Raw genomic sequence first — 448974 nt, forward strand, 5'->3', positions numbered from 1 at the left:
AAATTAGCACTTAGATCAATGCTCTAGCGCCCCAATGGGCGCCGATCGCGTTTGGCGATCAAGAACCGTGGAAGCACTGTGGAAGCAACGAGACGAAATTGGGCGTATGGCAGAACGGCAACGACCACCGCAGCCACCAATGTCTGGATACGTGGCAGGACCACCGCGTCTTGGGCTTTATGGTAGCCCCGACGCGGCTTTGCGCGCCCGTTCAGCCGCTCGTGCAGGTTGGAACGGGAGACCTCCAAAACATCAGCGACGGTCGTCATCGCAAATCGTCTCGTTTCGACGATTGCGCAAGCAAGGTCGGTTTTTGGCCTGTGATTTGTCCAGCGCATCCTTCAAGATCTTCACTTCCATCGTCTTGCGCCCGAGCAGGCGTTCAAGTTCCCGGATGGTGGACTCCATATCACGGACCGTCTTGTTCCCGGTGATACTGTCATCTGCGGCCACAGCGATGCTTCCCCCTAGGAGCATGAGTTTGCGCTAACGTATACAGCATGTTGGAAGCCACCTCATGGCGAACCGCAGCAGCAGAGATGCTCTCCGCATCATACATGGTCTGTAAGCGTTGCATCTGAACCCCCATCTGCCCTCTGAACACCCAGGTAGAAAAATCCTATGCTGCTCCCAAAAGGATACAGGCTCTATGGATTCTCAAAAGTTAGGTGGTCTCGCAAGTGATCAGAAAATCGAAAAAATCTTTCATGCCTACGGTTACTCCATCCCAGTCGGGAGAGACGGCCGCCGCCTGTGGCCCAAGAGGTTTAAAAACGAGATCGGTCAGCGCATGAACTCTGGTCGTCTCTCACCCCGTGATGTCGCAAAAACCTGTGGCATCTCAAGCGCAACGGCTGCTGACTGGAAAAAGGATGCAAAGCGAGAGGCAACTGGCCCGCATTCAACACTGAAGCCGAAATCTAAATCTACATTTGTTGAGATGCAGGTTGAGAAGGATGTAAGCGCCTCCCGCGCTACTTTGGAACCCATTGTGTTCAAAAGTTCAGATTGTGAGATCCAATTTCCGCGAGATTTTCCCATGGAACGGCTGGCCGTTCTGATCGTCGAATGTGGGCGCAAGCGATGATTACGCCAGCAGGAAACTTCACATTTTACGTCGCCTCTAAACCTGTCGACTTTCGAAAAGGAATGGATGGCCTGGCGTCCTTGGTGATGAATGAGTTCGACCTCGATCCATTTAGCGGTGCAATCTTTATTTTCCGCTCAAAACGCTCAGACCGCCTTAAGTTGTTAGTTTGGGACGGCACGGGACTCGTCCTGATATACAAGCGGATCGAGGGTAAAGGGTTTGAGTGGCCAAGCATCAGCGATGGCGTAATCACGATCAATAAATCTCAGTTCGAAGCGCTTTTTGAGGGGTTGGATTGGAAACGAGTAGTGCCACGCCACTCCCGACGGCCTGCATTAGCATGAAGCCAAATAGGAGCCCATTTTGCCTGATCTAACCATTCCCAGTATCCCTGAAAGCGTTCTAGAGAGCCTAACCGAGCTCGCCGGGGAAGCTGGATGTTCACTTGAGGAGTATGCTGCCAGGTTAGTTAAGGATGCGGTGGCTGATTTTTGGTGCGAACAAGGTACTGACATTTCGTTCACGCAGCTCCAGGCTAACATGGAAGCCATTTTTCGAATTGCAGATCGTAATGCTGTTTTCCTGATGGACGCTAAAGGCCAACGGTTTGTTTTGCTCTCAGTTTCAGAGTTTGAGCAGATATCAGGAAACGCGACTGGCAGCATATAATGACAGTACCACTCCGCGCACTCGGGAGAATGCAACCTTAACCGCAATAGCTGACATTGCGACAAGAAGCAGCGAAGAACCGCTCCGAGCCCAACCTGCTCATTTGTTGAGACGCAGCGAAGGACCGCTATTCGAGCGTGTTGTTCCAGATACCCAGAACTCGTTACGCCTTGATTTTACCTGTTCAGCTAGAAAATCAACAAAGAGCCGCACCCGTGCGGTGTTTCGAAGATCGCGATGTAGCAAAAGCCAGATGCTCCGATACGGAATAGGCTTTTGAAAAGGCGCGCGGATCAAATCGGGATGGCGGTCGCCAAGATTACACGCGAGATAGGCCATGCCCAAACCGGAAGCCGCCAATGTGATCAAGGGCACAAGTTCTGACACACGGTGCTTGAGCTGGGCTTTCGGATAGTAACCATCTTTGATCCACTTGGCCGTGATCACCTCCTCGGGTTCATGCCAACCGATAAAATGAAGACCCTCTCCGCCGTTGTCACGGATCTTCTCTGCGTATTCCCTGCTGCAATATGCGGCTTGGGACATTTGAACCAACCGGCGCCCCACCACATCATCGGTCACTTCACTGGCGATGCGCAACGAGACATCCGCTTCGCGCCGGGTCAGATCGCGAATATCATTTGTGAAGTTCATATTCAGGGTGATGTCCGGATAGAGCTCAGCAAAAGCGGCAAAATCATCCATCAATGATGTCATCGCCAGACCATGGGGCAGTGTCACGTAAACCGTGCCCGTCGGCTGCCTATCCCGCCCCACGATCACCCGAGACGCCGCTGCCATCTCTTCTTCTACCCGTTCCGCACGTGGCAACAGATCTTCGCCAAGCTGTGTCAGAACCAGACCTTGTTTGGAGCGATCAAAAAGGCGACTGCCCACACGCTCCTCCATCACCGAAAGCCTTCGAGTGAGAGTCGTGTGATTGACCTGAATGCTATCCGCCCCACCCCGCAGCGTGCCAGTGCGGGCAACCGCAAGAAAGTACTTCAGATCATCCCAGTTGAAAGAGTGGCTTTCCTGAATGGACATAAGACATGTGTTTCATAATTGAACCACCGTGTCCACAAATACCCATATACAGTTCATTTCAGGATCAGCCTACCTTGGGTGCATCAAACCCAAGGAGGCTCTCAATGAACCAGATACAATCTGTATTGATCACCGGCGCAAATGCCGGATTGGGCCGCGAGGCGGCCCGGCAACTTGCGCTTCAGAAAGGCATCTCCAAAGTCTATATGGCCTGTCGCAACGCAACCAAAGCCCAAGCTGCCAAAGCGTCGCTGGAGCATGAAACCGGACGCAAGATTTTTGAAATTATCTTGATGGACGTGACCGATCCAGCCTCGGTCCGCGCCGCAGTGGCCAAGCTGTCCACCCCAATTGACGCGGTGGTTCTAAACGCGGGCGGCACAGGTGGGCAGAGCCCAAACAGCCTCACAAATGACGGCGTCACCCAGATCTTCGCAACCAATGTACTTGGGCATGTTGTGCTGGTGGACGCTTTGCTGGACCGCCAGTTGGTGACGTCCACAATCCTCTATGCCGGATCGGAGGCCGCACGTGGCATTCCCAAAATGGGCATGCACCGCCCCGACCTGTCCGATGGGACAGTGGAGGAGTTCAAGTCAATCGCTGATGGCAGCAAGTTTGGTCCTGAGGGTGATCCGATGCAGACCTACGGCTATGCCAAACTGACGGCGACCCTCTGGATGGGTGCGATGGCGCGTCAACACCCGCATATTCGCTTTGTCACCATGAGCCCCGGAGGCACCGCAGGAACCGCTGGCTTTGACGACCTGCCATTTTTGAAACGCATTGTGTTCAAACATGTCGGCGGCGTTCTGATGCCTCTGTTTGGCATGATGCACAGCGTCGAAGCCGGGGCGAAGCGCTATCTGGACGGGCTGCTGAACCCAGAATTTAAGACCGGCCACTTCTACGCCAGCGAAACAGGCTACCCCACCGGACCGGTCGTGGATCAGGCCAGCATTGATGCGGCTCTGTCAGACATCACCACGCAAGACAACGCACACCTGGCGCTACGCCAATTCGCTTGAAACCAAGGAGAAACAGAATGGAAACCGCACTGAATATTCTCGTCATCCTCGCAACTCTCATGCTCTCGGGTCTCGGCATCATGTCGATGTTTGCTCCCCAACGCATGGTTGCCAATTTTGCCATCGAACCCGTAGGCACAGCGGGTCTTAGCACAATCCGTTCGGTGATTGGTGGCCTGTTTCTGGCTTCAGTCACTTTGCTGGTGATCGGCCTGACCACCGGGCAAACACTGGGCTATCTGGCTGTTGCGATCCTGATGGCGGTTGTTGCTGTCGGACGTATTGTCGGAATTCTGGCGGACGGATTTGACAAGGCTGTTTTGCCCCCGTTGGTCGTTGAGCTTGTGATTATTGCGGTGTTGCTGTCAGCCTACTACCAGCTATCCCTCTAATCGACTTTGAAGCAGATGGATGGCGACTAGATGGAAGTCGCCGTCCAATCGGCCCATCATCAAGCTCACAAGCGGACATTTGAACAACTTCTGCTTTGTCCCGCTTTTTTGCCATCGAAAGTCTCTGTCTCCATTGACTGCTCTCAGCCCAAAGCGGCTTTTGGTGCAGCCCGCAGCGAAACTTCACTTTGAGCCCATAAAGACGGATGCTGCACGATGCACGAATGTGCGATAGCTAGCGACTAGATGCGGTTAATCTCAAGCCGTTCGAAGTCGGATCAAATTAGAGCAAAGTATGTTTAGGACATTGTTGGAGAAAATCGTTGGGAGTGAACGCTCCTGGCAGCGCGGGGCGAACTCTGAAAAGTTTGCTCGAATATTGGATCAAGGTAAGAGCATCTTGCACTCAACCAATGACCCCAATGCCCTAAGCAAAATTGAAGGAAAGATTAGGTCAGAGCTTCACCTACACTACCGTTGGTCTTCGGACAGCGGGGATATCCTCAAAGCTGCGCGAGAAGAAATTCGAGCGATTCAGGAAATGCCCGATCTCGCTCACGTTTTCATGTTTCATGGCGACGGACGAGTTAGAGAAGAGGCAATTCGAAATTTGACGGGACCACTGCCCACGCCCGCATGCGTTTACGCGCTTTTTTGGCGTCTGAACGATTGGGTACCACAAGTGCGGAGTTTGTCACATAAGACACTCAAAAGGGTCATGCCTTCTACTTCAGCCATGGTCGTTGTTCCCGCACTTAAAGCCATTTTACCACATCTGAGCAGCTGGGGCCGTTGGTCTGGTGAGGGGCCGGAGGCTGTACGTAAAATCTTGGGCAGACCAGACATTTCCGCTCGCATATTGGAAGACATAAAAATGACAAGACAGCCACGTCTGGGTCAGATTTTTAGCGAGCTAAGCCGCAACTCTGTGATCGACGAGCATATCGAAAGCGTCTTTAAGACTGCACCTCTACCACACATTCGTACTATGGCTCTCGACATGCTTTTGTCGGGAAAAGCACGCTGGCCCACGGGTAAATCGAAGCGTATCTGGATTGACCGCTCGATGGGTGAATATCGAATCGAGGCCATTTATGATCATAGGGAGCTATCGATACCAGTGACCCGAATTAACCTTATCGCTGTCGGTGCCTTAGATCGTTCTGCAATGGTTCGAAGACGTGCCGCCGATGGATTGATAGCTATGCGAAACGACCCAGACTTAAGGGCTGAATTGGACGCAATAGCTATAAGTCTTCGGGATGACCCAAACATTGGTGTGCGAAATAGAATAGAAATTTTTGGACGGAAACAACCAATAGCCTAAATTCGTGTTTCTTGATGCGGACCTTGATTTTGACAAGGTCAACGGCAGCAAAGTCCCGCTTAACGGCCATCGTCGCAGTCACCGTGTAGGGTCTGCAATGCGGGACGGTACTGCCCTTCCCCGCACATGCAGTCTGGGTGCTCCTACGAACTCGCTATGTGCAGGGAAAAGGACAGACACAGACCGGCAACCTCTAGATCAGAGCAGACAGCAAAATTCACAGCACTATTTAAGTGTGCCCTCTCAATCGATCACGCATCTCACGATAGCGCTTCGTGAAAGTGGACCGATGAATCCCTAAGATTTTTGCAGCCGCAGTGTGGTTTCCATTTGCAGCTTTGAAAGCTATAGCCAGCTCCCAGTCGGATGTACGAGGTGAAGGACGCCCCAAATGAGAAAGGTAGTTTAAACGTCGACGCTGTTTGTCCACCCACTTGGCGTCAACGCCATGTCGTTTGGCGATTTCAGTATCAGAACGATTGCACTCAAACTCCGATTTCAGCAAAGCGTCAAAGTCGAAACCAAAATGTTCGAGCGCTTTCAAGAGCGTTGTGTTTCGTACGCCAAAAGCTTTTTTCAGTGACTTCAGTGACCCTGATTGTTCTATCAGCCCCACAAATGTCTCGGCTTTGACGGTAGCCCCTTGACCATTGCTCATATGGACCACGTGGTCATCGAAAATGAACAATCTATTTTTAGTTTCATGTGTCGAAAAGTCCTGCATTAATCCCGCTGTCCAAATCTGTCATTTTCACCTTAGTTTTGAGCATATTGCATTGTGAAACAGTGCTTTTTGTTGTGCCGAATACGCTAATGTGATTCGTGCTCGAAGCAGACACGAATTGCGGGCACGATATGGAAGATTTTAAGGCTAGACATTTGAAAACCAAATTCTTGCTCCAGAAGGCAGGAAGCAATTTCAATGAGATCGCAAGAGAACTGGATCTTAGCCATAGTACAGTTTTGTCCGTAAGCAACTCCCGCTCCGTTTCTAAACGTGTACAAGCTCTTATCGCAGAGAAGATCGGAGTCCATCCCGCGACCATTTGGCCAGAGCGCTATCCAGAAAATGAAGAGGAAACAAATTGAGCGGCTAATTTAACGGGCTCTGAATCGAAATAGGCCCCCGAGGATGTCACATATCCTCGGGGGCCTCGGAAAATCGCTTTGGCTATCACGATCTCTTCCCTTTTCATCCCATTCCCACTTCTGAAAATCAAGTGAAAACACGCCCGAACTCTCGGGCGTGAGCAAAACAGCTGTATTCACAGTTTACATGGGATGAACCTAAACAATGAGAGAAATTCAAACTGCCTGCGCGGGTCTCGCCAGGCACCAAGAAAGTTATGTGGCAAGGCTGGCACTTCTAATCGCAGAGTTCGATGCAAAACGTGACCTCGATCACGAGAATCAAATCGTAACGAAGGATGCTCAAATATCTACAAAGTCGGCAGAGCTGAAAGTCGTGCAGGCCGACAACCGTTTGCTTAGAGCGAAGCTCAACAAGTTGCAGGATATGCAGTTCGGCCAAAAGAGCGAAAAAGGAAGCCAGGCGACTGAGCAGAAACAACCTACAGACGCACAGGCGGACAAAGATGCGCCAGGTACAGAACCCGAGGCCGACGCCCCTAAGCCGGATGCCTCTAAAACGACTGGAACCAAGCCTCGCGGTCAGCGAGGTCGTCAAAAGATCTCGATTCCAGCCAATGTGCCGCGTGACATTCGTTTCATTGAACCAGAAACAGGCTCAATCTGTGGCTGCGGATGCAATATGCGCCCGTTTGGGGAGCAGATCATTGAACGCCTGACCTTCGTACCAGCGCAGCTGCGCGTTATCGAAGAACATTACCCGAAGTATGTGTGCCGTACCTGTGACAAGTTCGTGCAGGCTCCCGTCCCAAAACGCGCCTTCGAACAAACGCGGTTTGATGATCAACTCATAGCCGGCTTGGCCATCAGCAAGTTTGCAGACTTCATTCCAAACTATCGTCAGGAGCAGATTTTCAAGCGGTCCGGGGTTCAACTTCATCGATCATCGATCATCGATCATCGATGATGAGGATGATGAACAGTGCAACTGATGCCCTGTGGCCGGTTTTTGAAGCGTTAGAACGCGATCTTAAGTCAAATTCAAAACTCTACATGGATGAGACTGTTTTGGCGCAGCTTGATCCAGGTACTGGAAAAACCAAAACCTGTTATGTCTGGGCGCTCTGCCGTGATGACCGCCGCTGGAAAGGAAACTCTAACCCCGGCGTGGTTTTTCATTTCAAGCAATCTCGACACGGCAAACATGCTGAGGAGATTCTAAAGGGCTTTTCCGGCACACTGCAAGTTGATGGATATACTGGCTACAACCGACTGACCAGTAAGGGCCGCGACGGTGGCCCAATCACACTGGCCTATTGCTGGGCGCATGTCCGTAGGAAGTTCTTGGATGTAGTTAAAGCGACGAAATCAAAAGAGGCACAGCGTATCTTAGACCTTATTGGTCAGATCTACGGTTTAGAACAAGAGATGCAGAAGCCTTCTCCGCTTTCAGCTGCGGCACGCAGATCCATTCGCCAAAGTGAAAGCCTGCCACTGATTGAACAGTTGTTTCACATGCTGCGAGAGCTATCGGGAAAAATTTCAATGAAGTCCACTTTGGGCAGTGCCATCAAGTATACAATGAAACTAATGGATGGCTTGCAGGTGTTCTTGAGCGACGGGCGTGTTGAGTTCGACAGTAATGCCGTCGAAAACACCATTCGGCCCATTGCCCTGCTGCGCAAGAACGCCCTGTTTGCCGGTTCCGAGGTCGGTGGCCGCAACTGGGCCGTCATGGCCAGCATCATCGGCACTTGTCGCATGAATGGTGTAGAACCGTACGCTTATCTGACCTGGGTGTTTGAGCAGATGGCAAAGGGACATCCCCGCTCCCGATATGATGAGTTGCTTCCTTGGCACTGCCCAAACGGTAAATTTGCCATCGAGTAAGTCACGCGTGACTCAATCAGTTTTCCCGTCCGGCAACAGTCGGGCGGGCTTTCGGCGTGCCTGCGGGCGGAAACCGACCATTCGTCGCGACCTCCAACAGTGCCCGCTTTGCGCAGATAGCGCCCTTTGCAAAGTCGGGGTGATCGGGCACGATCTCCTGCCCGACACGGCCCACAGCGGCCTTTCGTCGATTGTACAATATGCTGCGATCGCATCCGACTTTGCGGACATTGGATTCCGTGATCAGTGCTTCTATCATCTGCGGCAGGCCAAAGAGGTATTCAGATGGAACGCGAACTCAATCTTGTTATTTCCAGCGCTTCGCAGCGCATCGTTGAGGATGGGATGCCATTCAAGGTGGACATCTACAAACTCGAAGGCGGGGACGGTTGGTCGCTGGAAGTTGTGACAGAAGACGGGACATCCATTGTCTGGGACGATCTCTTTGAAGACGACCGAGCCGCATTCGAAGAGGCAATCAGCACCATTCGCAACGAAGGCGCAGTCGCTTTTTCGAACGGTGGTTCAAACGTCGTCCCGTTTAAGCAGTAGGCGAACGGCCCCAAACTGCCGTTTGCGCGATGGGATGATTAGAGGTGCAGCTTCTCAATAGCGGGTTTGACTGCCTGAGCGCTCGAAATCTCCCTGATTAATGACAACACCAATTTCTAAAGTTGAGAAACCTTCAATGAATTTTGCATCATGGCGAAAATGTGATTTTCAGCTCCATACTCCACGAGATCCCAATTGGAATGGGAAAAGGCCCATTGGTTTGGGCGATGGAACTGACAATGGCCCGGCAACACAAGCCGATGTAGATGCTGCTCGGCTAGCATGGGCGAATGATTTCATTAGGATTTGTCTAAAGAGAGATCTGCGAGCTGTAGCGATCACCGACCATCATGAAATGGTAATGATACCATACGTGCAGCAGGCTATATCTCAACGACGTCCTGAGGAAGCCAACTTTGACCTATGGCTATTTCCTGGAATGGAGCTGACCTGCCGCAATGGTGTGCAATGCTTGATCATTTTTGACGCTGATCTTTCGGATGAGTGGCGCATTGAAGCCCAATCCAAATTAGGGATTACAATCCCATCATTGAATGTGAATGGAAAGCAAGGACCTAAGGTTACGCAGCTTGATTTCCCGTATCCTGAAATCTCTAATCGACTTGATGTAGTCCCGGAGCTTCAGGGGCGATATATTGTTCTGCCAAATGTCTCTCAGGGAGGCCAGCACACTGTCTTAACTGAAGGATCCCACGCGGACTTCAAGTCTATGTCTTATGTGGGGGGCTACCTCGATACAGGGCAGAATATTGAAACGATAAACAGAAAGAATAAGAGGCGCTTATCAGGTGAAGAAGACATCTGGGGAAAACGTTTCGTTTATCCTTTGCCCACATCGGATGGCCGATCTGCGGACTTTTCCAAGGTAGGTACAAATAGCTGTTGGATTAAGCTTGCTGCACCTACCGCTGAGGCGATCAGGCAAGCGTTTTGGGGCATCGATCTCGCATTTCGATCGAACCACCCCTAACACCTACGCTGAGTGTGAACTTCATTGAGATCAGCGGGTCGGAAATCCTTATGGATCGGCGGACAGACCTCAGCTCGGAACTGAACTCATTTATCGGCGGGAGAGGTAGTGGTAAAAGCACATTGCTCGAATATGTCGCTTTCGGACTAGGCCGCAGTTGCTACGATCTACCGAAAGATTCTTATTCTGGAGCAGTCCGACTAAAAGAACTCATATCTCAAACGCTCATCGCTAAAGGAGCAACACTAACAATTGGTGTTGTTCAAGATGGCGCGGAATTCACAATTCGCCGTAGCGGAGCGAACGCTTACCAGCCCGACATAACTTACCCAGACGGCTCGACCCAAAGGCTGAGCATTCAAGAGCTCCGAACTCTTTTTCCTTCTGTCGTTTACAGCCAGGGAGAGCTCTCTGAACTTGGAAAACAGGCCGGCAAGCGCACTCACATCTCGGACCTGCTGCAATTTGTTGATCAAGAATATAAACGTGAAGATGAGCGACTTAATTCAGAAATAGAAGGAGCGAAAACCCGTGTACGACAGGCTGTTCAAGGACTTTCGTCAGCTTGGGCACTAGAAGCCAAGATTAGCAAGTACGCAGCCTCAAAGGCCTCACTAGAACAGCGCATTGCCGCATTGCAAAAGACGCTTCCTGAATTATCAGATGCCGACAAGGCAACCGTTGATAAATATGAAAACCTATCCGCTCTCGAGGCCAAGAGACAACAGGCGACAGCCCAAGTGGCTTCTGTCATGGAGGACGTTACCCAGCTTTGGCATACTTCCAGAAAGCCCGTAGACCTGAGCTCGGCGTTACCTGAAGCGGAAAAATTTCAGAAGGCATTCGCGGAGTTCCACTCCGCATTTTCGAGTGGTATTTAAGCGCTTGGAATTGAGCTTGGAAAACACCGCGATGCCATGGCTGAAGGCGGGGCAGATATAGACGGCGCTCTTGAAGCCGCGAAAGTCGAGCGCGATTTGGCTATGGAAAAACTCACTGAACATCGATCAGCTACGGCCCAGATTTCCAATCTCCAAGTTGAACTTCAAGGGGTTCTCAAGCGAATTGCTGAACTGTCAGTCACCACCAGTTCCGCTGATGAATGGTTTGAAAAGCTGAAATCGGCGGTTGATGAGTTGAAACATACCGTCGAACTCAAGGGCGGGAAGACGAGAGAATGGGCCGACAAGATCGAGACATTATCTGGCAAAAGGATAGAGGCCCAGCTGAAGGCTGACGCAAACTGGTCCGGTATTCATGACGCTGTAGAGGTTATAACGGCCAAGGCAGGCATTAAGGAAGCAACGAGAATTCAACGAACGGACGAGTACTTTGAGAATTCAGGTGTTTGGCCATCTCTCGACAGATTGAGGGCTGATGCCCTCGCCGCTCTTCGCTGGAATGTCCTTTCGCAATCTGAAAGCGGCAAGCCACCACAGATGGACGCACTAACAGAAGCCACCGGCGCAACACCAAGAGCTATTGAACGATGCGTTGAATTGATGGATGTCCCGCGTGTTGAGGCTATAGCCACCGCGGTTCCGAGCGATGACATCTCTTTGCTTTACTGTGATGAAGATAGAAAAATATCATTTGAAAAAGCTTCGGAAGGCCAACGCGCAGCAGCACTCTTGTTCATGTTGCTAGAACAGCCGGGTGGGCCACTTCTGGTCGACCAACCAGAAGGAGACCTCGACAATAAGATTGTGTCGGACCTTGCCGAAAAGCTTCACGATGCCAAAAAGAACAGACAGATCATATTTGCGAGTCACAATGCGAACATCGTTGTTAACGGTTCGTCGGAACTGGTTCTTGGCCTGGACGTAAGTGAAAACGCGAAAAGAGATGTCACCTGCGAGGGGGCAATCGACACAAAAGAGGTCTGCGATAAAATCACAGAAATTATGGAAGGCGGACCACAAGCGTTTCGCGACAGAAAAGAAAAGTACGGCTACTGAATATACTCTTTTTTACCTGAGTAGATCTCGAAACATTCTCCTGAAAAGGTGCCGATAGCTCGCCAACGGTCTCTCGGGTCATTTCAAGGTCTGCTCTAGCGGCGCCATTAAATCCATGCTGCAATGCGGAGAACGGTCGCTTCCCCGTCCGACCTTGCGCGGCCGCCGGGCGCGAGCGGCGGTAGCGATCGCGTCCGCTTCGGGCTGGCGGCTGCCATTGGAGACGTCGAATTCTAATGACTGCAATGCGGGACGCAGTTGCCATTCCATCCTTTGCGCTCAACGCCCGCTATTCGCTATGCAATCGATGCCATGGCACGAAGAGTATGCAGACGACAACCAAAACGTCTAAGACTAGGTGAAACGTAAGGTATTCAGCAAAGCTCTTTGGCTGAAGACTGGCCTTTAGGTCCGCTGGGAAATTTGGAGACAACTGTGCCAATAGCGCATGACGTTGTTGAACCAACGACGAGATAGCTTCGAAATTCGATGCAGCAAACACAATGAAAACAAGTACAAGAACTACTTTCAAAGTGGCGTTCTTAGTGAAGTTTTTCCCGCTTGCCAGAATCCCGACCAGTGCCGATGAGACGCCGATAAAGAAGTTCCAATAGGTGTTCATGTAAGATCCACGCTCTATCAAAAGTTCTAATAATTGGAAGTCATGTTCAGCCATGAGACGCTATCACCTATTTGCAATTTAGGATTAGTTTCAATGGGATGCCATCGACTGATAATACCCAAAGCGTACATTCATTCAAGCCGCAGCATCGGTGAGTTTGGGCTCAAAGTGAAGTTTCGCTGCGGTCTGCACCAAAGGCCGCTTCGGGCTGAGACTTGTCGTTCGTTACGCTTGGCGTGAATGGCAGCTTAGGGCCGGAAGGGTGCAAATGTGCATTGCCGTATTGGCGCTACGCGCCAATATGCGCCAACGCTGGAAATACAGATAGGTGTTTCAGCCGGGGTCACTTGCAACGCTTACCATGGTCTCTTGCGCGATCCGCAGCTTGTCAGCCGCAGGCCAGCGACGACGGCGACCGTTGTCGGTAATGATTTCAATCTCAGACATGAGCATGTGCTTAAGGCTATCCTTAAGCCTCCTTGGTCAAGCCACGGTGGCCGGTCAAAATGGGGGGCAGTTCAAGCCCGCAATCCAACGGTATTTCAGAAGCCTTCGTGAAAACGCTCAAGCGCGATTACGTTCGCTTAAACCAGCTGCCCAACGCGAAAACGTAAGCGTTGCATCTGACCCCCTAAATAGCGTCTGACGCTTTAGGTGTCATCGTGAGATACTACTGCAAAACGCAGTAGAGGTGGAACCATGGCGCTGGAAACGAGATCATTCGAAGTTTACGGATTTACCATCGAAGTCCACGCTGGTGGCCGCCGCGTCTGGCCGCCTAGCTTCAAACGCTTCATCAATGACAAAATGGATCGTGGCGAATTGAGCGTCGGCGAAGTCATGAAGACCTGCAACGTCTCGCAATCCCTCGTTTACAAATGGCGTGGTGACGTTCGTCGGGGGGGACGCGTCAAAGCGAAGATAAAAGAAGAACGGATGTTCTCCGAAGTCATTGTCCAAGAAGATCCAAGCGTACCTGACAGTCTTTCGGAAATCGTTCTACGCGGGAAGCAGCTAGAGATTACCTTGCCTGCTTCCTATCCGTTATCGGACCTCGTTTCTGTGATCCACGCGCTCTCATGATTTCACCGTCTGGAAATTTCAAACTCTACCTTGCTTCTAAGCCAGTCGATTTCCGCAAAGGGATGGACGGACTAGCTGCGATCGTCATGAACGAATTCGAACTGGATCCATTCAGCGGTGCGATCTTCATCTTTCGCGCCAAACGCGCTGACAGGATGAAAATAATTGTTTGGGACGGTACTGGTCTTGTCATGACCTACAAACGGATCGAAGGAGCCGGTTTCGTTTGGCCACGAATGAAAGACGGGGTTATCACCATCAATCGTTCGCAATTTGAGGCTCTTTTTGAAGGCCTGGATTGGCAACGGGTCGTTCCACGGCATGTTCGGAAGCCGATCGCCGTCTAACCAAGAAAGGTACAAGTAATGACCCAGAACTTTTCAGATGTAGAGTTGGCACAAAATCACGCTTTGCAAAAAAATATCATAGATGAAGCCTATGCTACTGGTGACGAAACATTAATTGAACAAGCCATCATTCAGGTCGAAGCTGCGCATCGCCTGAAGAATAGCGGCATGCTGGAATGGTTGCTCCCGAACGAAGATGACTAGTCCCACCGCAGAAGAGAATGTTGACGGGGTGTTCAACTTTGAAAACGGTCGTTCGTCCACCACGCTGCTCACGGCAGCTTCGAGCCCATTATGACCAATGCTGCGCGGTCAATCGACGGCAGCTATCCGCAGATAGCGATCTTTGCAAAGTCTGGCGATACCGTAACGGCCATTCTTTTGCTACCTTCTTGGCTGCTGTACCCATCACTCTCTTTGTATACTTCATTTGTTTCGTGTGTGTCGGTTTCGATGACGTCGCGATTGAAGAGAAATTGGGAGCCGAGAATGGCTTTCTAAAGGGGATTGCGTCTGTTGTTTTTTTGGGCGCAGCCGCTTGTTGGGCCGCTTTTTTTCTTCCCTCACTGACTACAAGGGGGCTCAGACTAAAGTGGCGTTTTTCTCCTAACTGAGGCTGCCCCGCTATTCTATGGAGGCTTAATTTTTTGCATTTGGTCGGTCGGATATGCTTGCGTTGTTTTAATCCGGAGAACGCTGAAGAAACATGCCTAGGCTTTTGGAATATCGAGTTTCAGCGTCAATAGGTTACCTCGGCTGAAAACCCAATCGCTGAAGGTAAAATCTCTGGAAAATTTGCATTTTGATATCAGTCCTGTAGTGGCGGATTTGCTGCAAATGAGACTGGCTGAGCTGCCGCTAGGCGGAGGAGCTTGCGTCCATAGTGAAGAGGTCTCTCATAGGAAATCTACAAATTGAATTCTGGCTCAGAAGGTCGGGTATGTGTGCGCTTTTTGACTGGCGACTTTTGTTCTCGGTCATCGAGCAACTGGCGGCAGGCCTTTTGGAAAGCAGCTCCATCCGGACTGTCGTGATCTCCAAGGGCGTAGTCGCATAGTGCCTTTCGTTTTTGTGCGCGTGGATCTGTTGTAAAGCTGGTTGCCATCAGGTCTGGAATATTGCTTGCATCCTGTGAGGCGAGGTAGCCGCCAGCGACGCTCGGGAATGAGGTTAGGTCTGTTTCTGTATAGGCATTGGGATTGGTGACAATATACGGTTTTCCCGTTGCCAAGAAATCTATCAATGTTGAGGACACATCGCTGATCAGCAGATCCGCGCGTTCATAAAGATCAAAAACATCTTCTTCCGTTGTCGCGATACGAAAGCTGGAGCCGTTGGATATCATGTTGATTGATTTCAACAGCTGATCTTTTAATTCAGGCCAGTCGGGCGCCTTCAGGGATAAGGGGTGAGGCTTGAATATAACCTCAAGCGGATCTGCACTGGTCAGAGTTTGTTCCACAATTTTTTGTGCCTGAGTGAGAGAACAAAAATTGCTGTCGTCAAACATGCCGGTCCATGTGGTCATGTAGACCACGGTTTTGCATGCTTTTGAAGTTGAGGCTGCGTTCTTGGCGCGGGGCAACTGTGGGCGACCGACGACGGTGAACTTTTCGCGCGGGATAATCACGCCATGGCGTGCGTATCTGTCGATGGCCATCTCTCCTGCGACGAACAAACGATCATAGATGGCAGACATTGGATTGTAGCTGGGCGGTTTGTCGCTGTCGCCGTGCAGCAGTTGAACATGTGTGACGTTTGGGTTTGCGGCGACGACCGGCAGGTTTGTCATGCTGTTGTTGACGTAAAACAGCACTTCTACGGTTGTTGGCAAGAACGCGGTTTTCTCTGGCAGGTCGGATATGATGAGGACCTCATAGAGGTCGGACTTTGGAAAATGCTGGAGATGTTTGCGTTCTTTCAAGAGGATGACAAAAGGTTCATTGAGAGACAACAGTGGCTTGAGCCACATTGTCACCTGATAGGGCGTTGCAAGTCGTGGTTCAGAGAAATAGAGAGCCATGCGCGCCCTTTTTAGCTTGGGGTGCTGCAATGTCTGAAGGCTATGAACCGCTGTACTGCGTTTGATGTGTGCGAGAGTAAGCCGTGATAGGCAGATCCGCAGGCCAAAGGTAAGGAGCGCGATAAAGAGCGGCGCTGCGCTGCCTGGCGTTGCCCATAAGCCGCTCAAAAGACAGAGAAGCGCTGTTGCAGTTAAGCCCTGTGCGGCTAAGTGATTTCGAGAGACGGGGGTGCTATTGGGAGTGAGTGAGGAAACGGCGCAACTGCGTTGCGCCTTACGCAGGCTAAATGTGAGCCATAGCTCTCCGGCCATCGCGCATGTAATTGCGCCCAGATATAGAACAGCGCCCGTCATGCGGCCGTACGACCGACCCAAGGGCGCGGCGCGTAAAGATCAGGCACACTTTGATGTTTGGTGACGATGCGTGAAGCCAAATCCAGTGTCGCGGTGGATTGCCAATTCCGCGCATGCGCGTCCGTTGGTGCAAGGATCTTTTGGTAGAGCGCGACGGTCTGTGGCAGAGCGGGGGCGCGTTCAAGCTGATTAAATGCCGTGATCAGAACATGTTCGAATTGTGTGTTGCGGGTAAAGTGGCTGTTCTTGGGATGGTCCTGAGCATAGAGGATTGTGCGAAGCTGCGGCTGTACACAGTCGGCAAGTGCGCCGAGCTTTTCTGCATGCCAGAGGTGCCGTGGCGAGAGTCTTTGCAAGTCTTCTAAGGCGCCGCGTTCGCGTACGATCAGCACATAAGGTTCGTGCGCTTCATTTAGGTGTTCACACAGAGCTTTGGTGGCGGAGATATCGGCTTTGGACGTTCCCGCATGATAGACAGCCACTTGTGCAGGCGAGGCTTGCAATTGTCGTGCCATAAGGTCCCGGAGAAGCGGTGCCAGTTCAGCATGGGCACTGCGTTCTTGATGCAGTGTCAGTGCCGTCAAGGCAACCGCGGCGAGGCTGAGCGCGACAGGGAGTATCAGGAGCGCGCGCGGCAACAAGGCGTCTGCTGCCGTTGCAAATATGGCGGTCAATGACAACGCAGTCAGTGCGCAGCGGATGAGATATATGTGACGTTTTGCAATATCGGCAGTGCTCGCTGGTGGCATGGTTGCCACGCGGCACGCCTCACTCTGGATTCGCGCGGCCTTCGCATCACATATGCGAACAGCGGCGTAGCATAGGCAGATCGCAGAAAGCGTTACCGCAGCGAATAGCCAAACCTGCAGCGTGACTTGGAATGATCCGCCGATAAAGAACCAGGCGATCGCGAGGCAGGGGGGGATGAGCACTTCTGGGTATGTATTTAGAAGTTTAACTTTGGTTGTCAGCAGCTTGCCGTGCTGCGACACGGGTAAGAATGCAGGTAAATGCACCAAAAGGGCCAGGAAAAGGACGGGTAGATTTTCTGCAGAGCGCGCCGCCTCAGGCAGCCACAAAATGGCGCATAATGCCATGAGCGCCAGAACAGCTGGCAGGAAGAGTGTGAACATTTTGGCAAGCCTTCTGCCGGAAGCGCCTACGGTCGCGCAAAGTCCAAAACAGTTTCGCCAAAATTGGTGTTTTTTTCTTTAAAATACTCGAAAGACGCGGTGCGCGTCGATCAAACGGCGTTGGGATTGTCCAGATCAACACGCAACGCGCGGATGCGGGCGCGTTGGCCGGCGATGATATGGTCGTGCATCGCGGTTTCCGCAGCTTCACCGTCCCGTCTGGTCAGCGCTTCTAAGATTGCTTGGTGTTCGAGGATTGCGTTTTGATACCTTTCGGGGTCGGCGAGTGTTGTGCGCCCCAAAATCAACATGGCTTTCTGCAGATTAAACATAGACTTGGTCAAGAAACGATTTTTAGCTGCGTTGAGAAGCGCAAGGTGAAACTGCCGATTGAGGCGGGACGCTTCGGTACCTTCACCAACCTGAGCCAACATTTCACTGATCGCGCTGAGTTCAGCAATTTCGACATCTGAGGCTGCGCGTGCTGCCATGCGCGCTGCGGTGCATTCGAGCACCACGCGCATTTCATAAAGTTCCATGACCTCGGAATAGTCCAGACGTCGTATCGTTGCGCCCACACGTGGTAAATGCGTGACAAGCCCATCTGCCTCAAGCAGTCGAATGGCTTCGCGCACCGGAGTGCGGCTGATGTTGAAACGTTTGGCGAGCTCTGTCTCTCGCAGCCGATCCCCAGGGGAAAGATGGCCGTCCCGAATTTCATTGAGCAGAGCGTTGTATGCGGAGTTCCCATGCAGTCCTTCCTGTGGCTTCGGCGTGTCCATTTCGCGCTCCTGCTTGCATGGCTTGAAAGATCGTATCCAGATGTATACAGGTGGATTCGTTGCGTCAATCACGATTAGGAAGACCCATGTCCAATATGCGCTTGCGTGCTTTCACTTTCGTGGTGGCTGTGATCGGGACAGTGTTGTTTAGCCTATTGGGATTGCCCTTACCGTTTCTGTTTGGGCCGATGTCGGTCTGTCTTGTTGCGGCCCTTTGGGGGGCACGTTTGACGGGATTTGGACAGTTGACAGCAGGTGCCCGCACGATCCTTGGTGTTGCGGTGGGCACATCCATCACGCCAGACGTAGTTGCAGAACTGCCCAGCATGGCGGGAAGCCTTGTCTTGGTGCCGATCTATATCGCTGTAATCGGATGCGTTGGCGTGCCGTTCTTCCGTAGCGTGTGCAAGTTTGATGGAGCCACGGCTTACTACGCGGCGATGCCTGGTGGATTGCAGGACATGATCCTGTTTGGACAAGAAGCCGGTGCCGATACGCGGGTTCTTTCGTTGCTCCACGCGACACGGGTTTTGGTGATCGTCACCTTGGCGCCGATTTTGTTGATTTCTTTCTACGATGTTAGCTTTTCCAACCCAATCGGGGAGCCGGCTGCAGAGATCGCGCTGAAAGAACTCGTGTTGATGGCGGGGGCAGCCTGGCTTGGTTGGAAAGGTGGCGAACGGATCGGCCTCTTTGGCGCGAGCATTTTAGGGCCATTGATTGTGTCAGCTGTCTTGACGTTGAGCGGGTTTATCCATTCCCGACCTCCGGCCGAAGCAATTTTGGCGGCGCAATTCTTTATCGGTGTGGTGATTGGCGTGTATTATGTCGGTGTCACGCTTGGTGAGCTGAAGTCTGTGGTGCTTTCTGGGCTTGCTTTCATGGGGGTGCTTGCGGTTTTGGCCGCATGTTTTGCCGAATTGGTGACAGTATTAGGGTTGGCGCCATCTATGGAAGCCTTTTTGGCTTTTGCGCCCGGTGGTCAGGCAGAGATGACAATCCTAGCCATCGTGACTGGTGCGGATCTTGGATTTGTCATTGCGCATCATCTGACCAGGATAGTGGTGGTGATCGTGGGGGCACCGCTTGCCGCACGCGTATTGCGCAAAATTTTTGGCGATTAACAAGTTATGCGATAACCATCTATGTGAATTGGAGAATTCTGCATTTAATTAAAGGTGTCTGATGAATACTGTGCGCCTGCGCAGCTAACGAGGTCGCAATGCCACAGATTTCCCAGCCAGCAATGGAATTCGACCCGCACGGGTCGGCCTTTGCAGCAGATCCCTATCCCACCTATGCCGCTATGAGGGCGCTTCAGGCCCCATTTTATTATGAAGAAATTGACACATGGATGCTGACGCGGATGTCAGATGTTGAGGCGGTGGCGCTCAACAAAACCATGTTGCGCAACAACGAAGCCTTCATTGGTGAAAAAGAGCGGCAACGCCAAAAACGGGCGATCAATTTTCATGACATGCCTTACCATGAGCGTTTTGTTCAGGTGAATCTCCTTGAAAGCGAGGGGGAAACACACAGCCGCTTGCGCAAGGTGGTGTTTCGGGAGTTCACCCCCGCCATGATTTCGAAGCAGCGCGCCGCCATTCAAAGCTTTGTTGATCGCCTGTTGAACGAATTGAGTGATCAGGACGAAGTTGACTTTGTCGGGGAGTTTGCCGCGCATGTACCCGGGCACATCATTGGCCGCATGCTGGGTGTTCCGGATGAGGATTGCCCGTTGTTGCGCCACTGGTCAGAGGAAGTTGTCCGTTATTTTGACCCTGGTCGCGGAGACGCTGACAAACAGCGTGCGGAGCAGGCAACCAAGGAATTCTATGAGTATCTGCTCGCGCTTTTGGACACTCGGGAGAAAGCGCCGCAAGATGATCTTCTGTCACGTTTGGTCAGCCATCGTGATGAAGGACGGCTCAGCCAAGACGAATTGATTTCGACCGCAATGCTGATCCTCATGGCCGGACATGGGTCCACGATCGATGTGCTTGGCAGCGGAATGCATGCCTTGTTGAAGTTCCCCGATCAGCACGATCGCCTGCGTGCAGACGGCTCACTTATGAAAACGGCGGTGCAAGAGATGTTCCGCTTTGAATCGCCTTTGCCATTTTTTCATCGGTTCGCCACGGAAGACTGCGAAGTGGGCGGCATGCGCTTCCCCGCAGGGACACGATTTGGTTTGCTTTATGGTGCCGCAAATCGTGATCCGGATCGATTTGAACAGCCTGACACATTTGACGTCGCGCGCGCGCCGAACCGGCATATGGCATTTGGGGGCGGCGGGCATTTTTGTCTGGGAAATCACTTGGCACGCTTGGATATGGATGTGATTTTCTCGACCCTGAACGCACGATTTGCGACGATCGAATTGGCCGAGGCAGCGCCAGAATACAAACGCGGCCTCTCAGTGCGTGGGCCTGAGGCGCTGCGCGTCCATTGGCAGCGCCGCTAAGTTCAGACGGGAAGACAGAATCTGATGATCACAGTCACTTTTTTAGAAGCCAGTGGAAATCGTATCGAGGCACATGCGAATGCTGGCGATACGCTTATGCAAGCCGCTGTTGGTGCTGGCGTTGAAGGTATTGCTGCGGAATGCGGTGGGGCAGGGGCCTGTGGGACATGCCACTGCGTGCTGCCGCAAGACTGGTTTGATCGCATGCCAGCACCAAATAGCGACGAAACTGACATGCTTGACTTCGTAATCGATCCTCAACCAACCAGCCGACTGAGCTGTCAGGTGTCGATTGGTGAAAATATGGACGGGATGGAAGTTCAAGTACCTGACACCCAAATCTAAAGACACCTAATGACTACGACCACCGAAGACTACAAAATTTACTTTGCGTCAGAGCAAGGTAGCGACGCCGTTTGGCCCTACAGCGTGCCCGTGGGTGGCAGAACTTTGGCGCATCATAACAGTGACATGGTGCGCCGAAATTACAATGAGCACGTATTGATCTACACGCTTTCTGGGGAAGGCCATGTAGACATCGGCGACACGCGGTTTTTGGCAAAATCAGAGACCCTTACCTGGATAGATACAGCGCGGGCTTATGCGCATGGGGCAGGCACGACCGCGCCTTGGCGCTATGTTTGGCTTTCGATCAGTGGTCATGGAATTGATCGACTTTTTGACCGCTTGGGGTTCGCGTCCAATCCGATTGCACCGAAGCTTGCTTCGGTCGCGGGGTGCTTTGAAAACATCCTACATGAATTGTCGGCTGAAGCCGTTGGGGAAAGTGCTAAGATAAACGCGGAAGTGGCGCAGATTCTGGCTGCGTTGTCTGCAAGCCGGCACGCTGCCATTGGTTCTGTCAAAGATGAACCTATGGCGGAACTGAAGTCTCATCTGCGACGAGACCTGCAGAAGGCGTGGCGCATTCCGGACTTGGCCCAGATAACCGGCTTGAGCCATTCTCAGCTTTTCAGAAGGTTTCGTGATGAGGCGGGTGTAAGCCCAATTGTGTGGCTGCGGCGCGAGCGGATGGCCGTTGCCGCCTATCTGTTGCGCAGCACCGACGAGCGGGTGGCCCAGATCGCGATACGGTGCGGATATCCCGACCCGTTCCATTTCAGCCGGGACTTTAAGCTGGAACAGGGGTGCGCGCCGCGCAACTACAGGTCTAAGTACCGGGCGTGAGTGACGCGCTCGATGCTTAGACAAGAATGGTTTCACCCACCTGTGTGGCTCATGTGGCGAGACATTTGACCGTCCACTTTTTGACGTGAATAGTCAAAGTCATGGCCCTTGGGTTTCAAGGCGATGGCAGCACGGATCGCATTTTCCAGTGCTGCGTCACTTTCACTGCCGCGCAGTGGCGCGCGCAGGTCAGCCATATCTTCTTGGCCAAGGCACATGTAAAGCTGCCCTGTGCAGGTCAAACGTATACGGTTGCAGCTTTCGCAGAAATTATGCGTCATTGGCGTTATGAAGCCAATCTTCTGGCCGGTTTCTTCCAATCGTACATAACGGGCCGGGCCACCCGTACGCTCGGCAAGATCAGTGAGCGTGTAACGCTCAGCAAGGCGCGCGCGCAGGTCTTTGAGCGACCAGTATTGATCGAGGCGGTCTTCGTTGCCCAAGTCGCCCATGGGCATCACCTCTATCCAGGTCATATCCATGTCGCGAGAGGCACACCATTCTGCGAGGGTGAACAGCTCGTCTTCGTTGAAGCCTTTGAGGGCAACCGCGTTGAGCTTGATCCGAAGTCCAGCCGCCTGAGCGGCGTCTATACCGCGCAATACTTGCGGCAGACGGCCCCAACGAGTGATATCTGCGAATTTGCCTTCGTCAATGGTATCAAGCGACACATTCACACGGCGAATACCACATGCGTAAAGCTCTTCTGCGAAGCGTTCGAGTTGCGATCCGTTGGTTGTCAGAGTGAGCTCTTTCAGAGCACCGCTGTCCAGATGACGCTTCATGCTTTTGAAAAACGTCATAATGTCACGACGCACCAGTGGCTCACCACCGGTGATCCGCAGTTTTTCCACCCCCAAGCGCACGAATGTGGAACACATGCGGTCCAACTCTTCGAGGGTCAACAGTTCTTTCTTTGGCAGAAACGTCATGTTTTCTGCCATGCAGTAGACACAGCGAAAGTCGCAACGGTCGGTCACTGAAACGCGCAGGTAGTTCACAGCGCGGTGGAACGGATCAATCAATGGAGCTGTCATAGGAGAAAGTTAATCATGACGCTGCGCCAGAGCAAGGGCGGCGAAAGTCGTAAAGGTAACTTTTCACCGCATTTTTTTGATGCCGAAAAACTTCAGGCTAAGTACTTTGCGGCCTCTTTGGCGGCAAAGGGCTTCATCCTGTCTCCGTGGAGTTCCAGAAAATTTCGAACGCGTGTTTCGTCGTGTTTGGAGAGATCGCGCAGCCACCACGCAACAGATTTCTGAATGAACCAGTCTTGATCTTCGACATAGCCCGCAGCCCATTGCAAAATGCGGTCGCGCGCGTCCAGCTCGGCTGGCTTAGGGTTGTTCTGTTTGGTCCAGGGAAGGGTGATCACCAACGCCGCGCGGCGGGTCCACAGATGATCAGAGGTGGTCCAGCTTTCAACGGTATCGAGCCGGTCTGGATTTGCCGTAAGTCGGCGTTGCCCTGCCATGCAGGCATGGTCTGCAATCGCCCAGCTGTCAAAGTCTGGCACCCATGCACAAATCAAGTCCCATGCCGTCTCATCAGGTCGCAGGCGCGCTTGTGTAAGCAGTTTTGCAGCCACAATACGCGCCTCAAAGATGTCGGTTTCCCATAGGGCTTTGGCCAGCGATACGCGGGTTTCCACGTCAAACGTTTGCCGCCAAGTTTTGGCAAGGTCATTTAGCGCGGGATTTGAAATCCCCAACACTTCCCGCGTTTGCTTGTGGTAGGCGCGCATGCCGTCTGCGCGTCCCGGTTCAATCTGCGCACGGAGGGCTCTGAGTGCGTCATCCAGCGTCATTCGACGGTCACAGACTTGGCGAGATTTCTTGGCTGATCTACATCAGTGCCTTTGGCAACCGCCGTATGATAGGCCAGAAGTTGCGCAGGGACAGCATAAAGGATGGGGGACAATACAGGGGAAACCTGAGGCATCTGAAGGGTTTCCCAGGCGCCCTCAGCGGCGTTTTGCATGCCTTTGGAATCCGAAATCAAAAGCACCTTGCCAGCGCGGGCCATAACCTCCTGCATGTTGGAGATCGATTTATCAAACAGCTCATCATGCGGAGCCAGCACCACAACAGGGACTTGTTTGTCAATCAGTGCGATTGGGCCATGTTTCAGTTCGCCAGAAGCGTAAGCTTCAGCGTGAATATAGCTGATTTCCTTCAGTTTTAGCGCCCCTTCCAGCGCCAGCGGGAACATGCGCCCACGCCCCAGAAATAGAATATCGCGCGCTTCCGCCAGTTTGCCGGACACAGCCGCAACCTGCGCTTCACTGCCGAGCGCTTGATTGATGAGACCAGGAACGCCACGCAGCTCGGTGAGATGTGTTGACAGCTCCGCATCGGACAGTTTGCCTCGATCATGAGCGGCCTTCAGGGCCAGCATCAAAAGCACGGTCAATTGGCAGGTAAACGCTTTTGTGGAGGCCACGCCGATTTCTGCGCCTGCCAGAATTGGCAGGATCAGATTGCTTTCACGGGCGATGGAACTCTCTGGCACATTCACAACTGAGACGATCTGTTCCGCTTTCCCGCTCATGTAGCGCAGGGCGGCCAAGGTGTCTGCGGTTTCGCCCGACTGTGAAACAAACAACGCAACGGTGCCGCTGGTGACAGGAGGTTCGCGGTAACGGAACTCCGATGCCACATCAACTTCGACAGGCAAGCCAGCGATTTGCTCAAACCAATATTTGGCAGTCACACAGGCATAGTATGCGGTGCCACAGGCCACCATGGTGAGCCGGTCGACCTTTGTGAAGTCCAATCCCTGATCAGGTAGGGCCACCGATTTTCCGTCTTTTGAAAGGTAATGATCAATCGCCTGGCCGAGCACAGTGGGCTGTTCAGCGATCTCTTTGGCCATAAAGTGTTTGTGCAAGCCTTTGTCGACCTGTGTCTGATCGACGTTGATGACTTTTTGGTCTCGTGTCACCTCTGTGCCGGCTTCATCGCGGATCACTAGAGAAGTTCGGCTCAATACTGCGCTGTCGCCTTCCTCCAGATATGTGATCTTATCGGTCAACGGGGCCAGAGCAATTGCATCGGAGCCCACGTACATTTCACCATCGCCATGGCCGATCGCCAGAGGAGAGCCTTTGCGCGCTGCAACGATCAAGTCATCTTCACCAGAAAACAAAAACGCCAACGCGAATGCACCGTCTAGGCGAGAAAGCGTTTTGAGCGCGGCCTCAACAGGTTGCATCCCCGTATTCATGTACCGTTGCGTCAGAAGGGCGACCGTCTCTGTGTCTGTTTCCGTGACAAACGAGAACCCATCATTTGCCAATTCTTCACGCAGCTCGCGGAAGTTTTCGATGATGCCATTGTGCACAACAGCCACAGGCCCAGCTTGGTGCGGGTGCGCATTCACCACAGAAGGAGCACCATGGGTGGCCCAACGTGTATGGCCAATGCCCGACTTCCCGCGGAGAGGTTCGTGCACCAGCAAATCGGAGAGGTTCACGAGCTTTCCAACTGCGCGGCGCCGTTCCAGCGTGCCGTCGTTTACGGTTGCAATGCCCGCGCTGTCGTAGCCACGATATTCGAGCCGTTTAAGGGCTTCAACGAGAATAGGGGCCGCTTCGTGACTGCCGAGAACACCAACGATTCCACACATTACTTGCTCTCCGATGTCTGTTTTTGTTTCTTTTTCTTTAACAATTCGAACAATTTTCGGGCGACACCGAGTTTGTTGACCTGATTGGCACGTGCAAGCGCGAGAGCCGTGTCAGGAACATCCTTGGTGATGACAGATCCAGATCCGGTCATCGCCTCGTCACCAACTGTAACTGGCGCGACCAACATTGTGTTGGAGCCGATAAAGGCGCGACTTCCGATGGTGGTGTGATGTTTCATGACACCATCGTAGTTGCAGGTGATGGTGCCTGCACCAATGTTGGTAGCGGCGCCCAAAGTGGCGTCACCGATATAGGACAGGTGGTTGACTTTGGTGCCTTCGCCAATTTCTGCGTTTTTGATTTCCACAAAGTTACCGATGTGGGTGTTTTCTGAGAGCTCCGCGCCGGGGCGCAGGCGAGCGTAGGGGCCGACGGCCGCGCCGCGAGAGACATGACATCCTTCAAGATGCGAAAAAGCGCGAATGCGCGTGCCGCTTTCTACGGTCACGTTGGGGCCGAAATAGACATTCGGCTCAATCACGGTATCCCTGCCAATCACGGTGTCAAAAGATAGCATGACCGTCTCGGGTTGTTGCAATGTGACGCCAAGGTCGAGCAGCTCTGCGCGGGCACTTTTCTGAAAAATACCTTCAGCTTCAGCGAGCTGAGCGCGAGAGTTGATGCCCAGCGTCTCCGCCTCATCACAAGAAACAGCCGTGACATTCAGACCTTTTTCACGCGCCAGACCGACGATGTCAGTGAGGTAGTATTCACCTTGCGCATTGTCAGACGAAATTGCGCTGATCAGATCAAAGAGCGTTTTGCTTTCAACCAGCATCACTCCTGAGTTGCAGAAAGTGATCGCGCGCTCATCTGTGGAGGCATCTGCAAACTCGACAATCCGTTCAAGCTGATCGCCATGCATAATCAAGCGGCCATATTTTCCGGGATCTGCAGCGTCAAAACCAAGCACAACAACCGCGTTCTGCTTTTTGGCTGCGACCATGTTTTCGAGGGTTTCAGCGCGTACAAATGGGGTGTCTCCGAAGAGGACAATCACATCACCATCAAAATCAGCGAGGGCCTCTCGGCACATATCCACAGCGTGCGCCGTGCCGTTTTGCGCTTCCTGCAGAACCACTTCGGCTTTAGGATCAAAATCAGAAACTACTTTTGCGACCAGTTCCGCACCATGGCCTGCGACAACCAGGGTTTGCTCCGGTGACAAAGCTCGCCCCGCCCGCATAGCGTGGATCAGCATTGGGGCGTTGGCAATGGGATGTAATACTTTTGGTAATTCCGAGTTCATCCTTGTGCCTTTTCCGGCAGCCAGAATGACAAGTGCAATGCTCATTTTTTTTCTCTTTGAATTTCTATTCTGCCCGTTTTACCCGAGTGCTGGGAGGGTGCAAGGGTAACAAGCTTCAATTCGGGTTGCGCCTTGTAACAGCCATTGGCGATAAGTCGCGCATCTGAAGAGGACAAATGTATGAAAACCGTCATTTTTGATCTGGATGGAACGCTGGCAGATACCAGCGGAGACTTGATTGCTGCGGCCAATTTTTGTTTCCGGGAGATGGGATACGGAGACGTGCTTCGGCCAGAAAGCGACGCGGGAGTAGCTTTGCGCGGTGGCCGACGTATGCTCACTGAGGGGCTCAATCGTGTGGGGGCGCTGGATGAGGCAACCATAACAGCATATTATCCGGTTTTGCTCGAAGCTTATGGCGGCGCGATTGCAGAACATACAGTGCTTTACGATGGTGCGATGGAGGCGGTCGCGCAGCTGTCAGCGCTGGGTTACGGCGTAGGGGTCTGCACGAACAAGCCAGAAGGACTGGCGGAGCGACTGTTGGTGGCGCTGGGCGTGCGAGATGATTTTGGCGCGTTGGTTGGGGCTGACACTCTGCCGGTGCGAAAGCCCGACCCTGCACCACTTGCCGAAACTGTGCGGCGTTTGGGCGGGCATCCTGCCAAAACCCTGTTGGTCGGGGACAGTGACACTGACCGGAACACAGCAAAAGCTGCTGGGGTGCCGAGCGTATTGGTGACATTTGGTCCGAGTGGGGAGGACATGGCGGCGCTTGAGCCAGAGGCGCTTTTGCATGACTTTGCGTCTCTGCCAAAAGTGGTTGAGACGCTTCTGGCTGATCCGGTTGGGTGATTGCAGCCGCCTGTGAACTTGCGTAATGCTGATGCGACGCGACCTGTGTGGAGGCCATGATGAGCGAAGTGTTTAAGGGCAATTTCACCCAGCAAGAACCGATTTCAGAAGAGGCGATTGCCGCTGCAGTTGACGTGATGCGCACAGGTCGTTTGCATCGCTACAACCTATCTGAGGGTGAAGAGGGTGAGGTATCTCTCTTAGAGCAAGAGTTTGCGCAGAGCGTAGGTGCCAAATTCTGTATTGCGGTTGCATCTGGTGGGTATGCGATGGGGTGTGCGTTGCGCGCCATGGGCATTCAGCCGGGTGACAAAGTGCTGACGAATGCATTTACGCTTGCGCCGGTGCCAGGCGCCATTGCCAGTGTCGGCGCTGTCCCAGTGTTTGTCGGCGTGACCGAAGGGCTGGTGATCGATTTGGACGATCTGGAAGCCAAAGCAGATCAAGCTGATGTGCTCATGCTGTCACACATGCGGGGCCATATCTGTGACATGGATGCGCTGATGGCGATTTGCGCCCAGCACAATATTCGCGTGATTGAGGATTGCGCACACACAATGGGCGCAAGCTGGCGTGGTGTCCCATCGGGGCGCTTTGGGCAGATGGCGTGCTATTCGACGCAGACCTACAAGCACATGAACTCGGGCGAAGGCGGCCTGCTGATCAGTGACGACGCGGAGCTGATGGCGCGGGCCACGATTTTGTCGGGCAGCTACATGCTTTATGGGCGCAATGGGGCCGTGCCCGAGGCGGAAGTCTTTGAACGCGTAAAGTATGACACACCCAATGTCTCGGGCCGTATGGATCATCTGCGTGCCGCGATATTGCGCCCGCAGTTGCGTAAGCTTTCTGACAGCGTGGCGGCCTGGAATGCGCGCCACGATGTGATCTTGGATGGGCTGCGCGAAACGCCTGGACTGACCGTCGTAGAGCGGCCTGAAGGCGAAGGCTATGTGGGCAGTTCGATCCAGTTTTTGTTGTTGGATTGGTCGGTCGATAAAATCAACGCCGTGCTCAAGCGTTGTGCGGCACGGGGCGTTGAGTTGAAGTGGTTTGGCGGCGCTGAGCCCGTGGCTTTCACATCCCGCTACGACAGTTGGCGCTATGCACCGAGCGTGCCGATGCCGAAATCTGACCGGATTCTGAAGGGGATTGTGGATATGCGCATCCCGCTGACGTTTTCGCTTGAGGATTGCGCACTGATTGCGCGGATCATCAAGGCAGAAGTTGGCGCAGTGTTTCAGTCGGGCTGATGGATGCCGCGTGAGCGCAGGATGGTAGCCCTGCGCACTTTCGACCGATTTGGTGTCTGGAGCGTAGCAGCTTAAAGGATGTCCAGAACAGCTTCTGGTGGGCGCCCAATAGCCGCTTTGCCGTTTGTAAGCACAATTGGACGCTCGATCAGGATCGGGTTTTCTGCCATTGCGGCGCGCAATGTCGCGTCATCGTCGGTCTTGCTGAGACCCAGCTCGGCGAAGCGCTTTTCTTTGGTGCGCATCATCTCGCTGGCTTTGAGGCCCAGGAGCTGCTGTACCTCGGCAATCTCTTCAGCGCTTGGCGCGTCTTCGAGATAGCGCCGCACTGTGACGTCGCTCTGTTCTTCAACAAGGGCGAGTGTTTGGCGGGATTTGGAACAGCGCGGGTTGTGCCAGATGGTGATCATAGCCAGTCCTTTCGTGTGCTTCCAACCGCGTCTGCGACATTGGCAAAGCCATCGCGTTGCAGCAGCGCGTCCAATTCCCGCACGATTGTTTCAGCAAGGGAGAACCCGCCGTAGACAAGCGCTGTATAGAGCTGCACGGCAGAGGCACCGGCGCAGATCTTGGCGTAGGCTTGGTCCGCGGACCCTATGCCTCCAACCCCGATCAAAGGCAGGGCGCCCTCTGTCAGTTCTGACAGACGTGCGAGCACTTGGGTGGACTTTTCAAAGAGCGGCGCGCCAGACAGGCCTCCTGCCTCAGCCTTGTGCGGGCTGATGAGTCCATCGCGAGAAAGTGTCGTGTTGGTTGCAATAATCGCATCAACGCCTGTTTCCTGCGCAACTTCGGCGATCTCGCCGAGTTCGACATCGCTGAGATCCGGGGCAATTTTGAGGAAAACAGGAATCTTCCGATCCAATGCGTCGCGGGTGTCCATTACACCACTCAAAAGCGCGGAGAGGGCGGCTTTGCCCTGCAAATCACGCAGCTTTTCTGTGTTGGGCGAGCTGACATTGACTGTTGCGAAATCCAGATGCGCGCCGCAATGCGCCAGTACGCGTGCGAAATCTTCTGCACGGTTTTCGCTATCTTTGTTTGCGCCAAGGTTGAGGCCAATGACAGCCTCCTTGGGGCGGTTGGCAAGGCGCGCGCCGATGGCTTCCATGCCATCGTTGTTAAAACCAAAGCGATTGATCGCTGCTTTGTCTTCGCTCAGTCGAAACAGCCGCGGTTTGGGATTGCCGGGCTGTGGCCGAGGTGTTGCGGCGCCAACTTCGACAAAACCAAATCCAGATTTGGCAAGGCCAGACAGTGCAGTGGCGTTTTTGTCAAACCCTGCGGCAAGTCCAACGGGGTTTGGAAGCGAAATTCCGGCAACTTCAGTGCGCAGGCGCGCTGACGTTATGTGACCCGGCGCATTTGCCACACCCATTTGCAAAGCGCGGATAGCCAGACCGTGGGATGTTTCCGGGTCAATGCTGCGCAGGGCCTTCATGCCCAGTTTTTCAAGAATGTTGCCGCTGCTCATGATGTGGTTCCCGCTGGAAACTGATGGGTGCCATCCACGAGTGGCAAAGGCTGTGCCCAAGTCACATCAGAAAGACGGAATTCCCGATAGAGATGTGGGAACAAAGCGCCGCCGCGAGAGACTTCCCACTTCAGCTCATCTCCAAGGCTGTCGGCGTCAACAGCGATCAGGAATAGGTCGTGCTCTCCGGCGAAGTGTTTGGCGGCGGTTTCCGCAGCCTGTTCCGCTGTCGAGAAATGGACAAAGCCATCGGCAACATCCACGGGGGCGCCTGCCGTGTGGCCATCGGCGCGCAGAGTGGCCCATTCTTCGGCCCGAAAAATCTTGAAAATAAGCATGGCTTGCTCATGCAACGGGCGGGGCGTGAGGTCAAGCTATAGAGCTTTTGTTAAACCTTTGACATGGGTGTGCCTTAAGCGGCACGATATTGATTGAATGGTAAAAATGAGAAGGGATTCTCCATGATCGCGCGTTTGATGACAGGGGCCGCAGCGCTCGCCGTAACCGCTGGTATGGCAGCCGCCGACTACACTTTGCACATTGTTCACATCAACGATCTGCACAGCCGTATTGAGCCGATCAACAAGTATGACTCGACCTGCAAGGCTGAGGACAATGCAGAGGGCAAATGCTTTGGCGGCTATGCCCGTGTGGCGACCAAGATTGCTGAACTGCGCGAGGAATTGGCTGGTCAGAACCTTGTGGTTCTGGACGCAGGCGACCAGTACCAGGGCTCTTTGATGTACACGACCTACAAAGGTGACGTGGAAATCGAGATGATGGAGAAGATCGGTTTTGACGCCATGGCCGTCGGCAACCACGAGTTTGACGATGGTCCCGAAGGGCTGCTTAAACTGGTCGAGGGCGTGTCTTTCCCGGTGATTTCTGGCAACCTTGATGTCTCTCAATCCGGTGCGCTTGCGGGCAAAGTGACCAACCACGTGGTGCTGGACGTTGGCGGTGAAAAGGTTGCTATCATTTCCGCGCTGGCCACGGACACCGCTGAAACCTCAAGCCCCGGCGAAGCAGTGATCTTCCAGGACGAGATTGAAGCCCTGCAGGCAGATGTGGATGCGCTGACCGCAGAAGGCGTGACCAAGATCATCGCGCTGAACCACGTGGGCGTGAATAAAGATATGGAGATTGCAGGCGCGGTGTCTGGCGTGGATGCGGTTGTGGGTGGGCATTCTCACACCAAATTCTCCAACACCGAAGAAGGCGCGATGGCTTATCCAACCATGGTCGGCAACGTGCCGGTGGTACAGGCCTATGCCTATTCCAAATATGTTGGCCACCTGACGCTGACCTTTGACGATGCGGGCAATGTGACCGCTGCAACCGGTGACACCATTTTGCTCGACGCCTCTGTGGCGGAAGATCAGGACATCGTGGCGCGCGTGGCAGAGCTGGCTGGCCCAATCGAAGAGATGAAGTCTCGTGTTGTCGCTTCGACCGACGCGGCGATTGATGGCGACCGTGGATCCTGCCGGGCAGGCGAGTGCGCCATGGGCAACCTCGTTGCAGGCGCGATGCTGGATCGTGTGAAAGACCAAGGCGTTGAAATAGCGATCCAAAACGGTGGCGGTTTGCGGGCGTCCATCGACGCGGGCGAAGTGACCATGGGGGAGGTGCTCACGGTGCTGCCCTTCCAGAACACGCTGTCCACTTTCCAAGTGACCGGTGAAACCATTGTGGCGGCGCTGGAAAATGGTGTGAGCCAAATCGAAGATGGCGCAGGCCGTTTCCCACAGGTTGCGGGCATGACCTTCAGCTTTGATGCCGCTGCAGACGCAGGCAGCCGTATCAGCGACGTGATGGTTGGCGACGCGCCGATTGATCTCGCCAAGGTATATGGCGTTGTGTCCAATAATTATGTGCGCAACGGCGGCGATGGCTACAAAATGTTCCGCGACGCTGAAAACGCCTATGACTATGGCCCGGACCTCGCCGATGTGACCGCAGAGTATCTGGCCAAGAATGGCGCGGGCGCGGCGGCTCTGGATGGCCGTATCAGCAAAAAGTAAGCGCCTGATTGCTTGACGTTTCTGACCCCCGCCGGGAAACTGGCGGGGGTTTTGCTTTGAGGGCGTTATGGATCATCCGCTGATCGATCTGATCAATCAGAAAATTCGCGAAGCTGAGGAGGCTGGCGAATTTGACAATCTGGAAGGGGCGGGAAAGCCTTTGCCGAAGGAAGAAGATCCCGAAAATGCTCTGATCAACCGGCTCGTGAAAGAAAGCGGTGGCGTGCCTGAGTTTGTGTCACTGTCCCGTGAGCTGGCCAAGCTGCGGGAGCAGTTGCGCGAAACGGGCGACCGCACAAAGCGGCGTGACATCATGAAGGACATGTCCATGATGGAAGCGCGGATTGAGATGGCACGAAAGGCCCATCGCTGATGTGTGGGCGTGTGGCGGTTACCCTGCCAAATGACGCCATGGCGCAGATGTTCGCTGCATCCCCGGCAAACAACCTGCCGCAGGTGCCAAACTACAATGTCTGTCCCACCACGCAGATCCATGTGGTTTTGGGAGGTGCTGATGCGGGGCGCAAGCTGGTCTCCATGCGGTGGGGATTTCTGCCGAGTTGGTACAAAGCGCCCAATGACGGCCCGTTGCTGATCAATGCGCGGGCTGAAACCATCGCAGAAAAACCTGCCTTTCGAACGGCTTGCCGAGAGCGGCGCTGCTTGATCCCGGTGACAGGGTTTTATGAATGGACGAAGGATTCCGACGGCACACGCTGGCCTTGGTACATTCATGGTTCAGAGACTTTGGCCCTGGCGGGTGTGTGGCAGGAGTGGGGTGCCGAGGGAGAGCGCATCGCGACCTGTGCGGTTGTCACCACATCTGCCAATGAGTCCATGTCCCAAATCCATCATCGTATGCCGGTGGTCATTGATGAAGAGGATTGGGGGCTTTGGCTTGGCGAAAAGGGACACGGTGCCGCGACTTTGATGAAGTCTGCGGCTGAGGATCTCTTGTCCTTTCATCAGGTGGATCGGGCGGTGAATTCAAACCGCGCTTCAGGACCGGAGTTGATTGAACCGTTTGAGTGATATCTCCGAACCCCGTGTTGCACACGCGCCATTTTCAAGAAAAGCGCAACAGTCCTTCAGCTCTGGATGCCATCCTTGTCCATTGGCCTCGTGGATGAGTTTGGTGATGATGCGGGCAAGACCAACTTTGGAGGGTTGTCATGACCAAAGCGCCGTATTTTGCTCCGCAAGGAGGGTTGCCGCCGCAGACACAGTTGCTGACGGATCGCGCAATGTTCACCGAGAGTTTTGCTGTCATCCCAAAAGGCACGTTGACAGATATTGTCACCTCCAATCTGCCGTTTTGGCGGGACACACGGGTGTGGGTTATTGCTCGCCCGATGTCAGGTTTCAGTGAGACGTTTTCGCATTATATCGTGGACGTTGCACCCGGCGGCGGCAGCGACAAACCTGAACTTGAGGCAGGCGCACAGGGCGTTGTGTTCGTGGTGGAAGGCGAGGTGTCTCTGTCCATTGAGGGCACAGATCATACGTTGTCTGAAGGCGGCTATGCCTATCTTCCGGCCGGATGTGACTGGCGTTTGATCAATCGGTCAGAGAAAAACGCCAAGTTCCACTGGATTCGCAAGCTTTATGAAGCGGTTGACGGGATCGACGCGCCAGAGGCCTTTGTAACCAGCGATGCCGACACGCCCATTCGGCACATGCCAGATACCGATGGCGCCTGGGGCACCACACGGTTTGTGGACCCCGACGACATGCGCCATGACATGCACGTCAATATCGTGACCTTTGAGCCGGGGGGCGTGATCCCATTTCTTGAGACACATGTGATGGAACATGGGCTCTATGTGCTTGAAGGCAAAGCCGTTTATAAGCTCAATCAGGATTGGGTAGAGGTCGAGGCCGGTGATTATATGTGGCTGCGCGCCTTCTGTCCGCAGGCGTGTTACGCGGGTGGCCCCGGCAAATTCCGCTATCTGCTCTACAAAGATGTCAACCGCCACATGAAGCTGCGTTAAAAGTGCGTATGGGGTGATGATGTCCGTGCGCCCTGCTGGTAGCGTTAACGCGCACGGCCATGTCGCTTTTGTGCATTTTTAGGGGTGGCAATTGGGGGGCAAACTCGGTCAATTGGCGTTTCAAGGACTCGCAGGACCAAAGCATGACCGCAGATCGCACCCGCATTTTTATCAATGGGTTTGGCCGTATTGGCCGCACCTTGTTGCGTATTCTGTCAGATGGCCAGCATCGCGATATTGAAATTGTCGGGATCAACGATATCGAGCCGCTGGAAACCTGCGCTTATCTGTTCGAATATGATAGCGTCTACGGCGCTTATCGCGGCACGGTTGAGGTTCACGACAGCGCGTTGGTGGTTGATGGACAACCTATCTCGTTTCACGCGCAAAGTGATCTGAGTACGCTGGATCTGAGCTCCGTTGATGTGGTGTTGGAGTGTACCGGTATGGCAGGCACCCGCGCAATCGCCGAGCGGGGGCTGGCCGCTGGCGCGCAGGCGGTGTTGATCTCTGGTCCGTCAGATGAGGCGGACGTGACTGTTGTGCTTGGTGCCAATGATGCCGATTTGCAGGATCAAGTGATCGTTTCTAACGCCTCCTGCACCACCAATGCGCTGGCTCCCTTGATGCGGGTGCTGGATGCGGAATATGGGCTGATTTCTGGCCACATGACCACAGTGCATTGTTACACAGGAAGCCAGCCGACGGTGGATAAGCCCCGCGGTGATCTTGCGCGTAGCCGTGCGGCGGCTTTGTCTATGGTGCCAACGACCACTTCGGCACAGCGCATGATTGATCGCGTGCTTCCGCATTTGAAGGGGCGGGTCGAAGCGCGGGCGATCCGTGTGCCGACCGCCAGCGTGTCCGCGATTGATCTGACAATACAGACGGAGCGGGCTGTGACAGCTGGCGCTGTGAACGCTTTGCTGCGGCAAGAGGCTGAAAAGAATGGTATTTTAGGGTGGACGCGTACGCCGTTGGTCTCCACCGACCTGCGGGCGCGGCCAGAATCCCTGATTGTGAGTGAGCGAGAAACCAGTGTTTCCGTAGGCGGGTTGCTGCGCGTCTTCGGCTGGTACGATAACGAATGGGGCTTTTCCAACCGTATGCTGGAAATGGCCGGATTGATGGGGCGGCGGTCAGCCGCGCGAGGGGACTTGGGAGACAAGAAATGACAAATACAAAAGACCATGATCGCGCCCGTGAGGCAGCGCTGAAGTATCACGAGTTTCCAAAGCCCGGTAAACTGGAAATTCGCGCAACCAAACCCATGGCGACGGGGCGTGATCTGAGTCTGGCCTATAGCCCAGGTGTGGCAGAAGCTTGCCTTGAGATTGAAAAGAACCCTTCGGATGCAACGCGTTACACGTCCAAGGGCAATCTTGTTGCGGTGATTTCGAATGGTACGGCCGTCTTGGGCCTTGGCAATATTGGCGCACAGGCCAGTAAGCCGGTGATGGAAGGTAAGGCGGTTCTGTTCAAGAAATTCGCCGGGATAGACTGTTTTGACATTGAGGTAAACGAGCCGGATCCGGAAAAACTTGCCGATCTGGTGTGCCGTCTGGAGCCGACCTTTGGCGCGGTGAACCTTGAGGACATCAAGGCCCCTGATTGCTTCCTTGTTGAGCGTCTTTGCAAAGAACGGATGAACATTCCGGTGTTCCATGACGATCAGCATGGTACCGCGATCGTGGCTGCGGCTGCGGCCTACAACGCCTTGATTGTTGCCAAGAAAAACGTTGAAGACATCAAGGTTGTGGCGCTGGGCGCGGGGGCGGCGGGGATCGCTTGCCTCAAGATGCTGATGACCATGGGTGTGCAGCATGAGAACATTCTGATGCTGGACAGCAAAGGCGTGGTGCACAAACAGCGTAACGACCTGACTCAAGAGAAGGCCGAATTTGCGCAAGCCACTGAAAAGCGGACAACAATGGAAGCCATGGAAGGGGCGGATCTGTTCCTAGGCGTGTCCGGGCCGGGCTTGTTGACCAAAGAGATGGTTGAGCAGATGGCGGACAATCCGATCATCTTTGCGCTGGCCAACCCAACGCCTGAAATCATGCCGGAGGAAGCCCGTGCGGCGGCGCCTGGGGCGCTGATTGCCACTGGGCGGTCGGACTACCCGAACCAGGTCAACAACGTGCTCTGCTTCCCCTTCATCTTCCGGGGGGCGCTGGACGCTGGTGCGACGGAAATCAATGACGCAATGAAGCTCGCCTGTGTGGAGGCGATTGCCGGTCTCGCACGAGAAACCACGAGCGCGGAAGTGGGGGTTGCCTATCAAGGGGAGACCCTGACATTCGGCCCTAACTACCTGATCCCAAAACCATTTGATCCACGTCTGCTGCCGACGATTGCGGTGGCTGTGGCTCGTGCCGCGATTGAGTCTGGTGTGGCGACCAAGGATCTGGATCTGCACGCTTATGAAGACAAGCTGCAGGCACAGGTGTTCCGCTCCTCGATGATCATGCGCCCTGTTTATGAAGCGGCCAGCATGTCTCGCCGCCGCATCATCTTTGCAGAAGGCGAGGATGAGCGGGTACTGCGCACAGCGCAAACCATGCTGGAAGAAACCGTGGATACTCCGGTGTTGATTGGCCGTCCCGAGGTTGTGTGCCAACGTCTTGAAAAAGCTGGACTAAAAATCAAACCTGGTGTGGATTTTGAGCTCATCAACCCTGAGCAGGATGAGCGCTATCGTGACTACTGGACGACCTACCACGCCAAGTTGCGTCGCCAAGGGGTGAGCCCGGACAGTGCGCGGGCGATCCTGCGCACGAACAACACGGCGATTGCGGCGATTGCGGTGGACCGTGGAGACGCGGACAGCATGATCTGTGGCACCTTTGGGGAGTATCGCTGGCACCTGCGCTATGTGACAGAAGTGTTGAAAAACAAAGAGTTGAACCCAATCGGGTCTTTGTCTTTGATCCTTCTGGACAAGGGGCCTTTGTTCCTTGCGGACACCCATATTCACATCGAACCGACCGCCGATCAGGTTGCGCAAACGGTTGTGGCAGCAGCGCGGCACGTGCGACGCTTTGGGGTGGATCCGAAGATTGCGCTTTGTTCGGGGAGTCAGTTTGGCAACCTCGACAGTCATTCTGGCCGGGTGATGCGCGGGGCGCTGGATGTGCTGGACCAAACCGAGCATGACTTTGAATATGAAGGAGAAATGCACACTGATGCAGCGCTGGATCCAGAGCTGCGGGAGCGTCTGTTCCCCGGTGGGCGGCTTAATGGCAAAGCCAATGTGCTGGTTTACTCCAACACCGATGCGGCGGGCGCGACCCGCAACATTCTGAAGTCTGTGGCTGATGGTCTGGAAGTGGGGCCGATCCTGATGGGCATGGGCAACCGGGCGCATATTGTGACACCCTCCATCACGGTGCGCGGCCTGCTGAACATCGCGGCGCTGGCCGGCACTGAGGTGTCGACGTACGGCTAAAAGCGAAAAATTTCGCCACACGCAACAGCCCTCGTTAACCATGGTTTTCGGGGGCTGTTTTGCGTCGGTATCCCGTCGGTATTGCGTAGGTGCGATTTTGGGGGCGGCGCGAAAGGTGAAGGCAACGTGCGGTGCTGGGCGCAACGGAGGGGCGCGCCTGACCCTGGGTGGGCGGATGTAAGACGAAAGAAACCTGCGGGTGCTTTCTACCTAAAACGCGCGTGGCTTTGTGGCGCGCCGTTGGCAATGCGCCCTCCCGTGGGGAGGGTCGGGCGCGGCCCGGCTTTGCCGGGCGTTTGGGTTACAGCGGCCAGAACACCAGAATGGCGGGGATGGATACGGCGACTACCAAAATCTCCAAGGGCAGACCCATGCGCCAGTAGTCACCAAAGCTATAGCCGCCGGGGCCGAGGATCAGCGTGTTGTTCTTGTGCCCGATGGGGGTGAGGAAGGCTGAGGAGGCCGCCACGGCCACCGCCATCAGGAAAGGATCAGCGGAAACACCCAATGCCTGTGCCATCTGAATGCCGACCGGGGCGGCGACGATGGTGGTGGCGGTGTTGTTGAGCACATCAGACAGCGTCATGGTCACAAGCATCAAGACCGTCAGCACGGCCCAAGCGGGCAGACCGGCGGTGAGGCTGACAAGGCTGTTAGCGATCAGAGCGGTGCCGCCCGAGCTGTCCAACGCGGCCCCAAGCGGGATCATCGAGCCCAACAGCACGACCACAGGCCATTCGACGTGATCATAAAGCTCCGAGATCGGCACGATCTTGGCGATCACATAGGCCACGACGACAAGCCCCAATGCGATGGGCAGGTAGATCAGACCGAATGAGGCGGCGGCGACCGCGCCAACAAAAAGGCCGATGGCGAGCCACATCTTGCTGTTGGCGGTGACCACAAGCCCGCGGTCAGCCAGCGGCAGGCAGCCCAACCAATCAGTAACGTCGGGGCCGCGATCCTTGTGGACGAGGATCAGCAGGATGTCGCCGGGTTGCACCACGGTTTTGCGGATCTGGCTGCGGATGCGGCGGCCTTCGCGGGAGATGCCCATGAGCACCGCCCCCTGTCGCCACGCAAGGCCGAGGGCGGCAGCGGTTTTGCCTGCGATGCGGGCGGTTTCCGGCACCACCACCTCGATGATGTCGAGACCTTCGCCAGCCGCGTTGAGCTGTTCTTCGCGTTTTTCATCGGAGAAATTCAGTGACAGGGCGGCGCGGAATTCATCCAGCGCGTCGGGGCTTGCCTCGAGCACCAATGCGTCGCCTTCGCGCAGCACATTGTTGCGCGCGGTGCCATACATCCGTTTGCCGCCGCGCATGAGACCGAGGATTTGTACATCGGCATCTTCGGCGTTTGGCTCAAACTCGGCCAAGCGTTTGCCGATGAGTTTGCTGTCTGCGGGGATGGTGAGTTCGGCGATGTATTGGCCAAGGTCGGAGACCTTTTTGCCCGCGTCTTCGCGATCGGGGATCAGGCGCCAGCCGATGAGGGCGACAAACAGCAGGCCCGCGATGGCGGTGATACCCCCGACAGGGGCGAAATCAAACATCTTGAAGGGCGCACCAAGAGCATCCTCTCGAATGGACGCAATGATGATGTTGGGCGGCGTGCCGATGAGCGTGGCCATGCCGCCAAGGATGGTGGCAAAGGACAGGGGCATGAGCGATTTTGCGGGGCTGCGGCCCGCCTTGCGCGCGGTTTGGATGTCCACCGGCATCAGCAGGGCAAGGGCTGCGACATTGTTCATGAAGGCTGAGAGCACCGCGCCGATGGCGCCGATGATGGCAATGTGGCTGCCTAACTTGCGGGCGCTGTCAACCAACGTGCGGGTGATGAGAAACACCGCGCCGGAGCGCACGAGCCCTGCTGAAACGATCAGCACAAGCGCCACAATCAGTGTGGCGGGGTGACCGAAGCCTGAAAACGCGTCTTTGGTGGGGATAACGCCAAGCACGACACCCAGCAGCAGAGCGGTGAAGGCCACCAGATCATAGCGAAACCGCCCCCAAAGCAGCATGACAAAAACGCCGCCAAAGAGGGCAAAGAGGATGATCTGATCGGTGGTCATGAAAAGCGCCTGTGGTCAATGTGATGCAGATATCTCAACCGCAGGGAGCTGAGAAACGCAAGCCGCTTGCGGATTTTGGCTGCTCTGACGTATAGAGGCCCCTGATACAGAACATCTGCCATAACAGACCCGGAGGCGAACCATGGCCGGCCATAGTAAATGGGCAAACATTCAGCACCGCAAAGGGCGTCAGGACGCCGCGCGCTCCAAGCTGTTTTCCAAACTTTCCAAAGAGATCACCGTTGCCGCAAAAATGGGCGACCCGGATCCTGAGAAAAACCCACGTCTGCGTCTGGCTGTGAAAGAAGCCAAGAGCCAGTCCGTGCCAAAGGATGTGATCGAACGCGCGATCAAGAAATCCGTTGCTGGTGACGGGGACGATTATGAAGAAATCCGCTATGAGGGCTACGGCCCCAATGGTGTGGCGGTGATCGTTGAGGCGATGACCGACAACCGCAACCGGACCGCCTCTACCGTGCGCTCGACCTTCTCCAAAAATGGCGGCAACCTGGGCGAAACCGGCTCTGTTGGCTTCATGTTTGACCGCAAGGGTGAGGTGACCTACCCGGCCACTGTGGGTGATGCGGATGCAGTGTTTGAAGCGGCCATCGAAGCGGGTGCCGAGGATGTGGAAAGCTCTGAGGATGGTCATATCATCTGGTGTGAAGACACGGATCTGAACGAGGTGTCCAATGCGCTGGAAGCGGCGCTGGGCGAATCTGACAGCACCAAGCTTGTCTGGAAGCCCACCACCACCACCGAGATGGATCTGGAAGGCATGCAGAAGCTGATGAAGCTGATTGATGCGCTGGAAGATGACGATGACGTACAGCGCGTCACCGCAAACTTTGAAGCCTCTGACGAGGTGATGGAGCAGCTGTAAGCGATTGCGCAGCTGATGACTTAAAGAGGCCCGCGGCATGTGCTGCGGGCCTTTTCTGTTTGCGGGAGGTCAGCGTGCAGTGATGACGCCACAGGCGATGCGCCCGCCGGAGCCGCCGATGGGCTGAGTGAAGTGGTCGTCCGGGTTGGCGTGAATGACCAAAGTGGAGCCGTCTTCATCCAGCACTTTGCCCGCGCCCTGATCGAGCATCAGCAGGTTGGTGTAGAGTTCCACCTCGGCGGTGCCATCTGGGCCGACAATAAGGTTGGGCAGATTGCCCGCGTGTGGGCCATCAGCGTGAAAGAAGCCGTGGGGCAGGTCACCGGGCATGATGTGACCATGGGCGCCTTTGAAGGTGTCGAGCGGGGCGCAGTCACCAACCGCATGGAAGTGCATGCCATGTTTGCCCGGCGGCAGGCCCTGCACGGAGAGGGACATCAGAATGCCGCGTGGACCCTGCATGAAGTTGGCGGTGCCGATCTGCGCCCCCGCGTTGTTGATGATCGTGGCTTCGGCAGTGGCAGTGATCTGTGGGGCGTCGCCTGCTGTGGCCATCATGGCGGACGCAAGCATGGCTGCGGTGGCGGTGACGGTTGCGAGCAAGGTGTTTTTGTCTAAGCGCATCATAAGTTCCTTCGCGTTGGTGTCTGCGTGACAGGGTCGGATGAGGTGGGCGGGTTTTGCTGGCCTCATGACAACAACGCGCTGGTTGGCGATTTTATGCAGATCTATTTTTGGGCGGACTTTGCCGAAATGAGCTGCTGGCTGGCGACGCGGCGCACAGCCTGTGTGAGTGGGGCGAGGGCGGAGGCGAGCAGGCGGCTGGATTGCCAGAACAGCGGCGTGTCATAGGTGGTGTCTGCGATCAGGGGGCGGAGCGCGCCGCTGTCTAGGTGCGGGCGGATCAACGGCTCTGGGTTCATGCCCCAGCCAAGGCCAAGCAGGCAGGCTTCGACAAAGCCGGTGGAAGAGGGCAGGCGGTGGCTGGGCGGTGTTGGACTGACGCCGATGTTTTGCGCCATCCAGATGTGTTGCAGGCGGTCCTTTTCATCGAAGATCAGGACGGGCGCGGTGGCAATCGCTTCTGCCGTGACGCCAGACGGAAAATGGCGCGCGATATAGGCAGGGCTGGCGGTGGCGACGTAGCGCATGGCCCCGAGCGGGGTGCTGTCGCAGCCCGCAATCGGGGCCTCATGGGCGGTGACGGCGGCGACCACTTCGCCCCGGCGCAGCCAGTCAGCGGAGAAATCCTGATCATCCACAACAAGATCAAACAGCAGATCGGGCACTTGGGCCGCGGCGGTGAGGAACCATGTGGAGAGGCTGTCGGCGGTCACGGCGATGCGCAGGCGGGCGCTGCGCGGGGAGAGCGCTTTCAGATCGCGGGCCAATGCGCCTTCGAGCAGGCCGACCTGATCGAGATGCGCCGCCAGTCGGCGGCCGGTTTCGGTGCCCCGGCAGGGGCTGCCGCGCAGAACCAGAGGCATGCCCACGCGTTCCTCCAGTGTTTTGAGGCGCTGGGAAATTGCCGATTGGGTGACGCCCAGATCGGCGGCGGCGGCTTCGAAACTGCCGCTGCGCAGGATTGCGGCGAGGGCGGTGAGATGAGCGTAATCCAGTTGCATTAGCAATCCTAATGATAAAGCAGATATTTTAATTTGAGTAATTTTGTCATGCCCCATAGTCAATGCACAAGGTGACGCGAGATATGGAGACGGACGACAGATGGGTGACGCAGGAATCATTGGCCCCGCAGTTGCGGGATTTGCGCTTGGGTTTTCGCTGATCATGGCGATTGGGGCGCAGAATGCCTTTGTGCTGCGGCAGGGGCTGCGCGGGGAATATGTGCTGCCGCTCGTGCTGACCTGTGCGCTGTCGGATGCGATCCTGATCACGCTTGGCGTGGCGGGCTTTGGGGTGCTGATTGCATCGAACCCTTGGGCGCTGGATTTGGTGCGCTATGCGGGAGCAGCCTTTCTGTTTGTCTATGGCGCGATGAATTTTCGCGCGGCGATGACAGGAGGAGAGGCGCTTGACGAGAAGGGGCGCACAGTTGGCAGCCTTGGGGCGGCGGTGACAACCTGCCTGTTGCTGACCTGGGCCAATCCGCATGTGTATCTGGACACGGTGGTGCTGCTTGGAGGGATTTCGGCGCAATACACACCGGCCTGGGCCTTTGGCATCGGGGCTGTAGTCGCGAGTTTTACGTTTTTCTTCATGCTGGGCTTTGGCGCGCGCCTGTTGCGGCCTTTGTTCACCAATCCCCGTGCCTGGCAGGTGCTGGATGTGCTGGTGGGGCTGACCATGTGGGCGATTGCCGCCAAGCTGGTGTTTGGGATGTAAAGGGCTGCACAGAGACTGTGCGCGGGTCGCGGTTTGAAGAGCAGATGTTTGCCGCTAGGTTTGTGGCAGCTGTTGTCTGAGGAGACCCCGCCATGAGTTGGAACCCGGCCCTTGAGCCTTCTTGCCCTGATGCTGCAACGCTGGACAGCATTGAAACCGTCATCATTCCCCGCGCGCGCGATCTGGGTGGATTTTCGGTGCGTCGTGCCCTGCCTGCGCCAAGGCGACAAATGGTGGGGCCCTTTATTTTCTTTGATGAGATGGGGCCGGCGGAGTTTCTGACCGGGCAGGGTATTGATGTGCGTCCGCATCCCCATATCGGTTTGGGTACGGTGACCTACCTCTATCGCGGGGAATTTGAGCACCGCGACAGTCTGGGCACCCATCAGATGATTTACCCCGGAGAGGTGAACTGGATGGTGGCCGGGAATGGCGTGACCCATTCAGAGCGCACCAGTGAGATGACGCGGCAATCGCCGAGTTCCCTGTTTGGCATCCAGACCTGGATTGCCCTGCCTGAGGACCGCGAAGATGATCCGGCGATGTTTGAGCACCACGGTAAGGAGGCGCTGCCGTTTCTGGAAGGCGAAGGCAAAGAGGTGCGGCTGATCCTTGGCGATGCCTGGGGCGCGCGGGCCCCGGTGACGATGCTGTCAGAGACGTTTTATGCCGATGTGGTGCTGCAACCCGGTGCCAAGCTGCCGATGCCGGACAATCACGAGGATCGCGGGCTCTATGTGGTTGAGGGCGCGGTGGAGATCGCGGGGGATGTGTTTGAACCGGGGCAGATGATGGTGTTTCGCCCCGGAGATGCCATCACCGTGACCGCCGGGCCGCAGGGCGCGCGCTTGATGGCGCTGGGCGGGGCGACGATGAACGGGCCGCGCTATATCTCCTGGAATTTTGTCAGCTCCAGCAAAGAGAAGATCGCGGCCGCGAAGGCAGATTGGGCCGCAGGCGATTGGGCGCACGGGCGCTTTCAGCTGCCGCCGGGCGACACCGAGGAGTTTATCCCGCTGCCCTGATCCGATCCGCCGCGTCTTGCGGAATTGCTAGCAGGGTGAGCGCCTCGCCGCAGAGTTCGATGTTTTTCTGCGAGCCCTGCACGGCGGCTTGTGTGTTGTCCTTGATGCTGCGGATTTCGGAGACAATCTCGGAATAGAGCGGCAGTTGGCGGCGTGTTTCATCGCTGTCGGCGGTTATATTGGCGACCAGACCGTCGATGCTGTCCTGAATGGAGCGGGTCATGGAGCGGCAGGTTTCGCCGCGCTCAAGGCTTTGCTCGGCGGCGCGTGCCACTTTGCTGACTGTGGCGGACAGATCGGTCTGCGCCTGTTGCAATTCTTCCATGCGGGCCAGAATGCGGGTGATGTCCGCCTCTGCCATATCGGCAAGTTCGCGCACTTCACCGGCAATGATGGCAAAGCCGCTGCCCTGTGCCCCGGCGCGGGCTGCTTCGATGCCGGAATTCAGCGCCAGGAGGCGGATGCGGTCAGCCAGACCGCGGATGGCCTCTGATGCGTTGCTGACCTCTGCCAGGGAGGTTTCGATCTTTTTAACGGGTGCGGCGACATGGGCGATTTGTTGCGTGGTGTCGCTTGTCAGGTCGAGAAAGCCGTCAACCTGCTGTGTGACCTCATTGACCGAGTGGCCGACTTCTGCGGCTTTCGCAGCGGAGCGGTTTGCGCCGTCACACAGCGTGTCAAAGACAGTGCCGAGGTGTTCGGCCTGAGAGATCAGATTGGCGATGAAGGTCACGCGCTCGCGCGAGCTGCGGTTCACGTTGGTGGCATTGCTGCGAATGGTTTCAACCCGCGCGCTGGCGTCCTGTAGCCCGTCTGGATAGATCGGGCGCTCCTCGATCACGGTGCGGATTTCTGGCTCTGGTGGGCTGTCGGTGACCGGTTCGGCAGCTGGGGTGGGCTTTGGCTGAGCCAGATAGGTGGACAGGCTGCTGACACAGAAGGGGATCACCGCTGTAAGGCAGGCCGCAAAGGGATCAAAAGGCGCGCCGTCAAACAGCGCTGACCATTGGTTGATCAGCGTCAGAAGCGGGCCGACAATAGAGGCTGCAATCAGGCCCCGTTTCAGGGAAAGGCGCACCGCAGGGCGCAGGGGGAAGAGAGACCGCATAAAATAATCACCTGTAATTGCGGGTTTGTTTTAGGCTTTGTCCTCCCAATATTTGGTAAACAATGGGGTGTCTGGCCTGTGGTCGTCGCGCCGAAGGTGTGGGGTTGGGCTGCGCGGCGCAAGGGGACGGCTTGGGTGATGACAGAGTTTTGAAGCTTAACCTGTTTGCTATCTCGACTTTGTGAGCGCGGCGTGTCTATGTGGCCGGATGACAGAGACAAGCGCACACGCGCCACTGAAAGGCGTGTTTTGGATGTTGGTCACAGGGCTGTGCTTTGTGGCAGTGACGGCATTGGTGAAGCTGGTGGGCACGCGGCTGCCGGCCTCAGAAACCGCTTTTCTGCGCTATGCGCTGGGCGTCGTGTTCCTGATCCCGATGATCCGGCCCATTTTGGCGGCCAAGCTGAGCCGCCGACAGATGGGGCTGTTCACGCTGAGAGGGGTTTTGCACACCGGCGCGGTGGTCGCTTGGTTTTTTGCCATGGCGCGGATCCCGGTCGCGGAGGTGACGGCGATGAACTACCTGTCGCCGGTCTATGTGACGCTGGGGGCTGCGCTGTTTCTGGGGGAAAAGCTGGCGTTTCGCCGGATTGGTGCTGTGATTGTGGCACTCATTGGCGTGGCGATCATTCTGCGGCCCGGATTTCGCGAGTTGAGCCCCGGGCATTTTGCCATGCTGTTCACCGCGTTGGGCTTTGCCGGTGGCTATCTGATTGCCAAGAAGCTGAGCGAAGAGGTGAGTCCCACCGTGGTGGTCGGCATGTTGTCTGTCACGGTCACCATCGGGCTTGCGCCGCTGGCGTTGTCGGTCTGGGTGACGCCCACCTTTGAAGAGCTGGTGATCCTGTTTGTCGTGGCGTGTTTTGCCACTGCGGGCCACTACACCATGACGCTGGCGTTTAAGGCGGCGCCGGTGACGGTGACCCAGCCGGTGAGCTTTTTGCAGATGGTCTGGGCGGTGCTGCTGGGGTGGCTGGCCTTTGGCGAGGAACCGGATGTTTGGGTGCTGGTGGGGGCGCTGGTGATCATCGGGGCGATCAGCTTCATCACCTGGCGTGAGGCGGTGATCAAACGGCGTCAGATCACGCCTTTGGTGGGGCAGACCAAGATGTGAGCAGCCGCAGGCTGCGACATGGCGGTGTCGTCTTTGAGATTGCGTTGCCAGATGGGCCGCGCCTAGGGTCACGCAAACAGAGCCGCAGGAGGAGCCGCCCATGTCCCGCCCCAATATTTTGATTTTTATGGTGGACCAGCTCAATGGGACGTTGTTTCCCGATGGGCCTGCGGAGTGGCTGCATGCGCCGAACCTGAAAAAACTGGCGGCGCGCTCCACCCGATTTCAGAACGCCTATACCGCCAGCCCGCTGTGCGCGCCGGGGCGGGCCAGCTTTATGACGGGGCAACTCCCCAGCGACACGCGGGTTTATGACAATGCGGCGGAATTTGCCTCCTCTATCCCCACATACGCGCATCACCTGCGCCGGGCGGGGTATCAGACCTGTCTGTCTGGCAAGATGCATTTTGTTGGCCCCGATCAGTTGCACGGCTTTGAAGAGCGTCTGACCACAGACATCTATCCGCCGGATTTTGGCTGGACGCCGGATTATCGCAAGCCCGGGGAGCGGATTGAGTGGTGGTATCACAATATGGGCAGCGTCACGGGCGCGGGTGTCGCGGAAATTTCCAACCAGATGGAATATGATGACGAAGTGGCCTATCACGCGACGCGTAAGGTCTATGATCTGGCGCGGGGGCATGATGAACGGCCCTGGTGTCTGACGGTCAGTTTCACCCACCCGCATGACCCCTATGTGGCGCGCAAGAAATATTGGGATCTCTATGAGGATTGCGCGCATCTTTTGCCGGAGGTGGGGCCGATCCCTTATGAGGAACAGGATGCGCATTCCAAGCGGATTTTTGATGCCAACGACTGGCGCAGTTTTGACATTACGGAGGAGGATGTGCGCCGCTCCCGTCGGGCCTATTTTGCCAATATCAGCTATCTGGATGACAAGATTGGCGAGGTGATGGAGGCGTTGGAGGCGACCCGTCAGGAGGCCATAATTCTGTTTGTGAGTGACCACGGCGATATGCTGGGCGCGCGCGGGCTTTGGTTCAAGATGAGCTTTTATGAAGGCTCAAGCCGGGTGCCGATGATGGTGGCGGCGCCCAATATGACGCCGGGGCTTGTGACTACGCCGGTGAGCAATATCGACGTCTGCCCGACGCTGTGTGATCTGGCGGGGGTGAGCATGGAGGAGGTCATGCCCTGGACCACGGGGGAGAGCCTTGTGCATCTGGGGCAAGGCGGCACGCGGGACACGCCGGTGGCGATGGAATATGCGGCGGAAGCCTCTTATGCGCCGATGGTGTCACTGCGCTATGGCAAGTGGAAATACAACCGCTGTGCGCTCGACCCCGATCAGTTGTTTGATCTGGAGGCCGATCCGCATGAGCTGACCAATCTGGCCGAGGTTGCCGAACATCAGGGCACGCTGCAGACATTGCGCGCCAAATCGGAGGCGCGCTGGGATCTGGCGGCGTTTGATGCGGCGGTACGGGAAAGTCAGGCGCGGCGCTGGGTGGTTTATGAGGCATTGCGCGAGGGCGGTTATTATCCGTGGGACTATCAACCGCTGCAGAAAGCCTCTGAGCGGTACATGCGCAATCACATGGATCTGAATGTGGTGGAAGAAAACCAGCGGTTCCCGCGCGGGGAATGAGGTTTTGAGCAGAGTGTTTGGGGCTGTGCGGCGGACGCGCGGCCCTTGCTGTTTTATGTTCAAGCGTGGGAGCGCAACATCAGGTTGGTCACTTCACGCGCCTCTTTGCGGGCCTGAGCCGGGTCCAGCGGTGTCTCTGTTTGGGCGGCTTCTAGCCAGACCCCATCCATATAGCATTGCAACGCTTCACGCATGGTTTCCCGTCGTGCATCTGGAACCAGTGCGCGCAATTCAGCACGGAAATGTGCCGTCACGCGGGCGCGGTTGATGCGATGCAGCCGCTGCAAGGCAGGGGCATAGGGGGCGTTGGCCCAAAACTGCATCCACATGGAGCATTGCTCATTGGTGTAAAGCCGGTCAGAGAAGTTCGCGTCAATCACCGCCATGAGCCGATCATGGGGTGTTTTTGCGGTGGCGTAACGTTCCAGCATTGCATCTTTGAGCAGGGAGAGCAGGCGGCGCATCGTGGCCTCCATCAGCTTTTCCTTGGAGCCGAAATAATAGTTGATTGACGCCGCAGATGCCCCCGCTTCGGCAGCGATTTCCGCCATGGTGACAACGGCATAGCCACGTTTGTGCACCGCCGTCATGGTGGCGTTGATCAGCTCTTCGTGTCGAATATCCCGGATGCGTGTTCTGCTCATTGCGCCACTTTAGCGTGCTGGCGCGCAGGTACAATGTTGTTGTTTCGATAAAAAAATGAAATGACCATTTAAAAATGAAAAAACCGATGCTAGGCTCTCCCACAACCGAGATTCCGCGCCATGCCGCAGAGAGTGTGTGCGCCACCAAAGGAGCCAGCCATGCAGCTGCAACCGACCGCGAGCCATTTCATCAACGGGGCCTATGTGGAGGACACCGCAGGGGCGCAGATTGATATTGTCTACCCCGCAACAGGTGAGGTGATTGGCAAGGTGCATGCGGCAACACCGGCGATCATTGATCAGGCGCTGGAGAGCGCGAAAGCGGGGCAGAAGATTTGGGCGGCGATGACTGGGCGCGAACGTGGCCGCATCATGACACGCGCAGCCGCGATGATCATGGAACGCAATCACGAGCTTTCAGTGCTGGAAACCTATGACACCGGCAAGCCCTATCAGGAAACCATCGCGGTGGATGCCACCAGCGGTGCGGATGCGCTGGAATACTTTGGTGGGATGGCCGCAACCCTGACTGGCGAGCACATTCCGCTGGGGGAGGACTGGGTGTACACCGTGCGCGAACCGCTGGGCGTGTGTGTGGGCATTGGGGCTTGGAACTATCCAACGCAGATTGCCTGCTGGAAGGGCGCACCTGCGCTGGCGTGCGGCAATGCGATGGTGTTCAAGCCATCTGAAACCACGCCGATGTGTGCCCTGAAGGTTGCCGAAATCCTGCATGAGGCCGGAGTGCCTGCGGGGGTTTACAATGTCATTCAGGGCATGGGCGAAGTGGGTGGCGCGCTGGCCAATGATCCGCGCGTGGACAAGGTGAGCCTGACCGGCTCTGTGCCCACCGGCAAGAAGGTCTACGCTGCCGCTGCCAGCCATATGAAGCATGTGACCATGGAGCTTGGCGGTAAATCTCCGTTGATCATTTTTGATGATGCGGATGTGGAGAACGCTGTGGGCGGGGCTATTTTGGGCAATTTCTACAGCTCTGGTCAGGTCTGCTCCAACGGGACGCGGGTGTTTGTGCAAAAGGGCATCAAAGAGAAGTTTCTCGCCCGTCTGGCAGAGCGTCTGGGCACGGCGGTGATTGGTGATCCGCTGGATGAAGCGACAAGCTTTGGCCCGATGGTGTCTGAGCGTCAGATGAATATCGTGCTTGGCTACATGCAAAAAGGCCAAGAAGAAGGCGCGCGGCTGGTGTGCGGTGGCAAGCGGATGGACCGCGAGGGCTTCTTCCTTGAACCCACTGTCTTTGCCGATGTCACCGACGATATGACCATCGCGCGCGAAGAGATCTTTGGCCCTGTGATGTCGGTTCTGGATTTTGAGGATGAAGACGAGGTGATTGCGCGCGCCAATGCCACTGAATTTGGCCTGTCAGCCGGGGTGTTCACCTCTGATCTGTCCCGTGGTCACCGCGTGATTGGCAAGCTGGAGGCGGGCAGCTGTTTCATCAACTCCTACAATGACGCCCCTGTGGAAGCGCCGTTTGGCGGGGTGAAAAACAGCGGCGTTGGCCGGGAGAACAGCAAAGAAGCGATCAATCACTACAGCCAGGTGAAATCGGTTTACGTGCGCATGGGCGACGTGGAAGCGCCTTACTAACTGCGGCCCTTGCTGGCGCGACCTCTGTCGGAGAAGAATGACTATGCAGGCAGATTATGTGATTGTTGGGGCCGGCTCTGCGGGCTGCGCCATGGCCTATCGTCTGAGTGAAGCCGGGAAATCAGTGTTGGTGATTGAGCATGGCGGGACAGATGCTGGCCCGTTCATTCAGATGCCTGCGGCGCTGAGCTATCCGATGAACATGAGCCTTTATGACTGGGGGTATAAATCCCAGCCAGAGCCGCACCTCGGAGGGCGCGAACTGGTGTGTCCGCGGGGCAAGGTGATTGGGGGCTCCAGCTCCATCAATGGTATGGTCTATGTGCGTGGGCATGCGGGCGACTATGACCATTGGGCCGAAAGTGGCGCGGATGGGTGGTCTTATGCAGATGTGCTGCCCTACTTCAAACGCATGGAGACCTGGCATGAGAGTGGGCAGGGCGGGGACCCGGATTGGCGTGGGGTCAATGGGCCGCTGCACATCAGCCGCGGGCCACGCAACAACCCGCTGCATGCGGCCTTTGTAGAGGCGGGGCGTCAGGCGGGGTATCCGGTGACGGATGACTATAACGGTCAACAGCAAGAGGGCTTTGGCCCGATGGATATGACTGTTTACAAAGGCCAGCGTTGGTCGGCGGCAAATGCTTACCTTAAGCCTGCGCTGAAACGGGAAAACTGTGATCTGGTGCGTGGGCTTGCGCGCAAAGTTGTGATGGAACATGGCCGCGCCGTGGGCGTGGAGATTGAGCGCGGCGGCAAGGTTGAGGTGATCCGCGCCAATATCGAGGTGATCCTTGCGGCCAGTTCGCTCAATTCGCCAAAGCTGTTGATGCTTTCTGGCATTGGCCCGGCGGCGCATCTGGCAGAGCATGGCATCGAGGTGATCGCAGATCGCGCCGGTGTGGGGCAGAACCTGCAGGACCACCTTGAGGTTTATTTGCAGATGGCCTGTAAACAGCCGATTACGCTGTTTAAGTACTGGAACTTGATTGGCAAGGGGTTGATCGGGGCGCAGTGGCTGTTCACCAAGAAGGGCCTTGGGGCGTCCAACCAATTTGAAACGGCCGGGTTTATTCGGTCGCGTGCGGGTATTTCCTATCCGGATATCCAGTATCATTTCTTGCCGATTGCGGTGCGTTATGATGGGCAGGCGGCGGCAGAAGGACATGGCTTTCAGGCGCATGTTGGGCCGATGCGTTCGCCATCGCGGGGGCATGTCACATTGTCCTCAGCGGATCCAAAGGATGCGCCGAACATCTTCTTCAACTACATGTCGACCGAGCAGGATTGGGAAGATTTCCGCGCCTGTATCCGCCTGACACGTGAGATCTTTGCCCAGGAGGCGATGCAGCCTTACGTGAAGCATGAGATCCAGCCCGGGGCAGCGTTGCAGAGCGATGATGAGATCGACAGCTTCATTCGTGAGCATGCGGAAAGCGCTTATCATCCTTGTGGCACATGCAAAATGGGCGCGGCCAATGACCCGATGGCCGTGGTGGACAGCGAGTGCCGCGTGATCGGCGTCGATGGGTTGCGGGTCGCGGACAGCTCCATCTTCCCGCGCATCACCAACGGCAACCTGAATGGGCCATCCATCATGACCGGAGAGAAGGCCTCTGATCACATTCTGGGGCGCCGGTTGGCTGCCTCGAATGCAGAGCCATGGTTCCACCCAGGGTGGCAAGAAGCGCAGCGCTAAAGCTTCATTTGTTTTGCGGATTTGATCGGGGTCAAAGTTGGCCCCGATTCTGGTTGTTAGAGTCATGTTGAACTTCGAAAAAAGGAGCGAACAGCATGTCTAATACCCCACACGAGCTGGCCGAAGAGTTTCCAGAATTTGCCGAGAAAATGAGTGCTTTGAAGGTCAGCGACTCTCATTTTGCCAAGCTGGCGGCGGAGTACCACGAAATCAACCGTAAGGTGCACGTTGCAGAAACCAACGTGGCCCCGCGCGAAGAGTTGGCAGAAGTGGATCTGCGCAAGCGCCGTGGCGCTCTGAAAGATGAGATCTACGCCTATCTGAAAGCGAACTGAGTCTTTTGGACCAAGTCAATTGCGCTCCGCCGGAGGGGACTCTGGCGGAGCGCAGCCCGTGTTTCATGTCAAATTAAGGGCGCATCACATGAAACACGTTTGCAGCTGGGCGCGGATCAGAACGTGAAGCGCACACCCAGGTTCAGGGAGGTGTTGGACAGGTCGTCTGACACAGTGGCTGTGCCTGCCGGGGAAGTGCGGGTGCCGGTGACGTCAAAGCCGCGCGTGTAGCGCACATCGCCAAACAGCGAGACCTGATCATTGATTTCATAGGACGTGCCCGCGATCAGCTGGGCGGTGAAGACTTCGTCATCGCCGCGAATGGTCACGCCATTGCCATAAGAAATGTTCTGGTCAAAGAAACCCACGCCAAGACCGCCGCCAAAGTAAGGTGTGAACTTGGAGCTGGTCTCCACATCCACAATCAGATTGCCCAACAGGTAGGTGGCTGAAATATCGCCGCCTGGGTTGGCCTCGTTGCCTGCGCCATTGCCGCTGAAGTCGACTGCGTTGACGTCATTTGAGCGGTAGGACAGCTCCACTTCGCCGCGCAGCGACAAGCCATTGCCAAAGCTGGTGATGTTGCGGCCAACGGAGACACCGTAGCTCAGATCTTCGTCCAGGTCGGTGAGCACGCTTTGTGTGTTGCCGCCGATGTTGCCGGAGTGCTCTGCGTCATCGGCATAGGAATATCCGAGAAATCCCTGGACGTACCAGTCTTGGGCAAAGGCGGGTGCCGCGAGGGTTGTAGTGGCGAGCAGGGTTGCGCCGAGGAGGGAACGGGTGAACATGTGAGAGGCCCTTTGTCTGTAAAATGGGGTGTTGTTTGTGTGGGGGCAAAGCACCACAGCGGCGGTGCGCTGTCATTTCACAAGGGCCAAAGAAAATGTGTGGGCGCGCCATTGAACAATTTTCAAACATGGCGCGCAGCGATAGGAGTTTATATATTTCAGGGTGTTGCAGGCTTTGTGCCTACGTGTGGTGGGTCACAATTGGCCTTTAGGCGTCACTGTGTTGCAATATCGATCACGGGTGCATGAGCGGATGTGTGTGCGGGCGCGGGGCGTTTACCCCACATCATATGGCAACACATCTCGGCGGTTTTCGTCAATCGTCAGGCGGCGTTCGAGTGGGGGCACCGAGCGTTGGTGGCAATGTGTGCGCTCGCAGATGCGGCAGGAAATGCCGATGGGCTCAAAGGCGCGGGGGTTGTCCAGTTCCATATGATCGGCATAGACCAGCGCGTCGGCGTGGCGGATTTCGCAGCCCAATGCGATGGCGTAGCGGCGCACAGGCGCGCCGAAGTGACCGCCGGATTTAGAGACGTCACGGGCCAAAGAGATGTAGCGCACGCCATCGGGTGTTTCAGCCAGCTGGCGCAGGAAGTGGCCGGGCGTTTCAAAGGCGCGGTGGACGTTCCAGAGCGGGCATGCGCCGCCGAAGCGGGCAAATTGCAGGCGGGTGGCGGAGTGGCGTTTGGTGATGGTGCCGGCCTGATCGACGCGCACAAAGAAGAATGGGATCCCCTTATTACCGGGACGTTGTAGCGTGGACAGCCGGTGGGCGACCTGTTCGATGGAGGCGCCAAAGCGGTTCGCAAGCAGTTCGAGATCGTGGCGTGTGTCGCGCGCGGCATCCAGAAAAGTGCTGTAGGGCATAAGTGCCGCACCGGCAAAATAGTTGGCGAGCCCGATCTTGGCGATGGCGCGGGCCGCGTCACTCTGGAAGCGGGCAAAGTCCAGCGTGGCTTCCAGCAGTTGACCGTTTTGCAGGAGGGCAACTTGCAACAAAAGCTGGAAGGTCTGTGTTTCTGGCTGGGCGTAGCGCGAAATTTGCAGTCTTTGGGTGTCTGCATCATAGGCGCGCAGGTGATCCACATCCGTAAAGGACACAGCGATGCCAGCCTCGCGCAGAGACGCCAGCGCCGCCGCGCGGACGCCGCCGTGCTCTATGGCTTGCTGGGCGAAACGTTCTGCGGCGTGGTCCACTGCGTCGATGTAGTTGTCGCAATAGTGAAAGAAATCGCGCACTTCATCCCAAGGGCTCGATTGGGTTTGCACGTCCTGACGGCCCAGAGCCTCATCCAGAGAAGCGAGACGTTCGTGGGTCTGGCGGTAGGCGCGATGCAGCTCCAGAAAGGCGCGGGCGAGGGCAGGGGCGTTGGAGGCCGCAAGGCGCAAATCGGCCAGCGGCGCGGAGGTTTCCGCCAGCACCGGGTCAGCCAGCGCTTCGCGCATGTCAGAGACCAGACGTTCGCTGTCACCGGTGCTGAGTTCGGTGACATCAAGGCCAAATTCCTGGGCCAGAGCGAGCACAACCGTGGTGGAGACCGGCCGGTTGTTGTTTTCCATCTGGTTCAGATAGGGCAGGGAAACGCCAAGTTTCTGCGCGAAGTCTTTCTGCGTGAGCGTCAGTCGCGTGCGAATTTCGCGCAGCTTTGCGCCTGCGTAGAGCTTTTGCGTTGGCACCGTGGTCCTCCCGTGATCCCTGGCTGCATAGCTGCAAAGATAGCTTTGCAAATCCTGCGATGCCAGTGGGATTTTGCTGCGGTGCGCGCCTGTGGCGGCTTTGCGCTTTTACAGGCGCAGGTGTTTCTCTCTGAGGATCACAAGCAGGATGGCGACAACGGACAGGGTTGCGGTTGCGACCATCAGCCAAAGCAGGGGAAAGGCGCCGGTTTCTGGCGTGAGCAATGTGCCTGCGAGCGCAGACAGTGCTGCGCCGCCGCCGATCATGATGGCCCCGGTGAGGCCCGATGCGGTGCCTGCGAGCTGTGGGCGCACGGAAAGGGCGCCGGCCGTGGCGTTTGGGATGGCGAGCCCATTGCCGATGCCGACAAAGGTCATGAAGCCAAAGAACACCTCAGCAGAGCCGTGACCGAAGTAAAAGGTTGTGAGAGAGGCAGCCACACCGAGGCCGCAGATCAGACAGCCCGCCAGCACCATTGGATTGATGCCAATGCGTGCGGAGTAGCGGCCTGCCAGGAAATTGCCGATGAAGTATCCAACAGCTGGGGCGCCGAAATAGATGCCCATTTGCGAAGAGGACATGCCAAAGAGTTCCGTGGCCACAAAGGGCGCGCCGCCCAGATAGGCAAAGAAAGCGCCTGAGGTGAAGCCATTGGCCAGCGAGTAGCCCCAGAAGCGGGGGCTGGTCAGCAGCTCTGGGTATTGACGGACCTGCGCCCCAAGGGAGAGGCCGCTGGCTGTTTTGGTTTCACCGAGGTCGCGAAAAGTGAGCCAGAAAATGGCGAGGCCGATCGCAAACAGCATCCAGAAGCTGGCTTGCCAGCCAAAGGCGGCATCAAGCACGCCACCAAGGGCAGGGCCCAGCATCGGGACCACAGTCATGCCCATGGTCACATAGCCAATCATGGAGGCGGCTTCCTCGGTGGACACCATATCACGCACCACCGCGCGCGAGAGGACCATGGCGACAACAACGGCGGCCTGCAGCATGCGGAAGGTTAGAAAGATCGCCGCGTTGGGGGCAAAGATGCATCCCAGCGTGGCCAGCAGGAAGATCGCCAGCCCCCACAGGATCACCGGGCGTCGCCCCAGCTTGTCGGAGATGGGACCCACAACAATTTGTAGCACGCCATTGACCGCCAGATAGACCGCAATCGACAGCTGCATCACGGCATAATCTGTGCCGTAATACTCCGCCATCGAGGGCAGGCTGGGCAAGAAGATGTTCATACACAACGCTGACACCCCGGCAAGCAGGATGAGCGTCAGGATGTGGGGTGGTGTGCTGCGGTCTAAAAACGTGCCGCGTGAATGACTGTTCATGGCTAAGAGGTAGGTGGCGGGTGATTTAATGTCCACGAAGAAAATTCAGATGTGAACGATTTGCTGATTTGCAATTCGCGCGCGGCGCATTCCTCATAATTTGCAAATTTGCCGAATAATGCTTTTGTGAGGCGGGTGGGCTTCTTATGGTACTTTAAAACCAGGGTGCGTGCGCTGGTGTTGGTGGGAGGTCGTATGGGCCTGTGCCCGACAGTGCGCGATTGAGATCATGAGGGACGGCCATGAAAGATATTCTGCAGCAATTGGAAGAGCGCCGCGAGGTTGCGCGCCTTGGTGGCGGCCAGCGCCGGATCGACAGCCAACATGCCAAAGGCAAGCTGACGGCGCGGGAGCGGATCGAGCTCTTGTTGGATGAGGGCAGCTTTGAAGAGTTTGACATGTTCAAAACGCATCGCTGCACCGAGTTTGGCATGGAGAAGGACAAGCCTGCTGGCGACGGTGTGATCACCGGCTGGGGCACAATCAATGGCCGTATGGTTTATGTCTTCTCGCAAGACTTTACAGTGTTTGGCGGCTCGCTGTCTGAAACCCACGCCCAGAAGATCTGCAAAATTCAGGACATGGCGGTGCAGAACGGTGCGCCGATCATTGGTCTGAACGATTCAGGTGGGGCGCGCATTCAGGAAGGTGTGGACTCTCTCGCGGGCTATGCCGAAGTGTTCCAGCGCAATATCATGGCCTCTGGTGTGGTGCCGCAGATCAGCGTGATCATGGGGCCCTGTGCCGGTGGCGCGGTCTATTCCCCTGCGATGACCGACTTCATCTTTATGGTCAAAGACACGTCTTATATGTTTGTGACCGGCCCGGATGTTGTGAAAACCGTGACCAATGAGGTTGTGACCGCCGAAGAGTTGGGCGGCGCAAGCACGCATACCAAGAAGTCTTCTGTTGCCGATGGTGCTTTTGAAAACGACGTGGAAGCGCTGGCCGAAGTGCGCCGTTTGGTGGACTTCCTGCCGCTCAACAACCGCGAAAAGCCGCCCGTTCGCCCGTTCTTTGATGAGCCGGGCCGCGTGGAGAAAAGCCTTGATACGCTGGTGCCGGAAAACCCCAACACGCCTTATGATATGAAAGAACTCATTCATAAGGTGGCGGATGAGGGCGATTTCTACGAAATTCAGGAAGATTACGCTAAGAACATCATCACGGGCTTCATCCGTCTGGAGGGGCAGACCGTGGGTGTGGTGGCCAACCAGCCAACCGTTCTGGCGGGCTGTCTGGACATTGACAGCTCCCGCAAGGCGGCACGGTTTGTGCGCTTCTGTGACTGTTTTGAGATCCCGATCCTGACGCTGGTGGATGTGCCGGGCTTCCTGCCGGGGACCAGCCAGGAGTATGGCGGTGTGATCAAGCATGGCGCGAAGCTGTTGTTTGCTTATGGTGAAGCGACCGTGCCGAAAGTGACCGTGATCACCCGGAAGGCCTATGGTGGTGCTTATGACGTGATGGCCTCCAAACACCTGCGTGGGGACTTCAACTATGCCTGGCCCACAGCGGAGATCGCTGTGATGGGTGCAAAGGGCGCGACCGAGATTATTCACCGTGCGGATCTTGGTGATGCTGAGAAAATTGCGGCGCACACCAAGGACTATGAAGAGCGGTTTGCAACGCCATTTGTGGCGGCGGAGCGCGGTTTCATTGACGAGGTGATCATGCCCCAGAGCACACGCCGCCGGGTGAGTCGCGCGTTTGCGAGCCTTCGTAACAAGAAGCTCGAGAACCCCTGGAAAAAACACGACAACATTCCGTTGTGATCGTCTATGAGTGGATTGTTGATCAATTCACACAAGGAAAAGATGACTATGAGATCGTTGATTTTTGCATCCTGCGCGTTGTTTGCTGTGCCGCTTGCGGCAGAGGCGCAAAGTTGCCGTGGCATTCAGGCGTTTGATCTGGGGGGAGGCACGAAAGGGTGCGTGGTCTCTATTCAGGAAAATCAAATCACAACGACGACCAGCCGCGATGACGGGGCGAGCACGCGGGTGCGCCGCAATGCGCAGCCTTTGGTTGGTGCGGTGATGTCTGGCCCGGTGCCTGCCAACAAGTCTGTTGTGAAAAAGCAGATGGTTGAGATGTGCAAGCTCACTCAAGAAAAAGTGCGCGCGCAGTTTGCTGACCTGAAATACAACCGCGTGATTTTGGTGATGGACTGGCAAAAGGCCGGGGGCGAGGTGCAGGCTGGGTTCTCGTCAGCCAAATGCCGGGGCTTTAAGTTCTTTGATGGCTGATTTGCGTTGCACATATCGCTTTGTATTGTCGGGCGCCTTTGACATAAAGGCGCCCGCATGAGCCGCCGTCGCTGGCATATCCTGCGTGAGGGGGACCGGGTGACGGTGGCACGGCGCCTGCCTGTGCGTTGGGATTTGGCGGCGGAGACGACGCTGCCGGATGCCTGCCGTGTGCGGGTGGCGCAGCAGGTGCGGCAGGATATGTGGCGCGCGCTGCAGGACTTGCGTGGTTTTGCGCCGGTTGTGCAGGTGACGCGTGTGGATGGCGGTCTGCATATTGTTGCTGGCGGCGAAGTGGCTGGCGCGGTGGCGCGTCAGAAGCTTGAGGCAGACATTTCACAGGTGCTGAATTGCCCCAAGCGTCGCGTGCGTTGGATTCGTCATGCGCAACCTAAAAAGGTGCTGGCATGACAATTTCCTACCAATGTCAGGGATCTGTGGAAAAAAAATCTGCATTGCGCATATTTTTTGGAGCTTTTGTTAAAAAACTATGTAAGCCTGCGACTCACGTTGTTTTTGCCGCGTTAGGAGGGCCCCTTTTGGGTGCTGCGGCCACGGCTGGAGTTTTGGAGGAGGCTCCAGCTGTGCCCTCCGGCAACGACATATCCCTTCAAGAAGTTCTGTTTGAAACCCGCGATGATGCAAGTCGCGTGGCGCGGTTTCGCTATGTCATGCCCCTGTTGCGACAGGGGATCGCCTTTACGGAGATTGAAGAGGACTTCTTTCACCTGTGCATTGGCGTCGCGGTGCCGTATCTGGCTGTTTCCGAAGAAAAAGTCGATCAGGTGATCATTTCCATGGCAGACAGAGAAACAGAATTCGGCGTGATGACCCATCTCGCCCAACAGTATTTTGAAGCATTCAGCGTGCAGGATGGCACCTGTATCTGGGAGGGGTTTTGATGACACCACTAGATATTGTGAGCAGCTTCACACAACCTGGCGCGGTTGCGGCAAACACGCCACAGCGCATTAAGGCAGGCTCCTATCCCTATCTTTTTGCGAAAGAATCCCCTATTCTCCGCACATGCCACATCTCTGTGGCATTGAGGCAGGCAGGGCGCATCGTCCCTGTCCAAATTGAAAATGATAAGTGGAGAAACAGATGTCGAAGAGCATCAAGTCATTCCTCGCGATCGGCCTTGTGGCCCTCGTGGCGGCCTGTGGCCAAGACGAACCCATCGAAGAGTTCGTTGTGGTTGACCCAGAGCCCATCTCAACCGAGCCAACCTACACTGGCAAATACAAGTAAGGCCGCAGGTCTTTCTTTTGAAAAAAATGGCGAGCAGACCGCAGGGCCTGCTTGCGTCTCAACACAGGTGATGCGGACGCCGCGCCCTCAACAGAAGGGAGAGCAGGCATGATCAAGCACCGCGGCTTCCCCGGACGTCTTCCGGGATCAGATTTTCAATTTACAATCCGTCGTGCGAATCCTCGTGGGGTGACTGCGATCACGAAACGGGAGCGTTTCAAGGACCGCAAGCCCGCAGATCGCCGGGCCGACAGCGCCTTTATGGCGGCGCTGTGGGAGCATTTTGGCGATCAGCCGTTTGAACGTGGTAATCTGGATGCCGGTCGCCTGAGCTGGCTTTTTGGACGTGAGGTGGTCGCGGCGGAAGATCCGTTTGATCCAGAGAGCTACGACGCGCTTTTGGTGATTGACGAGGCTGTGGCGCGTGCCTCTTTCCCGGACGCATTTGAAGACGATTTCTGATGCATCAGCCGGGCGCACATATCGCTTTGGCCTCTAAGATCATGGCCCCACCTGCCGCTTTCGGCGGGCAGGGCCACGTTTCTGCTTTAGAAGTTCAGCTGGACAGCCAGCTGGATGCGGTCGGAGTCAAATGTGCGCCCGCTGCCCGCGTCGTTGCGTTCGCCGATGAAATACTCGGCGCTGAACGTCAGATCGTCGGTGGCCTTGTAGAAGGCGTTGAGGTGGATGGTTTCCAGCTCGTCAAAGGCAAGGGAGCCGGTGGAGGTGGCGAGGTCGTAATCCTCGCGGCCGTAGGCGATGCCCACGTTCCAGCGCGCGCCAATGTCCTGACGGAATTCCAACGTGTAGCCGGAGACATCATTGGCCTGACCGCCGACAGCGGCGTTGCCGCCCCCAATCAGCAGCGGGCCGAGGGCTTCGCCGTCGACATAGGTCGCCTGGAAGAGACCACCCTCCCAAGGGCGGACTGCGCCAGACAGGGTGAAGCCGCTCTGGTCGATGTCCTGCCCACCGCTGCGCACGCTGCCTGTCAGCCCCGCCACACGGGCGCTGAAGAGGTCGGTGTCGTAAGACAGGGCCGAGGTGAAGGTCGGGTCGTCAGAGGCCGCGTTGTTTTCCTCGATCGAGGCGCTGAAGGTCAGCTGATCCCAGTTGTGGGTGTAGCGGATTTGCGGGACGCGGGCAAAAGAGATGCCAACGGGGCCGTTGAATTCCACGGTGGTGGGGTATTGGCTCAGCGGCATGAAGTTGGTCCAGTCCTGGCCAATCAGCCAGTTGTCGCCCAGCTGAACGCTGGCGTGGCGCAGGCGCAGCTCTGCGGTGCCGCCGGAGCCGAACAGATCCAGCTCCAGTTTGCCGGCGACATTGCCGATGCTGGTGTCTGTGTTGGTGCGGAAGCCAAGGCGGGACTGACGTGCAGTGGCCCCAAAGCTGCCGTCGGTGGCGTTGGTGGGCTCACCAATCGCGTTCACAAAGGCCGTATCCCCCTGACGGAAGTCTGTGTCGTAGTAAAAGTCGGCTTTCAGGTAGCCATAGATGTCGATGCTGGTGCCGCCAACATTGAAATCACCGCCGCCGGTGCTGGTCGGTTCGCTGCCGGATTCGAGTGCCTCAACACGAGCACGCAGCGCGTCAAGTTCGGCCTGTGTGCCTTGATCTTGGGCATGGGCGAGCGTGCCGGTGGTGCCGATGGTCAACGCCGCGACGGTGACAAGTCTGTGTCTGGGTTTGCGCATTTGGCTGGTCCTTTCAGTGACGTGCAACGCCCCATGGGTTTCACGGGTTTGCACATTCTCGAAATGACGTCGCTGCGAGCAGAGCAGTCAAAATTCTCAGCGACATGTGACCGATTTGTGAGATTGGACGCAAAGAGTGGCATTTGCCGGGATAAGACTTTGGTGAAACTGCCGACGGTCTTGTTTGGAAAATGTGATCGCGCCCCTCTTGAAAATGCACTTGTGTACCATTTGGTTCCGAATTGTCGCGCGGTTGTGATGGCGAGTGATCGCCGATTGGCATCGGCGGACCTGTTTTCTGTCGGCGGGAAGTTGCCTTGGGGTCAGCTGATTGGGCAGGATGCGGCCTATCGTTGTGCGTGGTCGCAAAATCCGCTTTGGTTTCCGAGATTTGCAGGCATCATGAGTGCCGAGGAATGCGCCGTTTTGGTGGGTTCCTGTAACAGTGTATTCCGTTACCCTTCCCCTTCCGGGTGGTTCTGTTGTGTCCCTTCAGAATCACCCGTTTTTTTCAAGGGCCTGCGCGTGGCAGGTCTTGAGGAACGCGATGAGGATGTTTTGGGGGCTGACGCGGATACGGACAGCAATCTTAGGGGCCTCGTCCCTTCGCAGGTATTGGACACTCAGACATGCGACTTTCTTCAGCCATTATCGGCTTGTGCGCGCTCACCGCGTTGGGCGCCTGTGGTGACACATTCAATGAACAAGCGCTCATTGGGGCAGGTGCAGGCACAGCGGTCTCGGCGGTTGTTGGCGCCAACCTTGCGGCGGGTGCCGTCGTCGGCAGCGCGGCCAATGTGGTCTATTGTAAAGAATTCTCCAACAGTTGCTGATCAGGCGGCGGGTGCAGCACTTACTGCACCTTGCCTGACGGTTCTGAGCTCTTCGGCTGAGCCTCAGTCGATCCCAGAAACGAAGCCATCCCCTCGCTTGCGCGGGCGGGTGGCTTTTTTATTGCCAAACCAGACCGCGCTTGCGGCCTGACAAGACCAGAAGGACGAGACGATGTTCGATAAGATCCTGATTGCCAACCGGGGCGAGATTGCCTGTCGCGTGATCAAATCCGCCCGCAAGATGGGCATCAAGACGGTGGCGATTTATTCGGATGCTGACAAGCAGGCGCTGCACGTGCAGATGGCAGATGAGGCGGTGCATATTGGCCCACCTCCGGCAAACCAATCCTACATCGTGATCGACAAGGTCATGGAGGCCATCAAGAAGACCGGCGCGCAGGCGGTGCACCCGGGCTATGGCTTCCTGTCTGAAAACGCAAAATTTGCCGAGGCGCTGGAAGCGGCTGGCGTGGCCTTCATCGGCCCCCCTAAAGGGGCGATTGAGGCGATGGGGGACAAGATCACCTCCAAAAAGATTGCACAGGACGCCAATGTGTCCACGGTGCCGGGATATATGGGCCTGATCGAGGATACGGATGAGGCGGTTAAAATCTCCAACGAGATCGGCTATCCGGTGATGATCAAAGCCTCCGCAGGTGGCGGCGGCAAAGGCATGCGGATCGCGTGGAACGACGAAGAAGCACGCGAGGGCTTCCAATCTTCCAAGAACGAAGCGGCCAACAGCTTTGGTGATGACCGTATCTTCATCGAGAAGTTCGTGACCCAGCCGCGCCACATTGAAATTCAGGTGCTGTGTGACGCGCATGGCAACGGTGTGTATCTGGGCGAGCGCGAATGCTCGATCCAGCGTCGGAACCAGAAAGTTGTGGAAGAGGCACCAAGCCCGTTCCTTGATGAAGCCACCCGTAAGGCGATGGGCGAGCAGTCTGTCGCGCTGGCGAAAGCGGTGGGCTATGCCTCTGCCGGGACCGTGGAATTCATCGTGGATGGCGACAAAAACTTCTACTTCCTTGAGATGAACACCCGTCTGCAGGTGGAACACCCTGTGACCGAGCTAATCACCGGTGTGGACCTTGTGGAGCAGATGATCCGCGTCGCCAATGGTGAGCCGCTGACCATCACCCAAGACGATGTGAAGCTGCAGGGCTGGGCGATTGAGAACCGTCTTTATGCGGAAGACCCTTATCGTAACTTCCTGCCGTCCATCGGCCGTCTGACCCGTTACCGCCCACCGGCGGAGACCAAAGCCTACACCCCGGGCACCCAACCCGGGGATGCGGGCGATGAGGTCGTGCGCAATGATACCGGCGTCTATGAGGGCGGCGAGATCAGCATGTATTATGACCCGATGATCGCGAAGCTCTGCACATGGGCCCCAACCCGTGACGCGGCGATTGAGGCGATGCGTGTGGCGCTGGACAGCTTTGAGGTGGAAGGCATTGGCCACAACCTGCCGTTCCTGTCGGCGGTGATGGATCACCCGATCTTCATCAAGGGCGATATGACCACAGCCTTTATTGAGGAGCAGTATCCGGAAGGCTTTGAGGGTGTAGAGCTGCCGGAAGCGCAGCTGAAGCGCGTGGCGGCGGCTGCGGCGGCGATGTACCGCGTGGCGGAGATCCGTCGCACCCGCGTGTCGGGCCGCATGGACAATCACGAGCGCCGTGTTGGCAAAAAGTGGGTTGTTACTCTGCAGGGCCATGAGTTTGCCGTGAAGGTGAAGGCCGACAAAGAAGGCTCCACCGTCAAGTTTGAGGATGGCAGCAAGCTGCGCGTGGCCTCTGACTGGACACCGGGTGACCAGCTGGCTGAGGTCGAGGTGGATGGCCGTCTGGTGCTGAAGGTTGGCAAAATCTCCGGTGGGTTCCGTCTGCGCACCCGTGGTGCAGATATGAAAGTGCATGTGCGTACGCCGCGCCAAGCCGAGCTTGCAAAGCTGATGCCAGAGAAGCTGCCGCCGGACACCTCCAAGATGCTCCTGTGCCCGATGCCGGGTCTGATCGTGAAGGTCGACGTGGAAGTGGGCGACGAAGTGCAGGAGGGTCAGGCGCTGTGCACGGTGGAAGCCATGAAGATGGAAAACATCCTGCGGGCGGAGAAGAAAGCTGTGGTCAGCAAGATCAATGCCGCAGCTGGTGACAGCCTCGCGGTGGATGATGTGATCATCGAGTTCGAATGATCTGATCCAAACAAAGGTTCGCCCGGCATGGATGTCGGGCGCGCGCTCACTGCCGAAACCACAGGTGCCCGCCATGACCGGAGACGCATTGCAAATTGCAAAGACGACCCAAATTGGCCCGTTTGACTCCGGGCGGTTGGCCTATGGGTGCTGGCGGTTTGCGGGGTCTACAGCGACAGAGGCGGCGCAGAAGGTGCATGCGGCGCTGGAAATTGGCGCCAACCTTGTGGACACCGCAGCGATTTACGGATTTGGGGCTGAGGGCTTTGGCGCTGCAGAAGAGGTGCTGGGCGCTGTCTACCGCGCGGAGAAGGGGCTGCGCGCACGCACGGTGCTGGTGACCAAAGCGGGCATTCATCCGCCTGTGCCCTACGACAGCCGCGCGTCCAACCTGATTGCGAGCTGTGAAGGCTCGCTCGCGCGGCTTGGAGTCGAAACCATCGACGTTTTTCTCATCCATCGTCCGGATCTGCTGGCCTCTTTTGAGGAGGTGGCAGATGCACTGACGCAGCTGCGCCAGGCGGGCAAAATCCGCGAAGCGGGGGTGAGCAATTTCACTCATACGCAGATCCGAGCGTTGCAAAGCAAGTTGGGTTTTCCTCTGGTCGCGAGCCAGCCGGAGTTTTCGCCGCTCGCGATTGATCCGCTGGAAGATGGCACGCTGGATATTGCGCAGGAGCTGAACCTTGCGGTGATGGCCTGGTCGCCGTTGGGCGGAGGCCGGTTGACAGCGGCGCATCAACCGGAAGCGGGCACGCAGGAGGCCCGCGTGCTGACCGTGCTGGAAGGGATCGCCACGCGCGAATCCGTGGGCGTGGACCATGTGGCACTGGCCTGGGTTCTGGCGCATCCCAGCAATCTCATTGCGTTGATCGGCACCCAGAATGTGGCGCGGATCAAAGACAGTGCAAAGGTGTTTGACGTGCGCCTGAGCCGTCAGGACTGGTATGATGTGCTGATCGCCGCACGCGGGAAAACGATGCCGTGAGACCGGCCAATGGGCATATCACGCCGTGCGCAGAGATGCGCGTTCAAGGCTGGCGGCGGTCGCGGATTTCCTGTTGGCGCAGCGGGTTTTTGTCGATGTTGGCAGAGATCTCGCGCACCGACCATGGCAGCGGCTTGCGGAAATACACGGTGCCGTCTTTGCCAATCATTGCCATCATGAAGCCGCGTGGGCGTAGCTTCTGGCGCAGGGCGGATTGGGCCGCCGGATCGGTGTCGGTGAACACAACCACATCGCGCACGCGCAAATCGTCCGGTTGCGCCTCGATCAGCTCCATTTGCTGTGCGAAGCGCGGGTCACGTGGGGTGTCAGCAAAAACCACGATCAGCCGATTCACCCAGAGGAACGCCTCTGGATCGGCATCCAGGCCGGAGCGCACAAGTTGTGGTGTATTTTCAGCGTTTTCTGTGCCGGTTTCGGGTGTGGCTTCAGTGGCCTGTGCCGCAACGCCGGTGGCCGACAGAAAGGCAATTAGAACAAGGGCTAAGCGGTGTGTCATTCTCTCTCCTGCTGCGCCCAATATAAGCGTGTTGCCTGACATTACGATCCCAAACCGTAAATTGGGTCAAATTTTACAGTCGATTAGCATGATCTCCATAGGTGCATGTGCATGATGGCCGCCTCTGTATATCCGGCCGCCCCTGCGGGTTTGGCCTTTAGCAAGGTGCGCGCAGCCATGGACGTCATCCTACATGTCGGGGCCCATCTCTCTGGGGTTTCCACACTCGCAAGCTATCTCAATCGCAACCGGAGGTCACTTCAGGCCAATGGTTTGGCGGTCTGGACAACAGAGCACACCCGCAAGGGCCTGTTTGACGGGGTCACATTGCGCTCCGGTCTGCATGGGGTGGAGCGGCGCCGTGCGCGTGGGGCCGGACGGGTGCGTCTGCGGGCGGCGATGCTTGAGCGTGATAAGGTCAAGGATCTGATGGTGCTTGAGCCGGATATGCTGGGCAGCCTCACAAACAATCTCACTTCGGAGCGTCTGTATCCGGCGGCGGGGGAGCGTGCGGCCCGGTTTGTGCATGCCTTTGGCGGTCGCGTGAAGCGGGTGATCATCGGCATGCGCGCTTTGGAGGACTATTGGGGCGGCGCTTTGGCCCATGGTTTGCGTCAGGGCCATGCCCTGCCAGATGCCGCCAAGCTGGAACGGCTGGTCACCCAACCCCGCAGCTGGCGCAAAGTGGTGATGGATCTGGCCTGCGCCGCGCCTGACGCAGAAATCCTCGTGATCCCATATGAGCGTCTGGGCGCCCGTCCGGAAGTGATTTTGGGCTATGCGGTGAGCGGGCGGTTTAAGGCGCCGACAAACTTTCGCCTGAATGGTCTGGCGCAGGTGCCCAAATTGCCAGAGCTGCGCGAGACTTTGCAAGATCGCCGCGAAACACCTGACGCCTTGCCGAACGGGATGGGCCGCTGGCACCCGTTTGACGCGTTCAAGGTGGACATACTGAGAGAGATTTACGTCCAAGATCTGGCCTGGCTTCGTGCCGGGGCGGATGGTCTGGCGTATCTGATTGAAGACAGCACGCCGGAGAGGGCTGGCATGGCCAGTCGCTTTGGTTAGCAACAAGAAGTTGAGGATGACATCGATGACGGACACCAAGAAATGGGCCGAACTGGCAGAGAAAGAGCTGCGCGGCAAACCTCTGGACGACCTGACCTGGGAGACGCTGGAAGGCATTCGGGTCAAACCCCTCTACACGGCTGAGGATACGGCGGATCTGCCTCATACGGGCACGATGCCGGGTTTTGCGCCCTTTACGCGCGGTGTGAAAGCGACGATGTATGCGGGCCGCCCCTGGACGATCCGCCAGTATGCGGGATTCTCCACCGCAGAAGAATCCAACGCGTTTTACCGTCGCAATCTGGCGGCGGGTCAGCAGGGTGTTTCGGTGGCCTTCGATCTGGCGACCCACCGTGGCTATGACAGTGATCACGAGCGCGTTGTGGGCGATGTGGGCAAAGCTGGTGTGGCGATTGACTCTGTCGAAGACATGAAGGTGCTGTTTGACGGCATTCCGCTGGATCAGGTGTCGGTCTCCATGACCATGAACGGCGCTGTCATTCCAATTCTGGCCAACTTTATCGTTGCGGGCGAAGAGCAGGGGCATGACAAAGCGCTGCTGTCGGGCACCATTCAGAACGATGTTCTGAAAGAATTTATGGTGCGCAACACCTATATCTATCCGCCAGAGCCGAGCATGCGGATCATCTCTGACATCATCGAGTTTACCTCCAATGAAATGCCGAAGTTCAACAGCATTTCGATTTCCGGCTACCACATGCAGGAAGCGGGCGCGAACCTTGTGCAGGAGCTGGCCTATACCATTGCGGACGGCAAGGAGTACGTGCAGGCCGCAATTGATGCGGGCATGGATGTGGACAAATTTGCCGGGCGTCTAAGCTTCTTCTTTGCGATTGGCATGAACTTCTTCATGGAGATTGCCAAGCTGCGGGCGGCGCGCACGCTGTGGTTCCGCGTGATGACCGAATTTGGCGCGAAATCCGAGCGCTCCAAAATGCTGCGCACCCACTGTCAGACATCGGGTGTGAGCCTGCAGGAGCAGGACCCATACAACAACGTGATCCGCACGGCCTATGAGGCGATGTCTGCGGTGCTGGGCGGCACGCAGTCTCTGCACACCAATGCGCTGGATGAGGCGATTGCGCTGCCCACGGATTTCTCTGCCCGGATTGCGCGCAACACGCAGCTGGTTTTGCAGGAAGAGACTGGGGTGACCAATGTGATCGATCCGCTGGCGGGCTCTTACTACATTGAGAGCCTTACTGAGGAGCTGATCGAGAAGGCCTGGGCGATCATTCAGGAAGTCGAGCAGATGGGCGGCATGACCAAGGCTGTGGCCAGCGGCATGCCCAAGCTGCGCATCGAGGAAACTGCAGCCAAGCGTCAGGCGATGATTGACCGGGGCGAAGAGGTGATCGTTGGGGTCAACAAGTACCGCAAGGAGCAGGAAGACCCGATCGACATTCTGGATGTGGACAATGTGGCTGTACGGGAAAGCCAGATTGCGCGTCTGAAGAAGATGCGTGCAGAGCGCGATGAGACGGTCTGTCAGGCGGCACTGGAGGAAATCACACGGCGCGCCAAAGAAGGTGGCAACCTGCTTGAAGCGGCTGTGGAAGCGGCGCGTGCGCGGGCATCAGTTGGGGAAATCAGCATGGCAATGGAGAAAGAGTTTGGTCGTCACCGTGCCGAGGTGAAAACCCTCGCGGGTGTCTATGGAGCGGCCTATGAAGGTGACGAAGGCTTTGCGGCCATTCAGAAATCCATCGAAGACTTCGCCGAAGAAGAGGGCCGTCGCCCACGTCTTCTGGTGGTCAAGATGGGGCAGGATGGGCACGACCGTGGCGCCAAAGTGATTGCCACGGCCTTTGCCGACATCGGTTTTGACGTGGATGTGGGCCCTCTGTTCCAGACCCCGGCAGAAGCCGCGCAGGATGCGGTGGACAATGACGTGCACGTGGTTGGCATTTCCTCGCAGGCGGCCGGGCACAAGACGCTTGCGCCACAGTTGATCGAAGCGCTGAAGGAAAAAGATGCGGAAGACATTATTGTAATCTGCGGCGGCGTTATTCCGCAGCAGGATTATGACTTCCTCAAGAAAGCGGGCGTGAAGGCGATCTTTGGTCCTGGCACCAACATTCCTGAGGCGGCGCAGAACATTCTGCAACTGATCCGGGATGCGCGCAACTGATAGACGATACCGGTTGGGGGCCAGCCCCCAACCCCCGGAATATTTTGAGCAAGAAGAAGGGGCGCGGTTTCGCGTCCCTTTTTCGTTGTGGTTGGCGAGGCTTTGGGTTTTGGTGGCGCAAAACGGAGAGGATGCGCAATGCAGTTGGATCATTTGGCCGTGGCGGCAGAAAACCTCGCAGAGGCTGTGGCGCATGTGGAAGAGGCGCTGGGCGTGGCCATGGGGCCGGGCGGAGAGCATGCGCATTTTGGCACGCACAATCAGCTGATTGGGCTGGCAGATGGGCTGTACCTGGAAGCGATTGCCGCCAATCCGGCGGCGGATGCGCTGCCTTATCCGCGCTGGTTTGATCTGGATCGGCTGTCTGGTGGTGCGCGGCTCGGGAACTGGATTTGCCGGAGTGACGATCTTGAGGCCGAGCTGGCACGCCTGGATGTAGATGCGGGCAAACCGATTGCTTTGGCGCGTGGGGATCTGCGCTGGCGGATGGCGGTGCCGGACAGTGGCGTGCTGCCGTTTGACAACCGCTTTCCCGCGCTCATTCAGTGGGATGTGGCGGTGACGCCTGCGGAATTATTGCCAGCCTCCGGTGTGGCGCTCAGCCGGCTGGAGGTGGCGCACCCGGAGGCGGCGGCGCTGGAAGCTGCGGTTGGGCTGTCTGATGCGCGGGTCGTGTTTGTGGAAGGGCCTTCGGAGCTGCGCGCGACATTTGACACACCCCACGGCACGCGCGTGCTGCGATGAGGTTGCGAACAGCAGAGATCTCGGACGCAGAGGCCATTGCGGCCATTTGGAACCGTGAGATCCGCGACGGGGTGAGCACCTTTACAACGGTAGAGAAAACTACAGAGGCCGTGTGCGTTACGCTGGAGGAGGCGGTGTTTCTGGTTGCGGAGCAGAACGGGCAGGTTGTGGGCTTTGCCACCTATGGGCCGTTTCGCGCGGGACCTGGCTATCTGCGCACGGTGGAGCATACCGTATATCTCGCCGAAGCAGTTCGGGGGCAGGGCATGGGGCGTGCCCTGCTTGCTGCGCTTGAACTTGCAGCGAAAGCCGCTGGGTATCACGTGATGGTGGCCGGTGTGGGCGGTGAAAACACGGGCGGGATCGACTTTCACAAACGCATGGGATTTGAAGAGGTTGGGCGGCTACCCGAGGTGGGGCGGAAGTTTGATCGTTGGATGGATTTGGTGCTTTTGCAAAAAATGCTGTGATGCAGCACTGGCAATTGACGCAGGAGAGGATAGGTTAGGGGCATGTCTATTTGGTCTCGCATCAGCCAAGCTTTGTCTTCCCTCAGTCAGGGGGAGTCTCTCTCGGCTGTGTTTGAACAGTTGCGCGCGCCGCCGGAGCGCTCTGTCGCCTTTACAATCGCAGTGATTGCGCTGGGCGCGAAGATGGCCAAGGCAGATGGATTGGTAACGCGTGATGAGGTCACAGCGTTTCGCGAGGTATTTCAGATCGCGCCAAAGGATGAGGCGCAGGCGGCGAAGGTGTTCAATATGGCGCGTCAGGATGTGGCGGGCTTTGAGGAATATGCGCTGCGCATCAAAGGCATGTTTGGTGCGTCGCGCGGCCGGCCAGCCGACCTGATGGAAGGGCTGTTTCACATCGCGGTGGCGGATGGGGAATATCATCCCAATGAGGATGTGTTTCTGAGCCGTGTCGCCGAGATTCTTGGCATGGATGATCGCTGTTTCAAAGCGATGCGCGCACGTTATGTGCCGGATGCAGAGCCAGACCCTTATCACGTGCTGGGGGTTGATCCAGAGACGCCGATTGCCGAGATCCGAAAGACCTGGCGGCAGCTTGTGCGTGAGACGCATCCTGACAGCATGATCGCCCGGGGCGTGCCGGAAGAGGCCGTGAAGATCGCTGAAAAACGTATGATTGATATCAACCGCGCCTGGGATCAGATCAACGAGGCCGCCTGATGCGGATTGCCACGTATAATGTGGAGTGGTTCGCCAGTCTGTTTGACGAGAACAATCACCTGTTGCGTGATCAGGGCGGGTCGGGGCGCAAAGGCGTCAGCCGGGCTGCTCAGATAGACGCATTGGGCCATGTGTTTCGCACCTTGAATGCGGATGCGGCGATGATTGTAGAAGCGCCTGATCAGGGGCGGCGGCGGGATGCGGTGGCTGCGCTTGAGAATTTTGCCGGGGCGTTCGATCTGCGCGCGCACAAAGCGATCATGGGATTTGAGAACACCACACAACAGGAAATCGCGCTGCTGTATGATCCAACCGCACTGACGCCGCGCCATGATCCGCGTGGCGTTGTGAGTGGCCCGGAGGGCGCGGTTGGAGCGCCACGGTTTGATGGAGCGATGCGGATTGATCTGGATGTGGACGCCCGCGAGGATCTGGTGCGGTTTTCAAAGCCACCGCTGGAGCTTGCCCTGACCTCAGCCCGCGGGCGCTCCCTGCGTATGATTGGCGCACATCTGAAATCCAAAGCGCCGCATGGGGCGCGCTCAGATGCGGATGTGATGCGAATTTCGATTGCCAATCGTCGCAAGCAGCTGGCACAGGCGATCTGGCTCAGGCGGCGGATTGAGGCAGAGCTGGCCGCAGGTGAAGACGTGATTTTGCTGGGTGATCTGAATGATGGGCCGGGGCTGGATGCGTTTGAAGATCTGTTTGGGCGCTCCTCCGTTGAGATCATCATGGGCGTTGGCGGTGGGGCGGCGATGTATGACCCGCACGCGCAGGCGGCTTTGCGCCACCCACTGGCGGCGCAGGCGAGCACGGCCCGCTTTCATATTGAGCGCGAGGGGCGCTATTTGTCGGCGCTGCTCGACTATGTCATGATCTCCGAAGGGTTGCGTGCGGCGCAACCGGAGTGGCGGATTTGGCATCCGTTTGACGATCACGCCTGTTGGCGGGATGCGAAATTGCGCGAGGCTTTGTTGGTTGCGTCAGACCACTTTCCGGTGGTGCTGGATATTGATCTTTGAGTGGATGCGAAAGGAGCGGTCATGAAAAAGGTGATTTTGGCGGTGGGTTTTGCCGGGGCTTTGGGCCTGTCTGGAGGCGCGGCTCTGGCGGAAGATGAGGCGGAGGGGCGCAGCCTGATGGAAGAGGGCGCGCTTTTGTTTTTCAAAGGGTTGCAGGAAGAGATGGCGCCAGCGCTTGAGGGGTTGCAGTCGTTCATGGATGAAGCGGGTCCAAGCATTCAGGCCTTCATGCTGGAGATGGGGCCGAAGCTTGGCGAGGTGTTTTCGCAAGTGAAAGACTGGAGCCAGTATCATGCGCCTGAGATGCTGCCCAATGGCGATATTATCCTGCGCAAGAAGACGCCTCAAGAGTTGGAGCTTGAGGGGGAGGACAGTGCGGACGACAATGCCATAGAGCTTTAGAGCCATTTTGTTTGGCTTCAATCGCCCGTGCGTGGCTTCTTCCATTCGGTTGAACACGAAACGCGATCCGCGGCGTCCCGATAACACGCAAACCGCTTTAGTCGCGCATCTTGACGGTCGGTTGCGCGCCGAGCGCGTTGCAGAGCGTATTGAAACGAGACTCTGCCACTTCGCCATAAAGTGCGCCGGTGCTGGTGGGCAGGCGCAGGTGGAGTTCCGCCTTTTTGGGGAAATACTTCAGGCTGCCCATATTTTCGCTGTCGTTCTGCCAAAGCATGGCGCCAAAACGCATGGCTTTGCCGATCACCTCGGCCTGATGACGCTCTTTGTCGCTGAGCAAACGGGCCAGTTCTGCAAAACGCGTGCCTTCCGCTTTGTTGCGGTAGCGGTGCAGCAGGGACAGGCCAAGGAACACACGCTCGCTGTGTTTGAGGCCACCGAGATTGGCGCGCGTGGTGCTGTCAAACACGGTTTCAGCGCGGTAGTCCGGATGTGCGCGCCAGCTGACGTCATGCAGCAGGCAGGCGGCTTTGATCAGGCGGTGCTGTTGGGGCTTGGCTGCGTTGAACAAGGGCTGAATGAAGCGATAGAGGGCCTTGCCAAAGCCGGGAATGCGCGCATCTTTGGCTTCCATGAAGCGACAGGCTTCGATCAGCGGGTCACGCTCACGGATACGCTCGGGCATCTGCTCATAGAGCACGCCTTCGCGGATGCCATAAGAACTGATGGCGATGTCATGGGGTTTGAAGCGGCGCAGCACGCCTTTCAGCACTTCAATCGCCAGAGGCACCAGATCCATCCGAGAACTGGAAACACCGCAGCGGGCGCGCAGCGCTTCTGGGTCTTGTGACTGGATGAACTTCGCGGTTTCGCGCACCGAGGTGGCGGTCATTCGGTATTCATGCAGCACTTTCAGCGGGTAGTTCTGCCGCTCCATGTCGATGCGGGCGATGGCGCGCCAGCTGCCGCCCACCAAAAATAGGCGATTTCTCTGGTTGCCCATCTGGGCATAGAGCTGATCCAGGGTTTCATTGATGAAGGCACGGCGACCTTTTTTGCCGCCTTTGACATCGCGCAGTTTGAGCGGGCCAAGGGGCGAGGTCACGCGGCGGCCAACCTGACCGTCGTTGATTTCCGCAAGCTCCATGGAGGCGCCGCCAATGTCACAGATCAGACCATAGGCGCCGGGCCAACCGGTGAGCACGCCCTGTGCGGACAGTCGGGCCTCTTCTGCGCCATCAATCACATGAATCGGTACGCCGGTCTGCGCCAGCACTTCGGCGCAGAAATCGGGGCCATCGCTGGCTTCACGCACAGCGGCAGTGGCAACGGCGGTGAGGCCGGAGACTTCCATGGTGCGCGCGATCTGGGCAAAGCGGGCGATGGCAGCCAATGCCCGTTCGCGCCCTTTGGGGTTCAGTAGCCCGGTTTCAGCGATGCCTGCGCCCAGAGCACACATGATTTTTTCATTGTAAAAATAGGCGGGGCTGCGGGCCGCGCCATCAAACACCACCATGCGCACAGAGTTTGAGCCAACATCGACAACCCCAACACGAGACAGTGCACGGGCACCGGGATCCTCAAAAATAGGGCGTTCAAACAGGGTGTTGTCCTGTTTTGGGTCGTTAGGCATCGGTGTCTGGTCCCGCCGAAAAGAGTCGCGTGGTGCTGCACATCACTGTGCGCCACGCGACACTTCTGGGTCAATCATGCGGTGAGGTCAATCATCCGTATGGGTTAGTTTGGGCACATCAGACGCGCCTGCGGAACCGCGCCCAGACAGGGAGGGGTTTTCCATAAAGAAGCGGTGACAATTGAAGGCAAATTCGCCCTCAGGTAGCGGCAGGCGTTCAAAACTGCCATCGGGTTTCATGACCCAGCTTTGCGCCACATCTGCGAGGTTGGCGGCCAGCACCTGACTCATGATTTGCGCTTTCACTGTGGCGTTTTTGACCTCCACCAGTGTTTCCACACGGCGTTTGAGGTTGCGGCCCATCCAATCGGCGGAGGACATGAAAACCCGCGCTTTTTTGTTGGGCAGTTCCTGACCATTGGCAAAACACATGACGCGGGAGTGCTCCAGAAAACGGCCCACGACAGATTTCACGCGGATGTTGTCTGAAAGCCCTTCGATGCCGGGGCGCAGGCAACAGATGCCACGCACCACAAGCGAGATTTTCACCCCTGCTTGAGATGCCGCGTAGAGCGCATCAATCACTTCGGCTTCCACAAGGGAGTTCATCTTCGCCCAGATCGCGGCAGGTTTGCCAGCACGGGCGTTTTCTGCCTCTGCACCGATCATTTCCAGCAGGCGGGGCTTCAGGCTGATTGGGGAGATCGCCAGATTGTCGAGGGTTTCCGGCTCTACATAGCCGGACAGGTAGTTGAACACCTTGTTCGCATCCCGCCCCAGATCTGCATCGCAGGTGAACAGGCTGACATCGGTGTAAATCTTGGCAGTGATCGGGTGATAGTTGCCGGTGCCGTAGTGGGTGTAGGTGACCAGCTTCTCCCCTTCGCGGCGCACCACGGTCGAGATCTTGGCGTGGGTTTTGAGATCGAGAAAGCCGTAAACCACATGTGCGCCCGCGCGCTCCAGCCTGCGAGACTGACGGATGTTGGCGGCCTCATCAAACCGTGCTTTGAGCTCCACCAGCGCAGTGACGGATTTACCATCCTCTGCGGCCTCACACAGCGCGCTGACGATGGGCGAGTTTTTGGAGGTGCGGTAAAGCGTCTGTTTGATCGCGACCACATTGGGATCATGGGCCGCCTGCTGTAGGAAGCGCACCACCATATCAAAGGTTTCATAGGGGTGGTGCAGCAGCATGTCTTTCTGGCGGATGGCGGCAAACATATCGCCGTCAAAGTCCTGCACACGTTCAGGCACGCGCGGGGTAAACGAAGGCCAAAGCAGGTCTGGGCGTTCATCCAGCACCAGTTCCTTCAGGTCCGCAAGGCCAATCATGCCTGTGATATCAACCACTTCGTCGCCACGCACTTCAAGCTCATGCATGATGAGTTTCTTGAGCGCGGCGGGGGCGTCTGCGGTGATTTTGAGACGCACAACTTCGCCGCGGCGGCGACGTTTCAGGGCAACTTCAAATTCGCGCACCAGATCCTCGGCCTCGTCTTCGACCTCAAGATCGCTGTCACGCAGCACGCGGAAGGCACAGTGGCCTTTGACTTTGTAGCCCGGAAACACGCTGTCCAGATGCAGGATCAGCAGCTCCTCCAGAGGGAGCGCACGTACGGTATTGCCTTCGGAGGGCAGAAACACAAAGCGGTCAATCTGATGCGGGATTGGCAGGAGCGCCTGCAGCGGACGTTTGTTTTTCTTGCGCTCAAGTTGCAGGGCCAACACGAAGCCGGTGTTGGGAATAAAGGGGAAGGGGTGCGCCGGGTCGATGGCGAGCGGCGACAACACTGGAAAGACGCGGTTCATGAACACATCGGCGAGGAAGGCTTGATCCGCCTGCGACAGGGCCTCGCGGTTCAGAATGTGGATGTTCTCGCCTTCGAGTGCGCCGCGCAATTCGTTGAACATGCGCTGTTGTTCTTGCAGCAGATTGCGGGCGTCTTCGTTGATGAGGACAAGCTGTTCAGCTGGAGAGTGCCCGTCTTGGGCGGGGGTTGTGTTCCCCTCGCGCACCAGTTCACGCAGGCCCGCAACACGGACGGTGTAGAACTCGTCCAGATTGGTGGCAGAGATCGACAGGAAGCGCAGGCGTTCAAGGAGCGGCACGCGCGGGTTCTCGCTTTCCTCCAGCACACGCCAGTTGAAGCCGAGCCAGCTCAGCTCGCGATTGTAGAAGCGATCAGCCCCGGAAATGTCCAGATCCGGCATTGCAGTGGCGGCGGGGAAGTCGGATTTCAGAAAGTCAGCTTGGGTCATGCAGCCCTCATGCCATTGGCAGGTAACGAGAAGATGACTGTAGGGTGGATTTTGTGGAGGGTCCAGCGATTGCCAAACAGGATCAATTTAGGCTGCCGTTCAGAGGCGCGTCATGGCGGCGGGATCTGGGCGCGCGACTACTTTGTGTGATCGCGATCGTATTCCATGCGGTGCTGGCGCACCTCGGGCATTTGTTCGTGAGACCAGAACACCAGCGGTTTGAGAAGCTCCAGCAGGGTGCGGCCCAGCGGGGTGAGCTCATAGGACACGGCAACCGGAGGGCCGGGGTCAACGGAGCGGGTGATATAGCCATCACGCTGTAGGCCACGCAGATTTTCTGTCAGCACGCTTTGGGTGACGTCACCAATACAGCGTTTGAGGCTGCCAAACCGCTTGGGTTCATCCTCCAGCGCCATGATGATGATCATCCGCCATTTGCCCGTCACATTGGAGAGCACAGAACGAATGGAGCAGTTTGAGGCTTCTGCTTTGTTGGCAACACCTATTGGTAGCATAGTAGGCCTTGGTATGATTTCGAAACTGAACGGTAAAATATCTGAGCTTTGCGTTGAGCGCAATTAATCTTTGCAAACATGGTAGTGTTTACCGTACCAGGTCAGTTAAGGGTACGTAATTGCGATATGGTATGGATTTGCTACCAGGTGTGAGACACAACGAATCAAAGGATTAGATCATGTCTCCGAAAGAACTTGTTCTCGCACTTTTCACTGCCGCTTTTGCGGATCACGACCCAGAAGCTGCCCGTGCATTGGTCACGCCAAACTACATTCAACACAATCCGCAGGTGCCAACCGGGGCCGAGGGCTTGATGGCGCTTGTGCCGCTTGTGGCGCAGTCTGGCATGTCGGTCACAACCCATCGTGTGATCTCTGAAGGGGATTTGGTGGTCCTGCACAGCACCTTTGAAAATGCGGATGCTTTTGGCGCGCCAAGTCTTGCGGCTTTTGATGTTTTTCGCTTCGAGGATGGCAAAGTTGCGGAGCATTGGGACAATCTGCAACCCATTCCTGCGACCACCGCTTCGGGGCGGGGCATGACAGATGGCCCAACAGAGATTACGGATCTGGATAGCACGGAAGAGAACAAGGCGCTGGTGCTTGGCTTTGTGCGGGATGTATTGGGGGGCGCTGCGCCGGAAAAGGCACCGCTCTATTCAGAGGTCTACATGCAGCACAATCCGCAGCTTAAAGATGGGATTGATGGGCTGATCGCAGGCACCAAAGCCTGGGCCGATCAAGGGTATGTCATCACCAAGTTTGAGCCGCAGATCGTGGTTGCAGAGGGCAATTTCGTTTTTGTCGCCTCAGATGCAACGGTGAGCGATCAGCCTTGGGCCTTCTTCGATCTGTGGCGGGTTGAAGATGGCAAGATTGTCGAGCACTGGGATGTTGTCTCGCCGACCCCGGCGCAAATGGTGCATGACAACGGCAAGTTCTAAGGCGGGAGTTTCTTGGCGGGCCAAGGCAAACTGGCCCGTCTTTGCCATATGTCTTTTCTCAGTAATGAGAGGTTTTAATCCTGCTCCAGCACCCGCTTCGCCAGCACTTTGGTGATGGGGCGTTTTTCGCTCAATGACAGCTGATCCACTGCTTCCACCACACTGGCGACGCCTGCAAAAGAGCGGTCCATGTGTTTGGCAATGTAGCTGAGCACATCAGGGGTGGGCATCAGCTGGCGGTCGCCGAACTGTTTCGCCATCACTGCCATCAAGAGCATGTCGTCAGGCTGATCGAGCGTGGCCACGGTGGTGCCCTGCATGCGGCTGAGCAGATCGGGCAGGGTGAGGCCCCACTGAAGCGGTGCGCCAACGCCTGTGAGTAACAGCGTGTGACCTTCGGCCAGTGTCAGGTTGTGGAGATGAAACAGGGCCGTTTGGGCCGCTGGATCATCCGCAATCAGGTGCACGTCTTCTACTGCAATTGGTGCCTTCGCCAGCATAGGCACACTGTCTTTGGTGAGGGTTGTGGCTGGTACGATTTGTGCGTCAGCCAGGGCAGCCCACACATGGGTGAGATGGGTTTTGCCGGAGCCAACAGGCCCAGACAACACAAGTTTGCCCCCGACCCAATTGGGCCAGAGGTCCACAAGCCCCAGCGCCATAGCGTTGGCGGGGCTTACAAAGAAATCATCACGCCCAAGCGCTGCCCGGACGGGCAGATCAAAGTTCAGCTGTTCAGCCATTGGTTTTATTCAGCGTCCTGTGCGCTTTCGTTCGGTGAAGCGCTGTGCCCGTAGTACATTTTGGACGACATGTATTGGCCTGTGGCGAAACGTGCAAGCACACCGATGGCCGCTGCAACTGGAACGGCGATCAACATCCCCACAAATCCGAAGAGTGCGCCAAACACAGACAGGGCCAGCAGCAGCCAAACGGGGTGCAGCCCCACAGATTTGCCCACCAGTTTTGGTGTCAGGATATTGCCTTCGACCATTTGGCCAATCGCAAAGACAATGCCGACGAGCCCGACCTGAAGCCAATCCCCCCAGAACTGGAAGAGCGCAAGACCAATGGCCAATGCGCCACCAATCAAAGCACCGAGGTACGGAATGAAGGTCACAAGACCGGCAATGAACCCCACAACCAGACCAAATTGGAGGCCAACCACCATCAGGGCGACGGCATAATACGTGCCAAGGATCAGGCAGACCGTGCCCATGCCGCGAACAAAAGAGGCGAGGGTTTTGTCGATGTCGCTGGCCAAGCGGCGCACAATCGGCGCGTGATCGCGCGGCAGCAGCTTGTCCACTTCTGCGACCATACGGTCCCAATCAAGCAGAAGATAGAAGGCGACCACCGGGGCGATCACCAAAAGTGTGATCACATTGAGCAGTGAGGCTGCCGAGCTGAGTGCGGTTTGCAGAAACTCGCCGCCGCGTTCCTTGAGCAGACCGCTGATCTGTTGCAGCGTCTGGTGCATGATTGAATCGGGTTGTTGCAGGCTCGGGAAATTGGACGCAACAAAGGCGCGCACCTGCGCTGAGAGTTGCGGTAAGGTTTCCACCAAAGCAATCGTTTGTTGAATAAGTGTTGGCACCACGGCCAGAACCATGACAACGAAAACCAGAACGCCCAGCAATGTGATCAGGGCCGTGGCGGCCACGCGGGAAAACCCGCTGCGCTCCAGACGGTCGGCTACAGGATCAAGAAAATAGGCGATGGCCCCGCCCAGAACAAACGGCAACAACACATGTCCGAGTGCCCAAAACATCAGGGCAAACACAACTATGAAGATACCCCAGAACTGAAATTGTTTCTTGGCAGGAAGCGCCATGGACCGCGTGCTCCGTTAATATAGGTTTGCACCAGTCATCGCCGAAGCTGCCAAAGGTTGCAAGCTTAAGTCACAAACGCACGGGCGTGGCCCGTTGAGTCGGCACCTGTTGGCTATGTGCACCCTGCTGCGCAGGATTGCAGAACTTCAAGCAAATCTACCCGTTTGAGGGGTTTGCCTAAGCAGTGATCAAACCCCGCGTCGAGATAGCTTTGCACCTGATCAGGGAACACATTTGCTGTCACGGCAACCAGTTTGGTTTCTCGTTTTGACAGGCTTGTGGAGCCATTGCAGCGCAGTGCGCGGGCGATCTGGTCTCCGCTGAAGTCGGGCATCTGAATGTCGATGAACAACATGTCAAAACGGGTGTCATGTGCCTGTTGCAAGGTCTGCGCGCCGTTTGACGCTGTTTTGACCGTTGCCCCCATGTTTTCAAGCATTTTGCTGAGAACGAGGCGGTTGACACTGCTGTCATCCGCAACCAGAACGGTTTTGCCTTCGAAGGCGGTGTGCAGCACGTCCGGGGAGATTTGGGCGCTTTGTTGCTGTGTTGCTTGCACCATTGGCAGCGTCGCCTTGAACGTTGTGCCGACGCCCACCGCGCTTAAGACCGAAATGGTTCCGCCCATCAAATCAACGAGGTTTTTGACAATGGCAAGGCCAAGGCCGGTGCCGCCTTTGGTGCGCGCTACGGAGGCCGTTGCCTGCGTAAAGGGTTGAAACAGCCGGTTCAGATGCGCCTCTTCCATGCCTGTACCCGTATCGGACACTTCGAGTGTTATGTCTGTGGGGGTGTTCACAAGTTTGATGCTGACAGCGCCCTGTTCGGTAAATTTGATTGCGTTGCTGACCAGATTGCCAAGGACTTGGCGGTAGCGAAACTCATCGCCGAGACGCAATGCTGTGCTGTCCTTTGCGGCGCAGTCGCATTTCAGAGCGATTGATTTTGCCTCCGCGCTGGCCCGGAATAAGGAAACCACCGACGCCGTTGCATCATGGGCCGAGAAGGGCAGAAGTTCCAGCGTCAGCTCGCCGGCGTCAATTTTACTGAGGTCTAGGGAGTCATTGAGGATGCGCAGCAGGCCCATTGAAGAGGTTTCAATGGATGTCAGCAGTTCTGAGCAGTCGCTGTCTTGCGGCAGCGTATCCGCATATTCAGTCATCAAATCAACGGAGCCGATGATCCCATTGAGAGGCGTGCGAATTTCATGCGCCATATGGGCGAGGAATGTTTCGCGTGCTTGCGCGGCGCGTTGTGCACTCGCTTCGGCCTCCTGCGCGTCGGCCACGGCAGACTTCAGGGCGATTTGTTCATCCACGCACAGTGCGATTTGAGACAGGGTGCGCTGATCGTCCGGGCTCCAGGTGCGCGGCGTTTTATCGGCGGCGCAGAGGGCGCCGATGGGCGTGCCATCGGGCAGGTGAATCGGCATCCCAAGATAGGCGATCATCCCAAGGTCGTCGATGGCGCTATTGTGTTTGAGTATGGGGTGCTCACGGGCATCACTGACTGCCAATGGGGCATTGGTGGCCCGGACATATTGACAGAACGAATGGCTGAGTGGGGTTTGACGCGCCTCTGCCACCTCAGCAGACAGGCCAAAGTGGCTTTTGAAATACTGGCGATCTTCGCTGGGCTGCACGATACTGACCAGCGCAACCGGTACATTGAGTACCCGGCTGGCCAGGGAGCTGAGATTGTCAAATGTCTGCTCTGACTCCGCATCTACAAGGCCAAGCGCCTGTAGTGTGCGATCATCAGCCGGCGACATGTTAAAGGCCGGATTAACAGGTTTGTTCATCTTTAAAGCTCGTGCTTTCGCTAGTCATATTTGAGCGGTTGCCCTAGTGCCCCAAAAAACAGAAAGGGCGTTGCGGATCGTTTTGCGACCGCCGCTTTCACCCACACTTCAGAAACGGCAATCTGCCTTAGATATCTAATGCGTTTCGAGTTAATCCAAGGTGAATTTTGATAACTAACGCGTCATATTTGATGCAAATTGGAGGCATTGAGCAACGGTCCGCCGTTTGATGACTTGCTTCGGCCATTTTGCGCCTGTGTAACCTTTGGTGTCCGTTCACCGGTGTTCTGGCTGGGCGAGGGGATGCGCAGCTGGTGGTAGCTTTGCAGGTTTTTTGGTGTTTGTGATAATTGCCAGTTGGGTGGAGCGGCGCGGCTTGCCTCAGGTCGCCGATTGGGCTAGCCCATGGCGAACGCTGACTTTGGCGGGCCTGTCATTCTGAACGGGCCGCCCTATTGGAGAAAACTGCAGATGCGCCTGTCCCGCTATTTCCTGCCTGTGTTGAAAGAAACGCCGTCTGAAGCCCAGATTGTGAGCCACCGCCTGATGTTGCGCGCTGGTATGATCAAGCAATCCAGCGCCGGGATTTATTCCTGGCTGCCGCTGGGCTTCAAAGTGCTGCGCAAGATTGAAAATATCGTGCATGAAGAGCAGGTGCGTGCAGGCCATATCCCGATGCAGATGCCAACGCTGCAGTCCGCAGATTTGTGGAAAGAGAGCGGGCGTTATGATGCCTATGGTGAAGAGATGCTGCGCATCAAAGACCGCCACGACCGCGACATGCTCTATACGCCAACTGCAGAGGAACTGATCACAGATATCTTCCGCTCCAATGTGAGCTCTTACAAAGATCTGCCGCTGACCATGTATCAGATCCAGTGGAAGTTCCGCGATGAAATCCGCCCGCGTTTCGGTGTGATGCGGGGCCGCGAATTCTACATGAAAGACGGCTACAACTTTGACCTCACCAAAGAGGATGCGCTGCACGCCTATAATCGCCATCTGGTGAGCTATCTGCGCACCTATGAGCGTATGGGGCTTCAGGCGATCCCGATGCGTGCGGATGGTGGCCCGATTGGCGGTGACTATACTCACGAGTTCCTCGTGCTGGCCGAAACCGGTGAGTCTGAGGTGTTCTATGACAGCGCGGTGACCGATCTGACCTTTGGCGATCGTGAGATCGACTATGATAGCGTTGCGCAGTGTCAGGGCGTGCTGGAGGAGTTTACCTCCAAATATGCCCGCACGGACGAGACCCATGATGCGGCGCTGTTCAACGAGATCCCCGAAGAGCGCCGCCGTGTGGCGCGCGGCATCGAAGTGGGGCAGATCTTCTACTTTGGCACCAAGTATTCTGACGCGCTGAATGCGCAGGTTCAAACCGCTGAGGGCGAGAAGGTCTCTGTACATATGGGCAGCCACGGCATTGGCGTGAGCCGCCTGCTGGGCGCGATCATCGAGGCGAGCCATGACGATAAAGGCATCATCTGGCCCGAAGGTGTAACCCCGTTCCACGCGGGAATTGTGAACCTGAAGCAGGGTGACGCAGAAGCCGATGCGGCTTGTGAAGCGCTTGAAAAGGCGTTGATCGCTGCAGGTCTTGAACCGCTTTATGATGACCGGAAAGAGCGTGCGGGCGGCAAGTTTGCCACGATGGATCTGATCGGTCTGCCCTGGCGCATCACCGTTGGTCCACGTGGTCTGAAAAATGGCGTTGTCGAGCTGACCAGCCGCCGCACTGGAGAGAGCGAAGAGCTGTCGCCAGAAGCGGCTGTGGCCAAGCTGATTGAGATTTACGCGAACCACCGTGTGGTTGGGCTGTAAGCTTTGATAAAGTGTGCGCCTTCCGGCGCGCCGTGTTTTGAAAACCTCCGCCAGTCTGCGGGGGTTTTTATTTGCCTCCGGCGGGGATACTTCGTGCACGCGGAAGAGGCGGGGCATTTCATGAGCCGTTGCAGGATGTTGCCGAAGGACGTGCGGTGCTGGGTTGACCCTTGGAAGGGGGGCTCATAGGGTCGCGCTCAACCAATACCCGGAGCAGACATGGCAGGCACAACAGCCCCTTTTTCCCGATTTGAGTGGATGATTGCGTGGCGCTATCTGCGTGCACGGCGCGCCGAAGGCGGCGTGAGCGTGATGACCTGGATCAGCCTGATTGGCATCACGCTTGCGGTGTTTGCGCTGATTGCTACGCTTTCGGTGCGGGCAGGGTTCCGCGCAGAATTTGTGGATACAATACTGGGGGCCAATGCCCACGTAACAATCTATCAACACGGCGAAATTTCAGAAACAGGTCAGATAGATCGCACCATCCGCGATTTTGACGCGATGTCTGAGCGTATACAGGCGGTGCCCGGTGTGACGCGCGCTGCGCCGCTGGTGAAGGGCCAAGTCATGGCCAGCAAGCGCAGCCGAAATGCGGGCGTTGAGGTCTTTGGCATGCGGGCTGAGGATCTCGCGGAATTGCCGCGAATTGCGGATCCCGCAACCAGCGAAGGCGACTTGGCGCGGTATGGTGAGGGGATTGCGATCGGCTCTGGCGTGGCACGGGAGCTGGGGGTGCTGGTTGGGGACAAGATCAAGATCATTTCCCCCAATGGTGTCAGAACCGCCTTTGGTACGTCGCCGCGCGTGAGCAGCTATGAGGTGGTCTATATCTTCTCGGCTGGGCGTTACGACATTGATCGCACACGGGTTTATCTGCCCTTTGGTGAAGCGCAGCTGTTTTTTGAACGGGACGGTGTGGCCGATGAGATTGAGGTGATGGTCGCAGATCCGGAAGATGTGGAGGCGATGGCGGTGCCTCTGTTGCAAGCGGGTGGAGACAGGGCGTTGATCTGGACCTGGCAGCAGGCTTCAGGTGGGTTCCTTAACGCATTGGAAGTTGAGGACAATGTGATGTTTGTCATCCTGTCCGTTCTGGTGCTGATTGCCACGATGAACATCGTTTCGGGCCTTGTGATGCTGGTGAAAAACAAGGGGCGCGACATTGGCATTCTGCGTACCATGGGGTTGACGGAAGGCTCTGTTCTAAGGGTGTTTTTCATCTGTGGGGCTTTCACCGGGGTGATTGGCACGGCGTTGGGCGTGGCGCTTGGCTGCTTGTTCGCGATCTATATCGACCCGATTTTTTCTTTTGTGAACATACTCTTGGGCGGAGAAGCCTGGGACCCGTCGATCCGCAATATCTACCACCTGCCTGCGCGGTTGCAGATGGAGGATGTGGTGAGCGCGGTGAGCCTGTCGCTGGGGCTTTCGTTTATTGTCACGATTTTTCCGGCGCGGCGTGCGGCACGGATGAACCCGGTAGAGGCGCTGCGCTATGAGTGATATTGTTCTGAAGCTGAATGGCGTAGAAAAGCTTTATAACAAGAGCTTAGCTAATGAAATTCACGTGGTTTGTGGCGCAGATCTGAGCCTGACCGCGGGCGAGATGGTGGCTTTGGTTGCCCCCTCTGGCGCCGGGAAATCAACGCTGCTGCATATGGCGGGGCTGCTTGACGCGCCGGATGCTGGAATGGTGGAAATTGGAGGCCAGCAGCTGTCCGGTAAATCGGATCGACAGCGCACAAAGGCGCGGCGGCAGGACATTGGATTTGTCTATCAGTTTCACCATTTATTGCCGGAATTCAGTGCCTTAGAGAATATCGCCCTGCCGCAGATGGCCAATGGGGTCAGCAAGGCGGAGGCTTTGGCGCGGGGGCGTGAGCTGCTGGAGATTGTCGGTGTGGCCCATCGGGCGGATCATCGGCCTGCGGAGCTGTCTGGTGGGGAGCAGCAACGGGTGGCCTTTTGTCGAGCTTTGGCCAATAAACCACGGATTTTATTGGCAGATGAGCCGACGGGCAACCTTGATCCCAAAACCAGTGATCAGGTGTTTGATGCGCTGATGACTTTGGTGCGGGAGACCGGGTTGGCGGCTTTGGTGGCGACGCACAATATGGAGCTGGCAGCGCGGATGGACCGGGTGGTGCGGCTGGAAAACGGGCTGCTGGTGGACGGTTGAAGGCCGGTGTTGCGCAAGAGGTTAATGGGGCAGATTTGCCCTGTTTGAAACGTCGGTATTGCGTCGGTAACGCGGCTGTATTGCGTCGGTTCAATATCTTGGGGCAGGGGCGTTTGTGAACGCTAGGCGCGTTGCGTTGGATGCTGGGCTTGGCCCCAGAACAAGCCGAAGGCGCTGGGGCAGCGCCCGACCGTCCGCAGGGCGGGCGCTTTGGCGACGGGGCGCGGCAGCGTGATGAAACCGGATGTGTTTGGTTGGCATAAACGGGCAGGTTGCCCGCTGAGTGCGCCCACCCCCGGCCGGGCTTTGGACAGGCGCGCGCCTACACGCTCATCGCCAGCACGCGGCTGATTTCGGTGAGGCTGCGGCCGGATTGCTCCATCCAGATGTCGAAGGCTTCCTGCACTTTTTTCATCGCGCCTTTGGAGGTGGGCTGTTTGTCCACCACGCCTTCGGCGATCAGGCGGGCGACCACATCGCGGGACAGGATGAAGCTGTCTTTGCCGAGGAAGCGCAGCGCATATTGCCCGGTGTTGCCGCCAATGCGGGCGCCGCCCTTTTTCATGAATTCGAGCAGGCCAACGTAGTCGCGGGAGTCCCAGCCGCCGAGCACCACGCCCGCGCCACCCTCTGCGCGCAGGGTTTGGATGAAATGGGCGTTTTCGATCACGGTGCGGATTTTGGGACCGTTACGCACGATGTCTGTGTTGGACATCAGGCGGTCCATATCCTCGTCATGCAGAAAGGCGCAGCGGTCCACATCAAAGCCGTGGAAGGCGGCTTCAAAACCCTCCCATTTGTTCTCGATGACCTGCCAGTTGAAGCCCGCCTGAAACACGCCTTTGGTGAATTGGGCAAGCCAGCGGTCCTCGGGGATTTGGGCGAGCTCCTCGGCGGATTTGGGTTTGGTCAGTTGGGTTTCAAGCGCCGCAGGGCCGCCTTTGCGGTCGGCGGCGATGGCGAAGATCTCGTCGAAGGGGCGCATTCTAAATGTTCTCTTTGCTGTTTGTGAGTCTGTCCAATTGTAGACGATTGTCTAGCGAAGCCAGTCAGGCGCGGGCCCGTTTGGAAAGGTCCATTTAAACCCAGTTTGTTCTTCAAGTTTCTTGAGTAGGCTCATAAGTCGTTCATGCATATGATTATCGATGAGTTCGACTAGTTCTCCCCATTCTTTTTTTCCACCTACATGAAAGCCTATGCTTGTTTCCGCATGGACGGAAAATTGAAACCCGTCGAACTGATAACTTAGTTGCTGTTCGACACAGCCGTGTGTGTCGTTGTGAGCATATCTTTTGTTCCGAAGATCAATAAGTTCTTCGTGGGCAGGCTTCAGGCTTTTAGGAATTAGATTGCTTTTGAGGCGATATGCCCCTTTTCCGTTTGCAAATAGCCGGGCATAGGTAACAGCGAACGCTGTTGTTAGCATGATTTGCTCCATCATTCCGTCGGTTGTCGCTTCAAACTTTGCATTGCAGAGGCGTTTGTAGATGTAGCTCAGGCTGGCCGAAGTGGACGTGGCTTGAAGTAGAAGCGAAAGCGCCATCAATTGTTTGTCCGCGCTATGAAGCGCCGCGACACCCTTGTCTTTCCAAGCTAATGCGGCGGATTGATAAGTGGGAGGTAGTAGGTGGAAAAATTCTTCGGGATCAATAATAAGATCGTCGGCTTCTTTTGAATCGTTTTGCTCATTTGTCGACATTAAGTGTTCTCCTTAAGTGTGACATTATTGACCGGGCCTTTGTTGTAAAGGCCGTGCGCCCGCCCCGTGGGGGCGGTTCGGGCGCTGCCAAAGCACAGCTTTGGCATAAGGGGTTGCAGTTCGCCTCTCGCGAACTTGCGGCCTAGGTCGCTGCTGGTCAGTTGGGTGCTGCCAAGGAGCAGCTGTGGCATAGGGTGGCGCATTCGAACGAGGCTGATCAATAACCTCTTTCGGTTGTGCTTTCGGCCCCCACCTTTACCCCGCTTTAACTCAAAAATCCTTAGGTGGCCTTGCAGCCCTCCGAACCCACCACTAAGACTCTCTTGGTAGGGTCCGACGGTCGGGCCGAAGCGATCAACAGGCAGGCGATATGAAAGACCCTTTTGAGACTTATATGAACACCCTTGTGCCCATGGTTGTGGAACAGACCAGCCGTGGTGAGCGCGCCTATGATATTTTCTCGCGCCTGCTGAAAGAGCGCATCATCTTCCTTAACGGTCCCGTGCATGACGGCATGTCCTCGCTGATCGTGGCGCAGCTTCTGCACCTTGAGGCGGAAAATCCTTCTAAAGAGATCAGCATGTACATCAACAGCCCCGGCGGTGTGGTGACCTCTGGCTTGTCGATCTATGACACCATGCAGTACATCAAGCCGAAAGTGAGCACGCTGGTTATTGGTCAGGCGGCCTCCATGGGCTCCTTGCTGCTGACCGCCGGTGAAGCGGGCATGCGCTTTTCCCTGCCCAACTCGCGCGTGATGGTGCACCAGCCTTCTGGCGGTTATCAGGGTCAGGCGACGGACATCATGATCCACGCCGAAGAAACCCTGAAGCTGAAGAAGCGCCTCAATGAAATTTACGTGAAGCACACCGGCCGCACCTATGAAGAGGTGGAGCAGGGGCTTGAGCGTGACAACTTCATGAGCCCGGAAGAGGCCAAAGAGTGGGGTTTGATCGACGAGATTGTCGAAAACCGCGCCAAAGGCGACGACGAAGAGAAATAAAACAGCTGCCCGGTGGGGCATGATCTTCACCGGGCACTTTCGCATTGTACCCGCTTTCTGCCTGTCCTAAGCTGGCTGAAGCGGTGGCCTCAGGAACTGAGGCCGTAGTTTTGGGCCTGAAAGGGAAGACATGTCGAACACATCCGGTGGTGACAGCAAGAATACTCTTTACTGCAGCTTTTGTGGCAAGAGTCAGCACGAGGTGCGCAAACTGATTGCGGGGCCAACCGTTTTCATTTGTGACGAATGTGTCGAACTTTGCATGGACATCATCCGCGAAGAGACAAAAGCCAGTGGGCTGAAGTCTTCTGAAGGGGTGCCAACGCCGCGCGAGATTTGCGACGTGCTGGACGATTATGTGATCGGTCAGGCGGTTGCCAAACGGGTTCTGTCTGTGGCGGTGCACAACCACTACAAACGCCTCAACCACGCCCAGAAGGGTGGGGATATTGAGCTGGCGAAATCCAACATCCTGCTGATCGGTCCAACAGGTTGCGGTAAGACGCTGTTGGCGCAGACGCTGGCGCGCATTCTGGATGTGCCCTTCACCATGGCGGATGCCACCACGCTGACCGAAGCCGGCTATGTGGGCGAAGATGTCGAGAACATCATTCTGAAGCTTTTGCAGGCGTCCGAGTATAACGTGGAGCGCGCGCAGCGTGGCATCGTTTACATCGACGAGGTCGACAAGATCACGCGCAAATCCGAGAACCCGTCGATCACACGTGACGTGTCTGGCGAGGGTGTGCAGCAGGCGCTGCTGAAGCTGATGGAAGGAACTGTGGCCTCTGTGCCCCCACAGGGCGGCCGCAAACATCCGCAGCAGGAATTCCTGCAAGTGGACACCACCAATATCCTGTTCATCTGTGGCGGGGCCTTTGCGGGGCTCGACCGGATCATTGCACAGCGTGGCAAAGGCTCTGCGATGGGCTTTGGCGCGGATGTGCGTGACAATGACGAGCGCGGTGTGGGCGAGATCTTCCAGGATCTGGAGCCGGAAGATCTGCTGAAATTTGGTCTGATCCCGGAATTTGTTGGCCGTCTGCCGGTTCTGGCAACGCTGGAAGATCTGGACGAAGACGCGCTGGTGATCATTCTGACACAGCCTAAGAACGCGCTGGTGAAACAATATCAGCGTCTGTTTGAGCTGGAAGACGTGCAGCTGACCTTCACCGATGAGGCGCTGAAAGCGATTGCGCGGCGCGCGATTGAGCGCAAGACCGGTGCTCGTGGTCTGCGTTCCATCCTCGAAGAGATCCTGCTTGACACGATGTTTGAGCTGCCGGGTCAGGAGAGCGTGACCGAGGTTGTGGTGAACGAAGAAGCCGCAACCACACAGGCCGCGCCGCTGATGATCCACGGCGAAGCGGAGAAAGAGCCAGCGACGGCGGGCTGAGGAATTCTGCAATGGATTTTGAAAGGGCGCTCCGGTTGGGGCGCCTTTTTGTTTAGCAGTGATGTGAAGCGCTTAGCGTAGGGGCTTTGCCCCTCTGCGCGCTCAGCGCGCATTCACCCCAGGATATTTGGCGAATGAGAAGGCAGCGCCCACGCAAATGTGAGCGGGTGGCTGGTTGCCTTTGCGGGTGCGGCACCCAATATCGGGCGCGCTAACAAAGGACCACGAAAATGCCCAAAGCCGTACTCTATCGCATGGATCTGCCCAATTACACCTGTGGCTATGGCACCGCCGCGCGTGACCTGCTCAAGCGGGAGAAGTTTGAGATTGAAGAGCATATCCTGCGCACGCGGCGGGAAACGGATGCGTTTAAAGACAAGCATCACATCACCACAACCCCGCTGATTTTCATCGATGGTAAGAAAATTGGTGGCTACACCGAGCTGAAAAAGCACCTTCAGGGGCATAAGCCGAAATCCAAAGGGTTCTGGAAACGCTGAGCCTGCGCGCGGTCTCCTGTCACGTTTGTGGCGGGGGCCATTGACAGCGCCCTTCTACCGGAGGATGTCTGACTTGAACAAATATTCAGGAGCGCATCATGTCTGTCCGCCACATTTCCACCGGATCCCCATTTGAAGAGAAAATCGGCTATTCCCGCGCGGTTGTGGCGGGTGGTTGGGTCTTTGTGTCGGGCACAACAGGCTATGACTACGCCACCATGACCCTGCCCGAAGATGTGGTGGATCAGTGTCGCAATACGCTGGCCACCATTGGCAAGGCGCTTGAGGAGGCGGGCAGCAGCCTCGATGATGTGGTGCGGGTGACCTATATTCTGCCCGATGGCAGCGATTTTGAGAAATGCTGGCCGGTGACAAGTGAGGTCTTTGCCAAGGCCAAGCCGGCGGCGACGATGGTGATTGCCGATCTGATGGAAGCGGCTATGAAAATTGAGATCGAAGTCACCGCGCGCCTCTCTGCCTGACGCTGACAGAAAGCCCGAACCATGACCGCACATATTGCCACGGATCGCGCCGCCAACCGGCTTGGTAGCCTGTTTATGATCGCCGCCATGGCTGGGTTTGCGGTGGAGGATGCTTTCTTGAAGGCCGCCGCCCAAAGCCTGCCGATTGCGCAGGTGATGGTGCTGTTTGGCGCAGGTGGGGCTATGGTGTTTGCCCTGTGGTTGCGCGCCAAAGGGCAGCCGCTGGCCCCCAAGGAAGTGCTGTCGCGCCCGATGCGGGTTCGGGTGTTTTTTGAGGTGTTTGGGCGACTGTTTTTCACGCTTTCGCTGGCGCTGACGCCGTTGTCTTCGACCACCGTGATCCTGCAGGCCACGCCACTTGTGGTGGTGGCCTTTGCGGCGCTGGTGCTGGGCGAGCAGGTGGGCTGGCGGCGCTGGCTGGCGATTGTGATTGGGCTGCTGGGTGTCGTGCTGGTGGTGCGCCCCGGCGGGGATAGTTTCACGCTGTTGTCGCTTTTGGCCGTGGTCGGCATGCTTGGGTTTGCCGGGCGTGATCTGGCTAGCCGGGCGGCGCCTGCGAGCCTGGGGACGGCTGTGCTGGGGCTTTATGGGTTTCTTGCGATTGTGCTTGCCGGTGCGCTCTATGGTCAATTCTGGGAGCAACAGCCGTTTCACATGCCACCGCCCATGGCGTTGCTTTCTGTGGTGGCCGCTGTGGCCTGTGGTGTGTTTGCGTATAGCGCTCTGATGCGGGCGATGCGTACAGGTGAAGTCTCTGCCGTGACGCCGTTTCGATACAGCCGCCTGTTGTTTGGCGTGGCGCTGGGTGTGATTGTCTTTGGCGAGGGGCTTGATGCGATGATGATTGCCGGGAGCCTACTGATTGTGCTGTCTGGTCTGGTGATTATGTGGCGTGGCGCGCGCTGAGCTTCGCCCCGCGCATGGGTGGCTGTTTCTTGCACAGACAGCTGCGATTTTGCTGAGCCTCTGCCAACAAGATTGACAACTGCGTGGCTCTGTCCTTTGGTGAGGACAGGAAAAGATGCAACTCTTGCGAGAATAGGGGGCTCATATGGCGGGAAGCTCAGCGGAGGCTGATCCTGTGCAGAAGGTGATGCTTCGATCAGCCATTCCGATTTTGCGGGTGTTTGACACAGCCCGTGCACAAAAATTTTATATTGATTTTCTTGGATTTACCTTGGATTGGCAACACCAGCATGAGCCTGGATTTCCTTTGTATATGCAGGTGTCGCGCGCGGGCTGTTTGCTCCACCTGAGCGAGCACTTTGGGGACGCAACGCCGGGGAGCGGCTGTTTCGTCCCGATGGAGGGGGTCGCGGGTTTCTGCGATGAATTGTTGGCGCGCAATCCTCAGAATGTGCGCCCGGAGCTTGAGAAGATGCCCTGGGGCGTTCAGTTTAAGCTGACGGATCCCTTCGGCAATAAGCTGACATTTTGTGAACAGGGGGCCGAATAGCGTTCGGCCGCTATGAATTGTTGGTGCGTGGCGTGCCTGACTGTGTTGTCAGGCTTGCGCGGACTGGACCTTTGAGGGCAAATGGTCCATATGAGACGTGTACTTGCGGAGACTCCCATGGGCATTCTGAGCACAATCAACAACGTATTGACCTGGTGGAACGGCGCGACGCTGAACACCAAGCTTTATACGATGCGCAAAGGCACAAAGGTTGGCGAGGATGCTGAGGGCAATGTCTATTACCGCAATGCCGATGATTCAAAGCGCTGGGTAATCTATAATGGTGAGGCTGAAGCCAGCCGCGTGAGTGCGGATTGGCATGGGTGGCTGCACCGGACCTTTGACGAGGTGCCCTCCGAAAAACCATTGGCGCACAAAGCGTGGGAAATCCCACATCAGGAAAATGTGACCGGCTCGGCTTTGGCCTATGCGCCGGCAGGATCGATCAGAGCCACGGGCAAAGCGCCTGTTGAACGCTCTGATTATGAGGCTTGGAGCCCGGAGTAAGACACCCATGTCGGCGGTACGTACTGAGACTTTTGTAGGCGCGGCTGTGGTCGCGGTGGCGGCAGGTTTTCTGCTGTATGGCGCGCAGTTTTCCAATGTGGGCGGCGATACGGGGGGCTATGGGCTGACCGCATCCTTCCGCTCAATTGAGGGCGTCAGCGTGGGCACGGACGTGCGTCTGGCAGGCGTGAAAATCGGCACAGTGACCGATGTTGATCTGGATCCTGCGACATTCCGGGCGACCACCACGTTTAACGTGGCCAATGGCATTGAGTTGCCCGATGACAGCGCGGTTGTGATTTCCTCTGAAGGGCTGCTGGGCGGAAATTTTGTGGAAATTCTGCCCGGTGGGTCGCCGTTCAATTTTGAAGCCGGTGACGAGATCGAAGACACGCAGGGCTCTGTCAGCCTGATTTCGCTTCTGTTGAAGTTTGTCAGCGGCAGCGGAGAGAGCTGATATGCAAAAAGCGGTTAAGGCGCTTGGACTGAGCGTTTCACTGGGGTTGGGTGCGGCGACGGCCTTTGTCTCGACGCCTGTGATGGCGCAGGACATTGAGATCGAGATGCTTGAGATTGCGCCGCTGCGCTATGAGCCGCTTGAGATCCCCTTAGGCGATGTGACGAGCGAAACCGTTGTGGCGGCCACAGTCGGGGAAAGCGCCATGCTGCGGGGGCTTGATAAGCTGACGGGGCAGGTGGCGGACTTCGAGCTGCAGAATGGCTATAGCGTCAATTTTGGCACCCTGCGGGTGGATATGGCGCAATGCCGCCATCCCAGCGAGAACCCGACCGGCGAAGCCTATGCGTTTGTCTCCGTCTTTGAGGACAAAGGCGCAGGGGAGAACCTTTTTCAGGGCTGGATGATTGCCAGCTCTCCGGCGCTGAGCGCGCTGGATCATCCACGTTATGATGTCTGGGTCTTGCGCTGTAAGGCGGCTGAGGCGAGCACCTCTGAGGCGGAAGGCAACGAGTGAGCGGTGATGTCCGCGTCCTGACGCTGTGCCCATGTAAGCATCTTATGATAGTCAGCCCGTGGCACTTCGATGGCGCCCAGTGAGGCGAGGTGCTCAGTGAGAAACTGGGTGTCAAACAGGGTGAAGCCACAACGGCGCAGGTGTTCGATCAGAAAAGCCAGCGCGACTTTGGACGCATCGGTGGCGCGCGAAAACATGCTTTCGCCAAAGAAGGCCGCGCCAAGGGTGACGCCATAGATGCCGCCTGCGAGGCGCGGGCCGTCCCAGATCTCCAGTGAATGGGCCTGTCCGCGCTGGTGCAGATCCATATAGAGCTGATGGATTTGCGCATTGATCCAAGTCTCATCGCGATCTGCACAGCCGTAGAGCACGCCCTCAAAATCAGCGTTCAGGGACACATCATAGCGGCCACGCCGGATGCGCCGCGCCAAGCTGCGGGAGACATTAAATCCATCAAGAGGAAAGATGCCGCGGCGGATGGGATCTACCCAGAAAATATCCGGGTCATCGCGGTTTTCGGACATGGGAAAGACCCCCATGCCATAGGCGCGCATCAAGAGGTCTGGCGTGACCTCAGACATGATGCGCGCCCATGTGCGCTCAGCCCTCTACCAAATTGGTTTCGAGCCATTTTTCCAGCCAGTGAATGTTATATTCGCCGGTGTGGATGTCTTTTTCCTGCAGAAGTGCATGGAACAGGGGCGTGGTGGTGTCGATCCCGTCGATGATCAGCTCCCCAAGGGCACGCTCCAGTCGCGCGAGCGCCTCTGCACGGTCGCGGCCATGCACGATGAGCTTGCCGATCAGGCTGTCATAGTAAGGTGGGATGGAGTAGCCATCATAGAGTGCGCTGTCCATGCGCACGCCAAGGCCACCGGGCGCGTGGAAGGCTGTGATCTTACCGGGACGCGGCGCGAAATCCGGCAGTTTCTCAGCGTTGATACGCACTTCGATGGAGTGGCCGTTGATCTCCAGATCATCTTGACCGAAGGACATCGGCTGACCAGCGGCGACGCGGATCTGCTCGCGCACAAGGTCCACACCAAAGATGCTTTCGGTGACCGGATGTTCCACCTGAAGACGGGTGTTCATTTCGATGAAATAGAACTCGCCGTTTTCATAGAGGAACTCGATGGTGCCCGCGCCGATGTAGTTGATCTTGGCAACCGCATCCGCACAGATCTTACCGATCTTGGCGCGCTCTTCTGGGGTGATAGAGGGGCCGGGAGCCTCTTCAAACACTTTCTGGTGACGACGCTGCAGGGAGCAGTCACGTTCGCCCAGATGTACGGCATTGCCTTTGCCGTCGCCAAACACCTGAATTTCGATGTGGCGCGGGGTGGTCAGGTACTTTTCGATGTAGACTTCATCGTTGCCAAAAGCGGCTTTGCCCTCTGCCCGTGCGGTCATGAAGGCGCTTTCCATGTCAGCTGCGGTTTGCGCCACTTTCATGCCCCGCCCGCCGCCACCGGCGGTGGCTTTGATGATGACCGGATAGCCCATCTCTTCGCCAAGCTTCTTGGCAGCAGCCAGATCTGGCACGCCCCCGTCAGAGCCCGGTACGCAAGGCACGCCGAGTTTGATCATCGTGTCTTTGGCGGTGATCTTGTCGCCCATGACGCGGATATGTTCCGCGGTCGGACCGATGAAAGTCAGGTCGTGATCTTCGACGATTTGCACGAAGTTCGCGTTTTCTGACAGGAAGCCATAGCCCGGGTGGATCGCCTGTGCGCCAGTGACTTCGCAGGCGGCGATGATGGAGGCCATGTTCAGATAGCTCTCTGTGCCCGGCGCAGGGCCGATACAGATCGCCTCATCCGCCATGCGCACGTGCATCGCATCCGCATCGGCGGTGGAATGCACCGCGACGGATTTGATGCCCATTTCGCGACACGCACGGATCACGCGCAGGGCGATCTCTCCGCGGTTGGCGATCAGGATTTTGTCAAACATTGGGGGATCCTTACTCGATGATCACCAGCGGCGCGCCGTATTCCACGGTATCGCCATCGCCCACCAGAATGCGCTTCACGGTGCCGGATTTTGGCGCCGGGATGTGGTTCATGGTTTTCATCGCTTCGACGATCAGCAGGGTGTCGCCTTCGCTGACGGACTGACCGACGCTGACGAAGGAGGCGGCGCCGGGCTCTGGTGCAAGATACACGGTGCCGACCATTGGCGAGGTCACAGCGCCCGGATGGCTGGCAGGATCGTCTTGTGCAGCGGCAGGTGCTGCGGCGGCTGGGGCTGCGGCTGGCGCAGCAGCGGGTGCGGCGGCCGGCGCGGCCACGGCGACTTGGGCCGGTGCAGCGACCACTTGGGTCTGGCGGCTGACGCGCACGTTCAGGCTGTCGTCTTCGCCATATTCGCGCATGACTTCCAGCTCGGTCAGGTCATTATCGCGCAGAAGCTCCGCCAGTGCAGAGATAAAGGCCACATCGGAGTCGTGATTTTTGTTGCTCATTTACGTTTTCTATCCTCTTCGCGCGGGGCGCGGTTGAGTCTTATTCTGGTTTCCCCTGCGGCGCTTATAGAGAAAAAGCGCCCCCTAGGAAAGCTGAACTGGCCTGTCAGATGGGGGGAAATGGGGGGGATTTTAAGCCCCTGTAGGTCATTTTTGACCAAGAAAGCCTGTATTGCGCCCTAAAGCGGCATGCCTGCGAGTTTGGCCACAAGCTCTGCGAGCTTGCGCGCGCCGAATTTGCGCAGCAGCCGGGCGCGGTATTCTTCGACAGTGCGATAAGAGAGCGCGAGCTCCAGCCCGATCTCTTTTGACGTCATGCCGCGACAGGTGAGTATGGCGACTTCACGTTCCCGCTGTGTCAGTTCCACCACCGGGCGGTCCTCGGATAGATCGGCAAAGGACCAGACGCTTTTCTGAAACGGATTGTCCGGCGAGGTGGACTGGCCGCGCACACGGCACCAGAACAGGGTCCCGTCGGTGCGGCGCATGACGCGCTCGTCGCTGTAGCGGCCGGTATCCGCGATGGCCGAATACACACGTTCCCCGATGGTGCGGAAATCCTCTTGAGAGGCGTAAAACTCGGCGATGGAGCGGGCAGAGCAGTCTTCGGCGGTCAGGCCGAACATTTCTGCAAAGCGCAGGTTGGCCCGCGAAATGATGCGGTTTTGCAGAATGCAAAGCCCCACAGGGGCGTGATCAAAAGCCAGTGCGTGCAGTTCCATGGGGCGCAGTGATGGCACAGGCTCTGCAAAAGGGGAAGGGGGCGCATGTCCCCCTTCGGATTTGTTTAGCGATCTCGTGACTTCTGGAAAACCAGCGACAGGAGCCCCAGTATTGCAGAGGCGATGATCAGCAGCAGCGACACCGCGTTGAGCACCGGCGTGGAGCCTTGTTTGAGCTTGTCAAACATGGTGATCGTGAGCGGAGAGTCGGAGCCCACCAGAATGAGCGTGGTGTTGAAGTTCTCAAAGCTCATGAGCACCGACACAACCGCGCTGGCCACAATCGCGGGCAGCAGGAAGGGCAGGGTGATCTGGCGCACCGCCCCCCATTTGCTGGCCCCGAGGTTCAGCGCCGCTTCTTCCAGGCTTGCGTCAAACTTCTGCAGGCGGGCGGAGATCACCAGCGTCGCAAAGGTTGTGATGAAGGAGAACTGACCAAGGATCACCAACGGCAGGCCGGGGCGCAGCCCGTCAAACCAGAGGCCAGTCGCGTCTTCGAGCGTGTTGGCTATGGAGCTTGAGAACACGAGGATCGAAATGCCTAGGATCACGCCGGGGATGATCAGCGGCAAGAGCATCAGCATGTACAGCAAAGCTTTGCCGCGGAAGTCGTGACGCACAAACAGAAACGCGTTGCAGGTGCCGACTGTGACCGCGAGGGCCGAGACCCATGCGGCCACAAAGGCAGAGGTGCCGATCGAGCGCAGGATCGCGCGTTCATGAAAGACGCCGACAAAGGGGGCTTCGGTGCCAAAGAACCACGCCATGGTGAAGCCTTCCCACGGCAGGGCAGGGAACACACTGTTGTTGAAGGCAAAGGCACAGACAACCGCGAGCGGCAGAGCGAGGTAGACGAAAAACAGCCCGACATAGGCGCGGTAGGCCCATTTTGTGAACCAGGGTTGGGAAATCGTTGGAATCATGACCGCCCCATCGTTTCAGAAAGTGACTGACCGGAGAGTTTCAGGCCGACAAACACCACAAGCGAGGACAGCGCGAGCAGCAGGAAGCCAAAGGCCGCGCCCAGTTCCCAGTTAAAGCGGGTGATGAATTGTGTGTAGATCATGCCTGTGAACCAGAGGCTGTCTTTGCCACCCAGAAGGATCGGGGTGAGATAGTTGCCAAGGGACAGCATGAACACGACAATACAGCCCGACACGATGCCGGGCATGGCGTGGGGAATGACGATCTCGCGCATGATGGATGTGCTGTTGGCTCCAAGGTCATAGCCGGCCTCAATCAGGCTGTCGTCCAGACTGTCGAGCGTGGTGACAAGCGGCACCACCATGAAGAGGATGGATGTGTAGACAAGGCCGACCATGATGGCGGCGTCATTATAAAGCATCTCTACCCCGCCACTGGCCAAGCCAAGCGATTGCAGCAGGTTGGAGAACACACCGGTTTCCCGCAGCAGGATCATCCAGCCGAAGGTGCGCACAAGCTCAGACACCCAGAAAGGGATCATGCACATCAGAAATAGCGTGGTTTTGGTGCGCCCTTTGGTGAGTTTTGCGATGTAGTAGGCAATCGGAAAGCCCAGCACCAGCGTCAGCGCCGTGGCGAGAATGGACATGATCGCCGTGCGCGCAAAGGTGCGCCAATAAAGCGGTTCACCAAAGAAGGCGGCATAGTTGCCCAGCCCATATTCATATTCGCGGGGGCCGACCTTCTCGCTGATGGAGACGATGAAAAGCCCGATATGGGGCAGGATGATGAGCAGCACCAGCCAGAGCAGGATTGGTGCCAGCAGCAGGTAGAACCCAAGCCGGGATGCGTCAGAGGTCATGGCTTACTGCTCCTGCGCTGCATAACAGCGGGCCTGTTCGGCGCTCCAGCGTGTGATCAGCCGGTCGCCTTTTTTCAGGTTCGCGAGCGCGCCGGTCTGGGGCAGGGCTGCGCTGATCAGGCCGCCAGCGGCGTCGCGCACGGTGACAGAGCTGTTTGCGCCATTAAAGAGCACGGTTTCCACCACGCCTTCGGAGGCGTTGCTGCCGGGCTGTTGCGCGGTGCCGATGGGCAAAAGGTCAATCGCTTCGGGGCGCAGGAAGATTTGCGCTTTTTGACCAACAGCGAGGCCCGCGTTGGGCGCAGACACCTGCACTTCGCTGCCTGCATCGGTCACGAGCGAGAGCATGGCGCCGTTGGTTGCGGTGACTTTTGCGGACAACTTGTTGGCTTCGCCAACGAAGCCCGCAACAAAGGCGGTTTGCGGGGCGTGGTAAACCTCATGAGGCGTGCCCACCTGCTCAAAGCGGCCTTTGTTCATCACGGCGATGTTGTCGCTCATCACCAAGGCTTCGGATTGGTCGTGAGTGATGTATACGAAGGTGGTGTCAAACGCGGCCTGAAGCGCCTTGAGCTCCACCTTCATATGTTCGCGCAGTTTGAGATCCAGCGCGCCGAGCGGCTCATCCAGCAGAAGCACATCGGGCTCAAGTACCATGCAGCGGGCGATGGCCACGCGCTGGCGCTGACCCCCGGAGAGCTGATCCACACGGCGCTTGGCCACACCGGGCAGGCCGACGCGTTCCAGAGCTTCATCGACACGCTTGCCAATCTCTTTTTTGCCAACACCGCGCTGGCGCAGGCCAAAGCCGACATTGTCGCCAATGTTCATGGTTGGGAACAGCGCGAGGTGCTGAAACACCATGGACACGGGGCGTTTGTTGGGCGGCACGCCAATCATGGAGGTGCCTTTGATCCGCAGATCGCCGCTGGTGGGGGACTGAAAGCCTGCAATCATGCGCAGCAGCGTGGTCTTGCCGCAGCCGGAGGGGCCAAGGATGGAGAAAAACGATCCTTTGGGCACGTCAAAGCTGATGCCGTCGACGGCGCGGAAATCGGTGAAGTCTTTCACCAGATTGCTGCAGGAGAGATCGGGGGTGCTGTTGGTCACTGGGGGCCTCAAAATTGGTGAAAGGGCGCCCACGAGGGGCACCCTTTGCAATGGTTTAGAGTGGTTTATTTCGCTGCGTTCACGCGATCCAGAGTGGCACCTTCCAGTGCTTCCAGACCTGCTGGCACCGGTGGGTACCATTTGATGTTGTCAATCGCCGCCTGATCAAAGCTGCCCTGATAGCGTGCTTTCAGATCGGCATTCACACCGGCATCGCCATCTACAGCGGCGGTGAAGTTGCCTGCGGTGTTGGTGATCATCGAAGCGATGTCAGGGCGCATCACAAAGTTGATCCAGTCATAGGCGGCATCATCGGCGCGGCCACGTGTGGGCAGAACAAAGGTGTCGATCCAACCAAGCGCACCGGCTTCTGGGGCGACAAAGGTGATGTCCGCATCATCGGCGTTCAGCTGCCATCCGCCGGTGTCCCACGCCATGGAGGCGATCACTTCGCCAGAGCGCAGCAGTTGTTTGATTTCATCACCGCCACCCCAATAGGTTTTGACGTTTGGCTTACAGTCGATCAGCTTTGCTTCGACCTGATCGAGGATTTCCTGATAGGCGGCTGCATCATCATAGGCTGCAAATGGGTCAAGGCCCATGGAGTAGGCAAAGCCGATCAGGGTTGGGCGCTTCAGGCGGTAGGACACTTTGCCAGACACAGAAGCCTCGCACAGATCGGTGTAGTCGGTCACTTCGCCTGCTTTGGCGGTGTTCACAACCAGGCCGCTGGTGCCCCAGACATGTGGCAAGCCGTAGACTTCTCCGTCAAAAGTGGAGTTTTCCGCAGTTGCGGCGAGCATGGACGGGATGAACAGCTCTGATTTGATGCGGGACATGTCGATTGGCTTATAGATGCCAAACTCTTCCTGCGCGCTGGTGATGCGGTCTTGGCTGGGCTGTGCCAGATCAAAGCCGCCGCCGTTGGTGGCGCGCAGTTTTGCAATCATCTCTTCGTTGTTGGAGGTGGTCACCTCAACAGTGTGGCCGGTTTCTGCCTCAAACTTCGCGATGACCTCTTCAGGCGCGTAGCCGCCCCACGTCAGCAGGCGCAGTGTGTCTGCGCCAGCAGCCATAGGTAGCGCATAAATGGCGGTTGCGGTGACAGCCGCGACGCCGAGCTTTTCAAAATTTGCAAACATCGTGTTTTTCCCTGTGTTGCTGGTGAGGCGTGCCCCTGTGCAAATCATCAAGCTGGATTGTTTCAGGCGCTGATCAGATTGCGCCCTGACGCTCCAGGCCGACGGTTCATCTGTACGCGGTGCACTCCCTTTCTCTTCCCCAGGTGTGAGTGAATCGCCACCTGACCGGACAGCGCAAAGGGTGCCGCAGTCGCATCTATAATTCAACATTATTATTACTGTTACATATAGTATGTCATTATACTAAAAGATTTTGCGAGAGCGACCAAGGGACAGCATCTTCATGACCGCCATAGAGCCATTGCGCATTCGACAGCTTCAGGCCCTTGGCCTGTTGGGGGAAAGCGGTACGATCAGCCTGACCGCCAAGGCCATGAACATTTCACAACCTGCGGTGAGCCGCCTGCTGTCGGATCTGGCAAAGGAGCTTGGATACCCTTTGTTTGTGCGCTCTGGTCGCCGCATGGTTTTGACGCGCGAGGCGCAGTATCTGCTGCCGGAAATCGAGCGTATTTTCAGCTCGATGGAGCAGATCAGGAACTTGCGTCACAACATTCAGGGTGGCACCAGCGGCCATTTGAAAATCGCGTGTCTGCCCGGGTTTTCAACCAGCCATCTGCCAACCGTGGTTGCAGATTTTCTGGAGGCCCGCCCAAATGTAACGGTGACAATTGAGCCTGACCGCCCTGAGCGCATCCTGGACTGGGTGATTGGCGAGCAGTATGACTGTGGCATCACCGATACATTTCGCCCGCACCATGCGCTCAACAGCAAAACCATCCCGATCCGCTGTGTCTGTGTCTTTCCCGAAGGGCACCGGCTTGAGGCGCTGGATGTGGTGACCCCCAGTGATTTGGCAGGGGAGCGGATTGCCCATGATCGCATTGGCAGTGAGTTTTATCTGCGTTTGCGCGAATCGTTGGAACGCGAAGATGTCGCCATGGACAGCTTCATTGAAACCCGTCAGTTCACCTGTGCCTGCGAATTGGCGGCCAAGGGCGTGTGCGTCTCTGTCTTGAGTGAGCTGGATGCGCGCGAATATGTCGGGCGCGGGGTCTCTTATCGGCCTTATACCGGCAATCTGACGCATCGGTTGTCGTTGATCTGGCCGAACCACAAATCGACTTCGGTTTTGACGTTGGAGTTTTTGGCTAATTTCGAAAAGAGCCTGCAACCCTTCGCCGTTTGACCGCAAGTCTAGAGGTTTTGTTAAGGTTTTGTTCTTACTCTGTTCATGTTGAGAGTGCTTGTTTTGTTTCGGTGTTGTTATGGTTTTACGTGTTTTTGCGCTGTTGTGCGCGCTGATAGGTGCCCTGTCAGGGGCGGCCTCTGCGGAGTCTGTTAAACTTTATCTGGATGCGGATCGCACCTCCAATTATGCCTCTGCGCGGGCCATCGAGGTGGGGATGCGCGCGGCGTTTGATGAGGTCGGTCATGTGATTGACGGGCGGGTCGTTGAATTTGTGGTGCTTGATCACCGCGCCAATGCGCGCCGTTCCCAACGCCATTTGCAACAGTTTTTGACCGACCCGGAGGCGATTGCCGTGGTGGGGGGGCTGCATTCGCCGCCCTATTTGCGCGCAAAAGACTATGTCAATGAAAATGGCATCCCGTTGGTTTTGCCCTGGTCTGCCGCCGCACCACTGACGCGGTCAGAGACCGAACGGAACAGCATTTTCCGGCTGTCACTGGATGATTCCAAAGCCGCAAAAATCATTGTGCCACAAGCCGTAGAGACCGATCAGTGTCAAAATGTCAGCCTTGTTCTGTGGCGGTCCGGTTGGGGGGAATCCAACGAAAAAACCATGGTGTCTGAAATGCAAACGCTTGGATTTGAGGCATATACTGTTCGGTATTTTGCGGGAAATCTGAGCATGGCGGATGCGGTGTCTTTGGCGCGTGATTTGGATATGGCAGGCAGTGATTGCGCAATCTATGTCGGCAATTCGGCAGATGCTGCCACGATTTTCGCAGCGCTCAGCGAGACACAGATGGCGCTGCGCATTTACAGCCACTGGGGCGTCACAGGCGGCAATTTTGAGACGCAAGTCCCGGCGCAGGTGCGCGATGAGCTGGCGCTGACCTTCATCCAGCCATGTTTTGATTTTGATACGGGCGACGCATTGACCGCGGAGCGGCTGGAAACGGTGGCGCGCACCTATCGGGAGGATTTTGATGCCAACGGCTACTTGCGCGCCCCAGCGGGTTTTTTCCATGGTTTTGATCTGGGGCTTTTGCTGATTGAGGCGCTGAGGCAGGTTGACCCTCGCGCAGATATTGCCACCCAGAGGGCAATGTTTGTGGCAGCGATGACCCAGATCGAGGGGCCCATCTCAGGGCTGTTGCGCAGCTATTCCTCCCCCTTTTCTCCTTACGCGCCAGACAATCCGGACGCCCATGAGGCGCTCGATGTTGGCGATTTCTGTATGGCGCGCTTTGATGCTGACGATCGGATTGTGACGGCCCGAGCCGACAGTTTCTGAGCCATGGGTCGTTCCTTTCGCTACACATTGGTGTTCAACATATTTGTTGTGCTGGGATCGCTGGCCTCGGGCGCATTCACCAGCGCGGTGGTGCGCCTGTCAGTCTCTGAGCAGACGCTGACCTCCCAGCAAGAGTTTGCGCGGGCAGAAGGGGATGCGCTGGCAGAGCGGTTGAACGCTCAAATGGATCAACTTGGCTTGAGTCTGTCGTTTTTGGCGGCACAACCGGCAATCGTGAACAGGGTTTTGGGCGATGCAACAGGCGATAGTTTCACGGAGGCGATCTTTCGCAGCTACTTCGAGGTGAAACCTCTGGATGGTGTTGTTGTTTTTGATTTCTTTCCCGAAGAAATTTATCGGCTGGATGACACAGGCGCGCTGTCGACGCGCCTCACAGACCGGGCGGCTGCGTTGGCTGAACGGGTGATTTTGCAAGAGCGCAGGCTGTTTGATGTCGCCTATCTGAACAATCAGCCTGCGCTTCTGGTGGCGACGCCTGTGTTGGCAAATGGCGCGGTTGAAGGCGTGATTGTTGCTGTTGATGCAGCTTGGGCCTTGCCGGCACAAATTATGCCCCCAAAAGCCACAGAGCTCTGGATCTTACCAACCTCGGAAGAGCAACCGGGGCAGTGGCGGTTTGCCAGTGCCTTGCAGGATGTGGGCTTTTTTCTGCATGTGCAGTGGGATGCGCAGGCTTTGGATCTGGCGCGTCACGATTTGTTGCGCTCACTGACCTGGGCCATTTTTGGGATCTTGCTGCTGACGGCTCCTGCCATGTCATTTCTCGGTCATCGCTTGCTGGTGCGCCCGGTGCAGGCGCTGCAACACGCCAAGCGTGAGATGGAAATTCTGGAAGAAAAACAGCGCGAGTTATCAGAGGTTGCCATCCGCTCCAACGACGCGGTGGTGATCACCGACAAACAACGGCGGATCACTTGGGTGAATCCTGCCTTTGAACGTTTGACGGGTTACACATTGGCAGAGGTTTTTGGGCGCGCACCTGGCGATTTCCTGCAAGGGCCAGAGTCTGACCCTGCGGTGATTGCCGATATGTCCCGCAATCTTGACCTTGGGAATCCGGTGTCCGTCGAATTGGTGAACTATGCCAAAGACGGACGGCCCTATTGGGTGGATATCGCCATCAATCCGGTGCTGGATGAACAGGGGCAGCTGCTGCGTATGATAGCGGTTGAAAGAGACACCACGCGCCAGAAAGAACACGAAGCCAAGCTCAATCGCGCGGTGCATGCTGCGGAGGAGGCCAACAGAACCAAGAGCCGGTTCCTCGCGAATATGAGCCATGAGATCAGAACGCCGATGAATGGCATCATTGGCATGTCTGAAGTGCTTTTGTCAGAAGATTTAACCGCGGAGGCGCGCGAAACTGTGGATGTGATCCGCTCCTCTGGGCTGGCTCTGGTGGGGATCATCAATGACATTCTGGATTTTTCCAAACTTGAGGCCAATCAGTTTGAGACATCGACCGAACCTGTGTTCATAGACGATCTGGTCTATGAGGTTGTGGGGCTTGTAAAGCAGGGATTGGAAAAGCCGGAGGTCGCTTTTGAGGTCGCGGTTGGCGCGGACATGCCACGCGTGATCTGGTCTGATGCGAAACGGCTGCGACAGATTTTGCTGAATGTTGTGGGGAACGCCAATAAATTTACGCTGCGCGGGCATGTACGGGTCACCCTTGAGCGCACGGACACGGAAACATCGGAGCGTTTCACCCTGCATGTGGCCGACAGTGGGGTCGGCATCGCCGCCGATAAAATTGACCGGGTTTTTGAAGCTTTCAAGCAGGTGGACAATTCTGCCACGCGTACATTTGATGGCAGCGGGCTTGGTTTGGCGATCACCAAGGGGCTGGTGGATGTGATGGACGGCGAAATTGGGGTGACGTCCACTTTAGGGGAAGGCACAACATTTTCGATAACCTTGCCGCTAAGCACGGCCCACTGCGCTCAGGCGCCTGTCCACAGTCTTTCCGGAAAACGATGCGCAGTTTTCGTACCAGAGAATGATGTCCCACACTTGAAAACGGCGCAGTATTGGGCCGAACGCTTGGCCTATCTTGGCGCAGAGGTGACCATTTTTACGTCGCCGGACGCAGTGCCGCCACAGTCTGACCTCGATGCACTGCTTGTCTTTGGGAGGGCGTGCGTTGCGGCGGATAATGGGGACTGCCTGGTTTTTGACATCGGTTCGGTCGACGCAGGGTGCGGGCACCACCCTTGGCTCAATCCGCTGATGACCAATTCCACATTGGTGGACCGTCTGTGCCCTGAGCCTGAGGCAGACGTAAGTGCGGTTTCCGGGCCTTCTGGTCTGCCCGAACTTCGGCTGCTTGCGGCAGATGACAATCGGGTCAATCGCCTGGTTTTGGAAAAATTGTTCAAGAAAGAGCACGTTGAGATTGTGTTCTGTGTGAATGGCAAGGAAGCGGTGGAGGCCTTTCAGACGGATCGCGGGTTTTCTGCGGTGCTGATGGACATTTCGATGCCTGTAATGGGTGGTTTGGAAGCGACGCAACGGATTCGCGATTTCGAATTGCTGCATGGCTTGCCTACCACGCCGATCATTGCGCTGACTGCCAATGCCAGTCGTGAAGATCGCGAAACCTATCTGGCGAGCAACATGGATGCGGTTCTGTCCAAACCCTTCAAAAAAGAGGACTTGCTAGATCTACTGTGGGAGTTTTCCAAACACAGCAATGCAAACACGCCTTTGCAGGGCAGTGAAGCAAACACGCCTTTGCAGGGCAGTGAAGATGTGGCCAAATTTGGCAGCTGACAGACCGACATCGCGACAGGTTTGACGCACACCGCATATTTTGTGCCCGCTGTGGACGCAAATGGCGTTGGCCAAGCGCTGTGCATGGGGTGCGTCCGGAGACGTTTGGCGCGCGGCGGCTGTGCCTATACCTGTGCGCATAGGCACTCTAAGACCGCTGGGCCTAACAGACAGCAAGGTCCGTAAGCGCGAAAAATATGCTGACATAAAGCGTTGCAGAGTGGAGGCAGATTGTTTTTAGGCTGAAAGCGGCTGTTGCCTACATACCGCAGAGACACGTGTATCGGTGATCGGAGCGTCAGGCACCTGTGGGGTGCCTGAACAGTTTTGCAAATTGCTCAGTTGACCAAAGTGGCTTCGGTTGCGGCGCGGAACTCTTCCTCGGATACGCCCTCGGCCAGTTCCACCAATTTCAGGCCTCCTTCGACCACATCGAGCACGCCGAGATTGGTGATGATGCGGTCGACCACGCCTTTGCCGGTCAGCGGCAGGGTGCATTCTTTTAGCACTTTGGACTGGCCGTGCTTGTTGGCGTGATCCATCACCACCACCACGCGGCCGACACCGGCCACCAGATCCATCGCGCCGCCCATGCCTTTCACCAGCTTGCCGGGGATCATCCAGTTCGCCAGATCGCCGTTTTCCGCCACTTCCATCGCGCCGAGGATGGCCATGGCGATTTTGCCGCCACGGATCATCGCAAAGCTTTGCGCGCTGTCAAAATAGGCGGTTTGCGGCAGTTCGGTGATTGTCTGTTTGCCAGCGTTGATCAGGTCTGCGTCCTCATCTCCCTCAAAAGGGAAAGGGCCCATGCCGAGCATGCCGTTTTCAGATTGCAGTGTGACTTCAACACCTTCGGGGATGTAGTTGGACACCAGCGTCGGGATGCCGATGCCGAGGTTCACATACCAGCCGTCTTGAAGTTCCTGTGCGGCGCGTGCCGCCATTTGATTGCGATCCCAAGCCATTTTATGCCTCCTCGCGCGGGCGCGTTGTGCGCTGTTCGATACGGTTTTCATGCGCGCCGGCGATGATGCGGTGCACGTAGATGCCGGGCAGGTGGATCGCGTCCGGATCCAGCGATCCGGTGGGCACGATTTCCTCAACCTCAGCGATGCAGATCTTGCCGCAGGTGGCGGCAGGCGCGTTGAAGTTGCGGGCGGTTTTGCGGAACACCAGATTGCCGGTTTCATCGGCTTTCCACGCCTTCACAATGGCCAGATCGGCAAAGATGCCCTCTTCCATGATGTAGTCTTCCATCGCGCCATCCGGCCCGGTTGGAAATTGTTTTTCCAGTTTGCCCTCGGCAATCACGGTGCCCACGCCGGTCTTGGTGAAAAAGCCCGGAATGCCCGCACCACCGGCGCGCATGCGCTCGGCCAGCGTGCCCTGCGGGTTGAATTCCAGCTCCAGCTCGCCGGAGAGATACTGGCGCATGAATTCCGCGTTCTCGCCCACATAAGAGCTGATCATCTTTTTGACTTGCTTGGTCTGCAGCAGGATGCCGATGCCAAAATCATCAACGCCTGCGTTGTTGGAGGCAAAGGTCAGATCTTTGACGCCGCTGTCTTTGATGGCGTTGAGCAGCAGCTCCGGAATGCCGCAGAGGCCAAAGCCGCCTGAGGCGATGAACATGCCGTCAGACAGCACGCCCTCAAGCGCGTCTGCGGCATTGGCATATACCTTTTTCATAGGTCTCTCTCCCTAGGGTCGGAAATTGTGCAAAGTTGTGACGGCGCGTCAGGAGGGAGTCAACGATGGCAGGGGCAAAGGCGTATTACTACGGGGGCGTTTGAGGTGGCGGGACGAGGGCCCGGCTCCTCACGCTCCCCGGAGTATTTGCGACAGAATGACGTTTGGATGGGGGGATATCAGCTGTTGGTAAATGGGCGGTGGCGGTGTTCACTGAGAGGGCCGCGCCACGAAGAGTTCTGAGCCATGCCCAACATCCCCATTTTCACCGATTTTGTCTCGCTGCTGGCGATCAGGACCACGGCAAGCGGGGCTGAGGTCTTGCTTTTGAAGCGCATTTCCTACCCAGCAAACACATGGTGTCAGGTCGCGGGGCGGATTGAGGCGGAGGAAACCGCGTGGCAAGCGGCGCTCAGAGAGCTGCGTGAGGAAACAGGGCTCGTGCCACGTACGCTTTATTCCGGAGATATTTGTGAGCAGTTCTATGAGCCCAAGCAGGATGCGTTGATGATTGCACCGGTGTTTGTGGCGGTGATTGACCCGGAGGCGCAGGTTGTTTTGAACCACGAGCACAGCGCCTGTTGCTGGGCAAGTTTTGATGCGGCGCGGGAAATGGTTTCTTTTGGGGGGCAGCGGCGGGTGTTGCAGGCTGTGGAGGAAGAGTTTGTGAAGCGGCCTCCGAGTTCGCACCTGCGGATAGAGGTCTAACACCCGGGCGTGCCCGACCCAAAATGGGTGACCGGCTTTGCGGGGCAGGCCTCAAAAAAACAAAAGGCCCCGCGTGGGGGCCTTTCTTTGGATGGGGGTAGCTTATTCTGTGTCAGCCGCCTTTTTGGTTGTGGTTTTCTTGGCCGCTGTTTTCTTGGCGGGCGCTTTCTTTTTTGCAGCGGTTTTCTTGGGGGCCGCTTTCTTGCGCGCGGGCTTTTTCTTGGCCGCTTTTTCGGCGATCCATTGGACCGCCTGCTCCATGGTCACGTCGGCCACTTCCACCTCTTTAGGGATGGTGGCGTTGACTTTTTCCCATTTCACATAAGCGCCATAGCGGCCGTCCATGATGTTGACCGCGCCGCCGTCATCGGGGTGTTCGCCCAGCTCGCGCAGCGGTTTGGCGGCTGCGCCGCCGCCGCGACGGCCCGGGTTGTTGCGCTTTTCAGTCAGCAGCTCGACCGCGTGGTTCATGCCGATTTCAAAGACATCGTTGGGGTCTTTGAGGTTGGCGTAGACCGGCTTTGCGTCATCGGGCAGCTGGTGCATCACGTAAGGGCCGAAACGGCCAAAGTTGGAGGTGATCATGCCGCCTTCGGGGTGCATGCCAATTTCGCGGGGCAGGGACAGGAGCGTCAGGGCCTTGGCGAGGTCCATGTCGTCCTTGTTCCATCCTCGCGGGAGGGAGGCACGTGGCGGCTTTTTGTTTTCAGGCGTGGGCTCACCACGTTGCACATAGGGGCCAAAGCGACCGGCCTTGAGCCAGATCTCATCCCCAGCGTCTTCGCCGAGCACACGCTCATCACCGTCTGCGCCTTCGCCCGCAATTGGGCGGGTGTAGGTGCATTCGGGGTAGTTGCCGCAGCCGACAAAGCCGCCGGTGCGGGAACTTTTGAGGTGCAGCTGGCCGTTGCCGCATTTCGGGCAGACACGCGGATCGGAGCCGTCTTCGCGGGGTGGATAGAGCTGTGGCGCTAGCGCGTCATCCAGCACGTCAAGCACCTCAGAGATGCGCAGCTCGCTGGTTTCGCCGATGGCGGCCGAAAAATCTTTCCAGAAGCGTGCGAGCACGTTTTTGTAGTCGCGGTTGCCTGCGGAGACGTCATCGAGCTCTTCTTCGAGGTTCGCGGTGAACTCATAGCCGACATAGGTGCGGAAGAAGTTCAAAAGGAAGATCGTGACGATGCGGCCCTTATCCTCTGGGAAGAGGCGGTTTTTGTCTTTGCGGACGTATTCGCGATCCTGAATTGTTGTGATCACGGAGGCGTAGGTGGAAGGGCGGCCAATGCCGAGCTCTTCCATCTTTTTCACCAGCGTCGCCTCGGTGTAGCGGGGCGGTGGCTGGGTGAAATGCTGCTCTGGGGTCACGGTGCGTTTGTCGGCCTTTTCGCCCTGCATGATCTGAGGCAGGCGCTTGTCATCATCATCGACGACCTGATCGTCGCGGCCTTCTTCATAGACGCGCATAAAGCCGTCAAACAGCACCACCTGACCGGTGGCGCGCAGCTCGACCTGTTGATCGTCAGAGGCGATGTCGACCGTGGTGCGCTCCATGCGGGCACCGGCCATTTGGCAGGCCAGCGTGCGCTTCCAGATCAGATCGTAAAGCTTGCGCTGGTCGGCGTCGGTGACTTTCAGGTCATCGGGTTTGCGCATCATATCCGTCGGACGGATACACTCGTGCGCTTCTTGCGCGTTTTTGGCTTTGTTTTTGTAAATGCGCGGCTCTTTGGGCACGTAGTCGTCGCCATAAAGCGTCTGGATCGCGTCGCGGGCGGCGGCCACAGCCTCGGGTGCCATGTCGATTCCGTCGGTCCGCATATAGGTGATGTAGCCGGCCTCATAGAGGCGCTGGGCGGCGCTCATGCATTGGCGCGCACCCATGGAGAATTTGCGGCTGGCCTCCTGCTGCAGCGTGGAGGTCATGAATGGGGCCGACGGGTTGCGGGAGGCGGGTTTGGCCTCCACGCGCGCCACGGACAGGTCGCGGGACTGAATGGCTTGAACGGCCAGTTCAGCAGCGGTGCTGTTTTCCAGTGCGTATTTGTCAAGCTTCTCACCGCCCAAAACGGTGAGGCGGGCCTCAAACTCTTTGCCACGTGGGGTGGCGAGCAGGGCTTTCACGGACCAGTATTCACGGGCGTTGAACGCCTCGATTTCCATCTCCCGCTCAACGATGAGGCGCAGGCAAACCGATTGCACGCGGCCTGCAGAGCGCGCGCCGGGCAGTTTGCGCCAGAGCACGGGGGAGAGGTTGAACCCCACAAGATAGTCGAGCGCCCGGCGGGCGAGATAGGCATCCACCAGCGGCTGATCCACCTGACGTGGGTTTTGCATCGCCTCGGTCACAGCGGCCTTGGTGATGGCGTTGAACACCACGCGCGATACGGGGGTATCTTTTTTGATGGCGCGGCGTTTGCGCAGGGCTTCCTCAAGGTGCCAGCTGATCGCCTCTCCTTCGCGATCGGGGTCGGTTGCGAGAATGAGCGCGTTGTCTTCTTTCAAAGCATCGGCAATCGCTTTGACATGTTTGCGGCTGTCGGTGCCGACTTCCCATGTCATGTCAAACTCGTTGTCAGTGTCAACCGAGCCGTCTTTGGCTGGGAGGTCGCGAACGTGGCCGTAAGACGCCAGAACTGTGTAGTCTGAGCCTAAGTATTTATTGATTGTTTTGGCTTTGGCTGGGGATTCTACGACGACTACTGGCATGAAATTTCCTCTCGACTCGGCGCGAGCCTTATGGCGGCGAAAAATGTGGGGCGAAAGGGGGGATTGTCAATCCATGGTGGTTTTTATCGTCATTTTTGAGTGAATGCGCTGCGCTTTTGTTGGGCGCGCGCGGGGCGAGGGCGCTTGGCCGTCGGGGAGCTTGATTTGGCTTCGATGTCAGTTTTTGGAGAGCAAGCCGCCGGAAAGACGGTTGATTTTGCCGCTGACCTCAAGGTCCAGCAGTGCTGGGGTTAAGATTTGCGGGGGCAGGGACAGATCCCGCACGAGTTGATCCTCGCTGAGCGGGGAGGGGCCGAGGCGCCCAAGGATTTCGGCGTGCAGCGCGGCTGTATCGCGCAGATTGCGTGCAGGTTTCGGTGCGGTATCGGTGGGGATATTGGGTTGTTCTGTCTTCTGAGGAGTGTCGCGTGCGGACCGCATGGGGGGCTGCATCGGTAGTGTGCTGAACACTTCGAGCACGTCATCTGCACCGCGAATGAGTGTGGCACCGTCCCGGATGAGGATGTTGGCGCCTGCGGCGCGGGCATCAAACGGGTGGCCGGGGACGGCAAGCACATCGCGCCCCTGATCCAGTGCAATGCGCGCGGTCAAAAGGCTGCCGGATTTCGAAGCGGCCTCTACCACGATAACGGCGCGCACAAGGCCGGAAATGATGCGGTTGCGGGCTGGAAAATGGCGCGCGCGTGGCTCCATTGCGGGGGGCTGCTCTGACACGCAGACGCCGTGCGTGCCAATGTCGTTTGCAAGGGAGATGTTCTGGGCGGGGTAGGGGCGTGCAAGCCCACCCGCGTAAACAGCAATCGTGCCGGTGCTGAGAGCGGCCTGATGGGCGGCGGCGTCGATGCCGCGTGCAAGGCCGGATACGATGATGTAGCCCGCGTCCCCCAATTCTTTGGCTAGGCGGGTCGCCATGCGCAGACCAAGAGAGGAGGCGTTGCGCGCCCCAATCACGGCGACGGCAGGTTTTTGAAGCAGCTCGGTTTTGCCCTGAGCCCAAAGCATGGGCGGCGCATCTGGGATTTCTGCCAGCAGCGGGGGGTAATCCGGCTCCCCAAAAAAGATCGGCCGCGCTCCTGTGGCGCGGCCGTCATTCAGTTCACGTTCTGCATCTTCGCGGGACTTGGCTGTGTAGCGTGCCACCCCCGCCGCTCGGGCAATACCGGGCAAGGCGTCAAGCGCAGCCTCCGCTGAGCCGTGTTCTGCTATCAATCTGTGGAAGGTGATGGCCCCGACGCGTCGGGATCGCAAGAGGCGAAGCCGCAGTAATCGCGCTTCCTCCGTGGTGGGTGGGATTTGGGGGTGAGTGGAAGAAATTCGATCTTCGGTCATCCGCAACTCCGCCTGCTTGCAAGGAATAATTATGGCGACAGTGGTTAACAGGGCGTAAACCAAGGAAAGAAAATCGCAGTTTCTGCTAAAATTTTTCTGAGTGATTGCCCTGTTAAGTTGTCTAGCGTGTCAGGTCGCTGAGCCACCCACGGTCAAACCTTCCATTAAAACAGTGGGTTGGCCAACGCCGACCGGCACCCATTGGCCAGCTTTGCCGCAATTGCCCATACCCGGATCCAGCGCCATATCATTGCCGAGCCCTTTGATCTGCATCATTGCGGTGGCGCCATCGCCAATCAAAGTTGCACCTTTGACGGGTGCGCCGACTTTGCCGTTTTCTACGCGATAGGCCTCGGTGCAGGAGAAAACGAATTTGCCATTGGTGATATCCACCTGACCGCCGCCAAATCCTACGGCGTAGATGCCATCCTTCAGCGAGGCCACCAGATCGGCGGGGTCAGAGCTGCCGCCCTCCATATAAGTGTTGGTCATCCGCGGCATGGGCGCATGCGCATAGCTTTCGCGACGCCCGTTGCCAGTTGGGGCCACCCCCATAAGGCGCGCATTTTGACGATCCTGCATATACCCCACCAGAATCCCATCTTCGATCAGCGTGGTTTTGCCTGACGGCGTGCCTTCGTCATCGACGGTGATGGAGCCACGGCGATCCGGGATGGTGCCATCATCGATGACAGTCACGCCTTTGGCGGCGACCTGCTGGCCGATCATGCCTGCAAATTTCGAGCTGCCTTTGCGATTGAAGTCGCCTTCAAGGCCGTGGCCCACAGCCTCATGCAGCAGAATGCCGGGCCAGCCCGGGCCAAGCACCACTTCCATCGGGCCAGCTGGGGCCGGGATGGCAGAGAGATTGACGCAAGCGACGCGCAGAGCTTCGCGGGTTTTGGCCTGCCAGTCCGCTGGATCTAGCAAACCGTCCAAGCCGATACGCCCGCCGCCGCCCGCGGAGCCGCTTTCGCGGCGCCCGTTTTCTTCGACGATGACAGAGACGTTTACCCGCGTCATGGGGCGCACATCGGTGATCTGGCTGCCGTCTGGGCGCAGGATCACCACTTCCTGATGAGATGCGGCCAACGTTGCGGAGACTTGGACGACACGGGGGTCAAGATCGCGGGCAAAGGTGTCGATCTCGCGCAGGGTTTCGATTTTTACAGGGAAATCGATTCCGCCGATGGGGTCGGCGTCTGTGTAAAGTTTGCGATTGGTGGGCAGGGGACCCGCAGCCAGTGTGCCGCCCCCTGCGCCAACGGCGAGGCGCGCGGTTTCTACGGCGCGTTTGATGGCCGCTTCGCTGATCTCGGAGGCGTGCGCATAGCCTGAGACTTCGCCATTCACAGCCCGCAGGCCGAATCCTTCGGCAGCGTCATAACTGGCGGTTTTGAGGCGTCCATCGTCAAAAACCAATGCTTCGGAGCTGCGACGCTCCAAAAACAGCTCTCCGTCCTCTGCGCCATCGGTGGCTGCGCGCAAGAGTCGCAGGGCGGTGTGCTCATCGACTTTGTTTTCAAAGGGTTTGAAGTGGTTTTCGGCCATGACCTATGGTGCCTCTTTATTTGATCTAGATCAAAAAAGCGTCCGTTTGCCGCAAGCTTCGATCTTTATTTGAGACCTAGAATATGGTTTCTGGTGCTAAAATAACAGCGGGGTTGTGCTCATAGAGCAGGCACTCCGAAAACAAACGGCAAAATAAAACGCAACCGATCAGGGTGAGACATGCGACGAATATCGACATTCCTGGGCCTAACGGCAGCTACTTCCGCCACCTCAGCACTTGCGCAGAGCGCTGAGACCATTGGCAAGCCCGTGCCCCAAGCCACAGGGTTTCAACCCGCAGCGACAGAGCTTGCACGGCAAATTCACTCTTTGGATTGGTTGATCCTTGTGATCATCACAGTGATCGTGATTTTTGTGACTGCTTTGATTCTGTATTGCATGGTGCGCTTCAGCCGCCGCAATAACCCGGAGCCCTCAGCTTTCACGCACAACACGCCGCTTGAGATCGCCTGGACACTGGGCCCGATCCTTATCTTGTTGTTCATTGGTGCAAACAGCCTGCCGGTTCTGTTCAATCAGCAGGAAATCCCAGAAGGCGACGTGCACATCAAAGTCACAGGGTACCAGTGGTACTGGGGCTATGAATATACCGATCACGAGTTTGAGTTTGACAGCTTCTTGCTGGGCAAAGAGGCGCTTGCGGAGAACGGCTACAACGAAGATGAGTATCTGCTCGCAACCGACACCAAAGTGGTTGTCCCTGTTGGCAAGACCGTGGTGATGGACGTGACTGGTGCGGATGTGATCCATAGCTGGACCATCCCATCGTTTGGTGTGAAGCAAGATGCGGTGCCTGGTCGTATCGCCCAGCTTTGGTTCAAAGCGGAACGCGAAGGCATTTTCTTTGGCCAGTGTTCTGAGCTTTGCGGCAAGGACCATGCCTATATGCCGATCACAGTGCAGGTTGTTTCTGAAGCTGAGTACAACGACTGGCTGAAGGGCGCGATCGAAGAATATGCGGGTGACATCACCACGCTTCCGGGTGTAAAGGTCGCCTCTGCAGACTGAGGCACGCCACCCCACGATATTGGGCGAGCACAGCACTCTCCCCATCAAAAATGACAAGGCGTGCAGGCACTGCCCGCCTTTTGAAGAACAGGACGATCCATGAGCGACGCAAGCCTCAACACGCAAGCCAGCACCGGTGACGCAGAATTTGGTGATTATTTCGCGCTACTTAAGCCGCGCGTGATGTCGCTGGTTGTGTTTACGGCCGCTGTGGGGTTGCTGGCCGCGCCCGGCTCTGTACATCCGTTTGTCGCCTTCTGTGCGATCCTGTTTATCGCGGTGGGCGGTGGCGCATCTGGCGCGTTGAACATGTGGTACGATTCGGACATTGACCGCGTGATGAAGCGTACCCAAAGTCGCCCCATCCCGGCCGGAAAGGTCACGGAAGGTGAGGCGCTTGCGTTTGGCGTTGCCTTGTCCGGGTTTTCCGTTGTGATGCTTGGCCTGGCGGCGAACTGGGTGGCGGCTGCACTTCTGGCGTTCACCATCTTTTTCTACGTTGTGATCTACACCATGTGGCTCAAGCGCTGGACGCCGCAGAACATCGTGATTGGCGGGGCGGCTGGGGCCTTCCCTCCCATGATCGGCTGGGCTGTGGTGACAGGCGGCATTTCGATTGAAAGCGTGCTGATGTTCACATTGACGTTTATGTGGACCCCGCCGCATTTCTGGGCGCTGTGTCTGTTCATGAAGTCTGATTACAAGGACGCAGGGGTGCCGATGCTGCACGTGACCCACGGGCGGCGTGCCACGCGCAATCATATTCTGGTCTACACGTTGCTCTTGGCTGTGGCGGCGATTGGCATGGGTTTCACGGGCGTTGGTGGCCCGCTGTATCTGGCGACGGCGCTTCTGTTGAATGTGTTGTTTGTTGCGGGCGCAATTTCCATCTGGCGCCGTGACGAAGCGATGTCAGAGGCGGATGATTACGCGCGCGAAAAGAGCTTCTTTAAGCTTTCTCTGTTGTATCTTTTCCTACATTTCGGGGCGATTTTGGGCGAAGCCGCCTTGGCGCCCTATGGCTTAGGAGGCTGGTAGACCATGAGTTTTCGGGAGGAGCATGATCTACACAAGCGCCGGTTTGGCCGTAATCTCGGCGTGGCGCTGGTGCTTGTGAGTTTCATTTTTATTGTGTTTGGCCTGACTGTCGTGAAGGTCACACGCGGCGATTATGAGCCCGAAAATGCCAGCATCCAGAGGACTGGGTGATGGCGATGGATCCCAAGACAAAAACGCTGGTGCAGACTGTTGGCGTTGTGACGTTGATGGGGGCTCTGGCATGGGCATCCGTGCCGTTTTATGACTGGTTTTGCAGGGTCACCGGCTTTGGCGGTGTGACCAGCACGGCCGAAACTGGCAGCGATGTGATTTTGGATCGCACCATTAAAGTGCGCTTTGATGCCTCCACAGAGCGGGATATGCCGTGGGACTTCAAGCCGATGCAGCGCGAAATGGAAGTGCGCATTGGCGAAACTGGCCTTGCGTTCTATGAGGCCTACAATCCAACCAACCGCCCGGTTGCCGGCACCGCAAGTTACAATGTGGCGCCCTATGAAGGGGGCGGATTTTTCACAAAGATTGATTGCTTCTGCTTTGAAGAGCAGGTGCTGCAGCCCGGCGAACGGGTGATGATGCCTGTAAGCTTCTTTGTGGATCCTGAGATCGTGGATGACCGCGATGCCAAACATCTGAAGGTGATCACTTTGGGATACACATTTTACGAAACAGACTTGCCTGAAGAGCTCGCCGCATTGGCAGCTGAACCGTCCGATGGCTTGACGGTGACAGGCACGACTGACCAAAACTAACGAACTGGGCAAAACGACAAGAAAGCAAGCCGGCCAACGAGGGAATATCTAATATGGCGCACGCTAAAAATCACGACTATCACATTTTGGCCCCCTCCTGGTGGCCGTTTCTAGGCTCTGTTGGCGGCTTTTTTATGCTGTTTGGGGCTGTGCTCTGGATGCATGACAGTGGACCTTGGATGTTCCTGATCGGCCTTGTGGCCGTGCTGGGGGTGATGTTCTGTTGGTGGGCAGATGTTGTGGCCGAAAGCAAGGTTGGCGACCACACACCGGTGGTGCAAATCGGCCTGCGTTATGGCTTCATTCTGTTTATCATGTCCGAAGTCATGTTCTTCTCGGCGTGGTTCTGGACCTTCTTTAAGCACGCAATGTACCCAATGGGCCCCGATAGCCCTGCAGTGGACGGTGTGTGGCCGCCCGCGGGCATCGAGACCTTTGATCCATGGCACCTGCCGCTGATCAACACGTTGATCCTGCTGTGCTCCGGCTGTGCGGCGACTTGGGCGCACCATGCGCTGGCGCATGAAGACAACCGTCAGGACATGAAGATGGGCTTGATCCTTGCCGTGGGGCTGGGCGTGATCTTCACCGTTTTCCAGGCGTATGAATACAGCCACGCCGCCTTTGGCTTTGCGGGCAACATCTACGGTGCCTCGTTCTTTATGGCGACTGGCTTCCACGGGGCGCATGTGATCATTGGCACCATCTTCCTGCTGGTGTGCCTGCTGCGCTTGAACGCGGGGCACTTCACCAAAGAAAAGCACGTCGGATTTGAGGCGGCGGCCTGGTACTGGCACTTTGTGGATGTGGTTTGGCTGTTCCTGTTTGCAGCAATCTATGTCTGGGGGCAGTAATCGCTCCGATTTGACACACCACAAAAGGTTGATCCTTTGGTGTGGATAGGCTTAAAGCAAATCGCGGTGGGGCTTCCTGCCGCGATTATGCTTTGAAAGGACCCTTCATTGCGTCGACTGTTCTGGCCGCTGTTCTTTGGCATTTTGGGCACGGTTGTGCTTGTGTCGCTGGGCGTCTGGCAGATGCAGCGACTGATGTGGAAAGAAGGGGTTCTTGCGGACATCGAAGCGCGGATCGCAAGCGCGCCTGTGGCCCTGCCGCAGACCATTGATCCAGAAGCTGATAGATACCTTCCGGTACATCTGCGCGGCACGGTCACGGGAGATGAAATCCATCTGTTGGCGAGCACGCGAGAAGTGGGCGCGGTGTACCGCGTCGTGAGCGCCTTTGAGACAGAGGATGGCCGCCGCATCATGGTGGACCGGGGATGGATCAGGACCGCTGACAAAGAGGCAGCGCGGCCTGCATTTGCGACTGAGATCATCGGCAATCTGCATTGGCCAGAAGAGCGCGACAGCTATACACCGGCCAATGATAAGGGCGCAAATATCTGGTTTGCGCGCGATGTGGACGAGATGGCAGCGGCTTTGGATGCGGATCCCGTACTTGTGATTGTGCGCGAGATCAGCGACAACACGCCCAAAGTGACCCCATTGCCGGTGGACAATGCCGCCATTCCCAACAATCACCTTGAATATGTCATCACATGGTTCGGACTTGCGATTGTCTGGGTGGCGATGACGCTGTATTACCTGCGCCGGATGCGCAAAACCAAAAAGGCTGAAGAGACGTGAAATACATTTCGACCCGCGGAAATGCCCCGGAGCTGAGCTTTGAAGAGGCGATGCTGACTGGTCTCGCGCGTGATGGCGGGCTTTATGTGCCTGAGACCATCCCGTCGCTCAGTGCGGACGAGATCGCGGCGATGGCTGGGAAGTCTTACGAAGAGGTGGCGTTCACCGTGATGCGGCCCTTTGTGGGCGATGCGTTCACGGATGAAGAATTCAAGGGCATCATCGCGCGGGCCTATGCAAACTTCCGCCATGAGGCGCGCGCGCCTTTGGTACAGCTGGCGCCAAACCATTACTTGATGGAGCTGTTCCACGGTCCGACACTGGCGTTTAAAGACTTTGCCATGCAGCTGATTGGCCAGCTGTTCCAGTTTTCGCTGGCGCGCCGCAATGAACGTGTGACCATCGTCGGAGCGACCTCTGGCGATACCGGTTCTGCCGCGATTGAGGCCTTCCGAGGGCTGGAAAATGTGGATGTGTTTATCCTGTTCCCGCATGGCCGTGTGTCGGACATTCAGCGCAAACAGATGACCACGCCGGCAGACAGCAACGTGCACGCGCTGGCGCTGGATGGCGACTTTGACGATTGTCAGGCGCGCCTGAAGGACATGTTCAACGATTTTGAGTTCCGTGATGGTGTGAAACTCGCGGGCGTGAATTCGATCAACTGGGCGCGGGTGCTGGCGCAGGTGGTATATTACTTCACCTCTGCCGTGAGCCTGGGCGCACCGCATCGCAAGGTGAGCTTCACCGTGCCAACCGGCAATTTTGGCGACATTTTCGCAGGCTATATCGCCAAGAAGATGGGCCTACCGATTGATCGGCTTGTGATCGCAACCAACCAGAACGATATCTTGCATCGTACGATGGAGAGTGGCGCTTATACCAAAGAGGGTGTGACGCCGTCGATCAGCCCGTCTATGGATATTCAGGTGAGCTCCAACTTTGAGCGCGCGCTGTTTGATGCCTATGGCCGCGATGGCGGGGCTGTGGCGCAGCTGATGGAAGAGCTGAAAGACGGCTCTTTTGCGATCAGTCAGGGCGCGATGGAGACGCTGAGAGAGCATTTTGACAGTGGCCGCGCCTCTGAAGAAGAGACCACTACGACGATAACAGACTCTTATCAATCCTGTGGTGAGGTGCTTTGTCCGCACTCTGCGGTTGGCGTGAAGGTTGCGAATGCCTATCTGGGCGAAACGCCCATGGTGACATTGGCCACAGCCCATCCGGCAAAATTCCCGGATGCTGTGGAGGCCGCGATGGGGGCTCGGCCCACACTTCCGCCACATATGGTGGATATGATGGACAAAGAGGAGCGCGTGACCCGCGTTCCAAACGATCTTCAGGCGCTTGAAGCGCTGGTACAGGAACGGATTGCACAACGTTGACAGTTCAACTTCACACCCTTTCAAACGGGTTTCGCATCGCTACTGAACATATGCCGGGGCTGGAAAGCGCCTCGATCGGGATCTGGGTAAGTGCCGGTGGCCGTCACGAGCGTGCGCCGCAGAATGGCATTGCGCATTTTCTGGAGCATATGGCGTTTAAAGGCACCAAGCGGCGCAATGCGCTGGAGATTGCCGAAACGATTGAGGATGTGGGCGGCTATATCAATGCCTACACCAGTCGCGAGGTCACAGCCTACTACGCGCGCGTGCTGAAAAACGATGTGGCACTGGCGATGGACGTTGTCGGGGATATCGTGCTGAACCCGATCTTTGATCCCAATGAGATTGAAGTGGAGCGCGGCGTGATCCTGCAAGAGATCGGCCAAGCGCTGGACACACCAGATGATGTGATCTTTGACTGGCTGCAGGAACGGGCCTATCCCAACCAGCCTATGGGCCGCACCATCTTGGGTGAGGGCGATCATGTGCGCAGCTTCAGCCGTGATGATCTGGCTGGGTTTGTGACCGAGCATTACCGGCCTGAGCGTATGATCCTGGCAGCTGCGGGTGGCGTGGATCACGATGAGATCGTGCGCATGGCGGAAGAGATGTTTGGTCATCTGGAGCGCGGCCCAGAAATTGAGATTGTGCCAGCACAATTTGCTGGCGGTGAGTACCGCACGGAAAAGGCGCTGGAGCAGGCGCATTTTGCAATCGGGTTTGAAAGCCCTGACTATTGCAGCCCTGAAATTTACACGGCGCAGATCTATTCGACCGCTCTTGGAGGCGGCATGTCGAGCCGCCTGTTCCAGGAAGTGCGCGAAAAACGTGGCCTGTGTTACTCGATTTTTGCGCAAACCGGGGCCTATGCCGATACCGGGATGACCACGATTTATGCGGGCACGTCCGGTGCGCAGATCGCGGAACTTGCTGAGATCACCATCGATGAGCTGAAGCGCGCGGCGGATGATATGTCGGCCAAAGAGATTGCGCGGGCGCGTACGCAGATGAAGGCAGGCCTTCTGATGGGGCTTGAGAGCCCATCCAGCCGCGCAGAGCGTCTGGCGCGGATGCTGGCGATCTGGGGCAAGATTCCGAGCCTCTCAGAGACGGTGACTCGTATTGATGCTGTGAGCGATGCGGATGTGCGCGGTTTTGCCGAGCAAATCGCGTCGAAGGCGCGCACTGCGATGGCGCTCTATGGGCCGGTGTCTGGTGCACCTGCGCTGGAGGCATTGGAAGACAGGCGCGCTGCCTGATGTTGATGACGCGGCGCAAGGTGCGGATCGAGACGGATCGGCTGACCCTGCGTCCGCCGATTCATGCCGATTTTCGCGAATGGGCGATATTGCGCAGTGAAAGCGAAGAATTTCTCACACCGTGGGAGCCGGTCTGGGCCAGCACCCATTTGAGCCGGAAGAGCTTTACAAACCGGGTGTATTGGGCGCAGCGGTCGATCTCTGGCGACACAGCGGTGCCGTTGTTCATCTTCCGCCGCGAAGATGATCGGCTTTTGGGCGCGATCACGCTTGACAATATCCGGCGTGGGCCCGCGCAGGCAGGGACGCTGGGCTATTGGGTGGGCGAACGTTTTGCACGCAACGGCTACATGAGCGAAGCAATCGAAGCTGTTGTGCATCATGCTTTTTCGCGTCTTGACCTCAGCCGAATTGAGGCGGCCTGCCTGCCGGAAAATGTCGCGAGCCGTGGGGTGTTGGAGAAGTCCGGCTTTAAGTACGAGGGCGTGGCGCAGAGTTATCTGCAGATCAACGGCCGTTGGCGGACCCATGTGCTTTATGCGGCGCTGCGCCATGATCGCCGTGGGCGCACGCTGGCGGGACAGGTTTAGCCTTTTTTCCTCTTATTTTTGGTGCTTGCGCGGCGCACTTAAAGCGACGCCGCATGAAGCACGCGCCAAACGGGCGTAAGTCTGCTATCCTCCGATTTCAGGTGATCTGATGGAGGAAGGCAGAATGCGATTTCTCATGGGGCTGTGCGTGGCTTTGGCACTTGGGAGCGGGGTGGTTGCAGCACAGGAACGACGGCCAAGTCATTGTATTGCCTTGGCAGAAGCGCCGGGCGTGACTTATCTGCACAAAGCGTCCTTTCGCGATCCGGTGGCGGAGCATTCGGTGCGTATCAGCTATATTCACCATGCCTCTTTTCTGATTCAGAGCGCGGATGGGATTGATGCGGTGACCGACTATACCGGTTTTCTGGGCACCACGGATTTTGTGCCGGATGTTGTGACCATGAACCATGCCCATGGCACCCACTGGACCGCCAACCCAGATCCAGAAATCCCGCATGTTTTGCCGGGATGGGGCGACTATGGGCTGGGGATAGAGCACCACCTTGATCTGGGTGCGATGCTTGTGCGCAATGTATCGACCGACATTCGCAGCTACGGTGGGGTGGAAGAAAAGGGCAATTCCATCTTCATTTTCGAAGTTGCTGGGCTGTGTATAGGGCATCTGGGGCATCTGCATCACGAGCCAAATGCGGCGCAATATGCAGCAATTGGGCGGCTGGATGTGGTGATGGCCGCGGTGGACGGAGGCATGAGCCTTGATGTGGCAACCATGATGCGGGTACTGCGAAAGCTGAAGGCTCAGGTTGTGATCCCAATGCATTGGTTTGAGAGCTGGACTCTGGAGGCCTTTCTGACAGGGATGTCAGATGAATATCTTATCGAGCGTGGGGCTGGCTCCTCGATGACGGTGAGCCTCAGAGACCTGCCCAAGCAACCGACGATCAAGTTGCTCACGCCGCGCTTTCTGCAAGACCCCTAGACGCCGCGCAAAGCCTCCCGTAAGCCTTTGGTATGACGTTACAAGATGCCACGCCCGCCTTTGCTGATCGCCTTGCTGAGACTTTGCCGTCAGACACGCTGCGCATTCCGGATGCGCGGTACTTGGAGGAGCCGCGTGGGCGGTTTTTTGGGGGAGGTGGCGTGTTGGCATTGCCCCGCAGCACCGAAGAGGTTGCGGCCATTGTGAAGGCTTGTGCCAAGGCCAAGGTGCCGGTGGTGCCCTACGGCGGCGGCACGGGGCTTGTTGGGGGGCAGGTCAAACCAGAGGGGCCGGCACCGGTTGTGCTCTCGCTTGAGCGGATGAACCGCATTCGGGCTGTCTATCCGCTGGAAAACGTTCTGGTGGCCGATGCCGGCGCTATTCTGGCGGAGATACAGGCCGCAGCAGCGGCGGAGGATCGTTTGTTCCCGCTCTCGCTTGGCTCTGAGGGCTCTGCGCGAATTGGGGGCAACCTGTCGAGCAATGCAGGCGGGCTGAACGTGCTGCGCTATGGCAATACCCGCGATCTCTGCCTTGGGCTGGAGGCTGTGCTGCCAAATGGCGACATCTGGCATGGGCTGACACGGCTGCGCAAGGACAACACCGGTTATGATCTGCGCAATCTGCTGGTGGGAGCTGAGGGCACACTTGGAGTGATCACCGCCGCCGCGCTCAAACTATTTCCGCGCCCGCGTTCGGTGGGGACGGCTATCCTGCAAGTGACCGACCCTGAAGCGGCACTGCGGCTGTTGGCATTGGTGCGCGATCAGGTCGGAGAGAGCGTGAGCGCGTTTGAGTTGCTAAGCGCGCAAGGTATGGCGTTTGTTGCCGACACGCTGCCCGATGTACGCCTGCCGTTTGATGTGCCACCGGCCTGGTCGGTGTTGATTGAGTTGGGCATGCAAAGTGGTGCCGATGCCGCTTTGGAAGCGTTGTTTGAAGCCGCGCTGGACGCAGGGCTGGTGAGCGACGGGTTGATTGCGCAGAGTGAGACGCAGCGTGCGGACTTCTGGCGCTTGCGAGAGCATGTTCCGATTGCCAATAAGAAGGTCGGCTCGGTTGCGAGCCATGACATTTCGCTGCCTTTGGGCGCTTTGCCTGCGTTTATTGCGGAGGCTGATGCCAAGGTTGCGCAGTTTGGGCCTCTGCGCATCAACTGCTTTGGGCATCTTGGTGACGGCAATCTGCACTATAATGTCTTCCCACCCAAAGGTGGCGACCGGCATGATTATGACAATGTCCGCCATAGCGTGAGTGATGCGGTCTATGACCTTGTGCACAGCTATGGTGGCTCGTTCAGTGCTGAGCATGGGGTGGGGCGTTTGAAGGTGGCGGCTTTGCAGAAATACGGCGATCCGGCCCGCCTTGCTGCAATGCGCGCGATCAAAGCCGCGCTGGATCCGGCCGGGATCATGAACCCCGGCGCGGTGCTGTAGAATACTTTGCGTGTGTAACTGCCCGTATTGGGACGGGAAGGGGTAGGATCAGAGACCTTCAAACTCGCAAAGCACGGAGACATCCATGCCCATGGCTTCGAGCTTTTCGCGTCCGCCGAGTTCTGGCAGGTCGATGATGAAAGAGCAGCTGATGATTTCGCCGCCAAGGCGCTCGATCAGCTTGATGCCCGCCTCAGCGGTGCCGCCGGTGGCCAGCAGATCGTCCACCACCAGAACCTTTTCACCCGGCTGGATGGCGTCATCGTGGATTTCCACGATGGCTTCGCCGTATTCCAGTTTGTAGTCCTGAGAGATGGTGGTGCCGGGCAGCTTGCCCTTTTTGCGGATCGGCACAAAGCCGACGCTCAGCTGGTGGGCAATCGCGCCGCCTAAGATAAAGCCGCGGGCCTCAAGCCCGACCACCTTGTCGATGCGCGTGCCGGCATAGGGGTGCAGCATCTGGTCAATCGCCATGCGAAAGCCGCGCGGGTCGGCAAACAGCGTGGTGACATCGCGGAACATGATGCCCTCATGCGGGAAATCCACGATGGTGCGAATGTAGTCTTTGACTTGGGCGGCTTTGGGCATTTGGTCCCTCAAACATATGTGTTTTTTGACGGGTCACATGTGCCCAAAGCGGCCAGGTTTCGCAAGAGGGTCTGCCCTCGGCAGCTATTGGCGTTTTGCCGCGCCTTTGTAGCGGCGCAGGCGGTACATCGCGTTGGTCAGCCAGCGCGCGTGCGGCTTGTGCCAATCCAGGCGATCGTTCACCAATAGGGTTTTGGCTGTGTAGAGATTCATGACATGTCCCTTCTTCAACTGCTTCTGCTTTTAGAATTTTCTGGACTATGTATATTTAACGTATATACGCACCTGAGAATATCAAGGTTTTCCTTACCAGGGGATTAAGGTGGCAAAGAGCGATTCAGGGGACACCCCAAAGGGGGCTTCGGACAAGAAGGCGAAAGCCATGACAAAGTCGAAAGCCAAGAAAGACAGTCAGCTGATCTTGCGACTGGACAAGGAAGAGCGCGATGCCTTTGTTGAGCTGTGCAAAGAGCTCGATACCAGCGCAGCGCGTGAAATTCGCGGCTTTATTCGCAAATTTCTGAAGAAAAACGGGAGCTAGGCTGCTTTTTTTAATGTCGCAGTCAACACGCCCATTCCCATGAGAGTGACCCCACCGAGACGTGTCAAATTGCGCATAACACCGGGGCGGGAAATGCGCGCGCGCATCTTGTCAGCCAATAAGGCGTAAGCGAGCGCATTGAGCGCTGCCAGGCCCACAAATGTTGTGATGAGAAGAGCAAATTGCGGCAGCATTGGCGCTGTGGGCGTGATGAACTGCGGCACAAAGGCGATGAAGAAGCCGATGCTTTTTGGGTTCAAAGCGGTCACGGCCGCAGCATGGCCAAAGACACCCCGTGCGGGCAAATTGGCCCCTTTGGTGAGGTCACCCAGATCCGAGCTGCCCGCACTGCGCAGCATCTTGAAGCCGAGCCACAGCAGGTAGACAGCCCCGACCCATTTTAGCACCGTGAAGGCGGTTGCGGAGGCCAATATAATGGCGCCAAGCCCCAAAAGAGAGGCCGACATGGCGATGAAATCTCCGAACGCCACACCTGCGACTGTGGCAAGCGCGACCTGACGCCCTTGTGTCAGCGCATAGCTGAGAACCAGAAGGATGGTTGGGCCGGGGATCAGCAGAAGAGCGGTGGAGGCGGCGACGAAGGTGAGCCAGAGGTCAAAGGGCATTGGGGGGTGTCCTGTGTGGGGCATTGTATGCGCTGTTTACTTTGTCGACGGGGGCTTTTGCTTGCAAGTGGCCATGTGAGCGTTGTCCAAAGTCACCACTTGGACGGGTCAGGATAGCCTGAGGCGACTAGATTCAAAAAATATGATATGATGGCCCTTGTTTTGTTGCGTATTTGTGAGGTTCGTTATGACAAAATTTCTTCTGGCAGCTGTTTTTGCCTTTTCGCTCTACACCCCTGTTCATGCACAGTCTTGCCCTGACACCCACTATCCCTGTGGATCTGGCAGTTGTTGTTCCAAGTAGATGGTGAATCCGATGAAATTGGTGAAAACTGTGCTCGTGACAGCCGCGATGGTTGTCGCTGGGCTGTTCGCGTTCTCTTGGTTTACCACAGTCACGGAGGATGACATTTATGCATTTCATGAGTTGGAGTTTGATACCAACCCCATTCGCCTGACCCCAGGCAGCGTTGTTGCGGTGTCCCCGAATGGCAAAGTGACACGGATTTGCGATTTCGCGATTGACAGCATCCATCGCGGGCCAATTGAAAAATCTATATACTACAATCAGTTAAGGCAGGATTTTCCCAATTACGTCAAGTCGATCGCGCTGGTGAAGACGATGTTTGGTTCAGACGCGGATAAGACTCTGGCGCTGACTGGGGAAGAACCAGTGTCATATGAGGGGCGTGAGTTTGTTGGGCGGAATGCGGCCATCACCAACCTGAAGGACACAGCAAAGAACTTTGAGGATCCGACTTGTGAACACGACATGGCGTGGCACCTGTCTAAGGGCTTTAAGGCCTGTACCGTCGAAAAGGTGCTCAATCAGGTTGTCTTGCAGGAAAGCGGGACGATCAATGTTCAGACCGTGGCGGTGTCTTTTGCTGAGTATTCAAATTTCGTGACGCCGCAGAAATTTGACGAATTTGGAATCGAATACACTGAAGAGGCTGCGGGGGCCAACGGGCAGAAGTGCGAAGGCAGTTCCCACCCGTGGACCACTGTTGTCAAACGGAAGCTGAATGTTATTCAGCGGGTGACGGTCTCTGTTACCGAAACCATTTCGGAAAGCTGATCCAGCTTACAAAACCCGCCCGGCCACTGCGTTGAGCTGTTCGACCATGGCCGGGTCTCGTTTGTCTGGCGCTGTCAAAATCGCGTATTCCAGCGCGCGGTCACAGCCATATTCGCAGGGCGCGCGGTCCGCCCCCAAAAGCGCAGGCAGGCGGCGCACCATGTTGCGGCCTTTGTCAGCGTTGCCCATCAAGACTTTGATGATCTCTGAGACATCCACCTCGCCGTGGTCAGGATGCCAGCTGTCATAGTCCGTGACCATGGCGACTGAGGCGTAGCACAGCTCGGCTTCGCGGGCGAGCTTGGCTTCGGGCATGTTGGTCATGCCGATCACATCCGCGCCCCAGCTTTCGCGGTACATTTTGCTTTCGGCGAGCGTGGAGAACTGCGGGCCTTCCATGGCGAGGTAGGTGCCGCCTTTGTGTACATTGATGCCTGCGTCTTTGGCCGCGGTGAAACAGGCCTCAGAGAGGCGCGGACAGGTGGGGTGCGCGACGCTCACATGGGCCACGAGACCGGGGCCGAAGAAGGATTTTTCACGTGCAAAGGTGCGATCAATAAACTGGTCGACGATGACAAAATCACCCGGTGCCATTTCTTCGCGGAAGGAGCCTGTCGCCGACACGGAAATCACATCGGTTGCCCCAAGACGTTTGAGCGCGTCAATGTTGGCGCGGTAGGGGACAGAGGATGGCGTGTGGACGTGGCCGCGGCCGTGGCGGGGCAGGAATGCCATGCCGACTCCATCCAGTGTGCCGGTGAGAATCTCGTCCGATGGGGTGCCAAACGAGCTGTTCACCGTCTGCCATTTGGCGTTTTCCAACCCATCGATGTCATAAATTCCAGAACCACCGATTACGGCAATCATCGTTTTGGTCATGGCGCACCTTCTTCTATTTTCAGCCAAATTTTGTGTCGTTGATAGTCATGGTCGGACTCCGGATCTGAATCAAGCGGATCCGCCCGCGCGCCCATTAATCTGTTGTTATCGTCTGTTTCTTAGCCAGTGCGACACGATGCGTGCCCACCTCAATACCCATGGCATGGACTTTGACTTTAGCGAACACAATGTAGCGAACAAAAGGACGCATGATGAACCCCAAGAGCACCCTTGCAGTGGCTTCTACACTGGCGATGCTGATAGCTGGTGTTGCCAGCCCGGCTTTGGCTGAAACTACACTGCGCGTATATGCCGACGAGTATCACCCGGTTTACTATCTGAATGACGCCGAAGAAGTCGCAGGACCTGCGGCGGACATCATCCGCGAGGCGGCGGCGCGCGCAGGTGTCACAGTGGAATTTGAATATCGCCCGCTCAAGCGTGCACTGGCTGAAGTGGAGAAGACAGCGAACGTTTGTTTCATTGGTCTTTGGCACACGGAAGAGCGCGAGGACCGCTTCGCCTGGGCCGGCAATATCTTCACCGATGGCTATGCTATTTTTGCCAAAGAGGGCAGCGGTATCAGCATTTCATCGGTCGAAGAGAGCTTCACCTACACCACGGGGGTTACAGCTGGGTGGGGCAGCACCGAAGCGTTGCGGGCTGCGGGACATCCCAACCTGCAAGAGGTTACCGATGATCTGCTGAATGTGAAAAAGCTCGCGCACGGGCGTGTGGATCTTTGGGTCAGCGGCACGCTGAGTGGGCCGCATGCGGCGTCGCTTGAAAACGTTGCCGTGGAGCAGGTGCTGGCACTACAGGAAGTGCCGCTGGATTTCGCCTGCAACCTGGCGACCGATCCGGATGCGGTGTCTGGGATGGCAGCGGCCATTACTGACCTGCGCAACGAGGGCCGCACAGATGCGCTGTTGAGCCTGACCAACTGATCCAGAGCGGCGAGCATCTGGTGTCAGATGTTCGGTATTGTCTGCGGCTCCATCACAGGATGGGGCCGTTTTGCTTTGGCGCGCGCATTTATTGAGCGGCGCGGGCTGTGGTGGCGTGGGACTGCGTGTAACGGGCCGCTGTTCCGGGCCGATCTGGGCGTGGCTATTGTTTGCTTGCGTTAAACCGGCTAGGGAGGCTTCAAAGCGAACATTCCCAGACAAACGCAGGTAGCTATATGAGACGCGCGGCGTTGGCCATGCTGGCCAAGAATATTTCCCCCCCCAATCTTTCCATCATGCAGGATGAGGGTTTCACCCCGAGCCGCATCAAGACGGAGGTGCTTTCGGGCCTAATCGTTGCGCTTGCGCTTGTGCCAGAGGCGGTTGCCTTTGCCTTTGTGGCGGGTGTGGACCCGTTGGTTGGTCTTTACGCGGCCTTTCTTGTGGGATTGATCACGGCGGTGATCGGAGGCCGGCCCGGTATGATCTCTGGGGCAACCGGGGCGCTGGCGGTTGTGATGGTCGCGCTGGTGGCGGAACATGGCGTTGAATATCTGTTTGCGACTGTGATCCTGATGGGGATCTTGCAGATTTTTGCAGGTGCGATGCATTGGGGTAAGTTCATTCGCCTTGTGCCGCATCCCGTGATGCTGGGTTTTGTGAACGGTCTGGCAATCGTGATCTTTCTTGCACAGCTGACGCAATTTAAGGATCCGACCAATGCAGAGCAGTGGCTTGCCGGGCCACAGATGGCGATGATGCTGGGCCTTGTTGCGTTGACAATGGCGATCATCTGGGGGCTGCCGAAGCTGACGAAAGTCATTCCGGCACCGCTGGCGGGTATTGGCATCACCGCCATCCTCGTGATCGCGCTGGGCATCAACGTGCCAACCGTGGGCGACATGGCCTCCATCAAAGGTGGTTTGCCAAGCTTCCACATGCCGTTTGGCGAAGGTGAGGGGCTTTATCCTCCAGCGTTGCTCGCGCCATTCAACCTTGAAACGCTTTACATCATTCTGCCTTATGCGGTGATCCTCGCGGCGATTGGACTGATTGAAAGCCTGCTGACCCTGAACCTTGTGGGCGAAATGACCGGCAAGCGCGGTGGCGCGAGCCAGGAATGTATCGCGCAGGGAACAGCGAATGTGGTGACCGGCTTCTTTGGCGGCATGGGTGGCTGTGCGATGATTGGTCAGTCGATGATCAACGTGAAATCTGGGGGCCGTACACGGATCGCCGGTATTGCGGCGGCGCTGTTCCTGTTGGCCTTTATCGTGGTGGCAAGCCCGCTGATCGAACGTATTCCGCTGGCCGCGCTGGTGGGCGTGATGTTCATGGTGGTGATCGGCACCTTTGCCTGGAACAGCTTTAAGATCATGCGCCGTGTGCCGCGTATGGATGCCTTTGTGATCGTGCTGGTGACGGTTGTGACCGTGCTCGAAGACCTCGCCGTGGCGGTGGTTGTCGGGGTGATCGTGAGCGCGCTGGCCTACAGCTGGCAGAACGCGCGCCGTATTCATGCCCACACCCGCGAAAGCGAGTCTGATCCGGGAGCGAAGGTCTATGAAATCGAAGGGCCGCTGTTCTTTGGTTCTGCGGATGGCTTTGCCGAGCTGTTTGAGATCGATAATGACCCAGCGCATGTGATTGTGGACTTTGCGCGTTCGCGCGTGGTGGATCAATCTGCATTGCAGGCGATTGAGGCAGTGGCAGCAAAGTATGAAGAGGCGGGCAAGCAGCTGGTGCTGCGTCACCTCAGCCGCGATTGTCATGAACTGCTGAGCAAAGCGGGCCACCTGATGGTGGATAGCGATGATGACCCGGAATACGAGATCGCCGTGGATTACTCGGTGCGCACGGGTGTTCTGAGCGGCGGTCACTAAAGACCGTATCAAAGAAACGAGAAAGGGCTGGCCGATGGGCCAGCCCTTTTTTTATGCAGCTTGTGGCGCGGTATCTGCTGTGTTGCCCAGCGGATCAGGGCCGTAGCGGTTGGCGCCTTGCGTTCCGGGAACAAAAAGAAGCGCAATGGCGAAGAGGATGCCAATGCCGGGGATGATGGTGATCAGAATGGCCCAGCCGGTCCAGCCGAAATCACGACAGCGCTGACTGCCAACGGCCCAGCTTGCCACGAGGAACGGCAGGAGCAGCACCAGCAGAATAAGGCCAAGCCCAGCGGTTGCAGTTGCGACGCCGGCGGTGACACCGCTGACAATCATCGAAAGGATCACCATGAGCAATGTGAAAAGAAAGTAGCTTTTGCGGTTGCGACGACCGGAAAAGGAAAAGATATCTTGAAAGACAGGTTTGGACATTTCTGCTCCTAATAGTTGAGTAATTTGCTCGCTAATACCTTTCTTTTAGAAGCGCCAGCCCAAAATGGGCTTGTGCACGTCGCCACACTCAGGTGCGCGCCTGTGGCACGCCAAAGGAGCCGTTATGACATTTGTTGCCATCTTGATCGGTTTGCTGCCGTCGTTCCTATTGGTGGGTCTTGGCGCGATTTTGCGGCCACGGCTTTCGTTGAATGCGTGGCAGGGGCTCGACAAGCTGAATTTTGAAATTCTGTTCCCAGCGCTTTTGTTTGTGGCGGCAAGTCAGATGCCGCTTGAGCTGACCAAAGTGGTGTCGATCGCACCGATTGTCTGGCTGCTGCTCGCGGTTGGGCTCGCAGTGGGCTATTTGGCGCGCTCGTTTGGCCCAGAAGTGTTTCGCGATTTTGCTGCGGGCTGGCAGACTTCCTGGCGGTTTAACACGGCGTTGGCGTTCATCGCTGTGGCGACAACAGAGAAAGCTGGCGCAGGTGAAATGGCTGTGGTGGTTGGCATGGGGGTGCCAATGGCCAACGCGCTGGCGGTGATCGTGTTGAGCCGGGGTGAAAGCCTTGGGCTTTGGGGAACTGTGCGCAAAGTGGCCTTGAACCCTTTTCTTTTGGCGTCGTTGAGTGGCGTTGTGGTGGGGCTTTCTGGCCTGCGCATACCAGGGCCTGTATTGGCTCCGCTTGAGATGCTGTCAGCGGCGGCGATCCCGATTGCGCTGATTTCTGTGGGTGCGACAATGAACTGGGGGGCGCTGGCGCGACTGGACCGGTTCAGCGGGTTGATTTGCACCACGAAACTGATTGTGATGCCCGCTTGTGCTCTGGGACTGGCTGTCAGCTTAGGGCTTGAGAGTGGTGTTGCGGCCGCGTTGGTGATCTGGGCGGCGTTGCCCACGGCAAGCGCGGCGCATGTTCTGGCGGCAGGTTTTGGCGCAGATCGGGAGTTGGCGGCCACTTTGGTGGCGCAAACCACTCTGCTGGGAGCGGCGAGCCTGACATTGTGGATCACTTTGGTTGAGGTGGTGTTTTAGCCCGGTCCAGAGACGCGCCTGATCCTGAGTGAGAGCTGAAAGCGCCCTCCCATGGGGAGGGTCGGGCGCGGGTCGGCGGTGCCGAGCACGACCTCAGAGACGTTCTAGCGCGTCGACATCTCCAGCCATGATCGCCGGGATGGCGGCTTCGATCCGATCCTGCGACCAATCCCACCAAGCGACCACCAAAAGGCGGGCGATTGTGGCCTCGTCATACCGCTTGCGCACAACGGCGCCGGGATTGCCTGTCACGATCCCGTAGGGCGGAACCGTGCCACGCACCACCGCGCCTGCGCCGATGATCGCGCCATGACCGATTTGAGCGCCGGGCAGCACCATTGCGCCATAGCCGAGCCAGACGTCATGACCCACAACCGTGTCGCGTTTATCGGGCTGATATCCTTCGGGCACGGTTTCGCCAAAAATCGGGAATGGATAACAGCTCAACCCATCCATGGCGTGATTGGCTGAGGCGGTGATGAAGCGCACCCCATGTGCGATCTGGCAGAACTTGCCGATCTGAAGTTTTTCCTGCGAGAAGGGGAAGAGGTAAGGGGCCAGATGGGTGGCCCAATCCTCAGGCGGTGCAAAGTCGGAGGCATAGGTGAAGTCTCCGACCGAGAAGTTTGGTTGTTCAATCACGGCGGAGAGCAACACCGTGCCGGCGTGGCGTGATCCATCCGGGAGCACGATGGGGTGCGGCTGGGTTGGATCAGGCAGGGGCATGGGGCTCTCCGTGTGTTGGGGTCAGCTTTGGCCAGGGCGGGCCAGCGTGAATGTGTTGTCGACCACCGAGTAGTCCTTGTAGCCAAGGCGGGCGAGGGGGCGGAAGGTCGTCACGTCAAAGATGCCATCCACAAGGCAGTCGTCGCGCAGATGCACGCCTGTGACTTCGCCGATCACCATGAAGTTGTTTTCCCCCAAAAGCGGCACGATCTGCGTCATGCGGCATTCCAGAGAGGCCGGTGCGCCCACAAGGCGCGGGCAAGCGACGGTGTCACATTGTGCAGCCTCAAGACCTGCTTTCTCAAACTCGTCGACGTCCTTGCCATAGCCATCGGTGGAGATGTTCATCGCATCGCGCATGTCAGACGCAACGATGTTCACACAGAACACCTCGGTGGCGCGGATGTTAGCCAGACTGTCTTTGCCTTCAGCTTGGTCATCTTTCTTGCCGGTAGAGGCAAACATCACTTGCGGCGGGTTGTCTGCGAGGCCGTTGAAAAACGAATAAGGTGCGAGGTTGCGCACGCCGTTTGCATCCTGTGTCGACACCCATGCAATCGGGCGCGGGGTGATGATCGCTTTGAACGGGTTGTGCGGGAGGCCGTGGCCGTCCTTTGGCTGATAGAACATGAGGTTTCCCTTATTGGTTTGCAGGAAGTCGTAGCGCCATGTTAGGGGCGAGGGAACCTTAAAAAGACGACATAATCGGGTGGAGAGCGGGCGGTGTTCACGCTGGCAGTGGAGACAGGTGAGGATTGGTGGGAAGTGGAGGCGCTGTATGACCTCTGCTTTGCGCCGGGGCGTGAGGCGCTGAGTTCTTATCGTTTGCGTGATGGTGTGGAGCCTGTAGCGGGGCTGTCGCTGGTGGCGCGGGATGTGGATGGCATTCTGGCGGGCGCAATCCGCTATTGGCCGGTGAAGATTGGCGATGCGCAAGCTTTGCTCCTGGGGCCTGTGGCGGTGCATCCGACACATCAGGGCGAAGGATTGGGTGGTTTGCTGATCGAAGACAGTCTGAGCCGCGCAGCCCCCTTGGGCTGGGAGCGGGTGATGCTTGTGGGGGATGCGCCTTACTACCGCCGGTTTGGTTTTGAGAAACTTGCAAATGTCGTCATGCCGCCGCCGACCAACCCGGAGCGCGTACTGGGGCGGGCGCTGGTGGACGGCGCGTGGGCAGACATTGCCGGCGATGTGGAAAGCGTTGCTGAGGGGACTGCGTGAATAGCAAGAAACTTGACTGCGCCGCAGGTTGAAGCTTTTGCACTTAAAAGTTAGCCGCTTGGTGCGTCTGTTGTTTTGCGCGAAACGAGCCGCTGCCAGACTTTGGTCGCTATAATTACTAAGCTTGCTATGCAGAATGCGCCGAAAAGCAGGGCCAGCGAAAAGGCTGTCGCTCCGAATACTGCAAAATTAACGGCCGTATCAGTTGCCATCATTTGTTCCCAAAAGTAGCCAAATGGTGGTTCGCGAGGATCATTGGCTGTGAAAATGCCGTCACCATCCACGTCGAAAGAATGGACACGCCAAATCGCATAATTCTGACGCGCGTGTGCCAGTATGAAGAACCCCAGAATCGAAAAGCAGAAAGTTTTGCACACTTGCCAAAATTGGCGTGCCTGATTTGGTCGCCAAAGTAATGTGTGGCATGCTCTGAACATCAAAAGCCAGGCCAAGCTGAGTGCAATCCAAACGCTGGCTTCGTAGGCAAAGATTTCGAAGGTCATGATTTATTCTGTACAGTGGGGCATGTCAGGTTTTGGAGGGCTAGCGCTTTGTAACATCATTGCCGATGCTCCTTTCATTTACTGAGCAGGTTGTTGCGATCCGCCGGTTCAATCCGTGTGCTAAGGTTGAACGGCGAAGGAGATTGCATAGTTAAACATCATGACCAACGTAGAGATTTTACCGGACGTACCGGCGCGTGAAATTGATTTAGACCACGAATTGGATGCCCTGGCGGCGAGTTATCAAGGGGCCAGTGGACTTGGCATGAAAGTGCTGGGCGTGCTGGGCATGCCGGTTGGCGGTTTGCTCAAGTCTTTGCCGCACGAAGTCCAGATGGGACTTGGGAGCGCGACTGAAATTGCGTTGACGCAGGCGGTGAAATGGGCCGATGGCAGTCGGGGGGTGATCAAAGACCAGCCCGACTGGATCAACGCATCAATCACTGCAGCGCTGGGGGCAGCGGGTGGCGCTGGTGGGGTGACCTCTTCGTTGGCGGAGCTACCGATTACCGTGACCGTGTTGTTACGCGCCATTCAGGGTGTTGCAGCGCAATATGGGTTTGACCCATCACAAGAAAGCGTGCGGTTTGATTGTGTCCGAGTGTTGGCCGCAAATGGACCGTTTGAAGAAGACCGTGGGGCGGATTTGGCGATGCTGGAGCAGCGCGCTGGGCTGGCGGTTGGTGGGGCGAAATGGATCAGCTCGGTGATTGTGCCGCGTCTGGCCCCAGTGCTGGGGCAGAAGCTTGCGGCGCAGGCGGTGCCGGTGATTGGTGCAGCGGCGGGTGCTGCGACCAACTACGCTTACACAAGCTATTATCAGGACATTGCGCATGTGCACTTTGGCCTGCGCAAACTGGCTGTGGAGGCGGATGTGGCCCCGGATGATCTGATTGCCGCGATGCGCAGGCGTTTGGGGGCGGAGTAAGCCGCTGCCACCACCTGATGCGAGGTGGCGAGGGTCTTTGCTTCAGTTCCCGTTGCGCAGATAGTCCATCACCGCAGGGCGCACGGATTGATCGCCCTGTTCGCGAGCCTGATAGATCACGCGGCGTACCTCACTCAGGTCGACACGGCGCAGCAGGCTTTTGACGGGGCCAATCGATGCCGGACGCATGGAGAGGTGACGCAGCCCCATGGCGGCCAGGCAAACGGCCTCGATTGGGCGGCCAGCATCCTCGCCACAGAAGCTGAGCGGTGTGCCTGTGTCGATGCAGCGGTTCACAATGCCTTCGAGGAAGGTCAGGAAGCTCACATTCAGCGTGTCATAGCGGCGGCGCACGCGTTCGTTTTCCCGGTCAGCGGCAAAGAAGAACTGCTTGAGATCGTTACCCCCAATCGAGAGAAAGTCGACCTCTTCATAAAACCGTTTTGGCGCAAAGCCGAGGCTGGGCGTTTCCAGCATCGCGCCCACTTCGAGTGTTTCGGGCAGCGGGTGGCCTAGAATACGCTCACGCTCGATCGCTTTGTCCACTTCGGCGCGGGCGGCGGTATACTCTTCATATTGTGCGATGAAGGGGAACATGATGGTCAGCGGCCGGCCATTGGCCCCACGCAAAAGCGCCTGAAGCTGCATGCGCATCACGCCGGGCTTGTCGAGGGCCACGCGCACGGCACGCCAGCCAAGGGCCGGGTTTGGCTCATCCTGTGGCGCCATATAGGGCAGCACCTTGTCAGAACCGATGTCGAGGGTGCGAAAGACCACACGCTTGCCCTCGGCTGCATCCATCACCCGGCCGTACAAGCGCGCAAGCTCGGTGCGTTTGGGCATCTGGTTGCGGATCAGGAACTGCAGCTCTGTGCGGAACAGCCCCACGCCTTCTGCTCCGGAGGAGGGCAGGGAGGGCAGATCCGCCATAAGCCCCGCGTTCATATGCAGATGCACCACTTCGCCATCGAGGCTTTCGGCATCTTTGTCGCGGATCGAGGCGTAGCGTTCCTGTGCCTGTGTCACCATCGCGATCTTGTCGCGGAAGGCGGTGACAACAGTGTCGTCGGGGCGCAGATGGACAATGCCCTGATCGCCGTCCACCATGATGTGGTCGCCGTTTAGCGCTTCGGTGGTGATTTTGTCCGCGTGAATGACCAGCGGGATCGCAAGTGCGCGCGCCACAATGGCGGCGTGGCTGCCAACGGAACCTTCTTCCAGCACGATGCCTTTGAGCTTGCGGCCATATTCCAGCAGTTCCCCAGGGCCGATGTTGCGGGCAATCAGGATCGGGTCGGAAGGCATTTCCGCGCCGGTTTCGCTGCCCTGACCGGTCAGAATGCGCAGCAGGCGGTTGGACAGGTCATCGAGATCGTGCAGGCGTTCGCGCAGATAGGCATCTGTGACCTGCTCCATGCGCGCGCGCGCGGCGGATTGTTCCATCTCCACAGCGGCTTCTGCAGACAGCCCGCGAGAGATATCCTGCTCCATCCGGCGCATCCAGCCTTTGGAGTTGGCAAACATACGGTAGGCTTCGAGCACATCAAGCTGTTCTTTGTCGCCACGCGCTGCGGTGTCCAGCATCTTGTCAACGCCAACGCGAAGCTCATCAACCGCGTCATTGAGGCGTTTGAGCTCCACCTCTGGATCATCTGCAACGGGGTTTGTCACCACCACGCGGGGCTCATGTAGCCAGACGTGGCCTTCTGAGGCGCCTTCCTGCCCGCTGGTGCCGCGAAACATTTCTGATTGCTGGTGGCGCGCGCTCATGGCGGCGCCTTCGCCAACAAAGGCGCCCAGTTCCGTCATTTCCGCGAGCACCATGGCGACCACTTCCAAAGCGTAGATTTCATCCTGTGAAAACACACGCTTGTCTTTGGACTGTACCACAAGAACGCCGAGATTGTCGCCGAGGCGCTGTACCGGGACACCGCAGAAACTGGAGTAGATTTCCTCGCCGGTTTCCGGCATGTAGCGGAACCCTTTGGCGTTGGGCGCATCATCTGTGTTCACGACACGAGAGGCGCGGGCCACGCGACCGACGAGGCCTTCGCCAACCCGCATCCGGGTCTGGTGCACCGCTTCGGCGTTCAGGCCTTCGGTTGCGCAAAGCTCCAGCGTTTCGTCATCGCGAAACAGATAGATAGAGCACACTTCGGTGCCCATAGACTTGGCAATCAGGCTGGTGATCTTGTCCAGACGTTCCTGACCTGCGCTGTCTTCGGCCAAAGCGTCTCTGAGCCGCCCAAGCAGTTTGCGGCTTTCCGTCTGGGTGTCTTGCGCCATAAACGATGTGGTCCTCGGTTGTCGCCTATGATGCGAATAGACCACAACCAACGCGAATGCCAAATGGTTTATAAGGGTTCCTCGGCGGCAAATTGCTGCTGCGGTGCAGCGTATCCCGATTTGATTTGGCGACAGGCATGCCTTGAAAGCGGCTTCATCTGCGTCAGAGGCAGGGTAAGCTGTGAAATCGTGCGGTGCAGCGCGATGCTGCGGTGAAGCATGGGACGCGTGTGGCGCGCCGGGTACCCTGCAATTTGGCGACGCGATTGGGATGCATTGCCTGAAAAATGAGCGTCGGTCAGGTTTCAGGGCGCAGTGGTAAGACAGAAAAGGGCCACGCCGATTATGGCGTGGCCCCTTGGAGTTATGCGTGCGGTGCGTGGCCGTTAGGCTTTTTCAAGCTCAAAGGCGTCGTGCAGCGACTGAACCGCGAGTTCCATGTATTTGCGTTCGATCAGCACGGAGATCTTGATTTCAGATGTGGTGATCACCTTGATGTTGATGCCTTCATCTGACAGCACTTTGAAGGCTTTGGCCGCAACACCAGACTGGCTGCGCATGCCGATGCCAACCACAGAAACCTTGGCGACTTCTTCGTCGATCACCAGCTCTGCAAAGTTCAGGCCACCAGAGGTTTTCAGCTCATCCAGTGCCGCTTCGGCGCGCTTCACCTGATCGGTGGGCAGCGAGTAGGTCATGTCGGTGCGGCCATCTTCAGAGATGTTTTGCACAATCATGTCCACATTGACGCCCGCATCAGAGAGGCAGCCAAAGATGATGGACGCGATGCCGGGGCGGTCCGCCACGGACAGAAGGGTCATTTTGGCTTCGTCGCGCGAGTAGGCGACACCGGAGACGACGTTGGATTCCATGATTTCCTCCTCATCGCAGACCAGTGTGCCTGCCTCGTCGGATTGTTCTTCAAAAGAGCTGAGAACTCTCAGCCGGACTTGGTTGCGCATGGCAAGTTCCACGGAGCGGGTCTGAAGGACCTTGGCGCCGAGGCTGGCCAGTTCGAGCATTTCTTCAAAGGCGATTTTGTCGAGTTTGCGCGCCTTCTGGCAGATGCGCGGATCGGTGGTATAGACGCCGTCCACATCGGTGTAGATGTCACAGCGCTCTGCCTCAAAGGCGGCGGCAAAGGCCACGGCTGTGGTGTCGGAGCCACCCCGGCCCAGCGTTGTGATGCGGCCTTCTTCGGAGATGCCTTGGAAGCCTGCCACAACGGCAACCCGCATGCCTTCGCCAAATTTGGCGTTGATGTTGTCGGTTGGGATTTCCTCGATGCGCGCCTGGCTGTGCGCGGAGGTGGTTTTGAGTGGCACCTGCCAGCCCTGCCAGCTGCGGGCGGGCACATCCATTTCCTGCAAGGTCAAAGCCATAAGGCCGGCTGTCACATTCTCACCGGAGCTTACGACAGCGTCGTATTCACGTGCGTCATAGAGTGGGGAGGTTTCGTCGACATAGCCCACAAGCTTGTTGGTTTCCCCGGACATGGCAGAGACGATGACAATGACATCATAGCCTTTGGCCACTTCCACGCCGACGCGTTTTGCGGCGCGGCGGATGCGGTCGAGGTTGGCGACTGAAGTGCCGCCGAATTTCATCACAAGTACGGGCATGGCGCGTCCTTAAATCGTAAGTCGGAGCGGGTTTACGCGGTTGGGGGGCGAGAGGCAAGCTCGATTGGCTTTGTCGGCCCCTGAGGTTGGGAAAGTGAGGCGGGAAGGATGGGGTATGAGGAGCCAGCCCCTCTGGCGCAGCGGGCTACGCCATTCACCCCAGGATATTTTGTGAATGAGAAGACTGGCGCACTCAGTAGGCGTGGGCGCGGCCGTCCCAGGTTTCAAAGCAACCGGTGGTCTCAAGAGACAGGGCGTCAAACCGGTTGATCAGGCCGGAAGCGCTTTCCTCCAAGGTGATGTCGGCCTGCGTGCCGCCCATGTCGGTCTGCACCCAGCCGGGGTGGTAGATGCCGACGGCAATGCCGATGTGGGCCAGGTCGGTCGCCAGATTGCGTCCGAGGTTCAGGGCGGCGGCTTTGGACGCGCGGTAAATGTAGGAGCCCCCCGGCGCACGGGTGTGAGACGCCATCTGCGAGGAGATGATCGCGATTTTGGGGGCTTCAGAGAGTTGCAGGTTGGGCAGCAGGTTCTGCACAGTTAAGAAAACGCCGGTGACATTGGTGGCGAAGCTGTCATCCCACATGTCGGCGGGGTAGCCATCGGCCAAGTTTTGACCTTTGTCCAAGTAGACGCCTGCATTGCAGATCAGCAGATCAATCGGTTGGGTGTCCAGCGCCTGCGCCATCGCGGTCTGGCTCGCCGGGTCACGCACATCAAGCTGTAATAAGTCGCCGCCAGCGCGGCTTGTGCCGGTTACTTTGTGGCCTTGCACGCGCAGGTGATCGGCAAGTGTGGCCCCGATGCCGCGATTGGCGCCAGTGATGAGTGCGTGCATTTGAGTGTCCTTTTCGCCTTAATTTGTTTTGCGCCCAATCGAAAAGGGAAGAGGTGCAACCGGCACGCCATCTTCGATCAGTGCTTTGGCTTCTTCGGGCTTGGCTTCGCCGTAGATGGCGCGCTCGGGTGTGCTGCCTTCGTGCATGGCGCGTGCTTCTGAGGCGAAGTCTTTGCCCACATAATCGGAAGTGGATTCCACATGTTTGCGCAGGTCGCGCAAGGCTTGCTCTGCTGGGGATGCTGGCGCGGACAGCGCGCCGGGGGCGGGCTTGGCCTCTGCTGGCGCGGCTTCCTGTTCGGGGGCTTTGCTTGCCGCCTTTCTGGCTGGGCGAACGCGCGGGGCCATCATCGCCTTTTCAACCTGGGTGTCACCACAGACTGCGCAAGCCACCATTCCGCTGGCCTTGAGCTTGTCAAAAGCTTCAGCTGACTGAAACCAGCTGTCAAAGCGGTGCCCTTCGGCACATTTCAAAGTGTAGTTGATCATCGCGAAGGTGTGTCTTGCTCAAGTGGTCGTCTGGGCGAACATATGGCGCAGGGTTGGGGGGATCAAGCGTCGCGCGCGGCTGTATGGCTTGGCCGTTGCGTTTGTTCGGGCTCTATGGAGCAAAGTCCCGCACAATTTCCGCCAGCTCTGGCATGCGGATCTGTTTGGCCGCTTTTTGGGGGCTCATCCATTTGCGCTGGCGTTGCCCTGCTTCAGGGAAGTGTTTTGCGCATTTCTCAACCTGAAGTGCAAAGACAAGGACGCGGATTTTCTGGCCGTACAGCGGGCCGCGAGTTTTCCGGTACCGGTATTGGCCGAGACAGTGCTTGTCAATTGTTCCGACGATGCCGGCTTCTTCCCATGCTTCTTGAGCGGCGGCTTTGTGGGGTTTGAGGGCTTCCATGGGCCAGCCTTTCGGGATGATCCATTGGCGGGTTCCACGCGAGGTGATCAGCATAATTTGCACCTTCCCTTTGCGGATGCGGTAAGGCAGCGCCGCGAGTTGGATGTTTTTCCCGCTCTTGCGGGTTTTGCGGATCATGGCCTCAACAGCTTTGGGTGGAAGTGCGCCCATGAGACAGCCTCTTATGCAGTATCGCTAAGCGAGAGCCTAATGCGGTGTGCTGGGGAGGCAAGGGGCGTTTCTGGGAATTTATGGGCTGGGCCGAAATGGGGGGTGGGAAACGGTGGGAACGGCTGGTGATTTGCATGGGAAAGTGGTGCGAATCAGGGAGGATGCGAGCGAGTGATTGTCGAAATGGTCCGAAAGTGGCGCCATTTCTACTCTTGTGTGGAATTTTTTTGGGAATTTTTGGGAGTTTGGCCCATTGGAGCTAATTTCACTTCATATGGTGTTTGGGGGTGGATGTCGGTGGATATCTGGTAGCTATGTGGGTGATGTGAGGCGCTTCTTGTGGATATCTTGGTTGCGATTTTTTTATATATAGACTCTGTGGAGCAAAATTTCTGTTGCCTTCCATGAATTCCCATGCGATCCCTATTTCCACGATGAGGACGGGAACAAACGAGGCGCAAAGACCTCAATCCCAAGTCAGGTTTCATACAGGCACCCGCTTTCATCGAAAATAAGAGATCCGGTGCGTGGGCGAGCAGAACATCCCCCCAGGTGGCACGCGCAACTGGACACCCCCGCAAGAGCGGGACGAGGGCGGCGGATTGATCAGTGGCAGCAGATCAATCCGCCGTTTCGCTTCCACCAGGCAGATGTCTTGGGGTGGTGGGGCAGGTAGAGGTTGAAAGGGCCATAGGCAGTGGCGCTCATGTTTCGCGGCGAAAGTCGTAACAAGGTGGATAGTAAGGGGCGGATGTCGATTCCGGCCAAGTTCCGCCGTGTGCTTGAAGCAGGTGACCCTGAGTGGAAAAGTGGTGCAAACCCCAACCTCGTGATCGTATACGGTGGCAAAACACGCGACTATCTGGAATGTTTCACCGTTGAGGCCATGAATGATGTGGTGGGCCGCATCATGAAGATGCCTCGGGGCAGCAAAAAGCGTCTGGCGCTTTCCAATCTGTACCTGACGCAGTCCATCGACGCGTCCGTGGATGAAACCGGGCGTATCGTTTTGCCCAAAGAGCAGCGTGACAAAATTGGTCTGGTGGATATGGCCGTGTTTGCTGGTAAGGGCGACACTTTCGAAATCTGGACGCCAGATGGCTACGACGAGATCAACGCGCTGGAAGCAGATGAAGACTTTGATCCGGATGCTGATCCGTCGATCTATTTGGATGGAGATGAGGGGTTCTGATTATGGCGACTTCTGAAGATACCGCCGCAAAACGCCCTCACATTCCTGTCCTGCTTGCCCCCTTGTTGCGCGCAGTGGCACCGGTGTCTGGGCGGTGGCTGGATGGCACCTTTGGTGCAGGGGGCTACACCCGCGGCTTGATCGAGTCCGGAGCCAGCAAGGTTTATGGTGTGGATCGCGATCCATTGGCGTTTGAAATGGCGGCGCCTTGGGTCGGGGATTATGGCGATCAGATTGAGCTTGTCTCTGGTGTCTTTTCCAAGATGGATGAATACGCCGAGGATCTGGATGGGGTTGTGCTGGACCTCGGTGTGAGCTCCATGCAGCTGGATTTGGCAGAGCGCGGGTTTTCCTTCATGAAGGATGGCCCGCTCGATATGCGTATGAGCCAGGATGGGCCTTCAGCTGCGGATCTGGTGAACGAGGCCGGTGAGGCTGAGTTGGCCGACATCATCTACCAATATGGCGAAGAGCGGGCGAGCCGTCGCATTGCCAAAGCCATTGTGCGCGAGCGGGCGCTCGAGCCAATCACCACAACCCTGCGTCTTTCGGAGATCGTGGAAAGTTGTCTGCCGCGCGCAAAGCCGGGTCAAAGCCATCCAGCGACACGCAGCTTTCAAGCGCTGCGGATTGCCGTGAATGATGAATATGGCGAGCTGTTTCGCGGACTGATGGCGGCCGAGCGCGCGCTGAAGCCCGGCGGGCTTCTGGCGGTTGTGACATTCCACTCGGTTGAGGACCGCATGGTGAAACGGTTCTTGCAGTCCCGCGCGGGCAAAACCGGCAACGTCAACCGCTATGCGCCTGAAACAGAACAGGAAAAGCCAGCGTTTGAATTGATCACGCGAAAGGCCGTGGGGCCGGATCCAGAGGAGCTGGAAGACAACCCGCGTGCGCGCTCTGCGAAGTTGCGGGTTGCGCGCCGCACCGATGCGCCGGCAGGAGAAATTGCGGGCAAAATGATTGGCATGCCAACACTTGGGGGGCGCAAGTAAATGCGAACCGTGTTGTTTGTTTTGGCCGCTGGTATGGTGATTGCGCTGTCTGTCTGGGCCTATCAAGAGAATTACCGCACACAGGCGATGATCGGCGAAACCGAACGGTTGCAGCGTGAGATTGGTGTCGCGCGGGCGCGTTTGGCGGTTTTGAAGGCTGAGTGGGCGTATCTCAATCGCCCCGACCGACTGCGAGATTTGGCAGAGATCAACTACAATGATTTGCAGCTGCTTCCGTTGCGTCCCAATCAATTTGGTCGGGTGGAACAGGTCGCGTATCCGTCCACGGGGCTAGAGTTTGGGTTTGAGCTGGAAAATGCTGTTGAAGTTTCCGCTGAAGAGGTGACGCCATGACCCGCACCCCTTTGCGGCCTTTGGCATCTATCCTTCGGGCACGCGCAGTTGGGGAGAGCCCGGACAGCATTGAGCGTGCCAATCTGCGTGCGCGCCATGAGGAAATGCGCAGCAAGGGACGTGCACGTGCCGAGGGGCGGTTGCTCATTATGGCGGTGCTTTTTACCGGAGCCTTTATCACAGTTGGTACGCGCATGGGCATGGTCAGTGTCTCAGAGGCGTCTGAGCCGCGCACGAGCTATGCTGGCAGCCGGATACAGGCGGAACGTGCGGATATCGTAGACCGCCATGGGCGCATCCTTGCCACCAACCTTGAGACCCATGCGCTTTATGCGCAGCCACACCATATGATCGACAAGGCGCGCGCGGCCAAAGAGTTGGTGGCGATCTTTCCAGACTTAGATGAAGAACGCCTGATAAAAGATTTCACAGGAAAGAGAAAGTTCCTCTGGATCAAGAAAAAAATCAGTCCTGAGCAACAGCAGGCCGTCCATGATATAGGTGAGCCCGGATTGCTGTTTGGGCGTCGTGAAATGCGGCTTTATCCCAACGGGCGACTGGCAGCGCATGTGTTGGGTGGTGCGAGTTTTGGCAAAGAGGACGTGCATGATGCCGAACTGATCGGCGTGGCAGGTGTTGAGAAATATTTTGATGCAGAGCTGCGTGATCCGCTGAACGGCGACAAGGCGCTTACACTGTCGATCGATCTGACTGTGCAGGCTGCGGCCGAGCGGGTGCTCTGGGGCGGCATGAAGCTGATGAATGCCAAAGGCGCAAGTTCTGTTCTGATGGATGTTCAGACCGGCGAAGTGATCTCCATGGTCAGTCTGCCGGACTTTGATCCAAACAATCGCCCACGCCCACCGGTTCAGGGGCAGGCTGCGGATAGCCCGCTGTTTAACCGTGCGGTACAGGGGCTTTATGAACTGGGCTCGACCTTCAAGATCTTCACAGCGGCGCAATCCATGGAACTTGGACTGGCCGCACCTGAAACGATGATTGACACCAAAGGGCCGTTGCGCTGGGGGAAATTCCGTATTCGCGATTTCCGCAACTACGGCGCGCAGCTGACGTTGACCAAAGTGATCGTGAAGTCGTCAAACATTGGTACCGCACGCATCGCCCAAGTCATCGGCGCGGCGCGTCAGCAGGATTTCTTGCGCAACCTTGGCTTTTTTGAGCCAACCCCGGTCGAGGTGGTGGAGGCGCGTGGCGCGCAGCCGTTGCTGCCTAAGAACTGGTCTGAGCTGTCAACGATGACGATTTCTTATGGGCATGGCATGTCCGCAAGCCCACTGCATCTGGCCGCGGGATATGCGGCAATCGCCAATGGCGGCACAAAAGTCACGCCAACCTTGCTGAAGCAGGGCGATGTCGAGGTTGGGCCACGGGTGATGAGTGCTGAGAGCGCCGAAGCCGCCCGGACGATGCTGCGCAAGGTGGTGAGCGAAGGAACCGCTTCCTTTGGTGAGGTACCGGGCTATGCCGTCGGGGGCAAAACGGGTACGGCCGACAAACCCAAAGAAAACGGGCGCGGCTACTATGAGGATAAGGTGATCGCGACATTTGCTGCGATGTTCCCAACTCATGATCCCGAATATGTGCTGATCCTTTCGCTGGATGAACCTGTGGAAACATCCGGTGATGAGCCGCGCCGCACAGCGGGCTGGACAGCGGTGCCGGTTGCAGCAGAGATGATTGCCCGCGTGGCGCCGCTTTTGGGGCTGCGACCCGAAGTTGAACCTGCGGAGTTGGCTGATATAACGCTGACATCAAATTAAGCCGAAGACAGGCGGGCAAAGATGGCAGCGGGCGCAAAACAACTTTCTGAATTGGGTCTGACGGCCATTGGGGGCGCAAATCCGGAAATCACCGGGCTTGCAGTGGACAGTCGTGATGTCAAAGAGGGGTTCCTCTTTGCTGCATTGCCTGGCACGCGGGTGCATGGTGGCACTTTCATTCAGTTTGCGCTGCGCATGGGTGCGTCCGTCATTCTGACGGATGCGGCGGGGGCGAAGATAGCCGAACAGGAGCTGGCGGCGAGTGGCGCCGCTCTTGTGATCGCAGAGGATCCGCGTCAGGCATTGGCCTATACGGCGGCGCTGTTTTTTGGTGCGCAGCCGGGCATTATGGCAGCGGTGACTGGTACAAATGGCAAAACTTCTGTGGCCACTTTCCTGCGGATGATCTGGCAGGAGATGGGGCTTGAGGCTGTGAACCTCGGGACAACGGGCGTGGAAGGCAATTTCACCGCGCCATTGCATCACACCACACCTGAACCGATCACTTTGCACCGCACATTGGCGGCGGCTGCGGATGCTGGCATTGGCTTTGCTGCAATGGAGGCCTCTTCTCACGGATTGGCGCAATGCCGCCTGGATGGGGTGCAGCTGGCGGCGGCAGGATTTACAAACTTTACCCAAGATCATCTTGATTACCACGAAACCTTTGATGAGTACTTCAACGCCAAGGCTGGGCTTTTTGCACGTGTGTTGCCGGAAGAGGGCACAGCGGTGATCAATGTGGATGATCCGCGCGGCATGGATATGGCGCTGATTGCAGCAGGTCGCGGGCAAGGCGTGCTGACTGTGGGCAAGGGGGATGCTGATCTGGCGCTGACGGCGCAGCGTCTGGATGCCACAGGGCAGGATGTGCGCTTTACCTTCCGGGGCAAAAGCTATCAGACGCGGCTCAATCTGCTGGGTGGATTTCAGGCGGAAAATGTACTCTTGGCGGCTGGACTGGCTGTTGCTTGCGGTGCGGAACCTGAGCGCGTGTTTGAGGTTTTGCATGAGTTGCAAGGGGTGCGCGGCCGGATGCAGCTGGCCGCGACCCGCGCCAATGGCGCTGCCGTTTATGTGGACTATTCCCACACGCCGGACAGTGTGGCCACTGCACTCAAAGCGCTGCGCCCGCATGTTATGGGGCGCCTCATTATCGTGGTTGGGGCCGGTGGGGATCGCGACACAACCAAACGCCCGCTGATGGGGCAGGCGGCGGCAGAGTTTGCCGATGTGGTTTTTGTCACCGATGACAACCCGCGCAGCGAAGATCCGGCCACCATCCGGGCGGCGGTGATGGAAGGGGCGCCAGAGGCCACCGAAGTGGGGGATCGCGCTGAAGCGATCCTGCGCGCGGTGGATGCGCTTGAGCCGGGGGATGCCTTGCTCATTGCAGGCAAAGGCCATGAGACTGGGCAAGAAATCGGCGATGACATTCTGCCGTTTGATGATTGTGAGCAGGCCAGCGTGGCCGTGGCTGCATTGGATGGAGGTCTGGCATGACATTATGGACCTCAGAGGTCGCTGCTCATGCCACTGGCGGGCGCAGCACTGGTGATTGGGCCTGCAAAGGGGTGTCGATTGACACGCGCACTCTTGAGGAAGGCGATCTCTTTGTTGCGCTGACTGCAGCGCGCGATGGCCATGAGTTTGTGGCGCAAGCTTTGGCAAAAGGCGCGGCGGCCGCTCTGGTGAGCCGCGTGCCTGAAGGTGTGTCAGAGGATGCGCCTCTGTTGATTGTCGACGATGTCTTGCAGGGACTTGAGGCACTGGGCCGCGTAGGGCGCGCCCGTACAGCCGCGCGCGTTGTGGCGGTTACGGGTTCGGTTGGCAAAACCTCAACCAAAGAGATGCTGCGTGCCATGTTGTCAGGGCAGGGGCGCATCCATGCGTCAGTGGCCAGTTACAACAATCATTGGGGTGTGCCGCTCACTCTGGCGCGCATGCCAGAAGACACCGAGTATGCGGTGATTGAAATCGGCATGAACCATCCCGGTGAAATTGCACCGCTGGCGAAAATGGCCCGCCCTCATGTGGCATTGGTCACAACGGTTGCCGCTGTGCATCTGGAAGCTTTTGAGAATGTCGCAGGCATCGCGCAGGAGAAAGCGGCGGTGTTTGACGGGTTGGAGCCGGATGGCATCGCCATCGTAAATGCGGATATTGACACCGCAGATGTGCTGCGGGCCCATGCCGAGGCCTTGGGGTTTGCCAAACAAGAGTTTGGCGAGAGCGCAACAGACTGGCGGCTGGGTGAGATCACGCTGCAGGGCAATGTGACCGTGGCGCGCGCCATGCAAGGTGACGAACCGTTGCTCTTTAAAGTGCAAAGCGCAGGGCGCCATTTCGCGATGAATGCGCTTGGCGCTTTGGCCTCGGTCGATGCGATGGGCGCAGATCTGGCGCTTGCCGTCGCAGATCTCGGCCGCTGGACCCCGTTTGTGGGGCGCGGCGCGCGGGAAACACTGGTGCTTGATCCGGTGGAAACAGACCGCACTCTGGAGCTGATTGATGAGGCCTATAATGCCAACCCCACAAGCCTGGGGGCTGCATTTGAAGTTTTGGCGGCGGCAAAACCAAAAGACGGTATTGGGCGCATCGGCAAGGGGCGTCGGATCGCCTTTGTTGGTGATATGAAAGAACTGGGCGGTGAAGAAATCGCTATGCATGCGGCGCTGGCTGATCACCCTGCGATGTCCGACATCGACGTTGTGCATTGCATCGGGCCACTGATGCAGCATCTGCATGGGGCTCTGCCAGAGGAGAAACGCGGGCTTTGGGCGGAAACGAGCGCAGAGCTGGCGACAGAGGTGCGTCGGCTGGTTGATGCCGGTGATGTGGTCATGGCCAAGGGGAGCCTGTCCATGGCACTGGCCAAGGTGGTTGACGCCATCCGCAAACTGAGCCATCCCGCAGCGCAATCCAAAAACGAGGACTTGTAATGTTTTTTTGGCTGACCGCGCTGTCAGATGGCGGTGATTTTTTTAACCTGTTTCGTTACATCACCTTCCGTGCGGGAGGTGCATTTATGACCGCATTGATTTTCGGCTTTCTGTTTGGGCGTCCGCTGATTGATGTGCTGCGTCGCAAGCAAGGCAAAGGTCAGCCAATCCGCGATGATGGCCCCGAAGGGCACTTCGCCAAAGCTGGTACACCGACAATGGGCGGCTTGTTGATTGTGGGCGCGTTGGTCACATCCACCCTGCTGTGGGCGCGTTGGGACAATGGTTTTGTCTGGCTCGTGTTGTTTGTGACATTGGCCTATGGGCTGATCGGGTTTGCCGATGATTACGCGAAAGTCTCAAAGCAAAACACAAAAGGTGTGTCGAGCCGCGTCCGTCTTCTGCTGGGTTTTGTTATTGCCGCGATTGCAGGGGTTTGGGCGACATTCTTGCAGCCCGATGTATTGCAGTTCCAATTGGCGGTTCCCGTTTTCAAAGAGGTGCTCGTCAACCTCAGTTGGGCCTACGTGCCCTTTGCCATGTTCGTGATCGTTGGGGCTGCCAACGCGGTCAACCTGACGGATGGCCTTGATGGTCTGGCGATCATGCCTGTGATGATCGCGGCGGGTGCGCTGGGTGTTATCGCTTATGCGGTGGGGCGCGTTGACTTCACCGAGTATCTGGATGTGCATTATGTGCCCGGCACCGGTGAAATCCTGATCTTCGTGGCTGGTCTCATGGGCGGTGGCCTTGGCTTCCTTTGGTACAATGCCCCCCCTGCAGCGGTGTTTATGGGCGACACAGGCTCACTTGCGCTTGGTGGCGCATTGGGCGCGATTGCCGTGTCCACCAAACACGAGCTGGTGCTTGGCATCATTGGGGGCCTCTTTGTGGTTGAGGCGCTGAGCGTGATCATTCAGGTGCTTTACTTCAAGCGCACCGGCAAGCGGGTTTTCCTGATGGCTCCGATCCACCATCACTATGAGAAAAAGGGCTGGTCTGAGCCGCAGATCGTGATCCGGTTTTGGATTGTCGCTGTGATCCTAGCGATGATTGGTCTGGCGACACTTAAGCTGCGCTGATCGGGTCAGATTGCCAATTTAACGAAGGGCGTCTCATGTTTGGCGCGCCTTTTGTTTTATCATTCGCAAAATATCCCCGCCGCGGGCATCCGGTGTCCGCATCTTGTGCCTGCCTTGCAGGCAGGGCAGTGTCGGTGCGGAACTTTTTGGGGGTGACAGATGATTCCAGTACAGGGCTTTGAGGGCGCGAAGGTCGCCGTTTTGGGCTTGGGGCGCTCAGGACTTGCCACGGCACGGGCTTTGCGTGCGGGCGGAGCAGAAGCGATTTGCTGGGATGACAACCCAAAGGCGCGGGAAACAGCGGAAACCGAAGGGTTCATCTGTGCCGATTTGCTCAAGCAGAACGCTTTTGACGGCATTGCCAGCCTGATTGTCAGCCCGGGAATTCCGCATCTATACCCAACGCCCAATCCCGTAGTGGCTGCGGCTTTGGAGGCCGGTGTTGCTGTGGACAACGACATTGGTTTGTTTTTCCGCTCTTTCGCCGATGGCGGTTGGGAGATGTTTGACATCATGCCGAAGGTCGTTGCTGTGACCGGCTCCAACGGCAAATCCACCACCTCTGCGTTGATCCATCATGTGCTGAGCGAAGCAGGGCGGCGCACGCAGCTGGCGGGCAATATTGGCCGTGGCGTGCTGGATCTGGATCCGGCGGAAGATGGCGATGTCATCGTTTTGGAGCTCTCCAGCTATCAGACCGATCTGGCGCGGAGCCTTACGCCGGATATTGCTGTGTTCACAAATCTCAGCCCGGATCATCTGGATCGTCACGCGGGTATGGGCGGCTATTTTGCGGCCAAGCGCCGCCTCTTTGCCGAAGGTGGCCCGGATCGCGCAATTGTGGGCGTGGATGAAATCGAGGGGCGTTACTTGGCAGGGCAGCTTTCAGAAGGTCCCGCGGATGACCGGGTGATGCGCATCTCAACCGAGCGTAAACTCACCGGCGCTGGTTGGAATGTTTTTGCGCGCAAAGGGTTTCTCAGCGAATATCGTAAGGGGCGACAGGCGGGCTCGATTGACTTGCGCGCCATCAGGGGATTGCCGGGCGCACATAACCATCAGAATGCCTGCGCCGCCTATGCGGCCTGTCGCTCTTTGGGGCTTGCGCCACGTGTGATTGAGGCGGCCTTTGCCAGTTTTGGCGGGCTGCCGCATCGCAGTCAGATCATTGCTGAGGCCGCTGGTGTAACCTACGTGAACGACAGCAAGGCCACCAATGTGGATGCGGCACAAAAGGCTTTGTCGGCGTTCAAAAAGATCCGCTGGATCTGCGGTGGGCTTGAAAAAGAGGGTGGCCTTGGCGTGCTGGCTGAGAGTGCTGGCGAGGTTGTGAAAGCCTACGTCATTGGGCGAGAGGCTGCGAATTTTGCCATGCAGCTCAAAGGGGTTGAAGCAGAAGTTTGCACCACGATGGCGCAGGCTGTTGCACGTGCTGTGGCAGAGGCACAAGAGGGTGAAACTGTCCTGCTCGCGCCAGCGGCAGCGAGTTTTGATCAGTATGACAGCTTTGAAAAGCGCGGCGACGATTTTGTGGCAGAGGTGCGCGCGGCAACAGAGGCCGCTTAGGCGCGTTTGGCGGCGATGGCTTGACCGGCTGCCCAACCAGAGCTCCAGGCCCATTGAAAGTTGAAGCCGCCCAACCAGCCGGTCACATCCATGGCTTCGCCGATCACGTAAAGGCCGGGAACGTGTTTGGCTTCCATGGTTTTGGACGACAGCCCGTCTGTGTCTATCCCGCCAAGGGTGACCTCGGCAGTGCGATAGCCTTCGGTGCCTGATGGAGTAAGCTGCCAGTTTTGCAGCGTGCTGCAGAGCGTTTCTAATGTGCTGTCGGATTGGTCTGCAAGGTTGCCAGACAGATCCATGGTTTCGCTTAAGTGGTCCACCAGACGGGCAGGCAGAAGTGTTGCAAGCTCAGTTGTCAGATTGCGTCGCCCTTGCGCCTGTCGCCGTTTGCGGAGCGTCTCAAATGGGTTACTGTCAGGGAAGAGGTTGATGGCAATCGGCTGGCTTTCGCGCCAATAAGAGCTGATCTGCAACATGGCTGGGCCAGACAGGCCACGGTGGGTGAACAGCGCGGCCTCCTCAAAACTGGCGCCACCCGCTGTCGCTCGCACAGGGTGTGCCACGCCGGAGATGGCTTTGAAGCGCCCGTCTGAGAAAGTGAAAGGCACAAGCCCTGCACGGGTGTCCGTGACCGGAAGGCCGAACTGAAGCGCGATGTCATACGCCAGCCCTGTCGCCCCCATCTTGGGGATGCTTTTTCCGCCCGTGGCCAAAACGAGGTTCGCACAGCTCAGTTTTTGCCTTTGCCCGTTTTTTTCGACCTCTATAGCGAAATTCGATCCGTCGTGTGTGACATTTGCGATCTGTGTTTCAAGCCAGAGTTCGACACCTGTTTGGGTGAGTTCCGCGCGCAGCATGGCGATGATGTCTTTGGCGCTGTTGTCACAAAACAGCTGGCCAAGGGTTTTCTCATGATAGGCGATGCCGTGACGCGCCACCATGTCGATAAAATCCCACTGAGTGTAACGGCTGAGCGCGGACTTGCAGAAATGCGGGTTGCCTGAAAGGAAATTCTCAGGCCCAGCATACATATTGGTGAAGTTGCAGCGCCCGCCGCCAGAGATGCGAATTTTTTCGCCCGGAGCTTTGGCGTGGTCGAGCAGCAGCGTGCTCCCGCCCGTATGTGCGGCGCACATCATGCCGGCCGCGCCTGCGCCCAGAATAATGCTGTCCCAATGTGTCTGTGTGCTCATGGGCGCGAGGTGCCTGAGGATGTGGTTCAGGTCAAGGGGCGAAGCTTATACGGAAGATCGGCGGGTCGGGTGGAAATCACCGATCTCTATACTTTCCATAAAGCCTATTGGGTGTTACTCTTCCACTTAGACCCGGAAAACGGGCGTTTTGAGGCAGAGATCGGCGGATTTCGATGACAGAGATGGTTTATGGCGCGCTGCCCGTTCGGGCGCGTGAGCCCGTGCTCCCGAAGTGGTGGCAAACACTTGATAAATGGACAATGACGTCGATCGTCTTGTTGTTTGTCATTGGCCTGATGCTTGGCATGGCCGCAAGCCCGCCTTTGGCTGCCAAAAACGGTTTCGCGCCGTTTCACTACGTGCAGAAACAGGCATTTTTTGGCGGTTTGGCGATGGTTGCTATGATCGTCACATCGATGATGTCGCCAACTCTGGTGCGTCGTTTGTCTGTTTTGGGATTTGCAGTCGCGATGGTGGCGCTGGCGCTATTGCCGGTGTTTGGCACAGATTTTGGCAAAGGTGCCACGCGCTGGTATTCTCTGGGCTTTGCGTCTTTGCAGCCGTCTGAGTTTCTGAAGCCCGGTTTCGTGGTCGTGGCGGCCTGGCTTATGGCGGCCAATGAGGAAATCAATGGCCCTCCGGGGCGGCGCTGGTCGTTTCTGTTGATGGTGACCATTGTGCTGATGCTGGCGTTGCAGCCTGATTTTGGTCAGGCCTGTCTGATCCTATTTGGCTGGAGCGTGATGTATTTTGTCTCCGGCGCGCCCATGCTGCTGATCGGGGGGATCATTCTCTCCCTCATTCCGATTGCCAGATTTGCCTACACAAGTTCAGAGCATTTCGCGCGCCGCATCGATGGTTTTCTGGATCGCTCCGTCGACCCGACCACCCAGATTGGCTATGCGACTGAGGCAATCCGCGAAGGCGGTCTTTTTGGTGTCGGTGTGGGCGAGGGGCAGGTGAAATGGTCACTGCCCGATGCGCACACGGATTTCATCATCGCCGTTGCTGCCGAAGAATATGGGCTGATCCTTGTGTTTGCGATTCTTGCGCTTTACGCGACAATTGTGTTGCGCTCATTTTTCCGCCTGATGCGGGAACGTGATCCGTTCATCCGGCTGGCTGGCACCGGGCTTGTGGCGATTTTCGGCGTACAAGCGCTCATCAATATGGGCGTTGCGGTGCGCCTTTTGCCTTCCAAAGGCATGACTTTGCCGTTCGTGAGCTATGGCGGCTCGTCCCTCATCGCCGGGGGGATTGCAGTTGGCATGATTTTGGCGTTTACCCGCAGCCGTCCTCAGGGTGAGATTGGGGATATTTTGCGGGGGCACGGTAGATGAACAATCAGCCACTTTTGGTGATAGCAGCAGGCGGCACGGGGGGGCATATGTTTCCTGCGCAGGCGCTGGCAGAGGTGATGCTGCGCAAAGGGTGGCGGGTGAAACTCTCCACCGATGCGCGTGGCGCGCGCTATACCGGTGGCTTTCCGCATACGGTGGAGATTGAACAAGTCAGCTCCGCCACTTTTGCGCGCGGTGGGGCGCTGGCCAAGCTGGCCGTGCCGTTTCGCATTCTGGGCGGTGTGTTGGGCGCGGCGATGAAAATGCGCAAGGACCGGCCCGATGTGGTGGTCGGTTTTGGTGGATATCCGACCATTCCCGCGATGGGGGCCGCTTGGCTGCTGAAACTGCCACGTATGATCCATGAGCAAAACGGTGTGCTGGGGCGGGTCAATCAAGTCTTTGCCAAACGCGTGAACGTGGTGGCCTGCGGCACATGGCCCACTGCTTTGCCGGACGGCATTGAGGGCACGCCTGTTGGCAATCCCGTGCGCAAGTCCGTGATGGATCGCGCGGGTGCTGGCTATATCGCGCCGGGGGATTATCCCATGTCGGTGCTGGTGATTGGTGGCAGTCAAGGCGCGCGTATCCTAAGTGATGTGGTGCCTGCGGCGATTGCGGCATTGCCTCCTGAGATTTTGGGCAACCTGCGCGTGGCGCATCAGGCGCGCGATGAGGATTTTGACCGGGTGTCCGCCTTTTATGCTGAAGCGGGGATCTCTGCGGATGTGAAGCCTTTCTTCAACGATGTGCCTGCGCGCATGAGCGAAGCGCAACTTGTGATATCGCGCGCTGGTGCGAGTTCTGTTGCCGACATTAGCGTCATTGGTCGCCCCTCTATCCTTGTGCCGCTTGCAGCGGCCATTCGCGATGAGCAGTCTGCCAATGCACGTGGGTTGTCAGAGGCCGGTGGGGCGATTGTGATCCCCGAGAGTCTTTTGACGCCTGAGGCCCTAAGCGAGCAAATCACAACCATTTTGAGCAACCGGCAGGGGGCAGGCCAGATGGCGCAAGCCGCGCTGTCAGCGGGAAAGCCGGACGCAACCGAGGCGCTGGTCGCGCTGGTTGAGCAGCTGGCAGGTAAGGACGAGTAAGATGAACGCAGCAACCAAACTTCCCGGCGATGTGGGCGCCATCCATTTTGTTGGCATCGGCGGCATTGGTATGTCCGGCATTGCCGAGGTGCTGATCAATCACGGCTATACGGTGCAGGGCTCTGACCTGAAATCCACGAAGATCACCCAGCGCCTGGCTGATATGGGCGCGACGGTGTTTGAAGGCCAGCGGGCAGAGAATTTGGAAAATGCCGAAGTTGTGGTGATTTCTTCGGCCATCAAACCCGGCAATCCGGAGCTTGATGAAGCACGCCTGAAAGGTCTGCCTGTGGTGCGCCGCGCGGAGATGCTGGCCGAGCTGATGCGTCTGAAATCAAACATCGCCGTGGCCGGCACGCACGGTAAAACCACCACCACTACGATGGTGGCGGCATTGCTGGATCACGGCAATTTTGATCCAACAGTGATCAATGGCGGCATTATTCACGCCTATGGCTCGAACGCGCGTGTGGGCGACGGTGAGTGGATGGTGGTTGAGGCTGATGAAAGTGACGGCACCTTCAATCGTTTGCCCGCGACCATTGCCATTGTGACCAACATCGACCCAGAGCATATGGAGCACTGGGGCACCGAAGAAGCGCTTCACAAAGGCTTTTATGACTTTGTCTCAAACATTCCATTTTATGGTCTGGCGGTATGCTGCACCGATGATCCGGATGTGCAGACGCTTGTGGGTAAAATCACTGACCGCCGCGTCGTGACCTTCGGCTTTAATGCTCAGGCCGATGTGCGGGCGCTGAACCTGACCTATAAAGCGGGCGTTGCGCATTTTGACATCGCCTTGCAGGCCGAAGGCAAAGTGATCGAAGGCTGTACGCTGCCGATGCCTGGCGATCACAATGTGTCAAATGCATTGTCTGCGGTGGCGATTGCGCGTCATCTTGGCATGAAGCTTGATGAAATTCGCGCAGCGCTTGCGGCCTTTGGGGGCGTGAACCGCCGCTTCACCAAAGTCGGCGAAGTGCTTGGGGGCGTGCCGGTGATCGATGACTACGGCCATCACCCGGTGGAGATCGCCGCAGTGCTTAAAGCCGCGCGCCAGGCAATTGGTGACAGCGGTGGGCGGGTCATTGCTGTACATCAGCCGCACCGCTACACGCGTTTGCATTCGCTGTTTGAGGATTTCTGCACTTGCTTCAATGAGGCGGATGTTGTCGGTATTGCTGATGTTTTCGCAGCCGGCGAAGCGCCAATCGAGGGCGCAAGTCGCGATGATCTGATCGCGGGACTGGTGGCCCATGGGCACCGCCACGCGATCGCTATTTCTGAGGAGTCGGATCTGGTTGCGCTGGTCAAGGAGACCGCGAAAACCGGAGACATCGTGGTCTGCCTCGGCGCGGGTTCGATCAGTGCGTGGGCCAACGGTCTTCCGGGGCACCTGGGCGCCTGATCTATCGTGCTTGCGTGATTTCTAGGGCTGAGTAGACTGCTGAAAACGCAAACGAAAGGGCATGCGACGTGAGTTTTGTTTTGATACTCGCCTGTTTGTGGGTGCTTGCCGCAACCGCTGTCGCAATGTTGCCGATGCGGTATCAGTTTGTACCAGGTTTTGGTTTGCTGATAGCGGCCATTCTGTTGATCGGTGTGATCTTCTATGAGCATGGCTGGCTGTTTGGTGGGCTCGCGCTATTTGGGTTTGTATCCATGTTCCGCCGACCCTTGCTGTACTACGGGCGCAAAGCTCTTGGACTGCCTGTCGAGAGTGATGCCGCGGAGCAGCGGGAGTGAGCCTTTCGCTGATCAGCGCCTGTGTTTGGCTGATCGCGGCCAATCTGCGCGCAATGTTCCCCTCTAAGGATCACCACTGGCGCTTTGCTTATGTGATGATGGCGATTGGTGTGCCGATTGTGATTGGCCTTACTGTGCAGCATAACATCTGGTTTGCGCTTGTATTTTCTGGCATGGGGGCGTGGATTATGCGCTGGCCGGTTATCTACCTCTGGCGTTGGCTCAAAAGGAAATTGGGATGATCGCTGATCTTGTTTTAGATCTGACGCTGGGCTTGAACGCGGTGATCTGGTTCGCGGTGATGCTGATGCCAATCTATGGGGTTGTTACGGGATTTCGAAAAAGTCGCGGTCTCTTGAAACGTGCAAGCTTGATCTTGATTTGTCTTGTCATTCTGTTTGTCTCACTTCTTGTAACACTTGGCACGGTTAAGGTTGTGTCAGATCCAGAGTCGCTCGCTGCGCTTTACAGTTATAGTGGTTGGCTTGCATTGGGGCTGCCCGGGGCGCTTGCTCTGGGGTGGGGGTTGCATTTGGGGATTTATGCGCTGCGCGATCGGGCCTAGGCGGGAATTGACGCGTACGCACAGAGGCGGGTCTTGTGGTGTGAGGGTGGCTTCGCTATCGGTGCGGTGACCATTAAGCCAAAGGACCCGCACCAATGACTGATCTGCCCACGCCGCGCGGCAAGCTGACACTAGGCAAAGAGCTGTCAGGCTTGACCTGGCTGCGCGTTGGCGGTCCGGCGGATTATCTGTTTCAGCCCGCTGATGTTCAGGATCTTGCCGATTTCCTAAAAGCCTTGCCCAAAGATGTGGCGGTTTTTCCGATGGGCGTAGGCTCCAATCTGATTGTGCGCGATGGCGGTTTGCGTGCCGTGGTCATTCGCATGGGGCGTGGCTTCAATCATACAGAAATTGAAGGCAATCGTGTGCGGGTGGGAGCTGCGGCGCTCGATGCTCAAGTGGCGCGCAAAGCGGCGGCGGCTGGCGTTGATCTGACGTTTTTGCGCACCATTCCCGGTGCCATTGGTGGTGCCGTGCGGATGAATGCGGGGTGCTATGGCAGCTACACTGCGGATGTGTTTGTCGAGGCCACGGCTGTCACGCGCGAGGGGGAGATCGTCACCCTTACCGCAGAGGATCTGAAGTTCCAGTATCGCCAGACCGAATTGCCCGAAGGTTGGGTGATTGTGGAGGCGGTTTTGGAGGGGCCTTCTGGAGATCCAGAGGTGCTGGCAGCACGGATGGAAGATCAGTTGGCCAAGCGGGATGCGACGCAACCAACCAAAGACCGCTCGGCAGGGAGCACCTTCCGCAACCCGGCAGGATTTTCATCAACGGGCAAGGCGGATGACGTGCATGATCTGAAAGCCTGGAAGGTGATTGATGATGCAGGGATGCGTGGTGCACGCATAGGTGGCGCGCAAATGAGCGAGATGCATTCCAATTTCATGATCAACACAGGTGACGCCACGGCCTCAGATTTGGAAAATCTGGGCGAAGAGGTGCGAAAAAGGGTTTTCCAAAACAGCGGAATAGAGCTACAGTGGGAAATCATGCGGGTCGGGGAACCATCCGCTGACTGACTTCTTACCAAACGCTTAATAACAGGCACAAAAAAGCGGTTCGAAGTTACCAAACCAAGGGCGCAAAGCCCGATAAAACAGGGCAAAGCCCGAACTGAGAGCAGGGCACGAAGCCCAATCCGAGCAGGCATCCTTTGCCTGAATAAAAATGCGGCTGAACAAGGCCGCGATAACGAGTCCGAAGGGCTCAAACCAGAACAGGGCCGAAAACGGCTCGGGACATTGAGGCACGTAGGGTATGTCAGAGCAGACAAACCCCAAAGTTGCAGTTGTGATGGGCGGACCCTCTGCAGAACGCGAGGTTTCGCTCTCCACGGGGCGTGAATGCGCTGCTGCACTGCGGGACGCAGGATATCAGACCGTTGAGCTCGACGCTGGGTCGGATCTTGTTGCGCGCCTGAAAGAGATTTCTCCCGATGTGATTTTCAACGCACTGCATGGCCGCTGGGGCGAAGATGGCTGTGTGCAGGGCATTTTTGAGTGGCTGCGCATTCCCTACACACACTCCGGTGTTCTTGCGTCCGCATTGGCCATGGACAAACAGCGTGCCAAAGAAGCTTTCAAAGCTGCTGGGCTGCCTGTGGTTGAAAGTGTGATTGCTGACAAGACTGATGTGTCCTTACGCCATGTGATGGAGCCGCCCTACGTGGTGAAGCCCAATAACGAAGGCTCCTCTGTCGGGATTTACATCGTGAACGCGGGTGCAAACACGCCCCCTCAACTGGCAGAGGCCATGCCGGATGAGGTGATGGTGGAAACCTATGCACCTGGCCGCGAATTGACGACCACCGTAATGGGGGATCGCGCCTTGGGGGTGACGGATATCATCACCGATGGCTGGTATGATTATGAGGCGAAATACGCCGAAGGTGGCTCGCGCCATGAAATCCCTGCTCAGGTGCCGCAAGAGGTTTATGACGCCTGCATGGACTACGCTGTACGCGCACATAATGCTCTTGGGTGTCGCGGGGTGTCGCGCACCGATTTCCGCTGGGACGAGAGCCGCGGCCTGGAAGGGTTGATTTTGCTTGAGGTCAATACGCAACCGGGCATGACGCCGACCTCTCTGTCACCTGAACAAGCTGCTTTTCAAGGTCTGTCTTTTGCCGACTTCTGCAGTTGGATGGTGGAGGACGCATCATGCGATCGTTGAGGTCTGGCAAGCGACAAAAGGCGCGCCAAGATCTGGCGCCCAGCCGGTGGGCCTATCGCTTTGAGCGGCTGATGTTGACGCCGCTTTTCCGGTTTTGCCTGCGTACGGTTGTGCCCTGTGCTGTCGTTGCTGGGGCTGGAATGGTGTACTTCGCGGATGAAGGGCGTCGTGAAAACCTCAATCTCGCGATCAACGATTTGCGTCATCAGATCGCGACGCGTCCAGAATTCATGGTCAGCGCGATGGCGATCGAAGGGGCCTCTGATGGCACCTCAGAAGACATACGAGATATTCTTTCGCTGAGCTTTCCAACCAGCTCTTTCGATTTGGACCTGCCCTCAATAAAGGCGCAGATTTCGGAGTTGCCCGCTGTGGCAAGCGCATCGGTGCGCGTGCGCACTGGCGGTGTTTTGCAGCTTGATATCGCAGAGCGCACGCCTGTTGTGGTGTGGCGCACCCACGAAGGTCTGACGCTGGTTGATCCAGACGGTCATGTGACCGGGCCAGCGGTGTCTCGCCATGCCCATGCGGCGATGCCGCTGGTTGCGGGAGAGGGCGCAGATGCGCATGTGCGCGAGGCTTTGTCTCTGTTTTCGGCGGCGGGACCGCTCTCGGATCGCCTGATCGGATTGGTGCGCGTTGGGGAGCGTCGTTGGGACGTGGTTCTGACCCGCGATCAGCGGATTTTGCTGCCCGAACACGGGGCCGTTGAGGCGCTTGATCGCGTTGTTGCGCTTAACGCCGCTCAGGAACTCTTGGAACGTGATATTTCAGTGGTGGATATGCGGCTGGCGCGTCGTCCCACCATTCAATTGACAGAGAATGCCGTTGAAGACTGGTGGCGCACCAGTCAGATAACTTTGGGGACAACAGGACAATGACAGAGCTGTATCAAAGCCAACGCGCCATGCGCGCGATGCGCAAAGCGGCCATGCAACGCGGTGTGATTGCGGTTCTGGATGTCGGCACATCTAAAATTGCCTGCCTCGTGCTGCGCTTTGATGGCACTGATCGGCTGGCCAGTGTTGAGGGCATCGGCTCCATGGCTGGGCAAAGCGGCTTTCGTGTGATTGGGGCCAACACCATCATGTCGCGTGGCGTGAAGTTTGGCGAGATCGACGCCATGCAGGAGACCGAACGTGCCATTCGTACGGTGGTGCAGGCAGCACAAAAAATGGCGAAGATCCGCGTGGATCACGTGATCGCCTGTTTTTCCGGTGCAGAGCCGCGTTCCTATGGTCTGGATGGTCAGATTGAGCTGGCGGGGCAGGTTGTTGGCGAGCAGGATGTTGCGCGTGTTTTGGCAGCTTGCGATGTGCCCGATTATGGTGCGGATCGAGAGGTGCTGCACGCACAGCCTGTGAACTTCGCACTGGATCATCGCTCAGGTTTGAACGATCCGCGCGGCCAGGTGGGGCAGGTGCTCACGACGGATATGCACATGCTAACCGTCGATAAAGTGGCCGTTCAGAACCTTGTGCATTGTATCAAGCGATGCGATTTGGAACTCGCTGGGATTGCCTCTTCTGCTTATGTGTCAGGCATGTCAGCTCTGGTAGAAGATGAACAAGAGCTGGGCGCGGCCTGTATCGATATGGGCGGTGGGGCGACCAGCCTGTCGATTTTCATGAAGAAGCACATGATCTTCGCCGATACGGTGCGCATGGGCGGTGATCACGTCACAGGTGACATTTCCATGGGGCTGCAGGTGCCGATGGCGACCGCAGAGCGGATCAAGACGTTTTATGGCGGTGTTGTGGCCACGGGCATGGACGATCGTGACATGATCGAGCTGTCTGGAGACACAGGGGACTGGGAGCATGATCGCCGCTCGGTCAGCCGGGCAGAGCTGATTGGCATTATGCGTCCGCGCGTCGAGGAGATCCTCGAAGAAGTGCGTGCGCGCCTGGATATCGCTGGGTTTGAGCATTTGCCAAGCCAGAAAATTGTGCTCACGGGCGGGGGCAGTCAAATCCCCGGACTGGATGGATTGGCATCCAAAATACTCGGACAGCAAGTGCGCCTTGGGCGTCCGATGCGCGTGCATGGTTTGCCGCAGGCGGCAACCGGACCGGGATTTGCAGCGACCGTAGGGATGTGCCTGTTCGCAACCCATCCGCAAGACGAATGGTGGGACTTCGACTTGCCGGTGGATCGCTATGGTGTGCGCCCCTTTGACAAGGCGGTGCGCTGGTTTCGCGAAAATTGGTGAGGTTTTAACTGGGGATAAAGCAACGAAAGGGGCTTTTAGGGGGTGACCTTCCGCACCTGCGCCGTTAATGTTTTGGTAACCGCCAAAAATGCGGATCAAGCAGGCCGAGCAGGGTCTTTAACATAAAATATAGCTGTATCGGGGCGCTAAGGGCGCTTCGATTGGCTCCGTAGTGTTGTGCTGCGTGTGGATTGCCCCGCAAAATGTCGCGGTTTCGGCAAGATACCGCTAGTTTTTGAATTTTTCCTCCACATTTTGTGGCAAAATGCGCTTTTTGGGATGACGATTCCGCAAAGCGTGTTTAATAATGTGTTGGAGTAGGCAGAAAATGGCCCGCTGTGGCGGGTAAACAACAGGCGGACAGTTTTATGGCTTTGAATCTGACGATGCCCGATGAGGGTGATCTGAAACCCCGCATCACCGTGTTCGGTGTAGGCGGCGCAGGCGGCAACGCCGTTAACAACATGATCGACAAGGCGCTGGAAGGCGTTGAATTCGTGGTGGCGAACACCGACGCGCAGGCATTGCAGCAAAGCAAGTCTGACAGTCGTGTGCAGCTGGGCGTGAAAGTCACCGAAGGTTTGGGCGCTGGGGCGCGCGCAACTGTCGGGGCGGCTGCCGCAGAAGAAAGCATCGAGGAGATCGTGGATCACCTCGCAGGCGCACACATGTGTTTCATCACCGCAGGTATGGGCGGCGGCACCGGCACCGGCGCTGCACCAATTATTGCACAGGCCGCGCGTGAGCTTGGTGTATTGACCGTTGGTGTTGTCACCAAGCCATTCCAGTTCGAAGGCGCAAAGCGTATGCGTCAGGCCGAAGAAGGCGTCGAGCAGCTGCAGAAGATGGTCGACACACTGATCATCATTCCCAACCAGAACCTGTTCCGTCTGGCCAACGAGAAAACGACCTTCACAGAAGCCTTCTCCATGGCAGATGACGTTCTGTATCAGGGCGTGAAAGGTGTGACCGATCTGATGGTGCGTCCGGGCCTGATCAACCTTGACTTCGCGGACGTGCGCGCCGTGATGGACGAGATGGGCAAAGCCATGATGGGCACCGGGGAAGCAAACGGCGAAGATCGCGCGATCCAGGCGGCAGAGAAGGCAATCGCCAACCCGCTGCTGGACGAGATCTCCCTGCGCGGTGCGAAAGGCGTTCTGATCAACATCACCGGCGGTCACGATCTGACCCTGTTTGAGCTGGACGAAGCTGCCAACCGCATTCGTGAAGAAGTGGACGCAGACGCAAACATCATCGTTGGCTCCACCATGGATGACTCCCTTGAGGGTGGCATGCGAGTATCTGTCGTCGCCACTGGTATTGACGCGGCTGAAGCAAACGCGGCCATGCCATTGCCGCGCCGCTCTATGAAAGCGCCGCTCCCGCAGGCAGAAGTTGAAGCAGCACCTGCAGCGGCAGCGCCTGTGGAGCAAGCACCTGCACCGGCTGCTGAAGCGCCAGCTGCTTATGCACCAGCGCCACAGCCAGCGGCCGCGGCTCCAGCTGAGCCATCCCTGTTCCCGCAGATGGACGCACAGCGCGCCGCTGCAGAAGAGCAGATGGAAGACATCTTTGAGGAGCCAGCACCAGCAACGCCAACATTTGATGCGGCGTCGGCAGGTGCTGATGTGCCAGCGCCTGCGTATCAGCCTGCTGCCACACAGCAGGTCCAATCCCAGATGTTTGAGGAAGAAGAGCCGCAAGATTTTGTTGCGCCTCAGCGTCCAGCGCCTGGCACTCCGACACCTCAGCTGATGCAGCGTTTGCAGGCTGCGGTTGAAAAGGCGCCAGCTGCGCCAGCGCGTCCTGCTCCGACCGCACCCGCCCAAGAGCCGCGCGCAGAAGAGCGCCCGCGCTTTGGCATCAACTCTCTCATCAACAAGATGACAGGCCATGCCGCAGAACAGCCCGCCGCGCGTCCTGCGCAGGCAGCTCCCGTGGCGCGCCAGCAACCGGCGGTCCAGACTCAAGCGCCTGCTGCGCAAATGGACGAAGATCAGGAACGGATTGAAATTCCAGCCTTCCTGCGCCGTCAAGCGAACTGATAAACTATCTTAACACGTGAAGAGGTCGTCCTGACTGGGCGGCCTTTTTTTGTTTTTAGTCAGTGGGTTAGGTGCTTCATGGCGGTGTTTTGCCGAAGTGTTACAAACATGTTTCAGTCCGTTGCAAAGCTTTATTTGAGAAGACAGGCGCAACGCACTACCTCACTATTGCGGCCAATGGGGTGCGCCGCGTAACCGTTGAGGATCACCGTGCAAGCCACATTGAAAACACCAGTCCATTTCGTTGGAACAGGCCTCCACTCCGGAGCAGTAGTGCACCTGACGGTGCGCCCGGCATCGGCAGACTATGGCATCTGGTTCAAGCGCACGGATATTTTGGTGGGCGATGCGATGATTCCTGCCCGGTGGGATGTGGTTGAGCAAACCGCACTCTGTACCCGAATTCTGAATGAAGCCGGTGTGACGGTTTCCACGATCGAACATTTGATGGCAGCGCTCGCAGGATGCGGCATCCACAATGCTCTGATCGAAATTGACGCTCCTGAAGTTCCGATCCTAGATGGCAGCGCTGCAGAGTTTGTGCGCGGTTTCCTGAAGGCGGGCATTGTGCAGCAGCGTGCTGCCGTTTGGGCGATCGAAGTTCTGAAGCCTGTTTCGGTCACACGTGGCGAAGCCGTGGCAGAACTTTTGCCAGCGCCAGAGATGCGCATCGATTTTCACATTGATTTTGTTGATGAAGCCATTGGTCAGCAAACCAAAGGTCTGACTCTGGCAAATGGCAGCTTTGTGCGCGAGCTTTGTGACAGCCGGACATTCTGCCGTCAGGCAGATGTCGAAGCAATGCAGGCCAATGGTCTGGCTTTGGGCGGTGACCCAACACAAAACGCCGTTGTGTTTGATGGTGCAAAGGTCAGTGCGCAGGGTGGTTTGCGCCACGCTGATGAACCTGTGCGTCACAAAATGCTGGATGCTCTGGGCGATCTTTATCTCGCAGGGGCGCCGCTTTTGGCACAATATCGCGGGCATCGTGCAGGTCACGCACTAACCAACGCACTGCTGCGCGAGCTGTTTGCCGATCCTACCGCTTGGCGCATGGTGGAATGCACTGCCGCACAAGCCGCACGTCTGCCAGGGGCAGGTGTGCATATGGGCGAGGTTCCAGCGGTCGCTTGAAAGTGATTGCAAGAATTGCACCCAAAGGCGTTTTGCCCCGGAAAATTCTATGCTAACAGCGTTCTGGAATGGTGGGTGTGTCCCGCGGGGAAGAGAAGGTTGAGCACTATGTCAGGCATCAGATCGCGGGCGCGTCTTCTGGGATCGGTTCTGGCGCTGGCCGTTGTAGTGGCTTGCGGTGACAATGATGCAAGTGATGCGCGTCGCGGTTTGATCGATCTGGAGCAATTCACCCCAGAACAGATCTATGAACGTGGCGAGTTTGAACTGGCCCGGAATCGCGGCACGGATGCAGCTTTCTTCTTTTCTGAGATTGAGCGGCTCTATCCTTATTCGGAGCTGTCACAACGTGCGCTGATCATGCAGGCGTTCTCTTATCACTCAGACAACAGCTACCCTGAGAGCCGCGCCGCTGCGCAGCGCTATATTGATTTTTATCCTGCTGATGAAGATGCGGCTTACGCACAGTATTTGCTGGCGTTGAGCTATTATGATCAGATCGACGAAGTTGGGCGGGATCAGGGGTTGACCTTCCAAGCCCTGCAAGAGCTGCGCAAAGTGATCGAAATTTACCCAGACAGTGAATATGCCCGCTCTGCCGCGCTGAAATTTGATCTGGCGTTTGACCACCTGGCATCCAAAGAGATGGAGATTGGCCGGTACTATCTGCGCCGTGATCACTATGCCGCTGCGATCAAGCGATTCCGTGTGGTGGTTGAAGACTTCTCTACCACCACCCACACGCCAGAGGCCTTGCACCGCTTGGTTGAGGCGTACCTCTCTTTGGGGCTGGTGCAGCAGGCCCAGACCGCTGGGGCTATCCTTGGCTACAATTTCCAGGCCACTCAGTGGTACGAAGACAGCTACAAGCTGCTGAAAGGCCAAGGGTTGGAGTTGGAAGCCGCCGATGATGGGTGGCTTGGTCAAGTCTATCGCCAGACCCTGAAGGGGCAATGGCTGTAACGGCGCGCAGGTTGCGCCCTGCCAACTGATCCAGATGCTGCGTTCTCTCGATATCCGCGACATGCTGATCATTGATCGGCTCGAACTGGCGTTTCAGCCGGGATTGAACGTGCTGACGGGGGAAACCGGGGCCGGTAAGTCCATATTGCTCGACAGTCTGGGCTTTGTGCTTGGCTGGCGTGGGCGCGCGGAACTGGTGCGCGCGGGGGCCGAGCAGGGCGAGGTTGTCGCCGAATTTGATTTGCCAGAAAACCATGCCGCGCACGCCATTCTGGAAGAGGCGGGGCTGCCGGGCGGTGAAGAGTTGATTCTGCGGCGCGTCAATCGGACGGACGGACGCAAAACGGCTTGGGTCAATGACCGTCGGGTGTCCGGCGAAGTGCTGCGCCGTCTGTCTGAAACCTTGGTCGAATTGCATGGACAGCATGATGACCGTGGATTGCTTAACCCCAAGGGGCACCGCGATCTTTTGGACATCTTTGCAGAAACGGACAAACACCGTGCCAAGACCCGTTCGACCTGGGCGGCTGTGACCAAGGCAAGAAAAGCACTGAATGTGGCGGAAGCTGCGCTGGCAGAGGCGAAAGCCGAAGAGGATTTTCTGCGGCACGCGGTTGCTGAAGCGGATAAGCTGGATCCACAGCCCGGCGAAGAGGCAGAGCTCGACACCCGCCGCCGTATGATGCAAGGCGCAGAGAAGGTGCGCGAAGACGTTAGTCGTGCTCATGCGGCGCTTGGCAATGGTGGTGCGGAAAGCGCCATGGGCGATGCGCTGCGTTGGCTCGACGGAGCATTGGCGGAAACCGGCGATGCGCTTGAGGCGCCGGTGGCCGCACTGGAACGTGCCCTGAATGAGCTCAGTGACGCGGTCGACGGCGTGGAGCGCTGCCTTGAGGCGCTGGATTTCAATCCACATGAGCTGGAGCAGATCGAAGAACGCTTGTTTGCCATCCGAGCCTTGGCGCGGAAGCATGGGGTTGCGCCCGATGAGTTGGGTACATTTGCCCAGAACTTGCGTGACAGGCTTGCTGCACTTGATGCAGGCGAAGGTAATATCGCTGGCCTGACCGCCGATCTGAAAGCGGCTGAAGGGGCCTATGACATTGCGGCTGAGGTCCTGACCAAAGCGCGCCAGACAGCGGCCAAAGCGTTGGACAAGGCGGTAATGGGCGAACTGGCACCTCTGAAAATGGAACGTGCCGTGTTTGAAACCCGTGTTACCGCAGGGGATGCCGGGCCAGAAGGGCGTGATGCCGTGGAGTTTGTGGTTGCCACCAATCCCGGCGCGCCTGCCGGGCCACTGGCCAAGATTGCCTCGGGGGGTGAACTCAGTCGCTTCCTGCTGGCGCTTAAAGTTTGCCTGACCAGCGACATCAGTGGCATGACTTTGATCTTTGACGAGATCGACCGCGGTGTTGGCGGGGCGACTGCAGATGCAGTGGGGCGTCGCCTTAAAGCTTTGGCCGAAGGCGGACAGGTGCTTGTGGTGACCCACTCACCGCAGGTTGCCGCACTTGGGGCGCATCATTGGCGTGTCGAAAAGAGCGTTAAAAACAATCAGACGCTCAGTCGCGTGGTGCCTCTGAACGCTGATGAACAGATTGATGAGGTCGCGCGCATGATCTCTGGCGACACGATCACGGTTGAGGCACGTGCCGCTGCAAAGGCGCTTTTGGGCTGAACCGGTCAAAGCCGTGGCGTAGCCTGCACATTTATCCAAATTCGCGTGAGACTCACCGCATACCCCTTTGCTTTGGCTGCAATTCCCGCGTAGAGCATGGGAGACCTCTGTTGGTCTGACTCCCGGAGATTTTGCGGCCCGATGGCGAAATCGGTAGGCTCCTTTTTGGCGGAAAGCGCTCAAGACGCGGCAAACACCTGTCGTGGCGGATGGCGTGTGCTTCTGGAGAAGGGGCCAAGCCAATTTCAGTTCTGGATCATCGCGCTCTGCATCGGAATCGCCGCTGGGTTTGCCGCATTGTTTTTCCGCAAAGGCATCCATTGGCTGCAATCGGCACTCTATGGCGCCGAGGATCTGACCAAGCTGCACAGCTTTGCTTACACTTTGCCGTGGTATTGGCTTCTGGTGATCCCGACGGTGGGCGGATTGGTGGTCGGTTTGATCCTGCATCATTTCACACCTGACGGGCGTGTGCGCTCTGTGGCGGATGCCATCGAAGGCGCCGCTTTGCACGAGGGTCGCGTGGAAAAGCGGGCTGGTATTGCATCCGCTTTGGCCTCGCTGATCACCCTGTCTTCTGGCGGCTCCACAGGGCGTGAAGGCCCTGTGGTGCATATCGCGGGGGTGATTTCGAGCTGGGTCAGCGACCGTATCAACGCCAATGGTATCACCGGGCGTGACCTTCTGGGCTGCGCCGTGGCGGCGGCAGTTTCCGCATCATTCAACGCCCCCATAGCCGGGGCGCTTTTTGCGCTGGAGGTGGTGCTGCGCCATTTTGCAGTGCATGCCTTTGCGCCGATTGTCATCGCGGCAGTGTCTGGCACGGTCATCAACCGGCTTGAATTCGGGGACGTGACCGAGTTCACGCTCAATACCGGCACCGCGCTGCAATTCTATCAAGAGCTGCCAGCCTTCTTGATCCTTGGCGGTGTCTGTGGGCTTGTGGCTGTCGCGTTGATGTGGACGATCTTCTGGGCCGAAGATATGGCCAACCATGTGCAGGACGAGCTGCGCATGCCGCGCTGGCTGCGCCCGGCGATTTCTGGCAGCCTGCTGGGCATTCTGGCGATCTGGTTTCCGCATATTATCGGCGTGGGATATGAAACCACTTCTGCCGCGCTCACTGGTCAGTTGCTGCTGCATGAGGCCGTGGTGTTTGCCGTCCTGAAAGTGATTGCGGTGTCCATCACCATGGCGGGGCGCATGGGCGGCGGCGTGTTTTCTCCGGCACTTATGCTTGGCGCACTGACTGGGTTGGCATTTGGTATGATCGCCACTGCGATTTTCCCGGATGTGTCCGGCACCACCACACTTTACGCCCTGGCAGGCATGGGCGCCGTGGCGGCCGCCGTGCTTGGCGCGCCGATCTCGACCACGCTGATTGTGTTTGAACTGACAGGTGACTGGCAAACCGGTCTGGCGGTGATGGTGGCTGTGTCCATCTCCACCGCCTTTAGTTCGCGATTGGTGGATGGCTCGTTCTTTCTCACGCAGCTTGAGCGGCGCAATGTGCATATCGCCGCTGGCCCGCAGGCCTATTTGCTGGCGCTCTGTGGTGTGTCCAAGGTGATGCGGCTGACAGATGATCCCAAAGCTGCACCCGAGGCGCGGTGCTGGGAGATGGTGGCAGAGGGGTGTTATGTCAGCGGAAATGCAACGCTGGAAAGCCTCATGCCGATGTTTGAGGCCACAGGTGAAGCCTACATCCCTGTGGTGACTGTTGTGGCAGAAGACGCCTCACCAGAGCTACTGGGAGCAGTCTTTCACGTGGATGCCTTGCGAGCCTACAACAAAGCGCTGGCAGAAACCGCGGCTGAAGAGCATTCCTAGGCGGACTTACTCGTAGAGTTCAACCGAGGTGGCTTTCAGCTGATAGGTCGCGCTCACATCATCAGACCCATCCACCAGAAACAATTCGCTCACGCTGGGCTCGTTGCGCAGCTCTCCGGTGATCCAGATTGGCGTGTAATACCCATCGGTTTCAAACCCTTCGGGATAGCTGACGCGCACAATCTGATTTGCGGGCGGGGGCGGGACGTGAATGCAGGCCCCAATTGTGGGCACGAGTAGAAACTCGGTGGCTGTGTCTCCGTTCATTTCCAAAGGCAACAGGTAGCCGGGAATGCGAATGGTCTTACCAACAACCTCGGCATTGGGTGCGCTGGCTTCCGCTTCGAGCTGCGCCATAATCCTCAACCTTTCTGAGAGCAGAAAATCCACCTTCACGCCCTGATCATAAAGCACCCCGCGCAACGCTTTGGCATCGGCTGCGGCGTCTTTGTCGTTGTCTTCTTCTGCAATGGTATCCAGACGCAACACGCGTGCCAGATTTTCCATCTGTTCGGTCGTGAGCGTTTCAAACGGGTTTTCAATCGGCGTGGTTGGCCCTGTGAGCTCTTCCCACCCGATTTCACGCGCTTCAGCCGCATGTCCGGCACCCGAAAGCGAGGCCGCGATCAATGCCACTGCCGCCGTTGTCACAACAAATTTCATATCGGTTGCCCTCGCTTTGATGCGCGCATTGCAGAGTTGCCCCTGCACTATGCAGTATCGTGTCAAGGCTGGCAAAAGTGAACGGCTGCGGCAAAACAAATCATCGCGAGCCGACCTTTGCAGGTGATCAGGTTACCGTTTAAATACGCTCTACAGCGACCTGCTCTGATGTATGAAAGGCGAGGTGGTCTTTGATGCGCTCCACGCCTTCAACCGGGGCATCGTATCCCCATGCAGCATCTTTGATGGTCGTGCTTTTTGTGACGATAGAGTAATATCGTGCATCTCCCTTGTGAGGGCAGAACGTGGTCTTTGCACTGTCGTCCAGAAAGGCGGTCGCAATATCACCACGCGGGAAATAAATGACCGGCTTGTAGCCATCTTCGCTCAGTTCAAGTGCCGCGCTGCTCTCGCCTAAAATGGCGCCGCCAGCCCGCACGACCCAATTGCCCTCTGCTTTGCGAATGGTGATGTTGCCGGTCATGTCTGCTACCCTCTTTGTGTTTTAGATGCCACTATCGTCGCTTTGTGACAGCACGGTGTCAGCCCAAACGACATGCCGCTGTTTCAAAGCGGCGCAGTTGCTTCATCCAACCACAGTTTGACCTCTGCCGCGAGACGTGGCGACAGAAGCTGACGACACGTCGCATGATAGTCATTCAGCCAATCCCGTTCATCTGCGCTGAGCATCTCTGTCACAATCATATCGCGCGCGATTGGCGCATAGGTCAATGTGCGAAACTGAAGCATCTCCCGGTGATCGTCCCCACCGGGCAGGGCAGGGGCCTCTTCAACCACAATCAGGTTCTCTAGGCGAATGCCAAAGGCGCCGGGGCGATAATAGCCGGGTTCATTGGAAAGGATCATGCCCACTTCAAGTGGCACATCACTCACCCGGCTAAATCTTTGTGGCCCTTCATGCACACACAGATACGCACCCACACCGTGCCCAAGGCCGTGATCAAAATCTTGCCCTGCCATCCAGAGTGGCAGGCGACCAATCGCTTCTATGTGGCTGCCTGCGACCCCTTTGGGGAACCGCATACGTGTCACCGCAATCATCCCTTGCAGGACACGGGTGAACGCCACCTTGGCCTCTTGATCGACCGCGCCAATTGGAAGGGTGCGTGTGATGTCGGTGGTGCCATCGGCATATTGCCCGCCGCTGTCGAGCACCATCAGGTCACCGTCCTCTAGCTGGCGGTTGGTGTCTTCGGTCACACGATAGTGCATGATCGCCCCGTGCGGACCGGTGCCTGCAATGGTTTCAAAACTGATATCCAACAGCGCATTGGTCGCACGCCGGCTTTCTTCCAATTTGCGCACCACATCAATCTCGGTGAGCGTGGTTTTGTCTTGTGTGTCAAACCAGTTGAGAAAGCTGCTGACCGCCGCGCCGTCACGCAGGTGCGCTTCAACCATGCCCGAAATCTCTGCGGCATTCTTGCGCGCTTTCGGCATCACGCAGGGATCCTGTGCATAAGCAATCTTTGCATCGCTCTGGGCCACAGCCGCTTCTACAGCGATCGGGGCGCTGCCTTTGTCCAGCCGCACGGTGCCGGTGGATTTTGTAAGGTATGCAATGAACTCTTCAGGCGCATGCACGCGTACGTCAGCCCCAAGATGATCCATCACGGCCGCGAGTTTCGGCGCGGCCATGAACAGTTCCACGCTTGCATTTGCGTTCAGAATGGCAAAGCCATGCGCCAGAGGGTTGCGTGGAATGTCAGCCCCGCGGATGTTTAACAGCCATGCAATGCTGTCGGGCAAGGTGATCACCGCCGCGTCATGGCCCGCCTCTTTCAGAGACGCCGCCAGCCGCGCTCGCTTGTCGGCATGGCTTTCCCCTGCGATGGCCGTTGGGTGGGCTTTCACGGAGGCCATCGGCGCATCCGGTTGATCCTCCCAAATTCCATCAATCGGATTGGCCACTGGTACGAATTGAATGTTTGTGCCAACAACCGCCTTTTGCAGCGCTTCAAGTTGTCCAATTGTATAGAGCCACGGGTCAAAGCCCACACGCCCGGCCCCCAGATGCTCTACAATCCAAGGTCCAGGCAGAACTTCGGGCCAATCCACGGGGGTGTAGCAGTCTGCCACCTGTTCTTTCACTTGGGTGCGATATCGCCCGTCAACAAAAACGCCCGCAATGTCAGCCAGCACAACGCAGAACCCGGCGGAGCCTGTGAACCCTGTCAACCATGCCAGACGGTCGTCGCGTGGGGCAACATATTCACCCTGATGGGCATCCGCACGTGGGACCAGGAAGCCGTCAAGACCTTGTGTCAACAGCGCTTTTCGCAGAGTTTTCAGCCGATCTGGGCCTTGCTCTGGCCGCGCTGTCACGTTGAAATCTTGAAACATGTTTGAGCTCCATCGGCTGACTGTGGGATGCACATTGAATGCGTGTTCAGTGATACGCGATCTGGCCTCAATGACAAGTCCGTTGGCAGGCTTTGGGCGCGGGCCTCGCTTAAAACGGGCTGCGCCGCAAAAGCTTAGTAGGGTGCGTTTTGTCTACGCGTTCGGTTCGCGCGTATTCACTTTGATTTGGTATACCGTGGCATTCACTTAAGGCATTGAAAAATATGAATTTACAAAGTGAATTACATGCGTAGGCTCTGCCCAACTGCGATCCGCGCCGGAGAGGATAATGCACTCAATCACTGACCACCCTTTGCGCTACCAGCTCGCCAACGAACTGCACGCGCGCCCTTTTCCAACGCTTGACGTGCCTTGTCGCGCGGTGTTCGTTGCATGGAGGATCCCACGGGAACAGATCGGGACACGCGAACAAGCTGCGCGCGCACATCTGATTAACCTGCTTGACCGCTTCGGTGTGGCGCACCCACCGCCTGGGGCCACGCATTTTACCTGCCAGATCGGGCGCGACACCCTCAAATGGGAGCAGCACGCAGAATTTGTGGCCTATTCGGTGTTTCTGCCGCAGTTGAGCGCGCGCGCTTTTGATCCAGTGGATTTTGATGTTTTCCCGGAAGACTGGCTCGCCGCTGCACCGGGACAGCGGGTGACGTCGGTGGCGATCCGCGTAGAGCCGATGCCAAACGAGGATGAGATCAACACCAAGATCGATAGCTGGTTTCTACAGGAGGCGGTGGCGGTAAACTACGTGCTGGATGGGTCCTGCGTTGTGGCAACCGATTTTCGCATCGCCGCCAACGGGCATCAGTGCATGGCTGTTTTTGTCGCGCCAGAGACCGGTGTGCGCCGGGTTGGACGTGTCGTGCAGCGCCTCTGTGAGATCGAAACTTATAAATCTATGTCGATGCTGGGCTATTTTAGGGTGCGTGCGATCTCAGATGAATTGAGCGCGCTCGAAGATGGTGCCGGTCAGTTGATGGGAGAGCTGCGCACCCAGGAAGGGGATGCGGCTGAAACACTGCAGAGCCTGCTGGCGTTGTCGGGTGATTTGGAACATCTCATTGCTGAGACCTCTTTTCGCTTTGGGGCAACGGCGGCCTATGAAACCATTGTGTCCCAGCGCATTGAGGTGCTGCGTGAGGAGCGTTTCCAAGGGCGCCAGACATTTCAGGAATTCATGATGCGGCGCTATGATCCGGCAATGCGCACCGTGAAGCACAGCGAAACCCGGATGCAATCTCTGGCAGAGCGTGTCGGGCGCGCGGCGCAATTGCTGCGCACAAAGGTAGAGGTCGCGCGTTTGGCGGAAAATCAGGCACTCCTCGCCAGCATGGATCGTCGCGCAGATATGGCGCTGCGCCTGCAGGAAACAGTCGAAGGTCTCTCGGTGGTTGCCATCAGTTACTACAGTGTGTCGCTTGCGGCCTATGCCACCTATCCTTTGGCCGCCCTCGTTGGGCTGAGCAAAGGAATGCTGACAGCGATCCTGACGCCGGTCGTTGTGGCCTTGGTGTGGTGGACAGTGCGCAAGATAAAGGCGCGCATGCATTAAACTGTCGTCGCAGAGCAAGGCAGAATTCAGGTGGCGCGGCGCCTCTGGCATGGGCTTTCTGTTGCGAATCAAAGGCTTCTTGCCGCGCTGCGGCGCAAAATCTATTGCCTTTGAGGGGTTGCGCTTTGGCAAAAACTGTCAGAAATAACGCTTCGACCATGCGAATTCTGTGGATTTGAGCGGTTTTCCACCAACTGACATCGGGTTTCCGTTTCCGTTGGCCCGCTTTCTTCCTATAGTCAGTTAGATGCACGCGGTAAGACCTGCACGCCCTCAGGGAGATAGACACCGATGATCCGTTCGGAATTGATTCAAAAAATTGCAGACGAAAATCCTCATTTGTTTCAGCGCGATGTAGAGCGCATAGTGAATACTATTTTTGATGAAATCACAGAGGCGATGAGCCGTGGGGACCGCGTAGAGTTGCGCGGCTTCGGCGCATTTTCCGTGAAACAGCGCGATGCGCGCACTGGGCGCAACCCACGCACCGGTGAATCGGTAGATGTAGATGAAAAACACGTGCCGTTCTTTAAGACCGGCAAGTTGTTGCGGGATCGACTAAACGGAAAGTAAGCCATGCGCTACATTCGCTACGCCTTTCTTGGCGCGCTGGGCATCGCCCTCATTTCGGTTGCACTCGCAAACCGGGACCTTGTGACACTGACACTGCTGCCTCCGGCGCTGAGCGACTTGATTGGGCTTAACCACAGCATTCAGCTGCCTCTTTTCCTCGTGATTTTGGGCGCCATCGTCGTGGGGCTGCTGATCGGTTTTGTCTGGGAATGGATGCGTGAACACCGCATGCGTTCTGACAAAACCAAAGCAGAGCGTGAGTTGCATCACACCAAACGCGAAGTGCGTCGTCTTAAAGGCCGTGAGGCTGAGAAAAAAGATGAAGTTCTCGCGCTTCTGGATGAAGCCAGCTGAACTTTGCGTTTTGCTGCGCATCTAGGGTAGAGCACTTCTATGACCATTCGGGTAAAGATCTGCGGGCTGAAAGAGCCTGAACATGTGGTTGCGGCAGCGGAGGCTGGCGCGGCCTATGTGGGTTTTGTTTTCTTTAAAAAATCCCCGCGAAATGTGAGCCTTGAGCGTGCGTGCCTGTTGGCAAAATCCGCGCCTGATAGCCTTACCAAAGTCGCGTTGACCGTGAACGCGGACGACACGTTTCTGGAAAACCTTCTGACCGCTGTGCCTTTAGATATGTTGCAATTGCACGGCAGTGAAAGCCCGGAGCGCGTGGCAGAGGTGCGCAGCCGTTTTGGCCTGCCTGTGATGAAGGCGATTGGCATTGCCGATGCTGAAGATGTGGCCAAAATTGACACCTACGGCGCGGTCGCCGATCAACTTCTTGTTGATGCAAAGCCTCCAAAGAATGCTGATCTGCCCGGCGGAAACGGCCTGTCCTTTGATTGGCGTTTGGTGAACCGCGAAGAGTGGCCGCGCCCTTGGATGCTCGCTGGTGGCTTGACCGTCGACAATGTGGCAGAAGCTATCCAGATGACGGGCGCACAGCAGCTGGATCTGTCTTCTGGGGTCGAAAGCGCGCCGGGCTTGAAGGACATTGGCTTGATCCAAGCCTTTATGAAAGCTGCGCTAAGCGCTGTTTAAAGCTCAAACAGTTGTGTAAACCATCTTTTGAACTTCACTAAGCGCCGCAAGTGACGGCGCTTTTTGTTGGCGCGCGCTTTGGCGCGAAAAATCTCTTGCTCTTTGGCATAATTGGTAAGTGGCCGGGCAGGCAGCGGGGGCTTGGGAGGAAGCACATGGGCCATTGTTCAAGTCCGTGTTGGGAAAAGACTTGACGATCATGGCCCGTAAATCATTTCATTATTAGGTGGATATTTTGAGAGTTTAATTTCAAAAATGGAACAATCTCCATCCTTGGATGATTTGGGGCTGTTTGTGGATGTGGCCGAAACCGGCGGGCTGGCGGGCGCGGCGCGGCGCTCAGGCGCGACGGTTCCCACGCTCAGCCGCAAGATGGCGAACCTTGAGCGGCAATTGGGCCGCAAATTGTTTGAGCGTGGGCCGCGCGGCTATACATTGACTATCGAAGGGCGCGCGTTGCTGGGTCAATTGGATGATCTGCGCGCCGTACGCGCGCGGTTGACGCGGGTCTTTGCCAATCCTGAAGCCGCCCGCGTGCGGCTTACCGCAGGCAGTCTGACCGCAGGCTATATTGCGCGACGGCTGGGAACGGTTTGGAGCAGAAGCGATCCATGGCGTTTGGAGTTTGTCGAAGGCTCCAAAATGCTCGACATCGCTAGGCGCGATGCGGACATTGGGGTGCGAAACCGGCGGCCCGATCAGCCGTGGCTGGCTGGACGCCGAACGCGTAAGGTCGAGTTTGCCGAATTTGCGGTTTGTGACACTGTCTCCGGCTACATCACGCTGCAACAGGGGCCAGAGCCCACCGCCTCGACTCGGTGGATACACACGCATCATGGCGACGATGTTCTGACGACTGCGAGCTCCTCTTATACGTTGGTGAATTTGGCGCAGGCTGGCGTTGGACGCATTGTCATGGCGACCAGCTTCGCGTCTGACATGCCCGGATTGCAGCAGGTGAGTCCAATCATCAATGATTTGACCAGCGAAGAATGGTTGGTGTGTCACCATGATGCGCGTCATGATCCGCCCATAAGGGCGGCTTTGGACGCCGTTGCTGAAATCTTGACCGCGCGTAAGTGAGCGACCTTTTGTCAGGCGAGACCTTGCTGGCGCGCTTTGCGCTTGCTCTCCTTGTGTACGGCGTTTTAGGTACAGGCGACGCAAGGGAGAGACGCATATGTCCAACGATCTTTTCAACAGCTTTATGACTGGCCCTGACGAAAATGGCCGGTTTGGCGATTTTGGCGGGCGGTTTGTCAGTGAAACGCTGATGCCGCTGATCCTTGATCTGCAGGCAGAATACGAAAAGGCCAAGGATGATCCGACCTTCTGGGCGGAAATGGACGATCTGTGGAAACACTATGTGGGCCGCCCAAGCCCGCTTTATTTTGCCTCCCGCATCACCGAAGAGCTGGGCGGCGCCAAGATCTATCTGAAGCGTGACGAGCTGAACCACACCGGCGCGCACAAGGTGAACAACGTGCTCGGCCAGATCATTTTGGCACGCCGTATGGGAAAGACGCGCATCATCGCAGAAACCGGTGCTGGCCAGCACGGCGTGGCGACCGCGACGGTGTGCGCGAAGTTTGGCCTGAAGTGCGTGGTCTATATGGGCGCACATGATGTGCAGCGTCAGGCGCCAAACGTCTTCCGCATGCGCCTTTTGGGCGCGGAAGTGGTGCCTGTGACCTCAGGCCGCGGCACGCTGAAAGACGCGATGAACGATGCGTTGCGCGACTGGGTGACCAACGTGCGCGACACATTCTACTGCATTGGTACCGTGGCTGGCCCGCACCCCTATCCGGCGATGGTGCGTGATTTCCAATCCATAATCGGCAAAGAGGTGCGCTGGCAGCTTGCCGAGCAGGAGGGCGAAGGCCGCCTGCCGGATACTGTGATCGCTGCCATTGGCGGTGGCTCCAACGCCATGGGCCTGTTCTATCCATTCCTGGATGACAAAGAGGTCAACATCATCGGCGTTGAGGCCGGGGGCCGTGGCGTAGATGAGAAGATGGAGCACTGCGCATCGCTGACCGGTGGCCGCCCGGGCGTGCTGCATGGCAACCGCACTTACCTGCTTCAGGACGACGATGGCCAGATCCTTGAGGGCTATTCCATCTCCGCAGGTCTGGACTATCCAGGCATCGGGCCAGAGCACAGCTGGCTGCATGATACCGGCCGCGCGCAGTATGTTTCCATCACCGACAAAGAGGCGCTGGAGGCGTTCCAGTTCTCCTGCGCGATGGAAGGCATCATTCCTGCGCTTGAGCCAAGCCATGCGCTGGCCCATGTGATGAAAATCGCAGGCGATCTGCCCAAGGACCATATCATCGTTATGAACATGTGTGGCCGGGGCGACAAAGACGTTCAGACCGTGGCGCGCCATCTGGGCTTTGACATGTCAGACACCGAAGGCCGCACCGCCGATTAAGGCGTGTCAGACAAACATTTGACAGAGAGCGCCTTTCCCGGCGCTCTTTTCTTTTGTGCAGCCGCTATACGAAAGAACATTGATTTCACCTCACGCACATGCGGTGTCGCACGATCCTCTCCCTAAGCTGAACGGACAGATGGCCGCGCAGATTTCGCGCAAAATCAGCCTCTGGTGTTTCAGAAAAGGAGAGCGATATGGCGAATGATAGAGCGAAATCGGAGTTTGGAACTCTTGAAAATACGGGCCTTGGTCGCGCCAAACGTCTTGCAGAGCGGGTGGTCAGTGCAATGCGCGCGCAAGGCTATCAGGATATCGAGTATATCCTCACAGACTGCCAGTTGACGGTGGTGGCCAGCGCCTCTGGAAAAATGCCCAAAACAGAGTATCTCTCGGTGCCGCACACACTCACACGTCCGCGCAGCATGCCGTATCCGCATCGCTTTGTGCTTTAGGTGTGGGCTGAGTGAGCGGCGCGCGAAACACATCACGCGCCGCCAATGCAACATGGGCTTTGCCGTTTGTTGCTTTGAATGGGGCTCATGCGGATGCGGGCCCCACTTGCATTTGGCCTATGCCTCGTGAAGGACGGTCTCAAACCCTTCAAATTGTGGCGGGCCCACAATCACACCTTCGGTTTTGCTTGCACCGGCGTTGCGATGTGCATCCCGAAACTGTTCGGATTTTGTCCACGCCTCAAAATCTGCGCGGCTGTCCCACAGCACGTGGCTGGAATAAAGCGTATACCCTTCGCCGGCTGGGCCTTTCAAAAGACGGAATTCGCGGAATCCATCAAGTTCCTTCAGGCGGCTCTCGCGTGATTTCCAAACCTCTTCAAAGTCACTTTCGCGGCCCTCCGCGATCTTAAAGCGGTTCATGGCAATATAGCCCATAGCGGTGCCTTTCTCTTGCATGTTGTGTTGAGCACGGAGCGCTGGCTAACCAAGCAAGGCGGCTTGCGTCTGTGCAGGCACCTGACACAGAACGTGCAACAGCGTCAATCGGTCAGGAGAGCGCATGCGCCTTCAGCACATGCAGCGGCACAATATCCAAAGCACGCTGATGGGTGGCCTCCAAATTGGCCTTTGGGGCGCAGCCTTCATCATGCGCCTGCAGGAAACGCGCAGCGCAGAGGCACCACTGATCTCCGGGGTTGAGCCCTGCAAAGTTAAACTCAGGCCGGGGTGTGGATAGGTCATTGCCCACATATTTGGAGAATGCCAGAAACTCTGCGGTCATCACGGCGCAGACCGTATGGCTGCCCTGATCTTCTGCGCAGGTGTTGCAATGGCCATCTCGGAAAAAGCCGGTGACAGGGTCCATGGAGCAGGAGGCCAACTTTTGACCCAACACGTTTACGGAGGCATCTTGTTTCATCATGAGGTGACCATGACACGGGCTATGTCTGTACAGCAATGGGGGAATGGGAACGTGACGAAATTGAACGTCCATTTAAAAAATGAATTGACCGTTGCAACCGGGTACGCGAAGCATGGCGCCTATGAAACAAATTACCGAACCCGCCCGCCAAATTGATGTGATTCACGAAACCGATGTGCTTGTCGTGGGCTCGGGCCCTGGCGGTCTTTCGGCAGCACTGGCCGCTGCGCGTGCTGGTGTGGAGGTCACGCTGGTGGAGCGTTTCGGCTGTTTTGGAGGCAATATCACCGTAGTTGGCGTCGAAGGCATGCATTGGTATCGCCATGAGCAGACCGTGGAGAGCATGGGCATCCCTAAGGAGTTTGAAGACGCCGCCAAAGAGGCCGGCGCCGCTGTGCCGGAAAGCCAGTCGCTCAGCTATGAGATTGACAGCGAAGGCTTCAAACTTGTTGCGGACCAGATGGTGCAGAAGGCGGGCATCCATCCGATGCTGCACCGCGCCTTTGTGGCCCCGATCATGGAAGGTAATGAGATCAAAGGCATCATCACCGAATCCAAGGCGGGCCGCGAAGCCATCCTGGCCAAAGTGGTTATTGATGCCTCCGGCGATGCGGATGTGGCGCATCGAGCGGGCGCACCGTGTCAGATGGCTCCGCGCGAAGATCTGATGGCAGCCTCGGTGATGTTCCATCTCGCAGGTGTCGACAAAAGCGCCTTTATGGAAGGCATCAAGGCCGACCCACAGACCTATGCCGATTGGGGCGGCGGCGGCGAATGGAACATCGAAACCTCCGGCAAAGAGGATCAGATGTTCTCCCCCTTCCTCTACAAACCCTTTGCCCAGGCGATCGAGGCTGGGCTGATCCCGCCGCATCTGAACACTATCGCAGGCACCTGGGGGGCAATGCATGACACGGGCGAGCTGACCTATATGAACCTCATCCATCTCGATGGGATTGACGGCACTGATCCCGATAGCCTGACCTCTGGCGAGATCGAAGGCCGTCGTCAGACCATGCTGGCGATTGAGGCGCTCAAACGCTTCCTGCCGGGCTGCGAAAATGCGCGTCTCAGAAACTTCGGCATGACTTTGGGCATCCGCGATACGCGCAAGGTGGACACAGTCTATGCAATGAGCGAGCTGGATGTGCGCGAACAGGGGCGTTTTGAGGACAGCATCGGGATTTTCCCGGAATTCATCGACGGCTATGGCGTTTTGATCCTGCCCACCACGGGGCGCTATTTTGAAGTGCCTTACCGCAATCTGCTGCCCAAGGGCGTGAAAAACCTGCTGATCTCTGGCCGCGCCACGGCGGGGCACAAGATCGCCCATGCAGCCACCCGCAATATGGCCTGCTGCGCGGTGATCGGGCAGGGGGCAGGCGTCGCTGCCGCCCTCGCCGTGAAGCAAAACCGCGCGCTGGATGCACTCAATATCTCTGAAATTCAGGCGGGATTGGAAGCACAGGGCGCGCGGGTCCACTGACGTGCGCTTCCTCTTGCCCTAAATATCCGCGGGGGTGCGGGGGCAGCCCGCCCCCGTCCGTCCACTTTATTACTGCGCGGTTTCCGCAATTTCCCGAAACAGCGCGATATTGCCATCGGTCACGCCGCTTTCCTTGAACTTCCGGTCGGCAGAGTTCACCGCGATCACCACGCCCTCAGCGCGGTTGATGTAGATGTATTGCCCATAAACGCCGATGCCAAAGAACTCCCCCTCGCGCGGGTCTTTGGGCATCCACCACTGATAGCCATAGTGCAGCTTGCCGGGCTGGGTGTTGGCGCTGGGCACAGTGGCGGCGGCGAGCCAATCAGCCGGCACAATCTGTTTGCCACCATATTGACCTTCTTGCAGGATCATCTGACCAAAGCGAGCATAGTCACGCGTGCGGATATTGAGGCCGCCCAGCACAAAGGCCACGCCTTCGCCATCCGTGACATAGTAGGGGCTTTGCTCATACCCGAGTTTGCTGATGATTTTTTCACTCAGTAGATTCGGGATCGATAGGCCAGTGGCGCCCCGTATCACCATGCCGATGACATGGGTATCAATCGACACATATTGAAACTTCGTGCCCGGCGCGACAAAGGTTTCGCTGAGACCGGCGGCAAAGCCGTCCAATGTACCGCCCAATGCAAGAACGCGGCCCATGCGGTTGATATCAGAATGAAAATCCAGATAGTCTTCGTTGAAAGTCACTCCTGAAGACATCTGAAGCACGTTCTTAATGGTTGCGCCGTCATAGGCGGAGCCTTTGAGCATAGGCGCGTATTTGGTGACCGGATCGTCAAGGCTCTCGATGTGGCCCTCCGCCAGCACAATGCCCATGAGCGAGGACAGATATGATTTTGCCACCGACCAGCTGATCTTCAGATCTTCTGGTGCCGTGTCCTGATGGTAGCTCTCATGCACAACCGCTCCGTCTTTGAGCACGACCACGCTGGTCACAGCACGCTCTTTGAGCCAGCTGTCAAAGCGGTCTGGCATTTGCATGGTAGTGCCGATTGGCAGAGGGCTAACCGCTGTGTCGCCCTGTGCGATGTCCGCAGTAAGGAAAAGCGTGTCCATGTTGGAGAAGTTGGAGACGATCTTTTCTTCGCTAAACAATGAGTTCACCGCCAGAAGCCGGGTGATCTCTTCGCGTTTGAGAAAATAGACCGCCACGGCCGCCAGCGCCAGCATGAGCAATATGCGGCCCAGCCACTTCCCGAATGTACGCATCTCCGTTCTCCCAAGAATACCTCAAATTTAACTCAACTTGAGCATCTTGCGGGGCAGGGCTGCAATGCTGACGTTAGGTGAGCCTCTCTGGCGCGCGCCAGTCCACCCAGCGGCCGTGAAAGTCAGCACGGCCCAGATCAATAGTCACATCACCGGGCCAAAGGCGTAATGTGAGCGCCGCACCGCGCGTTTCTGAATCTGCCTCATAGGAAAGCCACGCCAACGGTTCCGCCTCGGTGGCCTGCGCCCCCGCAGCTTCCATGATCTTGGTGCCGCGCGCCTGACCTTCAGCGGGAAAATACTGCCAGGCCACGGTGGAGTAGATCAGGTGCAGCGCGCCGTCCTGAGGGGCGGCTACGCGCGCCTCCAGCCAGTCTATCGCATCCCCGGCGTCTACCTCAGCATCTTGTAGTGCGATGGCCGCGCGGGTGCGGGTGATGCGCTCTGCTTGATCGGCCCAGAGATAGGCCTGCAGCCGCAGCGCGTGCTCCGGATCATGGCTATCAAGGGGATGCAGATCAACGCCGCGCCGGTCCACGACAGTAAGCGCACCTTGTGGGGGAAGCGTGCCTTGCCAGTCCGGCGTCAGCACCACGTCGCTTTTTGGGCCATAGCCATCACCCACGGCGAGGTGGAAGTGGTCAAACATCAGGTTCAGCCCGGCAGAGGCCCCAAGCTCGGAAAGCTTCATCGGCAGGCCAAAGCGCGCGGTTAGCAACTGTGCCGCAGCAATCAGCACGGCGCTGCGGCGCACCTCATTTGTTTGAGGCGCGTTGCGGATCCAGTCGCACAGAAAAGCATCGTGGCGCTGCAAGGCCGCCAGGACTTCGTGGCCAAGCTCCGCATCGGTGGCCACGTTGGGCGGGTAGACCGCTGCCAGAGCTTGATCGACCTGCTTGAGAACCAAAGCGTGCAGCCCACTTGCGATCCGCAATGGCAGGCTGTGGCCCTTTGGCCCGATATCCCCTGTGTATGCGGCGCATCTTGAGGCCAGTTCGGTGTCGGCGGGCCAATGTGTGGACAGCAGACGCAACAGGCGCCCCATGAACGGGCTGTCTAGCGCCTCGCAGTGGCCCGCCTGCTCTAAAAATGCTGCACCCAGCGCACTCACGAAAACTTATCCATCAGTTTTTGTAAGGGGCTGCGACTGTCCTCTTCTGGAGCAGTGTTGGTTGCGGTCTCTGGTTTCGAGGTTGCTGCCTTGTCTGGGGCAGGGGCATTGTCTGCTTTCGGGCCTTTTGTGCCTGTAGACGGACGTGGCGGGTTCAGCCGCATGGCCACCGCGTTGGAAAATTTGGCAGTGTCGCCCTCTGCCAGATGGGCTGCACCATCAGAAATCCCACGCAACATATCGTCGAGCCAATCCTGATCGGCCTTGCCAAAATCCTTGAGCACATAGCCACTCACCAGCTCTTTGCGCCCCGGATGGCCAATCCCCATGCGCACACGGCCATAGGTCTCGCCAATGTGTTGATGGATCGAGCGCAATCCGTTGTGGCCCGCGTGTCCACCACTCATTTTGTATTTGAGCTTGCCCGGCGCAAGGTCCAGCTCATCATGGAAAACCACAACGTCCTGCGAGGTGAGCTTGTAAAACCGCATCGCCTCACCCACCGATTGGCCGGAGAGGTTCATAAAGGTTTCAGGCTTCAGAAGCAGCACCTTTTCACGGCCCAATCGCCCTTCGGTCAGCGCGCCTTGAAACTTGCCTTTAAAGGGCGCAAAGCCGTGGTCCGCCGCAATCTGATCCATCGCCATAAAGCCGATATTGTGGCGGTTTTGCGCATATTTGGACCCCGGGTTGCCAAGGCCGACGAAGAGTTTCATGTGATCTGCTCGCTGTAATTTCTGCGATGCAGTATAATCACGCGGCGCAGCTGTGGCAAATCACTCCGCAGGTTCAGCCGAGCGGCCTTCACAGCGGGGCAGATGGTCTTTGTCATGCAGCTTCAACCGTCGCGATGCGGTAAAATCATGGCGCACATGGTCCCACCACGCGCCCACATAGCTCTGTTCTGCCTCAGCATGAAACACCTCCGGCGCCACCCGCCGCAGGGTGGGCAGTCGCGTCCATGCCACATTGGGGAAGGAGTGATGCTCGTTGTGATAGCCCGTGTTGAACAGCAGCCAGTTGATCGGCCCATAGGTGGAGCGTGTCGGGTTCACCTCGTCATCACCCGGATGTTCCGTCAGCGATTGCCCAAGGTTGGTCACGCCCAGCTTGCCGAGGAAAAAAGACAGCGACCACAGGTGATAAAGCAACGCCCAGGGGCCAAGCAGAGCCAGCAGCACCAGATTGGACATCACGGATATGACGATAAAGGGCCGCATCTCACGTGCGTCTGGGGACGTGCCTGTGAAACGCAGCTCCGGGTCGCGCACCGGTCGGCCAGAGGCCCAAGCATAAAGCGGCGGCATAATCTTGTCGGCGATGAAGACGGATCCCAAAGGCAACGCATGCAGGATCAATGTCAGAACAGTCAGCGCATGTTGCAGCGCAGGGCTGGTTTTCCCAATCGCAAACCGCGCCTGCAGCGCGCAGAGGTCTTCATGTTCATAGTCGTTGTCATAGTCGCCAATAAAGGGATGGTGGCTGGTGACATGCTGATGCTGATAGGTCAGCTGCTTGCCATAGGAGGTCAGTATGAATTCCAACCCCAGATCAAAGGCGAGCTTTGGGCGGTCAGCGCGAAACACCAGCTTGTGGCAGGTCTCGTGGATCAGCGATGCGGCAGAGTGATAGACCAGTTGCCCGATCAGAAAGGCTGTAAAGCCGATCACCCAGATCGGGTGATCAGAGACCAGCCAGGCGATCCCCCAATGCACCATCAGCAAGACCGGCAAGGCCAGCGCGGTCAGCGGTTGCGGCCCGGATAGACTCTTGAGTTCAGGATGCGCAGCCAGCGCGGCTTTGCGCATCTCATTGTGGCGGCGGGACTGAGGAGAAATCCCCTTGGGGCGCGTGGCGGTATCAGGCATTGGCTTACGGTGCTCAAATTCAGGTGTCGCCAGCCTACGCAACGATGGGGGCGGGTCAATGTGCAAAAGCAGCGCGCCAGATGGTAGCGCTCACAGGGTGAGGCGGGGCGCTGGCCGGTTGTGCGGATTTTCGCACAACTTAAGTCAGGCCCGTGCGGGATTTCGCACATTTTGTCGTGACTGATGGTGCTCTGGTTGCCGGTTTTCGCCATAAACATATGTTTTTTAATGTTAAAAATTTCAAGAGGGCGCATTTGCAAGAAATTCTTGAGCGTGTCCCCGCCTGTGGTCACAGTCTTGACATCCAGCGCTTTGGCCTGCGTCCGGGCGCTGAAGGCACTAGAACGAATATCTGGGAGGAAAAGAGATATGAAATTCTTGACCACAGCAGCCACCGCTATGGCATTGACTGTAACCGGCGCAAGCTTCGCCGCTGCGGCCTGTGACGAGGGCGAAATCGTCGTCAAATTCAGCCACGTGACCAACACCGACAAGCACCCCAAAGGGATTGCTGCGTCGCTTCTGGAAAAGCGCGTGAACGAAGAGATGGACGGCAAGATGTGCATGGAGGTCTTCCCGAACTCCACGCTGTACAATGACAACAAAGTGCTCGAAGCGATGCTGCAGGGCGACGTACAGCTCGCGGCACCTTCGCTGTCCAAATTTGAAAAATTCACCAAACAGTTCCGTCTGTTTGACTTGCCCTTCATGTTCAAAGATCTGGCAGCAGTCGATGCGTTCCAAGCGTCTGACAAAGGTCAGGCCATGCTCGACAGCATGCAGCGCCGCGGCCTGCAGGGGCTGGGCTACTGGCACAACGGCATGAAGCAGATGTCCGCCAATGTGCCTCTGGAAACTCCAGCGGACGCAAACGGCCTGAAATTCCGCGTGCAGTCCTCTGACGTGCTCGTGGCACAGATGGAAGCCATGGGTGGCTCCCCGCAGAAGATGGCCTTCTCCGAAGTATACGGCGCGCTGCAGCAGGGCGTTGTGGATGGTCAGGAAAACACCTGGTCCAACATCTACGGCAAGAAGTTTTTTGAGGTGCAGGACGGCATTACTGAAACCAACCACGGCATCCTCGACTATCTGGTTGTGACCTCCGTGGACTGGCTCGACAGCCTGCCAGAAGATGTGCGCACCCAATTCGTCACCATCTTCCAGGAAGTGACCCACACCCGCAACAAAGAAGCGGAAGCGGTGAACCTGGCGGCGCGTCAATCCATCATCGACGCGGGCGGCACCATTCGTGAGCTGACCCCAGAACAGCGTCTGGCATGGGTCGAAGCGATGAAGCCGGTTTGGGAGAAATTCACCGACGATGTTGGCCAAGACAACATCGACGCAGCGCAGGCGATCAACGCCGCGGGCTGATTTCAGGGCTGAAATCCTGATGAAATTTGAGCGGGCGGGCCGCCAATGGCCCGCCCGTTTTGCAACCAAAATCCACTCAAAACACAAGCGGGACGCAGGACAATGCAAACCAAGCATAGCTTTGTGGACCGGATCGAAGAGACGCTGATCGCGTTTCTTCTGGGCAGCATGACATTGATCACCTTTGCCAATGTGATTGCCCGGTTCGGTTTCAACTCCAACATTCTCTGGGCGCTGGAGGCGACAGTTTTCCTGTTTGCCTGGCTGGTGCTTTTGGGCGCCTCTTATGCCGTCAAGAAACACAGCCATCTGGGCGTGGACGCAATCATCAATATGGTCAACCCCGCCACCGCACGTGTGCTTGGCCTGATCGCAGCGGTGGCCTGCCTGGCGTTTTCGCTGCTGATGCTGAAAGGCGCTTACGACTATTGGGCCGTGTTTGCGGATCTGCCGCCCACCTCCGGGCGCTGGTTCCCAACCGGCTTTGACCTGAAAGCGCGCAGCCAGTCTTTCTATGAGGTGCAGGACGTGCCGATGATCGGGGCGCTGACGTTTCTGGAAGATCTGATCAACTACGGTGATGAATACGAAAAGATGCCCAAAGTGGTGCCTTACATCGTTCTGCCAATCTCCATGCTTTTGCTGGTGTATCGCTTTGCGCAAGCATCGATGGCCATTTTCCGAGGCGAGACCGACCGTCTTGTGGCAAGCCACGAGGTGGAAGACGAAATTGAAGAAGTGCGCGCACTTCAAGGGGAGCACGACTGATGGCTGTTGTACTACTTTTTGCCATGGTGATTGGCCTCTTGCTGATCGGGGTGCCGATCGCGGTCTCTCTGGGCCTCAGCTCGATCCTGTTCCTGCTGATTTTTGGCGATGCCACGCTGGCATCGGTTGCAGGCACGCTGTTTGAAGCCTTCGAGGGCCACTTCACGCTGCTCGCGATCCCGTTTTTCATTCTGGCAAGCTCTTTCATGACCACAGGTGGTGTGGCACGCCGCATCATCCGCTTCTCCATCGCCTGTGTGGGGCATCTGCCCGGCGGTCTGGCGATTGCGGGTGTGTTTGCCTGCATGATGTTTGCTGCGCTTTCTGGCTCCTCGCCAGCGACTGTTGTTGCCATCGGCTCCATCGTGATTGCAGGCATGCGTCAGGTCGGCTACTCCAAAGAATTCGCCGCAGGTGTGATCTGTAACGCAGGCACGCTCGGCATTCTGATCCCGCCTTCCATCGTGATGGTGGTCTATGCGGCGGCGGTGGAAGTCTCCGTGGGCCGTATGTTCCTTGCCGGTGTGATCCCGGGCCTGCTGGCGGGCCTCATGCTGATGGTGACCATCTATGTGATGGCCAAGGTGAAAAAACTGCCCAAAGGCGAATGGAACGGTTTTGGCGAGATCGTGCAGAGCGGCATGGAAGCGGGCTGGGGCCTGTTCCTGATCGTGATCATTCTGGGCGGCATCTATGGTGGTGTCTTCACCCCAACCGAAGCAGCAGCCGTGGCAGCTGTCTACGCGTTCTTCATCGCTTGCTTTGTCTACAAAGACATGGGGCCTTTGGCGGCGGAGAACAACGGCGGCCAGAAGGTCTCCCTATTCAAGAAGCCACACGCATTGATCACATCCTTCTTTCATGCCGACACCAAACACACGCTGTTTGAGGCGGGCAAACTGACCGTTACCTTGCTGTTTGTGATCGCCAACGCGCTGATCCTGAAGCATGTTCTGACCGAGCAGCAGGTGCCACAGACCATCGCCAACGCCATGCTGTCAGCGGGCTTTGGCCCGGTGATGTTCCTGATCGTGGTCAATGTGATCCTGCTGATCGGTGGTCAGTTCATGGAGCCCTCAGGCCTTCTGGTGATTGTCGCTCCGCTGGTGTTCCCGATTGCCATCGAGCTGGGCATTGATCCGATCCATCTGGGCATCATCATGGTGGTGAACATGGAAATCGGGATGATCACACCTCCGGTGGGTCTCAATCTCTTTGTGACGTCTGGCGTGGCCGGGATGCCTATGATGGGCGTGGTGCGGGCGGCTCTGCCGTTCCTCGCAGTGCTCTTCGTCTTCCTGATTATGATCACTTATATCCCGTGGATTTCCACCGTGCTGCCCAATGCGGTCATGGGGCCGGAGATCATTACAAATTAGGGGAGGTAAGCGGTGCGCTTCCGCGCGCTCTTATTCAGACAACATCAAAGGCGACGCTCCGATCTCGGGGCGTCGTTTTTTGTTGGCTGTCTGTGAAGAAAGTTTTGCTGAGAAGCGGTTCAGGGGCAGGTCTGCCCTGAACGCGCCAACTCCAGTGTCAGGCTTGCGTGGCCCGCCTCAAGGCCAGGCCGCGCGCGGGCGCTGTCGCGCGCCTTGACCCGCGCCACTCAAGCGAAATCAGGCCGCGTCAAGCGCCGCGATGATGGCGCCAAAATCACTCGCTTTCAGGCTGGCGCCGCCCACAAGCGCACCATCCACATTGGACACAGCAAAGATTTCTGCGGCATTGCCGGGTTTCACAGAGCCGCCATAGAGCAGGCGGATCGCATCGCCGACGTCAGCACCGAACCGGGCGCTGAGCTCCGCACGCATGAAATCATGCACTTCGCCAATCTGTTCCAGCGTTGGCACTTTGCCCGTGCCAATTGCCCAGATCGGTTCATAGGCGACCACCAGTGTTGCGCCGCTCACATCGTCAGGGATTGAGCCCGCCAATTGCGCGCCAATCACGTCCAAGGTCTGATTTGCCTCACGCTCTGCGAGGCTTTCGCCCACACACACCACAGCGTTCAGCCCGCCTTCCAGTGCTGCTATGGTCTTTGCGTTAACGACCGCATCGGTTTCGCCGTGATCTTCGCGCCGCTCGGAGTGGCCAAGGATCACATGGCTTGCGCCTGCGTCTTTCAACATCTCGGCAGAAACATCGCCGGTGTGGGCGCCGCTTGCGTTTGCGTGACAATCCTGCGCGCCAATGTCCAAGGCCCCCCCGGCAGAATCAGCTGCGCGTGAAATGAGTGTGGCAGGGGGGCAGATCAACACGTCTGTCTGGTTGCGCGCGCCTGCGGCTGCCAGTGTTTCAAGCTCCGCCAAAGCTGTGGCGGTGCCGTTCATTTTCCAGTTTCCTGCTGCCAGTTTGCGACGCATTCCTGCCCCTCCGTTTATGACTTGATCTGTGCAATGTTAGCGCAAGTCATGAGAGTATGGGCAGGCTACGTCAAGCGCTCAGGTGAGTTTTGGCGCACCATTTGCCGCCACCTGCTCAGCCAGCTCGTCCATGTCTTTGAACTTGATGGATTCCCCGCAGCCACAGGCGTCTGCAACATTGGGGTTGTTGAATTGAAAGCCGCTTTCCAACAGGGAAACGCGGTAATCAATCTCTGTTCCGAACAAGAACATCTGCGCCATAGGGGCGATCATCACGATCGCACCGTCCTGCTCAACCACCTCGTCGTGCGGGTTGGTGTCGGTCACGTAGTCCATGGTATACTCCATGCCTGCGCAACCGCCTTTTTTCACGCCAATGCGCAGACCGGCGTGGCCTTCTTTGGCCATCAGTTTAGAGATCTGCTTGGCCGCAGATTGGGTCATGGTGACCGCTTGTTTTCCCGGAATGCCAAACATCAGCTTTCCTTTCTAAGCTTTTGCAAAGTCACATAAAGCCCAGCTCGAGCCGCGCTTCATCGCTCATCATTTCCATACCCCATGGCGGGGACCACACCAGAGCCACTTCCACCGTGCGAATGCCACCGACACCCGCCACCGCTTCTTGGACCCAACCGGGCATCTCTCCGGCGACCGGGCAGCCTGGGGCTGTCAACGTCATGATCACGTTCACATCGTTGTCGTCGTTGATCAGGATCGTGTAGATCAGGCCAAGGTCATAGATATTCACCGGGATCTCAGGATCATACACGCTGCGGCATGCCTCCACGATTTGGTCGTGAAGCGGATGATCCGTGCTGGAGGGTTCAATCAGAGGGGTGCCTTCGACAGGGTCAGGAGCTTGTGTCATGGATGTCTCAATCAGTTTCTGACTGAATATATAGGGATGGGGCGTTGCGGCGTCTAGCCTTTGCATATGGCACGTGCTGCGCGCCAGTTATCTCGCCCATACCTTCTCATCAAAGTCGAATGACTTCTGCGTGACTTGCGCCATTTGTGGCAAGTTTTAGCCATTTTTGTGGAAATTTTTTTATGTCTTGGGTACGGTGCCGCGTGGTGAATGGTAATGGGAGTTAAAAATGTGGTTTTTTTTGAAAGCCTTTTTTGCCAAGAAATTTTATTTCAAGTCTTGGAAAATCAAACAAAATAACGATGACGACAATTGCTATGAATGCGAGGATGGCTCTCCTGCGGAATTGAAAGCCGCTTTTATTGAGGCATCAAACGCGTTTCTAGACGATGTGAATTGGTGCAATTTTTACTACAAGAAGCATCAGTTCCTGAAAGAGATTGAGCAGAAGTTCTGCGTCGGACCCGCATTCGAGGATGAAGCGACCAAAGAAGCATTTCTTCAGGAGGTCAAAGACTGTCTGTCGTCAAAATGGTACGTGCTGTGCAACAAAGACGAGTTGCGTGACATGTTGACAGAGAAGTTCTGCGATATTGTCGACAATGGTGTCGACCCAACGCTTGATCCTTGCCCGATGGGCCCACCGCCCAACGGCACCGATGTGATCAGTGGGTTGATTACCAATGATGACATCGAAGTGGCTGAAGGCTTTGCTGCTACCATCGCGGGCAACGAAGGCAATGACACCATCGAAGGCGGCGACTACGCAGACTTCATTCTCGGAAACACCGATGAGGATCTGATCTTTGGTGGATGCGGCAACGACACCTTATTTGGTGGCACTGAAAATGACCGTGTCTTCGGCGATGAGGGCAATGATTCCATCAACGGTGACATCGGGGACGATATTGTCGACGGCGGCATCGGGGATGATATCATTCAGGGCGGCACCGGCAGTGACGAGATGTTTGGTGACGAAGGGGCTGACGCGTTTGTCTTCACCGCCAGATCGCAAGCCGACGCTGCGCTCGATCAGATCATGGACTTTGAAGAGGGCATCGATACCGTCAATTTCCGTGGCATCAGCTCTGGTCAAGTGAGCGTTGCACAAAATGGCGCTGACTGCCAAATTCTGATAGACGGCACTCTGGAAATTATTGTGCTGCAATCCACAGCAGCCTCTGTCGACAGCGCTTTCGTTTTCGAGTGATCGACAAGTAGGACCCAAAAGTTCTGGACCAAAAAAGGGGCCCTCGGAACGAGGGCCCCTTTTTTATCATCTGCCTTGAAAGCAGCTGTTAAGGGTCGTTGATGTCAGTATCAAAAGTTTTCACCTGACCTTTGGGCAGAGCAAACACACGCCTTAGGATCATCCATGCAGTCAGGCTGAGCGCTGCGAAAATCAAAAGCAGCATCGGCACAGACAGCAGCTTGAGCGGGCCGATCAACGCAAGGCCGACCACTGCAGCAGCAATTGCAAATCCCAGAAAGACAAAGCCCGGCGCCAGCACTTCCAAAATCGCGAGCACAAGTGCAGCTGCAAGCCAGACCCACCATGTCGTCATCAGGTCGGGCATGCTTTATCCTTTCAACAGCTTGAAAGCATCGCCAAAGGCTTCAATCGCCGCCGCTGGCAAAACGATGGTCTGTTTGCCTTCTCCGTTGCCGAGCGCATTGAGCGATTCCACCTGTTTCAGGGCCACCTGATACTGCGCTGCCTCGATACCATTGTCTTTGATCGCCTGTGCGACAACGCCTGTGGCATAGGCTTCGGCTTCCGCTTCAATCCGGCGTGCTTTGGCGGATTGCTCTGCAGCGTAAAGCTCCGCATCCGCCTGCAGCTCAACAGCGCGCTTCTGACCCTCAGCTTCTGTCACCTGCGCGCGGCGCGCGCGTTCGGCGTTCAGCTGTTGCAGCATGGCATCCCGTGTGGCCTGATCGAGGTTTACATCGAGGATTTCTGCGCGGGTCACTTCAATCCCCCAGTCATCCACAGCGGTCTCAACGCTGCTTTGGATAGAGGCAATCAGGTTGGCGCGGTTGGATTGCACTTCGTCCAGATCCATTTTGCCGATCTCGGCGCGCACAATACCAGCCACCGTTGTGGCAATGGCCCCGTCTACATCGCGGATCCGGTAAACCGTCTTTTCTGGTTCCAGAATGCGGTAAAACACCGAGGTGTCGATCTGCACCAGCACGTTGTCTTTGGTGATGGCGTCTTGGGTTGCGTTGGGCAGCTGGCGTTCCAGAATGGAGATCTGGTGGCGAACCACGTCCAGAAATGGCACGATAAAGTTGATCCCTGGCCCAAGCACCGAATGCAGACGGCCAAAGCGTTCGACCACGTGTTTTTCTGACTGCGGCACGATGCGCACGCCTTTCAGAACGACGATGATCAGGAAAATCGCGCCTAGTATCAGGACGATGTTTTGGGAAAGTAAGCTTAGTACCAGCTCTTCCATCGGGTCTATGTTCTCCAAAAAATGCTTGGGTTTCTATGGTTTAGAATATGGGAAGTGCGGGGTGTTTTACAACCCAAACACAAGCGCGTAAGGAGGGGGAGAATGCGCGAAATGTTCCCCAAAGAAGGTGTGTGATGACAGAGAAAGTCTCGTTCTCGCTTAAGGCTACAGATGGCAAGGCTCGCACAGGAGTGATCGACACGCCGCGTGGTGAAATTCGCACCCCTGCATTTATGCCTGTGGGCACCGCCGCAACGGTGAAGGCCATGATGCCCGAAAGTGTGCGTGCCACGGGGGCGGACATTCTGCTGGGCAACACTTATCATTTGATGCTGCGCCCCACGGCAGAGCGGATTGACCGTCTCGGCGGTCTGCACAAATTCATGAACTGGGAGCGCCCCATTCTCACTGACAGTGGCGGCTTTCAGGTGATGAGTCTCGCTGGTCTTCGCAAGCTGACGGAGAAGGGGGTCACGTTCAAAAGCCACATCGATGGCTCCAAACACGCGCTGACCCCTGAGCGCTCGATGGAGATTCAGAAACTTCTGGGCAGTGACATTGTGATGTGTTTTGACGAATGCCCAGCTTTGCCGGCGGATCGGGATCGGATTGCTGAAAGTATGCGGCTGTCCATGCGCTGGGCGCAGCGCTCACGCGACGCATTTGGCGATCGCCCCGGCCATGCGCTGTTTGGTATCCAGCAGGGTGGGCTGGAGCAGGACTTCCGCGAAGAGAGTGCTGAAGCCCTTAAAGAGATTGGCTTTGACGGATATGCCGTTGGCGGTCTTGCGGTGGGCGAAGGGCAGGAGGCAATGTTTGGCTGTCTGGACTATGCCCCTGATATGCTGCCGGTGGACAAACCGCGCTACCTGATGGGGGTGGGCAAACCGGATGACATTGTCGGCGCGGTGAAGCGCGGGATCGACATGATGGATTGCGTGCTGCCGTCCCGCTCTGGCCGCACGGGGCAGGTGTTTACCCGTCACGGCGTAGTGAACATCAAAAACGCGCGTCACGCCGATGATCCGCGCCCACTGGATGAAAACTGCAGCTGCCCTGCCTGCAGCAACTATTCCCGCGCCTACCTGCATCACGTGTTCCGCAGCAACGAGATGATCTCAGGGATGCTGCTGACATGGCACAATCTCCATTATTTCCAAGACATCATGCAGGGCATGCGCGATGCCATTGCAGCAGGTACTTTTGCGGCTTGGGAAGCGGCTTTCCATGCCGGGCGCGCGCAAGGTGACATTGAGCCTTTGTAAGCGCAGAAACTGCAAACCGATTGAGCCCTCGCAACCTGCGGGGGCTTTTTTGTTGGACTTCGCGCTTCTTTGGTAGGAATGTCTGTAACTCCCCCCAGAAAACGCCGCGAAAAAACGCCTGCAGGGCGCCTTTCCGCCTTGTTCCTCACCTTCTGTAAAGGCATTGTGTGCTCCAACGAACAAAAAGCTGTTGAAAGCAGGGGGCACACCCCCCAAATCAATAAGCCGAGGAAACGGAAAGTGGCCGGTTGGCTGCCTCACGGAGGGGCCAGTGTCGCTTTGCTAGAACAAGGAATACTTATGCAAGATCCTCTCAACACATCCTACCCCGTACTGCCGTTGCGCGACATCGTGGTCTTTCCACATATGATCGTGCCGCTGTTCGTGGGCCGGGACAAATCGGTTCGCGCGCTCGAAGAGGTGATGGCCGATGACAAGCAAATTCTGCTCTCCAGTCAGATTGACCCGGCAGAAGATGATCCCAACATCGACGGCATCTATCGCACTGGCGTGCTGGCCAATGTACTGCAGCTCCTGAAGCTGCCCGATGGTACTGTAAAGGTGCTCGTTGAGGGCCAGAGCCGTGTGACAATCACCGATTTCCTTGAAAACGAGGATTTCTTTGAAGCGACCGCTGAGCCATTGGAAGAAATGCCGGGCGACGCCGCCACCATCGAAGCGCTGCTGCGCTCTGTTGGCGACGAGTTTGAGCGCTATGCCAAGGTTAAAAAGAACATCCCCGAAGAGGCACTCAGCGCGGTTGAAGAAGCCGCTGAGCCCGCGCGTCTGGCTGACCTTGTGGCTGGCCATCTCGGCATTGAAGTGTCTGAAAAGCAGGAGCTTCTCGAAACCCTGTCCGTGAGCGAACGCCTGGAGAAGGTCTATGGCCTGATGCAGGGCGAAATGAGCGTTCTGCAGGTTGAGAAAAAGATCAAAACCCGCGTCAAAACTCAGATGGAGAAGACCCAGCGCGAGTACTATCTGAATGAGCAGATGAAGGCCATTCAGAAGGAGCTGGGCGACGGCGAAGAGGGCGAAGGCGAAATTGCCGAGCTTGAGGAGAAGATCTCCAAAACCAAGCTCTCCAAAGAGGCCAAAGAAAAAGCCGACGCAGAACTCAAAAAGCTCAAGAACATGAGCCCCATGAGCGCCGAGGCCACCGTAGTGCGCAACTATCTGGATTGGATGCTCTCCATTCCATGGAACAAGCGTGGCCGCGTGAAGAAAGATCTGAAAGGCGCGCAAACCGTACTGGACAAGGATCACTACGGTCTGGAGAAGGTGAAAGAGCGCATTGTCGAGTATCTCGCGGTGCAACAGCGCTCTTCTAAGCTCAAAGGCCCGATCCTCTGCCTTGTTGGCCCTCCAGGTGTGGGTAAAACCTCGCTGGGCAAATCTGTTGCGAAAGCCACTGGGCGTGAGTTTATCCGCATCAGCCTTGGCGGCGTGCGCGATGAAAGCGAGATCCGCGGCCACCGCCGGACTTACATCGGCTCCATGCCGGGCAAGATCATTCAGGCGCTGAAAAAAGCGAAGACGACCAACCCGCTGATCCTGCTCGATGAAATCGACAAGATGGGTCAGGACTTCCGTGGCGATCCGGCCTCTGCGATGCTTGAGGTGCTTGACCCAGAGCAGAACGGCACATTTGTGGACCACTACCTTGAGGTGGAATACGATCTCTCTAACGTGATGTTCCTGACCACGGCGAACTCCTACAACATGCCGGGCCCGCTTCTGGACCGGATGGAGATCATTTCGCTCGCCGGATACACCGAGGACGAAAAGCGCGAGATCGCGCGTCAGCACCTGATCGACAAGCAGATCAAGAACCACGGCCTGAAAAAGGGCGAGTTCGAAGTCTCTGACGAGGCGCTGCAGGAGGTGATCCGCACCTACACCCGCGAAGCGGGCGTGCGGAACCTTGAGCGTGAGCTGGCGAAACTGGCGCGGAAATCCGTGACCAAAATCGTCAAAGGCGAAGAGGAGACCGTTTCGGTCACCGCTGAAAACCTTGATGACTTCTTGGGCGTGAAGAAATACCGCTACGGTCTGGCTGAAGAAGAGCATCAGGTGGGCGTTGTCACCGGTCTGGCCTGGACCAGCGTTGGCGGTGATCTGTTGCACATCGAAGGTCTGAAACTGCCCGGTAAGGGCCGGATGAAAACCACCGGTAAGCTCGGCGATGTGATGAAAGAATCCATCGACGCAGCAAGCTCTTATGTGCGTTCCATCAGCCCGCAGATCGGCGTGAAGCCAACGGTCTTTGACAAGATCGACATCCACGTGCACGTGCCAGATGGCGCGACGCCAAAGGATGGCCCCTCTGCGGGTCTCGCCATGGTGACTTCGATTGTGTCCGTGCTCACAGGCATCCCTGTGCGCAAAGATATCGCCATGACCGGCGAGGTCTCTCTGCGCGGCAACGCGATGCCGATTGGTGGCCTCAAAGAGAAGCTGCTGGCGGCGCTGCGGGGCGGCATCAAGACCGTGCTCATCCCACAGGAGAACGAGAAAGATCTGGCCGATATTCCTGACAACGTGAAAGACGGTCTGGAAATCATCGCAGTCAAACACGTCTCCGAAGTGCTGAAGCTCGCACTCACAGAAGAGCCCGAAGCCATTGAGTGGGACGAAGCGGCAGAAGAAGCTGCCGCAGCAGCTCTCAAAAAAGAAGAGGCCGCAAGCGCCCGCGCGCATTAAGCGACCGCAACAAATCTTTGAAGGCGCGTCAGGAAACTGGCGCGCCTTTTTCTGTTTCAACTACATTCAATTTTAGGAAAAAACCGAGCGATTTTAACAGGGTGTCGGGGGGCTTTGGCCATCCTTCATTAATCATATTCCGGCATCCCAAAGGGGCATTTTACATCAGGAGCCAGAATGGAACCTCAAACACGACTCGGCCTTGCACGGCTGACGAAGATGGCCTTTGACGGAATCGATTTGATGCCGCTGCGGGCAGAGCTGCTCTCCAAGTCCGAGCAGAGCGAAGACACCGATGGCATTTTTATGGACCTTTCGGTGATTGACCAACTTCACGGCAATCAGGAAGAGGGCCTCAAGTGGCAGGCCAAGGCGCTTGAAGGCCACAGGATGTTCTCCATCAACCGCCGTGAAACCGCACAGCCCAAGCTTCTGGTGTTTGCTGAACCCAGCCATGTGGGCGGCAACACGCCCATCGAATTCCTGCTGGAAACCTCTGATTTTGAGATCATCACCTACTATCCAGATCTCACACCCGGCGCACAGAATGTGCTGCCAGAGCACGATGTTGCCTTCTGCGCAGTTCCGACTGATTCCGAGATTGCACAGCCGTTCTTTGAAACGGTGCGCGCTCTGACCGTGCAAAGCGGTGTTCCTACGTTCAATCTGCCTGATGGTGCCGTCGATCTGGATCGCGACGTGCTGGCGCAGATCTTCCCCTTTGTGCGTGGCTTGCGCTTCCCCAAAACCACACGGATCACGCGGGATGCACTGATTTCCGCGCTGGTTGCGGGCGGTGAAGAGGCGGCGTTGTCAGAGGTCGGAGGATACCCGTACATCATTCGCCCGGTTGGCTCCCATGCAGGGCTGGGTCTTGAGAAAGTCGACGACCGCGACGCACTGGTGGATTATCTGTTGCGCCAGCCTTCGCAGGATTTTTTTGTGTCCGAATATGTGGACTATGCGACCGCTACCGATGGTCAGTTCCGTAAGTACCGGATCGTTTTTGTCAACGGCAAAGCTTTCCCCTGCCACATGGCAATCGCCGATCAATGGGATGTGTGGTATCTCAACGCCCATATGGATCAGCATCCTGAAAAACGCGCAGAAGAAGCCGCGTGGATGGAAGGTTTCGATGCCGATTTTGCACAGCGCCACGCCCATGCGTTTGAGGCGCTGACCACCGGGATCGGGCTCAACTACTTTGGCATCGATTGCGCCGAAGACACCGATGGCAATCTGGTGGTGTTTGAGGCCGACAACGCTCTGATCGTGCACGACATGGATTCAGATGCGATTTTCCCGTACAAAAGCAAACACATGCATCGGATCTTCGAGAATTTCGAAGCCATGCTTGCCAAGACCTCAGGGATGACTGTTGCAGGGGCAGGGGCCTCAGCTCACTGACGGGACCGAAAGCTGAGACACACAGCGCGTCACATTTGTGGCGCGCTTTTTCATTTGCTATGTGCATGTTTCCTGAAAGGAGGCCACGCCGCGCAAAAAAAATAGGGGGCGCTTGGCCCCCCAGTTTCGCCATTCAGGCTCACTCTATGTACCGCTCGATGTTTTTTGCCTGCGGCCTGAATGTCGTCGGAACGAGCGCACCCGCTCCGGGTTTCTCCTCTGCCACCAGACAGCGACAGAGGGGTGTTTCGTCGGGGGCAGTGGCCCCCTACCCAGGTCCCCCCGGGATCTCCTTATGCGCCCTGTTTAGGCGCGACGTTGGCTCGCGGCGTACAACAGCTGTTCCGCGTAACCTGTGTCCGTATCATGCTGCGACGCGACGGGTTCGCCACCAAGCAGCTTCTGCTTTGCGCCTTTGCGCACTTCTTTGGCCCATGCGCGCCGAACGGAAATCCGCCCCACCACGGCAATATCTTCCGTCATCGGTTTTTCAGCCGGGGTGATCTCGCGAATCTGGGCTGTTGCGTCTTCGGATCGAAGGCTTCTGCGCTCCGGTGTCGTCACGGTATTCTCCTTAACTGCAGCCGCTTGTCGCGCCGCAGGTGTTGCATTTCATGCAGGTGCCATTGCGCACCAATGTGTAGTTGCCGCAGTCGCCGCAGGGGTCGCCCTCATAGCCCTGCATCTTGGCTTTGGATCGTGCGTCCATTGTCAATGTCGCAACAGAGCCAGAGGCAGGCGCGCTGGATGCCACGTCAGACAGGCCAGCACCAGTGGTTTCCGGTATAAGGGCGTTCAACTTTTGGATAGGGTCACCCAAGTCTGGCGAGACCCCGCCGCCGCCATTCAGAACCACAAGTTCCTGCGGCAAACGTTTGCGCAGATACCCTGTTGAGGAAATCTGTTTGAGCACTTCGAGCGAGCGGTTCGCCGCGCTTTCGCTCAATTCGGAAACGTTGGAAACGCCTTCTTCCTCACCACGGCCCATGTCATCAAAGCTGGTGCCTTCTGGTTTGATATGCGCGAGGTCTGTGCGGTCAAGGTAGGACACAGCCAGCTCACGGAAGATGTAATCCAGAATGGAGGTGGCGTTCTTGATACTGTCATTGCCCTGCACCATGCCCGCAGGCTCAAATTTGGTGAAGGTGAACGCATCCACAAACTCTTCCAGCGGCACGCCATATTGCAGACCAACGGACACAGCGATGGCGAAGTTGTTCATCATCGCACGGAAGCCAGCACCTTCTTTGTGCATGTCGATGAAAATCTCACCCAACGCGCCGTCCGAATACTCCCCAGTGCGCAGATAGACCTTGTGGCCACCCACCACGGCTTTTTGCGTATAGCCCTTGCGGCGCTCAGGCATCTTTTCGCGGCCACGGGCCACTTCTTTGATGACGATTTTCTCGACAATCTTCTCAGCCAGAACCTGCGCCTTTTCAGGCAATGAGCCCGTTTCCAGCACCTCTGCGGCATCATCATCGTCTTCCACCAGCGCTGCCGCCAGAGGCTGGGACAATTTTGAGCCGTCACGATAAAGCGCATTGGCTTTGATGCCGAGCGACCAGGACAGCTCATAGGCCTTCTGACAGTCCTCAATGGTGGCGTCATTGGGCATGTTGATCGTCTTGGAGATCGCGCCGGAAATGAAGCTCTGCGCCGCCGCCATCATGGTGATGTGGCTCTCCACTGACAGGTAACGCTTGCCCTTCTTGCCGCAGGGGTTGGCACAGTCAAAAATGGCGTAATGCTCTTCTTTCAGATGCGGCGCACCTTCCAGCGTCATGGTGCCACACACATGGTCGTTTGCTGCCTCAACATCGGCTTTGCTAAAGCCGAGATGCGCCAGCAGCTCAAAGGACGGATCGTTCAATTTCTCCGAAGAGATACGCAGCACATTGGTGCAGAACTCTTCACCCAGCGTCCACTGGTTGAAGACAAAACGGATGTCAAAGGCAGAGCCCAGAGCCGCCTCGATCTTGTCGATCTCATTGGCGGTGAAACCATGACCGATCAGCGTGGTATGGTTTATGCCCGGCGCATTGCCAATCGTGCCATGCCCAACCGCATAAGACACGATCTCTTCGATTTGCGCCGAAGAATAGCCCAGCTTTTCCAGCGCCGCGGGCACAGAGCGGTTGATGATCTTGAAGTAACCACCACCCGCGAGCTTTTTGAATTTCACCAGCGCAAAGTCAGGCTCAATCCCGGTGGTGTCACAATCCATCACCAGCCCAATGGTGCCGGTCGGAGCAATCACAGAGGTCTGCGCGTTGCGATAGCCGAATTTTTCCCCCAGCGTGATCGCCTCGTCCCAGCTCGATTGCGCCAGCGCGACCAGCACTTGGTCAGGGCAGTTGGCCACATCCAGCGCCACAGGTTTCACCGCAAGTCCTTCATAGCCTTCGGTTTTGCCATAGGCCGCACGGCGGTGATTGCGCATCACCCGCAGCATGTGCTGGCTGTTGCGCGCGTAACCGTCAAAGGCGCCCAGCTCGCCCGCCATCTCCGCAGAGGTGGCATACGCCACACCAGTCATCAGCGCGGTCAACGCGCCGGTCAGGGCACGGCCTTCGTCGCTGTCATAGCTCAGGCCCATGTTCATCAACAGGCCGCCGATATTGGCATAGCCAAGGCCCAGCGTGCGGAAATCATAGCTCAGCTGCGCAATTTCCTTGGAAGGGAACTGCGCCATGGTCACAGAGATTTCCAGCGTCACCGCCCACAGGCGGGTGGCATGCATATAGTCCTCAGCCTGAAACTTACCGTCCTTCAGGAAAGTCAGCAGGTTCATGGAGGCCAGATTGCAGGCGGTGTCGTCCAGGAACATATATTCAGAGCAGGGGTTGGAGCCGCGAATCTCACCATCCTCAGGGCAGGTGTGCCAGGCGTTCACCGTGTCATGATACTGGATGCCGGGATCGGCACAGGCCCACGCTGCGTGGCCCACATCTTCCCACAGCTTGCGTGCTTTGATGGTTTTGGCAACGGCCCCGTCGGTGCGGCGGATCAGCTCCCAGTCCTCATCGTTCTCAACCGCCTTCAGGAAGGCATCGGTCACGCGGATGGAGTTATTGGAGTTCTGACCAGCGACCGAGGCATAGGCCTCCGAATCCCAGTCAGTGTCATAGGTCGGGAACTCAATACTCGCATAGCCCTGCTTGGCGTAATCCAGCACGCGCTTGATGTACGTCTCCGGGATCATAACGCTTTTCGCGTCACGGATAGCCGCCTTCAGACCCGCGTTGACCTTGCTGTCATAGGCATCAGCTTCCGCGCCATCCCAGGCTTGGATTGCCGCAAAAATCGCGTTGAGCTTCTGCTCATGCATCTTGGAGCCGGCCACGATGGAGGCAACCTTCTGCTCCTCTTTGACCTTCCAATTGATGTATTCTTCAATATCCGGGTGATCCGCATCCACGATCACCATTTTCGCAGCTCGCCGGGTGGTGCCTCCAGATTTGATCGCGCCAGCCGCGCGGTCACCGATTTTCAGGAACCCCATCAGCCCCGACGACTTGCCACCGCCGGAGAGGGATTCGCCATCCGCGCGCAGCGAAGAGAAGTTGGTGCCGGTGCCAGAGCCGTATTTGAACAGCCGCGCCTCGCGCACCCACAGGTCCATGATGCCGCCGTCACCCACCAGATCGTCGGCCACGGACTGAATGAAACAAGCATGTGGTTGCGGATGCTCATAAGCCGATTTGGATTTGGTCAGCTTGCCGCTCTTGTGATCCACATAGTAATGGCCTTGGCTTGGCCCATCGATGCCGTAGGCCCAGTGAATGCCAGTGTTGAACCACTGCGGAGAGTTTGGTGCAGCACGCTGGGTGGCCAGCATATAGCGCATTTCATCGTAATAGGCGCGGGCGTCATCTTCCGAGGTGAAGTAGCCGCCTTTCCAGCCCCAATAGGTCCAGGTGCCCGCGAGACGGTCAAAGACCTGCTTGGCACTGGTTTCGCCGCCAAGTTGCACGTCTTCATTGGCGGGCACTGAGCGCCACAGAAACTCAGGCACATCCTTCTCACGCACCTTGCGCAGCTTGGTAGGCACGCCGGCTTTGCGGAAATATTTCTGGGCAATCACATCAGAGGCAACTTGGGACCAGCTGGCCGGAACTTCGATGTTCTCAAGTCGGAACACGATGGTACCGTCAGGGTTACGGATTTCCGATTCGGTGGTCACAAAGTCGAGGTCCGCATATGCGTCCTGTCCGGTCTTGGTGAAGCGCCGTTGAATCTTCATGCCTGCCTCGTTCCCAGTTCCCAAATATCCGCCGCACCCGTCCTGAGTGCGCGCTGCCTGTGCGCCATAAAAACAAACCCTCCAGCCCTCGCAGAGGGTGGCTTCAATCAGGCACAGGGACAGGGTTCGCACCGCCACACTAAATGTGGTGCCGCTAAAGTTGCCGAAATTGGCATTGATCCCGTCTTGTCCCTGCTGCCATGATCGCCACTATATCTAGTGTGTTTCTTTGGCTGCTCCCACAAACTGGCGTAAGATCAGGCGATCGGTCAACGACTTTATTTACAAAAAAGTAGGATTTTATCGGTTGACCAAATCCCTGCCACAGGCCGTTTTTGCACGTCCTGCGATTCCTCCACAGAAGGTTAATAAGACCTTAACGCAAGGGGGGCTGCTCTAAGATCTTGATAATTCTGCACGAAATTGTGTGTGCGACGTGATCGCCTTGGTTTGAGCGCGATATGTAGTGATTGGCATTGCTCTGCGGGGCATATATTGCGCTTGGTAGCCTGCGGCGGCGAGAGGGGCAATTCTTAACGTAACAAAACAACAAAAGCCGCCCGCGGGCGGCTTTCTTGGTTAATAAAGCGGCGCTTTAACTTAGGCAGCCGAGTTGGTGTTAGCCGGTTTGCGCGCGGCTTTCTGCTTGGGGGCAGCTGCATTGGCATCAATGAAGTCGAGCACAAGAGGGCGGATATTGTTGCGCCAGCTTTTGCCCGCAAAGATGCCATAGTGTCCGGCGCCCGGCTCAACATGGCTTGCTTTCTTGCTGTCAGGCAGACCGGTGCACAAATCCAGTGCGGCGACACATTGCCCTGGCGCGGTGATATCGTCCTTCGCACCCTCAACAGTTTTGATGGCAACGGTGGTGATTTTGCCGATATCGACCGTACGTCCGTTCACGACAAACTGATTCTTGGCGATCTCGTTGTTTTTGAAGATTCGCTCCACAGTTGTGAGATAAAACTCTGCGGTCATATCCATCACCGCAAGATACTCATCATAGAACCGGTTGTGAGAATCGTGGTCAGAGGCCTCACCGCGCGTCACGCGCAAGATCTGATCGGAAAAGGCTTTGGAGTGGCGCTCTGCGTTCATCGACATGAAGGATTGGAGCTGCAGCAGGCCCGGATACACCATGCGCCCAACGCCCGGATATTTGAAGCCAACCCGCTGGATCATGGTTTCCTTCAGCTGCTCCATGGTCACGCGATGGCCAAAGTCGGTCACCTCGGTCGCAGCGGCTTCCGTATCAATCGGGCCGCCAATCAAAGTAAGAGACCGGGGCTGCGCCTCCGGATCTTCTTCCGCCAGATAGGCTGTCGCCGCCAAGGTCAGCGGCGCTGGTTGGCACACGGCCACCAAATGGGTGTCCGCGCCGAGGTGCTTCATAAAATCGACAAGATAAAGCGTGTAGTCTTCAACATCGAATTTCCCCTCGCTCACAGGGATATCGCGCGCGTTATGCCAATCCGTGATGTAGACTTCGCAATCCGCAATCAGGCTTTTAACGGTGGAGCGCAACAGTGTCGCATAGTGCCCCGACATCGGCGCAACCAACAGAACTTTACGTTTCATGGGTTTGCGGCCAGACACCTCAAAATGAATCAGATCCCCAAACGGGCGCTCTACGAGCGTGTTCACATTGACAAGGTGGTCCTTGCCATCCTCACAGGTAAAATTGTGAATGCCCCAGTCCGGTTTCACCACCATCCGCTGAAAGGTGCGCTCCGTCACCTGACCCCAGGCCGCCATCCATTGCAGGGCCGGGTTCGGGATCATTGCCATCGTTGGATAAGACGCCATCGCCGAAGCTGTCGCCCCCAACCATTGGTTGGTGTTGCGCATGGTCTCCATAAAGTCATACGTGGCCATGTACCGCATTTGTGTGTTCCTTACCTTGGGGTATCCAGAAAAGTGTTTCCCCATTAGTATTACAGGGGCGGATATCATTATGCTGCGTAGCAGCAAGGTTAAGGCGAATGTATTAATATGACAACAAATGAGATCGAAACGGGCGAAAAATTGGATCGTCTGAATGCCAACCTCGCAAAAGTCGAGGCGTTGTCACTAAAGCTCGCAGAGGTCATGGCGCGTCATAAGCCCCTGAGAAATGAGCTAAATGCGCCTGAGCCTGAGGTCTTTGTGAATGCCGCCACTGCCTATTGGCAGGGCATGATGGAAAACCCTGGAAAAATCCTCGAAAACCAGCTCGATCTGTGGAGTAAGTCGGTCAAAAGCTTCGTGGATGCGCAAAACTTGATCTTAAAAGGGCAGTTTGCTGCACCGCAGGACGACACGCCAACCGACCGCCGATTCTCACATCATTTTTGGCAGGATCATCCGTATTTCAACATGCTCAAACAGCAGTACATGCGCAACGCGGAGGCGATCAAAATCGCGGTCTCCGAGCTTGAGGGCTTGTCCGCCAAGGACAAACAGCGGATCGATTATTTCTCGCGCCAGATCATTGATATGATGTCGCCTACAAATTTTCTGGGCACCAACCCGGAAGCGCTGGAGCGTGCCGTTGAAACAGAGGGGCAGAGCCTTGTTGATGGCCTGGAAAACCTGATTGCGGATCTGGACGCCAATAATGGCGAGCTTTTGGTAAAGCTCGCGGATGAAAGCGCCTTTGAGATTGGCGGCAACATCGCCACGGCGCCGGGCAAGGTGGTCTATCGCAACCGTCTTTTCGAACTTCTGCAGTTTTCTCCCACCACTGATACCGTCTACGAAGTGCCGCTGGTGATTTTTCCGCCGTGGATCAACAAATACTACATTCTCGATCTGAAAGAGCAAAACAGCTTGATCCGCTGGGCGGTGGCGCAGGGCTACACAGTCTTTGTGGTCAGTTGGGTCAACCCGGATCGCAGCTTGGCGGATGTGGGGCTGGATGACTACATCGAGGAAGGCTTTCTGGAGGCAATCGCACAGATCAAAGAGATCTCCGGGCAACCACAGATCAATGCCGTGGGATACTGCATTGCGGGCACCACCCTGCATTTGACGCTCTCGCTCATGAAAAAACGCGGCGATGACTCACTGAAATCTGCCACGTTCTTCACGACCCTGACGGACTTTGGCGAGCAGGGCGAATTCACCCCGTTTCTGCAAAACGATTTTATCGACGGTATTGATGAGGAGGTCGCAGAAGAGGGGATCCTGCGCTCTTTTATCATGCAGCGCACCTTCAGCTTCCTGCGCTCCAATGATCTGATCTACACGCCCGCCATCAAAAGCTATATGATGGGAGAGGCGCCTCCGGCCTTCGATCTGCTGTATTGGAACGGCGACGGCTCGGGCCTGCCGGGCAAAATGGCGCACCAATATTTGCGCGACCTGTGCCAATCCAATAAATTCGTGGGTGAGGGGCTCCAGATGTGCGGAGAAACCCTGAAGATATCTGATGTGGATATTCCCACCTGCTCGGTCACATGTGAAACCGACCACATTGCGCGGTGGAAAGATTGTTATCGCGGCTATCAACAGACCAAAAGCCGCTCAAAGACCTTCATCGTTTCACAGTCCGGTCACATCGCTGGCATCGTGAACCCGCCCAGCAAAAAGAAATATGGCCACTACACCAACACCAAGCTCAGCTTATCTGCTGATGAGTGGATGGAGCAGGCGACGTTTCATGAGGGGTCGTGGTGGCCGCGTTGGGATGCATGGTTGTCCAAAAAATCAGGCAAACACATCGACGCGCGCATGCCCGGAACGGCGTCGCATCCGGCTCTTGGTGACGCACCCGGTGACTACGTGCGCAAAAAAGCGCTGAAATAAAGGCGGCTTGGCGGGTTTTTGCTGCAATGCAGCAGAAAAAACTTGAAATGCTGCATCGCAGCATGCATATTGCTTCCAGAGACTAGACGCACAGCCCACATTCCCTACTTTCTTACTCGGGCTGTTATTCAATTAAGGAACTGGAACAATGGCCAAAGCAGCACAGGATGTAACTGCAATGTTCAAAGACGTGATGGGCTCTTTCCCTGTCGACACCACAGCTTTTGAAGACGCGTTCAAAAATTCCGCAGCGCTCAATGAAAAGCTGACCGCAGTTGCGCTGGGCGCCGCTGAGAAATCGTCCGAGATTTCTTCCAAGTGGACCAAAGACACCCTGTCCAAACTGGGTGACATGTCTAAAGCCAAAGAAGAGCCAGCTGATTACGCCAAAGCGCTGACCGATTTTGCCTCCGCTCAGGCAGAAGTTGCAGCCGAGAACATGGCGGCTTTTGCCGAAGTGGCAAAAAAAGTTCAGATGGAAACCGTTGAGTTGTTGATGTCTGCGGGCAAGGACGCCACCGAAGAGGCGACCGCAGCTGTCAAAAAAGCCACCTCTGAGGTGACTGCCGCTGCGAAAAAAGCGGCAGCAAAATAAAAACTAAGCAAATTTCGCGCCCCTCCTCCTCCCCGAGGCGCGGTTTGCAAGGGCAGGCTTCAGGCCTGCCCTTTCTTTTTGTTTTGCACTCGCATAGGCTTTTTCTGCACTGCAAAGAAAAATGGGGAGATGGACGTGGGCGAGGACAAGAAACCACTGCTGATCAAACGGTACGCCAGCCGGCGGCTCTACAACACCGAGACCAGCGATTATGTGACATTGGAAGACATCGCCGGTTTCATCCGATCCGGGCGAGAGGTGCAGATTGTCGATCTCAAAAGCGGGGACGACCTGACGCGTCAGTACCTGCTGCAAATCATTGCGGAGCATGAAAGCCGCGGCGAAAACGTGCTGCCGTTGAATGTGCTGAATGATTTGGTGCGGGCCTACACCACACAGGCCACCTCGATGGTGCCGCAATTCTTGCAAACCTCCTTTGACATGCTGCGCGAGGGCCAGGAAAAAGTCATGGAAAGCATGGGGGGAGGTATGAAAATGCCGGGCCTGGAGGCGATGCAGGCGCAGCAAGAGGCCTTCATGAAGGCCATGACCGGTGGCATGGGGTGGCCGAGCGGGCCAGCGCAGAGCGCAGATGACACGCGCGAAAGCGCCGAGGGCGAAGAACTCGATGACATCAAGAAACAGCTGGCGGAGCTTCAGGAAAAACTTTCCAAGCTCAAATAAGCGGATCAGCTCCGGCGCCGCAGTCACCGACTCTTTTGTGCGCACAGCTTGGGTTGTGCGCATATATTGTGTCTGATTTGCGAATTTTCTGTTGTTTTTGTCATTGATTCGTTACGCTTGAGGCGTCGAGCAGACCAATGAGGAGCCAGTATGGCCAAAGCCACAACAGGGAAAACCACCCGCAAACCGACCACTGCGCGGGCGAAAACAACCAAAACCAGAGCGCGGGCCACAACCACGCGCAAATCCAGTGCAAGCCTGAAGGACGCAAGCGTTTCTGACGCGGCAAAGACGCCCGAAACCACGTCCCCCGCGCCATCCGACACCACAGAAGCGCTCCCAGTCTTGCGCAAGCGAGAGTTGATTGAGGCGGTTGTGATGCGCTCGGGTGTGAAAAAGCGTGATGTAAAGCCAGCTGTGGAGGCTGCGCTCGCGATTCTCGGGGAAACGCTTGCCGCGGGGCAGGGGCTCAACCTGCCTGAACTTGGCAAACTCAAGATTCAGAACAGCAAGTTGGTTGATGACGTGCAGGTGGTAAACCTGCGTTTGCGCCGTAAGTTGGCAAGCGCAGCGGCACACGATCAAGAAAGCGAAAAAGAGGGGCTTGCAGAGCCTGCTGAGTGAGGATAGAAGCCGCGCTACCGGGTGATTAGCTCAGTGGTAGAGCGCTTCGTTCACATCGAAGATGTCAGGAGTTCAAATCTCTTATCACCCACCATTTCCCTCCGTTTTTTGCGCAAGAATCACTTGAAGTTCGTAGCTTAAAAGGCTGAATTATCAGTGAAAATGGCGCTTCTTAAAGCGCCATTCTGTCTCTTTTCGCTGTGCGCGTCTCAGCGCGCCAATATGCGCAAACGGTTTTCAAACTCACCGCGATCCACATAGCACCCATGCAGGTGTCGCCGCCCGGTGTTGGGATCAAACGCAGAGCGCCCATGCAATACACGGCGGTTGTCAAACACTACCATTTCGCCCGCTTTCAGTTTGAGATCTAAGACGTATTTGGGATCACGCGTCATCGCCATAAACATCTGATAGGCACGGTAATAGCGCGCCATCTGCTCCGGGGCGATGTCCAGAAAATCCGCCAGATGCGCATTGAAGCAAATCTCAATCACGTCGCCGTTGTCATCGCAGGTGATCACGCGTTTGCGGGCGCGAATGTCGGTGGTCTCATCATGAAACCGGAAGGGGATTGAGATGTCACACAAGGCTGCAAACGCATCCGGATCCATAGTCTTCAGATCTTCGGCCACTGCATAACCATCACAGAACAGCGATTCTCCGCCCTCTGCCTTATTGGCAAGACAGTGCAAAAACTGAAAGCCCGGGGGCAGTTCCTGATTTGTCAGATCGGTGTGCAGCGGCAAGGCCACCGGCGTGTAGGCCAGGTTGTTGGGATTCGGTTTTGATTTCACCTCAAACGTCACCCCAAAATTGGTTTCGCGCAGAAAACCAATCCGTTTTGCCACATCCATTCCGGCCTCAGTGCTGTCCGCCAGCCCCTCTATGATGCTCAGGCCATACTGACGTGTCGCTACCAGCCAATCCTGCAGCGCGGCATCTTCTTGCATCACAGGCTCCGCAACAGCACGTGGGATACCCGCTGCGGACAGATCGCTGCGCCAGGAGATAAAGCCCGTGTCAGCGGCATCGGCCGCACGCTGGCCGGGACGATGCGCGCGCAGCCAGGCAAGATCATACAGGCTATCGCCTCGTCCATCTGCCCAGCTGACTTTGAGATGGGATTCAATCTGTTCGGCGGACTCCGCTTTGATGTCGAGCGCAATCGCCGTGAGATCGGTCATTCGTTCCTGCGTTTGCGGGTGGAAGCCGGCCGGATCATTCTCCCGCAACCAGATAAAGGGGAAATCGCCAACGGTGTCTTGGTCCCAGGTGAGGCGCACAAGGGTATCTGCCAGTTCAATCTGAACCGGCGCACTTGGTGTCTGAACAGTCATAAAGACCTCTTTTTGCTGAGTTATGTATGTTTTGAGCTCAGGCAAAAGAGGGCGGAGGCCACCAGTCATAAGCCTTTTTGTACGGATGGCCCGGTCTGCGGCCCAGAAGGGCTGGAAAATCGACAGGAGAGTACATGTGTGGCTTGAGTGGCTTCATTTAGGGTCTCATCTCTCCCTGACTAAGCCCGCGATTTGGAAACGGTCAAACACAAATGCGACCTGACAAGCGACATGGCTCAGATTCTTTTTCTCTCTCACACCGACATGCATGGATTTTTTGCAAAGCGGGTGGCGCACAGTCTGTGGTTCAGGTGAATCGCACCTGATCGCGCTTCAAACCGCAGGTTTCATAGGGGAGGAGGTGTTGTGGTTTGGGGCGAGGCAGACACTGATTTGACCGGAATTTTCAGAGAAAATCATTTAGGGGCAAAAAAGTTCAAAAATGGGGTTGCATGCCCCCGCAGTATTCTCTAAATCCGCCCTCACCGGGTCGTTAGCTCAGTTGGTAGAGCGCTTCGTTTACACCGAAGATGTCGGGAGTTCGAGCCTCTCACGACCCACCATTCTTCATTAGAATTGCTCGATTGCTCTACCGTAACTGAACTCCGTTTGAGTTAGGTGCTGCGTCTTTTCCGAGGGTTGAACTCGCAAAACAACCAAAAGGTTTGAACCTTACCGTCAGTGCGGGCGTGGTGTTCCGGTGGTTGTGTGCAAGGCCGCCATGCAAGTTCATAAAGCACAGCGGCCAAGCCATTTAACTCGCGTCTTTGAAGGCCTTGTATTCGCCACGCACTTGAACTGTTATCGTTACGGCTTGTTTGTCGCGATTGCGCCAGAACCAACCATGAGAACCATCAAACTCCGCAAGGATTGTGCCTTCTGATCCGGTTGAACCGCGCCCTTTTTCGTATGTAACAGATTGACCGGAGCCATGACCGTGCAAATCAAAGTTTACGCGGCCTCCATCTACAATCATGCGGAATTGTGCGGATTGGCCTTGGGTCATCTCCAGCTTCCATTCTGCGGAAGCGCCTGGCTCAAGAGCAAAGGTCACTTCGTCACGCCAGACCACCACTTCCTGAGCGTAGGCTGTGCTTACAAAAATGCCGAGAATGTCGTTGAGAAAGTTCGACTGATCGTTGTCGCTGGCGTCGCGTTGTCGATCTTCTTCGGCTTCAGTGGCGAGTTGTGATTTGATCTCGCCCATCTCAGCGAGTCCCAGAAGCCGCCCCACGCGCGTCGGGTCTATCCCGTACTCTGCGGGAAGAACGGCAGTGATAAGGATCACCAAAGCGGATGCTGCTGCGATGAATGTAGATCTCAAAAGTTGGGCAGTTGTGGGTAGTTCTTCGAGAGTTGGTTTGTTGGAATTGAACATATACTTGTCTCCTAGTCGCACTTCAGGCGACGAAAAATCCGGTAATCTGGTAGCCCGCAAGGATGAAGCCGAGCATCATCATGACCACATTTGCGGTGTAGGCTTCTTGCAGGAAGGTTGGCGATCTGCGCCAGTAACCCATGACAATGAGGATCGCTGAGAGTGCCAAGACTTGGCCGATCTCTACGCCGACATTGAATGCCAGCAGGTTGGGCAGCAGCCCCTCGGAGGCGATGTCGTAGTCTAGGATTTTTGTGGCCAGCCCTGTGCCGTGGAACAGGCCAAAGATCAGGGTTGCAGCCTTTGTATTGGGCTGTACCCCAAACCAACGTTGGTAGGCACCAAGATTGTCGAGTGCTTTGTAGACCACGGACAATCCGATAATGGCATCAACGACATAGGCATTCACGCTCCAGCCGAACCAGACGCCCGCAAGCATGGTGGTGGAATGGCCGAAGGCGAAGATGCTGACATAAATGCCGACATCTTTCCTACGGTAGAGGAAGAAAACGACGCCGAGCAGGAACAGTATATGATCATATCCTGTGACCATGTGCTTTGCGCCCAGGTAGGTAAAGGGGATGAGGTTTACGCCCCAGATTTCTTGAATGTAGCCCGCGTCGCCTTCGGTGACGTTATGGGCAGCGGCGGCAGATGCATACAGCATCAGCGCAGCACACAATGGTAGGGGGGCGGCCGCGCGGAAGGTGCGCAGGCAGAGCCCACCGGTTTTGGTGGATTGCATTGATATCTCCATGGATGTCCTGAAATTTGTGTCCAAAGACCCTTGTTGGGCCGGGTCAGGTCCGAGGAGGGCGCTCCAGGAGATAGAATGGCGTTGACCACAGGATTCGCTGCGCTCTGTGTCGCGCCGCTTCAGCTTTTAGCGTCCAGTTTTCAGCATGCTGGGTAAGTATGAGCGCCTGTGTGTGATCATGATCTGCGGCATCGTGGCTGTGGCCATGAAGGGCCCACATTGCATCGTCCTGAAAGTCATGTGAGTGACCATGACTCTCCATCATTTCAGTGTGATGCTGCAAAGCATCCATGATCTTTGGGAGGTGAGCTGGACTGGGGCTCGCGGCCCAAACCGCCATCGCAATACATACCACCGCCAAAAGCAAAGTGCTTGTGAGGCGTTTGAAAGGCAGTGCTCGTATTTTAGCGGTCGTGGGTTGCGTCATCTTTTGAGGCAGTATGCTATCTTGCTCTATCCTCCGGGGGAGGTTAAGGATGCTTTATGTCAAAACCACATGTCCACGCAAGTCATCCTAAGATCGCCACTCGGCTGAAACGCGCTGAGGGGCATTTGCGATCTGTGATTTCCATGATCGAAGAAGGCCGCGCTTGCGTAGATGTTGCGCAACAATTGCAGGCTGTGGAGAGTGCGATCCGAAATGCAAAGCAAACTCTGATCCACGATCATATGGATCACTGCATAGACACTGAAAACACCGGCGATCGTGCGGAACTCAAAGCCATCGCTCGCTACCTGTGAGGCCAATATGTTTGAAGTGCTGACGGATAAAACCTATCGCCATCTTTTCTTGGCACAGCTTGTTGCGCTGTTGGGCACTGGGCTTGCGACCGTCGCAATGGGCTTGTTGGCCTTTGATCTCGCAGGTGAAAGTGCCGCGTTGGTGTTGGGCACAGTGTTCACCATCAAGATGGTGGCCTATGTCGGCATTGGCCCGATTGCCGGAGCCTTTGCGGATCGTGTGAATCGCCGGGCTCTGCTTGTGACGCTGGATGTGGTGCGGGGGAGTGCCGCGCTGTGTCTGCCTTTCGTGACAGAGGTCTGGCAGCTCTATGTGCTGATATTCCTTTTGCAGTCGGCATCCGCCGCCTTTACCCCGACATTTCAGGCCACCATTCCAGATGTGTTGCCTGACGAGGCGCGTTATACCCGGGCTTTGTCACTCTCGCGACTGGCCTATGATCTTGAAAACATTATCAGCCCAACGCTTGCCGCGCTTTTGCTCGTAGTTCTGAGCTATGACGCGCTGTTCCTCGGCACGGTGGTCGGGTTTGGTGCCTCTGCCCTGTTGCTTATCTCTGTCGCGTTGCCAAGTCCCAAAGCCGCAGAAGCGCGCGGTGTGTATGATCGTACGACGCGGGGCATTCGCATTTATCTTGCCACGCCGCGTTTGCGTGGTCTGTTGGGGCTCAGCTTCGCAGCCTCAAGCGCAGGAGCGATGGTTCTGGTGAATTCTGTTGCGCTTGTGCGCGGCGATTTGGGCATGTCTGAGAGCGCGCTGGCGTGGACCGTCTTTGGCTTTGGCTTGGGCAGCATGATTGTCGCCTTTACTCTGCCACGCCTTTTGGATCACGTGTCAGATCGCTCTGTCATGTTAGTGGGGGGGCTGATCATGGTTGGTGCCCTTTTGGCCATCGCTTTGGTTGTGGTGGTGCGCGGATTGTCTTGGCCGCTGTTGTTTGGCACGTGGCTGTTGATCGGTTTGGGGTATTCCGCGGTGCTCACACCCTCTGGCAGGCTCCTGACCCGCTCTTCACATCCCGAGGACCGCCCTGCGGTGTTTGCGGCGCAGTTCGCGCTGTCACATGCCTGTTGGCTGGTCGCGTATCCGTTGTCGGGCTGGCTCATGACGGCATTCGGCGCGGTTGCTGCCTTTGTTGTTCTGGCGCTGGTTGCCGCGTTGGGGATCATTGCCGCGCTGCGGGCCTGGCCCTCTGAAGAGTCTGAGACGGTCGAGCACACGCATGAGAATCTGCCGCTGGATCATCCACACCTGCAGGGCCATCGCAGCCATGCCCATCCGCTGATCATCGATGACGCCCATCCCAAGTGGGCGCAGCGATTCTGATCGTGGAAATTTGGGGTCGGCTTTGGCAGGTCCACTTATGCTTTCAGTACAAGCACTGTCGCAGCCCATTTTGGCGGCATCACCTGGGTGATCCAACTGGCCTGTGTCCAAGAGCGGCCGGGTAGGCGTGTCCCTACAAATCAGCGGCACAAAAAAAGCGGCCCATGGGGCCGCTTCAATGGTCTCATACGCAGAGGTGTCTGGCTTAGCCAGCAACGATTGGGGCGCAGAGCAGGGCGCCGGTCTCGGTGCTTTGCAGCTCGTAACCGCCGGGGCAGCTTGCGTCGCCCGCTTTGTTAAAGGTTGGCTGTACATTGATCGGTGCCGGCTCTTCTTGTTGGCCACAAGCGGCGAGAGTCAGACCAGCGATGCAAAGGGCAGCGTAAATCGGTTTCATTCTGATTTTCCTTCAAAAGAATTTTGATCGAGTGAGTCCACCTAATCACAAAAACGTGTGCAGGCAAAGCTTACTCAGCGCTGTGCTTAGCTTAAAAATAACGGCTTGGCAGGGGCTTGTGAAATTTCTTCGATTTTCGTGCGGATATCCGCTTGACGCGCCTGAGCGCTCGGCATAAACCCCACCACACGCTGAGGGGCACACGCCAAACAGCGAGCAGCGAGCGGTTGTAGCTCAGTTGGTTAGAGTACCGGCCTGTCACGCCGGGGGTCGCGGGTTCGAGCCCCGTCAACCGCGCCACCGCTGCTAGTCCAGACCTTGGGCGCCTTCGGGCAAAGGGTCATGCCGAAAGGCGAAGATATATGCGCGGTTGTAGCTCAGTTGGTTAGAGTACCGGCCTGTCACGCCGGGGGTCGCGGGTTCGAGCCCCGTCAACCGCGCCACTTCTTCCTCCCCTGAAAAGATGGTTGAATTGGTCGCTTTAAAGCGCGCATTATCTGCGCCTTTTTGCGGCGTCTTTGTCCCGCCACAGAAAAAACGCGCCCGAAGGCGCGTTTCTGATTCTCATCATGATTCGAAACCCTTAGCGGGTCAGAGCCTCAAGGATTCGCGCCCAGGAACGGGTGCCTTTGTGAAAGCTCTCCACATCATATTTTTCATTGGGGGAGTGGATCTGGTCATCGTCGCGGCCAAAGCCGATCAGCATCGAATCCATGTCGAGAATCTCTTTGAAGTAGCCCGCAATCGGAATCGATCCGCCGCAGCCCACATAGGCGGCAGGGCGGGGCCATTCATCGCTCAGCGCCGCACGCGCTTTTTCAAAGGCGGGGTCTTCGATCGACATTTGCGACGCACCAGAGCCCTTTTCGGTGCGGTACTCAACGCTGAACCCATCCGGCAGGTTGCGTTCCAGATAGCTGCGGAACGCCGCGCGGATCTTGTCTGGATCTTGCTGCCCAACCAGTCGGAAAGAGACCTTGGCAGAGGCCTGTGAGGGCAGCACGGTTTTGAAGCCATCCCCGGTGTAGCCGCCCCAGATGCCGTTCACATCACAGGTCGGGCGCGACCAGATCTGTTCCAGCGGTGTGCGGTCCTGTTCCCCTGCTGGCGCTTTCAGCCCCACATCGCCCAAATAGGTGGCATGATCAAAATTCAATCCCTGCCATTGGGCGCGAATGTCATCGGGCAACTCGGGCACGTCGTCATAAAACCCTTCCAGGGTCACAGCGCCGGTGTCATCATGCAGCCCTGCGAGGATTTTGTTCAGCACCCGGATCGGGTTCATCGCAATGCCGCCATACATGCCCGAATGCAGATCGCGCGAGGGCCCCGTGATGGTGAAATCCTCGCCCAGCAGCCCACGCAGCATCGTTGTGATCGCCGGCACAGCGCTTTCAAACAACCCGGTGTCACAGATCAAAGCAATGTCACAGCTAAGTTCCTCGGCATTCTCTTGCAGGAAGGGCACAAGGCTCGGCGACCCTGATTCTTCTTCGCCTTCAAACAGAAACGTGATCTTGCAGGGCAGGGCGCCATGCTCGGCAATCCAGGCGCGGCAGGCCTCCACAAATGTCATCAGCTGCCCCTTATCATCAGAGGCCCCGCGGGCGCGAATGACTTGGCCAGCATCGGTGTCTTCCAGCGCGGGATCAAACGGGTCACGATCCCACAGCTCCAGTGGGTCCACCGGCTGCACGTCGTAGTGACCATAAAATAGAATGTGCGGGCTGTCTTCGCTGGGGCCATCGACGTGGCCAACAACCATGGGGTGCCCCGTGGTTGGACGTTTTTCCGCTTTGATGCCAAGGCCTTGCAGATCTTTGACCAGCCAATCCGCTGCCGCGTCCACATCCGCATTAAAGGCAGGATCGGTCGAGATGGATTTGATGCGCAGCAGATCAAACAAACGGTCAATCGCCGCAGGCATCTGCGCGTCGATGCGGGCGAGAACAGGATCAAGAGACATAGGAATTCCTTTTCGTTGCACCGCAAAGCGGTGAGATGCGCAAACCGTATCACTGCAATCTCAGCTGTCCAATGGCCCCCGTTTACGCTTTGATCGACATCAAGGTGCTACACTTTGTCAGTCTGCTACCCATTGCCCAAGCGGCTGTTGAGGTTTAGAACAGCTCTAATATTCAGTCATGACCCCAGCAGGTGGAGACATGGCCGGGGAGAAGGAAAGCCACTGTGGATTACACTGCAAAGCTAGATGACGCTCTGAATCGACTGCATGATGAAGGCCGCTATCGCACGTTCATTGATATCGAACGTCAGCAAGGACATTTTCCACACGCAACCTGGACCCGCCCAGATGGCACGCAGCGCCCGATCACCGTCTGGTGTGGCAACGACTATCTCGGCATGGGCCAGCATCCTGTCGTGCTCGCAGCAATGCACGAGGCGGTGGATGCCACTGGCGCAGGCTCCGGCGGCACCCGTAATATCTCCGGCACCACAGTGTACCACAAACGCCTAGAGGCAGAGCTTGCGGATCTGCATGGCAAGGACGCCGCGCTGCTGTTCACCAGCGCCTACATCGCAAATGATGCAACTTTAAGCACTTTGCCAAAGCTGTTCCCGGGTCTGATCATCTATTCTGACGAGCTCAACCACGCCTCCATGATTGAGGGCGTGCGCCGCAATGGCGGGGCCAAACGCATCTTCAAGCACAATGATGTGGCGCATCTGCGCAGCCTGCTGGAAGCGGATGATCCCGCAGCGCCCAAACTGATCGCCTTTGAATCAGTCTACTCTATGGATGGCGATTTTGGGCCGATCGAAGAGATCTGCGATCTGGCAGATGAATTTGGCGCGCTGACCTATATTGATGAGGTGCACGCCGTGGGCATGTATGGCCCGCGCGGCGGCGGCGTGACAGAGCGTGACAATCTCGCGCATCGCATCGACATCATCAATGGCACCTTGGCCAAAGCTTATGGTGTGATGGGCGGCTACATCGCAGCATCGGAAAAAATGTGCGATGCCATAAGATCTTATGCGCCGGGCTTCATCTTCACAACCTCCCTGCCGCCGGCGGTCGCCGCAGGTGCCGCTGCTTCTGTTGCGCATCTGAAAACCGATCAGGCTCTTCGGGAGCGTCACCAGACGCAGGCCAAAATTCTCAAGCTGCGCCTGAAAGGGCTGGGCTTGCCGATCATTGATCATGGCACCCACATCGTGCCCGTGATTGTTGGCAATCCGGTGCACACCAAAGTGCTGTCTGATCACCTGCTCGAAGACTACGGGATCTATGTGCAGCCGATCAATTTCCCAACCGTGCCACGTGGCACGGAGCGTCTGCGATTCACACCGTCGCCGGTCCATGGACCCAAAGAAATTGATGCGCTTGTGCATGCTCTGGATGCACTCTGGAGCCACTGTGCGCTGAATCGCGCCGAACTCGCGGGTTAACCGATAGATAACGTTCTCAATGCTACCATATATGGTATAGTGATCCTTAATAAGGGGATCAGCTCGAATCAGGGGAAGAACGAGCTGACGTTGTTAAACGAGGCATGAGGGATGATCGGGCGCAAATCCAAGCGCGATACCGAAGAGGTATTAGAAGGCCCAATGGGCTACGATGACTTTGCTGTAAGTCTCGGTGATATGATGCGCGGCGAGCGTGCCACAATGGGCAAGTCGCTGCTGGATGTTCAAAGGGAACTCCGCATTCGCGCCAGCTATGTGGCAGCCATCGAAAACTGTGATCCCTCGGCTTTCGAAACCCCTGGGTTCATTGCAGGATACGTGCGCTCTTATGCGCGCTACCTCGGCTTGGATCCCGAGCAGGCGTTTGATACGTTCTGTGCCGAAAGTGGCTTTAGCACGGCGCATGGCATGTCCGCCGAAGCGTCAGGCGCCCGCAAGGTGGAAAAGGTTCTGCCCTCCGCCTCAAGCGATCCATTCTCTTCAGCCAATGCACCGTTTACCCCTATTCAGGAATCACTGCTGTCGCGGATTGAGCCGCGCGCCATTGGCTCTTCTTTGGTCCTGTTGGCTCTGATTGCCGGGCTTGGCTATGGGGGCTGGTCGGTGCTCAATGAAATTCAGCGCGTAGCGCTTGCCCCTGTGGAGCAAACGCCTGTTGTGCTGAGTGATTTGGATCCTCTGGACAGTGTCGTACCCAACGCACCAACATCTGATGCGTCTGACGCCCTTCAGACGGCCGAGGTGGGCGCGGGCGTGTTTGCCCCTGCAGAAGTGCTGGACCGTCTCTATCGTCCGCAGGCACTCGATGTTCCTGTGCTGGTCGCGCGAGATGCGCCGATTTCCCAACTCAACCCAGACAACGTTGGCGTCTTCACGCCAGAGATCCCTGCGGTGATTGCCGCGGTTGTCCCTGAAGAAGAGCGCCCGATTCCGATTGTTGTTGAGGACGCGCCGCCAGAAATCGTCGTGATGGCCGTGCGCCCGGCTTGGGTGCGTGTGCGCAGCGCAGATGGCTCTATCCTGTTTGAAAAAATCCTGAACGCTGGGGAAGAATACGTGCTTCCCGCGACCGAAGAGGCACCGATCCTGCGCGCAGGCATGAGTGGTTCGGTTTACTTCAAACTCAACGGTGAGTTCTACGGACCGGCAGGCGAGGGCACCAGTGTTGCCCGTGACCTGCCTCTCGCTATGGACACGCTCAAAGAAGACTTTGCAGTCGCCGATCTGAATGGCGATCCAGAGCTTGCACGCATTGTAGCGTTGGCCGAAGCAGCCACAGACGCCGTGCCAGAGGTGGCCGAGGCAGAGTGATCTCGGTCTTTCCGGACCTGTCTAAGCTCTGACCAGACACATGTTGCAAACCAACCAGAGCGCTGCCCATCCGGCGGCGCTTTTTTCTATGCCGGTCTCAACAATAAAAAGCAGCGCCGAGGCGCTGCTTTGGAGTTTAGAGCAGTTTACGCTATGAACGAGCTCGGCGGTTCGCCGTTCGGATTAGTTCATGGGAGGCGACACCGGCGAGACCGCGCGACTTTCTGAGAGAAAGGGGTTGTTCGTGTGTGAATCAGCCGCGCTTGCCTTCCACAATCGCCCGCATCGCATCCAGCGGCAGATAGCCGCGCAGCATTTCATCTTGCAGCACAAAGGAGGGCGTGCCGGTGATCTGCATGTCCCGCGCCAGCAGGCGGGTTGTGACGATCTCTTGCGTCACCTCATCGCTGTTCATGTGCTCAAGCAATGGCTCAGCATCAAACCCTAGCCCTTTCGACAAACGTTTGAGGGAGCGTTCCGTCACATCCCCGCGCATTTTGATCAATGCGTCATGGGCCTGTTTGTAGGAGTCATCTCCCAGCTTTTGTTTGACCGCGATGGCAAAACGAGAGCTCAGTTCAGAGGCTTCACCAAGGATCGGGTACTCTTTCACGATAAAGCGGATGTTCCCGTCACTCTTGATCAGTTCGGCAACCTCATCATGGGCTTTGCGGCAGTAGCCGCAGCGGTAGTCGATAAATTCAACCAGCGTGATGTCACCCTCTGGGTTGCCGCCCACCCAACTGTAGCCATCCTCAAACAGCCGCTCCGTGTTTGCCGCAACCAGCGCCAGATCGTCTTGCTCTTTGTTTTGCGCCTCACGCTCCTGCAGGATCGCGACCGCTTCCATGATCACCTCTGGGTTCTCCAGCAGGTAGTTGCGGATTTCATCACGGAACACACCGCGCTCCGCGTCTGACATGCTGTCGATGTCAAATGCCATTGCAGAGGTTGCGCTCAGGCCAAGGGCAAGGGCGGTGGGGGCGAATAGGCGTTTCATGCGGGAACTCTCCATCACTTTTTCTTATTGGCACGCTTGGCGGCAGACACGATGTCTTGTGCGCGGCGTGCCGCACTTGAGCCGCGGGGCAGGCGGGTTAGGGCGCGTTGGGCATGTATGTCGGCATCTTTGAGCCGGTTGGCAAGGGCATAGCGTTCCGCCGTCGCCAGAGAGGCCAACCCGGGTTGACCATTCTGCGCATAGGCAGAACCCAGATCCCGCAATAGCTTGCCATTGCGAAAATCACGGGAACGGGCGTTTTCCAGGTGTTTCAGCGCTTCTTTGGGGCGATTGACGGTCAAAAGCGCCCGGCCCAGCCCGCCAAGGATCAGCGGGTTGCGCGGCGCAAGCTGCGCCGCTTTGCGATAAGCGTTCACAGCATTTTGAAACTGGCGGCTCTCCAAGAGGATCTGCCCCTTGAGCTCATAATAAAATGCATCGTTGGGGCGCGCGGCAATCGCCTTGTTGATATGGGCAATCGCTTGCGACGTGTTCTGCTGGCGGTGATAGGCCACCGCAAGGCGCATCTGCCGAACATCCTCAGAGCGGCTGTCGCCCGCGCGCTGCAATGTCCATTTGGTCGGGCGCAAAAACGCCGTCAGCTTTGAACGCGCGCGGTCATACCAATACTCCATTTCCGGCTGCGGACGGCTTTTGCCGGTATAGGCCGCCACAAACCGCTCCATCGCGCGCACGCGGTCCCGCGACAGCGGGTGGGAGCGCATGTAAGGGTCCTGACGAGACACATTCAACAGATCCTGGCCTTCAAAGATCTTATGCACATCCACAGCCCCCGCAGGATCGATGCCAGCGGAGGCCATGTAGCGCACGGCAGATTGATCTGCAGAGGCTTCTTCGGCCCGTGTATGGGCGAGAAATTGCCGAAGGGCTGCGCTTTGCGTGCCCAGTGCCACACCCGCTGCCACATCTCCGCGCCCAGAGGCCGCTGCAGCGGCCAGTGCCAGCGCCAGACCAAGGCCAGCGGTAGAGCGCGCCGAATCAAGATTGGCCTGCCGACGGGTCAGATGCCCATTGGCGATATGGGCCGCCTCATGGGCAATCACCGCCTGTAACATCTCAGGTGTGTCCATCTGCATGATCATGCCCGTGTGAATAAAAATATGTTGTGGATCAACCACAAAGGCATTGAGGCTCTTGTCGTTCACCAAGAGGATTTGCACGTTATTTCCAAGGCCCGCAGCACTCAGAATGGGCGCCGCCATCTTGCGCAGGGCGTGCTCTATGTCCGGGTCTCGGATCAACGATGCGGCCTGCGCCAGAGGGGTTGTGATCAAAAGCGCCAGCAGCGTCACGAGGGCGACGGCATGGGAACGCAAAGCGGTGATTGACGACGCCGTCATTTCGCGGTGAAACCTCATGAGCGACAATAGGGAACAAATTGATGCGGAACTCAAGACGTGGGGCAGTGGATCCCTTCATTGTGATGGATGTGATGGAAGCGGCGCGCCAGGCCGAAGAGGCAGGCCGCCACATCATTCATATGGAGGTGGGCCAGCCCGGCACCGCCGCACCCGAAGGGGCGCGCCGCGCTTTGGCCGCGCAGATGGATAAAGGCGCGCTTGGCTACACGGTGGCACTTGGCATTCCAGAGCTGCGCGCGCGCATCGCACAGCTTTACGGCGATTGGTACAATGTGGATCTTGATCCCGGTCGCGTGATTGTCACGCCGGGCTCTTCTGGAGCCTTTTTGCTCGCCTTTTCTGCGCTGTTTGATGCGGGCGAACGTGTCGCCATCGGCGCGCCGGGTTACCCCAGCTATCGCCAGATCCTCAAAGCGCTGAGTCTCGAGCCGCTCGATATCCAGACCGCACCGCAAAACCGCCTGCAACCGGTGCCCGATGATCTGCGCGCCATGGATTTTGAGGGGCTGATGGTGGCCTCACCAGCCAACCCCACCGGCACCATGCTCAACAGCCGTTCGATGGGCGCGCTCATCGATCTCTGTCGCGAAAAAGACGCGGCCTTCATCAGCGATGAAATCTACCACGGCATCGAATATGAGGCCAAAGCCGTCACCGCTCTGGAACTCACGCATGACTGCTATGTCATCAATTCCTTCTCCAAGTACTTCAGCATGACCGGCTGGCGTGTCGGCTGGATGGTGGTGCCTGACGATCATGTCCGCAAGGTCGAGCGGCTGGCGCAAAACATGTTCATCTGTGCCCCGCACGCAAGCCAGGTTGCGGCGCTGGCGGCGATGGATTGCCATGACGAGCTGGAGGCCAATATGGCCGTCTACCGCGCCAATCGCACGATGATGATCGACGGCCTTCCCAAAGCGGGTTTTGCTAAATTTGCCCCACCGGATGGGGCTTTCTACGTCTATGTTGATGTGAGCGATTTCACCAATGACAGCCGCGCCTTTGCACAGGAAATTCTGGAGGACGCAGGCGTCGCGGTGACCCCGGGTCTTGATTTTGATCCAGTGCGCGGCCACCAGACCCTGCGCTTTTCCTATGCGCGCAGCACCGCCGACATCGCCGAAGGTCTGGCGCGACTGGAGCGGTTCATGCGCGCGCGTGGCCATCTCTGAGGCCGCGCAAAACATGCGGCGCGGCCCCATCTACGAAAAAAATAGTAGACTGAGGGGCCGCGCCCTATCTTCCTGATTGCGGTAACACAATTGGCGTCCTAATGTGCGCGCCAACAACCGTCAGGGAGGCCGTCATGACACATATTCTCGCCATTGATCAGGGCACCACATCCAGCCGCGCGATCGTCTTTGACGGCGACATCCGCCCCGGTGCCAGCGCGCAGGTCGAATTCACCCAACACTTCCCACAGTCTGGCTGGGTGGAGCATGACCCGTATGACATCTGGACCACCACGCTCAGCACCTGCAAAGAGGCGCTTACGTCCGCAGGCATCAGCGCCGCAGATGTGGCCGCCATCGGCATCACCAACCAGCGCGAAACCACGCTGGTCTGGAACAAACACACGGGCGAGGCGGTCTATAACGCCATCGTCTGGCAGGACCGCCGCACTGCCGCCATCTGTGACGCGTTGAAAGCCGCAGGCCACGCCGATCTGGTGCAGCGCACCACTGGCCTGCTGCTTGATCCCTATTTCTCTGGTACCAAGATCAAATGGATCTTGGACACAGTCGAGGGCGCGCGCGCATCTGCAGAGGCGGGTGATTTGCTCTTTGGCACGGTCGACAGCTACCTGATCTGGAAGCTCACCGGCGGCAAGGTCCATGCGACAGACGCCACCAACGCTGCCCGCACCCTGATTTATGACATCCACCAGGGCGCGTGGAGCGCGGAGATCTGCGAAATCCTCGGCATCCCCATGACGATGCTGCCAGAGGTCAAAGACTGCGCCGCTGATTTTGGCGCAACCGAAGCAGAGATTTTTGGCGCGCCCATCCCGATCCGTGGCGTGGCAGGTGATCAGCAGGCCGCCACCATCGGACAAGCCTGTTTTGAACCGGGCATGCTCAAGTCCACCTACGGCACCGGTTGCTTTGCCCTGTTGAACACCGGCGACACACCGGTAACCTCGCAAAACCGCCTGCTCACCACCGTCGCTTATCAGCTTGATGGCAAGCCCACCTACGCGCTGGAAGGCGCGATCTTCATTGCTGGCGCGGTGGTGCAATGGCTGCGTGATGGCCTCGGCATCATCGAGGACGCCGCCGCCACCTCTGGTCTGGCTAAAGCGGCTGATCCGGGGCAGGAACTCATCATGGTGCCCGCCTTCACTGGCCTTGGCGCGCCATACTGGAGCCCACAGGCCCGTGGTGCGGTCTTTGGTCTGACCCGCGGCTCCGGCCCGGCGGAATTTTCCCGCGCGGCCTTGGAAAGCGTCGGCTTTCAAACCCGCGACCTGCTCGAAGCGATGCAGGCGGATTTTGACTTCTCCGGCGACACCGTGCTGCGCGTCGATGGCGGCATGACCGCCTCTGACTGGACCATGCAGTTCCTCTCTGACGTGCTCGGCGCGCCGGTGGATCGCCCTGTCGTGGCCGAAAGCACCGCCAAAGGCGTGGCCTGGCTCGCGGGCATGCAGGTCGGCGTTTACCCCGATATGGCAGGCTTTGCCGCCACTTGGGAGAAAGAGCGCGAGTTCACCCCGGCCAAAGATCAGGATTGGCGTGACAGCCGTTACAAAGGCTGGAAGAAGGCGATTGACGCCACGCTGTCTATGACAGAGTAAGCATGGCGCGCGGCTTGCGCGCCCATCACGTCAGGAGGCCCAAAATGTCAGAAACCTGTATGCTCTGCGGGGCCTCTGAAACGCTTGCACCCATCGTGGTTGCACCTGAAGACACCACCGTCACCCTGTGCGACACCTGCGCGGACGGTGTGGCCAATGGCCCCAAAGACGCGCCCCACTGGCAATGCCTGCATGATGCGATCTGGAGCGAAACACCAGCGGTACAAGTTGTCGCGTGGCGTTTGCTCAATGGCCTGACAGAGGCCCCATGGGCGCGCGACCTGCTGGACATCGCCTATCTCGCCCCAGAGGTTCAGGTCTGGGCGGAGGCGGGCTTGGCTGCGACACCTGAAGACAGCATCATTCACCGCGACAGCAACGGCACGGAGCTGGCCGCCGGGGACACCGTTGTGCTGATCAAAGACTTGCCGGTCAAAGGCGCAGGCTTCACCGCCAAACGCGGCACCGCCGTGCGCAATATCTCTCTGGTGGCGGATAACGCCGAGCACATCGAAGGCCGCGTCGAAAGCCAGCGCATCGTGATCCTCACAAAATTTGTGAAAAAGAGCTGAAGGCGGGCGGCCCCCCAAGCATCGCGCGCATAAAAAAGATGCGCGCGCCTGACCGGTTTCAGCTTTCTGAGCCAGGCGCAGAGGTGCCCGCCTCACATCTGTATCTGCCCGGATCTACCTGAGCGTGAAATTTTCCGAGGTCAGATCGGAAAAGGACACGCCCGTCAATGTGGCGATTTTGAATGGGCCATATGTGAGTGTGATTTCCTCTCCATCACGCCCGGTAAAGCCCAGGGTGTGCCCTGCATCTATTGCTTCCGAAGGCAAGTCGGCTTCCAGAACATCTTCGTCCGGATTGAAGTCGGTGATCACAACCGGCGCCCAGTCTTGAGCGGCGTTTGGATCTTGGCCGAATCCCGGGGAGAGACTTACCGAAATTCTGTCCTGACCTTCTCCGCCCGTCACGGTATCCCCGTCATCAGCGCGGATTGTGTCATCTCCGAACCCGCCAGAAACCTGATCGGCCTGCGCGCCATTCCCGTTGTGCTGGGTCAAAAAATCTTCGGTGTTCAGCAAATCATCGCCCGTATCGCCAAATAGCGTATCGGAACCCCCAAGGCTTGTAAGTCCGTCCGCCCCGGATCCCCCCCGGACAAAGTCATCTCCGCCAAACTCTGGGTCGTTTCGGCCCGTGAGGTCACTCCAAAAGTCGTCCCCATCTGCCAGAAAAACGCGGTCGTCTCCGTCTCCTGAGTGAACGTTGTCATTCCCGGATCCGGCAAAAATTCTGTCGTCACCGGCAGCTGTTCGAATGGTGTCATTCCCGCCATTGGCCTGCACCTGAAACCCAGTGGTTATATCGTCGTCGACTGTGAATTCATTGGCCTCATCGTTGCCGAGCAAGGTAGTGAGCATATTGCTCCCGTCTGTCTGGGCGCTATCCTGCTCAGCGTCTGTGTCACTGTCGCTATCGCTGTCATTTTCACTGTCCTGTTCGGTGTCAGAGCCGCTGTCCAAAACGCCCATCAAAGGCGCAGCAATCCCAAGCCCCAAAAGGCCAAGCAGTATCAATTCCATGAAAACGATCCAAATTCCCGCAAAGGTTTAGTGCTCGGCGGTCTATGCGCTGTTTTTGGCAAAAACAAGACGCATTCCTCAAACGCCCCAACACGCCCATACCAGCGATGCGTTTCAGGGTGAAGATCTTTATTTTGAGCCACGCCCGCCCGCGCAAAACCGGCTCCCAAGTTACGGGAGCTGTCAGATCTCCATCGGAATGGTCACCGGCCCGTCATTGATCAGCGAGACCTTCATATCCGCGCCAAACCGGCCGGTCTCAACCGGCACATAGGCCGCCAGTTCCTTGGCAAAGAGCTCATACAGCCGCTTGCCCTCCTCAGGCGCGGCGGCTGTGGAAAATCCGGGCCGGTTGCCGCTGCGGGTGTCGGCCGACAGGGTGAACTGGCTCACCACCAACGCGCTGCCGCCAATATCCACCACCGATTTGTTCATCTTGCCGGCTTCATCCTGAAAAATCCGGCATTTCGCCACTTTGCCCGCGAGCTTGACCACCTGCGCCTCAGTATCGCCGTCCATCGCACAGACCAGCACCATCACGCCCACACCACAGGCTCCGATGATCTCGCCATCCACACGCACCTGCGCCTCGCTCACCCGCTGTATCACTGCCCGCATCTGTTTTTCCTCACGTGCCCCAATATTGATCCATGCAAAATGCGCCAGCGGGTAGGGCGCTGCAAGCCGCGCTTCTCATTCTCAAAATATCCCGGGTGAAGTCCTAACTTGCTTGGGACGAGGGCAGCGCCCTCCTTGGCGACGCCAAGGTTAGCGCTTCGGTCCCGCCATCACGATGCAGGTCGTGGAGCCGGTGGCATAGAGCTTGCCATCCTCAATGCCGCGAATTTCGCCATTGGCAATCCCGGTAGAGCGCCCGGCATGCTGCACCTTGCCCACCGCACGCACCTTCATGCCAACCGGTATCGAGCGCAGAATGTTGATTTTATATTCCAGCGTTGTGTAGATCTGCCCCACCGCCAGCGTGCTCTGCACCGCACAGGCCATGCAGCTGTCCAGCACCGTGCCATACCAGCCGCCATGCACCGTGCGGATCGGGTTCAGCACGCCAAACTCCGGCGTGCCTTCAAAGGTCACACTGCCATGTTCCGCATGAGTCGGCAGAAAGCCCATTGTTGCGCCAATCGGCGCACCGGGCAGCGTGCCATCAATGATCGCCTGCATGAACGCCAGCCCGCTCATCGACAGGATGGTGTCAAAATCCGCCAGCTCGTCCATGGATTGGGCATAGTGGTGTTTGGGCATGGGGCTCTCCTCTGTCCTTCATGGAGAGAGCCTCAAGCCCAATGCCTGCGCAAGAGGCCAAGCCGCCCGTTACGCAACGTTTTGCAGCTTCACTTCCGGCACGACCCCCAGCGCATGACACACATCCCGGGTCAGCTCTGGTCGGTTCAGCGTGTAAAAATGCAGCGCCTCCACACCCTCATCCATCAGCTCAGAACACATCTCGGTACACACCGCTGTCGCCAGCAGATCCTCGCGGTCATCGCGTACCGCCTTCTCGAACGCATTGGCCAGCCATGTGGGCACAGAGGTGCCACAACGCGCGGCAAATTTCTGCACCCCTTTCCAGTTCTCAATCGGCAGAACCCCAGGCAGGATTGGTGCATTAATACCGGCCTTCAAACAGGCATCTCGGAACCGCAGAAATGTCTCGCTCTCAAAAAAGAACTGGGTGATCGCCTCACTGGCCCCCGCATCAATCTTGCGCTTGAGCCATTCCACATTGGCGGCCATATCGGCGGCCTCCGGGTGGCTCTCAGGATAAGCGCCCACACGGATGGTGAACTTGCGAGTCGCCGCCAGCGCCTCAATCAGCTCAATGGAGGAAGCAAATCCCTCTGGATGAGGCGCAAAGCCTACGCTGCCTTTAGCGGGATCCCCACGCAGCGCCACAATCTCGCGCACACCGGCGGCGGCGAACTCTTCGGCAATGCGCAGCGTCTCAGCCTTTGAAGCATCCACACAGGTCAGATGCGCCGCCACATTCAGGCCAGAGGATTTGTGCAATGTCGCCACCGCTTCGCGTGTCAGATCCCGCGTGGTGCCACCGGCGCCATAGGTGACCGACACAAACCGCGGATCCAGCGGTGCCAGTGTTTGCACTGTGTCCCAAAGCCGAAAGGAGGCTTCCAACGACTGCGGCGGAAAGAATTCAAATGAAACTTGAGGCGTGGTCATAACGAGCGTCCTGTATCTTGTGGTTGTCCTCATGTCTCATGCGTGTCATCATTAAGCAAATTCATAATTCTCAAGAAGGTCATGAGCCCAACATGAAGATGCACATCGAGTTCCGCCACCTGCGCACTGTGCGTGCCATCTATGAATGTGGTGGCTTAGCCCGCGCGGCAGATCAGCTCAACATCACGCAATCGGCATTGTCGCATCAGATCAAAGGACTCGAAGAACAGGCCGGGGTCGAGCTGTTTGTGCGTCGCTCCAAACCGATGAAACTCTCAGCTGCGGGGCTGCGCCTGTTGCGTCTTGCCAATCAGGTTTTGCCAGAGGTCGAAAAGCTTGAGGCTGAGTTCAATGGCTTGCGTGATGGAAGCTCAGGCCGCTTGCATATCGCCATCGAATGCCACGCCTGTTTTGAATGGCTGTTCCCGGTGCTGGAACAGTTCCGCAAGAACTGGCCTGACGTAGATGTGGACATCCGTCCGGGGCTTGCCTTTGATGCGATGCCCGCTTTGCAGAAAGAAGAGGTGGATCTGGTGGTGAGCTCAGATCCCGAAAACCTGCCCGGCGTGTCTTTCAGTCATCTCTTTGATTATGCGCCGGTTTTTGTGGCGTCGTCGCAGCATCCTTTGGCGCAGAAACCTTTCGTTGAGGCGACAGACTTTCGTGGCGAGACTCTGATCACTTATCCTGTGGAACGCACGCGACTTGATGTGTTCTCCCAGCTTTTGATCCCAGCAAAGGTAGAACCGGGCGCGGTCCGTCAGGCAGAGCTCACCGCCGTTATTCTTTTGCTGGTGGCCTCCAATCGCGGCGTTTCCGTGTTGCCAGACTGGGTGGTGCGGGAGGTGAAATATTCCTCAGACTATGTCACGCGCCCGCTGACGGAAAATGGCCTGACGCGCCAGTTGTTCGCGGCAACACGAGATGAAGATCTGACCAAGCCCTACATGCAGGATCTGATCCAGATGGCGGGCAAAGAGGCTCGCAGACTTCAAGAAACTTAAATATATCTTGAGAATTCACGTTTAGTTTCTGCTTTCAGAATCCCTTGTGGTCATGCAAGGGAAGCGATCACGTGTCACTTAACTTTGGGATGGGATCCAAAAGACCAGAGGATGACGGCTTCTCTTGCCGCTCCATTGGTCTCGGCTTGGGTCTCTGGTGTTAGAAATGCCGAGAACATTCAATGCCATTTCGCTTGGCCAGTTTGCAGCGATTGACCCGACTGAGGGAAACACCGTTGCAGAAAATGCCTCCGAACTCGTTGGGCTGAATTTTGGTGGTTCGGGCAATCCTTTGGTGGATGATTTTGTCGAGATCTCTCCAACCGGTGGCGTGGGCTCCGTCTATGAAATGGACAACATGCAGGGCGATCGCTTTCGTGTTGATGGGGGAACGTCTCAAAAATTCGACGCGGCGGCGGTTTATAACGCCACGGTCACTTTTGCGAATGGCACCACAGGCACGTTTTCCGCCGTGCTCTTTCAGGATGTGAATGGAAACACCTATCTCGCTCCAGAGATCAACGACAATGCCGATCAGGCGTTGTTGGAAACCGGACCAATCCAATCGGTTTCGCTCGACAGCCTGTTGGCCAACAATGCGCTCGGCCTTGCCGCAGATCGACAGAGATGGGATTTTGTGACCTGTTTCGCCGCCGGTACGAATATCATCACCCAACATGGTGAGCGCGCGGTGGAGAGCCTCGTTGCAGGGGATATGGTCCTGACACTGGATCACGGGTTTCAACCTGTGCGCTGGATCGGTCAACGCACTGTGCAGGCCAAGGGCAATCTAGCACCCGTTCGGTTTGCACCGGGCGCGCTGGGCAATGATGCCCCATTGTTGGTGTCCCCGCATCACCGGATGATGCTGCGAGGCTGGCGCGTCGAAATGCACTTTGGCGAAGCAGAGGCTCTGGTGCCAGCGATCAGTCTCGTGAACGGCAGCAGCATCCGCCAAATTGAGGGTGATGACGTCACCTATGTACACCTGATGTTTGATTGCCATGAAATTGTATATGGCGGTGGCGTACCCAGCGAGAGCTTCATGCCCGGCGCAGAGGGTCTGAATGCGATGGAGCAGGCCGTACAGGAAGAGATTTTCACCATCTTCCCTGAGTTGCGCGAAAAGGGGCTCAAATCTTATGGTCCCGAAGCCCGACCAGTGTTGCGCGTGCAAGAAGGACGCATGCTGGTTGCCTAGGGCAAGGTGTGCAACGCGCGCAGCCTTAAGATGCACGAGAGGGTGAAATTGCACCTCCGCAATACCGTTGGGATACTGACGCAATACCGATGCTGAAAACAGGCGGCTTTCAGCGTTAACCAAATGCCGCCTTGCGCAACAGCCCCACTGTGCGCTGGTAAGTTTCAGATCAGCTTCACGATCTGTTTTCCCTTGTTGCCGCCGGTCAACATCGCGCGGAAGGCGGCTGGGGCATTTTCCAGACCTTCGGCAATATCTTCCTGATAGGCAATCTTGCCCGCCGCCAATTGTGGGCCAACCTCGTGGAGGAACTCACCGTATCTGTCAAAGTGGTTTGAGATGATAAAACCGTTCACAGACAAATAGTTAACCAGGATTGTGCGCCAGATTCGAGGTCCGGTGAGCGCCTCCATCGCGGCATCAGCCCCAAGGCCACCCGCATTGTACCAGGCGATCATCCCGCACACGGGAATGCGCCCAAACTGGTTCATCATGGGCAGAACCGCGTCCAGAACCTTGCCGCCCACATTTTCAAAATAGATGTCAATGCCGCCCGGGCAATGCGCTTTGAGAGCCTTTCGCAGATCACGGGCGGTGTCATAAGCGCGGTGATCGACGCAGGCGTCAAAGCCGTAAGTCTCTGTCGCTGTTTGACATTTTTCCGCACCACCCGCGATGCCGACCACCCGCAGTCCATGCAGTTTGGCGATTTGGCCCACCATAGATCCCACTGGTCCCGTGGCCGCCGCAACAACCAGTGTTTCCCCCGCTTTGGGGCGACCATGTTCCATCAATCCAAACCAGCCTGTGAACCCGGGCATGCCCATCACGCCAAGCGCCGTGGTGATCGGTGCAAGATCCGGGTTAAGCCTTTGTATGTCATCACCTTTTGCCTTGCCGTGACTTGCCCAACCAAACATGCCAAAGGCAAAATCACCCACACTGAAGTTTGGGTGGTTTGACGCGATGACTTCGCCCACCGCACCCCCTTCCATAGTGCCCCCAATCGGCACAGGCGCAGCATAGGATTTTGCGTCATCCATCCGCCCACGCATGTAGGGATCAAGCGACATATAATGGCTGCGCACCAGCACTTCACCGTCGCCAATCTTGGGGAGATCCACTGTTTCTAAACGAAAATTCTCATCTTGTGGCGCGCCAGTCGGGCGGCTGGCCAGCACCATGCGTTGCATCTGTTCGGTCATCTGGGGTGTCCTCCAAAGCTCTGCGGACAGCTTGCGCCCAGTGCCCCGGTCTTGCAAGCGATGGCCCCAAGCAGACAACTTTCGTGACGCGGCGTTTCAAAAGGGGCTGCTATGCATCCATTGGCCCTTGGCAAAAAGGGTTTGGACGCGTATACGCCCGCTCTGAGCCAAAAGGAGCCGTGCCATGCCGGGCAGCGCAAATCTGAACATCATGATGAAGGCCGCTCGCAAAGCGGGGCGGTCACTGGTCAAAGACTTCCGTGAGGTTGAAAACCTTCAGGTGTCGATGAAAGGGGCAGGGGACTTTGTAAGCCGTGCCGACATCGCTGCCGAAAATATCCTGAAAGAAGAATTGCTTGGCGCGCGTCCAACCTATGGCTGGCTGGCTGAAGAGGGCGGCGAAATTGAGGGCAAGGACCCGACCCGTCGCTGGATTGTTGACCCGCTGGACGGCACCACCAACTTCCTGCACGGCCTGCCACACTGGGCGGTGTCCATTGCTTTGGAACACAAGGGTGAGATCGTTGCGGGCGTGGTGTTTGATGCCGCCAAGGACGAAATGTTTTACGCCGAGCGCGGCGAAGGCGCATGGTTGAACGACAGCCTGCGCCTGCGTGTTTCTGGCCGCCACCGCATGATCGAGTCGATTTTTGCCACTGGCCTGCCATTTGGCGGCCGCGCCGATCTGCCTGAGACCCTGCAAGACTTGGCCCGTTTGCTGCCTGCCACAGCTGGCGTGCGCCGCTTCGGTGCTGCGTCTCTGGATCTCGCCTATGTGGCCGCTGGGCGCTATGAGGGCTACTGGGAGCGTGGCCTGCAGCCATGGGACGTCGCCGCAGGTTTGCTGATCGCGAAAGAGGCCGGTGCGCTTGTTGAGCCCGTTAACCCAGACGGCAACATGGTGGAAGACGGCGAGGCGATTGTAGCCAACGAACCGATCTTTTCTCAGTTCGCGAAGGTCATTCGTAAGGGCTGAACCGAGCAACGCACGCTGCCCTAACGCAGCTCACATGCGATTGTGAAAATGTTGAACCTGGCCCGATTGGGTCAGGTTTTTTCGTTTTTGTCCGCTTCAAGTGCAAAACTCACGCCATTTACCCACTCAAAGGGGGCGTAATCAGCAGGGTTCACGCCTTCAAGCGCACCGATGTTGACCCCATAAACCTTGGGATTGCTACGGCGTCGGTGGTGCGTGTAGATCCCACAATGGCGGCAAAAGTAGTGCTGCGCGGTCTTTGTGCCCCAAGTGTAGAGGTTCAGGCTCTCCTCGCCTTTCACGATGATCAGATCCTCGACCGCCACATCCACGTTGGGAGCAGCACGACGGCGGCAAAAAGAACAATCACAAGAGCGCGCTTCGCTCAGATCTTGCGCCAACGTGACGTGTATTTTGACTGCCCCGCAGTGGCAGCTCAGTTTGTGGCTCATCTGCGCCTCCTGACCCGTGGAATGGATGATTGGCTGAGGCGATAACGGGCCTCAGGATGTGGTGGGTGGCCATGCGTGCGTCTCCAGAAACCGCTTCCTCCAAGACGCAGCCAGACAGGTATCGCAAGAACCGCGCCAATCACAAAACCCCCGGCATGCGCCCAATGGGCGACGCCGCCGGTCTCCGGGTCGCTCAGAACGCCGTTGAACACCTGAAGGCCGAACCAGAAACATAGCATCACCCAGGCCGGAATGGTGATGATACGGAAAATGATGATGAGTATCAGCAGTATGTCTACGCGCGCTTTGGGGAAAAGCAGCAGGTAGCCGCCCATGACCCCGGCAATGGCCCCTGAGGCGCCAACCATCGGGATGATACTGTCGGGGTCTGCGGCGATCTGCGCAAAGCCCGCACCGAGTCCTGATAGAATGTAGAAAATCAGGAAGCCCAGATGACCCATTTCATCTTCAAGATTGTCGCCAAAAATCCAAAGAAACAGCATATTGCCAAACAAGTGCATCCAGCCCCCATGCAAAAACATGGAGCTGAATAGACCGTGCAGGCGTTGCCCTTCCATGATCGCGGCAGGGATCAGCGCCCAGTCGCTAAAAAACTGGGCGAGACGGTAGTCGTCTCCCATAATGGGCTGATAACTCAGAAAAATCCCGATGTTGAGGATGAGAAGGCCATAGACAACATAGGGTGTGCGGCCTGACGGATTGTGATCGCGTATTGGAAACATTCCGCCAAGCTGCTGTGATTTTCGGGGGAGGTCAACTGCCCCCGCTCAAAAGTGCCGCGTTGCCGCCTGCTGCTGTGGTGTCTACACACACATGACGTTCTCCCAGAACCCGTGCCGCATCCGGTTGGCCGGTGATCAAGGGAACGATCGGCCCATCGCGTTGTGCCAGAGCCTGTTCCATCGCGCGACCTGTCTCTGCATCGCCCCACCAGAGCACCCCGGAAAAACCTGTAAGCGCAGTCAACGCCTCGGGTGCCAGCTGACCTGACGCTGCGACGGCACGCCCGCCCAGGCGTATGACCTTTTGAGCCTGCTCTTTGGCAGCCTGTGCGCTTGGACCAAGGCACAGAACAGGTGCTTTTGCATAGGTGGTCAAGCGATTGGACTCGCCCGTGGGGCCGGGCAGAGATGTCGTGACCGCTGAAGCTTGGGCCTGTTCTACGCTCGCTTGGTCCAGTTGCGCCTGAACATGTTCGCTTGCCAGATGTGTTTCCCAAGCATCGGCAGTCTGGCCGATTGGTTTTGCAAACCGCGACAGATAGTGAGGGCCACCCGCCTTAGGGCCAGTGCCTGACAGACCTTCACCGCCAAAGGGTTGGGACCCTACAATCGCGCCAATCTGATTGCGGTTAACATAAATATTGCCCGCTTTGATGCGATCAGAGACATGTTGAACGCGGTCGTCGATCCGCGTTTGCAGACCGAAAGTAAGGCCATACCCCGTCGCGTTGATGGCATCGATGACCTGATCGAGCTCGTTGGCCTTAAAGGTGGCGACATGCAGAACTGGTCCGAAAATCTCGTGTGTCAGGTCGGAAATGCCCGTCACTTTGATCAAAGTCGGTGCAATGAACGTCCCGGTTTGAGGTGTGGCCAATTGATAGAGCACGCGGTTTTCGGATTGCGCCAATGCAATGTGATCCGCGATGGTTTTATGTGCTGCGGCGTCGATGACAGGGCCACTGTCTGTTGAAAGCTTCCAGGGGTCACCAAGCGAAAGCTCTTTCATCGCACCTTTGAGCATTTCGAGCAAATTGTCTGCAATGTCTTCCTGTACATAGAGGCAGCGCAAGGCAGAGCAACGCTGGCCAGCGGATTGGAAGGCGCTTTCTACAATCGCGGTCACAGCTTGCTCAGGCAGGGCCGTTGAATCCACAATCATGGCGTTCAGGCCGCCGGTTTCTGCGATCAAAGGGGCACCGGGGGTAAGGTGATCTGCCATGGTTTTGCGTATGCGCAGTGCGGTTGCAGTCGAGCCTGTGAAAGCCACACCATTGATCCGCGGGTCTGAGGTCAGCGCTGCGCCTACCGTCGCGCCAGCACCCGGCAGCAGTTGCAGTGCACCGCGTGGAACTCCGGCCTCATGCAGAAGTTTGACCGCTTCATAGGCGATCAGAGGGGTCTGGTCGGCAGGTTTCGCCAGCACAGTATTGCCAGCAGCCAGCGCCGCAGCGATCTGACCTGTGAAGATTGCCAGCGGGAAGTTCCATGGAGAAATACAGGTGAAGAGACCTGCGGCGGGTGTGTCTGGCGCGTTGGCACCATAGTAGCGCAGGAAGTCGACGGCTTCACGCAGCTCCGCAACCGCATCCTTTGGCGTTTTGCCTGCCTCGCGCGCAAGCAAGGCAAAAAGGAGGCCGAAGTTCTCCTCATAGAGGTCTGCGGCGCGGGCCAAGACCGCTCCGCGCTCTGCTGGGGCTGCGTTCCAGGCGTTTGCGTTGCTGATTGCGGTTTGTACATCCTGAGCGCTTGCCGTGGCGACGGTGCCTGGGCTGTCCGTTGGAAGCGTCGGGTTCTCTACTTTGGTTGCGGCCTCTGGTGAGGTTGCGCCGTCAATCAGCGGGGTGGCGTGCCATGTCGCTTTGCGGAATGGGTCACGCGCCGCATCAACGGCGTAAAGTGTCGGCAAATCCGTGAGGTCAAACCCCTTGGAGTTCGTCCGTTCGGGTGCAAAGAGCGCGGGCCCCGAAAGAAGGGTTTGTGCCGGTGTAAGTTCTGCGCTGAAGGGATCGCTGGCAACTTCCTCCGCAGGCACTTCTTCATCCACAATCTGGTTCACAAAGGAGCTGTTCGCACCGTTTTCCAAAAGCCTGCGCACAAGATAAGCCAGCAGATCTCGGTGTGCACCAACTGGGGCATATATGCGGCAGCGCGTGCTTTCACCCTTCAGCACCAAATCATGCAGGGCGTCACCCATTCCGTGCAAACGTTGGAATTCAAACGCGGTTTTGTCAGTCGCCATGTGAAGAATCGCAGCGACAGTATGTGCATTATGGGTCGCAAACTGCGGATAGATGTAATCCGTCATCTCCAACAGTTTGCGTGCATTCGCAATATAGGAGATATCGGTTGCCGCTTTGTTGGTGAAGACCGGGAAGCTTTCGAGGCCTTCAACCTGCGCGCGCTTGATCTCTGTGTCCCAATACGCCCCCTTGACCAGACGCACCATGATTTTGCGATCACATTGCTTTGCAAGTTCATAGAGGTAGTCGAGCGTGACACCCGCGCGCTTTCCATAGGCTTGGACAACAACCCCAAATCCATCCCAGCCAGCAAGAGCGGGCTCAGCCAAGACCGTACTGATGACATCCATGGACAGGGACAGACGGTCTGCCTCTTCCGCATCGATGTTCAGGCCCATGCCAGCGGATTTCGCAAGCAAAGCAAGGGAGCGCAGTCGCGGAACCAACTCCTCCATCACGCGATCAGACTGGGCGACTTCATAGCGAGGATGTAGTGCCGAGAGTTTGACGGAGATGCCGGGGTTTTGCCGGATATCATCATGGGTGCAGGCAGTCGCGATTGCTGAAATCGCTCTAGAATATGCGAGATGATACCGCATAGCGTCGGCATCGGTTTTGGCCGCCTCTCCGAGCATGTCATAAGAGTAAGTATACCCTTTAGACTCCATTTGTGCTGCGCGGTCCATTGCAGCGGTGATTGTCTCCCCCAAGACAAACTGGCGCCCCATTTCTTTCATCGCGCGACCAACAGCGGTGCGGATAACGGGTTCGCCCAGACGCTTAACCGCGCCACGCAAGGTGCCAACCAAGCCCTTGTTGCTGTCATCCATGACCTTGCCTGTCAGCAGCAGTGCCCAGGTTGACGCATTGACCAAGGGAGAAGTGGATTGACCAAGGTGCTTGCCCCAGTCAGAGGGGGCGACCTTGTCTTCAATCAGTGCGTCAATGGTTTCGGCATCAGGAACGCGCAGCAGTGCCTCTGCGAGACACATAAGCGCCACGCCTTCGTCGGTTGAAAGACCATACTCGGCAAGGAACACTTCCATCAAACCCGGGCTGGTTTCGTTGCGGATCTTGGTGACGAGTTCGGCGCCACTGGCACAGATCGCGCTTCGGTCTGCTTCAGAAAGAGCGGCCTGTTTGACAAGGTCAGCAACCAGTGTGGCCTCGTTCCGATAGGTTGTTGTGTCGATCAAAATGCGCGTTTTGGTCATGGTGCCTCCTGTATTTAGGCTAGAATAGCGCAGTTGAAGCAGCCATAATCACCAAAGCTTTCCGTTTGGATTGCCACATTGGCTGCTTGAGGGGCGATTTTCTATGCAAGGTGACCATGTTGATCTGGATCGATTTGATCGCGCGATTCTTGAGCTTCTGTCCCGAGATGGACGAATTTCCATCACGGATTTGGCGCGTGAGATTGGTTTGTCCAAAAGTCCAACTCAAGCAAGATTGCGGCGATTGGAACGGGAAGGGGTCATAACCGGTTATCGCGCTTTGCTTGATCCAATTCGCTTGGGTTTGGATCACGTCGCCTTTGTTGAGGTGAAACTGTCAGAGACACGAGAAAGGGCCCTGCAAGCGTTCAATGAGGCGGTGGCAGAAATACCTGAAATCGAGCAGGCGCATATGATTGCCAGTCATTTCGACTACCTTTTGAAAGTTCGCACGTCGAGCATGTCCGCCTATCGACGGGTGCTGGGGGAGAAAATTTCTGCGCTCCCGCATGTGGCCAGCACGTCAACCTATGTCGCCATGCAGGCAGTCAAAGAAACCGGCCTCGCAGAGATGTGACTTGGCGATTTGGGCGCGACCGTGCCAGCCTTTTTGTATGTTGAGATTTGTTGTTGCGCTTTGTCTGTGTGCTCCTGCGTTTGCAGAGACGTGCCCGGCAGCCCCGGATCATTCAGATGCTCTGAACGCATTGATTGAACGTGTTCAAAAGGCCCCGGATCAAGCGTCTGCGCAGGTGCTTTCCAGGGAGATGTGGCAATTTTGGGCTGATGCGCCCGATGAAACGGCGCAGGAAATTTTGAACAGGGGCATGCGCAAGCGGGAGTCGTGGGATCTGCTCGGTGCGCGGTCTGATTTTGACGCGTTGATTGCCTACTGCCCGCATTATGCTGAAGGCTATAATCAACGTGCCTTCGTGAATTTTTTGAGCCAGAATTTCGAAGCCGCTTTGCCAGATCTGAAGCGCGCGCTTGACCTGTCCCCGCGCCATGTCGCTGCGCAGTCAGGGCTCGCTTTGACCTTGATTGGTTTGGGGAGAGACGCCGAAGCCCAAGATGTGCTTGCCATTGCTTTGGAACTCAATCCTTGGCTTCCTGAACGGTCCTTGTATCGGGCGCCAGGGCTTTCGGACAAACCTGGTGAGGATCTGTAGCCGAATTGCATGCCAGAGATTTGCTTGCTGAGATGCTTGCTCGAAAACTTTGCAATTTGCGAGGAAATGCCTCTTCACACCAGCGAACAACACGCTATTGTCGCGCCGCTGACGCATTGTTCGTGTCATGTGCCCGCGTGGTGGAATGGTAGACACAGGAGACTTAAAATCTCTAGGCCGTATAGGCCGTGCCGGTTCGAGTCCGGCCGCGGGTACCACTTCAAACTATTGATGTATTTCAAATTTTTAAACCCATGAGCAGTGCTGTTGGTGCGCTCAAGATTGATTTTCAACCAGATCAATCGATCCTTTTCTCTCGTCTCATGGCCAACGCAGCGACGAATAGACATAAGGCTGCGCCAGCCACAGCACTGATACACAGCATCATTATGGATGCTGTGATCACAGGGGGCACAATATCGATGGTGCGCCAGATCACATTTAGGATGGCTTCCATAGGTCGTCTCCTTTTTGTGTGGTCAGGCCCTATAGTTGCTGCTGGCCTGCGCTCTTGTCTATAGAAATGATCATTTGGGTGCGGGGGACAGCGCTTTGTCTGATGAGCAGGCGTACGAGAAATTGCCGTCCTGCGGATGAAAAAAACGGTCAAAAAAACAGGCCGCGCCAGTTTGTGCTCTGGCGCGGCCTGTTTGTGATTGTCAGCAATGGTTTAGCTTTCGCGTTTGCCTGCGAATTTTTCCTGCCACTCCTCGCGTTCTTCATCTGAGACTTTGCGGAAGGTAACATCTGGCACAGTAAAGGCGTGGCCCGGCGCGAGGGCTTCCAGCGCTGCGGATACGTCTTCGGGCCAGTTGGTGTCCTCAGTCTGCATAGCGGCCATCAGTTGCGCCGACGCATCTGGAATAAAGGGCGCAGAAACAACAGCGTAGAGGCGGATCAGGTTCAGAGCGAGGCGAATTTGGGCCGCTGCTTTCTCGGGATCTTCCTTGAAGGTGGACCAAGGTGCTGCCGTCTGCAGGTACTCGTTGCCCGCAACCCAGATGGCGCGCAGCTCCTGAGCGGATTTGCGCACTTCCATGTCCGTCATATGGCCCTCGTAGGCGCGCAGACGGGTGGCGAGTTCGTTGATCAATGCGGTCTCGGTTTCGCCGAACTCGCCACCTGCAGGGATTTCTTCGCCAAATTTGGAGCGGCAGAATTTGGTGACGCGGCTGACGAAGTTACCAAGCACGTCGGCGAGGTCTTTGTTTACGGATTGCTGGAAGTTTTCCCAGGTGAACTCGCTGTCAGAGCTTTCCGGTGCATGGCTCAGCAGCCACCAGCGCCAATAATCAGACGGCAGGATTTCCAGCGCCTGATCCATGAAGACACCACGCCCACGCGAGGTGGAGAACTGGCCGCCATCATAGTTCAAGTAGTTGAAAGACTTGATGTAATCCACGGCCTTCCACGGCTCTTCAGAACCGAGAATGGTGGCGGGGAAAGAGAGCGTGTGGAACGGTACGTTGTCCTTGCCCATGAACTGGGTGTAGGTCACGTCCTCAGCGCCTTTGTCGGTGCGCCACCAACGTTCCCAGTCTTCGCCCTTGCCAGCGTCGACCCACTCCTGAGCGCAGGCGATGTATTCGATGGGGGCGTCAAACCAGACGTAGAAGACTTTGCCTTCCATGCCGGGCCAGTCTGCGCCGCCTTTCTTAACGGGCACGCCCCAGTCGAGATCGCGTGTGATGCCGCGGTCTTGCAGGCCGTCGCCGTCGTTGAGCCACTTGTTGGCAATCGAGGTGGTCAGCACCGGCCAGTCGGTCTTGCTGTCGATCCAAGCCTGCAGTTTGTCACGCATTTGCGACTGGCACAGGAACAGGTGCTTGGTTTCGCGCTCCTCCAGATCGGTGGAGCCAGAGATGGTGGAATAGGGGTTGATCAGATCGGTTGGGTCAAGCTGCTTGGTGCAGTTGTCACATTGGTCGCCCCGCGCGCTTTCAAAGCCGCAGTTGGGGCAGGTGCCCTCGATGTAGCGGTCTGGCAGGAAGCGCCCGTCTGCGTTGGAATAGACCATCTTTTCAGTGACTTCTCGGATCAATCCCATATCGGCAAGGCGGCCTGCGAAGTGTTGGGTCAGGGCGTGGTTCTGTTGGCTGGACGAGCGGCCGTAGTGGTCAAAACTCAGGCGGAAGCCTTCGGCAATTTTGGATTGCACTTCATGCATTTCGGCGCAGTAATCCGCGACGTCTTTGCCTGCTTTGGCAGCGGCGAGTTCAGCCGGGGTGCCGTGTTCATCCGTGGCGCAAAGGAACAGAACTTCGTGGCCGCGCGCGCGCATGTAGCGGGCAAACAGATCGGCGGGCAGCTGGCTGCCGACGAGGTTGCCGAGGTGTTTGATGCCGTTGATATACGGCAAGGCCGAGGTGATCAGATGGCGCGCCATGTGGGTGTCCCTTAACTGTTTCGTTCCCCATTAGCCCAAAGCCTAAGGCAGTTCCACAGTGGAATTGTGCGCTGCATTGAGCAGCGGGGTGGGGGCGGAAATTAACCATGAAATTTCACGTCGGTATTGCGTCTGTATCGCGACTGTATTGCGTAGGTGCAATTTCGAGCATCCCTTGGGTGTTAACCTTTCGGGTTTTTGTCCTGATGTGTGGCTTCGCGTTGACCCTTGGTGATGCGGCCAACTGTGAAAGAGGTGCGTGGCGCATAGACGTAACGGGTGCGCGATTGCATGGTTGGCCGCGCCAGCATCCGGGCCAGACCGAAGACGATCAGCAGCGCATGTCCGGCAGCAATCATGATGAAAAGCGCCGCTGGGCCGAAACGCTCGATGAGGCCGGAGGCAAAGAGCGGAGTGCCGATTGCGCCTACGGCAAAAAAGAACATAAGCGCCGCTGAGAGCTCGACCCGTTCTTCAGAGGTGGCAAAGTCGTTCGCGTGGGCGGCGGCGACGGAGTAGATCGGGAAAGATGTGAAGCCAAAGAAGCCCGCGTTCAGCATCACCATGGCAGTGCTGCCGCCTCCCAAGGTCACGGTTGTGGCGCAGCTGAGGACAGCGGCGGCGGAGAGCCAGATCAACACCCAGCGGCGGTCAAACTTGTCTGCGAGCCAACCCACAGGATATTGTGCAATGGCCCCACCCAAAACGAAGGCGGCAAGGAACCATGCGATCTGGCTGACCTGCAGGCCCACTTCGGTGCCGTAGACCGGGCCGACCATGCGGAAGGAGGCAGAGCTGAGTGCCGCGACGATCACGCCAGCCACAGCGAGTGGCGAACGCTCATACGCGAGCTTGGGGCGCAGACGCGGGGCGTTGGGTGTTTTGGGCTGGGGAGAGGTGGTGAGCGTGATCGGCAGCAGCGCAAGACAGCAGATCAGCGCAAGCAGATTGTAGGAGACATAAGAGGCCGGCTCCAGCACGCTGATCACCAGCTGCGCGGCGAGGGAGGCCACCATATCGACCACGCGGTAGGTGCCCATGGCGCGCCCGCGGGTTTCATTGGTGACTTTGGATTGCAGCCAAGCCTCGACCACGGTGAAACAGCCCGCGACGCAGAGGCCCGAGGCGATGCGCATCACCGCCCATGCGATGGGATCGACAATCACGAAGTGGCCCAGCAGGCCAATCGCCCCCAGGGCTGTGAAGGTGGCAAAGGCGCGAGAGTGCCCGACGCTGCCCATCAGGCGGGGCGACCACCAGCAGCCTATAAAAAAACCAAGAAAGTGGGCTGAGCCTAGCAGGCCAATCTGTTCCGTTGTGAAGCCAAGCGCGATGCCAGACAGCGCATCAAGCGGCCCCACGCCGCCGGAGCTGAGTTGCAGCAGGATGACGGAGAGGAAGAGAGCCGAGAAGGTGATGATCATGCGCATGGTTGCACCATGGCGGAATGGGCCGGGAAAGCTAGGGGAAAGTTGGGGGAAGTGGCAACAGGGCTGGTCCAGTTATGAAGTATGGTATTTCAACGGAGATAAGCTCATAATAACTACGAACGTGCAATTTTATTTTCGAAAGTTTCAAAGCCTATTGAAGTAAAAAATAAACCCGCCAAAGAGCGAGTTTATTTTAATTATTGGATTAGGCTTTTGTGAGAAGTTGAGTACGCTCTTTAGCGCTGCCAAACGAATTAGGGCCGTTGAATATTGCAACGGCGCGCCAAATCACTTGATCGCCCGCGTTGAGAGGGGTTTGATTTTTTAGAAACGCTAGTTCAGAGCCGCGAGGTTCTTTGCGTTGGTTTTGCGAGTCAAATAGATAGTACTGCCAAACTAGTTGAGGATTCCCTACGGTTTCATCATCCGTTAAACTGTATACCCCCGCACAATATGTGTTTCCAGAATTGCTTGACTGGGCCTCAACGCGATGGATGACTGTTACGTTTGATAGAAATCCGCCCGGAGAAGTGGTGAACGAAAATTGTTGATCTGCGCCAAGCGATTGGGTCTGCGCTGCATGCATCACTTCGGAAATGGTTGAGCCAGGTGACACATCTACATTCATTTGAAAGTACATTCCTACAATACTAAGATTTACGGTCATTTGAAACTCCTGCAGTAAAATTGAACTAGGATAATAGTGGTAGTATTCACAGACGCATCACGAATAAGGATTTAGCGAGCGTGGTGATAATCTATCAGTTGTGGGGTACTTTATAAGCTCATTTTAAAATAGATATTTGTGTTGCGTACAGTTTTTTATCTCGTTGGTTTAGCAGCGTCTCTGGTGATCGCAAGACCGCACTTGTCTGAACCGTGTAACCGATCTTCTGCAACTGTGGCCCAAGCGGGCTGCTTTTGCGCCAGATCAGGCCGATTTTGCGGGCGGGTTGTTTGTCTTTGAACCTCGATACGGTGACCTCTGCTGTGGGCGTTTCGACCGACACCGCCATTTCTGGGATCAGGGTGACGCCCAGACCCGCGCCAACCATTTGCACAAGCGTAGAGAGTGAAGAGCCGTCGAGCCCCTCATGCGGGCGGGCGGTTGGCATGCCGCAGAACGACAGGGCCTGATCGCGGAAGCAGTGGCCCTCTTCCAGAAGCAGGAGGCGCTCCCGCTCCAGATGTTCGGGGGCGGGGACGGGTGCGGTTTCCTCGGACTTTGGGCGCACCAGCACGAAGTTTTCAGACAGCAGCGGCATTTCCTCAAATGTCGGTTCTGAGACGGGGAGGGCGACAATGGCGGCGTCGATGCGGCCGTGGCGCAGCTCCTCAATCAGGTTGGCTGTCATGGTCTCGCGCACGTGCAGCTCCAGATCAGGGAAGTCCACGCGCAACTGGCGCAGGAAACGGGGCAGCAGATAGGGGGCGATGGTCGGGATAACGCCAAGCCGCAGCCGCCCGGCGCCCCCCGATTGCGTGATACGCGCCATTTCGCCAATTTCCTCCACCCCGCGCAGGATGTCCCTGACACGGCTGGCCATGTCTTCGCCAAAGGCGGTGAGGCGGATTTGGCGGGCGGTTCGCTCAAACAGAGGCACGCCTAGGCTCTCCTCTAACTCTTTGATCTGAACAGACAAGGCAGGTTGCGAGATGGCGCAGGCTTCTGCGGCGCGGCCAAAATGACGGTGTTGGGCGAGGGCTTCGAAATAGCGAAGCTGGCGGAGGGTGAGGTTCATCATAGGATTTGATTATCAAAGCGATTGGAAAATGCAACTTCTCCTAATTGATTTTCTGCGTTTAGAATAATTCCAGAGAATCGAAACACCCATCTACCCGACAGGAGGACGATATGGACGGAGACATGAAAGCAGGCGGATGCCCTGTGATGCACGGGGCTGTCAAAAATGAGGATCGCGGAAACCGTGACTGGTGGCCCAATCAGCTGAACCTGCGTATTTTGCACCAGAATTCCGCTAAGTCTGACCCAATGGGCGCGGATTTTGACTATGCTGAGGAATTTGCGAAGCTGGATTACAAGGCGCTGAAAGAGGATCTCTATGCGCTGATGACGGACAGTCAGGATTGGTGGCCTGCCGACTACGGGCACTACGGCGGCTTGTTCATTCGCATGGCTTGGCACTCTGCCGGGACCTACCGGACGGCGGATGGCCGTGGCGGTGGGGGCACCGGGCAGCAACGGTTTGCGCCGCTGAACAGCTGGCCTGACAACGGCAACCTCGATAAGGCGCGGCGTCTGCTGTGGCCGATCAAGCAGAAATACGGCAACCAGATCAGCTGGGCGGATCTGTATATCCTTGCGGGCAATGCGGCGATTGAAAGCATGGGGGGCAAGACCTTTGGTTTTGCTGGTGGTCGACCCGATGTCTGGGAGCCTGAAGAGGATGTGTATTGGGGCGCAGAGACCGAGTGGCTGGCTGATTCCAAAGCCGAAAACTCTCGCTACTCTGGTGAGCGTGATCTGGAGAACCCACTCGCGGCTGTGCAGATGGGGCTGATCTATGTGAACCCGGAAGGTCCAGATGGGCAGCCTGATGTGCTCGCCTCTGGGCGCGACATTCGCGAAACCTTTGCGCGGATGGCAATGAATGATGAGGAAACCGTTGCGCTGGTGGCCGGTGGCCACACCTTTGGGAAAGCGCATGGCGCAGGCAATCCGGAGCTGGTTGGCCCAGAGCCGGAAGCGGCCCCGATCGAGGCTATGGGGTTTGGCTGGATCAACCAGCATGGCACCGGCCATGGGGATGACACCACCACCTCTGGCATTGAGGGCGCGTGGACGGCGAATCCGACCAAATGGGACAATGGTTTCTTTGATCTGCTGTTTGGCTATGAGTGGAACCTGACCAAGAGTCCGGCGGGTGCGTGGATTTGGGAGCCGATTGATGTCAAAGAAGAAGACATGGCTCCTGCGGCACATGATCCGAGCAAGAAAGTGAAGACGATGATGACCACCGCCGACATGGCGATGCGTCTGGATCCGATCTATGGCCCAATCTCCAAACGGTTCCATGAGAACCCGGAAGAGTTCCAGGATGCCTTTGCCCGCGCCTGGTTCAAACTGACCCACCGTGATATGGGCCCTCGCGTGCGCTATCTGGGCGAAGAGGTGCCAAGCGAAGAGTTGATCTGGCAGGATCCGATCCCAGCCTCTGACACGGATCTGACTGAAGATGACGTGGCCGCATTGAAAGCTGCCGTGATCGGCTCTGGCGTGTCGGTGAGCGATCTGGTGAAGACCGCCTGGGCCTCTGCCTCCACCTTCCGCGGCAGTGACATGCGTGGCGGAGCCAACGGCGCCCGTCTGCGTCTTGCGCCGCAGAAAGACTGGGATGCGAACGAGCCAGCCGAGCTGGATCGTGTGCTGAGCAAACTGGAAGAGGTGAAAGCCGCCTTTGGCAAGCCTGTGAGCACAGCGGATTTGATCGTGATTGCAGGTGCTGCAGCGATTGAGAAAGCGGCGCTGGATGCGGGCCATGATGTGTCTGTCCCAGTGACGCTGGGCCGTGGGGATGCCACCCAAGAGCAGACCGACGTTGAAAGCGTGGGCATGCTTGAGCCGCAGGCCGATGGCTTCCGCAACTACCAGAAGGCGCAGTACACCGTATCCCCAGAAGAGCTGTTGCTGGACAAGGCGCATCTGTTGACCCTGACCGCGCCAGAAATGACCGCGCTTGTGGGTGGTCTGCGTGTGCTTGGGGCCAATCACGGCGGCACGGCACATGGCGTGTTCACGGATCGAGTTGGACAGCTGACCAATGACTTCTTCGTCAATGTGCTCGACATGGGCACAGCGTGGTCAGACGCAGGTGACGGTGTCTACGAAGGCAAAGAGCGCGCCAGCGGCGATGTGAAATGGACCGCAACCCGCGTGGATCTGGTGTTTGGCTCAAACTCGCAACTGCGCGCGCTGGCGGAGGTCTATGGCCAGAGCGACGGCGAGGCCAAACTGGTCAAAGACTTTGTCGCCGCCTGGAGCAAGGTCATGGACGCGGATCGCTTTGACCTGAAGTGATCTGAGAGGATCGAAAAAAGAGAAAGGCGCGGCAGAGGTCGCGCCTTTTTTGGTTGGTTTCCACTGACGCTTTTAGGCAGGCCTCGGGCAGTCTCTTCTTAGCGGGTGGTCTGGAGCAAATGCTGCAAGCAGCCCTGCAGGGCGGCGGCGTCGTCGGTGATGACGCTGAGTGGGATGGTTGCGGGAGCCACGATGCCGGGGGCTTCGGATTGCAGAGTTTCGACAAACAGCGGCAGGGCGCGGCTGCCGAGCACGCCTCGGGCGGCGCTGCCGGCGAAGACGATGCCGTCGCGGGGCAGGTACTGGTGGATCAAGGCACGCGTGAGATAGGCCAATGCCTTGGTGAAGAGGTCAACCGTCGCGGTTGCGGCAGGGTCGTTTGCCTCATAAGCCGCTATGATGCTGCCACCGTCCAGCTTTGCGCCGCTGAGCAGGTGGTGCAGGCGTTCGAGTCCGGGGCCGCAGAAGATGTCTTCGACGGTTTGGAGTGGGGCGGCCTCTGCGCCGAGGGCGTCGTGCATCAGTTGGCCGATGCTGTGGGGCACTTCGGCATGGCCGAGCTCGGCCTCAATCACCAGCGTGTCGCCGTGGCGGGTCTGTTTGGTGAGGCTCACGTTGAAGCCGGTGCCAAGACCAGCCACCAGCGATTGGCCATTGGTCGGGGCGACGCGGGTGCCAAAGATATGTTCTGGCGTGATGCGGGGCAGGGCGTAGCCTAGCGCGGCGAGGTCGTTGATCAGTTCTGCATGCGCGGCACCGGATTGAACGCCAAAGCCTGCGGCAGAGAGGGCCCAGTTGCGGTTGGTCAGGCGGCCTTCACCAGCTTGCACGGGGCCTGCGATGGCGATGCAGATGCCATCAAGGTGGCCGGTTTTCTGGGTCGCGAGGTAATGGGCCAGCACGGCGTCAAAGCTGTCAAAATCGTCATTGCGGGCGCGCAGTATCGTTTCCTCATGCACCCCATCCGGTCCAGCCAGAGCCAGACGGGTGTTGGTGCCTCCGATATCGCCGACAAGGTAGGTCATGCGCCCGCAACTTTCTTGGTTCATGGATTTTGGTTTATGTAGCGAATTTAATCAGCCCTGAACAGGTACGCCTTCGGGGCGTTTGCCCAGAATGATCATGCCCAGAAGATCGTCATCGGTGACGTCTTTGACATCCACGGTGCCGACAAGCTGACCATTTTTCATCACAGACGCCCTGTCACAGAGCTCCATGACATCATGGATGTCGTGGCTGATCAGGAAGATGCCGATGCCTTCGGCCTTGAGCTGCTGGATGAGCTCAGAAACCATCTGGGTTTCATGGGGGCCAAGGGCGGCGGTGGGTTCGTCCATGATCAGGATCTTGGCGTCGAAATAGACCGCGCGGGCAATGGCCACCGACTGGCGCTGCCCCCCTGACAGGGCAGAGACAGGCTCGGCGAACTTTTTGAAGTTCGGGTTGAGCTTGCCCATGATCTTGCGGGTTTCGGCCTCCATCGCGTCATCGTCCACGGTGCCAAAAGCTGTGGTCAGTTCGCGCCCCAGAAAGAGGTTGGAGGCGGCATCGAGATTGTCGGCAAGTGCAAGGGTTTGGTAGATGGTTTCGATGTTGTATTTGCGCGCATCACGCGGGTTGTGGATCTCTGCCTTTTCACCGTTGATGTAGATCTCGCCGCCGTCCGCCTGATAGGCGCCCGACAGGATTTTGATCAGGGTGGATTTGCCTGCGCCGTTGTGGCCGAGCAGGCCAACCACTTCACCGGGTTTGAGATCAACAGAGACGTGATCCACCGCTTTGATCCCGCCAAAGGAGATGTGGATGTCACGCATTTCCACGAGAGGGGTTTGCTTGTCCATAATAGAACTCCTTATGCGCCGGTTACGCGCCAGTGCGACGGCGGTAGACGATGTCGACATAGACGGCGAAGACCAGAACGATGCCCACAACGATGTTTTGCAGCGGGGCGTCAACGCCTACAGAGGCCATGCCCGATTGTAGCGATTGCATGATCAATGCGCCAATCACTGCGCCGTAGATCGTGCCTGCGCCGCCTGCCAGGGCTGTGCCGCCGATCACGGCGGCTGCGATCACGCGTAGCTCGTCAAGGGTGCCGAGGCCCACGTCCACTGCGTTCAGTCGGGCAGAGGCGATGATGGAGGCGATGCCGGTCAGTGCCCCCATGAGCGCAAAGATCTTTACGGTCAACAGACGGGTGTTGATGCCGGACAGCTCTGCCGCCTCTGGGTTGCCACCGGTGGCGTAGATATAGCGGCCAAACCGCGTGCGGGTTGCCACAATGGTCATGGCGATGGCCACGGCGAGCAGGATCACAACTGGAATAGCAACACCGTGGTTCCAGACCATGCCATCCGTATATTCAATGCCTTGGGCTTTGGTGATGCGTTTCATGGCCCCTTTGGGGATTGGGTAGCTGTTCATGATCCAGACAAAGCACATGATGCCGGTCACGGCGATGGCCATCAGAATGCCCTCAGCCCAAGCTGGCTTTACTGTGAAGCCATGGCTCGCTTTGTTGCGGCGGCTCATGACCATGAGTGCCACAGCCGCAGCAGCTGCGATAAGGCCAAATATCAGGCTCATGGTTTCACCGAGCGTGCCCTCTGCACCGCCCCCTAGAAGGCGGAACGTTGGATCAAGCGGCGCTTGCGTTTGGCCCTGCGTCACCCACCACATGGCGCCGCGATAGACTAGGAAGCCGCCCAGCGTGACGATGAAGGCGGGGACGGTCAGGTAGCCGATGATCCAGCCTTGGAATGCGCCGAGGATGGCCCCCATCAGAATGGCCGCAAAGACGGCGATGATCCAGATGGACCAGTGGCCAAGGCCAAACACTTCGGGCAGCCATTTGACTTGAAGGGCGGCCACGGTCATGCCGATGAATCCGAGCATGGAGCCTACCGAGAGGTCGATGTGGCGCGTGACGATGACAAACACCATGCCTGTTGCCATAACGGCCACAGATGCAGTTTGCACCGAGACGTTGAAAAAGTTGCGTGGTGACAGGAAACGGCCTTCGGTGAAGATGCCGAATACAACCCAGATGACCACAAGCGCGCCGATCATGCCAAGCAGACGGGCGTCCAGCCCGAGCTTGTTGATCAAGTTTTTAGCGTGGTTTTGCATTTTGCGTTACCTCTTCGGTCGCAGCAGTCAGGTGCACAGATGGCCTGTGCGGACCATACCGCAGCAGCAAAGTTTATTGCGTTTTGGTGGGGGAGTGTTGGGGGCTCCTCCGGGGGACCGGAGGAGCAAGTCTTAAGCTTAGTTACATGCCGCGTTGGAAGAGCCAGCGCAGAGCACGTCTTTGGCAATCCAGCCTGCGTCCAGAACAACGTTCAGGTTGGCGGCGGTGACAGGCACTGGCGCGAGGAACATCGAGTTCAGTGTTGTGCCCGCAGGGGAGGTCCACTCAGAGGCGCCATCAACCGCTTCACCTTTGGCGAGGCTGACAGCGATTTCACCAGCGGCAGCCCCAAGCGCACGTGCGTCTTTCCATACGGAAACAGTCTGTGTGCCGGTTGCTACGCGGTTGAGAGCGGCGTGGTCGCCGTCCTGACCGGACACGGGGATGCCTTCCATGCCCTGAGCGGTCAGTGCGGCCACAACGCCACCGGCGGTGCCGTCGTTGGAGGCGACAACCGCGTCCACTTTGTTGTCTGCGGAGGTCAGGATCTGTTCCATGTTGCGCTGTGCGTTGGCTGGCACCCAGCCATCGGTGTAGGCTTCGCCGACGATTTTGATGTCGCCCGCGTCGATCGCCGCCTGCAGCACTTCCTGTTGACCGCCACGCAGAAAGTCTGCGTTTGGATCGGTTGGGGAGCCTTTGATCATCACGTAGTTGCCTTTTGGCATGGCCTCCAGAACGGCACGCGCCTGCATGCGGCCCACTTCGACGTTGTCAAAGGTCAGGTAGAACGCACGTGCGTCTTCGATCAGACGGTCGTAGGCGATCACTGGAATGTCTTCGTCGGCGGCAGCTTGTACAGCGGGGCCTACGGCGGAAGCGTCTTGCGCGAGGATGATCAGCGCGTTCGCACCCTGCGCGATCAGGCTTTCAACATCAGAGAGCTGTTTGGCAGAGGAGCTTTGCGCATCAGCGGAAATGTATTTTGCGCCAGCGGCGTCCAGAGCGCCTTTGATTGCTGCTTCGTCTGTTTTCCAGCGTTCTTCCTGGAAGTTGGACCAGCTCACGCCGATCACCAGATCTTCGGCGAAGGCGGCTGTGCTCATAAAGGCGCCAGCGACAATTGCCGCCGCGGATGAAAATAGTTTCATGGTTTCCTCCCAATGGTTTTCCCCGGCGACGGACCAATGTGAATCGATTTGGCCGGGTTGACCTATTGTTAGCGAAATAAATTTGTAAATCAAATTAAATCAGATAAACTTGCGAAGCGTCACCGAACATCGGCATGGTGATGTGCCAGTCAGCGCTGCATTGGTTATGAGAATGTCGCGCAGGGCGCGCTTGAGGGAGGTTTGCAAATGTCTGTCAATCAAAGAGAAATTGGGCGACGGATCTTGCTGGGCGAGATTCGCAGGCACCAGCGTATTCCACGTATCAACCTGAGCGAGATCACAGGCATCAGTCGTGCGACAGTCACGACAATCACCGCTGAGTTGTTGCGCGAGGGACTGATCGAAGAGGTTGCCAGCGAATCTGCTGACAAGGATGCGCGGCGCGGTCGCCCGAAGGTGGATCTGAAAATTCGAGGGGCAGCGCGCCTGGTGGCAGGGGCGAAAATTTCAAACCGCACCATTTCTCTGGTGCTTTTGGATTTTGAGGGCAACCATCTGGCGGATCACGAAGCCGAACTGGCACATGGGGTATTCGCCGCTGAGGATCTTGCGCAAGAGCTTGCGGTTCTGGTGGAGGCACTCGCCCAGAAAATCGGTCGAGCCCTCAAGGATGTTGCCGCTCTTGGGCTCGGCATTGCGGGGATTGTGGATGCCCCGCGCGGCTTTGTGCATTGGTCGCCCTCACTTGCCGCGCGCAATGTTGAATTTGGGACGGTGCTTGAAGCCGCGCTTGGGATCCCTGCGTTCTTGGACAACGACGCCAATTTGGTGGCTATGGCTGAAAAAAGCTTTGGTCTTGGGCAGGGGCACAGCGACTTCATCGTGGTTACGATTGAGAGTGGTGTTGGTATGGGCATCGTGATCAACGATGAGATTTACCGAGGCACCCGTGGATGTGGTGCGGAATTCGGTCATACCAAAGTCCAGCTTGAAGGGGCGTTGTGTCGCTGTGGGCAGCGGGGCTGTCTGGAGGCTTATGTTGCTGATTATGCGTTGATGCGTGAAGCGATGATTGCCACCGGCGAAATGGCGGAGCGGCAGGTGGGGGATATTCTTTCAGCGGCCAAGCAGGGTGATGAGGTGTCTGCCTCGATCGTGGAGCGCGCTGGGCGCATGTTTGCCATGGGGCTGGCCAATCTGGTGAACATCTTTGACCCGGAACTGATCATTCTTGCGGGCGAACAGATGCAATCCAGTCATCTTTATGCCGAAGAGGTGATTGATGCGATGCGCAAGTTGATTGTGCAGATCGACAAAGCGCCGCCGGAAGTGGTGATCCACAAGTGGGGCAACTTGATGTGGGCGCGAGGGGCTGCGGCCTATGCACTTGAAAATGTTTCTGAAAGCGCTTTGCAGGGGATGACGGATCATGTGGCATAAACTGTTGAGCAGCGCAGTAATGGTGGCCGCAAGCGGGGCTGTCGCAGAGGTGCGCTTTGCGCCGGTAGAGGTCGCGCCCCACGTTTACGATGGCGGCTGGGAGTTCTTTGTCGGCGGCGGCGTGGCGGCATTTGACTGTGACGGGGACGGGTTGTCAGAGTTGGTCGCAGCTGGAGGCACGAATCCACCGGTCTTGTTGCGCAATCAAAGTGCGCTCGGCGGTGCCGTTGTGTTGGAAGAGGTGACCCCAGACGCCTTGCGCGTCACTGGCACAACCGGGTTTTACGCGCTCGATATCGATGGCGACGGCTGGCAGGATCTGGTGGCGTTGCGTGTGGGAGAGAATAAGGTTTTCAAAGGCGGGCCCGCGTGTAGCTTTGCGGCGATGGATCTGCCTGGCTTTGACGGGGGCGACGCCTGGACCACGGCGTTTTCCGCCACATGGGAAGGTGACAACGCGTTGCCGACCATGGCTTTTGGCAATTATGTAGATCGGGAAGATCCAGCGGGGCCGTTTGAGGCCTGCGATGCCAATGATTTGTTTCGCCCAACAGGCGAAGGGTACGCTCACCGTTCTTTGGAGCCGGGGTTTTGCCCTCTGTCGATCCTGTTTTCAGACTGGGGTCGCAATGGGCGGGCGGACCTGCGCATGAGTAACGATCGGCATTATTATGTGCGCGGCGGATCAGAGCAGCTTTGGGCCATGGAGGCGGAGCCGCGACTGTATGGCGAGGCTGACGGCTGGGCGACACATATGTTGTGGGGCATGGGCATTGCGGAGCGTGATCTGGATTTTGACGGGGTGAATGAGGTGTTTCTCTCCTCAATGGGCGACCAGCGGTTGATGAAACGGGCCGATCCGGCGCTGCCAACCTTTGAGGATGTGCCCTATGAATTGGGCACCTCGGCGCATCGGCCCTACACGGGGGGGGATGGGCGGCCCTCGACGGGATGGCACATCAGCTTTGGCGATGTGACCAATGATGGTCTGGATGATGTGTTTATTGCCAAGGGCAATGTGCAGCAGATGCCCGGCGCTGCGATGGATGATCCAAATAATCTGTTGGTGCAACTGCCTGATGGTCGTTTTGACGAGCAGGGCGACGTGGCCGGGATCGCCACTTTGGCGCGCAGCCGTGGCGCGGCGCTGGTGGATCTGAATGGTGATGGATTGCTGGACTTGGCCGTGGTCAATCGGCGTGCGCCGCTGGAAGTTTATCAGAACGTCAGTAAGTCTGCGGGGAGCTGGGTGTCTTTGCGCTTACAAAATGACGGGCCGAACCGGGATGCAGTGGGCGCGGTGATTGAGGTGCAGGCTGGTGCGCGCACCTATACGCGTGAAATCACGGTTGGCGGCGGCCATGCCGGAGGCGTGGCTGGCGCGGCGCATTTTGGGATTGGGGACGCTGAGACCGTTAAGGTGCGCGTGATCTGGCCGGATGGCGAGGCAAGCGCATGGCAGGAGGTGCCGACAAACGGGCACTGGCAGATCAAGCGTGATTCTGGTGTGGTCGCTTGGCCGAAGAGTTGAGTAATATCAGTTGTCTAAGGGGAGACCTGAAGGCACTGACCTTGGCACGCCAAGCCGCCCTTTGATGGCATCGTAATCTGTCAGGCTTTCCAGAAATGCGAGGATCTGGCGGACCTCTGCGTCGTTGAGAGACACCGAAGGCAGATCGCTGGCCTGAGCGATCAGGTCCACTTCAGGTGCGTCTCTCATCAATTTGAAATCACTTGAGAATTCACCGTCAGATAGCGTGGCTGACGCAAGTGAATACGCTGAGAGGGATGTTTTTGGTGTCAGGTGGTGGCGCACGATGCCTTCAAGGCTTGTGAAAGCGCCGTTGTGTCCATAGGGGGCTGTCTGCGTGATGTTGCGCAGGGATGGCGTGCGGAAGCGGTAGAAATCTTCTGTCGCGCCGGTCACGCGGCCGCGGCCAACATCGCGGTTGTGACGTTCAAACCGTGCCGCTTTGCCGGGGCCGATTTGGGGCAGGGCAATGGCGTGAAAGCCGTGATCGGTTTGGAATTGGCCGGTGTGGCAAGTACTGCATTGCGCTTTGCCATAAAACAGCTCCATGCCCTCGGAAGCATCGGCATTGAGTGGGGTGCCTTCACGCAAGTAGGCGTCAAAGGCTGAGGCATCCGCGCGCCACTCAAAGGCGATGAAGGCCGCCATGGCATTGGCTATGTGGTGAAATTTGATGGGCTCAGTGCCGATGACGTCATCAAAGGCTGTTCTGTAGGCCGGGATGGCTTCGACGCGTTTGGCCAAGATGTCCCACGCACCGCCGGGGCCGGTGAGCTGGCCGAGGCGAACGGCTTGGGACACATCGTTTTCGGAGTAGTGTCCGGCCATTTCATCGCCGGAGAGCACCGGAAACATCGCCTGTGCTGCCAGTGCATTGTCAAATCCCATTTCCATCTCTGCGCCCAGCGGGGTGCGAATGCCAGAGGGGCGCGATGGATCGTCCTCTAGGCGTCCATCGTGGAAGAAGACGGTGAATTCGGTGGCGCCAAGGTTCCAGAGCGCCGGCGCATTGCGGGGAATGCGTTGCTCAGGCGGGTTTTCTGGGTCGATTTTACGGTTCAGGCCAAGGCCAATTGCGCCATCGCCAAGGCCCAAAGACAGGCCATCAGAGGTGCCCAGATCCGGGTGATGGCAGGAGGCGCAGGAGACGGATTTGTTGCCTGACAGGATGGGATCATAGAAGAGCAGCTGGCCAAGTTTGACCTCTGCCATGTCCTGTTCCGGGAAAATCGCATCCGCCTTTGGCAGCGGTGAGGCAACTGCCAAAGCAGGCCAGAGAGCGACGGAGCAGAACAGGAGATGGCGCATGGCTACCCTTCTTTGAATTGTTGGCCCTCACACTTTGGGTGAGGTGCAGGGGTTGCTGTTTAAGTGTAGACTAAACAGTATCTTACACGAACCTATTCACGTAATTTTCGAGAATTTCCTGACGGCCCGATTTTGGCGATGGGTTGATTTTCCCGCTCATGACATCGGCAAAGGTGCTGTCCAGATCTCCGGCCAGCATGGCTTTGGCCTCTTTGCTATCCCAGCCTGCGTAGCGTTCGTTGAGGGCCTGATCCAAGCCGCCATCCTCGATCATCGCTGCGGCGGCTTTGAGGCCTCGGGCGCAGATGTCCATGCCGCCCACATGGGCTGCGATCAGATCCTCTGCGTCCAGTGACTGGCGGCGGAGCTTGGCGTCAAAGTTGGTGCCGCCAGTGGTGAAACCGCCTGCTTTCAGGATGTGATAGTAGGACAGAGCCACTTCTGGCACGTTGTTTGGGAATTGGTCGGTGTCCCAGCCGGATTGATAGTCGTTGCGGTTCATGTCGATTGAACCAAGTACACCGAGGGCAGCAGCGGTGGCGATTTCATGTTCAAAGCTGTGACCGGCAAGGATGGCGTGGCCTTGCTCAAGGTTCAGTTTTACCTCGTTTTCGAGGCCGTATTTCTGCAGAAAACCATAGCAGGTGGCGGCGTCAAAATCATACTGGTGCTTTGACGGCTCCTGCGGTTTGGGTTCCACCAGAATGGCGCCCTCAAAGCCGATCTTATGTTTATACTCCACCACCATGTTGAGGAAGCGGCCCATGTGATCAAGCTCGCGGCCCATGTCGGTGTTGAGCAGGGTTTCATAGCCTTCGCGGCCGCCCCAGAGCACATAGTTTTCGCCGCCCAGACGTTTGGTGGCGTCCATACAGGTTTTCACGGTGGCCGCCGAATAGGCAAACACCTCTGGATCCGGGTTGGTCGATGCGCCTGACATCCAGCGGCGGTGGCTGAACATATTGGCGGTGCCCCAGAGCAGTTTGATGGCGCGCGTGCTCATCTTTTCTTCAAAGTAATCAATGATCTCTTCGAAGTTCTTCAGGCTTTCGGCAAAGCTGTCACCTTCGGGGCGCACGTCTGCGTCGTGCCAGCAGAAGTAAGGCTGGCCGAGGATGTCAAACATTTCAAAGGCGGCATCGGCTTTGACTTTGGCCATATCCATGCGGGTTTGCGGATGCCAGGGGCGCTCAAAGGTCTGGCCGCCAAATGGGTCGCCACCCTCCCATGCAAAGGAGTGCCAGTAGGCCACGGCAAAACGCAGATGGTCTTCCATACGTTTGCCCAAAACAACCTCATCGGGGTTGTAGTGGTGAAAGGCCATTGGGTTGGTGCTGTCGGCGCCTTCAAACTGGATGGGGGCGATATTTTTGAAAAAGTCGGTCATTGTGTCAAGGCCTTTATGCCGGGGTAAGTTTTGACGAAGGCGGCGTAGGCTGCCTCGTAGGCGTCGCGCAGCTCGGTGCGCGGAGCGATCGTTTTGGCAATCGCGGGTTTGGTCATGATCGCTTCTGGTGCGGCGTGTGTTGCGGCGCAAATGGCGAGGCGGGCCGCGCCGAGGGCTGCGCCAAATTCACCGGCTGCGGGCAGGGAGATTGGCATGTTCAGCAAGGTCGCGATGAGTTCGACCCAATAGGGCGATTGCGCGCCGCCACCTATGGCAATCAGGCCATCGAGCTGCGCGCCGGTGGATTTGAGTGCCTCAAAATTGTCGCGCAGCGCGAAGGCCACGCCTTCGAGCACCGCTTGTGTGAGGGCTTCGGGGCCAGAGTTGATGTCGATGTTGAGGAAGCCGCCGCGAATTTCTGCGTCATTGTGCGGTGTGCGTTCGCCGGACAGATAAGGCAAAAAGCGGATTTGGCCGGGGCCTGTGATGCTGTCGCCCAAGGCTTTGGTGAGGTCAGCGGGGCTTTGATTTAGGTTGCGGGCGAGCCAGTTGAGGCTGTCGGTGGCGGCAAGGATCACACCCATCTGATACCAGCGGCCGGGAATGGCGTGGCAGAAGGTGTGGACAGCGCTTTCGGGTTGGGGCGCATAGGCATCCCGCCCGGTGAGCAACACGCCAGAGGTGCCAAGGGAGACAAACCCGTCGCCTTCGTTCAGCGCGCCAATGCCGCAAGCGGCGGCTGCGTTGTCTCCGGCCCCCGCGGCGACAACCACGCCTTTGGGCAGGCCAAGCTCTGCGGCGATATCTTCGCGCACCGTGCCGATGGCTTCAGACCCTTCAAAGAGCTTTGGCATCTGATCGGCGCGCATGCCGGAGACGTCAAGCAAGGTGTCTGACCAGTCCCGCGCGTCAACGTCGAGCCAGCTGGTGCCTGCACTGTCAGACATGTCAGAAGCATAGATGCCAGTAAGCCAGAAGTTCAGATAATCCTTGGGCAGCAAGACTTTGGCGGTTTTGGCGAAGGTCTCAGGCGCGTTTTCTGCCACCCATGCCACCTTCGGTGCGGTGAAGCCGGGGAAGACGATGTTGCCTGAGAGGTTCCGCACCTGTGCCGTGGTATCAAGCTGTGCGGCCTGAGAAACGGAGCGGGTGTCATTCCACATCATGCAGGGGCGCAGGGGGGTGCCGTTTTGATCCAGCAGGTTTGCGCCATGCATGTGGCCGGAGACGCCAATGCCTTTGATCGCGGCAACTTCAGAAGGGAAGTCTGTGGCCAGTTGGGTGAAGACCTCTTTGGTGGCGTGGATCCAATCAGATTGGGTCTGCTCGCTCCAGCCTGGGTGTGGACGAGAGGTGACGTAATGGGCCTCGCGTGTTGCGATCACGGTTTGGCGCGCATCAATCAAAAGCGCACGTAAACCAGACGTGCCCAGATCCAATCCCACAAACATGGGTGTCCTCCCTAAGTCTCCTATACTTAATTTTTGCGTCAAATTAAATTGGAGATCAAATAGAAAGTGGCTTGGGCCCACAGAATTCTTTTGAGGAAGCTTAGCAAAACGTGCGAATTTCCTGCGCTTGTTGATCAATATCAATGTTTTGAGCGGAGGTGCGGGTCAGTTTCTGAGCCCTGGCAGGGGGTCACATCCTGCCCTTGACCTTCCATTCACTGGAACCTTTATATCTTTTAGCGGCGCATATTGCCGACTCAGACAAAGACAGATCCATGCAGACATTGACTTTTCACCTTGACGGCCTGAGCTGTGCCGGATGCGTTTCGCGTGCTGAAAAGGCGCTGACGAAAGCGGAGGGCGTGGAGACCGCAGAGGTCAACCTCGCGAATGAGAGTGCGCGGGTTGTGGTGCGGGATGGGGGCACAGAGGCCGTATTGGGCGCACTGAAAGAGGCTGGATACCCGGCGCGGGTGCGTTCGGTCACCTATGCGATGGCTGGAATGAGTTGTGCGGGCTGCGTGCGAAAGGCGGAGGCGGCGCTGGCCGGAGCGCCGGGCGTGGTGGCGGCAAACGTGAATTTTGCCACTGAAACTGCGACGGTACAGTATCTCGATGGTGCGGCAAGTCCGGGAGAGATTGCGGCGCGCAGCACCAAGGCAGGATACCCGGCGCGGGTGCAGGAGGACGACTCCCCAGAGATTGACGCGAAAGCCGATGAAGCGGCCAAGTTGAAGCGCGATGTCTGTATCGCGGCCGCCTTGGCGTTGCCGGTGTTTGTGACAGAGATGGGTGGCCATCTGATCCCGGCGCTGCATCACTGGTTGATGGCCCATGTTGGGATGCAGACGCTCTATGTGATGCAGTTTGTTCTGACATCTGCCTTGCTGGCAGGACCCGGACGACAATTCTATGCAAAAGGGTTTCCGGCGCTGTTCAAAGGGGCGCCTGAGATGAATTCGCTCGTCGCCTTGGGTACAAGTGCGGCCTATCTGTTTTCCGTTGTCTCTACCTTTACCCCTGGTTGGCTGCCAGTTGGCGCCGCGCATGTTTACTATGAAGCGGCGGCGGTGATTGTTGTGTTGATCCTCACGGGGCGGTGGATGGAAGCGCGTGCCAAAGGGCGCACCGGGACGGCGATACGGCAATTGATCGGGCTACAGCCCCGTGTTGCCCGAGTTGAACGGAAAGGTGCGGTGCAGGAGGTTTCGATTGATGCCGTTGCGGTGGGCGATGTGGTCCACCTGCGCCCCGGAGAGCGGGTGGCCGTGGACGGACGTGTTATCGATGGGCAGTCCTATATCGATGAGAGCATGCTGACGGGGGAGCCTGTGCCCGTGGCCAAAAAAGCTGGAGAAGCGGTGATTGGCGGCACGATCAACGGGCAGGGTGCGCTGCGCTATGAAGCCGAGAAGGTCGGGCGCGAGACAATGCTCGCGCAGATCGTGGCCATGGTGCGCGATGCGCAGGGCGCGAAGCTGCCCATTCAGGCGCGCGTGGACCGGGTTACAGCGGTGTTTGTGCCTGCGGTCATGGTCGTTGCGGCACTCACATTTTTGATCTGGATGCTGGTGGGGCCTGCTCCGGCCTTTGGTCCTGCGCTGGTGGCGGCTGTTGCGGTGCTGATCATTGCCTGCCCCTGTGCGATGGGGCTGGCGACGCCCACGTCGATTATGGTGGGCACAGGTCGCGCCGCGCAGCTTGGGGTGTTGTTTCGCAAAGGCGATGCCTTGCAGAGCCTGCGCGACTGCAAGGTGGTGGCCTTTGATAAGACAGGCACGCTGACGATGGGCCAACCTGAGCTGACCGATGTGGCGCTGGCGCAAGGTTTTGACGAGGCTGAGGTGCTAACACTGGTTGCAGGGGCAGAGGCCCGATCAGAGCATCCACTGGCGCGGGCGCTTGTGCGTGGGGCAGAGGCCCGCGCGCTGGATGTGCCAAGTGTAGAGCACTTTGAAGCGCAGGTTGGCATGGGGATTTCGGCAGAGGTTTCTGGCCGTCGTGTCCTGGTGGGCGCGGCGCGCTTTATGGCACAGGAGGCGGCGGACTTTGCGACGTTTGAGGGCCAGATGGATGCCCTTGCAGAAGCAGGAAAAACGCCGATTTGCGTTGCGATCGACGGGCAAGCGGCTGCGGTTCTTGCGGTATCTGATCCTGTGAAGCCGGGCTCAGAAGCGGCTGTTCGCGTGCTGCACGAGATGGGCCTTAAGGTGGCGATGATCAGCGGAGATGCGCGCGGCACAGCCGAAGCGCTGGCTGCTCGGTTGGGGATCGACCATGTGGTGGCTGAGGTGTTGCCGGATGGCAAAGTCGCAGCGCTCCAAGAGCTGCGCGCAGCTTTTGGCAACGTCGCCTTTGTGGGCGATGGGATTAATGATGCGCCAGCGCTGGCCAGCGCTGACGTTGGGCTGGCGATTGGTACGGGCACGGATGTGGCGATGGAAGCGGCCGATGTGGTGCTGATGTCTGGCGATCTTGCTGGGGTGATCAACGCCTTTGAGGTGAGCCACAGGGTGATCCGCAATATTGGCCAGAACCTGTTCTGGGCCTTTGGCTATAACGTGGCGCTGATCCCAGTGGCGGCAGGTGTGTTGGTGCCCTTTGGCGGACCGGCGCTGTCGCCGATGCTAGGGGCGGGGGCGATGGCGCTGTCGAGCGTGTTTGTGCTGTCAAATGCGCTGCGGTTGCGTCGCGTGAAGCTGGTGTTGAGCGAGGTGCGCGCATGAATATCGGAGAAGTTTCCAAGCGCTCTGGTCTGCCGGCGAAGACGATCCGCTATTACGAGGATATTGGCTTTGTAACACCCGCGCGGGGAGAGAATGGCTATCGCAGCTTTGCGGAGACGGACCTGCATAAACTGACATTCTTGGGCCGTGCGCGGGGACTTGGTTTTTCAATAGAAGATTGTCGGACGCTCCTGGCGCTATATGAGGATCAGGGGCGGGCAAGTGCCGATGTGAAGCGGGTTGCTGAGCGCAACCTTGCGGATATTGACGCAAAAATCGCGGATTTGCAGGCCATGCGGGCGACGCTTAGTCATTTGGTTGCGAGCTGCGCTGGCGATGCGCGGCCGGATTGCCCGATATTGGAAGATCTTGGGAGAGGGTGAGCTTTCGCTTGGCGGCTTGGTCGTAACATGCTGCGATTGCTTACGAGTTTGACCAGATTGCGGTTTTCACCTCGTCGATTGCAAGGTATTTTCCACCTATGGTTGCGATTCATTATGCTTTATTGTTGTCACTCTTCGCAGGGCTGGCAATTCCACTTGGCGGGCTCTTGGCCCGTTTCGAACACATTTCCAACACCGTTATTGAGGCACGTTTTGTAAAAGCCGTCACGGCGTTTGGCGGCGGCGCTTTGCTGTCGGCGATTGCGCTTGTGCTTGTGCCGGAGGGTGCAGAAGTTCTGCCGGTTGGGCTTGCCGTCGGGTTACTGCTGGGAGGCGGTGTCTGCTTTGCCTTGGTGGATGCTGCGCTGGCGCGTGCTGGGGGCAGCGGGGCGCTTGTTTTGGCAATGATGTTGGACTTTTTGCCGGAAGCTATGGCGCTGGGTGCGCTGTTGGTCACAGAAGCTGCGACAGCCAAACTGTTGGCTGCGATGATGTTTTTGCAGAACTTGCCAGAAGGTTTCGCAGCCTTTCGAGAGATTTGGACCCGGGGGAAACTCTCCGCAACTCAGGTCATGGTGGCGTTTTTGTTTCTGGCCGCGCTTGGGCCAATTTGCGCGGGCCTCGGCTTGCTTTTGCTCTCCGATCAGCCAGAGACGCTTGGAGCGATCATGATGTTTGCTGCAGGGGGCATTCTGTACCTGATTTTCCAGGATGTCGCGCCTGAAGCGCATGAGACTGGGGCTTATGCACCAGCCTTAGGTGCCGTTGCCGGATTTGCGCTTGGCATGGCTGGCAACATGGTGATTGGCTGAACAAAAAGAGCCGCCCGAAGGCGGCTCTGCTCTCGCTGCTGGCTGAGGCTTAGGCGAGATCTTTGTAAGACACTTCTTTCGTATCTACACCTTCTCCTACTTTGTCACGGCGCACCAGAAGACGGTTGAGCGCGTGAATGTAGGCTTTGGCAGAGGCCACCACAGTGTCGGTGTTGGCGGACTGACCCGTGGCGATCACGCCATCTTCCTCAAGACGTACGGAGACAGTGGCCTGCGCATCGGTGCCTTCGGTCACGGCGCTCACCTGATAAAGTTGCAGGCGGGCGGTGTTTGGGTGGATTTCGCGGATCGCTTTGAATGTCGCATCGACCGGGCCGTCGCCTTCAGAGGTGGCGGTTACATCTTTGCCGTCGACTTCCATCTCCACGGTCGCCTCCGCCGGGCCACCTGTGCCGCAGACCACTTTCATGGACACGAGTTGCAGGCGGTCATCTTCGTCCTCACCGCTGCCTGCGCGCACCAGTGCCACGATATCATCGTCAAACACCTCTTTCTTGCGGTCGGCCAGCTCTTTGAAGCGCACAAAGATGTCTTTGAGCTGGTTGTCACCGACTTCAAAGCCGAGCTGCTCCAGCTTGTCGCGTAGCGCGGCACGGCCGGAGTGTTTGCCGAGTGGCAGGGAGGTGCCGGAGAGGCCCACATCCTCCGGGCGCATGATTTCAAAGGTCTCTTTGTTCTTCAGCATGCCATCCTGGTGGATGCCAGACTCATGCGCGAAGGCGTTTTTGCCGACGATGGCCTTATTGAACTGCACCGGGAAGCCGGACACGGTGGCCACGCGGCGGGAGATGTTCATCAGTTTGGTGGTGTCGATGCCGGTGGTCCAAGGCATGATGTCGTTGCGCACTTTGAGTGCCATCACAACTTCTTCGAGCGCCGTGTTGCCTGCGCGCTCGCCCAGACCGTTGATGGTGCATTCGATCTGGCGCGCGCCACCGGCCACGGCGGCCAGCGAGTTGGCTGTCGCCATGCCAAGGTCGTTGTGGCAGTGGGTGGCAAAGATCACATCATCCGCACCCGGCACAGTTTCGATCAGCTTTTTGATCAGGTCCGCGCTTTCCATTGGGGCGGTGTAGCCCACGGTGTCTGGGATGTTGATGGTGGTTGCGCCCGCTTTGATCGCGATTTCGATCACGCGGCAGAGGTAATCCCATTCGGTGCGGGTGGCGTCCATTGGGGACCATTGCACGTTTTCACAGAGGTTGCGGGCGTGGCTGACCGTTTCGTGAATTTTGTCGGCCATCTCATCCATGGTGAGGTTGGGAATGGCGCGGTGCAGGGGGGAGGTGCCGATGAAGGTGTGGATGCGGTTTTTCTCCGCGTGTTTCACGGCCTCCCAGCAGCGATCGATGTCTGCGATATTGGCGCGGGCCAGACCACAAATGCGGGAGTTTTTGGCGCGTGTGGCGATTTCGGACACAGCGGCAAAATCCCCCTCAGATGCGATCGGGAAGCCAGCTTCGATGATGTCGACGCCCATGTCATCGAGCATTTCTGCGATTTCGAGCTTTTCGTCGTGGGTCATGGTCGCGCCCGGGCTTTGCTCGCCGTCGCGCAGGGTGGTGTCAAAAATAACAACGCGGTTGTCAGACATGGGTATTGTTCCTGTTTAGATATGCGGTTGGCAGACGACGACTGGGGTGCTGTCTGCAAAATTTTGGTTGCCTGAGGCGATGCCGACGTCGGACTGGCGTGTTTGTGAAAACGCGATCCGGTGTTTTGATGCTTTGACGTCGAGCATGGAGAGTTCCTAGAGACCTGTGAGTGTCGAGTTGCCTTAGGGCGGTTCAGACTTTCAGCGCGGACTGTTCTCCTCTGAGCACGCGCGCCGACAGGGTCACGCTCAGAGGCGGACTAGGAGTAGGTCGAGGCCACGCGCAAACTGCGCCGGAAGGCGTGCGGATGATGCGATATGGGCCAAACGTGTCATGACGCAGAGTTATACATGGGCGTTGGCAAATGAAAAGACCAAAAGTGGGTGCGTTTTGTGTGTTTGGTTTTGTGTGACGTGCATCGGGTTTTGCGGCTTTGCAGCAGTGCTGAGTCATGCCGATTGTTTTGATCTAAATGGAGCCAAGGCGCGTGGTGGCGCGTATGACTTTAAAAACAGGGAGGTGAATCATGCGCGCTTTGGTGATTGGGGACAGTGGCGGCATTGGGGCAGCGGTTGCAACTGCGCTGGGCGTGCGTGGGGTTGCAGTGATAGGTCTTTCGCGCAGCAGAGACGGGTTTGACATCACCGATCCTGTTTCAGTGGAAGCGACACTGGCTGCGCTTGAGGGGCCATTTGACCTCATCTTTGTGGCCAGCGGGGCGTTGGTCGTGACGCAAGAAGGGCCGGAAAAATCTCTGCGAGAGGTTTCTGGGGAAGAGATGGCGGCGCAGTTTGCCGTGAACACGATTGGGCCTGCGCTGGTGTTGCGTCATGCGGCCAAGCTTTTGCCGCGCAAAGAGCGAGGCGTGTTTGCGGCACTGTCAGCGCGGGTTGGCTCCATTGGGGATAACCGGGCAGGGGGCTGGTATTCCTACCGCGCGTCCAAGGCCGCGCTCAATCAAGTGATCCATACTGGGGCGATTGAGCTGGCGCGCAGCCACAAACAGTCAATCTGCGTCGCACTGCATCCGGGGACGGTGGAGACCGCTTTTACCGCAAACTATCCGGCCCACAAAAAGCACAGTGCCGAGGTGGCCGCCGATAGATTGCTTGGTGTTTTGGAGGAGCTGACACCTGCAGAAAGCGGCGGTTTCTATGATTATGCGGGTGTGCCGGTGCCTTGGTGATTTGCTGAGCAATGTGACCATAAAAAAAGCCGCGCCAAGAGCGCGGCTTTCTGACAAGGCTTACAAAACAAATTAGCCGTCGTTTTCCGGCAGGGATCCGTTGTTCCAGTTGCCGCTACGCTCTTCGCCGGAGGCGTAGCGCATGGTGCCTTCGCCCTGACGTTTGCCAGCCTTGAACGTGCCTTCGTAGATGTCGCCATTGGCGTAGGTGGCCACACCGGTGCCGTTGATTTCGCCAGCCTGCCATTCACCAGCGTATTTAAAGCCATCAGGCATCACGATCTCACCGCTGCCTTCGCGCTGGCCATTGGCAAATTCACCTGTGTAGACAGTGCCGTCGGCATAGGTGGCGGTGCCAGTGCCATGACGCTGACCATTGCGCCATTCGCCCTCATAGCGGTAGCCATCGGCATAGGTCATAACCCCGCGCCCATGGTTGCGTGCGCTTTTGAACTCGCCTTCATAAACAAGACCATTGGCATAGGTGGCTTTGCCGGTGCCATCAATCACACCCGCGCGCCAATCCCCTTCGTAGGTTGAGCCATCTGTATAGGTGATTTTGCCCTGACCGTTGGCAAGGTCATCCTGAAACTGTCCGACATAGACGGATCCATCGGGGTAAGTGACCTGACCGTTGCCTGCTATGCGGCCCTCTTGCCAGGCGCCTGTGTAGATGTAGCCATCGGTGCCTTTGAACGTGCCCTGACCATGGCGCTGGTCAGATGCGAAATCGCCCTCATAGGTGTCGCCATTGGCGTAGGTCACAGTGCCTTTGCCCTGGCGTTGGCCACCCAAGAGCTGGCCGACGTAGACGTCGCCATTGGGTTGGGTCAAAGTGCCATCGCCTTCGATCTGACCCGCAACCCATGTGCCCTGATAGACCAGCCCGCCGGGCATGGTGAGGCGGCCTTGACCTGCGCGTTCGCCCGCCTTGATTTCACCATCGTAAATGGTGCCATCATTGTAGGTGATTTTGCCAAGTCCCTCTTTGATGCCATTGAGCCAATCGCCTTCATAGCGATAGCCCTCTGGGCTGATCATCACACCTTTGCCGTGGTGATTGGCATTCTGGAAGGCGCCTTCGTAGCGCACGCCATTGGCATAGCTTGCCACACCGGTGCCGGTGATTTTGCCATCCGCCCACTCGCCCTCGTAGGTGCCACCGTCGGTGAAGGTGATTTTGCCGATACCGTGTGGTTTGCCTTTTTCAAAGGCGCCTTCATAGACCGAGCCATTGGGGAACCGGGCGATGCCTTGTCCGCGAATTTCACCTTCGCTCCACTCGCCCTCGTATTCATAGCCATTGGGCAAGCGATAGCTGCCCGTGCCATGCTGCAAGCCCCCTTTGAAGGTGCCTTCGTAGACGCCTCCGTCATCGTATTGTTTGGTCAGAACCTGGCTGTCCTGTGCAAAGGCAGGTGCCCCGGCGAGCAGGATGGCTAAAGTAAGTGCCTGAGTTCCGCGCATAATTTTGGCCTCGAATTTCCCCATGGTGGCGCTCGTTTGTGCGAGACGCTTTAACCAGATTTTAGGACATGGGCGTCGGCGGGGCAAACTGTTTTGCGCATCAGAAACAGGCGAGGCGTGCAAATGCGCGGAGAAGGCCGATAAATTGCGGTGCTTTGCGCTTTTCCTTGGCGCTGTGTCTGCTACATCTCTGCCAAGAGCTGCGGTATAGGAGACCACCAATGACCGATACTTTCCGTTTGACGTTGGCACAGGCCAATCCGGTCATGGGGGATTTGTCCGGCAATGCGGACAAGGTGCGTGCGGTTTGGCAGGAGGCGAAAGCGGCGGGTGCCGATATGGTGGCTTTTCCTGAAATGTTCATTGTGGGCTATAACGCGCAGGATCTGATCCTGAAGCCTGCGTTACAGGCGGCGGCCTTGGCTGAGATTGAACAGCTGGCCAAGGATTGCGCGGAGGGGCCGGTTGTGGCCCTGGGTGGCCCGCTGAAAGAAGGTGAAGCGCTTTATAACGCCTATTTCATTCTGCGTGGCGGCAAAATTGCCCATATTCAGCGCAAGCACAACCTGCCGAATTACACCGTGTTTGATGAAGAGCGTTTGTTCGACCATGGCCCGATGGGCGGGCCTTACAATGTGAACGGGGTCCGGGTGGGCTCGCCTGTGTGTGAGGACGCCTGGTTTGCCGATGTGCCGGAAACTCTGGAGGAGACCGGGGCAGAGTTTTTGGTGGTGCCCAATGGCTCACCTTACTACCGCGACAAGTTTGATCGCCGGATGAGCCATATGGTGGCGCGGGTGATCGAGACGGGACTGCCGCTGGTCTATCTCAACATGGTTGGCGGGCAGGACGATCAGGTGTTTGATGGCGGCTCCTTTGTGTTGAACCCGGGTGGGCAGCTTGCGGTGCAACTGCCGGTGTTTGACGAAGTTGTGGCGCATGTGGATTTTGAGCGCACAAGCGCGGGCTGGCGTTGCAAGGACGGCCCTAAAGCGGTGTTGCCTGCGGGCGAGGAGCAGGACTATCGCGTCTGTGTTGAGGCGCTGCGTGACTACATGGGCAAGAGTGGATTTTCCAAGGTTCTGCTAGGCTTGTCCGGTGGCATTGACAGCGCGCTTGTGGCGACGATTGCGGTGGATGCGCTGGGCGCGGAGAATGTGCGCTGTGTGATGCTGCCAAGTGAGTACACGTCACAAGGTTCGCTGGATGACGCCAAAGACATCGCGGAACGTCTTGGCGTGCGCTATGACTATGTGCCTATTGCGGAAGGGCGGGACGCGATCACCAACACGCTGGCGCCGCTGTTTGAAGGGCTGGAGTCCGGGCTCGCCGAAGAGAACATCCAGAGCCGCCTGCGCGGGCTGTTGCTGATGGCCATGTCCAACAAGTTTGGCGAGATGCTTTTGACCACGGGCAACAAATCTGAGGTCGCGGTGGGTTATGCTACGATTTATGGCGATATGGCGGGCGGCTATAACCCGATCAAAGACATGTATAAAACGCGGGTTTTTGAAACCTCGCGCTGGCGCAACGAGGTGCATCGTGACTGGATGATGGGGCCAGCAGGGGAGGTGATCCCGCCGGCGATCATCGACAAGCCGCCCTCAGCGGAGCTGCGTCCGGATCAGAAGGATGAGGACAGTCTGCCGCCGTATGATGTGCTGGATGCAATTCTGTATATGTTGGTGGATGAGGACAAATCCGTCGCGGAGTGTGTGGCCGCGGGCTATGATCGGGAGACGGTCAAGCGGGTGGAACATCTGGTCTACATCAGCGAGTACAAACGCTTTCAGTCCGCCCCCGGTGCGCGGTTGAGCCGGAAAGCCTTCTGGCTGGATCGGCGCTATCCGATTGTGAACCGCTTCCGCGATCCGAGCTGAGTGACATCCCCAAAGTAAAAGAACGACAAAGGCTTACACCATGATAGAGCGCATCCACACCGGCACCCGTATGTCAAAAATTGTGATCCACAATCAGGTTGCCTACCTGTGTGGTCAGGTTGGTGCAGGTGACACGGTGGCCGAACAAACCCGTGACTGCCTGTCTCGCGTGGACGCGCTGCTGGAAGAGGCGGGCTCTGATCGCGAACATATTCTGCAGGCGATTGTCTGGCTGTCCGATATGAGTGATTTGGCGGAAATGAACGCGGTTTGGGATGCTTGGGTGCCCGAAGGTCATGCCCCGGCGCGGGCCTGCGGTGAGGCGAAATTGGCGCGGGATGTGCTGAAGGTCGAGGTGATTGTCACCGCCGCAGTGAAAGACAGCTGATAGGGCAAAGGTTGCGCAGTGGCAGTTGCCTCTATTCGCTCAGTTTCCGGCGCGCCTCAATCTAGAGGTGCGCCGTTTTTGGTTTTGACTATTCAGCCGCGCGCTTTGATCACCTGCAAAAGTGGCATCACGGCGGACATGTCCGGGCCGTGGCTTTGGCCGGTGAGGGCTTTGCGCAGCGGCATGAAGAGACCGCGGCCTTTGCGGCCTGTGGCCTCTTTCACCGCGGCTGTCCATGTGCCCCAAGTGCTGTCGTCAAACGGGCCTTCGGGCAACAATGTCATGGCTTCTTTGATGAAGTCCTGATCTTCCTCGTCAATCGCTGGTTCTGCGCCATTGGCAAAAAGATCCCACCACGGCGCAATGTCTTTGCGGGTGGTGATGTTTTCGCGGGTCACGTTCCAGAAACGCTCGGCCAGATCAGCAGGCACGCCAGCGGCGGCGATGTCATCGGCCATCTCAGAAAGCGGCTTTTCGTGCAGCACTTTGCCGGTGAGCGGGTAGAGATCCTGCTCGTCAAATTTGGTGGGCGCTGCGCCAAATTTATTGACGTCAAAACCTTCTGCGATCTCTTCAATCGAGCTGCGCAGCTCAACCGGATCTGAGCTGCCAAGGCGTGCCATGAGGCTCAGAAGGGCCATCGGTTCCACACCGGCTTCGCGCAGGTCGCGCAGGGCCAGCGTGCCAAGGCGCTTGGACAGCGCTTCGCCCTGTGGGCCGGTCAGCAGCGAGTGGTGGGCGAAGTTCGGCACGCCGCCGCCAAGCGCTTCGATGATCTGGATCTGGGTTGCGGTGTTTGTCACGTGGTCGGAGCCACGCACAACGTCGGTGATACCAAAGTCGATATCATCACAGACAGAGGCCAGCGTGTAGAGGAACTGGCCATCGGCGCGGATCAGCACCGGATCAGACACGGAGGCCGCATCAATGGAGCGGTCGCCCAGAATGCCGTCTGTCCATTCAATGCGCGCGTGATCGAGTTTGAAACGCCAGTGGCCGTTGCCACGGTCCGCGCGCAGGGCAGCTTTGTCGTCATCAGACAGGGCCAGTGCGGCGCGGTCATACACCGGCGGTTTGCCCATGTTGAGCTGTTTCTTGCGCTTCAGGTCCAGCTCGGTTGGTGTTTCGAAACACTCATAGAAGCGGCCCATGTCGCGCAGCTGCTGCGCGGCGTCTTCATACCGTTCAAGGCGTGTGGACTGGCGCTCCATCCGATCCCAGGTGAGGCCAAGCCATTCCAGATCTTCCTGAATGGCGTCCACATACTCCTGTTTGGAGCGCTCGGGGTCAGTGTCATCAATGCGCAGAATGAAGGTGCCGCCAGACTTGCGGGCGATCAGATAGTTCATCAGCGCGGTGCGCAGGTTGCCAACGTGGATATAGCCTGTCGGCGAAGGGGCAAAACGGGTGGTCGTCATGGGAATCTCCTGTTGCTGCCTCCCTTCCCACATGAAGGCCATTTTGTCCAGAAATCCGGCAGAGGATGCCCAAGAACGGCGGCTGGGCCCCGTTTTATTAAGCCTTTCGTAGGATTTTGACATCTTCTCGCGCCTCAAGGGACCGTGAATTGCAATCCAAATGCGGAAATCTATCGTAGCCCCAGCAATACTAAAAAGATCAGCATTTTCTTCAGGAGGATTGGACCATGACTAAAACTTCCAAAATGTCACGTCGGAGTGTGTTGGCAGGGGCGGCGGCTGCGCCTTTGGCGGCGGGCTTGTTGCCAAACTCAGCGACTGCCAAGGCGGAGATGAAAGGCGTGGGGGCGACACGCTTTAACCGAATGAAGCTGGGGCAGTTTGAAGTGACCACGCTTCTGGTTGGGACGCGTACTGTGGAAGGTCCGCAAAACATCTTTGGCATGAATGTCAGTGCAGATGAATTTGCCAAAGCCTCTGAAGCGGCCAATATTCCGACCAACGCAGCGCAGTTTTTCTTTACTCCTACGATTGTGAACACCGGCGAGGAGCTGGTTTTGTTTGATGCGGGATTGAGCCCGGAGGCGATCACGGCAGCGTTGGCAGCGGCAGGGTATACACCTGATCAGGTGGACAAGCTTGTCATCACGCACATGCATGGGGATCACATTGGTGGCGTTGCAGGTGAGAGCGGTGTCACCTTTGCCAATGCGCAGCACCTGACGGGGCGGGTGGAGTTTGACGCTTGGGCGAAAACTGATGGCAACAAAGCCTTTGAAGGCAAGGTGCGGCCCAATGCAGAGCGTTTTGACATGATCGAAGATGGTGCCTCAGTCGCAAGTGGCATCACTGCGGTTGGCACCTTTGGGCATACCCCAGGCCACATGGCCTACATGATTGAAAGCGACGGCAAACAACTGATGTTGTGCGCCGATTTCGCCAACCACTATGTTTGGTCGCTGTCTTATCCTGATTGGGAAGTGAAGTTTGACATGGACAAAGCTGCCGCCGCAGCGACGCGTCGTAAGGTGCTTGATATGCTGGCCGCAGATAAGGTGCCCTTTGTTGGCTATCACATGCCTTGGCCTGCGGTTGGCTATGTTGAAAGTCATGACGGTGGCTACAAATACGCGCCCGCCAGCTATCAACTGATGCTTTGACCCGAAGAAAAACCGGTTTGAAAAGGCGACCCACGGGTCGCCTTTTTCTTTGCTTTTTAGAGGATGACCTTTGCACCAACGCTGTGCAGATGTGCGTCCACAAGAGCCGTTTCCGCCGCGCTGAGCTGTTGTGTGCGTGGATAATTCGGTGCTGCGCGGTCATTTAGAATGGGCGCATCCCATCCCGATGTTGTGTCAAAAAATCGAGAGACTCCAGCCTCGCCAAAATGGCGAAGGTATCCTTGGATGACCACATCCAGATAACTGAGCCAGATCGGGTGCCGGATGTCTGGAGCGAGACCCGTGTCTTTGGGGACCTGATAGACTGCAATGTCAACCGCAGCGGATTTGGCATGTGTGATCGACGAGGTTGCGCTGACACGGTCATAGGCAAACTCTCGTTCGTCAAGGGCTGCCCAGTCATTGTTTGGCACATGCGCAATGATGCCCTCGATTGAAGAATGAGGGTCCGGCATGGCGGTCAGAAAGGCGACGGGTCGCAGACGCGTATGGCGCCACGTGCGTCGCCAGCCCTTCAAAGTTGCATGATGCAGATCTTCGTAAGCGTGCGTGCGCTCGTTTACGAGGCTGCCATAGCCAAAGAAATAAGAGGTGTTCATGGTTTGTAACGATCACGCTGTTTGATCTATGTCAATGTCGTCACGTAAACCAATTAGTAACCAGTCGTTTGGGGAGCAAGAGGGGCACGGATAGTAGGACTTTAAGATGCGCATCACCAAACGAACCAATATTGCGATGTGTGTTTTGATGTACTGCGCAGCGAACCCAAATCGGCTTGTTACCAAGCATGAAATCGCTGCGGAGTGTAACGCTTCTGAAAATCATCTTGCGCAAGTGATACACAAGCTTGCCTTGTTGGGGTTTCTTGAGACACAGCGCGGCCGCTCAGGCGGTGTGCGTCTTGCGCACAAGCAAGAAGATATCTGCATTGGTGAGATTTTTCGCGCGATAGAAGGTCCTTTTCCGGTTGAGGAATGCTGTGCGGGGACGGAGATTGGCTGCGATCATGCGGCGACGGAGCGTTTGCAAGATATTTTGAGAGAGGCGGCAGAAGCCTTTTATACCCGTTTGGATCAGGTCACATTGGCGGCGTTGATGGATGCGACAGATATCAGCGCGATTTCTCCCTCATAAGGAAGATCACTTAGGTTTGTGAATTTCGAGCTCCCGAAATAAGCCTTGCTTATGTCGCGATAAGATGTCTCGATATAGTGGCTTGTCACCTCTGCTTCTGCATACTACGGTGCACGCAAGGTGAATCGGGAGAACTGGAGCAATCCGGTGCCGAAGGAGCAACCGCCCCGGAAACTCTCAGGCCAAAGGGACCGACTCACTTTTGAAACAACACTCTGGAGAGTGGCGTCTGGTGCGCCCGCCGAAGGGATAACGATCTCAGGCTGAAGGACAGAGGGGGCATCGCACGCGCAAGATCTATGCGCGGATATGGGATGCCGGATGTGACCATCGACATGGATACGCCCGGAAAGAGGAAGGGCGAAGCCTATGGGAGAGACGGTCGCAGACCTGAAGCGCACACCGCTATATGATCTGCACATTGAACTGGGTGCCAAAATGGTTGGGTTCGCGGGTTATGACATGCCTGTGCAGTACCCAATGGGTGTGATGAAAGAGCACCTGCATACACGCGCACAAGCGGGCCTTTTTGATGTGAGCCATATGGGGCAGGTGGTGCTGAAAGCGGAAAGCTACGCTGCCGCTGCTGAGGCTTTTGAAACGCTGGTGCCCGTTGACGTGCTGGGCCTTGGCGAAGGCCGCCAGCGGTATGGGTTTTTTACCAATGAAGCGGGTGGGATCGAAGACGATCTGATGTTTGCCAATCGCGGAGATCATCTGTTTGTGGTGGTGAATGCTGCCTGCAAAGAGGCTGATATCGCGCGTATGACGCAGGCGCTGACGCCAGCGGTTTCGGTGACTGAAATCACGGATCGAGCTTTGGTTGCGCTGCAGGGGCCTGCTGCTGAGGCGGCACTGTCTCGCCTTAACCCGACCGTGGCCGAGATGGCCTTTATGGATTTTGCCGAAGTCGAGCTTGATGGTGTGGCCTGTTGGGTCAGCCGTTCTGGCTACACTGGCGAAGATGGTTATGAAATTTCCATTCCGGCAGAGGCGGCTGACGCGCTGTGTCGTAAGCTCTTGGAAATGGAAGAGGTTGCCCCTATCGGATTGGGCGCGCGCGACAGTCTGCGTCTTGAGGGCGGGCTGTGCCTGTATGGCAATGACATTGACGCAGAGACCTCGCCTATCGAAGCTGCGCTGACCTGGGCAATCCAGAAAGTGCGGCGTGCAGATGGTGCACGGGCAGGCGGCTTCCCCGGCGCAGATCGGATTTTTGGCGATCTGGCGGAAGGTGTGGCACGCAAGCGTGTTGGGCTGGCACCGCAGGGGCGCGCACCGATGCGCGCCGGGACACCTCTTTTTGCGCAAGCAGAAGGCGGCGATCCAATTGGGGAAGTCACCTCTGGCGGCTTTGGTCCCACCCTGAAGGGCCCGGTCGCAATGGGATATGTCGGCAGCGCACAGGCGGCGGCTGGCACAGAAATCTTTGGTGAAGTGCGTGGAAAGCGCATGCCGGTGACAGTGGCGAAGATGCCGCTGGTGCCCGCCAATTTCAAACGTTGAGCAACAGGAGAGCAAGCAATGAAATTCACAGAAGAGCACGAATGGCTGCGCGCAGAAGGCGACCTGATCGTGGTGGGGATCACAGAGCACGCCAGCGAGCAGCTGGGCGATGTTGTGTTTGTGGAACTGCCAGAGGCGGGCACGGAAGTCACCAAAGACGAAGAAGTCTGCGTGATTGAGTCCGTGAAGGCGGCCAGCGACATTCTGGCACCTTTGGACGGGGAAATCGTTGAAGTGAACGAGCCGCTCGTGGATGAGCCGGGCAAGGTCAATGACGACCCTATGGAAGGCGCTTGGTTCTTCAAGATCAAACCGTCCGACCTGTCTCAGATGGACGACTACATGGACGAAGCCGCCTACAAGGACTTCATTGGGTAACCGCATCCGGAGATGTGCCCTGCGGCCGTTTCCAGATTTGGCACAGGTTTCCTTTGTGCCGCGACCCAAGACAGCGACGTAAAACCTTGATTGGCTCAGCGGTGACCGTTGAGCCAGCTGATGACTTTTATCTTCGCGCACCTGTTGCTGCGGATTGTTGAGGAGATGAAGATGACCTTCAAACCCACAGAGTACTTGCCCTACGATTTTGCCAATCGCCGCCACATTGGCCCGTCTCCGGAAGAGATGAACGAGATGCTGGAGGTGATTGGCGCAGACAGCTTAGAGGCGCTGATTGATGATACGATGCCAGAGAGCATCCGTCAGAAACAGCCGCTGGACTTTGGCCGCCCTATGTCGGAGCGGGAAGTACTGCGTCATATGCGTGAAACAGCGGACAAGAACAAAGTGCTGACCAGCCTGATCGGACAGGGTTATTACGGCACCGTCACGCCGCCAGCGATCCAGCGCAACATTCTGGAAAACCCTGCCTGGTACACAGCCTATACGCCTTATCAGCCCGAAATCTCGCAAGGTCGTCTTGAAGCGCTGCTGAACTATCAGACGATGGTGAGTGACCTCACAGGTCTTGAAGTGGCCAATGCCTCTTTGCTGGATGAATCCACGGCGTGTGCCGAGGCAATGACCATGGCGCAGCGGGTGTCGAAATCCAAAGCCAAGGCTTTCTTTGTCGATGAAAACTGCCATCCGCAAAATATCGCCGTGATGCAGACCCGTGCGGCGCCGCTGGACATCGAAATCATCATTGGCAATCCGGATGATTTGGACGCTGAAAAGGTCTTTGGCGCTATTTTCCAGTATCCGGGCACGCATGGTCATGTGCGCGACTTCACCAAAGAGATCACGGCGCTGCACGCCACCAAAGCGATTGGTGTGGTTGTTGCGGATCCGCTGGCGTTGACGCTGCTGAAAGAGCCGGGTGCCATGGGCGCAGATATCGCCGTTGGCAGCACGCAGCGCTTTGGTGTGCCAATTGGCTACGGCGGTCCGCACGCCGCCTACATGAGCTGTAAGGATGCTTACAAACGCGCAATGCCGGGACGGATCATTGGGGTGTCGATTGACAGCCATGGCAATCGGGCCTACCGCCTGTCGCTGCAAACCCGTGAACAGCACATTCGTCGTGAAAAGGCCAACTCCAACGTTTGCACAGCGCAGGCGCTGTTGGCGGTGATGGCGTCGATGTATGCAGTGTTCCATGGGCCAAAAGGGCTCAAGGCGATTGCCCAACGTGTGCATCGCAAGACCGTGCGTCTTGTAAAAGGGCTGGAAGCTGCAGGTTTCACTGTGGAGCAGGACTCCTTTTTTGACACGGTGACCGTGGACGTTGGGCTTTTGCAGCGCGGTGTGTTGCAGCATGCGGTGCAGGAAGGCATCAACCTGCGCAAAGTGGGCAAGACCAAGGTTGGCATTTCGGTGGATGAAACCACGGATCCCCATACAATCGAAGCGGTTTGGCGTGCCTTTGGTATCGTGCAGGCGGATGAGGATTACACACCTGAGTATCGGCTGCCGGAGACTCTGCTGCGCACATCGGGCTATCTGGATCACCCGATCTTCCACATGAACCGTGCGGAAACCGAGATGATGCGCTACATGCGGCGCTTGGCGGATCGCGATCTGGCACTGGATCGTGCGATGATCCCTCTCGGCTCCTGTACGATGAAGCTGAATGCAGCGGTGGAAATGATGCCGGTGAGCTGGCCTGAATTTTCGCAAATGCACCCGTTTGTGCCCAAAGATCAGGCGCAGGGTTACACCCATATGATCGAAGATCTGAATGACCGTCTGTGCCAGATCACCGGGTATGACGCGATTTCCATGCAACCAAACTCTGGCGCGCAGGGCGAATATGCGGGTCTTCTGACCATTGCGGCCTATCACCGGTCCCGTGGGGAGTCGCACCGCAATGTCTGCTTGATACCGATGAGCGCGCATGGCACCAACCCAGCCTCTGCGCAGATGGTGGGTTGGAAAGTGGTTCCGGTGAAATCGGCGGAGAACGGCGATATTGACGTGGCAGACTTCCGCGAAAAGGCGGAGAAACACGCTGAAAACCTTGCAGGCTGTATGATCACATACCCATCCACCCATGGTGTGTTTGAAGACACGGTGCATGAGGTCTGTGGCATCACCCATGAGTTTGGCGGGCAGGTCTATATTGATGGGGCCAACCTCAATGCGATGGTGGGCCTGTCCCGACCGGGCGACATTGGTGGGGACGTGAGCCACCTGAACCTGCACAAAACCTTCTGCATTCCGCACGGTGGCGGCGGACCCGGCATGGGCCCAATTGGCGTGAAAGCGCATCTGGCACCACATCTGCCGGGCCATCCTGACACCGGTGGCGCGGAGGGGCCTGTCTCTGCTGCGCCATTTGGGTCTCCGTCGATCCTGCCCATCAGCTGGGCTTATGTTCTGATGATGGCGGGTGAAGGGCTGACGCAGGCAACGCGTGTTGCGATCCTGAACGGGAACTACATCGCCAAGCGGCTCGAAGGGGCGTTTGACGTGCTCTACAAAGGCCCAACTGGCCGTGTGGCGCATGAATGTATCATCGACACCCGCCCGTTTGCGGACAGCGTCGGTATCACTGTGGATGATATTGCCAAACGTCTGATTGACGCAGGCTTCCATGCGCCCACCATGAGCTGGCCTGTTGCTGGCACGCTGATGATTGAGCCCACGGAATCTGAAAACAAAGCGGAGATTGATCGTTTTTGTGATGCGATGCTCGCCATTCGTGAAGAGATCCGTGACATCGAAGAAGGTCGTATGGATGCGGAGAACAACCCGCTGAAGAATGCGCCGCACACGATGGAAGATCTGGTGAAAGACTGGGATCGCCCCTACAGCCGTGAGCAGGGGTGCTTCCCGCCCGGTGCGTTCCGTGTGGACAAATACTGGCCGCCGGTGAACCGCGTGGACAACGCCTATGGGGACCGCAATCTGGTTTGCACCTGTCCGCCCATGGATGATTATGCAGAGGCTGCGGAGTAGGGGCGTTGCCCCGCCCCCTCTTTAAGGGGGCTCCCCCAGGATATTTTAGGCAAGAGGAAAAGCCGGGTGTTGCGCCCGGCTTTTCTGGATCAGTCGCGTGCCCGTAGGATGCGGGCAGGCCGTGTGGCCAGTGAGGGCCAGGCAAAGACCAGCCCGGCCAGCAGGTTGGCAATGATGCCTGCGTTGAGGATCGAGAGTGCATTGGGCCAGATCACGATGAAGTCGCTTTCCATCACAAACCGCATCACCGCCCAGCCGCCGAGCAGACCTACGGCGAGAGCAACGACACCTGCCGCGCCACCAAGCAGCGCGGCGCGCCATGCGAAGCTTTTGAGGATCTGACTGCGGGTCGCCCCAAGGGTCTTGAGCACAGCCGCCTCATAGGTGCGTGCAGACTGACCTGCCGCCGCGGCCCCAAAGATCACCAGCAAACCTGTCAGCAAAATTGTGGAGGCCCCATAAGTGGTCGCGTTGGCCAGTTGGGCAACAAGGTTTGAGACTTGTTGCGCGGCATCGCGCACGTGGATCGCCGTGATATTGGGATAGGTTTCAGACACGTCTTTGAGCAATGTTGCTTCGCTCTCGGCATCCGCATAGACTGTAGCGATGAAGCTGTGCGGGGCGCCGGCAAGGGCGGCTTCGTTCATGATGATGACAAAGCCCATGCCCGCGTTGGAGAAATCCACTTCGCGGAAACTGGTCACCGTGCCGGTGATATCGCGCCCGAGAATGTTGATGGTCATACTGTCGCCGAGCGACAGGCCCATTTCTTCGGCTTCTTCATCGGCAAAGCTGATCTGGGGCGTGCCTGCATGAGTGGGATCCCACCACGTGCCAGCGGTGAGTTTGGTGCCCGTTGGCATGTCGCTGGCATAGCTCACGCCACGGTCGCCGCGAATAACCCAATGATCGCCCGCCACGTCTTTGGCTGGTTGGTCATTGATGCGGGTGATCACGCCGCGCAGCATAGGGGCATTTTCGACTTCGTGAATCGACGGGGTGTTGGCCCATTCGGTTTCCAGAAGCGGCATCTGATCGCGCTGAATGTCCACAAAGAAGAAAGACGGCGCGACATCGGGCAGATCGCTGGCAATTGCGTTGCGCAGGTTGCCGTCCACCTGCCCAACTGTGGCGAGTACGCTGAGGCCAAGGCCTAGGGACAAGACAACGGGTGTTGTGGCCTCTGAGGCGCGGCCGATGGATTGCAGCGCCCAGCGGACTTGCGGGGATTGGCGCATGCGCGGGGAGAGGCGGTTGAGCAGGGCTCGTAGGCCTGCTGACGCTGCTGTCAGCGCAAGCATGGCAACGGCTACGCCGCCAGCAAACCAGATTGTGAGGCGTGTTGAGCCAGAAAGCCAGCTGGCCAGTGCGATCAGCAGGGCTATGAGGGCGGCAACGGTGAGGATGTAGCGGGCCGCAGGCCAGTGGCGGGTTTGCCCAAGCTGGTCGCGGAACAGTGCGCTAGGGCGGACGTTTTCCACGCGTGCTAAAGGCCAGAGCGTGAAGATGGCCGCTGCAAGGGTGCCGTAGAGCGCGGCTTCGATCAGCGGCAGCGGGTAGAGGGCAAAATTGGCCGGAAAAGGGAGAACGGCTGCAATCAGAGGGGCAAGCAGGATTGGCAGCAGCGCGCCGAGGATCAGGCCAATGGTGATGCCGATGAGGGCCACAAATCCAATCTGCAAAAAATAGCTGAGAAAGATGGTGCGGCGCTCTGCTCCAAGGCTGCGCAAGGTGGCGATGGTTTCGGTTTTACGCGCAAGATAGGCGCGGATTGCCGTGGAGATCCCAACGCCGCCTACTGCGAGGCCCGCAAGGCCCACAAGGATCAGGAACGCACCGAAACGCTCTACAAAACGCGTGATGCCCGGCGCGCCGTTGCGGCTGTCCCGCCAACGCAGGCCGGTGGTTTCAAAAGCCGCGCGGGCATCTGCTTCGAGCCCGGCGAGATCCACTTGGTCAGGCAGGTTTAACCGGTAGTGTGACGTGAAAAGCGTGCCGGGCGCGAGCAGGCCACTTTCTGAAAGGGCGCTCGTGTAGACAAGCGCGCGGGGGGCGAAGGAGAAGCCATCACCCGTGTCAGGCTCACGCACGAGGCGGGCCATGTAGACAAAGCGCTGAGACCCCAGTTGGAAGGTGTTTCCGGGGGAGAGCGCGAGTCGATCGGCCAGCAGGCCATGCAACACGGCGCCGGGGAGGTTGTCTTGGCCCTTCAGCGCATCCTCAAGCGAGATGTCTGGCGACAGTGCAACCGCACCAACCAACGGATAGGCGGTGTCGACAGATTTGACTTGTGCCAAGGCGCGTTCGGTCCCGCCTTCGCGTGGTACGACCACCATGGAGCGGAAATCAATGATTTCAGAGGTGGCTGTGGTGTTTTCAGCCATCCACGCGCGCTCTTTCTCGGTGGCGCGGCGGTAGGTGAAGCTCATCTCCGCATCCCCGCCCAAGAGGGTCGCACCCTCTGTGCTGAGACCGGTCTGGATGGCGCTGCGGACAGAGCCGATGGCGGCAATGGTGGCGACGCCAAGGATCAGGCAAGCGAGGAACACGGTGAAGCCGCGCAGGCCGCCCCGAATTTCCCGACGCGCGATGCGCGTTGCGGCTGACAGGCTCATGCGCGGGCCTCTGTCGCGACGGAGGTCAGATGTGTTTCATTGTCCAGTTGCCCGTCACGCAAACGCACGACGCGCTCACAACGCGCAGCCAGGCTGTTTGAGTGCGTGACCATAATCAGTGTGGTGTCGCGTTTGGCATGCAGATCAAAGAGCAGATCCATAATGGTTTCGCCAGTTGCCTGATCGAGGTTTCCGGTTGGCTCATCAGCAAGCAGCAGGCGGGGAGACGGTGCACAGGCGCGGGCGAGCGCCACGCGTTGCTGCTCACCGCCTGACATCTGGCTTGGATAGTGATCCGCACGGTGGGCAAGGCCAACGGCCTCAAGCTCCGCGCGGGCGCGCTCTTGCGCATCGCTGCGACCTGCGAGTTCCAGAGGGGTGGCGACGTTTTCCAGTGCCGTCATCGTGGGGATCAAATGGAAGTTTTGGAACACCACGCCCATGTTTTCACGGCGGAAGCGTGCGAGCGCATCTTCATCCATGGCGGAGAGATCGTGATCCAGCGCCATAATTTGACCGGATGTGGCGCGCTCGAGCCCCCCCATAAGCATGAGGAGCGAAGATTTCCCTGAGCCTGAGGGGCCAACAAGCGCCAGTGTTTCTCCTGCGGCCACATCAAGAGAGATACCGTGCAGAATTTCTATCCGTCCGGCATTGCTATCCAGCGCTAAAGTCGCATCTTTAAGGGAGAGTATGGATGACATGTCGGAGGCCGCCTGTTGAAAGTTTATTCTTCCCTATATGGGGCTGTGTCGCTGTCGGGCAAGGCATTGGCATTCAGCATTTTAGGCGTCTCAGCGGCAAACGCAGAGACTGTCGTGATTGCTGCATTGGGAGACAGCTTGACCCATGGGTACGGCGTGGCGCAGGGCACAGGGTTTGTGCCGCAGCTTGAAGCATGGCTGGTCGCGCAAGGTCATGATGTGAAACTGCAGAACGCAGGCGTGTCTGGTGACACCACGCAGGGTGGCTTGTCGCGCGTTGGGTGGACTTTGGGGCCGGACGTCGATGCGATGATTGTGTCACTGGGGGGCAATGATGCGCTGCGCGGGATCGATCCGGCAGTGAGTAAGGCCAATCTGGCAGGGATCGTCGAAGCTGGGCAGGCCGCAGACGTAGATGTGATGCTGATTGGGGTGCAAGCGCCAATGAACTTTGGCGCGGACTACAAGCAGGAGTTTGACAGTCTGTATGGGGCGTTGGCCGCAGACTACAATGTGACGCTTGCGCCTGACTTTTTCGCAGCGATCCGAGATTTGCCCGAGGATCAACTCCGCGCGCTTATGCAGCCAGATGGGATACATCCCAATGCGGAAGGGGTGGCGCAGATCGTGCCTGTCTTGGGGGCCTATGTCGTTGAGATGCTCGAGCAGATGCAGGAATAAGTCGTGCTTGCCTAAGCGATCATTGGCAAATGATTGTATGTCGCGGCTGGTGCGCCTTGCAACGCACCGGCTTGCCAAGGGTTTCAGGCCGCGAGATCAATCCACACCGGTACGTGATCTGAGGGCTTGGAGCGGCCGCGCTCTTCTTTGTCGATTTGGCAATCCTGCAAGAGATCCGCACATTGCGGGCTGAGCAGGAAGTGGTCGATGCGGATGCCGTTGTTGCGGTTCCATGCGCCGGCTTGGTAGTCCCAGAAGGAATACATGCCTGATGCAGAATTGCGGGCGCGGAACGCCTCCGTCAGGCCGAGGTTTACAAGGCGACGGTAGGCGGCGCGGCTTTCGGGGCGGGCGAGCGCGTCTTCCTGCCAGTCCTCGGGTTTGGCGGCGTCTTCATCTTGTGGGATGATGTTGTAGTCGCCCGCCATGAGGAAAGGCTCTTCCGTTGCGAGGAGCTCTTCGGCACGGGATTGCAGACGCTCCATCCAAGCGAGTTTATAGTCGTACTTGGGGCCCGGCGTTGGGTTGCCATTGGGCAGGTAGAGACCGCAGATGCGGATCGGCGTTTCGCCCATCACCGTCGCTTCGATGTAGCGGGCCTGTTCGTCGCTGTCGTCTCCGGGCAGGCCGCGGGTGACATCTTCGAGCGGGAGTTTGGACAGGATGGCAACACCGTTGAAGCTCTTCTGACCATGGGTTTCGACCTGATAGCCGCGCTCTTCAAAGATCTCGCGCGGGAACGCTTCATCGACGGATTTGATTTCCTGCAGGATCGCCACGTCAGGTTGCGCTTCATCCAGCCAGCGGGGCAGGGTTTCAATGCGCGCCTTGATGCCGTTGATGTTGAATGTGGCGATTTTCATGGGCTGTCCTTTGTTCGCTATGGCGATCCGGATGTGTCGCGCTATCTACCCACGCTGAGTGGAGCACAGCAAGCGCGAAAATGGACATCGTTTAACGCACATGCTATGAGAGATTCATGTTACAATAAATCACCTTATAGTATTTTCCGTTTTATGTTGATGTGATCTGTCTGGATTTTAGCATTGGATCGTATACGTTTACTGGGGGGCGCAGCGGTTTTTGCTTATTCGATTGCGATTACCGGCGCAGACTCACTCACCAAGCTCATCGCGCAAGAATATCCACCCGCACAGTTTTTTGCTTTGGCTGGATTTCTTGTCGCTGGTTTCAGTGTGGTGTCAGCTTGGTGCTGCTGCAAGCCTGGGGAGAGTGTCGCCCAAAAATTGTCTACGCGTCAGCCTAGGCTCATGGCTCTGCGCAGCGCGTTAGGTTTCTTGGCTTCCGTTTCGTTCTATTTCGGATTTCGTTTGTTGCCGTTGGCCGAGATGTTTTTGTTTATCGGTATGATGCCGCTGCTGGTGGCACTGCTGTCCGGTCCATTGCTGAAAGAGCCCGTACAGCCTTTTGTTTGGATCGCGCTGGTTGTGGGAAGCCTTGGAGTGACCTGCCTATTTTTTCAACAAAATACTATACTGGGTGTCGGTCACGTTTCTGCGATTTTAGGATGTGGGCTGGGAGCGGTTTCTTTGGTGGTTGCGCGGCGCATGACCAGAGAAGATCGTAGCTGTCTCGCGCAGGTGTTTTGGCCCAATCTTGCAGTAGGCTGTGGCATGTTGGTCGTGCTGCCTTTTGGATTTTTGCCCATGCCAATTGGCGATATCATTTGGGTGTGTGCATATGGTGCTGCAGTTTTCTGCGCACGTGTTTTATGCGTTGCGGCGCTGACGCTGCTTCCAGTTTTCGTTGTCACACCGCTTATGAACATTCAGTTTATCTGGGCATTGATCATTGGCGCTGTGGTTTTTGGCGATCCGATTACAGGGCAAGTTTTGCTTGGCGGGGTCCTCATTGTCGCCAGTGGGCTTGTGCTGATGTGGGATATTACCCCTGAATACAGAGAGCGCTACCCGTCTGCACAGTAGAGTCCACTGCCACCCTATGGAAACCAGCCGCTTACATCGAGAAGCTGGTGCCGCAGCCGCAGGAGCTGGTGGCGTTGGGATTGTTGATCACAAATCTTGCGCCGATCAGCTCTTCGGAGAAATCAATCACCGCATCTGCCAGAAACGGCAGGGAGACGCTGTCTACCAGAACTTTTTCGCCGCTGCCTTCTAAAACAAGGTCGTCCTCCTTGGGGGTGTCCAGCTTGATTTCATACTGAAAACCAGAACATCCGCCGCCTTCAACAGCCACGCGCAGGGCCTGGCCCTGATCGGCGGCACCGATTTCTGCGAGTCTTTCGAAGGCTCTTTCGGTCACTTTCGGCGGCAACTGCATGATTTTTTGTCCTATTCGCACGATTTGCCCGGTTCAAAGCAGGCGTAAAACCCAATATAGAAAAGCGAAGGACAGGCTACAAGGACCACGCACATGTATGCGCCCTATGCCTCAGATCCGGCACGTGCGCGGGGACGGCGCATTCCGGAGGAGGAGAGCAGCTTTCGATCGTGTTTTCAACGGGATCGGGACAGGATTATTCACGCAAGCGCCTTTCGGCGGCTTAAGCACAAGACTCAAGTTTTTGTGGAGCACGAGGGCGACTATTTCCGCACGCGACTGACTCATTCTATTGAGGTGGCGCAGGTGGCGCGCACGATTGCCGGGGCTTTGGGGCTCAATCAGGAGATCACTGAAGCCATCGCACTGGCGCATGATCTTGGTCACACGCCTTTTGGACATACGGGCGAAGATGCGCTTGATGCGCTGATGCAGCCTTACGGGGGCTTTGACCACAACGCCCAAGCGGTGCGGATCGTATCTTCGCTTGAGCGGCATTATGCAGAATTCGATGGGTTGAACCTGACGTGGGAAACCCTTGAAGGTATTGCCAAGCACAATGGTCCCGTTGTGGGGGATCTGCCTTATGCGCTGGCGGACTACAACGCGCTGCATGATCTTGAGCTGCACACCCATGCAAGTGCCGAGGCGCAGGTCGCGGCGTTGGCGGATGATGTAGCTTATAACAATCATGATCTGCATGATGGCCTGCGCGCTGGGCTTTTCACCGAAGAAGAAATCTGCGCTCTGCCGATTGTCGGGGATGCTTTTGCGGATGTGGATAAGGCTTATCCGGGGCTGGAGGCCATCCGACGACGGCATGAGGCGCTGCGCCGCGTGTTTGGGGTGATGGTCAGTGATGTGATCGCGACCTCTCGCGCGGCTTTGGAAGAGGTCGGTGTGCAGTCTGTGGAAGAGCTTCGTGCCTGCGGGCGGCCTGTGGTGCAGTTCTCCGCAGAACTGTGGGCTGACCTCAAAAAGATCCGCGCCTTTCTGTTCAGCCGGATGTACCGCGCGCCTTCGGTGGTGAAGATGCGCGAGGAGGTGACAGTTGTGGTCGAAGAGCTGTTCCCGCTGTATCTTAAGCAGCCTGACCTATTGCCCACGCGCTGGCATGATGATCTTCGACGATGTGGGGATGAGATAGCTGTGGCGCGTATGGTTTCGGATTACATTTCCGGTATGACGGATCGCTACGCACTCCAGCAACATGCGCGCCTTCTGGGCAAGTGACGTTGACGTGGCAGACTGTGGTGATAAACCACGCAGCAATCTGCCAAGACCAAAGACATGTATAGGACGGTCTGATGAACCTGTTTTCCGAAATCCGCGCGCTGGTGATTGACGCGCTGGAAGCGATGCAAGCCGAGGGCGCATTGCCCGAAGGGCTCGATTTTAAAAACGTAGCTGTAGAGCCGCCACGCGATGCGCTGCATGGTGACATGGCAACCAATGCTGCCATGGTGCTGGCGAAACCAGCCAAGATGAAGCCGCGCGACATTGCGGAAGTGCTGGCTGGCAAGTTGGCAGATGATGCGCGTGTTGACGTGGCCGAGGTGGCTGGTCCCGGCTTTTTGAACCTGCGCCTTGCGCCTGTGCTCTGGCAGAATGTTGTCAAAGCCGCGCTTGAAGGTGGTACGGATTTTGGGCGTTCCACCATGGGAGCGGGCAAGAAGGTCAATGTAGAGTATGTGTCTGCCAACCCAACCGGTCCCCTGCACGTTGGACACACCCGGGGTGCAGTGTTTGGCGATGCGCTGGCGAGCCTTCTGGATTTTGTCGGTTATGACGTGACCCGCGAATACTACATCAACGACGGCGGCGCGCAGGTCGATGTGCTCGCACGGTCTGTGTACCTGCGCTACCAAGAAGCCCATGGCCAGGAAGTGGCGTTTGAGGATGGCACTTATCCCGGTGACTACCTGATCCCGGTTGGCGAGGCGCTGAAAGAAAAGGTGGGCGACGCCTATCTCGACAAAGGCGAAGACGTTTGGCTTGCCGAAATTCGTGAGTATGCCACAGAAGCCATGATGGATCTGATCCGCGCTGACCTTAAGGCGCTGGGCGTGACCATGGACAAGTTTTACTCCGAAAAGTCGCTCTATGGCACAGGTCGGATCGAGAGCGCTTTGGCGGAGCTTGAGGGCAAAGGCCTGATCTACGAAGGCGTGCTGGAGCCACCAAAAGGCAAAAAGCCTGAAGACTGGGAGCCGCGCGAGCAAACCCTGTTCCGTTCCACCGATCATGGCGATGATGTCGACCGCCCGGTGAAGAAATCTGATGGCAGCTGGACCTATTTTGCGCCCGATATCGCCTATCACTATGACAAGGTGACCCGTGGCTTTGATGCGTTGATTGATGTTTTTGGTGCGGACCATGGCGGCTATGTGAAACGCATGAAGGCGGCGGTTTCTGCGCTGTCTGACGGTCAGGTGCCGCTGGATATTAAGCTTACTCAGCTTGTGAAGCTCTTCAAAAACGGTGAGCCGTTCAAAATGTCCAAGCGGGCAGGGACGTTCATCACCCTGCGTGACGTGGTGGATCAGGTGGGGCCAGATGTGACCCGCTTTGTGATGCTGACCCGCAAGAACGATGCGCCGCTGGATTTTGACTTTGATAAGGTGCTGGAGCAATCCAAGGACAATCCGGTGTTCTATGTGCAATATGCGCATGCGCGGGTGTGCTCGGTTCTAAAGAATGCGGCCTCAGCAGGGATCACAGCAGACGATGCCACTTTGGCTGGCGCTGATCTGAGCAAACTCGACCATGAGGCGGAGATTGGTGTGGCCAAGAAGATCGCCGAATGGCCACGTTTGGTTGAGATTGCGGGGCGCACAAATGAGCCACACCGCATCGCATTCTACCTGTACGAATTGGCGGGTGAGCTGCATGCGCTCTACTACAAAGGCAATGAAGACACTTCGCTGCGCTTTGTCCAGGAGGGCGAAGTGGCCACAAGCCAAGCAAAAATTGCGCTCGCACGCGCCGTGGCCGTTGTTATTTCCGCCGGTCTTGGTATTCTTGGCGTAACTCCGGCGCAAGAGATGCGCTAAAGCTGCACGTTCGTCGGGGTTGAGGACAAGGCAAGACGACCCCGGCGACACCGTATCGGATACGAGACCGCACGCGGGCAGTGAGGCGAACATGGCAGAACTTCCAATGGGTGCGCATGGCGTGCCCAAGGGCGACTCCCCGAATGCGGCCCTTTTGGTCAACCGTGCTGGTATGCTGATGTCGGTGGCATTGGTGGTCGGTGCGGGCGTCTGGGGTTACCAGATTCTTTCGCGAGATGTGAGTGGTGTGCCAGTCGTGCGGGCCTTGGAAGGCCCTATGCGTGTGCAACCAGACGACCCCGGTGGGCGTCAGGCTGGACATCAGGGGCTTATGGTCAATGAGGTTGCGGCTGATGGTGGGGCAGCTGGCCCTGCGGATCAGGTGATTGTTGCACCGCCACCCATTGCGTTGACAGAGCGCGATAGAGTTGCGCCGCCGGTTGCTTCACGCACTGCGCCTGCGGCCGAGCAAAAACCAACCCAACCGTCGTCTTTAATTGAAACTGATGCGCTGACCCTTGCCGCAGCTGGCCCCATCGTGGCGCCGGTTCCGTTGGATGTGAGCAAGCCTCTTTCCGTCACAGAATTGGCAGAACAGCTTGCCGCAGGCGCAACACCACTGAGTGGCGCAGAGGTCACAGACATCAATCCTACGGAAGTGTCGCTGACAGTGACAGAGACGGCTCCAGAGCCAGAAGTGGTGGAGACGCCTGAGATTCAAGGCGGCATCAAACGATCTTTGCGCCCAGTGTTGCGTCCCGCTGGTTTGTCAGCATCGCCTCGGCAGCAACAGATTGCAGCTATTGATGCTGCGGTTGGGAGTGTTCTGAAGTCTATTGACCCATCAGAAATTCCAGCCGGCACGCGGCTTGTGCAGCTTGGCGCTTATGAAACCGCAGAGATTGCTAGTGCGGAGTGGGCGCGGCTGCAAAGCCGGTTTGAGCCATATCTCGGTGATAAAACCCGTGTGATTCAAAAAGCCAGCAGTGGCGGCAGAGTGTTTTACCGTCTGCGCGCTATGGGCTTTGACAACGTGAGTGACGCGCGCCGCCTGTGCTCTGCTCTGAAGGCTGAGAATGCAGATTGCATCCCGGTGACAACCCGTTGAGCCGGTTTGGAGCGGTCATCTCTGGCTGTGAAGGTCTGCGTGTAACTGCAGAAGAAAAGGCGCTTTTCCGCGACACGAAGCCCTTTGGTTTCATTCTGTTTGCCCGCAATATCGAGAGCGCCGATCAGGTGCGCGCGCTTTGTGATGATCTGCGAGATTGTGTGGCGCATGATGCGCCGATCACCATTGATCAGGAAGGCGGGCGTGTGCAACGCCTGCGTGCGCCTTTGGCGACAGAGTGGCTGCCACCGTTGGATCAAGTTACACAGGCTGGCGTACATGCAGCACGTGCAATGTATGTGCGGTATCGCTTGATTGCGCACGAGTTGCGCAGCCTTGGGATCGACAGTGACTGCGCTCCGATGTTGGATGTTGCACGTCCCGAGACCCACAAGTTTCTGAAGAATCGCTGCTATAGCGATGACAGTCAGGCGGTGGCTGAGATTGGCCGCGCAGTGGCCAATGGTCTGATGGATGGCGGCGTGCTACCGATTGTGAAACACATGCCGGGCCATGGGCGCGCGTTTGTTGACAGCCATTTGGATTTGCCTCGTGTGACAGTTGAGCGGGCAGAGCTAGAGGCAGATTTTGCGCCGTTCCGAGCGCTCAATGATCTGCCGATGGGGATGACGGCACATATTGTGTTTGATGCAATCCACGATGCGCCTGCGACAACGTCTGCCAGAGTGATGCAGATGATCCGTGAGGACATCGGTTTTGGTGGTCTGATCATGACGGACGACATCGGAATGGAGGCCCTCAGCGGTACGGTTGCAGAGCGGTCTCGAGCGTCTCTGGCGGCTGGATGCGATGCTGTCCTGCACTGTAATGGCTCATTTGCGGCTCGTCAGGCCGTGGCTGAAGCCAGTGGAGAGATGACGGATGCGGCCCAAGCACGGGCTGAGGCGGTTTTGCAGATGACCCGCGCGCCACAACCGGTTGACATTGAAGCGCTTGCCGAGGAACTTAAAGCGTTCTGAGCGGGCAAGACGATGGCCGAAACTGACATTGATGACGTAGGTCCTGAAGACGCAGGAGAGATGACCGTTGCCGAACGCATGGCGGCGGAAGCTCTGATTGTGGATGTGGACGGGTTTGAGGGACCGCTCGACCTTTTGCTGACCTTGTCACGTACCCAGAAGGTAGATCTGCGCAAGATTTCGATTCTGGAGCTTGCACAGCAGTATCTGAATTTTGTGGAGCGGGCCAAGCGGTTGCGGCTGGAACTTGCAGCGGACTACCTGGTGATGGCGGCTTGGCTGGCCTTTCTGAAATCGCGGCTGTTGTTGCCCCCTGATCCGACAGAGGAAGGCCCGTCCGGCGAGGAACTGGCGGCGCACCTTGCGTTTCAGCTTGAACGCCTTCAGGCGATGCGGGATGCCGCCGCCAAACTGATGGCGCGTGACCGACTGGGACGCGATTTCTTTGCACGCGGTATCCCGGAGAGCGTCGAGCGGGTGCGCAAGGTGACGTTTACCGCCACGCTTCTGGATCTTATGCAGGGATACGCGCGGCTAAAGACCCGAGACGAGTTCCGACCATTTGTGATGGACCGAGAGTCCGTCTTTACGATGGAGGAGGCTTTGGAGCGGATGCGCGGTTTGATTGGATTTGCCGGTGCGTGGACGGATATTTTGAGCTATTTGCCCACCGGTTGGGAAAATGATCCCAAGAAGCGGCGTTCGGCCACCGCGGCGACCTTTGCGGCCTCTTTGGAACTGGCCAAAGAAGGAAAGGTGTTCATTCGGCAAAGCGACAACTTTGCGCCGATTGAGTTGCGCAGGAGAGATGGCCGGGATGAGTGAGACCGAAGAACATACCGCGGCGCCAAATGACGCGGCGGCGCAGGGTGAGAGCCTGTTTGAAGCGCCGCCAATTGCAGAACAGGAGCGTATGTGTGAGGCGATTTTGTTTGCGAGTGCCGCACCTGTGACTGTGAAAGAACTGAACGACCGCATGCCGCATGGCTGCGATGCTGCAGAAGCACTGGTGCATCTGCGTAAGCGTTATGAAGGGCGGGGGGTTCAGGTTGTAAGAGTTGGTGATGCCTGGGCGATGCGCACGGCGGCGGATCTCAGTTTTCTTATGCAGAAAGAAACGGTTGAGACACGAAAGCTGTCCCGTGCGGCGATCGAAACACTGGCGATCATTGCTTATCACCAACCTGTCACCCGTGCTGAAATCGAAGAGATCAGAGGGGTGAGTGTCAGCCGCGGAACGGTGGACCAACTCCTTGAGATGGAGTGGATTCGCTTTGGCCGCCGCAAGATGACACCGGGACGTCCGGTGACCTTTGTGGTTACGCAGGCGTTTCTGGACCACTTTGGTCTCTCAAGCGCACGAGACTTGCCTGGGTTGAAAGAGCTACGTGCCGCTGGGCTTTTGGAAAATCGCCCGCCGCCGGGCACCTTACCGTTGGGGGTGTCGGAGAGTGACGACGAAGAGGAAGCCACGACAGGGCAGTCAGAGTTGTTTGAGGACTAACACAATTCCGCCAACTGGTTTTGAGGGTCTTAAATTCGGCTTATTTTTCGCCTATGTTGGGCGCGAGGCATCAGGGAGCGTGTAACATGAACGCAAACCAACTTATCAATATGGTCATGCGACAGGTTGTTCGACGGCTTGTGAATGGCGGCATCAACGCCGGATTTAAAGCCATGTCCAATTCGCAGGGCAAGGCAAAGAACAATGCGTCTGCTGGTGGCAATGACGGGCAGGGGGCTCAGGTCAATCCTCAGGGGGCAAAACAAGCGAAACAAGCCATGCGCGCGATGCGCAAGATCAACAAATTCTGATCATGCGAGGGCAGCGACTGCGGCGGCCTATTTAGGCCGCTTTAAAGTGCTTGCTGAGTTTCAGACCTTGCCCTTGATAGTTGGAGGCAATCCCTGCGCCGTAGAGTTGGCTGGGCACGTCTGCCATACGCTCGTACACCAAACGTCCAACAACCTGACCATGTTCGAGCACGAACGGGGCTTCATGGCAGCGGACTTCCAGAACGCCGCGTGATCCTGTCCCTCCGGCCTTGGCATGGCCAAAGCCAGGGTCAAAGAACCCTGCGTAGTGTACGCGAAACTCTCCCACCATTGCCAAGAACGGCGCCATTTCTGCGGCATAAGCGGGCGGGATGTGCACGGCTTCGCGACTGACCAGAATGTAGAATGCGCCCGGATCAAGGATGATCTTCCCATCAGAGCTGTGCAGCTCTTCCCAATATTCCGCAGGATCATAGTGACCGATGTTTTCAAGATCAATCACACCCGTATGGGGCTTGGCGCGGTAACCCACCAAAGTGCCCTCTGCAGGCTTCAGGTCCACAGAGAAGCCAAGACCATCATCAATCACTGCTTCGCCATCCACCAGAGGGCTTCGGCCGTGCAACGTTCTTAGGTCGGCATCAGACAATAGGCTTTGGCCTGCGCGAAACCGAATCTGGTTGAGCCGCATCCCTGGGCGCACAAGAACCGAGAAACTGCGCGGGCAGATTTCTGCATAGAGCGGTCCGGCATAGCCAGCCGCAATGCGATCAAATTCGGTGCCACCGTCGGTGATTGTACGGGTGAGCAGATCCAATCGGCCAGTCGAACTCTTGGCGTTGGCAACTGCTTGCACAGTGTCTGGCAGTGCCAGTGTTTCCATGAGAGGCACGACATACACGCAGCCTTTTTCCAAGACAGCGCCTTCGGTGAGCTCAATGCGATGCATCTCAAACTCGTTAAGCCGCTCCGCTACGGTGCGTTCTTGCCCCGCAAGGAAAGAAGCGCGCACGCGATAAGCAACATGGCCCAGACGCAAGTCGAGCGACGCGGGTTGGACCTGGCCTTCGACAACCGGTTCTGACACGCGAATTTCTCCGTTTGTCAGCATGGTTTCAATGGTTTGGCTGGGCAATACGCCGGTCATTGTGGTCCTCCCGGAAATACAAAACGCCCGGGCCTTGCGGCACACGGGCGTTTGTGAATGGTCGGGCTAGCAGGACTCGAACCTGCGACCTTCCGTCCCCCAGACGGACGCGCTACCAGGCTGCGCCATAGCCCGACGATGGGCTTTTCATAACGGAATTGAGGGCGGGAGCAAGTCAAAAATCGCACCTTTTCGCACCCTCTCCTGATTAACTTGCCCGCGCCTGCAATGCTTCCAGTTTTGCAAGAAGTTCAGCTGCACGAGACTGATTCTGCGGCGCAATATGCACGTTCTGAGTGAACACGCGCAAAAACGCATCTTTGCTGTCTTCTTCTTCAGACATCTTGGCGGGGCCGGGGACCGCTGTTTTGGCGGTGGGGGGCGATGCAGGTGCCGACGGCGTGGCGGTTTCTTCAGGCGCGGTTTGTGCGGGAGTGCCAGACACGCCGCTGCTTGGCTTCACAACCTCTTGAGTGGGCGCTTCGGCACTTTGGCTCAGTGTCTGTTCTGAGTTTGATGCAGCACTTTCAAACCCAGACTGTAGAGATGCAACGGATCTGCCAGACGAGCGCAATGCGTCAGCCGGATCACTTGGGTGCTCAGCCGTGTTTGTGGGCGCTTCTTCTTGAGAGACGGGGGCTTCAGTCTGCAGGTTTGGAGCCGCGTCCTCTGACTTTTCAGTCAGTGTTGCAGCGGCAGGCAGGGCTTCTGCCTGTTCTGACGCAGGCTGCGCGTCCAGTGGTTCCTGCTCTTGAAGTGAGTCAAACAGATCGCCCGTGGGCGCGTTGTCTTGCTGCTGAGTGACGTCCTCTTGAACGGGCTCACTGCTTTCTGAGGCTGTGACTGCTTCGGTTTCGGGCGCCACATGAGGCTGCGCGTCTGAGCTCGAAACACTGCGGAAGAGTGGTGTACTGCCCTGACTATCCGCCGCAGAGTCTGCTTGTTCCGGTTCTTCAGAAGGCTGTTCATCGGCTGACGGAGGTAGGTCGTGTTGCGACTCGATCGGGGGCTGCTGCTCATCCTGTGGCGCATCATCCGCTTGAGACTCAACAGACGCAAATGTCGCTTCAGTTTGCGCAAAGCTTTCTGAGTCGTCTTCTGCATCTGGAGATGCATCTTCAGTCCCAGCAAGCGTCGGAGGTTGCTCCGTTTCGCCAGAGGCCTCGGTTGCATCTGCGTGGGGCTCTGCCGACTCGTGCTGAACCGTTTCTTCGATATCTGCGCCTTTGGCGTCTGGCGCGTCTTGGTCCACCGGTTGGGAGAGCGATGAGACGTGCTTCACGCCCATCTCGCGCAGCAATTTTTGCGCATCTTTGATCGGCATGCCGTCTTCGTGCAGCAGTTTCTTGATGCCGCCGAGCAGCTCCATATCCTGCGGACGATAGTACCGGCGTCCACCAGCGCGTTTCACCGGCTTTACCTGAGAGAACTTGCTTTCCCAGAATCTAAGAACATGGGTCTGCACACCCAGCCAATCCGCCACTTCGCTGATTGTGCGAAAGGCCTCCCGGGATTTCGCCATGGGACGTTACTCTCTTATTTTTTGTTGCCCGCCGCGACGCGGTCTTTCATCAGGTGAGATGGTCGGAACGTGAGCACTCGGCGTGGGTTGATAGGTACTTCTTCGCCGGTTTTGGGATTACGGCCAACGCGTGCCGCTTTTTCACGTACGCTGAAGGTGCCAAAGGACGAGATTTTGACTTGCTCGCCGCGCACCAAAGCATCTGACATGTGCGCGAGCACACTCTCGACAAGTTGCGAGGAATCATTTCGGGAAAGGCCCACTTCACGAAACACGGCTTCGCTCAGGTCCATCCGGGTCAATGTCTTGCCAGTCATAAGTCCCCCCTTTTTCCAAATCTCTCAAAACCATAGAGGTATGGGATTTTATAAGTCAATGACTTGGGCTGTGCCAGCCCCGTTTAACTTTGATATGCAACAAAGGTTTACGCGGTATTTCTACCAGCGCAGTGCGACGGATCCCCAAGCCAAACCGCCACCGATTGCTTCCGTGACAATGAGGTCGCCTGACTTGATTTTGCCTTCGGCCACGCCGACTGATAGCGCCAGAGGTATCGAGGCCGCAGATGTGTTGCCGTGGTCCTGTACTGTCACAATCACACGATCCATCGGGATGCCAAGTTTCTTGGCTGTGCCTTGAATAATGCGAATATTGGCCTGATGCGGCACAATCCATGCTACATCGTCGTGCCCTACGCCAATTTTATCGAGCGCGTTTTGGGCTGTGAAAGTCAGTTTTTCCACGGCCTGGCGGAAGAGGGCATTGCCCTGCATGCGCAGTTTGCCAGCCTCACCAGACGTAGAGACGCCGCCATCCACATAGAGCATGTCCCGGTACTGACCGTCTGAGTTGAGATCTGCGCTGAGAATACCGCGGTCAGAGGCTTCACCAGTGCCGTCTTGGGCTTCAAGGATAAGCGCACCTGCGCCATCACCAAACAGCACGCAAGTCGCGCGGTCAGTCCAATCCATGATCCGGCTGAAGGTTTCCGCGCCAATCACCATCACGCGTTTCGCCTGACCAGAAACGATCAGCGCATTGGCATTGGTGAGGGCAAAGACAAAACCAGCGCACACAGCCTGAACGTCAAACGCAAAGCCACGCGTCATGCCGATTTTTTGCTGCACCATGGTGGCGACTGAAGGAAAGGTGAGATCAGGGGTCGAAGTTGCCACTACAATGGCATCAAGATCGTTGGCTTCAAGCCCAGCACTCTTCAGTGCAGCTTTTGCCGCAAGGCTGCCCAAATCAGACGTTGTCTGATCGTCAGCTGCAAAATGGCGGCGCTCAATGCCCGAGCGCGTGCGAATCCATTCATCTGACGTATCAAGGGTTTTTTCAAACTCAGCGTTTGGAACGACCCGTTCCGGTAAGTAGTGGCCTACACCCAGAACCACGGCGCGCGTTGTCATTTTTGTGCCTTGCTAAGTTATTTTTAGTCGCTTGAGTTCTCGGCATCTTGCGGCAGGGAAACAGCAGATGCAACCCGCGCAGCAAGCTTTTCGGAAAAGCCGGACTGTGCCAGTTTAAATGCGAGCTTCACTGCTGAAGACACCCCTGTTGCGTCAGATGAGCCATGCGACTTTACGACGGTGCCATTGAGGCCAAGAAATACGCCACCGTTCACACGACGTGGATCGATGCGTTTGTTGAGGCGGTTGAGAGACGTATAGGCCATGAGCGCCGCGAGGCGCGACAGGGGCGAGTATTTAAACGCTTCGCGCAGCAAAGACCCGATCAGCCCTGCGGTGCCTTCGCCGGTTTTCAACGCCACGTTGCCAGTGAATCCGTCGGTCACGATCACGTCGGCCTTATCTGCGGGCAGGTCGTTTCCTTCGACGAAACCGACAAATTCATAGTTCGCGATTTCAGCGTTTCTGGCGATAAGATCATGAGCCAGTTTCAGCTCATTCCGGCCTTTGTGTTCTTCGGTGCCAACATTCAGCAGCCCGACACGAGGGCGCTGCAGCTCCATACCGTTGCGTGCATAGGAGGCGCCCATCAACGCGTACTGCAAAAGATCATGCTCATCTGCGCTGATGTCTGCGCCGGCGTCCAGCATGATATTGAAACCTTGCGGGGCACGCGAGGGCCAGAGCACCGCAATCGCGGGGCGGTCTACTCCGAGGATCTTGCGCAGGCGCACCACAGACAACATCATCAGCGCACCGGTGTTGCCGCAGCTCACCACGGCGTCTGCCTCGCCTGCACGCACTGATTCGATTGCAGACCACATCGAAGTGCTCTTGCCGCGACGGATCACGTCGCGTGGCTTATCTTCCATTGCGACAGTGCCTGACACATCGCGAATCTCTACACGTCCTTCCAGGTTACGTTTGCGCGCAACCAGTGGGCTCAACTCCGCTTCGGGACCGTGAAGAATAAATGCAATGTCGGGATTTTTGTTCGCAGAAAGCGAAATGCCGGCAACTACTGCTGCCGGCCCGCGATCGCCACCCATGGCGTCGACAGAGATCACCGTGCGCCCGCTGAAGGGGTTTGCTGATGTAGTCAAACCGGCCATAGGGGCGCAGATCCTGTTGTTTATGCTGCGTCTTCGTCCAGATCGACGTCGTCAGCCATCGCGATGACTTCGCGATCTGCATAGTGGCCACAGGAAGGACACACGTGGTGTGGGCGCTTCAGCTCACCACAATCTGGGCATTCGTTAGGATTCGCTGCAACCAGGGCGTCGTGTGCACGGCGGTTGTTGCGGCGCGATTTAGATACTTTGTTCTGCTGGACAGCCATGTCGCAACCTTTGATTTACTGGGGCAAGTTGCCCGATTTCCTGAGCGTTGTGAGCGTCTACGCAATATGCGCGGCTGAGTCCAACGCTAAATTCGAATGAGCGCGCGAAAATACTGCGATTTTCCCACAACGCAAGCCCTATTCGTCGTCTTTTGGTGCCAACTGATCGCGCAGGGCGGCCAGCCCGGCAAACGGACGCGCGTCTTCGTCTGTCATGGCCTTTTTGCCGGCTTCGGTAAAGACTGCTTCTTTCAGTGCAGCACCTTCAGAGCGCGGGAATAGCGGAATGTTAAGCGCCAGAGCTTCCTGCATCACCGCAAATACATCTATCGTCGCCCCCAAGGGTTCCGCATCGTCGTCCTCAGGCATCTCGATTTCTTCCTCGTCAGCCGCAAGCTCTGGCATTTTTGCAAGGAAACGACGCTCTACCACTTCATCAATTCGTGAGGTGACGGGTTCCAAAGTGACAACGCATGGCTGAACGACGGTTGCGCCAAGGTCGGCGATCAGCTCCCAATCACTCTTGCCGAAGGCGTGCAACTCCCCTTTGAAGGAGAGCTTCTTCAATCCTGTTAGGTCGAGCTCTTTGGCAATGGCTTCAAGTGTTTGCGCGTCTGGACGCAGTTCAAAAACCGTTGTGCGGTTTTGCGGGAGATCTGCCACGCGAAACGCGGTGGGGGTGGGCACTGTTTGTGACATGGTTTCTGACTTTGGTCTGGAGTGGGCCAGCGCGCTTACTTTCTTGAACAGCGCGCATTCCTTCTATAAGCGAGATAAAAGGCAAGTCGGGCCAACACAAGAGGACAAACATGAAGACGCGCAAGACGATGATCAAAGTCACGGTCATGGGGGCGTTGGTGTTGGCGCTGGCCTCATGTGCGACCCGATACAGAAATCATGGCTATGTGCCTTCTGCTGAAGAGCTGGCGTCGATCACCCTGGGTGTCGATACACGAGACACCATTGCAGACACGTTCGGCCCACCGTCGGCATCTGGCGTGTTAAATGACAGCGGGTATCTTTATGTGCGCAGTCGGGTGAAGCATTTCGGTCCACGGAGACCCGAGGTGGTTGATCGCCAAATCGTCGCGATTGGTTTTGATAACAACGGGATCGCGCGCAACATTGAGCAGTTTGCCCTAGAAGACGGTCAGGTGATTCCTCTGGCGCGCCGTATCACCGACAACAATATCGAGTCTGGCGGTCTGCTACGTCAATTGGGGCGCAACCTTGGCAACTTCTCGCCGATTGGCGCACCGGCACCAGGCAGCGGCGATTTCTGATTCCGGCGAGCGGCGTGTGCCTATGTCGGGTGTCATTTTCTCGCCATTCCTGTTTTGCTAGGGTCGGGGTGTCGACGAATTGACCTTAGGCGATGCGATGCTGAATTATGGCCATTACTGTGTCCGGAATGCTGTTTCAGCCAAAGACCTTGAGGCCGCTCAGCGCCTGCGGAGTCTCGCGTTTTTGGGGCATGCGGATGGCCGGGATCGTGATGATTTTGATGCACGTTGTACGCACTATCTTATCGAAGAGATGACAAGCGGCCGTTTGGTCTGCGTCTTCAGAATGTTACCTCTGAACGAGGGCCGTGACATTGCCGATTGTTACGCCGCTCAGTTTTATGAGCTCAGCGCTCTTGAGGCGTATCCAGGGCGTATGGTTGAAATGGGGCGGTTCTGTATACATCCAGACGTGCATGACCCGGATGTATTGCGCGCTGCATGGGCGGCGATGACGCGCTTTGTTGATGAAAACAAGGTGGATCTGCTATTTGGATGTGCGTCGTTCGTTGGCACCGACACACGAGACTATCTTGATAGTTTTGCGATGCTGCGTGACCGGCACCTTGCCCCTAAGTGCTGGTTGCCAAAAGTCAAAGCACCGAGCGTGTTTCAGTTTGCTTCTAAATTGGCCCGTCGTCCGAACCTAAAGGATGCTCAACGTCACATGCCACCCATGCTACGCAGCTACCTTATGATGGGGGGATGGGTCAGTGATCATGCGGTTGTTGATAAAAAAATGAATACATTGCACGTGTTTACAGGTGTTGAGATCCGTTCCATTCCCCCAGCCAGAAAGCGCTTGCTTCGTGCGCTGGCTGGATAAGTGCTTGCATGTAGACCGAGAGGTTGACGGGATTTGATTTGCGGGCTAGGCGCTTTCGCTATGGCACGTATACCTCTTTTGCAGATGAACGATATCTCGCTGACCTTTGGCGGAGATCCGGTTTTTGATCAGTTGAGCCTTGTGGTGCAGCCCGGTGATCGGGTGGCCTTGGTGGGGCGTAATGGATCAGGCAAATCCACCCTCATGAAGGTGATGGCGGGATTGGTCGAAGCAGATCGCGGAGAGATCGTTGTGCCGCCGGGAGTCAGCGTCGGGTACATGGAGCAAGACCCTGATATGAAAGGGTTTGCGACGCTTGGCGACTTTGCCTCAGCCAGCCTTGATCCCGGTGAAATGTATAAGGTTGAGCGGGCTGGTGAAGGGCTTAAGTTTGATCCCGCGCGCGCGGTGGAGACCGCCTCTGGCGGGGAGCGGCGGCGGGCGGCTTTGGCGCGGTTGATGGCGGAAGCGCCGGAGCTGATGCTGCTTGATGAGCCGACCAACCACCTTGATATTGAGGCGATTGCCTGGCTTGAAGCGGAGCTGAAAGCGACGCGGGCGGGCTATGTTTTGATCAGCCACGACCGTGCTTTCTTGCGTGCGCTTACGCGTGCAACCCTTTGGATTGACAGGGGAATGGTGCGGCGTCAGGAGAAAGGCTTTGAGGCGTTTGAGGCTTGGCGCGACAAGGTCTGGGAAGAAGAAGATATCCAGCGCCACAAAATGGATCGTAAGATCAAATCCGAAGCCCGTTGGGCGGTGGAAGGGATCAGTGCGCGGCGGAAGCGCAATCAGGGCCGTGTGCGGGCGCTGAAGGATCTGCGGGCGGAGCGGGCTTCTATGATCTCGCGGCAGGGTTCTGCGGCGATGGAACTTTCTGCGGCCCCTAAATCTGGCAAAAAGGTTATTGATGCCAAGGGGTTGTCGAAGGGTTTTGAGGCAAAGGCCATCGTCTCTGATTTCTCTCTGACGGTGCAGCGGGGCGATCGGGTGGCTTTTGTGGGGCCCAATGGTGTGGGCAAAACCACCCTGATCAAGATGCTGATGGGAGAGCTTGAGCCCGACGCTGGGACGGTCACTTTGGGCACCAATCTGCTGCCTGCGGTGTTCGATCAGGCGCGGGCGAAACTGGATCCGGAAATGACGCTCTGGGACAGCCTGACGGGTGATCCTGAGATGCGCGTTTCGGGCAAGGCGGATCAGGTGATGGTGCGCGGCAACCCCAAACATGTTGTTGGATACCTTAAAGAATTTCTGTTTGATGATCGCCAGGCCAGAGCACCGGTAAGGTCCCTTTCTGGGGGCGAGAAGGCGCGGTTGTTGTTGGCGAAATTGATGGCAAAGGAGAGCAATCTTCTGGTCATGGACGAGCCGACAAACGACCTTGATGTGGAGACGCTGGACCTTCTGCAGGAGCTGCTGGATGACTATGACGGCACCGTGCTTTTGGTCAGCCACGACCGCGATTTTCTCGACCGTGTGGCGACCACCACCATCGCGATGGAAGGCAATGGCCGCGCGGTGACTTACGCCGGGGGCTGGTCAGATTACCGCGCGCAGCGGCAGGAGGATGCGCCAAAAAAGGCAGAGAAAACAAAAGATAAAGCGGAGAAGGTGAAGCAGGAAAAGGCCCCCGCGGCGGGGCTGAGCTTTACCGAAAAACACCGCCTTGAGGCGCTGCCGGGGATCATGGAACGGCTGGAAGCCGAGATCGCGAAGCTGGAAGAATTCATGGCGGACCCGGAGCTTTTCACCAAGGAACCGGTCAAATTCCAGAAGGCGACAGAGGCGCTGGTGGAGCGTCAAACAGCGCTGGCTGAGGCCGAGGAAGAGTGGCTGACGCTGGAGGAAAAGGCCGAACGCAACACCTGAATCGCACGTCGGTATCGCGACTGTATTGCGGCGGTATCGCGGAGGTCTGCGATTTTTGAATATGTTGCGTTGGGACGTTGGGGTAGGGAGTTGGTGGAATTCGTTATTTTAAGTTATTTTGCGTTGCCATTAAGTTCCATGTGTTGGATTGACAGTTTCTCTTTCTGAGGACATTTTCGTCGAATTAACAACCAAGAGAAGATTAATGGCCAAGCGACACAAGAGCAGTCTGGTAACGGCGTCGTTTCACTACCTGATAAAGACGGCACACAATGAGAAAGATCCGGGAAATCCCCTTGAGGCACCTTTTACGCCTGCAGAGTTTCAACAGGTCGTAGATAGGATTTCCACGGAGCAGCCGCTGAACGAGAAAGATCCGGCTGTGGTTGAGAACATCAAGTCAGGCCGTGATTTGCCGTTTAGCGGCCACAGTGAAATTGAGACTGGTCTTCACTTTGGTAACTTTGATGGGGCGTATTATGGTCAGCAATACCGAAACAATGTCCATGGGGTGATCTCCGCCGAAAGTCTAAATCTAAGACCTTTCAACTACCTAATCACTCGGCTTAGAGACGGGCGTATTCTAGTTGGGGTCACATATCATGGCCAGTTTGGTGATTATGACGGTTTGCGTAGCTGTTTGACGCATCTACTTGGTGGAGGGAACTATCAAGTCACATCTCGTACCATCAAAAGCATCTCAGGAGAGTTGGGCAACGGCGTTCCAACGGAGATAAAGCTAATCTATAGAAAAGAAAGCGAGAGACCTGAGCAACGTAACGTATTTGGGCGTTCTGGCATTATTGCCATCAAAGGAACCGAGTACGGGGACGGCTTTGGTGAGGAAATAGGTAAATTAGCTCGAAACGTGCGTGGTAGTGTTGCGCAGCGGAAGCGAGTTTTAGCCGATATCGTAAATCAGGGGGAGCTCATAGAGCTCAATGAGCAAGATATTATAGGCTGTACAGCACTTGTGCGCGAACACGGTAGAACGCGGACCGTCTACTTTTTGGGTGAGAACAACTTTTCTACCAAGTTTGCTTTGAACGTAAGTGTTGACAAGAATGGAGTGCCTGACAGAGGGCAGATTCAAACAGAGATGATTAAGGCTATGCGTGACAAGATATTGCCTCTTTTGGCTTAAAATATGAAATTGTTCGAACTGGTCAAAGCTAACTACGCGACCTATCCGCGGTCCGAGATCAAGGCGCATATAGTGCGGCTTGCGGTATCTCTTCTTGTCGCTGTGCTACTGGCGGTGTTTTCCAGTGATGCTTCTGCGGCTTTTCCGATAATGGTTACCAGCATTACGATTTTGACTGGTTTCGCCTTTACAGCGCTTTTTTCGAACCATCTTTTGGCAGATGTAGGGCTTCCAAAAGCGTCCAATGAGTCTGATCGGCAAGATTTGATACGGTTAGAGAGATTAGCAAAAAACTTTAAGGCGCGGTCCTCCTACTTTATTCCGCTCTCCATAATTGAAGCGCTTCTTCTGATTGCCGCAGGCCTTAAATTTTCGTCTCCCCAAATTGTGTCAGATATTGCTCTTAAGATAGCTACATTGATTGGCGTAACTGCATTGCAGGGTTTTACTCAAGTTGTGTCTATAGCACCAACAGTGGTTGCAGAAGTTTTTCTCGTACTTGTGATGCTTGTGCTCTTTGAGTGTTTGTACACTTTCTATCGCCTCTCTGAGACCATTGTAGCCGTAGTTGAAGTGCGAACCGAATATCTGAAAGCATCTGAAAGCAAACGATAAATTAGAACATGGTTGATCACTATTACAAAGCCCCGACCTCTCGGTCGGGGCTTTCTCTATTCCATTCTGTCAGCCCAGATCAGGCCTTAAACAGACCCTCATAGGCAGGCTCGAGTGTCTCGGTCTCAAAAAGCGAGCTGACCGATGTGCCGGCGGCGGTGTTCATAATTGCTTGGGCAAACATCGGGGCGGTTGGCACGATGCGGATGTTTTCCGCGCCCAAGACTGCCTCGGTGGGGGCGATGCTGTCGGTGATCACGAGGGACTTCATCACAGAGTTGGTGATGCGCTCAATTGCTGGGCCGGAGAGCACGCCGTGGGAGATGTAGCTGTGCACCTCGGTGGCGCCATGCTCCAGCAGCACTTCGGCGGCTTTGCAGAGCGTGCCTGCGGTGTCGCAGATGTCATCGACGATGATACATTTCTTGCCTTCGACGTTGCCGATCACGGTCATCTCCGCGACTTCGCCGGGCTTTTCGCGGCGTTTGTCGACGATGGCGAGCGGGGCGTTGATGCGCTTGGCGAGCTCACGGGCGCGGGCCACACCGCCCACGTCAGGGGAGATCACCATGACGTCAGACAGCGTGTCTTTGAACTGGGCTTTGATATCCAGCGCAAAGATCGGAGAGGCGTAGAGGTTGTCCACCGGGATGTCGAAGAAGCCCTGAATCTGTGCGGCGTGCAGATCCATGGTGAGGATGCGCTCGATGCCGGCCTCAACCATCATATTGGCGACAAGTTTGGCGGTGATTGGGGTGCGTGCCTTGGTGCGGCGGTCCTGACGGGCATAGCCGAAATACGGGATCACAGCGGTGATGCGGCTGGCCGAGGAGCGGCGCAGGGCGTCGGCCATGATCAGCAGTTCCATCAGGTTGTCGTTGGCTGGATTGGACGTGGACTGGATGATGAACATGTCCTCGCCGCGCACGTTGTCATAGACTTCAACGAAGATTTCCGCATCGTTGAAGCGCTCGACACGCGCGTCGACCAGCTCTGTGGAGACACCACGGTGCATGGACATGCGCCGCGCGATGGCGGTGGCCAATGGCTTATTGGCATTGCCTGTGATCAGTTTGGGTTCAAGAATGGTGGCCATAGCGCGGAGGTCCCTAGGTGGCTTTGGTGACAGATTCGTGACGTTGCACTCCGCTTAACATGGCCCTAACGTCTCGCAAAGCGATGCAGATGGATAGTGAGGCGCAAATGACCACAATCACGTATTATTTCTCGACAATTTCTCCCTATACCTATCTGGCGGGCACGCGACTTGAGGAAGTGGCGGCCAAACATGGGGCGGAGATTGTCTATAAGCCGCTCGATATCATGGGGCTGTTCAGCCGCACGGGGGGCACCGCGCCCAAGGATCGGCATGTGAGCCGACAGGAGTATCGTGCGCAGGAGCTGGTGCGACAGGCCAAGAAGCTGGGCATGGCGTTCAATCTGAAACCGGCGCATTGGCCCACCAATATGGCGCCGTCCTCTTATGCGTTCATTGCTGCGCAGAACGCCGGTGGCGGGGATCTGGGCGCGTTGGCGCATGGGTTCACGCGCGCGTGCTGGGCCGAAGAGAAAGACATCGCGCAGGATGATGTCATCCGGGACTGCCTGAGTGCGGCGGGTTTTGATCCGGCGCTGGCCGACAGTGGGCTGCTGGTGGGCGCGGAAACCTATGCGCGCAATCTGGAGGAGGCGGTGGAGGCCGGGGCCTTTGGCGCGCCGTTTTACATCACCGACGATGGGGCGCGGTTCTGGGGGCAAGATCGGTTGGAAGATCTGGATCTGCATCTGGCGGGCAAGCTCTAAGCGATGGCACTGGACGACAAAACGCAGGCCGCTGGGCACGGCATTCACTGGCGCGTTCTGGGGGAGGGGCCGCGCCGCGCACTGGCGCTGCATTGCAACCTTGGGCATTCGGGTGCGTTTCGCGGGATCGCGGCGGCGCTGAATGATCTGCTGACCCTTGAGGCACCGGATATGCCGGGGCACGGGCGTAGCGTGCCTTATCGCGCGGATGTGCCAACCGGGCAGTGGATGCTGGATGCCATTCTTGACCAGATCACCGAACCTGTGGATGTGATTGGCCACAGCTATGGCGGGCTGCTGGGGCTACGGCTGGCGCTGTTGCGCCCTGATCTGGTGCGCTCGCTGTCTCTCTATGAGCCGGTGACCATGCTTGGGGCGCAGGAGAAGGCTCCTGAGGAGGTTGCGAAGAACCACGCGCATATGGAGCGGATTTTTGCGCGCAATGACGCGGGGGATCCGGAGGGCGCGGTCCAGCTGTTTGTCGAAGAATGGGGAGACGGGCGCCCCTGGTCGGCGTTGCCAGCGGAGATGCGGGCGCAGTTTGCAGCATTGATGCCGTTTGTCATCGCCAGTCAGCAGGATGTTCTGCATGATCTGGGAGATATCATGCCGCGTTTGGGGCAGATTGACGTGCCTGTTGTGGTGATGGATGGGGCGTTGTCGCCTGCCATCATGAAGCCGGCTTGTGATTACGTGGCTGCGCAGGTGCAGAACGGGCGGCGGGTGACCGTGGCCGGGGCTGGACATATGGGCGCGATTTCCCATGCAGCAGCGGTCGCCGCCGAGGTGCGCAAGACGTTGGAGGCCGCTGGCTGACACATTGGTCCGGTTCAAAAGAAACACCCGCAGTGCCAGCGCGCTGCGGGTGTTTTTGTTTGGCGGGTGTGGATCAGTGACCCAATGCGCCGATCTGTGCCAGAACTGCGATCCAGTCTTCGAGGTGATAGGTGTGGGTGACCATGCCCTCATCGTTGAAATGGTGCACGTCGATTGCTTTGGCGGTGAAGGGTTTGCCGGTTGCCGCGTGGCCCATGAATTCGCCGGAATGGGTGCCGGAGAAGGTGGAGCGCGCCACGATCACATTGCCTTCTTCGATCAGCTCTTCAACTTTCCATTCAAAGTCAGAGAAAGAGGAAGCGATCACAGGGATGAAGTCTTTCAGACCCTGACGGCCCGCGCCCTGACCTGGGTTTGCGTCATAGGTGACCCAGTCTTCGATCAGCACTTTGTCCAGGGCGTCCAGGTCGCCTTCGGAAAAGGCGGCGTAGAAGTTCATCAGGTTTTTCTTGTTGTCAGACATGTCGTCAGCTCCTGCAGTTGTGGAAAAAAGCGCCAGCGCGAGTGCGGCGATGAAAGAGGACAGCAGTTTCATGAGGTGATTCCCGTGTTTGTTGCTTGCTGGATTTAGGTATCAATTGTATACCAACACGCAAGAACGCACTTTTAGGAGCTTAGGTATGGTCAGAGTAACTGTGCTGGAGAAGAAGGATGCAGAGAATTGTCCGATCCGGGATGTTCTGGACCGGGTGGGCGACAAGTGGTCGATCCTGATTTTTTGTGTTCTGGAAGACGGAGACAAGCGCTTCAACGAGATCAAGCGCTTGCTGGGTGACATCACGCAGCGGGTATTGACGAGCACATTGCGTAAATTGGAAGCAGAGGGATATCTGACACGCGAAGTGTTCCCGACGTCGCCACCAAAAGTAAGCTATGGGCTGACTGAGCGGGGGCGGACTTTGCTGAAGCTGATGTTGCCGGTGATTGAATGGGCGAGCAGCGCGCATGCGGACATCAAGGCGGATCGCGCGCAGGCTTAGTCCTGAACAGGGAGGCTTTTGCTTCGAGCGGCTCAGGAAATCGCGTTCAGATACATGCGTCGGAAGACTTCGGCAGTTGGGGCCCAATCGCCCGTCATGGCTGCGTTGCATGCAGCGCCATAGCCGTCATCTGGGCGAGGTCTCAGTCTGACAAAGGGCGGCAGACCATAGCGCATGGCAATGAAGCCGCTCCAGATCCGCGCGGTGCGTCCGTTGCCGTTTGCAAAGGGATGAATGCGCACCCACTCGGCATGCACCCAAGCGCAGAGCTCGATGACCGCGTTGAGCAGATCGGCGGTGGCGGGCGCGTCGCCCTGAGGAATGATCGCATCCAGAGCTGCAGTTGCGATTTGCACGCGCTCTTCAAAACGGGCTAGCTCTTCGGCCACCAGAAAGGCTGGGGTGCCGCGATGAACACCAATGCCTACCTCACAGTGTTCCAGCCCAGGTTCCCCTCGAAAGCGCCCGGCGAGAGTGTCCGCTGTGACCGAAAGTTGCGACAGAACGTCAGCGGGAACGGTGAGGTCTTTCAGTGTTGTGGCATGCCAATCCTGCGCCATCCGCAGGGTTGGCCGCTCGCGCGCGAAAGCCGCGTCACGCGACGCACGATAGGCAGACTTGAGGTTTTGTGTCAGTTGGTCGCTGTCAGCGTCCCAATCAGGCACCGAGCAGCCCACGCACAAGCGATGTGGCCTCTTGCGGCTCTTCTGTCAGGATCGTTCCCTGCGCCGGATCCTCCTCGGTGGACAATTCCGCAGAAACCACAGCGTCGATCGCTTGCTCAAAATCCGGGTCCGCAGCGCGGTATTGGCGCAGTTGCGCGAGGGAGGCTTCTAGCTCCGCTTCCAAGGCGTGAGATTCCTTTGCGACAAACTGATCCAGCGCCTGCACAATGAGCTTGTTGACGGTCATCTTGCGCAGCTCTGCCAGTTTGGCGAGATGAGACTTGAGAGTTGGATCAACACGCAAGGACATTTGAACAGACATGGGAGTGCTCCTATTAGAAGTGAGTTCAAAATAGAGTTTTGATGTCATTTTGTCAATATGGGGTGCGCTCGCCTTGTCGAGCGCGCGCCGCAGCCATGCCGCAGGCACGGTCATCCGATACGCACTCAGCCCCAGACAGAATCAAGTCGCGTACCTTTACGGCTTTTTCGAAGGGATCGAGTTCGTGTGTTTTGATCCACCAAGTGGCGGCCTCCATCAGGAGGTCCGGGTCGTCTTTTTTGTTTGCAAAAAACGCATAGAAAGAGAGGTGACAACTGTGTCGCCTATCTTGGCGATTTTTCATTGCAGATGGTGACCGCCTTTTGGCGCAAACTGTCTCGAAAGTACGGTTAACCCGCTGCCAAATCTAGAAATTTGTGGATCTGGTCCTGTTCAATTGACCAGTCACACACCAGACGTGCGGGTAGCAATTCAGCGTCATCCGTTCCGTCCAGCTCTGTGCCCCATAGATGGTAGCTGGCGCCTGCGGCGAAGAGGCGTTTGTGGGTGGCGCGGGGCAGGGAAACAAAGATCATGTTGGCTTGCGGTGGGTGCATGAATTCCACACCGTCGATCTGGCGCAAACCACCGGCGAGGTGCGCCGCACTGGCGTTGGCTTTGGTGGCGGCAGTGATCCAGGCGTCATCTTTCAGATACCCGAGCATCTGGGCGGAGAGATAGCGGTGTTTGGAGAAGAGGTGCCCGCCGCGTTTGCGGCGCAACTCAAACTCGCGGGCGTGTTTGGGATCAAAGAAGATCACGGCCTCCACACCCATACAGCCGTTTTTGGTGCCGCCAAAGCTGACCGCGTCGACACCCGCTTTCCATGTCATTTCTGCGGGTGAACAGCCGAGCGCGACCATGGCGTTGGCAAAACGCGCGCCATCCAGATGGACAGGGCAGTCAAAGGATTTGGCCACATCACAGAGTGCTGTGAGTTCGGCCAATGTGTAGACAGTGCCGCGTTCGGTCACCTGGGTGATGGAGACCGGGCCGAGCTGAGGGCCATGCACGCCACGATTGCCTTCGCCCGCGATGGCGGTGCGCAGGCTGTCAGGGGTCATCTTGTCCACACCTTTGGCGCTGGCCATGGTGAGTTTGGCACCACCGGTGTAAAATTCGGGTGCGTTGCACTCATCCTCGTGGATATGCGCCACATGGGAGCAGAAGATGGTTTCCCAAGGATTTGAAAGGGTTGCCAGTGCGAGTGCGTTGGCTGTGGTGCCTGTGGCAACCAGATAGACAGCAGCCTCTGGTGCCTCAAATAGCTCGCGCAGCTTTGCTGTGACCTCCGCCATTTCCGCATCTGCGCCGTAGCCCATGGCGTAGCCTTCGTTGGCGGCGGTCAGCGCGGTGAGGACTTCGGGGAGGGCAGGGCCAGAGTTGTCGGAGGCAAAAAACATCAGAGCGGTTCCTCGATAATGTGGTCTTCCCACTGCTCGAGCGGGGTGTCAAATTCTGAAACGGTGCGGTGGCGCATGGAGACGCCAGCCTCATGCACGGAGCTTTGGCGGCCCGAAATCAGCGGGTGCCAGTCATAGAGCGGTTTGCCTTCCCATAGCAGGCGATAGGCGCAGGTTTGCGGCAGCCAGTAGGCATGGTCATCAATATTTTCTGGCGTCATGACGATGCATTCGGGCACAAACTGGTGGCGAATGTCGTATTGGCTGCAGAGCCCGGTTTCATCATCGAGCAGGCGGCAGGCAACACAGGTGAGGGCGACCTCTCCGGTGTCTTCATCCTCAAGTTTGTTGAGGCAGCATTTTCCACAGCCATCACAGAGCGCTTCCCACTCTGTTTTGTTGAGCTTGGTGAGCGGCTTTTTTTCCCAGAAACGTTTGGCGAGCCCGTGGCGTGCTATGGCGTCTTTGCTGCTCATAAGGCTGATAGGATCTCTCGGGCCTGATCGCAGTCGCGGCTCATTTGCGCAATCAGCGCATCGAGGCCATCAAATTTCAACTCTGGACGTAGGTACTCGACGAGGCCAACAGAGAGGGTGTGGCCATAGAGATCACCTGAGAAATCAAACAGGAAGGTTTCGATGTTGGCTTTATTTTCACCAAACATCGGGCGGGTGCCAATTGAAGAGGCGCCAAAGTAACTGCCTTGGTGTGGGCCATCGAGCGCATCCACCAGCACCGCATAGACACCGTATTTGGGCTGGTGCAGCCCGTCGATGGACATATTGGCTGTTGGATAGCCGAGCTCGCGGCCGCGTTGTTCGCCGCCGATCACGGGCCCGTCGATGCGGTGCCAGTGGCCGAGCATGGCAGCTGCATCACGGGGACGCCCGTCTGTGAGCGCAGCACGGATGGACGTAGAGGAGACCTGACCGTCGCCGCCCTGCACAAGCGGTGCAATGGTGACGCCAAAACCCATTTCCTTGCCAAAGGCGACCAGATCTTCGGCGGTGCCTTTGCGCCCCTGACCGAAGCAGAAATCTGCGCCAACCACCACGTGCTTTAGGCCCAGGCCATCAGCGATCACGTCGCGGGCGAAGGCCTCCGGGGTGAGGCTGGACAGGGCCGCGTTAAACGGCAGTTCATAAAGGCGATCCACGCCCAGTTTTTCCAGTCGATGTGCGCGTGTTTCAGCGGAGGTCAGCCTGAAAGTTGGGGCGTGCGGCGCGAAGTATTCGCGGGGATGCGGCTCAAAGGTCATAATGCCGAGCGGTGCATCCGGCGCAGCTTTGCGTGCGAGGTCGATCACGGATTGATGGCCCAGGTGCACCCCGTCAAAATTGCCGATCGCGACGCTGGCGCCGCGATGCTCTGAGGTGACGAATTGATAGTCGCGAATAATTTGCATGGCGCAGGGTTAGCTTTTGCGCGGGCAGGGTGCAAGAGAGGAGGTGCCATGGTTGCGGCGCGTCAGCAAAAAGCGGAGTTCCTATATCGCGATGTCAGTCGCCTCTGGTCGTGATCAACAGTCCGATTGGCATACCGGACAGTCAGATCAGCCATCGCGTATTCAATCGAGTTTGCGCGAAGGCGCAAGCACGGTGGCCTCTCCTGCCAGAACTTTTTTGCCATCTACAGTGCATTTGCAATCGAGCCGCACGCGGCGTTTGGCCAAGTCGATATCTGTGACCGTGACCGTGGCCACCACGGTGTCATCTGGGCGCACAGGTGCGAGGAACTTCAAAGACTGGCCCATGTAGATGGTGCCATGACCGGGCAGCTGTTCACCAATCACCGCCGAAATGAGCCCCGCAGTCAGCATGCCGTGCGCGATGCGGCCACCAAACATGGTGTCTTTGGCGTAGTCCTCATCCAGATGGACGGGGTTGTGATCTGTGGAGACAGCGGCGAACATCTCGATGTCCTGATCGGACACGGTTTTGCGCACATAGCGCGACATGCCGATTTCCAGATCTTCGATAAAAATGGTGCCACGGGGCAGGTTGTCCAACATGAGGCCTCCACACAGGTTTCAAATCTTTCACTGCGAAGTAATTTAATGACGACTGATCTTGTCTGTTTGGAACTTTATTACTTCGCAGCTGCAGAAAATCAAGGATTTTATCAGCGCAGTTTGCCGATTGCATACTGTGGACTGACTTGTTCGGCCTCAAGATACGCCTTTAGGGCTTCAGGTTCTGGCTGGTGGGTGGTTTGCGTTTCTTTTTCCGCCAAGCCGCCAGTGATGAAGAGCGAATCGATATTTTCACCCATGCCACCTGCGATGTCGGTGTGTGGACCATCGCCAATTGCCAGGATGTCGCTGTCTGCGATCGAGACGCCCAGCGCCGCGAGACGGCGGCGGGCAAGATCGTAGATCGGCGGATGGGGCTTGCCAAAATAGAGGCTTTCGCCGCCCATGTCGGTGTAAAGTTTTGCCAGCGCGCCGGCGCACCATTCCCGGATTTCACCACGATCCACCACGATGTCCGGGTTGGCGCAGAGCAGCTTCATGCCTTTTTGTTTTGCAAACAGGAAGTCGGGGCGATTGATCTCAACCTCTGCCATCGGATCAAAGGGCCCGCAGCAGACAATGCCTTCGGCCTCAGTCAGCGGCACGCGTTGGATGTTGACTGGGTTTTCAATGATTTCAAGCGGTTGGAAGAAGCCCTCGTCACGTGCGGGCTCTCCCATGAAATAGACCTTTTCGCCGACAGCACCCTGAAACATCGCAGAGCGCGCACTGTCGCCGGAGGTGGCAATTGTGTCATACGCATCCGCTGGTACGCCAAAATCGCCGAGCTGTTCCGCCACGCCGGCGCGGGGTTTGGGGGAGTTGGTGACCAGCACCACAATGCCGCCTTTGGCGCGATAGGCTTGCAGCGCGGCGACAGCCTCAGGATAGGCGGTGACGCCATTGTGGACACAGCCCCAGAGATCGACAAAGAGAGCTTTGTAGCGGTCGGAAATCTCTGCAAGGGAAGTGATGATTTGGGTCATTGTGCTGTCCTGATCGTCTGTTTGGCCAAGGTATGGCAAATGCACATGCAGAGGGCCAGCGATTCCGCGTTGCGGCGAGATCAGCGCAGGTTTGCCGGCAGACGGAGACTGGGGCGGAAGCCGCCGAGCAGCGCGGTGATGCTGGGCGCAGGGGTGAGCACTGTGACGCGGCCTTGTGGGCGTTTGATCGGGGCAGCGTACCCTTCTGGGGTAAAGGGCAACGCCATGTCACCAATCAGCAGGGCAGGTTGATCGAAGAGCAGAACAAAGGTCGCATCTGGGAGATTCTGGGCGTCCATCTGCGCACGGTTTTGCTCAAACTTGCGCGGGATGGCACGGGCCGCGTGCAGGTGTTTGTCAAACGCGGGCGCGGAGCCTGTGTGACCGGCGGCAGCGAGATAGGCTTTGTGATCGGCACGGCGGCATTCGGCACAGGGGCGGTGACCTGCGGCGAGGGCGACCGCCTCGTCATGAAAGAACAGTTCGGTGTAGCGATTTGCGGCCATGAGCGTGCGGCGGCGACCTTTGAAAGAGAGCACACAGCAGACCCATGCTTTGTGCTGCCAACGACGATGGGTGAGGGCGCCGTGGCTGTGCGCGCTTGTGTCATGCAAGATGCCGCGGTTGCCCATGAGGCTGCCGCGCGTGGGATGGCGCAGGATGTCTCCGGTGGGTTGAACGCGGTTTTGGCGGGGGCATGTGGTGGTCATCGTACGCTCCTCTTTGATCTGAGCATAGCAGCGCCTGTGGCGAATGCGCCCCCCACGAAGTGTCTAGAAATCACGGTTGCATCGAAATGGATGATGCAACTTTAAGCATGTATCCGTGATGTTTAGAGATATTGTATGGGTTTGGAAAACTGAGAAGACTTGAGAATGAAGACTTTTTACACAACGACTGCCGCGTTGCGCGCGGTGACTTTTGCGGCCAGTTTGGTTCTTACTGGGGTGCCGGTTTCGGCGGGAGATGTGGGTAAGCCGATCTTGCGACTGACGCGTATTGAAAGCGAAGTGGGTGTAGGGCGTGCCTATGGTTTCAAACGGGTGCGGGACAATGTGCGTTATGGGCGTAAAGCGCAGCGGTTTGAGATCCGGCACGGGGATTGCGGTGGCAATAAACATTGGAACGATTGCACCAACGATAGACAGAGGATTGAACGCAAAGAAGACCCCAAGGGCCGCATTCAACGCGTGGGGTCTAAGGTTTGGTATGGTTGGTCGATGTATCTGGATCCAAATTACCCTGACCTTGGAAAAACCAATGCTGCGTTTGGTCAGGTGAAGATGCGCAACTGGCGTGCACCACTGTGGATGATCAAGTTGAAGAGCGGTCGGCTTAACCTGAACATACAATCGGCCGAAAACTGCTTTCTCGCCCCTTTGTCACAGTTGCGCGGGCGCTGGACGGATTTTGTGTTGTACGCCGACTATTCCCAACGCCTCACCGGGCCGAGCCTGATCCTGTATTTGAATGGTGAGAAGGTCTGCACCTATGAAAAGCCTATGGTGACCCCAACTATGGCACGGGTTGAAAACGGGCAACTCAACGTCAAATACGGAATTTACAATAGCTATGTCAGCCGCTGGCTGGATCTCAATAAGACCAAGCCGGTTGCGCCGCTTGCGCTGGATGATCGCTTTGATTTGTCAGATGGCACGCGTGGGAAATCCGGGAGCCCCGCAGCGGAGCCCTTTGCCTATGACTGGGGCGTGAAGCTGCCGACGCAGATTGTGTATTACGATGAGATGCGCTTTGGCACCCGGCGGGATCAGGTGGATGTGCGCATGATTGAAGCGCGTGGGGGCAAGCCAGCGGATTGACCCGCCCCAAAAGGTATTACTGCATTCTGAGGGCGCCGTCGATGCGGATGACCTCGCCGTTGAGGTAGCCGTTTTCGACAATGAAACCGGCGAGACGGGCGTATTCAGACGGATCCCCTAGCCGTTTGGGGCAGGTGACATCGGCAGCGAGCTGATCCTGCACCTCTTGCGGCAGGCCCTGCAGCATGGGGGTGAGGAAGATGCCCGGCGCGATCGCCATGACGCGGATGCCCGCGCGCGCAAGATCGCGCGCCATTGGCAGAGACAGGCCGACAATGCCGCCTTTGGAGGCGGCGTAGGCGGCCTGGCCGCGCTGGCCGTCCATGGCGGCAATGGAGGCGGTGTTGATGATCACGCCGCGCGCGCCATCGGCTTCTGCTTCGTTTTCCGCAATCACCTCTGCTGCCAGTCGAGCGACGTTAAAAGAGCCGACAAGGTTGATGTCGATGGTTTGTTGAAAGGTGCTGAGCGGGTGGGGCCCTTTTTTGCCAATGGTGGCAGCGGCCGGTGCGATGCCTGCGCAGTTTACGGCGGCGGTGATGGTGCCCATGGCCGCTTTGGCGGCTGCGATGGCGGCAGACACGCTGGCCTCGTCCGTGACATCGGTTTTATGAAATGACCCGCCAAGTTCGGCGGCGATTTCCTGACCACGCGCTTCGTTGAGATCAAACAGGGCCACTTTGGCGCCATTGGCGGCAAAATGGCGGGCGGTGGCCTCTCCAAGGCCAGAAGCGCCACCAGTGATCACGGCGCAGGTTTGATCGAGTTTCATGGGCGGGCTCCTCCAGACCGTAAATGAACATATGTTCAAATAAACTGCTTAAGGCGGATGTGTCCAGTGTTAAGCAGGGCGCTGTGCTGCCTTTTGCGCAGCGGGCAAAATGTGCGTCCAACTAGAAAAGGCCCGCGCGGGTGGCGGGCCTTTCGGTTGGCAGTCAAAGATAGCTGGATCAGAACCGCATTGTGGCGGTCAGCGCAATAGTGCGGCCCGGCTCGTTCATTGGGATCGCGCGGCTGGTTGTGTCCCCTGCGGAGTCATTTGCACGCGCCACATAGGTTTCATCAAACAGGTTGCGGAGATCCAGACGGATGCGCAGGTTGTCCATGGTCGGTGGCACATATTCCGCATAGGCGTTCCAGACCGAATAGGCGGGCATGTTTGCATCGCTGTATTTGGGCGCGATTTCTGCGGTGCCGCCAAGGGTCCAGCCCTGCCAAGGTTGCCACGCACTTTCCAGTGCAATCAGATGGCCCAATGGACGACCACGGTGATAAGCACGTGAGCCGATGGTGTCGCCGTTTTCTGTGACATCTGCGAAAGTGTAGTTCATGCGGGCAAAACCCGTGTTCCATGCATAGGCAATGGAGCCGTCAAAACCTTGTGTTTTTACGTCTCTGAGGAACCCACGTGCGCCGCCCGCGGGGAACACCGCTGCGAGGTCATCGATTTCGGTGTGGAACAATGCGCCGCTGACCACCCATGGGCCGTTGTCAAACCGGAGGCCGAGGCGTGCGCTGTTGCTGCGCGCGGTGGTGAAACCGTCATAGTTCCACGGTGTGAAGAAGTTGATGATCATGGCTTCGCCCAAAGCATAGCCGCCAAAGGTCGAAGCAATACCTGCGTTCAGTGTCAGCGTGTCTGTCAGGTGGTAGTCGATGGCTGCGTTGGCACTGAAGCCCTGATCAGAATGCTCGGAGTTGTCGGCTCCCGTAAACTCCTGGGCGTCAAACCGGGCGCCGTAGGAGACTGAGGTGCGTGCACCCAAGTCCTGTCTGGCCTGCACAAAGACGCCAATGTTCTTCATTTCCTCTCGTCCACCGAAGCGGGCGGGAGAAATGCTGCTGACGGTGCGCCCTTCGGCCTTTTCATTAAAGAAGTCGAGGCCCGCGCTGACGCTGCCATTTGAGAGCGCAAAGTTGTTTTTGAAGGTGCCGCTAAAGCTCGTGTTCTCTCCCCAGCCGTCTCCGGCGTCGATCTCTTGCTCGTTGTAGGCAAGTTGGAAGAAAGGATCGAACCAACCGGTGGCGTCCTCTTTGGTGTAGGTCAAAGCGTAGGAGCTGCGTCTTGCCAAGGCGTCGATGATCTGGTTGGGGCCGGAGGTCAGGCCGCTGAAATCCGGACGAATGAACACGAATGGCCCCGGGCCGACCTGTGCGGCGCGGTTGCCGGTGTCGCGGGTTTCTGAGGCGGAGAAGGCCACGCGATGACCGGTTTCTGATGTGTAGGAGAATTTGGCGAGATAGTCGCTGATGTCCGGTTCTGTGCCTTCAACGGTGGTGCCGGAGCCGTCTTTGTAATCGCTCCCGTTTTGCTGTGCGCCGTGAAGAACGTAGTCAAATCCACCAGACTGACCATAAAGCGTCAGGGCTGAGCGCAGTCCAAACCCATTGTCGCCGCCGCCCAGAGTGACTTGACCGCCAAAACTGTCGCCAGCCTCAAGCAAGTCGGCTGCGTCTTTGGTGGTGTATGCAATGGAGCCGCCCAGGCCGCCGGGTCCTTCATCGGCAGGGGCCAGACCAGAGGAAATCTCCACAGCTTTCAGGAGGCCGGGATCAATCAGCACATTTCCGGTATGGTGGAAGGCCGATTTGTTTTGCCGTGCACCGTCGATTGTCACGCTGAGCAGACTTTCTTCGATGCCGTTTACAAAGACCTTTTTGGCGATCGCTGCACCGCCGCTGACGCTGATTGCAGATTCGCCATCAAAGACATCGCTGATGGACGCAGGGTTGCGCCGTTCGATGTCCTCTTCGGATACCTCGTGGTTGCCCAACACTGACTGCGCATCATCGGATTCGATGCGAATGTCTTCAAGTTCAAACAATTCGCCTGTGTCTTGTGCCGAGGCTGCACCCGCCAGAAGCGGGGTGCACAGCGCCGTGGATGCCAAAAGACTCAGACGCACCAAAGGATGGGCCATGATTTGTCCTCTCATTTTATTGACTATTATTGTCAGGTAACTAGAGTGCTGAGTGAACCTTCGCCAGATGGCCATCTTTGTGATGTGTTCAGAAACCTTTGTGATCTGACCAGAATCCACCATCGAGCTCTTCTTGTTCCCACGGTTTTCAAAGAGCCCCTATGACGTATGTACAAACTTCAAGATCAGGAAACGTTCAGGTTGATGAACGCCTGGCTTGGTTCCGACAGAACGACAAACCCCATTCTCAGATTTTTGACGGGCTGGTGACTGCAGTGGAATTTCATGAAGGCCTCGGGCTGCACACGCTGAATGCTCGCGCGCGCCGGCCGTTTGAGATGTCTTCTGTGCGCCAACCTGGAGCTGTCCTGCTTTGCTTTCTTGAGGGATCTACCGAAGCCCTGCTTGATGGTAAGTCTATGGGGTTGGGGCGAGGCAAGGGCGCGCCCGTCAAGTTCGTGCTGTCCTCGGTTGAAGAGCCGCTGAGATTTGATCGGCGCAGTGCGTTGGATGAATACGTGCGGAAAATCAGTATCTCTTTGTCTCATGAATGGCTGGATGCCTATGGCATTGCTCTGCCAACCCGCGCGCGTCATGGGTTCGCTGGAGGGCATTTGGAATGGAATGCGAGCCAGCAAGATCTTGGGATTCTAGAAGAGCTTGCGGCCTGCCGGAGTTTTTCTGATCCCTTTGCGAAACTCGATGCAGAGGCCAATGTGCTGCGTTTGTTGTCTTCAAGTTTCAAAAAGCTAGGCGGGGCTACTGAAACGCCTCATCTAACACAGCGGGAACAAGATCAACTGGCACGGTTTACCGACTTGGCACGGCTGCCCGGTCCTATTCCGAGCCTGAATGGGCTTGCACGCGCGAGTGGGTTAAGCCCGTCTTCGCTGCGCAGATTGGTGCAAAAGCGGCATGGTTGCGCGCCACTGCATTTTGCCAAGAAACTCCGCCTTTCGATGGCGCGGGATAAGATTTCACTGGGTCAGATGTCAGTGGCTGAGGCTGCCGAGGTCGCGGGGTTCCGCTCTGCTGAGAGCTTTGCGACCGCCTTTTCGCGCGAATTTGGGGCGCCTCCTTCGCATTTCAGACCTGCGAATTACGCGTTTTAAAGCGCCCCATGTAAAAAGGCCCGCAGATCTTGCGGGCCTTTGATGTCTGCCTGTGCGTGTCTGGCACTCTTAACTGTCAAGCTGCACCAACGCGTGGCGCTTTTTGCCGGCTGACAGTTTGATTGGAGCGGCCAACGCGGCTGCGTCGATCATCAACCCGGCGTCGGTCAGGGGTGCGTCATCAAGCTTCGCGCCGTTTTCCTTGATCAGGCGCTTGGCGTCTTTGCCGGATTTTGCGAGGCCGGATTTCACGATCAGCTGCACGATGGAGATGCCGTCGCCGAGGTCCTCGGAGGTGAGCGTCACGGTGGGCAGATCATCGCCAACGCCGCCCTTTTCGAAGACTTCGCGTGCGGTGGCTTCGGCTGTGGCAGCGGCCTCTGCGCCGTGGCAGAGCGTGGTCACCGCATTGGCAAGAATGATTTTCGCCTCATTGATTTCGCTGCCCGCCAGCGCGCCAAGCCGGTTGCACTCCTCCACCGGCATTTCGGTGTAGAGCTTGAGGAAGCGACCGACGTCAGCATCGGTGGTGTTGCGCCAGAACTGCCAGAACTCATAAGGGCTGCGCATATCCGCATTGAGCCAGATCGCGCCGTCGGCGGTTTTGCCCATTTTCTTGCCATCAGAGGTGGTCAGCAGCGGCGAAGTGAGACCAAACAGGCCGCCCTCATCCACACGGCGGGTGAGGTCGATGCCATTGACGATGTTGCCCCATTGATCGGAGCCGCCGAACTGCACCAGACAGCCGTATCGGCGGTTGAGCTCCAGGAAGTCATAGGCCTGCAGGATCATGTAGTTGAATTCGAGGAAGGAGAGGGATTGTTCCCGATCCAGACGCGATTTTACGCTCTCAAAGGACAACATGCGGTTTACCGAGAAGTGGCGGCCGATGTCGCGCAGGAATTCGAGGTAGTTCAGATCGTCGAGCCATTCGGCGTTGTTGAGCATCAGCGCATCTGTGTCTCCATCGCCGTAGTCGAGGTATTTGGCGAAGACTTTTTTGATGCCGGCGATGTTGTCGTCGATCTGGGCATTGTTGAGCAGTGGGCGCTCATCTGCGCGAAACGAAGGGTCGCCCACCTTGGTGGTGCCGCCGCCCATCAAAGTGATCGGCTTGTGGCCGGTTTTCTGCAACCAGCGCAGCATCATGATCTGGATGAGCGAGCCGACGTGCAAGGATTTTGCCGTGGCATCAAAGCCGATATAGCCGGGAACCACGCCGGCACAGAGGGCTTTGTCAAAGCCTTCATAATCTGTGCAATCGGCCACAAAGCCGCGCTCTAGCATCACGGTGAGGAAATCCGATTTGGGCTGGTAGGTCATACGTCCACTCATCTTTTCAAGGTTTGCCCCCTCCTAGCACCTTGGGCGCGAAGTTGTAAGCGCTCTTTATAGGTGGCAGATGGGCTTTGGCGCAGCGATTTTGACTCAATGGTCAGGATTGTCCGACTGTAGCGCCCTTTTGATTTTCGGTATGAAAACACATTGATTTTGTTTTGTTGTTGGGATGCATGGTTCGAGATTTCGATCAATTAACCCATTTGGTTTATGAAGCGGCTTTGGACAACTCTTTGTGGCCGGAACTTATACTTGAGCTGGCAGAAATTCTTCAGCCGGCATTGGATGAGGACGCGCTGATCGCGGATGCCGATGGGCCAAAGGCGCACAAGAGCGGTGCAACACTGCCCACAACAGATGCGTCTGCATTGGAGCATCTTTCGCAGCATGTGCGGCGGGCGTTTCAGATTTCAGAGCGCATTGTTGGCCTGCAAGAGCAGCAAAGCAACCTGTCTTCGGTCTTGAACAGTTTCTCTTTCGGTATTGCACTGCTGGATGAAGAAGGGGGTGTTCTGCTCTCCAATCATGCAATGCAGGATGTGTTGCCGCTTGCGCCACTGATGGCACAGGAACACTTGCTGCTCCCTATGGAAGGCGGGGCGCCGCAGGGGCTGGCACAGGCGTTGCGCTGTGTGCGTAAAACCGGCCAGGCCAGTGCCTTTCACACAGGTCATGGGCAGGCGGCCAATGTGGTGTTGCTGCCCAGAGAAGACGCCGCCCGGATTGGGTTTCCACCGCATGCGGCCAATGTCATATTGGCTTCAGATGGGTGTAACGCGGCGGGGATTGCGTTTTTTGCCCAGTCTTACGGCTTGACCCGGCGGGAGGCAGAGATCCTGCGCCACATTGGCTTGCCCGGCGATCTGCGTGAGATTGCGGCGCAAATGGGCGTTTCTTACGAGACTGCACGGACCTATCTGAAGCGAATTTATGAGAAAACCAACACGGGCAGTCGCAGTGAACTGGCGGCTGTTCTGGCAGGTTCCCCATTAAAAGTGGTGCGAGAGGCGACACCTCAGGCCAGACGCGCGTCACAGGTGCGCCGCAGCATCATTTTGGCAGATGGGCGCAAACTTGAGTACTTTCGTCTGGGAGCAGAAGACGCCAAACCCGTTTTGGTGTTTGATGCGCTGGCGGGGGTGACAATTGATGTGCTGGGATTTCCGGACCGCTGTCATGCCATATTGGAGCGGCTGAACGTGCAGGTGATTTGCCCCTGTCGCCCCGGCAGTTTCATGTCTGATCCTGCGCCAATGGAAAGTCTGCGGGATTTTGCTGACGACGTGGCTGCGTTGTTGGATCAACTGGGATTGGCAAGAGTGGGGGCGATGTCTGTGTCCTATGGCAACGGCTCTGCCTTGGCGATTGCCCATGAGTTGAAAGGCCGCGTGACCAAACTTGTGATGTCTTCAGCGTGCTATCCGAACTATCGACATGAAAATTGGCGTGAGTTGGATCAGTTTTATCATATGTCGGCCATCTTGGGGCGGTACTGGCCATCCATGCTGCGTCAAATCATTCCTTTCCTTGTACGCTCGATTTTGCAGAATGCGGATCGCTATTTCGACCGATATTGCAAACGCGCTAAAAGCGTTGATGACATTCGATTGTTATCCCATCCAGTGATCCGCAAACGCACAGCGGACATGCTGGCTTTGCGCACGGCTGCCGGTATGCGGGGTATGGTGGAGGAAAACGTTCTGAATGTGCAGGGGTGGGATTTCGATGTGGCAACCATTGAGGTGCCTGTCGAGATTTATCAGGGCCCGGATGACAATGTTGCGCCCTTGAAAGGGGCGCAGGCGCTTTGCGCAGAGTTGCCTAATGCGCAGCTTACGGTATTGGCGGGCAGGGGGCATTATCATCATATTGAAAACTGGCCTTGGCTGATTGCCCGTGCGGCTGGTGTTGAGATGGATGTCGGTGCGACTACTTACGAGATTGCAGACCTTTAGGCGGTTTGTCCCCAATTGGGGATAGGGGGGCAAGCTGGGGTCATTTAAGCACTGTATCAGTGAAGAAAGAGCACCATATTTTAGAAGGTGTGTTTTGTTGTGTTAGAGTTCATTTTTTATGTTTTACATGCTTTCCCTGTTTCGATCTTCATCGTCTTTGGCGCATTGGGATTTTTACTCTATTTGACCAATTATATTTTGATCTCATTCCACATGATCAGCAGTCAGAACATCAGGTTTTTGCCCTCATTATTTTTGAGGCGATACTTGAGTTGTTTGGGCTTTGGCTCGGTTTCAATCTTGGGTCGTTTCGGTTTCAAGTGTTCTGGATCTGCGTTGGTTTTGCGGCAATCGGGGGCAGGATGAAGCTGAATTCAAACTATCAAAACGGAGGCAATTAATTCCCTCTGTCTGTGTCTTTCGGGATCCCCAACTTGCCCGAGCCGACAGAGTGCCAGATGTTTTGTTTCCACGCCTTGGTGATTGGCCTGAGACAGGTGCCCGTGCTCAGCCTTTCATCAAGGCGTGTTTTTTGTTGTGGCGTGGTGGGGCGCTGATCCTTTATGAGTTGGCCAAACCGGCGCATAAGCCGGGCGCTGAGGTGAGCGGAAGGATCAGGCATGGCGAAAGGTCAGGGAGCTGACGCGGTTCAGGTGGCGCTGGGCGCCATGTCGGGCACGTCTTTGGATGGGGTTGATGCAGCAGTGGTGGAAACCGACGGCGTCACAATTCATAGCTTTGGACCCAGTGAGTATCGGGCCTATTCTGCAGATGAACAGGCTGTGCTGACCAAGGCGCTTGGCCATTGGGGCGGCGTTGAAGCGACGGCAGCGGCCAAGGTCATTGAGGCGGCACATGCAGAGGTTCTGGGCCGGTTTGAAGAGATTGATCTGATTGGTTTTCACGGTCAGACGCTTGCGCATGAGCCACGGGGCCGTGGCACGTGCCAGGTGGGCGACGGGCAGGCGCTGTCTGAGGCGCTGGGTGTGCCTGTGGTTTGGGATTTCCGCAGTGCTGACGTGGAGTTGGGGGGAGAAGGCGCACCGCTTGCGCCGTTTTTTCATTTTGCCTGTGCCAAGTGGTTTGGCGCCTGTGAGCCGGTGGCGTTTTTGAACCTGGGCGGTGTTGGCAACATCACATGGGTGGATCCGCGCAAAGAGGGGCCAGAGGCAGAGGGGGCTTTGCTGGCGTTTGACACCGGGCCGGCAAATGCGCCGCTGAATGATTTGCTGCGTGCACGGCGTGGGCTGGCGTTTGACGAAGGCGGGAAGATTGCCGCGCAGGGCACCGTGGCCACGGGCGCCCTGGAGCTGTTTTTGCAAGAGGGATATTTCGCGCGTATGCCGCCCAAGTCTCTGGATCGGAATGACTTTCCGGAAATGATGGATCTGGTGCGTGAGCTGTCTGATGCAGATGCGGCGGCCACGATGACAGCCATGTGTGCCGCCAGTGTCGCGCAGGGGATGGTACATTGTCCGGTGCCGCCAAGCCGCGTGCTGGTGACCGGGGGCGGGCGGCACAACCCGGTGCTGATGGAGATGTTGCGGGTGTCGCTGGACTGTCCGGTGGTGCCTGTTGAAGAGGTGGAACTGGATGGCGACATGCTGGAGGCGCAGGCTTTTGCCTATCTGGCGGTGCGCGTGGCGCGCGGCCTTCCGACCTCTGCGCCAAGCACAACCGGTGTGGTGGCGATGGTGGGCGGTGGTACGGTCAGTGTGCCGCAGGGGTGAGGCCCGATCTATTGCTTGGGCGTGAGGCTGGCTTGGTAGTCGCTATGAAACGCCGTGTATCCGTTTGACGTGCTCTGCAGATGGGCTTTCAAGTCTTCATGCAGCGCCGGGAGCTGGTGGAAGGGCACATTCGGGAAGGCGTGATGCTCTGCGTGATAGGGCATGTTCCAAGCGAGAAAGCGCACGAGACGGTTGGCGAAGGTGGTGCGGGAGTTTTCCAGCATATTGGCCACCGGCGGGCAGCGGCCGTGCTCTGCCAAAAGATAGGCGCGCAGGAAGGGCTGGCCGATCAGGCAGGGCAGGATCCAGATCCAGAAGATGAGTGGTGAGACCAGCAGGCTGGCGAAGATGAGGCTGTAGAGCGCGATCAGGATGCGCGCCTCAAGGCGCATGGTGGCCTGTTTTCGAGCTGGCAGATAGGGCGCATTCAGCGCACCGAATGCGTTCTGAAAAACCGTTTTTGCGGAAGCTTGCCAGTAGCTTAGTCCGGAAAGGTAAAGCAGATAGCTGCGCCATGTGTCCGGGCGTGGGCCGCCGGCCAGCTCGGGGTCGCGTTGTGGATCGTTGGTGAATTTGTGATGCGCCATATGAAAGGCGCGAAACCATGTGAAAGGCAGCATCAGTGGCAGAGCGCAGGCATGGCCCACCGCCCGGTTGATCCAGCGGGTGGCGAAGGGCGTGTCGTGGGTGCATTCATGGCTGAGCGTGAAGAGAAACACCCAGAGCACGCCGAGCGGCAGGAGCATCAGCGGCCAGAGCGGCGCGCGCAGGCCGACCCAGAGCGCGCAAAGAAGCAGTGCACCGAGATAGAGCGCAAGGTGGCGCAGGCCCGCGGCGTCAGAGCGACTTTGCAGCAAGCTGCGGCGCGCGGGCGAGAGGCGGGCAAGGGCCTCCCTGTGGCTCAGTGGGGTGCTCATCGCGGGATGTCAAAGCCGGGGGCGGCAAGCTCAAACCCTTCAAACTGGAAGGCAGGAGAGACGGTACAGCCGACCAGCGTCCAGTCACCCGTGCTGCGCGCGGCCTGCCAGTGATGGGGCGGCACGATGTGCTGGGGCAGCTGGCCTGCAGCGAGATCCGGGCCAAGGGTCAGATCTTGCGCCGGACCAGCCTCGGTTTCTGCGAGCGACAGGATCAGCGGCGCGCCCGCGTAATAGTGCCAGATTTCGGCGGCATCGACGCGGTGCCAATGAGAGACCTCACCTGCCTTCAGCAGGAAATAGATCGCTGTACCAGCGGGGCGGGCGCCATCGGGGGCATCGGCGATCCATGTCTGCCGGTAGTGGCCGCCCTCTGGGTGCGGGGCGAGATTGAGCTGGGCGATGATTTGATCGGCGGTCATTTGGGTAAGTCCAAGTTCTTTTGGCCCAATAGGGCCACATGATGCGCAAAGCGCAAGAAAAAAGGCGGCTCATGGAGCCGCCTTTCGTGTGGTGTGTTGGTGCGCAGTGGGTGCGCACCCTACGGTTATTTCAGGATCGAGCGGCCTGCGTATTCCGCGGTTTCGCCCAGCGCTTCTTCGATGCGGATCAGCTGGTTGTATTTCGCCAGACGGTCAGAGCGCGACAGGGAGCCGGTTTTGATCTGGCCGCAATTGGTGGCCACAGCGAGGTCCGCGATGGTGGCGTCTTCTGTTTCACCAGAGCGGTGAGACATCACGTTTGTGTAACGTGCGCGGTGGGCCATATCGACGGCCTTGAGCGTCTCGGTCAGAGAGCCGATCTGGTTCACTTTCACCAGCATGGAGTTGGCCACGCCTTGCGCGATGCCGTCCGCCAGACGGGTTGGGTTGGTCACGAAAAGATCGTCCCCCACCAGCTGTACCTTGTCACCGATCATGTCGGTCAGCAGTTTCCAGCCTTCCCAGTCGTCTTCGTCCATACCGTCTTCGATGGAGATGATTGGGTAGTCGTTGCAGAGGTCTGCGAGGTATTGCGCGTTTTCTGCGGAGGTCAGGGATTTGCCTTCGCCGACCATCTCGTATTTGCCGTCTTTGTAATACTCAGAAGAGGCGCAATCGAGGGCGAGGTAGATGTCTTCGCCCAGTTTGTAGCCGGCTTTTTCAACGGAGGTTTTGATGAAGTCCAGCGCGACGCGGGTGCTTTCAAGCGCTGGTGCAAAGCCACCCTCATCGCCGATGCCGGTGTTGTAGCCTGCCGCAGACAGCTCTTTCTTCAGGGTGTGGAAGACTTCAGCGCCCATGCGGATGGCTTCGCGGATGTTGGCCGCGGAGACAGGCATGATCATAAACTCTTGGATGTCGATCGGGTTGTCGGCGTGCTCGCCGCCGTTGATGATGTTCATCATTGGAACCGGCAGAACGCGCGCGGAAGTGCCGCCCACATAGCGGAAGAGGGGCTGTGCGGTATGATCTGCGGCGGCTTTGGCGGCTGCGAGTGACACGCCGAGGATGGCGTTGGCGCCAAGGCGGCCTTTGTTTGGGGTGCCGTCGAGTTCGATCATTGCGGCGTCAATGGCGACCTGCTCGGTCACGTCCATGCCCACCAGAGCTTCAGCGATTTCGCCGTTCACGGCGTTGACCGCCTCAAGCACGCCTTTGCCCATGTAGCGGGATTTGTCGCCATCACGCTTTTCAACCGCTTCATGTGCGCCGGTTGAGGCACCGGATGGCACGGCGGCGCGGCCCATGGTGCCGTCTTCGAGGATCACGTCGACTTCGACGGTGGGGTTGCCACGGCTGTCGAGAATTTCACGGGCGAAGATATCAATGATGGTGCTCATTCTGGGCGTCCCTGCGCTGATCAAATGTTGAGGCAGCTATAGCAGGGCAGGCCCAAAAGTAAACGGCATTTGGTAGCGCTAACGGTGGTTTTTATTGAGGTTAGGGCTAACAGTTGGGCAGCGTTGCTTTTTGAGCGCTTTGCTGAAGGCGATCAAGCGCTTTGGGCTGTGTGGTGGGTTTGGGCGAGCCGCTGTTCGCGCAAGAAGGTGAAGAGACCCGACCCAATGATCAGGCTTGCCCCAAGCAGCGTGAGCATGTCGGGGCGCTCTGAAAACACCAGCATACCGATCAGGATGGAAAACAGCAGGCGAGAGTAGCGGAAGGGCGCAACAACGGATGCTTCGCCAATGCGCAGGGCGGTGACGACGCCCCAATAGCCCGCTGCGCCAAAAACAACGGCACCTGCAAACATTGAGAGATGCGAGGGGCTGAGCGCTTCATAAGTGCTGGTGTTTAGCATTTGCAGCAAAATACCGCCAGGGATCAGCGATGCAAAACTCTGGAAAGAAACCACGAAGGACGAGACAGAGGCATCAATTCTGCGGGTGATCAAATCGCGGACAGCGACGGCCAGCACAGCGCCCAGCACCAATAGGGCGTTGGGATCAAAGCCAGCTGTGCCGGGGCGGATGATCAGCATGACGCCGAAGAAACCAACAAGGATCGCGGTGAGGCGCCGCCAGCCGACGGCCTCGCCAAGGAAAAGTGCTGCGCCAAGTGTGATCACGAGCGGCAGGGTTTGGAACACCGCGGCCACAGTAGAGAGATCAACCCGGGCAAGGGCTGTGGCAAAGAGCACAGCGCCAAGGGCTTCGGACAGCGTGCGCAACATCATGATGGGTGACCAGGCCGCCGGCACAAAAATCCGATCACGGCGCGCGATGGCGAGGATTGCAAAAACGCCGCCAGATCCAATCCCAAGCGACATCAAGATTTGGCCGACAGGCAGGCTGGCCGATAGCGCCTTGATGAACATGTCTTCAAGCGTGAAGCCAAGCATGGCTGCGATGATGATGAGGATGCCGTGTACGTTTTGCATGGGGGAGCCTGTGCCGCGCGAGTGTCCTGGCAGCAGTGGCGTCTAGGCGAGTTGTCGGCAAGTCAGAACGCGACACAGGCCCATTCATTTTGGTGATACGGCATATCACGCAATGGGCCTGTGGGAAGGGCTGCGCCTAGAGTGGACGGATCTTCAGGCCGGTGATGCGGTTGGCCTCGCGGCCTGTGACTTCAAAGCGGAAGCCATGGAAGGAGAACACCTGACCGACCGTTGGGATCATCTGCGCCTCATGGATCACCAGACCAGCAACGGTGTTGGCCTCATCATCTGGCAGGTTCCAATCGGTTGCCCGGTTGAGATCACGGATGGTCATGGCACCTTCAATCAGGAACTGACCATCTTCTGATTTACTGATCTGATGGTCGCCATCTTCGTCAAACTCGTCGGTGATTTCGCCGACGATCTCCTCAAGGATGTCCTCAAGCGTGATCAGGCCCTGAAGCGAGCCGTATTCGTCCACGACAAGCGCGAAGTGCGCGTGGCGGCGCAAAAATTCGCGCATCTGATCGTCCAACGCAGTGGTTTCGGGCACGAAATAGGGCTCTTTGGCAACCTCATCTAAGACGATGTCAGTCATGCGTTCTGGCGACGTGTCGGCCTCGCGCACCCGGCGATACATTGCGCGGAACAGGTCTTTGGCGTGGACCACACCAATGATGTTTTCCGGCTCATCTTTGAACACAGGCAGGCGGGTGTGGTTGCTTTCCAGACACTGATTGAGAATGTCAGCGGGGCTGTCATCTGCGTTGATCATTTCGATGCCTGAGCGGTGGAGCATGATCTCTTCGACGGTGCGGTCAGACAGGTCGAGCGCACCAAGGATACGGTCGCGGTCTTCTTTTTCCACGATTCCCTCGGAGTGGCCGAGCTGAATGGCGCCGGCGATTTCTTCACGCACGGCGAGAATTTGACTGTCCGGGTCCGTTTCTACGCCAAAAAGGCGCAGCACGGCGCGCACCAGCATGCGCACGGCAGATACCACCGGTGAGAAGACGGTGACAATCAAGCTGATCGGGCCTGCCACGGTGGAGGCGGCGTCTTCGGGCCGGGTTATGGCGTAGGTTTTGGGTAGCACTTCGGCAAAGATCAGAACCAGCAGCGTCATGACCAAGGTGGCCATGGCCACGCCACCTTCGCCAAAGGCGCGTGTGAAAAGCGCGGTGGCGAGCGAGGTTGCGAGGATATTCACGAGGTTGTTGCCCAGAAGGACAGAGCCGATCAGCCGCTCGCTGTCCTCTGTCACCGCTAGGGCGCGTTGCGCACCGCGGCTGCCTTTGTCGGCCTGCGTGCGCAGCTTGCCGCGCGAGGCGGCTGTGAGCGCGGTTTCAGAGCCCGAAAAGAAGCCTGAGAGCATGAGCAAAAATAAAATCACCCCAGCGGTGATCCAAAATGCGGTGTCGATAGACGTTGCGGGCTCCATAAGATCCTCATTTGACGTGTCAAATTCGTTATGGGTGCAGGGGGAAGTCGGATCAAGGGGCTGCTGTGCTGTTAAGCCTTATTTTACGACGCGAGCTTAGAGGGGGCGCACAGAGATAGAAGTGGGAGACTCAGGCTTATGAAAGCCCTTATTTTTTGTGCGATGGCGCTGCCAGCCGTTGCGGTTGCGGGTGACGCCGAAGTGTCATTTTTGACCGAAGACTATGCACCATATTCTTGGATAGAGAACGGTGAAGCCGTTGGTCATGGCATTGATTTGATTCACGAAGTTGCCGCGCGCGCGGCGCTGTCTCATTCGGTTGAGATCACTAAATGGAGTCGCGCGATTGCGTTGGCTGAGAAAGACGAAAACACCTGTGTGTTTTCAACGGCGCGTACAGAGGAACGTGAGCCCAAATTCCAATGGGCGGGACCTATGTATGTAGAGAGCACCTATCTGGTGCAGCGTGCGGGTGAAAACGCAGAGGTTGCCACGCTGGAAGCTGCGCTGACCAAAACGATTGGCACACAGACAGGCGACTTCACCATTCAGTTGTTGCAGGAACTTGGGGCAGCAAAGGTCGATACTGCACCTGATCTTGAAAAAACGCTGAGAAAGCTGCGTGCTGGGCGTCTTGATTACCTCATTCTCGGAGAAGAAGGTGCGACGGCCATTGCTGCGCAAAATGATGATCTTGAAGTTGCTTTGGAAGTGTCTCGCGATGAGTTTTTCATCGCTTGCTCAAAGAGCACCCCGGCGGAGACCGTCGCAAAGATTGATGCGGCCATGGATGCGATGATGGACGATGGCACCCAGGCCCAGATGGTTGCGAAGTATAAGTAAGTCGCTGCCTTAGTGCGAGACTTGTGAGGCCAGAGCGTTTGCTCTGGCCTTTTGTGTAGGACTGGCGGATTTGTGATTGGGGGACTGAGGTCCTATTGGATAGAGCTGGAGCAAAGATCACTTAGGGGTGCAGAAGATGCAGGACTTGGGGAGGCTTGAAGGCCGGGTTTTGGTGTTTGGTGGGCCGTATTCGAATTTGCAGGCAACTCAGGCGGTTCTGCAAGAGGCCCGCGCGCAGGGTATCGCGGGGCGCAATCTGATATGCACAGGAGATGTGGTTGCATATTGCGGGCAGCCAGCAGAAACCGTGGCCGCTGTGCGGGAGAGCGGCGCAATTGTGGTTGCTGGGAACTGCGAGATCCAGCTGGCCAGTGGCGCGGCGGACTGCGGGTGTGGATTTGAGGAAGGTACCACTTGTGATCTGCTTTCCGCGGGGTGGTATGGCTATGCCGCCCAGCAAGTGGACGAGGCTGCGCGGGCCTGGATGGCGGGACTGCCCGACATCGTTTGTTTCGAATTGGCTGGGCAGCGAGTGGCGGTGATCCATGGCGGCGTCACGGATGTGGCGCGGTTTTTGTGGGAGACGTCACCGGAGAGCGCATTTACTGAGGAAATTGCGGCGCTCACAGACAAAGTTGGTGCGGTGGATGTGGTGCTGGCGGGGCATTGCGGTATCCCCTTTGAGCGCCAAATTGACACTGTGCGTTGGATCAATGCAGGTGTGATTGGCATGCCGCCGCATGATGGTGGGCAAGCCACGCGATACGCCGTGTTTGATGGAAAAACGGTGACGTTTCATACCTTGCGTTATGACACAGCACAGGCGTTTCGGAAAATGCAGAAAGCAGGGCTGACACAAGGCTACCATGACGGGCTTGTGAGCGGTTATTGGCCTTCGGAGGACGTTTTGCCTGAGGACTTGCGGGTGCCACTCTCTGTGCGACTTTCATCTTCGCGCGCCAGCGGGTGATGGGTTGTCACCAACTCATGCAAACGTTCATCCAGCACGTGGGTGTAAATTTCGGTGGTCGAGAGATCGGCGTGTCCCAGAAGTGTTTGGATCACACGCAGGTCTGCGCCATTGGCCAGAAGGTGGGTGGCAAACGCATGGCGCAGAGTGTGGGGCGTAACCTTTTCGGGTGGCACGCCTGCGGTGATCGCGAGATCTTTGATTAGGGTGTGAAACCAATTGCGGGTGACGTGACCCAGCGCACCACGGGACGGGAAGAGAAACAGAGAGGCTGGCTTGCCTTTGGTCTGTTTGTCCTCTTCTGCACGGTCGCGCACGCAGAGCCACGCAGAGAGCGCCTCGCGCGCGGGTGGGGATAGCGGAACCATGCGCTCCTTATCGCCTTTGCCGCGCACCAGAAGCATTTGAGGATTGCCCCGAGCAGCTGCGACAGGGAGGCTTACGAGTTCGGTCACGCGCATGCCAGTGGCATAGAGCAATTCCATCAGGCAGGTGTTGCGCAGGCGATCCTGCGAGTTGCGGCCTGTTTCACGGGCGGCCTTGAGCAGGGCATCGACCTCTGTGACTTCCAGCGTTTTGGGCAGGCGCTTGGACCGTCCCGGGCCGCGGATCTGAATGGCGGGGTTGCTGTCTCGCCAGCCTTCTTCAAAGGCAAACCGAAAGAGCTGTTTGAGTGCAGAGAGGCGGCGTGCGCGCGTGGATTGGGCCAATCCTTCTGCGTCGCAAAAGAGCAAATAGTCTTCGATCTGGGCCTGAGTCGCGGTTTCAAATGAGATGGAGCGACGCTTGGCCCATTCAACAAAGCTGGTGAGGTCGCGCAAATAGGCGGCGAGCGTGTTGGGGGAGGCACCAAGCTCAGCGGCTTGCGCGTCCAGAAACGTTTCGATCCATAGGTTTTGTGAGCTGGGTGACATTGCCTCAGCCTCGCGTGTCCAGCAATGCAATTTGGAGTGCAGCGCGGCGCGCGGTGTCTTCCAGACCAACAGCGCGCAATGTGGCGAGCGCATCGGTCAGCGCGCCGAGATTGCCCGCAGCACCATCATCCATAAGTGACATGGCCGTGAGGATACCTTCGCCTAATTGGCCGCGTGCAAGCATGGTTGAAATTTCCTGAGGCACCCCAGCACCGTGGAAAGCATCAGAAATCGCGCGGTGGACAGGATCGGTGGTGACCCGGGGTGGTGCGCCAAGCGCCAGACCTGCGAGAAAGTCGCGTGGGCCGCTGCGGGCGGCCTTCTCATAGTCCGACGACAGCAGGGCGATGTCGCGCGCCAGACGTGCGGTCACACCCTGAAGCGGCAGCTTCAACAACGCTGGCCCATAGATGCGTGCAAAGGGCACTTCGAGGTGTACCTGCTGCATCGCGGCCCATGCCGCAGGAAGAGTGTCTGCAACTTTGGCTGTGTCATTTGCTGCAATCGCGGCGTCCAAGGCCTGCAGGGCGGCCACGCGATCCCAGATCATACCTGAGGCAGCGGGTTTGCGCTCTGAGTAGATGCCAAGCAGGCGGTTTTCATGCAGTGCAGAGGTGCGTGCAAGTCGTTCGGAGGCTTCAAGCTGGGCCTTCCATCCGGCGGTATCACGCAGATCTGCATGGGCATAGGCGCGGGGCAGGCCGGTGGTAGACTGGGTCTCGCCGATGGCTTCGTAGAGACGGAACTTCAGTGGCGTGACAGGCCCCGCAGCCACAAGCAGGGGCTCTCCCTCAAAGAGATCCGGATCAAGAAAACGCAGCAGCAAAGCATCCATTTCCTCTGAGATCAGGCCAAGTGCCTTTGCCGTATCGAGGGTCAGCGCGGCGGCCCGCCAATCCCCGGAACGTGCAGTGCAGAAGATGCGGGCTGCGTAATCAGGTGCGAGATGCGGCGCTTGCATGAGCGCGTCACAGGCGCGTTGCTCTTCTCCCATCAGAAGGGTGACATCAAACCAGCGCGCAAAGAGTGCGGGTGTGTCTGGACCTGCACGTTCCAGAAGCGCGCCAGCCTGTTCGAGTGCGCCCATTTCGATCAGTTTGTCGATGCGGGCAATCAACAGCTCATTGGCGACGCCTGCGTTGCGCGGTGCGTCTGCCTCCGCCAAGAGCAGCGTGTAGAGCAGCGCCTGCATGGCAGGAAGCACATCTGGGCGCTGGGCACGCACCAGCGTACTGAGGTCTGTGGCTTGAGAGGCAGACCAGAGCGATGCGGGCAGGCCGGTTACTGAGGAAGGCAGCAGGCCCGCAGCGTCATGGCCGTTGTCGTCCAATGAGGAAATCGCAATGTCGGGTGTGCTGAGGCCTTCGGAAACGGGGGGCTCTTCCGGCGGTAGGCCGATGTCGAGCGTGACAGTTGGCGTGGGGTTCAGCCACTCAATGGCAGACAGCGGGGATTCAGGTGAGGTGGCTGGGTCTGCATTCTGAGTAAAGCCCGGCGCAGCAGCGAGGCTGAACAGAACGGGCCATGTGCCCAGACCGCTAAGACGGCTCATTCTTCGCCTTGCAGCTCTACAGGAATGCGGATTTCAGTTTGTTTTGCGGAAAAATCGGCCCCAAAAATTGGGCCAACATAGGCATATACCACCAATGCGATTGCCGCCAAAACCAACAGAGCCAGTAAGGCCCGAAAGACTTTGCCCATGAATCCCCTCAAATTCCTGCCCGTTTTTTTCAACTTATAACTGGCCTTTTGCACAAGATCACGTCATTCAATGCCAAAATCTTAATTTTGAGCAAGGCTTGGCCGATTGTGGGCGTTTCATGGGCTACGAACTGAAGAAAACCGTTGTGCTGGTGGGCATGATGGGCGCAGGAAAAACCGCTGTTGGACGCGCTTTGGCGGCCAAACTTGATGTTCCGTTTATCGATTCAGATGCAGAAATCGAGAAGGCGGCCAACATGAGCATTGCAGAGATTTTCAGCCGGGATGGCGAGGCGTTTTTCCGACAGAAAGAAAGCCAGGTGATCGGGCGACTTTTGGAAGAAGAACGTTGCATCCTGTCAACCGGGGGGGGTGCCTACCTGGCAGAGGCCAACCGGGCTGTGATTTCCGAGCGCGGCGTCGCGGTGTGGCTGAACGCGGATGTGGAGCTGTTGTGGTCGCGTGTGAAACACAAGGATACAAGACCCTTGTTGCGGACAGACAATCCACGAAAAACTCTTGAAGAGATTTATGCGGCGCGGGTGCCGCTCTATAGCCGCGCCGATCTGCCGGTGTTGGCAGAGGCGGGATTGAGCATTGACGAGATGGCGGAGCGGGTGGCAGAGGCTTTGATCCATAAGCGTCCGGATGTACTGGAAGGGGCAAACTGATGATTGAAACGGTGCATGTAGGTCTTGAAGGGCGCGCCTACGATATTCACATCGGCCCCGGGTTGCTGGCGCAGGCGGGGGTATTGATCGGACCTATGCTGGCGCGCAAGCAAGTCTGTGTTGTCACAGATGAAAACGTGGCTGCGCTGCATCTGGACACGCTGCGGTCTGGGTTGAAAAGTGCAGGGATCACCATGGAAGCGCTGGTCTTGCCTGCGGGCGAAAGCACCAAGGGCTGGGCGCATCTGGAGCAAACCGTGGAATGGCTGCTGGCGCAGCGCGTAGAGCGGCGTGATCTGGTGGTCGCGCTCGGCGGCGGTGTGATTGGGGATCTAACCGGTTTTGCCGCAGCCATATTGCGCAGGGGCGTGGGGTTTGTTCAGATCCCAACCAGCCTTCTGGCGCAGGTGGACAGCTCTGTTGGCGGTAAGACAGGGATCAACAGTCCTTTGGGTAAGAACCTCGTAGGGGCATTTCATCAGCCAAAGATGGTGCTGGCGGATATTGATGTTTTGGCTGCATTGCCTGCGCGTGATTTCCTCGCAGGCTATGGTGAGGTGGTCAAATATGGTCTGCTGGGCGATGCCACGTTTTTTGACTGGCTTGAAACCAATGGTCCGAAGCTGGCAGAGGGTGATGTGGCGGCGCGGATTGCCGCGGTGAAACGCTCTTGTGAGATGAAAGCCGAGATTGTGATGCGCGATGAGACAGAGCAGGGAGATCGGGCACTACTCAACCTCGGGCATACTTTTTGTCATGCGCTTGAGGCGGCAACGGGCTATGGTGATCGTCTGCTGCATGGCGAAGGTGTGGCCTTGGGCTGTGCGATGGCGTTTGAGCTGAGTGCGCGGCTTGGGCTGTGCGCGCAGGAAGATCCAAGCCGGGTGCGACAGCATCTGCGTGACATGGGTATGAAGGTGGATCTGAAAGACATTGCAGGCGATTTGCCGGATGCCGATACGCTGCTTGACTTGATGGGGCAGGACAAAAAGGTCGTGGATGGCCAGTTGCGCTTTATCCTCGCGCGCGGGATTGGAGCGGCCTTTGTGACTGCTGATGTGCCGCGAGACGTGGTGCGCGAGTTGCTCGCGCAAGAGCTGGCGGCGCGCTAAAAACCGCGCAGCCTCAGCTGAGGCGAAAGCCGACCCCTGGAGGTCGGCTTATTTTTATTTTTCAGCGGTTTGCACCAGGTTGAGAATGACACGCGTTGCGCTGGCCATATCTTGTGCTGAAATCCACTCAAGTGGGCCGTGGATTTCCATCATGCCCGTGAAGAGATTGGGGCAGGGCACACCTTTTTCGGTGAGTTGAGAGCCATCTGTTCCACCGCGAATGGGGACAGATTTGGGCTCCAGCCCTTCGGCGCGAATAGCATCGCGTGCGCGCTCCACTGGCGTCATATCCTGTTCAAGCCAGTAGCGCATGTTGCGGTATTGTTTGGTGATTTCACAGGAGACAGTCGCGCCTGGAAAATCTGTTGCTGCCTTTTCGCAAATGCCCTTCAGCCTATCGGCTTGGGCCTCCAATTCGTCCATTTCAAAGGCGCGCAGGATGAAGCGCAGAGTGGTTTCTGAACTGCCGCCTTCCTGCGCGTAGATATGGGTGAAGCTCTCGCGGCCCGAGGTGGTTTCGGGCGTGGTACCGGCTTCATCCAAGGCCGCCACGATCTGTGCTGCCACATGAAGAGCGTTGGTCATTTTGTCTTTTGCATAGCCGGGGTGGGCGGAGGTGCCAGTGATTGTGACCACGGCGCCGTCTGCTGAGAACGTTTCATATTCCAGAGTGCCGCGCTGTGCACCATCGAGCGTATAGGCGAAATCCACGCCGAAATCGGCGGGCAGATCCGGGTGCACGCCGCGTCCGATTTCCTCATCCGGTGTAAAAGCCAGGCGCACCTTGCCGTGTTTGAGGCCCGTCGTTGTCAGCAGGTGCTCTGCCATGGTCATGATGATGGCGATGCCCGCCTTGTCGTCGGCTCCCAGAAGTGTGAGGCCAGAGGCCGTGATGATGTCTTCGCCTTCTTTGCCTTTGAGGTAAGCGGAGGTGTCAGGCGAAAGGATAAGATCAGGATTGTCTGGATAGGTGATGGGTGTGCCATCCCATGCGCGGATCACGCGGGGTTTCACACCTGTGGCGTTGAACTGTGGGGCGGTGTCCACATGGGCACAGAAGCCGATTGTGGGGGAATCAGGATCCGTTGCTGGCACGGTGGCAAGCACCGCACCGTAGGAGGTGAGTGTGACATCGGACGCACCTATGCGCTCCAGCTCCGCCACCAGATGGCGGGAGACATCCAGCTGAATTTCGGTGCTTGGCGTGCTGGTGGCATGCTCGTCGCTTTGGCTGTCGATGGCACAATAGGCGACCAAACGATCGGTGAGTGCGCTGTCGAAATTCGGATACTCTGGCACAATATGTCCTTGGCTTGATGTCAGTTGTGCAAAACATAAGACGCTTAAATCGCGCGTGGTAGGGCGTGGGGCGGAATTTGAGCAGATTTCACAAAATGACCCCGGCGCGGTGACGCGCCGAGGCCAGGGTGCTGGGGGAGGAACCAGCAGTTTGTCAGTCACCCAACGATATGGTTGGAAGGGTTGCGGCAGGTTGGACAAGCGGTGTTGACGTGCCTGACCCTGCGGAAACAGCTGTTTGTAGTAGGGCTGTGCGTTCCGCCTGGCCTGGTGCAAACACGGGTTCTGCCCCGTTTGTGAGCGCCTCAATCGCATTTGCATACCACGCCTGTGCCTGGTCCGGATTTGGGGCAAGGCCAAAGCCATGCTGCAGATGATGGGCGATCAGTTCGCTATAGGGTTTTTGACCAATGGCGGACATGATGAGCGCAGAGCCCAGAGCGACCTGCATATTATCGCGGCGATAGGCGGAGAACAGGCAAATCTTGGCCGTGTCCTGAAGCTGCTCAAGCGACATGTTGGAGTTCAGCACAAAGCTCTGCACCTCAGACAGCAGTTGGGCAGGCGCTGCTGTGGGCAGCTTGCCAACATAAGGTGCAAGAACGGGGCCAAAGGCATCACATTGCTGATCTACCTGCGCCTGTGTGGCGCCCTGAACGGATTGCATGAGCTTTTCACCATTGGCGACAGTGTAGGTGCGCGCCAGGCAGAACTGTTCGCTCAGCACAAAATCAGGATCGGTGATTTTGGAGACAGTTGTGAAGCCGCCGTTAGAACTGGTGAGCAGCCCGACTTTGCCACAATAGCCCGCAAGTGATTTTTCCGGAGCGGCAGGCTGAGCTGTTTCAAACAGAGTGAGGCTATTGAGTCCTTGCGCAGGCTGTTCTTGAGCAACAACAGGAGTAGTGACCGGAACGGTTGGTGCAGGTGCAACCGGCGCCACAGGCGCGGCGGCGACTTCCGTAGTTGCTGACTCGTTTAAGCGGCATGTGGATTGATGGCAGGAAAAGCTTGCCGGGGTGGCCACATGGCTGAGAAAATCATTGCGGGTGAAGCCACTGGGACCAGATGCAAACACCATCACCGTACAGTCTTTGGCGCCACACCAATAGGCACTGCCGGAGACCGATGTATCGAGAATATAGTCGGTTTTGCCGTCTCCGTTCAGATCAGCGAGCTGGATGAAACCGGAGCGTTGCAAGAGCTGTTCGGCGCTCGGATCAGAGCTTTGCGCCACTTCGTCGATGGCGTTTGAGACCTCAACCGGCATGCCGCCGTAGATCGTGCCAGAGGGGCCACCGTGCACTTCTGCGTACCATGTGGTGAGCAGGCTGCGTACCCCGTGTTGATGGGTTTGCATGGCCTTCACCACTTGTGGTCCGCCGACTTGTGCGCGGTTGTAGGACGAGACAAGAAAGTCCCGCTCATAAGGGGAGAGTCGCCCTGTTGCGGGAAAGCCGACGTAGCTTTGATAGCCCATAATGGCAGACCGAGAGCGGGAGCCAAGCACACCATCCGGGGTGCCTGCCGGGAATCCAAAATAGTTCAGCGCATTCTGGGTTTCGCGGTTTTGAGCTCGAGTCGCAGAATAATAAGCGGCGTTGGATTGCCGTTTGACTTGCTGTTGTTTCTGCTTCTGTGCGCTGGAGACAATCGCTCCGCCCACGATGGCACCTGCAATGGCTGCCCCGAGATCGCTGGCCATTGCTGGTGCTGCGGTCGACGTTGCGAGAAATGCAGCAGCGACTGAGGATTTAATAGAATAAGAAAACACGTCCATCTCCCTGATAAATCATTGTAATTTTGCAGAGAGATCACACGTCATTCGGCGACGTTTGAGGGAAACTGCCTCGGGGCGCGCCACCCCTATTAACCATGAACTCTCTTACACAAATGAGTGCGTATTAAGGATCAGTTTCCCTTAGTTTTAAGGGGCTGGCAAGTCAGCATTTCCAGATGTGAGCGCCTGATACAGAAAAAGGGCCGGCGTTATGCCGACCCTTCTGATCTGATTTCGCGCTGTTTTGCGTGGCTTAGAACGGGATTTCGTCGTCCATGTCACGGCTTGGGGCGCCGCCGCCCTGATTGCCGCCGCCAAAGCCGCCACCGCCGCCTTGATCATAGCCACCGCCGTAGCCGCCACCTTGATCGTAGCCGCCACCGCCGCCGCCACCAAAGCCGCCGCCGCCTTCACCGCCGGAGCGACCATCCAACATGGTCAGCGTGGAGCCAAAGCCCTGGAGCACAACCTCGGTGGAGTAGCGGTCTTGGCCGGACTGATCCTGCCATTTGCGGGTTTGCAACTGCCCTTCAATGTAAACTTTGGAACCTTTGCGCAGGTACTGCTCTGCCACACGGACCAGACCTTCATTGAAAATCGCAACCGAGTGCCATTCGGTGCGCTCACGGCGTTCACCAGTGTTGCGGTCTTTCCAGTTTTCGGAGGTGGCAATGCGCAGGTTGCAGACCTTGCCGCCGTTTTGGAATGAGCGCACTTCTGGGTCGCGGCCCAGGTTGCCAATGAGGATTACTTTGTTCACCGATCCGGCCATACGCCTATCACTCCCACGGATTCTATCAGTCGATTTGGGTCACCATACACCACCGCAAGTGCTGAATGGGAAGCAGTTTCTTGTGGAAAAGCTGGGTTTGAGGGCCACTTTGATGCGGAGATTTTCTTTATGACGGCGCTGTGTCTGGAAAAATTGTGACGATTTGATATGTAAAAACTGGAATCATGGTGGAGCGGGCGCTGATGCGCAGGGTCATGGCACGGTACTTTGGGGCGCTTGCGGGCGCGACGGTTGTGGTTGGTCTGACGATCAGCACAGCAGCTGCGCAATCTGTTTCAAGCAAGTCTCAGGCCCGGTTGTTTAAAAATCAGACACGTGTGCTGGATGGGCGGGCGTCTGAGCAGTATCGCAATTCCGTGCGACTGAAGCCCCGGCCTGTTTATACGCCCTCAAAGTGGGGCGATGGCAGTTACAACGGCAAGTACAAAGGGCCGTATCTTGCAATGGCGCGTGAGGCGGCTTTGTTGCATGGGATCCCGGTGGATCTGTTCCTGAAACTTGTGCAGCAGGAAAGCAATTGGAACGCCACAGCAAAGTCCCACAAAGGGGCGCTTGGTCTTGCACAGCTGATGCCGGGCACTGCAAAGGCGCTGCGCGTGGATCCTCTCGATCCACGACAGAATCTTGAAGGTGGCGCGCGGTATCTGAAGCAGCAGTATCTGAAGTTTGGCAGCTGGCGGTTGGCCTTGGCGGCCTATAATGCGGGTCCGCATGCTGTTGAGAAATATGGCGGCGTGCCGCCGTATAATGAGACCCGCAACTATGTTCGGATTATTTTGGGCGGCTAAAGCTCAAAGGCCGCGCGCTTGTTTGCGCAGTTTGCTGGGGGCTGCCCCGAAATGCTGTTGGCAGAAACGTGTGAAATACGCAGCGCTGCCAAAGCCCATCGCGTCCGAGATGCGTTTGATCGGGAGATCACTTTCTATAAGCAGACTGCGGGTGCGATGTTGCACCATTTGAGAAAGCATCTCTGCCGCTGTGAAACCAGCTGATTGACGACACACTCTGGTCAAATGGGTCGGGGTGATCCCCAATTCCGCCGCATACCAGGCCATTGGCTGACCTGATGTGAACTGAAGCGCCAGCAGGGCGCAAAATGATTTGGCTAGGCGCTCTTTGGCGGGCAGGCGTGATTGCGCAGTGTCATTTGCAATGGCGCGCCTGAGCCCGATGGACAAAAGGTTTGCATGGGCGGCCAGTGCTTCGGTCATTAAGGGGCGCTGATTTTGAGTTTCTCTGCGCATGGCGTCAAATATGGACGTAAATTCAGAATGTTCCATGCCATCTTTGAAGCGGACGAGGTGGCACCCAGTTGGCAATTGTACACGTCCGTCGTTTGGGATCCGCGTCTCAAACCCTTGTACATGGGGGCCCAATTCGATGGCGAACACCGCATCAGCTGGTACGAAAATAGCGTTGTGCGCCCCAAAGCCGCAGCGGCGCCCATCAAGGAGCGCGCGCCCCTGACCCCGCGTTGTCCAGTAGAGCCGGTGGTGGTCGGCCACATGCAATTGCTCCAGTCGCCAGCGTTCGGTCGTGTGTGCAGTTACAAGGCTTTTGACGCTTGTGTCAGCCAAGGGCTGATTGCCGTTACGCAGGGGGGCAGGTTTCGCCCTTGGTCTGACCGCAGTAGGGGGCGCAATCGGCTCTGTGCCAAAGCCGGGTTGGGTCATGAAGGACGGTATGTTGATGGTCTTCTCTTTCACAATGGCGCGACTAAACAGCGGGATAGGGGATTCGGGCAAGTTTTTGGTTAATGGCCGGTCGTTCCGGCTGTGCGCCGCCGCTTGTGCTGCGTGCCTTTTGCCTTTGTTTTAGGTTGTTTTTTCGGGTCTGTATTGAACCCAGTCTGCCATCTTTGAGCGAAACCATGTGCGTTGCCGTTTGGCAAACTGTCGGGTCGCGATGGTGGCGCGTACGCGCGCCTCTTTGAGACTGATTTCACCACGAAGATGGGCAATGAGTTCGGGGGCGCCAATGGCTTTTGCCGAAAGCTGTGCTGGATCGTAAGTCGCGAGGTTCGCCTCTGCCTCTTCCAGAGCGCCCTCTTGCAACATCATATCGAACCGACGGGCAATGCGGTTGTTGAGCCAGTCTTTGTCCACATCAATCACAATGGGCAGTGTGTTGGAGAGTGGGAGCAGCGGGGGCGGTGTGTTGTCCTGCCAATCCGCCAGCGGGCGTCCGGTGGCAGTGAGCACTTCCCAAGCGCGTTGCACACGCATCGGGTTTTGGGTGTCGATGCGTGCGGCGGTTTCAGAATCAAGCTCAGCCAAGAGCGCTTCGAATCCTTCGTCGGCCACACGGGCGTTGGCCGCTTCGCGTAGTTCTGGCGGTGTTGCGGGAATGTCTGCCAATCCTTTGGTGAGCGCGGTGAAATAAAGCCCTGTTCCGCCGACAATGATCGGACGTGGCCCTTCCGCAAGGTAAGGCGCGACATCACGCAGCCAATGGCCCACGGAATATTCGGCATCTCCGGGCATATGGCCATACAGATGATGCGGTACGCGTGCTTCGTCTTCCTGTGGAGGTCGAGCGGTCAGAATACGCCAGTTCTCAAACACTTGAATGGCATCTGCATTGAGGATCACGCCGCCCTGAGTTTCGGCAATTTCAAGAGCGAGCGCGCTTTTGCCACTGGCGGTTGGGCCGGCAATGAGAACCGGTTGATCCGGCGCGATGGGGGGCAAATTTGACATGGGATTGCCTGACAGTTGAGAGTTTGTTCGGGAAGGAGGCAACTCTCGCATTGAACCTGCGCCCGTTTTCCGACATTTTGCCCGCAATCCTAAAACGATGCGCAGATGGAGTGCAATATGACCGACGCCGCCGGGACCGCTGAGGTGACCTTTAACCGTGTGATGTTGAAGATTTCAGGGGAGGCGTTGATGGGAGATCAGGGCTTTGGCATGCATCCCCCCACAATTGAGCGCATCGCCAAGGAAGTGAAATCTGTTCACGACATGGGTGTTGAAATCTGCATGGTGATTGGTGGCGGCAACGTGTTCCGCGGCTTGTCTGGCGCAGCTCAGGGTATGGAACGCACTACGGCGGACTACATGGGGATGCTGGCCACAGTGATGAATGCGCTTGCGATGCAAAGTGCGCTTGAGAGCCTGGGTGTGTTCACCCGCGTGATCAGTGCAATTCGTATGGATGAGGTGGCAGAGCCCTACATCCGTCGTCGCGCTGTGCGCCACCTTGAGAAAAAGCGGGTGTGTATTTTTGCCGCCGGGACCGGCAACCCTTATTTTACCACAGATACGGCAGCGACGCTGCGCGCCAATGAGATGGCCTGTGAAGCAATCTTTATGGGCAAGAACGGTGTCGATGGCATTTATGACAAAGACCCGGCAGAGCATGATGATGCGGTGCGTTTTGATGCCATCAGCTATGATGATGTGCTGACCAAACGCCTTAAGGTGATGGATGCGAGTGCGATTGCGCTGGCGCGGGACAACAATCTGCCCCTGATCGTGTTCCCATTGGATGAGCCGGGTGGGTTCCGCGGTATTCTGGCGGGGCGGGGCACCTATACCAAGGTCAGCTAATAACCACGTGTTTCATGGACTTCAAAGCGCAGCAGGGGATGCCCTGCTGCGCTTTTTCTTTGATGGGCAATGGGTCCGTTGTGCAGATTTATTCCGCTGCAACCACCTGTTCTTCTGCGAGGTTGCGGCCGTAAGCGAGGCGATAGGCCAGTGCTACGATGCCTGCGCCCCCGATGATGTTGCCAAGCAATACTGGCACGATGTTGTGCATCAGAGCTGCAAGACTGATGTCTGCCCCGGAGAGTGCGCCTGCTGGAATCAGGTACATATTGGCGATGGAGTGTTCCAGGCCGATGGCGACAAATGCTGAAACCGGCCAGATGATCGACAGGATCATTCCAAGTGTCGAGCGTGCGGAGACCGCGAGCCAGACAGCCAAGCATACCAGCGCGTTGCACAGGATCCCACGGCAGAAAGCCTCCAGAGGTGTGAGCGAGATCTTGGCTTCCGCAATGGCTGCCGCCCGCGCGCCATGGCTGCCGTCAAGTAATCCTGCGCCCTGCACCAAGGCCAGTACAGCAATACATCCCAAAGCATTGCCAATCAGTACGACAGACCAATTGCGCATCAATGCAAGAGTGCTGATGCGCCGGTCCACATAGGCCATCACAATCATCGTGTTGCCAGTGAACAGCTCTGCGCCCCCAATCACAACCAGGATGAGGCCTAGCGAGAAGGCGATGCCCCCCATAAGTTTCAGTGCGCCGTTGATGTCGACAAAGCCAGAGGTGGTTTGGGTGTAAAAAAGTGCCCCGAAAGAGATGAAGGCACCGCCGAGAATTGATAGGGTGATCAATGGCAGAAGGGGCATCTCTGCTTTGGTTACGCCGGATAGGCGGACAAGTCGGGTGATTTCAGCGGGTTTGTGCGCATCATAACCAGCGTTTGGTGTGGGAATCATTCTGCTCATTTGTCGTGTCCTGAGGATATGCGATGTCGATTCCTTACTAAAATAATCAGAATAAATCCCGTGCGGAAACGACGCTGGATCGTCGGTTTGCGTAAGGGGTAAATTTAGATGAGCTTTCGCTATTTCGTGGTCTCCAGAGATGAGACTGAGGACTTCACCGTCTGGCTGCAGTGCTATACAAGCTTTTGACAATAGCCTATGAGCGTTACCAGCAGAACATGAGAGACTGGAAGAGCAGCAATGTCTGACCAAGAATTTGAACTTGATACCGATGACCTGACGCGCCGTATGGATGGTGCCATGGGAGCTCTGAAAACGGAATTTGCATCGCTGCGCACCGGCCGGGCGTCGGCCACGATGCTGGAGCCGGTGATGGTGGATGCCTATGGCTCCAAGACACCGATCAATCAGGTTGGTACGGTAAACGTGCCTGAGCCACGGATGGTGACTGTAAACGTCTGGGACAAATCGCTGGTGAACGCGGTTGAAAAGGCGATTATGAATTCCGGCCTAGGGATCAATCCACAGACCAACGGCACCATCGTGATGCTGCCGATTCCGGAGCTGAACGAAGAACGCCGTACCGAGCTTGCGCGTGTGGCCGCCCAATATGCCGAGCATGCGCGTGTTGCGATCCGCAACATCCGTCGCGATGGCATGGACCAGATCAAGAAAGCCAAAAACGACGGCATGTCCGAAGATGACCAGAAGCTCTGGGAAGGCGAAGTGCAAGAGTTGACTGACAGCTATATCAAGAACGTCGACAGTGCGCTTGAAAACAAGCAGTCCGAAATCATGCAGGTATAAGTTGATGACTGAGGACCTCCCCGCAGCTGGATTGAGATCGGGCCCGCGTCATGTGGCCATTATTATGGATGGCAATGGCCGGTGGGCTCAAGCGCGGGGGCGGCCTCGGCTTTTTGGGCACCATGCTGGTGCCAAACGCGTGAAAGAGATCGTGCGTGCTTGCGCGCCGTTGGGTGTTGAGTACCTGACGATTTTCGGGTTTTCGACGGAGAACTGGAAGCGGACACAGGCTGAAGTGGCTGGGCTGATGAGCCTGTTTCGTCAGTACATCCGCAAAGAAGCCCGGTCTTTGAAAGCCGAAGGCGTGCGTGTGCGTTTTATTGGTGATCGTCTCGGACTGGACGCCAAGTTGCAGGCCCTGATGGACGAACTTGAAGAGCTGACAGCAGAGAATACCGGCGTGAATCTGACCATTGCCCTGAACTATGGTGGTCGTGACGAAGTGGCACGGGCGACACAGCGACTGGCGCAGGATGTGGCCAATGGCACACTTAAACCCGAAAATGTGAACGAAGAGACTTTGCCGAAGTATCTGGACACCTGTGTGCTGCCTGATCCTGATCTTGTGGTGCGCACCAGTGGTGAGGCAAGGATCTCGAACTTTCTGCTCTGGCAGTCGGCCTATGCTGAATATGAGTTTATCGACACGCTGTGGCCAGATTTTTCCAAAGAGGAATTTCGGAAGTTGGTGGAAGCCTATTCCGCCCGTGATCGGCGATTTGGAGCTGTGAGCGCGTGAGCGGCACAGGGAAGGACAGCGGCACTTGGGGGGACTTGCCTGCGCGGATGGGATCGGCGCTGGTGATGTTGTCTGTGGGCGGTGTGGCCATCTGGCAGGGCGGTGTGCTCTTTCATGAACTGGTGGTCTTGATCTGCGCTGGCATGGTCTGGGAATTGACCCGTATGCTGAACGGCGGCGACGGGCGCAGCGCGCTCGTGATGGCCATGATCGCTGGGGCAGCGCTCCTGTCGACATATGTTTTGCCTGGTTTTGCGATTGCGCCGGTTTTGGCTGCTGTCGGTTTCGTGGGGGCTGGTCAGGCGGGTAAATATCGTTTGATTTATGGCGCTTATGCGGTGGGCTTGATGTTCGCCTGCTACGGTTTGATCGTGCTTCGGGACGTGCGCGGTGCCTACTGGCTGTTATGGCTTGTCTCCGTTGTTGTGGCGACAGACGTAGCTGGCTATTTCGCAGGGCGCATCATTGGCGGCCCGAAGTTCTGGCCGAAGGTGAGCCCCAAAAAGACATGGTCTGGGACAGCTGCTGGCTGGATCGCGGCGGCGGCAGTTGGCATGGCATTTGGCGGTACGACATTGATCGTGCTGAGCGTGATGGCGGCGTTTGCGTCTCAAATGGGAGACGCAGCGGAAAGTGCGCTGAAGCGGATGACCGGTATTAAAGATAGTTCAAATCTCATTCCTGGTCATGGCGGTTTGCTGGATCGGTTTGACGGAATGATGGGGGGCGCCTTGTTGGTGCTGATGCTGGGCGCTGCTTTGGGGTTGCCAGCGATCTGAGGCGCAGTCGTTTGGCGTTTGCGCCCGGTACAACCAACCCGGCACGCATCGTTTGCGTTGAAGGTGTTAATGGGACCTGTGCCTGCTTTCTCCCCACGCTTGCCTCAAGAATGTCGAAATATGCCTTGATACGAGGGCGAAAACTGACCATCTCGCTCGCAAGAGAGCGGATGAGTTTTTTGCAAATTAATGGCTCAAAGGCCGCCAGAAGCGCCAAAAAGAGGACGTGCATTTGGATATTTCAACGCTAATCCCGAGTTTCGGCAGTGGCGCATTGACGGTTCTGTGGTTTGTTGTCGCTTTGTCGATCATCGTGGCGATCCATGAGTATGGCCACTACATCGTGGGTCGATGGAGTGGCATTGGCGCGGATGTGTTCAGCATTGGCTTTGGGCCAGTGCTGTGGTCGCGCGTTGATAAACGCGGCACACAATGGCAGATCGCCGCAATCCCGCTGGGCGGATATGTGAAGTTCAAAGGGGACGCCAATGCCGCAAGTGGCAAAGATGGCGAGGCCATGGCTGACATGAATGATGAAGAGCGGCGGGCCAGCATGCACGGGGCACCGCTCTGGGCGCGGGCAGCCACTGTTGCGGCCGGGCCGATCTTCAATTTCATTCTTTCACTGATCATTTTTGCCGCTGTCATGATGGTGAATGGGCAGGTTGGCAGCCGGTTGATTGTTGGCGAAATGCGGGACCTGCCAAATGCACCGTACAGTTTGCAGCCCGGCGATTTGGTGCGTGAGGTAAATGGGGTCACGCTGCCCTCATTTGATGAGCCTGAGGCATTTGCTGAATTTTGGCGTGATATGGAGAAGCAGGACCCTCTGCCGTATCTCGTCAGTCGCGATGGAGAAGAGGTCGAAGTTACTGGGCCGTATCTTTATCCCCCAATGGTGTTGTCGCTTGCGCCACGTTCTGCGGCTTACAACGCAGGTCTGGAAGTGGGGGATGTATTTACCGAGATTGACGGCGCGCCTGTCGTTGCGTTTTCAGAGTTGAAAGAGGCTGTGGAAACCGGCGAAGGGCAAACGTTGCTTTTGACGGTTGCGCGAGATGGGGCGGAGCAGAAGTTTGCGCTGACTCCGCGCCGCGTGGACGAGCCACAAGACGATGGTGGCTTCGTTACAAATTGGCGGATTGGCATCGGCGGTGGTTTCGCTTTTGAGCCCGCCACCGAGGCGCTACCATTTGGCGAGGCGGTTGCGGCTGGGGCATCGCAGACAGTGCGGATCATGGAGGGGTCTCTGAGTGGGCTCTATCATATGATTACGGGTGCGATCAGCAGTTGTAACCTGTCTGGACCCGTTGGGATTGCGCAGACCTCGGCTGCGATGGCGAGCCAAGGCACACAAAGCTTCATCTGGTTCATTGCGGTCTTGTCGACGGCAATTGGTCTTCTCAATCTGTTCCCGATTCCCATGCTGGATGGCGGACATCTTGTTTTTTACGCTTACGAAGCTGTCACTGGCCGTCCGCCCGCGGATGGCGTGTTGCGGGTTTTGATGACCGCAGGCATGATGATTGTTCTGGGCATGATGCTGTTTGGACTGACCAACGATTTGTTCTGTCCATAAGCGGAAAAGCCTGATCAATGCAGGTTTGCCGTTAACCTTTAAGGCGCGCAGATTTTTTGCGCGCCCTAATTCTGCCCCAATCAAAAGTTATTATTGTCTTTACAGATCAATATGGATCTAAGATTTGGGGCTAGATAAATGCAAACAATCACAAATGGATATCGTGCAATTGGTCTTTTGATTGATATCAATTGGGACCGTTTTGTGTATCCGTCTGCTGTTGTGGCTGGGCTAGTTATTGGCGCCTATATCAGCAGCTTGATCCACTAAAAGGGTAGATCACTTATCCCGTTTGCTGTGCGCTCGCGGCGCGATTTCTGAGCGGAGTTACGCTATATCCGGTAGCTGTTCGTGCTGCACCTGCCATCTTTGGTGTGTTGGCCACAAGAAACAGTGGCAAGATTCCTGCTATTGCTGTTTTGACAACGTCGGGTAATCCCGGTACTCACATCGTGTACAGGGATACTTCGGAGTTTGGGAATGACCAAACAAACATGTGCTTTGGTAACAACCAAAGACCGTGACGAGGCGCAGAGCAGGCGTTTTGTGACAGGAATTTATAGCGCAGCCTTTGCTGCGGCGCTCGCGGCTATGGTCGCGATGCCGAGCGTTGGCCATGCACAGAACTATAACTTTGGCTCAATTCGCGTTGACGGAAATCAGCGGATCGAATCCTCTGCGATCACCAACTATGCCGGCCTGCAGACAGGGCAGCCTGTGACAGGCGGCCAGTTGAATGCCGCCTACCAGCGCGTTTTGGAAAGCGGACTGTTTGAGACCGTTGAGCTTGTCCCCAGTGGTAACACGCTGACCATCAAGGTCACGGAGTATCCGACGATCAACCGCATCAGCTTTGAAGGCAACCAGCGCCTGAAAGACGACGCGCTTGAGGGCCTAGTTGAGTCTGAGCCGCGCCGAGTGCTGAACCCTACTGTGGCGGAGCGTGACGCTGCGCGCATCACACAAGCCTATGCAGAGTCCGGCCGTTTGGCCGCGCGCGTCACACCGCGTATCATTCGCCGCAGCGACAACCGTGCTGATCTGGTGTTTGAGGTCTTTGAGGGCGGGATCGTAGAGATTGAGCGTATCGGTTTCGTGGGCAACCAGAACTTTGGAGACAGTCGCCTACGCCGGGTCTTGAATACAAAACAAGCCGGCCTGCTGCGCGCGTTCTTCCAGCAAGATACCTTCGTCAACGACCGTATCGAATTTGACAAACAAGTGCTGCGCGACTTCTACCTGTCCCGAGGGTATGTAGATTTCCGCACCCTGAGTGTGAACGCTGAGCTTTCCCGTGAGCGAGACAGCTACTTTGTGACCTTCAATGTCGAAGAAGGGCAGCAGTTCAAATTTGGTCAGATTACCGCCTCTTCCGATATCGAAGGTCTGGACGCGTTGGCCTATTTGGAAACTCTGCGGCTGAAACCTGGTGTGGTATACACGCCGAGCCTGGTTGAGAGCTCGATCGCGCGCATGGAGCGTTTCGCGCTGAAAGAGGGCGAGGATTTCATTCGTGTCGATCCTCGCATCACACGCAATGACCGTGATCTGACACTCGATGTGGATTTTGTCATCACACGCGGACCAAAGATTTTTGTTGAACGGATCGATATTGAGGGCAACACAACAACCCTCGACAAGGTGATCCGCCAGCAGTTCCGTATTGTAGAAGGTGACCCCTTCAATCCGCGTGAAATTCGAGAGAGTGCCGAACGCATTCGGGCGCTTGGCTTCTTTGCAAATGCAGAGGTCAATGCACGTGAGGGCAGTAGCCCTAGCCAGGTGATTGTGGATGTCGATGTAGAAGAACAGCCCACAGGCTCGCTTTCTGTCGGTGGTACATACTCAACCAATGATGGGATTGGCCTTGCGGTCCGCTTCAGTGAGGCGAACTTCCTTGGGCGTGGACAGAACTTGAACTTGTCGTTCTCGACCTCGTCTGACATCGTCGACTATGGCTTGTCCTTCCAGGAACCTGCGTTTCTTGGCCGTGATCTAAGTGCTGGGTTCAATTTGTCGTATCGCGAGTTTGAGCCAAGTGATGCGCGTTTCAGCAACACTGTTGGTGAATTTACGCCATCGATGGGCTTCCAGCTTGGCGAGTACTCTCGTATGCAGCTGCGATACTCGTTGGTCAATTCGGATATGAGCATCGAGCAAGGCACTGATCTGAATGACACGATCATCAATCAGGAAGCTGCACGCGGTGACATCTGGAAGAGTTCGGTTGGCTATACCTACCGTTACGACACTCGCCGCTCGGGCCTTGATCCGACACGCGGTTTCTTGCTGGAATTCGGTCAGGAATTTGGCGGCGTAGGTGGGGATTACACCTATGTTGAGACGACCGGCCGCGCCGTGGCCGAAGCGTTGGTGTTGAATGAAGAAGTCACGTTGCGGGCAACCCTGCAGGGGGGCGCGCTTTACTCGCCAGACAATGACAGCCGCATTGACGACCGCTTCATCGTGACCGCCCGCAATATTCGCGGTTTTGAGCCTTATGGCATTGGTCCACGTGAACAGGGCACCAGCGGTGGCACGACGTTTGATGATGCTTTGGGCGGCAACTTTTATGCCGTCGCACGCTTTGAGGCGGAGTTCCCGCTTGGCCTGCCAGAGGAACTCGGGATCACGGGTGGTCTGTTTTACGATGTAGGCTCTTTGTGGGGGCTGGATCAGACGTCTCCCAATGTGGTCGGTGAAGATTTCTCGCTGCGCCATGTGATTGGTGCCTCCATTTTCTGGAACACGCCGATTGGGCCGCTGCGCTTTAACTTTACAAAAGCACTGCAAAAAGAAGAGTTCGACCGAGAGCAGAACTTTGACTTCACCATCAGTGCGCAGTTTTAAGTGCTGATGCGCGGCCTGCTTGCTGGGGTTGCGATCGGGGTGGCGGGGCTTTTGGAAGCGCCCGCCACTTTTGCACAGGATGTCGCATCGCCGGAGAGCGTCGTGCCTATTGCGGCGGTCCTGACGGTGGACAGTGAGGTGATGTATGCGCAATCCCTATTTGGGTTGCGGGTCAGCCAAGAACTCGCTGCAGAAGAAGCGGTGCTTCTGGCAGAGAACCGACGCATTCAAGCTGAACTCACCGAAGAAGAGCGGGAATTGACTGCTCAGCGCGAGGGTATGGATCCGAAAGCATTTCGCGCCATTGCCGATGCCTTTGACACACGCGTGGTACAGATCCGCATTGAGCAAGAGCAGAAATCGCGCAATATTGAGGTGCGCCGAAAGCGTCAAGAGGAAGAGTTTATTCGCGCGGCCAGCCCAATCTTAACCGATCTCATGCGTGAAGCAGAAGCGAGTGTGATAATGGAGCGGCGCGACATGCTGCTGGCTGATCCCTCTATTGATATTACGTCCGTAGCGATTCAGCGTCTCAATCAGAGGCTTGGCGATGGCCGCGTGCAAGGCGACAATTCGCAGGATGCCGGGCAGGACAACTGATCGCTTTTCTTGCATTTTGGCCGCGATAACGCATCGCTTCCTTGGGGCGCATGCTTGCCCCTCGCGCCGGGGATTGCTAGGGCTACAACACCAAACAAGACGCAGCAGGAGCGCAAAATGTCTCAAGAGCTTAAGAGTGCCGATATCGATCTGATCCAACGGATCATTCCTCATCGCTACCCGTTTCTGCTGGTGGACAAAGTTGTTGACATTGATGGGTACGCTTCTGCAACCGGCATCAAGAACGTCACCATGAATGAGCCGCATTTTCAGGGGCATTTTCCGTCCAAGCCAATCATGCCGGGCGTGACGATTGTGGAAGCAATGGCACAAACCTCTGCTGTGATGGTGGGCGTGGCGCTTGATATGGCTGACAAAGATCTGTTGGTATATTTCATGGGCATCGACAAATGTAAGTTCCGCCGGATGGTGGTGCCCGGTGATGTGCTTGAAATGCGTGTGACCACGACCAGGGGCAAGCCTGGTGGCAAGGTTTGGAAGTTTGCTGGCACTGCCACAGTTGGCGGCGAAGTGGCGTGTGAAGTTGAATTCACTGCCATGATGGACCTGCCCAAGGAGTAAGTCTCATGGGAGTTTCGGACTCTGCTCAAATTCACGCCTCAGCCGTCATTGAAGCGGGCGCCAGCATCGCGGAGGGCTGCGTTGTTGGCCCGTTTTGCGTAGTGGGGCCACAGGTTGTTCTGCATAAGAATGTTGTGCTCAAAAGCCATGTGGTTGTGACTGGCAACACGGAGATTGGCGCGGAGACAGAGATCTTCAGCTTTTCGGTGATTGGTGAAGTGCCTCAGGACCTGAAGTTTGATGGCGAGGCCAGCAAGCTTGTCATAGGTGAGCGCAATCGCATTCGTGAACATGTCACGATGAACACCGGCACAGAAGGTGGTGGCGGTGTGACCCTTGTCGGCAACGACGGGTTGTTTATGGCTGGTTGCCACATTGCGCATGATGCTCAGATCGGTGATCGCGTGATTGTGGTGAATTCAGCGGCTGTGGCCGGGCATTGTATCATTGAGGACGATGTCATTATCGGCGGGCTTTGCGGCATTCATCAGTGGGTGCGGATCGGCCGTGGCGCGATCATTGGTGCAGTGTCCATGGTGACCAACGATGTCATTCCATATGGATTGGTGCAGGGGCCACGCGGCGAGCTGGATGGGCTTAATCTTGTAGGCTTGAAGCGGCGCGGCGTTGCACGTGCGGATATCACCGCGCTGCGGGCTGCGTTTCAGATGCTGGCACAGGGGGAAGGCGCTTTCCTTGAGCGTGCCAAGCGCTTGGGCGAGGATTCCGACAGCGAATATGTGCAGGAAATCGTGGCTTTTGTTCTGGGAGAGACCGACCGGTCCTTCCTGACACCGCGCTAAGCCGTCTTTTCGATTGAGGCTGATATGAGCAAACTGGCGATTCTTTGTGGTGGTGGCAATCTGCCGCCAGCATTGGCAGAGGCGCATCCAGACGCCCATTGCGTGGTGTTTGACGGCGTTGCCCACGCCATGCGTGGCAACGTGCATCAGCACCGGTTCGAAGAAATGGGGGCGCTGTTTGCAGCCTTGCATGAAGCTGGCGTCACGAAGTTGGTGATGGCTGGGGCCCTAGGACGTCCTGCGCTGGATCCAACCCGGTTTGATGCCGGTATGATGGCCATTGCGCCGCGGCTATTGCCTGCCCTTCAAGGGGGCGATGATGCCATTTTGCGGCTGATCATTGCGGTTTTTGAAGAGCAGGGATTTGAGGTAGTCGGCGCGCATAGCCTGTTGCCGGCTATTTGCGCTGAGGAGGGGCTGATTGCCGGCCCTGCACCCTCAGATGCCGCGCTATCAGATACAACGCGCGCTGTCTCAATTCTCGATACGCTGTCGCCACTTGATGTCGGGCAGGGCGTGGTTGTCGCGGCTGGCCTGTGCTTGGGCATTGAAACCCTGCAAGGCACCGATGCTTTGCTGCGCTTTGTGGGCAAAACACCGCAGTCGCTGCGGCGTGGAAAAGGCGTTTTTGTGAAAGCGCCTAAGCGGGGGCAGGATCTGCGTGTGGATATGCCAGCTATTGGGCCTGCGACTGTAGACGCCGCGGCTGCGGCTGGTGTTGAGGGCATTGTCGTTGAAGCGGGCAAGGTGATGATCATTGACCGTGCAAAAACTATCGCTGCGTTAGAACGCAGCGGGCTTTTCCTGATGGGGCGCGTGCTCTGATGAAAGTATTTCTGGTCGCTGGAGAACTGTCGGGCGACCGGTTGGGTGGGGCCTTGATGGAGGGGTTACGCCAATTGGTGCCTGGTGTTCAGTTTGCCGGGGTGGGCGGCCCGTTGATGGGCGCGCAGGGGCTTGAGAGCCTGTTTCCCATGGATGAGCTGAGCGTGATGGGTATCGCAGAGGTGCTGCCGAAGTATCGCCATCTCGTGAAACGGATGCATCAAACTGCGCAGGCGGTGGTCGATTGGCAGCCCGATGTGCTGATCACCATAGACAGCCCTGATTTTTGCCTGCGTGTGGCGCGTGAGGTGAAAGTCAAAAGCGCGATCCGTTGCGTGCATTATGTCGCTCCTTCTGTTTGGGCCTGGCGTCCCAAAAGAGCGCAGAAAATGGCACGATCAGTGGATCATGTCCTTGCGCTGCTTCCGTTTGAGCCGCCGTATATGGAGGCGGTTGGGCTGCGATGTGATTTTGTTGGGCATCCGGTTGTGACAGAGCCTGTGGCCAGCACAGAAGAGGTCGCGGCGTTTCGGGCGCAGCATGACATCGGAGATGCGCCGCTGTTGGTTGCTTTGCCTGGGTCGCGGCGGGGCGAAGTTGCGAGGCTGACACCTGCTTTTGGTGAGGTGGTTGGGCTGCTGAAAGCAGAAAAGCCGGATCTGCAGGTGGTGGTGCCAGCGGCGGCGCCGGTGGCAAATGCGGTGAAAGAAGCGGTCGCGGCGTGGCCGCATGCCCCGATTGTGCTTGATCCCAACCAGCTGGGGCAGGCGGACGGACTTGCTCAGAAGCGCGCGGCCTTTGCAGCGGCTGATGTGGCTTTGGCCGCTTCTGGCACGGTTTCACTGGAACTGGCCGCCAGCGCGACGCCTATGGTTGTGGCCTACGACATGAGTTGGCTGAGCTGGCAGATCATGAGCCGCATGGCGTTGATAGATACAGTGACGTTGGTCAATCTGGTGTCTGAGACCCGCACCGTTGAGGAATTTTTGGGCCCTGCGTTTCTGCCCAAAGACATCGCGCCTGCCATTCTGCGTGTCTTGGAGAAGCCTGACGCCCAGAATGCAGCTATGAGCCTGACAATGGAACGTCTCGGGAGGGGGCAGGAGGCCCCGGGGCTACGAGCTGCGCGGGCGGTTTTGGAAGGCCTGAAGGGATGATCGAGATTGCCACTTTGGCGATCTCTTCTGCGGTTGCGCATCTGGCAACCAATTTGGACAATCTGATCATTTTGATCGGTCTGATCGCGACGGTTGGCCCACGTCCTGCCATTTCCGGCTATCTGTTGGCGCAAGTCATGGTTTTGACAGCGGCCTTTTTTGTGGCGGAGCGTGTGGACACAGAGTTGCCCATACCCGTGGGGTACCTCGGCGCAATTCCAATCGGCCTGGGCCTGTGGTCACTTTGGCACAGGACTGACCCTTCTACCGAGGTACAATCACCGACGGTGCGGCCGCAGGTGTTCGCGTTGACCCTGCTGTTTTTGAGCCTGTCGTTTGACACATTTGCCGTGTTTGCGCCGCTTTTAGCGGATTCGCGCGCCGCCTTTTCCGCACCCGTGCTCTTGGGGGCGGCTGTGTCAGCGATGGCGCTCGCATTGGCAGGCGCCATGATTGGGCAATTTGCACCCAGTCGAGTGGCTCAGGTGGCCCGATTGGAGCGGTTTGCGCCTTACGTTATGATCGCAATTGGGCTCTACGTTGTGCTGAACACCGCGACCGACGCGGTTTAGTAGCCACGCCAGATCCAGCCACCGCCAAAGATACGTGAGCTTTCGGTGTCATAGAACACGCAGGCCTGACCGGGAGACACACCTTCTTCTGGGGTGAGCAATTCTACCTCAGCTGTGGTCGGACCGGTGGGGCGAATAATCGCTTCGCGTGGCGGACGGGTTGAGCGCACTTTGACTGCTACATGCCATTCTGCACGTGACTCAAACGGTTCATCCCCTAGCCAGTTGATTTCTCGCACAGGCACGATGCGGGTTGAGAGCATATGCTTGGGCCCAACAACCACCTGTTTCTTGTCTACGTCCAGCTTCACCACATAGAGCGGCTCGCTCAGTCCGCCGATGCCAAGCCCTCGGCGCTGGCCAATGGTGTAGTGAATCACACCATTGTGTGTGCCCCGCACCTTGCCTTCGTGATCCACAATTTCACCAGCATCTGCGGCACCTGGGCGTAGTTTTTCAATCACGCTGGCATAGTCGCCATTTGGCACGAAGCAGATATCCTGACTGTCAGGCTTGTCTGCCACCGACAGCCCATATTCAGCAGCCAGGGCCCGTGTTGCGTCTTTGTTGGGCAAATGACCCAGCGGGAATCGAAGGTAGTCCAGCTGCTCTGGAGTGGTCGAAAACAGGAAGTAGCTTTGATCGCGGCGGGCATCAGCCGCGGAGTGCAGCTCCGGCCCGTTGTCTCCGACTTTGCGCTGAATGTAGTGGCCCGTGGCCATGCAATCAGCATCGAGATCCTTTGCGGTTTCCAGAAGATCCTTGAACTTCACACGTTCGTTGCATCGAATGCAGGGCACGGGGGTGGCGCCGCTCAGGTAGCTGTCTGCGAACTCATCAATCACCGCGTCTTGGAAAATGTTCTCATAATCCAAGACATAGTGCGGGAAGCCCTTTTCCTCTGCCACGCGGCGGGCATCGTGAATATCGATTCCTGCACAACACGCGCCTTTTTTGGCCAAAGCGGCGCCATGGTCGTAAAGTTGCAAGGTCACACCCACAACATCATAGCCTTCGTCAGCCAACTGTGCGGCCACAACGGAGCTGTCAACACCGCCAGACATGGCCACGACCACACGGGTCTCAGAAGGGGGCTTCGCAAAGCCCAAGGAATTAAGGGGGGTGTCGCTGTCAAGCGCCATGGTGAGTCTCTCTTATCAGAAGTCGTCGAGAATATAGGAAAATCTTAGATACTCTCAAGGGGCGCTTTAGGGCGTCGTTAAGTCCCTTCGTCGAAAATTTTCCTCATTCGAGGAGACGGACGAAATGTTTTTGAAAAAAGTTGAAGGGCCAAGGTGTGTTACCCTGTCAGATGGGCAGGTGATGACCCGCGCGGATTTGCCGTCTGCCAACACCAAGCGGTGGGTGGCATCACGCAAGGCTGCGGTTGTGCGTGGTGTGGCCTATGGATTGATCACCAAACGTGAAGCGCTTGAAACATATAAAATAAGCGATGACGAATTCAACGAATGGGTGACCGCTGTGTCAACCCATGGCCAGGAGGCTTTGAAAGCAACTGCGATACAAAAATTTCGGCACAACTGATTTTGAATCTTAACCTTTCTAAACTGGTAACGGGTCGTTAACCTTTAATCATTAAGGTTAATGTTAACACCGAAACCCTCCCAGTTGTAAGGAAGTCAAAATGAGAGTGCTGCTGGTCGAAGACGATCCTACTACATCCAAAAGCATCGAAATGATGCTAACACATGCCAATTTGAATGTTTATGCCACCGACCTCGGTGAAGAAGGCATCGATTTGGCGAAGTTGTATGACTACGATTTGATTCTGTTGGATCTCGGTCTGCCGGATATGCCCGGTCACGAAGTGCTGCGCCAGCTGCGCACGTCGCGCATTGATACGCCGATCCTTATCCTTTCTGGTGCCGATGACACCGAGAGCAAGCTGAAAGGCTTTGGCTATGGCGCGGATGACTACCTGACCAAACCGTTCCATCGCGAAGAACTGGTCGCGCGCATTCACGCGATTATCCGCCGTTCGAAAGGTCATAGTCAGTCTGTGATCAAAACTGGCCGTATTTCTGTGAACCTTGATGCCAAAACCGTTGAAGTCGAAGGCAAAACCGTTCACCTGACCGGCAAAGAATATCAAATGCTGGAGCTGTTGAGCCTGCGCAAGGGCACAACGCTGACCAAAGAGATGTTCCTGAACCACCTCTATGGTGGCATGGATGAGCCAGAGCTTAAAATCATCGACGTGTTTATCTGTAAGCTGCGCAAAAAACTGAGCGAAGCAACAGACGGCGATAACTATATCGAAACAGTCTGGGGCCGTGGATACGTGTTGCGCGACCCTGAGCCGGTATCGGCAACTGATGATCCGGTGGCGATGCGCGCCTGATAAGCGCCGGGATCTGCTGGACCTCACCGCGTCTCACGCCTATCACTTGGGAGGGTATGATAGGGAGACGCACGTGGCCAAAGAGATCGCCATTGCAGAATTGACTATGGAGCAGGCGCGCGAGGAACTCGGGCGCCTTTCCGCGTTGCTGGGTCAAGCGAATCGCGACTACCACGGCGCGGACGCGCCGACGATTTCAGATGCGGACTATGACCGTCTGAAACGTCGCAACCAAGAGATTGAGGCGCGATTCCCTGATCTGAAGCGCGCAGACAGCCCAACCGAACAAGTCGGGGCAGCGCCAGCTGAGGGATTTGGTAAAATCGCTCATGCGGTGCCAATGCTGAGCCTTGGCAATGCGTTTGACGATCAGGATGTAGAGGATTTTGTTGATCGTATCCGCAAATATCTGGGGCAAGGCACGGGGGCGCTTGCTTTTACTGCGGAACCCAAAATTGATGGTCTGAGCCTGTCGTTACGTTACGAAAATGGCAAATTGGTCCATGCGGCGACACGTGGCGACGGGACCACCGGCGAAAATGTTACCGAAAACGCCAAAACCATCGCCGATATCCCACATAACATCGCGGATGCGCCGGAGGTTCTAGAGGTGCGCGGCGAAGTCTACATGAGCCACGCGGACTTTGCGGCCCTGAATGCCCGAATAGCGGCGGAAAACGAAACACGCGCCGAGGCTGGAAAACGTGCGTTGACCGTGTTTGCGAACCCGCGCAATGCGGCTGCGGGCAGCCTGCGCCAGCTGGATCCATCCGTCACACGCGCGCGCCCGTTGAAGTTCTTTGCCTACGCCTGGGGAGAGCTTTCTGAACCGCTGGCAGACACACAGATGGCGGCCATCAAACGGCTTCAGTCCTTTGGGTTTGTGATCAATGATCTGACCGCGCTTTGCGCCAATGCTGATGAGATGATCGCGCAGTATCGCAAGATCGAAGAGGGTCGGGCGGGTCTCGGCTATGACATCGATGGCGTGGTTTACAAGGTGGACGAATTGGCCTTGCAGGCGCGTCTTGGCTTCCGCTCAACCACACCGCGTTGGGCCGTGGCGCATAAATTCCCGGCGGAGCTTGCCTGGACCTGGCTTGAGGCGATCGACATTCAGGTGGGGCGCACTGGTGCGTTGAGCCCCGTGGCGCGGCTGGCGCCTGTGACCGTGGGCGGCGTGGTGGTTTCTAACGCGACGCTGCACAATGAAGACTACATTGTTGGACGGGACAGCAAAGGGGCTGAGATCCGTGGCGGTAAGGACATCCGTGAAGGTGACTGGGTGCAGGTTTACCGCGCTGGAGATGTGATCCCAAAGGTGGCCGATGTGGACTTGAGCAAACGCAAGGACGATGCCGCGCGTTATGCATTTCCGGAAAGCTGTCCGGTGTGTGGCTCGCTTGCGGTGCGCGAGGAAGGCGATGCGGTGCGCTATTGCACCGGCGGGATGATTTGTGCCGCGCAAGCTATTGAAAAATTGCGTCATTTTGTGGCGCGAAAAGCCTTTGATATCGAAGGTCTGGGCGCGAAGCAGATAGAGATGTTCTTTGATGATCCTGACCTTCCCGTCCGCGAACCCGCACAGATATTCACGTTGGAACGCCGGGATGCGGGCAATCTCAACAAGCTGAAAAACCGCAAAGGCTGGGGTGACCAGAGTGCTGCCAATCTGTTTGCGGCCATCAACGATAAGCGCAAGATCGCCTTTGCGCGGGCGCTGTTCAGCCTTGGCATTCGCCATGTTGGCGAGAGCGCAGCCAAAGATCTCGCACTGCATTTCATGAGCTGGGAAAAGCTTGTGTATGCCGCTGAAACTTCTCGGCCTGCGGCGCTGGCGCATCGTGCGGCGGATCAGGCGGAAGAGGCAGAGCGCATTGCCGCGCAGCGCGAGGGGCGTCGGGCACGTGTTAAGGAAAGCCGGGATGCGGCGATCGCAGAGTGCAAGGTGCCTGCGGGGGCGAAGGCGGTCTGGGCTGATCTGACCGGGATTGATGGCATTGGTGCTGCTGTGGGGCTATCTCTCACGGATGCTTTTGCCAACGCCGAAGAACGCGCAGCCATTGACCGGTTGATGGATGAGTTGGACATTATCCCACCTGAAGCACCGTCTCAGGAAAGTCCGGTGGCGGGTAAAACCGTGGTTTTCACCGGATCGCTTGAGAAAATGACTCGTGCAGAAGCCAAAGCGCGCGCCGAAAGCCTTGGTGCGAAAGTGTCTGGCTCTGTCTCCAAGAAAACCGATCTTTTGGTTGCCGGACCGGGGGCGGGTAGCAAGGCTGCCAAGGCGCAGGAATTGGGAATTGAGACCATCGACGAGGATGGCTGGCTAGCGATGATTGAGGGCCTATGAGCGGACGGCCGGAAAGCCTGTTTCCGCTTTTTGCGGATGTGACAAAACTGGACGGTGTTGGGCCAAAAACGGCGCAGCATCTGGAACAGATTGACGTCACCAAGCCACGGGATCTGCTGTTTCAGCTGCCCTATGCCGGGATTGATCGCGCGCAAAAGCTTTCTGTGACTGAGGCGGAGCTGCCGGGAGTTGTCACTGTGCAGGTCTTGGTGGGGGCGCATCGACCGCCGCGCACCAAGGGCGGGGCTTATCGTATCACGGTACAGGACGCGATGACCTCGTTTCAGATCGTGTTCTTTCATGCACGCACGGATTACCTGCAGAAGATCCTGCCAGAGGGCGCAAGGCGCGTGGTGTCTGGCAAGGTTGAGCTGTTTGATGGTGTCGCGCAGATGGTGCACCCAGAGTATGTGGTCGCGCCCAATGAGGTTGATGAAATCCCTGCGTTTGAGCCCGTGTATCCGCTAACCCACGGTGTGTCGCAGAAAACCATGGTTAAGGCCGTGCGATCTGCGCTGTCCAAAGCGCCGGATTTTGCGGAGTGGATTGATCCGTCACAGAAAGATCAGGCGAAATGGCCTTCCTGGACCGAGGCTATGGATCTGGTGCATCATCCCAAAGAGATTGCGCAGGTTGCGCCCAATCATCCAGCACGAGAGCGGCTGGCCTATGATGAATTTCTGGCGCATCAGATCACGCTGGCCTTGGCGCGCAGTCAGCTACAGCGAGCCAAAGGGGTGATTTCGCAGCAAACAACAGTGTTGCAGGCGAAGGTGCGCGCGGCGCTGCCTTATAAGCCAACAGGCGCGCAGGATCGGGCGATTGCGGCGATCTCACGCGACATGGCCGACGAGAGCCGTATGAACCGCTTGCTGCAAGGCGATGTGGGGGCAGGCAAAACGCTGGTGGCCTTCATGGCGCTGCTGATCGCCGTAGAGGCTGGCGGGCAGGGCGTGATGATGGCCCCAACGGAGATTTTGGCGCGCCAGCACATGGCCGGCTTGAAGCCGCTGGCGGAGAGCGCCGGCGTCGTGCTGGAAGTGCTGACCGGACGAGATAAAGGCAAAGAGCGCAAGGCCAAGCTCGAGGCGCTGGCCCGTGGAGACATTCACATTCTGGTCGGCACCCATGCGGTGTTTCAGCAGGATGTACATTTTCAGGACTTGCGGCTGGCCATTATTGACGAACAGCACCGCTTTGGCGTGCGCCAGCGTTTGGAACTGGGCAAAAAGGGTGCTGGCGCGGATGTGTTGGTGATGACCGCCACCCCCATCCCGCGCAGTCTGGCACTGGCGCAATATGGCGATATGGAAGTGTCCATTCTGGATGAGAAACCGCCAGGGCGACAGCCAATCACCACCGCGCTGGTATCTACCGCCCGCATGGAAGAGGTGGTGGGGCACCTGCAAAAGGCCGTGTCTGAGGGCAAACAGGCCTATTGGGTCTGTCCGCTTGTCGAAGAGAGCGAACGGGTGGACTACACCGCAGCGGATGTGCGTTTCAAAGCGCTGCGGGCTGCGCTTGGAGAGGGTGTTGTCGGGCTTGTGCACGGGCAAATGCCGCCTGAGGAGAAAGACGCGGCCATGGCGGCGTTTCAGGCTGGTGAGACGCAGGTGCTTGTCGCAACCACGGTGATTGAGGTTGGGGTGGATGTGCCCAATGCCACGATCATGGTGATAGAGCGTGCTGAGGCATTTGGTCTGGCGCAGCTGCACCAGCTGCGTGGGCGGGTTGGGCGTGGCTCTCAGGCCTCGACTTGTTTGCTGATGTATCAGGCCCCACTGACTGAAAGCGGGGAGAAACGCCTGAAGGTGCTGCGCGAGAGCGAGGATGGCTTTGTCATTGCGGAAACCGATCTGCAGATGCGAGGGGCAGGAGATCTTATTGGCACCGCCCAATCCGGTTTGCCGCGGTTCCGCATCGCAGATGTGGAGAGTCAGGCGAGCCTGATGGCGGTTGCGCAAAGTGATGCCCGCAAGCTGTTGCACGATGACCCGACGCTGGAAACAGAACGTGGGCAGGCAGCGCGTGTTCTTCTTTGGCTTATGGAGCAGGATCAGGCAATCCGTTTGATTTCAGTGGGTTAATCAAAGAATTCCACAAATGTTCCCTTTTGTTCTCAAAAAGTTCTTTACTCGAATCGTGGTGTGTGAGAACAAATAGGCAACAAAGTTGAGGGAGAAGGAGAGATCCAATGATGCAGCAAATCAAATCGGTGGTTCGCAATTCAGGTGACACGCTGTTGCAGGATGCTGTTGGTGGGGTCGCTCTGGTGATCATGCTGGTGCTTGCGCTGCATGTGCCCGGCTTTGTGTGAACTGTTCGATTTTTGTCTTTCTGTGCCACTGAGACGGGATGCGTCTCATCTTATTGCCTGCGGGCTTCACGCTGAGCCATCTACGCATCTGTCCCCCTTTGATGCGTTCTGACTGAAACTGCCTGTTCCAAGTCCTCTTGGGGATCTGCCTCCCCCATGTAGATGGCTCAGGTCCCACGTGAACACGTTTGGCCTCGCCGCCGCCTTCTTCGGAAGTGCGGCGGTTTTTTTCTGTTGTGGGATGCAGTTTAGGCGCTGGTCAGAGGCGTGATGCAGCAGCGCGTGAAGGCGTTAAGGGCCTTAAGCGCAGTTCACCTGTTCTGCGGCTTCAAAGGCTTCGGCAGTGGCTTCAAGCGCGAGCAGGATAGAGGCATGCCTGTTTTTGTAGTCTCGGGCAGGACGTAAGACTTCGAGACCATCAAAGGGGGCGGCCGGTGTGGGCCCATCCTGTTTTAGCATCTCTTTGAGCGCATCGCGCGCGCCTTCAATTTCAACACGACTTCTGCCAATCACATTGGCCCCGACCACCGAAGCGGCAGCCTGACCAAGGGCGCAGGCTTTCACATCCTGACCAAAGGCACTTATCACGCCGTCAGTGACCGTGACATCGACGGTGACAGTGGAGCCACACAGTGGGGAGCGTTTTTTGACGGTGGCGTCTGGCTCCGGCAGGCGATCCGTGTGCGGAATAGAGGCTGCCAATTGCAGGATCTGGCCAGAGTAAAGCTTGATCAGGTCGGTTTCGCCGGACATCGCTGTTTCCTTTGCTGCGTCATTCCTAGATAGAGAGGAAAACACGGTATGCAAAGGGGACGAAGGTATGGAATTTGACCCAAATTCGCTGACCTACAACGAAGCTGGTCTGATCCCGGCAATTGCGCAGGACAGCGAGACTGGCGAAGTGCTGATGATGGCCTGGATGAATGTGGAAGCGGTCCAGAAAACGCTTGAGACCAAGCGGGTAACATATTGGAGTCGCTCGCGTCAGTCATTTTGGATCAAAGGCGAAACTTCGGGCCATACGCAGGAGCTTGTCGATTTCCGCTATGACTGCGATCAGGACTGTATCTTGGTGTTGATCAAACAGGTTGGTGCAGCGTGTCACACCAATCGCCGCACATGCTTTTATACCGCTGTGCGCGATGGTCAGAACGTGGAGTTGATGGCGCCGATGGCCGACTAAAGGCCGACCATCGTGCGGATGTCTGCCGGGCTGGCGCCGTCTGCGCGGTATTTTGCGATGGCACGGGCGTCGTCGCGTTTGGCAAGGCGCTTGCCTGTGGCGTCGCGGATCAGATCGTGGTGGTGATAGCTCGGTGTCGGCAGCTTGAGCAACGCCTGAAGAAGTGCGTGGATTGCCGTGGCCTCAAAAAGGTCAGCGCCGCGGATGATGTGGGTGACATCGGTTGCCGCGTCATCAAGGACCACCGAGAGGTGGTAGGAGGCGGCCATATTGCGCCGCGCAAGCACCACATCCCCCACGTGAGAGATCAGCCTTTGGGCAACCAGCCGGTGCGTGCCGGTGTGCAGCGGACCTTGTTCTTCATAAGAGACAGGTAGGGCCAATGCGCAGGCCTTCTCCATATCAAGCCGCGTGCAAGTCGCGTCTTGCGGGGCGTGATGGGCGTGGCGGCAGGTTCCAGGATAGATGCGCCCGTCCGGGCCGAACTCCGGCACACCTTCCTGTGGCGCGCTGGCGGCGGCCTCAATATCACGACGGGTGCAGATGCACTCATAGGTCAGCCCCATGTCGCGCAATTGTCTTAGCGCCAAATGGTAGTCGGCAAAGTGATCAGATTGTTTGCGCACTGGGCTATCCCAAGTAATCCCGAGCCAGTGCAGATCCTCATAGATTTGCTCTTCCCACGCGGAACGGGCGCGGGACTGATCCAGATCATCAATGCGTAGCAGAAATTTCCCACCTGCGGCGCGCGCTGTGTCATGCGCAAGCAGCGCAGAAAAGGCATGGCCCAGATGTAGAGGGCCGGTTGGGGAAGGCGCAAAGCGGGTGATGTAGGTCACGATGGTCTGTCGCTTGTCAGTTTGCGCCACCCTAGGGCGATGGGATTTAGGCGTCTACCGTTGCCTGCGCATCGAGCCACGCCTGCCAGTCGGCTTTGGCGCGGTCGGTATAGGCTTTGTAGCGGTCTTTGCGGCCGCGGCGGCCCCCTTTGAGGCCATCCACCGGCTGGAACAGGCCGAAGTTCACGTTCATCGGCTGGAAGGTTTTTGCCTCCGCGCCGCCGGTGATGTGATGCACAAGCGCGCCCATTGCGGTGTTCAGCGGTGCGGTTGGGAGTGGTGCGCCGAGGATTTCAGCGGCGGCAAGGCGGCCCGCGAGCAAACCCATGGCTGCGCTCTCCACATAGCCCTCAACCCCCGTGACTTGTCCGGCAAAGCGGATGTTGGGGCGCGATTTGAGGCGCATCTGATCGTCCAGAAGGGTGGGCGAATTGATGAAAGTGTTGCGGTGGATGCCACCAAGGCGTGCGAAGGAGGCGTTCTCCAGACCGGGGATCATTTTGAACACCTCGGTCTGCGCGCCGTATTTCATCTTGGTCTGAAAACCAACGATATTATAAAGCGTTCCCAAAGCGTTATCACGACGAAGTTGAACCACCGCATAAGGCTTGTCATCCGGTTTGTGGACGTTGGTCAGCCCCACTGGTTTCATCGGGCCAAAGCGCAGGGTTTCGCGCCCGCGCTCGGCCATCACCTCGATCGGCAGGCAGCCGTCAAAGTAGCCAGCAGTTTCGCCTTCGTGGAATTCGGTTTTGTCCGCCGCAAGCAGTGCGTCGATGAAAGCCTCATATTGGTCTTTGGTCATCGGGCAGTTGAGGTAGGCTTTGCGCTCTTCTTCGGTTTCGCCTTTGTCGTAGCGTGATTGAAGCCAGGCCACATCCATGTCGATGCTCTCGGCATAGACAATCGGGGCGATGGCATCAAAAAACGCCAGACGGTCCGCGCCGGTTTCGGCTTGAATGGCCGCGCCAAGCGCAGTGGAAGTCAGCGGGCCGGTGGCGATGATCCAGTGGCCATCGCTGGGCAGCTCGGTGATTTCGCCGTATTCGACTGTGACACTGGGGTGCGCCACAAGCGCGTCTGTCACAGACTCTGCAAAGGGGTCGCGGTCCACCGCGAGCGCGCCACCGGCGGGCAGGCGATGCTCATCGGCCTTGGACATGATCAAGCCATTGGCGGCGCGCATTTCCCAATGCAACAGGCCCACGGCGTTTTGCTCATCATCGTCAGAGCGGAAGGAGTTGGAGCAGACCATCTCCGCCAGATGCCCGGTGCGATGGGCAAAGGTTTCCACCTTTGGGCGCATCTCGTGGATCACCACCTGAACGCCCATGTTCGCCGCTTGCCACGCGGCCTCTGCACCGGCCATGCCGCCGCCAATGATATGCAATGTCTGTGTCATGGGGGCGGACATAGGCGACGCTGCGCTATTTGGGAAGGGGCAAGGAGGGGTCTATTGTTCCCATTTGGGTGTTTCTTTGTTGAGGAATGCGTTGATCCCGGCTTCGGTTTCCAGCCAGAGCATGTTTTGCACCATCACATCGCCAGTATAGTCGTAGGCCTCAGAGAGTGGCATCTGAAGCTGCTCATAGAAAGCCTGTTTGCCAATTTTCACAGCGACACCAAGTTTGGCGGCGACGGTTTGGGCAACCTCTTCTGTGGCAGAAGCCAATTGGTCTTGCGGCACTACTCGGTTGACCAGCCCGAGAGCTTCGGCGCGTGAGGCGTTTATAAACTGGCCAGTGGTTAGCATTTCAAAGGCTTGTTTGCGCGGGATATTGCGGCTGAGCGCCACCATGGGGGTGGAGCAAAACAGGCCGATATTAACACCATTGACGCCAAAGCGAGTGCCCTCGGAAGCCACCGCCATATCGCAGCTTGCCACAAGCTGGCAGCCTGCGGCGGTGGCAATGCCGTGCACTTGGGCGATGACTGGTTGGGGCAGGCGCCGGATGGTCTGCATCATGGTGGCGCAGCGGGTGAAGAGGTCTTTGAAATAGGCTTTGCCGCCATCATGTGATTGCCGTCCGGCGGTCATCTGCTTGAGATCATGGCCCGCACAGAAGGCTTTGCCGCTGCCTGACAGTATGATCGCGCGAATGCTTTTGTCTTCCGCCAGCACCTCAAACTGATCCTGCAATGCGGCGAGCATTTCGTCAGACAGAGCGTTGAGTCGGCTCGGTGCGTTCATCCTCAAATGCGCCACCGCGTTTGTGTCGTGACGTTCCAGAATTGTCATCTTGCCCTCCCTGACGTTTGCGGCAACGGTAACGCCAGAGGGCAGGGAGGAAAAGCATGCAAGCTGTGATGAGTGCAGAAGAAATGACGGAGTTTCTGAAAGAAGTGTTCCCGCAGGTGGGCGATCTCTTTCATGTTGAGCATTTGGATGGGGTGCATACCGTTATGCGGATGCGCATCACAGAAGAGAATTTGCGCCCCGGTGGCACGGTGTCTGGTCCGTCGATGTTCACGCTGGCAGATGTGGCCGCCTATGTGGCGACCATGGCACGGATCGGGCGTGAGGCGTTGACCGTGACCACAAGTTGTTCGCTCGATTTTATGCGCAAACCTGCCGCTGGTAAGGATCTGGTTGCGAAAGCCGAATTGTTGAAACTGGGAAAAACGATGTCGGTGACGCATGTCCTTTTGTTTTCAGAGGGCGAGGACGAACCGGTCGCGCGTGCCAATATGACTTACGCCATACCTCCAAAGAAAATGACAGCATAAAAAAAGGCCGGGATAAACCCGGCCCAGGGGGGAAGAGGCAACTGACAGAAGTCAGATTTGCCACATCTTTTTCTCGACTTCCGCGCGGGCGTCACTAAGCGATACGCCGATGTCTTTGAGCTGCGCTTCGTCGAGTTTGGAGAGGGCACGACGTGTGCGTGCGCGCTGATCCCATGCGGTGACCACAGCTGCGAAAGACAGCGCGAGGCGTGCGGCAACAGGAAGTTGCGCATTGGCGGCGTGGCTGGACAGGCTTTCGAGGTGTGTTGTGGTCATTGTCATGGTCGTCTCCAATATTGTATTGATACAATCCTTAAATTTGTTACACTGCCTTTCTAACTTTGGTGCGATACAATGGCGAGGAAAACATTGTGACTGATACAATATGGCCGCCTAATTTTGATAATTGTACCGATCCGAAGTACCTAGTATTGATACAATCTCTTCGTTGTGCCGTTCATGGCGGTCAATTGCCTGTTGGGGAAAGGCTTCCCACGGTGCGGGATCTGGCTTGGGATCTGGGCATCACGCCGGGCACAGTTGCCCGCGCCTACAAGCTTGCTGTGGAAGAAGGGCTCCTGGAAACCACCGTGGGGCGCGGCACCTTTGTGGCTGAGGGGCGCAATGTACCGGTCACGGATCCGGATCCTTTGGTGACGGACAGTCAGAGCGGCGATATTGACCTGAGGGCTGTACGCGTGCCGGATGTGGGACAAGACGGGGCCATTCGCGCGGCGATGGCGCAGACCTTAAAAGATGGATCGCGCTATTTGCTCTGCCCTGATTCAACAACAGATAAGGTCGCGCGCGCAGCTGTCGTGCAGTGGATCGGACAAGACATCGCAGGCCGTATTTCAGCGGATGACGTGGTGCTGACCCTTGGCGCGCAGAGTGCATCGATGATTGCCTTGCAATCCTGCTTGCATGGGGCGTCCCCCGTGGTGCTGACCGAAGAGATCACCTTTCCGGGTGTACGCCATGCCTGTCGCCTGTTGCGTGCAGAGGTGATTGGCATTGGTCTGGATCAACATGGCATCCGCCCGGATCGGCTGGAAGAGGCGTTGCGCCGTCACGGGGGCCAGGTATTGATGACCTCTGCCCAAGCGCACAGCCCCACTGCCATTCACACGCCGCTGGAAAGACGTCAGGAGATCGCGGCACTGGCGCGTCGGTACAATGTGCAGATTGTTGAGGATGATTGTTACGCAATTTCCCCAACCGATGTGCCGTCTTACCGTGTTCTGTGCCCGGATCGCACCTGGTATCTTGGCTCGCTGACCAAAGCGGTCTCTTCTGCCTTGCGCTTCGGCTTCCTTGTGCCGCCGGAAGGGCGGGCGCAGCAGGCGCGGCATGTGGCGCAATCCAATTTCTATGGTGTGCCGCAACCGATGTTGGACATCTGTGCCGAGCTGATCCTGAACGGGCAGGCGGATGGCATCAAGCGGCGTGTGTTGGCTGCGATTGATGAGCGTGTGCGAGTGGCTGTGAACATACTGGGCAGCTGGAACATTCGATGGCGACCGGATGTACCATTTATTTGGCTGCGTTTGCCCCAAGGCTGGCGCGGGTCCACGTTTGTGCGGGCGTGTGATGCAGAAGGCATCCGGATCAAATCTGCGGATGAATACGCCTTGCCGGATGGGCATGCGCCAAACGCCGTTCGAATTGCCCTTGCACCGGAATTGCCGGTCAGCGAATTGCAGGCCGCATTGGAAACGGTCTCGCGATTGCTGTCAAAACCGCCTCTTTTGAATGAAAACTAGTGGGGTAAAATAATACCTATTTTTTAAGATATTGTTTTTGTTTGTTTATTTCGATTTTACACCGCTTGACGTGACGCGCGGCTGCTTTATAACCCGCCCATCAATTACTGGAGAGACCGGCTTGCCGGGATTCCCGGGCAACCTGTCAACCAATTTGGAAGACCTAATATGAAAACCTTCTCTGCTACTCCGGCAGACATCGAGAAGAAATGGATCATCATCGACGCCGAAGGCGTGGTGCTGGGCCGTCTTGCTTCGATCGTCGCCATGCGCCTGCGCGGCAAGCACAAGGCGTCCTTCACCCCGCACATGGACATGGGTGACAATGTCATCGTGATCAACGCGGATAAAATCCAGCTGACCGGTAAGAAGCGTTCTGACAAGAACTACTACTGGCACACTGGCCACCCAGGCGGCATCAAATCCCGCACTGCAGGTCAGATCCTGGAAGGCGAGCACCCAGAGCGCGTGGTGACCAAAGCCGTTCAGCGCATGCTGCCTGGCAACCGCCTGTCCCGCAAGCAGATGACCAACCTGCGTGTATACGCTGGTGCTGAGCATCCGCATGAAGCACAGGCCCCTGAAGTGCTGGACGTGAAGTCCATGAACAGCAAGAACACCCGGAGCTAATCAATGGCTGATCAAATCAACTCGCTTGAAGAGCTGAACGCCGTAGCCGGTGAAGAAGCTGTTGTAGAAGTTGCGGCTCCTCGTGAGCCAGTGCGCGACGAACTGGGCCGCTCCTACGCGACCGGTAAACGTAAAGACGCTGTTGCCCGCGTTTGGATCAAGCCAGGTTCTGGCAAGGTCATCGTGAACGGCAAAGACCAGGACAAGTACTTTGCGCGTCCGGTTCTGCAGCTGATCCTGCGCCAGCCTTTCCAGGTTGCCGGCGTAGAAGGTGAATTCGACGTCTATGCCACCGTGAAAGGTGGCGGTCTGACAGGTCAGGCCGGTGCGGTGAAGCACGGTATTTCTAAAGCTCTGCAGCTTTATGAACCCTCCCTGCGCGCACCTCTGAAAGCCGCTGGCTTCCTGACACGCGACAGCCGCGTTGTGGAACGTAAGAAATACGGTAAGCGCAAAGCGCGTCGTTCGTTCCAGTTCTCCAAGCGTTAATCGCTGGACAACATACCAAAAAGAAAGGGCTCGCAGTTTTGCGGGCCCTTTTGCTTTTGGTGCATCTCAATGAAAGTCGCCGGCAGTGCTCTGTCTTAAAAAGCAAAAGGGGCGCCATCGACGCCCCTTCGGATTGCTCGTTGAGCTCAGGCTTGTGCGAGACCTTCGGCGTCAACTTGATCCCAGATTTGATCCCACACCTTCTGCATGCGGCTCTTATGTTTAACGGACTTGGCCGCCTCATAATTGTCCAGCATGCCGTCGCCTTGCACGATAATCAGACCCACCATGCCCATGGCCGTGTGCGGGGTGCATTTATACCCGTAAAAACCGGGCACGGTCAGTGTGACTTCAAAATCCTTGCTGATTTTGCTTTTCCACTCTTCGGCCCCGTCAGGGAGCATGCCGTCGACGGATTGAGTGTTGTGCCCCTTGTCAACCGATACAAAGCGCACTGTGTCGCCGGGCTGAACCACTTGAATGAGTGGCTTAAAGATCATGCGGCGCTTTTTGTCGTCTGGATCTTTGTTGAGCATTTCGATGTCTATGGTGGATTGCGCAAAAGAAGGGCGTGCGACCAAGAGCGCAGCGCCCGCAAGCATCAACTGGCGGCGATTGATTTGAATAGTCATATCAGCTTTCTCGTGTAACTGGCCGGCGCCAAAAGGCGAAAGGCCTGTTTCTTGGCGCTAGGAGCGTTTTTCGCTCTCCTATGGCTGGTAATTACCTATGGGCCGTCGAAAGGAGGAGCAATCAGAAATGGGCTACGACGTTGGGGCAGATTGTCCCATAGTTTCCGTGTTTCAGGAGGGATGCTCAGCGCGCAGGGGGGCAAAGCGGGGCCGTTTACTTTGGGTTAGCCTGATCGCGCAGCGTATCAGCATGTGACGACGGAGAACTTTGAATCCATCGCGAGAAAATTTTCCCGTCATTGCAGCTGTGTGAGCCGTTGCGGATAGTCGTCTGGAAACTGCCAGGTTGCCTCTCCTTCGAGGCGCTCAAGGCCACGTGCAGCGGGCGGTTTGCCTGTCAATAAGGTCAGAAAAATATCGCTGCTTGCCCATGGGGAGGAGCGAAAATACCAATGTCCATTGCCGAGGGCAGCCCCCTCTGCGTTGGTGACATTGATGAGGGATAATTTGTCGATTGCGGCGAGTTTGGCGGCATTGTCACGCGTCTCTTCAGTGACTTCTGAAAACTGGCCCAAACGGTTTTCACCAAAAAGCAGACGGGACATGGCCAAGGCGCTGTCACTGGCTGACATGTAAATCGACAGTTGGTCGACACTGTTCAGCAGCCCATCAGCAATCGCTTCGGTAAAGTAATGGCGGTCCAGATCACTGCCAATCAGTATGACTTGCCCAAGTCTTGCCCGACTTTCTCCGGTTTTGGACATGAGCGCGATTTGATAAACGGTTTCAAAGGTCAGCCGGGATCCTGCGCTGTAGCCAATCAGGTGGACACGTTGCACATCGGTTTCTGAGGAGAGGTATTCGATCAGGCCGCGCAGGTTGCGGCGTGTGGCCTGAGCGGTTTCAAGATCACGCAGGTAGGCAAACCGATTGGGGGTGGCGGGCCAATTGTAGCTGATAAAAGCGCCGCGATACCCCAAGAAATGCTGTAGTTCTTTGGAGGCCAGCGTCGGATAGGCAAAATCCACATTGTAGCCGTGAATGTAGATATAGGCGTCGCGGCTGCCAGTGCGCGCCAGTTGCTGGTTGATTTCTCGACGAAATGTCACACTGGCTTGTGCTAGGACGTCAGCGGATGCCGGATTGGCGAGCGGATTGGGCGTGTTGACTTTGAGGGGGCCGATTTCATCGACCTTTCGAACGGAAAGCGTGCGGTCACGGTCGCGCTCAGCACTGGTGGTGAGCGTATGCAGCTCTTGTAGCGTTTGCACCGGTGGGTCCATCGCCACAACAGCAGTGCCCACTCTCAGCGGGCCGCCGCGCTGGTTGGCATAAAATTCGGCCCTGTCTTCGGGGGTAGCAGGTGCGCGGTCGGTTGCGTAAAAGAGTGTCGACTGTCGTTCCAGTTCCTGCCCGCTGCGATCACCGAGAGGGTCAAATGCCCCCGAAGTGTATACCACAGGAGACGGCATCAGTTTGATTTCATTATATAGTTTTTCACCGCAAGCAGTGAGCAGAGTGGCTAGTGAAGCTGTGATGAAAACAAATCTGATCATGAATCCGGTGTGATTAATCCAAGCCCCCGCAGGTAAACACCGATACCGCTTTCCAGCAAATCCTCTGGGGCAAAGGGGCTTTGAGTACCGGGCGAGTTTCGCGCATAGAGTTCGACAACACCGTGGCTCATGGCCCAGACATGGGCGGAGAACATGCTGGCAGGCGGGCGTTTTTCCGGGGGGATGTGCTTGGAAAGTTCCGCGGCTGCGTGCTCCATCACCCCTCGTGCGCGTGCAGCAACCGCTGCCAATTCCGGGGTGCGGTTCACGGAGATCCCGCTCTCAAACATCGCAATATAGTGCCCGGGATACTTGCGCGCAAAGGCGAGGTAGGCCCGGCCGGTTGCCTCAAAGGAGGCCAGTGCAGACGGCTGCCCTTTGTCAAAGGCGTATTGCATAAGATCGGCGAAGATTTCATAGCCTTGACGTGCTGCCTCCGCGATCAGGTCTTCGCGTCCTTCAAAATGACGATAGACCGCAGCTGGCGTCACGCCAGCGGTCTTGGCAGCCTCAGACAGGGTGAAACCGGTGGGGCCCTTTGCCTCAATCAAGCTCAAGGCTGCTTCAACCAGAGCTTGCCGCAGGTTGCCGTGATGGTATCCGCGTTTAGGCATCCCAGATATCCGGTCCACCGCAGACAGAAGTGTCAATCTCACCAATGGCTTGCTGATCTTTTCTGTCATACGGCAACGCGTGAAGAACCGTACGGATGGCGCTCAGACGCGCACGGCGTTTGTCATCAGAGCGGATCACCGTCCAGGGGGCATGGGCGCTGTGACAGCTGGTGAGCGTTTCTGCGATTGCGGTTGTGTAGGCATCCCACCGTTTGAGGCCTTCCACATCAATCCAGCTGAGTTTCCATTGCTTTAGCGGATCTCGTTCCCGGTCAAGAAATCGGCGCAGTTGCTCGGCACGCCCGACGTTGAGCCAGAACTTGAAAAGATAGACACCATCATCCACCAGCGCCTGTTCAAAACCGGGCGCCTGGTTGAAGAACCGCACGCGATCGACATCGTCCGTAAAGCCGAAAACCTTCTCCACAACACCACGATTGTACCAGCTGCGATCAAAGAAGGCGATCTCTCCGCCGGAGGGTAGGTGGTTGATATAACGCTGAAAATACCACTGAGACTGTTCGGCCTCGGTGGGTTTGGAAAGCGCCACCACACGTGCGCCACGTGGGTTCAGGTTTTCGCGGAAGCGTTTGATAGTGCCGCCTTTACCAGCGGCATCCCGACCCTCAAAGACCATCGCTACGCGCGCGCCACTTTCGCGCACCCAATGCTGCATTTTGACAAGCTCGATCTGTAAGGACTCAAGGTCGGCTTCGTAATTCTTGCGACTCAGGCGTTCGGAATGCGGGTAGCTTTCGCTCAGGATGTCATTCTTGTCTGCCGCTTCGATGGCCTCACGTATTGGCTTTGGCGCCTCGTCTTTGAAATACGCGCTGATGGCACCGTCAAATGGCAAGTCCATGAAACATCTCCGTTTTCCCTAATATGGGACGCCTTGGGCGGGAGTGCAATCTCCCGCGCTGGGGCAGCAGCCTGCGCTTAGCCGCGCAGGTCGGTGATCTCTTGACCGATACGGGTCATGTCAAATGGTGTGGTGTGATAAAGCTCTGAAATCCAGTTGCCATAAAGAAGATGCGCGTGGCTGCGCCAGCGGTTCTGCGGCGGGTTGGCCGGATTGTCGTCCGGGTAGTAGTTTGTCGGCACATTGATTGGCGTGCCTTCCGCAACGTCGCGGTCATACTCTTGCTTCAACGTGTCACTGTCATATTCGAAGTGGTTGAAAATAAAGAGATCTCGGCTTTCTGGGGCTTCGACCAGACAGGGGCCAACCTCTGCACTGTGCAGCAGTGTATTCAGGCCTGGTGCCGCGTCTATTTCATCCTGACGGACTTCTGTCCAACGACTCACCGGGATCACGCAATCATCTGAAAAGCCGCGCAAAAATGGCGAGGCATGCGCCAGATTCTGGTGACGGAAACAGCCAAAGGCTTTGTGATCGAGGATGTGTTTTTTGACACCGTGGAAATAGTTTATCATCGCCATGCCACCCCAGCAGACGCCGAAGGTGGAGTGCACATGGGTGCGGGTCCAGTCAAAGACTTCGCAGAGTTCCTCCCAATAGGTGACGTCCTCAAAGGCCAGATGTTCAATTGGCGCACCGGTGATGATCAGCCCATCAAACTTCTCACCACTTGCCTTAACCTCCTGAAAGGGCCGGTAAAATTCGGCCATGTGAGAGGCGGCTGTGTTGCGGGTTTTGTGCTCGCTCATGCGGATGAGCGAGAGTTCGATCTGCAGTGGATTGGCACCAATCAGGCGGGCGAATTGGTTTTCGGTCTGTATCTTTTTGGGCATCAGATTGAGCAGGCCAATCCGCATGGGGCGAATGTCCTGACGGGCAGCCTGATCTTCGGCCATGACCATGACGCCTTCGTGCTTGAGCACGTCAAAGGCGGGGAGGTCGGCTGGGATCTTGATAGGCATGTCAGTCTCGCAAGTCTAAAAAATTACAGGAACGCCGATTCTTAAGCGGCGCGGGCTTGGTCCTCAAGGGCTGCGGCGATCACATCATTGAAATCATCCGCTGTGGCAACGGTTGCAACGCTTTCAGGCGTGATAGTGATGCCCCATTTTGCCATGGCCGCATAGCGCGGCTGGCGGTGGGCAAGGGCACGGGCATAGGTCCACCGCACAAAGGCGTCAGGATCAACGCTGCTTTCTGTCTGGCCGGTTTCGCCGAGATAGTCACTCCAGGCAGAAAGCAGGAATTCCGGCTGGTAATACATAGGCTTAGGGGCGCGATCAAAGCGCTTTACCAGTGCTTCGGAATGGGCCTCTGTACCTTTGAGCCAGACCATCAAAGTGTTCTCGGACAGCGCCGTCAGGACCGGATCATTGGCATCTTCGGGATCAACCACTTCGCAGATCGAACCGCCGGTGTCGCAGACAAAGTGATCATAGCCATAGAGGTCATGCGCACGGTCGATAAACAGTTTTGTATCCATCAATGCGGCAATCTCTGCCGTGCGATGTTGCTCTTGCCGCGCCATGTAGTCGGCAAACCGCAGGCCGCCCTGAGCGGGGTTGCCGGGTTTGCCGAGATAGGTGGAGAGCGGCGCGAGATTGTTGAAGGTGATGTTGGAGCCGATGTAGATCGAATCCGTCATCAACAGCTCGCGCAGAAAAGGAACTTTCATCGCTTCACGCTTGGCGTTGTCAGCAATGTGTTCACCCATGTAGCGGGTGCCGATGCGGTAGTCGACCGAGTAGTGAAACCAATCGCCGTTGCCACGCAGGGCGTTGGAAATATGCGTTTTTCCCAAACCAGACATGCCAAAGAGCAGCACTTTTTTCTGTGCCGCGTCACGCCAGTCTTGCGCTGATTTGTAGATCATGGCCGGGTCCCTTTTGTCTTGCGTCCACGGTGGTACTGCGCGTGGGCGGGGCGGTCAAATGCAATCGCGCAACGGGGGCGTTAACCGGGAACACACGTGTCGGTATTGCGTCTGTATCGCGACGGTATTGCGTAGGTGCAAATTTCGCCAAGCTGGAAAGATTACCGGATCGGGCGTTGCACGGTTTGAGCGCCTCGAAACAAAAAGGGCACGACCTGCGCCATGCCCTTTGTTCAAATTTGATGTACTGCTTAGACCAGTCGAGAGTTGTCTTTGGCGGCGCGCACGAAATCGCGGAAAAGGGGGTGGGGATCAAACGGCTTGGATTTCAGTTCCGGGTGGAACTGGACGCCGATGAACCACGGGTGATCTTCCCATTCCACGATTTCTGGCAGGCGGCCATCTGGGCTCATGCCGGAGAAACGCAGACCACACTCTTCGAGCTGTTCGCGGTATTTGATGTCGACCTCATAGCGGTGACGGTGACGTTCTTCGATGGCTTGCGTGCCATAGACCTCAGCCACTTTGGAGCCTTCCGCCAGAGCGGCATCATAGGCGCCAAGGCGCATGGTGCCGCCTTTGTCGTCGGTCGCTTTGCGGGTGACTTTGGCGTTGCCCTGTACCCATTCCTTGAGGTGATAAACCACAGGCTCAAAGCGTTTGCCGCCAGCTTCGTGGTCAAACTCCTCGGAGCCCGCTGCGTCGATGCCAGCCTTGTTGCGGGCGGCTTCGATCACCGCCATTTGCATGCCAAGGCAGATGCCGAGGTAGGGGATCTTGTGCTCGCGGGCAAATTGCGCCGCTTTGATTTTGCCTTCGGTGCCGCGCTCGCCAAAGCCGCCGGGCACCAGGATGGCGTCATAGCCTTCCAGATGTGGCGCAGCGTCACCTTTGTCAAAGACTTCGGCGTCGACCCAGCTGACCTTCACTTTCACACGGTTGGCCATGCCGCCGTGGGTGAGCGCTTCTTTGATCGACTTATAGGCGTCTTCGAGCTGGGTGTATTTGCCAACGATGGCAACATTCACCTGACCATCGGTGTTGTGCAGACGGTCGTTCACGTCTTCCCAGACAGAGAGATCAGGGCGTGGGGCAGGGGCGATGCCGAAAGCATCCAGAACCGCCTGATCAAGCCCCTCGCGGTGATAGGCGAGCGGTGCCTCATAGATCGACTTGAGGTCATAGGCGGGCACAACGGCCTCTTTGCGCACGTTACAGAACAGGGCGATCTTGCCGCGCTCTTTTTCCGGGATCGGCTGCTCGGAGCGGCAGACCAGAATGTCGGGCGCGATGCCGATGGATTGCAGCTCTTTTACGGAGTGCTGGGTGGGTTTGGTCTTCAGCTCGCCAGAGGCTGCGAGATAGGGCAGCAGGGTGAGGTGCATGAAGATCGCATCGCCGCGTGGTTTGTCGTGGGCAAACTGACGGATGGCTTCGAAGAAGGGCAGACCTTCGATGTCGCCCACGGTGCCGCCGATTTCACAGAGCATGAAGTCGACCTCATCGTCGCCTACATGCAGGAAGTCTTTGATCTCGTTGGTGACGTGGGGCACCACCTGAATGGTTTTGCCCAGATAGTCGCCGCGGCGCTCTTTCTCCAGAACGTTGGAATAGATCCGGCCAGAGGAGACGGAATCGGTCATGCGGGCAGGGACGCCGGTGAAGCGCTCATAGTGGCCAAGATCGAGATCGGTTTCCGCGCCATCGTCGGTCACAAAGACCTCGCCGTGTTCAAACGGCGACATGGTGCCCGGATCGACGTTCAGATAGGGGTCGAGCTTGCGCAGGCGGACTGTGTAGCCACGCGCCTGCAGCAGCGCGCCCAGTGCGGCTGATGCCAGGCCTTTGCCCAGCGATGAAACAACCCCACCCGTAATGAAAATGTAGCGAGCCATGCCTTTGGCGTCTCCCGTGATTGTCGATGTAGCAGCGCCCAAGCCGAGGCGATTCACACCGCCAAATGACCCAGCATCACGGGACTTAAGTCATATAGGATTCGCAGCAAGAAAGCAACCGGACCGCAAGATGCTGTTGCGGTCGGCCGTAGTGCCTCAAGCTATGGTGGTGCCCCGAGGGGCAAAAATAGAAGTGGCCCCCAAATGAGGGCCACATACACCGGCCATACTGGCCAGAAATTAGTCGGCGCGCGGCACCAGTGGGGCGTTGTCACCCTCAGATGGTGGCAGCAGCGAGTCGCCTGCGCCAGGCAGCACCGGTGCGGTTTCTTCGGCCGCAGGGGCCTGTGTTCCAAGGCGATCAAATACGGAGCTCGATGCGGAGTTGTTGGCCGCGATCACGGTGAGCGCGATCGACGTACAGATGAACGCACCTGCCAGAACCCAGGTTACGCGGGTCAGCGCGCTGGCTGCTGCGCGGCCGGAAACGGCACCACCGCCGCCGCCCATGCCAAGGCCACCGCCCTCGGAACGCTGCATCAGAACGACGCCAATCAGCGCCAGAGCAAGAAGAAGGTGGATGATGAGGACAACGTTTTCCATTGGGACCTGTAAAGCGAGCGTTCGGATTTGTTAGCGGGGTATGTAGGCAAGTTTGGCGCGGGGGGCAAGGTGGTTTCGCGTGGCTCTTGTGCGATCCCTTTGTTGAGGCGCAGTTTCAAGGCAAAATAGCGCCCTATCCATGACGTGACTGGACAGGTTCAAGTGCGGATGGCAGGCTCCAGCACATGCCACATGATCACGCTGACCACCCGCATTCACATTTGCCGTCTGACCCTGCTTTGCGGGTGAAGGCGCTGGAAACTCTGTTGACGGACAAAGGCTTGGTAGATCCAGCTGCTTTGGATGAGATCATTGATCTTTATCAGAACAAGATTGGCCCGCAGAACGGTGCACAAGTTGTGGCCAAGATGTGGGCGGACCCGGATTTTCATGCGCAGATGATGGCTGATCCGATGCCGACGTTGCGCGATATGGGGCTTTATGGGCGTCAGGGCGAGCATATGGTGTTTGTAGAGAACACGGATGAGACCCACAATATGGTCGTTTGTACGCTCTGCAGCTGCTATCCGTGGCCGCTGCTTGGCATTCCGCCGGGATGGTACAAGTCCGATGCTTACCGGGCGCGGGCGGTGCGGGAGCCACGTAAGATTTTGGCGGAGTTTGGCGTAAGTTTGCCTGAGGGTCAGAAAGTACGGGTTTGGGACAGCACGGCAGAAGTGCGCTATCTGGTGGTGCCGCAGCGGCCCGCCGACACCGAGGGCATGAGCGAGGATGCTCTGGCAGCTCTGATCACGCGGGACAGCATGATTGGCACCGCATTGGCAAAGGCGCCAGAAGCATGAGCCGGATACATGATATGGGGGGGCGTCTGGGCACGGGGCCTGTGGACCCGACGGATGGCTATGATTTTTCAGAGGCAAAAGACTGGCACAAACGGGCGCTTGCATTGAATGTGGCCTGTGGCTTTCTGGGGCAGTGGAACATTGATGCCTCCCGCCATGCACGCGAGTTGCTGAGCCCTCAGGACTACACGCGGTATTCTTATTATGAGAAATGGATGGGCGGGCTTGCCGATCTGATGGTGGCGCGCGGTGTTCTGACGGAAGCAGAGCTGGCGAGCGGTCAGGCGGATGGCGTGTCGCCTGTGGCGGAGCGTGCGGCGAAGCCCGGGGCGGTCACTGGCGCGCTGATGAATGGCAGCGCCTATACACGCGAGGCCGCTGCGCCGCAGTTTGCGGTGGGCGCAAAGGTGCAGACACGGCGGCCTGCGCGCAATGTGATGGTGCAGGGCGGGCACACGCGCCTGCCAACCTATGCCAGCGGGGCCAAAGGCGAGGTGGTCTTGCAGCATGGCGCACATGTGTTTCCTGACAGCAACGCGCATTTTCAGGGAGAGTCGGCAGAGCCGCTTTATGCGGTGCGGTTTTCGGCGCAAGAGCTGTGGGGCGAAGAGGCCGATCCGCGTGATGAGGTCGTGTTGGATTTGTGGGAAAGCTATCTGGAGCCCGCAGAATGACATGGTGTGGCGGCAGGCCGGAGCCTGCGTTTGAAGCGCCTTGGCATGCACAGCTTTTTGCGATCACCGTTGCGTTGAATGAGGCGGGGCATTTTGACTGGCCGGATTGGGCGGAGCGCTTTGGGGCCACTTTAAAAGCACACGGGTTGGCCAAAGAGCTGGATGGCGGGGAAGACTACTTCAATGCCTGGTTGGAGACGCTGGAAGGGTTCTTGCAGGATTTGGGCGTGGCAGAAGCCGCGGTGTTGCGGGATCTGAAAGAAGGCTGGACACGGGCCTATCTGAACACACCCCATGGCGCACCGGTACATCTGGCGGCGGGGGAGGTCGCTGGTTGAGGCCAGATGCGCGTCCTGCGAGAGAAATTGCGGCAGTTGTACGCTTTGGCGCAGTTTGCGGTTTCGCACCTCAATCAACATCGCTACAAGGGCGCGGGTTTGAACTCTCTGCAAAGGACCGGATATGGCCAATGTTGTTGTTGTAGGCGCTCAGTGGGGCGATGAGGGAAAAGGCAAGATCGTTGACTGGCTCAGCGAACGTGCCGATGTCATCGCACGTTTCCAAGGGGGACATAACGCTGGCCACACTCTGGTGATCGACGGGAAAGTCTACAAGCTGCACGCGCTGCCATCTGGCGTTGTGCGCGGTGGTAAGCTGTCGGTGATTGGCAATGGTGTGGTGCTGGATCCATGGCACCTGATCACTGAGATTGGCCAAGTGCGCCAGCAGGGCGTGGAAATTTCGCCAGAAACGCTGATGATTGCGGAGAACACGCCGCTGATCATGCCGTTTCATGGTGAGCTTGACCGGTCGCGCGAAGAAGCGGCCTCCAAAGGCACCAAGATTGGCACCACGGGGCGTGGCATTGGCCCAGCCTATGAAGACAAAGTGGGCCGCCGTGCGATCCGTGTTGCCGATCTGGCCGACGAAGCGACGTTGGAAGCGCGTGTGGACCGTGCATTGCAGCACCACGATCCGCTGCGCAAAGGTCTGGGCGTGGAACCGATCGATCGCGATGCGCTCATTGCACAGCTCAAAGACATAGCCAAAGACATTCTGCCTTATGCGGCACCTGTATGGAAAGTGCTGAACGAGAAGCGCAAAGCAGGCAAACGTATCCTGTTTGAAGGCGCGCAGGGCGCGCTGCTGGACATTGATTTTGGCACTTATCCTTTTGTGACCTCCTCCAATGTGATCGCGGGCCAAGCCGCCACTGGCGTGGGCATTGGGCCGGGGTCCATCGACTATGTGCTGGGCATTGTGAAAGCTTACACCACCCGTGTGGGCGAAGGCCCATTCCCAACCGAGCTGCTGAAAGAAGATGGCACACCGGATGCGGATGGCGAGCGCCTTGGCACCCGTGGCCATGAGTTTGGCACCACCACGGGTCGTCAGCGCCGCTGTGGCTGGTTTGATGCCGCGCTGGTGCGTCAGACCTGTGCAACCTCTGGTATCAAAGGCATCTGCCTGACCAAACTGGACGTGCTGGATGGCTTTGAAACGCTGAAAATCTGCGTGGGCTATGATCTGGATGGCGAAACGCTGGACTATCTGCCAACAGCGGCGGATCAGCAGGCGCGCTGTAAGCCGATCTATGAGGAGATTGCAGGCTGGAGCGAAAGCACCGAAGGTGCGCGCAGCTGGAACGACCTGCCCGCCAATGCGATCAAATACGTGAAACGCGTGGAAGAGCTGATCGAATGCCCGGTGGCACTTTTGTCCACCAGCCCAGAGCGTGAAGACACCATTCTGGTGACCGATCCGTTTGCGGACTGAACACGTAAACCAAAGTGAGTTTGACGTAAAAAGGAGAGGATGACATGGCCCTAAGCTACAAGGCACGACGTCGCATGGCGCTTCTGGTTTTGGTGGTGGGGCTGCCCGTCTATATCCTAGTGGCCTCTGTTCTGGCCACAACGATTTCGCCAAACTCTTTCCTTGGCACTTTGGCGCTTTATGTCGGGTTGGGACTTGTTTGGGTGTTTCCGTTTAAGTCGGTGTTCAAAGGCATCGGTCAGGCGGACCCAGATGCGGAAAAGCCCCGGTTTGACGACGACCCGCGATAAGCAGTTTGTGACAGGATACAAGAGTGGCGGCGACACGATGGTGTCGCCGTTTGTCGTTGTGCAGCTTGGGGTTGTGTATCTGGTGCTGGTCTGCGAGGCTGGACACAGGTAAGACAGAGACTGGCCATGGCGCAGCTTCCCGAACGAGCCCCGTATTCCTATCGCGATGATCCTGAGATTGCGGATTTTGACGACAGTGGACCTGTGGCTGTGATGGATGGCGACTGTGCGCTGTGCAGCTTTGGCGCGCGGATGATTGCACGGTTCGACCACGCGGCACGGTTTCGTATTTGTCCGGGCCAGACCGAACTTGGGACCGCTTTGCTTGCCCACTATGACCTGAAACCAGAGGACCCGGAAAGCTGGCTGCTGATCATTGACGGGCGGGCGTACAGTTCATTGGATGCGATGATCCGGGCAGGGGCGGAAGTCGGCGGCATCGGGCATGCGCTGCGCCCACTCCGGATTTTACCGCGCCCGGTGCAGGACTGGATCTATCGCCGGATCGCGCGCAACCGCTATGCGCTGTTTGGCCGAACAGACATGTGCGCCCTGCCTGATCAGCGGCTTAAAGCGAGGCTTTTGTTGAAGTGAAGATCGTTGTCCTTGGTGGCTATGGCGTGTTTGGCAGCCGCCTGGCAGAATTGCTGGTACGCGATGGCGAGACCGTTGTCGTGGTCGGTCGTGACCGACAAAAGGCTGAGCAGCAGGCTGCGAAGTTGGGTTGCGAAGCGTGTGCCTTTGATGTTCATGCCAACCCAGAGGCGCTGGGGGCGTTGGCTCCTGATGTAGTGATTGATGCCGTTGGGCCGTTTCAAGCCTATGGCGGGGATGTGTACCATCTGGCTAAACTGTGTCTGGAGATCGGCGCAGACTATCTTGATCTGTCTGACAGTGCCCAATTTACAGCAGGGATCGAAGAGCTTGATGACGCGGCGCGAGCGGCGGGGCGGCGGGTTCTCTCCGGGGTTTCCAGTGTCCCGGGACTTTCCAGTGTTGTCGCGTCAGAACTAACCAAAGACATGCACGACATTCACCTGATCGAAATTGCGATTCTTCCGGGAAATCGTGCACCGCGCGGAACCTCGGTGATGTCGAGCATTTTGTCTCAATTGGGCCAGCCCGTAAAGGTGTGGCGCGGAGGTCGCTGGCAAACGCAACGGGTTTGGAGCGATGCACGCCGCGTCGTATTGGCGCCGGGGCTTGTGCGGACTGGGCACTTTATAGAAGTGCCAGATGTGCGTCTTTTTCCGAACTTCTTTTCTGCGCGCTCGGTAATGTTTCGGGCGGGGATGGAATTGAGTGTGCTGAATCGAGGCATGCAGATCGTCGCGGCTGTCAGGCGTTTTTGGCCATTTGAGATTACCGCCGGACGGCTGCGGCTGTTTCAAGTCGTGGCACAAATGCTGGAGCGGTTTGGCACAGATCGCGGGGGTATGCGGGTAGATGTGATTGGGCGAGTCGGAGATGATTATCTGTGCCGAACTTGGTGTTTGACCGCAGAGGCGGGAGAGGGCCCTTATATACCAGCGGTGGCTGCCCGCGCGGTCGTGCGAAATCTTCGGAAGATTGCACCGGGCGCAAGGGCAGGTTTATCGGAAGTATCGCTGTACGAAATGCAGAAAGCTTTCGCAGATCTTTCTGTTGATGCGGTGCAAAACGCCGAGGTGTTTACCCCGCATTTTCAACGGGCGTTTGGTGAGGATTGGTCAAATTTAAGATTTCAATCTAGATACTTACACAATGTTATTGATGTGTCTCACTTCAACGGTGAGGCGAAGATTTCGCGGGGGCGCAGTTTGCCTGCGCGGCTGACGGCGTGGTTTTTTGGGTTTCCAAACGAGGCCGAGGCCTGTCCAGTCACGGTGACCAAAACGCGGGAAGCGGAGGGGGAGCTTTGGGTGCGGACGTTTGGTGCACAGCGGTTTCAATCCCGTTGCGCCCCCGCGCCAGAGCCTGGGCGGTTTCGGGAACGCTTTGGCGCATTTCTGTTTGAGGTCGACCTAGAGGTCGTTGATGGCGAGGTGACCATGCCGCTGCGCCGGGGCTGGGTTTGCGGTGTTCCCTTGCCGCGTTGGGCATTGCCCAAGAGTGAAACGCGCGAGTTCGTGGCCGAAGGGCGCTTTAATTTTGACGTGTCCCTGCGCATGCCGTTTGGGGACGCGCTGATTGTGCGCTACCAAGGGTATCTGGAGCCAGTCTCCCAAACGCAATAAAAAACCCGGCCAAGGGCCGGGTCTCTGTCGTGATCTGAGAAGGTCTTAGCCCGCTTCGCGGTCGCGTGGCTGAAAGTTGATCGCCTGCGTCGCGGTGAAGCGGCCACCGGCGAGTTTTTCGATCTTTTTCTCACGCAGGAGCTGGCCAAAACTGCGCAGCCCTTCTTCGCGGGTGAATTGTGGAATGTTTACCTCGCGTGCCATGCGCATGAGCATTGGGCGGGTAAAGCGCTGCACGCCTTCCACATAGGTCAAATAGGCCGCTGCGGCCTCTACGCTTTCGGGGAGCTGTGTGGCACCAACGGATTTGGCATAGTCCGTAAACCCATTCAGTGTGGCGTTGCCAGAGCTGACTGGCGCAGCAGCCCGTGCCGCTTCGTCGCGGTCAAACTGGTCTGCGGAGATACGACGTGGGCGCACAGGAATGCGGCGCGGGGCCCGTTTGGTTGGGGCGGCCTCTGTGCCCGAGCTATCTGCAGGCGCGGGAGCACCATCCACCCGCTGTGCGGCCACCAGCTTGAGCGGTGAGGCCGCAGGCTGGGTCGCGTCTGCCATGTCTGATGCGGGACCTACGGCACTTGCCAGATCGCTGCGATAAGCAGAGGTATCGTCGGCGTCGCTGGCGGCAGGTCTGTTGCGTTTTTCTGCGCGGGTGGCAGCCACAGCTGCGCGCAGATGTGCGATTGCGCTGCGGCGGCCTTTGCCCGCAGGCTCCTGCATTTCGCTGTCAGCTTTGGCCATAAGGCGGCTCAGATCTGCTTCGGTCTGCACGGCGCGTTCGGGGGCGGGGGCCGCCGCTTGCGTGGGCGATTCGGACGGATCTTCGGCAAAGAGGTTTTCAGCGTCATCCGCCAGATCCGCTTCATCCGCGCTCTCTGTGGGTTCTGCGTCGGCCTGTTTCAGTTCTGCTTCGACCTGCGCAAGCTCAGACAGGAGCTCGGCCTCATCTTCTGGCGTCAGGCTGGAGGCTGGCGCATCTTGTGGATCTGCGTCGTCCTCCACGGGCTCTGCTTCCAGCAAACCGGCGGCCACCGCTTCTTCGAAATCCGCTTTCTTCATACGCACGACGCGGGCGCGCAGTGGCGGGGTGTCTTCTGTGGTTGCCGTGCTTTCGGCAGCGTCGGCGGTGTATTCTTCGCCATCTGCAAGCAAATCCGCCTCTGAGGCGATCATATTTGCGACCGCTTCTTCGGTTTGAGCGGTGTTGCCCGCTTCAGCGTCAGCTGTTGGGGAGATCTCCTCCTCTGAAGGTGTGGCGACATCTGCTTCGTCAAAGATGTTGCGCTCTGACGTCTGTTCTTCGTCTTCAGCTGGGTCCGCCGCGGTGACTTCCTCCACCTCTACCGGGGCTTCGGCGGAGCGGGAAACGACAGCGCGGATGCGCTCAAGCTTGGCTGCGATAGAATTCTCTTCGTAGGCCGTGCTGTCCTCGTCTTCTTCCGCATCCCAATCAGAGAGTTCTGTTGCGGTTTCGGCAAAGGGGTCGCTGCTGTCTTCAACCACGTTTTCCAGAACCAACGGCGCGTCGTCGCTGGCGGTATCTGTCGCGGGTGTGTCTGCGGTCTTTTCTGCCTGCTCTTCAGAATGGTCCTGAAGCTCTTCGGCGCTGTCTTCCGCTTCTGCTGTGTCCTGGTCTTCGGCAGACACGGTGAGGGCTTCTTCTTCAAGCGCCTCTTCTAGGGTGTCATCTGCTGTCTCTGCGATCTCTTCGGCAACGGCATTTTCAACTGCGGTGTCTGACAGTTCTTCTTCAGCGTGCTCGTCGGCGGAGACAACAGCGGCGATTGCACCCAGATCAATCGGGGTGTCGTCGGACACGCTTTCGATGGCGTCTTCGATGTAAAGGTCATCTTCTGCGGGCGCGGTGTCCAGCGTGTCGTTGGCGATGGCAGAAAGCACGCTATCGGTCACACTTGGGGTGATTGCGGCGGGGGCCACATCTTCAACAAAGGTTTGCTGCGCGGGCGCTTGAGGAGGGATGTCTGCCTGCGGGGCGGCTGCCAGTGGTGGCTGCGGCGCAGGGGTTGATGCAACCTCTGGTGTTGTTGGGGCTGCCGTTGGCGCAACGTTTTGGGCCACCGTTGGTGCGACAGGCGCAGCAGCAGGAGCAGCAACGGGCGCTGACGTGGCAACGGTGGGCTGTGGTGCATTGGTGCTCAGGACGATGGTGCCCTGATCCATGCGGGCGCTCACACGGCGTGCAATTTCTTTTTCCGCAATGCGGGCCAGCATTTCTGCGTCCGGGGTGGGGGGCTCGGCACCAAAATACCGATCATCCGCCGCCAGATCGCGGAAGTACTCAGCGATGGCTTTCATTGTGTCAAACGACTCCTCAAACCCTTCCAGGGTGCAGGAGAACGTCCCGTATGAAACCGTGAGTACTTTGTTATTCGTAACCATCTTTGCGGGTCCTTTGCACTACTCAGCAACCAAACTATCACTCAAGGAACGTCGAAACGTGAACGAATCTGTGAAACTTAGAGTATGATTTTGGGGCGAAAATGTGTCCGACTACGTGGGGATAGAGGAGACGACCACAATATGTGCCAAATTGTCCAAAAATTAGAGCCAATAACTTTGGCGGGTGCAGGGGTTCTGGCATCAGAAGACCTGTCTGCGGCTTTAGAGATTGGGTCCACACTCATCGCAGCGGATGGCGGTGCGGCGCATTGTATTGCCGCCGGACATCTGCCGGATGTGGTGATCGGGGACATGGATTCGCTTGCTGAAAACATAAGAGAATCGATATCGCCAGAACGGTTAATTTTTGTTGCAGAACAAGACAGCACGGATTTTGACAAAGCTTTGCGACACATTTTGGCACCAGTTGTGCTGGCGGTGGGCTTTACCGGGGCGCGCGTGGATCACGAGCTGGCCTGTTACAATGCGCTGACGCGCCATGCGGATCGCCGCTGTGTGATCATTGGCGAGAGCGATGTGGTCTGCCTGCTGCCACCAAAGCTGGCCTTGCATGTGCCTGCGGGCACGCGCCTCTCGCTGTTTCCCATGGGGGCGGTTGAGGGGCGTTCTGAGGGGCTGAAATGGCCGATTGACGGCATCGCCTTTGCGCCGGATGGCATGGTGGGCACCTCCAATGAGGCCACCGGAGTTGTGCAGCTTGAGGTTGAGGCGCCGGGGATGCTGTTGATCCTGCCCAAGGCGCATCTGGGGCTGTTGGTCAGCCAGCTTCTGGCGACGCCCGCAGGCTGGCCCGCTCCCTGAAGATCACATAAAGCCCGGCGCCCATGGTGACACAGATGCCCTGCGAGGCCAGCGCATTGGGCCAGTCGCCAAAGATCAGCCAGCCGACCAGCGCGGCGAAGGGGATTTCGACATATTGGATGGAGGCGAGTGTCGTGGAAGGCGCATAGCGCAGCGACCAAGACATAAAGAGATGCCCCACGGTGCCAAGCAGACCGATCAGCAACAGCAACCACCAAATGTGGCCGGTGGGGCGGACAAAAGAGAGCTCCGCGATGCCGATCTGATGGCCGATCAGCAAGATTGGCAGCAGGATCACAGTGGCAATCACCCCATTGCTGGCCTGTAGCGCGATGGGGTCGACCTCTTTGACGATCTGGCGCGTGACCAGCATGAACAGCGCAAACACCACCGCAACCCCCAGTGGCAGCAGCGCCGGGGCGCCCACCTCGGCAAAGCTGGGCTGGATCACCAGAAGCGTGCCGATAAAGCCAACAACGCAGGCCATAAGGCGGCGTAGGCCCACCTCTTCACTCAGCACATATTTGCCCAGCAGGAGCATGATGAAGGGCATGACAAAGGCGATGGCCACCGCATCGGCGAGCGGCAGATAGCGCAGGGCAGTGAACATGAAGCCGATGCCCGCAATGTGCAAAAGCGTGCGCCAGACCACCAGACCAAACAGACGACGCGGAATGTGCCAGGGGCGGCGCGTGGCCGCCACGAGGGCCAGCAGGATCGCTCCCTGCATAAAAAACCGCATCAGGATCAGCATGCCCAGCGGCAGAACCGTGGAGAGAAGCTTTGCGGTGGCGTCCCCAAGCGGGGCCATCACGCAGAAGCCAAGCATCAAAAGGATGCCGAGGAGGGGGCGATCAGCATGAGACATTGGGGCAGGTTAGGCGGGGATGAACGGTTGTTCAATTGGTTTGGGTGGCGCGCGTGTGGATCAGACAGATTGTTTAGTATTTGGGTGTTCGCGGTTCTAGTCTGAAATTCCGCTTTGCGGACAGAGTGGTCTTCCAATCTGTGGTGATCAATGTCAGCTTTCCGTGTGAAAAAGAGTTAAGAGGTTACCGTTGAAGAAAAACATTTTGATCGTGGGCGGCTCTTCTGGAGTGGGCCAAAAGCTAGCCAGGCATTACGTCACTGATGGGCATACCGTTTGTATCACTGGGCGCAAAAACCCGAACTTAGAAGGTGCACGTTTCCAACCGTTGGCGATTACCGAAAATACAAGCGATTTAATTCGAGAAATAGATCAGCTCGCCGAAGACTTTCCTATTGTAAATACACTGATCTATGCGGCGGGATACCTTCAAAGAGGCCATATCGATGACCTCGGAGACGGAGATCTCCAAACGATGGTGAATGTGGGTCTTTTAGCGCCTATGATGTTGGTACAAAGGCTTAAACGCTCCACCTCCAACCCGCTCAAGATCATGCTGATCACGTCGAGTTCCCAGTACACGCCGCGTGAGTTTGAGCCAGCCTACTGTGCCACCAAATCTGGACTTGGAATGCTTGGGGCAGCGCTTGTTCGTGACGGTGAAATTGGCAAAGTTCTGGTTGTCGCGCCCTCAAGGATCAACACGCCATTCTGGGTTGGTACAGATGAGAACACTGAAACGATGTTGGACCCAGAGTGGGTTGCCGACCAAATCATAGCGCTTTCGAGCGGAGCTTTTAAGTACAAATACGCTAAGCTGTTTCGCAACCCAGCACGATCAGAAATTGTTGAGTGCTTGGATAACAGTTTTCACCAAATCTGAACTATAGCTGACATTCCTATACATCGCTGCATCCGGTAAAATGGGTTCGGAGCTACCTTTCGTTCCGTGCTGGAAACATCGTCCAACAAATCCGCAACAAATGTAACGAGTCACATAGACCGGCCCCCGACCCTGGGTTGGGGTGAAGCCCCCTCCCGTCAAACCAAAGGTTTGCCTCTGGCAAAACGGGGAGGGGCGGGGGCTGGTCGGCTTCGCCTCCTGCGCTTTGGTGGAGACCAAGCGTTTTAGATTTTCAGGACGATGCTTTCGTGGAAAGTCAGGCTCCAAGCCATCCGCGCAAACCACTCCTCTCCCAAAAAAACGGGCTGACGCGAGGGCCAGCCCGACAGGGAGTGACCCGCGCGATGAGGTGCACGCGCGGGATCGGGAAGGTCTATCGGTTCATGCGGTTTTCGATGAGGTCGTCGACCACGCCGGGATCTGCCAGCGTGGAGGTGTCCCCCAGCGCGCCGTAGTCGTTTTCCGCGATTTTGCGCAGGATGCGGCGCATGATTTTGCCCGAACGCGTCTTCGGCAGGCCCGGCGCCCATTGGATCAGGTCAGGCGAAGCAATCGGACCGATTTCCGTGCGCACCCAGGTGCGCAGCTCTTTGCGCAGCTCCTCAGAGGGCTCGCGGTCGTTCATCAGGGTGACGTAGCAGTAGATGCCTTGCCCCTTGATGTCATGTGGGTAGCCGACGACAGCGGCCTCGGCCACGGCGGCATGCGCCACCAGCGCGCTTTCGACTTCGGCGGTGCCCATGCGGTGGCCGGAGACGTTGATCACGTCATCGACACGGCCGGTGATCCAATAGTCCCCATCCGCGTCGCGGCGGCAGCCGTCACCGGCAAAGTAATAGCCTTTGTAATCGGCAAAATAGGTTTTCTCAAACCGTTCGTGATCGCCCCAGACCGTGCGCATCTGTGAGGGCCAGCTGTCGGCAATCGCCAGCACGCCTTCTACAGCATTGCCCTCGATTTCCTCACCGGACTGCGGATCCAGCACCACCGGTTTCACGCCAAAGAAGGGCTTCATCGCCGCACCGGGTTTGGTGGCATGGGCGCCGGGCAGGGGGGTCATCATATGGCCGCCGGTCTCCGTCTGCCACCAGGTGTCGACAATCGGGCAATTGCCTTTGCCAACCACCTCATTGTACCAGGTCCAGGCCTCCGGGTTGATCGGCTCGCCCACGGTGCCAAGGATGCGCAGGGAGGAGAGATCACATTTCTCCACATACTCATTGCCTTGCCCCATCAGCGCGCGCAGCGCGGTGGGCGCGGTGTAGAATTGGTTCACCCGGTGCTTTTCACACACCTGCCAGAAGCGGGACGCATCCGGGTAGGTTGGCACGCCCTCAAACATCAGCGTGGTCGCGCCATTGGCGAGCGGCCCGTAGACGATGTAGCTGTGGCCTGTGACCCAGCCCACATCCGCCGTACACCAGAAGATGTCGCCGTCTTTGTAGTCAAAGGTGTATTCATGGGTCATCGCGGCATAAACGATGTAGCCGCCGGTGCTGTGCACCACGCCTTTGGGCTGGCCGGTGGAGCCGGATGTGTAAAGAATGAACAGCGGATCTTCGGCGCTCATCTCCGCAGGTTTGCAATAGTCGCCCACCTCCAGCGCCATTTCGTTGTAGTCGTAATCGCGCCCGTCAATCCATGTGGTCTGCTCGCCGGTGCGCTTCACCACCAGACATTTCACCGTGTCTTTGGTGTGCAGAAGCGCCGCATCGGTGTTGGATTTGAGCGCGGTCTTGCGCCCGCCACGCGGGGCGTAATCGGCGGTGATCACCACTTTGGCGTCACAGCCGTTGATGCGCGCCGCCAGCGCGTCGGGGCTGAAACCTGCAAACACGATCGAGTGGATCGCGCCGATGCGGGCGCAGGCCAGCATGGCATAGGCGGCCTCGGGGATCATCGGCAGATAGATCACCACGCGGTCGCCTTTGCGCACGCCCATGCTTTCCAGCACATTGGCCATGCGGCAGACGCGGCGGTGCAGATCTGCATAGGTGATCGACTGGGCCGGCTCTTTGGGATCATCCGGCTCAAAGATGATCGCCGCCTGATTGCCGCGGGTTTCCAGATGGCGGTCAATACAGTTGGCCGCCACATTGAGCGTGCCGTCCTCAAACCATTTGATGTCGATGTTGCCCGGCGCGAAAGAGGTGTTTTTCACCTTGGTGTAGGGCTTGATCCAGTCAATCCGCTGCCCATGCTCCCGCCAGAACCCCTCAGGGTCAGACATCGACGCCGCATACATCGCGTCATATTTCGCTGCGGTGATCGTGGCGTTTGCCGCCATCTCTTCCGATGGCGCGTAGGTTTTGTCAGACATGGTTTCCCCCCGAAAAGTCAAATTTGAGGCGAGGTTAGGGGGATGGGCCGCGAGGTCAAGCCCAGCTGTGTGTCCTCCCCCTAACTTGTTGAATCAAATCGCGAGGTATTCGGCGCGCAGCTCTTCGTTGCCAAGCACCTCGGCGGCGGCACCATCAAACACCACGGAGCCTGTATCCAGGATCACAGCGCGGTCGGCGAGCTCCAGCGCGCGCACGGCGTTCTGCTCTACGATGATGGTCGTGATGCCCTGTTCCTTGATGATGCGCAGGGTTTTTTCGATTTCATCCACGATCACCGGCGCGAGGCCCTCATAAGGCTCATCCAGAAGGAGGACCTTGAGGTCACGGGAGAGCGCGCGGGCGATGGCAAGCATTTGCTGTTCACCACCAGACAGGGTGACGCCTTCCTGTTTGCGGCGCTCACCCAGACGCGGGAAGAGCTCATAAAGACGTTCAATCGACCAACCGATGGGCGGGGCGATCTGCGCCAGCTGGATGTTCTCTTCCACGGTCAGGCCGGGAATGATGGAGCGATCTTCGGGTACAAGACCGATGCCTGCGCCGGCGGCCTCATAGGATTTCATCAGGTGCAGCGGCTGGTGATCCAGCCAGATCTCGCCGTGTGTGACCTGAGGGTCGTTCATGCGGGCGATGGACCGCAGGGTCGAAGTTTTGCCTGCGCCGTTGCGGCCCAGCAGGGCGAGGATTTCGCCCTCATGCACATTGAAGCTGATGTTTTGGACGATATAGCTCTCGCCATAGTAGCTCTCCATGTTCCAGACGGAGAGATAGGCGGGGGCGGTTTCGGCCAGATTGTGGCCTTTGGAGAAATCGGGTTTGACGTTCATTTTTCTACGCACTCCCAGTGAAGATTGTCTGATTTAACAGCGAGGTTTTTTCCGACCTGCGCGCAAATATTTAGAGATGTGAATTCTTGAAAGGTAACTTGTCGAATGTTGTCTCTCCCCGCGTGGACAGGTTCCTGACTCTCGACCAACACTAAAACTAGAACCCACATCCCACTCATTCCCTTAAGCGGTTTCACCAAGATACGCTTCGCGCACCTTCGGATGGCCTTTGATGTTTTCCGGATCGTCCTCCACCAGCGGTGTGCCCTGAGCCAGAACGGTGATGCGCTGCGCCAGCGAGAACACCACATGCATGTCGTGTTCGATGATGGCGATGGTGATGTCGCGCTCGTCGGAAATCTGTTTCAACAGGTCGATGGTGTTGTTTGTATCCGCGCGTGCCATGCCGGCGGTGGGTTCATCCAGCAGCAACAGGCGCGGCTCTTGTGCCAGACACATGCCGATCTCAAGGCGGCGTTTGTCCCCGCGCGACATGGAGGCTGCATGCATGTGACGCTTGTCGGCCATATTCATGTCTTCAAGCATGTTTTCAGCACGCTCAACCACATCTTTTTCGCTGAACATATTGGCAATGGCTTGCAGTGAAAACGCCCCGTCCCGTTTGGCAAAGCAGGGGATCATCATGTTTTCCATTACGGTGAGTTCGCCAAAGATTTCTGGCGTTTGGAACACGCGGGAGATGCCCATCTGGTTGATCTCATGCGGCGTGCGGCCCAGAACGGACTGGCCGTCAAACATGACAGAGCCCGTATCTGGAATGAGCTTGCCCACAAGGCAGTTCAGCAGGGTGGATTTCCCGGCCCCATTGGGGCCGATAATCGCGTGCACGCTGTTTTCCTTAACGGAAAGGTTCACATCAGACAGCGCCTGAAGACCACCAAACCGCTTTCCTACGTCTTTGACTTCGAGAATTCCCATCTGTCCGTCTCCTTATTCTGCGGGTTCTGTGGAGGCCTTGGGGCCATCTTCGTCGGTGGTTTTCTTGCGGCTCAGGGCGCGGGCGATGCGTTGGCCGCCCTCAACCAGACCACCGGGCAGGTAGATCACCACAAGCATGAAGATGATGCCAAGTGTCAGGTGCCAGCCTTTGCCGATGAAGGGGTAGATGATGGTGATCACGAACTCCTCAAGACCATCGGGCAGGAAGGCAAACCACTGATGCAAAACGTCCTTGTTGATCTTGGACAGGATGTTTTCCATGTATTTGATCGCACCTGCGCCCAGAACCGGGCCGATCAGCGTACCCACACCGCCGAGGATGGTCATCAGAACCACTTCGCCAGAGGCTGTCCAGAACATTCGCTCTGGGCCGACCTGTGTGTCCATCGCCACCAGGAGACCGCCCGCAAGGCCAGCATACATGCCGGAGATCACAAAGGCCGCCAGTGTGTGGGGGCGCGGGTTCAGACCGGTGTAGGACATGCGGGTCTGATTGGATTTGATCGCACGCAGCATCATGCCAAAAGGCGAGCGGAAGATGCGGATGGCCAGATAGAAGCTTGCCAGCATGGCGATGGCGGCAATGTAGTAGCCCGCGTTGAAGGTGAAGAGCCAGTCGCCCACGTTCAGCTCAAAGCTGGCGCGCATGTCCATGCCAAACAGGTTGGCACGGCCAATCTCGCCCTCTTCCAGATTGGAGAGCAGCGGGCGGTCGGTGGATTTGATCTGCAGGCCGGTTTCGCCGCCGGTGATGGGCGTCAGCACGGAGTAGGCCAGCGCATAAGACATCTGTGCAAAAGCGAGCGTCAGGATCGAGAAGTAGATGCCGGAGCGGCGCAGGGTGATGTACCCCACAGCAACAGCAAAGATGCCTGACACAATGATGCCCATGAAAATGGCTGGGATCACATTGAGCGACACCAGTTTCATCATCCAGATCGCGCCATAAGAGCCCACACCCAGGAAGGCGGCGTGACCAAAGCTGAGGTAGCCGGTCAGGCCAAAGAGGATGTTGAAGCCGATGGCAAAGATGCCGAAGATGACAAAGCGCTGCATCAGATCGGGGTAGCCCGCATTGAACTGCGCCATGGCGGAGCTTTCCGGGAAGGGGTTGAGGATGAAGGGTGCCAGCAATGTCAGCCCGGCAACCACCAGCAGGAGCTGGAAATCTTTCTTTTCGAGACCGAGCATTGGTTATTCCTCCATGACGCCCTTGCGGCCCATAAGGCCCCGTGGACGGGTCAGCAAAATGATGATGGCAACGAGGTAGATGATGATCTGGTTGAGACCCGGAAGGATCGCCAGAACCTCGCGCATGGAGGCAAAGCTCTCAAGAATACCCAGCAGGAAGCCTGCGAGCACGGCGCCGGGCAGGCTGCCCATGCCGCCCACAACCACAACCACGAAGCTCAGGACCAGAAAGTCCATGCCCATGTGGTAGTTGGGCGAGTTGATTGGCGTGTACATGACCCCGGCGAGCCCCGCGACCGCAGCGGCCAGACCAAACATGATGGTGAAGCGACGGTCGATGTTGATGCCCAGAAGGCCCACGGTTTCACGATCGGCCATGCCGGCGCGGACAACCATGCCAAAGGTGGTGAATTGCAGGAAGGCAAACACGGCACCAATGATGAGCGCGGCAAAGACAAAGTAGATGATGCGCCAGTAGGGGTAGATGATCAGATTGGGATCAAACCCAAGCGCTGCACCAAAATCAAACGACCCGGTAAAGGCCTGTGGGGCCGGGGTCGGGATTGGGTTTGCGCCGTAGAAATACTTGATCACTTCCTGCAACACGATCGCCAGACCAAAGGTCACAAGGATCTGATCCGCATGAGGGCGGGTGTAGAAATGTTTGATCAGGCCGCGCTCCATAATGAAGCCGACGGCCATCATCACCGGAATGGCAAAGAGGATCGACAGCGGGACGGCCCAGTCAATGATGGCGTCACCTGTCGCAACGCCAAAAATATCATGCACGTAAGGCACTTCGACCTTGGCCGGGTTGCCCAGAAAGTCGGTTTTTGTCTCATCAATGATGGTGTGAGAGAGTGTCAGAATGCGGCTGAGGGTGACAGCGCAGAAGGCGCCGATCATGAACAACGCCCCATGCGCGAAGTTCACCACCCCAAGGGTGCCAAAGATCAAGGTCAGGCCGAGAGCGATCAGCGCATAAGCTGAGCCCTTATCAAGGCCATTCAGAATTTGAAGGATGATTGCTTCCATCGGTCCGTCCCTATGTTGTCCGGAGAGGCCGGTTAGGCGTGAAGGGGGCGGGCATGTGGCTGCCCGCCCGAAACGCGCTTATGCGCCGTTGTTGCAGCTGCCCAGAGAGGCTTCTGCGCCACCCATCTGTGGGTGATCAGGCTGGTACATGACCTGCTCAACCGGGGTGACTTCAACGATTTCCAGAAGGTCGAACTCGGAGCTTGGGTTCTCTTTACCCTTCACAACCAGCACGTCTTTGAAGCACTGGTGATCGGCGCCACGATAAAGCGTCTTGCCGTTGCCCAGACCATCAAACTCATAGTCTTCCAGAGCCTCAGCCACTGCACATGGCGCAAAAGAGCCAGCGCGCTCACAGGCATCTGCATAAAGCAGGGTCTGCACGTAGGTGGTGTGTGCTGCCTGAGAGGGTGGGAAGCCATATTTGGTGCCGAAGGATTTCACGAAGGCTTTGGAACCCTCATCGGTCAGCGACCAGTGCCAGTTGGTGGAGCCAAAGATGCCTTTCACGTTGGCACCTGCACCTTTCGCCATCAGGCGAGAGTAAAGCGGAACGATGATCTGGAAGTCTTTGCCGTTCACCTGCTTGTCACGCAGACCAAACTGAACCGCGTTGGTCAGCGAGTTCACCATGTTGCCGCCGTAGTGGTTCAGAACCAGCGTATCGGCACCAGATTGCAGAACCGGCGCAATATAGGAGGAGAAGTCGGTCTGTGTGAGCGGAGTTTTCACCGCGGCAACGGTTTCCCAGCCCATGGCTTCTGTGGAGGCTTTCACTGCCTCTTCTGTGGTGTAGCCCCAGTTGTAGTCGGCTGTCAGGTGATAGGCTTTACGGTCTTTGCCGTAGGCGCCTGCCAGAACGGGCGCCAGCGCGGCACCGGACATGTAGGAGTTAAAGAAGTGGCGGAAGCCATTGGCTTTGCGGTCTTTACCCGTGGTGTCGTTGGAGTGGGTCAGGCCCGCCATAAAGATCACGCCAGCCTCTTGGCAGAGCGCTTGTACGGCCACAGCCACACCGGAGGACGAGCCGCCTGTGATCATGATGGCGCCGTCTTTTTCGATCATCGACTTGGCAGAGGCGCGCGCCGCGTCAGATTTGGTTTGGGTGTCGCCGGTGACGAACTCAACCTTTTTGCCGAGGATGCCGTTGCCTTGCAGCGCCTTGGAGCTGAAGGTGTTCATCATGCCGCCGTCGCCGCCGCCATTGAGGTGCTCAACCGCCAGCTGATAGGCGCGCAGCTCGTCTGCGCCTTCATCCGCATAGGGACCTGTCTGTGGCACGTTGAAGCCCAAAGTCACGGTGCTGCCGGTTGGCTCGTTGGTGTAGGCGTGCGCGGACTGCGCCGTGAAGATGGTTGGCAGCGCCAGACCTGCGCCGGTGACAGCGCTCGTTTTAAGCAAGCCACGACGTGTAAAGTTGCTTTTGGACATATAATCCTCCCGTTTTGTAAAGTGCGACAGGGGCTCCTCTTCCCCGGACGTCGCGTGCACAGTTGTGCAGATTTATTATCGGAGGCGCGCCGAAAATTTCGCAACAACTGCTTTTCTTGAAACAATTTTTTTGTAAAGTAATTCGCACTGCTTCGCAGCAATTTGTAAATTACTTATTCTGCGACGCAGAAGGTCGTTGTTTTTGAAGCGAAACGTTGGGAGGACGTGATGCCACAAAGCGGACTGGCTGGGAGCCGTATACGAGAGCGGCGTCTGGTTGCAAAGGTGCGTCAGGCTGATCTGGCCGAACGCGTGGGAATTTCTGCGAGTTATCTCAACCTGATCGAGCACAATCGGCGCCGGATCGGGGGCAAGCTGCTCAATGATATTGCCAAGGCGCTGGGCGTGGAGGCTTCGCTGCTCAGCGAGGGGGCTGAGGCGACATTGCTGGCCAACCTGCGAGAGGCGGCGGCGGATGCGCAGACGGTTGCGCCTGAAGTGGCGCGCAGCGATGAGTTTGCCGGCCGATTTCCGGGGTTTGCGGCGCTGATCGCAGAGCAGCACAGGCGCCTGCGCAGTCTGGAGCACACCGCGGCGACTTTGACTGACCGGCTTACGCATGACCCGCATTTGGCGACCTCAGTACATGAAATGCTGAGCATGGTGACCGCGATCCGATCCACCGCTGGCATTCTTGCGGACACAAAGGAGCTTGAGCCAGAGTGGCGCAATCGCTTTCACCGCAACCTGAATGAAGACAGCCAACGGCTGGCCGAAGGGGCGGAGCAGTTGGTGGCCTATCTGGATGATGCGGGAGACGCGCGCGCCGGCATGACGTTGCCGCTTGAGGAAGTGGAGTCAATGTTGCAGGCGCATGCTTTTCAGTTTGATGCGCTGGGCGAGGCCCCGCTTGAGGCATTGCAGACTTTTGTGGCCAACCAGCCGCATCTGACAACAGAGGCGGCGCGGGATATGGCGCTGACCGTGGTGCGCCAGTTGCGCGCGGATGCACGGGCGTTGCCAATCGAGATGATGGCACGCGTGCTGCGGGACGGCCCAGTTGCGCCGGAACGGATCGCTGGGGAAACCGGCGCGCCGCTTAGCGCGGTCTTGCGGCGCCTTGCTGCGGTGTCTGACAGCCTGTTGGCGCAGCCATTTGGACTGGTGATGTGCGATGCGGCGGGCACGTTGATGTTGCGCAAGCCTGTGGAGGGGTTTGCTGTTCCGCGGTTTTCCGGCGCTTGTCCGAAGTGGCCCTTGTTTCAGGCCCTGTCGCGCCCGATGCAGCCTTTGCGCCAGCGTCTGACGATGACGGGGCGAGAAGCGCGGGACTTTGACTGCTATGCCGTGTCCGAGCCGATTGGGCAGATGCAGGTCAATCTCGCGCCGCTGTATCATTCCTATATGTTGATCATTCCGATAGATGTCGCAGATGACTCCGGCGCCCCGGTGGGATCAAGCTGCCGCGTTTGCCCGCTGGATCAATGTGATGGCCGTCGCGAACCCTCACTTCTGGCGGCGCGCGCATGATCGAAGAATTCCTCTTGGCTTTTGCCAAGGCGCCGCTAAAAATGGACCACCGTTTGTGGACTTTCGGGGAGGGGAGGCTACATGGGCAAAAATGTACTAGTCATCGAAGATGAGCCCAACATCATCGAAGCAATCAGCTTTATTCTGTCGCGAGACGGCTGGTCTGTCGCGACTCATTCCAATGGTCATGATGCTGTTGGTGTGGTGACAGAGGCGTTGCCCGATGTTGTGATTCTCGATGTGATGCTGCCCGGCAAGAGCGGCTATGACATTCTGCGCGAATTGCGCGACGCAGAGGAAACACGCAAGATACCGGTGTTGATGCTGACCGCGAAAGGCCAGGTGAAAGACCGAGAAATGGCGGAGCGCGCTGGCGCAAGCCGGTTTATGACCAAGCCATTTTCCAATGCTGAGGTGTTGGACGCGGTGCGCGAGTTGGTGGTCAGCTGAGCGGTGACAAGGCGGCAAAGTGGGGCGAAGGGTGTGATGAGTGGCATGGGTGATGAGTGATCGACCCAATATTCCGTTTCTGGAGCGCCAGAGCTATCGTCGGCGGCGGCTGATCGACACCATTCGTATGGTGCCGGTGGTGGGGGCTGTGCTGTGGTCTGTGCCATTGCTGTGGCCGACGCCGGAAGAGGGCGCAGGCAGCGTCGCCACCTCAGATGCGATCATCTATATCTTTCTGGTGTGGCTGGGGCTGGTGGTGTTTGGCGGCTGGTTTGCCTTCATGATGAAGCGCAGCGATGCGCAGGAGGAAGGTAGGGGCCGCTGATGGGGGCGCTCAATATCCTTGTGGGCGTCTGCCTGATCTATGTCGCCTTTCTGTTTCTGGTGGCATTCGCGGCGGAGCGCGCGGCGATCAATGGCAAAGGCGGATGGCTGCGCAGCCCTCTGATCTACACGCTGTCACTGTCTATTTATTGCACCGCCTGGACGTTTTATGGCGCGGTTGGCTATGCAGCACGCTCAGGACTTGAGTATCTGACCATCTATATCGGGCCGTCGCTGGTGATGATTGGCTGGTGGTGGCTGTTGCGAAAACTGGTGCGCATCGGGCGCTCGCAGCGCATCACATCCATTGCGGATTTGATCTCTTCACGTTACGGAAAATCCAATTCTCTCGCTGTGGGCGTAACAATTTTGGCGGTGATTGGAACAACACCGTATATTGCGTTGCAGCTGCAATCAGTCACTGTGAGTTTTGGTGTTTTTTCAGATGCTTATGGGGCGGAGCTCACCGAGGAAACGCACGGGAATAACGCACTCTTGGTGGCCTTTGGCTTGGCGCTTTTCACCATTATTTTCGGTACGCGCAATCTGGATGCCAATGAGCGCCACCACGGGGTGGTCATGGCGATTGCGGTGGAAGCGATTGTCAAACTGTTTGCTCTTTTGGCAGTGGGCGCCTTTGTTGTCTGGGGGGTCGCTGGTGGTATGAGCGACATTTTTGCCAGGATTGACGCAAGCGAGATCGGCACCTGGCAAATGCGTGGTGATCGCTGGGCCACGTTGATTTTTCTCTCTGCTGCTGCGTTTCTGTGTCTGCCGCGCATGTTTCAGGTCATGGTCGTTGAGAACGAAGATGAGGATCATCTGCGCACTGCGAGCTGGGCGTTTCCATTTTACCTGATGGTGATGAGCCTGTTTGTGGTGCCGATTGCGGTGGTCGGGCTGGACATGATGCCGCCGGGCACCAACCCTGATTTCTTTGTGCTGACTCTGCCTCTGGCCACCGGCAATGATGGGCTGGCGATGCTGTCGTTCCTTGGTGGATTTTCCAGCGCGACCTCCATGGTGATTGTGGCGGCGCTGGCGCTGTCGACCATGGTGTCCAACCATATTGTGATGCCGATCTGGTTGAGCACGCAAAGTGGCGGGGCAACGGTATCTGGCGATGTGCGCCACGTGGTTTTGCTGTCGCGCCGGATCTCCATCGCGGCGGTGGTGTTTCTGGGCTATCTCTATTTCCGCCTGTCCGGCGGTGGGGCAGCGCTGGCCTCGATTGGTTTGATTTCCTTTGCCGGGGTGGCGCAATTTCTGCCGGTGTTGATTGGCGGGATCTTCTGGCGGGGCGCGACGCGCACAGGGGCGTTTGTGGGGCTGAGCGTTGGCTTTCTGATCTGGGCCTACACGCTGTTGTTGCCCAGTTTCGGGACCGGCACTTTGATTGGCGAGGCGGTTTTGAGCGAGGGGCCGTTTGGTCTTGGATGGCTGCGCCCGGAAGCGTTTTTTGGCATCACCGGGATGGATCCGCTGGTGCATGCAATTTTCTGGTCGATGCTGCTCAACACATTGAGCTTTTTCATTGCCTCGCTGGTTGGGTTTCCCTCACCGCTGGAGCGGCTGCAGGGGGCGCAATTTGTCAATGTGTTTGAGCACAGCCGCACGCCGCAAAGCTGGAGCGGGAGCCTTGCGCAGAGCGAGGATCTGATGGTGATGGCGCAGCGCATTATTGGCGCGCGTGAGGCGCAGCGCCTGTTTGAGCGTGAGGCACGGCGGCAAGGGGTGAGCGGGCTGGTGCCAGAGCCGTCGCCTGATTTTCTGCAGGTGCTGGAGCGCGAGCTGGCGGGATCGGTCGGGGCGGCAACGGCCCATGCGATGATCGGGCAGATTGTGGGCGGCGCGTCCGTCTCGGTAGAAGATCTGATGGCTGTGGCGGATGAAACCGCGCAGATGATGGAGTATTCCTCCCGGCTTGAGGCGAAATCCGAGGAGCAGGCGCGCACCGCACGGCAGCTGCGGCAGGCCAATGAGAAGCTCACGCAGATTTCTGAGCAGAAGGATGCCTTCCTCAGCCAAGTCAGCCATGAGTTGCGCACGCCGATGACCTCAATCCGCGCCTTTTCAGAGATTTTGCGCGACAGTGATCGCCTGAGTGCCAAGGAAAAAGTGCGCTATAGTTCGATCATTCACGATGAGGCCATCCGTCTGACGCGCCTGCTGGACGATCTTCTGGATCTGAGTGTGCTTGAAAACGGTCAGGTGAGTCTGAACGAGCAGAGCGGCATATTGGGAGATGTGCTGGATCATTCCCTGTCCAGCGCATTGACGGGCAATCAGGATGTGGAACTTAGGGTGATGCGCGACCGGTTGTCAGAGCAGATGACCCTGACCACGGATCTTGATCGGCTGAGCCAGGTTTTCATCAATCTCATTGGAAATGCACAGAAATATTGCGATGCAGAGAAGCCCGAGTTGCAGATTGCCGCGCGCCATGAGCAGGGCCATTTGATTGTGGATTTCATCGACAATGGCAGCGGGATCTCAAAGTCCGATCAGGCTTTGATCTTTGAAAAATTTGCCCGCACCGGTGTGCAAAAAGTCAGCGGCGCGGGGCTCGGGTTGGCGATTTGCCGAGAGATCATGACCCGCCTTGGGGGCTCGATTGACTATCTGCCGGGGCAGGGTGGCGCCGCGTTTCGGGTGATCTTGCCGCTGTCGGCGGCGCTGGCGGCGCAATAAGCAGATTTTGAATGATTTTTGGCTGGGTTTTAGCGGCTTTGTAGAGGTGCTGTTAACCTTATTGGGGCAAATCTGCCGTGGAACGGATCCACAATTATGGCAGTGACGAACATGGCCGAGAGCAAAGGCAGCTCCATACTTCGACGCAAGGCAACAGACGGCAGCACCGAGCAGAAAGCGCGTGCGATGTCGCCCACCAAGGCGATGCGCCTTGGGATGGCCAAAGCGGCTGAGCAGGGGCTTGATCTGGCGCTTGATGTGACCAAGGTGAGCCATAGCACTTTGCCCCACCGCGCCTTGCAGGAAATTCTGGACGAAGAGAGCCTGCTGGCAATCCTTGAGGGTCAGAATGGCGAACCCGGCGCTCTGGCGATGGACATGCAGGTGCTGGCAGGTCTGGTTGAGTTTCAGACGCTTGGGCAGGTGATCCCACGGCCAGTTGTGGATCGTGTGCCGACGCGTGTGGATGCGGCGCTGATCACCCCGTTGATGGAAGATGCGCTGATGCGTTTTGTGCGCAATCTCGGCGAGGAAGGTGTGCCACCCAAATGGCTGCAGCACTACAAGTTTGGCGCTATGGCCGCAGACCGGCGCACGCTGTCTTTGGGGATGACCGCACAAGACTACCATATGTTTGTCATGGACATCACGTTGGAACATGGCAAGAAATCGGGCACCATGGCCTGGATTTTCCCAGACATTGAAGTGCTGGTCGAAAACGAAGGCGAAGACACTGAAACCAGCGCCGAGAAGTTCCAGAAGAGCATCAAACAAGCCACCACAACGCTGAATGCGGTGATTGGTAAGGTCACCATGCCGATTGCGCAGATCCAATCCCTTAAAGTGGGCGAAATGCTGGTGTTGCCGGAAGACCCGATCAAATCCGCCAAGCTTGAAGCGATGGACGGCGAAGTGATTGCGGACGCGCGCATTGGTCAGCTGGAAGGCATGCGGGCAGTGTGTGTGCCGGGGCTGGCAGCCGCGGTCGCAAGTGCAACGGGCTTGGCAGCGACCCCGGATATGGGCGGCGTTGACATGCCTGATATGGGAGGCATGCCCGATATGGGTGGTGGCCTGCCAGACGTGGCGGGGGCCTTGCCAGATATGAGTGGCGGCCTGCCTGATATGGGCGGAGATCTGCCCGCGATGGGCGGCATGCCGGACCTTGATGGCGGCGGCTTGCCTGATCTTGGTGGGGATCTGCCTGATCTTGGAGGTGGCCTGCCCGATCTGGATGGCGGCGGTTTGCCCGACCTTGGCGGGGATCTGCCTGACCTTGGTGGGGACCTTCCTGCGCTTGAACCGATGGGCGATCTTGGCATCGGTCTGGATGACGGCGGTGAAGACTTCAGCGATCTGGATGATCTGGATGATCTGATCCAGCTTGGGGCCGACGATATTGGAGACCCGATGGCGCTGGCCGATATGGATCTGACCGGAAGCTGAAGTCAGACCCAATAAAAAAGCCCCGTAGTGTCGGGGCTTTTGTTTTATGTCAGGGGCTTATGTGTTGCTTTTCATGCTGTCGAGATGGGGCTTTAGGCCGCTGATATCATAGCCGCCCTGCGCCGCTGCGTTGACAATTTCGTCGGAGTCCATGTCGCCTGCATGTGCCAAGGCCCAGCAGATTGTAGAGCGTGTGCCTGATCGGCAATAGGCCAGTACCTTGCCCTCACAGGCTGCGAGACTGTCGCGTTGCAGGGCCTGACGGTCTGCTGTCATGGTTTCCATAGTCAGCGGGTTCACCACATATTTTAGGCCTGCCGCTTCCGCCGCAATGCGCATGGTTTCGCTATGCTGATCGGGGCCCACTTCGCCATCTGGTCGATTGTTGATGACAAGCCCAAATCCAGCCTCGGCCAGGGCGGTGAAATCGTCTGCGTCAATCTGTGGCGCAGCGAAGAAGCGGTCGGTGATCTGACGAATATCCATGCAGATTGCTTACTCGGCAGGAACCGCTCTGTCTAGCTGTGTGCGCACGGCTGGAGCGATTGCCATGCCTGCCAGCATGGCTGCAAAAAACGCCCAATGTGGCCATCCGCCGTAGCTGAGCGATGCAATGGCGGGTCCGGGGCACAAACCGGCCAATCCCCAGCCCACACCAAATAGAAGCGATCCCAGCACAAGGTTGCGCCCAATTTTTGGCTCTGCGGGTTTGGGGAAGCTTGCGCCGACAAGCGGCTTGCGCCCTTCTGCGATTCGCCAGGCTATGGCCATCGGAATGATCGCGCCCCCCATCACGAAGGCCAGCGTTGGATCCCATGTGCCAAACACATCAAGCCAGCCTTGAACTTTGGCTGTGTCTGTCATGCCAGACAGAAAGAGCCCCGTGCCAAACAGGCCACCTGCGAGGAATGCAAAAAAGAGACGGGGCATCAGATCACTCCCAAAAGATGACGGAAGAGGGCGACGGTTAAGCCGCCTGCGAGGATGTAAAACACGGTGGCGACGATGCCGCGCAAGGACAGGCGCGACATGCCACAGACCCCGTGGCCTGAGGTGCAGCCATTTGCCATGCGCGTGCCAATGCCCACGCAGAGGCCAGCGGCGATCAAAATCGGCAGGTTGGTGGTTGCATGGGTGTCGACCGCGCCCGTTGCTGGCAGCAGCAGAAGTGGCAGGGCAAAAACACCCAACAAGAAGGCGACGCGTTCGCCCCAGTTGCTGCGCCCGGAGCCGTCGATCAGGCCGCCCAAAATACCGCTCGCCCCCATGATACGGCCGTTGGCGAGCAGGAAAACCGCGCCACCCGTGCCAATGAGAAGGCCACCAGCCAGTCCCCAGAGCCAATCGGAGGAGAGAGTATCAAACATGTGAAATCCTTTATTAACAGCAGCTTGAAAGTTAAAGCTTGTTTATTGGAACCTTAAGGAACACCGCGCCGTCATCATCCGGTTCGGGCATATTGCCAGCGCGCATGTTCACTTGCAGGGACGGAATGATGAGTTTCGGCATCGACAGGGTGGCATCACGAGCATCACGCATGGCAACAAAGCTTTCCTGATCGGCCTCGGCACCAACGTGAATGTTCTTGGCCTTTTGTTCACCGACTGTGGTTTCCCAGGCAAATTCATCCCGCCCCGGTGCTTTGTAGTCGTGGCCCACAAAGATGCGGGTCTCGTCTGGCAGGGACAGAATTTTCTGAATGGAAGAGAACAGCTCTGCTGAGGAGCCGCCGGGGAAGTCGCAGCGGGCGGTGCCAAAGTCGGGCATGAACAGCGTGTCGCCCACAAAAGCCGCATCGCCAATCACATAGGTCATGCAGGCCGGCGTGTGGCCTGGCGTGTGCAGCACATCGCAGCGCATTTGACCCACCATGAAACTGTCGCCGTCAGAAAACAGCTGATCAAATTGCGAGCCGTCGCGCTGAAACTCGGTGCCTTCGTTGAAGATCTTGCCAAAGGTATCCTGCACCAACGTGATGTTTTTGCCGATGCCGATTTGTCCACCGAGCTTTTCCTGCAAGTAGGGGGCGGCAGACAGGTGATCGGCGTGGACATGGCTTTCCAGGATCCATTCCACTTTCAGACCATTGGCGGTGACATGGGCAATGATGGCGTCGGCAGATTTCGTGTCCGTGCGTCCGGCGGCGTGGTCAAAATCCAGTACGCTATCAATGATTGCACAGGCTGTGCCTTGCGCATCTTTTGCCACAAAGGAGATCGTATTTGTGGCCTCATCAAAAAAGGCTGTGACGTCTGGCTTCATCAAAATTCCTCCATAGGCTGCACATATAATAAAAACTGCATATGTTTCAAGGGGTGGTTTGCCCGTTGATGTGCGTTCATACCCGTGTGGCCGCGAACTCAGGCTTGCGCAGGAGAGGCAGGCCGCTAAACTCTGAAAACACAAAGACTTGCACAATAGAGTTGTCAGGGTTGAGGCATGACGCAGTTGTTAGACTACCGTATCGAGGGAGGGGTTGCGATCCTTTCTCTGCAAAAGCCGCCCGCAGAGCTGCGCGGCGCGCCCGTGCGTCTTGCGGTGCAGGAGGCGCTCCTGCGTGCCTTGGACGATCAAATGGTTGGGGCGATTGCCTTGATTGGGGCGGCTGGTGATTTTGCAGGGGGGAGCGACTATGCCGAAATTGGCGCCCCCAAGAACCCGCTGCGGCTTGCTGATCTGTGTAACGCAGTGGAGGCCGCGTCTAAGCCAGTGGTGATTGGTTTGTCCGGCGCTGTTGTGGGAGGGGGGCTGGAGTTTGCACTGGCCTGTCATTATCGCGTGGCGGACAGGGGCGCACAATTTGCCATGCCAGAGGTTGCGCTGGGGGTGATTCCCGGTGCTGGTGCAACGCAACGCGCGCCCCGTCTTATGGGCGCGGATGCGGCGCTGAAACTCTTGCTAGCAGGGGCTGTTTTGTCGCCCGATGCGCCAGAAATGAAGGCAGTGGTGGATGACATCGCGGACGGCGAGGTGGACGAGGCGGCAGTGCTGTTTGCACTGACCTGTATCGCGACGTTCAAACCGGCCCGACCGACGCGGGATGTGACTGTGGGGATCAGCGATTTTGCCGGGCATCAGGCCACGATTGATGCCTGGCGTAAGCGGTTGCCCGCACAGGGGCAGGATGCTGCGCATGCGATTGTGGAATGTGTGCGTGTGGCGCCACTCTTGCCAATTGATGTGGGGCTGGACTTTGAGAGAGATCGTTTTGAGGAATTGCTGAACGGGCCGCAGCGAAAAGCGTTGCAACATGTGGCGTTGGCGGAGCGGAAAGATGTGCGGCTGTCGGCTGCGGCTGGGGTGCCTGCGCGTGCCGTGCGCAGGCTCGGTGTGATCGTGGGGCGTGACCGTCTGGGGGCCGAACTTGCGCTGGCAGGGTTGCGCGCTGGGTTTGAGGTGATGTTGGTCGCCCAGCTGCCGGTTTCACTTGAGCTGGCCTACAAGCGGATAGACGCAGTGCTGAACCGCCAGCTGGAGCGCGGCCAGATTTCGCCTGATCAGTCAGACAAGATGCGCGCGGCGCTGTCGATCCGCAAGGATCTGGTGGCGCTGCGTGCCGTTGAAATGGTGATTGATGCGGTGGGGCTTGGCCGCGAGGTATCCCGCCAACTGGTGACGCAGCTGGATGGCATTGTGGAGGACGGCACCCTGATTGTCGTACATGATCCAGAGGCGCCGCTTGAGATTTTGGCGCAAGCCACGGAAAGCCCGCAAGATCTGTTGGGGCTTTATGTGCCCAATATGTATCTGCGCACGTCAGGGGCAGAGGTGGCTGTGGGAGGGCACACCTCCACGGTTGCGATCGCCACCTGTTTTGATGTTCTGACCAGAATGGGCCTCTTCCCCGTGCAAGCTGGGGCGCAAGGGGGCTTGATCGGCCAGACGGTCATGGGGGCCTGTGTGGCGGCCGCGGAAGATTTGTTGCGTATGGGGGGCGACCCCTACGAGATTGACCGCATTTTACAGCGCTGGGGCATGGTGCGTGGGCCGTTTCAGGTGGCGGACGCGTTGGGGTTGAACGCCCCAGGATTGCGGGCGGCTGGAGCCAGCCTGTCGGCCACATTGTATGACAGCGGGCGCGAAGGGCGCGATATGCGCAAGGGGTGGTATCTCTACTCAGCAGAACACCCTTTGGGGGCGGAGGATGCGCACACGCAGGACCTTTTGACAGCGGCCTTGGCGGAGGACAGCCGCCCAATGCCCAAGACCGGACGCAAAGAAGCGGATGTGATACGCACCTGTCTGGCGGCCATGGCCAATGCCGGTGCGCAGCTGTTGCGCCGCGGGGTGGTGAAAGCCCCAGCTGAGATCGACGTTGCTATGATCCACGGGTTTGGCTTCCCGCGTTGGCGGGGCGGGCCAATGATGGCAAGCGACCAGATGGGATTGATCCCATTGCGCACGCAATTGCGGGTTTTGGCCGAAGGGGGGCAGGCGCAGTGGCAGCCTGAGCCTATATTTGATGAGTTGATTAAAGAGGCGCGCGGATTTGACAGTTTGAATGCGCTGACAGGTGGTTAAGAGAAAGAAATCCCAACCATCACCACCATAAGGCCGATGACGGACAGAAACAGCGCCCCCATGTTGAGCGGCACAACTTTCTGAACAGCGGCGCGTAGCTCTTCGTCAGAGAGGCCAGCGCGTTTGGCCTTGGCGACTTTCACGATGGAGAGCATGAGGCCCAGCAGACCAATCAGCGACAGGAGGGCGCCGCCCCAGATCATCCATTGCATGTGGTGTTCCTTCAATTGCGAGGCCGGGCCGTTGGGGCCGCGTCAGCCGTGAAAAGCGCCTAGCGGATTGTGGGGCAGGGATCAAGCATCGGCGCGCCTTGTGCGACAAACCGGGGCAGAGGCCCCATGTTGCGAGAGAATTGGCCGATGCACGCGGAGTGCCTCTTGCATGGCAGCGCGCTTTGCGGTCTATACGGGCCTTATTAATTGGCGTCTGAGCAGGCGTCGTGGGTGTTGCGGGGTGTCCCGAACACGCGCATCAGGCAAGACAAGAGGTCACTTATGAGCGAAGGCACATCGTCAGACTCCCAATACAGCGTCACCGGTCAGGAGCTGAAGCAATTCATCGAGCGCGTGGAGCGTTTGGAAGAAGAAAAGAAAGAAGTGTCTGAGCAGATCAAAGAGGTCTTTGCTGAGATGAAAGGCCGTGGATTTGATGTGAAGGCGATCCGCACGATACTGCGCGAGCGCAAGCAGGATCCAAACGACATTGCCGAGCAAGAGGCAGTGATCGACATGTACAAAGCGGCGCTTGGCATGGGATAACCTGCGCTGTCGCAGAGTTCACACGGATTGGAACGGCTCCTTTGGGGGCCGTTTTGTTTTTTGAGGTGTCAGGGTTTTGAGATGTCAGGGGTGGAGCAATGTCACGCCGGGAATGCGCCCGATGTGAAAGACATCTTCGTCGTAAGCATCAGACATGTCTTCAACCATGTCTGACGTCCAGCCGGGCAGGTCGAGCTCTTCTTCGATTTCGTCTTCAATAGCAAACTTGTCGAGGAACGCTGCATATATCCGGCGTTTTTGAATTTCCGTTACTCCAGGATTGTCCGCCATGAATTTGGTCAGGCGTGTGGAGCCTTCCTCCGTCATGATATCATGCAGCAGATCCATTCCGCCTGACATTGGCGTGTTGGGATCCAGACCAGCCATTTCGCGCAGCACTTCTTCCCAGATCAGCGGCGTGTCCTCATTGCACCACACTGTGATCGGTATATGCAGGACCGCTTCACGCATGCGCAAAATCAGCTCCGACCAGCGCAGCAGCATCGGATCACAATTGTCGGTGATCTCCTCAACGCTGTGGCGCGGTGCGGCGCGCACCAGTGCAGGCACAAAGGTCGCCGGGTTGCGGATAGAGAGAAAGATCTCTACCTCTTCTCCGTAAAACAGCTTTGACAAGCCGCACAGGCGATCAGTCGCATTAGGAAAGAAGGTGTTGTTGCGAATAACGCGTCGGGGCACGCCGAAGAAATTGTCGTTTGACATCACAAGGCGCTCGGGAGTGGACGTCCCGATCATGCCAGAGAGCAGGGCCCCCTTGTGGTCTGTGGCCAGAACTTCGTTTGCCATATTGGAAAGTGTGTCGCGCAACTGGCGCCGATAGCTGCTTGGCCGCGGCAATGCGATGCCATGGCGTGCAAGCAACGCCTCGTCCTGAGAAAGGCTGCGAAGCAGTTTTCCCTCATCGGTGTAGTGTGCGCCTGCGTGTAGGACAATCTGCATGTTCTTTTCGTTTTTGGATTGTGCTTGCGCTAAGTATAGCTTCGATTCTGGACAGTGAAACCAGATTCAGGCAACAGAAAGGCCTGACAAAGGAAAACGCCGTGAAAACTACCGCTTCCTCGACCCAGGCTGGCGCCGAATTGATTGCTTCTGACGCTGGCGGAGCCTTGCGGCGCTTGCCATGGCTGGATGCCTGGTCTGTTGGGGCGCTGATCATTGCTGCCCTTGTGCTGGCACCTATTCTGGCTGTGGTCTGGATTGCCTTTCACCCGGTGGAAAACATCTGGCCACATATGATGTCGACCACCTTGCCGCGCTATATGCGCAATACCTTGATTCTGATGGTGTCCGTCGGGACGCTGGCGGCAACGATGGGGGCCACGACGGCCTGGCTTGTCTCTCGCTATCGGTTTTTGGGCGCGCGCTGGATCGAATGGGCGCTGTTGCTGCCGCTCGCGATCCCGGCCTATGTCGGCGCTTATGCGCTGGTCGATTTCCTTGAATATGCCGGGCCTGTGCAAACCGGCTTGCGCACGCTGTTTGGCTGGCAGACCAGCCGGGATTATTGGTTCCCTGAAATCAGGTCGATGGGGGCTGCGGTTCTGGTGCTGTCGGCGGCGCTGTTTCCTTATGTATACATCTTGGCGCGCGCCGCGTTTCGCGAGCAATCCGGCGCAGGCGAAGAAGTCGCACGTTCATTGGGGGCAGGGGCCTTTGCCCGGTTCTGGCGGATTGGTTTGCCGCTGGCGCGCCCAGCGATCGCAGCAGGCACTGCCATTGTGATGATGGAGACGGTGAACGATTTTGGCACCGTGGATTATTTTGCAGTGCAGACCCTGACCACAGGCATTTTTAGCGTCTGGCTGGAAAGCAACAACGCAGGCGGTGCTGCGCAGCTTTCCAGTGTGGTGTTGATGTTGGTGATTGTCTTGGTCACGATGGAAAAAGTGAGCCGCCGGAAAGTGCAGTTCTTCAATCTGAGCACCCGTCAGCGCGCGCCAGAGCGCACGCATCTGCGCGGTTTGCCCAGTGCCTTGGCCTTTGCCTTTTGCTTGTTGCCTTTTGCGCTGGGCTTTGTTCTGCCATTTTCGGTGATTGCCCATCAGGCGATTGGCAATCTGGACCGCTGGCAGGATCCTGCGTTGTTGACGGCTCTGCTTAATACGCTGCGCGTGGGTGGGATCGCCGCCGCGCTGACAGTAACTGCAGGGGTCTTTATGGTATATGGTGTGCGCCTGTCTGGCCGCAGCCTGCCTCGCCTTTTGCTGCCCATCACGACGATTGGTTACGCCGCACCAGGGGCGGTGCTGGGGGTTGGCATTCTGCTGCCTCTGGCTGCAATGGATCACACACTTGCAGATTTCATCGAGGCGTTGACCGGCAGCCCGACCGGGCTTGTGCTGACGGGCACGTCGTTTGCCCTGATTCTGGCCTATAGTGTGCGATTCTTTGCGATTGCGCAGGGGGCCGCGGATGGGGCGATGGGGCGAGTCGCGCCAAGTCTGCCGCTCGCGGCACGCTCATTGGGCCGCAGCCGGGCGCAAGTGCTTTGGGAAATTTATCTGCCATTGGTGCGTGCCTCGATCGGGTCTGCGCTGCTTTTGGTGTTTGTCGATTGCGTGAAAGAGCTTCCAGCGACCATGCTGTTGCGGCCATTTAACTTTGATACATTGGCCACACGGGTGCATGAACAGGCCAGTTTGGAGAACCTCGGCGACGCCAGCCCGGGCGCAATTTTGATCGTCTTGGTCGGACTTGTCGCGGTTGGATTGCTTGCGCGTGCAAATAGATAAAAAAACCTCTTGCAGCCCCCGCGCCAAACCCTTAGACGAAGCTCCAGTGCCCCTATAGCTCAGCTGGTAGAGCAACTGATTTGTAATCAGTAGGTCCGCGGTTCGAGTCCGTGTGGGGGCACCATCACATTTCAGAAAATCGATTACATCCCCTTTAAAACAAGGGCTTGGTTCATGTTTTGTCGTGTTGTGCAGCACACTTTGGCACACACACGGAGCACACAAGATGGCTTTGACGATGAAGATTCGGCATGTGGATACGCTGGCAAATGGCGTGCTGCGGTTTCGCCGTAGGTTCCCCAAAGAAGTCGCTGAAAATCTTGGTCAAGGGTTCCTGCAGGTTCACATTCGCAATCGTGAGGGCATCGCTTTTCAGCGTGAGTATCAGGCGATTATGGCGGAGTTTGATCGGATAGTCTCAGACACGCGCGGAAAGCTTGGCGAGCGTGACCCAAGGCCCCTGGCCGGGACATCTGATCGTTTGATTTTTTCGCAAGCGGGTTTGACTGGGTTTGAAACCCAAATCGGGGGCGATCGAGCCGAATGGGGCAGAACAGATGGGGGAGGATGGCAGCCCGGCAGTGCTCAAATCGGAGTGCTGGAACTTGGGGCGGAAAAAGTGCTACACGGCGCCATCGGTGCTACATTCTGTAGCGCTGCACCCAAAAACGGGGCTAAATCGGGCCAAAACGAGGAAAACGGTGAAGATGGCGGATTCGAAAAACCAAGAAAAATCAGGGTTTTCCGAAGTGAGGCGCGCCGCGCGCCTGTCCGTGGCACCCATGATGGACTGGACCGACCGCCATTGCCGCTATTTGCACCGTCTGCTGTCAAAAGAAACGCTGCTGTACACCGAAATGGTCACAGCGCCGGCATTGGTGCGGGGTGGGGCGGTGCATTTGCTTGATTTCAGTAAGGAGGAGCATCCGATTGCGCTGCAGCTTGGGGGCTCTGATCCTGAGGAGCTTGGTAAAGCCGCCAAGCTCGCACAAGCGCGCGGCTATGATGAGATCAACCTTAACTGCGGCTGTCCAAGTGATCGGGTGCAGTCTGGCACTTTTGGTGCGGTTTTGATGCGCACGCCGGATTTGGTCGCCGATTGCATGAAGGCCATTCAGGATGCTGTATCGGTGGAGGCCACGGTGAAATGCCGCATTGGGGTGGACGATCAGATCCCCGAAGAGGTGCTGCCCCACTTTTTAGAGACCATGGCAAAGGCCGGGGTTACGCGGATCTCTGTCCATGCGCGCAAAGCCTGGCTGCAGGGGCTGAGCCCGAAAGAAAACCGCGACATTCCGCCACTGGATTACCCGCTGGTGCATCGCATGAAACTTGCTTTTCCTGAGCTGCATATTTCTCTGAACGGGGGCATTGAAACCCTTGAACAGGCAGAGCAACATCTGGCGCAGGGCCTGGATGGGGTGATGATCGGGCGTGCGGCCTATCACACGCCGTCTGATGTTCTTTGTGCCGCCGACCGGCGTATTTTTGACACTGGTGACGACAGCGATCCAATCGAGGTGGTGCAGCAAATGCTGCCCTATATCGAGGCGCACCTTTCCCAAGGTGGCAAGTTGCATCAGGTGACGCGCCATATGCTGGGCCTGTTTGCCGGGCGTCCCGGCGCGCGGGCGTGGCGACGCTATCTGTCGGAACATGCCACGGCCAAATCCGCCGGGCCGGATACGGTCTTGGCTGCGCTTGCGCATGTGACACAGTCCGCCGCCTGAGGCGTGGGGCAGGCGCAGTTTGGTCACGGCTGCGTGACGCAGCGCAGGCCCACTTTGGCATTGCTTGCAGCAGGGCAGAATTTCGGCTTTACCTTCGCGCGCGAACAACCTGCGGAGCCAACGATGTCCCAAGATCCAGCCCTTCTACTACAAATGCTTGCGCTTTTGCTGGCCATTGGCGCGCTTGCGGGCGTCTTGGCCGGCTTGTTGGGCGTGGGCGGCGGCATTGTGCTTGTGCCTGCGTTTTTTTACGCCTTCTCCGCACTTGGCTATGACGGGCCGCAGCTGATGCAGATCTGTCTGGCCACCTCTCTGGCAACCATCATCGTGACGTCGCTGCGCTCTGTGGCGAGCCATAATAAAAAAGGCGCGGTAGGCTGGCAGATCCTGCGCGGCTGGGCTCCCGGTATTGCGGTTGGGGCAATCATTGGTGTGATGGTGGCGGCCAACCTACGCTCGGTGACCTTGCAGATCGTCTTTGGCTGTCTGGCGCTGGTGATTGGCGCCTACATGGGGCTTGGCAAAGCGCATTGGCGTCTGGGCCAAGAGATGCCCAAAGCCGCCAAGCGGCTCACACTCAGCCCGGCTGTGGGCTTTCTGTCGGTGTTGATGGGCATCGGTGGCGGCAGTTTTGGCGTGCCGTTGATGACCTTGTTCAACGTGCCGATCCACCGTGCGGTGGCAACGGCAGCAGGCTTTGGCGTGACCATCGCCGTGCCTGCGGTGATCGGCTTTCTGTTTGTGGAGATTGACCCTGCAAACCGCCCGCCACTGACCCTTGGTGCGGTCAATATGGTGGCGTTTTTCATCATCATTGCAATGACTTTGATGACCGCGCCTCTGGGCGTGAAGCTCGCCCATGCCATGGATCCCAAGCCGCTCAAACGCGTGTTTGCGGTGTTCTTGACGCTGGTCGCTCTCAATATGCTGCGCAAGGCCTTCGGATGGTAAATGTCTCGCTTGAACGCGGCTGGGCCAAGCTGCCTTATGATGCCGCAGTTCATGATTGGGCCAAAACCGCCTGGCAGGCGGGGCAATTGGCGATGCGTAAGCCTGAGCATGCGCAGTGGTGGGATTGCGAAGACACCTGGTTCATTGGTGTCGATGCGCTGCCCAATGATGCAGCGGGCGCGATCGATGGTGGGGCGCCTCTGAGTGGCGCACCGGTTGAGGCGATCCGCGCACTTTACGGCACGGTGTTGCCGTTGCATGCGGGGCAGCTGTCCGTCACCCGTCCGGGCTATCCGCGGCCACGTTTGGGGGAAACGGAAGTCGGGTTCCGCTATCGACAGAACCGCGACGCAGCGCATTTGGATGGGCTTCAGAAAGGCGAAGATGGCGGGCGCTACATAGCGGAGCCTCACGCCTGGATCCTTGGGCTGCCGCTGACGCAAAACACGGCGGAGCAGGCGCCTCTGGTGATCTGGGAAGGCAGCCATAACATCCTGCAATCCGCACTGATTGAGGCGCTGTCAGACGTGCCGGAAGCGGCCTGGGCGCAGACCGACATTCGCGTTGCCTATCAGGCTGCGCGCAAACAGGTTTTTGAAACCTGCAAACGCGTGACGGTCTGTGCAAACCCTGGCGAAGCAATCCTGATGCACCGGCTGTGTCTGCATGGGGTGGCGGCGTGGTCAGGTGAGTCGCAAAAACAACTTGAAGATGAGTGTCGCGCGATTGCCTATTTCCGACCGATTCTGCCTGAAGGTGCAGCGCCTTGGTTAATAGATCCGTGATGGATGGGCGGGTTTAACGCCTATCTTGCCGACAATCTGCGCGTCATTCCCGTATTAGATGCACAATAGAAACGGTGAACAACTCACCATTTATTTTCTTTAAAACTGTGCTTATAGCTGTACCGGGACTGTTTGCACCTATTGTATTTGAGGCATAACACTATGGAACTTCTGTTTTTGTTGGGGCTAGCAGCTGTTGGCGGCGCCGTGGTCATGGTCAGCGATTTTGATGACGATGGCGAAGATGAAGTTCCGTTTGAAGAACAAGAAGGCACCGATGAAGGGGACACACTCCTCGGTACCGAAGGGCGAGACCGCATCGATGGCGGCGCTGGCAATGACAGTATTGTAGGGGCCGGCGGCCAAGATGATCTTTCCGGCAGCGAAGGCGAAGATCGCATTGAAGGCGGTCCCGGCGCAGATCGCATCAACGGTGGCAGCGACAATGATGAGTTGCTCGGAGAGAATGGCAACGACACCATCCAAGCCGGCTGGGGCAATGACTCTGTGGATGGCGGCAGCGGCTCTGATCGTTTGGAAGGATCCAACGGTGATGACATGCTGCTGGGGGGTGACGACAACGACACGCTCCTGGGCGAAGATGGCAGTGACACTCTGCATGGCAATTTGGGCGAAGATTCTTTGAATGGCGGCAGCGGCTCTGACAGCCTGAAAGGCGGCGCAGGTGACGATACCGTTGAGGGGGGCAGCGGTGGCGACCTTCTCAAAGGGGGCGACGGTGATGACCTTTTGTTTGGAGAGGGTGGCGAGGACGAGCTTAATGGTGGTGCTGGCGCGGATTCACTTGAGGGCGCAAGCGGCAGCGACATTCTGTTTGGCGGCGATGGCGCCGACACAATGGTTGGCGGCGAGGGGGCCGATACGCTTTGGGGGGTTGGCTTTAGCGATAACTCCTTTGACTCTCCCGTTACAGACGACGGGGCGGCGGACACGCTCTTGGGCGGCGAGGGTGACGACGTTCTCTATGTAGGATCGGGTGACGAAGCGACTGGGGGTGAAGGGGAAGATTTTTTCCACGCTGGCAGTTGGGTTGATCCGGAAAACCTGCCCCAGATCACGGATTTCTCTTCCGAAGAGGATACACTGATCGTTGCTGTGCCGTCCGGCACTGAAGTCGAAAGTGTGACTGTAGTCGATTCTGCCACGCTCGGCGAAGGCTGGAACACTGTTTTGGTGAATGGTCAGGCCGTGGTTGAAGTGTTTGGAAGCCGTATCGGCGATATTGATGTGACCGTGCTGGAATCCGAACAGGTCACGGACGCGATCTAAATCTGTTGGGAGATGCTTGATCTATTGCGCATTTCTCCACACACAAGATGAAGTGAGAAAGGCGCGTTTCGACGCGCTTTTTTGCCTATAACCCCGTTGCCAAATGTAGAGTTGGCAGCGCTTACCCCTTCAGCCGTGCCGCCCGTCCGCCGCGTCGTTTTTTCAGGCGTGGTGCGCGGGTGGGCAGCTCGTCCATGATGGCACGGCGTTCATCGGATGTCATTTTCGACCAGCTTGTGATTTCACCAATCGTGCGCAGGCATCCGGTGCAAATCTTCTCTTCGGGATGCACAACGCATAGTTTAACGCAGGGGCTCTCCACCTCATTGCGTTGCCATACGGTGTCTTTGCTCACGTCGCGCTCCCCAGATGGTTCAAACGGTCCAACACACCTTGGAGAATATACGACGCAGCCACATGGTCGATGACCTCTGCGCGACGTTTGCGTGACGTATCCGCCTCCAGAAGCGCTCTTTCCGCGGCCACAGTGGACAACCGCTCGTCCCAAAAGCCGATAGGCACTGACACCAGCGGTGCCAGGTTTCGGGCAAAAGCACGGGTGGATTGGGCGCGTGGGCCTTCCGTGCCGTCCATATTGCGTGGCAACCCCAGGATGATTCCGCCGATCGCGCGCTCATTGAGCAGTGTCACCAGCCGTTGCGCATCCACGCCAAATTTCTTGCGTTTCACGGTTTCAATCGGTGTCGCCACTGTGCGCAGCCCATCGCTGATCGCGACGCCAATGGTCTTGGTGCCAAGATCGAGCCCCATCAGGGCAGTCATGGGGCTGAGCTGTGGGGCGAGCTCTTCGATGCTTTCAAAAATGGGGGTCATTGTAACAGTCCTGCTCTTTCAGCACCCGCGCGTACAATTTCCAGAGCTTCAGGTACAGAGGCAAAGACCTGCTGCGCCTCGGTCCAGATCGCTTGCGCGCGGGCGGTTTCCCCCAGAACGCCATAGGCGCTGATCAACTGTGCCCATTCCTGCGGTGTGCCGCCCTCGGTCGCGAGCCGGTCAGATAGCCCCGCGACCATGCTTTCAATCATCGCCTGACGGTCTTCTGCCGTCAGCTCCTGCGCGGCGGCGACATCGTCTTCGGAAGGGCCAGCCACAGCCGCATGCGGGGCAGGGGGCATTTTATAATCCACACCCGCATACCAGGCGAGTTCAGAGATTGTGCTGCGGATCGCTGGCACCCAGGGGGCCTCCGCCGGGCTCTGGCGCAACACCTGATCCCACAGGCGGAATGCAGCGTCTGGTCGCCCATTCTGCCACATCATCAGGCCCAGATAATAGCGGCCCAGATTGTTAAGCGGATCAAGCTGCAGCGCTGCGCGCAGGCTCGCCTCCGCCTCAGGGGAGACATAGTTCTGCGCCGCTGCAATCAGCAGGTTGGCATGTAACACATAGTCCCCTGCGGTGGCTGCATCGCCCTTCAACGCGAGCACTTGCGCCTGCGCCGCATAGGCGGCTTTGTGGTTGCCCAGCGAGGATTCATTGCGCGCCAGAAGGCTCTGGCCGCGCAGATCATCAGGGTTGTCTGCCACAGCTTTACGCAGTTTTTCCATCAACTCGGCAAATTCTGGATCCGGCTCAAGCGCGGGAGTTGGGGTTTGCTCCGCTTCAATATCGGCCTGACTGGGCCGCGCCTTCATCTGTTCAGACAATGTTTCAAAGCGCACTTGCAAGGGCATGTCAGGGTGCCCCGGCACCCCAAGCCACAGATAGAGCCCAAAGCTCGCTCCGATCACAGCGGCCACCAGAAGCGCGGCAAAAGCCTTTGTACTGCCAGTGGAGGTCTGCGCCTCGGCGTCGTGTTTTTGCATTTGCGCATCGGCTGCCAGAATGCGGCGCGCGATCTCTGTGCGCATCCGTTCGGCATCGTCTTCTGCAAGCACACCCCGCGCCAGATCGCGGTCCACTTCTTTCAGCTGGTCACGATACACCCGCAGGTCATAAGCGGCGGGATGTTCTTCGTTTTCGCGACGTTTCAGCATCGCAACGGCAAGCATCGCTGCTGTTGTTCCAACCAGCGCAGTGGCAACAATCCAGAAAATCATGGGCTCTCCATAAGGTTGGCTTTCATGTAGTGTCGCCCAGCGGCGCGGAAAAGGGAAAATCCGCCATCTGGCACCCCATGTCGCAACCAAGCCTCAAATGGGCGCTTTATCCGCCGACGCCCTTTAACCAAAAAGACCATATACTCAGATAAGTACGCCTCATATCGGAATCACGCCTCATGAGAAGATATTCAGCCTTTGCTATCGCCCGCGAAGCCGCCCGCTACCACACTGGTTGGGAGCGCGCATGGCGGTCACCGGAACCCAAGAAAAAATACGATGTGATCATCGTTGGCGCAGGCGGGCATGGCCTCGCCACCGCCTTCTATCTGGGCAAGAACTTCGGTATCACCAATGTGGCGATCATCGAGAAGGGCTGGCTTGGCGGCGGCAATACTGGTCGGAACACCACGATCATCCGCTCCAACTATCTGCAGGATCCTTCTGCAGCGCTCTATGAAAAGGCGCGCTCACTTTATGAGACCATGTCTCAGGATCTGAACTACAACGTCATGTTCTCGCCACGTGGTGTGATCATGCTGGCGCAGACCGAGCACGAAGTGCGCGGTTATCAGCGCACCGCACATGCCAACGCCCTGCAGGGTGTGCAGACCGAGTTCATCGGCCCGGAACGTGTGAAAGAGCTGGTGCCAATTATCAACCTTGATGGCCCGCGTTATCCTGTTTTGGGCGGCCTCTGGCAGGCGCGCGGCGGCACGGGCCGTCACGATGCGGTAGCTTGGGGCTATGCCCGTGCCTGCTCTGACATGGGCATGGACATCATCCAGAAATGCGAAGTGACCGGCGTGCGCCAAGAAGGCGGCAAGGTCACCGGCGTAGACACCACCAAAGGCCCGATTGACTGTGACAAGCTTGGCCTTGTTGTGGCGGGCAACTCTGGCGATCTTGCCAATATGGCGGGCTTCCGTCTGCCGATGGAATCTGTTGCGCTTCAGGCGCTGGTGTCTGAGCCGATCAAACCCTGCATGGATGTGGTTGTGATGGCCAACACCGTGCACGGCTATATGTCTCAGTCTGACAAAGGCGAGATGGTGATTGGCGGCGGCACAGACGGGTTCAACAACTACACCCAGCGCGGCAGCTTCCATCACGTTGAGGAAACCGTGCGCGCATTGGTCGAAACCTTCCCGATGGTCAGCCGCCTGAAAATGCTGCGCCAGTGGGGCGGTATCGTAGATGTGACCGGCGACCGCTCTCCGGTGATTGGCAAAACCCCGCTGGGCAACTGCTTCATCAACGCAGGCTGGGGCACCGGCGGCTTTAAGGCCATTCCGGGCGGCGGCTGGGCCACGGCCGAGCTGATCGCCAAAGGCGAGCCGGGTCCGCTGTCTGCGGAATTTGGTATGGAACGTTTCATCGAAGGCCGCTTCATCGACGAAAGCGTCGCGGCTGGCGTGGCACACTAAGGAAAGGGTGCAGATATGCTGACACTTCAATGCCCCTATTGCGGCGTCTGGGCCGAAGAAACTGAACTGCACGCCGAAGGCGAGGCGCACCTGAAGCGCTTCGGTCCCGGCTCCAGTGACGATCAGTTCGAAGGCTACCTCTTCATGCGCGAAAACCCAAAGGGCGTGCATTTTGAGCGCTGGCGCCACTCCAACGGCTGCGGCAAGTTCTTCCATGCGGCGCGGTGCACCATGACCCTGCAGGTCTTTGGCACCTATTCGGCCCAAACACTGGAGCCCCCGCAAGAGATCAAGGACAAAATCAGCGAAACATACCCCGGCTGGAGCTGGCGCGAGTTTTCCTGATTTACCCTCTGCTGAAATATGCCCGCCAGAGGCATCTGGCGGATCAACCCACACAAAGGGCTGACACATGAGCACAAGACTTTCCACAGGCGGGCGCCTGCTCAATCGCTCCAAACAGGTGAGCTTCACCTTCAACGGCAAGCAGATGGCCGGCTATGAAGGCGATACACTGGCCTCAGCACTTCTGGCCAATGACCAGATGCTGATGGGCCGGTCGTTCAAATACCACCGTCCTCGCGGCGTTGTGGCCTCCGGTGCCGAAGAACCAAACGCTTTGGTCAACCTCGGGCAGGGCGGCAGATTTGAGCCCAACCAACGCGCCACCACCACAGAGCTGTTCAATGGTCTGTCTGCAACGTCGCAGAACCACTGGCCCAGCCTTGAGATGGACGTGGGCGTGGTCAACAACTACGCCGCGCGCTTCCTGCCTGCGGGTTTTTACTACAAAACCTTCATGGCGCCTGCGGCTGCGTGGAAACATGTGTTTGAGCCGATTGTGCGCCAGTCTGCCGGCCTCGGCAAAGCGCCCAAAGACCGTGACGTCGATCGCTATGAGCATTTCTATGCCTTCTTTGATGTGGTTGTTGTGGGCGGCGGCATCGCCGGTCTTCAGGCGGCGAAAGCCGCAGGCGAAGCCGGTGCCAAGGTTCTCTTGATCGAGCAAACCGCCCATTGGGGTGGCCGCGCTGCTGTTGACGGAGGCACTGTGGATGGCCAGGAGGCCGCAGATTACATCGATGCCACCGTCGCAGCGCTTGAGGCTATGAACAATGTGACCTTGCGCAACCGCATGATGGGGGCAGGGGTCTATGACCACGGTTACGTGCTGGGCTATGAGCGCATCACCGACCACGCCCCGCTTATGGATGGCCCACGTCACCGTCTGTGGCGCATCCGTGCCAAACAGATTGTGACCGCCACAGGTGCGATTGAACGCCCGCTGTCTTTCGCAGGCAACGACATTCCCGGCGTGATGCTGGCCAGCGCCCTGCGTGACTATGTGGTGAACTTCGGTGTGTCCTCCGGTGACCGCACAGTGGTTGTGACCAACAATGACGACGCCTATCGCACCGCGATTGCACTGAAAAAGGCAGGTCTGGAAGTCCCCGCGGTGATTGATGCCCGTCCAGAAGGCGGCGGCGCGCTGATGGAAGAGGCCAAAAACCACGGTATCCGTGTTGAGGTTGGCAAGGCCATCGCCAAGGTCAAAGGCGGCAAACGCGTGACTGGTGTGGCCATCTGCGCACAGGCTGGCGAAGGCGCAGTTCTGGAAGAGCTGTCCTGTGACGCGGTGGCCATGTCCGGCGGCTGGTCTCCGGTGGTGCACCTCTGGTCCCACTGCGGTGGCAAACTGATCTGGGATGAGGCGCAGGCCCATTTCCGCCCCGATACCTCCCGTGCGCCCACCAGCCACGATGGCAAGCCATTTGTCGCCACCGCTGGCAGCGCAAGCGGCCCGCTTGGTCTGGCTGAGGTTCTGGCAGACGCCCATGCCGCAGGTGCGGCAGCCGCAGCGGCCACCGGTGCAGAGGGTGCTGCTTCCGCAGCCCCAACCGGTGAGAGCTCCGCAGAGGCCGCGATGCAGGCCGTGTGGCTGATGCCACAGGGTGCTGGCCCGAAACTGCGCATGAAAGCGTGGCTCGATTATCAGAACGACGTGAAAGTCTCTGATGTGCGTCTGGCGGCACAGGAAGGCTATGAAAGCGTCGAACACACCAAGCGTTACACCACGCTTGGTATGGCAACCGATCAGGGTAAGTTGAGCAACATCAACGGCTTGGCGGTGCTTTCTGATGCGTTGAACCAGCCGATCCCAGCCACCGGAACCACCACGTTCCGTCCGCCATACACCCCGATCTCCATGGGCGCGATTGCCGGGGAAGCCCGCGACGAAGTGTTCCAACCGCTGCGCCGTACCCCGATCCACGACTGGCACGAAGCCAACGGCGCATTCTTTGAGCCCGTCGGCCACTGGCGGCGTCCTTACTGCTTCCCGCGCACCGGCGAGAGCCACGCAGAGGCGGTGACCCGCGAGATCCGTCAGACACGCGACAGCGTCGGCCTGCTGGATGCCTCCACGCTTGGAAAAATCATCGTCAAGGGCCCGGATGCGGGCAAATTCCTCGACATGATGTACACCAACATGATGTCCACGCTGAAGCCGGGCAAATGCCGCTATGGTCTGATGTGTAACGAGAACGGCTTCCTGATCGATGACGGCGTGGTCGCGCGCATCGATGAAGAGACCTTCCTGTGCCACACCACCACCGGCGGCGCAGACCGCATTCACGGTTGGATGGAAGACTGGCTGCAATGTGAGTGGTGGGACTGGAAAGTCTACACCGCCAATGTGACCGAGCAATATGCGCAGATCGCCGTTGTGGGCCCCAACGCCCGCAAAGTGATCGAGAAACTCGGCGGTGAAATGGACGTCTCCAAAGAAGGTCTGGCCTTCATGGAGTGGAAAGACGGCAAGATCGGCGAATTTGACGCCCGCGCTTACCGGATCTCCTTCTCTGGCGAGCTGTCCTACGAAATCGCCGTGCCAGCCAGCCAGGGCCGCGCCTTCTGGGATGCGCTTCTGGACGCGGGCAAAGAGTTCAACATCATGCCTTACGGCACTGAAGCGTTGCACGTGATGCGGGCTGAAAAAGGCTTCATCATGATTGGGGACGAAACCGATGGCACCGTGATCCCACAGGATCTCAACATGCAGTGGGCGATCTCCAAGAAGAAAGAGGATTTCCTCGGCAAACGCGCCCAAACGCGTGACCATATGGCGTCCGACGATCGCTGGAAACTTGCGGGTTTTGAAACGCTGGATGGCTCGGTCATCCCGGATGGCGCTTATATCGTGGCGGATGGCAGCAATGCCAACAACCAGCGCAATGTGCAGGGCCGTGTGACCTCCACATATTACTCGCCCACCTTGGACCGTGGCATTGCCATGGGCCTGATCCATGGCGGTATGAAACGCCTTGGCGATGTGGTGGCGTTCAACAAAGTGGACGGCGGCACAGTAGAGGCCAAAGTGATCGATCCAGTGTTCTATGACAAGGACGGGGAGAAGCAGAATGTCTAATGCAGTGAGCGCGCTCTCCGGCGCAAAATCCCAGGGCTTCGCAACGGTTGAGGAAACCGGCCTGCGCGGCATGATCACCCTGCGCGGCGATCTCGCCAGCGCAGAGATTGCCTCAGCTGTCAAAGCAGCCACCGGTGCAGACGTGCCAGCACAGCGCAAAGTGTCTGTCGGCGACAAAGGCGCGGTGGCGTGGATGTCTCCTGACGAGTTGCTGGTGATTGTGGCATATGACGAGGCCCTGTCTGTGACCGCACAATTGACCGAGGCGCTTGCAGGCGTGCACTCGGCGGTCACCAATGTGTCCGACGCGCGTGCGGTGTTCCGTATCTCTGGCGATGCCAGCCGCGATGTACTGGCCAAAGTGGCCCCCGTGGATTTCGCCTCTGACGCCTTTGGCGTGGGCGACATGCGCCGCACCCGCATTTCGCAGGTGGCCGCCGCCATCTGGGGCAATGAGGACGGCAGCTTTGAGATCATCTGCTTCCGCTCCGTAGCGCAATATGTCTTTGACGTGCTGCGCATCTCCGCCGCAGAGGGCGGTGAGGTCGGCTTTTACGCAGACTGATCCGATGTCTTTCTGACATCGGCTGACTAAGAAACCGGATCAGGGCTTTCATGGCCCTGACCCCAATCCCAAGACACGGCGCGGGGTTAGGACGCTGTGATTTCGACAAGTTATTCTCTTTGCACTTGACGTTACCTGCCATTCGCCCCCATCTGTCATCACATAAAATTCGCGCAACAGAAGAGGACGCTGCAATGGCTTTCGAACTTCCCGATCTTCCTTATGCTCACGACGCTCTGGCCGACAAAGGTATGTCTGCAGAAACCATGGAATTCCACCATGACCTGCACCACAAAGCCTATGTTGATAACGGCAACAAGCTGATCGCTGGCACCGAGTGGGAAGGCAAAACGATGGAAGAGATCATCGTTGGCACCTACGACGCAAACGCCGTGGCGCAAAACGGCATCTTCAACAACATCTCCCAGCTGTGGAACCACAACCAGTTCTGGGAAATGATGGGCCCAGGCGAAAGCAAAATGCCAGGTGAGCTGGAAGATGCGCTGAAAAAGACGTTCGGCTCCATCGAACAGTTCAAAACCGAGTTCGCCGCAGCAGGCGCAGGTCAGTTCGGCTCCGGCTGGGCATGGCTTGTGAAAAACGCAGACGGCTCTCTGGCAGTGACCAAAACCGAAAACGGTGTGAACCCACTGTGCTTCGGCCAGACCGCGCTGCTGGGCTGTGACGTGTGGGAGCACTCCTACTACATCGATTACCGCAACAAGCGCCCAGCGTACTTGGACAACTTCCTGAACAACCTGGTGAACTGGGAAAACGTCGCATCCCGGATGTGATCGTTTGACTTAGTTACAAGATTGGCCCGTCAGACTGTGTCTGGCGGGCTTTTTGTTGCCAGCTGCATGCCGAACGAAAGATCAGCAAACGCATAAGCATCTTCTCGCCGGTGGGCGCGCCATGTGAGCCGCCTCTCATTGAATAGGGCGCTGGCGTCCTTATCTTCTGAACATGGGAGGAACGCAGAGTATCAATCAACAATACCGCAGGTCTTCCCTTTTGTTTCTGTGAAATTGAGAGGAGTTCATCAATGGGTATCGTGTCAAAAGGCACTTGGGTTGTTGTTGCAGATGGTGAAAAGGCGTTAATTTACAAAAACGTGGCCACCGCTTTTGATCCTCGATTCCGATTGGTTACCTCGCTCACATCGCAACACCTTGATCAGCAGATTGCATCAGATCGCCCCGGGCGTCGCACGGACGGGGGGCCGGGGCAGAAATCCGCGATGGAACAGACCGATCAACAGCGCCGTGCTCTGACCCGGTTTGCCCAGGATCTTGCAGAGCGTTTGCTGCAACAGGAACGCCGGGGTAAATATCCCAAGCTGGTGCTCGTGGCTGCGCCGCAGGTTATGGGCGCCTTGCGTCGTTGTCTGCACAAATCGGTGCTCAACAAAGTGGTTGCGCAGATTGATAAAACCCTGACCAATCACAAACGCGAAGGGCTCGAACGGGTGCTCAAGTCAGAGCTCGTTGCGGTCTGACGGGCTTGCCCTTATGGCGCTGTACAACTGGCGCATCTGACCTATGTGCGTTCTTCTTTCAGGCGAACGCACATCCCGCTGAAAATATACTTGATTAAAAGTATCAGATTCACATAGTTGATCCAGAATTGGTATTTCAGAGCAGGATCAACTATGCCCAGACCTCAACCCAGAATGCTCGAAGTGCTGCGCACAGAGATGGTGACCCCCAATATGAGGCGCGTGGTGTTTGGCGGGCAGGAGATCACGACGATCCCCGAAGGCTATGAAGGTGGCTATATCAAGCTGATCTTTCCCGATGCGCCGCACAGCACCCCGGATCGTGTGGTGATGCGCACTTATTCTATTCGCGCATTTGATGCCGACAAAGGGGAGATGGCGGTGGATTTTGCCTTGCACGGCGACGCAGGCGGGCTGGCCACCGATTGGGCCATGACGGTGCAGCCGGGTGATCGCATCCTGATCGGCGGGCCGGGTTCAGTGAAAATGGTGGATCCTGCGGCAGATTGGGTCATGCTTGCGGGTGACATGACCGCGATCCCGGCGCTGATGTGCAACTTTGAGCGTCTGACGGCAGACACCAAAGGCTATGTCGTGATTGAAATCACCTCAGAAGCGGACAAACAGGATCTGAACCTGCCTGAGGGCATTGAGCTGCATTGGGTGATCAATCCCACGCCGGAAAAGCTTGAGGGCAAGCTGGTGGAACAGATCAAAGCGCTGCCATGGCTTGAGGGGCAGGTCAGCGTCTGGACCGCATGTGAGTTTGACAGCATGCGCGCGCTGCGCAGCTACTATCGCACGGATCGCGGCGTGGGCCGCGACCAGATTTATCTCTCAAGCTATTGGCGGGCAGGGCGCACGGAGGATCAGCACAAGGTCGACAAACAGGTCGACAGCGCAAAAGCCGCCTGAAGCTTAGGCAAGGGCGGTGTCTAGCATCGCCTGAAGCTCGCTCACATCGCCCGCGACCTGCACAAAATCGCGCAACGAGGCATCCGCAAAGCCTTGCGCGATCACATGATCCACAAGCCCCATCAACGGGTCCCAGAAGCCGTTCACATTCAGCAGCACGATGGGTTTGGCGTGCAGCTTGAGTTGCCGCCATGTGAGCACCTCAAAGAACTCATCAAGAGAACCTGCGCCCCCCGGCAAAACCACAATCGCATCACAATTCATAAACATGACTTTTTTGCGCTCATGCATGTTTTCGGTTACGATGAAATTGGTCAGGTCGGTTTTGCCCACCTCCCATTCCAGCAGGTGTGTTGGGATCACGCCGAAGGTCTCTGCACCAGACGCCTGCGCCGCGTTTGCCACGGCGCCCATCAAGCCCACGTCACCCGCGCCGTAAACCAATCGCCAGTTCTTTTCGGCAAAGCTTGCGCCAAAGGCTTCTGCGGCCGCCTGATAGGCCGCATCAGTGCCGGAACGTGAGCCGCAAAAGACACAGATCGAGCGTGTAGCCATGAAATTCTCCAATATCATCAATGCTGTTTTGACCACAAATAGAGGGGTTGATACTGTCTCTCAACCGAGAGAACGACAGAATTTGGGGGTTTGTCGGCGATGACAGAGAAAGCGTCAGGTCTGGGCGGAAATGTTGCCTGGGTGGCCGGAATTGTGGTGGCGATGGGCGTGTCTGTCTATGCGTTGGTGGCCAGCGGTGTGCTTGATGGCAGCGCGGTGGAGGACACAAGCGAGGCCACCACTCAAAGCGCCCCTGCGCCAGAAGCGACAGCAGAAACCGTCGCGCAGGCCCCGGCCGAAGACGTCACCGAAGCTGAAGCCGCTGAAACAGAAAAGACAGCATCCACGGCAACCACCGACGCGCAAGACGGCGCAGAAGCCGTGACAGCCCCGAGCTTTGATCTCGTGCGTGTGGATGCCGAGGGCAACACCGTAATCGCCGGGGCGGCTGCCCCAAATGCGATTTTGGCCATTCTGCTGGATGGCGTGGAAATTGCGACCTCTCCAGCCGACAACACCGGCCAGTTTGCCGCGGTCCTCTCCATCGCTCCCAGCGAAGCGCCACGCGTGCTGTCGTTGATTGAGCGGCGTGATGCAGGTGATGTGCCCTCTGATGCCACTGTGATCGTGGCGCCCGTGCTGTCTGTCGCCGCTCCAGTTGCAACAAACACCGAGCAGACAGCAGCAGCCAGTGAAGATGTGGCCAGCGTTGCCGCAGAGGATGCGCCAGCACCGGGCACCGCAGAAGACACCGCAAAAGACACCGCTGAAACAGCCGCGGCTGACACGGCTGCGCCTGCCGCCAAAGCGCCCGCTGTGATCGTGTCTGACTCCGAAGGGGTGCGGGTCCTGCAACCTGCCTCTACCGCAGATACCGCGCCAGAAGTTCTGGCGGCGGTCTCCATCGATTCCATCAGCTACACAGACACAGGGGCCGTGATGGTGTCTGGCCATGGCGCAAAGGGCCGTGTTGTGCGGCTTTACCTGAACAATGATCTGGCCGCAGAGGCCGCGATTGATGACACGGGCATGTGGACCAGTCAGCTGTCGGATGTGGCGGGTGGTCTCTATGAAATGCGCGCTGATGAGGTGGATGAGAGCGGTAAAGTGACCTCGCGCATCCTGACGCCGTTTAGGCGCGAAACCCCTGAAACCGTGGCCCGCGCGCGTGCGCAGGCCGATGCCACCGCTGCCAATCAGCCCACAACCGCGTCGCAAGGAGCCCCTGAGGGCAGCGCGCCAGCGGCTGACGCAACGCGAGAAACCACAACAGAGGCAAGCGCAGAAGCGCAGCAGCCAACCCCATCGACGCCACCAGCAGGGGGTGAAGCGGTCGAAACTCCAGCGGAGGAGGGCGCCGACACGGCCTCGACCACTGCGCCCGTTGAGACTGCGCTGGCGGACGCCGCGGACACGCAGAGCAGCGCGCCAACCTTGGCCGCCTCTGAAACAGCCGCCACTGAGTCTGTTACCACTGAGACAGAGAGCGTGCCGCCAGCCGTCGCGGCAGAAAACACTGCACAACCTGCGCAGCCAACAGCAGAAGACACGACTGCGCTGGCCACCGCGACCGACGACGCACCAGTGGCGCAAAGCGCGGACACTGCAGACAGCACGCCTGCCGTGGCAGCCCCCGCGCAACCCGATGTCGCCGTCTCTGCGGATGTCGCGCAGCCCGCAGTTCAAATCGTGACGGTTCAGCCGGGCTCAACCCTCTGGGCGATTGCGCGCGACAACTATGGCGAAGGGCTTTTGTATCTGCGCGTCTTCGAAGCCAACAAAGAGAAAATTCTCAATCCAGATCTGATCTATCCGGGCCAAGTCTTTACGGTGCCGGAACAATAACCGTCTGATCGCAGCGCGGGGGGTGGCAAGTTCCCCGCCCAATGCTTAAGTTTGCCCAGCTCACCCACAAGCAAGGCAAGCAGCATGTCAGACACCAACATCAGCAATCGTGAGCAGGCGCAGGAAGAGCGCCGTTCCAACATGCGGATCATTCGCAGCGTGCTGCCTTACATCTGGCCAAAGGGCGAGACAGGTCTGCGCGTGCGCGTGATCTGCGCGATTCTGGCGTTGGTGATGGCCAAAGTTGTCGCAGTGTTCACCCCCATGCTTTACAAAAGCGCGGTGGACACATTGGCAGGCGAGGGCGTGCCAGTTTTGGCGCTTGGCGCGGTGGGGCTGACACTCGCTTATGGCACCAACCGGCTGTTGGCGGTGGGCTTTGATCAGCTGCGGGATCTGCTTTTTGCCAAGGTCAGCCAGCGCGCACTGCGCCGATTGGCGCTCACCACATTCCGGCACATTCACGCGCTGAGCCTGCGCTATCACCTGACGCGGCGCACGGGCGCGCTCAGCCGTATTATGGATCGCGGCGTCAAAGGCGTGGCCTTTCTGCTGCGGTTTTTGCTGTTTTCCATCGGGCCTCTGTTTTTAGAGCTGATTATGATTTGCTCTGTGCTTGCGGCGCTGTTTGACTGGCGCTTCCTCGTCGTTGTGGCAGGCACCATGGTGATCTATGTCTGGTTCACCTTTGCGGTCACCGAATGGCGCCTGCGCATCCGCCGCGTGATGAATGACCGCGACAATGAGGCCAGCCAACGCGCGATTGACAGCCTGCTGAACTTTGAGACGGTGAAATACTTTGGCGCTGAACGGCGCGAGGCCGCCCGGTATGATGAGGCGATGGCAGGCTATGAAGCCGCCGCCGTGAAAACCACCAACTCGCTTGCTGCAATCAATTTTGGGCAGGCGTTTATCATCAACGCGGGGCTGGTCGCTGTCATGGCCATGGCCGCCATGGGGGTGGCTGATGGTGAGTTCACAGTGGGCGACTTCGTGATGGTCAACGCCTACATGCTGCAGGTGATTGCGCCCTTGAATTTCTTGGGGTTTGTTTACCGTGAAATCCGCCAGAGTCTGATGGACATGGGGCAGATGTTTAATCTGCTGAACGACAACGCAGAGATCGCGGACAAACCAGACGCCAAAGCGCTCAAGGTATCTGGGGGCCACATCTCCTTGGAAAACATCGCATTCGGTTATGAAGACGACCGCGCCATTCTGAAAGATGTGAGCCTTGATGTGCCGGGCGGACAGACAGTGGCCATTGTTGGCGCGTCAGGTTCTGGCAAATCCACCATCGGGCGGCTTTTGTTCCGCTTCTATGATGTGCAGGACGGCGCGCTGCGCATCGACGGGCAAGACGTGCGCGATGTGACACAGGAAAGCCTGCACAATGCCATCGGTGTGGTGCCTCAGGACACGGTGCTCTTTAACGACACCATCCGCTACAACATTGGCTATGGCCTTGCCGGGGCCAGCGAAGCAGAGATCATCGCCGCCGCGAAATCTGCGCAGATCCATGATTTCATCTCTGCCTTGCCAGAGGGCTATGACACCATGGTCGGCGAACGCGGTCTGAAACTCTCCGGCGGGGAAAAACAGCGCGTTGGCATCGCGCGCACGCTTTTGAAGAACCCGCCGATCCTGTTGCTGGACGAGGCCACCTCTGCGCTCGACACTGAAACCGAGCAGGGCATCAAAGAGGCGTTGGCGCGTGCCGGTGAGGGCCGCACTGTGATCACCATCGCCCACAGGCTTTCCACCATTGCCGAGGCCGACCGCATTGTCGTGCTGGAGCAGGGTGAGGTGATTGAGCAGGGCACCCACACAGCTCTCTTGGAACAGCAGGGCCGCTACGCCCAACTCTGGGCGCGCCAACAGGCTGATGAGGACGCGGCATAAAGCAAAGCGCACACAAGGGCATCTCGCGACCAGCCGACGTCTCAAGGTGTTTGTCGTCTCCGCCGGCGAAGTGGCCTCCTGCGCATAGGGCAGGCGCGAGCATCCGTTGTTGTCACATCCCCCTGCGGCAAGCGGGCACAGAGCCCCACACCAAATCTATTGTGTGGCGCGGTTGAAACGGTGATGTTGCAACTATGGCTATAGAAACTGAGTTTTCCTTCGCGGCGCTGCCCGCTCCAGCCCGGCGCCACATTCGGGTGTTTCAGACACACCAGTTTCTGGATCGTTTTGCGATGGGTTTGACTGTTGCGGTTGTGGCGCTGGCGTTGACAGACCGTGGCATGGATCTTGTGCAGGTTTCGCTGCTCTTTGGGGTCTATTCGCTCACCACCATGACAATGGAGCTGCCCTTCGGTGGTCTGGCAGACAGCATCGGACGCAAACCGGTTTTTCTGGCGGCAGTCATTGCCAGTCTGCTGTCGCTTGTGCTGTTCCTAGCAACCCGCGACTTCCATATTCTGGCGCTCTCCTTTGCCTTCATCGGATTTGGCCGCGCGCTGCGCTCTGGCACGTTGGATGCATGGTTTGTAGAAACCTTTCAGACAGCTGCGCCCCATGTGGATGTCCAGCCCGCGCTGGCCAAAGCGCAGTCAGCCAATGCCATCGGATTGGCTGTTGGCGCAGTTCTTGGCGGGTTTCTACCGGATGTCTTCGGTGGCTTTGCACAAAGCCACGGTTTCAGCGCCTATGATGTCTCTTATGCAGCAAGCTTTGCCGTGATGCTTGGGGTGTTTCTGTTCACGCTCTTGGCGATTGAGGAACCTGCGCGCCCTGTGAACTTTGCTGCGCTCAGGCAAGGATTTGCAGATGTCCCCACGGTGATCAAAGACGCCTCTCTTCTGGCCTTAAAACATCCAACCCTGTCCCTGCTCTTGGCCGCATTGGCGTTTTTCCTGATGGCAACCAACCCGGTTGAGGTGATCTGGCCAACCTTTGCCAAACCAATGTTGCAGCAGGGCTATGCAAACACCACCATCGGGGTGTTGACCGCGACCTACTTCTTCTCGATTGCGTTTGGCGCCGCTCTGTCGCCCTATGTCAGCAAGATCTTCAAACGACAGCACGCACTGACCCTGGCGGGGACCTTCATCTGCCTTGCAGCGGTGCAAATCGCGCTGGCACTGCAGGGCGAGATCTTTGGCTTTGCAATCGTCTTCGGCCTGTATTCGATGTGCCTTGGCATCAGCGAGACCCCCGCCAGCAGCATTCTGCACCGCTGCGTTGACGACCGTCAGCGCTCAACCATGCTCTCTCTGAAATCACTCATTCAACAGCTGGGCGCCGCACTCGGATTGGTGGCCGCCGGGGCCATTGCAGAGATCTACACAACCCCTGTGGCTTGGATGGCTGGTGCTGTGTTTCTTCTCATAGCCGCGCTCCTTGCGCTGGTTTTGGCCAAAAGACTGACCACAGAAGACTGAAATCTAACTCAAACACCGGCACTTCAGCAAAGGCGACCGGTCATTGTTTGCGATGGTGTGTGATGCACAGAAATCCCTCCTCAGCGGCGCGAAGCTAATTTCTGGTGAGAGTGAGTGAACACTGTTGCTGGGAAAACTCCACTATCCCTTATCAATGGCAGGGCATCTTCCTTGCGGCACCGCGCGTCGAAGGGTCCGATTGTGTGTAGACATGTTGTTGCCCTTCTCCAATGCAATGCCTGGCCCCGTTACTAGAACGCGATACTTGCATCCAACAAAAAGCGCGTCGTGAAGTTCTCCTCTGGAGGGGCCAAAGATATGAAGCCAAGCTGTCTGAGGAAGTTCGAAACTACCATGGTCAGACATGATGAGGCCGCAGTAATCTACTGCGTTCTGCGGTGTGCTGGATCTGTATTCGGGCCATATTTTATTGAGTCTACGGGACACTCTTTTCCGACAGTCTCGAGCAGTGTCGACCATCGTGATTGTCACAACGGCTGTCTGCCGAATGAAAAGAGATGGAAAGGCCGTTGCGCTTATCAAGACGAAGAGAAGAAGGGCCATAACCAACGCCAAACGGCTAAGGGCGACAAGCTTCTGGCGCTCCGGTTGCTGCGCTGAATTCAAGATATGTCTCCCCAAACCCCGACTTCATCAAGGCGATCTTGACCGCCCCCTGAATAGATATGTGTCGGTGAAATGAGGCCAAAATATGTACCGATCGGCACCGTCTGTGTACTCAACTGCGCTTGGTATCTGCACCGCAGGGAACGTATCATTACCAAAAAACAAAAGCCCCACGAGCATAGCGGGGCTTTTGCTGGATTTGGTTTCTGACGGTTCACTCTGCGGCTTGAACACCGCTTGCGTCAGGGGTGTCATTGGCGGCCGCTTTGGCCCCCATACGCGGCGCTTCAACCTCCGGTGCGAGCTCGGTTGGGTCGAGTGCCCCGTCATCTGTCTTGCGCGGTTTCGTCTCAAACGCGGCATCATCCCAAAGCAGCACAGGGTGCCTTACCTTGCGGGCTTCACGGCGCAGGGCCCAGTCCTGACCCGCGCGCGAGGCGCGGCCCATGGACAGACGAGCGAGCAGCTGCATCAGCCAGCCAAAATAGGTGCTTGCCCAGACCCGCAGCGCCAGCATGGACGGGGTGAACACCAGCGTCAGCACCGTCGCAATGCCAAGCCCGAACACCACCGCCGTGGCCAGCTGTTTCCACCAGAGCGAGGTTGGGCTGTCGATCGAATAGCCGCCATTGAGGAAATCAAGGCTCAGGCCAAACATCATTGGCGCAAGGCCCGCCATGGTGGTGATGGTGGTCAAAAGCACCGGGCGAATGCGGCTTTGCGCGGTGCGCACAATCGCCTCAATCCGGGGCATGTATTGGCTGTATTCCTGATAGGTGTCGATCAGAACAATGTTGTTGTTCACCACTATCCCCGCCAGGGCCACGATGCCGGTGCCGGTCATGATGATGGAGAAGGTCTGATCCATCACCAGCATGCCAACAAGCACGCCAGCCGTAGACAGAACCACCGCCAAAAGCACGAGAACCGCGTTGTAAAAACTGTTGAACTGCGCCAGCAGGATCACAAACATCAGCCCCAAAGCAGCAGAGAAGGCGCTGGTGAGGAAGGCACCAGATTCTTCCTGCTCTTCCTGATCCCCGGTCCACTCCCAGCTGACAGAGCTGTCAAAGGGGGTGGTTTCCAACCACGTGGTCAATGCTGCAATACGCTCCGTTGGGGTCACCGGCACTTTACGCGCGCCGTCTGTCAGAGCCGTGCGTACGTCATTCACGCTTTCCGCTTCAAGCAGAGTGAAGATTTCATAGCGTTCGCCGGTGTCTGCGGTGATCACATCGCCGGTGGGCACGGTACCTTCGACCACTTCACGCACCAATGCATGCGCCACGATCTCTTCGCCATCCCCAGTCTCAAGCTTGATCAGCCCCGGCTCAATATCCGCCTTCACGTCATAAAAGCGTTCCTGATCAATGCGGCTGATGGAGGCGCGTTTCTTCACCGGGGTGCGGGTGATGAAGTTGGACAGTGGCACAAGGCCCTCGTTGGTGCGCACCTTGATGCTGTCCAGCGTTGACAGCACTCGGTCATCCTCTGGCAGGCGCAGTCGGATTTCGATCTCCTCGTCGCTGCTGTCCACACGCATCGTATCAAGCAGGATACCGCGGGTGACAAGCTGCACCATCGCGCCCACGGTTGCCACATCCGCGCCATAGCGCCCGGCTTTTTCCACATCTACGTCGATCTGCCAGTCGATGCCGGGCAGGGGCAGTGTGTCCTCCACCAATGTCAGACCGGGGGTGGATTCAAAGGTGTCTCGGGCGGCGAGTGCTGCGGCGTTCAGACCATCCCAGCCATCACCACGCAAACGCAGATGGATCGGCTTGCCTGATCCCGGACCCTGTTCAATCGGTTTGGTTTCCACAAAGAAGCCCGGCAGAAGCGCGAGTTCTGCGTTCAACTCGTCAAGCACACGGTTGCCCGCAAATTCCGGCGCGGTGACCTCACGTTCCAGCAAGTCAAAGAACCATTTTTCGCGCACAGTTGGGCGTTCATCCCATGGAATGATCTCAAACTGCACCTGACCGATGGTGTCAGGTGGGGTGTTCTCACCGCCGCCCGGTCCACCTGTGTCGAGACCGCCTTCACCCGCGAAGGAGAACACATTCACAACCGCAGGGTGGGCCATGATGATCTCTTCAGCCGCGCGCACCATGGCGTCTTTTTCTTCTAGCGACAGGTTCCCGCGCGCCCGTACAAAGGCAGAGGCTTGCTCCGGCTCGGTCTCCACAAAGAACTCAACGCCGTTGTTGTTTTCGCCAAAGTAGTTGATCACGCTAAAGACTGTGAAAATCACCGCCACGATGGCCACGATTGGCATGACCGGATTTCCAACGATAAAGCGGATCAGACGGCCAAAGGCGTTCAGCCGGAACCCACTCTGTATGCCTGACTGTTTGAAGCGCAATTCTGCCGCGCTCAGCGTGATAGACGCCGCAAAGGCTGACAGCACGAACAGAATGCCGCCCACCAACAGAGGGGCCATGCCGCCGCTGCCCTCTGGCAGCAAATAGGCCGGGTTCAGCATCTGCATCACGCCAGAGAACATGCCCCACAGTGCCACAGGCACCAGTGCGGCTCGGACAACCCAAGGCAGCCGGCCGCGCAATACCTCCGAGGCACGCGCAAACATCCGGCTCATGCGACCCGAAATACCGCCCACAACAGGCAGATAGATCAGCGCGACAAGCAGCGAAGCTGACAGAACAAAAATCATCGTAACGGGCAGCATGCCCATGAATTCACCGGGCACACCGGGCCAGAACAACATGGGGAGGAATGCGCAGAGCGTGGTCGCCGTGGAGCTGACAATCGGCCAGAACATGCGCTGTGCCGCCTCCACATAAGCGTGCATCGGGCCGGTGCCTTCTTTGATGCGTTTGTCGGCGTATTCCACCACCACAATCGCGCCATCCACCAGCATGCCAACCGCAAGGATTAGGCCGAACATCACCATATTGGAAATGGTCACGCCCATCACCGCAAGGAAGGCAAAACACAGCAGGAATGACGCGGGAATGGCAAAGCCAACCAACATCGCCGCGCGGCTGCCCAGAGCGGCCAGAATGACAATCATCACCAGCGCCACCGCGGTCAGCACAGAGCCTTCGAGCTGGCGCACCATCGAGCCAACCGTGCGGCTTTGGTCGTTAGACGTGCCCACCTGAACCGCCGCATTCAGCTCTTCCGGCCAGCTTTTCTGTGCTTCTGCCAGCGTGGTTTTGATCTGCTCTACCGTATCGATGATGTTGTAGCCTTTGCCCTTTACGATCTGCAAAGCGACGGTTTTCTCACCATCAAACCGCGCGGTGCCGGCGCGGTCTTCAAAGGTAAAGTTGATTTCAGCCAGATCCCCGAGCGTGATCACCCGGTCGCCATTGGTTTTGACCGGCAGCGCATAGATGTCTTGAACCCCATCAAAAGAGGAGGGGATTTTGACAGAGAATGTGCCCTGCGCGGTGTCCACTTCGCCCGCCGCGATCAACTGGTTGTTGTTGCGCACAACGTTGATCACTTCCAGCGCGGTGATGTTGTAGGATTCCAGCCGCAGCGGGTCGATCACCACCTCAACCATTTCATCACGATTGCCCGCAATCGGGGCTTCCAGAACCGCATCAATCGCTTCGAACTCGTCTTGCAGGTCTTTGGCAAGGCGCGCCATTGTCCGCTCAGGCACATCTCCGGTCAGGTTTACGATGACAATCGGAAACTCAGAGAAGTTGATCTCCGTGATGGTGTATTGCTCTGCACCATCAGGGAAATTTGCCTGCGCGGTGTTCATGGCGTCGCGCACATCAGCAATGGTTGCGCTCTTGTCCCAGCCAAAATCGAATTCCAGGAGCAGAGAGGCGTGGTTTTCAGATGCGATACCCGTCATCTGGTCCAGACCATCCAGATCGACCGCCTCGGTCTCCATGGGTTTCACCAGCAGGCTTTCCGCGTCTTCTGCCGAAATTCCGGGGAAACTCACCGACACATAAAGGATCGGAATGTCGATGTCTGGCTCACCTTCTTTGGGCAAGCTTTTGTAGGACAGCGCGCCGATCACAAGGGAAATGGCGATGAACGCCAGAATCATACGGGCACGTTCAGAGGCCCAGGTGATGGCGCCTGTCATCAGTTCACCTCCCGATAGGTTGGATTGACCTCGACGCCGGTTGTCACGAATTCTTGGCCGACCACAATCACATTGGCCATCTCCGGCAACCCGCCAAGCCAGACACCATCGGTGCCATCGCGCAGAATGTCTGTGGCCGCAAAGAACACTTCGTTGTTCTCATCCACAAGGCGCACCCCCAAAGTGCCCTCGTCATTCAGCGTCAGCGCAGATTGCGGCAATAGATGCGCGGCGGCACCATCAGCAGAGATGGCAATCTCTGCGGTCTGGCCATCGCGAATGCTCAGGTCCGGGTTTGGCACCGCAATCTCAACCCGGAAGGTGCGGGTTGTTTCATCTGCGGAGCGCGACACAAAGGTGACCTGGCCGGCGACCTGTTGTCCGGTCGTCAGACGCGCTTCTGCCAGGGCCCCTTCATAGACGCGTGAAATCTCCGTTTCCGGAACAAACCCAACAATGCGGATCGGGTCCAGACGCAGAACAGTTCCACAGAGGGTGCCTTGCTGCATCAAGCTGCCAAGCTCGGCGGTTTTGCTTTCCAGCAGCCCATCAAAGGGCGCCGTGATGGTGAGGCGTTCGATTTCTTTCTCCGCGGCAGCCACAAGCGCCATCGCTGATTCGATTCCGGCCTGTGTCGACTCAAGTCCCGAGGTCGCAGACTGAACCGACGCCTCAGCCGCGCGCACACTTGCGGCGGCGCTGGCAACACGGGTTGAGGACGCAAAGCCGCCTTCGGAGAGCTTGCGGGCCGCATTGTCGTTGATCAACGCCTCTTCAAGGCGGGCTTCAGCTTCAATTTTTGCGGCTTCGGCGCTGGGGATTCGCGCTTTGGCTTCGCTCAATCTTGCGCGTGCCTCTGCAAGCACCGCCTCTCGGGTGCCCACATCAAGGCGGCAAAGCTGTTGTCCCGCGCTGACGCTGACGCCGCGGCGCAGCGGCTCTGAAATCACCAGCCCGGCTGTTTCCGCACGCACTTCCACTTCGCGATCGGCTTGGGTTTCTCCGCGCAGGATCACCGCACTGTCGATCTCACGCGCTTCACTGCGCAACGCCACAACCCGGATCAGCGATTTGTCTTGGGCGGCAGGATCGGACGACGCGTCACCTGTGTCTTGCGCAGAGGTGATCGTTTGTGAAGAGGTGTCAGCCTCTGCATCTGATAGATCAGCGTTGCCACTACTGGCAAATGCCAAAAGGCGCTCGCGTTCTACCACGATCATAAAAAGAAAACCCGTGACCAAGATCGCGGTGAGGAACGGAATTAGTCGCATCTGCTGTTCCCTGTGTGTTTGGGGCGCTTTGCACGCACACGAAATATTGAGCGATATATTGGAGCTTCCCGAAGGAGAAACAACCTATACTACGCAATTTTGAACTCATCAGTTCAAAAAATGTCAACACTATGAAAAACCAGCGCCGATTTGCGTGCAAGCCGCCCGGGTACTTGGCACTTTCAAAACAAAACGATAAGACAAAGCGAACCAATAGGAGAGCAGGCGTGAGCAACACCGACAGTTTCATCGAAGAAGTCACCGAAGAAGTCCGTCGTGACCGTCTGTTCGCTTTGATGCGCCGGTATGGGTGGATCGCTGTTTTGCTGGTGATTGCGATTGTTGGCGCAGCGGCTGCAAACGAAGTGCGCAAGAACAATGCGCGGGACGCGGCACAGAAATCAGGCGATGCCATCATTGCTGCTGTGTCCTCCAGCGACACTGAGGCGCGCGTCGCCGCACTCTCTGAACTGAAGACCGACTCACCTGATGCACAGATTGTGTCTGACATGCTGCTTGCGGCGCACCAGATTGAACTGGGGGAGGGCGCACATGCAGCCGCCACGCTCGAAGGTATTTCGACCAGCGGTTTGGACATGCCAGAGATTTACCGCCAGATCGCAGCCTTTAAGTCTGTGCTGGCTGAGGGGCAGGACACACCTGTGGCAGAGCGCCGTCTGGCGCTTGAATCTCTGGCAGCACCGGGTGCGCCTTTGGCATTGCTCGCACGAGAGCAGCTGGCCCTGCTGACACTCGAAGAAGGCGACGCCGAAGGTGCAATCGCCCAACTTCAGGACTTGATCCAGGACGCCGCAGTCACTGCGGGCTTGCGCAGCCGCGCATCCCAGTTGATTGTGGCACTGGGTGGTACACCGGCCCAGACCAATGGGCTGGCCCTTGGTCAGTGAACCAACAGATTTAAGACGAAAAAGGTGTGGGGGCCTGTGCAGTGACACGTAAGACTTTGATGCTGGCAGCGGTGGCCGCAGCAGCGCTGCTCTCAGCCTGCGCCGAACCAGAGATTGTTCTGCCCGGAGCACGGGAAGATCTGGTGCAGCAGCCTGAGGTGCCTGAAAACCAAAGCCCGGCGATCAAGTTGCCTGCGCAGGTGCAAAATGCCGAGTGGACGCACCGGATTGGGTCCCCAAAATATCGCACCGCAAACGCGGCGCTTTCAGCGCAGCCCAATCTCCTTTGGTCCTCATCCATCGGTCAGGGCGAAACGCGCAAAACCCGGATCACAGCAGACCCGGTGATTGCAGACGGGCGTATCTTCACAGTGGATGCAGAGGCCACAATCAGCGCCACAACCACGTCGGGCGAACGCCTATGGAGCCGCGATCTCACCTCTGTGCAGGATAAAACGGGCCAGGCGTCCACAGGCGGTCTCGCCTATGGCGATGGCAAAGTGTTTGTGACCACAGGATTTGGCGCGCTCACCGCGCTGGATCCCGCCACCGGCGCCGTGCTTTGGGAGCAAAAACTGCAATCCGTCGGCAGTGGCACACCCACCGTTTATGACGGACTGGTTTATGTGGTGTCTGGGGATGCCACTGGCTGGGCCCTTGAAACTGATACCGGCCGTGTCGCATGGCAACTTCTTTCGCTGCCCAACGTTCAAAACGTGCAAAGCCCCGCAGCTCCGGCTGTGACGGATCGTCTTGTGCTCTTCCCATATGGCTCAGGTGAGCTTCAGGCGGCCTTCCGTCGGGGCGGTGTGTCCCGCTGGACTGCGGGTCTGTCAGACGTGCGCCCGGGGCGTTCGGTCAATACCGTGGGGGACATCTCAAGCGATCCGGTTGTGGTTGGCAACACCGCTTATGTGGCGAACCACTCTGGCCGTATGGCAGCCTTTGACATGGAAACTGGCCAGCGCAACTGGACAGCTGATCACGGCGCGCTCAGCCCGGTGTTCCCAGCGGGTGGGTCGCTATTCTTGGTCTCAGAGCGCAATGTGCTCCTCCGTGTAGATGCACGTGATGGCACCCGGATCTGGGGCGTACAGCTTCCGACTTTCGTGAAGGACAAGCCGCGCAAACAATCGTCGATGCACGTGCACTACGGCCCCATCCTGGCCGGTGGTCAGCTGGTTGTGGCCTCCTCTGATGACAAGCTGCGCTTTTACAATCCGCAGAACGGATCCCTGTCACACACCGTGGATCTTCCCGGCGGCGCTGCCACAAACCCGATTGTCGCAGGTGGCGTGCTGTATGTTGTGAACCGCAAAGGTCAATTGTACGCTTTCCGTTGACGCAATAATGGTATATCGGAGCGACTTCAGACGTTCCGGAGATCTGTCATGAGTTTCACGCTCGCCATTGTGGGCCGCCCAAATGTGGGCAAATCCACCCTGTTCAATCGCCTTGTCGGCAAAAAACTCGCGCTGGTGGATGACCAACCGGGGGTGACGCGTGATTTGCGCGAAGGCGATGCAAAACTGGCCGATCTGCGTTTTACCGCGATTGATACGGCAGGTCTGGAAGATGCGACCGATGACAGTCTTGAAGGGCGCATGCGCCGCCTGACGGAACGTGCGGTGGATATGGCGGATATCTGTCTGTTCATGATTGATGCCCGGGCAGGGGTCACCCCCACCGATATGATCTTTGCCGAGATCCTGCGCAAACGCGCCACCCATGTGATCCTCGCTGCCAATAAAGGCGAGGGCTCCGCTGCGGATTCCGGTGTGATCGAAGCTTATTCGCTTGGCCTTGGCGAGCCGATCCGCCTGTCCGCAGAACATGGCGAAGGTCTCAACGACCTCTACACACATCTTATGCCGCTCGCAGATGAGTTTGCCAAACGCGCCAAAGCTCTGGATGACGAAGTCGAGACCGATGTCGACCTCGACGAAGACGAGGCGGATGAAGAGATCGATCCCGATGCGCTGCGCCCGTCTCAGATGCTCACCGAGCGCCGTCCTTTGCAGATTGCCGTTGTGGGGCGTCCGAATGCTGGTAAATCCACGCTGATCAACCAGATCATTGGCGAGGACCGCCTGCTGACCGGCCCGGAAGCCGGGATCACCCGCGATGCCATCAGCCTGCGCACCACTTGGGACGACACGCCCATGCGCATCTTTGACACGGCGGGCATGCGCAAAAAGGCAAAAGTGCAGGACAAGCTGGAAAAGCTCTCTGTCGGTGACGGCCTGCGCGCCGTTAAATTTGCCGAGGTTGTGGTTGTGCTTCTGGACGCTGCCATTCCGTTTGAACAACAGGATCTGCGCATTGCCGATCTGGCCGAACGTGAGGGCCGGGCGGTGATCGTCGCGGTCAACAAGTGGGACGTCGAAGAGCACAAGCAGGAGAAACTGCGCGACCTCAAAGAGGCGTTCAACCGCCTGCTGCCACAGTTGCGCGGCGCTCCGCTTATCACCGTATCGGCAAAAACTGGCCGCGGGTTGGAACGTCTGCATGACGCCATTCTGGATGCCTACGACACATGGAACCGCCGCATTCCCACCGCGGCGCTCAACCGCTGGCTCGTGGAAATGCTGCAACAGCACCCGCCACCCGCGCCACAGGGCAAGCGCATCAAGCTGCGCTATATGACCCAGGCCAAGACCCGCCCACCGGGATTTGTGGTGATGTGCTCGCACCCAGATAAGATTCCGGAGAGCTATTCTCGTTATCTTATCAATGGCTTGCGCGAGACATTTGATATGCCGGGGACACCGATCCGCCTCACCATGCGCGGACAGGGTGACAAAAACCCCTATAAGGGCAAAAAGAAATCCACGCCCTCGCGTCTGCGCAAACATATCAAGGGCCGTGGCGCGTCTTACTAAGACCCTGTGCCACATACACCGCTTCCGGGCCGCCCCAACTGGGCGGCCTTTTTGCATGGCAGCGGCTGGCACGGTGTGCGGCGGCAAAGGGTGAGGTTTCGGTCTGGTTGAAAACCTGCGTCATCGCGCACGTTGCCGAAGGTTAATTTCGGGTTATAGTTGGGGTCAGCGCGCCATTTCAGCAATGGTCGCGTATTTGACACAAACCCAGGCCAGTTTTTAGGCTCAGGCGGAAATCTTATTTTACAGAGGGGTTTGCGATGGAAATTCGCGAGCGCTTAAAAGAATACACAGTTCAGGATGACCGTATTGGCGCGGTCAGTTTCTTTGCCACGTTTGCGTTCTATTTTGCGACGCTCGCTCTTGCGATTACGCATCAGGACACATGGTATCTGCTCCTCCCACTCATGGCGCTGAATGGGCTGTCAGCGGTCAGGCTCTATGTTTTGCAGCATGACACGGGGCACGCCTCGCTCTTCAAAAGCCGCAAACACAACGATTGGGCAGGGGAGGCGCTGTCGGTTGTGACCTTCGCGCCCTACGCCGCGATGCGCCACAATCACAACATGCACCACTCACACCTCGGCAACCTCGATCATCGGGACACGGGCGAAATTCACACCATGACGGTGCGCGAATGGGAGGCCGCCGGATTTTGGGAGCGCCTGCAATACCGGCTCTACCGCAATCCCTTCATTCTGATTCCGCTGGGCAGCCTGTTCACCTATTTCATCCGCTACCGCTGGCCCAAAAACGCCCACACCATGTGGCGCTCTGTGGTGCTGCACAATCTGGTGGTGCTGGCCTACATGGGCGCAATCTATGCGCTGGCGGGTTGGAACGGGGTGCTGATCTGGTTCCTCAGCTCGCTCTTTGGCGGCATGGTTGGGGTGTTTATGGTCTATCTTCAGCATAATTTTGAAGACACCTATTGGGATCGCCGCCCAGATCTGGATCCGCGTCTGGCGGCGCTGCAAGGGTCCTCGGCACTTGATCTCGGCTGGTGGATGGATCTGGCCTCCGCCAATATCGCCTATCACGACATCCACCACTTCAACGCCCGCATCCCGCATTACAATCTGCGCCGCTGCCACCAGATGATCCGCGATGAATTTGACCTGCCCACCATCAAATGGCCCGAGGCGATCCGCTCTTTCTCGCTCAAACTCTGGGATGAAGAAGCGGAGCGGTTGGTGCCTTTCCCCAAAAAGCGCCAGACCCAAAGCTCAATGACAGCGGCAGAATAAAAAAGCGCGGCGCACCGGTCACCGGCGCCGCGCTTCTTTTTTGGACTGTCAGGCTGGAGCTTAAGCCAGCTTACCCTCAGCGGTCAGCACGGTTTTGCCACCCAGATAGGGCGCAAGCACCTCTGGAAGCACAACAGAGCCATCCGCCTGTTGACCGTTTTCCAGAACCGCAATCAGGCAGCGGCCCACCGCGAGGCCGGAGCCATTCAGCGTGTGCACATATTCCGGCTTGCCGCCATCGGTGGGGCGGAAGCGGGCGTTCATGCGGCGCGCCTGAAAATCACCGGTGGTGGAGACAGAGCTGATCTCGCGATAGGTGTTCTGCCCCGGGATCCACGCTTCGATGTCAAAGGTGCGGCGCGCGCCAAAGCCCATGTCGCCGGTGCAGAGCACCACGGTACGATAGGGGATGCCGAGCTTTTCCAGAATGTCCTCGGCACAGCGCAGCATGCGCTTTTGCTCGTCTTCGCTGTTGTCCGGATGGGTGATCGAAACCATCTCCACCTTTTCAAACTGGTGCTGGCGCAGCATGCCGGAGGTGTCTTTGCCCGCGCTGCCCGCTTCCGAGCGGAAACACAGGGAATGCGCGGTCATGCGGATCGGCAGGGCGCTTTCTTCGAGGATGTCATTTGCCACCGAATAGGTCAGCGGGATTTCCGAGGTTGAGATCAGCCACCAGCCATTGGTGGTCTGATAGCTGTCTTCGGCAAATTTGGGCAGTTTATCGGTGCCAAACATCGCCTCATCACGCACCAGCACCGGGGTGTTGATTTCGGTGAGCCCGTTTTCATCCACATGGGTGTCGATCATGAATTGCGCCAGCGCGCGGTGAATGCGTGCCACCGCGCCTTTGAGCATCACAAACCGCGCGCCGGAGATTTTGGCAGCGGTGTCAAAATTCATGCTCGCGGCCACGCCGCCGATTTCAAAATGTTCCACCGGGGTGAAATCCATCTCGCGCGGGGTGCCCCAGCGGTTGATTTCGACGTTGTCGTCCTCATCCGCCCCATCGGGCACATCCGCGGCGGGCAGGTTGGCAATGCGCGCCAGCGCGTCATTGAGCTTGGCGTCCAGCTCCTTGGCCTCATTCTGCATCGCCGCCACTTCGGATTTCTTCTCCCCCACAAGGGCGCGCAGCCGTTCAAACTCGGCCTCGTCACCCTTGGCTTTGGCGGCACCCACCTCTTTGGCGGCGGCTTTCTGAGCGGCTTGCGCAGCCTCAGCGGCCGCAATCTTGGCGCGGCGCTCTTCATCAAGGGCCAGCAAAGAGGCGGACATGGCCGCATCCCCACGGCGGGTCAGGGCGGCGTCAAAAGCGGCCGGGTTCTCGCGGATCGCTTTAATGTCATGCATCTCATGTGTCCTTCGATAATATGTGATTCACAGTGCCGCCTATATGCCGGAGCAGGGGCGGGAGGGGAAGCGTTGTGTTAGTCGGGGATCTCGACACCTTTTGACGCGGCAAAGACGCGCCATTTGGCGTGGAACGCCTCATAACTCAGGTCTTTCTTTTGGGACCAATTTGGCGGAAGCGAAGTATCAGGCGGTAGCGTAACGGATCCATCTCCAAACATATCCTGCAAATGGGGCGCTATTTGTGGTACGTTGGTAAAATCCACAAACTTCACAGAGGCCGCTAGGAGATTGGCCTCTGTGAGGTTTGATTTCTGATCGAGTTTCGCGCTGCTGAGGTCTGCCCCCTGCAGTTTCGCGCTGCTGAGGTTTGCCCCCTGCAATTCCGCGCCGATGAGGTATGCCCCCTGCAATTCCGCGCCGATGAGGTATGCCCCCTGCAATTCCGCGCTGCTGAGGTCTGCCCCCTGCAATTCCGCGCTGCTGAGGTATGCCCCCTGCAATTCCGCGCTGCTGAGGTTTGCCCCCAGCAGTTTCGCGCCGATGAGGTTTGCCCCCTGCAATTCCGCGCCGATGAGGTCTGCCCCCTGCAATTCCGCGCTGTCGAGGTCTGCCCCCTGCAGTTTCGCGCTGCTGAGGTTTGCCCCCTGCAATTCCGCGCCGATGAGGTCTGCCCCCTGCAATTCCGCGCTGCTGAGGTTTGCCCCCTGCAGTTTCGCGCCGATGAGGTATGCCCCCTGCAATTCCGCGCCGATGAGGTCTGCCCCCTGCAATTCCGCGCTGCTGAGGTCTGCCCCCTGCAATTCCGCGCTGCTGAGGTTTGCCCCCTGCAGTTTCGCGCCGATGAGGTATGCCCCCTGCAGTTTCGCGCCGCCGAGGTTTGCCTTTTCAAATGTCAAATATACCAAATCCATGTGCTGAAGGTTCGCGCCTCGCAGGTCGATTTCCAGCGCGTCTTTGTGGTCAGGCGCATTGACGGCCAGTCGCCCCAGAACTTGCACGGCGTTTTGCATGTCTGAGCGTTGCACGGTTAGGCTTCTTGCCCATTCTCGGACATTGTCGATGTCTTCTTTGTCTGGGGGCACTTTTGCCGGATAAGCTTTGGAAAGCTCGCGCACATAGACACTGAGCAAACGGGACACCCGCACAGCTTCCTGTGGTTCCTCGCGCACCAAACCTTCCAGATGGTCAATGGCGGCATTGCGGCGGGTTATGTCATCTTCCCAAACCGTTCCCCAACCGCTCTCGGTTTCTTTCGATACCTGTCGCTGCGCATGCAAATCCGCCGCAGCCTCAGTAATCTTTTCATTGAACAGCGCAGCTTTTGCGGTCTCTGTCTGCTCCTGCGTCAGCTTCAGGCGCAGCACGGTAAAGGGCAGCGCAACAACCGCGCCCAATGTTGCCGTCAGCGCCGCCAGTTGGATCAGCGGAAAGCGGTTGGCGGTAAAATCCGCGGCAAAAAACAGTTGATGCACAATCATGCCAATGGTGACGATCAGCCCGCCAAACAGGCAAAGCGCCAATACCGCCCAGAATAGCGCCACCGCGACAAACCATTTTGCAGGCCAGCGCTTTGCGCCAAGCGCCTCTTGCAACCGCGCAATCGCCGTGTTTTCCTTATTAGCCCCCGATGGCAGCGCACAAAAGAGTGTCACCGCGAAAATCATCATGGTCACAAATGCCGTCAGAAACTGAAAATCCTCTGTGGTGAGGGTGATTGTTGTCATGCCTGCCTCTGCTCTTACTGCGATTTCACACTAGGGTTGCGTCAATCGCACGTCCACCCGACAAACGGCAGAGATGCATCCGCATTTCCCATCATCTCGCCTTGCAAGTGTCGCTTAAGCCCCATAGGTTCCCTGCGACTTCGCGAGGCTTTGGCCTGCACTCTAAAAAAGGGATTCACACCATGGACCAAATTGGCCAGTTTCTGCCGCTCATTCTGATCTTTGCGATCATGTATTTTCTGCTCATCCGCCCGCAGCAGAAGAAAGTGAAAGAACATCAGGCCATGGTGGCCGGTGTGCGCCGGGGCGACCAGATCGTGACCCAGGGCGGTCTGATCGGCAAAATCGCCAAGGTCAAAGACGACAATGAAGTCGAAGTTGAGCTGGCCGAAAACGTGAAAGTGCGTGTGGTCAAATCCACCATCGCACAGGTTCTGGCCAAGACCGAAGCGGCCAAATCCGAATAATCTAAAAAGACCACCAACAGGGCTGCAAACATGCTGCAAATCGACCTTTGGAAACGGGTCCTGATCTGGCTCACCTGCGCGGTGGGCCTGCTCTTGGCCACGCCAAATGCCTTTTATCCGAAGGTGGAGGCCCATAATGACGCGCTCGCCGCCATGGAGTTCGGCGAGCTCAATGACGAGTTGGAGGAGGCGGTCGCCGCTTGGCCGTCCTTCATGCCCAGCCGTCTGGTGAACCTCGGCCTCGATCTGCGCGGTGGCGCGCATCTTCTGGCCGAGGTCAAGGTGGCCGACGTCTACGAAAGCCGCATGAAAGCCATGTGGCCTGAGGTGCGCGATCTGCTGCGTGGCGAGCGCGCCACCATCGGCACCATCCGCCTGCAGCCGTCCCCCGCGGATGAGCTGCGCGTGAAAATCTCCAAGCCCGAGGCCATTCAGGAAGCCGCCAGCCTTGTGCGCGGCCTGTCGCGCCCGGTGACATCCATCACCGGGGCCGGGGCCTCTGACATCGTGGTGCGCACCGATGGTGATGTGATCATCGTCACGCTCTCCGATGCGGAAAAACTCGCCACCGACGAGCGCACCGTGCAGCAAGCGCTGGAAATCATCCGCCGCCGGATTGACGAGGTCGGCACACGTGAGCCGACCATTCAGCGCCAAGGTGCGGACCGTATTCTCATTCAGGTGCCGGGCATTGGCTCTGCGTCTGAGCTGAAAGACATCATCGGCACCACCGCACAGCTGACCTTTAACCCGGTTGTGGGCCGTGTCTCTGACCCGGACGCGCCCGCAGGTGTCGGCAACGAAGTGCTGCCATCGCTGGATGAAGAGGGCGTCTACTACATCGTGGAAAGCGCGCCTGTGGTCACCGGCGAAGAGTTGGTTGATGCGCAGCCAAGCTTTGACCAAAACAACCGCCCCGCTGTGTCCTTCCGCTTCAACCCGACCGGCGCGCGCAAATTCGGCAACTACACCGCTGACAACATCGGCAGCCCGTTTGCCATCGTGCTCGACAAAGAAGTGATCTCCGCACCGGTCATTCAGGCCCATATCGCGGGCGGCTCCGGCATCATCACCGGGCGCTTCACTGTGGAAGAAAGCACCAACCTCGCCGTGCTGCTGCGCGCGGGTGCACTGCCTGCCGGTCTGGAATTCCTTGAGGAACGCACCATCGGCCCAGAGCTTGGTCAAGACAGCATCGAGGCAGGCCGCATCGCCTGTATCGTCGCCTTTGTCGCCGTGCTGGTCTTCATGTTCCTCAGCTACGGCACCTTTGGTCTGTTTGCCAATATCGCGCTCATCATCAACGTGGGCCTGATCTTTGGCCTGCTCAGCCTGATTGGCGCCACGCTCACCCTGCCGGGCATTGCCGGGATCGTGCTGACCATCGGTATGGCGGTGGACGCCAACGTGCTGGTGTTTGAGCGTATCCGCGAAGAGCTGAAATCGGCCAAAGGCCCAGCCCGCGCCATCGAGCTTGGCTATGAAAAGGCGCTCTCTGCCATTCTGGACGCCAACATCACCACATTCATCACCGCCGTGATCCTCTTTGCCGTGGGCTCCGGCCCGGTACGCGGCTTTGCCATCACGCTGGGGCTTGGCATTCTCACCTCCGTCTTCACCGCGATCTTTGTGACGCGCGTGATGATCGTGATGTGGTTTGAACGCCGCCGTCCCAAGACAATCGAGGTATAAGCCATGCGTTTGAGACTGGTTCCCCAAGAGACCAAATGGGATTTCTTCTCGCGTCCAACCCTGTGGCTGGGCATCTCCGGCGCGCTGATGGTGGCTGCAATGGTCAGCTTCTTCCTTCAGGGGCTGAACTTCGGCATCGACTTCCGCGGTGGCACAACCATCCGCACCGAAAGCGCACAGCCGGTGGTCGTTGGCGACTACCGCGAAGCGCTGGTGCCGCTGGAGCTCGGCGACATTTCCATCACCGAAGTGTTTGATCCCACCTTTGAGGCGGATCAGTATGTGACGATGATCCGCATTCAGGCCCAGGAAGGCGAAGAGGCGGTGACATCTGATGTGATTGAACGTGTTGAGGCACAACTGAAAACCGTGGTGTCGGACATCAAGTTTGTTTCCGTCGAATCCGTTGGCCCGAAAGTGTCTGGCGAGCTGATCAAGACTGCCGCGATTGCGGTGCTCTTGGCGATTGGCGCGGTTCTGGTCTACATCTGGCTGCGCTTTGAATGGCAGTTCGCCCTCGGCGCCGTGGCGGCCCTTGTGCACGATGTTGTGCTGACCATCGGGGTGTTCTCTGAGCTTCAGATCCGCTTTGACTTGGCCATCATCGCGGCGCTTCTGACCATCGTGGGCTACTCGCTCAACGACACCGTGGTTGTGTTTGACCGTGTTCGTGAGAACCTGCGCAAGTACAAGAAGATGGAGCTGAAGGATGTGCTCAACATCTCGATCAACGAGACCCTGAGCCGCACGATGATGACCTCTGTCACCACATTGCTCGCTCTGATCTCGCTCTTTGTGCTGGGGGGCGACGTGATCCGTGGCTTCGTATTTGCCATGATCTGGGGTGTGATTGTCGGGACATACAGCTCGATCTTCATCGCCTCTGCTGTGCTGCTGAAGCTCGGCGTAAAGCGGGACTGGTCCAAACCAGACAACACCGCTGGCAATCAATTCGCCAATATTGATGCCTGATTTTCTGACCCAGGCCCTCGCTCTTGACGGGTTGGCCTGGGTCGCCGCAGCGGCATTTATTGCAGGCTGCGTTCGCGGATTTGCCGGATTTGGCACCGCGATGATTTACCTTCCTATTGCCGCACAAATCATGCCGCCCGTCTGGGCGATCACCACTTTGGCGAGCATGGACATCATTGCCCCCTCCGTGCATATCCCGGCGGCGTTGCGCAACGGCCATCGCCGCGATCTGTTGCGGCTCATGATCGGTGTTGTCGCACTTCTGCCGCTCGGGCTTTGGCTGCTGGCGCGCACGGAACCTGATGTCTACCGCTATCTGGTCTCCATCCTGTCTCTCTTGATGCTGGTCGTGTTGCTTGGCGGCTTTCGCTATCGCGGCTCAGTGACGCCCCCTATGGTCTATGGCATCGGTGGGGCTGGGGGGCTTCTGGGGGGTGCGGCTGGGCTGCCGGGTCCGCCTGTGATCCTCTTCTATATGGCCAGTCGCCATGGCCCCGCTGTGATCCGTGCCAATACCAGCGCGTATCTGTTCTTCTATGACATTCTGCTGCTGGTCATTTTGCTCTGTCTCAGCCGGTTTGAGATGGCACCTTTTGTGCTCGGCATCCTGTTGTCTGTCCCGGCGATGGCGGGCAACCTGCTTGGGGGCTGGCTGTTTGATCCGCGCCATGAGAAACTCTATCGCATCGTGGCCTATGTGATCATCGCGGCTGCGGCGCTTTCGGGATTGCCGATCTTGAACGCGGGCGGGACGCACTAGCAGGAGACGACCATGCAGATGACCGAAGTGACCTATACCGACGCCATTCCAATCGACAGCTACGGCCCCGGCTTTTTCCGCATTGGCGGAGAGGTGATCGAAGGCGGTGCTGTGATCCACGCCAAAGGCGCACGCAGCTGGTCCGGCTATGACGACCCAGCCGCAGTGCTGGCGCTGGGTGATGACATCGATTTCATTCTAATGGGCACAGGTGCGGCCATGGCCCCGGTGCCCGCCAGTTTTCGGGAGGCGCTGGAGGCCGCTGGGATCGGGGTGGAGCCGATGGCCTCAGCTTCCGCCTGCCGCACCTACAATGTGCTGGTGAACGAGGGGCGGCGGGTCGCAGCTGTACTTCTCCCTGTCTAAACGCGTTGCGCAACGCACGCTCTGTTCAGACTTGGCCGATGTGCAAAAAACCGCAAAATTGCACCTACGCGATACTGCCGCAATACCGATGCGATACCGACACCCCGTGTTTTGCCTGCGTCAAAAGGTTACTCTTTTGCCACCTCTGAAAACCGGATAGATGCAAACCTATGACTTTGCGCGTAAAAAATGTCAGCGTGGCTCGCGGCGGCGTGGCTGTTCTGGAAGGGATCACCTTTGATGTGCCGCCCGGCAAGGGACTGATTCTCAAAGGCCCCAATGGGGTTGGAAAAACCACACTTCTGCGCACGGTGGCCGGGCTGCAACCCGCCTTCAAAGGCACGATCGAAGCGCCTGAGGAAAGCATCGCTTACGCCGCCCACAGCGACGGTTTGAAAGCAATGCTGACTGTGGTTGAGAACCTAAAGTTTTGGGCGGAAGTATTTGGAAAGACAGACATATCCGCTGCTATACAGGGCTTTGATCTGGTCGATTTACAAGACCGTCTCGCAGGCTCGCTCTCTGCCGGTCAGAAGCGCCGCCTCGGCCTCGCGCGCCTTTTGGTGACAGGTCGACCGATCTGGATTCTGGATGAGCCCACTGTCTCGCTGGACACAGCCTCCGTCGCACTCTTCGCCCGCGCGGTAGAGCAGCACCTCCAATCCGGCGGCAGCGCCCTCCTTGCCACCCATATAGAGCTTGGCCTCAACGTCGACACACTAGATGTTGGGCCATATCGCGCCACGGCCCGCGAAGGCACCATATCGGGTTATGACGAGGCGTTCCTATGAAAGCGTTGTTGCTGCGGGATTTGAAACTGGCTTTCCGAGCCGGGGGTGGCTTTGGGCTCGGAATCGCTTTTTTCCTTATAGTTGTGATACTTGTACCGTTTTCAGTAGGACCCGAGAGCGGCCTTCTGACGAAGATCGCACCCGGTATCCTCTGGCTCGGCGCACTGCTCGCCTGCCTGTTGTCACTTGACCGCATTCTGGCGCTCGACTGGGAAGACGGTACTTTGGATCTGGTGGCCACATCACCCTTACCGCTGGAGGCTGTGGTGTCGGTCAAAGCGCTGGCTCACTGGCTCACAACAGGAGTCCCACTTGTCGTGGCTGCGCCGCTCTTTGGCGTGCTGCTGAATTTGCCGTCTCAGGGTTATGTCTGGCTCGTGACGTCTTTGGCTTTGGGTACCCCTGCACTGAGTGTAATTGGAACATTTGGCGCTGCATTGACGGTCGGAATCAAACGCGGGGGGCTCCTGCTTTCTCTTTTGATGTTACCACTTTACGTGCCGACCCTCATCTTTGGAGCAGAGCTTGCGCGGCGCGGCGCGGAAGGGCAGGCCGTATCTACGCCGCTATTGATGCTTGCCGGGATCACCTTTGGTGTCATTGCGCTTTTGCCCTTTGCCAGTGCGGCGGTATTGCGTGTTAATCTGCGATAGCGCTTAGGGTATTTAATCCATATCAAAGCAGCTGTGATGCTCTCATGGAAGTGAGATGCAAGACTCGGCACAGAAAGTTAGGACGACCGCATGGGATCGATCTGGGAATATGCCAATCCGGTGAAATTCAGCCAAACCGTTTCACGGTTCCTGGCACCTGTCGCGATCACAGCAGGTGCCTGTTTGGTGGTTGGCCTGATCTGGGGCTTTTTCTTTACACCGGATGACTTTCGCCAAGGCTCAACTGTGAAAATCATCTATCTGCATGTGCCCTCCGCGCTGATGGCGATCAATGCGTGGTTCATGATGCTGGTCACCTCGCTGATCTGGCTGGTGCGCCGCCATCATGTGAGCGCCCTTGCGGCCAAGGCAGCCGCGCCCATTGGCATGGTCATGACTGTGATTGCGCTCCTTACGGGGGCGATCTGGGGGCAACCGATGTGGGGCACATGGTGGGCCTGGGATCCGCGCTTGACCTCTTTCCTTATCCTTTTTCTGTTTTATCTTGGCTACATAGCCCTTTGGGAAGCGATTGATGATCCCGACACCGCCGCAGATTTGACGTCTGTTCTGTGTATTGTAGGATCGGTTTTTGCCGTGCTCAGCCGCTACGCCGTAAACTTCTGGAATCAGGGTTTGCATCAGGGCGCATCCTTCGCCCGTGTTGAGGCAGTAACGGGAGGGGACACGACAGAGAAGGTTTCTAACGTTTTCTTCGTACCATTGCTGGTGTGCATCGCGGGTTTCGTTCTGCTGTTTGTGGCATTGGTTTTGTTGCGCACGCGCACTGAAATTCACAAGCGCCGCACACGTGCGCTATTGGCAAGGGAGCGCTTGGCATGATGCCGGACCTTGGAAAATACGCTGACACGGTGCTGTCGTCATATGCGGTTTCGCTGCTGTTGATCGCAGGTCTTGTTTGGCTCAGCATTCGTGCCGCTCGCAAAGCCCGTGCGGATCTTGATCAAGTGGAGGCCCGTCGCAATGAGCGCTCGTAAAGTTTCTCCGCTGATATTGTTGCCGCCCTTACTCTTTGCGGGACTTGCGACGCTCTTTCTGATCGGAATGCAACGCCAGAATCCTGATGAACTGCCGAGCGCCTTGGTTGGCCAACAGGCACCGACCGCTGAAATGACGCCATTGGCCGACAAACCCATGTGGAATGATGCTGCGCTGCGCAGTGGCCAGCCGACATTGGTGAACTTCTGGGCCAGTTGGTGTGGCCCGTGCCGGGTAGAGCATCCCAACCTTATGCAATTGCAGCAGGAAGGTATTGCTGTTTTGGGGGTCAATTACAAAGACATGCAGGGCAATGCCTTGTCTTTCCTCAAAGAATTGGGGGATCCCTATG

Annotated in this window: 432 protein-coding genes, 7 tRNA genes, 2 pseudogenes and 2 riboswitches (1 of these 443 only partly in view); of the genes and pseudogenes, 256 read left to right on the forward strand and 185 right to left on the reverse strand. The window is 57.4% G+C overall.

Annotation, left to right across the window (positions count from 1 at the left end):
* Window positions 1-128: 128 nt before the first annotated feature.
* Window positions 129-565, reverse strand: a pseudogene (locus PJL69_RS20300) (IS3 family transposase); the annotation flags it as partial.
* An 84-nt stretch (window positions 566-649) separates the two neighbouring features.
* Between PJL69_RS20300 and PJL69_RS00015 the strand changes: the two are divergent.
* Genes PJL69_RS00015 through PJL69_RS00025 form a run of 3 tightly spaced genes read left to right on the forward strand, consistent with a single transcriptional unit; the run spans window position 650 to window position 1759 of the window.
* The gene (locus tag PJL69_RS00015; protein ID WP_271307836.1) at window positions 650-1087 is read left to right on the forward strand and encodes a hypothetical protein; all 438 of its coding nucleotides are present in this window, start codon (window positions 650-652) and stop codon (window positions 1085-1087) included.
* Window positions 1084-1434: an IS66 family insertion sequence element accessory protein TnpB gene (tnpB, locus tag PJL69_RS00020; protein ID WP_271307837.1), complete on the forward strand. Its 351-nt coding sequence runs from the start codon at window positions 1084-1086 to the stop codon at window positions 1432-1434. Before PJL69_RS00015 ends, tnpB (PJL69_RS00020) begins: the two co-directional genes overlap by 4 nt.
* Window positions 1435-1453: 19 nt before the next feature.
* Window positions 1454-1759, forward strand: a complete 306-nt coding sequence (locus tag PJL69_RS00025; protein ID WP_271307838.1) for a hypothetical protein — start codon at window positions 1454-1456, stop codon at window positions 1757-1759.
* A gap of 99 nt (window positions 1760-1858) precedes the next feature.
* Here PJL69_RS00025 and PJL69_RS00030 read toward each other — a convergent pair whose 3' ends face one another.
* On the reverse strand, window positions 1859-2806 hold the full coding sequence (locus PJL69_RS00030; protein WP_271307839.1) for a LysR family transcriptional regulator: 948 nt from the start codon (window positions 2804-2806) through the stop codon (window positions 1859-1861).
* Window positions 2807-2910: 104 nt separating this feature from the next.
* On the opposite strand from PJL69_RS00030, the gene PJL69_RS00035 reads away from it, so the two are divergent.
* The 3 genes from PJL69_RS00035 to PJL69_RS00045 all read left to right on the forward strand — a co-directional run bounded on the left by PJL69_RS00035 (window position 2911) and on the right by PJL69_RS00045 (window position 5553).
* Complete coding sequence (locus PJL69_RS00035) at window positions 2911-3834, forward strand: SDR family NAD(P)-dependent oxidoreductase (RefSeq protein WP_271307840.1); 924 nt, start codon at window positions 2911-2913, stop codon at window positions 3832-3834.
* A 17-nt stretch (window positions 3835-3851) separates the two neighbouring features.
* The gene (locus PJL69_RS00040; RefSeq protein WP_271307841.1) at window positions 3852-4226 is read left to right on the forward strand and encodes a DUF4345 family protein; all 375 of its coding nucleotides are present in this window, start codon (window positions 3852-3854) and stop codon (window positions 4224-4226) included.
* 295 nt (window positions 4227-4521) lie between these two features.
* A complete protein-coding gene (locus tag PJL69_RS00045) occupies window positions 4522-5553 on the forward strand; it encodes a hypothetical protein (protein ID WP_271307842.1) in 1032 nt (343 codons plus the stop codon).
* Window positions 5554-5782: 229 nt separating this feature from the next.
* Here the strand turns inward: PJL69_RS00045 and PJL69_RS00050 are convergent, their stop codons facing one another.
* Entirely contained in the window at window positions 5783-6277 is a 495-nt protein-coding gene (locus tag PJL69_RS00050) for a helix-turn-helix domain-containing protein (RefSeq protein ID WP_271307843.1), read from the reverse strand.
* Window positions 6278-6408: 131 nt separating this feature from the next.
* Here PJL69_RS00050 and PJL69_RS20305 point away from each other — a divergent pair, with 131 nt between their 5' ends.
* The 7 genes from PJL69_RS20305 (at window position 6409) to PJL69_RS00080 (ending at window position 12033) form a co-directional block, all read left to right on the forward strand.
* Window positions 6409-6642, forward strand: a complete 234-nt coding sequence (locus tag PJL69_RS20305; RefSeq protein ID WP_441347445.1) for a helix-turn-helix domain-containing protein — start codon at window positions 6409-6411, stop codon at window positions 6640-6642.
* Window positions 6643-6847: 205 nt separating this feature from the next.
* A complete protein-coding gene (locus PJL69_RS00055; RefSeq protein ID WP_271307844.1) occupies window positions 6848-7609 on the forward strand; it encodes an IS66 family transposase zinc-finger binding domain-containing protein in 762 nt (253 codons plus the stop codon).
* 8 nt (window positions 7610-7617) lie between these two features.
* On the forward strand, window positions 7618-8532 hold the full coding sequence (gene tnpC, locus PJL69_RS00060) for an IS66 family transposase (protein WP_271307845.1): 915 nt from the start codon (window positions 7618-7620) through the stop codon (window positions 8530-8532).
* A gap of 285 nt (window positions 8533-8817) precedes the next feature.
* Entirely contained in the window at window positions 8818-9084 is a 267-nt protein-coding gene (locus PJL69_RS00065) for a hypothetical protein (protein ID WP_271307846.1), read from the forward strand.
* A gap of 100 nt (window positions 9085-9184) precedes the next feature.
* Entirely contained in the window at window positions 9185-10075 is an 891-nt protein-coding gene (locus PJL69_RS00070) for a hypothetical protein (protein ID WP_271307847.1), read from the forward strand.
* A gap of 50 nt (window positions 10076-10125) precedes the next feature.
* Window positions 10126-10956, forward strand: coding sequence for an ATP-binding protein (locus PJL69_RS00075; protein ID WP_271307848.1), 831 nt, complete (start codon window positions 10126-10128; stop codon window positions 10954-10956).
* 36 nt (window positions 10957-10992) lie between these two features.
* A complete protein-coding gene (locus PJL69_RS00080; RefSeq protein WP_271307849.1) occupies window positions 10993-12033 on the forward strand; it encodes an AAA family ATPase in 1041 nt (346 codons plus the stop codon).
* Window positions 12034-12111: 78 nt separating this feature from the next.
* On the opposite strand, the gene PJL69_RS00085 is transcribed toward PJL69_RS00080, so the two are convergent.
* Together PJL69_RS00085 and PJL69_RS00090 are read right to left on the reverse strand one after the other, a co-directional pair.
* A complete protein-coding gene (locus PJL69_RS00085) occupies window positions 12112-12303 on the reverse strand; it encodes a hypothetical protein (RefSeq protein WP_271307850.1) in 192 nt (63 codons plus the stop codon).
* Window positions 12304-12322: 19 nt separating this feature from the next.
* The gene (locus PJL69_RS00090; RefSeq protein ID WP_271307851.1) at window positions 12323-12709 is read right to left on the reverse strand and encodes a hypothetical protein; all 387 of its coding nucleotides are present in this window, start codon (window positions 12707-12709) and stop codon (window positions 12323-12325) included.
* Window positions 12710-13354: 645 nt separating this feature from the next.
* Here PJL69_RS00090 and PJL69_RS00095 point away from each other — a divergent pair.
* The 3 genes from PJL69_RS00095 to PJL69_RS00105 are packed head-to-tail and all read left to right on the forward strand — an operon-like array spanning window position 13355 to window position 14289.
* Entirely contained in the window at window positions 13355-13738 is a 384-nt protein-coding gene (locus PJL69_RS00095) for a hypothetical protein (RefSeq protein WP_271307852.1), read from the forward strand.
* Complete coding sequence (tnpB, locus tag PJL69_RS00100) at window positions 13735-14085, forward strand: IS66 family insertion sequence element accessory protein TnpB (protein ID WP_271307853.1); 351 nt, start codon at window positions 13735-13737, stop codon at window positions 14083-14085. Before PJL69_RS00095 ends, tnpB (PJL69_RS00100) begins: the two co-directional genes overlap by 4 nt.
* Before the next feature lie 18 nt (window positions 14086-14103).
* The gene (locus tag PJL69_RS00105) at window positions 14104-14289 is read left to right on the forward strand and encodes a hypothetical protein (protein ID WP_271307854.1); all 186 of its coding nucleotides are present in this window, start codon (window positions 14104-14106) and stop codon (window positions 14287-14289) included.
* A 703-nt stretch (window positions 14290-14992) separates the two neighbouring features.
* On the opposite strand, the gene PJL69_RS00110 is transcribed toward PJL69_RS00105, so the two are convergent.
* The 3 genes from PJL69_RS00110 to PJL69_RS00120 all read right to left on the reverse strand — a co-directional run bounded on the left by PJL69_RS00110 (window position 14993) and on the right by PJL69_RS00120 (window position 18377).
* Complete coding sequence (locus PJL69_RS00110; protein WP_271307855.1) at window positions 14993-16108, reverse strand: CDP-glycerol glycerophosphotransferase family protein; 1116 nt, start codon at window positions 16106-16108, stop codon at window positions 14993-14995.
* 350 nt (window positions 16109-16458) lie between these two features.
* Window positions 16459-17595 (reverse strand): hypothetical protein, encoded by a 1137-nt coding sequence (locus PJL69_RS00115; RefSeq protein ID WP_271307856.1) that lies wholly within the window; start codon window positions 17593-17595, stop codon window positions 16459-16461.
* A 110-nt stretch (window positions 17596-17705) separates the two neighbouring features.
* Complete coding sequence (locus PJL69_RS00120) at window positions 17706-18377, reverse strand: GntR family transcriptional regulator (protein WP_271307857.1); 672 nt, start codon at window positions 18375-18377, stop codon at window positions 17706-17708.
* Window positions 18378-18463: 86 nt separating this feature from the next.
* On the opposite strand from PJL69_RS00120, the gene PJL69_RS00125 reads away from it, so the two are divergent.
* The 4 genes from PJL69_RS00125 (at window position 18464) to PJL69_RS00140 (ending at window position 22029) form a co-directional block, all read left to right on the forward strand.
* Window positions 18464-19501, forward strand: a complete 1038-nt coding sequence (locus PJL69_RS00125; protein WP_271307858.1) for an AbrB family transcriptional regulator — start codon at window positions 18464-18466, stop codon at window positions 19499-19501.
* 98 nt (window positions 19502-19599) lie between these two features.
* Window positions 19600-20841 carry a cytochrome P450 gene (locus PJL69_RS00130; RefSeq protein WP_271307859.1) on the forward strand — a complete coding sequence of 414 codons (1242 nt, stop codon included), beginning with the start codon at window positions 19600-19602 and terminating at the stop codon, window positions 20839-20841.
* Between the two features lie 24 nt (window positions 20842-20865).
* Window positions 20866-21186, forward strand: a complete 321-nt coding sequence (locus tag PJL69_RS00135) for a 2Fe-2S iron-sulfur cluster-binding protein (protein WP_209097705.1) — start codon at window positions 20866-20868, stop codon at window positions 21184-21186.
* A gap of 9 nt (window positions 21187-21195) precedes the next feature.
* The gene (locus tag PJL69_RS00140) at window positions 21196-22029 is read left to right on the forward strand and encodes a helix-turn-helix transcriptional regulator (protein ID WP_271307860.1); all 834 of its coding nucleotides are present in this window, start codon (window positions 21196-21198) and stop codon (window positions 22027-22029) included.
* Between the two features lie 32 nt (window positions 22030-22061).
* On the opposite strand, the gene moaA is transcribed toward PJL69_RS00140, so the two are convergent.
* The 4 genes from moaA to glmU all read right to left on the reverse strand — a co-directional run bounded on the left by moaA (window position 22062) and on the right by glmU (window position 27011).
* The gene (moaA, locus tag PJL69_RS00145) at window positions 22062-23066 is read right to left on the reverse strand and encodes a GTP 3',8-cyclase MoaA (protein WP_271307861.1); all 1005 of its coding nucleotides are present in this window, start codon (window positions 23064-23066) and stop codon (window positions 22062-22064) included.
* 92 nt (window positions 23067-23158) lie between these two features.
* Window positions 23159-23836, reverse strand: a complete 678-nt coding sequence (locus PJL69_RS00150) for a DNA alkylation repair protein (protein ID WP_271307862.1) — start codon at window positions 23834-23836, stop codon at window positions 23159-23161.
* Window positions 23833-25656 carry a glutamine--fructose-6-phosphate transaminase (isomerizing) gene (gene glmS, locus PJL69_RS00155; protein ID WP_271307863.1) on the reverse strand — a complete coding sequence of 608 codons (1824 nt, stop codon included), beginning with the start codon at window positions 25654-25656 and terminating at the stop codon, window positions 23833-23835. The genes PJL69_RS00150 and glmS overlap by 4 nt, the downstream gene beginning before the upstream one ends.
* Window positions 25656-27011, reverse strand: a complete 1356-nt coding sequence (gene glmU, locus PJL69_RS00160) for a bifunctional UDP-N-acetylglucosamine diphosphorylase/glucosamine-1-phosphate N-acetyltransferase GlmU (RefSeq protein WP_271307864.1) — start codon at window positions 27009-27011, stop codon at window positions 25656-25658. Before glmU ends, glmS begins: the two co-directional genes overlap by 1 nt.
* Before the next feature lie 135 nt (window positions 27012-27146).
* Between glmU and PJL69_RS00165 the strand changes: the two genes are divergently transcribed.
* Window positions 27147-27821 carry an HAD-IA family hydrolase gene (locus PJL69_RS00165; protein WP_271307865.1) on the forward strand — a complete coding sequence of 225 codons (675 nt, stop codon included), beginning with the start codon at window positions 27147-27149 and terminating at the stop codon, window positions 27819-27821.
* 59 nt (window positions 27822-27880) lie between these two features.
* Window positions 27881-29074, forward strand: coding sequence for a DegT/DnrJ/EryC1/StrS family aminotransferase (locus tag PJL69_RS00170; RefSeq protein WP_271307866.1), 1194 nt, complete (start codon window positions 27881-27883; stop codon window positions 29072-29074).
* 71 nt (window positions 29075-29145) lie between these two features.
* Here PJL69_RS00170 and arsC read toward each other — a convergent pair whose 3' ends face one another.
* From arsC to PJL69_RS00185, 3 genes are read right to left on the reverse strand one after another with little or no spacing between them, the layout of a single operon-like run.
* A complete protein-coding gene (arsC, locus tag PJL69_RS00175) occupies window positions 29146-29484 on the reverse strand; it encodes an arsenate reductase (glutaredoxin) (protein ID WP_271307867.1) in 339 nt (112 codons plus the stop codon).
* A complete protein-coding gene (locus tag PJL69_RS00180) occupies window positions 29481-30548 on the reverse strand; it encodes a quinone-dependent dihydroorotate dehydrogenase (RefSeq protein ID WP_271307868.1) in 1068 nt (355 codons plus the stop codon). Before PJL69_RS00180 ends, arsC begins: the two co-directional genes overlap by 4 nt.
* Entirely contained in the window at window positions 30545-30886 is a 342-nt protein-coding gene (locus PJL69_RS00185) for a DUF952 domain-containing protein (RefSeq protein ID WP_271307869.1), read from the reverse strand. Before PJL69_RS00185 ends, PJL69_RS00180 begins: the two co-directional genes overlap by 4 nt.
* Window positions 30887-31009: 123 nt before the next feature.
* Here PJL69_RS00185 and PJL69_RS00190 point away from each other — a divergent pair, with 123 nt between their 5' ends.
* The 6 genes from PJL69_RS00190 (at window position 31010) to PJL69_RS00215 (ending at window position 38014) form a co-directional block, all read left to right on the forward strand.
* Complete coding sequence (locus PJL69_RS00190; protein ID WP_271307870.1) at window positions 31010-32572, forward strand: bifunctional metallophosphatase/5'-nucleotidase; 1563 nt, start codon at window positions 31010-31012, stop codon at window positions 32570-32572.
* Between the two features lie 67 nt (window positions 32573-32639).
* Window positions 32640-32945, forward strand: a complete 306-nt coding sequence (locus PJL69_RS00195; protein WP_271307871.1) for a J-domain-containing protein — start codon at window positions 32640-32642, stop codon at window positions 32943-32945.
* The gene (locus PJL69_RS00200) at window positions 32945-33604 is read left to right on the forward strand and encodes an SOS response-associated peptidase (protein ID WP_271307872.1); all 660 of its coding nucleotides are present in this window, start codon (window positions 32945-32947) and stop codon (window positions 33602-33604) included. The genes PJL69_RS00195 and PJL69_RS00200 overlap by 1 nt, the downstream gene beginning before the upstream one ends.
* A gap of 140 nt (window positions 33605-33744) precedes the next feature.
* Complete coding sequence (locus PJL69_RS00205; protein WP_271307873.1) at window positions 33745-34566, forward strand: bifunctional allantoicase/(S)-ureidoglycine aminohydrolase; 822 nt, start codon at window positions 33745-33747, stop codon at window positions 34564-34566.
* 143 nt (window positions 34567-34709) lie between these two features.
* Window positions 34710-35741, forward strand: coding sequence for a type I glyceraldehyde-3-phosphate dehydrogenase (locus tag PJL69_RS00210; protein WP_271307874.1), 1032 nt, complete (start codon window positions 34710-34712; stop codon window positions 35739-35741).
* Complete coding sequence (locus tag PJL69_RS00215) at window positions 35738-38014, forward strand: NADP-dependent malic enzyme (protein ID WP_271307875.1); 2277 nt, start codon at window positions 35738-35740, stop codon at window positions 38012-38014. The genes PJL69_RS00210 and PJL69_RS00215 overlap by 4 nt, the downstream gene beginning before the upstream one ends.
* A gap of 301 nt (window positions 38015-38315) precedes the next feature.
* Here the strand turns inward: PJL69_RS00215 and PJL69_RS00220 are convergent, their stop codons facing one another.
* Window positions 38316-40088: an SLC13 family permease gene (locus PJL69_RS00220; protein ID WP_271307876.1), complete on the reverse strand. Its 1773-nt coding sequence runs from the start codon at window positions 40086-40088 to the stop codon at window positions 38316-38318.
* 142 nt (window positions 40089-40230) lie between these two features.
* Between PJL69_RS00220 and PJL69_RS00225 the strand changes: the two genes are divergently transcribed.
* The gene (locus tag PJL69_RS00225) at window positions 40231-40971 is read left to right on the forward strand and encodes a YebC/PmpR family DNA-binding transcriptional regulator (protein WP_271307877.1); all 741 of its coding nucleotides are present in this window, start codon (window positions 40231-40233) and stop codon (window positions 40969-40971) included.
* 69 nt (window positions 40972-41040) lie between these two features.
* Here the strand turns inward: PJL69_RS00225 and PJL69_RS00230 are convergent, their stop codons facing one another.
* Both PJL69_RS00230 and PJL69_RS00235 read right to left on the reverse strand, forming a co-directional pair.
* Window positions 41041-41595: a superoxide dismutase family protein gene (locus PJL69_RS00230; RefSeq protein WP_271307878.1), complete on the reverse strand. Its 555-nt coding sequence runs from the start codon at window positions 41593-41595 to the stop codon at window positions 41041-41043.
* Window positions 41596-41699: 104 nt separating this feature from the next.
* Entirely contained in the window at window positions 41700-42596 is an 897-nt protein-coding gene (locus PJL69_RS00235) for a LysR family transcriptional regulator ArgP (protein WP_271307879.1), read from the reverse strand.
* A gap of 100 nt (window positions 42597-42696) precedes the next feature.
* Between PJL69_RS00235 and PJL69_RS00240 the strand changes: the two genes are divergently transcribed.
* Window positions 42697-43314: a LysE/ArgO family amino acid transporter gene (locus PJL69_RS00240; RefSeq protein WP_271307880.1), complete on the forward strand. Its 618-nt coding sequence runs from the start codon at window positions 42697-42699 to the stop codon at window positions 43312-43314.
* Between the two features lie 92 nt (window positions 43315-43406).
* A complete protein-coding gene (locus PJL69_RS00245; protein WP_271307881.1) occupies window positions 43407-44339 on the forward strand; it encodes a pirin family protein in 933 nt (310 codons plus the stop codon).
* Here PJL69_RS00245 and PJL69_RS00250 read toward each other — a convergent pair.
* Window positions 44323-45447, reverse strand: coding sequence for a methyl-accepting chemotaxis protein (locus tag PJL69_RS00250; protein ID WP_271307882.1), 1125 nt, complete (start codon window positions 45445-45447; stop codon window positions 44323-44325). The two genes, PJL69_RS00245 and PJL69_RS00250, sit on opposite strands and share 17 nt — an antisense overlap.
* A 208-nt stretch (window positions 45448-45655) precedes the next feature.
* On the opposite strand from PJL69_RS00250, the gene PJL69_RS00255 reads away from it, so the two are divergent.
* Window positions 45656-46561 (forward strand): DMT family transporter, encoded by a 906-nt coding sequence (locus PJL69_RS00255; protein WP_209097681.1) that lies wholly within the window; start codon window positions 45656-45658, stop codon window positions 46559-46561.
* Between the two features lie 100 nt (window positions 46562-46661).
* On the forward strand, window positions 46662-48170 hold the full coding sequence (gene betC / locus PJL69_RS00260) for a choline-sulfatase (RefSeq protein ID WP_271307883.1): 1509 nt from the start codon (window positions 46662-46664) through the stop codon (window positions 48168-48170).
* Window positions 48171-48229: 59 nt separating this feature from the next.
* Here betC and betI read toward each other — a convergent pair whose 3' ends face one another.
* Window positions 48230-48814 (reverse strand): choline-binding transcriptional repressor BetI, encoded by a 585-nt coding sequence (betI, locus tag PJL69_RS00265; protein ID WP_209097679.1) that lies wholly within the window; start codon window positions 48812-48814, stop codon window positions 48230-48232.
* A gap of 159 nt (window positions 48815-48973) precedes the next feature.
* On the opposite strand from betI, the gene betB reads away from it, so the two are divergent.
* The 3 genes from betB (at window position 48974) to PJL69_RS00280 (ending at window position 52459) form a co-directional block, all read left to right on the forward strand.
* Window positions 48974-50425, forward strand: a complete 1452-nt coding sequence (gene betB / locus PJL69_RS00270; protein WP_271307884.1) for a betaine-aldehyde dehydrogenase — start codon at window positions 48974-48976, stop codon at window positions 50423-50425.
* Window positions 50426-50468: 43 nt separating this feature from the next.
* Window positions 50469-52124: a choline dehydrogenase gene (betA, locus tag PJL69_RS00275; RefSeq protein WP_271307885.1), complete on the forward strand. Its 1656-nt coding sequence runs from the start codon at window positions 50469-50471 to the stop codon at window positions 52122-52124.
* A gap of 95 nt (window positions 52125-52219) precedes the next feature.
* Window positions 52220-52459, forward strand: a complete 240-nt coding sequence (locus tag PJL69_RS00280; RefSeq protein ID WP_271307886.1) for a YdcH family protein — start codon at window positions 52220-52222, stop codon at window positions 52457-52459.
* A 116-nt stretch (window positions 52460-52575) separates the two neighbouring features.
* Here the strand turns inward: PJL69_RS00280 and PJL69_RS00285 are convergent, their stop codons facing one another.
* From PJL69_RS00285 to PJL69_RS00295, 3 genes are all read right to left on the reverse strand, one after another.
* Complete coding sequence (locus PJL69_RS00285) at window positions 52576-53250, reverse strand: outer membrane protein (RefSeq protein ID WP_209097675.1); 675 nt, start codon at window positions 53248-53250, stop codon at window positions 52576-52578.
* 276 nt (window positions 53251-53526) lie between these two features.
* The gene (locus PJL69_RS00290) at window positions 53527-54927 is read right to left on the reverse strand and encodes a helix-turn-helix domain-containing protein (RefSeq protein ID WP_209097674.1); all 1401 of its coding nucleotides are present in this window, start codon (window positions 54925-54927) and stop codon (window positions 53527-53529) included.
* Between the two features lie 108 nt (window positions 54928-55035).
* Complete coding sequence (locus PJL69_RS00295; protein WP_271308950.1) at window positions 55036-56250, reverse strand: multidrug effflux MFS transporter; 1215 nt, start codon at window positions 56248-56250, stop codon at window positions 55036-55038.
* A 242-nt stretch (window positions 56251-56492) separates the two neighbouring features.
* Here PJL69_RS00295 and PJL69_RS00300 point away from each other — a divergent pair, with 242 nt between their 5' ends.
* From PJL69_RS00300 to PJL69_RS00325, 6 genes are all read left to right on the forward strand, one after another.
* Window positions 56493-58025 carry an acyl-CoA carboxylase subunit beta gene (locus tag PJL69_RS00300; protein WP_271307887.1) on the forward strand — a complete coding sequence of 511 codons (1533 nt, stop codon included), beginning with the start codon at window positions 56493-56495 and terminating at the stop codon, window positions 58023-58025.
* Window positions 58026-58073: 48 nt separating this feature from the next.
* The gene (locus tag PJL69_RS00305; RefSeq protein ID WP_271307888.1) at window positions 58074-58499 is read left to right on the forward strand and encodes a hypothetical protein; all 426 of its coding nucleotides are present in this window, start codon (window positions 58074-58076) and stop codon (window positions 58497-58499) included.
* Window positions 58500-58556: 57 nt separating this feature from the next.
* Complete coding sequence (locus PJL69_RS00310) at window positions 58557-58910, forward strand: hypothetical protein (RefSeq protein WP_271307889.1); 354 nt, start codon at window positions 58557-58559, stop codon at window positions 58908-58910.
* Between the two features lie 128 nt (window positions 58911-59038).
* Complete coding sequence (locus tag PJL69_RS00315) at window positions 59039-59401, forward strand: DUF6497 family protein (RefSeq protein ID WP_209097670.1); 363 nt, start codon at window positions 59039-59041, stop codon at window positions 59399-59401.
* Window positions 59402-59603: 202 nt separating this feature from the next.
* Entirely contained in the window at window positions 59604-59750 is a 147-nt protein-coding gene (locus PJL69_RS00320; RefSeq protein WP_209097669.1) for a hypothetical protein, read from the forward strand.
* A 108-nt stretch (window positions 59751-59858) separates the two neighbouring features.
* The gene (locus PJL69_RS00325; RefSeq protein ID WP_271307890.1) at window positions 59859-60212 is read left to right on the forward strand and encodes a hypothetical protein; all 354 of its coding nucleotides are present in this window, start codon (window positions 59859-59861) and stop codon (window positions 60210-60212) included.
* Between the two features lie 86 nt (window positions 60213-60298).
* Here the strand turns inward: PJL69_RS00325 and PJL69_RS00330 are convergent, their stop codons facing one another.
* Complete coding sequence (locus PJL69_RS00330; RefSeq protein WP_271307891.1) at window positions 60299-61447, reverse strand: DcaP family trimeric outer membrane transporter; 1149 nt, start codon at window positions 61445-61447, stop codon at window positions 60299-60301.
* 629 nt (window positions 61448-62076) lie between these two features.
* Here PJL69_RS00330 and PJL69_RS00335 point away from each other — a divergent pair.
* The 3 genes from PJL69_RS00335 to PJL69_RS00345 all read left to right on the forward strand — a co-directional run bounded on the left by PJL69_RS00335 (window position 62077) and on the right by PJL69_RS00345 (window position 65468).
* Window positions 62077-62280 (forward strand): hypothetical protein, encoded by a 204-nt coding sequence (locus PJL69_RS00335; RefSeq protein ID WP_209097666.1) that lies wholly within the window; start codon window positions 62077-62079, stop codon window positions 62278-62280.
* A 172-nt stretch (window positions 62281-62452) separates the two neighbouring features.
* A complete protein-coding gene (locus PJL69_RS00340) occupies window positions 62453-64480 on the forward strand; it encodes an acetyl-CoA carboxylase biotin carboxylase subunit (protein WP_271307892.1) in 2028 nt (675 codons plus the stop codon).
* A 73-nt stretch (window positions 64481-64553) separates the two neighbouring features.
* The gene (locus tag PJL69_RS00345; RefSeq protein ID WP_271307893.1) at window positions 64554-65468 is read left to right on the forward strand and encodes an aldo/keto reductase; all 915 of its coding nucleotides are present in this window, start codon (window positions 64554-64556) and stop codon (window positions 65466-65468) included.
* Window positions 65469-65511: 43 nt separating this feature from the next.
* On the opposite strand, the gene PJL69_RS00350 is transcribed toward PJL69_RS00345, so the two are convergent.
* The gene (locus tag PJL69_RS00350) at window positions 65512-65985 is read right to left on the reverse strand and encodes a DUF4174 domain-containing protein (RefSeq protein ID WP_271307894.1); all 474 of its coding nucleotides are present in this window, start codon (window positions 65983-65985) and stop codon (window positions 65512-65514) included.
* 111 nt (window positions 65986-66096) lie between these two features.
* Between PJL69_RS00350 and PJL69_RS00355 the strand changes: the two genes are divergently transcribed.
* From PJL69_RS00355 to PJL69_RS00385, 7 genes are all read left to right on the forward strand, one after another.
* A complete protein-coding gene (locus PJL69_RS00355; RefSeq protein ID WP_271307895.1) occupies window positions 66097-67053 on the forward strand; it encodes a hypothetical protein in 957 nt (318 codons plus the stop codon).
* Window positions 67054-67069: 16 nt separating this feature from the next.
* The gene (scpA, locus tag PJL69_RS00360) at window positions 67070-69205 is read left to right on the forward strand and encodes a methylmalonyl-CoA mutase (protein ID WP_271307896.1); all 2136 of its coding nucleotides are present in this window, start codon (window positions 67070-67072) and stop codon (window positions 69203-69205) included.
* 138 nt (window positions 69206-69343) lie between these two features.
* Window positions 69344-69949, forward strand: coding sequence for a VOC family protein (locus PJL69_RS00365; RefSeq protein ID WP_271307897.1), 606 nt, complete (start codon window positions 69344-69346; stop codon window positions 69947-69949).
* Window positions 69946-70419: a GNAT family N-acetyltransferase gene (locus PJL69_RS00370; RefSeq protein WP_271307898.1), complete on the forward strand. Its 474-nt coding sequence runs from the start codon at window positions 69946-69948 to the stop codon at window positions 70417-70419. Before PJL69_RS00365 ends, PJL69_RS00370 begins: the two co-directional genes overlap by 4 nt.
* Window positions 70420-70461: 42 nt before the next feature.
* Entirely contained in the window at window positions 70462-71139 is a 678-nt protein-coding gene (locus PJL69_RS00375; protein ID WP_271307899.1) for a molecular chaperone DjiA, read from the forward strand.
* On the forward strand, window positions 71139-72164 hold the full coding sequence (locus PJL69_RS00380; protein WP_271307900.1) for an endonuclease/exonuclease/phosphatase family protein: 1026 nt from the start codon (window positions 71139-71141) through the stop codon (window positions 72162-72164). The genes PJL69_RS00375 and PJL69_RS00380 overlap by 1 nt, the downstream gene beginning before the upstream one ends.
* 21 nt (window positions 72165-72185) lie before the next feature.
* On the forward strand, window positions 72186-72566 hold the full coding sequence (locus PJL69_RS00385) for a hypothetical protein (RefSeq protein ID WP_271307901.1): 381 nt from the start codon (window positions 72186-72188) through the stop codon (window positions 72564-72566).
* A gap of 97 nt (window positions 72567-72663) precedes the next feature.
* Here the strand turns inward: PJL69_RS00385 and PJL69_RS00390 are convergent, their stop codons facing one another.
* The 3 genes from PJL69_RS00390 to PJL69_RS00400 all read right to left on the reverse strand — a co-directional run bounded on the left by PJL69_RS00390 (window position 72664) and on the right by PJL69_RS00400 (window position 76976).
* Complete coding sequence (locus PJL69_RS00390) at window positions 72664-74199, reverse strand: Ppx/GppA family phosphatase (protein ID WP_271307902.1); 1536 nt, start codon at window positions 74197-74199, stop codon at window positions 72664-72666.
* Window positions 74200-74286: 87 nt separating this feature from the next.
* Window positions 74287-76461, reverse strand: coding sequence for an RNA degradosome polyphosphate kinase (locus PJL69_RS00395; RefSeq protein ID WP_271307903.1), 2175 nt, complete (start codon window positions 76459-76461; stop codon window positions 74287-74289).
* Between the two features lie 137 nt (window positions 76462-76598).
* Window positions 76599-76976 (reverse strand): winged helix-turn-helix transcriptional regulator, encoded by a 378-nt coding sequence (locus PJL69_RS00400; RefSeq protein WP_271307904.1) that lies wholly within the window; start codon window positions 76974-76976, stop codon window positions 76599-76601.
* 179 nt (window positions 76977-77155) lie between these two features.
* Here PJL69_RS00400 and PJL69_RS00405 point away from each other — a divergent pair, with 179 nt between their 5' ends.
* Entirely contained in the window at window positions 77156-77920 is a 765-nt protein-coding gene (locus PJL69_RS00405; RefSeq protein ID WP_271307905.1) for a nuclear transport factor 2 family protein, read from the forward strand.
* Window positions 77921-77994: 74 nt separating this feature from the next.
* Here PJL69_RS00405 and PJL69_RS00410 read toward each other — a convergent pair whose 3' ends face one another.
* The 3 genes from PJL69_RS00410 to PJL69_RS00420 form a co-directional block, all read right to left on the reverse strand.
* Window positions 77995-78663: a DnaA ATPase domain-containing protein gene (locus PJL69_RS00410; RefSeq protein ID WP_271307906.1), complete on the reverse strand. Its 669-nt coding sequence runs from the start codon at window positions 78661-78663 to the stop codon at window positions 77995-77997.
* 5 nt (window positions 78664-78668) lie between these two features.
* A complete protein-coding gene (locus tag PJL69_RS00415; protein ID WP_271307907.1) occupies window positions 78669-79754 on the reverse strand; it encodes an AI-2E family transporter in 1086 nt (361 codons plus the stop codon).
* A gap of 113 nt (window positions 79755-79867) precedes the next feature.
* Window positions 79868-81556 carry a GAF domain-containing hybrid sensor histidine kinase/response regulator gene (locus tag PJL69_RS00420; RefSeq protein WP_271307908.1) on the reverse strand — a complete coding sequence of 563 codons (1689 nt, stop codon included), beginning with the start codon at window positions 81554-81556 and terminating at the stop codon, window positions 79868-79870.
* A gap of 471 nt (window positions 81557-82027) precedes the next feature.
* Between PJL69_RS00420 and proS the strand changes: the two genes are divergently transcribed.
* The 4 genes from proS to PJL69_RS00440 all read left to right on the forward strand — a co-directional run bounded on the left by proS (window position 82028) and on the right by PJL69_RS00440 (window position 85825).
* The gene (gene proS, locus PJL69_RS00425) at window positions 82028-83380 is read left to right on the forward strand and encodes a proline--tRNA ligase (protein ID WP_271308951.1); all 1353 of its coding nucleotides are present in this window, start codon (window positions 82028-82030) and stop codon (window positions 83378-83380) included.
* A gap of 219 nt (window positions 83381-83599) precedes the next feature.
* Window positions 83600-84886 carry a lipoprotein-releasing ABC transporter permease subunit gene (locus PJL69_RS00430; RefSeq protein WP_271307909.1) on the forward strand — a complete coding sequence of 429 codons (1287 nt, stop codon included), beginning with the start codon at window positions 83600-83602 and terminating at the stop codon, window positions 84884-84886.
* Window positions 84879-85562 carry an ABC transporter ATP-binding protein gene (locus PJL69_RS00435; protein WP_271307910.1) on the forward strand — a complete coding sequence of 228 codons (684 nt, stop codon included), beginning with the start codon at window positions 84879-84881 and terminating at the stop codon, window positions 85560-85562. The genes PJL69_RS00430 and PJL69_RS00435 overlap by 8 nt, the downstream gene beginning before the upstream one ends.
* A 140-nt stretch (window positions 85563-85702) precedes the next feature.
* Complete coding sequence (locus tag PJL69_RS00440; RefSeq protein WP_271307911.1) at window positions 85703-85825, forward strand: hypothetical protein; 123 nt, start codon at window positions 85703-85705, stop codon at window positions 85823-85825.
* 59 nt (window positions 85826-85884) lie between these two features.
* Here PJL69_RS00440 and PJL69_RS00445 read toward each other — a convergent pair whose 3' ends face one another.
* Both PJL69_RS00445 and PJL69_RS00450 read right to left on the reverse strand, forming a co-directional pair.
* Window positions 85885-86547, reverse strand: a complete 663-nt coding sequence (locus tag PJL69_RS00445; protein ID WP_271307912.1) for a DNA-3-methyladenine glycosylase I — start codon at window positions 86545-86547, stop codon at window positions 85885-85887.
* A 51-nt stretch (window positions 86548-86598) separates the two neighbouring features.
* On the reverse strand, window positions 86599-87261 hold the full coding sequence (locus PJL69_RS00450) for a hypothetical protein (RefSeq protein ID WP_271307913.1): 663 nt from the start codon (window positions 87259-87261) through the stop codon (window positions 86599-86601).
* 370 nt (window positions 87262-87631) lie between these two features.
* Here PJL69_RS00450 and PJL69_RS00455 point away from each other — a divergent pair, with 370 nt between their 5' ends.
* The 5 genes from PJL69_RS00455 to PJL69_RS00475 all read left to right on the forward strand — a co-directional run bounded on the left by PJL69_RS00455 (window position 87632) and on the right by PJL69_RS00475 (window position 91548).
* On the forward strand, window positions 87632-88264 hold the full coding sequence (locus PJL69_RS00455; RefSeq protein WP_209097644.1) for an ATP-dependent Clp protease proteolytic subunit: 633 nt from the start codon (window positions 87632-87634) through the stop codon (window positions 88262-88264).
* 130 nt (window positions 88265-88394) lie between these two features.
* Window positions 88395-89660, forward strand: coding sequence for an ATP-dependent Clp protease ATP-binding subunit ClpX (gene clpX, locus PJL69_RS00460; RefSeq protein WP_271307914.1), 1266 nt, complete (start codon window positions 88395-88397; stop codon window positions 89658-89660).
* A gap of 230 nt (window positions 89661-89890) precedes the next feature.
* Window positions 89891-90160 carry a glutaredoxin family protein gene (locus tag PJL69_RS00465; RefSeq protein ID WP_271307915.1) on the forward strand — a complete coding sequence of 90 codons (270 nt, stop codon included), beginning with the start codon at window positions 89891-89893 and terminating at the stop codon, window positions 90158-90160.
* Between the two features lie 98 nt (window positions 90161-90258).
* Window positions 90259-90642 (forward strand): RidA family protein, encoded by a 384-nt coding sequence (locus PJL69_RS00470; RefSeq protein ID WP_271307916.1) that lies wholly within the window; start codon window positions 90259-90261, stop codon window positions 90640-90642.
* A 21-nt stretch (window positions 90643-90663) separates the two neighbouring features.
* The gene (locus PJL69_RS00475) at window positions 90664-91548 is read left to right on the forward strand and encodes a DMT family transporter (protein WP_271307917.1); all 885 of its coding nucleotides are present in this window, start codon (window positions 90664-90666) and stop codon (window positions 91546-91548) included.
* Window positions 91549-91661: 113 nt separating this feature from the next.
* On the opposite strand, the pseudogene PJL69_RS20310 reads toward PJL69_RS00475, so the two are convergent.
* Window positions 91662-91709, reverse strand: a pseudogene (locus PJL69_RS20310) (hypothetical protein); the annotation flags it as partial.
* Here PJL69_RS20310 and PJL69_RS00480 point away from each other — a divergent pair.
* The 4 genes from PJL69_RS00480 to PJL69_RS00495 all read left to right on the forward strand — a co-directional run bounded on the left by PJL69_RS00480 (window position 91694) and on the right by PJL69_RS00495 (window position 93579).
* Window positions 91694-92098: a glyoxalase superfamily protein gene (locus PJL69_RS00480; protein ID WP_271307918.1), complete on the forward strand. Its 405-nt coding sequence runs from the start codon at window positions 91694-91696 to the stop codon at window positions 92096-92098. The pseudogene PJL69_RS20310 and the gene PJL69_RS00480 sit on opposite strands and share 16 nt — an antisense overlap.
* Before the next feature lie 117 nt (window positions 92099-92215).
* Window positions 92216-92605 (forward strand): NADH:ubiquinone oxidoreductase subunit NDUFA12, encoded by a 390-nt coding sequence (locus PJL69_RS00485; protein ID WP_209097634.1) that lies wholly within the window; start codon window positions 92216-92218, stop codon window positions 92603-92605.
* Between the two features lie 7 nt (window positions 92606-92612).
* On the forward strand, window positions 92613-93062 hold the full coding sequence (gene mlaD, locus PJL69_RS00490; RefSeq protein WP_271307919.1) for an outer membrane lipid asymmetry maintenance protein MlaD: 450 nt from the start codon (window positions 92613-92615) through the stop codon (window positions 93060-93062).
* Window position 93063: 1 nt separating this feature from the next.
* Complete coding sequence (locus tag PJL69_RS00495) at window positions 93064-93579, forward strand: DUF2155 domain-containing protein (protein ID WP_271307920.1); 516 nt, start codon at window positions 93064-93066, stop codon at window positions 93577-93579.
* On the opposite strand, the gene aat is transcribed toward PJL69_RS00495, so the two are convergent.
* From aat to PJL69_RS00535, 8 genes are all read right to left on the reverse strand, one after another.
* The gene (gene aat, locus PJL69_RS00500) at window positions 93510-94160 is read right to left on the reverse strand and encodes a leucyl/phenylalanyl-tRNA--protein transferase (protein ID WP_271307921.1); all 651 of its coding nucleotides are present in this window, start codon (window positions 94158-94160) and stop codon (window positions 93510-93512) included. The two genes, PJL69_RS00495 and aat, sit on opposite strands and share 70 nt — an antisense overlap.
* Window positions 94161-94179: 19 nt before the next feature.
* Window positions 94180-95532 carry an acetyl-CoA carboxylase biotin carboxylase subunit gene (gene accC, locus PJL69_RS00505; protein WP_271307922.1) on the reverse strand — a complete coding sequence of 451 codons (1353 nt, stop codon included), beginning with the start codon at window positions 95530-95532 and terminating at the stop codon, window positions 94180-94182.
* Window positions 95533-95542: 10 nt separating this feature from the next.
* A complete protein-coding gene (accB, locus tag PJL69_RS00510; protein WP_209097630.1) occupies window positions 95543-96043 on the reverse strand; it encodes an acetyl-CoA carboxylase biotin carboxyl carrier protein in 501 nt (166 codons plus the stop codon).
* A 179-nt stretch (window positions 96044-96222) separates the two neighbouring features.
* On the reverse strand, window positions 96223-96765 hold the full coding sequence (locus PJL69_RS00515) for a LuxR C-terminal-related transcriptional regulator (RefSeq protein WP_271307923.1): 543 nt from the start codon (window positions 96763-96765) through the stop codon (window positions 96223-96225).
* A gap of 65 nt (window positions 96766-96830) precedes the next feature.
* On the reverse strand, window positions 96831-97688 hold the full coding sequence (locus PJL69_RS00520; RefSeq protein WP_209097628.1) for an ABC transporter permease: 858 nt from the start codon (window positions 97686-97688) through the stop codon (window positions 96831-96833).
* Complete coding sequence (locus tag PJL69_RS00525) at window positions 97685-98551, reverse strand: ABC transporter permease (protein ID WP_209097627.1); 867 nt, start codon at window positions 98549-98551, stop codon at window positions 97685-97687. Before PJL69_RS00525 ends, PJL69_RS00520 begins: the two co-directional genes overlap by 4 nt.
* A 3-nt stretch (window positions 98552-98554) precedes the next feature.
* Entirely contained in the window at window positions 98555-99661 is a 1107-nt protein-coding gene (locus PJL69_RS00530; RefSeq protein ID WP_271307924.1) for an ABC transporter ATP-binding protein, read from the reverse strand.
* A gap of 65 nt (window positions 99662-99726) precedes the next feature.
* Window positions 99727-100737: an extracellular solute-binding protein gene (locus PJL69_RS00535; protein ID WP_441347454.1), complete on the reverse strand. Its 1011-nt coding sequence runs from the start codon at window positions 100735-100737 to the stop codon at window positions 99727-99729.
* A 349-nt stretch (window positions 100738-101086) separates the two neighbouring features.
* Between PJL69_RS00535 and PJL69_RS00540 the strand changes: the two genes are divergently transcribed.
* The 3 genes from PJL69_RS00540 (at window position 101087) to PJL69_RS00550 (ending at window position 106079) form a co-directional block, all read left to right on the forward strand.
* Window positions 101087-101992: a LysR family transcriptional regulator gene (locus PJL69_RS00540; protein WP_271307926.1), complete on the forward strand. Its 906-nt coding sequence runs from the start codon at window positions 101087-101089 to the stop codon at window positions 101990-101992.
* A gap of 79 nt (window positions 101993-102071) precedes the next feature.
* Window positions 102072-103286: an ABC transporter substrate-binding protein gene (locus PJL69_RS00545; protein ID WP_271307927.1), complete on the forward strand. Its 1215-nt coding sequence runs from the start codon at window positions 102072-102074 to the stop codon at window positions 103284-103286.
* A gap of 3 nt (window positions 103287-103289) precedes the next feature.
* Entirely contained in the window at window positions 103290-106079 is a 2790-nt protein-coding gene (locus tag PJL69_RS00550) for a hybrid sensor histidine kinase/response regulator (RefSeq protein ID WP_271307928.1), read from the forward strand.
* Between the two features lie 338 nt (window positions 106080-106417).
* Here PJL69_RS00550 and PJL69_RS00555 read toward each other — a convergent pair whose 3' ends face one another.
* Entirely contained in the window at window positions 106418-107047 is a 630-nt protein-coding gene (locus PJL69_RS00555) for a 3-oxoacid CoA-transferase subunit B (protein ID WP_271307929.1), read from the reverse strand.
* Window position 107048: 1 nt separating this feature from the next.
* Window positions 107049-107771, reverse strand: coding sequence for a CoA transferase subunit A (locus PJL69_RS00560; protein WP_271307930.1), 723 nt, complete (start codon window positions 107769-107771; stop codon window positions 107049-107051).
* A 246-nt stretch (window positions 107772-108017) separates the two neighbouring features.
* On the opposite strand from PJL69_RS00560, the gene PJL69_RS00565 reads away from it, so the two are divergent.
* Entirely contained in the window at window positions 108018-108479 is a 462-nt protein-coding gene (locus tag PJL69_RS00565) for an NUDIX hydrolase (RefSeq protein ID WP_271307931.1), read from the forward strand.
* Window positions 108480-108581: 102 nt separating this feature from the next.
* On the opposite strand, the gene topA is transcribed toward PJL69_RS00565, so the two are convergent.
* The 3 genes from topA to tldD all read right to left on the reverse strand — a co-directional run bounded on the left by topA (window position 108582) and on the right by tldD (window position 114086).
* A complete protein-coding gene (gene topA, locus PJL69_RS00570) occupies window positions 108582-111185 on the reverse strand; it encodes a type I DNA topoisomerase (protein WP_271307932.1) in 2604 nt (867 codons plus the stop codon).
* A gap of 177 nt (window positions 111186-111362) precedes the next feature.
* Window positions 111363-112535 carry a DNA-processing protein DprA gene (gene dprA / locus PJL69_RS00575; protein WP_271307933.1) on the reverse strand — a complete coding sequence of 391 codons (1173 nt, stop codon included), beginning with the start codon at window positions 112533-112535 and terminating at the stop codon, window positions 111363-111365.
* A 129-nt stretch (window positions 112536-112664) separates the two neighbouring features.
* Complete coding sequence (tldD, locus tag PJL69_RS00580) at window positions 112665-114086, reverse strand: metalloprotease TldD (RefSeq protein WP_271307934.1); 1422 nt, start codon at window positions 114084-114086, stop codon at window positions 112665-112667.
* Between the two features lie 180 nt (window positions 114087-114266).
* On the opposite strand from tldD, the gene coxB reads away from it, so the two are divergent.
* The 11 genes from coxB to PJL69_RS00635 all read left to right on the forward strand — a co-directional run bounded on the left by coxB (window position 114267) and on the right by PJL69_RS00635 (window position 124185).
* On the forward strand, window positions 114267-115115 hold the full coding sequence (gene coxB / locus PJL69_RS00585) for a cytochrome c oxidase subunit II (RefSeq protein WP_271307935.1): 849 nt from the start codon (window positions 114267-114269) through the stop codon (window positions 115113-115115).
* A gap of 99 nt (window positions 115116-115214) precedes the next feature.
* Window positions 115215-116153, forward strand: coding sequence for a heme o synthase (cyoE, locus tag PJL69_RS00590; RefSeq protein WP_271307936.1), 939 nt, complete (start codon window positions 115215-115217; stop codon window positions 116151-116153).
* 3 nt (window positions 116154-116156) lie between these two features.
* A complete protein-coding gene (locus PJL69_RS00595; protein ID WP_209097613.1) occupies window positions 116157-116324 on the forward strand; it encodes a hypothetical protein in 168 nt (55 codons plus the stop codon).
* Complete coding sequence (locus PJL69_RS00600; protein WP_271307937.1) at window positions 116324-116923, forward strand: cytochrome c oxidase assembly protein; 600 nt, start codon at window positions 116324-116326, stop codon at window positions 116921-116923. The genes PJL69_RS00595 and PJL69_RS00600 overlap by 1 nt, the downstream gene beginning before the upstream one ends.
* A gap of 53 nt (window positions 116924-116976) precedes the next feature.
* Window positions 116977-117777 (forward strand): cytochrome c oxidase subunit 3, encoded by an 801-nt coding sequence (locus tag PJL69_RS00605; RefSeq protein WP_271307938.1) that lies wholly within the window; start codon window positions 116977-116979, stop codon window positions 117775-117777.
* Between the two features lie 108 nt (window positions 117778-117885).
* Window positions 117886-118572, forward strand: coding sequence for an SURF1 family protein (locus PJL69_RS00610; RefSeq protein ID WP_271307939.1), 687 nt, complete (start codon window positions 117886-117888; stop codon window positions 118570-118572).
* The gene (gene thrC / locus PJL69_RS00615) at window positions 118569-119957 is read left to right on the forward strand and encodes a threonine synthase (protein ID WP_271307940.1); all 1389 of its coding nucleotides are present in this window, start codon (window positions 118569-118571) and stop codon (window positions 119955-119957) included. The genes PJL69_RS00610 and thrC overlap by 4 nt, the downstream gene beginning before the upstream one ends.
* The gene (locus PJL69_RS00620; RefSeq protein WP_271307941.1) at window positions 119954-121216 is read left to right on the forward strand and encodes a M16 family metallopeptidase; all 1263 of its coding nucleotides are present in this window, start codon (window positions 119954-119956) and stop codon (window positions 121214-121216) included. Before thrC ends, PJL69_RS00620 begins: the two co-directional genes overlap by 4 nt.
* Window positions 121216-121806 (forward strand): GNAT family N-acetyltransferase, encoded by a 591-nt coding sequence (locus tag PJL69_RS00625; protein ID WP_209097607.1) that lies wholly within the window; start codon window positions 121216-121218, stop codon window positions 121804-121806. The genes PJL69_RS00620 and PJL69_RS00625 overlap by 1 nt, the downstream gene beginning before the upstream one ends.
* A 124-nt stretch (window positions 121807-121930) precedes the next feature.
* The gene (locus PJL69_RS00630; RefSeq protein ID WP_271307942.1) at window positions 121931-122749 is read left to right on the forward strand and encodes an MBL fold metallo-hydrolase; all 819 of its coding nucleotides are present in this window, start codon (window positions 121931-121933) and stop codon (window positions 122747-122749) included.
* A gap of 32 nt (window positions 122750-122781) precedes the next feature.
* A complete protein-coding gene (locus PJL69_RS00635; RefSeq protein ID WP_271307943.1) occupies window positions 122782-124185 on the forward strand; it encodes an FAD-binding oxidoreductase in 1404 nt (467 codons plus the stop codon).
* A gap of 48 nt (window positions 124186-124233) precedes the next feature.
* On the opposite strand, the gene PJL69_RS00640 is transcribed toward PJL69_RS00635, so the two are convergent.
* On the reverse strand, window positions 124234-124773 hold the full coding sequence (locus PJL69_RS00640) for an adenine phosphoribosyltransferase (protein ID WP_209097604.1): 540 nt from the start codon (window positions 124771-124773) through the stop codon (window positions 124234-124236).
* A gap of 84 nt (window positions 124774-124857) precedes the next feature.
* Complete coding sequence (locus tag PJL69_RS00645) at window positions 124858-124986, reverse strand: hypothetical protein (RefSeq protein WP_271307944.1); 129 nt, start codon at window positions 124984-124986, stop codon at window positions 124858-124860.
* A 169-nt stretch (window positions 124987-125155) separates the two neighbouring features.
* Between PJL69_RS00645 and PJL69_RS00650 the strand changes: the two genes are divergently transcribed.
* The gene (locus PJL69_RS00650; protein WP_271307945.1) at window positions 125156-125314 is read left to right on the forward strand and encodes a hypothetical protein; all 159 of its coding nucleotides are present in this window, start codon (window positions 125156-125158) and stop codon (window positions 125312-125314) included.
* Here the strand turns inward: PJL69_RS00650 and PJL69_RS00655 are convergent.
* Window positions 125311-125940: a LysE family translocator gene (locus PJL69_RS00655; RefSeq protein ID WP_271307946.1), complete on the reverse strand. Its 630-nt coding sequence runs from the start codon at window positions 125938-125940 to the stop codon at window positions 125311-125313. The genes PJL69_RS00650 and PJL69_RS00655 overlap by 4 nt on opposite strands.
* A gap of 316 nt (window positions 125941-126256) precedes the next feature.
* Here PJL69_RS00655 and PJL69_RS00660 point away from each other — a divergent pair, with 316 nt between their 5' ends.
* Complete coding sequence (locus PJL69_RS00660) at window positions 126257-127018, forward strand: hypothetical protein (protein ID WP_209097602.1); 762 nt, start codon at window positions 126257-126259, stop codon at window positions 127016-127018.
* Between the two features lie 6 nt (window positions 127019-127024).
* Here the strand turns inward: PJL69_RS00660 and PJL69_RS00665 are convergent, their stop codons facing one another.
* A complete protein-coding gene (locus PJL69_RS00665) occupies window positions 127025-127897 on the reverse strand; it encodes an S-methyl-5'-thioadenosine phosphorylase (RefSeq protein WP_271307947.1) in 873 nt (290 codons plus the stop codon).
* A 209-nt stretch (window positions 127898-128106) separates the two neighbouring features.
* On the opposite strand from PJL69_RS00665, the gene PJL69_RS00670 reads away from it, so the two are divergent.
* Window positions 128107-128844, forward strand: a complete 738-nt coding sequence (locus PJL69_RS00670; protein ID WP_271307948.1) for a substrate-binding periplasmic protein — start codon at window positions 128107-128109, stop codon at window positions 128842-128844.
* A 236-nt stretch (window positions 128845-129080) separates the two neighbouring features.
* Complete coding sequence (locus PJL69_RS00675; protein ID WP_271307949.1) at window positions 129081-130727, forward strand: SulP family inorganic anion transporter; 1647 nt, start codon at window positions 129081-129083, stop codon at window positions 130725-130727.
* 51 nt (window positions 130728-130778) lie between these two features.
* On the opposite strand, the gene PJL69_RS00680 is transcribed toward PJL69_RS00675, so the two are convergent.
* On the reverse strand, window positions 130779-131159 hold the full coding sequence (locus tag PJL69_RS00680) for a DUF805 domain-containing protein (RefSeq protein WP_271307950.1): 381 nt from the start codon (window positions 131157-131159) through the stop codon (window positions 130779-130781).
* 124 nt (window positions 131160-131283) lie between these two features.
* Here PJL69_RS00680 and PJL69_RS00685 point away from each other — a divergent pair, with 124 nt between their 5' ends.
* Complete coding sequence (locus tag PJL69_RS00685) at window positions 131284-132195, forward strand: AEC family transporter (RefSeq protein WP_271307951.1); 912 nt, start codon at window positions 131284-131286, stop codon at window positions 132193-132195.
* Between the two features lie 93 nt (window positions 132196-132288).
* Here the strand turns inward: PJL69_RS00685 and PJL69_RS00690 are convergent, their stop codons facing one another.
* Together PJL69_RS00690 and PJL69_RS00695 are read right to left on the reverse strand one after the other, a co-directional pair.
* Window positions 132289-132921: a CatB-related O-acetyltransferase gene (locus PJL69_RS00690; protein WP_271307952.1), complete on the reverse strand. Its 633-nt coding sequence runs from the start codon at window positions 132919-132921 to the stop codon at window positions 132289-132291.
* A gap of 21 nt (window positions 132922-132942) precedes the next feature.
* Window positions 132943-133551: a flavin reductase family protein gene (locus tag PJL69_RS00695; protein WP_271307953.1), complete on the reverse strand. Its 609-nt coding sequence runs from the start codon at window positions 133549-133551 to the stop codon at window positions 132943-132945.
* A gap of 93 nt (window positions 133552-133644) precedes the next feature.
* On the opposite strand from PJL69_RS00695, the gene PJL69_RS00700 reads away from it, so the two are divergent.
* Window positions 133645-134142 (forward strand): GNAT family N-acetyltransferase, encoded by a 498-nt coding sequence (locus PJL69_RS00700; protein WP_271307954.1) that lies wholly within the window; start codon window positions 133645-133647, stop codon window positions 134140-134142.
* Window positions 134143-134192: 50 nt separating this feature from the next.
* Here the strand turns inward: PJL69_RS00700 and PJL69_RS00705 are convergent, their stop codons facing one another.
* Complete coding sequence (locus tag PJL69_RS00705) at window positions 134193-134645, reverse strand: hypothetical protein (protein ID WP_271307955.1); 453 nt, start codon at window positions 134643-134645, stop codon at window positions 134193-134195.
* Window positions 134646-134805: 160 nt separating this feature from the next.
* On the opposite strand from PJL69_RS00705, the gene PJL69_RS00710 reads away from it, so the two are divergent.
* Window positions 134806-135573, forward strand: coding sequence for an EcsC family protein (locus tag PJL69_RS00710; protein WP_271307956.1), 768 nt, complete (start codon window positions 134806-134808; stop codon window positions 135571-135573).
* A 42-nt stretch (window positions 135574-135615) separates the two neighbouring features.
* Here the strand turns inward: PJL69_RS00710 and ptsP are convergent, their stop codons facing one another.
* The 5 genes from ptsP to PJL69_RS00735 all read right to left on the reverse strand — a co-directional run bounded on the left by ptsP (window position 135616) and on the right by PJL69_RS00735 (window position 141382).
* Window positions 135616-137859, reverse strand: coding sequence for a phosphoenolpyruvate--protein phosphotransferase (gene ptsP / locus PJL69_RS00715; RefSeq protein ID WP_271307957.1), 2244 nt, complete (start codon window positions 137857-137859; stop codon window positions 135616-135618).
* A 386-nt stretch (window positions 137860-138245) separates the two neighbouring features.
* A complete protein-coding gene (locus PJL69_RS00720; protein ID WP_271307958.1) occupies window positions 138246-139481 on the reverse strand; it encodes an aspartate kinase in 1236 nt (411 codons plus the stop codon).
* A 193-nt stretch (window positions 139482-139674) separates the two neighbouring features.
* Window positions 139675-140319: an SDR family NAD(P)-dependent oxidoreductase gene (locus PJL69_RS00725; protein ID WP_271307959.1), complete on the reverse strand. Its 645-nt coding sequence runs from the start codon at window positions 140317-140319 to the stop codon at window positions 139675-139677.
* Window positions 140320-140337: 18 nt separating this feature from the next.
* Entirely contained in the window at window positions 140338-140808 is a 471-nt protein-coding gene (locus tag PJL69_RS00730; protein ID WP_271307960.1) for a DUF1178 family protein, read from the reverse strand.
* Window positions 140809-140920: 112 nt separating this feature from the next.
* Window positions 140921-141382, reverse strand: coding sequence for an NUDIX hydrolase (locus PJL69_RS00735; RefSeq protein ID WP_271307961.1), 462 nt, complete (start codon window positions 141380-141382; stop codon window positions 140921-140923).
* Between the two features lie 706 nt (window positions 141383-142088).
* Here PJL69_RS00735 and mraZ point away from each other — a divergent pair.
* The 8 genes from mraZ (at window position 142089) to murD (ending at window position 151294) form a co-directional block, all read left to right on the forward strand.
* Window positions 142089-142574 carry a division/cell wall cluster transcriptional repressor MraZ gene (gene mraZ / locus PJL69_RS00740; RefSeq protein WP_271307962.1) on the forward strand — a complete coding sequence of 162 codons (486 nt, stop codon included), beginning with the start codon at window positions 142089-142091 and terminating at the stop codon, window positions 142572-142574.
* A 2-nt stretch (window positions 142575-142576) separates the two neighbouring features.
* Window positions 142577-143569 carry a 16S rRNA (cytosine(1402)-N(4))-methyltransferase RsmH gene (gene rsmH, locus PJL69_RS00745; protein ID WP_271307963.1) on the forward strand — a complete coding sequence of 331 codons (993 nt, stop codon included), beginning with the start codon at window positions 142577-142579 and terminating at the stop codon, window positions 143567-143569.
* On the forward strand, window positions 143570-143923 hold the full coding sequence (ftsL, locus tag PJL69_RS00750) for a cell division protein FtsL (protein WP_209097585.1): 354 nt from the start codon (window positions 143570-143572) through the stop codon (window positions 143921-143923).
* A complete protein-coding gene (locus PJL69_RS00755; protein WP_271307964.1) occupies window positions 143920-145704 on the forward strand; it encodes a peptidoglycan D,D-transpeptidase FtsI family protein in 1785 nt (594 codons plus the stop codon). Before ftsL ends, PJL69_RS00755 begins: the two co-directional genes overlap by 4 nt.
* Before the next feature lie 21 nt (window positions 145705-145725).
* Entirely contained in the window at window positions 145726-147207 is a 1482-nt protein-coding gene (locus PJL69_RS00760) for a UDP-N-acetylmuramoyl-L-alanyl-D-glutamate--2,6-diaminopimelate ligase (RefSeq protein ID WP_271307965.1), read from the forward strand.
* On the forward strand, window positions 147204-148646 hold the full coding sequence (locus tag PJL69_RS00765; protein WP_271307966.1) for a UDP-N-acetylmuramoyl-tripeptide--D-alanyl-D-alanine ligase: 1443 nt from the start codon (window positions 147204-147206) through the stop codon (window positions 148644-148646). Before PJL69_RS00760 ends, PJL69_RS00765 begins: the two co-directional genes overlap by 4 nt.
* Window positions 148646-149728: a phospho-N-acetylmuramoyl-pentapeptide-transferase gene (gene mraY / locus PJL69_RS00770; protein WP_271307967.1), complete on the forward strand. Its 1083-nt coding sequence runs from the start codon at window positions 148646-148648 to the stop codon at window positions 149726-149728. The genes PJL69_RS00765 and mraY overlap by 1 nt, the downstream gene beginning before the upstream one ends.
* Window positions 149729-149887: 159 nt before the next feature.
* On the forward strand, window positions 149888-151294 hold the full coding sequence (murD, locus tag PJL69_RS00775; protein WP_271307968.1) for a UDP-N-acetylmuramoyl-L-alanine--D-glutamate ligase: 1407 nt from the start codon (window positions 149888-149890) through the stop codon (window positions 151292-151294).
* On the opposite strand, the gene PJL69_RS00780 is transcribed toward murD, so the two are convergent.
* Window positions 151291-152487, reverse strand: coding sequence for an NAD(P)/FAD-dependent oxidoreductase (locus PJL69_RS00780; RefSeq protein ID WP_271307969.1), 1197 nt, complete (start codon window positions 152485-152487; stop codon window positions 151291-151293). The genes murD and PJL69_RS00780 overlap by 4 nt on opposite strands.
* Before the next feature lie 173 nt (window positions 152488-152660).
* Between PJL69_RS00780 and ftsW the strand changes: the two genes are divergently transcribed.
* From ftsW to PJL69_RS00855, 15 genes are all read left to right on the forward strand, one after another.
* A complete protein-coding gene (gene ftsW / locus PJL69_RS00785) occupies window positions 152661-153827 on the forward strand; it encodes a putative lipid II flippase FtsW (protein ID WP_209097578.1) in 1167 nt (388 codons plus the stop codon).
* The gene (murG, locus tag PJL69_RS00790; RefSeq protein ID WP_271307970.1) at window positions 153824-154921 is read left to right on the forward strand and encodes an undecaprenyldiphospho-muramoylpentapeptide beta-N-acetylglucosaminyltransferase; all 1098 of its coding nucleotides are present in this window, start codon (window positions 153824-153826) and stop codon (window positions 154919-154921) included. The genes ftsW and murG overlap by 4 nt, the downstream gene beginning before the upstream one ends.
* A 1-nt stretch (window position 154922) precedes the next feature.
* A complete protein-coding gene (gene murC, locus PJL69_RS00795) occupies window positions 154923-156332 on the forward strand; it encodes a UDP-N-acetylmuramate--L-alanine ligase (RefSeq protein ID WP_209097576.1) in 1410 nt (469 codons plus the stop codon).
* Between the two features lie 68 nt (window positions 156333-156400).
* A complete protein-coding gene (locus PJL69_RS00800; RefSeq protein WP_271307971.1) occupies window positions 156401-156670 on the forward strand; it encodes a DUF2484 family protein in 270 nt (89 codons plus the stop codon).
* On the forward strand, window positions 156667-156912 hold the full coding sequence (locus tag PJL69_RS00805) for a DUF2484 family protein (RefSeq protein WP_271307972.1): 246 nt from the start codon (window positions 156667-156669) through the stop codon (window positions 156910-156912). The genes PJL69_RS00800 and PJL69_RS00805 overlap by 4 nt, the downstream gene beginning before the upstream one ends.
* Window positions 156909-157235, forward strand: coding sequence for a hypothetical protein (locus PJL69_RS00810; protein ID WP_271307973.1), 327 nt, complete (start codon window positions 156909-156911; stop codon window positions 157233-157235). The genes PJL69_RS00805 and PJL69_RS00810 overlap by 4 nt, the downstream gene beginning before the upstream one ends.
* Window positions 157236-157330: 95 nt before the next feature.
* On the forward strand, window positions 157331-158257 hold the full coding sequence (gene murB, locus PJL69_RS00815; protein WP_271307974.1) for a UDP-N-acetylmuramate dehydrogenase: 927 nt from the start codon (window positions 157331-157333) through the stop codon (window positions 158255-158257).
* Window positions 158258-158495: 238 nt separating this feature from the next.
* Window positions 158496-159410 (forward strand): D-alanine--D-alanine ligase, encoded by a 915-nt coding sequence (locus tag PJL69_RS00820; RefSeq protein WP_271307975.1) that lies wholly within the window; start codon window positions 158496-158498, stop codon window positions 159408-159410.
* On the forward strand, window positions 159398-160291 hold the full coding sequence (locus PJL69_RS00825) for a cell division protein FtsQ/DivIB (protein ID WP_271307976.1): 894 nt from the start codon (window positions 159398-159400) through the stop codon (window positions 160289-160291). The genes PJL69_RS00820 and PJL69_RS00825 overlap by 13 nt, the downstream gene beginning before the upstream one ends.
* On the forward strand, window positions 160288-161622 hold the full coding sequence (gene ftsA / locus PJL69_RS00830; RefSeq protein WP_209097569.1) for a cell division protein FtsA: 1335 nt from the start codon (window positions 160288-160290) through the stop codon (window positions 161620-161622). Before PJL69_RS00825 ends, ftsA begins: the two co-directional genes overlap by 4 nt.
* 368 nt (window positions 161623-161990) lie before the next feature.
* Entirely contained in the window at window positions 161991-163670 is a 1680-nt protein-coding gene (ftsZ, locus tag PJL69_RS00835) for a cell division protein FtsZ (RefSeq protein ID WP_271307977.1), read from the forward strand.
* A 210-nt stretch (window positions 163671-163880) separates the two neighbouring features.
* Window positions 163881-164804, forward strand: a complete 924-nt coding sequence (lpxC, locus tag PJL69_RS00840) for a UDP-3-O-acyl-N-acetylglucosamine deacetylase (protein ID WP_271307978.1) — start codon at window positions 163881-163883, stop codon at window positions 164802-164804.
* 108 nt (window positions 164805-164912) lie between these two features.
* On the forward strand, window positions 164913-165767 hold the full coding sequence (locus tag PJL69_RS00845) for an outer membrane protein assembly factor BamD (protein ID WP_209097566.1): 855 nt from the start codon (window positions 164913-164915) through the stop codon (window positions 165765-165767).
* 34 nt (window positions 165768-165801) lie between these two features.
* Window positions 165802-167448 (forward strand): DNA repair protein RecN, encoded by a 1647-nt coding sequence (recN, locus tag PJL69_RS00850; RefSeq protein ID WP_271307979.1) that lies wholly within the window; start codon window positions 165802-165804, stop codon window positions 167446-167448.
* A gap of 141 nt (window positions 167449-167589) precedes the next feature.
* Window positions 167590-169278: a chloride channel protein gene (locus tag PJL69_RS00855; protein ID WP_271307980.1), complete on the forward strand. Its 1689-nt coding sequence runs from the start codon at window positions 167590-167592 to the stop codon at window positions 169276-169278.
* Between the two features lie 6 nt (window positions 169279-169284).
* Here PJL69_RS00855 and PJL69_RS00860 read toward each other — a convergent pair whose 3' ends face one another.
* From PJL69_RS00860 to PJL69_RS00870, 3 genes are all read right to left on the reverse strand, one after another.
* A complete protein-coding gene (locus PJL69_RS00860; RefSeq protein WP_271307981.1) occupies window positions 169285-169941 on the reverse strand; it encodes a DUF3299 domain-containing protein in 657 nt (218 codons plus the stop codon).
* 139 nt (window positions 169942-170080) lie between these two features.
* Window positions 170081-170425 carry a DUF427 domain-containing protein gene (locus PJL69_RS00865; RefSeq protein ID WP_209097562.1) on the reverse strand — a complete coding sequence of 115 codons (345 nt, stop codon included), beginning with the start codon at window positions 170423-170425 and terminating at the stop codon, window positions 170081-170083.
* 83 nt (window positions 170426-170508) lie between these two features.
* Window positions 170509-172305: an aminopeptidase P family protein gene (locus tag PJL69_RS00870; protein ID WP_271307982.1), complete on the reverse strand. Its 1797-nt coding sequence runs from the start codon at window positions 172303-172305 to the stop codon at window positions 170509-170511.
* A 289-nt stretch (window positions 172306-172594) separates the two neighbouring features.
* On the opposite strand from PJL69_RS00870, the gene PJL69_RS00875 reads away from it, so the two are divergent.
* The 7 genes from PJL69_RS00875 (at window position 172595) to PJL69_RS00905 (ending at window position 178375) form a co-directional block, all read left to right on the forward strand.
* Complete coding sequence (locus PJL69_RS00875; RefSeq protein WP_271307983.1) at window positions 172595-173875, forward strand: DUF3422 family protein; 1281 nt, start codon at window positions 172595-172597, stop codon at window positions 173873-173875.
* A gap of 291 nt (window positions 173876-174166) precedes the next feature.
* Window positions 174167-174448 (forward strand): integration host factor subunit beta, encoded by a 282-nt coding sequence (ihfB, locus tag PJL69_RS00880; protein ID WP_209097559.1) that lies wholly within the window; start codon window positions 174167-174169, stop codon window positions 174446-174448.
* A gap of 3 nt (window positions 174449-174451) precedes the next feature.
* Window positions 174452-174802, forward strand: a complete 351-nt coding sequence (locus PJL69_RS00885) for a LapA family protein (protein ID WP_271307984.1) — start codon at window positions 174452-174454, stop codon at window positions 174800-174802.
* A gap of 39 nt (window positions 174803-174841) precedes the next feature.
* Window positions 174842-175486, forward strand: a complete 645-nt coding sequence (locus PJL69_RS00890) for a phosphoribosylanthranilate isomerase (RefSeq protein WP_271307985.1) — start codon at window positions 174842-174844, stop codon at window positions 175484-175486.
* 255 nt (window positions 175487-175741) lie between these two features.
* Window positions 175742-176569, forward strand: coding sequence for a LysR family transcriptional regulator (locus tag PJL69_RS00895; protein ID WP_271307986.1), 828 nt, complete (start codon window positions 175742-175744; stop codon window positions 176567-176569).
* 97 nt (window positions 176570-176666) lie between these two features.
* Window positions 176667-177920 (forward strand): tryptophan synthase subunit beta, encoded by a 1254-nt coding sequence (trpB, locus tag PJL69_RS00900; RefSeq protein WP_209097554.1) that lies wholly within the window; start codon window positions 176667-176669, stop codon window positions 177918-177920.
* A 197-nt stretch (window positions 177921-178117) separates the two neighbouring features.
* Window positions 178118-178375 carry a hypothetical protein gene (locus PJL69_RS00905; RefSeq protein ID WP_271307987.1) on the forward strand — a complete coding sequence of 86 codons (258 nt, stop codon included), beginning with the start codon at window positions 178118-178120 and terminating at the stop codon, window positions 178373-178375.
* A 117-nt stretch (window positions 178376-178492) separates the two neighbouring features.
* Here PJL69_RS00905 and PJL69_RS00910 read toward each other — a convergent pair whose 3' ends face one another.
* Window positions 178493-178813, reverse strand: a complete 321-nt coding sequence (locus tag PJL69_RS00910; RefSeq protein WP_209097726.1) for an antibiotic biosynthesis monooxygenase family protein — start codon at window positions 178811-178813, stop codon at window positions 178493-178495.
* 112 nt (window positions 178814-178925) lie between these two features.
* Window positions 178926-179297, reverse strand: coding sequence for a DUF2237 family protein (locus PJL69_RS00915; protein WP_271308952.1), 372 nt, complete (start codon window positions 179295-179297; stop codon window positions 178926-178928).
* A gap of 124 nt (window positions 179298-179421) precedes the next feature.
* Here PJL69_RS00915 and PJL69_RS00920 point away from each other — a divergent pair, with 124 nt between their 5' ends.
* The gene (locus tag PJL69_RS00920) at window positions 179422-180786 is read left to right on the forward strand and encodes an FAD-dependent oxidoreductase (RefSeq protein ID WP_271307988.1); all 1365 of its coding nucleotides are present in this window, start codon (window positions 179422-179424) and stop codon (window positions 180784-180786) included.
* Window positions 180787-180855: 69 nt separating this feature from the next.
* Here the strand turns inward: PJL69_RS00920 and PJL69_RS00925 are convergent, their stop codons facing one another.
* The 4 genes from PJL69_RS00925 to PJL69_RS00940 all read right to left on the reverse strand — a co-directional run bounded on the left by PJL69_RS00925 (window position 180856) and on the right by PJL69_RS00940 (window position 185001).
* The gene (locus PJL69_RS00925; protein ID WP_271307989.1) at window positions 180856-182022 is read right to left on the reverse strand and encodes a serine hydrolase domain-containing protein; all 1167 of its coding nucleotides are present in this window, start codon (window positions 182020-182022) and stop codon (window positions 180856-180858) included.
* A 73-nt stretch (window positions 182023-182095) separates the two neighbouring features.
* On the reverse strand, window positions 182096-183133 hold the full coding sequence (locus PJL69_RS00930) for a DUF2332 domain-containing protein (protein WP_271307990.1): 1038 nt from the start codon (window positions 183131-183133) through the stop codon (window positions 182096-182098).
* Complete coding sequence (gene pth, locus PJL69_RS00935) at window positions 183130-183849, reverse strand: aminoacyl-tRNA hydrolase (RefSeq protein WP_271307991.1); 720 nt, start codon at window positions 183847-183849, stop codon at window positions 183130-183132. The genes PJL69_RS00930 and pth overlap by 4 nt, the downstream gene beginning before the upstream one ends.
* 60 nt (window positions 183850-183909) lie before the next feature.
* A complete protein-coding gene (locus PJL69_RS00940) occupies window positions 183910-185001 on the reverse strand; it encodes a fatty acid desaturase (RefSeq protein WP_271307992.1) in 1092 nt (363 codons plus the stop codon).
* 369 nt (window positions 185002-185370) lie between these two features.
* Between PJL69_RS00940 and PJL69_RS00945 the strand changes: the two genes are divergently transcribed.
* From PJL69_RS00945 to PJL69_RS00955, 3 genes are all read left to right on the forward strand, one after another.
* Window positions 185371-186375 (forward strand): DctP family TRAP transporter solute-binding subunit, encoded by a 1005-nt coding sequence (locus PJL69_RS00945; protein WP_271307993.1) that lies wholly within the window; start codon window positions 185371-185373, stop codon window positions 186373-186375.
* A gap of 102 nt (window positions 186376-186477) precedes the next feature.
* Window positions 186478-187143, forward strand: coding sequence for a TRAP transporter small permease (locus tag PJL69_RS00950; protein WP_271307994.1), 666 nt, complete (start codon window positions 186478-186480; stop codon window positions 187141-187143).
* Window positions 187143-188522, forward strand: a complete 1380-nt coding sequence (locus PJL69_RS00955; protein ID WP_271307995.1) for a TRAP transporter large permease — start codon at window positions 187143-187145, stop codon at window positions 188520-188522. The genes PJL69_RS00950 and PJL69_RS00955 overlap by 1 nt, the downstream gene beginning before the upstream one ends.
* A gap of 237 nt (window positions 188523-188759) precedes the next feature.
* Here the strand turns inward: PJL69_RS00955 and tpiA are convergent, their stop codons facing one another.
* The 3 genes from tpiA to PJL69_RS00970 form a co-directional block, all read right to left on the reverse strand.
* On the reverse strand, window positions 188760-189506 hold the full coding sequence (tpiA, locus tag PJL69_RS00960; protein WP_271307996.1) for a triose-phosphate isomerase: 747 nt from the start codon (window positions 189504-189506) through the stop codon (window positions 188760-188762).
* Between the two features lie 78 nt (window positions 189507-189584).
* Window positions 189585-189983 (reverse strand): HesB/IscA family protein, encoded by a 399-nt coding sequence (locus PJL69_RS00965; RefSeq protein ID WP_271307997.1) that lies wholly within the window; start codon window positions 189981-189983, stop codon window positions 189585-189587.
* Between the two features lie 28 nt (window positions 189984-190011).
* Entirely contained in the window at window positions 190012-190374 is a 363-nt protein-coding gene (locus PJL69_RS00970) for an SUF system Fe-S cluster assembly protein (protein ID WP_209097542.1), read from the reverse strand.
* A gap of 229 nt (window positions 190375-190603) precedes the next feature.
* On the opposite strand from PJL69_RS00970, the gene PJL69_RS00975 reads away from it, so the two are divergent.
* Window positions 190604-191584: a calcium-binding protein gene (locus tag PJL69_RS00975; RefSeq protein ID WP_271307998.1), complete on the forward strand. Its 981-nt coding sequence runs from the start codon at window positions 190604-190606 to the stop codon at window positions 191582-191584.
* Between the two features lie 88 nt (window positions 191585-191672).
* Here PJL69_RS00975 and PJL69_RS00980 read toward each other — a convergent pair whose 3' ends face one another.
* Together PJL69_RS00980 and PJL69_RS00985 are read right to left on the reverse strand one after the other, a co-directional pair.
* Window positions 191673-191951, reverse strand: a complete 279-nt coding sequence (locus PJL69_RS00980) for an NfeD family protein (RefSeq protein ID WP_271307999.1) — start codon at window positions 191949-191951, stop codon at window positions 191673-191675.
* 3 nt (window positions 191952-191954) lie between these two features.
* The gene (locus PJL69_RS00985) at window positions 191955-192836 is read right to left on the reverse strand and encodes an SPFH domain-containing protein (protein ID WP_209097539.1); all 882 of its coding nucleotides are present in this window, start codon (window positions 192834-192836) and stop codon (window positions 191955-191957) included.
* A 134-nt stretch (window positions 192837-192970) separates the two neighbouring features.
* Between PJL69_RS00985 and tgt the strand changes: the two genes are divergently transcribed.
* The 3 genes from tgt to PJL69_RS01000 all read left to right on the forward strand — a co-directional run bounded on the left by tgt (window position 192971) and on the right by PJL69_RS01000 (window position 198211).
* A complete protein-coding gene (gene tgt / locus PJL69_RS00990) occupies window positions 192971-194101 on the forward strand; it encodes a tRNA guanosine(34) transglycosylase Tgt (protein ID WP_209097538.1) in 1131 nt (376 codons plus the stop codon).
* Between the two features lie 300 nt (window positions 194102-194401).
* A complete protein-coding gene (lon, locus tag PJL69_RS00995) occupies window positions 194402-196804 on the forward strand; it encodes an endopeptidase La (protein WP_271308000.1) in 2403 nt (800 codons plus the stop codon).
* Between the two features lie 177 nt (window positions 196805-196981).
* Complete coding sequence (locus PJL69_RS01000) at window positions 196982-198211, forward strand: ATP-grasp domain-containing protein (RefSeq protein WP_271308001.1); 1230 nt, start codon at window positions 196982-196984, stop codon at window positions 198209-198211.
* 306 nt (window positions 198212-198517) lie between these two features.
* Here PJL69_RS01000 and PJL69_RS01005 read toward each other — a convergent pair whose 3' ends face one another.
* From PJL69_RS01005 to phaZ, 3 genes are all read right to left on the reverse strand, one after another.
* Window positions 198518-198775, reverse strand: coding sequence for a hypothetical protein (locus PJL69_RS01005; protein ID WP_271308002.1), 258 nt, complete (start codon window positions 198773-198775; stop codon window positions 198518-198520).
* Between the two features lie 10 nt (window positions 198776-198785).
* On the reverse strand, window positions 198786-202457 hold the full coding sequence (locus PJL69_RS01010) for a vitamin B12-dependent ribonucleotide reductase (protein ID WP_271308003.1): 3672 nt from the start codon (window positions 202455-202457) through the stop codon (window positions 198786-198788).
* A 600-nt stretch (window positions 202458-203057) separates the two neighbouring features.
* The gene (gene phaZ, locus PJL69_RS01015) at window positions 203058-204341 is read right to left on the reverse strand and encodes a polyhydroxyalkanoate depolymerase (protein WP_271308004.1); all 1284 of its coding nucleotides are present in this window, start codon (window positions 204339-204341) and stop codon (window positions 203058-203060) included.
* 108 nt (window positions 204342-204449) lie between these two features.
* Between phaZ and PJL69_RS01020 the strand changes: the two genes are divergently transcribed.
* The 5 genes from PJL69_RS01020 to PJL69_RS01040 all read left to right on the forward strand — a co-directional run bounded on the left by PJL69_RS01020 (window position 204450) and on the right by PJL69_RS01040 (window position 208240).
* Window positions 204450-206243: a PHA/PHB synthase family protein gene (locus PJL69_RS01020; protein ID WP_271308005.1), complete on the forward strand. Its 1794-nt coding sequence runs from the start codon at window positions 204450-204452 to the stop codon at window positions 206241-206243.
* Between the two features lie 148 nt (window positions 206244-206391).
* Window positions 206392-206838 (forward strand): phasin family protein, encoded by a 447-nt coding sequence (locus tag PJL69_RS01025; RefSeq protein ID WP_209097531.1) that lies wholly within the window; start codon window positions 206392-206394, stop codon window positions 206836-206838.
* Between the two features lie 135 nt (window positions 206839-206973).
* Window positions 206974-207522 (forward strand): polyhydroxyalkanoate synthesis repressor PhaR, encoded by a 549-nt coding sequence (phaR, locus tag PJL69_RS01030; protein WP_209097530.1) that lies wholly within the window; start codon window positions 206974-206976, stop codon window positions 207520-207522.
* Window positions 207523-207672: 150 nt separating this feature from the next.
* Window positions 207673-208146 (forward strand): HU family DNA-binding protein, encoded by a 474-nt coding sequence (locus PJL69_RS01035; RefSeq protein WP_271308006.1) that lies wholly within the window; start codon window positions 207673-207675, stop codon window positions 208144-208146.
* A gap of 19 nt (window positions 208147-208165) precedes the next feature.
* Window positions 208166-208240 (forward strand) — tRNA-Val (locus PJL69_RS01040).
* A gap of 115 nt (window positions 208241-208355) precedes the next feature.
* Here the strand turns inward: PJL69_RS01040 and PJL69_RS01045 are convergent.
* Complete coding sequence (locus PJL69_RS01045; RefSeq protein ID WP_271308007.1) at window positions 208356-209483, reverse strand: TauD/TfdA family dioxygenase; 1128 nt, start codon at window positions 209481-209483, stop codon at window positions 208356-208358.
* Window positions 209484-209970: 487 nt separating this feature from the next.
* On the opposite strand from PJL69_RS01045, the gene PJL69_RS01050 reads away from it, so the two are divergent.
* Window positions 209971-210046 (forward strand) — tRNA-Val (locus tag PJL69_RS01050).
* Between the two features lie 191 nt (window positions 210047-210237).
* Here PJL69_RS01050 and PJL69_RS01055 read toward each other — a convergent pair.
* A complete protein-coding gene (locus tag PJL69_RS01055) occupies window positions 210238-210861 on the reverse strand; it encodes a transmembrane anchor protein (RefSeq protein WP_271308008.1) in 624 nt (207 codons plus the stop codon).
* A 22-nt stretch (window positions 210862-210883) separates the two neighbouring features.
* On the reverse strand, window positions 210884-211528 hold the full coding sequence (locus PJL69_RS01060; protein ID WP_271308953.1) for a HupE/UreJ family protein: 645 nt from the start codon (window positions 211526-211528) through the stop codon (window positions 210884-210886).
* Window positions 211529-212101: 573 nt separating this feature from the next.
* On the opposite strand from PJL69_RS01060, the gene PJL69_RS01065 reads away from it, so the two are divergent.
* Window positions 212102-212359: a metal-sensing transcriptional repressor gene (locus PJL69_RS01065; protein WP_271308009.1), complete on the forward strand. Its 258-nt coding sequence runs from the start codon at window positions 212102-212104 to the stop codon at window positions 212357-212359.
* A gap of 7 nt (window positions 212360-212366) precedes the next feature.
* Window positions 212367-213686 carry an MFS transporter gene (locus PJL69_RS01070; protein ID WP_271308010.1) on the forward strand — a complete coding sequence of 440 codons (1320 nt, stop codon included), beginning with the start codon at window positions 212367-212369 and terminating at the stop codon, window positions 213684-213686.
* A 205-nt stretch (window positions 213687-213891) separates the two neighbouring features.
* On the opposite strand, the gene PJL69_RS01075 is transcribed toward PJL69_RS01070, so the two are convergent.
* Entirely contained in the window at window positions 213892-214083 is a 192-nt protein-coding gene (locus PJL69_RS01075) for a hypothetical protein (protein ID WP_271308011.1), read from the reverse strand.
* Between the two features lie 223 nt (window positions 214084-214306).
* Between PJL69_RS01075 and PJL69_RS01080 the strand changes: the two genes are divergently transcribed.
* Window positions 214307-214383, forward strand: a tRNA-Asp gene (locus tag PJL69_RS01080).
* Between the two features lie 66 nt (window positions 214384-214449).
* Window positions 214450-214526 (forward strand) — tRNA-Asp (locus PJL69_RS01085).
* Between the two features lie 140 nt (window positions 214527-214666).
* Here PJL69_RS01085 and PJL69_RS01090 read toward each other — a convergent pair.
* Entirely contained in the window at window positions 214667-216049 is a 1383-nt protein-coding gene (locus tag PJL69_RS01090; protein WP_271308012.1) for a M20/M25/M40 family metallo-hydrolase, read from the reverse strand.
* Between the two features lie 224 nt (window positions 216050-216273).
* Between PJL69_RS01090 and hemA the strand changes: the two genes are divergently transcribed.
* Together hemA and PJL69_RS01100 are read left to right on the forward strand one after the other, a co-directional pair.
* Window positions 216274-217497 (forward strand): 5-aminolevulinate synthase, encoded by a 1224-nt coding sequence (gene hemA, locus PJL69_RS01095; protein ID WP_209097522.1) that lies wholly within the window; start codon window positions 216274-216276, stop codon window positions 217495-217497.
* Between the two features lie 111 nt (window positions 217498-217608).
* The gene (locus PJL69_RS01100; RefSeq protein ID WP_271308013.1) at window positions 217609-218829 is read left to right on the forward strand and encodes a helix-turn-helix domain-containing protein; all 1221 of its coding nucleotides are present in this window, start codon (window positions 217609-217611) and stop codon (window positions 218827-218829) included.
* A gap of 253 nt (window positions 218830-219082) precedes the next feature.
* Here the strand turns inward: PJL69_RS01100 and PJL69_RS01105 are convergent, their stop codons facing one another.
* Both PJL69_RS01105 and PJL69_RS01110 read right to left on the reverse strand, forming a co-directional pair.
* A complete protein-coding gene (locus PJL69_RS01105; protein WP_271308014.1) occupies window positions 219083-219829 on the reverse strand; it encodes a DsbA family protein in 747 nt (248 codons plus the stop codon).
* 14 nt (window positions 219830-219843) lie between these two features.
* The gene (locus PJL69_RS01110) at window positions 219844-221190 is read right to left on the reverse strand and encodes a M48 family metalloprotease (protein ID WP_271308015.1); all 1347 of its coding nucleotides are present in this window, start codon (window positions 221188-221190) and stop codon (window positions 219844-219846) included.
* Window positions 221191-221231: 41 nt separating this feature from the next.
* On the opposite strand from PJL69_RS01110, the gene PJL69_RS01115 reads away from it, so the two are divergent.
* The 3 genes from PJL69_RS01115 (at window position 221232) to PJL69_RS01125 (ending at window position 224580) form a co-directional block, all read left to right on the forward strand.
* The gene (locus tag PJL69_RS01115; RefSeq protein ID WP_271308016.1) at window positions 221232-222383 is read left to right on the forward strand and encodes a pyridoxal phosphate-dependent aminotransferase; all 1152 of its coding nucleotides are present in this window, start codon (window positions 221232-221234) and stop codon (window positions 222381-222383) included.
* Between the two features lie 134 nt (window positions 222384-222517).
* Window positions 222518-224008 carry a glycerol kinase GlpK gene (gene glpK / locus PJL69_RS01120; protein ID WP_271308017.1) on the forward strand — a complete coding sequence of 497 codons (1491 nt, stop codon included), beginning with the start codon at window positions 222518-222520 and terminating at the stop codon, window positions 224006-224008.
* 44 nt (window positions 224009-224052) lie between these two features.
* Complete coding sequence (locus tag PJL69_RS01125; protein ID WP_271308018.1) at window positions 224053-224580, forward strand: PhnA domain-containing protein; 528 nt, start codon at window positions 224053-224055, stop codon at window positions 224578-224580.
* Between the two features lie 114 nt (window positions 224581-224694).
* Here the strand turns inward: PJL69_RS01125 and PJL69_RS01130 are convergent, their stop codons facing one another.
* The 4 genes from PJL69_RS01130 to metF form a co-directional block, all read right to left on the reverse strand.
* Window positions 224695-225597, reverse strand: a complete 903-nt coding sequence (locus tag PJL69_RS01130; RefSeq protein WP_271308019.1) for a calcium-binding protein — start codon at window positions 225595-225597, stop codon at window positions 224695-224697.
* 183 nt (window positions 225598-225780) lie between these two features.
* Window positions 225781-226215, reverse strand: coding sequence for a D-aminoacyl-tRNA deacylase (gene dtd / locus PJL69_RS01135; protein WP_271308020.1), 435 nt, complete (start codon window positions 226213-226215; stop codon window positions 225781-225783).
* 150 nt (window positions 226216-226365) lie between these two features.
* Window positions 226366-226860, reverse strand: a complete 495-nt coding sequence (locus tag PJL69_RS01140) for a PaaI family thioesterase (RefSeq protein WP_271308021.1) — start codon at window positions 226858-226860, stop codon at window positions 226366-226368.
* A 69-nt stretch (window positions 226861-226929) separates the two neighbouring features.
* Entirely contained in the window at window positions 226930-227796 is an 867-nt protein-coding gene (gene metF, locus PJL69_RS01145; protein WP_271308022.1) for a methylenetetrahydrofolate reductase [NAD(P)H], read from the reverse strand.
* Window positions 227797-227894: 98 nt separating this feature from the next.
* On the opposite strand from metF, the gene PJL69_RS01150 reads away from it, so the two are divergent.
* Window positions 227895-228800 (forward strand): LysR family transcriptional regulator, encoded by a 906-nt coding sequence (locus PJL69_RS01150; protein ID WP_271308954.1) that lies wholly within the window; start codon window positions 227895-227897, stop codon window positions 228798-228800.
* A gap of 166 nt (window positions 228801-228966) precedes the next feature.
* Entirely contained in the window at window positions 228967-230001 is a 1035-nt protein-coding gene (locus PJL69_RS01155; RefSeq protein ID WP_271308023.1) for a Hint domain-containing protein, read from the forward strand.
* Between the two features lie 164 nt (window positions 230002-230165).
* On the opposite strand, the gene PJL69_RS01160 is transcribed toward PJL69_RS01155, so the two are convergent.
* Window positions 230166-231206 (reverse strand): NADP-dependent oxidoreductase, encoded by a 1041-nt coding sequence (locus PJL69_RS01160; protein WP_271308024.1) that lies wholly within the window; start codon window positions 231204-231206, stop codon window positions 230166-230168.
* 184 nt (window positions 231207-231390) lie between these two features.
* Between PJL69_RS01160 and PJL69_RS01165 the strand changes: the two genes are divergently transcribed.
* Window positions 231391-232182 carry an inositol monophosphatase family protein gene (locus PJL69_RS01165; RefSeq protein WP_209097510.1) on the forward strand — a complete coding sequence of 264 codons (792 nt, stop codon included), beginning with the start codon at window positions 231391-231393 and terminating at the stop codon, window positions 232180-232182.
* Window positions 232183-232253: 71 nt separating this feature from the next.
* Here the strand turns inward: PJL69_RS01165 and PJL69_RS01170 are convergent, their stop codons facing one another.
* The 3 genes from PJL69_RS01170 to putA are packed head-to-tail and all read right to left on the reverse strand — an operon-like array spanning window position 232254 to window position 236834.
* Entirely contained in the window at window positions 232254-232634 is a 381-nt protein-coding gene (locus PJL69_RS01170) for a GFA family protein (protein ID WP_271308025.1), read from the reverse strand.
* Window positions 232631-233377 carry a rhomboid family intramembrane serine protease gene (locus PJL69_RS01175; RefSeq protein ID WP_271308026.1) on the reverse strand — a complete coding sequence of 249 codons (747 nt, stop codon included), beginning with the start codon at window positions 233375-233377 and terminating at the stop codon, window positions 232631-232633. The genes PJL69_RS01170 and PJL69_RS01175 overlap by 4 nt, the downstream gene beginning before the upstream one ends.
* A 31-nt stretch (window positions 233378-233408) precedes the next feature.
* Window positions 233409-236834, reverse strand: coding sequence for a bifunctional proline dehydrogenase/L-glutamate gamma-semialdehyde dehydrogenase PutA (gene putA / locus PJL69_RS01180; RefSeq protein WP_271308027.1), 3426 nt, complete (start codon window positions 236832-236834; stop codon window positions 233409-233411).
* A 103-nt stretch (window positions 236835-236937) separates the two neighbouring features.
* Here putA and PJL69_RS01185 point away from each other — a divergent pair, with 103 nt between their 5' ends.
* The 3 genes from PJL69_RS01185 to PJL69_RS01195 all read left to right on the forward strand — a co-directional run bounded on the left by PJL69_RS01185 (window position 236938) and on the right by PJL69_RS01195 (window position 238221).
* The gene (locus PJL69_RS01185) at window positions 236938-237411 is read left to right on the forward strand and encodes an Lrp/AsnC family transcriptional regulator (RefSeq protein ID WP_271308028.1); all 474 of its coding nucleotides are present in this window, start codon (window positions 236938-236940) and stop codon (window positions 237409-237411) included.
* A gap of 250 nt (window positions 237412-237661) precedes the next feature.
* A complete protein-coding gene (locus tag PJL69_RS20275) occupies window positions 237662-238003 on the forward strand; it encodes a tetratricopeptide repeat protein (protein ID WP_333781856.1) in 342 nt (113 codons plus the stop codon).
* Window positions 238004-238134: 131 nt separating this feature from the next.
* Window positions 238135-238221: transfer RNA gene (locus PJL69_RS01195), tRNA-Leu, on the forward strand.
* Between the two features lie 452 nt (window positions 238222-238673).
* Here PJL69_RS01195 and metG read toward each other — a convergent pair.
* The 4 genes from metG to PJL69_RS01215 form a co-directional block, all read right to left on the reverse strand.
* Window positions 238674-240389 carry a methionine--tRNA ligase gene (gene metG / locus PJL69_RS01200; RefSeq protein WP_271308030.1) on the reverse strand — a complete coding sequence of 572 codons (1716 nt, stop codon included), beginning with the start codon at window positions 240387-240389 and terminating at the stop codon, window positions 238674-238676.
* 182 nt (window positions 240390-240571) lie between these two features.
* The gene (locus tag PJL69_RS01205; protein WP_271308031.1) at window positions 240572-241819 is read right to left on the reverse strand and encodes an MFS transporter; all 1248 of its coding nucleotides are present in this window, start codon (window positions 241817-241819) and stop codon (window positions 240572-240574) included.
* A gap of 205 nt (window positions 241820-242024) precedes the next feature.
* Window positions 242025-242486 (reverse strand): hypothetical protein, encoded by a 462-nt coding sequence (locus tag PJL69_RS01210; RefSeq protein WP_271308032.1) that lies wholly within the window; start codon window positions 242484-242486, stop codon window positions 242025-242027.
* A gap of 118 nt (window positions 242487-242604) precedes the next feature.
* Window positions 242605-243564, reverse strand: coding sequence for a hydrogen peroxide-inducible genes activator (locus PJL69_RS01215; RefSeq protein WP_271308033.1), 960 nt, complete (start codon window positions 243562-243564; stop codon window positions 242605-242607).
* 110 nt (window positions 243565-243674) lie between these two features.
* Between PJL69_RS01215 and katG the strand changes: the two genes are divergently transcribed.
* Complete coding sequence (katG, locus tag PJL69_RS01220; RefSeq protein ID WP_271308034.1) at window positions 243675-245858, forward strand: catalase/peroxidase HPI; 2184 nt, start codon at window positions 243675-243677, stop codon at window positions 245856-245858.
* A gap of 98 nt (window positions 245859-245956) precedes the next feature.
* Here the strand turns inward: katG and PJL69_RS01225 are convergent, their stop codons facing one another.
* The 4 genes from PJL69_RS01225 to xylF form a co-directional block, all read right to left on the reverse strand.
* Window positions 245957-246883, reverse strand: coding sequence for a glucokinase (locus PJL69_RS01225; RefSeq protein ID WP_271308035.1), 927 nt, complete (start codon window positions 246881-246883; stop codon window positions 245957-245959).
* A 51-nt stretch (window positions 246884-246934) separates the two neighbouring features.
* Window positions 246935-247699 carry an ATP-binding cassette domain-containing protein gene (locus PJL69_RS01230; RefSeq protein ID WP_209097497.1) on the reverse strand — a complete coding sequence of 255 codons (765 nt, stop codon included), beginning with the start codon at window positions 247697-247699 and terminating at the stop codon, window positions 246935-246937.
* A 22-nt stretch (window positions 247700-247721) separates the two neighbouring features.
* Window positions 247722-248987, reverse strand: coding sequence for a sugar ABC transporter permease (locus PJL69_RS01235; protein WP_271308036.1), 1266 nt, complete (start codon window positions 248985-248987; stop codon window positions 247722-247724).
* A 138-nt stretch (window positions 248988-249125) separates the two neighbouring features.
* Complete coding sequence (gene xylF, locus PJL69_RS01240) at window positions 249126-250139, reverse strand: D-xylose ABC transporter substrate-binding protein (protein WP_271308037.1); 1014 nt, start codon at window positions 250137-250139, stop codon at window positions 249126-249128.
* Window positions 250140-250346: 207 nt separating this feature from the next.
* On the opposite strand from xylF, the gene PJL69_RS01245 reads away from it, so the two are divergent.
* Together PJL69_RS01245 and PJL69_RS01250 are read left to right on the forward strand one after the other, a co-directional pair.
* Complete coding sequence (locus PJL69_RS01245; RefSeq protein WP_271308038.1) at window positions 250347-251540, forward strand: ROK family transcriptional regulator; 1194 nt, start codon at window positions 250347-250349, stop codon at window positions 251538-251540.
* Complete coding sequence (locus tag PJL69_RS01250; RefSeq protein ID WP_271308039.1) at window positions 251530-253071, forward strand: CRTAC1 family protein; 1542 nt, start codon at window positions 251530-251532, stop codon at window positions 253069-253071. The genes PJL69_RS01245 and PJL69_RS01250 overlap by 11 nt, the downstream gene beginning before the upstream one ends.
* Before the next feature lie 6 nt (window positions 253072-253077).
* Here PJL69_RS01250 and PJL69_RS01255 read toward each other — a convergent pair whose 3' ends face one another.
* The 3 genes from PJL69_RS01255 to xylB form a co-directional block, all read right to left on the reverse strand.
* Entirely contained in the window at window positions 253078-254379 is a 1302-nt protein-coding gene (locus tag PJL69_RS01255) for a cytochrome-c peroxidase (RefSeq protein ID WP_271308040.1), read from the reverse strand.
* A gap of 82 nt (window positions 254380-254461) precedes the next feature.
* Complete coding sequence (xylA, locus tag PJL69_RS01260) at window positions 254462-255766, reverse strand: xylose isomerase (RefSeq protein WP_271308041.1); 1305 nt, start codon at window positions 255764-255766, stop codon at window positions 254462-254464.
* The gene (gene xylB / locus PJL69_RS01265; RefSeq protein WP_271308042.1) at window positions 255763-257217 is read right to left on the reverse strand and encodes a xylulokinase; all 1455 of its coding nucleotides are present in this window, start codon (window positions 257215-257217) and stop codon (window positions 255763-255765) included. The genes xylA and xylB overlap by 4 nt, the downstream gene beginning before the upstream one ends.
* A gap of 275 nt (window positions 257218-257492) precedes the next feature.
* On the opposite strand from xylB, the gene PJL69_RS01270 reads away from it, so the two are divergent.
* The 3 genes from PJL69_RS01270 to PJL69_RS01280 all read left to right on the forward strand — a co-directional run bounded on the left by PJL69_RS01270 (window position 257493) and on the right by PJL69_RS01280 (window position 261138).
* Window positions 257493-259943 carry a heavy metal translocating P-type ATPase gene (locus PJL69_RS01270; protein ID WP_271308043.1) on the forward strand — a complete coding sequence of 817 codons (2451 nt, stop codon included), beginning with the start codon at window positions 257493-257495 and terminating at the stop codon, window positions 259941-259943.
* Complete coding sequence (gene cueR / locus PJL69_RS01275) at window positions 259940-260326, forward strand: Cu(I)-responsive transcriptional regulator (RefSeq protein WP_271308044.1); 387 nt, start codon at window positions 259940-259942, stop codon at window positions 260324-260326. The genes PJL69_RS01270 and cueR overlap by 4 nt, the downstream gene beginning before the upstream one ends.
* Before the next feature lie 167 nt (window positions 260327-260493).
* A complete protein-coding gene (locus PJL69_RS01280) occupies window positions 260494-261138 on the forward strand; it encodes a ZIP family metal transporter (RefSeq protein WP_271308045.1) in 645 nt (214 codons plus the stop codon).
* 49 nt (window positions 261139-261187) lie between these two features.
* On the opposite strand, the gene PJL69_RS01285 is transcribed toward PJL69_RS01280, so the two are convergent.
* Entirely contained in the window at window positions 261188-262753 is a 1566-nt protein-coding gene (locus PJL69_RS01285; RefSeq protein WP_271308046.1) for a 2-isopropylmalate synthase, read from the reverse strand.
* Between the two features lie 15 nt (window positions 262754-262768).
* The gene (locus PJL69_RS01290) at window positions 262769-262900 is read right to left on the reverse strand and encodes a hypothetical protein (RefSeq protein WP_271308047.1); all 132 of its coding nucleotides are present in this window, start codon (window positions 262898-262900) and stop codon (window positions 262769-262771) included.
* Between the two features lie 377 nt (window positions 262901-263277).
* Between PJL69_RS01290 and PJL69_RS01295 the strand changes: the two genes are divergently transcribed.
* Window positions 263278-263940, forward strand: a complete 663-nt coding sequence (locus PJL69_RS01295) for an SDR family NAD(P)-dependent oxidoreductase (protein ID WP_271308955.1) — start codon at window positions 263278-263280, stop codon at window positions 263938-263940.
* 72 nt (window positions 263941-264012) lie between these two features.
* Here PJL69_RS01295 and PJL69_RS01300 read toward each other — a convergent pair whose 3' ends face one another.
* Window positions 264013-265431 (reverse strand): MORN repeat-containing protein, encoded by a 1419-nt coding sequence (locus PJL69_RS01300; RefSeq protein WP_441347446.1) that lies wholly within the window; start codon window positions 265429-265431, stop codon window positions 264013-264015.
* Window positions 265432-265628: 197 nt separating this feature from the next.
* Between PJL69_RS01300 and PJL69_RS01305 the strand changes: the two genes are divergently transcribed.
* Together PJL69_RS01305 and PJL69_RS01310 are read left to right on the forward strand one after the other, a co-directional pair.
* A complete protein-coding gene (locus PJL69_RS01305) occupies window positions 265629-267287 on the forward strand; it encodes an NAD+ synthase (RefSeq protein WP_271308048.1) in 1659 nt (552 codons plus the stop codon).
* A gap of 40 nt (window positions 267288-267327) precedes the next feature.
* Entirely contained in the window at window positions 267328-267675 is a 348-nt protein-coding gene (locus PJL69_RS01310) for a RidA family protein (RefSeq protein WP_271308049.1), read from the forward strand.
* A 92-nt stretch (window positions 267676-267767) separates the two neighbouring features.
* Here PJL69_RS01310 and gltX read toward each other — a convergent pair whose 3' ends face one another.
* Window positions 267768-269093: a glutamate--tRNA ligase gene (gene gltX, locus PJL69_RS01315; protein ID WP_271308050.1), complete on the reverse strand. Its 1326-nt coding sequence runs from the start codon at window positions 269091-269093 to the stop codon at window positions 267768-267770.
* 227 nt (window positions 269094-269320) lie between these two features.
* Between gltX and PJL69_RS01320 the strand changes: the two genes are divergently transcribed.
* The gene (locus PJL69_RS01320) at window positions 269321-270253 is read left to right on the forward strand and encodes an MBL fold metallo-hydrolase (protein WP_271308051.1); all 933 of its coding nucleotides are present in this window, start codon (window positions 269321-269323) and stop codon (window positions 270251-270253) included.
* Between the two features lie 56 nt (window positions 270254-270309).
* Here the strand turns inward: PJL69_RS01320 and PJL69_RS01325 are convergent, their stop codons facing one another.
* Window positions 270310-270873 (reverse strand): gamma-glutamylcyclotransferase family protein, encoded by a 564-nt coding sequence (locus PJL69_RS01325; RefSeq protein ID WP_271308052.1) that lies wholly within the window; start codon window positions 270871-270873, stop codon window positions 270310-270312.
* Window positions 270874-270979: 106 nt separating this feature from the next.
* Between PJL69_RS01325 and PJL69_RS01330 the strand changes: the two genes are divergently transcribed.
* The 4 genes from PJL69_RS01330 to gcvP all read left to right on the forward strand — a co-directional run bounded on the left by PJL69_RS01330 (window position 270980) and on the right by gcvP (window position 276313).
* Window positions 270980-271408 carry an RrF2 family transcriptional regulator gene (locus tag PJL69_RS01330; RefSeq protein ID WP_271308053.1) on the forward strand — a complete coding sequence of 143 codons (429 nt, stop codon included), beginning with the start codon at window positions 270980-270982 and terminating at the stop codon, window positions 271406-271408.
* A gap of 116 nt (window positions 271409-271524) precedes the next feature.
* Window positions 271525-271612: riboswitch (glycine riboswitch) on the forward strand.
* A gap of 1 nt (window position 271613) precedes the next feature.
* Window positions 271614-271692, forward strand: a riboswitch (glycine riboswitch).
* Between the two features lie 85 nt (window positions 271693-271777).
* Window positions 271778-272914 carry a glycine cleavage system aminomethyltransferase GcvT gene (gene gcvT, locus PJL69_RS01335; protein ID WP_271308054.1) on the forward strand — a complete coding sequence of 379 codons (1137 nt, stop codon included), beginning with the start codon at window positions 271778-271780 and terminating at the stop codon, window positions 272912-272914.
* Window positions 272915-272932: 18 nt separating this feature from the next.
* Window positions 272933-273292: a glycine cleavage system protein GcvH gene (gene gcvH, locus PJL69_RS01340; RefSeq protein ID WP_271308055.1), complete on the forward strand. Its 360-nt coding sequence runs from the start codon at window positions 272933-272935 to the stop codon at window positions 273290-273292.
* Window positions 273293-273463: 171 nt separating this feature from the next.
* A complete protein-coding gene (gene gcvP, locus PJL69_RS01345) occupies window positions 273464-276313 on the forward strand; it encodes an aminomethyl-transferring glycine dehydrogenase (RefSeq protein WP_271308957.1) in 2850 nt (949 codons plus the stop codon).
* 89 nt (window positions 276314-276402) lie between these two features.
* Here gcvP and PJL69_RS01350 read toward each other — a convergent pair whose 3' ends face one another.
* Both PJL69_RS01350 and PJL69_RS01355 read right to left on the reverse strand, forming a co-directional pair.
* Window positions 276403-278928 carry an ABC transporter permease gene (locus PJL69_RS01350; RefSeq protein WP_271308056.1) on the reverse strand — a complete coding sequence of 842 codons (2526 nt, stop codon included), beginning with the start codon at window positions 278926-278928 and terminating at the stop codon, window positions 276403-276405.
* Window positions 278925-279632: an ABC transporter ATP-binding protein gene (locus PJL69_RS01355; RefSeq protein ID WP_271308057.1), complete on the reverse strand. Its 708-nt coding sequence runs from the start codon at window positions 279630-279632 to the stop codon at window positions 278925-278927. Before PJL69_RS01355 ends, PJL69_RS01350 begins: the two co-directional genes overlap by 4 nt.
* Before the next feature lie 15 nt (window positions 279633-279647).
* On the opposite strand from PJL69_RS01355, the gene PJL69_RS01360 reads away from it, so the two are divergent.
* Window positions 279648-280313, forward strand: coding sequence for an arylesterase (locus tag PJL69_RS01360; RefSeq protein WP_333781857.1), 666 nt, complete (start codon window positions 279648-279650; stop codon window positions 280311-280313).
* Between the two features lie 83 nt (window positions 280314-280396).
* Here the strand turns inward: PJL69_RS01360 and xth are convergent, their stop codons facing one another.
* Entirely contained in the window at window positions 280397-281176 is a 780-nt protein-coding gene (xth, locus tag PJL69_RS01365) for an exodeoxyribonuclease III (protein ID WP_271308058.1), read from the reverse strand.
* Between the two features lie 183 nt (window positions 281177-281359).
* Between xth and PJL69_RS01370 the strand changes: the two genes are divergently transcribed.
* Entirely contained in the window at window positions 281360-282259 is a 900-nt protein-coding gene (locus PJL69_RS01370; protein ID WP_271308059.1) for a DMT family transporter, read from the forward strand.
* A gap of 31 nt (window positions 282260-282290) precedes the next feature.
* Here the strand turns inward: PJL69_RS01370 and PJL69_RS01375 are convergent, their stop codons facing one another.
* Window positions 282291-282614: a HesB/IscA family protein gene (locus PJL69_RS01375; RefSeq protein ID WP_209097472.1), complete on the reverse strand. Its 324-nt coding sequence runs from the start codon at window positions 282612-282614 to the stop codon at window positions 282291-282293.
* Between the two features lie 93 nt (window positions 282615-282707).
* Here PJL69_RS01375 and PJL69_RS01380 point away from each other — a divergent pair, with 93 nt between their 5' ends.
* The 7 genes from PJL69_RS01380 (at window position 282708) to PJL69_RS01410 (ending at window position 289570) form a co-directional block, all read left to right on the forward strand.
* Window positions 282708-283847: a deoxyguanosinetriphosphate triphosphohydrolase gene (locus PJL69_RS01380; RefSeq protein ID WP_271308060.1), complete on the forward strand. Its 1140-nt coding sequence runs from the start codon at window positions 282708-282710 to the stop codon at window positions 283845-283847.
* 74 nt (window positions 283848-283921) lie between these two features.
* On the forward strand, window positions 283922-285667 hold the full coding sequence (gene argS, locus PJL69_RS01385) for an arginine--tRNA ligase (RefSeq protein ID WP_271308061.1): 1746 nt from the start codon (window positions 283922-283924) through the stop codon (window positions 285665-285667).
* A gap of 91 nt (window positions 285668-285758) precedes the next feature.
* Window positions 285759-286775 (forward strand): SPOR domain-containing protein, encoded by a 1017-nt coding sequence (locus PJL69_RS01390; protein WP_271308062.1) that lies wholly within the window; start codon window positions 285759-285761, stop codon window positions 286773-286775.
* Entirely contained in the window at window positions 286772-287755 is a 984-nt protein-coding gene (nagZ, locus tag PJL69_RS01395) for a beta-N-acetylhexosaminidase (protein WP_271308063.1), read from the forward strand. Before PJL69_RS01390 ends, nagZ begins: the two co-directional genes overlap by 4 nt.
* A gap of 12 nt (window positions 287756-287767) precedes the next feature.
* Window positions 287768-288580, forward strand: coding sequence for a segregation and condensation protein A (locus tag PJL69_RS01400; protein ID WP_271308064.1), 813 nt, complete (start codon window positions 287768-287770; stop codon window positions 288578-288580).
* The gene (gene scpB / locus PJL69_RS01405; RefSeq protein WP_271308065.1) at window positions 288573-289259 is read left to right on the forward strand and encodes an SMC-Scp complex subunit ScpB; all 687 of its coding nucleotides are present in this window, start codon (window positions 288573-288575) and stop codon (window positions 289257-289259) included. The genes PJL69_RS01400 and scpB overlap by 8 nt, the downstream gene beginning before the upstream one ends.
* 86 nt (window positions 289260-289345) lie before the next feature.
* On the forward strand, window positions 289346-289570 hold the full coding sequence (locus PJL69_RS01410; RefSeq protein WP_271308066.1) for a hypothetical protein: 225 nt from the start codon (window positions 289346-289348) through the stop codon (window positions 289568-289570).
* A 31-nt stretch (window positions 289571-289601) separates the two neighbouring features.
* Here the strand turns inward: PJL69_RS01410 and PJL69_RS01415 are convergent, their stop codons facing one another.
* The 8 genes from PJL69_RS01415 to PJL69_RS01450 all read right to left on the reverse strand — a co-directional run bounded on the left by PJL69_RS01415 (window position 289602) and on the right by PJL69_RS01450 (window position 295650).
* Entirely contained in the window at window positions 289602-290678 is a 1077-nt protein-coding gene (locus tag PJL69_RS01415) for a 2'-deoxycytidine 5'-triphosphate deaminase (RefSeq protein ID WP_271308067.1), read from the reverse strand.
* Window positions 290679-290736: 58 nt separating this feature from the next.
* Window positions 290737-290813: transfer RNA gene (locus tag PJL69_RS01420), tRNA-Pro, on the reverse strand.
* A gap of 73 nt (window positions 290814-290886) precedes the next feature.
* Complete coding sequence (locus tag PJL69_RS01425; protein ID WP_271308068.1) at window positions 290887-292200, reverse strand: MerR family transcriptional regulator; 1314 nt, start codon at window positions 292198-292200, stop codon at window positions 290887-290889.
* A 14-nt stretch (window positions 292201-292214) separates the two neighbouring features.
* Window positions 292215-292517 (reverse strand): integration host factor subunit alpha, encoded by a 303-nt coding sequence (ihfA, locus tag PJL69_RS01430; protein WP_209097463.1) that lies wholly within the window; start codon window positions 292515-292517, stop codon window positions 292215-292217.
* Between the two features lie 120 nt (window positions 292518-292637).
* Window positions 292638-293612 (reverse strand): beta-ketoacyl-ACP synthase III, encoded by a 975-nt coding sequence (locus tag PJL69_RS01435; RefSeq protein WP_209097462.1) that lies wholly within the window; start codon window positions 293610-293612, stop codon window positions 292638-292640.
* A gap of 23 nt (window positions 293613-293635) precedes the next feature.
* Window positions 293636-294724: a phosphate acyltransferase PlsX gene (plsX, locus tag PJL69_RS01440; protein ID WP_209097461.1), complete on the reverse strand. Its 1089-nt coding sequence runs from the start codon at window positions 294722-294724 to the stop codon at window positions 293636-293638.
* A 20-nt stretch (window positions 294725-294744) separates the two neighbouring features.
* Complete coding sequence (gene rpmF / locus PJL69_RS01445; RefSeq protein WP_209097460.1) at window positions 294745-294951, reverse strand: 50S ribosomal protein L32; 207 nt, start codon at window positions 294949-294951, stop codon at window positions 294745-294747.
* 138 nt (window positions 294952-295089) lie between these two features.
* Window positions 295090-295650 (reverse strand): YceD family protein, encoded by a 561-nt coding sequence (locus tag PJL69_RS01450; RefSeq protein WP_271308069.1) that lies wholly within the window; start codon window positions 295648-295650, stop codon window positions 295090-295092.
* Window positions 295651-295760: 110 nt separating this feature from the next.
* On the opposite strand from PJL69_RS01450, the gene PJL69_RS01455 reads away from it, so the two are divergent.
* The 5 genes from PJL69_RS01455 to PJL69_RS01475 all read left to right on the forward strand — a co-directional run bounded on the left by PJL69_RS01455 (window position 295761) and on the right by PJL69_RS01475 (window position 300691).
* A complete protein-coding gene (locus PJL69_RS01455) occupies window positions 295761-296234 on the forward strand; it encodes an outer membrane protein assembly factor BamE (protein ID WP_209097458.1) in 474 nt (157 codons plus the stop codon).
* Between the two features lie 97 nt (window positions 296235-296331).
* A complete protein-coding gene (locus tag PJL69_RS01460; protein ID WP_271308070.1) occupies window positions 296332-297060 on the forward strand; it encodes a GNAT family N-acetyltransferase in 729 nt (242 codons plus the stop codon).
* A gap of 60 nt (window positions 297061-297120) precedes the next feature.
* Window positions 297121-298932, forward strand: coding sequence for an ABC-F family ATP-binding cassette domain-containing protein (locus PJL69_RS01465; RefSeq protein WP_271308071.1), 1812 nt, complete (start codon window positions 297121-297123; stop codon window positions 298930-298932).
* 205 nt (window positions 298933-299137) lie between these two features.
* On the forward strand, window positions 299138-300076 hold the full coding sequence (locus tag PJL69_RS01470; protein ID WP_271308072.1) for a hypothetical protein: 939 nt from the start codon (window positions 299138-299140) through the stop codon (window positions 300074-300076).
* A 3-nt stretch (window positions 300077-300079) separates the two neighbouring features.
* On the forward strand, window positions 300080-300691 hold the full coding sequence (locus PJL69_RS01475; protein WP_271308073.1) for a hypothetical protein: 612 nt from the start codon (window positions 300080-300082) through the stop codon (window positions 300689-300691).
* 79 nt (window positions 300692-300770) lie between these two features.
* On the opposite strand, the gene PJL69_RS01480 is transcribed toward PJL69_RS01475, so the two are convergent.
* Window positions 300771-301787, reverse strand: coding sequence for a ribose-phosphate pyrophosphokinase (locus tag PJL69_RS01480; protein WP_271308074.1), 1017 nt, complete (start codon window positions 301785-301787; stop codon window positions 300771-300773).
* Between the two features lie 107 nt (window positions 301788-301894).
* Here PJL69_RS01480 and PJL69_RS01485 point away from each other — a divergent pair, with 107 nt between their 5' ends.
* Together PJL69_RS01485 and PJL69_RS01490 are read left to right on the forward strand one after the other, a co-directional pair.
* Complete coding sequence (locus PJL69_RS01485) at window positions 301895-302494, forward strand: 2-hydroxychromene-2-carboxylate isomerase (protein ID WP_271308075.1); 600 nt, start codon at window positions 301895-301897, stop codon at window positions 302492-302494.
* A 3-nt stretch (window positions 302495-302497) separates the two neighbouring features.
* Window positions 302498-303310, forward strand: a complete 813-nt coding sequence (locus PJL69_RS01490; RefSeq protein WP_271308076.1) for an alpha/beta fold hydrolase — start codon at window positions 302498-302500, stop codon at window positions 303308-303310.
* A gap of 73 nt (window positions 303311-303383) precedes the next feature.
* Here the strand turns inward: PJL69_RS01490 and PJL69_RS01495 are convergent, their stop codons facing one another.
* A complete protein-coding gene (locus PJL69_RS01495; RefSeq protein WP_271308077.1) occupies window positions 303384-303866 on the reverse strand; it encodes an ester cyclase in 483 nt (160 codons plus the stop codon).
* An 85-nt stretch (window positions 303867-303951) separates the two neighbouring features.
* Between PJL69_RS01495 and PJL69_RS01500 the strand changes: the two genes are divergently transcribed.
* Window positions 303952-304311, forward strand: a complete 360-nt coding sequence (locus tag PJL69_RS01500; protein WP_209097449.1) for a winged helix-turn-helix transcriptional regulator — start codon at window positions 303952-303954, stop codon at window positions 304309-304311.
* Window positions 304312-304343: 32 nt separating this feature from the next.
* Here PJL69_RS01500 and PJL69_RS01505 read toward each other — a convergent pair whose 3' ends face one another.
* The 9 genes from PJL69_RS01505 to PJL69_RS01545 form a co-directional block, all read right to left on the reverse strand.
* The gene (locus PJL69_RS01505) at window positions 304344-304976 is read right to left on the reverse strand and encodes a Fic family protein (RefSeq protein ID WP_271308078.1); all 633 of its coding nucleotides are present in this window, start codon (window positions 304974-304976) and stop codon (window positions 304344-304346) included.
* Window positions 304969-305298, reverse strand: a complete 330-nt coding sequence (locus PJL69_RS01510; RefSeq protein ID WP_271308079.1) for a hypothetical protein — start codon at window positions 305296-305298, stop codon at window positions 304969-304971. Before PJL69_RS01510 ends, PJL69_RS01505 begins: the two co-directional genes overlap by 8 nt.
* A gap of 52 nt (window positions 305299-305350) precedes the next feature.
* A complete protein-coding gene (locus PJL69_RS01515) occupies window positions 305351-305602 on the reverse strand; it encodes a DUF6500 family protein (RefSeq protein ID WP_333781858.1) in 252 nt (83 codons plus the stop codon).
* 46 nt (window positions 305603-305648) lie between these two features.
* Window positions 305649-306701 (reverse strand): threonine aldolase family protein, encoded by a 1053-nt coding sequence (locus PJL69_RS01520; RefSeq protein WP_271308081.1) that lies wholly within the window; start codon window positions 306699-306701, stop codon window positions 305649-305651.
* The gene (locus tag PJL69_RS01525; RefSeq protein WP_271308082.1) at window positions 306701-307177 is read right to left on the reverse strand and encodes a YcgN family cysteine cluster protein; all 477 of its coding nucleotides are present in this window, start codon (window positions 307175-307177) and stop codon (window positions 306701-306703) included. Before PJL69_RS01525 ends, PJL69_RS01520 begins: the two co-directional genes overlap by 1 nt.
* A complete protein-coding gene (locus PJL69_RS01530) occupies window positions 307174-308106 on the reverse strand; it encodes a bifunctional riboflavin kinase/FAD synthetase (RefSeq protein ID WP_271308083.1) in 933 nt (310 codons plus the stop codon). The genes PJL69_RS01525 and PJL69_RS01530 overlap by 4 nt, the downstream gene beginning before the upstream one ends.
* A 162-nt stretch (window positions 308107-308268) precedes the next feature.
* Window positions 308269-308712: a MaoC family dehydratase gene (locus tag PJL69_RS01535; RefSeq protein ID WP_271308084.1), complete on the reverse strand. Its 444-nt coding sequence runs from the start codon at window positions 308710-308712 to the stop codon at window positions 308269-308271.
* A 110-nt stretch (window positions 308713-308822) separates the two neighbouring features.
* Window positions 308823-309698 carry a TIGR01459 family HAD-type hydrolase gene (locus tag PJL69_RS01540; protein WP_271308085.1) on the reverse strand — a complete coding sequence of 292 codons (876 nt, stop codon included), beginning with the start codon at window positions 309696-309698 and terminating at the stop codon, window positions 308823-308825.
* Between the two features lie 80 nt (window positions 309699-309778).
* Complete coding sequence (locus tag PJL69_RS01545; protein ID WP_271308086.1) at window positions 309779-310408, reverse strand: hypothetical protein; 630 nt, start codon at window positions 310406-310408, stop codon at window positions 309779-309781.
* Window positions 310409-310573: 165 nt separating this feature from the next.
* On the opposite strand from PJL69_RS01545, the gene PJL69_RS01550 reads away from it, so the two are divergent.
* Window positions 310574-311518: a heparin lyase I family protein gene (locus tag PJL69_RS01550; RefSeq protein ID WP_271308087.1), complete on the forward strand. Its 945-nt coding sequence runs from the start codon at window positions 310574-310576 to the stop codon at window positions 311516-311518.
* Window positions 311519-311534: 16 nt separating this feature from the next.
* Here the strand turns inward: PJL69_RS01550 and PJL69_RS01555 are convergent, their stop codons facing one another.
* Together PJL69_RS01555 and PJL69_RS01560 are read right to left on the reverse strand one after the other, a co-directional pair.
* Window positions 311535-312290 carry an SDR family oxidoreductase gene (locus tag PJL69_RS01555; RefSeq protein WP_271308088.1) on the reverse strand — a complete coding sequence of 252 codons (756 nt, stop codon included), beginning with the start codon at window positions 312288-312290 and terminating at the stop codon, window positions 311535-311537.
* A 178-nt stretch (window positions 312291-312468) separates the two neighbouring features.
* Entirely contained in the window at window positions 312469-314439 is a 1971-nt protein-coding gene (locus PJL69_RS01560; protein ID WP_271308089.1) for a TonB-dependent receptor domain-containing protein, read from the reverse strand.
* A gap of 161 nt (window positions 314440-314600) precedes the next feature.
* Between PJL69_RS01560 and PJL69_RS01565 the strand changes: the two genes are divergently transcribed.
* Window positions 314601-315551, forward strand: coding sequence for a helix-turn-helix transcriptional regulator (locus tag PJL69_RS01565; protein WP_271308090.1), 951 nt, complete (start codon window positions 314601-314603; stop codon window positions 315549-315551).
* A gap of 69 nt (window positions 315552-315620) precedes the next feature.
* On the opposite strand, the gene tyrS is transcribed toward PJL69_RS01565, so the two are convergent.
* Entirely contained in the window at window positions 315621-316874 is a 1254-nt protein-coding gene (gene tyrS, locus PJL69_RS01570) for a tyrosine--tRNA ligase (RefSeq protein ID WP_271308091.1), read from the reverse strand.
* Between the two features lie 188 nt (window positions 316875-317062).
* Between tyrS and PJL69_RS01575 the strand changes: the two genes are divergently transcribed.
* Entirely contained in the window at window positions 317063-318844 is a 1782-nt protein-coding gene (locus PJL69_RS01575; RefSeq protein ID WP_271308092.1) for an alpha/beta fold hydrolase, read from the forward strand.
* Between the two features lie 620 nt (window positions 318845-319464).
* Window positions 319465-320574: an anhydro-N-acetylmuramic acid kinase gene (locus PJL69_RS01580; protein ID WP_271308093.1), complete on the forward strand. Its 1110-nt coding sequence runs from the start codon at window positions 319465-319467 to the stop codon at window positions 320572-320574.
* A gap of 8 nt (window positions 320575-320582) precedes the next feature.
* Here PJL69_RS01580 and PJL69_RS01585 read toward each other — a convergent pair whose 3' ends face one another.
* The 5 genes from PJL69_RS01585 to PJL69_RS01605 form a co-directional block, all read right to left on the reverse strand.
* Entirely contained in the window at window positions 320583-321491 is a 909-nt protein-coding gene (locus PJL69_RS01585; protein ID WP_271308094.1) for a fatty acid desaturase, read from the reverse strand.
* Window positions 321488-321913: a cupin domain-containing protein gene (locus tag PJL69_RS01590; protein WP_271308095.1), complete on the reverse strand. Its 426-nt coding sequence runs from the start codon at window positions 321911-321913 to the stop codon at window positions 321488-321490. Before PJL69_RS01590 ends, PJL69_RS01585 begins: the two co-directional genes overlap by 4 nt.
* Window positions 321914-322038: 125 nt before the next feature.
* Window positions 322039-323313: a phosphopyruvate hydratase gene (gene eno / locus PJL69_RS01595; protein ID WP_271308096.1), complete on the reverse strand. Its 1275-nt coding sequence runs from the start codon at window positions 323311-323313 to the stop codon at window positions 322039-322041.
* 152 nt (window positions 323314-323465) lie between these two features.
* A complete protein-coding gene (locus PJL69_RS01600) occupies window positions 323466-324353 on the reverse strand; it encodes a DMT family transporter (protein ID WP_271308097.1) in 888 nt (295 codons plus the stop codon).
* A 136-nt stretch (window positions 324354-324489) separates the two neighbouring features.
* Window positions 324490-325794 carry an HlyC/CorC family transporter gene (locus tag PJL69_RS01605; protein ID WP_209097429.1) on the reverse strand — a complete coding sequence of 435 codons (1305 nt, stop codon included), beginning with the start codon at window positions 325792-325794 and terminating at the stop codon, window positions 324490-324492.
* A 138-nt stretch (window positions 325795-325932) separates the two neighbouring features.
* Between PJL69_RS01605 and PJL69_RS01610 the strand changes: the two genes are divergently transcribed.
* Both PJL69_RS01610 and PJL69_RS01615 read left to right on the forward strand, forming a co-directional pair.
* Window positions 325933-326637 (forward strand): substrate-binding periplasmic protein, encoded by a 705-nt coding sequence (locus PJL69_RS01610; RefSeq protein WP_271308098.1) that lies wholly within the window; start codon window positions 325933-325935, stop codon window positions 326635-326637.
* A 136-nt stretch (window positions 326638-326773) separates the two neighbouring features.
* Window positions 326774-327607, forward strand: coding sequence for a metallophosphoesterase family protein (locus tag PJL69_RS01615; RefSeq protein WP_271308099.1), 834 nt, complete (start codon window positions 326774-326776; stop codon window positions 327605-327607).
* Here the strand turns inward: PJL69_RS01615 and PJL69_RS01620 are convergent.
* Genes PJL69_RS01620 through PJL69_RS01630 form a run of 3 tightly spaced genes read right to left on the reverse strand, consistent with a single transcriptional unit; the run spans window position 327523 to window position 330222 of the window.
* On the reverse strand, window positions 327523-328521 hold the full coding sequence (locus tag PJL69_RS01620) for a site-specific tyrosine recombinase XerD (RefSeq protein WP_271308100.1): 999 nt from the start codon (window positions 328519-328521) through the stop codon (window positions 327523-327525). The genes PJL69_RS01615 and PJL69_RS01620 overlap by 85 nt on opposite strands.
* Before the next feature lie 4 nt (window positions 328522-328525).
* A complete protein-coding gene (locus PJL69_RS01625; RefSeq protein WP_271308101.1) occupies window positions 328526-330073 on the reverse strand; it encodes a hypothetical protein in 1548 nt (515 codons plus the stop codon).
* A complete protein-coding gene (locus PJL69_RS01630) occupies window positions 330070-330222 on the reverse strand; it encodes a hypothetical protein (protein ID WP_271308102.1) in 153 nt (50 codons plus the stop codon). The genes PJL69_RS01625 and PJL69_RS01630 overlap by 4 nt, the downstream gene beginning before the upstream one ends.
* 119 nt (window positions 330223-330341) lie before the next feature.
* On the opposite strand from PJL69_RS01630, the gene PJL69_RS01635 reads away from it, so the two are divergent.
* Window positions 330342-330893 carry a shikimate kinase gene (locus PJL69_RS01635; protein ID WP_271308103.1) on the forward strand — a complete coding sequence of 184 codons (552 nt, stop codon included), beginning with the start codon at window positions 330342-330344 and terminating at the stop codon, window positions 330891-330893.
* A complete protein-coding gene (gene aroB / locus PJL69_RS01640; protein ID WP_271308104.1) occupies window positions 330893-332005 on the forward strand; it encodes a 3-dehydroquinate synthase in 1113 nt (370 codons plus the stop codon). The genes PJL69_RS01635 and aroB overlap by 1 nt, the downstream gene beginning before the upstream one ends.
* 54 nt (window positions 332006-332059) lie before the next feature.
* Here aroB and pepT read toward each other — a convergent pair whose 3' ends face one another.
* From pepT to PJL69_RS01655, 3 genes are all read right to left on the reverse strand, one after another.
* Complete coding sequence (gene pepT / locus PJL69_RS01645; RefSeq protein ID WP_271308105.1) at window positions 332060-333304, reverse strand: peptidase T; 1245 nt, start codon at window positions 333302-333304, stop codon at window positions 332060-332062.
* Window positions 333305-333458: 154 nt separating this feature from the next.
* On the reverse strand, window positions 333459-335078 hold the full coding sequence (locus tag PJL69_RS01650; RefSeq protein ID WP_271308106.1) for a peptidoglycan-binding domain-containing protein: 1620 nt from the start codon (window positions 335076-335078) through the stop codon (window positions 333459-333461).
* Window positions 335079-335337: 259 nt separating this feature from the next.
* Window positions 335338-335856: a single-stranded DNA-binding protein gene (locus PJL69_RS01655; protein ID WP_209097421.1), complete on the reverse strand. Its 519-nt coding sequence runs from the start codon at window positions 335854-335856 to the stop codon at window positions 335338-335340.
* Window positions 335857-336059: 203 nt separating this feature from the next.
* On the opposite strand from PJL69_RS01655, the gene PJL69_RS01660 reads away from it, so the two are divergent.
* Window positions 336060-336665, forward strand: a complete 606-nt coding sequence (locus tag PJL69_RS01660) for a lytic transglycosylase domain-containing protein (RefSeq protein WP_271308107.1) — start codon at window positions 336060-336062, stop codon at window positions 336663-336665.
* 3 nt (window positions 336666-336668) lie between these two features.
* Here the strand turns inward: PJL69_RS01660 and PJL69_RS01665 are convergent, their stop codons facing one another.
* Together PJL69_RS01665 and miaA are read right to left on the reverse strand one after the other, a co-directional pair.
* The gene (locus tag PJL69_RS01665) at window positions 336669-337622 is read right to left on the reverse strand and encodes an AraC family transcriptional regulator (protein WP_271308108.1); all 954 of its coding nucleotides are present in this window, start codon (window positions 337620-337622) and stop codon (window positions 336669-336671) included.
* A 69-nt stretch (window positions 337623-337691) separates the two neighbouring features.
* Complete coding sequence (miaA, locus tag PJL69_RS01670) at window positions 337692-338576, reverse strand: tRNA (adenosine(37)-N6)-dimethylallyltransferase MiaA (RefSeq protein ID WP_271308109.1); 885 nt, start codon at window positions 338574-338576, stop codon at window positions 337692-337694.
* 117 nt (window positions 338577-338693) lie between these two features.
* On the opposite strand from miaA, the gene pyrH reads away from it, so the two are divergent.
* On the forward strand, window positions 338694-339428 hold the full coding sequence (gene pyrH, locus PJL69_RS01675) for a UMP kinase (RefSeq protein WP_247743390.1): 735 nt from the start codon (window positions 338694-338696) through the stop codon (window positions 339426-339428).
* An 88-nt stretch (window positions 339429-339516) separates the two neighbouring features.
* Here the strand turns inward: pyrH and PJL69_RS01680 are convergent, their stop codons facing one another.
* Complete coding sequence (locus PJL69_RS01680; RefSeq protein WP_271308110.1) at window positions 339517-340338, reverse strand: formate/nitrite transporter family protein; 822 nt, start codon at window positions 340336-340338, stop codon at window positions 339517-339519.
* 240 nt (window positions 340339-340578) lie between these two features.
* On the opposite strand from PJL69_RS01680, the gene frr reads away from it, so the two are divergent.
* The 12 genes from frr (at window position 340579) to PJL69_RS01740 (ending at window position 351631) form a co-directional block, all read left to right on the forward strand.
* Window positions 340579-341145, forward strand: coding sequence for a ribosome recycling factor (gene frr / locus PJL69_RS01685; protein WP_271308111.1), 567 nt, complete (start codon window positions 340579-340581; stop codon window positions 341143-341145).
* A 4-nt stretch (window positions 341146-341149) separates the two neighbouring features.
* A complete protein-coding gene (locus PJL69_RS01690; RefSeq protein WP_271308112.1) occupies window positions 341150-341884 on the forward strand; it encodes an isoprenyl transferase in 735 nt (244 codons plus the stop codon).
* Window positions 341881-342663: a phosphatidate cytidylyltransferase gene (locus PJL69_RS01695; protein WP_333781859.1), complete on the forward strand. Its 783-nt coding sequence runs from the start codon at window positions 341881-341883 to the stop codon at window positions 342661-342663. The genes PJL69_RS01690 and PJL69_RS01695 overlap by 4 nt, the downstream gene beginning before the upstream one ends.
* Before the next feature lie 232 nt (window positions 342664-342895).
* Window positions 342896-344242 (forward strand): RIP metalloprotease RseP, encoded by a 1347-nt coding sequence (gene rseP, locus PJL69_RS01700; protein ID WP_271308113.1) that lies wholly within the window; start codon window positions 342896-342898, stop codon window positions 344240-344242.
* Window positions 344243-344380: 138 nt separating this feature from the next.
* Window positions 344381-344512, forward strand: coding sequence for a hypothetical protein (locus PJL69_RS01705; protein ID WP_271308114.1), 132 nt, complete (start codon window positions 344381-344383; stop codon window positions 344510-344512).
* A gap of 210 nt (window positions 344513-344722) precedes the next feature.
* The gene (bamA, locus tag PJL69_RS01710) at window positions 344723-347092 is read left to right on the forward strand and encodes an outer membrane protein assembly factor BamA (RefSeq protein WP_333781860.1); all 2370 of its coding nucleotides are present in this window, start codon (window positions 344723-344725) and stop codon (window positions 347090-347092) included.
* A gap of 6 nt (window positions 347093-347098) precedes the next feature.
* Window positions 347099-347692: an OmpH family outer membrane protein gene (locus PJL69_RS01715; RefSeq protein WP_271308115.1), complete on the forward strand. Its 594-nt coding sequence runs from the start codon at window positions 347099-347101 to the stop codon at window positions 347690-347692.
* Window positions 347693-347809: 117 nt separating this feature from the next.
* Window positions 347810-348274, forward strand: a complete 465-nt coding sequence (fabZ, locus tag PJL69_RS01720; protein WP_271308116.1) for a 3-hydroxyacyl-ACP dehydratase FabZ — start codon at window positions 347810-347812, stop codon at window positions 348272-348274.
* A 5-nt stretch (window positions 348275-348279) separates the two neighbouring features.
* Window positions 348280-349077 carry an acyl-ACP--UDP-N-acetylglucosamine O-acyltransferase gene (gene lpxA, locus PJL69_RS01725; RefSeq protein ID WP_271308117.1) on the forward strand — a complete coding sequence of 266 codons (798 nt, stop codon included), beginning with the start codon at window positions 348280-348282 and terminating at the stop codon, window positions 349075-349077.
* 24 nt (window positions 349078-349101) lie between these two features.
* A complete protein-coding gene (locus PJL69_RS01730; protein ID WP_271308118.1) occupies window positions 349102-349902 on the forward strand; it encodes an LpxI family protein in 801 nt (266 codons plus the stop codon).
* Window positions 349902-351059, forward strand: coding sequence for a lipid-A-disaccharide synthase (gene lpxB, locus PJL69_RS01735; protein WP_271308119.1), 1158 nt, complete (start codon window positions 349902-349904; stop codon window positions 351057-351059). The genes PJL69_RS01730 and lpxB overlap by 1 nt, the downstream gene beginning before the upstream one ends.
* Window positions 351056-351631 carry a hypothetical protein gene (locus PJL69_RS01740; protein WP_271308120.1) on the forward strand — a complete coding sequence of 192 codons (576 nt, stop codon included), beginning with the start codon at window positions 351056-351058 and terminating at the stop codon, window positions 351629-351631. Before lpxB ends, PJL69_RS01740 begins: the two co-directional genes overlap by 4 nt.
* Here the strand turns inward: PJL69_RS01740 and mnmA are convergent.
* Window positions 351628-352773, reverse strand: coding sequence for a tRNA 2-thiouridine(34) synthase MnmA (mnmA, locus tag PJL69_RS01745; protein WP_271308121.1), 1146 nt, complete (start codon window positions 352771-352773; stop codon window positions 351628-351630). The two genes, PJL69_RS01740 and mnmA, sit on opposite strands and share 4 nt — an antisense overlap.
* 124 nt (window positions 352774-352897) lie before the next feature.
* Here mnmA and sciP point away from each other — a divergent pair, with 124 nt between their 5' ends.
* The 5 genes from sciP to PJL69_RS01770 all read left to right on the forward strand — a co-directional run bounded on the left by sciP (window position 352898) and on the right by PJL69_RS01770 (window position 358663).
* Window positions 352898-353176, forward strand: coding sequence for a CtrA inhibitor SciP (sciP, locus tag PJL69_RS01750; RefSeq protein WP_271308122.1), 279 nt, complete (start codon window positions 352898-352900; stop codon window positions 353174-353176).
* 100 nt (window positions 353177-353276) lie between these two features.
* Complete coding sequence (gene ctrA / locus PJL69_RS01755; protein ID WP_209097404.1) at window positions 353277-353993, forward strand: response regulator transcription factor CtrA; 717 nt, start codon at window positions 353277-353279, stop codon at window positions 353991-353993.
* 106 nt (window positions 353994-354099) lie between these two features.
* Complete coding sequence (ligA, locus tag PJL69_RS01760; protein ID WP_271308961.1) at window positions 354100-356346, forward strand: NAD-dependent DNA ligase LigA; 2247 nt, start codon at window positions 354100-354102, stop codon at window positions 356344-356346.
* Window positions 356343-358433, forward strand: coding sequence for an ATP-dependent DNA helicase RecG (recG, locus tag PJL69_RS01765; protein ID WP_271308123.1), 2091 nt, complete (start codon window positions 356343-356345; stop codon window positions 358431-358433). Before ligA ends, recG begins: the two co-directional genes overlap by 4 nt.
* Before the next feature lie 107 nt (window positions 358434-358540).
* Entirely contained in the window at window positions 358541-358663 is a 123-nt protein-coding gene (locus tag PJL69_RS01770; protein ID WP_271308124.1) for a hypothetical protein, read from the forward strand.
* A 300-nt stretch (window positions 358664-358963) separates the two neighbouring features.
* On the opposite strand, the gene PJL69_RS01775 is transcribed toward PJL69_RS01770, so the two are convergent.
* Window positions 358964-359416: an iron-sulfur cluster assembly scaffold protein gene (locus PJL69_RS01775; protein WP_209097401.1), complete on the reverse strand. Its 453-nt coding sequence runs from the start codon at window positions 359414-359416 to the stop codon at window positions 358964-358966.
* A 67-nt stretch (window positions 359417-359483) separates the two neighbouring features.
* Between PJL69_RS01775 and hisI the strand changes: the two genes are divergently transcribed.
* Window positions 359484-359846, forward strand: coding sequence for a phosphoribosyl-AMP cyclohydrolase (hisI, locus tag PJL69_RS01780; protein WP_209097400.1), 363 nt, complete (start codon window positions 359484-359486; stop codon window positions 359844-359846).
* Here the strand turns inward: hisI and gluQRS are convergent.
* From gluQRS to PJL69_RS01795, 3 genes are read right to left on the reverse strand one after another with little or no spacing between them, the layout of a single operon-like run.
* Window positions 359843-360685 (reverse strand): tRNA glutamyl-Q(34) synthetase GluQRS, encoded by an 843-nt coding sequence (gluQRS, locus tag PJL69_RS01785; protein ID WP_271308962.1) that lies wholly within the window; start codon window positions 360683-360685, stop codon window positions 359843-359845. The genes hisI and gluQRS overlap by 4 nt on opposite strands.
* 46 nt (window positions 360686-360731) lie before the next feature.
* Window positions 360732-362087: a methylenetetrahydrofolate--tRNA-(uracil(54)-C(5))-methyltransferase (FADH(2)-oxidizing) TrmFO gene (gene trmFO, locus PJL69_RS01790; protein ID WP_271308125.1), complete on the reverse strand. Its 1356-nt coding sequence runs from the start codon at window positions 362085-362087 to the stop codon at window positions 360732-360734.
* A 51-nt stretch (window positions 362088-362138) separates the two neighbouring features.
* On the reverse strand, window positions 362139-362924 hold the full coding sequence (locus PJL69_RS01795) for an enoyl-CoA hydratase (RefSeq protein ID WP_271308126.1): 786 nt from the start codon (window positions 362922-362924) through the stop codon (window positions 362139-362141).
* A gap of 56 nt (window positions 362925-362980) precedes the next feature.
* Between PJL69_RS01795 and PJL69_RS01800 the strand changes: the two genes are divergently transcribed.
* Window positions 362981-363412 carry a PaaI family thioesterase gene (locus tag PJL69_RS01800; RefSeq protein ID WP_271308127.1) on the forward strand — a complete coding sequence of 144 codons (432 nt, stop codon included), beginning with the start codon at window positions 362981-362983 and terminating at the stop codon, window positions 363410-363412.
* Window positions 363413-363463: 51 nt separating this feature from the next.
* Here the strand turns inward: PJL69_RS01800 and PJL69_RS01805 are convergent, their stop codons facing one another.
* Entirely contained in the window at window positions 363464-363694 is a 231-nt protein-coding gene (locus tag PJL69_RS01805; RefSeq protein ID WP_271308128.1) for a DUF1127 domain-containing protein, read from the reverse strand.
* Window positions 363695-363783: 89 nt separating this feature from the next.
* Between PJL69_RS01805 and PJL69_RS01810 the strand changes: the two genes are divergently transcribed.
* The 3 genes from PJL69_RS01810 to rpsI all read left to right on the forward strand — a co-directional run bounded on the left by PJL69_RS01810 (window position 363784) and on the right by rpsI (window position 366294).
* Window positions 363784-365175, forward strand: a complete 1392-nt coding sequence (locus PJL69_RS01810; protein WP_271308129.1) for an aminotransferase-like domain-containing protein — start codon at window positions 363784-363786, stop codon at window positions 365173-365175.
* Window positions 365176-365343: 168 nt separating this feature from the next.
* A complete protein-coding gene (gene rplM / locus PJL69_RS01815) occupies window positions 365344-365805 on the forward strand; it encodes a 50S ribosomal protein L13 (protein WP_209079144.1) in 462 nt (153 codons plus the stop codon).
* Between the two features lie 3 nt (window positions 365806-365808).
* Window positions 365809-366294 (forward strand): 30S ribosomal protein S9, encoded by a 486-nt coding sequence (gene rpsI / locus PJL69_RS01820; RefSeq protein WP_058240297.1) that lies wholly within the window; start codon window positions 365809-365811, stop codon window positions 366292-366294.
* Window positions 366295-366440: 146 nt separating this feature from the next.
* Here rpsI and PJL69_RS01825 read toward each other — a convergent pair whose 3' ends face one another.
* The 8 genes from PJL69_RS01825 to secG form a co-directional block, all read right to left on the reverse strand.
* Window positions 366441-366926 carry a pseudoazurin gene (locus PJL69_RS01825; RefSeq protein ID WP_271308130.1) on the reverse strand — a complete coding sequence of 162 codons (486 nt, stop codon included), beginning with the start codon at window positions 366924-366926 and terminating at the stop codon, window positions 366441-366443.
* Window positions 366927-367222: 296 nt separating this feature from the next.
* Entirely contained in the window at window positions 367223-368398 is a 1176-nt protein-coding gene (locus tag PJL69_RS01830; RefSeq protein WP_271308131.1) for an alpha/beta hydrolase, read from the reverse strand.
* An 80-nt stretch (window positions 368399-368478) separates the two neighbouring features.
* Window positions 368479-369096: a TetR/AcrR family transcriptional regulator gene (locus PJL69_RS01835; RefSeq protein WP_271308132.1), complete on the reverse strand. Its 618-nt coding sequence runs from the start codon at window positions 369094-369096 to the stop codon at window positions 368479-368481.
* Window positions 369089-369958 carry a polyphosphate kinase 2 gene (ppk2, locus tag PJL69_RS01840; RefSeq protein ID WP_271308133.1) on the reverse strand — a complete coding sequence of 290 codons (870 nt, stop codon included), beginning with the start codon at window positions 369956-369958 and terminating at the stop codon, window positions 369089-369091. The genes PJL69_RS01835 and ppk2 overlap by 8 nt, the downstream gene beginning before the upstream one ends.
* A 77-nt stretch (window positions 369959-370035) precedes the next feature.
* Window positions 370036-370980, reverse strand: coding sequence for a homoserine O-succinyltransferase (locus tag PJL69_RS01845; protein WP_271308134.1), 945 nt, complete (start codon window positions 370978-370980; stop codon window positions 370036-370038).
* 41 nt (window positions 370981-371021) lie between these two features.
* Complete coding sequence (locus PJL69_RS01850) at window positions 371022-371891, reverse strand: ATPase (RefSeq protein ID WP_271308135.1); 870 nt, start codon at window positions 371889-371891, stop codon at window positions 371022-371024.
* 251 nt (window positions 371892-372142) lie between these two features.
* Window positions 372143-373786, reverse strand: coding sequence for a CTP synthase (locus PJL69_RS01855; RefSeq protein WP_271308136.1), 1644 nt, complete (start codon window positions 373784-373786; stop codon window positions 372143-372145).
* A gap of 240 nt (window positions 373787-374026) precedes the next feature.
* Window positions 374027-374389, reverse strand: a complete 363-nt coding sequence (gene secG, locus PJL69_RS01860; RefSeq protein ID WP_271308137.1) for a preprotein translocase subunit SecG — start codon at window positions 374387-374389, stop codon at window positions 374027-374029.
* Window positions 374390-374574: 185 nt separating this feature from the next.
* Here secG and nthA point away from each other — a divergent pair, with 185 nt between their 5' ends.
* The 7 genes from nthA (at window position 374575) to PJL69_RS01895 (ending at window position 380148) form a co-directional block, all read left to right on the forward strand.
* Complete coding sequence (gene nthA / locus PJL69_RS01865) at window positions 374575-375192, forward strand: nitrile hydratase subunit alpha (RefSeq protein WP_271308138.1); 618 nt, start codon at window positions 374575-374577, stop codon at window positions 375190-375192.
* A complete protein-coding gene (nthB, locus tag PJL69_RS01870) occupies window positions 375189-375866 on the forward strand; it encodes a nitrile hydratase subunit beta (RefSeq protein ID WP_271308139.1) in 678 nt (225 codons plus the stop codon). The genes nthA and nthB overlap by 4 nt, the downstream gene beginning before the upstream one ends.
* Complete coding sequence (locus tag PJL69_RS01875; protein WP_271308140.1) at window positions 375863-376204, forward strand: nitrile hydratase accessory protein; 342 nt, start codon at window positions 375863-375865, stop codon at window positions 376202-376204. Before nthB ends, PJL69_RS01875 begins: the two co-directional genes overlap by 4 nt.
* Window positions 376205-376328: 124 nt before the next feature.
* Window positions 376329-377642 (forward strand): adenylosuccinate synthase, encoded by a 1314-nt coding sequence (locus PJL69_RS01880; protein ID WP_271308141.1) that lies wholly within the window; start codon window positions 376329-376331, stop codon window positions 377640-377642.
* A 44-nt stretch (window positions 377643-377686) separates the two neighbouring features.
* Window positions 377687-377932, forward strand: a complete 246-nt coding sequence (locus PJL69_RS01885; protein WP_271308142.1) for a DUF2842 domain-containing protein — start codon at window positions 377687-377689, stop codon at window positions 377930-377932.
* Between the two features lie 126 nt (window positions 377933-378058).
* Window positions 378059-378526 (forward strand): thiol-disulfide oxidoreductase DCC family protein, encoded by a 468-nt coding sequence (locus tag PJL69_RS01890; RefSeq protein WP_271308143.1) that lies wholly within the window; start codon window positions 378059-378061, stop codon window positions 378524-378526.
* Window positions 378523-380148 (forward strand): SDR family oxidoreductase, encoded by a 1626-nt coding sequence (locus PJL69_RS01895; protein WP_271308144.1) that lies wholly within the window; start codon window positions 378523-378525, stop codon window positions 380146-380148. Before PJL69_RS01890 ends, PJL69_RS01895 begins: the two co-directional genes overlap by 4 nt.
* Before the next feature lie 45 nt (window positions 380149-380193).
* Here the strand turns inward: PJL69_RS01895 and PJL69_RS01900 are convergent, their stop codons facing one another.
* The gene (locus PJL69_RS01900; protein ID WP_271308145.1) at window positions 380194-382548 is read right to left on the reverse strand and encodes a hypothetical protein; all 2355 of its coding nucleotides are present in this window, start codon (window positions 382546-382548) and stop codon (window positions 380194-380196) included.
* Between the two features lie 141 nt (window positions 382549-382689).
* On the opposite strand from PJL69_RS01900, the gene PJL69_RS01905 reads away from it, so the two are divergent.
* The gene (locus PJL69_RS01905) at window positions 382690-383370 is read left to right on the forward strand and encodes a thiamine diphosphokinase (RefSeq protein WP_271308146.1); all 681 of its coding nucleotides are present in this window, start codon (window positions 382690-382692) and stop codon (window positions 383368-383370) included.
* Here the strand turns inward: PJL69_RS01905 and PJL69_RS01910 are convergent.
* Entirely contained in the window at window positions 383327-384238 is a 912-nt protein-coding gene (locus PJL69_RS01910; protein ID WP_271308147.1) for a DMT family transporter, read from the reverse strand. The two genes, PJL69_RS01905 and PJL69_RS01910, sit on opposite strands and share 44 nt — an antisense overlap.
* A gap of 190 nt (window positions 384239-384428) precedes the next feature.
* Between PJL69_RS01910 and PJL69_RS01915 the strand changes: the two genes are divergently transcribed.
* Window positions 384429-385121 carry an SDR family NAD(P)-dependent oxidoreductase gene (locus tag PJL69_RS01915; protein ID WP_271308148.1) on the forward strand — a complete coding sequence of 231 codons (693 nt, stop codon included), beginning with the start codon at window positions 384429-384431 and terminating at the stop codon, window positions 385119-385121.
* Between the two features lie 394 nt (window positions 385122-385515).
* On the opposite strand, the gene acs is transcribed toward PJL69_RS01915, so the two are convergent.
* The 6 genes from acs to PJL69_RS01945 form a co-directional block, all read right to left on the reverse strand.
* A complete protein-coding gene (gene acs / locus PJL69_RS01920) occupies window positions 385516-387462 on the reverse strand; it encodes an acetate--CoA ligase (protein WP_271308149.1) in 1947 nt (648 codons plus the stop codon).
* A gap of 93 nt (window positions 387463-387555) precedes the next feature.
* The gene (locus tag PJL69_RS01925; RefSeq protein ID WP_271308150.1) at window positions 387556-388311 is read right to left on the reverse strand and encodes an ABC transporter ATP-binding protein; all 756 of its coding nucleotides are present in this window, start codon (window positions 388309-388311) and stop codon (window positions 387556-387558) included.
* A 183-nt stretch (window positions 388312-388494) separates the two neighbouring features.
* Window positions 388495-389250: an ABC transporter ATP-binding protein gene (locus PJL69_RS01930; RefSeq protein WP_271308151.1), complete on the reverse strand. Its 756-nt coding sequence runs from the start codon at window positions 389248-389250 to the stop codon at window positions 388495-388497.
* A gap of 12 nt (window positions 389251-389262) precedes the next feature.
* Complete coding sequence (locus PJL69_RS01935; protein WP_271308152.1) at window positions 389263-390462, reverse strand: branched-chain amino acid ABC transporter permease; 1200 nt, start codon at window positions 390460-390462, stop codon at window positions 389263-389265.
* A gap of 3 nt (window positions 390463-390465) precedes the next feature.
* Entirely contained in the window at window positions 390466-391497 is a 1032-nt protein-coding gene (locus tag PJL69_RS01940; RefSeq protein WP_209097371.1) for a branched-chain amino acid ABC transporter permease, read from the reverse strand.
* 78 nt (window positions 391498-391575) lie between these two features.
* The gene (locus PJL69_RS01945) at window positions 391576-392928 is read right to left on the reverse strand and encodes a substrate-binding protein (protein WP_271308153.1); all 1353 of its coding nucleotides are present in this window, start codon (window positions 392926-392928) and stop codon (window positions 391576-391578) included.
* A gap of 228 nt (window positions 392929-393156) precedes the next feature.
* On the opposite strand from PJL69_RS01945, the gene PJL69_RS01950 reads away from it, so the two are divergent.
* The 5 genes from PJL69_RS01950 to PJL69_RS01970 all read left to right on the forward strand — a co-directional run bounded on the left by PJL69_RS01950 (window position 393157) and on the right by PJL69_RS01970 (window position 399369).
* Window positions 393157-394458 (forward strand): helix-turn-helix transcriptional regulator, encoded by a 1302-nt coding sequence (locus tag PJL69_RS01950; protein WP_271308154.1) that lies wholly within the window; start codon window positions 393157-393159, stop codon window positions 394456-394458.
* An 81-nt stretch (window positions 394459-394539) separates the two neighbouring features.
* A complete protein-coding gene (locus PJL69_RS01955; RefSeq protein WP_209097368.1) occupies window positions 394540-394908 on the forward strand; it encodes a response regulator transcription factor in 369 nt (122 codons plus the stop codon).
* A gap of 52 nt (window positions 394909-394960) precedes the next feature.
* Window positions 394961-395233, forward strand: coding sequence for a hypothetical protein (locus tag PJL69_RS01960; protein ID WP_209097367.1), 273 nt, complete (start codon window positions 394961-394963; stop codon window positions 395231-395233).
* The gene (locus tag PJL69_RS01965) at window positions 395233-397923 is read left to right on the forward strand and encodes an ATP-binding protein (RefSeq protein ID WP_271308155.1); all 2691 of its coding nucleotides are present in this window, start codon (window positions 395233-395235) and stop codon (window positions 397921-397923) included. Before PJL69_RS01960 ends, PJL69_RS01965 begins: the two co-directional genes overlap by 1 nt.
* Window positions 397924-398019: 96 nt before the next feature.
* Entirely contained in the window at window positions 398020-399369 is a 1350-nt protein-coding gene (locus PJL69_RS01970; RefSeq protein ID WP_271308156.1) for a FliM/FliN family flagellar motor C-terminal domain-containing protein, read from the forward strand.
* Window positions 399370-399426: 57 nt separating this feature from the next.
* Here PJL69_RS01970 and PJL69_RS01975 read toward each other — a convergent pair whose 3' ends face one another.
* Genes PJL69_RS01975 through PJL69_RS01990 form a run of 4 tightly spaced genes read right to left on the reverse strand, consistent with a single transcriptional unit; the run spans window position 399427 to window position 401631 of the window.
* Window positions 399427-399855, reverse strand: a complete 429-nt coding sequence (locus PJL69_RS01975; protein ID WP_271308157.1) for a TIGR01244 family sulfur transferase — start codon at window positions 399853-399855, stop codon at window positions 399427-399429.
* Window positions 399856-399864: 9 nt separating this feature from the next.
* On the reverse strand, window positions 399865-400299 hold the full coding sequence (locus PJL69_RS01980) for a DUF6691 family protein (RefSeq protein WP_271308158.1): 435 nt from the start codon (window positions 400297-400299) through the stop codon (window positions 399865-399867).
* On the reverse strand, window positions 400299-400736 hold the full coding sequence (locus PJL69_RS01985; protein ID WP_271308159.1) for a YeeE/YedE family protein: 438 nt from the start codon (window positions 400734-400736) through the stop codon (window positions 400299-400301). Before PJL69_RS01985 ends, PJL69_RS01980 begins: the two co-directional genes overlap by 1 nt.
* 31 nt (window positions 400737-400767) lie before the next feature.
* Complete coding sequence (locus PJL69_RS01990) at window positions 400768-401631, reverse strand: MBL fold metallo-hydrolase (protein WP_271308160.1); 864 nt, start codon at window positions 401629-401631, stop codon at window positions 400768-400770.
* 177 nt (window positions 401632-401808) lie between these two features.
* Here PJL69_RS01990 and PJL69_RS01995 point away from each other — a divergent pair, with 177 nt between their 5' ends.
* Window positions 401809-403890, forward strand: coding sequence for an enoyl-CoA hydratase-related protein (locus PJL69_RS01995; RefSeq protein ID WP_271308161.1), 2082 nt, complete (start codon window positions 401809-401811; stop codon window positions 403888-403890).
* Here the strand turns inward: PJL69_RS01995 and PJL69_RS02000 are convergent.
* Window positions 403887-404102 carry a hypothetical protein gene (locus PJL69_RS02000; protein WP_209063101.1) on the reverse strand — a complete coding sequence of 72 codons (216 nt, stop codon included), beginning with the start codon at window positions 404100-404102 and terminating at the stop codon, window positions 403887-403889. The genes PJL69_RS01995 and PJL69_RS02000 overlap by 4 nt on opposite strands.
* Before the next feature lie 282 nt (window positions 404103-404384).
* On the opposite strand from PJL69_RS02000, the gene PJL69_RS02005 reads away from it, so the two are divergent.
* On the forward strand, window positions 404385-404648 hold the full coding sequence (locus PJL69_RS02005; protein WP_209063099.1) for a DUF2312 domain-containing protein: 264 nt from the start codon (window positions 404385-404387) through the stop codon (window positions 404646-404648).
* Between the two features lie 84 nt (window positions 404649-404732).
* Here PJL69_RS02005 and PJL69_RS02010 read toward each other — a convergent pair whose 3' ends face one another.
* Window positions 404733-405608: a hypothetical protein gene (locus tag PJL69_RS02010; protein ID WP_271308162.1), complete on the reverse strand. Its 876-nt coding sequence runs from the start codon at window positions 405606-405608 to the stop codon at window positions 404733-404735.
* Window positions 405609-405748: 140 nt separating this feature from the next.
* Here PJL69_RS02010 and PJL69_RS02015 point away from each other — a divergent pair, with 140 nt between their 5' ends.
* The 6 genes from PJL69_RS02015 to PJL69_RS02040 all read left to right on the forward strand — a co-directional run bounded on the left by PJL69_RS02015 (window position 405749) and on the right by PJL69_RS02040 (window position 412157).
* Window positions 405749-407401 carry an ABC transporter permease gene (locus PJL69_RS02015; protein ID WP_441347455.1) on the forward strand — a complete coding sequence of 551 codons (1653 nt, stop codon included), beginning with the start codon at window positions 405749-405751 and terminating at the stop codon, window positions 407399-407401.
* Window positions 407402-407449: 48 nt separating this feature from the next.
* Window positions 407450-407525 (forward strand) — tRNA-Thr (locus PJL69_RS02020).
* A gap of 583 nt (window positions 407526-408108) precedes the next feature.
* Window positions 408109-409131 carry a tRNA dihydrouridine(20/20a) synthase DusA gene (gene dusA, locus PJL69_RS02025; protein ID WP_271308163.1) on the forward strand — a complete coding sequence of 341 codons (1023 nt, stop codon included), beginning with the start codon at window positions 408109-408111 and terminating at the stop codon, window positions 409129-409131.
* Window positions 409132-409254: 123 nt separating this feature from the next.
* Window positions 409255-410082 (forward strand): sulfite exporter TauE/SafE family protein, encoded by an 828-nt coding sequence (locus PJL69_RS02030; protein ID WP_271308164.1) that lies wholly within the window; start codon window positions 409255-409257, stop codon window positions 410080-410082.
* On the forward strand, window positions 410076-410867 hold the full coding sequence (locus PJL69_RS02035) for a hypothetical protein (RefSeq protein WP_271308165.1): 792 nt from the start codon (window positions 410076-410078) through the stop codon (window positions 410865-410867). Before PJL69_RS02030 ends, PJL69_RS02035 begins: the two co-directional genes overlap by 7 nt.
* Before the next feature lie 162 nt (window positions 410868-411029).
* Window positions 411030-412157 (forward strand): calcium-binding protein, encoded by a 1128-nt coding sequence (locus PJL69_RS02040; RefSeq protein WP_271308166.1) that lies wholly within the window; start codon window positions 411030-411032, stop codon window positions 412155-412157.
* Between the two features lie 121 nt (window positions 412158-412278).
* Here the strand turns inward: PJL69_RS02040 and PJL69_RS02045 are convergent, their stop codons facing one another.
* The 3 genes from PJL69_RS02045 to ccmI are packed head-to-tail and all read right to left on the reverse strand — an operon-like array spanning window position 412279 to window position 414217.
* On the reverse strand, window positions 412279-412512 hold the full coding sequence (locus PJL69_RS02045; protein ID WP_209095273.1) for a DUF1289 domain-containing protein: 234 nt from the start codon (window positions 412510-412512) through the stop codon (window positions 412279-412281).
* Window positions 412509-412991 (reverse strand): Holliday junction resolvase RuvX, encoded by a 483-nt coding sequence (gene ruvX / locus PJL69_RS02050; protein ID WP_271308167.1) that lies wholly within the window; start codon window positions 412989-412991, stop codon window positions 412509-412511. Before ruvX ends, PJL69_RS02045 begins: the two co-directional genes overlap by 4 nt.
* Window positions 412988-414217 carry a c-type cytochrome biogenesis protein CcmI gene (gene ccmI, locus PJL69_RS02055; protein WP_271308168.1) on the reverse strand — a complete coding sequence of 410 codons (1230 nt, stop codon included), beginning with the start codon at window positions 414215-414217 and terminating at the stop codon, window positions 412988-412990. Before ccmI ends, ruvX begins: the two co-directional genes overlap by 4 nt.
* Window positions 414218-414396: 179 nt before the next feature.
* Here ccmI and PJL69_RS02060 point away from each other — a divergent pair, with 179 nt between their 5' ends.
* The 7 genes from PJL69_RS02060 (at window position 414397) to PJL69_RS02090 (ending at window position 422049) form a co-directional block, all read left to right on the forward strand.
* Window positions 414397-415644 carry a sarcosine oxidase subunit beta family protein gene (locus tag PJL69_RS02060; RefSeq protein ID WP_271308169.1) on the forward strand — a complete coding sequence of 416 codons (1248 nt, stop codon included), beginning with the start codon at window positions 414397-414399 and terminating at the stop codon, window positions 415642-415644.
* 15 nt (window positions 415645-415659) lie between these two features.
* Complete coding sequence (locus PJL69_RS02065) at window positions 415660-415989, forward strand: sarcosine oxidase subunit delta (protein WP_271308170.1); 330 nt, start codon at window positions 415660-415662, stop codon at window positions 415987-415989.
* A gap of 67 nt (window positions 415990-416056) precedes the next feature.
* Window positions 416057-419071, forward strand: coding sequence for a sarcosine oxidase subunit alpha family protein (locus PJL69_RS02070; RefSeq protein ID WP_271308171.1), 3015 nt, complete (start codon window positions 416057-416059; stop codon window positions 419069-419071).
* Window positions 419064-419636 (forward strand): sarcosine oxidase subunit gamma, encoded by a 573-nt coding sequence (locus tag PJL69_RS02075; RefSeq protein WP_271308172.1) that lies wholly within the window; start codon window positions 419064-419066, stop codon window positions 419634-419636. The genes PJL69_RS02070 and PJL69_RS02075 overlap by 8 nt, the downstream gene beginning before the upstream one ends.
* 194 nt (window positions 419637-419830) lie before the next feature.
* Window positions 419831-420430: a superoxide dismutase gene (locus PJL69_RS02080; RefSeq protein WP_209095288.1), complete on the forward strand. Its 600-nt coding sequence runs from the start codon at window positions 419831-419833 to the stop codon at window positions 420428-420430.
* Window positions 420431-420681: 251 nt separating this feature from the next.
* Window positions 420682-421134 (forward strand): host attachment family protein, encoded by a 453-nt coding sequence (locus PJL69_RS02085; protein WP_271308173.1) that lies wholly within the window; start codon window positions 420682-420684, stop codon window positions 421132-421134.
* A 153-nt stretch (window positions 421135-421287) separates the two neighbouring features.
* Entirely contained in the window at window positions 421288-422049 is a 762-nt protein-coding gene (locus tag PJL69_RS02090) for a siderophore-interacting protein (RefSeq protein ID WP_271308174.1), read from the forward strand.
* Window positions 422050-422052: 3 nt separating this feature from the next.
* On the opposite strand, the gene PJL69_RS02095 is transcribed toward PJL69_RS02090, so the two are convergent.
* Window positions 422053-422604 (reverse strand): TIGR00730 family Rossman fold protein, encoded by a 552-nt coding sequence (locus PJL69_RS02095; protein ID WP_271308175.1) that lies wholly within the window; start codon window positions 422602-422604, stop codon window positions 422053-422055.
* 99 nt (window positions 422605-422703) lie between these two features.
* Here PJL69_RS02095 and PJL69_RS02100 point away from each other — a divergent pair, with 99 nt between their 5' ends.
* The 3 genes from PJL69_RS02100 (at window position 422704) to PJL69_RS02110 (ending at window position 427832) form a co-directional block, all read left to right on the forward strand.
* Entirely contained in the window at window positions 422704-424449 is a 1746-nt protein-coding gene (locus tag PJL69_RS02100) for a LysM peptidoglycan-binding domain-containing protein (protein WP_271308176.1), read from the forward strand.
* Between the two features lie 84 nt (window positions 424450-424533).
* Entirely contained in the window at window positions 424534-426351 is a 1818-nt protein-coding gene (locus PJL69_RS02105) for an ABCB family ABC transporter ATP-binding protein/permease (RefSeq protein ID WP_271308177.1), read from the forward strand.
* Between the two features lie 194 nt (window positions 426352-426545).
* On the forward strand, window positions 426546-427832 hold the full coding sequence (locus PJL69_RS02110; RefSeq protein ID WP_271308178.1) for an MFS transporter: 1287 nt from the start codon (window positions 426546-426548) through the stop codon (window positions 427830-427832).
* Between the two features lie 841 nt (window positions 427833-428673).
* Here the strand turns inward: PJL69_RS02110 and PJL69_RS02115 are convergent.
* Both PJL69_RS02115 and PJL69_RS02120 read right to left on the reverse strand, forming a co-directional pair.
* The gene (locus PJL69_RS02115) at window positions 428674-432534 is read right to left on the reverse strand and encodes an efflux RND transporter permease subunit (protein WP_271308179.1); all 3861 of its coding nucleotides are present in this window, start codon (window positions 432532-432534) and stop codon (window positions 428674-428676) included.
* Window positions 432534-433805, reverse strand: a complete 1272-nt coding sequence (locus PJL69_RS02120) for an efflux RND transporter periplasmic adaptor subunit (protein ID WP_271308180.1) — start codon at window positions 433803-433805, stop codon at window positions 432534-432536. The genes PJL69_RS02115 and PJL69_RS02120 overlap by 1 nt, the downstream gene beginning before the upstream one ends.
* A gap of 227 nt (window positions 433806-434032) precedes the next feature.
* Here PJL69_RS02120 and PJL69_RS02125 point away from each other — a divergent pair, with 227 nt between their 5' ends.
* The 4 genes from PJL69_RS02125 to PJL69_RS02140 all read left to right on the forward strand — a co-directional run bounded on the left by PJL69_RS02125 (window position 434033) and on the right by PJL69_RS02140 (window position 438842).
* Window positions 434033-434713: a hypothetical protein gene (locus PJL69_RS02125; protein WP_271308181.1), complete on the forward strand. Its 681-nt coding sequence runs from the start codon at window positions 434033-434035 to the stop codon at window positions 434711-434713.
* A gap of 41 nt (window positions 434714-434754) precedes the next feature.
* Window positions 434755-436056 (forward strand): PQQ-like beta-propeller repeat protein, encoded by a 1302-nt coding sequence (locus tag PJL69_RS02130; protein WP_271308182.1) that lies wholly within the window; start codon window positions 434755-434757, stop codon window positions 436054-436056.
* Window positions 436057-436104: 48 nt separating this feature from the next.
* Window positions 436105-437595: a ribosome biogenesis GTPase Der gene (der, locus tag PJL69_RS02135; protein WP_271308183.1), complete on the forward strand. Its 1491-nt coding sequence runs from the start codon at window positions 436105-436107 to the stop codon at window positions 437593-437595.
* A gap of 260 nt (window positions 437596-437855) precedes the next feature.
* A complete protein-coding gene (locus tag PJL69_RS02140; protein WP_271308184.1) occupies window positions 437856-438842 on the forward strand; it encodes a fatty acid desaturase in 987 nt (328 codons plus the stop codon).
* 60 nt (window positions 438843-438902) lie between these two features.
* On the opposite strand, the gene serS is transcribed toward PJL69_RS02140, so the two are convergent.
* Window positions 438903-440195, reverse strand: a complete 1293-nt coding sequence (gene serS / locus PJL69_RS02145) for a serine--tRNA ligase (RefSeq protein ID WP_271308185.1) — start codon at window positions 440193-440195, stop codon at window positions 438903-438905.
* Between the two features lie 77 nt (window positions 440196-440272).
* Complete coding sequence (locus PJL69_RS02150; RefSeq protein WP_271308186.1) at window positions 440273-441922, reverse strand: pentapeptide repeat-containing protein; 1650 nt, start codon at window positions 441920-441922, stop codon at window positions 440273-440275.
* A 182-nt stretch (window positions 441923-442104) separates the two neighbouring features.
* Between PJL69_RS02150 and yajC the strand changes: the two genes are divergently transcribed.
* From yajC to PJL69_RS02200, 10 genes are all read left to right on the forward strand, one after another.
* Window positions 442105-442389, forward strand: coding sequence for a preprotein translocase subunit YajC (gene yajC / locus PJL69_RS02155; protein ID WP_271308187.1), 285 nt, complete (start codon window positions 442105-442107; stop codon window positions 442387-442389).
* A 30-nt stretch (window positions 442390-442419) separates the two neighbouring features.
* Window positions 442420-444081 (forward strand): protein translocase subunit SecD, encoded by a 1662-nt coding sequence (gene secD, locus PJL69_RS02160; RefSeq protein ID WP_271308188.1) that lies wholly within the window; start codon window positions 442420-442422, stop codon window positions 444079-444081.
* A 3-nt stretch (window positions 444082-444084) separates the two neighbouring features.
* Window positions 444085-445053, forward strand: a complete 969-nt coding sequence (gene secF / locus PJL69_RS02165) for a protein translocase subunit SecF (protein ID WP_271308189.1) — start codon at window positions 444085-444087, stop codon at window positions 445051-445053.
* The gene (locus PJL69_RS02170) at window positions 445046-445813 is read left to right on the forward strand and encodes a TSUP family transporter (RefSeq protein ID WP_271308190.1); all 768 of its coding nucleotides are present in this window, start codon (window positions 445046-445048) and stop codon (window positions 445811-445813) included. The genes secF and PJL69_RS02170 overlap by 8 nt, the downstream gene beginning before the upstream one ends.
* 12 nt (window positions 445814-445825) lie before the next feature.
* Window positions 445826-446179: an Mth938-like domain-containing protein gene (locus PJL69_RS02175; RefSeq protein WP_271308191.1), complete on the forward strand. Its 354-nt coding sequence runs from the start codon at window positions 445826-445828 to the stop codon at window positions 446177-446179.
* Between the two features lie 170 nt (window positions 446180-446349).
* On the forward strand, window positions 446350-446970 hold the full coding sequence (ccmA, locus tag PJL69_RS02180) for a heme ABC exporter ATP-binding protein CcmA (RefSeq protein WP_271308192.1): 621 nt from the start codon (window positions 446350-446352) through the stop codon (window positions 446968-446970).
* Complete coding sequence (gene ccmB, locus PJL69_RS02185; protein WP_271308193.1) at window positions 446967-447623, forward strand: heme exporter protein CcmB; 657 nt, start codon at window positions 446967-446969, stop codon at window positions 447621-447623. Before ccmA ends, ccmB begins: the two co-directional genes overlap by 4 nt.
* 90 nt (window positions 447624-447713) lie before the next feature.
* Window positions 447714-448466, forward strand: coding sequence for a heme ABC transporter permease (locus PJL69_RS02190; protein ID WP_209095339.1), 753 nt, complete (start codon window positions 447714-447716; stop codon window positions 448464-448466).
* Window positions 448463-448621: a heme exporter protein CcmD gene (gene ccmD / locus PJL69_RS02195; RefSeq protein WP_209060353.1), complete on the forward strand. Its 159-nt coding sequence runs from the start codon at window positions 448463-448465 to the stop codon at window positions 448619-448621. Before PJL69_RS02190 ends, ccmD begins: the two co-directional genes overlap by 4 nt.
* Window positions 448608-448974, forward strand: partial view of a DsbE family thiol:disulfide interchange protein gene (locus tag PJL69_RS02200; protein WP_271308194.1) — the 5' portion only. 173 nt of this gene lie beyond the right edge of the window; only the first 367 of its 540 coding nucleotides appear in the window; the start codon lies at window positions 448608-448610; the stop codon falls past the right edge of the window. The genes ccmD and PJL69_RS02200 overlap by 14 nt, the downstream gene beginning before the upstream one ends.

It is taken from the genome of Shimia sp. MMG029 (assembly GCF_027947445.1).
GTDB lineage: Bacteria > Pseudomonadota > Alphaproteobacteria > Rhodobacterales > Rhodobacteraceae > Shimia.

Excerpts from the sequence above, each read along its gene's own strand:
- PJL69_RS00015 (WP_271307836.1), top strand. The coding sequence starts at position 650 with ATGGATTCTCAAAAGTTAGGTGGTCTCGCAAGTGATCAGAAAATCGAA.
- tnpB (WP_271307837.1), top strand. The coding sequence starts at position 1,084 with ATGATTACGCCAGCAGGAAACTTCACATTTTACGTCGCCTCTAAACCT.
- PJL69_RS00030 (WP_271307839.1), bottom strand. The coding sequence starts at position 2,806 with ATGTCCATTCAGGAAAGCCACTCTTTCAACTGGGATGATCTGAAGTAC.
- PJL69_RS00035 (WP_271307840.1), top strand. The coding sequence starts at position 2,911 with ATGAACCAGATACAATCTGTATTGATCACCGGCGCAAATGCCGGATTG.
- PJL69_RS00040 (WP_271307841.1), top strand. The coding sequence starts at position 3,852 with ATGGAAACCGCACTGAATATTCTCGTCATCCTCGCAACTCTCATGCTC.
- PJL69_RS00045 (WP_271307842.1), top strand. The coding sequence starts at position 4,522 with ATGTTTAGGACATTGTTGGAGAAAATCGTTGGGAGTGAACGCTCCTGG.
- PJL69_RS00050 (WP_271307843.1), bottom strand. The coding sequence starts at position 6,277 with ATGCAGGACTTTTCGACACATGAAACTAAAAATAGATTGTTCATTTTC.
- PJL69_RS20305 (WP_441347445.1), top strand. The coding sequence starts at position 6,409 with ATGGAAGATTTTAAGGCTAGACATTTGAAAACCAAATTCTTGCTCCAG.
- PJL69_RS00055 (WP_271307844.1), top strand. The coding sequence starts at position 6,848 with ATGAGAGAAATTCAAACTGCCTGCGCGGGTCTCGCCAGGCACCAAGAA.
- tnpC (WP_271307845.1), top strand. The coding sequence starts at position 7,618 with ATGAACAGTGCAACTGATGCCCTGTGGCCGGTTTTTGAAGCGTTAGAA.
- PJL69_RS00065 (WP_271307846.1), top strand. The coding sequence starts at position 8,818 with ATGGAACGCGAACTCAATCTTGTTATTTCCAGCGCTTCGCAGCGCATC.
- PJL69_RS00070 (WP_271307847.1), top strand. The coding sequence starts at position 9,185 with ATGACAACACCAATTTCTAAAGTTGAGAAACCTTCAATGAATTTTGCA.
- PJL69_RS00075 (WP_271307848.1), top strand. The coding sequence starts at position 10,126 with ATGGATCGGCGGACAGACCTCAGCTCGGAACTGAACTCATTTATCGGC.
- PJL69_RS00080 (WP_271307849.1), top strand. The coding sequence starts at position 10,993 with ATGGCTGAAGGCGGGGCAGATATAGACGGCGCTCTTGAAGCCGCGAAA.
- PJL69_RS00085 (WP_271307850.1), bottom strand. The coding sequence starts at position 12,303 with ATGGAATGGCAACTGCGTCCCGCATTGCAGTCATTAGAATTCGACGTC.
- PJL69_RS00090 (WP_271307851.1), bottom strand. The coding sequence starts at position 12,709 with ATGGCTGAACATGACTTCCAATTATTAGAACTTTTGATAGAGCGTGGA.
- PJL69_RS00095 (WP_271307852.1), top strand. The coding sequence starts at position 13,355 with ATGGCGCTGGAAACGAGATCATTCGAAGTTTACGGATTTACCATCGAA.
- tnpB (WP_271307853.1), top strand. The coding sequence starts at position 13,735 with ATGATTTCACCGTCTGGAAATTTCAAACTCTACCTTGCTTCTAAGCCA.
- PJL69_RS00105 (WP_271307854.1), top strand. The coding sequence starts at position 14,104 with ATGACCCAGAACTTTTCAGATGTAGAGTTGGCACAAAATCACGCTTTG.
- PJL69_RS00110 (WP_271307855.1), bottom strand. The coding sequence starts at position 16,108 with ATGGCTCTCTATTTCTCTGAACCACGACTTGCAACGCCCTATCAGGTG.
- PJL69_RS00115 (WP_271307856.1), bottom strand. The coding sequence starts at position 17,595 with ATGTTCACACTCTTCCTGCCAGCTGTTCTGGCGCTCATGGCATTATGC.
- PJL69_RS00120 (WP_271307857.1), bottom strand. The coding sequence starts at position 18,377 with ATGGACACGCCGAAGCCACAGGAAGGACTGCATGGGAACTCCGCATAC.
- PJL69_RS00125 (WP_271307858.1), top strand. The coding sequence starts at position 18,464 with ATGTCCAATATGCGCTTGCGTGCTTTCACTTTCGTGGTGGCTGTGATC.
- PJL69_RS00130 (WP_271307859.1), top strand. The coding sequence starts at position 19,600 with ATGCCACAGATTTCCCAGCCAGCAATGGAATTCGACCCGCACGGGTCG.
- PJL69_RS00135 (WP_209097705.1), top strand. The coding sequence starts at position 20,866 with ATGATCACAGTCACTTTTTTAGAAGCCAGTGGAAATCGTATCGAGGCA.
- PJL69_RS00140 (WP_271307860.1), top strand. The coding sequence starts at position 21,196 with ATGACTACGACCACCGAAGACTACAAAATTTACTTTGCGTCAGAGCAA.
- moaA (WP_271307861.1), bottom strand. The coding sequence starts at position 23,066 with ATGACAGCTCCATTGATTGATCCGTTCCACCGCGCTGTGAACTACCTG.
- PJL69_RS00150 (WP_271307862.1), bottom strand. The coding sequence starts at position 23,836 with ATGACGCTGGATGACGCACTCAGAGCCCTCCGTGCGCAGATTGAACCG.
- glmS (WP_271307863.1), bottom strand. The coding sequence starts at position 25,656 with ATGTGTGGAATCGTTGGTGTTCTCGGCAGTCACGAAGCGGCCCCTATT.
- glmU (WP_271307864.1), bottom strand. The coding sequence starts at position 27,011 with ATGAGCATTGCACTTGTCATTCTGGCTGCCGGAAAAGGCACAAGGATG.
- PJL69_RS00165 (WP_271307865.1), top strand. The coding sequence starts at position 27,147 with ATGAAAACCGTCATTTTTGATCTGGATGGAACGCTGGCAGATACCAGC.
- PJL69_RS00170 (WP_271307866.1), top strand. The coding sequence starts at position 27,881 with ATGAGCGAAGTGTTTAAGGGCAATTTCACCCAGCAAGAACCGATTTCA.
- arsC (WP_271307867.1), bottom strand. The coding sequence starts at position 29,484 with ATGATCACCATCTGGCACAACCCGCGCTGTTCCAAATCCCGCCAAACA.
- PJL69_RS00180 (WP_271307868.1), bottom strand. The coding sequence starts at position 30,548 with ATGAGCAGCGGCAACATTCTTGAAAAACTGGGCATGAAGGCCCTGCGC.
- PJL69_RS00185 (WP_271307869.1), bottom strand. The coding sequence starts at position 30,886 with ATGCTTATTTTCAAGATTTTTCGGGCCGAAGAATGGGCCACTCTGCGC.
- PJL69_RS00190 (WP_271307870.1), top strand. The coding sequence starts at position 31,010 with ATGATCGCGCGTTTGATGACAGGGGCCGCAGCGCTCGCCGTAACCGCT.
- PJL69_RS00195 (WP_271307871.1), top strand. The coding sequence starts at position 32,640 with ATGGATCATCCGCTGATCGATCTGATCAATCAGAAAATTCGCGAAGCT.
- PJL69_RS00200 (WP_271307872.1), top strand. The coding sequence starts at position 32,945 with ATGTGTGGGCGTGTGGCGGTTACCCTGCCAAATGACGCCATGGCGCAG.
- PJL69_RS00205 (WP_271307873.1), top strand. The coding sequence starts at position 33,745 with ATGACCAAAGCGCCGTATTTTGCTCCGCAAGGAGGGTTGCCGCCGCAG.
- PJL69_RS00210 (WP_271307874.1), top strand. The coding sequence starts at position 34,710 with ATGACCGCAGATCGCACCCGCATTTTTATCAATGGGTTTGGCCGTATT.
- PJL69_RS00215 (WP_271307875.1), top strand. The coding sequence starts at position 35,738 with ATGACAAATACAAAAGACCATGATCGCGCCCGTGAGGCAGCGCTGAAG.
- PJL69_RS00220 (WP_271307876.1), bottom strand. The coding sequence starts at position 40,088 with ATGACCACCGATCAGATCATCCTCTTTGCCCTCTTTGGCGGCGTTTTT.
- PJL69_RS00225 (WP_271307877.1), top strand. The coding sequence starts at position 40,231 with ATGGCCGGCCATAGTAAATGGGCAAACATTCAGCACCGCAAAGGGCGT.
- PJL69_RS00230 (WP_271307878.1), bottom strand. The coding sequence starts at position 41,595 with ATGCGCTTAGACAAAAACACCTTGCTCGCAACCGTCACCGCCACCGCA.
- PJL69_RS00235 (WP_271307879.1), bottom strand. The coding sequence starts at position 42,596 with ATGCAACTGGATTACGCTCATCTCACCGCCCTCGCCGCAATCCTGCGC.
- PJL69_RS00240 (WP_271307880.1), top strand. The coding sequence starts at position 42,697 with ATGGGTGACGCAGGAATCATTGGCCCCGCAGTTGCGGGATTTGCGCTT.
- PJL69_RS00245 (WP_271307881.1), top strand. The coding sequence starts at position 43,407 with ATGAGTTGGAACCCGGCCCTTGAGCCTTCTTGCCCTGATGCTGCAACG.
- PJL69_RS00250 (WP_271307882.1), bottom strand. The coding sequence starts at position 45,447 with ATGCGGTCTCTCTTCCCCCTGCGCCCTGCGGTGCGCCTTTCCCTGAAA.
- PJL69_RS00255 (WP_209097681.1), top strand. The coding sequence starts at position 45,656 with ATGACAGAGACAAGCGCACACGCGCCACTGAAAGGCGTGTTTTGGATG.
- betC (WP_271307883.1), top strand. The coding sequence starts at position 46,662 with ATGTCCCGCCCCAATATTTTGATTTTTATGGTGGACCAGCTCAATGGG.
- betI (WP_209097679.1), bottom strand. The coding sequence starts at position 48,814 with ATGAGCAGAACACGCATCCGGGATATTCGACACGAAGAGCTGATCAAC.
- betB (WP_271307884.1), top strand. The coding sequence starts at position 48,974 with ATGCAGCTGCAACCGACCGCGAGCCATTTCATCAACGGGGCCTATGTG.
- betA (WP_271307885.1), top strand. The coding sequence starts at position 50,469 with ATGCAGGCAGATTATGTGATTGTTGGGGCCGGCTCTGCGGGCTGCGCC.
- PJL69_RS00280 (WP_271307886.1), top strand. The coding sequence starts at position 52,220 with ATGTCTAATACCCCACACGAGCTGGCCGAAGAGTTTCCAGAATTTGCC.
- PJL69_RS00285 (WP_209097675.1), bottom strand. The coding sequence starts at position 53,250 with ATGTTCACCCGTTCCCTCCTCGGCGCAACCCTGCTCGCCACTACAACC.
- PJL69_RS00295 (WP_271308950.1), bottom strand. The coding sequence starts at position 56,250 with ATGAACAGTCATTCACGCGGCACGTTTTTAGACCGCAGCACACCACCC.
- PJL69_RS00300 (WP_271307887.1), top strand. The coding sequence starts at position 56,493 with ATGAAAGATATTCTGCAGCAATTGGAAGAGCGCCGCGAGGTTGCGCGC.
- PJL69_RS00305 (WP_271307888.1), top strand. The coding sequence starts at position 58,074 with ATGAGATCGTTGATTTTTGCATCCTGCGCGTTGTTTGCTGTGCCGCTT.
- PJL69_RS00310 (WP_271307889.1), top strand. The coding sequence starts at position 58,557 with ATGAGCCGCCGTCGCTGGCATATCCTGCGTGAGGGGGACCGGGTGACG.
- PJL69_RS00320 (WP_209097669.1), top strand. The coding sequence starts at position 59,604 with ATGTCGAAGAGCATCAAGTCATTCCTCGCGATCGGCCTTGTGGCCCTC.
- PJL69_RS00325 (WP_271307890.1), top strand. The coding sequence starts at position 59,859 with ATGATCAAGCACCGCGGCTTCCCCGGACGTCTTCCGGGATCAGATTTT.
- PJL69_RS00330 (WP_271307891.1), bottom strand. The coding sequence starts at position 61,447 with ATGCGCAAACCCAGACACAGACTTGTCACCGTCGCGGCGTTGACCATC.
- PJL69_RS00335 (WP_209097666.1), top strand. The coding sequence starts at position 62,077 with ATGCGACTTTCTTCAGCCATTATCGGCTTGTGCGCGCTCACCGCGTTG.
- PJL69_RS00340 (WP_271307892.1), top strand. The coding sequence starts at position 62,453 with ATGTTCGATAAGATCCTGATTGCCAACCGGGGCGAGATTGCCTGTCGC.
- PJL69_RS00345 (WP_271307893.1), top strand. The coding sequence starts at position 64,554 with ATGACCGGAGACGCATTGCAAATTGCAAAGACGACCCAAATTGGCCCG.
- PJL69_RS00350 (WP_271307894.1), bottom strand. The coding sequence starts at position 65,985 with ATGACACACCGCTTAGCCCTTGTTCTAATTGCCTTTCTGTCGGCCACC.
- PJL69_RS00355 (WP_271307895.1), top strand. The coding sequence starts at position 66,097 with ATGATGGCCGCCTCTGTATATCCGGCCGCCCCTGCGGGTTTGGCCTTT.
- scpA (WP_271307896.1), top strand. The coding sequence starts at position 67,070 with ATGACATCGATGACGGACACCAAGAAATGGGCCGAACTGGCAGAGAAA.
- PJL69_RS00365 (WP_271307897.1), top strand. The coding sequence starts at position 69,344 with ATGCAGTTGGATCATTTGGCCGTGGCGGCAGAAAACCTCGCAGAGGCT.
- PJL69_RS00370 (WP_271307898.1), top strand. The coding sequence starts at position 69,946 with ATGAGGTTGCGAACAGCAGAGATCTCGGACGCAGAGGCCATTGCGGCC.
- PJL69_RS00375 (WP_271307899.1), top strand. The coding sequence starts at position 70,462 with ATGTCTATTTGGTCTCGCATCAGCCAAGCTTTGTCTTCCCTCAGTCAG.
- PJL69_RS00380 (WP_271307900.1), top strand. The coding sequence starts at position 71,139 with ATGCGGATTGCCACGTATAATGTGGAGTGGTTCGCCAGTCTGTTTGAC.
- PJL69_RS00385 (WP_271307901.1), top strand. The coding sequence starts at position 72,186 with ATGAAAAAGGTGATTTTGGCGGTGGGTTTTGCCGGGGCTTTGGGCCTG.
- PJL69_RS00390 (WP_271307902.1), bottom strand. The coding sequence starts at position 74,199 with ATGCCTAACGACCCAAAACAGGACAACACCCTGTTTGAACGCCCTATT.
- PJL69_RS00395 (WP_271307903.1), bottom strand. The coding sequence starts at position 76,461 with ATGACCCAAGCTGACTTTCTGAAATCCGACTTCCCCGCCGCCACTGCA.
- PJL69_RS00400 (WP_271307904.1), bottom strand. The coding sequence starts at position 76,976 with ATGCTACCAATAGGTGTTGCCAACAAAGCAGAAGCCTCAAACTGCTCC.
- PJL69_RS00405 (WP_271307905.1), top strand. The coding sequence starts at position 77,156 with ATGTCTCCGAAAGAACTTGTTCTCGCACTTTTCACTGCCGCTTTTGCG.
- PJL69_RS00410 (WP_271307906.1), bottom strand. The coding sequence starts at position 78,663 with ATGGCTGAACAGCTGAACTTTGATCTGCCCGTCCGGGCAGCGCTTGGG.
- PJL69_RS00415 (WP_271307907.1), bottom strand. The coding sequence starts at position 79,754 with ATGGCGCTTCCTGCCAAGAAACAATTTCAGTTCTGGGGTATCTTCATA.
- PJL69_RS00420 (WP_271307908.1), bottom strand. The coding sequence starts at position 81,556 with ATGAACAAACCTGTTAATCCGGCCTTTAACATGTCGCCGGCTGATGAT.
- proS (WP_271308951.1), top strand. The coding sequence starts at position 82,028 with ATGCGCCTGTCCCGCTATTTCCTGCCTGTGTTGAAAGAAACGCCGTCT.
- PJL69_RS00430 (WP_271307909.1), top strand. The coding sequence starts at position 83,600 with ATGGCAGGCACAACAGCCCCTTTTTCCCGATTTGAGTGGATGATTGCG.
- PJL69_RS00435 (WP_271307910.1), top strand. The coding sequence starts at position 84,879 with ATGAGTGATATTGTTCTGAAGCTGAATGGCGTAGAAAAGCTTTATAAC.
- PJL69_RS00440 (WP_271307911.1), top strand. The coding sequence starts at position 85,703 with ATGCTGGGCTTGGCCCCAGAACAAGCCGAAGGCGCTGGGGCAGCGCCC.
- PJL69_RS00445 (WP_271307912.1), bottom strand. The coding sequence starts at position 86,547 with ATGCGCCCCTTCGACGAGATCTTCGCCATCGCCGCCGACCGCAAAGGC.
- PJL69_RS00450 (WP_271307913.1), bottom strand. The coding sequence starts at position 87,261 with ATGTCGACAAATGAGCAAAACGATTCAAAAGAAGCCGACGATCTTATT.
- PJL69_RS00455 (WP_209097644.1), top strand. The coding sequence starts at position 87,632 with ATGAAAGACCCTTTTGAGACTTATATGAACACCCTTGTGCCCATGGTT.
- clpX (WP_271307914.1), top strand. The coding sequence starts at position 88,395 with ATGTCGAACACATCCGGTGGTGACAGCAAGAATACTCTTTACTGCAGC.
- PJL69_RS00465 (WP_271307915.1), top strand. The coding sequence starts at position 89,891 with ATGCCCAAAGCCGTACTCTATCGCATGGATCTGCCCAATTACACCTGT.
- PJL69_RS00470 (WP_271307916.1), top strand. The coding sequence starts at position 90,259 with ATGTCTGTCCGCCACATTTCCACCGGATCCCCATTTGAAGAGAAAATC.
- PJL69_RS00475 (WP_271307917.1), top strand. The coding sequence starts at position 90,664 with ATGACCGCACATATTGCCACGGATCGCGCCGCCAACCGGCTTGGTAGC.
- PJL69_RS00480 (WP_271307918.1), top strand. The coding sequence starts at position 91,694 with ATGGCGGGAAGCTCAGCGGAGGCTGATCCTGTGCAGAAGGTGATGCTT.
- PJL69_RS00485 (WP_209097634.1), top strand. The coding sequence starts at position 92,216 with ATGGGCATTCTGAGCACAATCAACAACGTATTGACCTGGTGGAACGGC.
- mlaD (WP_271307919.1), top strand. The coding sequence starts at position 92,613 with ATGTCGGCGGTACGTACTGAGACTTTTGTAGGCGCGGCTGTGGTCGCG.
- PJL69_RS00495 (WP_271307920.1), top strand. The coding sequence starts at position 93,064 with ATGCAAAAAGCGGTTAAGGCGCTTGGACTGAGCGTTTCACTGGGGTTG.
- aat (WP_271307921.1), bottom strand. The coding sequence starts at position 94,160 with ATGTCTGAGGTCACGCCAGACCTCTTGATGCGCGCCTATGGCATGGGG.
- accC (WP_271307922.1), bottom strand. The coding sequence starts at position 95,532 with ATGTTTGACAAAATCCTGATCGCCAACCGCGGAGAGATCGCCCTGCGC.
- accB (WP_209097630.1), bottom strand. The coding sequence starts at position 96,043 with ATGAGCAACAAAAATCACGACTCCGATGTGGCCTTTATCTCTGCACTG.
- PJL69_RS00515 (WP_271307923.1), bottom strand. The coding sequence starts at position 96,765 with ATGGAACTGCACGCACTGGCTTTTGATCACGCCCCTGTGGGGCTTTGC.
- PJL69_RS00520 (WP_209097628.1), bottom strand. The coding sequence starts at position 97,688 with ATGATTCCAACGATTTCCCAACCCTGGTTCACAAAATGGGCCTACCGC.
- PJL69_RS00525 (WP_209097627.1), bottom strand. The coding sequence starts at position 98,551 with ATGACCTCTGACGCATCCCGGCTTGGGTTCTACCTGCTGCTGGCACCA.
- PJL69_RS00535 (WP_441347454.1), bottom strand. The coding sequence starts at position 100,737 with ATGGCTGCTGGCGCAGACACACTGCGCCTGCTGACGTGGGGCGGCTAC.
- PJL69_RS00540 (WP_271307926.1), top strand. The coding sequence starts at position 101,087 with ATGACCGCCATAGAGCCATTGCGCATTCGACAGCTTCAGGCCCTTGGC.
- PJL69_RS00545 (WP_271307927.1), top strand. The coding sequence starts at position 102,072 with ATGGTTTTACGTGTTTTTGCGCTGTTGTGCGCGCTGATAGGTGCCCTG.
- PJL69_RS00550 (WP_271307928.1), top strand. The coding sequence starts at position 103,290 with ATGGGTCGTTCCTTTCGCTACACATTGGTGTTCAACATATTTGTTGTG.
- PJL69_RS00555 (WP_271307929.1), bottom strand. The coding sequence starts at position 107,047 with ATGGCTTGGGATCGCAATCAAATGGCGGCACGCGCCGCACAGGAACTT.
- PJL69_RS00560 (WP_271307930.1), bottom strand. The coding sequence starts at position 107,771 with ATGAAAAAGGTATATGCCAATGCCGCAGACGCGCTTGAGGGCGTGCTG.
- PJL69_RS00565 (WP_271307931.1), top strand. The coding sequence starts at position 108,018 with ATGCCCAACATCCCCATTTTCACCGATTTTGTCTCGCTGCTGGCGATC.
- topA (WP_271307932.1), bottom strand. The coding sequence starts at position 111,185 with ATGCCAGTAGTCGTCGTAGAATCCCCAGCCAAAGCCAAAACAATCAAT.
- dprA (WP_271307933.1), bottom strand. The coding sequence starts at position 112,535 with ATGACCGAAGATCGAATTTCTTCCACTCACCCCCAAATCCCACCCACC.
- tldD (WP_271307934.1), bottom strand. The coding sequence starts at position 114,086 with ATGGCCGAAAACCACTTCAAACCCTTTGAAAACAAAGTCGATGAGCAC.
- coxB (WP_271307935.1), top strand. The coding sequence starts at position 114,267 with ATGCGACGAATATCGACATTCCTGGGCCTAACGGCAGCTACTTCCGCC.
- cyoE (WP_271307936.1), top strand. The coding sequence starts at position 115,215 with ATGAGCGACGCAAGCCTCAACACGCAAGCCAGCACCGGTGACGCAGAA.
- PJL69_RS00595 (WP_209097613.1), top strand. The coding sequence starts at position 116,157 with ATGAGTTTTCGGGAGGAGCATGATCTACACAAGCGCCGGTTTGGCCGT.
- PJL69_RS00600 (WP_271307937.1), top strand. The coding sequence starts at position 116,324 with ATGGCGATGGATCCCAAGACAAAAACGCTGGTGCAGACTGTTGGCGTT.
- PJL69_RS00605 (WP_271307938.1), top strand. The coding sequence starts at position 116,977 with ATGGCGCACGCTAAAAATCACGACTATCACATTTTGGCCCCCTCCTGG.
- PJL69_RS00625 (WP_209097607.1), top strand. The coding sequence starts at position 121,216 with ATGTTGATGACGCGGCGCAAGGTGCGGATCGAGACGGATCGGCTGACC.
- PJL69_RS00630 (WP_271307942.1), top strand. The coding sequence starts at position 121,931 with ATGCGATTTCTCATGGGGCTGTGCGTGGCTTTGGCACTTGGGAGCGGG.
- PJL69_RS00635 (WP_271307943.1), top strand. The coding sequence starts at position 122,782 with ATGACGTTACAAGATGCCACGCCCGCCTTTGCTGATCGCCTTGCTGAG.
- PJL69_RS00640 (WP_209097604.1), bottom strand. The coding sequence starts at position 124,773 with ATGCCCAAAGCCGCCCAAGTCAAAGACTACATTCGCACCATCGTGGAT.
- PJL69_RS00645 (WP_271307944.1), bottom strand. The coding sequence starts at position 124,986 with ATGAATCTCTACACAGCCAAAACCCTATTGGTGAACGATCGCCTGGAT.
- PJL69_RS00650 (WP_271307945.1), top strand. The coding sequence starts at position 125,156 with ATGACAAAGTCGAAAGCCAAGAAAGACAGTCAGCTGATCTTGCGACTG.
- PJL69_RS00655 (WP_271307946.1), bottom strand. The coding sequence starts at position 125,940 with ATGCCCTTTGACCTCTGGCTCACCTTCGTCGCCGCCTCCACCGCTCTT.
- PJL69_RS00660 (WP_209097602.1), top strand. The coding sequence starts at position 126,257 with ATGAAATTGGTGAAAACTGTGCTCGTGACAGCCGCGATGGTTGTCGCT.
- PJL69_RS00665 (WP_271307947.1), bottom strand. The coding sequence starts at position 127,897 with ATGACCAAAACGATGATTGCCGTAATCGGTGGTTCTGGAATTTATGAC.
- PJL69_RS00670 (WP_271307948.1), top strand. The coding sequence starts at position 128,107 with ATGATGAACCCCAAGAGCACCCTTGCAGTGGCTTCTACACTGGCGATG.
- PJL69_RS00675 (WP_271307949.1), top strand. The coding sequence starts at position 129,081 with ATGAGACGCGCGGCGTTGGCCATGCTGGCCAAGAATATTTCCCCCCCC.
- PJL69_RS00680 (WP_271307950.1), bottom strand. The coding sequence starts at position 131,159 with ATGTCCAAACCTGTCTTTCAAGATATCTTTTCCTTTTCCGGTCGTCGC.
- PJL69_RS00685 (WP_271307951.1), top strand. The coding sequence starts at position 131,284 with ATGACATTTGTTGCCATCTTGATCGGTTTGCTGCCGTCGTTCCTATTG.
- PJL69_RS00690 (WP_271307952.1), bottom strand. The coding sequence starts at position 132,921 with ATGCCCCTGCCTGATCCAACCCAGCCGCACCCCATCGTGCTCCCGGAT.
- PJL69_RS00695 (WP_271307953.1), bottom strand. The coding sequence starts at position 133,551 with ATGTTCTATCAGCCAAAGGACGGCCACGGCCTCCCGCACAACCCGTTC.
- PJL69_RS00705 (WP_271307955.1), bottom strand. The coding sequence starts at position 134,645 with ATGACCTTCGAAATCTTTGCCTACGAAGCCAGCGTTTGGATTGCACTC.
- PJL69_RS00710 (WP_271307956.1), top strand. The coding sequence starts at position 134,806 with ATGACCAACGTAGAGATTTTACCGGACGTACCGGCGCGTGAAATTGAT.
- ptsP (WP_271307957.1), bottom strand. The coding sequence starts at position 137,859 with ATGGCGCAAGACACCCAGACGGAAAGCCGCAAACTGCTTGGGCGGCTC.
- PJL69_RS00720 (WP_271307958.1), bottom strand. The coding sequence starts at position 139,481 with ATGCCCGTACTTGTGATGAAATTCGGCGGCACTTCAGTCGCCAACCTC.
- PJL69_RS00725 (WP_271307959.1), bottom strand. The coding sequence starts at position 140,319 with ATGCACGCACTCATCACTGGCGCCAATCGCGGCATCGGGGCCACACTT.
- PJL69_RS00730 (WP_271307960.1), bottom strand. The coding sequence starts at position 140,808 with ATGATCAACTACACTTTGAAATGTGCCGAAGGGCACCGCTTTGACAGC.
- PJL69_RS00735 (WP_271307961.1), bottom strand. The coding sequence starts at position 141,382 with ATGGGCGCACTTCCACCCAAAGCTGTTGAGGCCATGATCCGCAAAACC.
- mraZ (WP_271307962.1), top strand. The coding sequence starts at position 142,089 with ATGTTTCGCGGCGAAAGTCGTAACAAGGTGGATAGTAAGGGGCGGATG.
- rsmH (WP_271307963.1), top strand. The coding sequence starts at position 142,577 with ATGGCGACTTCTGAAGATACCGCCGCAAAACGCCCTCACATTCCTGTC.
- ftsL (WP_209097585.1), top strand. The coding sequence starts at position 143,570 with ATGCGAACCGTGTTGTTTGTTTTGGCCGCTGGTATGGTGATTGCGCTG.
- PJL69_RS00755 (WP_271307964.1), top strand. The coding sequence starts at position 143,920 with ATGACCCGCACCCCTTTGCGGCCTTTGGCATCTATCCTTCGGGCACGC.
- PJL69_RS00760 (WP_271307965.1), top strand. The coding sequence starts at position 145,726 with ATGGCAGCGGGCGCAAAACAACTTTCTGAATTGGGTCTGACGGCCATT.
- PJL69_RS00765 (WP_271307966.1), top strand. The coding sequence starts at position 147,204 with ATGACATTATGGACCTCAGAGGTCGCTGCTCATGCCACTGGCGGGCGC.
- mraY (WP_271307967.1), top strand. The coding sequence starts at position 148,646 with ATGTTTTTTTGGCTGACCGCGCTGTCAGATGGCGGTGATTTTTTTAAC.
- murD (WP_271307968.1), top strand. The coding sequence starts at position 149,888 with ATGATTCCAGTACAGGGCTTTGAGGGCGCGAAGGTCGCCGTTTTGGGC.
- PJL69_RS00780 (WP_271307969.1), bottom strand. The coding sequence starts at position 152,487 with ATGAGCACACAGACACATTGGGACAGCATTATTCTGGGCGCAGGCGCG.
- ftsW (WP_209097578.1), top strand. The coding sequence starts at position 152,661 with ATGACAGAGATGGTTTATGGCGCGCTGCCCGTTCGGGCGCGTGAGCCC.
- murG (WP_271307970.1), top strand. The coding sequence starts at position 153,824 with ATGAACAATCAGCCACTTTTGGTGATAGCAGCAGGCGGCACGGGGGGG.
- murC (WP_209097576.1), top strand. The coding sequence starts at position 154,923 with ATGAACGCAGCAACCAAACTTCCCGGCGATGTGGGCGCCATCCATTTT.
- PJL69_RS00810 (WP_271307973.1), top strand. The coding sequence starts at position 156,909 with ATGATCGCTGATCTTGTTTTAGATCTGACGCTGGGCTTGAACGCGGTG.
- murB (WP_271307974.1), top strand. The coding sequence starts at position 157,331 with ATGACTGATCTGCCCACGCCGCGCGGCAAGCTGACACTAGGCAAAGAG.
- PJL69_RS00820 (WP_271307975.1), top strand. The coding sequence starts at position 158,496 with ATGTCAGAGCAGACAAACCCCAAAGTTGCAGTTGTGATGGGCGGACCC.
- PJL69_RS00825 (WP_271307976.1), top strand. The coding sequence starts at position 159,398 with ATGCGATCGTTGAGGTCTGGCAAGCGACAAAAGGCGCGCCAAGATCTG.
- ftsA (WP_209097569.1), top strand. The coding sequence starts at position 160,288 with ATGACAGAGCTGTATCAAAGCCAACGCGCCATGCGCGCGATGCGCAAA.
- ftsZ (WP_271307977.1), top strand. The coding sequence starts at position 161,991 with ATGGCTTTGAATCTGACGATGCCCGATGAGGGTGATCTGAAACCCCGC.
- PJL69_RS00845 (WP_209097566.1), top strand. The coding sequence starts at position 164,913 with ATGTCAGGCATCAGATCGCGGGCGCGTCTTCTGGGATCGGTTCTGGCG.
- recN (WP_271307979.1), top strand. The coding sequence starts at position 165,802 with ATGCTGCGTTCTCTCGATATCCGCGACATGCTGATCATTGATCGGCTC.
- PJL69_RS00855 (WP_271307980.1), top strand. The coding sequence starts at position 167,590 with ATGGCGAAATCGGTAGGCTCCTTTTTGGCGGAAAGCGCTCAAGACGCG.
- PJL69_RS00860 (WP_271307981.1), bottom strand. The coding sequence starts at position 169,941 with ATGAAATTTGTTGTGACAACGGCGGCAGTGGCATTGATCGCGGCCTCG.
- PJL69_RS00865 (WP_209097562.1), bottom strand. The coding sequence starts at position 170,425 with ATGACCGGCAACATCACCATTCGCAAAGCAGAGGGCAATTGGGTCGTG.
- PJL69_RS00870 (WP_271307982.1), bottom strand. The coding sequence starts at position 172,305 with ATGTTTCAAGATTTCAACGTGACAGCGCGGCCAGAGCAAGGCCCAGAT.
- PJL69_RS00875 (WP_271307983.1), top strand. The coding sequence starts at position 172,595 with ATGCACTCAATCACTGACCACCCTTTGCGCTACCAGCTCGCCAACGAA.
- ihfB (WP_209097559.1), top strand. The coding sequence starts at position 174,167 with ATGATCCGTTCGGAATTGATTCAAAAAATTGCAGACGAAAATCCTCAT.
- PJL69_RS00885 (WP_271307984.1), top strand. The coding sequence starts at position 174,452 with ATGCGCTACATTCGCTACGCCTTTCTTGGCGCGCTGGGCATCGCCCTC.
- PJL69_RS00890 (WP_271307985.1), top strand. The coding sequence starts at position 174,842 with ATGACCATTCGGGTAAAGATCTGCGGGCTGAAAGAGCCTGAACATGTG.
- PJL69_RS00895 (WP_271307986.1), top strand. The coding sequence starts at position 175,742 with ATGGAACAATCTCCATCCTTGGATGATTTGGGGCTGTTTGTGGATGTG.
- trpB (WP_209097554.1), top strand. The coding sequence starts at position 176,667 with ATGTCCAACGATCTTTTCAACAGCTTTATGACTGGCCCTGACGAAAAT.
- PJL69_RS00905 (WP_271307987.1), top strand. The coding sequence starts at position 178,118 with ATGGCGAATGATAGAGCGAAATCGGAGTTTGGAACTCTTGAAAATACG.
- PJL69_RS00910 (WP_209097726.1), bottom strand. The coding sequence starts at position 178,813 with ATGGGCTATATTGCCATGAACCGCTTTAAGATCGCGGAGGGCCGCGAA.
- PJL69_RS00915 (WP_271308952.1), bottom strand. The coding sequence starts at position 179,297 with ATGAAACAAGATGCCTCCGTAAACGTGTTGGGTCAAAAGTTGGCCTCC.
- PJL69_RS00920 (WP_271307988.1), top strand. The coding sequence starts at position 179,422 with ATGAAACAAATTACCGAACCCGCCCGCCAAATTGATGTGATTCACGAA.
- PJL69_RS00925 (WP_271307989.1), bottom strand. The coding sequence starts at position 182,022 with ATGCGTACATTCGGGAAGTGGCTGGGCCGCATATTGCTCATGCTGGCG.
- pth (WP_271307991.1), bottom strand. The coding sequence starts at position 183,849 with ATGAAACTCTTCGTCGGCCTTGGCAACCCGGGGTCCAAATATGCGCAA.
- PJL69_RS00940 (WP_271307992.1), bottom strand. The coding sequence starts at position 185,001 with ATGCCTGATACCGCCACGCGCCCCAAGGGGATTTCTCCTCAGTCCCGC.
- PJL69_RS00945 (WP_271307993.1), top strand. The coding sequence starts at position 185,371 with ATGAAATTCTTGACCACAGCAGCCACCGCTATGGCATTGACTGTAACC.
- PJL69_RS00950 (WP_271307994.1), top strand. The coding sequence starts at position 186,478 with ATGCAAACCAAGCATAGCTTTGTGGACCGGATCGAAGAGACGCTGATC.
- PJL69_RS00955 (WP_271307995.1), top strand. The coding sequence starts at position 187,143 with ATGGCTGTTGTACTACTTTTTGCCATGGTGATTGGCCTCTTGCTGATC.
- tpiA (WP_271307996.1), bottom strand. The coding sequence starts at position 189,506 with ATGCGTCGCAAACTGGCAGCAGGAAACTGGAAAATGAACGGCACCGCC.
- PJL69_RS00965 (WP_271307997.1), bottom strand. The coding sequence starts at position 189,983 with ATGTTTGGCATTCCGGGAAAACAAGCGGTCACCATGACCCAATCTGCG.
- PJL69_RS00970 (WP_209097542.1), bottom strand. The coding sequence starts at position 190,374 with ATGACACAAGCTCCTGACCCTGTCGAAGGCACCCCTCTGATTGAACCC.
- PJL69_RS00975 (WP_271307998.1), top strand. The coding sequence starts at position 190,604 with ATGTGGTTTTTTTTGAAAGCCTTTTTTGCCAAGAAATTTTATTTCAAG.
- PJL69_RS00980 (WP_271307999.1), bottom strand. The coding sequence starts at position 191,951 with ATGCCCGACCTGATGACGACATGGTGGGTCTGGCTTGCAGCTGCACTT.
- PJL69_RS00985 (WP_209097539.1), bottom strand. The coding sequence starts at position 192,836 with ATGGAAGAGCTGGTACTAAGCTTACTTTCCCAAAACATCGTCCTGATA.
- tgt (WP_209097538.1), top strand. The coding sequence starts at position 192,971 with ATGACAGAGAAAGTCTCGTTCTCGCTTAAGGCTACAGATGGCAAGGCT.
- lon (WP_271308000.1), top strand. The coding sequence starts at position 194,402 with ATGCAAGATCCTCTCAACACATCCTACCCCGTACTGCCGTTGCGCGAC.
- PJL69_RS01000 (WP_271308001.1), top strand. The coding sequence starts at position 196,982 with ATGGAACCTCAAACACGACTCGGCCTTGCACGGCTGACGAAGATGGCC.
- PJL69_RS01010 (WP_271308003.1), bottom strand. The coding sequence starts at position 202,457 with ATGAAGATTCAACGGCGCTTCACCAAGACCGGACAGGACGCATATGCG.
- phaZ (WP_271308004.1), bottom strand. The coding sequence starts at position 204,341 with ATGCGGTACATGGCCACGTATGACTTTATGGAGACCATGCGCAACACC.
- PJL69_RS01020 (WP_271308005.1), top strand. The coding sequence starts at position 204,450 with ATGACAACAAATGAGATCGAAACGGGCGAAAAATTGGATCGTCTGAAT.
- PJL69_RS01025 (WP_209097531.1), top strand. The coding sequence starts at position 206,392 with ATGGCCAAAGCAGCACAGGATGTAACTGCAATGTTCAAAGACGTGATG.
- PJL69_RS01035 (WP_271308006.1), top strand. The coding sequence starts at position 207,673 with ATGGCCAAAGCCACAACAGGGAAAACCACCCGCAAACCGACCACTGCG.
- PJL69_RS01045 (WP_271308007.1), bottom strand. The coding sequence starts at position 209,483 with ATGACTGTTCAGACACCAAGTGCGCCGGTTCAGATTGAACTGGCAGAT.
- PJL69_RS01055 (WP_271308008.1), bottom strand. The coding sequence starts at position 210,861 with ATGTTCAATTCCAACAAACCAACTCTCGAAGAACTACCCACAACTGCC.
- PJL69_RS01060 (WP_271308953.1), bottom strand. The coding sequence starts at position 211,528 with ATGCTGTATGCATCTGCCGCCGCTGCCCATAACGTCACCGAAGGCGAC.
- PJL69_RS01065 (WP_271308009.1), top strand. The coding sequence starts at position 212,102 with ATGTCAAAACCACATGTCCACGCAAGTCATCCTAAGATCGCCACTCGG.
- PJL69_RS01070 (WP_271308010.1), top strand. The coding sequence starts at position 212,367 with ATGTTTGAAGTGCTGACGGATAAAACCTATCGCCATCTTTTCTTGGCA.
- PJL69_RS01075 (WP_271308011.1), bottom strand. The coding sequence starts at position 214,083 with ATGAAACCGATTTACGCTGCCCTTTGCATCGCTGGTCTGACTCTCGCC.
- PJL69_RS01090 (WP_271308012.1), bottom strand. The coding sequence starts at position 216,049 with ATGTCTCTTGATCCTGTTCTCGCCCGCATCGACGCGCAGATGCCTGCG.
- PJL69_RS01100 (WP_271308013.1), top strand. The coding sequence starts at position 217,609 with ATGATCGGGCGCAAATCCAAGCGCGATACCGAAGAGGTATTAGAAGGC.
- PJL69_RS01105 (WP_271308014.1), bottom strand. The coding sequence starts at position 219,829 with ATGAAACGCCTATTCGCCCCCACCGCCCTTGCCCTTGGCCTGAGCGCA.
- PJL69_RS01110 (WP_271308015.1), bottom strand. The coding sequence starts at position 221,190 with ATGACGGCGTCGTCAATCACCGCTTTGCGTTCCCATGCCGTCGCCCTC.
- PJL69_RS01115 (WP_271308016.1), top strand. The coding sequence starts at position 221,232 with ATGCGGAACTCAAGACGTGGGGCAGTGGATCCCTTCATTGTGATGGAT.
- glpK (WP_271308017.1), top strand. The coding sequence starts at position 222,518 with ATGACACATATTCTCGCCATTGATCAGGGCACCACATCCAGCCGCGCG.
- PJL69_RS01125 (WP_271308018.1), top strand. The coding sequence starts at position 224,053 with ATGTCAGAAACCTGTATGCTCTGCGGGGCCTCTGAAACGCTTGCACCC.
- PJL69_RS01130 (WP_271308019.1), bottom strand. The coding sequence starts at position 225,597 with ATGGAATTGATACTGCTTGGCCTTTTGGGGCTTGGGATTGCTGCGCCT.
- dtd (WP_271308020.1), bottom strand. The coding sequence starts at position 226,215 with ATGCGGGCAGTGATACAGCGGGTGAGCGAGGCGCAGGTGCGTGTGGAT.
- PJL69_RS01140 (WP_271308021.1), bottom strand. The coding sequence starts at position 226,860 with ATGCCCAAACACCACTATGCCCAATCCATGGACGAGCTGGCGGATTTT.
- metF (WP_271308022.1), bottom strand. The coding sequence starts at position 227,796 with ATGACCACGCCTCAAGTTTCATTTGAATTCTTTCCGCCGCAGTCGTTG.
- PJL69_RS01150 (WP_271308954.1), top strand. The coding sequence starts at position 227,895 with ATGCACATCGAGTTCCGCCACCTGCGCACTGTGCGTGCCATCTATGAA.
- PJL69_RS01155 (WP_271308023.1), top strand. The coding sequence starts at position 228,967 with ATGCCGAGAACATTCAATGCCATTTCGCTTGGCCAGTTTGCAGCGATT.
- PJL69_RS01160 (WP_271308024.1), bottom strand. The coding sequence starts at position 231,206 with ATGACCGAACAGATGCAACGCATGGTGCTGGCCAGCCGCCCGACTGGC.
- PJL69_RS01165 (WP_209097510.1), top strand. The coding sequence starts at position 231,391 with ATGCCGGGCAGCGCAAATCTGAACATCATGATGAAGGCCGCTCGCAAA.
- PJL69_RS01170 (WP_271308025.1), bottom strand. The coding sequence starts at position 232,634 with ATGAGCCACAAACTGAGCTGCCACTGCGGGGCAGTCAAAATACACGTC.
- PJL69_RS01175 (WP_271308026.1), bottom strand. The coding sequence starts at position 233,377 with ATGTTTCCAATACGCGATCACAATCCGTCAGGCCGCACACCCTATGTT.
- putA (WP_271308027.1), bottom strand. The coding sequence starts at position 236,834 with ATGACCAAAACGCGCATTTTGATCGACACAACAACCTATCGGAACGAG.
- PJL69_RS01185 (WP_271308028.1), top strand. The coding sequence starts at position 236,938 with ATGCAAGGTGACCATGTTGATCTGGATCGATTTGATCGCGCGATTCTT.
- PJL69_RS20275 (WP_333781856.1), top strand. The coding sequence starts at position 237,662 with ATGCGCAAGCGGGAGTCGTGGGATCTGCTCGGTGCGCGGTCTGATTTT.
- metG (WP_271308030.1), bottom strand. The coding sequence starts at position 240,389 with ATGGCGCGCCATCTGATCACCTCGGCCTTGCCGTATATCAACGGCATC.
- PJL69_RS01205 (WP_271308031.1), bottom strand. The coding sequence starts at position 241,819 with ATGCGCATGATCATCACCTTCTCGGCTCTCTTCCTCTCCGTCATCCTG.
- PJL69_RS01210 (WP_271308032.1), bottom strand. The coding sequence starts at position 242,486 with ATGACCGTAAATCTTAGTATTGTAGGAATGTACTTTCAAATGAATGTA.
- PJL69_RS01215 (WP_271308033.1), bottom strand. The coding sequence starts at position 243,564 with ATGATGAACCTCACCCTCCGCCAGCTTCGCTATTTCGAAGCCCTCGCC.
- katG (WP_271308034.1), top strand. The coding sequence starts at position 243,675 with ATGGACGGAGACATGAAAGCAGGCGGATGCCCTGTGATGCACGGGGCT.
- PJL69_RS01225 (WP_271308035.1), bottom strand. The coding sequence starts at position 246,883 with ATGACCTACCTTGTCGGCGATATCGGAGGCACCAACACCCGTCTGGCT.
- PJL69_RS01230 (WP_209097497.1), bottom strand. The coding sequence starts at position 247,699 with ATGGACAAGCAAACCCCTCTCGTGGAAATGCGTGACATCCACATCTCC.
- PJL69_RS01235 (WP_271308036.1), bottom strand. The coding sequence starts at position 248,987 with ATGCAAAACCACGCTAAAAACTTGATCAACAAGCTCGGGCTGGACGCC.
- xylF (WP_271308037.1), bottom strand. The coding sequence starts at position 250,139 with ATGAAACTATTTTCATCCGCGGCGGCAATTGTCGCTGGCGCCTTTATG.
- PJL69_RS01245 (WP_271308038.1), top strand. The coding sequence starts at position 250,347 with ATGTCTGTCAATCAAAGAGAAATTGGGCGACGGATCTTGCTGGGCGAG.
- PJL69_RS01250 (WP_271308039.1), top strand. The coding sequence starts at position 251,530 with ATGTGGCATAAACTGTTGAGCAGCGCAGTAATGGTGGCCGCAAGCGGG.
- PJL69_RS01255 (WP_271308040.1), bottom strand. The coding sequence starts at position 254,379 with ATGCGCCATCTCCTGTTCTGCTCCGTCGCTCTCTGGCCTGCTTTGGCA.
- xylA (WP_271308041.1), bottom strand. The coding sequence starts at position 255,766 with ATGACCGACTTTTTCAAAAATATCGCCCCCATCCAGTTTGAAGGCGCC.
- xylB (WP_271308042.1), bottom strand. The coding sequence starts at position 257,217 with ATGTTTGTGGGATTGGATCTGGGCACGTCTGGTTTACGTGCGCTTTTG.
- PJL69_RS01270 (WP_271308043.1), top strand. The coding sequence starts at position 257,493 with ATGCAGACATTGACTTTTCACCTTGACGGCCTGAGCTGTGCCGGATGC.
- cueR (WP_271308044.1), top strand. The coding sequence starts at position 259,940 with ATGAATATCGGAGAAGTTTCCAAGCGCTCTGGTCTGCCGGCGAAGACG.
- PJL69_RS01285 (WP_271308046.1), bottom strand. The coding sequence starts at position 262,753 with ATGTCTGACAACCGCGTTGTTATTTTTGACACCACCCTGCGCGACGGC.
- PJL69_RS01290 (WP_271308047.1), bottom strand. The coding sequence starts at position 262,900 with ATGCTCGACGTCAAAGCATCAAAACACCGGATCGCGTTTTCACAAACA.
- PJL69_RS01300 (WP_441347446.1), bottom strand. The coding sequence starts at position 265,431 with ATGGGGAAATTCGAGGCCAAAATTATGCGCGGAACTCAGGCACTTACT.
- PJL69_RS01305 (WP_271308048.1), top strand. The coding sequence starts at position 265,629 with ATGACCGATACTTTCCGTTTGACGTTGGCACAGGCCAATCCGGTCATG.
- PJL69_RS01310 (WP_271308049.1), top strand. The coding sequence starts at position 267,328 with ATGATAGAGCGCATCCACACCGGCACCCGTATGTCAAAAATTGTGATC.
- gltX (WP_271308050.1), bottom strand. The coding sequence starts at position 269,093 with ATGACGACCACCCGTTTTGCCCCTTCGCCGACAGGCTATATCCACGTT.
- PJL69_RS01320 (WP_271308051.1), top strand. The coding sequence starts at position 269,321 with ATGACTAAAACTTCCAAAATGTCACGTCGGAGTGTGTTGGCAGGGGCG.
- PJL69_RS01325 (WP_271308052.1), bottom strand. The coding sequence starts at position 270,873 with ATGAACACCTCTTATTTCTTTGGCTATGGCAGCCTCGTAAACGAGCGC.
- PJL69_RS01330 (WP_271308053.1), top strand. The coding sequence starts at position 270,980 with ATGCGCATCACCAAACGAACCAATATTGCGATGTGTGTTTTGATGTAC.
- gcvT (WP_271308054.1), top strand. The coding sequence starts at position 271,778 with ATGGGAGAGACGGTCGCAGACCTGAAGCGCACACCGCTATATGATCTG.
- gcvH (WP_271308055.1), top strand. The coding sequence starts at position 272,933 with ATGAAATTCACAGAAGAGCACGAATGGCTGCGCGCAGAAGGCGACCTG.
- gcvP (WP_271308957.1), top strand. The coding sequence starts at position 273,464 with ATGACCTTCAAACCCACAGAGTACTTGCCCTACGATTTTGCCAATCGC.
- PJL69_RS01350 (WP_271308056.1), bottom strand. The coding sequence starts at position 278,928 with ATGAGCCTGTCAGCCGCAACGCGCATCGCGCGTCGGGAAATTCGGGGC.
- PJL69_RS01355 (WP_271308057.1), bottom strand. The coding sequence starts at position 279,632 with ATGTCATCCATACTCTCCCTTAAAGATGCGACTTTAGCGCTGGATAGC.
- xth (WP_271308058.1), bottom strand. The coding sequence starts at position 281,176 with ATGAAAATCGCCACATTCAACATCAACGGCATCAAGGCGCGCATTGAA.
- PJL69_RS01375 (WP_209097472.1), bottom strand. The coding sequence starts at position 282,614 with ATGCAGTTGCCGCCGAAAGTGACCGAAAGAGCCTTCGAAAGACTCGCA.
- PJL69_RS01380 (WP_271308060.1), top strand. The coding sequence starts at position 282,708 with ATGTATGCGCCCTATGCCTCAGATCCGGCACGTGCGCGGGGACGGCGC.
- argS (WP_271308061.1), top strand. The coding sequence starts at position 283,922 with ATGAACCTGTTTTCCGAAATCCGCGCGCTGGTGATTGACGCGCTGGAA.
- PJL69_RS01390 (WP_271308062.1), top strand. The coding sequence starts at position 285,759 with ATGGCAGAACTTCCAATGGGTGCGCATGGCGTGCCCAAGGGCGACTCC.
- PJL69_RS01400 (WP_271308064.1), top strand. The coding sequence starts at position 287,768 with ATGGCCGAAACTGACATTGATGACGTAGGTCCTGAAGACGCAGGAGAG.
- scpB (WP_271308065.1), top strand. The coding sequence starts at position 288,573 with ATGAGTGAGACCGAAGAACATACCGCGGCGCCAAATGACGCGGCGGCG.
- PJL69_RS01410 (WP_271308066.1), top strand. The coding sequence starts at position 289,346 with ATGAACGCAAACCAACTTATCAATATGGTCATGCGACAGGTTGTTCGA.
- PJL69_RS01415 (WP_271308067.1), bottom strand. The coding sequence starts at position 290,678 with ATGACCGGCGTATTGCCCAGCCAAACCATTGAAACCATGCTGACAAAC.
- PJL69_RS01425 (WP_271308068.1), bottom strand. The coding sequence starts at position 292,200 with ATGGCGAAATCCCGGGAGGCCTTTCGCACAATCAGCGAAGTGGCGGAT.
- ihfA (WP_209097463.1), bottom strand. The coding sequence starts at position 292,517 with ATGACTGGCAAGACATTGACCCGGATGGACCTGAGCGAAGCCGTGTTT.
- PJL69_RS01435 (WP_209097462.1), bottom strand. The coding sequence starts at position 293,612 with ATGACAACGCGCGCCGTGGTTCTGGGTGTAGGCCACTACTTACCGGAA.
- plsX (WP_209097461.1), bottom strand. The coding sequence starts at position 294,724 with ATGGCCGGTTTGACTACATCAGCAAACCCCTTCAGCGGGCGCACGGTG.
- rpmF (WP_209097460.1), bottom strand. The coding sequence starts at position 294,951 with ATGGCTGTCCAGCAGAACAAAGTATCTAAATCGCGCCGCAACAACCGC.
- PJL69_RS01450 (WP_271308069.1), bottom strand. The coding sequence starts at position 295,650 with ATGTCACAAACAGTGCCCACCCCCACCGCGTTTCGCGTGGCAGATCTC.
- PJL69_RS01455 (WP_209097458.1), top strand. The coding sequence starts at position 295,761 with ATGAAGACGCGCAAGACGATGATCAAAGTCACGGTCATGGGGGCGTTG.
- PJL69_RS01460 (WP_271308070.1), top strand. The coding sequence starts at position 296,332 with ATGCTGAATTATGGCCATTACTGTGTCCGGAATGCTGTTTCAGCCAAA.
- PJL69_RS01465 (WP_271308071.1), top strand. The coding sequence starts at position 297,121 with ATGGCACGTATACCTCTTTTGCAGATGAACGATATCTCGCTGACCTTT.
- PJL69_RS01470 (WP_271308072.1), top strand. The coding sequence starts at position 299,138 with ATGGCCAAGCGACACAAGAGCAGTCTGGTAACGGCGTCGTTTCACTAC.
- PJL69_RS01475 (WP_271308073.1), top strand. The coding sequence starts at position 300,080 with ATGAAATTGTTCGAACTGGTCAAAGCTAACTACGCGACCTATCCGCGG.
- PJL69_RS01480 (WP_271308074.1), bottom strand. The coding sequence starts at position 301,787 with ATGGCCACCATTCTTGAACCCAAACTGATCACAGGCAATGCCAATAAG.
- PJL69_RS01485 (WP_271308075.1), top strand. The coding sequence starts at position 301,895 with ATGACCACAATCACGTATTATTTCTCGACAATTTCTCCCTATACCTAT.
- PJL69_RS01490 (WP_271308076.1), top strand. The coding sequence starts at position 302,498 with ATGGCACTGGACGACAAAACGCAGGCCGCTGGGCACGGCATTCACTGG.
- PJL69_RS01495 (WP_271308077.1), bottom strand. The coding sequence starts at position 303,866 with ATGAAACTGCTGTCCTCTTTCATCGCCGCACTCGCGCTGGCGCTTTTT.
- PJL69_RS01500 (WP_209097449.1), top strand. The coding sequence starts at position 303,952 with ATGGTCAGAGTAACTGTGCTGGAGAAGAAGGATGCAGAGAATTGTCCG.
- PJL69_RS01510 (WP_271308079.1), bottom strand. The coding sequence starts at position 305,298 with ATGTCTGTTCAAATGTCCTTGCGTGTTGATCCAACTCTCAAGTCTCAT.
- PJL69_RS01515 (WP_333781858.1), bottom strand. The coding sequence starts at position 305,602 with ATGAAAAATCGCCAAGATAGGCGACACAGTTGTCACCTCTCTTTCTAT.
- PJL69_RS01520 (WP_271308081.1), bottom strand. The coding sequence starts at position 306,701 with ATGTTTTTTGCCTCCGACAACTCTGGCCCTGCCCTCCCCGAAGTCCTC.
- PJL69_RS01525 (WP_271308082.1), bottom strand. The coding sequence starts at position 307,177 with ATGAGCAGCAAAGACGCCATAGCACGCCACGGGCTCGCCAAACGTTTC.
- PJL69_RS01530 (WP_271308083.1), bottom strand. The coding sequence starts at position 308,106 with ATGCAAATTATTCGCGACTATCAATTCGTCACCTCAGAGCATCGCGGC.
- PJL69_RS01535 (WP_271308084.1), bottom strand. The coding sequence starts at position 308,712 with ATGTTGGACAACCTGCCCCGTGGCACCATTTTTATCGAAGATCTGGAA.
- PJL69_RS01540 (WP_271308085.1), bottom strand. The coding sequence starts at position 309,698 with ATGACCCAAATCATCACTTCCCTTGCAGAGATTTCCGACCGCTACAAA.
- PJL69_RS01545 (WP_271308086.1), bottom strand. The coding sequence starts at position 310,408 with ATGACCACCACATGCCCCCGCCAAAACCGCGTTCAACCCACCGGAGAC.
- PJL69_RS01550 (WP_271308087.1), top strand. The coding sequence starts at position 310,574 with ATGAAGACTTTTTACACAACGACTGCCGCGTTGCGCGCGGTGACTTTT.
- PJL69_RS01555 (WP_271308088.1), bottom strand. The coding sequence starts at position 312,290 with ATGAAACTCGATCAAACCTGCGCCGTGATCACTGGTGGCGCTTCTGGC.
- PJL69_RS01560 (WP_271308089.1), bottom strand. The coding sequence starts at position 314,439 with ATGGCCCATCCTTTGGTGCGTCTGAGTCTTTTGGCATCCACGGCGCTG.
- PJL69_RS01565 (WP_271308090.1), top strand. The coding sequence starts at position 314,601 with ATGACGTATGTACAAACTTCAAGATCAGGAAACGTTCAGGTTGATGAA.
- tyrS (WP_271308091.1), bottom strand. The coding sequence starts at position 316,874 with ATGACCTACCAGCCCAAATCGGATTTCCTCACCGTGATGCTAGAGCGC.
- PJL69_RS01575 (WP_271308092.1), top strand. The coding sequence starts at position 317,063 with ATGGTTCGAGATTTCGATCAATTAACCCATTTGGTTTATGAAGCGGCT.
- PJL69_RS01580 (WP_271308093.1), top strand. The coding sequence starts at position 319,465 with ATGGCGAAAGGTCAGGGAGCTGACGCGGTTCAGGTGGCGCTGGGCGCC.
- PJL69_RS01585 (WP_271308094.1), bottom strand. The coding sequence starts at position 321,491 with ATGAGCACCCCACTGAGCCACAGGGAGGCCCTTGCCCGCCTCTCGCCC.
- PJL69_RS01590 (WP_271308095.1), bottom strand. The coding sequence starts at position 321,913 with ATGACCGCCGATCAAATCATCGCCCAGCTCAATCTCGCCCCGCACCCA.
- eno (WP_271308096.1), bottom strand. The coding sequence starts at position 323,313 with ATGAGCACCATCATTGATATCTTCGCCCGTGAAATTCTCGACAGCCGT.
- PJL69_RS01600 (WP_271308097.1), bottom strand. The coding sequence starts at position 324,353 with ATGCAAAACGTACACGGCATCCTCATCATCATCGCAGCCATGCTTGGC.
- PJL69_RS01605 (WP_209097429.1), bottom strand. The coding sequence starts at position 325,794 with ATGGAGCCCGCAACGTCTATCGACACCGCATTTTGGATCACCGCTGGG.
- PJL69_RS01610 (WP_271308098.1), top strand. The coding sequence starts at position 325,933 with ATGAAAGCCCTTATTTTTTGTGCGATGGCGCTGCCAGCCGTTGCGGTT.
- PJL69_RS01615 (WP_271308099.1), top strand. The coding sequence starts at position 326,774 with ATGCAGGACTTGGGGAGGCTTGAAGGCCGGGTTTTGGTGTTTGGTGGG.
- PJL69_RS01620 (WP_271308100.1), bottom strand. The coding sequence starts at position 328,521 with ATGTCACCCAGCTCACAAAACCTATGGATCGAAACGTTTCTGGACGCG.
- PJL69_RS01625 (WP_271308101.1), bottom strand. The coding sequence starts at position 330,073 with ATGAGCCGTCTTAGCGGTCTGGGCACATGGCCCGTTCTGTTCAGCCTC.
- PJL69_RS01630 (WP_271308102.1), bottom strand. The coding sequence starts at position 330,222 with ATGGGCAAAGTCTTTCGGGCCTTACTGGCTCTGTTGGTTTTGGCGGCA.
- PJL69_RS01635 (WP_271308103.1), top strand. The coding sequence starts at position 330,342 with ATGGGCTACGAACTGAAGAAAACCGTTGTGCTGGTGGGCATGATGGGC.
- aroB (WP_271308104.1), top strand. The coding sequence starts at position 330,893 with ATGATTGAAACGGTGCATGTAGGTCTTGAAGGGCGCGCCTACGATATT.
- PJL69_RS01655 (WP_209097421.1), bottom strand. The coding sequence starts at position 335,856 with ATGGCCGGATCGGTGAACAAAGTAATCCTCATTGGCAACCTGGGCCGC.
- PJL69_RS01660 (WP_271308107.1), top strand. The coding sequence starts at position 336,060 with ATGCGCAGGGTCATGGCACGGTACTTTGGGGCGCTTGCGGGCGCGACG.
- miaA (WP_271308109.1), bottom strand. The coding sequence starts at position 338,576 with ATGTCAAATTTGCCCCCCATCGCGCCGGATCAACCGGTTCTCATTGCC.
- pyrH (WP_247743390.1), top strand. The coding sequence starts at position 338,694 with ATGACCGACGCCGCCGGGACCGCTGAGGTGACCTTTAACCGTGTGATG.
- PJL69_RS01680 (WP_271308110.1), bottom strand. The coding sequence starts at position 340,338 with ATGAGCAGAATGATTCCCACACCAAACGCTGGTTATGATGCGCACAAA.
- frr (WP_271308111.1), top strand. The coding sequence starts at position 340,579 with ATGTCTGACCAAGAATTTGAACTTGATACCGATGACCTGACGCGCCGT.
- PJL69_RS01690 (WP_271308112.1), top strand. The coding sequence starts at position 341,150 with ATGACTGAGGACCTCCCCGCAGCTGGATTGAGATCGGGCCCGCGTCAT.
- PJL69_RS01705 (WP_271308114.1), top strand. The coding sequence starts at position 344,381 with ATGCAAACAATCACAAATGGATATCGTGCAATTGGTCTTTTGATTGAT.
- bamA (WP_333781860.1), top strand. The coding sequence starts at position 344,723 with ATGACCAAACAAACATGTGCTTTGGTAACAACCAAAGACCGTGACGAG.
- PJL69_RS01715 (WP_271308115.1), top strand. The coding sequence starts at position 347,099 with ATGCGCGGCCTGCTTGCTGGGGTTGCGATCGGGGTGGCGGGGCTTTTG.
- fabZ (WP_271308116.1), top strand. The coding sequence starts at position 347,810 with ATGTCTCAAGAGCTTAAGAGTGCCGATATCGATCTGATCCAACGGATC.
- lpxA (WP_271308117.1), top strand. The coding sequence starts at position 348,280 with ATGGGAGTTTCGGACTCTGCTCAAATTCACGCCTCAGCCGTCATTGAA.
- PJL69_RS01730 (WP_271308118.1), top strand. The coding sequence starts at position 349,102 with ATGAGCAAACTGGCGATTCTTTGTGGTGGTGGCAATCTGCCGCCAGCA.
- lpxB (WP_271308119.1), top strand. The coding sequence starts at position 349,902 with ATGAAAGTATTTCTGGTCGCTGGAGAACTGTCGGGCGACCGGTTGGGT.
- PJL69_RS01740 (WP_271308120.1), top strand. The coding sequence starts at position 351,056 with ATGATCGAGATTGCCACTTTGGCGATCTCTTCTGCGGTTGCGCATCTG.
- mnmA (WP_271308121.1), bottom strand. The coding sequence starts at position 352,773 with ATGGCGCTTGACAGCGACACCCCCCTTAATTCCTTGGGCTTTGCGAAG.
- sciP (WP_271308122.1), top strand. The coding sequence starts at position 352,898 with ATGTTTTTGAAAAAAGTTGAAGGGCCAAGGTGTGTTACCCTGTCAGAT.
- ctrA (WP_209097404.1), top strand. The coding sequence starts at position 353,277 with ATGAGAGTGCTGCTGGTCGAAGACGATCCTACTACATCCAAAAGCATC.
- ligA (WP_271308961.1), top strand. The coding sequence starts at position 354,100 with ATGGAGCAGGCGCGCGAGGAACTCGGGCGCCTTTCCGCGTTGCTGGGT.
- recG (WP_271308123.1), top strand. The coding sequence starts at position 356,343 with ATGAGCGGACGGCCGGAAAGCCTGTTTCCGCTTTTTGCGGATGTGACA.
- PJL69_RS01770 (WP_271308124.1), top strand. The coding sequence starts at position 358,541 with ATGATGCAGCAAATCAAATCGGTGGTTCGCAATTCAGGTGACACGCTG.
- PJL69_RS01775 (WP_209097401.1), bottom strand. The coding sequence starts at position 359,416 with ATGTCCGGCGAAACCGACCTGATCAAGCTTTACTCTGGCCAGATCCTG.
- hisI (WP_209097400.1), top strand. The coding sequence starts at position 359,484 with ATGGAATTTGACCCAAATTCGCTGACCTACAACGAAGCTGGTCTGATC.
- trmFO (WP_271308125.1), bottom strand. The coding sequence starts at position 362,087 with ATGACACAGACATTGCATATCATTGGCGGCGGCATGGCCGGTGCAGAG.
- PJL69_RS01795 (WP_271308126.1), bottom strand. The coding sequence starts at position 362,924 with ATGACAATTCTGGAACGTCACGACACAAACGCGGTGGCGCATTTGAGG.
- PJL69_RS01800 (WP_271308127.1), top strand. The coding sequence starts at position 362,981 with ATGCAAGCTGTGATGAGTGCAGAAGAAATGACGGAGTTTCTGAAAGAA.
- PJL69_RS01805 (WP_271308128.1), bottom strand. The coding sequence starts at position 363,694 with ATGACAATGACCACAACACACCTCGAAAGCCTGTCCAGCCACGCCGCC.
- rplM (WP_209079144.1), top strand. The coding sequence starts at position 365,344 with ATGAAAACCTTCTCTGCTACTCCGGCAGACATCGAGAAGAAATGGATC.
- rpsI (WP_058240297.1), top strand. The coding sequence starts at position 365,809 with ATGGCTGATCAAATCAACTCGCTTGAAGAGCTGAACGCCGTAGCCGGT.
- PJL69_RS01825 (WP_271308130.1), bottom strand. The coding sequence starts at position 366,926 with ATGACTATTCAAATCAATCGCCGCCAGTTGATGCTTGCGGGCGCTGCG.
- PJL69_RS01830 (WP_271308131.1), bottom strand. The coding sequence starts at position 368,398 with ATGCCGTCTCCTGTGGTATACACTTCGGGGGCATTTGACCCTCTCGGT.
- PJL69_RS01835 (WP_271308132.1), bottom strand. The coding sequence starts at position 369,096 with ATGCCTAAACGCGGATACCATCACGGCAACCTGCGGCAAGCTCTGGTT.
- ppk2 (WP_271308133.1), bottom strand. The coding sequence starts at position 369,958 with ATGGACTTGCCATTTGACGGTGCCATCAGCGCGTATTTCAAAGACGAG.
- PJL69_RS01845 (WP_271308134.1), bottom strand. The coding sequence starts at position 370,980 with ATGCCTATCAAGATCCCAGCCGACCTCCCCGCCTTTGACGTGCTCAAG.
- PJL69_RS01850 (WP_271308135.1), bottom strand. The coding sequence starts at position 371,891 with ATGATCTACAAATCAGCGCAAGACTGGCGTGACGCGGCACAGAAAAAA.
- PJL69_RS01855 (WP_271308136.1), bottom strand. The coding sequence starts at position 373,786 with ATGGCTCGCTACATTTTCATTACGGGTGGGGTTGTTTCATCGCTGGGC.
- secG (WP_271308137.1), bottom strand. The coding sequence starts at position 374,389 with ATGGAAAACGTTGTCCTCATCATCCACCTTCTTCTTGCTCTGGCGCTG.
- nthA (WP_271308138.1), top strand. The coding sequence starts at position 374,575 with ATGCCACATGATCACGCTGACCACCCGCATTCACATTTGCCGTCTGAC.
- nthB (WP_271308139.1), top strand. The coding sequence starts at position 375,189 with ATGAGCCGGATACATGATATGGGGGGGCGTCTGGGCACGGGGCCTGTG.
- PJL69_RS01875 (WP_271308140.1), top strand. The coding sequence starts at position 375,863 with ATGACATGGTGTGGCGGCAGGCCGGAGCCTGCGTTTGAAGCGCCTTGG.
- PJL69_RS01880 (WP_271308141.1), top strand. The coding sequence starts at position 376,329 with ATGGCCAATGTTGTTGTTGTAGGCGCTCAGTGGGGCGATGAGGGAAAA.
- PJL69_RS01885 (WP_271308142.1), top strand. The coding sequence starts at position 377,687 with ATGGCCCTAAGCTACAAGGCACGACGTCGCATGGCGCTTCTGGTTTTG.
- PJL69_RS01890 (WP_271308143.1), top strand. The coding sequence starts at position 378,059 with ATGGCGCAGCTTCCCGAACGAGCCCCGTATTCCTATCGCGATGATCCT.
- PJL69_RS01900 (WP_271308145.1), bottom strand. The coding sequence starts at position 382,548 with ATGGTTACGAATAACAAAGTACTCACGGTTTCATACGGGACGTTCTCC.
- PJL69_RS01905 (WP_271308146.1), top strand. The coding sequence starts at position 382,690 with ATGTGCCAAATTGTCCAAAAATTAGAGCCAATAACTTTGGCGGGTGCA.
- PJL69_RS01910 (WP_271308147.1), bottom strand. The coding sequence starts at position 384,238 with ATGTCTCATGCTGATCGCCCCCTCCTCGGCATCCTTTTGATGCTTGGC.
- acs (WP_271308149.1), bottom strand. The coding sequence starts at position 387,462 with ATGTCTGACAAAACCTACGCGCCATCGGAAGAGATGGCGGCAAACGCC.
- PJL69_RS01925 (WP_271308150.1), bottom strand. The coding sequence starts at position 388,311 with ATGAACGTCAAACCCGATTTCTCCAAAGGCCACAATCTGGCCGAAACC.
- PJL69_RS01930 (WP_271308151.1), bottom strand. The coding sequence starts at position 389,250 with ATGGGAATTCTCGAAGTCAAAGACGTAGGAAAGCGGTTTGGTGGTCTT.
- PJL69_RS01935 (WP_271308152.1), bottom strand. The coding sequence starts at position 390,462 with ATGCTCGGTCTCGAAAAGAAAGATTTCCAGCTCCTGCTGGTGGTTGCC.
- PJL69_RS01940 (WP_209097371.1), bottom strand. The coding sequence starts at position 391,497 with ATGGAAGCAATCATCCTTCAAATTCTGAATGGCCTTGATAAGGGCTCA.
- PJL69_RS01945 (WP_271308153.1), bottom strand. The coding sequence starts at position 392,928 with ATGTCCAAAAGCAACTTTACACGTCGTGGCTTGCTTAAAACGAGCGCT.
- PJL69_RS01950 (WP_271308154.1), top strand. The coding sequence starts at position 393,157 with ATGCCACAAAGCGGACTGGCTGGGAGCCGTATACGAGAGCGGCGTCTG.
- PJL69_RS01955 (WP_209097368.1), top strand. The coding sequence starts at position 394,540 with ATGGGCAAAAATGTACTAGTCATCGAAGATGAGCCCAACATCATCGAA.
- PJL69_RS01960 (WP_209097367.1), top strand. The coding sequence starts at position 394,961 with ATGAGTGATCGACCCAATATTCCGTTTCTGGAGCGCCAGAGCTATCGT.
- PJL69_RS01965 (WP_271308155.1), top strand. The coding sequence starts at position 395,233 with ATGGGGGCGCTCAATATCCTTGTGGGCGTCTGCCTGATCTATGTCGCC.
- PJL69_RS01970 (WP_271308156.1), top strand. The coding sequence starts at position 398,020 with ATGGCAGTGACGAACATGGCCGAGAGCAAAGGCAGCTCCATACTTCGA.
- PJL69_RS01975 (WP_271308157.1), bottom strand. The coding sequence starts at position 399,855 with ATGGATATTCGTCAGATCACCGACCGCTTCTTCGCTGCGCCACAGATT.
- PJL69_RS01980 (WP_271308158.1), bottom strand. The coding sequence starts at position 400,299 with ATGCCCCGTCTCTTTTTTGCATTCCTCGCAGGTGGCCTGTTTGGCACG.
- PJL69_RS01985 (WP_271308159.1), bottom strand. The coding sequence starts at position 400,736 with ATGTTTGATACTCTCTCCTCCGATTGGCTCTGGGGACTGGCTGGTGGC.
- PJL69_RS01990 (WP_271308160.1), bottom strand. The coding sequence starts at position 401,631 with ATGAAGCCAGACGTCACAGCCTTTTTTGATGAGGCCACAAATACGATC.
- PJL69_RS01995 (WP_271308161.1), top strand. The coding sequence starts at position 401,809 with ATGACGCAGTTGTTAGACTACCGTATCGAGGGAGGGGTTGCGATCCTT.
- PJL69_RS02000 (WP_209063101.1), bottom strand. The coding sequence starts at position 404,102 with ATGCAATGGATGATCTGGGGCGGCGCCCTCCTGTCGCTGATTGGTCTG.
- PJL69_RS02005 (WP_209063099.1), top strand. The coding sequence starts at position 404,385 with ATGAGCGAAGGCACATCGTCAGACTCCCAATACAGCGTCACCGGTCAG.
- PJL69_RS02010 (WP_271308162.1), bottom strand. The coding sequence starts at position 405,608 with ATGCAGATTGTCCTACACGCAGGCGCACACTACACCGATGAGGGAAAA.
- dusA (WP_271308163.1), top strand. The coding sequence starts at position 408,109 with ATGGCGGATTCGAAAAACCAAGAAAAATCAGGGTTTTCCGAAGTGAGG.
- PJL69_RS02030 (WP_271308164.1), top strand. The coding sequence starts at position 409,255 with ATGTCCCAAGATCCAGCCCTTCTACTACAAATGCTTGCGCTTTTGCTG.
- PJL69_RS02035 (WP_271308165.1), top strand. The coding sequence starts at position 410,076 with ATGGTAAATGTCTCGCTTGAACGCGGCTGGGCCAAGCTGCCTTATGAT.
- PJL69_RS02040 (WP_271308166.1), top strand. The coding sequence starts at position 411,030 with ATGGAACTTCTGTTTTTGTTGGGGCTAGCAGCTGTTGGCGGCGCCGTG.
- ruvX (WP_271308167.1), bottom strand. The coding sequence starts at position 412,991 with ATGACCCCCATTTTTGAAAGCATCGAAGAGCTCGCCCCACAGCTCAGC.
- ccmI (WP_271308168.1), bottom strand. The coding sequence starts at position 414,217 with ATGATTTTCTGGATTGTTGCCACTGCGCTGGTTGGAACAACAGCAGCG.
- PJL69_RS02060 (WP_271308169.1), top strand. The coding sequence starts at position 414,397 with ATGAGAAGATATTCAGCCTTTGCTATCGCCCGCGAAGCCGCCCGCTAC.
- PJL69_RS02065 (WP_271308170.1), top strand. The coding sequence starts at position 415,660 with ATGCTGACACTTCAATGCCCCTATTGCGGCGTCTGGGCCGAAGAAACT.
- PJL69_RS02070 (WP_271308171.1), top strand. The coding sequence starts at position 416,057 with ATGAGCACAAGACTTTCCACAGGCGGGCGCCTGCTCAATCGCTCCAAA.
- PJL69_RS02075 (WP_271308172.1), top strand. The coding sequence starts at position 419,064 with ATGTCTAATGCAGTGAGCGCGCTCTCCGGCGCAAAATCCCAGGGCTTC.
- PJL69_RS02080 (WP_209095288.1), top strand. The coding sequence starts at position 419,831 with ATGGCTTTCGAACTTCCCGATCTTCCTTATGCTCACGACGCTCTGGCC.
- PJL69_RS02085 (WP_271308173.1), top strand. The coding sequence starts at position 420,682 with ATGGGTATCGTGTCAAAAGGCACTTGGGTTGTTGTTGCAGATGGTGAA.
- PJL69_RS02090 (WP_271308174.1), top strand. The coding sequence starts at position 421,288 with ATGCCCAGACCTCAACCCAGAATGCTCGAAGTGCTGCGCACAGAGATG.
- PJL69_RS02095 (WP_271308175.1), bottom strand. The coding sequence starts at position 422,604 with ATGGCTACACGCTCGATCTGTGTCTTTTGCGGCTCACGTTCCGGCACT.
- PJL69_RS02100 (WP_271308176.1), top strand. The coding sequence starts at position 422,704 with ATGACAGAGAAAGCGTCAGGTCTGGGCGGAAATGTTGCCTGGGTGGCC.
- PJL69_RS02105 (WP_271308177.1), top strand. The coding sequence starts at position 424,534 with ATGTCAGACACCAACATCAGCAATCGTGAGCAGGCGCAGGAAGAGCGC.
- PJL69_RS02110 (WP_271308178.1), top strand. The coding sequence starts at position 426,546 with ATGGCTATAGAAACTGAGTTTTCCTTCGCGGCGCTGCCCGCTCCAGCC.
- PJL69_RS02115 (WP_271308179.1), bottom strand. The coding sequence starts at position 432,534 with ATGACAGGCGCCATCACCTGGGCCTCTGAACGTGCCCGTATGATTCTG.
- PJL69_RS02120 (WP_271308180.1), bottom strand. The coding sequence starts at position 433,805 with ATGCGACTAATTCCGTTCCTCACCGCGATCTTGGTCACGGGTTTTCTT.
- der (WP_271308183.1), top strand. The coding sequence starts at position 436,105 with ATGAGTTTCACGCTCGCCATTGTGGGCCGCCCAAATGTGGGCAAATCC.
- PJL69_RS02140 (WP_271308184.1), top strand. The coding sequence starts at position 437,856 with ATGGAAATTCGCGAGCGCTTAAAAGAATACACAGTTCAGGATGACCGT.
- serS (WP_271308185.1), bottom strand. The coding sequence starts at position 440,195 with ATGCATGACATTAAAGCGATCCGCGAGAACCCGGCCGCTTTTGACGCC.
- PJL69_RS02150 (WP_271308186.1), bottom strand. The coding sequence starts at position 441,922 with ATGACAACAATCACCCTCACCACAGAGGATTTTCAGTTTCTGACGGCA.
- yajC (WP_271308187.1), top strand. The coding sequence starts at position 442,105 with ATGGACCAAATTGGCCAGTTTCTGCCGCTCATTCTGATCTTTGCGATC.
- secD (WP_271308188.1), top strand. The coding sequence starts at position 442,420 with ATGCTGCAAATCGACCTTTGGAAACGGGTCCTGATCTGGCTCACCTGC.
- secF (WP_271308189.1), top strand. The coding sequence starts at position 444,085 with ATGCGTTTGAGACTGGTTCCCCAAGAGACCAAATGGGATTTCTTCTCG.
- PJL69_RS02170 (WP_271308190.1), top strand. The coding sequence starts at position 445,046 with ATGCCTGATTTTCTGACCCAGGCCCTCGCTCTTGACGGGTTGGCCTGG.
- PJL69_RS02175 (WP_271308191.1), top strand. The coding sequence starts at position 445,826 with ATGCAGATGACCGAAGTGACCTATACCGACGCCATTCCAATCGACAGC.
- ccmA (WP_271308192.1), top strand. The coding sequence starts at position 446,350 with ATGACTTTGCGCGTAAAAAATGTCAGCGTGGCTCGCGGCGGCGTGGCT.
- ccmB (WP_271308193.1), top strand. The coding sequence starts at position 446,967 with ATGAAAGCGTTGTTGCTGCGGGATTTGAAACTGGCTTTCCGAGCCGGG.
- PJL69_RS02190 (WP_209095339.1), top strand. The coding sequence starts at position 447,714 with ATGGGATCGATCTGGGAATATGCCAATCCGGTGAAATTCAGCCAAACC.
- ccmD (WP_209060353.1), top strand. The coding sequence starts at position 448,463 with ATGATGCCGGACCTTGGAAAATACGCTGACACGGTGCTGTCGTCATAT.